This window comes from Flavobacterium jumunjinense (assembly GCF_021650975.2).
GTDB classification, from domain to species: domain Bacteria; phylum Bacteroidota; class Bacteroidia; order Flavobacteriales; family Flavobacteriaceae; genus Flavobacterium; species Flavobacterium jumunjinense.
Genome location: NZ_CP091285.1, coordinates 2,189,503 through 2,650,875 on the forward strand (window position 1 = coordinate 2,189,503; position 461,373 = coordinate 2,650,875).

Below are 461,373 nucleotides of genomic sequence, written 5' to 3' on the forward strand. Positions count from 1 at the left end.
TGTCGATTTAACACCTTTTGAAGGCGTAAAAGCTAATTTCTTAAATAGATTAAGAGAACAAAAAGATTTCATAATTATTTCAATGAATAAAGAAAATTCAAAAGTTTTCGAACCCTATAAAGTAAATGTAAACACAGGAGCTTTAGAAAAGTTATTTACAAATACAGATGTTAAAAACCCTGTTGAAGGTTATGAATTCGATAAAGATGGAGTTTTGCGTGGATATACAAAAATTGTAAACGGATTAGAAAATCATATTTTTCATAAGCCAGAAGGAGCAAAAGATTTCGAACTATTGTTTCAGTTAGATTGGAAAAGTACTTTCAGAATTTTAAGTTTCAATTATGCGTCTAAAAATAAAGATGAAGCTTATGTGTTGACCAACTTAGACTCAGATAAGTCTAGAATTGTATTATATGACTTAAAAAAGAAAAAAGTAATTAAAGAAATATATTCAAACAAAACCTACGATGTTTCTTCAATTGCTTTGTCAAGAAAAAGAAATTATGAAATTGATTACCTAGGTTATTATGGAGAAAAACAAGTTATAGAGCCTGTTAGTAAAACCTATAAAGATTTAAATACTATTTGGACAAAAGAGTTTAAAGGAAATCAGTTTAGTATTGCCGATGTTACAGAGAATGAAGATAAGTATTTGTTAGTTGTATCTAGTGATAAAATTTATAGCAGGTATTATGAATATAATGCAAAAACAAAAAAGACAAGTCTGTTATTCGATTTAATGCCACAATTGAATGAAAAAGATATGGCAGAAGTGAGACCTATTACTTTTAAAAGTAGAGACGGATTAACATTACACGGTTATATTACTTTACCCAAAGAAGCTCTGAATGGAAAAAAAGTACCATTAATAGTAAATCCTCATGGCGGACCACAAGGCGTAAGAGATTATTGGGGATTCAATCCAGAAACGCAATTGTTTGCAAGTAGAGGATATGCAACATTACAAGTTAATTTTAGAATCTCAGGAGGATATGGAAAAGAATTTCTTGAAGCAGGTTTTAAACAAATTGGAAGAAAAGCAATGGATGATGTTGAAGACGGTGTTCGATATGTTATAGAACAAGGACTAGTCGATGAAAATAATGTTGCAATATATGGTGCAAGTCACGGTGGTTACGCAACTCTAATGGGATTAATAAAAACACCAGAGTTGTATAAGTGTGGAGTAGACTATGTAGGAGTGTCCAATCTAGAAACATTTTTTAGTACATTCCCAGCATATTGGGAAAAATATAGAGCAATGATGTATGAGATTTGGTACAATATGGAAGACGCAAAAGAATTAGAAATAGCAAAAGAAGTTTCACCAATTAATAACTTAGATAAAATAAATAAACCGTTATTTGTAGTGCAAGGTGCAAATGATCCTAGAGTAAATATAAACGAAGCCGATCAAATTGTTACCGCAATGAGAGCAAAAGGATTTGAAGTTCCATATATGGTAAAATATAATGAAGGGCACGGATTTTATCATGAAGAAAACTCAATTGCATTATATAAAACAATGTTAGGTTTCTTTGCACAAAATTTAAAATAATATTTTAAGAATAATATTCCTTTGATGATTAATTTTGTCAAAGGGATATTTTCAAAAGAAAAGAGTCAATAACATGAAACATAATGAAGAATTCAAAGCTGTTAAAAAAATTATAGTCATTCTAGTAGTTGTTGCTTTTTTAATGCTGTTAATCGCTTTCTTGACAGGATTTGTTTCGGGTTATAGAGAAGCATTAGGAGGATAAAAAGAATGAAAATGAGTAATAATAAAAAGTTTGTTTTGTATCAAATAATAATTTGGAGTATCATAATTGGTATACAAATTATACCGCAAATTGTTAGTCCAAAAGCAAATGACTTAGGCTATGAAAAGTGGCAATTAGTTTTAGACTATACCGTTAATATATTTTTCCTAGTAAGTATTTCATTTGGATTAAAATATGTTTTTAATAAAAAGATAAATCTAAATGATTTTAGATTATGGGAAATACTTAAAATATTTTTTCTATTTATAGTTGCAGCTTTAACATACTATTTTACGTTAGGATTGTATAATTATTTAATGTTAAATTATGTTTATTTAAGACCAGAAGTATTAGATCATCCATCACAAAAAACACCCAATCAAATTGCTTTTGTAATTGTAGTTTGTTTTCTTTTCTTTCTTTGGACAGTTTTTTATACCATAATAAAATCTACAAAACAATTGAGAGAAAATTTAGTAGAAAAAGCAAGATTAGAAGCCTCATTAAAAGAATCGCAACTAAACGCTTTAAAAGGACAAATTAATCCTCACTTTATGTTTAATAGCTTAAATAATATAAGAGGACTAATTCTAGAGAATCCTGAAAAGTCAAGAGAAATGATAACACGATTATCTGAAATGTTACGGTATTCTTTAACAAAAAATAATATCAACGCTATTTCATTAGAAGAAGAATTAGAAGTAGTAGACAATTTTATAGCAATTTCTAAAATTCAATTTGAAGAGCGATTACAATTTGAAAAACAAATCGAGGCAGCAACCTTAAAATTGCAAATTCCACCAATGGTTATTCAATTGTTAGTAGAAAATGCAGTAAAACATGGTATTGCTAATTTAAAACAAGGCGGAATTGTAAAATTAAAAACCAATATAGTCCATAATAATTTAATGATTGAAGTAAGTAATTCTGGAAAGTTGACTATAGATGAAAATTCAACCCAATTAGGATTGCAAAATATTAAAGAACGAATTAGTCTTTTGTATGGAAATTTAGCCTCATTCTCTTTAGAAGAAAATGAAAATGAAGTACGAGCAATAATTAAACTCCCGATGAATTAGACCAATGAAAAAAATAAAAGCAGTAATAGTTGAAGATTCTCGTTTGGCAAGAAATGAGCTAAAAGAATTAATAAAATCACACACAGAAATTGAAATTATTGGTGAAGCAGAAAACGTAGACGAAGGTTTCGAATTGATAAACAAAATACAACCCGATTTACTTTTTCTAGACATTAATATGCCAGAAAAGGACGGTTTCGAATTATTGGAAATGTTAGACAATGTGCCCATAACAATTTTCACCACAGCCTTTGATGAATATGCTATAAAGTCATTTGAATATAATGCTTTAGATTATCTATTAAAGCCAATTAATGCCAAAAGGTTTTCACAAGCCATTGAAAAAGTAAAAAATAACCTCCAAGAAAAAGAGATAAAGAATCAACAAAAATTGGCATTGAGCAATCAGATTTTTATTAAAGACGGAGAAAAATGTTGGTTAGTAAAAATAGAAGATATTTATCTTTTTGAAGTAGACGGGAATTACACAAAAGTTTTTTTTAAAGAAGAAAAAGCGATTATTTCAAAATCATTAAATCAAATAGAAGCCAAACTTCCAGAAGAATTTTTCTTTAGAGCCAATAGAAATCAAATTATAAATATTCAATATGCCAATCAAATAGATCCTTGGTTTAGTGGCAATTTATTAGTGCATTTGCCTAAAGAAATAAAAGTAGAAATTTCAAGAAGACAATCTAGCGCTTTTAAAGAAAAGTTGAGTTTATAGCTATATTAGAGCTCTGAAAATAAGCTCTAGTATGCCTAAAATCCAGAAGTAAGCTATTGATATAAATGTAAGTAGAGGGAAAGAACCATCAATTAAATTTTCAAACTTTCCAGTATATTTTTTATATATAATTTCTGTTTTTTCTTTTTTAAAATAGGTGAAATAATCATAAATACCTAAGTAAATCAATATAGATATAATAGGTAAAAAATTAATGTCTCCAGAATCGGAGAAGAAAATGTTTAAAGAATTAAGTATGTTGAATTCTTTAAGTTTATAAAATAGGTATATAAATGGAATTACATATACTTGAAATTGAAATGAGATAAAAACAAAATATAATCTTGGAAAATTCCTTCTTAAAGATCTCCAATTTGTACAATAGTTTATATAATAAATAATTTCAAACATTATTCCAAATATCTTAAAATAATATCAGTTGCTCCTTTATTCATTTGAACGAATGTGCTACAAATGTGACCTTTTTCATAGCGTTCATCTTCGTTTTGGAGTAATAAATCGAAAGTATTTTTCAATTCAGTATAGTTTGAAATCGAAACACATCCGTCCATGTTTACTAAAGCAGTTGCTTCTGCAAAATGAGAATAATTAGGGCCAATAACAATTGGTAAACCAAAAGTAGCAGGTTCTAGAATATTATGCACACCTGGATTCCCAAAACCACCACCAACATACGCAATATCAGCATACGAATAGATTTTAGTTAAAATACCAATAGTGTCAATAATAAAGACTTGATAGTCCAATATTTTCTTATGATCAACTTGTTTCAGAATAGCATCTTTCTCCGAGAAAAGAATTGTTTTCTTTACAATTGATTTTTTTAATTCTTGAATTTGCTCGTCTTTAATATTATGTGGAGCAATAATAAATTTCACATTATCAGAAGATTGATTAATAAAGTCAATTAATAAATTTTCGTCTTTTGGCCAAGAACTACCTATAACGATTGTTTTAGCTTTTTCATTTCGAGCGGAGTCGAGAAACAAAAAATCTTCAATAAAGCCCAATGAATTATCTCTTTTTAAAATGGCAACAACTCTATCAAAACGAGTATCACCAGAAATCTTCACATTAGAAAAACCAATAGATTGAATTAATTTTTTCGATTTCTCATTCTGTACAAAGAAGTAGTCGAAAGTTTTTAAAGCATTTCTATAAAAACCACCATACCATTTAAAGAAAGCTTGTTTTTCTCTAAAAATCCCAGAAATCAAATAGGTTTTAATGCCTTGTTTTTTTAACGCATTCAAATAATTAGGCCAAAATTCATATTTAATAAAAAACACCATTTCCGGACGTGCAAGTTTAATAAATTTTCTAACATTCGCGAAGGTGTCTAAAGGTAAATAGACAGTTACATCTGCAACAGTATTGTTTTTTCGAACCTCATAACCAGAAGGAGAAAAAAAGGTAACAATTATTTTATGTGTAGGGTAGTGTAATTTTATTTTTTCCATAACAGGCAACCCCTGTTCATACTCACCTAAGGAAGCGGCATGAAACCAAATAGTTTTATCAGTTGGTTTTATTCTTTCTTTTAAAGTTGGAAATACATTTTTTCGTCCTTCTACAAAAAGTTTTATTTTAGGGCTAAATAGGACTATTAGCTTTAAGAGTTGGGAAGCAATAAGTATTGTTATGTTGTATAAAAAAAGCATTTATCTTGTTGTTATTGTGTAGATTTGATAACTTTTAAAAAGTTGTCAAATCTGTTTGTTAAATCTGTTTTGTTCAAAATATTTTTAATCTTCAATAAAAAAATCTCGTTCTTTTTCTTCAATTTTTTTAGCAAAAAGAAGGTGCGTATATTCGAAATTTTCTATGTCATTAAAATAGTCTATTACTTCGTTTTTTAATAATTTAGTTTCTTTATCAGATAGTATTTTGTGATAGGATGTCCATTTCCATTCTCTAAAGTCTTTTACAATTTGATGCTTTTGAGCATTTGTATGTATGTAACAAATTAATTCTCGTAAATATTCCTCATCACTCACTTCTACACGTTTAAAAGGTGTTTGAAAAAGTGTACCAATTCGACTGTGTTGTTTGTTGAAAGCCATAGCGTAGCTTTGAAAAAACTTTTTAAACTGATGGCTTACAATGTCGTGTGTAGTTTTTGGTTTTTCTAGATTTGACAACTTTTCAAAAGTTGTCAAATCTGTTTTGACTATTTTATTTGTCAAATCACTTAAATCTTTGATTTGAATCATGAAATGAAAATGATTTCCTATTAAATTATAGGCATAAATGTTGATATAATCTGATAGATATTTATCAAATTGACGAATGAAGAAAGCATAATTTTCAGCAGATTTAAACATTGGTTTTTTATCTATCGTTCTATTATAAACATGATAGATACGTTCCTCTTCAAACCGAGTAAAATAATGTTCTTTTTTTGCCATTTATTTTTTATATTTCTAGAGTTGATAACTTTTAAAAAGTTGTCAACTCTTCACTTCATAAACCTTAAACTTAATCAAGATTCAAAATTAAGGAATTTATTTAACAAAAACAGTTACTATTTAGCCCAGATTAACTCATAAGTTATATGTTTTAATTGTATTCGTTGAATTATTATTTGTAGTGAAAACAGCCTTAGCTAAAGTTTAAAACTTTACCAAAAGTATTGCAACGAAAAGCAGGAATAAGGAAACCAAAAAAGCATAAACCATTCGCTACGAATCATAAAATAATTGTTACTTTTGTTTTACCAAATTTATTCAGATGAAAAAATTACAAATGGTTGACCTTAAAAGTCAATACGAAAAAATAAAAGAAGAAGTAAATGCTTCAATCCAAGAAGTATTAGATACAAATACGTATATAAACGGACCGTTGGTTCATCAATTTCAAGCAGATTTAGAAAAATATTTAGGTGTAAAACATGTAATTCCGTGTGCAAATGGTACCGATGCGTTGCAAATTGCAATGATGGGATTAGATTTAAAACCGGGTGATGAAGTAATTACTGCCGATTTTACATTTGCAGCTACTGTTGAAGTGATTGCCTTATTGCAGTTAACTCCAGTTTTAGTAGATGTAGATATGAACAATATGAATATCTCTTTAGAGGCAATAAAGAAAGCTATAACACCAAAAACAAAAGCAATCGTTCCTGTACATTTATTTGGTCGTGCTGCAAATATGGATGCAATTATGGAAATTGCTAACGAGCATAACCTATATGTAATTGAAGATAACGCACAAGCAATTGGGGCTACTTATTCATCAAAAAAAGGGGCTAAAACCAAAGTAGGAGCAATAGGACATGTAGGTTCAACTTCATTTTTTCCATCTAAAAACTTAGGTTGTTATGGAGATGGTGGTGCAATTTTTACCAATGATGATGCTTTAGCACATACATTAAGAGGAATAGTAAATCACGGAATGTACGAAAGATATCATCATGATGTCGTTGGTGTAAATTCTCGTTTAGATAGTATACAAGCTGGAGTTTTGAAAGCAAAACTACCTCATTTAGATGCTTACAATAAAGCACGTCAAGATGCTGCAAGAAAATATTCAATGGCATTGGGTGTAAATCCAAACATAGTGGTGCCAACAATTTGTGAAAGCTGTGATTGTCATGTTTTTCACCAATATGTTATTCGAATTACAAATGGAAAAAGAGATGCATTGTTAGCACATTTACAAAGCAAAGATATTCCTTGTGCAATATATTATCCAATTCCGTTACATAGCCAAAAAGCGTATGCAGATGCAAGATATAAGGAAGAAGACTTTCCTGTAACCAATCAATTATGTAAAGAAGTAATTGCATTACCAATGCATACCGAATTAGATGACGAACAAATTAAGTTTATAACAGATTCTGTTTTAGAATTTGTTTAATTAAGAGAAAAGAACAAAGAAAATAGAACAAAGAATATAGACGATGTACTAAAGATCTATTTTCTTTGTTCTGTTTTCTTTATTTCATTTTCCATTTTCTTAGAAAAAATGAAAATACTAGTAACAGGAGGTCTAGGTTTTATAGGTTCACATACCGTTGTAGAATTACAAAACGAAGGTTTAGAAGTTATTGTTATAGATAATTTATCCAATTCATCTGAAGATGTTTTAAAAGGTATTTTTAATATAACAGGAAAGAAACCGCTATTCGAGAAGTTAGATTTACGGAATAAAACATCTGTTCAAAATTTTTTTAAAAAACACAATGATATTCAAGGTGTAATTCATTTTGCAGCATCAAAAGCAGTAGGAGAAAGCGTAGAAGACCCATTGTTGTATTATGAAAATAATATTAATACATTAGTATATCTTTTACAAGAATTGAAAGAACTGTCTGATGCGAATTTTATTTTTAGTTCTTCATGTACTGTTTATGGTCAAGCCGAAAAAATGCCAATAACTGAAAACGCGGCTGTTCAAGAAGCAATGTCTCCTTATGGAAATACCAAACAAATAGGTGAGGAAATAATTACTGATGTTGCTAAAGTTACGAGCTTAAATGCTATTTTATTACGTTATTTTAATCCAATTGGAGCACATCCTTCAGCAGAAATAGGAGAATTACCCCTTGGTGTTCCCCAAAATCTTGTGCCATATATAACACAAACAGCTTTAGGCTTACGTAAAGAATTGTCAGTATTCGGAAACGATTACCCTACTCCAGATGGAACTGCTATTCGTGATTATATTCATGTTATAGATTTAGCAAAAGCTCATGTAATTGCCTTAAAACGTTTGTTAAACAAGCAGAATTTAGAAAAAGTAGAAACCTTTAATTTAGGAACTGGAACTGGAAGTTCTGTTTTAGAAGTGATTACTACTTTTGAAAAAGTATCAGGTCATAAGTTAAATTACAAAATTGTAGATAGAAGAGAAGGTGATATTACAGAAGCGTATGCTAACATAGATAAAGCAAATAATATTCTTGGTTGGAAAGCTAATCTTTCTCTTGAAGATGCTTTAGCAAGTGCATGGAAATGGGAACAGAAGAGTAGGAGTTAATTTCATAACTTATATTTAACGCTTGATTAATGAGAAAATAGAAAAAAATAGAGTGTTTTGTGCTACAAACAAATATACTTTAAAATGATTCTAAGAAATTCAATTTTTTCAATGATTGCTTTGTTAGCAATAGCTTGTAATGGAGATGATGCTATCGACGACCAAGGAGTTCCTGTGTCAAAATACCCTACACTTTCAGGAAAATCTCCATTAATTGTAGCGCATAGAGGTGCTTCTGGTTATTTACCAGAACACACTATAGCTTCCTATACGAAGGCAATAGAACTAGGCGCAGATTTTATTGAACCCGATTTGGTAATGACTTCAGATGGCGTTTTGGTGGTAAGACACGAACCAATGCTTTCTGGAACTACAAATGTTGCAGATGTCCTTGCTTTTGCTTCAAAAAAAACAACTAAAGATATTGATGGAGCAATGGTTGAAGATTGGTTTGTTTCAGATTTCACTTTGGCAGAAATTAAGCAATTAAAGGCAAAACAGGCATTCTCAGAACGATCGCAACAATTCAATAACCTATATGAAATACCAACATTTGCAGAAGTAATTGCTTTAGCGAAAGAAAAATCGGCACAATTAGGAAGAACAATTGGTATTTATCCAGAAACGAAACACCCTGCTTATCATGAAGCGTTGAACTTAAAAATTTCAGATAAATTATTAGAAGAATTAACAGCAGCAGGTTGGAATAATGAATCATCACCAGTTTATGTGCAGTCTTTTGAAGTGTCTAATTTGCAATATATTCGATCAAAATCTACAGTTAAAATTATCCAATTATTAAGTTGTTATGATGTGGCATTAAATGGAGACTTGATTTTTGATGTGCCAACAGGTGAAACAGTCTCTTACGGTAAGCCATACGATTGGCATTTACAAGGTGATACAAGAGACTATAGTTTCTTTACTACCGATGCAGGTTTAGATTTTGTAAAAACCTATGCAAATGGAGTTGGACCATGGAAACCTTTTATCATTTCTTATAAAGGAACAGATGCAAATAATGACGGAATTGCAGACGACTTAAATGCAGACGGAAAAATAAACGATGCAGATAAGGAAGCAATTGCACCAAGTAACCTAATAACCAAAGCACATACTAGAGGACTACAAGTCCATGCCTATACTTTTAGAAATGAAGGCAGAAGACTATTGAGTAATTATCATAATAATCCAATTTTAGAATATCAAGCTTTTTATAATTTAGGTCTAGATGGTTTGTTTACAGATTTTACAGATACTGCTGTAATGGCAAAATAAGTTATTGAAATAGATTAGCAGAACAGGAATTGAATATTTTTTATTCAATTCCTGTTCTGCTTTAAATCAAAAATCATTTTTTAGGAGAATAAAATCATTTGGAAAAAAGCACCTTAGGTCTATTAAATTTGTCATTGTTTCGCGCTTCACATTCATAGAATATTGTTTCTGTCAGGGCTATAAAGGTCGTTTTAATCTCTAAACATTATTGTGGTTATTGGAAAACGAAAAATTAGAGATAACATTAAAAAACGCTACGATTTTATTGTTTATTATTTTTAATATGTTTTATTTCGTTACTTTGTTTTTTTTAAAATAAGTTAGTTACATGTTTTTAATATTTGGAATTTTTGTTGCTGTTTTTCTTTCGCTACTTCTATTAATAAAAAAGAAAAAATCACCTGCTGATAAAATTCTTGTTGTTTGGCTCATTTTTATTTCTGTACTTCAAATATTACGCTATTTTTTAGAGACGGGTTATTTTTTTGAGCATCCACATTGGCTTGGCATTGGTTTATCCTTACCAGTATTACATGGAGTTCTGCTGTATTTCTATGTTATTGAAATTACTGGAAATACAATTAAAAGAAAAAGCACAATATTTCTACACTTCATACCATCTATAGCCTTAACTTTATTAGCAATTCCTTTTTACAAATTAACTGGTGCACAAAAAATAGCTGTTTATCAAAACAACGGAGAAGGTTTCGAATGGTATGTATTGCTAGAGGGTTTGTTAGTAATAATATCAGGTTTAACCTATTCTATTTGGTCTTTAATAATTATAAACAAACATCAAAAAAATATAAAAGATAGATTTTCAAATACAGATAAAAAGGAACTACATTGGTTAAAGTGCTTATCAATTGGTAATGGTATTATATACATTTTATCTCTTTTCTTTGAAAATAATGTCACCTATACTGCAATAGTTATCTTAGTCCTCTTTATTGGTTTTTTTGGAATTAATCAGTTGAAAATTTTTTATTCTAATACTGATACAGTCGATACATCAGAAAAAGACTTTACTACAGAAAATCAAAGAGTAAATACCACTGAAATTCCTAAAAAAAATAGTTCTAAGGAAAAATATGCAAAATCTGGATTAAATGAAGATATGGCTTCGGAGATCTATACTGCTCTAAAAGATTTCATGGAGGAAAGTTCATGTTATAAAAATCAAGAACTCACATTAATAGAGTTATCAAAAAGTTTGAAAGTACACCCTAACCATTTATCTCAAGTTATTAACGAAATGGAAGGAAAGAATTTTTATAATTATATTAATTCCCTTCGAATAAATGAGTTTATCAAAATAGCTTCTAAAGCAGAAAATAAAAAATTCACTATGATTTCTCTAGCCTATGATTGTGGGTTTAATACAAAATCTACATTCAATAAGCATTTTAAATTACAAACAGGAAAAACACCAACCGAATTTTTTAAATCATAAATTTCACTAGTTGTTGCATATTATAGCAAATTCAAACAAGCCATAGTGTTGCTTTTCTTCCATAAAATTCATTTTGCCTGTAAATGTGTACCTTTTTTACTAACAATTATAATGCTCTCTAAACCATTGTATTTACTCGTTTTTTTAGTAAAAATAGATAAGCAAATACCACTATTTTTGCCTTACTTGTAGGCGCATCCCATTAATATTAAAATCTAACACATCTTTGTTGAAAAAATAAGCGACATGAAATAGTTCATTCGCTAAAATTAAAATTTTATACAAATGAAAACAAAGAATTTTTATTTTACTGTTGCAATCTTAATTTTAATATTGAGTTCATGTCATAGACCTGACGACAATTTTATTGAAAGAAATGATGATGATGGGGATGGCGTAATAAACGTTATTGACGAATGTGAAAGAACACCATTGGGAGTTCCTGTTGATAGCGTAGGGTGTCCTTTAGAAGATTAATGTTTTTTTAAATAATTATTGTTTATTAATGGTATAGCTAACAACAAATTAAAGATAAAGATGATTTTCTAAAAAAGAAAATGAGTGCTATTTAATTAGTTGTGATTCCTTTTTTTAAAATACTTGTTGTTTTTTGGGTAATGGTTTCTAGTTTTTTACACTTACTAGTAGATCGATCATATTGGAAGAACCCGAAAATCCAACGTAATAGAGTAGGGAATTGAAAAAATAGTATATCATGAAAACAAAGAAAGTAACATTTGGGAAAAGTTTAGAAAACTTAACAAAGTATCAATTCGAATTTTTACAAAATATTAAAGGAGGAGTGCCTAATGTACCAATTGTAATACATATTCCAACAAGAGCTAATCCTTCTTGTGTAGAAGGTTATGAATGGAATGAAGTTTTAAAGAGATGCGTTAGAACTGGAGTAGCAGAAAGTTTAGATCAAATTAGAACAAATTAATACTCAAGTACAAGAGGTTGCACGTTTTGCAACCTCTTGTTTTTAACCTTCAAAAATTGAATCATGTATATATTTAATTCATTGGTTTTAAAGATAGCAAGTCGTTGTAATTTAAACTGTTCATACTGCTTTATGTACAACCTTGGCGACGATTCCTATAAAAATCAGCCAAAGTTCATGAGTGAAGACACAATTGATGCTGTCATTGAAAAAGCAAAGCTATATATTATAAAAAACAAACTCACAACGTTTAATTTTCTATTTCATGGAGGAGAACCTTTATTAATGGAGAAAAAACGATTTAAAGAGATGCTTCAAAAGCTAAAGGCAATCGAAGGAATAGTTAAGGGACTTAAAGTTTCTTTCAGTATTCAAACAAATGGAATATTATTAGATGAAGAATGGTGCATGCTTCTTTTAGAAAATGAAGTAGAAATAGGCATAAGTATAGACAGTACAGAAGAATCTCATGATAAATATAGAGTAGATCATAAAGGAAATGGAAGTTATACAGCTGTAAAAAAAGCAATTGATTTAGTAAAGGAAATTACAAAAAGAGCCGATGTTATTACCGTTATGGATGTAGATGAAAATCCTGATAAAGTATATAAAAGTCTAAAAAGCTTAAACGTAGATTCTGTTAATTTCTTAATTAAAGACTTCACGCATGCTAATTTTCCATACAAAGATGCTTTAGATTATAATCAACCCTATGCCGATTTTTTAATTCGATTATTTGATCTTTGGTTTGATGATAAAGAGAAAATTGATATACCTCTTTTCGTAGGTTATATTAACGTGATTTTAGGTTTCGCAAATTTTGATGATATTAACTCTAATGAACTTAAATCTTTGGTAATTGAAACCAATGGTGAAATAGAACCAATAGACTCTTTAAAAGCATGTGGACAAGAGTTTACTAAGACAAATATTACTATAAAAAACAACGTACTAGAAGAAGTCTTTAATTCATCTGTAGCAAACTTATACTTTAATGAAAGCATGAAAGTGTGTGATCAATGCAATCAATGTCCAATTTTTGAAATTTGCTTAGGTGGAAGATTAGTTCATAGATATAATAAGAATAATGGGTTCGATAATCCCTCAGTATATTGTGAAGATCTAGTTAAGTTTATTAGTCATATTCAGAATAAAATGTTAGATGTATTTCCAGATATTGAAGAAAACGAAATTGAACGATTAAATTATAAAGAGATTCTAGCCTTTAACAAAGCAAATACATTTAGTAAATTAGAGAATGAAAATCTAAAATTGTATAAAAAAGCGATATAAAACTACAACGAATGTAGTCCTATTTGCTTTTTGAAAACAAAAACTTTTAAGGCACAATATTTTTTTATAAATCCAATAAGAACCAATTCGTATATTTTTTTACGAATAAGTAAATAACAATCATTCTGTTTAATAAAAATTTATTAAATCTTCAATAACAAATTAGCATCTGGACAATTTACTTTAAAGAACTCCAAATCATTCAAGCTACAAACACCAGGGTAATCTCCTTTTTTGCCTTGCATATCCTGTATAATTTGAAAATGTAAATGAGGAGCATAATCACCATTAATTGGTGGTGCACCCAATTGTGCAATAACTTCTCCTTTTGTAACTATTTGACCTTCTTTCTTGTCTTTTAAACTATCAATACTCAAATGACCGTATAAAGTATAGAAAGTGATGTCTTCTATCGTGTGCTCTAAAATAATCACAGGACCATAATCGCCTAAAGCAGTGTTGTTTTGAAAGCTATGTATTCTCCCGTCTAAAGCAGCCAATACATTTGTTCCTGCTTTTATCCAAAGATCCAATCCAATATGAATATTTCTTTCGTCGGTAACTTCATTTTTAAAAACACTACTTCTTCTGTATAGATTTCGAGTTTCTAAATAACCTCCAAAAGCTACTTTAGCATCATTTTTTGAAAGATGATCTTCTATGAAATCTTCAAAAATTACTGCATCTGTAACATCTAACGCTATTAGATCAGTGTTTTTTGCAGATAAATCCAAAGCAACATAATCTTTATAAGCAATGGAAGCATCAATTACTTTTACATTTTTTTGCGCTAGAAGTATTTTTTCGATAGTTGTATTCATCTTTTAATTTTTATTCGACTAATTCGGTATATAATTTCTCAAAGGTTGTATCTAAATCGTCACTAAATCCAGAGTGTGGTCTAGAAGTCTGTATACTTGAACTTTTAACAGCTGTAATCCATCTAAAACGTTCGTCTTTTTCAAATTGAGCAATTGGTCCACCTTCTTTTTTGCCTTCACAAATAGTTACAAGAGCTTCTACATTAATTGTAAGTTGCTCAATGTCAAATTTAGGACAGAATAAACTAATTTTCTCTTTCGGAATTTGATAGTGTATGCGTAAATATTTCTGACGTTTACAATAAAGCATTAAACCAATATTTATAAACTCTTCGCGCTCAACTCTAGGAACAACACGAATTACAGCATAATCATATAAGTGTTTTTCGTGCATCTTGCGCTTGTTTTAAAAATAATTCGGCATTTTTTAATCGTAACGATAAAAATTGAAAATAAACTTCTTTAATTTCTTCAGCAGTTATTGGCAGTTCTTCCCATTGCAACCAATCTTCAGGAATTTGATCAACAATTTCTTTCAGAATTAGATCATTTAATTTGGTTGTAAATTCTTTATGAGCTTCCTCTAACTTTGAAGCTTTTGGCAACAAAACATGGTCTTTAATGAATGCAAATGGCGTTTTTGCAGTAGTTTCCCAATTGGTCCATGAATGATGAAAATAAAAAGAAGCACCATGATCAATTAGCCAAAGCTCCTTGTTCCAAATTAGTAAGTTGGTATTCTTGAAAGTTCGATCTACATTAGTAATAAATGCATCTAACCAAACAATTTTAGAAGCTAACAAAGCTTCGCAGTCATTAGCTGCTGCATCATAGGTTATCGATCCAGATAAATAATGAAGGCCTAAATTTAATCCTTGACTAGATTTTAATAAATCTTGAATCTCTTCATCTGCTTCTGTTCTTCCAAAGGCTTCATCTAAAGTGGCAAAAACTAATTCAGGAATAGGTAGTCCTAAATATTTTGCAATTTGTCCACCCAGAAATTCTGCAATTAATGCTTTCACACCATGACCCGCTCCACGAAATTTTAAAACATATTTAAATGCGTCATCTGCTTCCGCTAAAGCAGGCAATGAACCTCCTTCTCGTAGCGGAGTAATATAGCGTGTTACATTTACGGTTCGTAAATTCAAATTCATATAGATTGTACGTCGATTTTAACCCAAATTACGCATTAGACTTTGTTATGAGAGTAATAGAATTCAAATGCTTAATTTGGGTTTAACAAATATAACTAAAAAAAACTCCTAAATAATTATAGGAGTTTTCATATTTTGGTTTAATGTGTATTACTTTAAAGGGACTAAAGTAGCATTTTCTGGTTTTTCAAAAAGCGCTTCATTCTTTTTAGAGAACACAATATTAGTAACTTTTGCTTTACCTATTTCGTCTCCAAAACCAGTTTCAAGAGTCCACATATGATACGTCCATTCTGTAGCAAAAGGAATTCCATTTGTTTCTAAGAAAGTAGTATATTTTACAGCATGTGGTTCTTTTTCAGCAGCTTCTTTTCCTTTTCCAAAACTAACAATATAAGCAGCACCTACTAAATGATTCTGAGCATCTTTGTAGATGTAGTACCAATCATCTGGAGCATCACCAATATTAGCTTCAAAAGTTAGCTTTCCAGTAGCGACATTTTCTCCGTAAAAAGGTAAGTCTTGAAAGTCAGACCAAATAGTACCGTTGTCATTTAATTTATAAGGCAATGTAATAAAATAAGGCCAAGTAAATATATCAAAACGATCCCCTTTAAGGTTCGCATCTGCTTTGTTAGTATATACTTCTTTACCATCATAAAGCACAACTTCCCCATCGGCTCTTTCCATTCTAATTAAAGTTCCATCTACTGTTTGTGTAAACTTTCCAGCAAGATATTCTTTACCTCCAAAATTCACCATTAAGTCATAACTAATAACGTCATTCGCTAAAAATTCTGCTTTTTTGTGAGTTGCTTCAATTCCTTTTGTAAATTCAGGAACCTCTTTAACTTCTGTTTCAGTAATTTGAATTTCTTCGGTTGTTGATTCTTCTTTTTTAACGTCTTCTTTACAAGAAACGAACAAGCTTAAAAGGGAAATAAGGGCAATTTTTTTCATAGTTTTTTTTAATTATGCAGAAAACGTTGCTACTTCTTTGTTTATTTTTCCAACCAAACCAACTAAAACTTTTCCAGGACCAACTTCAGTAAAAGAAGAAGCGCCATCAGCAATCATTTGGTTTACAGATTGTGTCCATTTTACAGGAGCTGTTAATTGAATAATTAGATTTTTCTTTATTTCTTCAGCATCAGAAACGGCACTTGCAGTAACATTTTGATACACAGGGCAAATAGGAGCAGAGAATGTTGTTGCTTCAATAGCAGCTGCCAGTTCTTCTCTAGCTGGTTCCATCATTGGAGAGTGAAAAGCACCACCAACAGGTAATATTAACGCTCTTCTTGCTCCAGCTTCTTTCATTTTTTCACAAGCTAATTCTACCGCTTTATATTCTCCAGAAATGACTAATTGACCCGGACAGTTGTAGTTTGCAGCTACAACAACACCATCAATAGATGCACAAATGTCTTCTACAATTGCATCGTCAAGGTTTAAAACCGCAGCCATTGTTGAAGGAGCAATTTCACACGCTTTTTGCATGGCTAATGCACGTTGAGAAACTAATTTTAATCCATCTTCAAAAGACAGAGTTCCGTTTGTTACTAAAGCAGAAAATTCCCCTAAAGAATGACCCGCAACCATTTCTGGTTTGAAATCGTCACCTAAAGTTTTGGCTAAAATTACCGAATGTAAAAAAACAGCAGGTTGGGTTACTTTTGTTTCTTTTAATTGTTCAGCAGTACCTTCAAACATAATGTCAGTAATTCTAAAACCTAGAATTTCATTCGCTTTTTCAAATAAATTTTTAGCTAATGCTGAGTTTTCATATAAATCTTTTCCCATTCCTGAGAATTGTGCTCCTTGACCTGGAAATACGTATGCTTTCATTTTTTATTCTTTTATCCAGTATTATTTCTATATACTGAGGGATTTAGTTGGGCAAAAATAATGATTTTTTTAGGAGTGCAATAATTTAGATGATTTAGACTCGTCTTTTTTAGTAATAAACGACATATTTGTTAAGCTTTTTTACAATGCTATAGTGTTGATTATTTCTTGGAATTGATTGTTTAGTGCTTCATTAATAATTCCTTTTTCAGCATTGAAATTATCATTAAAACTAGGTAATGAAAAACTACCTTCAACAGAAGCTCCTTGATAAGGCAATCTTCCTTTTGCTATTTCTAGAACAGAACTTCCACCTCTAGCACCTGGAGAAGTTGCTAAAAGAAGTGTTGGTTTTTCTTGAAATGTTTTAGCATTAATTCGAGATGTCCAATCGAAAATATTTTTAAAAGCAGTTGTATACGCCCCGTTATGTTCTGCAAAAGAAACAATTATTAAATCAGCTGTTCCTAATTTGTTATAAAAATCATGTGCCAATTGCGGAATTCCATTTTCACTTTCTTTATCAACAGAATAAATAGGCATTTCATAGTCGTTTAAGTCTAGAATTTCAATTGCTGCATCTTTAAATGTATGGGCTGTATAGGTAGCGAATTGTTTGTTAATCGAGTTTTTACTGTTTGACGCTCCAAAAGCGATAATTTTTTTAGTCATTTCTTTATTGGTTTAAATAATAAGTTAAGGCACCAGACGGACATTTTTTGACTGTTGCTATGATTTTTTCTGTAGTTGAATTTTCAAGTGTAATCCACGGTTTCTCTTTAGGTTTAAAAACATCAGGATTGTTTCTTACGCAGTTACCAGAATGTATGCACTTTCCAAATTGCCACACAATAGTTACTTCACCATTGGTATATTCTTTTGTAATGTCTTTTGAGTTCATATTTATAGTGTTGTATTGATTACGATATTATTTTTCAAAATTTTAGAAACAGGACATTTCTCAGCGATAATTAACAATCTTTTCTTTATATCGGCATCTATTGTTTCTGGAAAATGAATAGCTCTAGTAATAGTTGTTGTTAACTCAATATCGTTTTCTTGATGCAAATTTAATGAAATGTTTATTACTGGAATGTCCCAGCCTTTTCTATCAATATACATGCGCAAAGTAGATAAAGTGCAACCTGCTAAAGAAGCTAAAAGCATCGTGTAAGGATCAGGACCAAGGTCTTTACCTTCAATAGCTTCTGGTTCGTCCATAAGGAATGTGCCATTTCTCCATGAAATAGTGCATAAATATTTTTGAGAACCAATTTGTCCTCTAACATCATTTTCTAATAAATTTCCCATAGTTTCTTTATATTAAATTGCTCTTAATAGAATTGATTATAAAACGTCTTTATATTCAGGTGTTTTATCAAAAACATGCTTAGCAAATGGACAAAGTGGAATAATTTTTAGGTTTTTCTCTCTAGCAAAATCTACGGCTTTTTCGACCATTATTTTGCCAAACCCTTTTCCGTTATGTTCCTCATTAACTTCTGTATGATCTATTATGATTTTTTCATCTCCTGCAAATACAAAAGTCATTTTAGCGGCTGTTTTTCCGTCAATGTCAATATAAAAAAAACCATTTTTATCGTTTACTTCTAGTTTTACTGTTGTACTCATAATTATATTATTTTTCACTAATCACTAATCACTAATCACTAATCACTAATCACTAATCACTAATCACTAATCACTAATCACTAATCACTAATTTATTGTTCCATTGGAATTTCCATTACTAAAAATTGAGCATCAGTATTCGCTTTTATTTCAATTTCTGTAGTTTCCCAAATACCAATAGCGTCTCTCTTTTCTAAAGTTTCACCGTTTACAACGATTTCACCTTCAATATTCATAATATAAAAACCATTCCCTTCTTTCTTTAACGATAGCTTTTTAGAGAAATTTGCATCAAAGTTACTCATATAAAACCAAGCATCTTGATGAATCCAAACACCTTCATCGTCTTCATTCGGAGATAATACTTGAGAAAAATTATTTTTTTGTAACGATTTGTCTAAAGTAATCTGCTGATAACGAGGTGTTACATTTTCCTTGTTTGGAAACAACCAAATTTGAAACAATTTAGTTTGCAAGTCTGCATTAGGATTGAATTCGCTGTGCTTAATACCACTTCCCGCACTCATTACCTGCACATCACCTGTTTTAATAGTAGCAGCATTTCCCATACTGTCTTTGTGAGCCAAATCACCCTCTAGAGGAATAGTGATAATTTCCATATTATCATGAGGATGTGTTCCAAAACCCATTCCAGCAGCAATAGTGTCGTCATTTAAAACACGTAAAACACCAAATTGAATTCTTTCTGGATTATACCAGTTGGCAAAGCTAAAACTATGATAAGCGTTCAGCCAACCGTGATTTGCATTTCCTCTCGTATTGGCTTTATGTATAACTGTATTTGTCATAATGTGTATTGTTTTAATTACTATGATACAAATGTACAACCAAGCACAGAAAGGAGGTCTTAACCTAGATTAAGAAATTATTTTTTAAGTAAATACGCTTTCTCTATAAACAAACGAGTTTTTCTGTAATAGATGATATTATAACTCACTCACCGTCGTTTGAGTGTTCTCATTTTAAGATTAAAACCTAAATCGTTCTATTTATAGTCTTTTTGATATTAATTATAACCTTAGAGATACTATTTAATGCCTTTTTACTTAAAATTATAACCACAGAGCTAGTAATTATAACCATTGATATATTAATTATACTCTTTTTACTTAAAATTATAGTCAAAAAGGTATTAAATAGAAGTGTTGAGGTGTTAATAAATAGCTTTAAGGTTCTTTATGAGTTTTAAAGATGAAATAACTTTGTAATATCTACTTCTTTATAACAAACATAAATTTGTTGCTTTAATAAAACAGTTATAAAAAAATGGAATTTATAAAATTATATTAAAAAATTAAATGTAAAAATGTAAATTTGATTCTTTATCTAAAATATGACTGAAAAACCAATTATTCCACCAGAACTAGAAAAAGCAATTATAAACAATAATCTAGTGATTTTTATTGGAGCAGGATGCTCAATGTCTTTGGGTTTTCCTTCATGGAAACAATTAATTGAAGATATAGTCGAAAATTTGAATTCAAAATATGGTGAATCATCAGATGTAAATTTTAAAAATATTTTAAATGCTTTAAGAAATAACACTAAATCATTATTTGAAGTAATTGATAAAATTGAAAATGATTTAGATCATGGGATGATTTATAAAAAGAAATCTTTGGAATTCATAATTAATAAATTGGATGGTATCAGTAGTAAATTGCCTTTAACTTCAGAAATACATTCAAAAATTTGGAATGTTTCAGATAAAATAATTACTACTAATTATGACAAGGTTTTAGAAAAATATTTACCGGAAAATATTAATCCAACGATATTTGATAATACAAATGTATTTCAAACTCTTAAAAGCCAAAAAAATAATGCTAGCTTTTTATATAAAATTCATGGGGACTATCAAAACCCAGATTCAATAATATTTTTTAAAAGTGATTATAATAAAATATATGATAATCAAAATAGTAATAATGATGCTTTAATTAATCATTTTAAAGAGAAAACTTTACTTTTTATTGGGTTTAGTCTTTCAGATCCTTTTATAAATGATCTTTTTAACGACATTAAGAAAATTTATAATGGTTACACTATTAATGAGCATTATGTGTTTTCAACAAGAAATGAGAGTTTTATTAAATATGATATTAATACTATTAAAATAGATAATTGGAACAAAAGTTTGCTTTCTTACTTGACTGCATTCGAAAAAATAAAGGCAGATTCTTCTAAAATTAAGTCAGATTTGATTATTGAAAAAATAGATAAAACACTAACAAAAGATGATGTAGGAAATCTTGCTGATTTGATTGATCAAAAAACAAAGGAGCTTATAAATAGTCCTAACGATAAATTGTTAAATAAAGAAATTCGAGATTTAAGAGTAAAAATAAATCATTTATTATTTGGACGAATTGATTATCTGCAAAAAGTAGATAAACCTTATAGGCAAAATGATTTGCAAACAATATTTGATACTATTTATTCATCCGAGAAATTAGATACGCAAACTATTGAAGACATTCAAAAAATAAGAAGTAATACAGATATTTATAAATGGTATGACAGAAGTGTTATAATAAGTGCTATTTCTTGCAGTCTAATACATTTTAATAAGCCGGATGAAAAAAAAATAACTTTGCTTATAGATTTTATTAATGATAACGAAGAAAAAGTATGGCAAAAAGCAATTGTGTCTTTGTTTTTGGTTTTAAATCATCTAGGTTATAAGTGGTTAAGATTTGATTCAATAAAAAATAAAATAAAATCTTTAAACCAGAATTTAAGAATACAGGATGCTTGTTCAAAAATCATAAAGCTTTTTAGTATTGGTTTAAACAATGTTTCAGTTATAAATGAAGAGATATTTGTTAATGAGTATTTTAATGATAATCCATATAATTATTTTTTACCGTTTCATCAAGATGAAAATCCTGCCTTTGATGCTGTTTATGATAATTATGAAGGTAGTGATATTGAAGATTATATTTCTTTTTTAGAAGAAGTACCATTGCCTGATCAAATAAAATATTTCTTTTGTGGAATTGATAAAAAAAAGAAAAAAAAGAAAAATTCAGAGAAGGAAGAAAATGCTAAAATGATTTTAAATCATTTTTTAAAATATAACTCTGCTTTTTATCCCTATTCAGTTTATGTTCAAGAGTTAATTGGTTTTTATAAATTTTTTCCTAAACATATACATGAAGCAAAATTAAAATCCCAATTAATATTAACAGAAACACCTCTTAAAGATTATTTGCTAAATGAAAAAGAAAAATTCAGTGCTTTAGGTAATCATTTTATGCGAAATGAAAATTGGGCCCAAGCGATTGTTAATTACAAGAAATCTGTTGAATATGGAGAAAGTGATTTACAAGATTTATTAAATCTTGCAAACTGTTATAATAATAATAAAGAATATAACAAAGAATATGAAATAAGAAATAAAATAATTAATAAAGAGCCAAAAAACGAAAATAATCTTATTGGTTTTTTTGATTTTTATCTTAAGCAAAAGAAGAATTTTAAAAAGGCTTTAGAGATTTCAGAGACATTATTAAGTATAGATAAAAATAATGCAAAATATTATAATCTAAAAGGCATTTCATGCGGTAGCTTAAAAAATAATGAAAAAGCAATATTAAGTTTTAATAAGGCTATAGATTTAGATTCAAATGTTTCAGGTTATTATAAAAATAGGGCAAAATGTTTTATGAATTTAAAAGAAAATGAAAAATCAATTATTGATTGGAATAAAGCTATTGAATTAGATCCTGAAGAAATTGATAATTATTATAGTAGATCACATTGTTATTATTGGCAAGAGGAATATTTAAATGCTATAGATGATTTAAATTATGTAATCTCAAAAGAGAAAAATGATAGCTTAAATTATTTGGAAAGAGCTTTAAGTTTTTTAGCCTTATCTAGGTTTGAAGAAGCGCTGAAAGATATTGAGAAAGCTAAAATGTTAAATAATGAAAAAGATACTATTTACCATGCATATAGTAATTATTTCAGATTAATGAAACAATATGATGAGGCATTTAAATATATTGAAATGGCTCTAAATATTAAAAAAGAGAGTGCATACATTGGTACAAAAGCAACTATTTATGCAACTAAAGGAGACGATGAGAATTTTTATCTTTATCTTGAGGAAGCTCTTATAGCAGGAGCAGACTCAGATACAATATATATTGACATAAAAAACAAATATAAGGAAGAGAGTAGATTTGTTAAATTGTTGGAACAATATAATAAAATATAATTATTTTTTTATTTCCTCAACATTTTAGCTTTCATTTTGCTAAAAAATTCTGGAGTTACTCCAATATAGGAAGCAATTTGTTTTTGAGGAACTTTTTATATTAACGTATGGTATGGTATTTAGAGCAGAACTACTCAAAAACGCTCTTCTGCGGATAGACTTAAATTATCCATTAAACGTTCTTGATGTGCTACTAATTTCGATAAGAATTTTAAAAAACGTTCGAATTTGGGTATTTCAGAGTGTAATTCGTCTTAGGTTTTTTTAGAAAGCAAAACAATTTCTGCGTCTTCTAAAACTTCGATGAATAAATTACTTGGTTTTTGAGAAAGTAAACTATAAAGAATACCTATGTTTCTACTGTTATTACTTCGTCTTTACTCCGTGTTAACCTTATAGCAAACCCGTATATAAGCCGTAGTTGTAGTACCCCTTAAGAAGCAATTAAAAAAGAATTAGGAGTAAAAGAATCAGGCTACTATTACGAAGTCTATCAGGTATTTGTAGTTCAAATTTAAGAAAAAACAACTGTTTTAACTAGATAGAAATACCTGTTTTTACTGTAGATTTAGGGTATCAATCGTGTAGTAATTTTGAATATTAAATAGGATCAAAGAAGAGAGTGGTCGTGCTGTTTTCTTTTAGAAAACGAAAGGCAAGAGCCGTTTACTTTTTAAGCAAACGCGCTTTCATTTTACTAAAAAATTCAGGAGTAACACCAATATAGGAAGCAATTTGTTTTTGAGGAACTTTCTGTATTAGCGTAGGGTATTTAGAGCAGAACTTCTCAAAACGCTCTTCTGCCGATAGACTTAAATTATCCATTAAACGTTCTTGATGGGCTACTAATGAGTTTTCGGTAAGAATTCTGAAAAAACGTTCCAATTTGGGTATTTCAGAATATAATTCATCTTGGTTCTCTTTAGAAAGCAAAACAATTTCTGCATCTTCTAAAACTTCGATGAATAAATTACCCGGTTTTTGAGAAAGTAAACTATATAAGTCTCCAATCCACCAACCTTCGCAAGCAAAATGCAAAACATGTTCCACAATATTATCATTGATATTGAAACTTCTAACAATTCCAGAATTAACAAAATAAGAAAATTCACAAATTGCTCCAGCATTATGAAGTAGTGTTTTTGCTTTATGATGTTGGACTTCTGTTTTAGATAAAAATAAAGCCTTTTCCTCATTAGTTAGTGCAACAATCTTAGCGATATTGTCTAAAATTAGAGCCATTATTTTTTCTTTTTGGGTCTCACTTTAAAATAAGTAGCAACAAACTTACCATTTTTCACCTCGCCAATAACATCGGCTTGTCGAATAGCTTGGCAAAAACCATCATGAGCATGTGCATCACCATGATCGTCTATAGAACTACCTTCAACAAAGTACGCTTTGCCATCTATTCTAACAGCTAAATCGCAACCACTTTTTTCTTTCATTCCAAACTGACATTGACCACAAGACGCTTCAACGGTTTGTTTTTTTTGTTTTGCAGGTTCTTTTTCCTGAGCTGTAATAAAATTTAAAGTAAGTAGTAATAGAAGTGTAAGTGTAGTTTTCATTTTGCCCAATTTAAGAAGAGCTAAGATACTATTTTTTAACCCAAATTACGCATTAGACTTTGTTATGAGAGAAATAGATGCAAAATAGTTGCGAAGTACGGAAGTTTTGACCCACAAATGTAGCATTAGCTACATTGAGGACGTAAAACGGAGTACTGAAGCAAGTATAAAGCAGCCATTTTTCGTAATAGAATGCAAATGCTTAATTTTGGTTTATAATGATACTAATAAAAGTTATACCTTTGATTTATAAATAAATATCGAACAATGAAAAAAACAATACTCATTTTATTTTTATTATTTCAAATTACAGCTTTTTCACAAGCATTCGATTTGTTTAACTGTGACGGAATCACCGTATTTGATTTAACAGCTAATGAAACACAATTAATTGGGACTCAAAACCCAAACGACATTGTAATTAGTTATCATGAATCATTAGCAGAAGCTCAAAATAATACAAACACAATAAGCACACCTACTAGCTATACGGCAATTTCAAGTACGGAAACAAAATACGCAAGAGTTGAAAATGTTGTAACGAGTAATGTTTCTGTCGAGAGTTTTCAAATATATGTTATTGAGACAATTGTAATAGCATCATCAATTATTTCAAATGATTGTATAGATGGAGCAAATGTTGTGATAATACTTTCTGGAGGAAATCCTGATTTACCGTTTAGTTATACGATAAATAGTGGTCCAAATATGAATATTGTTGGTAATCCAGCAGAAATAACTTTAACCGGAGTTAATCAGCCAAATATACAAATAGGAGTTTTTCTAGGAACATGTAGTAAAACGGAAACGATAATCATACCACCATTAATTCCTATAAATACAAGTTTATCCATTGATCAACCATTTTGCAATGGTGATGTTGCTGCAATTACAGTAACGGCAACAGGAGGAAGTGCTCCTTATCAATATTCAATGGATGGAGGGGCATCTTTTCAAACGAGTAATGTTTTTACTAGTATACCGCCTGGAATGTACACTATTTTTGTTATGGATTCAAATGGGTGTACAGATTCGCAATCAATAGTTATAGAATCGCCATTACCTATTACAGCTAATCTTGTTGCAAGTGGTAATACAATAGCAGTTAATAATGTAACAGGTGGAACACCTCCGTATCAATATTCAATTAGTTCTAATCCTACAGTGACTTCATCAAACAATGTCTTCACAAATTTATCTTCTGGGAATTATTGTGTTCAAGTGTTTGATAGTTATGGTTGTTTTTTTGAAACTTGTATAACTATAGAGGTTGTTCTCGATTTACAAATTAATGGTGCTTATGTAGACTACAATAACGATGGCTTTGTTAATATTGGAGATATTATCAATTACGATTTTACAGTTATCAATAATGAGACGCTTGATGCTACAAATATTACGCTTGATTCTTTTGGGTTGTCTAGTAATGGTGGAACAATTACTACATTAAATGGAGGCGCTTCAGACACATCTACTTTTTTAGCAAGCTATGTATTAACTCAAAATGATATTAATAATGGTTCGGTTGCTAATAATTTTCAAGTAAACGGAACCTACGATGGAAACCCAACGGCTACTTTAGTAACAAATACAACAAACCTTTCCATAAGTGATGGTATTAAATTAAATGCTTTTCTTGATACTAATGGAAATAATATTCAAGATAATGGCGAACAAAATATAAATATTGGTTCGTTTGAATACCAAATTAACAATGGAAATACAGTTTCTATTGTTTCTTCAACAGGAATGCATTATCTGTATGAAAGCAATCCAGTAAATACTTATAATTTAAGTTATGTAATTAATTCGGCTAATGCTACGCAATATACCTTGTCTCAAAATAATTATGCAAATGTAACGGTTGTTGCAAATTCTGGAATTACAACCTATAATTTCCCACTAACGATTATTCCTTATGTAGATCTACAAGTCTATCTTAATCAAAATGGAGCACTACCAAGACCAGGTTTCCCTTACACAAATAGAATTACTTATAGAAATTTAGGGAATCAAACTATTTCTGGTACTGTAACATTTACAAACGATAATGTGATTACTGTTACTGCCATTTCTGAAGCTAGTGCTGTAACTACAGCCAATGGATTTACCTATGACTTTACCAATTTGTTACCGAATGAAACACATTATATTTATGTAACAATGCAAACGCCTACGATTCCTACAGTTGCTTTAGGTGATGTGTTAACCAATGCTGTTGCTATAACAATTCCATCTGGAGATGTGAACGTCAATAACAATGAAGCAGCTTTGTCTCAAATTATTGTAGGTTCCTATGATCCAAATGATAAAACAGAAGTACATGGTGGAAAAATTGTACATGCTGATTTTTCAACAGATGACTATTTAACCTATACCATTCAATTTGAAAATACAGGAACTGCCAATGCGGTTACCGTTAAAGTAGATGATGTTTTAGACGCAATGCTCGATGCTTCTACTTTAAAAATGGTAGATGCAAGTCATAATTATGTTTTAGAGCGTGATGGGAATAATCTAAGCTGGAAATTCAATGGAATCGATTTGCCTCCTTCTGTAGCAAATACAAATACAGGTAAAGGTTATATTGTTTTTCAAATTAAACCAACTGCTGGTTATGCCATTGGAGATATTATTCCAAATACAGCGAATATTTATTTCGATTTTAATCCTGCAATTATAACAAATACCTATACAACTGAGTTTATAGCTCCTTTAAGTAATCAAAGTTTTGAAGCAAACAGTTTTGTAGTATATCCAAATCCTGCTAAAGAGGAAGTTTTTATTTCGATTAGAAAGAATACTTCAAATATAGAATCATTAAGCGTGACAGATATTTTAGGAAAGAGTATTTTAGATAGTAAGGTAAACTCAACATCAACAAGATTAGATGTTTCCCATTTTCAAAAAGGAATCTATTTCTTGAAAATAAAAGCAAACGGAAGCGAGAGTATTGTTAAAATAATGAAACAATAAGAGCGTTTTTGATTTATAAAAAAAGCCAAAATCTAATTTTAGATTTTGGCTTTTTTAGTTGTTAGCATTCTTATACCATTTGTGATTTGAATTTACTGTAAAAGGAAATGATGATTTTTTCTTGATATGAAATCGCCATAAGAAAAGCGTTTGCTTGCAAACACCAATGAAAATATGCGATTCCATATGACCAATTAAAAACAAATAATTATCTACATATAAAATAGAAAATCAAAGCATAGCATCGCTACGTTTTTATTTTATATTGAAATAGCGAGGAAAAAAGGGCGTTTTATTCCAGTAAATTCAAGTGATAAATGGTATTAAATTAAGAATGTATTGTTACTAATTTAGCAGCTTCTTTAGCTCTTTCTGTAATTTCTTCAATTGGAGTTTCTAAAGAATCATTGGTTAAAATAACCCCCATTCTTCTATAAGGTCTTGAAGTAGGTTTTCCAAACAATCTAAAATCTGTTTTTGGTAAACCAGCTATGTTTTCAATACCACTAAAAGTAGGGTTAGCTGAATTTTCAGTGGCTAACAAAACAGCACTTGCTCCATTCTTTTCTTGCGTAATTTCTGCAATGGGTAAGCTTAAAATGGCACGTAAATGCAATTCAAATTCATTGAAGTTTTGAGTGTTTGCCAAGGTAACCATACCTGTATCATGTGGTCTTGGTGATAATTCTGAAAAATAAACACCTTCGTCAGTTAGAAAGAATTCAACACCAAAAAGTCCAGCTCCACCTAAGGCTTCTGTTACTTTTTCAGCCATATCTTGTGCTTCAAATAGAGCGGCATCAGAAATCCGAGCAGGTTGCCAACTTTCTTGATAATCTCCACGTTCTTGTCGGTGACCAATAGGAGCACAGAATAAGGTTGGTAAATCATTGTTTTGTGTTACCGTTAATAAGGTAATTTCCGAATGAAAATTAACAAATGCTTCTACAATAACTTCCACCACATCGCCACGAGAACCTTCTACAGCATAATTCCAAGCCTTGCTAATATCTTCATCTGTTTTTATAGTAGATTGTCCTTTTCCAGAAGAACTCATTAAAGGCTTAACAACACAAGGCATTCCAACTTCTGCAACGGCTTTTTGTAACTCATCCGCTGAGGTTGCATAGCGATAATTGGCAGTTCTTAATCCTAATTCCTTAGCCGCTAAGTCACGAATGGCTTTTCGATTCATCGTAAAATTAGCAGCTTTAGCAGAAGGAACAACAGTAATACCTTGCTTTTCATAGTCATAAAAACGTTCGGTACGAATGGCTTCAATTTCAGGTACTATAAAATCAGGTTGATGTTTCGCTACTATGCTATCTAATGCTGCTCCATCAAGCATATTGATTACTTCAAAACCATGTGCAACTTGCATTGCGGGTGCATTTTCATAACTGTCAACTGCAATCACAGTTTGACCTATTCTTTGTGCAGCAATGACAAACTCTTTTCCTAGTTCTCCTGAGCCAAGTAATATTATTTTTTTATTCATATGTTTAAAAATTATTTTTCAGTGGTGTGGCTATTTACTTTAATTGAATGATGGTTGTTTCTCTTCCATGAATGAAATTAGAGCAAGCTAATTGTATGGCTTCAATACTATGTTGAAATATTTCTTTTTGTTGTAATAGTTGTATTCTCTTTTTTTCTTTGTTTGAAATATGTCCGTCTAAAATGAGTCCTAGAAGAAAAATATCAGAGCAAATTTTAGCTATTTCTTTTTTGCTAGATTCTAGCGATTCATAAAAGGAATCGTTAAAATAATGTTTCTCTTTTATAGGTATTTTAAAGAAAGCAATAACCTGTTCAGTTAATAGAGAATGATTGGAATGAAAATCTCTTTTGCTCATCGCAATGAGTTGCAATGTATGATAGATTAACTCTTTTTCTTCTTGGTTTAGTTCTAGATTGGGTAAATTAGAAATGTACTTTTTTATGAGTTGATGCCCGAAAATTTCTGCTTTAGCATTTTTATAAATAATATGTGTAGCATACATGTTCAGTAGCATATAAACTGGAGCTCCAATAAAATCCATTACATACTTTACGGCATATCTTCCAGCAAATCGTTTAATGAGGTATCTCAATATTTTATTAGCAAGAAAACCTTTAAGTTTAATAAGTAAGTTAATCGTAAATAAAACCCACTTATTTGTTCCTTGAAAAGGATCTAAACCATATTGAGTAATTTTTTTATCAACTTTACCAGTAGCAATTTGTGTGAGCTTATTTATATGTGTTTCTTTATTTATTGAAGAAATAAATCCAGAATAGACTGCTATATTGTGAGTCATTCTTAAATGAATTATCGTCAATAGATAGATTTCTACAACAGTTAAAACCAAACACAATAAAATATCATAAATGGGTAAGGAGATAAGCTGGTCAAAAAGAGATAATGTAATTGTTTGTGTAAATAGCGGGAAATAGTAGATTGGGAAATAATAAAGACAAACGCCTAACAGACCTAGAAGTCCTGCTTGAATTAGCGATTTTATATATTCTCTCTTTATTAATTTTAATTCGGAACTATTTAAAGTATGTATCGATTCATCAATAATTGTATTATTGATTTTCAAGTGTAAGTTTTTGAGAAAATTCTTGTACAAAAAATCCATTAATAAAGAATTTTTTAAGAGACAGTTTGTTTTAAAAAATAGTGCCTCAAGGAAACTTGAGGCATTATTTATATAGTAATTAAGCTAATGCTTCTTTTATTCTTCTTAATGCCTCTTTTAATAATTCCTCGCTTGTTGCGTAAGAAAAACGAATACAATCTGGATTACCAAATGCTTCACCTGTTACAGTAGCTACATTAGCTTCTGCTAAAAGATACATAGAGAAATCGGTTGCGTTTTCAATTTTTGTTCCGTTTAAAGTTTTACCAAAATAGGCAGAAACATCAGGGAATACATAAAAAGCACCTTCAGGAACATTGATTTTTAATCCTGGAATTTCTTGAATTAAACCAACAACTAAATCTCTTCTTTTGTGAAAAGCTTCTACCATGTGGTTTAATACTTTTGGATCAGCTTCAACAGCAGCAATAGTAGCTCGTTGTGCTATAGAATTAGCACCACTTGTAACTTGTCCTTGAATTTTTGTACATGCTTTTGCAATAAATTCTGGAGCGCCAATATATCCAATTCTCCATCCTGTCATAGCAAACGCTTTCGCGACTCCATTAACAGTAATTGTTCTATCTAGCATGCCTGGAATAGATCCGATACTACAAAATGTTCCTGAGAAATTTATATGTTCATATATTTCATCTGAAACTACATAGATGTTTGGGTACTTTTCTAAAACTTTGCAAAGCGCTGTAAGTTCTTCTCTGTTGTAAACAGAACCGCTAGGATTACAAGGAGAACTAAACCACATCATTTTAGTTTTTGGTGTGATTGCTTTTTCAAGTTGTTCAGGTGTGATTTTAAAATCGGTTTCCACAGAAGTTGGAACTTCAACAGGAACACCACCAGATAATTTTATAATTTCAAAATATGAAACCCAATATGGTGCAGGAAGTATTACTTCATCACCATCATTAAGCATCACTTGTGCTATATTATATAATGATTGTTTTGCTCCTGTAGAAACAACAATTTGGCTAGGCTTGTAATCTAGTTCATTGTCTCTTTTGAATTTTTTGCAAATAGCTTCTTTAAGTTCTGCATATCCATCTACAGGTGTGTAAGTACTGTAGTTTTCATCGATGGCTTTTTTTGCAGCTTCTTTTATAAAGTCAGGAGTATTGAAATCAGGTTCACCTAAGCTCAAACTGATGATATCTTTTCCTTGTGCTTTTAATTCTCTCGCTAACGCAGCCATAGCAAGTGTTTGCGAAGTAGATAAATTGTTAATTCTATCAGATAACGAATTCATTGTGTTGTTGGTTATTTATTGTTTATAGAAAAGACGCAATTTCTTGCGTCTCATAAATTATGCTATTTGTGGTTCTTGACCTAGTTCCTTGAGATGTTTAAAGTGCGCGATAACTGCAGCTCTCATTGTTTTGTACTCATGATATGGTAAATTACACTCTTTTGCAGTTTGTTTTACAATCTCAGCAATTTTACCATAATGTACGTGGCTAATATTTGGAAATAAATGATGTTCAACTTGATGATTTAATCCACCAGTGTACCAATTTACAATCCAATTTTTTGGTGCAAAATTAATAGTTGTAAATAATTGATGAATAGCCCAAGTATTTTCTACTTCTCCAGTTTCCTCATTTGGGATAGGATTTGTAGTGTCATCTATAATGTGTGCTAATTGAAACACAATACTTAAAATTAATCCCGCAGTATAATGCATAACAAAAAAGCCAACTAATACTTTCCACCAAACAACTCCAACTACTAATGGTATAACAATCCAAACTGAAAAATAAATGATTTTAGTAATTACTAATGTTGTCCATAGTATTTTTGGACTTTTTACTTCACCATAAGAAAGTTTTCTCTTTAAATAACCACTCATTTGTTTGAAATCAGTAGTTAAAGACCAGTTGAAAGTTAGTAATCCATAAAGAAATACTGAATAATAATGTTGGAATTTATGGAACTTATACCATTTTGCTTCTTTAGTAAAGCGGATTACTCGACCAGCATCTAAATCTTCATCATGACCTGGTATGTTTGTATAGGTATGGTGAAGTACATTATGTTGTACTTGCCAGTTGTATACATTTCCAGCTAATATATAAATACTTCCGCCCATAAATTTGTTTACCCAACTCTTAGTGGAATAAGAACCATGATTACCATCGTGCATAACGTTCATTCCAACGCCAGCCATTCCTATACCAATTACAATACTTAGGATAAAGTATACCCAAAAAGGCATTGCTAATGATATCAAGAAAAAATAGGGCGCAAGGAAAAGACTAAACATTATTATTGTTTTAAAGTGTAATTTCCAGTTCCCTGTTTTTTTAATATTATTTGTTTTAAAATATTCGTTAACACGTTTATTTAGTGTTCTGAAAAACTTTGCGTCATCGTTTTTCGAGAAGATAGGTGTTTTTGTATCCATTTTTTTAATCTAATCTTGTTTGGACCAAAGATAATAATTATCTTAATGAGTGTGTGTATTTTAATCTAATTGTTTGTTAAAAAATGTATTTTTGCAACAAAAAAAGGATATGGAGTTAATTTTAAAATATTTTCCTGATTTAACTGATGAACAAATTAGACAGTTTGAAATGTTAAAGGATTTATATGAAGATTGGAATTCGAAGATAAATGTTATTTCTAGGAAAGATATTGAAGAGTTATATGTTCGTCATGTTTTACACTCTTTAGGAATTTTTAAAGTAGAAGAGTTTAAGCCTGGGACAAAAATAATGGATGTTGGAACGGGTGGTGGTTTTCCGGGAATTCCTTTAGCAATAATGCATCCAGAAGTGGATTTTTATTTGATTGATGTAATTGCGAAAAAAATTAAGGTCGTTAATGAAGTAGCTAGTGCTTTAGGTTTGAAAAACGTGAGGGCTGAACAGAAAAGAGCTGAATTGGTGAAAGAAAACTTTGATTTCATTGTGAGTAGAGCTGTGACGAATATGCCAGATTTCGTTAATTGGATAAAAGATAAGGTGAAAAAAGAATCTAAGCATGATTTGAAAAATGGAATTCTTTATTTAAAAGGAGGTGATTTGAGTGAAGAGTTAATAAGTTTTCCAAATGCTATTCAATACGATTTGTCGGATTATTTCGACGAGGAGTTTTTTGAAACCAAGAAAGTGGTTCATTTAGCTTTAAAGTATAAGAAATAAAAAAAAACCCGCAATTGCGGGTTTTTTAATAATATATAATAATGAGATTATCCTAAAAATGGATATCTATAATCTTCTGGTGTAACAAAAGTCTCTTTTATTGTTCTTGGAGAAACCCAACGTAGAAGGTTTAAAATAGAACCTGCTTTGTCGTTTGTTCCTGAAGCTCTAGCGCCACCAAATGGTTGGCATCCTACAACTGCTCCAGTTGGCTTGTCGTTAACATAGAAGTTACCTGCACAGTTTTGTAAAGCAACAGTAGCTTCTTCAACTGCATATCTATCTCTACTGAAAACAGCTCCTGTTAAGGCGTATTCTGAAGTTTCATCGACTAATGTTAACGTTTCAGACCATTTTGCATCTTCGTAAACGTAAATAGTAACAACAGGTCCGAATAATTCAGTTTCCATTGTTGAATATTTAGGATTTGTAGTTACAATCACTGTTGGTTCGATAAAGTATCCTTTAGATTTGTCATAGTTTCCACCAACAAGGATTTCCGCGTCACTATCTTTTTTAGCTTGGTCAATAAATGATGCTAATTTGTCAAATGAACCTTCGTGTATAACCGCAGTAATGAAATTCGACATATCTTCAGGAGACCCCATTTTCATAGATTCCACATCAGTTTTCAATTGTTCTTTAATAGCTGGCCATAAACTTTGCGGTACATATACTCTCGAAGCTGCACTACACTTTTGTCCTTGAAATTCAAAAGCTCCTCTTACGATTCCTGTAGTAACTTGTTTCGTATTTGCAGATGGGTGTGCGATGATAAAGTCTTTTCCTCCAGTTTCCCCTACAATTCTTGGATATGTTTTGTATTTGTGAATATTTGTACCAATTTTAGACCAAATGTCTTTAAATACGTGAGTTGAACCAGTGAAATGAATACCTGCAAAGTCTGGACTAGCCAAAACGGTATCAGTAATCATAACAGGATCTCCATATACTACATTAATTACTCCATCAGGAACACCTGCTTCTTTGAAGATGTCAATAATGATTTTTGCAGAAAATATTTGACTATCACTTGGTTTCCAAACTACCACGTTACCCATCATAGCAGCACTTGCTGGTAAATTTGCAGCAATTGCTGTAAAGTTAAATGGTGTAACTGCATAAACAAATCCTTCAAGAGGCCTATGTTCTAATCTGTTCCATGTAGATGAATCAGAACCAGGTTGTTCCCCGTAAATTTGAGTCATAAACTCTACGTTAAAACGTAAAAAGTCAATTAATTCACAAGAAGCATCAATTTCAGCTTGATGAATGTTTTTAGACTGTGCAATCATTGTTGCAGCGTTTATTTTTGCTCTGTATGGTCCAGCAATAAGCTCGGCAGCTTTTAAGAAAATGGCAGCTCTGTTTTCCCAAGATGTAGCAGCCCAGTTTTTCTTAGCTTCTAATGCATTGCTAATTGCTTTTTCAATATGTATTTTTTCTGCCAAATGGTATGTTCCAACAATGTGTTGGTGATCATGAGGTGCAGAAAGTGTTCTTGTGTTTCCAGTTCTAATTTCTTCGCTTCCAATATATAATGGGACATCAATTTTTGAGTTCCACATTTCTTTATATGTTGCTGAAACCAATTCTCTTTCAGGAGAACCAGGTGCGTAAGATTTTACAGGTTCGTTTACAGCTTTTGGAACGTTAAAAAATCCTTTTAACATAGTGTTGTCTTTTAGTGAATTATTAAATAATGAATGGCAAATTTAATAAAAAAAATATGTAAACAATGTATTAAAGCTTCAGAATGTGAATCTCTTAATAGGTTTAATTTAACGCAAAAGGTGCGCTAAATTTAAAAGTAGGAATTATAACAGTAAAACTTTTCGTTGAAGTAAAGTTAATCATGCCATAGGAACCTTTCATAGCGCCAATAGGTGAAGAAAGTAAACATCCAGAAGTGTAGGTATGAATTTCTCCAGGTTTTAAAACTGGTTTTTTTCCAACAACTCCTTCTCCATCTACGATTTCTTTATTGTTCAAAGCATCATAGATTTCCCAATGTCTTGTAGTTAATTGAACAGAATCTTTACTAAAGTTTTCGATTGTAATCTCATAACTAAAGGCAAAATGTATCTTATAGTTCTTGAAGTATGTGCCTTCAAAACTAGTAAGTACGCTAATTTTAATTCCTTTAGTTATTTGTGTTACCATAAAATATTAGAATAGTAGAATTCCGAAAAACAGCATTGTTAGTGCCGATAAAGTTAGGGAAAATCCAAACATAGGTATCAAAAGTAGAAATTTTAAAACAGTTTTCCAACGATTTTGTCTATAAAAGTTTTTTAAAGACTTGTAAAAGTAAATCGGAAATAGTAAAAAGAATGATGTAGTAATTAAAAATACGGCAATTATTGGAAAGAAAATATCTATTATGTTGAATAGTGTTATACAAATGAAAAGGAAAGTAAAAAATGTGTAAGTGAAAACAAGATGTTCAGTATAATTGATTTTTAAGCGAAAATAGAGCAGCCAAAAGATGATGGTTATGATTGGTAATGATAAGAAAATTAAAAACGACAGTTTCTCATAAAAATAGCTGCTTAGTTCGCTTTTTATGTTATTGCTTTTGAATAGTTTTGCTTTTGAATAGAAGAAGCGGTTATAATTGTCGTCTTTAAAACCTAATTCTTTTAAAGATTCGCTGTCTGTTTTGTTTGGATATTTAATGCTAAAGTTTCTGAATGAATTTATCTTGTAAAAAATTCCCAATTGACTTTTGTCTAATTCTGTTTTTGTATAAATAGAATCTTTATCTAGACTTAGAAATGAATTAATTTGCTCTTTAACGGCTAGTTTATCTACGTCTATTAAGCTGTTGTTAACTTGTTTTAGCTCTTCGTTAATTTTTTCTTTATTAATTAATCCGGTTTCTTTTGGAGTTGTTGGATCGGAATTGTATTTTTTGTTAAGGTTATCAGTAATGAATAGTAACAATGAAACGCTTAAGAATAAACGAAATGGATTTGCGTATTTTTGTTTTTTTGCCTTCATTGAATTCTTTCGCTAAATGTCCTGGTTTAGTGAAGATTGAAATAATTGAGTTTCTTAATCGAGAGTCATAGGCATAGAAATTGGATAAAAACTCTTCGAAAAAATCAGTAATAGTTAATTGTTTAGTAGAGTTAAGTTGTCCACAGTGATGGCAATATTTTTCACTAATATCAAGTGGAGTTTCACAATTTAAACATTCGTAACCTCTGTATTGTTTAAGTTTTCTTTTGATCATTAGTTTCTAATTCCTTCGCTATTTGTGTTTGAAATTCCAATTACACTATCATATCTATCATTGTTTCCTTTGTAATACACTAGAATTGTATAGTTGTTTTCAGTTTGATAAAAGTTTCCGTCAATTGCATCTTTAGCGTTGATAGTATTGTTTTTACTTTTGATAGTATATTGATAATTAGTGTATCCTTGTTTGATTAAGATAGCTTTTTCATAAAGACCGCTTTCTTTGTTGTATACCATCTTGTTTTCTTCATTCATTGCATAGTTGTTGAACATTCCTGTTACAAAAATCTCTTCTTTGTCGAAGAAATCTGGAGCGCTTAGAGTGAAATATACCCAAGAATAATCAGCTTCAATTTGAGAGTTTTCAGAACCGTAATTTAATACCACAAAATTACCATTGAAGTCAGGGAAATAGGTGTAAATGTTATTTTTTCTTGCGTTGTTGGTGTAAAGATGAGAATTGTAAATATCTCCTGATGTTACTCTTCCAACGCTGTTATTTGTAACTCTAATTTGTGAGTTGTCTAAAGTATAGAATTCGTTGCCTGCCCAAAATTGAGTTTCTTTGTTGTATCTGTAAATTAGCTCGGTTCCGATAGTGTATTGTGGTTTGATGTTGGTGATTACATTGTTCCAATTTCCATTTTGGAAAATGCTTATTTTTACATTTTGAACAGGATTTTGTAATGATAAATCACCATATTTTATTGTGAGTTCGATGTTTTGTTTTTGGTTTAGGCTTTCGAAGTCCCTAGCTCTTCTTACTTCTGAAAGAACTGAAACAGACTCGTTGTAAAGTATGAATCTTTTTGAAAAAACAATCTCTTGTTCGTCATTAAAGACTTTTACTACATAATTTCCAGTTTTTGTAATTCTGTTGAATTTATTAGGAAACTGTTGTCTGTAATGTGAATATAATTGAAGAGTGTTGAATGAGTTCTCGTACGTTATTATTCTTTGGTTATCCATTCCGTTTAAGTATTCAACCTTGGCTAAATTGGAAGGTGTCCAATCATAATTACATTGTGTGATCGTGTAGTAATAATCAGCTTCATTACCAAATAAATCATCAAATTGAAGTTCAAATGTATCTCCTAATTTGAAAAAGGGCAATACGTTATTGTTGTTCTGAACAAAAGATATCGTTTTGATGTTGAATGGTGCTGGAATTTCATTTTCAATTTGTGTGTAACTATTTGAAAATGAAAATAAAAAAACTAAAATATAAAATCTTGTGTTCATTTTTTTGCTCTGTTTTTTTGTAAAAATACTAAATCTTAAAATAGTTACGCAAATTTTATGCAGCAATCATAAATATTGATTAATTTAGAATAGATATAAATAACCAAAATCGATAGTTATATTTTTGGTGTAGTGTTTCTTAATTAATTAAATTTGCACGTTTTATAAATAGTACTAACCATATCTTCAATAAACATGTCAAAAGACATTCGAATTAAAAAAGGTTTAGACCTTAAGTTGAAGGGTGAAGCAGAAAAATCAATTTCTGAAGTAGCTCGCTCGAAAGTCTATGCTATTAAACCTTCTGATTTTCATGGTGTAACGCCTAAGATGACCCTTAAGGAAGGAGCAGCTGTAAAAGCTGGAGAAGTAATTTTCTACTCAAAAAATGATGAAGCTGTAAAGTTTGTGTCGCCAGTGAGTGGAACAATTCAAGAAATTGTTCGTGGAGAAAAGAGAGTAATTCTAGAAATTAGAATAGCTGCCGATTCACAGAACGTTCATGTAGAGCATAGCAAGAAAAGCCCAAAAGATTTATCAAGTGCAGAAGTTAAACAGCATTTACTAGCATCAGGTTGTTGGTCATTCGTTAATCAACGTCCTTATGATGTGATTGCTAATTCAGCTGACACACCAAAATCTATTTTTGTGTCTGGAATTAACTCAGCTCCTTTACAAGGGGACTTAGATTTTACCTTAAAAGGAAAACAAGAAGCATTAAAAGTAGGTTTTGAAGCATTAGCTAAATTAACTACAGGAAAAGTTCATGTAACTGTTGCACCTAAATCTGATTTTATACCTTCTGTTGAAGGTGTTGTTGTTCATAAGGGTAAGGGAATTCATCCAATAGGATTGGTTTCTACTCAAATTGGAGCAATCGACCCAATCAATAAAGGGGAGAAAGTTTGGACAGTTCAAATTGAAGATGTAGCCATTATTGGTGAATTATTCTTAACAGGTAAGTTTAATGCTGAAAGAATAATCGCATTAACTGGTTCTGGTTTTGAAAAACCTTCTTATGTGAAAGCTACAATTGGTGCTCAAATGAGCGATGTTGTTGCAGGAAACATGAAAGACGGGAATTATAGAATTATAAGTGGAAACGTATTAACGGGAGATAAAAAATCTGAAAATAATCCTTTAGGTTTTTATCATAACCAAGTTACGGTAATTCCAGAAGGTGATGATTATGATTTCTTCGGATGGAATATTCCTAGACCTAATAAATTTAGTGTGTATAGAGCAAATATGTTTTCTTTCTTAACACCTAAGAAAAAATATGATCTAAACACGAATACTAACGGTGAGCATAGAGGATTTGTATTAACTGGTGAATATGAAAAAGTTTGCCCTTTAGATATTTATCCTATGCAATTATTAAAAGCAATTTTAGTAAAAGATATTGATCAAATGGAAGCTTTAGGTATTTATGAAGTAGCTCCAGAAGATTTTGCATTAACAGAATATGTTTGTGTATCAAAACAAGATCATCAGCATATCGTTAGAGAAGGATTAGATGTAATGATTAAAGAGGTAGGATAATCTTTCTAAGAAATTTTAAAATCACAAAAAATGGGATTAAAACAAAATTTACATAATTTAAAAGAAAAGTACAAAGGAACTAAGATGGAACAAGGTTTCAATGCTTTGCATACTTTTCTTTATTTACCTAACATAACGACACATAGAGGATCGCATGTTAGAGATGCTACCGATTTGAAACGTGTAATGAATACAGTAATCATGGCAATGGTTCCTGTGTTGGTTTTTGGTATGTTTAATGCGGGGTATCAACATAATTTAGCAATCAACGGTGTTGCTGAATTTTTAACAATGGATAACTTTGTTGTAGGTTTATCTAAAATACTTCCTTTATTAATAGTTTCTTATGGAGTGGGTCTTGGAATCGAGTTCATTTTTGCGACAGTAAAGAAACACGAAGTAGAAGAGGGATACCTTGTAACAGGTATGCTTGTGCCATTAATTGTACCTATTGACCTTCCTTTGTGGATGCTTGCAGTAGCAGTAGCTTTTGGTGTAGTAATCGCTAAAGAGTTATTTGGGGGTACAGGAATGAATGTATTGAATCCAGCTTTAACAATTCGTGCTTTCTTATTCTTTAACTGGGCAGCTTGGATGTCTGGAGGTGAAGTGTGGGTTCAAGGAGCAGTTGAAAGAGCTCAACAAATTGCAAAATTAAAATTGCAAGGTGTTGAACAATTGCCAGATGCTATTTCAGGAGAAACAATCTTAGGGACTTTAGCAGCAAATAAAGAGGTGGCATATTCAACTTCAGATATGTTCTTTGGGTATATTCCTGGTTCTGTTGGGGAAACATCAACTTTTTTAATTGTATTAGCTGCCGCTTTCTTGATCTTTACAGGTATTGGAAGTGCTAGAATTATGATTTCTTCAATTATTGGAGCAGTTGTAATGGGATTAATTTTTAACGGAATTGTTGACGCAAAGATTATTACAGAATCAAGCAAATTCTTCGGTTTAATGTCATTCCCGTTCTGGAAACATCTAATGGTAGGTGGTCTAGCTTTTGGTATTGTATATATGGCAACTGATCCAGTTTCTGCATCACAAACTAATAAAGGTAAAATCATTTATGGATTTTTAATTGGATTCATTAGTATTTTAATACGTGTATTTAATCCAGCTTATCCAGAAGGAGTAATGATGGCTATATTGTTAATGAACGTCTTTGCACCAACAATTGATCATTATGTAGTTCAAGGAAATGTTAAAAGAAGAATGAAACGTTTAAAAACTAAAACTGCTTAATTATGTCTAAACGTACAGACTCAAATTTATATACTATAATATTCTCAGTAATATTAGTAGTAGTAGTAGGTTCTTTGTTGGCATTTTTTGCAAATGCGACAAAAGAAATGCGTGATAACAATGATAAAGTTAAAACGCAAATGGATATTTTAAGTGCAATGGGAATCGATTCAGATAGAACTAATGCAACAGAAACATTCAATAAATATATTAAAGAGCAAGTTGTTATTGAAGGTGAAAAAGTTACTGAAGATAAAGAAGCGTATTTAATCAATATAAAGAAAGAATTAGACAACGCAAAGCAAGGTAAAGTTCAAAAACTACCATTGTTTATTGGAGAAAAAGAAGGTAAAAAAATCTATATTGTTCCAGTAAGAGGAAATGGTCTTTGGGATGCAATTTGGGGCTATGTAGCTTTAAATGAAGACTTGAAAAGTATCAATGGAGTGTATTTTGATCATAAGGGAGAAACTCCTGGATTAGGTGCTAACATCACAGAACCTTTCTTTAAAGATGACTTTAAAGGAGAAATGTTGTTTGATGCTGAGGGGAATTATAAATCAGTTGAGATTTCTAAATCAAATGGAGATCCAAATAATGTAGATAAATTAGATAATCAGGTTGACGCTATCTCTGGTGCTACCATTACTGGTACAGGTGTTGGAGCGATGTTGAAATCTGGAATTAGATTGTACTTGCCTTATTTCGAAACTTTAAAAAAATAACTATGGCAGAAAATAAAAACACAGAAAAAGAGCCATTGTTCTCAAAAAAGAATATGGGTTTAGTTAAAGATCCTTTAACAGATAGTAACCCAATTACTGTTCAAGTATTGGGTATTTGTTCGGCTTTAGCAATTACAGCTGAATTAAAAGCATCCATCATTATGGCATTGTCTGTAATGTTCGTTTTAGCAGCAGGTAACGTTGTTATATCATTAATGCGTAATATTATTCCTTCTGCAATTAGAATTATTGTTCAACTTGTAGTGGTTGCAGCTTTGGTAATTTTAGTAGATTTAACATTAAAAGCATATGTGCCAGATTTGGCTAAGAAACTTTCTGTTTTCATCGGATTAATTATTACTAACTGTATTATCATGGGACGTTTTGAAGCATTTGCTTTAGCAAACAAACCTTGGAAGTCTTTCTTAGACGGTATTGGTAATGCTGCAGGATACGGATTGATTTTAGTAATTGTAGGTTTTTTTAGAGAATTATTAGGTTCAGGAAAACTGTTAGGTTATCCAGTATTTGGTGATCCAGTTGAGAAAACAGGTTTATATGCTATAGGATATGAAAATAATGGTTTTATGTTATTAGCACCAATGGCGTTAATAACTTTAGGATTAATTATCGGATTCCAACGTTCAAGAAATAAAAATCTAATTGAAACAAACTAAGAAATGGAATTATTACAATTATTTTTAAAATCAATCTTTATTGATAATATGGTATTTGCAACATTCCTTGGGATGTGTTCATACTTAGCGGTTTCTAAAAAGGTTTCTACAGCAGTAGGATTAGGAGCAGCAGTTATTTTCGTAATGTTAGTAACTGTACCTCTAAACTTTTTATTAGACCAATACTTACTTCGTCCTGGTGCATTAGTGTGGTTAGGTGAAGAATATGCAGATTATGATTTAAGCTTTTTAACGTTCATTCTTTTTATTGCGACTATTGCTACAATGGTACAATTAGTAGAAATGATTGTTGAAAAATTTGCTCCAGCATTATACACTTCTTTAGGTATCTTTTTACCTTTAATTGCTGTAAACTGTGCAATTCTTGGAGGTTCATTATTCATGCAACAAAAAGAGTTTAATAACATTACTGAAGCTACTGTATATGGTGTTGGTTCTGGAATTGGATGGTTTTTAGCAATTTTAGCTATTGCAGCTATTAGAGAAAAAATCAGATATTCAAATGTGCCACCTGCATTCAGAGGTTTAGGTATGACATTTATATTAACAGGATTAATGGCAATCGGTTTTATGTCTTTTGGAGGAATGCTTTCAGGAGGTGACGAAGCTGAACCAAAAAAAGATATAAGTGAAGTTACAGCTCCAGCAACGACAGAAGTTATTGAGGAAGTTGTTATTGATACACTTGTTGTAGAAGAAGTAGTAAACGATTCATTAACCCAAACAGTACAAGAATAATTATGATAGCTTTAGAAGTAACTACTGGTGGTTTAATCAGTACAACAGTAATAGCGTTTTTAATTTTATTATTGGCTCTTGTAGCAATTATTTTGTTTGCAAAAGCTAAACTAGTACCGTCTGGTCCTGTTAAAATTAAAATAAACGGAGAAAATGAGATTGAAGTGGGTTCTGGTAACACATTACTTTCTACATTAGGTGCAAGTAAAATTTTCTTACCATCTGCGTGTGGTGGTGGAGGAACTTGTGTTCAATGTAAATGTATTGTTAAAGAAGGTGGAGGAGATGCTTTACCTACAGAAACACCCCATTTCAGTAGAAAAGAATTAGCAGAAGGTTGGCGTTTAGGATGTCAAGTGAAGGTTAAAGCAGATATGGTAATCGAAGTTCCTGAAGAAGTATTCGGAATTAAGAAGTTTGAAGCGAAAGTATATTCAAATTATAACGTAGCTTCTTTTATTAAAGAATTTATCGTTGAATTACCAGATGATATGCATTATGAGCCAGGGGGATATATTCAAATTGAAATTCCTAAATGTGAGATCAATTTTACGGATATTGACATCACAGCACATCCAGTTGAGCATCCAGGTGAACCTGAAAAATTTAAAGCTGAATGGGATAAATTTAATTTATGGCCATTAGTAATGAAGAATACTGATTTAGTTGAAAGAGCTTACTCAATGGCTTCTTACCCAGCTGAAGGAAGAAAAATAATGTTGAACGTGCGTGTTGCTACTCCGCCATGGGATAGAAATATTAATGGATGGGCGAAAGTGAATCCAGGTATTGCTTCATCATATATTTTCTCAAGAAAAGCAGGTGATCCAGTTGTAGTTTCTGGTCCTTATGGAGAGTTCTTCATCAATGAAACAGAGGCAGAAATGTTGTATGTAGGTGGAGGAGCTGGTATGGCACCAATGCGTTCTCATTTATATCACCTATTCCGTACATTAAAAACGGGAAGAAAAGTAACATATTGGTATGGTGGTCGTTCTAAGCGTGAATTATTCTATACAGATCATTTTAGAGCTTTAGAAAAAGATTTTCCTAACTTTAAATTCTACCTAGCATTATCAGAACCACAACCAGAAGATAATTGGAAAATTAAAGACGGAGTTAATGGTGAAGGAGATGGATTCGTTGGATTTATTCATAATGTTGTAATCGATAATTATTTATCGAAACACGAAGAACCAGAAGATATTGAGTTATATTTCTGTGGTCCACCAATGATGAACAAAGCTGTTCAAAAAATGGGAGAAGACTTCGGATTAGATCCAGATAACATCAGATTTGATGACTTTGGAGGATAAAATTTCAAAAACCGATTCAGAAATGAATCGGTTTTTTTATTTCTATTAATTCAATTCGTACTTTTGTACCATGGAAGAACTAACAGAACAAGAATTGCACCAAATTGCTATGAATCATGTTGGGAAAGACCTTGAAAAAAAAGGTTTTGAATTCATTGCAATTAACAGCCAATTAAAAAAACACCCGCAATTTGTATGTGTGGATACACAAAATAAATTGCATTTTGTAATGGTGCAAACTGTACCATATCCAATTAATCCAGAGGAGCCAAATGTTTTATTTGTAGAAACATTTATCAATCATGCTAAAACCAAAAATGCAAAAGTTCTTTTTGCAGGTGTTGGAATCGCAAATGCAGATGATTTTGAAAAACCTATTTATATTAATTCAGATTATATTATCAATTACAATGGCTACAAAGAACTTTTATAGTTTAATATTCCTTCTTGTATTATCAATTTCTTGTAATAAGCAAGAAAATCAATTTTTTGTTATTCAAGGAGAAGCACAGGGAAGTACATATAGTGTAAAGTATATCGCAAATGAAGAATTAGTGAATAAATCTGAAATTGATTCACTTCTCTTAGATTTTGATATGTCTTTGTCTACTTATAGGAAAGATTCTAAGATTTCTAAAATTAACGCTGGAGATTCTACTGTTGTCATTGATGATTTATTTATAGATACGTTTAAGGCTTCAAATCAAATTTTCGAAGAGACAAATGGACTTTTTGATCCTACTATTGGAGTTTTAGTTAATGCTTATGGTTTTGGACCAAACAAAAAAAGAGATCATCTTTCTCAACACGAAATTGATAGTTTATTGCAGTTTGTAGGTTTTGATAAAGTGATAATTAATGAAAATAATACGATTTCAAAAAAGCATACAGAAACCTATTTCGATTTTAATGCAATTGCTCAAGGTTATTCTGTAGATGTTTTGACGGATTTTCTAAAATCAAAAGGTATAAAAAACGGAATTGTAGAAATTGGAGGAGAATTAGTTGGCTTTGGAAAAAATACAATTGAGAACAAGAATTGGATAGTTGGAGTAGATGATCCGTTACAAAAACCAGATGAAAGAAAGCTGATTGCAACAATTCACTTAGAAAATTTAGGAATGGCAACATCTGGGAATTATAGAAAAGTAGTTACTGATTCTATTACAGGTGAAAAATTTGTTCATATCATTAATCCAAAAACGGGTAAAAGAGAGAAAAATACAATACTAAGCGCTACAGTTTTGGCACCAACTTGTATTTTGGCCGATGGTTATGCTACTGCATTTATGATTATGCCGCTTGAAGAAGTTAAGAGGTTTGTTGAAAAACGTCCAGACTTACATGTAATGCTTCTTTACACGGATGCAAATAATGCAATGCAACAGTTTAAGACAGGTGATTTTAAAAGTTTTGTTTTTAATTAATTTATGTTAATATATAATCAATATTATTAAAAACTTCTTTAGGTACAGAAGTTTCAATTATAGTATCAGAAATTTCTTTTTTAGCTTTTTGCAACTGATTTATTTTTTCTTCAATGGTGTCTTTAGCTATAAATCGAACCACATTAACCTGATTTTCTTGTCCAATTCGGTGAGCGCGACCAATGGCTTGTAATTCTGCAAAAGGATTCCACCAAGGGTCTAAAAGAATAACATAGGATGCTTTAGTAAGGTTTAAACCCGTTCCACCAGCTTTAAGAGAGATGAAAAATAATAATTTATTTTCGTCTTTTTGAAAGTTTGCTACTTCAGTTTCTCTATCTTTTATTTTAGTACTTCCTGTTAACAGACTATACTTAGTATTATTTTTATCGCACCAATCGGTGTAAATTTTTAAATGAGAAGTATAGGAGCTAAAAACTAATATATTTTGCTTTGCTTGTAATAAGGTTTCTATATAAGCAGAAACATCGGTAAATTTACCAGAATCCATTGTTTCGCCTATTAGAATAGGATGATTGGCTAATTGTCTAAGTTTTGAAAGTGCATTCAGGATAGAAATATTTGAACTCGGTTTTTCATCAAGTGTATTTAATTTTTTATCAATTAAATAATTTCGAATAATCGACTTTTCATGTTCATATAACTTACTTTGTTCTTCCGACATTTCAGAATAGAAAACCTGTTCAGAAACTTCTGGTAGGTCTTTTGCTACTTCAGTCTTAGTTCTTCTTAAAAGATAGGGATTGATTAATGAACGAAGCTCTTTTGTTTTCTGTTCATCAAATGATTTTTCTATTGGTTTTTTAAAATGAGATTCAAAAAAAGGATAGGTGTCTAGCAAATTCGGATTAATGAATTGCATTTGACTCCATAAATCGCTCAAAGAGTTTTCTATTGGTGTTCCACTTAATGAAACTTTATGTGTTGCGTTAATGGTGTTTATTGCGTTGTAAATCTTAGAGTTTCTGTTTTTTATTTGTTGACTTTCATCAATAATTAAAAAGTTAAAAGGAATTGTTTTTAAGAGGTTAATGTCTTTTAAAAGCAAACCATAAGATGTGAAAACAATATCGACTTTTTCTAATTTTTTTCGTTTAATTTTCCGATCTAAACCCGTATAATTTAATCGTGTAAATTTTGGAGAAAACTTCTTAGTTTCATTAAACCAGTTATAGGTTAACGAACTTGGAGCAACAACTAATGCTTTTAATTTTTTTGTTGTAACAGGTTGGTTAGTGCTAAATAAATCTATAGCATCGGAAGCTTCTTCAGTAATTATAAAGTCATTTTCAAACTGTGTATATACGAAGTCTAAATAGGCTAAAGATTGTATTGTTTTACCCAAACCCATATCGTCTGCTAAACAGGAGCCTAGACCTAATTGATAATTTTTAACTAACCAATTCACGCCTTCTTCTTGATAGTTTCGAAGTTTCGCATTGATGTTTCCAGTTGTTTGATAAGGGATAATCTCTCTTTGAAACAGATTGTTTTCAATTGCAATTCCAGATTCTTCTAGAACAGTAAATTGGTTCTTTTGAATTTGAATACTATTATTAGCGGTTTTCCCGAAATCGACTAATGATTTGTATTTGCTAAACCATTCTACAGGAATAATAAATAAGTTTTCATTAGGTAATTCATACAAACGATTGCCCGATTTTAAATGAGGAATAATGTTTGAAAAAGGAATTTTAAATGTTTCAATTTCAATTGTCATTTCAACATCGAACCAATCTTTTTTTTCTTCAAATTTTGTAGAAATGGTAGATGTGTGTTTGCTTATTGTCTTACTATTTAATTGTAAATCAATAGAAACTGATGTTTCGGCTATTTTGTCTTGTAGTTTTAAAAGTTCTGTAATATTGAAATAATCATCAATCTCTGTAAGGTTTTTGTTAAAAGTAGCTAATCCATCTGCAAGGAAAATGAAGCCTAAATCTTTAAGAATTTGAATAATTTTGCTTTCCTCTTTTTTGTTTCTAATGGTTTGGTAAACAGTGAAATTATCATTGTCATCATGACTAAGATTAATGTGTTTTTCTTTTTCTTCTGTTATAGAAAATTCACAACCATCATATTTAAAAACAAGTTCTAAAAGATATATTTTATTATGAATATATAAACTAGGCTTAATGTAGCAACCTGTACAAACAGAATTGGTTTCAACCGAAAATCCTTCAGCTTCAATAGGTACTTTTCGAATAACATTTTTAATGAATTTATTGAAATATTCTACACTATTTTTATTAGGTATAATAACGTTTTTCTTGCTTAAAAAAGGTTTTAGCTTGTTTCCATTAATATGATTAATAGTATGTAGTGTCTTGTTGATTAGAACCCAAGACGGATTGTTTAAAAGTATTTTAAAATCGTTTTCAAACGGATATATTTCTTTTTCATTGTCTAATAAACTCAAACAATAAACAATATTTTCAGGTGTTTTTGAAAAATGAAGTTTGGGTTCTAAAACAATTTCAGAAAATTGAACTTGTTGTTTGTGAAAAACATCTTTTCTGTTCAAATCAATACTTAAAGAAATTGAAGTTTTAGATGCGATTTTAAAAAAAGATTCAAGTGTGAAATTTATATAATGCGTTATGATCTTTGCCGTTTTTTCATCACTTAAAAGGATTTCTAAGCTTTTCGCAATTTTGTTCTTTATTTTATATTTAGAGAGTAAGTTTTTAGACGTTAACTTTTCGCACAAAGCTAGTAGTTGTCGCTCATTGGTGTCTAATTCGACTTCATTTATAGTTTTTGAATTAGCACTCTTTTTAATATAGTATAAAATACCTTCAGATTGTTCAACAATGAAAGCATTTGGAATATAAGAAGCTAAAATAGCATCGTACGTTAAGTCGAAGACTAACGCACAATTAGAATCATTTGAAAGCGGCATGTAATTTTAATTATTTAAAACAAACGGGAATAATTTCTCCTTTGGCTAAACAGTATTTTTCTACTAAATCATTAGAAATTGTGTTGGTGTAATCTACTTCTTCCACTTTGAAACCGATGCTTCTCAGTTTGTCAAAATAATCACGACCATAAACACGAACATGATCATATTGACCAAAAATTTTCGCACGTTCTTTTTGATTGGTAATAGAATCATCTGAAAAAGTAGTGGCTCTTGATAAGTCTTGTGGAATTTGGAATATACCCATTCCGCCAGGTTTTAAAACACGATATAGTTCTTGCATGGCTTTAGTGTCATCTGGAATATGTTCTAAAACATGATTGCAAAAAACCATATCATAAGCATTGTCCTCAAAAGGAAGGTTGCAAATGTCTGCTTTAACATCTGCTAAAGGAGAAAGCAAATCGGTTGTAGTGTAATTAATATTTTGTTGTTTTTTGAAACGTTTGTAAAACTCTTGTTCAGGTGCAAAATGTAATACTTCTAATTTTTTTTCAGAAGTAAAAAAGCTAGTTTCATTTTGTAAATATAACCACAGCAAGCGATGTCTTTCTAAAGAAAGTGTACTTGGCGATAAAACATTATTACGTTGATTCCCATATCCATAAGGTAAAAACATCTTGAAGCTTCTCCCGTCAATAGGATCAGTGAATTTATTTCCTTTTAATAAGAAAGCAATAATTGGTCGCACCACAATACTTAATCGAATAAGAATAGGTCTTGGAATAGTATTGAGGATAAATTTGAATATTTTTTTCATAGTCTATATCGCAGAGTTTCACAAAGAAATCTCAAAGTTTCACAAAGCATTATTTATAAATTGTTTAATGTTGTTTTTTAGAATTTTAGAATTAAAATTAATGAGTAAGCCTAATGGGTAATTACCTAATTCTAGATAAGTTAAAACTTGAGCAAAATGAACATCGGTAAAGCTTTCAACTGTTTTTAATTCTAAAACAATTTTGTCTTCAATTAATAAATCAATTCTGTACCCATGGTCAAGTTTGATGTCTTTATATGTTATCGGTAAAGCTAATTCTTTTACTACTTTTAATCCAGCATTTTTAATTTCATAAAATAAACATTCTTGGTAAGCTGATTCAAGTAAGCCAGAGCCTATTCTTCATGAACATCTATTGCGAACCCAATAATTTTATAGGATAAATCATTTATTTCCATTTTGTTTGTCTCTGCGATTGCTCTGTGAATCTTTGTGAAATAACCTACAAAACCAAAGCTTTCTGTCTCAAACCATCTTCTTCATTACTAACAATTCCTAATGCTTCATAAATGTATGCAAAAGTTGAAAGTAACTCTGGTTTACCATCTACAATGGCAACATCATGTTCAAAATGCGCACTTGGTTTATTGTCAGCAGTTGTAATTGTCCAACCATCTTTATGCTGAATAATGTTTTTAGTTCCTAAGTTAATCATAGGTTCAATTGCGATGACCATTCCGTTCACTAATTTTTTTCCACGACCACGTTTTCCATAGTTTGGCACTTCTGGATCTTCATGCATTTTTCGGCCTAAACCATGACCACATAATTCACGAACCACACCATAACCTTCTTTTTCGCAATATTGTTGAATGGCATAACCAATGTCTTCTACGCGATTTCCTACTCTAGTAGCGCGAATACCTTCATAAAGTGATTCTTTTGTTATTTGAAGTAACTTTTTAGTCTCTTCAGCAACTTCACCTACTTCAAATGTATAGGCGTGATCGCCATAGAAACCATTTTTTAAAGCACCACAATCTACCGAAATAATATCGCCATCCATTAAAGGTTTGTCATTTGGAATTCCATGAACAACTTGCGTGTTTGGACTCATGCATAATGAGTTTGGAAAGCCATACATACCTAAGAACCCAGGTTCTGCACCATGATCTCTAATATATTCTTCCGCAATTTTATCTAATTGTAACGTGGTAACACCAGGTTTAATTTCTTTAGCAATTATTCCTAATGTTTTCGAAACGATTAACGCACTTTCACGCATTAATTCAATTTCTTCTCTTGTTTTTATAATAATCATAATATTCGGATTCAAAAAAGCAAAAATACAATTTTTAATCGTTTTCAAAGAAGCTATTCCGCTCAAATTAATCTATAATTTTATTTGTAAATTTATTGAGAGAAAGTCACCAATTACCTTAACAAAGTATTTGCTTTTTTTCTTATAATAATGCGTAATTTTGTATAAAATTTAGTGTATGGTTACAGAACTACAATATCCAAGTCCGTTTAAAACGCTTATTTCTTTCCATCTTTTAATTGAAAAATTAGAAGAAATGGCAAAGTCTGATGTTGATTATAGATCTAACTATGCAAAAAGTTTATTAAAACAAGTTGAAAACAAACCAGAACTGATTGAAGGAATTCAAGATGTCTCTTTTATTAAGGAGAATGAATCGTTAATTAGGGATTTATTATCTGACTTATTTCCAACTGGATTAACGAATAATGAAATTAAGGCGGTAACATTGCCTTTTGTCAATTTCACCTTTAATTATACACAACGATTTAGAAAAATTCTCGATGCTGCCGGAATGACTTTCGATATTGAAATTCGTGATTTTGATGAACATCAATTTTATCTAATGAATTGCTATATTATTCTGAATGCTTATTATAACCAAAAAATTGATAGTAGAAAACCCTTGTTTTATGATATTCCAGACGAAAACGGAATCATGAATCATTATCGAATTTTGTATAATGCCGACTTTATAGAAGTTACTCCAACGGAAAAAATGGTGCCTTTAACACAAGATGAAATTAATCTGTTGATTGATAACTATGATGATTTAGAGTTATGGAAAGAAAAGTTTCCTCCACATTCATGGTTGTTAAAAGGATTTGGAATTGTTACTTTAGTAGATGTAACAGTTGAAAGTGCAGTTTCTAATTTAAAGACTAATTTATTAAAAACGGATACAGAAAAACAAGATTTTGAAGAAAGTTCTGAAGCTATTTTTAAATCAATTTTTAGAATAAAAGATGTTAGAATCGGTTTTACAAAATATGATGAAGTTGATAAAAAATTCGTAAAACCACCTTTTAGTGAAAACAAAATAATCAGTTATTTGTTGTGTAATTTAGAAGAAGAAAAATGTGATGGGGTTTTATGTAATTTTACTTTAGATACATTAATTCAAAAAAAACAACCGTTAATAGTTTCTAATGTAGAAGATTTTCAGTCGAATGTATTAGCAGAACGATTATTAAGTCAGAATGTTAAGAGTTGTATTTTAGCTCCAATTGTAAAAGAAGGTTCGTTGTTGGGAATTATTGAAATTGCTTCTTCAGAACCAAGAGCATTAAATTCGATCAATGCCAATAAAATTGATTTAATAATGCCCTATATCGTTGACACTGTTGAGCGTTCAATGATTGAATTTGAAAACTTAGAAGAAGCAATCATCCAAAAAGAATATACAACAATACATTCTAGTGTGTATTGGAAGTTTAAAAACGAAGCACAGAATTATATTAAATCTAGCGCGTCAACAAAGGATTATATTTTTAAAGAAATTGCATTTAAAGAAATTTATCCGTTATATGGACAAATAGATATTAAAGGTTCATCAGACAAACGAAATCAAACGGTAAAAACGGATTTAAAAAGTCAGATTCAAACACTAATTAATATAGTTAATGAAATAAAAAAGTTAAGTAATTTAATGATTTTAGATCAAAAAATATTTGAACTTACTGAATTTCTTACAGAGTTAGGTTTACCTTTAAAAGCAGATATGGAACAGCAAATTCAAAGTTTTATTGAATCTGAAATTCATCCTTTAATTCAATCTGCAAAAGTTAATAGTACTTTAGAACAAAACATCAAGTCATACTTTGAAAGTTTAGATCCAAAAACAGGAATGTTTTATCATTCAAGAAAAGATTTCGATCATACGTTGTCGGTTATCAATAAAAAAATGGCTTCTATATTAGATGAAAAACAAATAGAAGCACAAAAAATATATCCTCATTATTACGAACGTTTTAAAACTGATGGAGTAGAGCATAATTTATATATTGGAGCTTCAATTGCACCAACTATTCCTTTCGATAAAATGTATCTTAATAATTTAAGGTTATGGCAATTGCAAGCGCTATGTGAAATGGAGTTAGAACATCATAAAATAAAAGAAACTTTACCTTTTGTTTTAGAAGTTACTTCTTTAATATTGGTTTTTAGTTCTCCTTTATCGATTCGTTTTAGAATGGACGAAAAACGCTTTGATGTTGACGGCTCTTATAATGCACGATATGAGGTGGTTAAAAAAAGAATCGATAAGGCATATGTTTTAGGAACTCAAGAGCGTATTACAGAAAAAGAAAAAATAACTATTGTTTACTCACACGATCATGAGGAAAAAGAATATTTAAAATACATTAAATTTCTTCAGCATAAAAATGTATTAGAAACGGCAATCGAGCAATTTGAAATTGAAGATTTACAAGGTGTTTCTGGTCTGAGAGGTATTCGTGTGAAAGTTGTTAATGATATGGTTGTAGAGAAAAAATATTCCTATCAAGATCTTTTAGACGAACTTAATTAAACGACAGCTTTCATTTTAAAAGCAACTACAAAAGCAATAACCGAAAAGATAATTCCAATCATAAAAATGTTATAGGTAATACGTAATAAACGATATTTACGTTCTAAAACAATACCTAAAAAATATAAATCTTTAATCATAGAGTTGTAAAGATACTCTCTGTCTTTCATCATTTCATTAACTGCTTCTTCATAGTCCTGATAAGGCATTTTGTAAAAATTACCAAAGAACAAAAGATTTACTTTTTTGTCTTTCACATCTTGACTTGTAAACGTGCCCGATGTAACTTTTGGACGTGTAGAAAGTATGGCAAAAATAATGGATACAACACTCCAAAGCAGCATAATAAAAGTCGGAATAATTAAGTGTTCATTGCTAGGACTGTCTAATTTTGGAATAATACTAGAAAGCGCAATAGATATGATAATTGCGTTAACCGATAAAAGGATATTGGCTTTGCTATCTGCAATGCCACTAAGTCGAGTGTGATTGTTTAGCGTAACTCTAAACAGAGTGTCAATACCTCTTTCTGACTTCACTTCCTTTGTTTTTTTCTTCTTTTTTTCTGCACCAGCATCATTCGTAATCATATTGTCATTAGCTAAAAATTGTTGAATCTTTGTTATATTCTTTTCTTTCTTTGGTTTCCAGTTAGCTAAAGCATAAGAAGTATAATAAGTATGTTTTTGAGTTAGCATTGCAAGGTTTTCTCTTGCCCATTCTTCATTAGTGAATTTTTTATCGCAGGTTGCTTCCCATTCTTTTCGGAGCTCTTCACAAACAGATAAATAGTTTTTCTTAGAAAAATGATGAAAATCGGCATCTCTAATAATTTGTTCAAATTTAGTTTTAGGAACATAATTAAACACAGTTGCGTTTATTAAAGCAACTACTTCATTAATATATTCGTTATTAATGTTGTTCTCTTTAAGAAAAGCAGTTGCAATTTCGCAACTAAAGGCTTCATGGTTTTGAGCATTAATAGTATAACCTGTATCATGAAACCAAGCCGAAATTATTAATTTTTCTTTATCTTCGTGAGATATTTGATAATAATTAGCCATTTCAATAACTGCTTGAATCACCTCGTTAGTGTGGTCGAAGTTATGATACGTAAAAACGGGCGGAAGTTTTTCTTTAAATAATTCTTCTACAAATTTTTCTGCTTTTAAAATCAAATTCATTGTTTACTATTTATCCGACTAATTTATGAAAATGTTTTTGGTTAAAACGCAAATTTCTCTTTTTCGTTACTTTTCAATTGTGCTACTAACACTTTTTCTGTTTAATTCGTGCGCAACAATGCAATTGCAAATTAAAGAAGAAAAAGAAAATAAAGTTATTCAATTGAATGAAAATCAAGAAATTGCGCATACCTTTTATTTAATGGGAGATGCCGGTAATGCTAAAAAAGATAGTACAACTGTTGCATTGTCTCTTTTTTCTAAGAAATTAGATATTGCTAATGAAAATGCTACTGTTCTATTTCTAGGAGATAATATTTATCCAAAAGGATTGCCTGAAAAAGACAGTGAAGAAAGGGCTTTGGCCGAGCATCATTTAAATGTACAAGTAGAAGCCGTAAAGCAATTTAAAGGAAAAACCATTTTCTTGCCAGGAAATCATGATTGGTATAATAACGGAGTAGAAGGTTTAAAAAGACAACAAAAATATATAGAAGATAAACTTGGGAAAAAGTCTTTTCTTCCTAAAAATGGTTGCCCATTAGAGAAAATTAAAATAGGAGAGGATATTGTCTTATTACTGATAGATTCCGAATGGTATATTACCAATTGGGACAAACATCCAACAATTAATGATGATTGTGATATTAAAACTAGAGCCCAATTTCTAGATGAATTTAGAAGTGAGATAAAAAAAGCAAGAGGAAAAACAACGATTGTAGCCATTCATCATCCTATGTTTTCAAATGGACCACATGGTGGTCAATATTCGTTTAAGAATACAATGCAACCTTTTTTTCCTTTAGGCAATATTAAAAACCTGTTAAGAGAAACAACGGGTGTTGTAAATGCCGATTTGCAGAATGTACATTATAACGAACTAAAGAAAAATATTGTAGCAGCTTCTCAATTTAATGATAAAGTAATTATAGTTTCAGGTCACGAACATAGTTTACAATATTTAGTACAAGACAATATTCCGCAAATTATTAGTGGTTCGGGTTCTAAAACCACTGCAACAAGAAATGTAGGTGGTGGAAAATATGCTCATGCAGCAAACGGTTTCGCAATATTAGAAATATACGAAAATGGAGCTTCCTTGGTTAAATTTATTAATGCAGAAAATGACACTGTTGAATATGAAACACAAGTTCTTGGGGCAACCACTAAAAAATATATTGAAGAATTTCAACCGATAGTTCAAGATTCTATAAAAGTAGCTATTTATACTGAAGAAGAAACAACGAAAAACAAGTTGCATAAATTACTTTGGGGAGAGCGTTTTAGAAAATATTATAGCGTTCCAGTGCAAGCGAAAATAGTAAATTTGGATACTTTATTTGGAGGTTTAACACCTGTTAGAAAAGGTGGAGGGACACAATCTAGAGCTTTACGATTAGAAGCGAAAGACGGAAAGCAATATGTAATGCGTGCCATGAAGAAAAATGCATCACAATATATTCAAGCAGCGATGTTTAAAGATCAATATGTAGAAGGTCAATTTAGAAATACAGCTTCCGAAAGTTTAGTAAAAGATGTGTTCACAGGTTCATATCCTTATGCTCCTTTTGTTGTAGGAACATTGTCTGATGTAATTGGCTTGCATCATTTAAATTCTAATTTGTATTACATTCCAAAGCAAAAAGCATTAGGCGATTTTAATAGTGAGTTTGGTGACGAATTATATTTGTTTGAAGAACATGCTTCAGACGGACATTTAGAATTAGCGGGAAATAATTTTTCAGGAGAAATAATTAGTACACATGATGTTTTTAAAGAAATTCATGATGATGAATCTAAGAAAATAGACGAAAAAGCATTCGTAAAAGCGCGATTGTTCGATATGTTAGTAGGTGATTGGGACAGACATCAAGACCAATGGAGATGGTTGCAGTTTAAAGAAAATGGACAAACAATTTATAGGCCTTTACCTCGAGATAGAGACCAACCGTTTTCTAGAATGTCAGACGGTTTTTTATTAGGAGCAGCAGTTCGATTAATTCCAGCAGCTAAAATTCTTAGAAAGTATAACGATGATTTAAAAGATGTGAAAGGCTTTAATTTTGAACCTTTTCCTCTAGACATGGCTTTTACCAATCAACTAGAGAAGAAAGATTGGGAGGAACAAGTAAAGTATATTCAAGAAAATATTACAGATGAAGTAATTGATGAAGCTTTTCGTATTGTGCCAAAAGAAGTGAATGATGCAACCATTATTGAAATAAAAGAGACATTAAAAGCAAGAAGAAGCAACTTGCAAGCCATTTCAGACCGATATTTTGCGGTAGTAAATAAATTTGCAGTCTTAACAGCTACCAATAAAGACGATTACATTAAAATCAATTGTTTAGCAAACGGAAATGTTGAAGTTACTTTTCTTAGAAAAAAAGATAAGACTATAAAAGATCAATTTTTTCATAGGATATATAATCCAAAAGAAACAAAAGAAATTTGGGTATATGGTTTAGATGACGATGATACTTTTGAAGTGACAGGAAAAAGTAAAAAGATAAAAATCAGATTAATTGGTGGTCAAAACAATGATGATTATAAAGTAGAGCAAGGAAAGAATATTGTAATTTATGATTATAAATCGAAGAAAAATAATGTGAAAGAAGCGCATAAAGCAACATTAAATCTACAAGATGATTATAATGTAAATGTTTATGACTATAAAAAAATAAAAAACAACACCAATCAAATTATACCAATAATAGGTGCAAATCCAGATGATGGTTTGAAAATTGGTTTTACGGATTTATATACCAAATATGGTTTTGAACGTAATCCGTTTTCAAGTCAACATGAAGTGAAAGCTGCCTACTATTTTGCAACAAATGGTTATGAATTAAGTTATAAGGCAGAAATAGCCAATGTAATTGGTAATTTTAATTTAGAATTACATACAGCATTACAAAGTCCAAATTTTTCTCAAAACTTTTTTGGATATGGTAATGAAACATTGAATGAATATGACGATGATAATTTAGATTATAACAGAATCAAAGTGAGGAAATTCACCTTGTCTCCTTCATTAAAGTGGAGAAGTAGATCAGGAAGTATTGCAGCCCTAAAAATGACCTATGAATCGATAGAAGTAAATAATACACCTTATAGATTTGTAGAAAACAATATACAATTGCCTAATTATATTTTCGATGAAGTGCAATTTGTAGGAGCAGAAATTAATTACCAATTTGAAAATTACGATAACAAAGCCAATCCTACAAACGGAATGAAAACTGCTTTTTCATTCGGATATAAAGCAAACATTGATACAAAAAACAGAAATTTTGCCTACTTGATTCCAGAAGTTAGTTTCAATCAAAAGTTAATACCTTCAGGACGATTAGTCTTAGCTACAAAATTGAAAAGCCATATTATATTCGGAAATAACTTTGAATTCTATCAAGGTGCATCAATCGGAGGAGCAGACGGATTGCGTGGTTATAGAAACGAACGGTTTTTAGGAAACCAATCATTCTATCAAAACACAGATATTCGTTATAGCTTTAACAGTCTAAAAACAAGAATTATTCCAGTACGATTTGGGCTTTATGGCGGTTTCGATTATGGAAGAGTTTGGTTAGAAAATGAAAAATCTAATAAATGGAACAATTCATATGGAGGTGGCTTCTTTATTGATGGAGTCGAATTATTGACAGCTAATTTTGGAGTCTTTGGCTCTTCAGACGGAGTTAGAGTTGCTTTTGGTTTAGGGTTCGGTTTTTAAAACGGGAATAGGAAATTCATATACGTTGCCCGAATTTTCACCCGCTTCATCTGCAATAATAAGCAAGTCGTTGTTTTTAAAACAAATGGCTTCTTTTTGCGACTCATGTTGTAAATCATAGATGCTAATCTCGCCATTCGTGAAATTATCCGATTCGAAATTTTCAAATAACCAAACGATGGAATGAGAAAGCAATACCATTTTAGTACCATCATTGGTAATTGATGCACTAGTAATAGTACAGTTTTCTTTGTTATTACAGGTTTTGAAAATATCAATTAATTCAGCTTTATGGTGTCCTGTTTTATTAGGAACTTTATAAATTAAAACTGTACCGTCAAAATCTTTACTTCTGTTCTTAGTAAAAAGATAAAAACTCCCTTTCCATTCAAAGAATGATTCACAATCGTAGAACATCTCTTTTTTGTCAGAAGGAAACTCTTTTTGTTCAGGATAATAGAAAGTAGTTTTTGCATCTGTAGCAATTTTATTTTTGTCTAATTGATTGGCATCAATTTTATAAATGCATAAATTTTTACGAATATTTTTATTGTTCCCAAAATCTCCAATATAGAGGTTTCCAGAAACATCAGAAGCTAAATCTTCCCAATCTTCGTTTTTGATGTTTTCAATATTTATTTCGGTATCAATCTTTCCGTTCTTATTCAATAAATAGATGCTATTCTTGTTTTTACTATCTTCAATAACAAAGGTTTTGTTGTTGATGTAGGCAATACCAGAAACTTCATCTAGTTTTTTCGGAAGTTTATAAGAAACGGTTAATCCGGTTTTTTTTTCAGAGCATGATAGAACTAAAAATAAGAGCAATAAAGAGCTAGGAAAAATTAATTTCATAAAGTTTGATAGTTGAGATAAGACGCTTCTTCAAATGTATAAAAAATAATTCAAACCTGAGAAATATCATGTTTTAAGATTTCATTCAATAGTAAATTTGTAGTAAATAAAAATCATTAGGAATGAGTAAGTATGTAACGGCTGCTGAAGCTGTAAAAATAGTAAAATCTGGAGATAGAGTATATGTCCAAGCAGCTGCTGCAACACCAACAATATTAACAAAAGCATTGTCAGAAAGAGCATCAGAATTAAGAGATGTCGAAATTTGTCATTTGCACACAGAAGGAGAAGCTCCATATGCTAATCCAGAATTAATAAACAGTTTTCATGTAAATTCTTTTTTTATAGGAAAAAATGTTCGTCACACCTTGCAAGCAGGTAACGGTTCCTATACACCTGTTTTTTTAAGTGAATTACCACGCTTGTTTCGAAAAAATGTATTACCATTAGATGTAGTATTTATTCATGTTTCACCACCAGATAAGCATGGATATTGTTCGCTAGGTGTTTCTGTAGAAGCAACAATTGCCGCTATTGAAAATTCAAAGAAAATAATTGCTCAAGTTAACCCGCAAATGCCTAGAACATTTGGAGATGGAATTCTTCATGTTTCGGAAATAGATTATTTAGTAGATGTTAATTTACCTATATTTTGCCATGAAGTAGCTCCTTTTACAGATGTTGAAGAGAAAATAGGAGAATATGTTGCATCTTTAATAGACGATAAAAGCACCTTGCAAATGGGAATTGGAAATATTCCAAATGCAGCATTAAGTAAATTAACGAATCATAAAAATCTAGGATTACATACTGAAATGTTTTCAGATGGAGTAATTGATTTAATTGAAAAAGACGTTATTAATTGTAATTATAAAGGTACGGTTAGAGGCAGAGCCTTAGCAACGTTTTTAATTGGTTCACAAAGACTATACGATTTTGTAAACGATAACCCCTTTGTAGAATTAAGAGAATCATCTATGGTAAACGACACAGCAATGATTCGTAAAAACCCAAAAATGATTGCGATAAATTCTGCAATAGAAGTAGATGTTACAGGACAAGTTTGTGCCGACTCTATAGGAGGGAAGATGTATTCTGGAGTTGGAGGACAAATGGACTTCATGCGAGGTGCTTCTTTAAGCGAAGGCGGTAAGGCAATAATTGCATTACCCTCTGTTACAAAAAGAGGAGAAAGTAGAATTGTACCTTATTTAAAACAAGGAGCAGGAGTTGTAACGACACGTTCTCATGTTCAATATATAATTACAGAAAATGGAATTGCCGATTTATATGGTAAAACACTGAAGAAAAGGATTGATGAAATGGTTAAGATTGCACACCCAGATCATCAAGAAAGGATTGAAAGACAATATTTTGAGTTAACAAGTGCAAAATAATTATTGAAGTAAAAAGTTTTTTTCTATTTAACTGAAAATAAATGAAATAAAAGATTTTTGTATCTATTAAAAGATTATCTTTGTAGCAAATAAAATTTTATTTATGAACATTTTTGTAGGAAGTCTTCCGTTCAGTATTGAGGAAGCAGATTTAAGAGGGTTTTTTGAAGAGTATGGAGCTGTTGATTCAGTTAAAATTATCTCTGACAAATTTACTGGAAGAAGTAAAGGATTTGGATTTGTTGAGATGCCAAATGATGCAGAAGCACAAAAAGCTATCGACGAATTAAACGGTGGTACCGTAGAAGGTAGAACTATCGTTGTAAACAAATCAGAGCCAAAACCAGAAGGTGAAAGAAGATCTTCTTTCAACCGTGGTGCTGGAAATGGTGGTGGTGGAAGAGGAAACTTTTCTAACAACAGAGATAACAATAGAGGTGGTCGTTACTAATTTTCTATAGTTATAAAACAAAATCCCGATTGCTATCGGGATTTTTTTATGCCTATACTTTTCTATAATTAAAGCTAGGGATTATCAGATTGAATATGGCCATATCTGATTCGATTATAAATTTACCAACCGAAAAACAAATCAATCAGAACGGATTTATAGATCGTTTGAATCTGAAATTGGTAAATATAAATGAGCATGTGCAAATAGTGTATAGAAATATATTTTTTCTATTCCGGTTTACCAATTGTTTTAAACAAAGCGATAGTAGCGTTTAAAAGAGTGTTTTCTAAAAGAATATTAGATAGTTGAGCGCTAACCAATTTGTTTTCTCTGCTGTTAATTAAGAACAAAGAGCTTTCTCCCATAGTAAACAAACGCTCTTCTGCGGTTAGCATTTGAGAATAACTATCAACCAATTCGGTATTAATTAGTCGTTGTTTTTTATAAGAATTAATTTCTTGCTTTTGTGCGTCTATTTTGTTGGCTAAATTTTCCTTTTCAAAGGCTAAACTCAATTCGGTGTCTTGCACTTTAAGTTTCGCTAGTTTCAGGTTGGCTCTTTCTTTTCGCAGAAACAAAGGAAAAGAAAAATTTAACCCCACTTTGTAATCTTCAAATCGATAATTATCAATCGCACTCGGCTCGGAAAGGTAATTGTAACTTAAATTTAGTTTTGGTAGAAGACTATTCGCGTTTAGTTTTCTATCAATATTTAAAATATCAATTTTAGACTGTAGCGCATTAATTTTCGGATGATTGTCTAATGTGATTTCGTTGAATTCAGTTAAATTTAAAGTTTCCAAAATAGTTTGCTTAATCGTTAAATCGGGAAACAAAGAATCGTCGAGTTCTAAAGGAATGCTGTTTTCTGTCCAAATATAATTAGAAAGTTCTAGTTTGGCTTTGGTTAATTTTAACTGAGAATTTTCTAGATTCAAACGTCTTGTTTTTACAGTAATTCCTGCTTCAGTGCTATCTATTCCAGCTTTATCACCTTGTTCGATGAGTTTTAAGATACCATTATAACGCACTTTTGCGTTTTTTAGATAGTCAGCATAGAGTTGTACTTCATCATAATTTCTTTTCCAATTAATATAACTCACAACAGCATCATAGATAATCGATGTAACTTGAAGATTTCTTTCTGCTTCATTTAGTTTCTGATACGATTTTGCCTTTCTTAAATCGGCCATTCGTTCGTTTATCCATAATCCTTGTCCAATAGGTACAGTGATTCCAAGCGAAGTAAGTCCGCTATTTGGAACAGTATTTTCTGGGTTCAAGTAAATACCTTCATTATTATCGAAAGCTGCTTTAATTTCTATTCCGTACCAAGTAGGAATTTTAAAGCTACCATTAAAAATAGAATAGTAGTTTTTGTCTCCATATTCTTTTTCTACATAGTTAGCTTCAATTTTAGGGTCGAATGCACCACGAGCTTTCATAAGTTTAGCCTGTGCTTCGCTAATTTTTAAATCGGCTTGCTTTACTAAGGGATGGTATTTTTTTACATAGCCCAAATATTCCTCTAAAGTAAATTCTTTTAAGTTTTTTTCTTGTGCGTTTAGAAAACCACCGATTACAATGAAAAAAGCAATTAATTTTAATTTCATTTTTGTGTCTTGTTTTGAAAAATGATATGGAAACAATACTAACCCTGATGGAAACGACATCCTTTCCAAGCTTTTTAAGCTTGGAAAGATAGAGTGAACAGCAGGAATAAGGAAAGCATAGAAGCCTTGAGTATCGTTTCTGTTATTTCTTTTTATCTTTATTTTTATCGTCTGATTGATAGAAGTTTGGAGGGAAACCATTTAATGTTCTCCAAATTTCAAACCAAATAGGCACATCGTCTAATAATGCCATAGACTGAGTTCCTGCACCAATGCTTAATTGTTTTGGCCAATGCTTCTCCTGTTTATCAGGAGCAATTAGGACTCTGTATTTTCCGTTTTCGCTAATGAAACTTTCCTTTGCAACAACGATTCCTCCAAAAGTTCCATAGGAAGCACCAGGCCAACCACTAAAAACGATTGTAGGCCAACCATCGAACCAAACTCTCACTTTTTGTCCTTTGTTTATTAAAGGGAAATCGACTGGGTCTATATAGGTTTCTACTGCAATATCGAAAAGTGAAGGCATAATGCTGACAATTGATGTGCCTTCTTTAATTGTTTCGCCAATTCCAGATTGTATAGCTCTATTTACATAGCCATCTTGTGGAGCTGTAATATAATATAATCCGTTTCTGATTTGATAATTGGTATATTGATTTCTTAATTTCCCTACTTGTGCTTCTGTGTCAAATTGAGAACTTAATGCGGTTTGTTTATCGCTGTTTGCTTTGGCACTTTTTTCTGCATATTCTGCAGAAATTCGATTTAGCTCCATCGTTGCGTTTAGAATTTCATTCTGACTTGCCAAATATTTATTCTCTTGCGTAATAATTTTTGCTTCCATTTCTTGAAGCTTCACTCTTTTTTCCTCAACATCTGTTAAAGGTTTTAGGCCTTCTTTGTTTAAGTTTATTGCTCGACCGAATTGTGTTTCTGCAATTTTTAATTGTGTTTTTACAGCTTGTAAATCGATACTATCACTTTTAACTTTCAGATAGGCTTGTTTTAGTTTATTTTGTGCTTGTTTGTATTTCAAGCCTTTTTCGCTTTCAATAGCATACATTTGACTCTCTAGTGCTTTTACTTTTGAAGCATAGGAATTGGCAGCATTTTCTTTTGCTTTAACCTGATTTCCTGTGTTTTCTACTAAATTAGGGTCTAAATAATCTTCTTTTATTTCTGAAATAAATAGTATTGTGTCTCCTTTTTTAACAAAGTCACCTTCGCTAACGTACCATTTTTCTATTCTTCCAGCAATGGCAGTTTGAATATTTTGTGGTCTTTGGTTAGGTTCTAAGGTAGTAACAAATCCTGTTCCCGAGATATTTTGTGTCCAAGGAAGGAAGAGAAACAGAAATAATAAAATAGCAACTCCAATAATTATTTTTCTAATTACTAGGTAGCTTTTATTATCTGCAAAGACCGTATTTGATTTGAATTTTGAAAAGTCAAAATTACTATCCACTCTGTTTTTTGTGATGTTTAGCATTTTTCTAGTTTTAAATAATTAAGTAATTTGACCGTTTTTTAACGTAATGGTTTTTGTAGCGTATTTTTCCCAATCTTTATTTGCATTGGTTATAACTATAGTCCAAGGGTGTTTTTCGTCCATTAAATACTTAATAATTTCGTCTGATTGTTCGTTGTCTACTTTTGTTAAAGGATCTTCTAATAATATAATCTCTGGCTTGGAAAGAATACTTCTTGCAATAATTATTTTTTGTACAACAGATGAGTTTATTTGTTTTCCATCTGGAAATAAAGGAGTATCCAATCCTAAAGGTAATGATTTTATGAATTCGGTTAGTTTTACTTTTTCTAAAATAGAATTAATTTCGTTAATAGAAATACTCTGGTTTTTACAAATAATATTATCTAAAATAGTTCCTTCAAAGGTGCTATCGCTAGAAGTAACCAAGGCAGTTCTGGAACGATAATTTTCAATGTCTATTTTGTTGATATTAACATCGTTTATATAAAGTACTCCAGAAGTAGGATCTAATATTTTTCCTAATAATCGAACTAAAGTAGTTTTTCCAGAACCATTTTCTCCTTTAATGAGTAACCGTTCTTTGGGTTTAATAGTTAAGTTGATATTGTTTAAAATACAAACATCAGAATTAGGATATTTATAATGTAAATTTTTAGCTTCTATTGTAATTGGCTCATTATTATCGATCATGAAGTTTTGTTGATTGTTGTTTTTTTCAATTTCTAAATCGGCAACAGCTCCTAATTTTTCTAAAGAAGTTAAAACGTCATAAAATAACTCTAAACCACCAAATAATTTTTCTACTGCATTAATAATCGTTAAAATTATAATTTCGGCAGCAACAAACTGACCAATATTCATTTGTTGATTTAATACTAAAAGACCACCAACAATTAATAAACCTGCTGTAATTAAAGTTTTGAACCCAACTAGCTGAATGAATTGTCTTTTTAATATTTTAAAGTGTTTCTCTCTGTATTCTAAATAATCACTAACCAGCTCATCGTTTTTGTTTAATGAAAAATTAAATAAATTCTGATTTTTGAAGCTTAGATGGTTTCTAGCAATTTCTTGAATCCAATGTGCTACTTTATACTTGTATTTTGATTCTTTTAGACTAGTTTCTAATCCTTTTGAAAAATTGGCTTTAAAAATAAGATATAACAACCCAGAAAGAATAAAACCAAAAATAATAAAGAAAGAATGATATAAAGAAAGCAAAATCATTCCAAATAATATTTGAAGAATTGCTGTCGAAATGTCTAATAATAGTTTAGAGAAACCTTTTTGAACGGTTAAAGTATCAAAAAAGCGATTGGCTAATTCTGGAGGATATTGATTATAGAATTGATCGTGTTTGATTTTAGGAAAACGATATGCAAAATCAAAAGATGAGCGAACAAATATTTTTTGTTGCAGATTTTCTGTAATTCGATATTGCATGATTTTAAATATACCAACAAGAATTACACCGACCACTACCACAACGATAAGTATTACCCAAGAAGTTGAGGCTTTACCAGCTTGTAGAAAATTTATAATAGATTGAATTCCAAGAGGAAGCGTTAAACTAATTAATCCTCCAAAAAGCGCATAAAGAATAATTTGATAAATATCTCTTTTGTCTATCAATATTAAGTTTTTGAATCTTTCAAGTGGTTTCATACAAGTGTTTTTTTAATTAAATCAATATAGAAGTCTGATAGACAGTTTGAATTGGATAAATTTGTAATAGTTTTAAAATGATCTTTTAAATAATGCTGATGTAATGATCCTTCAACGATTGAAGATGCCAAAGTTTTACCAAATGGATATTCTGGGTTGATTTCTTCTATCATTGCAATTAATCGATTAATTACACTTTTATAGACTAAGAAAAAGCCTTTTTTATTTTCTTCATCGACTTCTTTTGTTAAAAATGTTTTTGTGAATTCGCAAATGATAATTTTGTTTAAGATTGATTCGTCAATGTGTCTTGTTGAAATGTCGTCTTTAACTTCTTCTGTAAGAATAATTATTGCTTTGTTTAGTTTCTCTACTGGATTTGAAATGTTAGCAGTTGCAAAAACTAATCGGTATTCTATCCAAGACCAATACCATGAAGATAAATAAAGTAATATTTTATGTTTGCTTTCAAAGTAGCGATAAATAGAACTTTCGTTAGAACTTATTTTTTCTCCTAATTTTTTAAAAGTAAATGCTTCAAAACCAATATCATGAATTAAATAGATACTGTTTTGTATTATCTTTTTTCCTAAATCCGATGTTTCTGGATCTTTTACAAAAAATTTTTCGTTTATTTTTATTTTAAAATTATCTAATAAAGTATACATTTTTTAACGATGGATTTATTTCTTAGCTGAAATGAATTATTATTTACAATTTTATTTGAAACCCAAAATTTAAATTTAAAACATCTATATCTTCAGGCGTAATTAAATTATTTTCTAGGTCTAAAAATTTTAAATTTTGAAGGCCTTGAATATTTAATGGAAATTTTTTAAACTTATTATTGTTAAGATACAATGAATTTAAATTTTGTAATAAATTTATTTCTGTAGGGAGCTTGTTTAAGTTATCGTTCTCAAGATGTAATGTTTTTAAATTAGGTAACTTAGAAAGTGTTTTGATGTTCTTCTCAAAATTAAAATTTTTCTCGTTGTTTAAATATAATTCTTCAAGTGAGTTTAAATTTTCAAATTCTTGAGGTAGATTTTTGAAATTGTTTCCACTTAAATTTAATATTTTAAGATTCTTAAGTGCACTGATTCCTTTTGGAATTTCTTTTAAATTGTCATTTTCTAAATTTAAATACTCTAAATTTTCAAACTTTGAAAAATCGATATCACTAAAGTTTAGGTTTTGATTCCCTAAATCTAATCGTTTTACTTCCTTAGGATTTAAAACTGCATTTTCAATATTATACTCTGTAATACTATCTTTTACAGTTATTGTTTGTGCAGTTGTACTTATTGATGCGAAAACTATTATAAGTACTATCTTGTTTAATAAATAATTTTTCATGTGCTTCATAATATTTGTTTTAGTTAGTATTGTTCTGCAAATATAATAGTATTACTATTAAGTTTTGAAAGTTTAACTTTTAATTATTAGTTGTACATGAAAAAATCCCGAAAGAATCGGGATTTAAAAATGGATTATTCTGCATAAATATGTTTGTATGGTTTCCCAGAAACAATGGTTAGGAAATCTTGTTCTAAGTTTTCAACTGGTGATTCTACAATTCTATTTATTTCTTTTTTGTTGTTGTAGAAAATAAAAGTAGGAACATTAGTAATGTTTAATCCTTCTTCAAATGCTCCAGGTGTTGTTTTGTTTCTATTCATCATAATTAGCGTAACTTTTTTTAAAGGATAATCAAGCTGCTTGAGGATTTTATAGAATTTCGGTACCTGATTTTGACTGTCTTCGCACCAAGTGCCCATGAAAATGGTAATTGTAGATTTTTTTATATGTTTTTTTATTTGATTAATAACGTCATCATCAGCTTGATAATTTTCATAACCTGATGTAAACCATTCATTAAAGGGTTCTTGTTGTAAATCACTCATTTTTGCTGGACCAATTAAAATGCCATTAGTGATTTCTTTAGGTGTGTTTTTTCTGTCTTCACTCACTTTTACATCTTCACCTTTTGTGTGAACGGAACAACTAACGAACAAGGACAATGTTGCAATAACTAATGTTTTTTTTATCATGTTATTATTTATTCGTTATTCCTATTAGTACACCAAAATTCCCGTCGGTTTGTATCCATTTTTCTTCAGGATAATAAGTTCTAGAAACAAAACCATCCAAATATAATGCATTTTTACAGCCTAGTTTTTTAAAATAGGTAGCAAAATCATAGAAGTTAATTTCTTTTTTAGACATGGCAAAAACAATGTTTCCGTTTTCTAAAACTCCTACACCATTTCTAATATTTAAATTTTTAGAGTTTTCATTGAAAGCGGAGTGAATTATATTGTTTATAACCAGCATTGGACCAGATTGGGTTGCAAATTTTATATTCTTTTTTAGATTGAAATTTTCGGTAACATCAATTTTTGCTTGATTATTGTCGGCAATATAAAAAACACCATTTGGTTTTAAATAAAAGTTTCCGTTTCCACTCAAGGTGTCGATGTTGCTTTTTGTTTCAAAATTTTCAATAAATAAACCTTGAGGAGTATTGTCTTTTTTATACATTCCTCCATTTGTTGCAAAAAGAAGAGTTTGATCTTTAGTTTCTAGCCAATTTTTTAAGTTTTGTATGCTTTTAAAATTATTGTCTTTTTCGTCTTTCCAATATAGTTTAACCTCTTTATCATTCAGATCTACTTCATAAGTTATAAAACGATCATCTTTAGCTTGTCCTTTAAAAAAGATAAAGCTACTCGAAATGAGTATTATAAAGAGTATAAGAATAACTGATTTTTTCATTTTATAATAATGATTTGCAAGTCATTGCTGCTGGTTTTTCAATTCCCATTAAATCTAGAATAGTAGGTGCTATATCTCCTAAGACACCATTATTTATACTTTTGATGTTTTCATCTATAATAATTAAAGGAACTGGATTTGTTGTGTGTGCAGTATTAGGACTTCCGTCTGGATTAATCATGGTTTCGCAATTTCCATGATCGGCAATTAATAAAGTAGTATATCCGTTTTCTAAAGCAGTTTCAATCACTTCTTTTACACAAATATCTACAGCCTCACATGCTTTTATTGCTGCATTCATATCTCCTGTATGACCAACCATATCTCCATTTGCGAAATTTAGGCAAACAAAATCTACTTCTCCTTTTTGTAATTCAGGTACTAATGCGTCTTTCAATTCATAGGCGCTCATTTCTGGTTTTAAGTCATAAGTAGCTACTTTTGGAGAGTTTTTTAAAATTCTAGATTCTCCTTTGAAAGGTTCTTCTCTTCCTCCAGAAAAGAAGAAGGTAACATGCGGATACTTTTCTGTTTCGGCAATTCGTATCTGTTTTTTACCAGCTTTTTCTAAAACCTCACCTAGTGTTTCAGTAATGTTATCTTTGTCATAAATAACATGAACATTTTGATAAGTATCATCATAATTTGTCATTGTAACATAGTACAAGTTTAATTTATGCATATTTTGTTCATGAAAATCTTTTTGAGATAATGCTTCGGTTAATTCTCTACCTCTGTCGGTTCTGAAGTTAAAGAAAACAACAACATCATCGTCTTTTATGGTTGCAATTGAATTTTCTTCTGAATCTACGATTGTAATAGGTTGAATAAATTCATCAGTAACATCATTAGCGTAACTTTCAAGGACACTCAATGAGCCTTTTCTTGATTTTGTACCTTTCCCGTTTACTAATAAATCATAGGCTAGTTTTACACGTTCCCAACGTTTGTCTCTATCCATTGCGAAATAGCGACCAATTATTGAAGCTAATTTTGCATTTGTGTTATCGAGATAGTTTTCTAAATCTTCAATATATTTCGCTCCCGATTTAGGGTCAACATCTCTTCCGTCTGTAAAAGCATGAACAAACATTTTTTGCACACCCGATTCTTGTGCAACATCTATTAAGCCTCTCAAATGTGAAGTATGGGAATGAACACCACCATCGGAAACTAAACCTAGAAAGTGAATTGCTTTGTTGTTCTTTTTTGCATATTCAAGAGCGTCCATGTATGGTTTTTCTTGATCGATTGATTTGTTTGCAACAGCAAGGTTAATTTTAGCTAAATCCTGATAAACAATACGTCCAGCACCAAGATTCATGTGTCCTACTTCGCTATTTCCCATTTGTCCTTCAGGCAAACCAACATTTAAACCGTCGGTTCTTAGTTGTGCATTAGGATATTTTGTGTATAGGCTATCTATAAAAGGAGTGTTTGCATTATCAATTGCAGAAACTTTTGGGTCTGGAGATTTTCCCCAGCCGTCAAGTATCATTAAAATTACTTTCTTGTTCATCTGTTTAGTTTTTACAAATATATGCAATTGTACTCTCTTTGAGTAGAATACAAAAGAGTAAAATGTAAATAAATTACGAAAACGATTAAGTAAAACGGATTAAATAATTATGCTTTTTTGAACCAACTTTTCGCTTGATTATAATCGATAAAATAACGAATACTTACAGAAAAAGTATGGCTTAAATTGTCATTTAGCAAAGTATCAAAATTATTGCTAAAATCATTGTCAATATCACTTGTAAAATTGGCAGCATTATTTCTGTAAAGTACTGTAGCTTGACTTCCAGGTGCAAACCACCATGAGTAAGAAAAATCTAAGTTCCAAGTACTGAAATTAGAGTTTTTGTTTGCTGTATAGTCTGTTTTTTCAAGAAGTCTTCCATTCTCTTGTAAAGTGAAAAATTTGTTGTTTTCAGCAATAGACCAGTAGTGTCTAATTGATAAATTAAAATTCATCCTACTGTTTATGGAAAATTTACTTGTTAAATTATTGTCTAAAGTATTTCTATCCCTCTGGGCAATTATAGTTTCGTTTGTAGTACTTAAATAATCAATATATCCAATGTTGTTTTTTTGGCTTGAAGGGTTGAATTCGTAGATAAGTGAAAAGCGATCATTAAATCGATACCTAGGGCGAATACTAATGTCTAAATCATATCTGTCTTCTTGATTGTAAAACAAGTTTGAGAAATTTAAATCTAATGCGAATTTATAATTGTAGTTAGAAGAAAGTCCTAGCCAATAACTTTGGAGTGTTGGGATAATAAGAAATTTGCCTTCTTTTCTAGGTTCATAATAATCATATCTTTCAAAAGGTTTTATTCTGTATCCAAAACCAACATAATGGTTATCTTTAGAAGTAGTGTTAATATCTATGCTAAAGTTATTTTGTTGAATTTCACTTGTAACATTATTATGCTCCATGTATGAATAAATACCGATATTGAATGAATTGAATATTTTAGTAGGAGATAATATTCTATAACTTGCATTGCTGAAATAGCTGTAATAATTTGTTTGAAAAATAATTCCTAAATCGTTTTTATCAAAATCTTTAGAAACATATTCTCCACCAAGACCAAAACGAAATTTACCAGAAGTTTCACCAATTGAAAGTGATGATTCTAGACCATTTTTGTTTTTTGTGTCGAAAGTATTACTAAGGTTCGCTTTTCCAGAAAGGTTGAAAGTATTTTTTTTAGTATTTAAGTCGAAAATTATACCAGAAACATTAGCATCTCTATATTTTCCATCCCTTGTTACATTGGTGTTGATAAAAGTAACAGAAGAGTTTTTATTGAATCTTTGGTCAAGAACTGTAACGTTATAATTTGTTAAAGGAGATACTGTTTCTTGTTTGGTATTGCCATTAATAGTGTTTCTAACGGTAACATCTGTTTTTTCGGTAATTGCATTTAAAAAACCAATACCTAAACCGTCGTTGTTTCTTCCAGATACTTTTAAAGCATTAAGTAGATTGGTTGTACTAGGGAAATTATCGATTGTTTCATCATCAGTTAATTCAGGACGAAATTTTGGAGAAGCACCAATTCTACGTGTATATAATAAATCACCTTTGCTAAATAAATCGGTGCCTTCTGTAAAGAAAGGACGATTTTCGTTAAACTGTTGTTCGAAAGGTCCTAAGTTTAATTCTACATTGTCAAATTTAGTTTGTCCAAAATCTGGAATTAAAATTGCATCAAGAGTGAAAGCGTCATTAATTCCATACTTAATATCTAGACCACCTTTAAAGGTTAATTCGCTGCCTTCTTTTTTGTTAGAGTTATAATAACTGGAGGCATAAGGAATTAAAAAAAGACGAGTAGGAGGAGAAATATTTTTGATTCCTTTTAAAATACCTGCTTGTTGCGAAAAAGAATTAATATTGTTGTCAATATGCGACCAAGTATATTTTTGTCGATTACGTCTAATTTCTCTAAAAAAGTTGATACCCCATGTTTGAACATCTGCTTTTGGGAAACGTAGTGCAGCATATGGTATTCTGATTTCAACAACCCAACCTTTATCTGTTATTTTGGTTTTACTTTCCCAAATGGCATCCCAAGAATAATCTTCTCCATCTTGTGAGGTGAAATTGCAATCGGCTTGTCCATTTGAAGCAGTAACATAAAATTGAAAGTCTTGTTGCCCATCATTATAGCCATTAATGAAAACTCCAAAACTATCTGCAATTCCAGTTTTGTCTCTTTCAGTAAATTCTTTTAATATTTTTGAAGGTTCGTTGTCATACAATATAGCTCCAATATATAATGCATTATTGTCATAAAGTACTTTTACTTCAGTTCTTAAGTCATTTTGAGCAATGTTTCCATTATCGGGTTCAAAGGTGTAAAATTCATCAGCAATAGTTGCTTTTGACCAATTTAATTCATCTAAATTTCCGTCGATTACAATGTTTTCATCTCTTCTTTCTGCAATTAGATTCTTTTTTTCTTCAAGTGTTTTTCTTTCCTGAGAGAATAAACTTTGTGAAATAAAGAACAATAATATACAGAAAATGAAGTTATTATACATGAAACTTTTTTAGCAAATTTAGAATTATTCAATTTTGTACGAAAGAAATTATAGATTTTTTAACGTTTTTTTTATAAAGCCGACTAAAAGCACTTTTTTTCGATTAAATGCGTAAAAAAATTTGTTTCATTGAAAAAAATGGATATATTTGGAACCTTAAATCAACACAATAACTATAACTGACACAATGAATTACCGATTATTAACCCTTTTTGCGCTAAGTTTTTTATTTTTGAATTTTACTGCCGTTAGTCACTCTACTGGAGTTGAAGGTGATAAAAAAGGAACTGATCCAAAATTATTGGCAGCTAAATTAAAGCTATCTCTAGAAGTAAAGTGTAAATCTTTTTATGAAGATATAGAATCAAATAAATATTCATTGCCAAATTTTGAAAGTTTTTTAAAAGCTTTTGAAGGTTATAATAGTTTGAAAGAGCAAGGGGTAATTGAAAAGGAATATTTAACGATTGTTGATTTTAGTTTGTCAGCAAATGAAGAAAGAATGTGGGTTATAGATATGACAACTAAAGAAGTTGTATTACGTTCGTTAGTTGCTCATGGAAGAAATTCTGGAGATGTATTTGCAAATGATTTTTCGAATAGATCCGAATCCTATCAAAGTAGTTTAGGTTTTTATGCAACTGGAGAAACGTATATTGGTAAGCATGGACTTTCTTTGCGTTTAGATGGTTTAGAATATGGTATAAACGATAAAGCTAGAGATCGTGCTGTGGTTATTCATGGTGCAGAATATGTTTCTGAGGACTTCATAAAATCTAATGGACGTTTAGGTAGAAGCCTCGGTTGTCCAGCAGTTCCAAATGAAATTTCAGCAGAATTAATTGAACTTATTAAAGATAAATCTTGTCTTTTTATTTATCATCCTTCTAGAAGTTATATTAGAAAATCTAAATTAGCTTCGTAAAGAACGATACAGTTTTTTGTCGAGATTATAAATATCCTCACGAAATTGTAACCCGTCTTTGTCTAGCCAGTTAGTCCAATATAAAAAATAAACATTAATTTCGTTTTGAATAGGAACGGTTTTGATGTTTTTTCTTTTTATGATTGTATCAATGTCAGTTTTTGTTAATTTTTTCTTTTCGTTTTTCAATATTTTTTCAGATAAATCCAAAGGATTTTCAATTCTAACACAGCCAGAGCTCAGGGCTCTATATTCTCTTGAAAAATAATCTCTATGATTGGTGTCATGAAGGTATACTAAATGCCTATTAGGGAAATTAAATTTCACTAGACCTAAGGAATTATTATATCCAGAATTTTGGACATATCGATACGATCGCGCTCTTTCAGAATCCCATTCTTCAGGAGTAACTTTGCTTCCAGTTGAATCATAGATAGTCATTCTAGTTCTTTCAAAATATGTTATATTCTTCTTTGCAGAAGGAGTAAGGTCTTCTTTAATGATTGTTGGAGGTACTGTCCAAGTAGGGTTAAAGACTAAATTAGATAATTTAGAAGTTAATACAGGAGTTTTTCTTTTTGGTGTTCCAACAACAATATTGTGCTTTGCTATTGTATCATTTTTAAAAACATAAGCAATTTGATAATCAGGTAGATTTGTGATTAAATAATTTTCTCCAAAATCTTTAGGAAACCATTTCCAACGTTCTAAATTAGCTATAATTTGTTCTTTTCTTTCTTCTTTTGAGAAATTTAAGGCTTTGATTGTTCCGTTTCCAATCACACCATCAGATTTTAAGCCGTTTCTAGCTTGAAACTTCTTGACAGCAATAAAAGTTATCGTGTCGTAAATTGGTGTCGTAATACTGTCTTTTCTTGTGTAGTCTTTCCAGTAAGCAAGTTTATGTTTAATTGTTATAATTTCGTCAATGGTGTCATGAAATTCAATTTTAGTATCAATTTTATTCTTTTTGAAGTCATAGTCAGGATACTTGTCTAAAACTAAAAGGCTTTTTTTAATTTGATTATAGATGAAATGCTGTGGTTTAATTTCATTAAATGTTTTATCTAATGTTTTAGAAGTTATTCCTTTTTCTAAATATGAAGAAAGGGCTATAGTTTTAGTTTTTAAATCCCAGTCGTCATACAATTTCTTTGGATTCAATTTTCCTTTGTAAAGATGAAGTGCTAGTTTTTCAAAAGTAGTTGTAAGTAAAATGTCATATTCAAATACATCATTGTCTTTTAGGGAATCTCTTTTCTTTTCTAGTGGCTCAATTTTCTTTAAGTTATAATCATCTGGGTTCAGACCTTCTTTATAGGAGTTTTTAATCTCACTTATTAAATCTTGACGATTTTTTTTGTTAAACCATATTTCATGATTGTTTAATTTACTATAGTATAATTTTAAACTATCATTCAGTGTTTCAAAATGTTCAATCGGAATTGGACGACTAATTTCTTTTATTTCTTCTTTATTTTCAGAAATAGTATCAGTGCTAGGTGTGTTTTTACAACTAATCAAGGAAAGGAAAAAGAAAGTGAAAAGTATATTTTTAATCATAAATATTTTTTTTAGCTATTTCTAGATATTCTAATTTTTTAAAGAGTAAACTCTCGTATTGTTATTTGTTTGATGCAAAATTAGGTTTGCTTTTTGTTTTAATGCTCACTATAAATAGTGATTTTTTATTTTACCTGTCTTTTTTGTCAATTTTCTGTACATAAGATAAGGATTTTCGATTGATTCTATTTCAAAAATGGAGCCAAATTTTAAGCGATTAAGAGTAGTGTGGTTTTTTTTGAGGTAATGGGATAAAACCATACCTTGAAATGATCGCAATAATGTTTAAAGAGTACTTGATGTTTTTTAAAGTCTGTGCTTTGTTTTTTTTATAAAATATATTTGACTTTTCAGAAATTCGAGTAGGTTTTATGTCTTCATTTTTGGAAAAAAAGGAAAAATTGGTTTTTTTATGTATTAAAACATGAAGCTTAATACAAGATTTCTCTTTGAATGATTTTTTTTTAAACTTCAGCATTTTTTTAAACTTCTCATTTGTAATAAATTAGAGTTTGTTGCTGGTAGTATTTTGGGGTGATGTAAAGATAATTGTATTTTTTTTAAAAAAAAACTTGCAATTGAAAATAGAATTGAAGTATATTTGCACTCACAAAAGCGGAAGTAGCTCAGTTGGTAGAGCTCCAGCCTTCCAAGCTGGTTGTCGCGAGTTCGAGCCTCGTCTTCCGCTCCAAAACTTTGATGTAAGTTTTAAAAGAATCATCACCTGCGGAAGTAGCTCAGTTGGTAGAGCTCCAGCCTTCCAAGCTGGTTGTCGCGAGTTCGAGCCTCGTCTTCCGCTCCAAAACTTTGATGTAAGTTTTAAAAGAATCATCACCTGCGGAAGTAGCTCAGTTGGTAGAGCTCCAGCCTTCCAAGCTGGTTGTCGCGAGTTCGAGCCTCGTCTTCCGCTCCAAAAAAAACCTCAAAATTTTTGTTTGAGGTTTTTTTGTTTTTATTTTAGAGTGTTTAGTTCTGTTTCAGGTTCAATTTCAATCGGTTCTTGGTTTTGTTTGAATAATCGAGCAGTTAGTTCTCCTTTTAATTTTATAGAATCACCATTAACTTCCAGCCAACTTCCTTCTCTTAATCCTAAAACGGGTTGCGGATTATAAGCGTGAAATTCTTTAATGCGTGTTTCTCTAGTTTCTCCCATGTGTTTAGAGTTGGTGTCAGGGTCTAAATAATGAGGATTAATATTAAAGGAAACGAAACCTAATGTTCTAAAACTTGGTGGATATACAATAGGCATGTCGTTTGTTGTATTCATTGTTAAGCCACAGATATTACTTCCTGCGCTTGTTCCAAGATAAGGAGTTCCATTTTTAACTGCTTTTTCAATAGTGTCCAGAACATTATTTCGGTATAGTTCACTCACTAACACAAAAGTGTTTCCACCACCAGTAAAAATAGCTTCAGCATTTTCAATTGCCTTTTGAGGATTTTCGAATTCATGTATTCCTTTAACCTCTTTATTAATGCTTAAAAATGATTCTCTTACGATTGAAGTGTATTCATCATGTGATATTCCACCTGGTCTGGCATAAGGAATAAATAAAATTGTAGATGCGTTTTTGAAATGTTTTTCAAGTAATGGAAGTAAATAATCTAAATACGTTCCATTATGAAGTGTTGAAGTACTTGCTATAATTATATTTCTCATTTTTTATTTTTTTTCAAAATTACATTTTTTCAATTAACAAAAGTTTATAATCTTATTAGTATTTAATTGGCACAAAACTCTATTAATTTTACAAAACTCTATTAAATTAATAATTAATGTCAAGAAAAATACTTCTTCTATTCCTTTTTCCTCTTTTCCTTTGGTCTCAAAGCGATTCAATTTTTAATGGTAAAATTGTTTCGGAATCTGATTTTTTAGATGAAATACATATTATTAATGTTTCTGAAGGTACTGGAGTGGTTTCTGAACGAGGCGGCTACTTTAAGATTAAAGCTAAGGTAAATGATACTTTGATGTTTAGTGCGGTGTATTTAAAAGGATATCAAAGAGTTGTAGTTGCTAGCGATTTTACCAAAGATCTTGTGTTTATTCCAATGGAAGCTCATATTAATCAATTATCTGAGGTAACCTTAACAAAATATAGGAATATTAATGCTGAAGCTTTAGGGATTGTTCCAAAAGGGCAAAGACGCTATACTCCAGCGGAAAGAAAGTTAGTGACGGCTGGAGATTTTAAATGGTATAGTCCGTTGTTAATTCCTGTAGGAGGAATGGATGTTGATGGTCTTATCAATGCAATAAGCGGAAGGACAAAAATGCTTAAAAAAGAGCTAGAAGTTGAAAGGAAAGAAAGGCTACAAGAAAAAACGAGTGATATTTTTCAAAAAGAATATATTATAAATACGTTAAAAATTCCAGAAGATTATGTAGAAGGATTTCTTTTTTATGTTGTAGAAGATCCAAGATATGTTAATGTTATGAAAGGTGATAATAAAACAATGGCAACATTTATTTTAAGTCAATTAGCCTCTGAATATATTGAACTTAAAGAATTGAATAAAAAAGAAAAGAAAGATGAAAAGAAATAAATTGTTTTTTGTTTTTCTGATGTTTGTTCAATTTGCTTTTTCGCAAGGTGTAGAAAGACAAGTTCTTCATGGTAGAATTATTGCAGATTCTTTAGAGGTTGAAAATATTACTATTTTTAATATTTCTTCGAATATTGGAGCAATATCTGATATTGATGGGAAATTTTCTATTAGGGCTAGAGTAAAGGATACTTTGTTTTTCCAAGGTTTGTCTTTTGTTTCTCAAAAATATGTGCTTGCGGAGAAAGATATCAGAGCTGAAGAATTCGAAGTGAGATTGGACGTAAGAGTGAATGAGTTAAATGAAGTAGTTGTTACTCCTTCTACATTAACCGGTGTTTTGGAAATAGATACAAAAAAGATAAAGACCTATGGATTCACAGGTATAGATATGAACAAGACGAAATATTATGGAGATGAACGATTTAATAGTCCAATGAAAAATTCAACTTTTCCTAATCATTTCGCACCAAATGGATCAAATTTTGATTTTATAGCTATTGGTAAAGGAATAGGTAATTTGTTAGGAATAGGTAGAAATAAAAAGAAAGACGAGAATAATTCTTTTGAGATGAGAAGGTTGAAAGATATTCAAACTAAATCTTTTGCAGAACATATGAAGCAACGTTTTTCGCATCACTTTTTTGTTTCTACATTGAAAATAGAAAATGAAGATTTGGTTTCTTTTTTAGCTTTTTCGGAAATGCCAAGTTATGAATTGGCAACATTTTTGCGAGCAGAGAATGAATTGATGCTGATAGAGTATCTAATTACTAAAGCAAGCGAATATAAAATACAAAAAGAAGAATCATTACATTTGCCAAATGAGAAAAAAAATTAACATTATATCCTTACTGTTTTTGTATTGTATTGTAACATCTTTCACAATGCATAAGTTTTATGTTTCTGTGACTCAAATTGATTATGTAGCGAAAAAAAATAGAGTTGAAATTACATCAAGAATTTTTATTGATGATTTGAATAAGGTTCTTGAAAAGAAATACAATAAAAAAATACACTTAGCTTCAAATAGAGAAATTCCTGAAGCTAAAGATTTGGTAAAAAGTTATTTAAAAGAGAAAATGAGTGTCTCAATAAATAATAAACCAGTGGAAATGCAATTTTTAGGTACCGAAATTGATAATGATGTGTTAATTTGTTATTTAAAAGTTAGTTTTTCTGAAAAAATTACTACTTTCGGATTCGAAAATTCAATTTTAACAGAAATGTTTTCAGATCAGCAAAATTTATTGCATACTGATATCAATAACGAAAAAAGTAGTTATTTATTAACAAATTCTGAAAGAACTGCCTTTTTGAAATTTTAAAACTAATTAACCCAAGATGAAAAAGAGAATTCTATTTTCTTCAGTTTTAATACTAGCGACTTCATTTTTTGCTGTGGCTCAAAATGAAAAAACTGAAGATAAGAAAAAAGAATCAGGACATTATAACGAAAATAAATTTCGTCAGATGTATGATTTAATGGCAACGCCTAACATGTTTAGAACCGCATCTGGAGCACCAGGGCCAGCTTACTATCAGCAAAAAGCAGATTATAAGATGAATTTGGAACTAGATGACAAGAATCAAAAATTATACGGTTCTGAAACAATTACTTACTATAATAATTCTCCAGAACCTTTAGAATATCTTTGGGTGCAGTTAGATCAAAATATGCGTGCTGCTGACTCAAAAACACCTTTGGTAGATAACCAAAGAATGGATTTGGCATTGCCACCAGATAAATTTGCTAAGAAATTTTTGGAAGCTTCCTTTGCAGGTGGATTCAATATCGAACAAGTAAAAGATAAGTCAGGTAAAGACATGAGTTATACCATCAATCAAACAATGATGCGTATTAATCTAGATAAACCATTACAACCAAAAGGGAAAATCACTTTTTCTATAAAATGGTGGTATAATATTAATAACTATCAAGTTGACGGTGGTCGTTCTGGGTATGAATTATTCGATGACGGAAATCGTTTGTATGTAATAGCTCAGTTTTTTCCAAGAATGGCTGTTTATAGCGATGTGGAAGGATGGCAAAATATGCAATTTTGGGGTAGAGGAGAGTTTGCTTTAGTTTTTGGTGATTATGATGTTAGTATTACTGTGCCTTCAGATCATATTATGGAAGCAACAGGAGTACACCAAAACAGAAAAGACGTTTTTACTGCAGAACAAATGAAAAGATGGGCTTTAGCAGAAAACACATTCGATAAACCAGTTGTAATTGTAACTCAAGCAGAAGCAGAAGCAGCTGAAAAAGGTTTTTCAGAAAAGAAAAGTACTTGGCGATTTAAAGCAGAAAACGTTCGTGATTTCGGTTTTTCAACATCAAGAAAGTTTATGTTAGATGCAATGGCGGTTCAGTTAGAAACCAATAAGCCAATGGCTATTTCAATGTATCCTAAAGAAGCAAATCCTTTATGGGGCGATTTTTCTACGAAAGCTGTAGCACAGACATTAAAAACATATTCAAAACATACTTTTGATTATCCTTATCCTAAAGCGGTATCTGTTTCAGCAGAAGATCAAGGAATGGAATATCCTATGATTTGTTGGAATTTTGGTCGTCCAGATAAAGATGGAAAATATTCTGATAGAATAAAATATGGAATGCTAGGTGTTGTTATTCATGAAGTTGGTCATAACTTCTTTCCTATGATTGTAAATTCCGACGAGAGACAATGGACTTGGATGGATGAAGGTTTGAATACTTTTTTAGAGTATTTAACGGAACTAGAGTTTGATCCAAATTTCCCAACAGATAGAGGGCCAGCGGATAAAATTGTACCTTATATGAAAGGGAATCAAATGTATCTTGAACCAATCATGTCAAACTCAGAAAATATTTATAATTTCGGAGCTAATGCTTATGGAAAACCTGCTACAGGATTGAATATCCTACGTGAAACAATTATGGGAAGAGAATTGTTTGATCATGCATTTAAAACGTATGCACAAAGATGGAAATTTAAACATCCAACGCCAGAAGATTTCTTTAGAACAATGGAAGATGCTTCAGCTGTAGATTTAGATTGGTTTTGGAGAGGTTGGTTTTATTCAACAGATTATGTTGATTTAGGAATTAAAGAAGTGAAACAATACTATGTTTCTTTAGTACCAACTCAAGAAGTGAAAGATTTTGTTGCTAAAAGAGGAAGATTCATAAAGGATATGGGACCATTTATTTATTTAGTAGATGAACATCATAAAGAATTTGATTCAGCGACTAAAAAAGCACTTGAAACTAAAGATGTTCAAATTTTAGACGAATATGTTTCTAAAAACTACTCAACAGAAGAAAGAAAAGCATTAAAAGATCCTAAATATTTTTACGAAGTAGAGTTCGAAAAACCAGGAGGATTAATGATGCCTATTATTGTGGAGCTTCAATTTGAAGATGGAACAACTGAAACGCATACTTTTCCTGTTCAAATTTGGAGAAAAAATAATGAAACAGCTAAAAGAGTTTTTGCAACGGATAAGAAAATTGTAAAAATTCAATTAGATCCAAAATTAGAAACAGCAGATATTGATACGTCAAACAATGTTTGGCCTGCAGAAGCTGTAATCTCTAAATTTGATGAATTAGAGAAAAAATAATTCAAAATATATAAAAAAGAGTTAAACCTAATATCAAATTTTATAAGTTTGGTATTAGGTTCTTTTTTTCTTTGTAACTTTGCTTTAAAATAATTTAGTAACAGATGTTTGGTATCGGTTTTTCAGAGATTTTTTTTATACTCGTAGCCATTTTAATGTTGTTTGGGTCGAAAGAGATTCCGCAAATGGCAAAGTTCATGGGTAAAACCATGGCTCAATTAAAGAATGCTACAAATGAGATTAAAAGCGAGATTAGTAAAAGTGCACAAGACACTGGACTAGACGTGAATTCACTTACCAATGGTATTTCTGAAGAAATTAGTAAAGCAAAAGAAGGAATTACAAATGCAGTAAACCCTTTAAAAGATGTAGCTACAGATATTCAAAATCCAATTAAGGAAGTAAAAGAGGATATTGAAAATTTAACAGGGCCAATTAAAAGACAAATGTAATTTTGGAAAAACTTATTACGCTAGACAAAGAATTATTAATATTTCTTAACGGATTAGGTTCCGAACAATACGATGCCTTTTGGTTATTGATTACAAAACAACTCAATTGGATTCCATATTTTGTTATTTTATTATTCATTCTTCAAAAAAGAATAGGATGGAAAAATTTAGGAATAGCATTGTTATCTATAGCTTTGTTGATCACTTTTACAGATCAAATTACGAATCTTTTTAAATATAATTTTGCAAGATTAAGACCTTGTAATGATTTGGATACAAAAGATATAATAAGAATAGTTAAACATAGTGATACTTTTAGCTTCTTTTCAGGGCACGCATCTAATTCTATGGCTACAATGACTTTTGTTTTTCTTATCTTGAGAAAATATTATAAGTATGCTTTTGTAGTTTTTCTTTTTCCTTTAGTATTTGCTTATAGTAGAATATATTTAGGATTACATTTTCCACTGGATATTTTAACTGGATACTTATTTGGGATTTTTTCAGGAACTATTTTTTATAAATTTTATATAATAGTTCTGAGAAAGTATTTTTCTCAGAACCTATAATAATTTTTTAAAGTACTCGGCTCACTGTTAATCCATCTCGAATAGGAAGTAAAACAGTTTCAACTCTAGTATCGTTGTTTAGAAGTTGGTTGTACTCAAGTAGTATTTTCGTACTTGTATCTTTTGGATCAAGTTCTTCTACTACTTTTCCGCTCCATAATACATTATCAGAAAGTATAATTCCTCCTTTATTCATTATTGGAACAATTAAATGGAAATAGTTAATATAGTTTTCTTTATCAGCATCAATAAAAACTAAATCATATTTTTTATTTAAGGTAGGGATAATATCTATTCCGCTACCAAGATGTTGCACAATCTGGTTTCTCCATTCAGATAAATCAAAATATTTTTTCTGAAAATCGAAAAGTTCTTCGTTAAGGTCTATGGTGTCAATTGAGCCATTTTTAGCCATTCCTTCAGCTAAACATAAGGTAGCGTAGCCCGTATAGGTGCCAATTTCTAAGATGTTCTCAGGATTGATGATTTTAGATAACATACTCAAAACTCTACCTTGAAAATGCCCACTAAGCATTCTTGGTTGTAAAATTTTCTGATAGGTTTCTTTGTTTAATTTTGCTAATAATTCTGGTTCATTTTGACTATGATTAGCTACATAATCTTCCAAATCTTCAGAGATAAAATGCATAATGATTAGTTGTTTTTTGCAAAATTACAAATTAACAATTTAACGAGTAAACAATTTAACCTAACTTTGCACCATGCAAACGACAAAAAAAGACATAAGAGCTTTAACGAAAGAGCAATTAAGAGAATTCTTTGTTTCTAATGGAGACAAAGCGTTTAGAGGAAATCAAGTATACGAATGGTTGTGGAGTAAAAGAGCACATACATTCGAAGATATGACAAATGTTTCTAAAGAAACAAGAATAATGTTGCAAAGTAATTTTGTAATTAATCATATCAAGGTAGATACAATGCAACGTAGTGAAGATGGTACAGTAAAAAATGCTGTTCGTTTGCATGATGATTTAATTGTAGAATCGGTATTGATTCCAACAAAAACTAGAACAACAGCGTGTGTTTCTAGTCAGGTTGGTTGTAGTTTAGATTGTAATTTTTGTGCAACAGCTCGTTTGAAAAGAATGAGAAATTTGGAACCAGGTGAAATATACGATCAAGTTGCGGCTATAGATAATGAAAGTCGTTTGTATTATGACAGACCATTGTCGAATATAGTTTTCATGGGAATGGGCGAGCCTTTAATGAATTATCCTAACGTGATGAAAGCGATAGATATGATAACTTCTCCAGAAGGTTTAGGTATGTCTCCAAAAAGAATAACCGTTTCAACTTCTGGTGTTTCTAAGATGATAAAGAAAATGGCAGATGATGAGGTGAAAGTTAAATTAGCGGTATCATTACATTCAGCAATTGAAGAGATACGTAATCATATTATGCCATTTACGAAAAGCTTTCCTTTACCCGATTTAAGAGAAGCTTTAGAATATTGGTATCAAAAAACAAAAAGTAAAGTTACTTATGAATATGTTGTTTGGAAAGGGATTAATGATAATAAAGCTTCAATTGACGCTTTAGTTAAGTTTTGTAAATATGTTCCTTGTAAAGTAAACCTTATTGAATATAATCCAATTGATGATGGAGAGTTTCAGCAAGCATCTGAAAAAGCAACTGAAGATTATATTTATGCTTTAGAACGAAATAATATTGTAGTTAAAGTGCGTAGAAGTAGAGGAAAAGACATCGATGCTGCTTGTGGACAATTAGCAAATAAGACTTAAAATTTTTAATGCTACTAATAGATTATTTATGTTTGTTTTGCTACAAGTTTTGTTTTAGTTACTTTTGCTACCACAATGAAAATAGTTGAGCAAATAAAACAACCCATTTTAAATGAAATGGAACTTTTTGAAAAGAAGTTCCGTGAGTCAATGACTTCTAAAGTGGCGCTACTTAATAGGATTACTCACTACATTGTAAATCGTAAAGGAAAACAAATGCGACCTATGTTTGTTTTCTTAACAGCTAAGATGGTTGCCAATAACAATGAGGTGAATGAGCGTACTTATCGTGGTGCTTCAGTTATAGAGTTAATCCATACAGCAACATTAGTACATGATGATGTAGTTGATGATAGTAATAAACGAAGAGGGTTCTTCTCAATCAATGCGCTTTGGAAAAATAAAATAGCAGTTTTAGTTGGTGATTATTTATTATCTAAAGGATTATTGCTTTCTATAGATAATAATGATTTCGATTTGTTGAAAATAATATCTGTAGCCGTTCGAGAAATGAGCGAAGGAGAGTTATTGCAAATTGAAAAAGCACGTAGATTAGATATTACAGAAGATATTTACTACGAAATCATTCGCCAGAAAACAGCAACACTAATTGCTGCCTGTTGTTCCTTAGGCGCTTGTTCAGTTGTTCCAGAAGATTCTACTGTTGTAGAAAAAATGAGAAAATTTGGAGAATTAATTGGAATGGCTTTTCAAATTAAAGACGATTTATTCGATTATACAGACGATGCAATTGGAAAACCTACAGGAATTGACATCAAAGAACAGAAAATGACACTTCCATTAATTTATGCTTTGAATAATTGTTCTTCTAAAGAAAAAAAATGGGTAATCAATTCTGTTAAAAACTACAACAAAGACAAAAAAAGAGTTCGTGAAGTAATTCAGTTTGTGAAGGACAAAAAGGGATTGACTTATGCAGAAGAAAAAATGATCCAATTTCAACAAGAAGCATTAACGCTAATTCAAGATTTCCCGCCTTCTACTTATAAGGATTCACTTGTGTTGATGGTGAATTATGTTATCGAAAGAAAAAAATAATTTCTATATTCATTCCAAGTTGTTTATTGTTGTGCTGATTTTTTTTCAGTACCTAATGCAATATTTTTTAAAATTCATGCAACCTTTTTTTTAATCATCTCGTCTATGTTAATAGAAGAAGTGATTAAAGCGTTCTGTTTTTTTAAATCAAATGCAACCATCTTAAAAATCATCTCGTCTATATAAATAGAAAGTTATACCAGTTGTTATTTTATAGTAAATTCAATTGAAAGCAAACAGAGTGAATTAAAATTTAAAATGAAAGTAATAAACTTACATAGAGAAGAAAAAAAAATAATTGAACAAGCGGTCTTAAACAATAGGCAGGCCCAACATCAATTATACGAGAAGTTTTCTCCTAAAATGTTAAGTGTCTGTCGACAATATATTAAAGACACACATCATGCAGAAGATGTAATGATAACAGCATTCATGAAAGTATTTACGAATTTAAAAAAATTTGAACATAAAGGAAGTTTTGAAGGTTGGATTAGAAGAATAATGGTAAATGAATGTATTGATTTTGTTCGAGTAAAGAAAAACGTTTTTCAGCATCAAGAAATTGAAAATGTAATTTTATCAGAAACAGAAGATAGTTTAGAAATTGAAAGTTTTACGGTAGATGATATTCAATTACTAATTGATAATTTACCAGATGGTTATAGAATGATATTTAATTTATTTGCGATAGAAGGTTATAAACACGGTGAAATTGCGAAAATGTTGAATATAAGCGAAGGAACATCAAAATCGCAATTGTCCCATGCAAGAAAAATGCTTCAAGAACAAGTTAACCTATTAAAGACAAGAAAAAATGGAACCAAATAATTTTGAAAACAAGATAAAAGAGAAGTTGGGTTCAAGGGAATTAAAACCAACAGAAATGGCTTGGGATAGGTTAGACGCTATGCTAACTGTTCAGGAAAATCAGAAAAAGAAGAAAAACTTCTCGTGGATTTATATTGCTGCATCATTCTTTATTCTTGCATCTGTCGGTTTTTGGATGCTTAATAATGAACGTGGAAATAATATGATTATTGATAAAAACAATGTGGTTTTTGAAAAATCAACTTCCGATTCGATACGATATAATAAAGTTATAGATAAGAACGGTCATCTCTTAGAAGAAGACAAAGTGACTAAAAAATCGGAAGGAGCAAACTGGGTGAATAACAGTTTAGAAATCAAGAAGAAACAAGAATATAAGGTCGTAGAGAAAACTATTGTTTACAAGGATGTTAATTCTGGTTTGGTTATGAATAAAGATCCAGAGAAGAAAGAGGAAAAAGAGACGTCGATTAAAAATATAAAACCAGATAATCTGCTAGCTACTTTAGAAAACATACAAGTAACTAAAGAGAATAATAAATTCAAATTAAAAGTAAGTTCATCTTCTTTGTTAGAATCAGCAGAGAAAAACCAAGATAAAGATTATAAAGAAACCAATGTAGATAAGTTAACAAGAAACTTCAATCAAGTGAAATCGTTGTTAGCTAATAGAAATTATGAAACAGACGAAAAAAAAGAATAAAAATCATTCAATCAAATCATAAATCATCAATCTGAAGAATATTCAGGTTAAATTAAAAAACGAACAGTTATGCAAAAAATTATTATTTACACCTTTGTAATGTTATTGACATTAATTGGTAAGTTATCTGCACAAGAAACAAGTAATTCTGAGGATCTTATAAAAACGACTTTTGAAAAAAGAGCAAAAGAGATTTCAAAACGGATAGATTTTATAATAAAAAATGAAAAATCAGCTTTAAAGAAACAGGTATTCTTAATTGATAAAGACGAACAAGATGGAGTTATAACTAAAGTTGAAGCTTTAGATATGAAACAGCGAGCAGCTGATGAAACAGCATTGCGAATTGAAAAAAAGGTAGAAGAAGAGCAGTCAAAACTAAATAAGTTGATACAAGACAAGGTTGATGGATTAGTAGAATATGATTCTTTAAGTGAAAATGAAAGAGGAGGGCATTCAATAATATTAGGAAGTAGTTCTAGAGATTCTATTGGAGGTATTACAGAATATAATATAGGTTCTTTTAAAATATATAGTGGTGAAAAAGATAAAATGGAGCGTAGGTCTAAGCGAACAACTTCTCAATTTGTATTTGCTGGTGGATTAAATAATTTAATAACCAAAGGAGAAAATTTAGAAAATTCTGATTATAGAGTTTGGGGTTCGCATTTTTATGAATGGGGAATGACATATAATTCTAGAATATTAAAAAATAATAATCTATTACATGCAAAATATGGTTTGTCGGTTATGTATAATAATTTGAGACCAACAGATAATAGATACTTTGCTAAAAATGGTAATCAAACAGAGCTACAAACAGGAACTGTAAATTACAATGAGTCACGCTTCAGAAATGTCTATTTAGTTGCACCAGTACATTTAGAATTCGATTTCACACCAAAAAAAACAAATAAAGAAGGAGAAACTTATTTTAGAACACACGATTCTTTTCGTTTAGGAATTGGAGGTTATGGAGGATTTAGAGTAAAATCGAAACAGATATTGAAATATGAAATAGATGGAAATAATCATAAAGATAAGCAAAAAGGAGATTTTAATGTTTCCGATTTTATCTACGGAGTGAGTGCCTATGTAGGATATGGACAGACGAGTTTGTATGTGAAATATGATATTAATCCAATGTTTAAAAACAATGCAATCGATCAAAATAATGTTTCATTAGGAATACGTTTTGATTTTAATTAAAAAATTTGGGTTAGGGTTTTATACTAAAAGATGTCTTGTGAAAATAAGGCATCTTTTTAATTTAATAATTATTTCACATGGAGTGATTATCATAACAAAAGCGTAAAACTAACAAAAGATTCACATAAAGGAAGAGTAGTAGATTTGAAATGTAAAAAACAAACAATCTATTCCTCATGAAAAAACGAATTTTATTACTGAGTATAATTTTAAATAGTCTCGTTGGACAATCTCAAACAGATTTAGGAATTCAAAGCACTGAAAATTGGTTAGAAAGTTGGACAAATTTCGATCCAAAGAAACAAGAGTATAAAGAAACTAACAAAACACTTACAGGTATAATAACAGAAAACACCACTTTGTCGAATAGATATACTTATTTACTTCATGGAGTGGTTTATGTAGCAAATAATGCTGTTTTAACGATAGAACCAGGAACAGTAATTAGAGGAGATTATAAAACATGTGGAACATTAGTAGTTACCAAAGGAGCAAAAATAATGGCAAATGGTTCACCTGGTTTTCCTATTATTTTTACAACAAATAGAGATACCTATACTAGAAGTCCTGGAGATTGGGGTGGTTTGGTTCTAATGGGAAATGCACCTGTTAATAATTATGGAGGTGTTGGAGTACTCAAATTTGATTTTGACCCAAAGTATAATGTGTTTGGAGGTGATAATTTAGAAAGCGATTCTGGAATGTTAAATTATGTAAGAATTGAATATTCAGGAAGAAAATTAAGTGAGAAAAAAGAATTAAATGGACTTTCTTGTGCAGGAGTAGGGAATAAAACAATATTAAGGAATATACAAGTGAGTTATTGTAACGATGATTCTTTTGAGTTTTATGGAGGTAATGTGGTTTTAGAAAAATTGGTTTCCTATAGAGCGACAGATGATGATTTCGATTTCACGTTAGGAGTTCAATCTGTATTTAAGAATAGCATTGCAATTAGAAATCCTTTTTCTTCAGATTATCAAGGTTCTAGAGCAATGGAAATCGGTTCTTATGATGATATTGAAAAATTCGATTTTGCAAGAAATAAAACGAATGTTAAAACATCAAATATAACATTAGTTAATGTAGAAGATAGTTCTCAAGGATTAGTTAAAGAAGCAATCTTTTTAGATGAAAACAGCTATCTTTCAATGAATAATAGTGTAGTTTATGGGTTTAGCGATTTTTTAATTGTAAAAAATCAATTAGTAACCGAAGAGTTTGAAGAAATAGTAAAACTTAAAAATGTTGTAATTAATCATTGTAAAAACAATTTTGGAACTCAAAAAGAAGGAATAATGGCAGATGTAGAGAATAGATACAACTTAATGAAATATAATGTGCAAGTTGGCGATTCAAAAATTGAAGATGTTTTTCTTAATCCACAGTTAGATAGTAATCCAGATTTTAGATTTATGAAAATTGAGAAAAGCAAAGAAAATGTTGTTTCTAAATAGTAAATAAAATCATTAAATAGTAGAAGACATCTTGAAAATAAGGTGTCTTTTTTTGAACAACTTTGTATCTTTGGAGCAATTCCAAAATAAAAAATAATTGATATCACAAGCTACTATAGAAAACGTATTTGAAACCGCTCGAGTAGAAGAGGTTATTGGAGACTTTGTACAGTTAAAGCGTTCAGGTAGTAATCTGAAAGGATTAAGTCCATTCGTAGATGAAAAATCACCTTCTTTCATGGTTTCTCCTGTAAAGCAAATATGGAAAGACTTTTCATCTGGGAAAGGTGGTAATGTTGTTACATTTTTAATGGAACACGAGCATTTTACCTATCCAGAGGCTATAAAACACTTAGCAAAGAAGTATAATATAGAAGTTGAAGAAACGGTACAAACCAATGAAGATTTAGCAGTTGCTAATGAAAAAGAAAGTATGTATTTAGTTTCGGAGTTTGCAAATAAATTCATGCACCACAATTTACTAAATGAAGAAGAGGGAAAAGCAATCGGACTTACATATTTTAAGGAAAGAGGGTTTACATCGGAAACAATAAAGAAATTTAGTTTAGGTTATTCTCCAAATTCTTGGGATGCACTTACAAAAGAAGCTTTAGGAAAAGGCTATAAATTAGAATATTTAGAAAAAACAGGACTAACAATTGTAAAAGAAGACAAGCAGTTCGATAGGTTTAAAGGACGTGTAATGTTTCCGATACAAAGTATGAGTGGTCGCGTACTTGGTTTTGGCGGAAGAATTTTAACCAATGATAAAAAAGCGGCTAAATATGTAAACTCTCCTGAGAGTGATATCTACCATAAAAGTAAAGTTTTGTATGGAATTTATCATGCAAAACAATCAATAGCAAAGTTAGATAATTGTTTTTTAGTTGAAGGATATACAGATGTAATTCAGTTCAATCAAGCTGGAATTGAAAATGTAGTTGCGTCTTCTGGAACTGCATTAACCCCAGATCAAATTCGACTAGTTAATAGGTTAACAAAAAATATAACAGTACTTTTCGATGGTGATGCTGCGGGATTAAGAGCTTCAATTCGAGGAATCGATCTTATTCTAGAAGCAGGAATGAATGTAAAGGTTTGTGCGTTTCCAAATGGGGAAGATCCAGATAGTTTTGCAAAAAAAACGCCTCATGATCAGTTGGTTTTGTTTTTAGAAGAAAATGCAAAAGATTTTATTCAGTTTAAAGCTTCATTGTTAATGAATGATGCTAAAAATGACCCTATAAAAAAAGCTGATTTAATTAGGGATATGGTTATTAGTATTTCTAAAATTCCAGATAGAATAAAGCAAGAAGTCTATTTACAAGAATGTTCAAGAATAATGGATATTTCGGAAGATGTTTTGTTTAACACTTTAGCACAGTTAGGTAAAAAAGAACTGAATGAAGCGGGTAAAAAACTAAAAGAAGAGCAAAAAGCATTTCAAGTTCATAAAAACGATGAGGCAGAAACGAATAGTAAATTAAATATTCAAGACGAACTAGAGCAGAAGGTAATAGAGATTTTATTGTTGTATGGAAATGCGATAGAGGAATTCGAAGATATAATGATTAAGGCAAACGAAGAGGGGGATCTTGTTGAGGTAAAAGAAGTGAATCCTTATAAAGTCTATCAACGTATTTATTTAAGTCTTCAAGAAGATGAAATTGAACTTGCAAATCCTGTTTTTAAATCAATTTACACCAATTTAATAAATTATTACCATCAAAATGAGACTTTTGAGGTAGAAAAGTATATTATGCAACTGGATGTAACTATTGCGCAAAAAGTCAGCTCAATTCTGATGAATGAGGATAGAGAAAATTTACATAATTGGGAATCCCAACAAATACTTGTAAAACCAAAGAATGCTACAATAGCTCAATATACAACCGAAACCATACTTTCGTTAAGATGGTATTGGGTTAATAAAATTATAGAAGAATTAAAAGTTGAAATGCTAGCGCAAAACAAGCCTGATAATTCAGAGGCATTATCTATGGTAATGGATTATTTAGGATTAACAAATGTGTTTTCTAAAAAACTTGGACGAGTAATGAGTCGATATTCTTAAATGATGTCGAGACTTTTCGCTTTTGTTAACAAGTCAACTAAGTTAGTAACGTTAAGTTTCGCTAATAAACGAAGCTTATAGGTACTAATTGTTTTCTCGTCTAAAGTCAAAATTTCAGCAATCTCTTTGTTCTTTTTACCATCATTCAAGTAGCGAAGTACTTCTATTTCTCTGCTTGAAAGTTTTTTGTACAAACGATCTGTTTTCTTGCCTTTATTAAGAAGGTCAATATTTCTTTTTACAGCTTCACTAAAAATTACAATTCCTTGATTCACTTTTAGAATAGCCATTTCTAACTCTTTCAAAGGATTTGTTTTTAGTAAATAAGCAGAAACACCAGCTTTAATGGCTGTTGGAGCATACATCTTTTCAGAAACTGCAGTAAAAAGTATAATTTTAGTGTCAGGATTTTCTTTTATTATAGATTTAATATCTCTAATGCTAGAAATTCCATTAAGTTCAATATCTAAGACTAAAATGTTAACAGCTTTCGATTGTAATGAGTTCGAAAGCTCTTCGAAGTTAGTTGCAGACGCTACTACTTCAACAGTTGAATTTGTTGAAAAAAAAGATTTAATACCTTGTATCACAACTGGATGGTTATCGGCAATGCAAATTTTTATCATAATTGTAACGGGTTAAATTAGACAATAAATTAAATTTATAATCAAAGTTAAGGAAAAAAATGTAATTACTTGTTAATTAACTAAACTATATAAAATAATTATTTAAATTTTTTAGGAATAACGCAAACTGGTATAGGGTTCATTTTGTGTTGGTTTATGGTGTTTAGTCGTGTGTATATATTGAAAACATCGGCTTTTCTTCCAGAAAAATCTTCAATCTTTTTTTCGTTTTCCGTTTGAATCATTGCCCATTCTAGTTCGTCGTAGTTGGCACCAATTTGATCTTCATCACTTCTGTTATCACCAAAAAGACCATCAGTTGGTTTTGCTTTTAAAATACTTTCAGGAACTTGTAAATAACTAGATAACAAACGTACTTCACTTTTCATTAAATCTGCAATCGGACTTAAATCGACACCACCATCTCCATATTTAGTAAAAAAACCAACACCAAAATCTTCTACTTTGTTTCCAGTTCCAACAACTAAATAGCCATTAATACCAGCGAAATAATAAAGCGTAGTCATTCTGAGTCTTGCGCGTGTATTTGCTAAGGAAAGGTTGAATAATGCTTTGTTTTCAGAGGAAGGTGTTTGCTTTGTAAATGCTTCAAAAACAGGAGTTAAATCTGCTCTTTCATTGCTAACATTAGAAAAGCGTTTTTTTAATTGGTCAATATGTTCGTTCGCTCTGTTTACATGACTTTCAGCTTGATGAATTGGCATTTCAACACAAAGTGTTGGTAAACCAGTTTGTGCACATAATGTAGAGGTTAGTGCGCTATCGATTCCTCCTGAAATCCCTACTACAAAACCTTTTACTTTAGCATTAGTAGCGTAGTCGAGTAACCATTTTACTATATGTTTATTAATTTTTTCGGAATTGAATGTAGTTGAATTTGTCATTTTTTTAAGAAAATTTAGTAACGTATACTGTATATTTGCGTTTTATTTTTTAGGAGGCTATAACTCCTTTAAATTTTGTATAAAATTAAAAAAAATACCTAAACATGAAGAAGCTTTTTGTTTTTTTCCTATTTGTTTTATTTTTTTCTTGTAAGAATGAAGATAAAGTTGAAGCTGAAATCAAGCAAATACCTGTAACGTTTAACTTGGAACGTTTTGATCAACTATTTTTTGAGACTAAACCTGAAGACTTGGGTAAACTAAAAGGAGAATATCCTTTTTTATTTCCTAAAGAAGAAACAGATTCTGTATGGATTGAGTTCATGACAGATTCGCTGTTTAAAGAGGTGAGTCATGAAATTTCAATAAAATATAGAGACACAAAGAAGTTAGAAGGAGGTTTAACAGATTTGTTTAAGCATGTGCAATTTTATTTTCCAGAATATAAAACACCTAAGGTAATTACTTTAGTAAATAAAGTAGACATAACTTCTAGTGCAATATATGCTCCAGAAGTTGTACTAATAGCGTTAGATTGTTATTTAGGAAAAGACCACCGTTATTATACTCCATTTGATGCTTTTCAAAGAATTAGATTAGAAGAAAATCAAATTTTACCAGATTTAGTATCTAGTTTTTCCGATGGTAAAATAGCTACTCCTAAAAACCGTAACTTATTGTCTTTAATGATCTATGAGGGGAAGGAATTGTATTTAAAAGATAAATTACTAAGTACAACTTCAGATGCGGCAAAGATTGCCTACACGGAAGAACAATTAGCATGGTGTAAGGAAAATGAATACCAAATATGGAGTTATTTCATTAGTAATAATTTGTTGTACGAATCAAATGTGAAGAATGAGTATCGATTTATGAACGAAGCACCATTTTCTAAATTTTATCAGGATATAGATGCGGAGTCACCTGGAAGAGTTGGACAATGGATTGGATGGCAAATTGTTCGTAGTTATATGGAGAATAATAATGTCACTTTAAACGAATTGTTAGCAGAAGATGCTAAAGTAATTTTTGAAAAATCAAAATATAAACCAAATAGTAATGGCAACTAAAACATCAGAAATAAAATTCTTAGTAGAATTAGACGAAAATAGAATACCGGAAAAATTAACATGGACAGCGCAAGACGGTGGTGTTGATGAAGAAGAAGCAAAAGCAATGATGGTTTCTTTGTGGGATGCTAAAGCACAAGAAACATTGCGAATCGATTTATGGACAAAAGATATGCCTGTAGATGAAATGAAATTGTTTTTTCATCAAACATTAGTAGCAATGTCTGATACTTTTAAACGTGCAACAGACGATGAGAAGATGGCTGCTACAATGAAAGATTTTTGCGATTATTTTGCAGAGAAATTAGAATTAAAAAAACAATAAAGATTTTATGTTGTGAATATTGATTCATAATTAGTACTAAAAAAAGAGAAGTGTAAAAACTTCTCTTTTTTGTTTTAACTAATAAATTCTTAGATGTTCTTGAGAAACAGGAACAAAAAAAGACCTCAAAAGTATGAGGTCTTAAATGTTTTATTCGGGTTTCACAATAATGACAAATTCACTTCGTCTATTGATTTGATGTTCATCGTCTGAACATTTGTGATCTGTACAGTCTACTTTTGGTTTTGTTTCTCCAAAACCTTTAGCTGTAATTCTAGTTGATTCAATTCCTTTATCAACTAGATAGTTCATTGTAGAAGTAGCTCTTTCTTGAGAAAGCTTGTTGTTATATTCTATGGTTCCTCTTTCATCAGTATGAGAACCAATTTCTATATTAATAAGGGGATAACGATTTAATTTATCAATTAATTTGTCTAAATGTACTTGTGCATCTATTCGAATATTTGATTTGTCAAAATCAAATAAAATCTCTGGTAAATCAAACATTAAAACACCATTATCGGTTATTACTCTAGGATCTCCTTGTTCTGCGATTAATTCTTCTAAGAATGTTTTTGGAATTTTTTTAATCTTAATAATTTGCTCTGTTTCGGCGATTCCGTTATCTAGAATTGTAAATGTTTTTTCTGCAGGAATATATTCAGGGTAATAAGCGCTTAATTTATAGGTTCCTGGTTTTAAAACGAAAAGGAATTCTCCATTTGTAGTAATGGTTGTTTCGTTTATTTTGTTTCCTTTTTCATCAAATAAGAAAACCGAAGCACCTGTAACAATATAATCGGTTGCGTCATCTAAAACTGTTCCATGAACATAATATTTAAAATCGTCTAATGGTACAGTTTGTGAAAAACTATAAATGTCATCATCTCCTTTTCCGTCTGCTCTATTTGAAGCGAAAAAGCCACTTTTGGTTGTCTCATCATAAATTAATGAGAAATCATCAGAATTAGTATTTATAGGAAGACCTAAATTTAATGGCTTGGAATATGTTTCATTGGTGATTTTTGTCATAAAAACATCTAATAGTCCAAAACCAGGATGTCCATCAGAAGAAAAGAATAATTTGTCCTCGTCGCTAATAAATGGAAATTGTTCTCTGTTTTTTGTGTTTATTTCTTCACCAAGATTTATTGGTTTTCCGAAATTACCGTTAGAGTCAATGGAAACATAAAAAATATCGAAAGAACCTAATGATCCAGGTCTGTCGGAAGAAAAGTATAAACGATTATTTTCTTTATTTAATGAAGGATGCATTGTTGAAAAGTCATTTCCGTTAAAAGGTAATGAAGTAATGTTTTTCCAAACACCATCAATTAAATCGGCAGAGTAAATGCTTAATTGTGTAATTTTATTTTCGTCTTTTTCCCGTTTCCCGTTATTACTGTTGTTTCTTGTAAAATATATTTTTTTTCCATCACTTGTAAAAGTAACATTTGCTTCATGAAGCTTGGAATTTAACTCTTTTGAAAAAGGATTAGATAAACTGTCAAGACTATTTTTATTTATAGTGGCAACAAATAAGTCAAGGTAGGCTTGATCGTTCCATTTGTATTTTTTTGAAAATAAACCTCTGTTCTTTTTTGGAGAAGAATATACTAATTGATTTTTATAGAAACTCGGTCCAAAATCTGACTTTGAAGTATTAATTGCTTCGTTTTTTATTTCAAATTTATTACCTTGTTTTTTTATGCTTTCTAATTTATCAAGATTTGCTTTGTAAATAACTTCGGGAATGTCTTTTTCGTATATTTTCATCCATTTGTTAGACTCTTCAATCTTTCCAATTGCTTTTAGAGATTGTGCATAGCGAAAAATATAGTGATCTTCTATAGAATCCTTTTCTTTGGAAATGATTTTCTTATATAAATCGGATGCGTTTTTAAAATCGGAAATAAAATAATAAGAATCGGCTCCTTTTTTTAAAATTTTAGAATCAGAATTCCCACCTGATATTAATGTAGTATAAAGTTGTGCAGATTTTTCAAATGATGCTTTTGAGAAGTACTTGTCTGCTTTTTTGATTTGGCTTTCTTGAGCAAAAACGCTTATTGTTGCTAAGAGGTATATATAAAATATTTTTTTCATAGGAATTTCTTTTAGAAGAATCTAGGTGATTTATCGTATCCTTTATTGTTTAAAGTGTCAATGTTAAATAATAAAATTATTTCGTGCGAACCAGAATTAAATCTACCTAAATTATTAATCGTATGATCATATGCGTACCCAATTCTCAATTGAGGTGTAATCTTGTAATTAACTAAGCCACTAAATGAATCATCAATACGGTGAGCAACACCAATTTCGAATTGGTCATAAAACATGAAATTAGCTGTTATATCTGCAGATAAAGGAGCGTTTTGTACTAATTTTGTAATAAATGCAGGTTTGAACTTAATATTATCAGTAAGGTTGAATATATAACCACCTGTAAAAAAATAATGTAATTCATCGGTACCAATTGCGCTAATACCATTTGCTTCTTTAAGTTGCTTGTTTGGTAAAAAGTTTGGCACAGATAAGCCTAGGTAGTATTTGTCTGTAAAATAAAAAAGACCAGCACCTAAATTTAGAAAGGTTTCATTTAGATTTTGAAAAGCATTATCAGTTCCAATTGAGTCGTCGTTCAACTGAAAACCATTGAAGTTAGTATTAAAGAAATTAACACCAGCTTTTAATCCTATAGATAATTTTGCTTTTTTACTCAATGTAACTTTATAGCCTAAATCTGCGGAAAGTGTAGTTTCGTTTAAAACACCTTCGCCTAATTCGTCTTTAATAACGTTTAACCCAGATTCTATTTTTTCGGATAAAGGGAAATGTGCAAATAGTGATGCTGTTGAAGGTGCTCCAACGGCTCCAACCCATTGCGATCTGTAAATTCCTCCGAGATTGATAACTCCTAAGTCATCTGTCGCGTATCCAGGGTTCACAATACTCATGTTGTACATGTATTGAGTGAATTGTGGGTCTTGTTGTGCAAAAGTAAAATGATTTGCTAACAACAAAAATGCGTATATGTATATTATTTTTTTCATCTTCAATTATCTGCTTAAATACAATCTTCCTTGTGTTGGTTTTTTTCCTTGAGAGTCGTTATAATGTAATATGTAGAAATAAACACCAGTTGGTAATATCTCGTTTCCTATCATGGTAGATTTATTAGATTTACCATTAAAGTTAGGTGTATTTATGTTTCCAGTATAAACTACATTTCCATAGCGATTATAAATTTCTAATGAAAAATTAGGGAATAAAACATCAATATTTTTGATATAGAATGTGTCGTTTAATCCATCGTCATTAGGAGAGAACCCATCTGGAATGAATAAATTAGGACAATTTGTTAAGTCTGCTGTAACTTCCAATCTGTTTATTCCTTCACAACCACTTGAAGAGGTTAATGATGCATAATAAGTAGTTCCGTTTGTAATAGGGTCTGTTGAATCGTAAGCATTTCCTCCAGTAGGAGCATCATACCAAGTAATAGTTCCTGATGAAGTTATGTTTGCTGTTAAGCTAGCAATTGTAGGGTTTTCTATATCTTGAATGCAAAAAATATTTCCATTAGGAGAAAGTACAGGTGTGCCAGGATCGGTAATATTAAAACTGATTGGGTTGGCAGATAGATTGTTGTTTCCGCATAATGTAGTGTTGTTTATTATGTTTTGAATTATAATAGTAGTCGTTCCTCCATTTATCAATAACGTTGAAGGGATTGTAAAACTACCATTTCCTGAAGTAAATATTACCACTTCTGTGTTTGCGGTACTACTGTTGGCTCCAGATAGATCGTAAATAATTGTATAATTTCCATTTTGAAGGTTTGTTGCGTTTTGAATTGTAATTACTTCGGCATCTGAAATACAAATATCATCAGCAGAAATAATTGCGCCTGTCGTATCGGGTAATGGGTTTATTTCAAAAACATCTCCTATGTTTAAAGTGTTATTACTTGAACACTCACTAATGGAATTTGTTAGAATTGTAATTATTAAAGACGATGTCCCAGGTACTAAAATTCCAGAGGGTAGTGTGAATGTTGCATTTCCACCAGTGAAATTAACGTTGTTTTCGACTTGATTTGGTGCATTTATTGCTCCCCAAATAGTATATGTCAAATTGTATAAGCCGTCAACAAGACTATTTGCTCCAGTAATAGATACAATCACATCGCTTCCGAAGCAAACATCGTCAATTGTAACTACCATATTTGCTCCGTTTGGTAACGGTAATACTTCAAAAGTGTCTGTTAGATTGGCAATTGTGGAGCAGCCTGAATCTTCATTTTCAATATTTGTAATTGTAATTGTATAGTTTCCAATAATAGATGTTAATGTATCTAATATCGAAAAAATTCCATTACCATTAGTAATAATAAGACTTATTGTTTCTGTTGTTGTTATTCCGTTCGGATCAGTAATTGTGTAAGTGATTATGTATCTATCGTCAGATAATAAGATGTTAGAATTATTAATGTTACTTATTATTGCTTGTCCAGTTTGTCCTAAACAAAAGTCTTCAACAGTAAGATTGGTATTGCTAATGTCTGGATTTTTGAGAATGTCAAAAGTAGTATTTAGATTAGTTATTGGTCGAGTACAGTTTGTAACTGAACTCGTATTGGTTATGCTATTTATATTTAAAGTGGTTGTTCCAACAGTATTTACAAAAGTAGAGTTAATAACGAAATTTCCTGAACCTGAACTAAAAGTTACATTGATTGTTTCTGTTCCAGTATTTGCACCTGTAAGATTGTAAGTTATGTTATAAGTGCCATCTGGAATTGGATTTGCTCCTTGAGTAATTGTAGCAGTTAGTGTAGTGGTGCTTAAATTATCAAAACAGATTGGACTTGGTAGAATGGTAATGGTTGATCCATTTATATCTAGAACAGGTTCAATTATGATTGCAATATTTGAAGAAGCAGGAGTACATATAGGATGGGTTGGATTTACATTATAAGTAAATGTGTATGTTCCAGGTCCAAAGTTTGTGAATATGTTTTGTATATTTATAAATGAATCTCCAGTACCAGATATTTCGCCTGTAGGAAAATTATCAGTCCAAAATCCGCCTCCATCTTCTCCAGTTAATTGATTGAATAAATCTACGTTTGTTAAACCTGAGAAATCATCGGTTTCACAATATGTTAAATTCGTTGGCGTCCCAGATTCAGGTAATGGATGTACAGTTAGTGAAACATTTGCTACTCTCGAAGGACAAGTTCCTACTGCTGGAACAGTATAAAAAAGATTATATGTTCCAATTCCTGCAAGTTGTGCGTTAAAGAAATTTCCAGTTATAGCGCCTGCTGGTCCTCCAGACCATACTCCATTAAAATGAGGATTAGGGCTGCTTCCAAGAAAACTAAATAATGGAACGGAAGTATTGTTGTCGCAAGCTACTGCACTTGGATTGTTAACGCCAGGAAAACCACCAAGTGTCACTGTAATAATAGAGGTGTTGTCAGTGCAACCAGGAACTCCATTAATAGTGTATTGAAAGTTGTAGACTCCACCTTGTGTAGTTTGAAAAGTAGTTAATATACCTGTTACTGGATTGAAACCATTAGCGCTATTTATATTTTGCCAAGTTCCGCCAGATGTTGCTGTTCCTAATAGGTTGAATAAATCAACCACTCCATTAGAATTGCCGATACCTTGATTGTATGTTTCTTTATTACAAATGGTAATGGAATTGTCGCTTCCAGCGCATTGTGATTGAGCATTGGATTTAAAGAGTAGTATACCTAATATAAGTATAAGAAATCTTGTTTTTTGATTTGTCGTATAATTCATAACAAATTAATATATGTAATTTCATGCAAAGTAACGCAATATTTATAAATTACTAACAATTTCAAGTTTAAAATGTTGATAACTTAGTACTGGGTGTGGTTTTTTAATATTTAATTTCATAACCCTATTTTTTTAGGGGTGTTTTTTGAATTAATAATAAAATTAGATATATTTGCAATGTAAACATGAGGGTATAACTTTTAAAAACACAATTTTATGTCAACTTTTCGCTTTAGTGCACTGAAAGAAACGGCTGGTAGAAAGCCAGTTTTTGTTGAAAAATTAGAAAAAAAATCAATTATTTTTGGTAGCAATGTTTTTAATGATAAAGCAATGCGTCAGTTTTTAACGCCAGATGCGTATAAAGCAGTTCAGAATGCAATACAACTTGGAACAAAAATAGACCGTAATGTTGCGGAATATGTTGCAATGGGAATGAAAGAATGGGCGTTAAATAAAGGTGTCACTCATTATACACACTGGTTTCAACCATTAACTGGAACAACTGCGGAAAAGCACGATGCTTTTTTTGAAACATCTATGGATGGTAGTGACCCAGTTGAAAAATTTGGAGGAACTCAATTGGTACAACAAGAACCAGATGCTTCTTCATTTCCAAATGGAGGAATTAGAAATACTTTTGAAGCAAGAGGTTATACGGCTTGGGATCCAACATCTCCTGCGTTTATTTATGGAACTACTTTATGTATTCCAACTATTTTTGTGTCGTATACAGGAGAGGCTTTAGATAACAAAACACCTTTGTTAAGAGCGCTTCAAGCAATAGATCATGCAGCAACAGAAGTTGCTAAGTATTTTGATAAAAATGTTAAAAAAATTACACCAACTCTTGGTTGGGAACAAGAATATTTCTTAGTTGATAGAGCTTTGGCTAATGCTAGACCTGACTTGTTAGCTACGGGAAGAACCTTATTAGGGCATACTGCAGCAAAAGGACAGCAATTGGATGATCATTATTTTGGGTCAATTCCTTCTCGTGCGTTAAATTATATGCGTGATTTAGAAAACGAATGTATGCTTTTAGGTATTCCAGTTAAAACACGTCATAATGAAGTTGCTCCAAGTCAATTTGAATTAGCTCCAATTTTTGAAGAAACTAATCTAGCTGTAGATCATAATTCCTTGTTGATGGATGTGATGCAAAAAGTTGCAGAACGCCATGATTATAAGGTTTTGTTTCATGAAAAACCTTTTAAAGGAGTAAATGGTTCTGGGAAACATAACAACTGGTCGTTAGCTACAGATACTGGGATTAATTTGCTGTCTCCAGGGAAAACTCCAATGAGTAATTTGCAGTTTTTAACTTTCTTTATCAATACTATTAAAGCAGTTCATGATTATGAAGAATTAGTGCGTGCATCTATTGCGTCGGCTAGTAATGATCATCGTTTAGGGGCAAACGAAGCGCCACCTGCAATTATATCGGTATTTATCGGGCAACAATTAACTAAAGTATTAGCTGAATTAGAAGGTGTTACTAAAGGTAAATTGTCTCCTGAGGAGAAAACAGATTTAAAATTAAATGTTGTTGGTAAATTGCCAGATGTTTTATTGGATAATACAGATAGAAACAGAACGTCTCCTTTTGCCTTTACAGGGAATAAATTCGAGTTTAGAGCAGTAGGTTCAACAGCGAATTGTGCAACATCAATGACGACTTTGAATGCAATTGTAGCAAAACAATTGAAAGACTTTAAGAAAGAAGTTGATGCATTAATTGAAACAAAGGAATTAAAGAAAGACGAAGCAATATTTAATGTTTTAAGAGAATATATTAAGCAGACTAAAAGCATTCTTTTTGAAGGAGATGGTTATAGTGAGGCATGGGAAGTGGAAGCTAAAAAACGTGGTTTGAGTAATCATAAAACAACTCCTGAAGCACTTAAAGCTAAGGTTTCTAAAAAAGCAATGGATTTGTTTGAAGAGTTAGACATCATGAATCATGTTGAAGTGGAAGCTCGTTATGAAATTGAACTAGAAGAGTATACTAAGAAAATTCAAATTGAAGGTAGAGTTTTGGGAGATATTGCTCGCAATCACGTAGTGCCAACAGCAATTCGTTATCAAAATACTTTAATAGAAAATGTTAAGGGATTAAAAGAAATTTTCGGAAATGAATTCGAGAAAATCGGAAAAGAACAAATCTCATTAATTAGAGAAATTTCTGAGCATATAGAAGGAATTAACACAAAGGTTGAAGCAATGACAGAAGAGCGTAAGAAAGCAAACACTATTGAAAGTGCTGTAGATATGGCGACTGCTTATTGTAATAATGTGAAACCATATTTTGAAGAGATTCGTTATCATGCTGATAAGTTAGAATTGCTTATTGATGACGAAATGTGGACATTAGTAAAATATAGAGAATTGTTATTCGTTAGATAATCTGTAAGATGATTAAAATTGTAAAAACGAATTCTAAGAATGTTGATTTTATAGAATTGGTACGTCAATTGGATATCTATCTCGCTGAAAAAGATGGTGAAGAGCATAGTTTTTACGATCAGTTTAATAAGATTGATTCAATAAATAATGTAATAGTATTGTATGATAATGATAGTGCTGTTGCTTGTGGAGCTATTAAAAAATATGATGATGATACCATGGAAGTGAAGCGAATGTTTACTAAACTAGAAGCAAGAGGTAAAGGTTTTGCTGGAATAATAATTGATGAATTAGAAAAATGGGCTTTCGAACTGTCTTACAATAAATGTATATTAGAAACAGGTGTAAGGCAAAAAGAAGCGATCCAGTTTTATAATAAAAGTAATTATAAAGTGATTCCTAATTACGGACAATATATAGGTGTTGAAAATAGTATTTGTTTTCAAAAAGAACTAATATAATAGGAAACCTACTCATTTTGAGTAGGTTTTTTTTTACAGCATTTTTTTATATAGTAAAAATATTGTTACTTCGTATAAAAATTTAACTATGAGAGTTGGTTTGTTGCTATTAATGTTATTTTTAATTAATGCAGTTTTTGCACAAGAGCAAATGTCTGTTTTTTTTGAAAGTAATAAGTATGAACTAAACGCAAAGGAAGAAGCGAAGTTAAAAGACTGGATTAGTAAAAATAAAGCATCTAAAATTGTAGCTATTAATGGGTATACAGATGAAGTGGGTACATCTAGTTATAATGATAGTTTGGCTCAAAAAAGAGTTGATTTTGTTTTTGACTACATTAAAGATAAAATAAATATTAGAGGAGATTTTAAATCTAGAAGTTTTGGAGAAAAATTTGCTCAAACAGGAAATGATGCAGAAAACAGAAGAACTACAGTTTTCTATATACTTGAAGAGGATCTTGAGAGAGAGAATGAAATTTTAGGTATAAAAGAAGTTTCAGATACAACAGTTGTTGATGAAAATGCTCCATTGCATGAAAAAATAAAGCATGCAAAAAAAGGCGATAAAATAATTTTAAAAAATATAAATTTTCATCAAAATACATTTGCAATTACACAAGATTCCAATGGAGCATTATATGATTTGTTGTTTGTAATGCAAAATAATCCAACATTAAGAGTTCAAATACAAGGACATATTTGCTGTGTAGATAAGGATAGAAGAAATTTGTCTTTAGAAAGAGCAAAACAAGTTAGACGGTTTTTGGTGTTTAAAGGAGTATCGCAACAAAGGGTTTTTGTTACCGGATTTGGGGTAACAAAGCCATTGCATTCAATACCTGAAGAAACAGAAGAAAAAGCTGCTGAAAATAGAAGAGTAGAGTTAGAAATTATTAGTAAATAAATATGAAGAAAATATTTTTTATTTTGTTAGTTAGTGTATTGTTTATAAACTGTACAGATAAATGTGTAGAAGATAGTAAACCAATACCAGCAACATTTTTTGTTGAAATAATTGACGAAACAACAGGAGAGAATGTTTTCGAAAATGAAACTTTTGCTGAAAACGATGTTAAAATAACAGACGTTATTGGTAATGATGTGTTGTATAATTTTATTGCAGATATCAATACAATTCAATTGTTTCCTAAGACAACAATTGTAGCAAATAATATAGAAATAAAAATCACTTTGAATAATCAAACCACAATGATTACAGAAGAGATTGTATTAAAATACAATGTAACTTCTCAAAAAGAAGAATGTTACACTTCTTATAGTTTTACGAATATTTTATTTCCAAATAATGACTCAGAATTAGTTAAAGGAGTGCTTAAAGTGAAAATTTAGGCAGTTTTCTAATGTCAAATTTCTAAGTTTTAATTTAAAAAACTATCTTTGCGCAACAACTATAAACTGAAACTTTTCAGTTTAAAACAACACTACTTTCAATGAGTTCTGAAACGAGCCAACGCTACAATCTTAGAGGAGTTTCTGCTTCTAAGGAAGATGTGCATAATGCCATCAAAAACATTGACAAAGGATTGTTCCCAAAAGCATTCTGTAAAATTATTCCTGACTATTTAACAAATGATGAAGAATATTGTATCATTATGCATGCAGATGGTGCGGGTACAAAATCATCATTAGCTTATATGTATTGGAAAGAAACTGGAGATATTTCAGTTTGGAAAGGTATTGCGCAAGATGCATTAATAATGAATATTGATGATTTATTATGTGTTGGAGCAACAGATAATATTTTGCTTTCTTCAACAATAGGTAGAAATAAAAGTGTTATTACCGCAGAAGTCTTGTCAGCGATTATTAATGGAACAGAAGAGTTAATTTCCGATTTAAAACAACATGGGGTTACAATTCATTCAACTGGTGGAGAAACTGCCGATGTTGGAGATTTAGTACGAACAATAATAGTAGATTCAACTGTTACAGCAAGAATAAAGCGTTCCGATGTAATTGATAATGCAAATATTCAAGCTGGTGATGTAATCGTAGGATTAGCTTCATTCGGTCAGGCAACTTATGAAAAGGAATATAATGGAGGAATGGGAAGTAACGGATTGACTTCTGCACGACATGATGTTTTTTCGAAATATTTAGCAGAAAAATATCCTGAAAGCTACGATAATTCAGTTCCAAATGAATTAGTATATTCAGGTCAGGCAAAATTAACCGATACAGTTGAAAATAGTCCTATAGATGCAGGTAAGTTAGTTTTATCACCAACGAGAACCTATGCACCAGTTATCAAGAAAATTTTATCGAAATACAAATCAGATAAAATACATGGAATGGTACATTGTAGTGGAGGAGCACAAACAAAAGTATTGCATTTTGTAGATAATGTACATGTCGTAAAAGATAATTTGTTTCCAGCACCACCATTATTTAAGTTGATACAAGAACAATCAAAAACAGATTGGAAAGAAATGTATCAAGTTTTTAATTGCGGACATCGTATGGAAATTTATCTACCTGCGGAAATTGCAAATGACATTATCGATATTTCTAAATCATTCAATATTGATGCTCAAATTGTAGGTAGAGTAGAAGCTTCGGAAGTAAAGAAATTAACTATTAAAAGTGAATACGGAACTTTTGAATATTAATATTCATTTCAAAGTGTTTCTTCTGAGATGCTTTTTTTGTTCAAATGATAAAATATGAAGTTAGCAATTCTGTAAATTAACATAGTACAACACAACAACAATAATAAAATGCAACATAACGTATTAATTTTAGATTTTGGTTCTCAATACACACAGTTAATTGCTCGTAGAGTGAGAGAATTAAATATTTTTTGTGAAATATTTCCATTCGATAAAATTCCTGAAGATTTGTCGTCTTATAAGGCTGTAATTTTAGGAGGAAGCCCATGTTCAGTTCGTTCTGAAGAAGCACTTCATCCAGATCTTTCTCAAATTAGAGGTAAGAAACCTTTGTTAGCAGTTTGTTATGGAGCGCAATATTTGGCACATTTTTCTGGTGGTGAAGTTGCTGCTTCAAATACTAGAGAATATGGTAGAGCAAACCTTTCTTATATTGATGATAAAGAAGTGTTTCTGGAGGATGTTAATTTAAATAGTCAAGTTTGGATGTCTCATTCAGATTCGATTAAAAAATTACCTACTAATGGAGTTAGAATTGCAAGTACTAAAGATGTTGAAAATGCTGCCTATAAAATAGAAGGTGAAACAACTTATGCAATACAATTTCATCCAGAAGTATATCATTCTACAGATGGGAAGCAAATGTTAGAAAATTTCTTAGTGAAAATTGCAGAAGTGCCACAAACATTTACACCTAATGCTGTTGTAGAAGAGATTATTGCCGATATGAAAGAGAAAATCGGTAATGATAAAGTGGTTTTAGGATTGTCAGGAGGTGTAGATTCTACTGTTGCAGCGGTTTTGTTAAACAAAGCAATTGGAGATAATTTATATTGTATTTTCGTTAATAACGGACTTTTACGTAAAAATGAATTCCAAAGTGTATTAGATCAATACAAAGGAATGGGGCTAAATGTGAAAGGTGTTGATGCTTCTAAAAAGTTTTACGATGCGCTTGCAGGTCTAGATGATCCAGAAGCAAAACGTAAGGCAATTGGTAACGCTTTTATCGAAGTTTTCGATGATGAAGCAAATCAATTAAAAGACGTGAAATTTTTAGGTCAAGGAACAATATATCCAGATGTTATTGAGTCTGTTTCAGCAACTGGCGGACCAAGTGCAACTATAAAATCACATCATAATGTTGGTGGATTGCCAGACTTTATGAAGTTAAAAGTTGTTGAGCCGTTAAGAATGTTGTTTAAAGATGAGGTTCGTAGAGTGGGAGCTAGTTTAGGAATTGATCCAGAATTATTAGGGCGTCACCCTTTTCCTGGGCCAGGATTGGCAATTCGTATTTTAGGTGATATTACACCTGAAAAAGTAGCAATTCTTCAAGAAGTGGATGCTATTTTTATTAATGGTTTGAAAGAGCATGGTCTGTACGATAAAGTATGGCAAGCAGGAGCAATTTTGTTACCTGTAAACAGTGTTGGAGTAATGGGAGATGAACGCACCTATGAAAAAGTAGTTGCATTAAGAGCTGTAGAATCTACAGATGGTATGACAGCTGATTGGGTACATTTACCGTATGAGTTTTTAATGAAAACATCAAACGAGATAATTAATAAAGTGAAAGGTGTAAATAGAGTAGTTTATGATATTAGCTCAAAACCACCAGCAACTATTGAATGGGAATAAAAAATAATATTTAGTTGAAAAAACTTTGAAAAGTCATTGCAATAAATATCTTTGTAATGACTTTTTTTTTAACACTTAAACAAATATACACTTTACATGAAATACATTTTGATTTTTTTCGCATGCTCCAATTTGCTATTTGCCCAAGAAATTAAAACTAATTCTTATACTATCAAACCAAAAGAAACATTCTATTCTATTTCAAAAAAATTCAATGTTTCAATAGAAGAAATTAAAGACGCAAATCCTAACTTAACGAGTACTTCACTAAGTATTGGTCAAGTTATTCTTATTCCTACAAAAGAAAAAAACAGCTCAGTAATCACTTCGAGTGGTAATAATCATCTTGTTCAAGCACAAGAAACATTATTTGGAATTGCTAGGAAATATAATGTTTCAGTTCAAGATTTAGAAGAATTAAATAAAGACGACTTGAGAGAAGGACTACGAACTGGACAACAAATTAAAATCCCAAATAAGAAGAAAACGTTAGATGGTAAGCCAAGAATAATAACGAATGAAACTATTTTTCATAAAGTCCTTCTAGGTGAAACGAAGTATTCAATCTCAAAAGCCTATAAAATTTCAATTGAACAGTTAGAAGTTCAAAACCCTGAGATTATTAACGGACTCGTTGAAGGCACAATATTAGCTGTAAATGCTTCGGGTGTAAATCCTAAAAATGAGCGTGAAGAACTAATGATTGCATTAGCAGAAAAACAAGCAGCAATTGAAAAAAATAAAGCTCAGAATTCTAAAATTGAAGATTTAGAAGATAAATTAATTGTGCAACAACAAATGAATCAGAAAATTCTAAAACTGAATTCGTTAAATGTTGATTTGAAAGAGATTGATGATTCTAAAGGGACATCTGTTGAGAAATTGAAATTAATTTTAGAATCAAATAAAAATATCCAAGACATATTAACGTCTAAGTTAGATTCTCTAGTGGTTAATATGTATGATGATTTGGAAAGTTTAAAAAACTCTAGAATTGACGATGTTGATACTTATAAAAAGATGTATAGGGAATCACATGCGAATAGGGTTGAAACAAGTAAGATGATTGTTCAGTTAAAAAGAGATTTAAATGAATCTCGAAAAAGTTATGTTTCCTTAATGAGTAAAGTGCAAAGAATTAATGCACAACAAGAACAAGAGTTGAAAAAACGAAAGAAAAGTGTTAAGGAAGAAGAGGCTTTTAGAGAAGCAGAACAGGAACAAATTAGAAAAATTCGCGCACTTCACGTAAATAGCGATAAAACAAATGAATCGTTATTCTTTAAAGTAGAAAGACTGGAGAAAGAGAAAGAGTATGAGATTACAAAAAGAATGGTGAAAGCTACTTTTTATAGTGCAGAAGCAAGAGAGTATGATGATAGATTAGCGAGACAAAAGCTAGTTCGTTATCAAAATAAAATTAGACAAGAACGAAAAATTATAGAACTGGTTGAAGAGCCACTTTCTTCAGATGAGTTGAGACTAAAAATTATGAATAGTAATTTTAAGAACGATAAGGCTCCCGCAATGGAAGTTATTACAAACTTAAAAGATGTTGAAGATGGTTTTTATTTAGTGTTGAAAATAACGCAAAATGTAGTCGAACGTGATGAGTTTACTAGAGCATTGTCTGATAATGAGAATTTAAAAACAAGCTTTTTCTATGATATAAATTCATTCTCATATTATGTTTATACGCAAAAATTTAAAACATTTGAAGAAACTTTATATACAGTTAAAATGAAAGAAAGCTTACCTTTGTACGATGAAATTAGAATTGTAGAATTAAAATTGGAATAGATTTTGACTAATAATTCATAATAAAAAACACTTTAGTAAGTTAATAAATAAAATAATAATTAAAATTATGAGAATCTTTAAGCTTTTGATTGTTTTTTTCTTTTTTTCGTCATGCGTGGCAAAAGCAAAACAAGACTCGTTTATAAAGCATAATGTTGAAAAAGGAGAAACTATTTATAGTGTTGCTAGAAAGTATCAAATAACTCCGTTCGATATATATAGATTAAATCCAGATGCTAAAAATGGAATTGTAGAAAACACAATTTTATTAATTCCTAGAAAATCTACTCCAATATTGAAACAAGAAGTTAAAACTATTGTTCATGAGGTTAAGGCAAAAGAAACCTTATATAGTATTGCTAAAGAGTACGAAGTAACAGTTGCGCAATTAGAGGAATGGAATGCAGAGCTTTTAAAAGACGGATTGAAAAAAGGTCAGGAAATTATTGTAAGTAAAGAAGATTTACCTTTAAATGAAAGTTATGTTGAGGTTAAAAATGTAAAGAATGTAACGGAAACTTTTTCGCATAAGGTACTTCCTCAGGAGACGATATATGGTATTGCTACTAAGTATAATATTTCGATGGATGATCTTGTTTCTCAAAATCCAGATGTAAAAGAAGGATTAAAAGAAGGTATGATTTTAACATTGAAAAAAGAAACAGTAAAAAGTAGTACAGCTATAAATGGTACAAATGTTTATGCTGTTAAATCTGGAGAAACATTATATAGTTTGTCTAAAAAGATTAATGTTTCCCAGGAAGAACTTATAAAGTCAAATCCAGACCTAGCAGACGGTTTAAAAGAAGGAATGATTTTGAAATTGCCTTCAACAGGGAAATCGCAATCAACAATAAGTTTGCCAGTGAATCCAATAAAGAAAGATTCTCTTATTGTTTTTGCACCTAAAAATTTAGTTAGTCTTGCTGATTCTATTAATGTAGAGCAACAAAGAAATTTAGTGTTATTGTTGCCATTTAATATGGAACGTATTTCGGCAGATTCAGATAAATCAACAAAACAACTTATTAAAGGTGATAATTTTTTAAATTTAACTTTAGATTTTTATTCTGGAGCATTAATGGCTATAGATTCAGCAAAAGTTCTGGGTTTACCTGTTAATATTAAAGTTTTGAATATTGAAAGCGATAGAACATCTTCAAATATTGCTAAAATTATTGAAGAAAATGACTTCTCAAAAGTAGACGCTGTTATTGGTCCATTTCAGAATTCTCATGTAGAAACTACAGCTCAGTTATTATCGAAATACAATACGCCTGTAATTTCTCCTTTGTCTAAGGAAGTTGGTATGAAGTTGCCAAACCTTTATAATGCAGTTCCTACTGAAAAGTATATGATGGATAAGCTGTTTAATTATTTTAAAGAGAAAGAAGGTAATGTTATTGCTGTTGTAAGTACAAAAAAGAAGTCAGCAAAAGAATATCTAACAGGGAATTATCCAGAAGTAAAGTATCCAGAATTTGCAGATAACGGAAGTGTAGATTTAAATAGTTTGAAAACCTTATTAGTCAAAGGAAAGAAAAATTTTGTAATTATTGAATCGCAAACTACAAATCAAATATTGAACACGACAAACTTCTTGAAAAAATTAAAAGAAGATTTTGATATTCAGTTAGTTGTGTTGAAGTTGTATGATACTTTAGAGGTTATTGATATTCCAATTTCAAACCTTACAGAGTTAAATATGATGTTTCCATCAAATAAGAAAGAAGGAGAGTCAGATGCTGATAAAATATTTGAAATGAAGTATCGTAGGCTTAACGGTATTTCACCAACAGGTGCTGCTTCAAAAGGATTTGATGTTACGTTTGATACTTTATTGCGTATCTGCCAAAAAGAAGGATATGCAAAATCTATAGAAAAGGTAAAGACAGAGTATTATGAAAACACATTCGATTATGTTAATGATAATGGAAATATAATTAATAATGGAGTGTATTTAATGTATTACGATACTGATTTGACGATTAAACAAGTAAAATAAAATGGCAACATCAAAAATAACATATTTAGGAGAATTAAGAACTTCTTCTATACATATAAACTCAAACTCTGAAATTATCTCTGATGCTCCGTTAGATAATAATGGAAAAGGAGAAGCGTTTTCGCCAACTGATACAGTGGCTAATGCGTTAGGTAGTTGTATGCTTACAATGATGGGAATTAAGGCACGTGACTTAGGTGTTGATTTTACGGGTTCAACAACGGAAATAACGAAAGTAATGGGTGTTGATCCAAGGAGAATAACAGAAATTCATGTTGTTTTTAATATGAATATAAAACCTGAAGAAAAAGTGAAGACTATTTTAGAAAATACGGCTAAGACATGTCCTGTTTTGTATAGTTTGCATCCAGATATTAAAAAAGATATTACATTTAATTGGTAATAATTTTATTAAGAAACATTAAATAGGTAATACGAAATGTTATTTTGTATTACCTATTTTTATTAAATATAATTCTTTCAGAAATGACAAATCAAGAACAGCTTGTAAAACTGGCTCATGCTAAAATGCCTTTTGGGAAATATAAAGATAAGTATTTAATAGACTTACCAGAATTTTATGTTGTTTGGTATAGTAATAAAGGATTTCCTAAAGGACAGTTAGGCGAACAATTACAATTAGTTTATGAGCTAAAATTAAATGGATTGGAAGATTTAGTTAGAAATATTAGGCGAAATTTCCCAAAAAAATAGATACTACTTTTATTAAATAAGGGCAAGAATATATTTGATATTTCTGCTTAAATAAAGTTATTATTCTCTTTAAAAACTACCTGATTAATTTCGTCAATATAAGTAAGTATTTCTTCTTTTCCTGTTTTATCTGTGGATGAAGTAATGAAATACTGAGGCATTTCTGCCCAATTATTAGCTAGTAATTTTTTAGTATAAGCTGCAACATTTTGTTGTGCTTTAACCTTTCCTATTTTATCTGCTTTAGTGAAAACAATGCAAAAAGGAACTTCAGTTTCTCCTAAATAAGTAATGAATTCTAAGTCTATTTTTTGAGCTTCTAGGCGAATGTCAATTAGTACAAATGCACAAACTAATTGTTGCCTAGTTTCAAAATAATCTGTTATAAATTTCTGAAAAACCTCTTTGGTCTTTTTAGAAACTCGTGCATATCCATAACCAGGTAAATCAACAAGATACCAGTTTAGATTAATCTTGAAATGATTTATTAATTGTGTTTTACCAGGTCTTCCAGATGTTTTAGCTAAGTTCTTGTGATTTGTTAGCATGTTAATAAGAGAAGATTTACCAACGTTAGATCTTCCTATAAAAGCATATTCTGGTAAGGGTTCATTCGGACATTTGCTAACATCGGAATTACTAATGATAAACTCAGCGTTTGTTATTTTCATCTTTTTTAAACTGAAATCCCCCTAAATGGGGAATTATTATATGTTATTTTTTGTTAACCAATGGTCTAGTATGCGGTTGAACTCTTCTGGTTGCTCCATCATTGCAGCATGGCCACATTTGTCAATCCAAAATAATTCGGAATTCGGAAGTAGCTTGTCAAATTCTTCTGCAACTTCTGGAGGAGTAACTTTGTCATTTTTTCCCCAAATAATACAAGTTGGAGTGTTCATGTTTGGTAAATCATTAGCCATATTGTGGCGTATTGCACTTTTTGCAATGGTTAATGTTTTTAAAAGCTTAATTCTATCATTAACTGTAGCGAAAACTTCATCAACAATCTCTTTAGTAGCTACTTTAGGATCATAAAAAACATCTTCACTTTTCTTTTTAATGTATTCGTAGTCACCTCGTTTTGGGTAACTTTCTCCCATTCCGCTTTCATATAAACCAGAACTTCCAGTAATAATCAATCCTTTCATTAATTCAGGATACATTTTCGCATGATATAGCGCAATATGTCCTCCAAGTGAATTCCCAAGTAAAATTACTTTTTCAAATCCTTTATATAAAATAAATTCCTTGACAAATTTTGAAAAGGCTTTAACGTTTGTTTTTAATATATTTTGAGTATATAATGGTAGCTCAGGAATAACAACTTTATAACCTTTTGTTGGAAAAAAATTAGCTACAGCATCGAAATTGCTTAAGCCCCCCATTAAGCCATGTAGTACGATTATTGGGGTTCCTTCTCCAGATTCAAAATAGGTATATTTCTTTTCTTTCTTTAGCATAAAATGAGCTTCAAATTTATTTCTGAAATTTTCACAAATATAACATTTTATACACGAATAAAAAGGAATTAAAAAACTATTTGTAAAACATGTTTTTGAAGGAAAAAACATTTTAAAATGTTGGTTTTCAGTGTTTTTGTATTAAAATGGGATTGGTTTCTTGTATTTTTTTTAAAGTTCGGATACTTGTTAGCCTTTATTTTTAGTGATAAAAACTAAAAAAGGGTTTCTTGATTGTCGATTAGAGTGGAAAAACTTATCAACAAAGTGGTATAAAGTGGTATAAAGTGGTAAAAAATTTCTAAATTTGTATAGAATTTTAATCCTAAAAGAGGAATTTGAGTACAATAATTGGAACATATGAATGTAAAGTAGACACGAAAGGGAGATTAATGCTTCCTGCTTCGCTAAAGAAACAATTGGGTTCTTTAGAGGAGGGTTTTGTGTTAAAACGTTCAGTTTTTCAACCATGTTTAGAGTTGTATCCAATGGATGAATGGAATAAAATGATGCAGAAAATCAATAAGTTAAATCGATTTGTTAAAAAGAATAATGATTTCATTCGTCGATTTACTGCAGGTGTAAAAATGATTGAAATTGATGCGACTGGGAGATTGTTGATTCCAAAAGATTTAACGGTTTTTGCCAAGATTGATAAAGAAATAGTATTGTCTTCTGCTGTAAATATAGTAGAAATTTGGGACAAAGAATTGTATGAAAATACAATTGAAAACGCAGCTGATGATTTTGCAGATTTAGCTGAAGAAGTAATGGGTAATTTAATAGATGAAGATGGAATATCATAATCCGGTTTTATTAAAAGAAACAGTAGATGGTTTAAATATAAAACCGAATGGTGTTTATGTTGATGTGACTTTTGGTGGTGGAGGTCATTCGAGAGAAATAATGTCTCGATTGGGAGAAGGTGGAAGGTTGATTGCTTTCGATCAAGATGAAGATGCGTTAAAAAATGCAATTGATGATGAAAGATTTCTATTAATCAATGAAAATTTTAGAAATATTAAAAGATTCTTGCGCTTTCATGGGATAAAAAAAGTAGATGGTATTCTTGCAGATTTGGGTGTGTCTTCTCATCAATTTGATGTTGCTGAAAGAGGTTTTTCAACTCGTTTTGAGGCAGAATTAGATATGAGAATGAACCAAAAAGGAGACATTAGTGCATTTCATGTTGTAAATGAATATAGTGAGCAAGACTTAAAGCGTGTTTTTCTAGATTATGGAGAGCTTAAAAATGGTGGAGCAATGGCAAATGTTATTGTTGCAGCTAGAAACGAGAAACAAATAAAAGATTCAGAACATTTAAAACAAATTTTAGCTCGCTTTTTACCAGATCATAAGAGTAATAAAATTTTAGCACAAATTTATCAAGCAATAAGGATAGAAGTAAACCAAGAAATGGAAGTTTTAAAAGAATTTTTAGAGCAGTCATTAGAAATCCTAGAAGAAGGAGGAAGATTAAGTGTCATTTCTTATCATTCTTTAGAAGATAGATTGGTGAAAAGATATATGAAAAACGGAATGTTTGAAGGAGAACCAGAAAAAGATTTCTTTGGAAACTTTGAAGTACCATTTAAACATATAGGAAAATTGATTATTCCATCGGCTGAAGAGATAGCTATAAATAATAGAGCAAGAAGTGCAAAATTAAGAATTGCTGAAAAGAAATAGAAGATATCATCTTTAGTAAAAAGTAAAGTTTACACGTATGAGAAAAAGTATTTATAGTTTGCTGAAAGCAAAATTTCTAGTAAGCGATGATGCTTTGAAGAATTGGAAATTCATAGTGTTTCTGATTTTTTTAGCAATGGTAATGATTGCGAATAATCATAGATATGATGAGAAGAACTATAGAATAACAGAATTAACAAATGAAGTGAAAGAGCTTAGATCAGAATTTGTAGACAAACGATCTGAACTAATGAAGTTAAAAATGGAATCTACGGTAGCAAAAAAAATGGAAGAACGAGAAATTTTCCCATCCAATGTGCCACCAACAAAGATTATTGTAAAAATAAAAAAAGAAGAAGAAAAAAGTTTTTTGGAGAAACTTAAAATATGGCAGTAACCGATAAAAATATCAATCTAAGAATGTATATAGTAGCCTTCACAATTTTTGTGATGGCTGTTCTAGTTATGGTAAAACTGAACAATATTCTTTGGATTGAAGGTGATTTTTATAGAAAACTTGCAAAAGAAAGAACTGTAAGGAATTTTACAATTCCTGCGAATAAAGGAAATGTGTATTCTTCTGACGGAAGTTTATTAGCAACATCTATTCCTGAATATACAATTCGTTTTGATGCTCTTTCTCCAAAGAAGTCAGATTTTAATGAAAATATAAAAGCATTAAGCGATTCTTTGGCGGTTATGCTTGGTAATTCGACAGGGTATTATCAAAAAGTGCTGCAAAAAGCGAGATCAAATAATAATAGGTATTTTTTAATTGCAAAGAAGCTAAGTTATACCGATTATATGAGGATTAAAAGCTTTCCTCTTTTTAGAAAAGGTCCTTATAAAGGAGGTATAATTGTTGAACAGAAGATTGTTAGAGAACACCCAATAGGTTTAATTGCTCAAAGAACTATAGGTTATGAAAGATCAGACAACGATGGAAAAGGTTTAGAGTTTGCGTTCAAAGAATATATTAATGGTCGAAGCGGACATAGAATGATGCAGAAAATTGCAAAAAGTCAATGGAAGCCAATTAATGATAATAATGAGTTAGAGCCACAAGATGGTTATGATATCATTTCAACAATAGATGTTTATGTTCAAGATATAGCACATCATGCTTTGTTGAAACAATTAGAGTATTATGAAGCAGATCATGGTTGTGTTGTGGTAATGGAAACTAAGACTGGAGAGATAAAGGCAATTTCTAATCTAGGTCGTGCGGATGATGGTTCATACTATGAAACACAAAATTATGCTGTAGCCGAATCTCATGAGCCAGGATCAACATTTAAATTGTTTGATTTGATTGCTCTTTTAGATGATAAAAAAGTAGATACGAGTCAGATTTATGATACTAAAGGTGGTGTAATTGAATACCATAAGAAAAAAGTAAGAGATTCTCGTAGAGGAGGTTATGGTAAGATATCATTAGCAAGAGGATTTGAATTGTCTTCTAATACTGTTATTGTACAAGCAGTTTATGATAATTATAATGACAATCCTAAAGAATTTGTAGATAGAATAAATAGTTACGGACTAAATAAGCCTTTAGGTTTGCAATTGATAGGAGAAGGTAAACCATATGTTCCTCAACCTGGAGATAAAAAATGGTATGGAACAACATTACCGTGGATGGCTTTTGGTTATAATATTTCATTGACACCATTACAGATATTATCATTGTATAATGGTGTTGCAAATGATGGAGTAATGGTAAAACCTTTCTTTGTTAAAGAGATTAAAGAATGGAATAAAACAATAAAAAAATACGATACAGAAATAATTAATCCAGAGATAGCTTCTAAAGAAACTTTAGCAAAAGTGAGAGCTGTGCTTGAAAATGTGGTTAAGAGAGGAACAGGCTCTAAGTTGTATTCAAAAGATTTTTCTATGGCGGGAAAAACGGGAACAGCCCAAGTAAATTATAAAGACAAATCAAAACTATTTTATGCGTCTTCTTTTGTTGGATATTTTCCAGCGAATGAACCTAAATATTCATGTATTGTTGTGGTGCATAAGCCAAATGTTGAAGCAGGATATTATGGTGCGGATGTTGCTGGACCAGTTTTTAAAAGAATTGCTCAAAAAATTTATACCGATTCTCCACCAACTAATCATATCAAAGACATAGATCAAAAATTAAATGTTGTTGAAAAAAGTTATGACGCTTATTATAAAAAAGTGCAAGCTAATTATACTAATGTGCCAAATCTAAAAGGAATGGTTGGTATGGATGCTGTGGCTTTGTTAGAGAATCTAGGTATAAAAGTAAATGTAAAAGGGGTTGGGAAAGTGAAAGCACAATCGATTAAAGCAGGAGAAAAAATTATTAAGAACCAAATAATAACATTAGAGTTGTCATGAAAATCTTAAAAGACATATTATATAAAGTTGCAATTGAAGCAGTAAAAGGAGTAACAGACGTTGCAATTAATAAGATTGAATTCGATTCTAGAAAAATTGAATTAAATGATGTTTTTGTGGCGATAAGAGGAACGCTGTCAGATGGGCATACATTTATAGATAAAGCTTTAAGTCAAGGGGCAACGGTTATAATTTGTGAAGAATTTCCAGAGGTTATAGTAAATGGTGTAACCTATATTAAAGTAGTAAATTCAAATGAAGCACTAGCCTTTATTTCGTCTAATTATTATGATAATCCATCTTCAAATTTGAGGTTGGTTGGTGTAACAGGAACAAATGGTAAAACTACAATAGCATCTTTGTTATATCAATTGTTTAAAGCGGCAGGATATAAAGTAGGCTTATTGTCTACGGTTGAAATATTAGTTGATGAAGTTAATTATAAAGCAACGCATACAACTCCAGATTCATTGATGATTAATTATTATCTCAATGAAATGGCAGAAACGGGTTGCGAGTTTTGTTTTATGGAAGTGAGTTCACATGGAATTCATCAAAAACGAACAGAAGGACTTCACTTTCAAGGTGGGATTTTTACAAATTTGTCTCATGATCATTTAGATTATCATAAGACATTTGCTGAATATAGAGATGTTAAAAAAGCTTTTTTTGATGGTTTACCAAAAACTGCTTTTGCAATTTCGAATGTAGACGATAAAAACGGAGCTATTATGTTCCAAAATACTCGAGCAAAAAAGGTGACGTATGCGTTGAAATCGTATGCAGATTATAGAGCACAAATCTTAGAAAATCAATTCACAGGTTTATTATTAAAAATTAATAATAATGAAGTTTGGACAAAATTGATCGGTTCATTTAATGCTTATAATTTATTAGCAATTTATGCAACTGCAATAGAATTAGGTTTAGAAGAACAAGAAGCATTGCGTTTACTGTCGTCTTTAGAAAGTGTGTCAGGACGTTTTCAATACATTATTTCTGAGCAAAAAATTACTGCAATTGTAGATTATGCACACACACCAGATGCATTAGAGAATGTTTTAAATACGATTGGTGATATTAGAACTCAAAATGAGCAACTAATAACTGTTGTAGGTTGTGGTGGTGATAGAGATAAAACAAAACGACCGATAATGGCTCAAATTGCTTCAGAATTAAGTACGAAAGTGATTTTTACATCCGATAATCCAAGAACTGAGGATCAAGAACTGATTCTTCAAGATATGGAAAAAGGTGTAGAGCCGCAAAATTATAAAAAAACGGTTTCAATTCTAGATAGAAAACAAGCAATAAAAACAGCTTGTCAAATGGCGAATCCTAATGATATTATTTTGATTGCAGGGAAAGGACATGAAACCTATCAGGAAATAAATGGTGTACGACATCATTTTGATGACCTAGAAACTGTTATTGAACTATTAGAAAAATTAAACAAATAAGAAACAATCAGAATTCAGTTTAGTAAAATGATTTTGATTTATAAATAAATAAGTATGCTATACTATCTTTTTCAATACTTAGACAAAACAATTGACTTTCCCGGTGCAGGGGTTTTTCAGTATATAACGTTTCGTTCAGCACTTGCATTTATATTGTCTTTGTTGATAGCAACTATATACGGAAAAAAAATAATAAATTTTTTAAGAAAACAACAAGTCGGAGAAACGGTTAGAGAACTAGGTCTAGAAGGGCAAAGTGAAAAAGCGGGAACACCTACAATGGGTGGTATAATAATTATTTTAGCAACATTAATACCTGTTTTTCTTCTTGCGAAACTAGATAATATCTATGTAGCATTGTTGATTATGACAACAATCTGGATGGGTACGATTGGTTTTATAGATGATTATATAAAAATATTCAAAAAAGATAAGCAAGGTTTAAAAGGTATATTTAAAGTAATTGGACAAGTTGGATTAGGACTAATAGTAGGTTCAGTTTTATATCTACATCCAAATGTGACCATAAGAAAGGATACAATAGGAGAGCGTATTAAGACGGAAAATATGGATCCGACATTGTTGCATGAGAAATCAACATCTACAACTATTCCTTTCCTTAAAAACAATGAGTTCGATTATGCAGAAGTATTGTCGTTCATGGGTGATGGATACGAAAATTGGGCTTGGTTAATCTTTATTCCTGTAGTTATTTTTATTATTACTGCGGTTTCAAATGGAGCTAATTTAACAGATGGTATAGATGGTTTGGCGGCTGGAACATCAGCCATTTCTGTATTGACCTTAGGGCTTTTTGCTTTTGTTTCTGGAAATGTTATTTTTTCAGATTATCTCAATATAATGTATATACCAAATTCTGGGGAAATGACCATTTTTATTGCTGCTTTTGTAGGAGCACTGGTTGGTTTTCTGTGGTATAATACTTTTCCAGCATCAGTATTTATGGGTGATACGGGAAGTTTGACTATCGGAGGAATCATTGCGGTTATTGCAATTGCTATTCGAAAAGAGTTGATGATTCCAATCCTTTGTGGTGTGTTTTTAGCAGAGAATCTTTCGGTAATGCTTCAGGTGTCCTATTTTAAATACACTAAGAAGAAATTTGGTGAAGGAAAACGAATTTTTCTAATGTCGCCTTTGCATCATCATTATCAAAAGAAAGGTTATCACGAAAGTAAGATTGTAACTCGTTTCTGGATTGTCGCTATTTTATTAGCAATATTTTCATTGGTTTCATTAAAATTAAGATAGTATGAGACTTGTAGTATTAGGAGGTGGAGAAAGCGGTGTTGGAACTGCAATTCTAGGAAAGAAAAAAGGATATGATGTTTTTGTATCCGATTTCGGAAAAATAAAAGAAAATTATAAAGAAGTTCTTAGTATTAATGATATTCCTTGGGAAGACGAAAAGCACACAGAATCATTGATTTTGAATGCGGATGTAGTAATGAAAAGTCCTGGTATTCCTGAGAAAACTCCAATAGTAAAACGATTATTAGAGTTAAATATTCCTGTAATTTCTGAGATAGAGTTCGCAGCTCCATTTACAACAGCAAAAACAATTGGAATAACTGGAAGTAACGGAAAAACAACTACAACTTTGTTAATCTATCATTTGTTGCAACAAGGTGGTTTGAATGTTGGTTTAGCAGGAAATATTGGTAAAAGTTTTGCTTGGCAAGTTGCAGAAAATAATCATGATGTCTATGTTTTAGAATTAAGTAGTTTTCAATTAGATGGAGTACTTAATTATAAACCAGATATAGCAATTATTACCAATTTGAGTCCAGATCATTTAGATAGATATAATTACGATTACAATTTATATATAGCCTCAAAATTTAGAATAACAAAAAATCAAAGTGAAGACAATTATTTAATTCTAGACAATGAAGATGTTGAAATTAAAAAATGGCTTCAAAACAATAAAATAAAAGCACAAATAATTCCTTTTTCTTTATTAGATGAAACGGAAAAAGGTGTGTTTTTAAAAGAAAATAACATTAACAGTAAAATTAACAACGAAGAATTTACTATGCCAATCAATGAATTAGCTTTAGAAGGAAAACATAACCTAAAAAATGCAATGGCTGCAACAGCTGTAGCACAGTTAATGAAAATTAGAAAACAAACTATTAGAGAAAGTTTGAGTAATTTTCAAGGTGCGGAACACCGTTTGGAAAAAACATTAAAAATACAGAACGTACAATATATAAATGATTCTAAGGCAACCAATGTAAACGCAACTTTCTTTGCATTAGATAGTATGCAAACACCTACAGTTTGGATTGTAGGAGGTGTAGATAAAGGAAATGATTACGATGAATTAATGTCGTTAGTAAGACAAAAAGTTAAAGGCATTGTTTGTTTAGGAGTAGACAATCAAAAATTGTTTCAAACGTTTAGTGGTGTAGTAGATACAATGATAGAAACGACTTCAATGTCAGAAGCAGTTAAAATAGCACAAAAAATGGCAGAAAAAGGAGATACCGTTTTGTTGTCACCTTGTTGCGCAAGTTTTGACTTGTTCGAAAACTATGAAGATAGAGGAAAACAATTTAAGCAAGCAGTACATAATTTATAATTAAAATGAACAGATTAGTAGCACAATTAAGAGGGGATAAAGTAATTTGGGCAATAGTTTTTCTATTGGCTCTAGTTTCTTTCTTGCCTGTATATAGCGCAAGTACTAATCTTGTTTATGTAATAGGAAAAGGGTCTACTCTAGGTTATTTGGTAAAACACCTAGGGCATCTTTTTTTAGGTTTTGCAATAATCTATTTTGTACATAAAGTACCCTATCATTACTTTAGAGCCTTGTCTATTTTTGGAATTCCGTTTGTAATTATTCTATTGTTGTATACTATATTTCAAGGAACAACAATTGGAGGAGCAAATGCAAGTAGATGGGTGCAAATTCCATTTGTTGGAGTAAGTTTTCAAACATCAACTTTGGCTTTTACTGTTTTAATGGTTTATGTAGCTAGATACTTAGCGAAAGTGAGTGATAAGGAGTATAGTTTTAAGGATTCATTATTAGAGCTTTGGCTTCCTATTTTTGCAATTTTGGTTTTGATTTTACCAACCAACTTTTCTACAACAGCACTAATTTTTTCAATGGTTTGTATGCTTATTTTTATAGGGCATTATCCGTTAAAATATTTGTTTTCGGTTATGGGAATAGGTATAGCGGCTTTTTTGTTGTTCTTATTGTTTGCAAAAGCATTTCCAGATAACAGAATTTTTAGTAGAGTTAGTACTTGGAGTGCTAGAATAGAAAGATTTATTGATAATAAACCGACTGATGATGATTATCAAATAGAGAAAGCAAAAATTGCAATAGCTTCAGGAGAATTGTATGGTTTAGGACCAGGGAAAAGTGTTCAAAAGAACTTTCTTCCTCAGTCATCATCTGATTTTATTTTTGCAATTATAGTTGAAGAATACGGAATAATAGGAGCAATAGGAATTATTTTTCTGTATCTTTTATTGTTTTTTAGATTTATTATTACAGCCCAAAATGCGCCATCACTCTTTGGAAAATTATTAATAATTGGTCTCGGTTTTCCAATTATTTTTCAAGCTATGGTGAATATGGGTGTAGCGGTAGAGTTACTTCCAGTAACAGGGCAAACTTTGCCATTAATTAGTAGCGGAGGTACTTCCATTTGGATGACATGTGTTGCAATTGGTATTATTCTAAGCGTAACAAAAAAGGAAGAAGAAGTAGCATTAGATGAAGAAAATAAAAAGAAAAGAGACGATGCTTTAAAACAAATTATTGATAGACAAATAGAAGAAAACGATACAAAAGAAATAGAAGACGAAAGTAATAATCCTTTAGAACCAGTTTTAAATCAGTAATATGGAGAAGAAGTTGAAGTTTATTATTAGTGGTGGTGGAACGGGAGGGCACATTTATCCAGCTATAGCAATTGCAAACGAATTAAAATCGCGTCATGCAGATGCAGAATTTCTTTTTGTAGGAGCAAAGGATAAAATGGAAATGCAAAAAGTTCCTCAAGCGGGCTATAAAATAAAAGGATTGTGGATTGCTGGAATTCAAAGGAAAATAACAGTTCAAAATTTAATGTTTCCATTCAAACTATTTTCAAGCTTATGGACGTCTTTTTTTATATTAAAACAATTTAAGCCAGATGTAGTAATTGGAACAGGTGGTTTTGCAAGTGGTGCAGTTCTGAAAGTCGCTTCATTATTAGGAATACCAACAGTAATTCAAGAGCAAAATTCTTTTCCAGGAATAACAAATAAATTATTAGCAAAAAAAGCAAGTGTAATTTGTGTTGCTTATGAAGGTTTGGAAAAATATTTTCCAAAAAAGAAAATGATAGTAACAGGAAATCCTGTACGTCAAGATCTTTTGGATATAGATGATAAAAGAATAAAAGGATTGACTTATTTTGAATTAGATAGTACAAAGCGAACATTATTAGTTCTTGGAGGAAGTCTTGGTGCAAGAAGAATTAATCAGTTAATTGCTAAAGAAATAGATTTTTTATTAGAGTTAGGTGTTCAGATTGTTTGGCAATGTGGAAAGTTGTATTATGATGAATACAACCATTTTAACACTAAAGCGAATGTTCATGTTTTTGCTTTCATAGATAAAATGGATTATGCTTACGGTGCTGCAGATGTAATCGTTTCGCGCTCAGGAGCATCATCAGTTTCAGAATTATGTATTGTTGGTAAACCAACGCTTTTTATACCTTCTCCAAATGTGTCGGAAGATCATCAGACTAAAAATGCACAAGCTATTTTAGATAAAAAAGGAGCGTTAATGTTAAAGGAAAGTCAATTGGAAGATGAGTTTAGAAATGTTTTTGCAGATTTAATTTCTAATGATGAAAAGCAAGAAAAACTGAGTAAAAGAATACATAAATTGGCACTTCCATATGCAACAAAAGAGATAGTAAATCAAATAGAAAATATAATATACAGATAAGATTCTGGTAATTAATAATTAACAAATAATAATGAACTTAGGTCAAATTCATAATGTCTATTTTATAGGAATCGGAGGAATCGGAATGAGTGCTTTGGCACGCTATTTTATGAATATTGGCAAAAATGTTGCAGGGTACGATAAAACAAGAACGCAACTAACATCAGAACTTGAAGCTTTAGGAATGGAGATTCATTTTGAAGATGATGTTGCATTGATTAAAAAAGAATATTTAAATAAAGAAAATACATTAGTTGTAATCACACCAGCAGTACCTAAAGATCATAAAGAATGGAATTATTTTCTAGAGAATGATTTTACAGTAAAGAAAAGAGCAGAAGTTCTTGGGTTAATCACAAAGGGAACATTCTGTTTTGCGGTAGCAGGAACGCATGGAAAGACAACGACATCGAGTATTTTAGGACATATTCTGTATCAAAATGGAGTAGATGTAACCGCTTTTTTAGGTGGAATTGTAGAAAACTATAATTCTAATTTAATTGGAAGTGGTAAAACAGTAACCGTTGTTGAAGCAGACGAATTTGATAGATCCTTTCTTCATTTGCATCCTAATTTGGCTTGTATAACTTCAATGGATGCAGATCATTTGGATATTTATGGAGATGCATCTGCTATAGAAGAATCCTTTAGAGAATTCGCAAGCAAGGTAATATCAACGAATTTATTTGTTGCTAGCGGATTGCCATTAGAAGGAAATACAATAGGTGTAAATAAAGAAGCGAATTATACAGCTCAAAATATCAGAATAGAAAACGGGTTTTATGTTTTTGATATTAATGCGAATCATGAAATTGTAAAAGATGTTAAATTTGCTTTACCAGGACATCATAATTTATCAAATGCCCTAATTGCTTTTGCAATGGCAAAAAGTTATGGATTAGAAAATGAAGCCATAAAAGGCGCTTTGGTAACGTTTAAAGGAGTAAGAAGACGTTTTTCTTTCCAAATTAGAGAAGAAAAATTAGTATATATAGATGATTATGCACATCATCCAACAGAAATTAATGCAGTGCATCAAGCAGTAAGAGAATTGTATCCAAATAAGAAGATATTTGCGGTTTTTCAACCTCATTTGTTTTCAAGAACAAAAGATTTTATTGATGGGTTTGCAGAAAGTTTATCGAAGTTTGATGAGGTCGCTTTGTTAGATATTTATCCTGCTAGAGAATTACCAATTGAAGGAGTAACATCGAGTTGGTTGTTGAGTAAAATAAATAACCCAAATAAACGTTTAGTAGAAAAGGAAAATGTAATAGAAACCTTTAAAAATTCAAATGCTGATGTTTATGTAACAATTGGAGCTGGAGATATTGGGGAAATGGTAAAAAGTATAAAAGAAACATTGTATGAAAAGATTTAAATGGCAAAATATTCGGATAGTACTTATAGTGCTCTTGATGGTATTTTTGTATTCATTTTCATCAAAACGCAATAACAATAGGATATTAAAAGGAGTAAATATTTCATTTGTAGACGATCAGGAGGATATGTTAATAACTAATGAAATGGTTAATAACTTTTTGACACAAAAATTGGGAGGTACTTTATCAATTGAAAAAGATAAAGTAGATTTGCAGACATTAGAGATTGCTTTAACCGGCCATGATATGATTGAAAAAGCAGAAGTTTTTTCAACAATAGATGGTTTTCTCAATGCGCAAATAAAACAAAAGACCCCAATTGTACGATATACTTCAGGAAACACGATGTGTTATCTTGATAATAAAGGGAATAAAATGCCTTTATCCGAAAGCTTTTCTGCAAGAGTTCCGCTAGTAACTGGAACTTTTGATGATAAAGATAAGGATGGGTATGTTTTGTTGTTTAATGAAATTTATAATGACGATTTTTTGAAAAAAAACATAACAGGAGCAAAAATATCACCTGCTGGAAATGTTATTTTATCAAGTAGAAATTATAATTATAAAATAATTTTTGGAAAACCAGTTTATGTAGAAAAAAAGCTAGAAAATTATAAAGCCTTTTTTTATCATGCTGTCAAAGACACATTAATAACGCATTATAAAGAGGTAAACGTAATGTTTACAGAACAAGTAGTTTGTAAGAAATAGAAAGGAATTATGAACAAAGATAATATTGCAGTAGGGTTAGACATCGGAACTACAAAGATTGTAGTAATGATAGGTAAAAAGAATGAATACGGAAAACTAGAAATCCTAGGAACAGGAAAATCTAAGAGTCTCGGTGTTCATAGAGGTGTCGTGAACAATATTACGCAAACAATTCAATCTATTCAACAAGCTATTTTAGAAGCAGAAAGTGATTCTGGATATAAAATAAATGATGTAGTAGTAGGTATTGCAGGACAACATATTCGTAGTATACAACATAGTGACTATATCAGTCGTTCTAATGCAGATGAAGTAATAGATGAAGAAGATATTGATGCATTAATAGGACAAGTGCATAAATTAGCAATGTTGCCAGGAGAAGAAATTATTCATGTTTTGCCACAAGAGTTTAAAGTAGATGGTCAAGCAGAAATAAAAGAACCAATTGGAATGTATGGAGGACGATTAGAATCAAGTTTCCACGTTGTAGTTGGGCAAGCAGCATCAATTAGAAATTTAGGTCGTTGTGTTAAAAGTGCAGGATTAGAATTGTCCGGACTAACCTTAGAACCATTAGCTTCTGCCGATGCGGTTTTAAGTCAAGAAGAAAAAGAAGCAGGGGTTGCATTAATAGATATAGGTGGTGGAACTACCGATTTAGCCATCTTTAAAGATGGTATTATTCGTCATACTGCAGTAATACCATTCGGAGGAAATGTAATAACCGAAGACATAAAAGAAGGTTGTTCTATTATTGAAAAACAAGCCGAATTATTAAAAGTACGTTTTGGTTCAGCTTGGCCAGGAGAAAATAAAGATAATGAAATTGTTTCTATTCCAGGATTAAGAGGAAGAGAACCAAAAGAAATATCATTGAAAAACTTGTCTAAAATTATTCATGCAAGAGTAGTAGAAATTATAGAACAAGTATATTCAGAAATTAAATTATACGGTCACGAAGACCCAAAAAGAAAATTAATTGCAGGAATAGTTCTAACAGGAGGAGGAGCACAATTGCAACATATTAAGCAATTAGTAGAATACATAACAGGAATGGATACCAGAATAGGATATCCAAACGAACATTTAGCAGGGAATTCAAGCGAAGAACTATCAAGTCCATTATACGCAACAGCAGTTGGACTAGTAATGAATAGTATTCGTAACAATACTAAGAGTGCAATACCTTTGGTAGAAATGAAAAAAGAAGAGCAAGTAATAGCTCGTGAAACTGTTAATGAAGAAAAAATTGAAGAAGAGAAGGTAGTCGAAAAACGACAACCAGAATCGACAGAGAGCAGAATCAAAAAGTCATTTTTTGATAAGTATATAGATAAGATTAAAGAATTTTTAGATAACGCAGAATAAAAAGTACCAGCTATGGAAGAATTTACAAGCATTTCATTTGATTTACCAAAAAACCAATCAAACGTTATCAAAGTTATTGGAGTAGGGGGAGGTGGAAGTAATGCCATTAACCACATGTTTAAACAAGGAATAAAAGGAGTCGACTTTATAGTATGTAACACCGATTCTCAAGCGCTACAAAATAGTGCTGTTCCAAATAAAATTCAGTTAGGTTTAACGCTTACTGAGGGTCTTGGTGCTGGAGCAAATCCAGAAGTAGGACAACAATCAGCATTAGAAAGTATTGTTGATTTAGAAAAAATGTTAGATACAAACACAAAAATGCTTTTCATAACTGCGGGTATGGGTGGTGGTACAGGTACTGGTGCTGCTCCTGTTATTGCTCAGTTAGCTAAGGAAAGAGATATTTTAACAGTAGGTATCGTAACAATTCCTTTTCAGTTTGAAGGAAAAGTACGTGCAGAACAAGCAATGCTTGGAGTAGAAAGACTTCGTAAACAAGTCGACTCTCTAATCGTAATTAATAACAATAAGCTTAGAGAAGTATACGGAAACTTAGGTTTTAAAGCAGGTTTCTCTAAAGCCGACGAAGTATTAGCAACAGCTGCAAGAGGTATAGCAGAAGTTATAACCCATCACTATACTCAAAATATCGATTTAAAAGATGCTAAAACGGTACTTTCAAATAGCGGAACGGCTATAATGGGTTCGTCAGTAGCAGAAGGAGTTGATAGAGCAAAACAAGCAATTGTTAATGCATTAGACTCTCCATTGTTAAACGATAATAAAATTACAGGAGCTAAAAATGTACTATTATTAATTGTATCTGGAACATCAGAAATTACAATTGACGAAATAGGAGAAATTAACGATTATATTCAAACAGAAGCAGGCTTCAATGCAAATATAATCATGGGAGTTGGTGAAGACGAATCATTAGAAGATTCTGTTGCAGTAACAATTATCGCTACTGGTTTTGACATAGAGCAACAAGCGGGAATTGTCAATTCAGAACCAAAGAAAATCATTCATTCATTAGAAGATGAGCAAAAAGTAGTTCATGATTTAACGAATAAAACGATTGCTAATTTAGTAGTTGAAGATCCAATTTTCGAAACTAAATCAGAAAATGTAGCAGAAAAGCAAGAAAAAATAGTTTATAATCTAGAAGAGAAAGAAGAAGTTCAATTCGAGATTCAAAACGTTGCACCAGCAATGGATTTAGTGCCAACATCAGAAGCAATAAAAAATATAGATGTTGCTTTCGAGATTATTGCACCAAAACAAGAAACAAGTATAAAAACGGTTCAATCTAGAATAAAAGACATAGAAGTTGTAGAGCCAGAATTTGTTGCAGCAAAAAAACATGTAGCTTTTTCATTAGATTTGTTTGAAACTCCAGAAGTAGAGGAAAGAACAATCTTCGATTTAACAGAAGAAACCAAACAAATCGAAGTAAAAGATCCAATAAAAGTAGCTCCTGCTGCAGAAACAAGCCCATCAGGCGTAATAAAATACACACTAGAAGATTATCTAGAAAAAGAAGATGAATTATTGTCATCTAAACCAGTTGCAGAAGTTAAAGAACCAGTAGATGAGGAGTTAAATTTTGCGGTTAAGAAAACAGAAAAACCAGCTGAAGAATCTTTTGTAAGCAATGCATCTCCATTTGAAATGACAATTGAAGAAACATTAAAAGCAAGAGCAGAAGAACGCAAGCGCAAGATGAAAGAATTTAATTATAAATTCAATACAACAGCTTCTCATATCGATGAAATTGAGAAAGAACCAGCATACAAGCGAATGGGAATCGATGTAACGACAGCACCAAACGCAACAAATCAGTCTAGAATGTCTGTAGGGTCAGATAGTAATGATGAATTACAATTAAGATCTAATAATTCATACCTACATGATAATGTGGATTAAATCTTCATAAACTAGCTTAACCTAAAGTCCCGTGAAGTAAAATTTTCGGGATTTTTTTTACTATTTTTGTACAAGTTTTTTTTAGAACCTTATTCCAGCTGTCCGTTCTATCTGTCATTGCGAGAGATATAAAGCTATCTAAAGTAGCAAATTAAGTTAACTCGCAATAACAGGATGCCACTTCCATCTGGGGTAAAACAAATACAAAGAGATACTAATTTATTAATAAAAAGAAAATATGAGTTTAGAAGCAAAAATCATGGACCAAATGAAAACGGCTATGAAAGCAAAAGATACAGTTGCATTAGAAGCGTTAAGAGCAATAAAAGCAGCGATAATAATAGCTAAAACAGAAACAGGATCAGGAGATGTATTAGCAGAAGCAGACGAAGTGAAAATGTTACAACGTTTGGTGAAAATGAGAAAAGACAGTGCAGAAATTTATACAACACAAGGACGTGCAGATTTAGCAGAACCAGAATTAGCACAAATTGCTGTAATAGAACAATTTTTACCAGCACAATTATCTGAAGCAGAAATTGAAGCCGTTATTGCAAAAATAATTGCAGAAACTGGAGCATCAGGAATTGCATCTATGGGAAAAGTAATGGGCTTAGCATCTTCAGAAATTGGAGGACAAGCAGAAGGGAAAGTCATTTCTGGAATAGTAAAGAAACTATTAGTATAAGAAGATAGAGAAAAGAGCATAGAGAAAAGAAAATAGAAGATAGAGAATAGATATGTTTTATTGTATATAAAAAATCAGTCTTTGTTCTTTCATCTTTTCTCTCTGTTCTTCTCTTAAAAAGGCCTCGTAGTTCAACTGGATAGAATGACGGATTTCGGCTCCGTTGGTTGCAGGTTCGAACCCTGCCGAGGTCACGAATAAAGACCTTTAAGAGTAAAAAACATCAAGCCTAACTTGAATAGTTCTTTACTCTTAAAGGTATTTTCAAAGCGGAGCTTTAAGGAGAGGCATAGCCAACCCTGCCGAGGTCACGAATTAAATAGTTAAGGGTAAAAAGTCAGCAGAATTGCTTTCTTTTTACCCTTTTTTGTTTTCTTTATAAAGAACAATTAGTCTTTATTTCCTTTTGGAGCTGGTCCTGATGCTGTAGACTTTGAAGGGGAACAACCTCTACAATTGGTGCTAGCGTCACAATTAGCAACAGCGTTAGCCGTTGAAGATTCTACTATTGTATGGAGTGTACCATCTGGGTTTTCATATTTGCAATTCCATGATTGACCTCCTTGAACAGCTTTTTTCTGTTTTTTAGAAAGTACATTTACTCCTTTAAGGTTTTCAAGTTTTTTCATTATTTGTTAATTTAAAAATTATAAAAACAAAAATAGAAATAAGTATAAAAATTAAAATCACCCATAAAAGGTGATTTTTTACGAAGTCTAATTAAAATCTTTTTTTTAATCACTCACAAGGTTCTCCCTTAATATAAGTATTAAAAATATGCAGACTTACCTCTTTTAAAGACTTCTTAGTTTCAGGGTGTAGTGCTAACCTATTAAAAAACTCCATATTTCCATTGTTCGATTTTCCATACCATAAACAAGCATTTCCATCTTTATCCTTAAAAGAAAGCGTATCACATGGATTAATCTTCCTAAAATCTGCAATAAATGAATCTTCCTCCTTAGCGTTTATATAGCGATCGCCACTTTCATTTGGAACATCACAATCTACTACTTCAAAATGATCGTTTACCCATTCCATACATTCTTCACCTTTCATAAAATAATTCACACCCAAAAAAAGTATTGCAATAATAACACAACCAGACGCAATTTTGAGCCTATTTGTTTTTAGTAAAGTGGGTTTTTTATCTTCAATAGGCGGTACTTCATGAGCAATTTCTTCAGATGTTCTTTTCTCATGTACTGGTTTTGTGTCAATAAAACCAATAATTGGTTTGTTTTTCTTTTCTTCAATTTCCTTGTGTTCACTTTTTAAATATTTAGATAAAGGTCTTTGTTCTAAATTAATTAAAAGTGCCATTAAATCAACCAATTCATGTTTTGGGGTTTCTGTTTTTCCTTTAAAGAAATGACAAATAGGTCTTAATCGATCAATATCGAATTTATCAATTAATGCTTTGTCAGTATCATCTCCTTTTAAATCAAAAAAATGCTTTAGTATCTCTTTATCTACATTAGAATTAGAAGATTTAAAAATTTCGACACATAAATTTCTAATTGAAGCAGGAGTTGGACTGCTTAAAAAAGTAGAATAAGTACCCTTTTTTGCAATTTCATATTGCTTTTTTATAGCTATTAAGTAAGTCTCAAAAGTATTTTTATTCATACGCTACATCGGAATTTATAAGCATTCATTAACATTCATCGGAATTATTGGAATCATCGGAATTCCGTATAAACACTGCCGAAAAATTGACAAATATTTGCATCAGAATTAGTTCTCGTTCTATTTCGCGATTAGAACAAATGTACAAAACTACTTCTAAACAAAGTGATGCTAAACAGATTAGAATTTTTATCTGGGAAGTATAAATAAGACTTTTCTGTTCTAGCTCACTTCACTTCCCAAAAGCAAATTATTAACGGCAATAGCTAAATCAAAAAACTCGAGAAAGTCTCGAACAGCTATTCCTATGTCCAATTTTTAAAAAATAATATCATGAATAAGTTATATATATTAGTAACAGTTGTTTTATTTTCAGTAAGCTTTACATCGTGTACAGCAGATTCAGATAATTTTGAAGGTTTAATTAAAGAAAAAGATTTAGAACCTAAAAAAGAAATCTACTTAACACAAAAAGAGGGTGATTCATTAAATGAAGGTGATACTGGAGGTCAAACGGGAAATAATCCAATAAAGCCTTAAAAAGTTTTTTGGTATTAATTTTATAGTTAAATTTCGGGATATATTCTTTTTAATATGAAAATCCCGAAATTTTTTATTTTTATTTCTTTTTTATTTCTTTTCTGTAAAAAAAACAATGAAATATTACCCTTAGATGACGATTTAAAGCAAGCACAATTTTTAGATTCAATTAAACAATATGAAAAAGCATTTAGCTTTTATAATAAGTCTTATGAATACAATAAATTAATAAATGATAAGAAAAGAATGTTATTTTGTTTATTAAAAGAAGCGGAAATTCAGACTATATTCTGTGACTACAATGCGGCACAAGAAAGTGCTACAAATGCAATCTCTCTTTTTGATAAAAATACGAGTATAGATTATAGGACTAATGGATTAATTTCGTTAGGAACGAGTTATTTGAATTTAAATGATTATGATAAAGCTATAAATGTGTATTCAGAAGTTTTAGATATTACACCAAACCTTTTAACAAAAATAATCACAGAAAATAATATTGCAGTAACATATTTAGAAAAAAAAAATTATCAAAAAGCAATAGAAATACTTAAACCATTACTTAAATCAGATATTTTAAAAAAACATAAAGCTGAATATGCAAGAGTGTTGGACAATTTGGGTTATGCTTATTTTAATTTAGGTATTAAAAAAGAAGCACATCAATATATTTCAGAATCATTAAGAATTAAAGATAGTATTGGTAAAGATTATGAAAAAATTGCTCCATTAATGCATTTAGCTCGTTTTTATGAAGATTCAATTCCTAAAGAATCTAGTAGGTTTGCTATAAACGCTTATGATATAGCAACTAGAGTGAATAGTCCAGATGACAGACTGGAAGCTTTAGATATTCTAATTAGAAATACGTCGAGTAGGGATGATTTTAAAAGTTATTATAAAAAATTTCATTCATTAAAAGACAGTATTGATTTAGTTAGACGAATAGCTAAGAATGAGTTTGCGAATATTAAATTTAATTCTGATAAAGCAATTAAAGAAAAAGAAAAAGAAGCAAATGAGAAGAAGATAATAGCCATCATCTTTATTATTTTTATAATTATAGCTATATTATTGTTTCTTTTAATTCGTTCTAAAAACAAAAGGAAACTACTAAAAACAGCCTACGATACAGAAACACGTATTTCCAAAAGACTTCATGACGAACTAGCTAACGATGTTTTTAATACGATGATGTATCTTGAAACACAAGATTTAGTAGAACAAACAAAAAAAGATAAAGTCTTAGGTAATTTAGAAAACATCTACGAGAAAGCTAGAAATATTTCCAAACAAACTAGTGGTGTAAAAACGGGTAAGGATTTTGGAACATTGGTAGATGAAATGCTAACGAGTTATAAGTCAGAGCAAGTGAATGTTATTAAAAAAGGGAATAACACCATTAACTGGGAAGTGATAGCAGCCGAAAAGCAAATTGAAATACATCGTGTTTTACAAGAAGTATTGGTAAATATGAAAAAACATAGTGATGCAACGCTTGTTGTTATTGTTTTTGAAAGCCTTGAAAAAAGCATACGTATAAAGTATTCCGACAATGGCATTGGATTCGATATGGAAAAAATTTCTAAAAATGGTGTGCGTAATATGGAAAACCGCATGCATAGCATTAATGGAAGCATTACTTTTGATTCAGAAATTAATAAAGGAGTAAAAATTAATATTGAATTCCCCAAATAATAAAAAGTATGATGTTTTCAAAAGTAATAATTGCCGAGGATATTGATGGATTGAATTTAGCGGTGGTGCAAGCGCTAAAAGATTTAAATATTCTTGAAGAACAAATAGAATATGCAAAATATTGTGATGATGCTTTCTTAAAAATGAGAAAAGCGGTCCAAGATGAAGTACCCTACGATTTGTTAATTACCGATCTTTCCTTTGTGGAAGATTACCGACAAAAAGAATTAAAACTTCAATCGGGAGAAGATTTAATAGCAGCCGTTAGAACATTACAACCCAATATAAAAATCGTTGTTTTTTCGATAGAAGACAAACCGTATCGTATTAAATCACTTTTTGTAGAACATGGTATTAATGCTTTTGTCATGAAAGGTAGAAACAGCATTCCAGAATTAAAAAATGCTATTGAAAAAGTTTTCACAACAGAAGAAAAATACATTTCGCCCAATATTGAACACGTTTTTCAAGACAGAACAGTTAGTGAGATAGACGATTACGATTTAGAAATCATCAAATACCTTTCATTAGGGCTAACCCAAGATGAAATTGAAACGAAGTTTAAAAAAATAAACATTTCACCCAGTAGCAAAAGTGCTATAGAGAAACGAATTGGCAAACTAAAAATTAGTTTTAAAGCGAATAACAATGTGCATTTAATAGCTATTGCAAAAGATTTAGGACTAATATAAGCCAATATAAAACGTATTTTCATTAAAGACCCGACAGCTTTCCAAAGCTTGTCGGGTCTTTTTTTTGCATAAAACTGAAAATAATTTGCCATAGTACGGATTCCCGCAAGGAATTGATTTTCAATGGTTATAAATTTGGGGTATTAAAAGATAATTAATAATATAAAAACTGAATATGAATGATATTTTAACTAACGGCATAGGAATTAAACAACGTATAATTTCCGAAATACAAACTGCAAGTAAAGATATTTATCTGGCAATGGCTTGGTTTACTGATAGAGATATAGCCAACTCAATTATTGATGCAAAAAATAGAAATCTAACAGTTGATATAATATTGTCATCAAATGTTCAAAATGAAACTGTTAAAAAAATGTTTGAAAATGCAGGAGTAAATGTTCATGCATTTGAAACTGGGGATGATAGAGGAACGATGCATCATAAATTTTGTCTTATAGATAGCAAAATAACAATCAATGGCTCATATAACTACTCTTATAATGCAAGTAACAATAATGTTGAAAATATTCAAGTTTCTGACGATTTTAATACTTATCGTCAATTCTTTGCAGAATTTGAACGTTTGAAATATAATATTGAACATCAAATAGATTTAAATATCAATACAGCAAATCAAACGGAACAAGTTGTTACAAAAACAAAAACAATAAACGTTGCTGATTCTTTTTCTCAACAATTATCTAATCTTGTTTATGCAACAGCAAATATCAATACAGAAACATATAGAAAGAAAGGTCATGAAAATTCTAAAGAGAGTTCAGGAAGTATAGAAATTTTTAAAGCGAACTATTTAGAAATCAAAGAACAAATAAAAATGTATGCTACAGATGATAGTTTGAGTAATAAAAAAAATATAATATCTCAAAATATTACTTCTGCTTTCGAAAGCAAAAAAGCTGAAATAGATGCGGATAGATTGATTCAATTTAATAAAGTAAAAATGAATTATGAAATTGAGACAAAACAATTAAACGCAAAAATTTCAGAAGTAAACCAAGAAAAGTCAATTTTTGAAAGAGGTAATCAAGACACAGGAGAAAAAGGACTCTTACAGTTGAACAATGAAATTGAAAAAAACAAACTAGAGAGAAATAATTTAGAATCGACACTAGTAACAAAAAAATTTTGGACAATAGGAATAGTTTTTTCTATAATAGGTCTATTTATTTTCATGTTCTACCTATCTATGTTCTTTGCTTCTGCAATGTATAAAGTGTTTTTTGAAGGAAATATTATTCGTAATTCTTTAGAGTCTGGAATAAACCCTGGTTTGCCGCAATTAGTCGATGCTAATGCAATTGTTAAAATATTTAAGACGCAAGGAGGACTTTTTGGCATCATGTCAGGTTTGTTTTTTTTAATCCCAATACTATTATCAAATTTAAAATTAATAGGTAGTAAAAATAAGGGGGTTAACATATTGTGTTTTGTGGTTGGACTTTTAGTATTTGATGTTTTAGTATCAACAATGGTTGCATTAAATACAGATGAAATAAAAAGCTTGTTAGTTGGTAAGGAATCTCAACTTAAAATTTGGGAAGTAATAACCCATACAGAGTTTTGGCTCATCTTTGTTTTTGGTATGTTGCCATTAGTTATTACTCATTTTATAATAGAATTTATTGTAACTGCATATCAAAAATCTCAACGCGAAATTGTAGATGCTGAAAAAAGTAAACAAATTAAAATGTTAGATAAATTATTACTTGACCTAAATATGCAAAAAGAACTTTTTAATAATAAAATAAAGGAAAAAGAAAACGTATTAAATCAGAAAAATGAAGAATTAGAATATTTAGAAAGAGATTTGAATTCTTCACAAAACGAAAATGAAGCCATATTTACAGAATTACTTAAAAGTATAAAGTCAATTTATGATGATTTTATGACTACAATTACCAGTGGAAAAATATTCACAGATGAAATTTTAAATAGTGTTTCAACAGCATATAAATCAGGATATATTGAGTTCTTACCAGAACTTTATGCTGAAAAAGAAGTTGCAAATAGAGTTAGAGCAATAGAACAAGTAATAACTAATAATTATTAATAAAATGAAATTAATTTTAATTCTAATAGTAACTTTATTATTAAACTCTTGTATTCCAGAATCTAATAATAAATATTTAACGTATCAAAATCTAATAATACTATCTGATATGTCAGATCGTATTTCAAATAAAGATTTCCCAGAAAAAGACATTCTAGAAATAAAAAAAATAATCCAATATTTTGAAAAAGAATGTGTTAAACCAGGTGAGAAAATTGGAGATAAATCGAGTATTCATTTTTCACCTTTTTCTCAAAAAAATATTTTTTCGGTAGACCTAGATAAAATAGTAAACCTTGGTGATAAACAAAGTTTTATCAATTCAACAGGTAAATATGAACTTAATGGGTTAAAAGAAAAACTTTTAGAATTTGAAAAAATAATTACTCAAAAATACGGATCTATAAATGACAAGGGAATTGACTTGTTAAGCATCTTACTTGAAAAAATACAAAATGAAAATATGATTAAAAAAGACAAAATTATTACAGATGGTATTGATACAACTTTTGTTAGTTATGAAAATCATATATACATTTTAACTGACGGGTATTTAGAATATACACTAAAAACAGACAATCATCAATTCCGTTTTGGTCCATCGAAAATAATTCAATTAAGAACATATTGTAAAAAGAACAATATTAACGTTGAAAATGCACTTACGTTGAATACTAATTTAGGTTTAATCCCAATAAAAAACGAGTTGAACAAGTATATTAATATACATGTATTAGAAACACATGAAAGAGATTTTAATAAAAAAACTCAAAATTATGATAATCAGATTGGATATCGTGATAATGAAATTCTTGAACAGGTTTGGAAAAAATGGATAAACGAAAGTGGTTTTAAAAATTTTGAATGGGAAAGATATTGAAAAATAAGTCACTATAGACAAGTAAAATGGGAATATTCTAAACACGTAAAATAATTAATTTAAATAGCTTTATTATGGCAAATCAAAAACCACCAAATGCACCAAGTACAACAGGAAAACCATCAGGAGGAAAAAGAGGAAATAATCCTTCAAAACCTTCAAGTCCAAAACCAGCACCTACTAAAAAATAGTTGTGTTAGGTTTTAAAAAAGAGAATCAATTTTACCTTAGACCCGACAGCTTCCCAAAGCTTGTCGGGTCTTTTTTTGCATAAAACTGAAAATAATTTACCATAGTACGGATTTCCGCAAGGAATTGATTTTCAAAGGTTATAAATTTGAAAATAAATAATTCAAATAATATGGAACTAAACACACAACTCAAAGCTTTGGCAGACAAAATCGTAATGCTAAAGGATAAAATAGAAACAGAAGAATCTACCAAACATGCTTTTGTATTGCCTTTCATTAATCTTTTAGGCTATGACACTTTTAATCCTACCGAAGTAGTACCCGAATTTACTGCCGATATTGGATTAAAAAAAGGAGAGAAAGTAGACTATGCTATTTTCGAAAACAATGAACCAATTCTAATTATAGAATGTAAGAACTGGAAAGAAAACTTAAGCATTCACAACTCACAATTGTTGCGTTATTTTCATGTAACAAAAACACGTTTTGCTTTGCTCACTAACGGAATTCAATATCAGTTTTTTACCGATTTAGATGAGAAAAACAAAATGGATCAAAAGCCTTTTTTAGAATTCGATATTACAAACATTAAAGAAAATACAATAAACGAAATTGCAAAATTTCATAAGTCCAACTTCGACGTTAATAATATTGTCAATAATGCGAGTTCCTTAAAATACACCAAAGAGATAAAGAAACTCATTCAAGAGGAAATTAATACACCTTCTAATGAATTTGTACGCATGTTTGCTAACAAAGTATATTCTGGCAGATTAACCGAAAAAGTAATAGAAGAATTTAAAGAATTAGTACAAAAAGGATGTAATCAGTTCATCAGCGAAAAAGTAAACGATCGATTGAATGCAGCACTAAATAAAGAAGCAGAAAAACAGTTAGAAGACCAAATTGAAGAAGTTGTAGAAAGTACAAAAATAGAAACTACAGAAGAAGAGCTAGAAGCCTATAAAATTGTAGTAGCTATTCTAAGACGAAAAATTCCAACAAGTAGAATTGTTCATAGAGATACTCAATCGTATTTCGGAATCCTACTAGACGATAATAATCGAAAACCTTTATGCAGATTGCATTTGAATGCCACAAAAAAATATTTAGGTGTTTTTGACGATAAGAAAAACGAGACCAGATTACCTATTGAAACCATAGATGATATTTATCAATTTGAAACCGAACTACTAGAAACAGTTGGTTTTTATGAAGGAGTAAATCAGGTATAAATACCTATATACAAATGCACTACTAATTGTATGTTTAATTTTTACATTCAAACCATTAAAAAAAAACAACTATTTAACCAAAGCATATGACAAAAAAACTACTCCTTATACTATTATACATTTTCATTTCCTGTAAAGAAACCAATCAGGCACCACCCGTACAGAATGAAGAAATTAAATTAGGAATCTTCAATAATGAAGTGCCAGCAATTACACCCGATGATAGAAAAGAAATAGACAATGAAGAAAGACGAACCTATCATGTTGACGAAGAATACAAGTATGAATACCGTACAGGTCGTCCCGATCATTACGAATACAACTATGACATTATCGGTCTCGACAGCCTAAATAACGAAGTAACAGGTAATGTGAATACCTGTGGGAAATTTGGAGCAGGAATAATTAGAGACAAAAAAGGTAACGAAAAAGACATTGAAGTAGAATGGTATGAGAATGGAAAAATGAAAGGAAAAGACACAGACGGCATGCAATATGAACTAAAAGCAGAATAAAATGAAATCGCTTTTTACAACAAGTTTGTTGCAAACAAATAAAATTCACTGAACACAAATTGAAATGTATTTAGTGAAGTAAACACTAAATGAATAAAAGCGATAACATATGTGACCTATGATAAATAAAATTTTACACCTATGAAAACAATAATAACACTTTTAATAGTAACATTTTTAACCTCTTTCTCAACACTAGATGAAGAGGAAGTATATTTATGCGGAACAGAAGGAGCAAAGAAATACCATTTGAGTAAATCGTGCCGAGGCTTGTCGGGCTGTAAACACGAAATAACCAAAAAGAAACTTTCGGAAGCTAAAGAATTAGGATTAAAACTTTGCGCTTGGGAAGATTAAAGTATATTTGAAACATGTTTTATAAGCAAAAAATAACCACATTCCTTTTCCTACTACTTTGTTCCTTTTCCTTTTCGCAAGTGAAAATTTGTTCTTGGAATATAGAAAACCTAGGCGTATCTAAAACAGAAGAAGACATTGCCTATATGGCGCATGTTTTAAAAGAATTTGATGTGGTTGCTATACAAGAAGTTGTAGTAAGCGGAGCAGGAGCAAAAGCTGTTGCTTCGTTAGTAGACCAACTCAATAGAAAAGGAGCAAAATGGGACTATGTAATTAGCGATCCAACATCAGGGAGTGCCTATAAAGCGGAACGTTATGCTTTTTTATGGCAACCCAAACACATTAAAAAAATAGGAGAGGCATGGTTAGACCCGAACTATATAGAAGAAATAGAAAGAGAACCTTATTTGGCTACATTTAAATATAAAGAAAAAGAATTTACGTTGGTGAATTTTCATGCTAAAACAAAGAAAATGCAACCCGAAACGGAAATTAAATACTTTAAGTTTTTCCCAACCCTATATCCAGATAAAGACCTTATTTTTATAGGCGATTTTAATTGTCCACAATCGCATACCGTATTTTTTCCTTTAAAGAAAATGGGATATCAATCGGTATTTCAAAACCAAAAAACATCTTTAAAGCGAGCATGTAAAAATGGAAAATGTTTAGCTTCTGAGTTTGATAATATCTTCTATAATGCAAAGAAAATTAAAATTTCAAACCCCAGAGTGATTCATTTTTATAAAGATTTTGAAACCTTGCACGAAGCACGAAATATATCAGACCATGTGCCTATTGCAGTAGAATTGAGTTGGGAATTGTAATGTATTTAGAGTACGATAAAGTTTAGTATTTGTGCAATTAATATAGGTAGTCTATTTTAAAATTTAAAAGGGCATACTTATACTTCAGGAGGTTCATTTTAAAATTAAAATGAGCATACTTATAATCTCAGAGGTTCATTTTATAATTAAAAAGAATATAATTATAATCTCGGAGGTTTATTTTATAATTAAAAAGAATATAATTATAATCTCGGAGGTTTATTTTATAATTAAAAAGAATATAATTATAATCTCAGAGGTTCATTTTATAATTAAAAAGAATATAATTATAATCTCGGAGGTTCACTTTATAATTAGAATGGGTATACTTATAATACAAGAGGTTCACTTTATAATTAAAAAGAATATAATTATAATCTCGGAAACGTTAATTGAAAAGAAATAGAGTAAAAGGAGTTAATAAGTAGTATTTTTATGCAAACATGTTTTTAAAATAAAAGTACATTTGTATCATGTGTTAGTTGCTATTAGATTCATTAGTATTCAATTTTTTAAAGCACCTCAACCAATAATAATCTTCAAATAAAAAGAGAAGACTTAATTATGTTAGACCAATTATACATACAAAAATTCCACGAAGATAAGATAAAACAATACGGTTCGGAAAGTCCACAAAGTCTAGCTTGGTTTTCAGAAGAAGACCAATTGAAGCGCTTTGAAGTTTTAGCACAAATAGGCAATTTGAATACGAAATCTATCCTAGACATTGGTTGTGGTAATGGCGATTTGTGTTATTATTTAACGCAATATTTAACCAATTTTTCCTATCATGGTATCGATAGGATAGCCACTTTTTTAGACAATGCTATTGAAAAAAACAAAGACTTTCCAACTGCCACGTTTTATCTAGGCGATTTCATGCAAGGTACTTTACCAGTAGTCGATTATGTTTTAGTTTCGGGTTCACTCAACTATAAAAACAGCGACCCTGATTTTATTTTTAAAGCGATAACTCATTTGTATGCCCATTGCAACATAGCATTAGGTTTTAATCTATTAAGCAAAACAGTAAACCCTGATGGTATTTTAATAGCTTATGCTCCCAAAACCATCACCGATTTTTGTAAAACGTTTTCTGATAATGTTCGTCTAAAAGAAAATTATCTTGAAGATGACTTTACGGTGATGGTGTATAAAGAATAATGTTTGCTTTTATATAAAAGTTATTACTTCTTTTTTTTAGTTTCATCCTTAGCTTGTCTTTTCGCTTCTTTTCTATCCATTCCTTCATTTATAAGTTGCATTTGCCTTTCATTTTGTTCTTGATATTCCGGGCGATTATGATGCTGTAAACCATTTGGATTATTTTTTTTTGCTTTTTCAAGATCTCTTTTTTTCTTGCCTAGTTGTGCTACACTATCATTACTTCCTAAAGTTTTTGATTTTGTTTGGGTAACTGCTTTTGATCTATTATCCTCAAAAGTTAAAGCTTGATTGTTATTGCTTTTTTTCTGTGCAACAGTATTTGCTACAGATTGGTTTTTATTTTCTTGTGTTTTATTAGTGTGTGTGCTCATGATATTCATTTTTATAATTAATTTATTTTCGAGTAGGGCTTACTCCACGTTTAGCTCTATTTGGTTCCCATTGGGCATTAATTTTTTGCTTTTTCTTTGGGTCATATTTTGAATGTTTGCTTTTAAGTTTTTCTCTATCGTTATGTCCTAAAAGTGCTTCTGCATATGTTCTCTTTATATTACTATTTTTAGCAAAGGGTGGTTGTGCACCTGAATTTAAAGTAAATTCTATTGCTCTATCCTGCATTTCTTTTATAGTTTTTCCTTCTTTAACATGTTTTGCTCTAGCCCTATCCCATCCAGTATGCCCAATCCATCTTGGGTTTCCTTTTTTTGTTTTCTTGGTTGTGTATACTACTTTGTCTGGACTTGTAGGGTGTGCAAATTCATATTGTTTTTTCCCAGTACCTGATACATTATGTCCCATTTCATGTGTTGGATGTCTAGTTTCGTGAGATGCTCTTAAAAATTCTCTCATTTTTGTTTCATTTGCTAATCGAGATCTAGCCTGAGAAAAAGTGACATCACAACTTATCATTTCGTCCATGCCTGAGGCCGCAGCTCGAAATATTTGTTTGAATTTTTGTTTGTCATTATTTTTTACCGCATCAACCAAATTATCTTCAGTTTTCTTCTTAAGCGGTTGTCGTTGAATGACTGAGTTTGATATTGCACTTTTGATATTACTTTGCCTTTTTAGCTTTTTTAATTGGAAAGGAGATCTAATAATGGTTAATGTAGGCTTATAATGTTGTTGCAACATCTGTATTGGTTTTTGTCTAACCTTACCTATATCATTTTTTAAAACTGTTTTATCATTATCTTTTGAAAATTCTTTTGTTTTCATTTGCAACGCCTTCGCACCCATAACATCTGCCTCTTTCTCTAATCCTTCATCATCATTCACATTTACTTTGCCTTTCATCTGCATAGTAGGTTTTACCCTGCCTTGCTTTTGTTGTACTACATGCCAAGCTTCATGAGGTAAATGTTTTTCTTGCCCAGAAGCTACATGAATATCTGTGCCTTGTGCGTAGGCATGAGCATTAAGCTGTGCTGGCTTGTCGGAATTGTAATGTACTTTAACATCGTCCATAGCATGACCTGAAAGGTTTTCTATTCCCGATTTTAAATTATTGGGTAATCCTGTATTATTTGCTTTTTTTTGCAAAATTGAGGAAGGACGATTATCTTCTAAAGTTTTTGATTTAGACTGAATTATTTTACCTTCAATGCTGTTTGCTACAGATTCTGATTGAATGTTTCTTGTTTTATCTTGTAGATGTTCCATAGTTAAGCTTCTTAATTATATTTTACAGTTTCATTTAATAAAACTTGTCAATAGAACTTATAATTTTTATAAAAAATGAAAACTAATTATAAGCTAATTTACTTTCGCTTCTGTATACTAAATAAACTTTAGCAGTTTTTACTTCCAGTTGATTAATTTTATGTTTTAATGCTACATTTTTTATTAGTTTTCATGTTCCTCATCATGACCGTTTTGTTTATTTTGAAATTGTCTTAGGGAATTAACTTTTTCGATTATTAATACTATAAAATGTTCTAATAATAAAGCTAATGGTATTGCAGCAAATTGTATATGTTGCAATGGTATTGTAGTGCTTAATCCAGTAGCGTATGCGATTATTTGTGACCCAGTAATAGCCATTGTAGTAGCCATAATACCACCATTTGCTATTAATAAGCCTATTTTTACCATTGTAGGTAGTAATTCTGATTTGGACCATCTGTATAGTAAACCTGCACCATATAGGAAGCTAAGACCTTCTACCGCACCAACTAACCATTGTGGTAGTGTTAGATAAGAAAGTAAAATTCCCCCAGTAATTACTGTACCTAACCCCAAAACTGTTCCTATGATTTTGAGGACAGTACTGGTCTTCATTAGATAATTATTTAAGGCACTATCCAAACTTAGAAATTTGTTTTGTATTTGGTGGATATTTTCAACTGTAATACCTTGTTGAGCAACAGCATCGACAACATTACGGATCAAGGGAGTTTGCTCGTCAATAACTTGTCTAACACTGCTTATTCCTTGTTCAACATCTCTAATTTGAGGCAAATTTCTGATATTTGTTACGGATATGTAAGCATCTTTTTCTTGGTGTTGTCCTACAGGAATCCAGCCTAGCGCTGAAGGTAAGCCAATAAACCTAGGGATGTAATTTTCGCCATCGTATTCATACCATCTTGTCCATCCTATTAATTGTTTTGTTTTGCCTATATTATTTGTTTGTTTTAGTGTGGTTTTATTATTAGAATGTTTCTGCAAAGCTTTTCCTCCCATTACATCTGCTTCCTTCTCTAATCCAGCATCATCATTCACATTCACTTTACCTTTCATCTGCATAGTAGGTTTTACTCTGCCTTGCTTTTGTTGTACCACATGCCAAGCTTCATGAGATAAGTGTTTTTCTTGCCCAGAAGCCACATGAATGTCATTTCCTTGAGCATAAGCATGGGCATTTAACTGAGCAGGTTTGTCGGAATTGTAATGTACTTTAACATCATCCATAGCATGACCTGAAAGGTTTTCTATTCCCGATTTTAAATTATCAGGTAATCCTGTGTTGTTTGCTTTTTTTTGTATAAGTCGATTATCACTCAGTACTTTTCCTTCTTTTCCAACAGTATTTGCTGCGGCTTGCACAGTGTTTGTTTTATTTTCTAGAGTTTGTTGCTGTTCGTTCATAATGTGGTATTTTTAAAAGGAAACAAGTATTCTTTATTTTTTAACAATGGTGCTTCGTATAAATTTTCTCAATTCCAGTCGGTTGCCATTGAAAATATCGAAATCGAAATTAGCATCTTGAAAAGAATAGCTTTCAGACTGTTGCCATATTGTCCATTCGTTGTTCCATGCTGTTGGTATAGAACTAGGTGTGAGTTCGGTTGTATAAGCAGCAACCCATAAAGGATAGGCAGTAAATTCTTTGTTGTTGAGGTATTTGTTTCCTGTAGATTTGTTGGTATAGATCATAGGAATACGTTCTGTTAATCTTTTTACTTCTTCTAGAAAAGTAAGCACGTTTTTTTGAGCCGTTTCTAAATCACCACAATTGCCGTCCATACCGCTGTTTTCGATGTCTAAAACTGGAGGAAGTTGTCCAACATCAAGGAAATGATTATCCATAATTACAGACGCAAAGTGTTGGGCTTGTTGTTTGGGATCGAGATCGCAATGATAAAAATGATAGGCTCCACGCACTACTTTTTTGTCTTTCAGGATGGTCCAATTACTAACAAAATTAGGGTCTATAAAACTGATGCCTTCTGTAGCTTTACAAATAACAAAATAGAGCGAATCTTCTTTTTTATTTAATGCATTAATTAAATCTCCTTGATAGTGTGAAATATCTAATCCGTAGGTTACCGTATCTTTTAGTATAAAGCGAAAGTCTTTTTTTTTGATTTTTTTAGTTTTGCTAGTATCTGTACTATCTTTTGATTTAGAGGGTGCAGTTGGTGTTATTTCTGAAATGAGAAAGGGTTTTATTTTTTCGGTATAGGCCCAATCGATTAAAAACCAAAGAGCCAAAGCTAATGTTAGATTTTTTAACATGGTTTAATTTTTTAGGAGTATGGTTTTGTTTTCTTTGCTAAATTCTCGTTTTATCCCTTTTAATATTTCTTGTTTTGATACAACAGAATCATTCCTGCCAATGGCTGATAATGCACAATATCGCAATACATTAATAATGGAACCACCTGCTAATTCATAGTCTTCTGCTATTTGGTAAACATCAATTTCTTCTGCTAATGTGCAAGTGCCAGAAAAAGCATTTTGCCACAATTGATAACGTTCATCAGGAGAAGGCATATTGAAATGGATAATCGCTTGAAATCTACGTGTAAAAGCTTCGTCCATATTGGCTCTTAAATTGGAAGCCAGAATAACCACACCAGGGAAATCTTCAATAAGTTGCAATAAATGTGCGGTTTGCTGGTTGGCATGTCGGTCATTAGAAGAATTGGCAGCAGTTCGTTTGCCAAATAAGGCATCGGCTTCATCAAAAAACAAAATCCATTCTTTGTCTCGAGCAATATCAAATACTTTAGATAAATTTTTCTCGGTTTCTCCTATGTATTTAGACACAATCATAGATAAATCAATTCGATATACTTCCTTGTTTGTTGCTTTTCCAAGTAGGGTAGCCGTTAATGATTTTCCAGTACCAGGAGGACCATAAAACAAAGCACGATAACCTGGTTTGATTTTACGATCTAAACCCCATTCGTTTAACAAAGTATTTCCATGTTCTAACCAAATTAGTATTTCATTGACTTGCTCCATAACAATAGTATCTAGCACAACATCTTCCCAGTTTAGGTTACTCGTTATTTTTTGAGCAGGGAAGGAAGCGCTTTGTGCAATACTGATTTTTTCATTGGTAACGAAATAATGATACCAATTGTGATGCAAACTAAGGATTCCGTTTAATTTTGGGATAAAATTGTCGGTATCGGCTAATTGTAGTACATCTTCTTTAATGAGTTTGTTTTCTTTACTAAAAATGTTAAGCACTTCATTTCTTAGTTCTTGATGAGTGGCTGTAATAAGGAAAGCTAATGTTTGTCCTGTGGGAATGAACCCGCTATGACCTTTATCAATAACACCTCCAAACTCGGTAAATCCTCTGTCATATATTGCATTTTTGCCAAAGAAAATGTCTAAGATTTCGGGTCTGAGATGTGGTGCCAAAGAAAGTGCAAGCGCTAAACGTTCATAGCGATTGAGTTGCCATTCGTTTACCAATGTAGCATAGGGTGCATTTTCTGCTGTTACATCGGGTAACGGAATAGTATGCCAATCGTTTTCATGTCCTTCTTGCAATAAATAGCTACAAATTACTTGTTGAATTACTTTTTCAAGCCAATTCAATTCTTCGTGAAGAACAGTTATGTTTGTTTTAGCTTCCATAGTTAACAAAAAGTTTTTCAATATCGTCTAACGTTGCATCTGCCCATTTGAAATAGAGTAATGCTGTGTTCGGATTGAGTTGATTGCCAGGTAAAAGATCTAAAATGCTTAGTTGCGCATTATTTAATTGTGCAACTTCATGATCTTGATTGTAGTTGAGGTTATATTTATAAAAGTTTTTCCCCCAGATGTTTAGTTGAGCACGTTGATAAATTAGCTTATCTATAAAAACGGGCAATGTTTCATTTTGTTCGACTAATTTTTTTGCTTTAAAAAAACTAGGCTTTCGCTCCGATTCTCGGTTATAATATTCAATATCTTTAGATTGTATTGTTTTTGAATTGGCGTGTCCAAAAACATCAACAAGTCCAAAATTGTCTGATTCAATTGCAACTTCTAATTCCCCATGACTAGAGCTAGAAATAGCGAGTGTCCAATCGGAAGTACTTGCTGTTTCGGTTATTAAATAGAGTTCTCTAAAAGAAAAATGAGTTTGAGTTAGCTTAATAATAAGTTCATCTTGTATTTCGCTCCAATTTTTTATTTTAACGGCTTCTGGATTATTACTTGTAAAAAAGAAGCTACCATTTGTTTCAAAAGCTAGTATTTGTTTACTATATTCGAAAACGCCATCTATAGCATTATTTCCTGTTCCTCTTCCAGAATAAGGCTTTGTAACGCCATTATTAAATTGCCATGAATTTGGGTGTAATTTAATATGATGTTCAAAAGCTACATTTTTTGGATCTATAATGTTACCACTAAAAATATTGCCAAGCACGATCATTTCTCCATTGATAATATGGAAAAAATCGCCAGGGAATAAGGTTTTATTTAATGGTTTGGAAGGAATATAACCATTGGTTCTACTATAGAAGTTACTATAAAACTTTTTGTAAAGACTATTCATTGTTTTTCTTTTTTAAGGAAGGTTAGTATTTTTAGTCACAGTTATTCTATTATTAGAAACTGTGACTAAAAATTAATTTCTACCTTTTATTATGAAGCTAATGCAGCCGCATTTGCAGCCGCTAAACCAGATTGTAATGAGCTTAAATTGATTTGCGCTTTGTTTAAATCGGCTGTTTTTAAATTCAATTGTTTTAAGGTTTCATTATACGCTTTTTGTGTTTTATTGAATTCAACGACAGCTGTTTCATAAGCATTTTCTAATAGTGTTTTTAAGGATGAATTTGGGCTATTTGTTTTTCTATCATCCGTTAATTTACAAAGAAGTTTTTGTGATTGTAAAAACTCTAAAGTAGCTGTAGATTGTGTTTCCTTATTAGTAGATTGCGCTGTGTAGGTAGTGTTTAGTGCTACTAGCGTTAGTGCTACCGCATTGTTTGCATTGGTTCCTGCATTGGTAACCATTGTTATTAACTGATCTGAAATGAGTGGGTTTTGTGCTTTTTTTCGAGTAATTAAACCTGCCAATTTATTAATCATATCTGCGGTATAAATAAGCTTATTGATAACCGTAGTTGTTTTTTGTGCTACTTTTTTAGTTTTACTATTAGCACGAATTACCTCTTCTAAAGCTATTTCTGAATTACTTTTTAAATTAGTTGCATTATTAACAACCGTATTCATTAAGGTGACATTATTCTCCGCTTGCGTTTTGTTTGCGTCGGCTTGTGTTAAAAAACCTTTATAAGTGGCTAATTTGTCAGTTAAAGAATTTACAATAGCTTCCAGTTGAGATACTTCGTCTGTTGCGTTTAATACTTGTAATGTTAATGAATCTAATTTTCTTTTTTTATTTTCAGTAACCCCATATTTGGGTACGTTTATCGTTATTGTGTTCATATTTTCTATTTTTTATTGATTAGTTGTTGCTGTTGTACTTTTTGAACTATATTTAAATGTTGCTGTACTTCGGAAATCTGAAAGTGAATTTGAATATTGTTTGACAATGCTAATAGAACCTGTTGCTACAGATAAAATAACAGGGACATAACTGTTTCCTTCAATTAGTGGGTTTCCAAAATTATCGGTTGTGTTTTCTAGTAATGGAAGTGTTACAGTTGTTGTTGTGCTATCTGATGTTATTTGATTACTATTAGGTGAGGTGTAATTTCCATCGGTAACATTTTCGGCAATTAGTTGATTGAAATAGAAACCAGGGTTTGGTGTTTTATTTTGACTACTTAGTGTTGCATCTTCATTATTTGAAGAAGAATTTTTATTAGCTGTTAGTTCTTGAATTTGAGCTTGTAGTGCATTTATTTTTTTAGTAATCTTATCTAATTGCTTATTTTGATCTGCATTCGCTTTTGTTGGAACAGGTGTCCCATCTGCATCAGTTTCTGGAGTTTTAATTTCGTCATTCATCTTTTGTTGACTTTCAATTAAACTGTTTAATTCGGCAGATAAGCTTTCTAAATCTTCATCAAAATTCTGATTGTTTGTTTCGTGATTTTCTATTTCAATCTTTATCTCTTTTATAATTTGTTCTTCTAGAGGTAATTGATTGCTTGTTGAAAATTGAGCATTTATTAATTCAGAATTATCGGGTAAAAACATACATCTGTACGCTACTGGGTAACTGTTGTTTCCTGTAACATTAAACGTTAATGTTGGAACATCACTTGTTGACATTGTAATAGCTCCACTTGTTGGACTATTTAATTTATTGGTTAAAATAAAAGAAGAAGACCCAGCAGTTAAAAAATCTTCAAAATTATTTAACGATTTTTTATAGTTTAATGTAAACTGAACCATAACAAAAACTACATAATTTTCTCCTAATATTATTTTAGATCCATTAATATCTAAATAATTAACTCTATCAATTTCCAATTGCGGTTTAGATTGATTACTAATAGGAATTGCTATTTTTTCATTGTCTATTAATCCTTCAGCAATGGATAAAGAAAAAGTAGATTCTTCACTTTCTTTCACTACAAAAACATAATAGCTTTCTACAGGGCTAATATTGTATGGAGAATTAGCTTCTGTACTATTATTATTAAACGGATTTAAATAGGGACTAAATTGTACCGTAAAACCACTGTTACTTTTGTTTGTAACCTGTAAGTTTAAATTTAATTCTTTATTACTTGCAATATAAGATGCATTTGCAGCATTATAATCTACTTTACTATCGATTAGTTCTCCTTCTGCTTTTTTCTGAGCTGTAGCAGCACTAGCTAAAGCAGCATTTTCAGTTATTTGTAATGAGGTAGTAGCGTCTAATTGACTTTTCAAAACAGTCAATAAATCGGTAATTGATGTGGCTGTTTTTGTAGCAATCTCTGCGACTGTGCCTGCGGTAATTTCGGCAGTATGGGAAGATGCATCCATTGCCCATTGCGAAGTTACTTCTGCATTATAGGCAGTGTCATTCATTAATTGGTTAACAGCAATGGCCTGATCATAAATTTGACTTCCATAATCGGCTGCATTTAAAATACTAACAATACTACCCATATCGCTAGCTAATTTTGTAATCGAATTAGTTGCAATTTGAACATTTGCAGCTGCAACAGCAGTATTAGAAACAGATTGTAAATTAATTTCTTTTTCTTGATTGGCTGTTGCTAATAGATTTGTTGCTATATTATTGTTTGCAACTGCTTCTTCATTAACTATTTCTTGCTCTGAATAGCTTTTTTCTGTTTGCTCTAATTTTTCTTGTGCGGTTATTTTTGCATCTTCAGCATAATAAAGTGTGAACATATTTGCATTGAGCAATGTTTGTGTGTTGTTTAATTTTAATTCTTGGGCTTGCAAGGATGCGACAACACTCGCATTTAGATTTTCATTGTAGGAACTCATAATTATTTAATTTTAATGTTTATATTATTTGTTAGTATTCTTAATTCTATTAATAAGGCCAGCTTACATGTATTGGTTTTTCCATCCAAGGATATTTGATAATAGAGAATGAAAATGGAGATTTATGAAGTAATAAATCATAGACTCTTTTTTCAACGGTTAGTTCCCAACGGTCTTCTTTTTCAATAAGTAAACCATCTCTAACGAGCCAGTTGCCTCTAAAACCCAATAAAGAGGTATCTCCAACAGAGGGCCAATGTGAAATGGCAGCATTTATAAGTCCGTTAATTAATTTAACTTCCTCTTCTGTTATGGAGATACTATCCATAATGGGAGTTGTAATTGATAGACCACAGAGTACTTTGTTTAATGGTAATAAGGCTTCATCTGTTTTTGTTAATCCCGTAATAACATATTGTAAATAGTGTACTGCATTTAGCTGAGAACTCTTGTTTTTGAATTGGTTGTCTTCTAGTAGTCCTAATCTATCCATTAACATTTCGACGTAATTGTTTAATAGTACAATGCCTGCATTTTTAATGGGTATTGCACTTGCGCTTTTTTGAGATGAAAGTGTATTTAATAGTACGTTTTTTTGTGTTTTTAATTTTGTATTTTTAGTCTCTGTTGAAGCTTTAGTCTCCGATTTTATTAATTGATTTAAACTAACATGTAAAGCAGGAGGAAGGCTATATTTTATTTTGCTAAAGGCATTAATTATTTCTTTTGTAGGAATGTTTTTTTTCTGGCATAATTCCCATAGTAATTCTTGCCAAATAGTATCAATAGTTAGTAAAGACCAGTTATTTTCTGTCCAAGCCAAGATTGTTTTTCTAAATAAAAGAGTTTGTATTTCTTTTGCTGTAATTCCTTTTATAATAAGTTGTGCAAAAGCGTTATACAATCGTTCTATACTATGTAGTTGTTGTGTGTTTTTAGTATTGTTTTTAATAATGGTTATTGTTTTTCTAAAATCGATCCAATTATGCAATTGTTGTTTTTGCAGTTGTGGAATTTTATTTTGTTTATAGACCACAATAAAAGAAGTTGGGTTTTGTTCTAATGCTTCATGAAACAAATCGACTGCCGATATTTTTTCGGTAGTATGGAACCATTTGGGAACTTTTCTTTCTGTAATTAAAGAAATAAATAGTGCTTCTATTTGTCCTTGTTTCTGACAGTGTTTAATATCTTCATTACTATTTTTTAAAGGTGTTCTTAAAGAACTCAATAACGGAGTATTATATGCAATTAAAATTTTTTCTAGAGTGGGATTAATTTTTAGTGCGTTTGTGTTTATAGTGGCTATTATTTCACTGGAGTTTAATGCTTTTTCCTTTATAATTACATCCATCCAATGTGTTATAAATGATTTGACTATAGATGTGCTATTTTCATTTTGTTGAATAACTTTCCAAGTTGTTTTCCAAAACTCGAATTCAATGGTTGAGGTGTCTTTTATCGTTATGAAATGGCTTATGAATTCATAAAAAGACCTAAGTGTTTCCATAGCTTCATACAAATTTGTATTTCTATTATTCGAAATCCATAAACTGAAAAAATGCCAATCGAAATCCTCTTTTATTATTTTTATTCGACTGTCGGTTAGGCTACAATTCGAAAGTATTCTTTGTATTTCTTGAGGATTAATTTCAAGAGCTGCTTGCAATAAATCGTTTAATTTAAATTTGTGGTTGTTCTCTGTAGTACTTAAAGTTTCGCTTTGAATGATTTTCTCGATCCATTCATATAGTTTTAGGACAGATATTGTTTGTCCGTTTAACAGAATAGTTACAGGCTCAGTTATTATAGGAGCAGTAATGTTCTTGTCTTTACGAATAGTTTTTGGTTGAGTATGTAGTAGTCTGGTTTTTATTTTTTCAAGATAGGTTGTAGAGGAAGGAATGTTTAGTATTTTTTCGTGTTGGAAAATCGCTGATACAAATTCATTAAATTGTGTTTTTTGGTTAGTAGTTGCTAATGCAAACAGGTTTTCTAAAAGTGCTTCTATAAATTGAATAGCGGTATATTCAGGATGCAATAGCATAATTTTAATGCCTAGATTATAAATACTGTGATATATGGTAAGATTTAATTTTCTAAAATTAGGGCTCTTGTTTAAATCTTTAATAGCACTTTTAAAGGTTTTTAGTAGTGCTATTTTTGTATTCTTTGTTTTTTTAATAAACAAGGCATCCATTTTTTTATTTAAAATGTAAGGGAATAACAACTTTAGAGACGACTTATTTTTATAGTTTAATAGCGCATAAAAAGTTCTTTCTGTATGATGATGAATGTGATTTAGAATTGAATTTTGAACGCGTATCGATGTTGTTGAGTTGGTTTGATTCGTTTCTATTTGATATCGTAATTCATCTATTAATTCAATAAAATTGAGATTGTTAAATGGACTGTTTTTTTCGTGAACTTCATCTTTTAAAATAGCGGTTAAGTTGGTATATATTTCTAAAGTAGCTATTGTTTTTGAAGAAGCAGGAACATTACTATTGCTTAGTTTTTCTAATATGTTTTGTTTAAGTTCATTGTCTTTTTTACTTAATGCAGTAATTGTGAAGGTTAAGAATGTTTTGTTATCGAAAGGAGAATTTTTATAATGAATTAGAAATTGAATTCCTATTTCCCATAATGAAGAACTGTTTAACTTTACATTCATTTCTTTGTAAAGCTTTTCAATAAAATAAATACTCTCTATGAGCATTTTTGATTGTACGGGTAAAACCGCATGAAAAATATGTTCAAGGGCTTCATTTTGTAAATCTTGAACAACAGGATTCCAAAAATGATTGGCACTACCTAAAGAGGAAAACAAATCGCGAAATCTATTTTTGTTTTCTTTTGAAAGTGCAATTACTAATTCGTTAAACTCTCTTTTTTTTATGTTGTCTTTTCGAAGTGAAACAGAATGAATTAACGCTGTTAGATTTTTCCAATGGTCGTTTTCCTGAAGTATTGTTTCGCTCGTTTTTTTCGCTTTAAAGAGTTCGTTTTCTTTGGTTAAAAGATTTAATATTAGAATGAAATCGGCTTTTGTACTGGCCGTCACATGAATCTGCTGTATCGCTAATTCAATCATGTTTAGTAATTCAGAATAAGCTACATTATAATGATTTGCCATTTGCTGAATACTACTTTTCATAAATGTAACCTTATTGAATATAGTTCCTCTATCGGTAAACAAATAGTTTACTATCCAAAACCAAAGGTTTCGTTTAAAGTCGTTTTCATTGGCTGGTACAAGTATTTGATGTTGTTGTATTTTTGTTAATTCTTTAGAAAATTTAATAATTTGATTGTGATTACTGGTTTCTAAGCCTTCAATAATTTTTATTATTATAGATTCTTGTAGTTGCCATGCCATTCTTTGTCTCACCTTTTCATCGGTTTTACCTACTTCTTGAAGCATTGTAATTATTGCTTCTTTGTTGTTTTTGAATTGCCATGTCATCATTTCATGTATAGAATAATCGGCGTCTTTATAATTCCAAGGCATTGTTCCTGTCATTAAGTAATGACTAAGTCTATTTATTTGGGAAGTATCCGTATTTAAAATTTCAATACCATCACTTCCTTTTTCTGCGTTTAGGATAAGTTCAATTAATGTATCGCTTAATTGATGAAAGAGTTTTTGAGATAAATCTTCTTCTAAAGTATCATAATCAATAGTGCCTAAGTCTAATGTTAATGATTGAATACACCAAGTTTGGCTAGCAGGACATATCTCATCAAAAATGGAATTGATTTCTTTTTGCATTTTTGTATTGCTCCAGCGGCTAATACGTTGTTGCAATTCGGTAGCGTTTTCTTTTTGATTAAAAGAATTCTCCCATTTAAATTTAGATATGATATGATTTACAGTACTTGCCATACTTTTTCTTTAGCTATTGGTTAAAATGTTGATTAATGCATTTGCTGTTTCAGTTGTTTTTTTATAGGCTAAATTATTGAATGTAATGTCGTTATGCCAATTGATGTAGGCAGGAATTAAATCGCATAATGTTTTCTGACTTGCGAATTGATAGTTATAAGTAACATCTATAGGTAGGGTATTTTCAAGTAATAATTCGAGTCTGTTTTTAAAATAGTCGTTGGTAAAATAGGAAATGTAATCTGGAAAAATTAATGTGATAGTTTTTGTAGTGTCATTATTTTCTGAGATCTTTTTTTGATACATTGTAATAAAATAATCTACCTCATTACAAGTTATTTTTGTCCAATTTGCACTTTCATCATTAAATGCTGTTGCTGATAAATTATAGGAAATAGTATCATTAATAACGATTGATGTTTGAGTACTGCTTAAATCTATTTCCGTTTTGGCATTAATAGTAGTCTCTGTTGGATTTTCTAATAGCATATATAATGATATAGTTTCAGGATAATTTAATGAATCCTCTATTGTATAATAAGGACCTTCTAAAGTAGATTGTGTTATGATTATGCTATTAGCTGTTGGGTAAAGCAAACAATTTTCTATGCAAATAAATCCTTTTCGTTCTTTTAAAAACCAAAGACATTGGTGTATTTGTTCTAATTGATTAATGCATGTTTTGCATTTTGCATTTTCTTGAGAAGTATTTTTGCATTGTGTACATTCGTTTTCATCTATCGTTGAAAGAACGCATTCTAAATGATTAATATAAGGTGTTTTTAAACTCAGTAAAATAGTAGTTTTTAGTTCTAAAGCTGCATAGTTTATAAAGTCTTGTTTTCTGGTTTTTTCTATTTGATCCACTTTATTGGTGTTAAAAATGAAATCATTTTCAAATTTTTCATTTTTAGGAATATTAAAATTGTCTTCAGGTTCTAAATAAAAGCGCACAGAAGAAACATCAATTAATAGTTGCTCCAGATTTAATGGAATGTCTTTTTTTAAGTTTTCAATCTTTTTTGCCCCCAAATAATTATATCCTTGGTATCTATAATAGGAAAGCAAACCTAGGTTCTGTAAGTATAAACTTTTAATAATGATTTTATCTTTAGAACTGTTTCCTGTATAAATAGAACCTTCAATAATTGAATTTATGAGTAATGGTGATTCTCCATGTCTTGCTAATAAATGATCGAGCATTTCATTTCTTCGCTTCAAATTGATGCTTTCATCTTCAATTAAATCTTGTAGACCTTTTATATAAGCATTATAAGGGTCTTCTTTAAATTTTTTCCAGCTCATTTCTTCTGCTACATTTTTAGTTCTGGTTTCTAAACTAAAATTGAAAGCATTATTATTTTTAAGCAGTGGCTTTATATTAGGAATGGAATATAATGGCTGATAAAAATAGGTTGGTGCAAAGCACAAAAAGGGAACAGGATATTCAAGATGTATTTTCTCATTGGGTGTTTTAGTTGCATAAAATTTTTGTAATTCTGAAGGTGTACCCGTTATTCCATTTTTAAAGGAAAAGAGTTGCGGAACATTCGCTAACTGCGAAAATTGATTGGCTAGTATTTGATCAAATAAAGTAAGATAACCTTTTAGTTGACGAGATTGTGCTATCTGAAAATCCGACGCATTCGAGTTGATTGCATTTGCACCCACAGCATAGATGTCTGGAAAAGTATTTTGGATAGAATAATAAGAATTAATGTCTCTAAATGTCCCTGTAGGCAAGCTAGTTTGGCTATCAATACTATCATCAAACGATAAATCTAATGACTGTATTTTGTTTTCTTCGTTATCGTTTTTTGTATTGGTATATGTAATCTCTAATTGACTCAAATCAAAAGAGATTATTTGAGTTAGTGTTGCTGTAGCGGTGTCGTTATTTTCAGTATTGTTTATTTTTAAATTTTGAACATTGAAAACGTTTTCAACAGTTAATAGTAGTGTGATAAGATTATTTGTGGTAATTGTATTTTTCTTTTTACCGAGATTTTCGTTACTAATCCAGCCATGTCTCATTTCAGGGCCATTATATAACGTATCTGAATTTTCTCCTTCTAAAAGTAATTGATTGTCTTCCTCCTGAATAGCTTTTGGAAAAATATAGTTTCGAATTTTATTCTGTATGCTTGCTAATGTTGTGTTTTTTTCGGCTTCATTATTTAATTGAAGTATTCCGCTTACTGTATAAATAACTTTTTCAAGTTGTAAAGGCATCAAAAATAACTCACCAATGTTTCTTCGTTTGTTTAAACGATAAAAGACGGTTTGGCAGATAGTTGCAATTGCAATCGAGTTAGTAATTATAGGCTTTGTAGATAGATAAACACTATAAGTACCTTTGCTATAAGATAGAGAACTCTGTTTTGGAACTATAATAACATTTTCAACCTCATCTACTTCGTCTACAATATATTTAATATAATCGTTGATTGTAACTGGTGCGGTTGTTAGAATTTCTTTAGGTAAATAAAACTGATCTTTAATGATAAGTTTGTCATCAGCATTCGTTAAAATATCATTTATAGAGAAATCATTACAATAGCCTAATTCCGTTAAGGCATAGCATAGTTGATCTAATATGGTAACTCCTGGATCGCTTGAATTTAAATTGGTCCATTCATTACCACTTACTTCTTGTATATGTGCGAGTCCTTCTTGTTTCAAAGATTTAAAATCCTGAGTAATTGGAAGTGGTTCATCTATTATGTAATTAATCTCTTTCATTTTATATCATGATTTAAGCTTGAAACGATTAATAATTCTGGATTTTCATTTAAATTTATAGTATTCATGTTTGTACATGTAATTTCAAATCCATTTTGAAATAGTCTAGTCGCATTTAGAATTACATTTTCAACATTACTAACACCTTCTATTGTCTTTATGAAATCAATAACTTGAGTAGTAGTAAGCTCTTCATCTATTGCAATTTGTGCACTATTTGTAGTAATCCATGGCGATAAAAATAGATTTAAATCATTTTCAATTATTTTTTTTATTCCTTCAAGTTCGTAGCCTTCTAAAAGTGATATTGTAGCGTTTACAGTAACATATAAGAAAGCAAAGTTGGAAACAAGAATAGGAGTGAAGGCAGCGCTTCGTTCACTCAAGTATTGTTGCATTTTTTTTTCCAAACATGTGGAAACCATAGGTGCAAAAGCACTATAATCGTTACTACTACTGTGTTTTTTTACTACGTAAATTTGAATTTTATTAGTAGCATAAACCGATTTAGAATAGTAGATATCATTAAATTCTTGTTGAATGGTGCTATAAAAATCAGAAGAGCTAACATTTCTATCTTTAGTTTTTAATCGATTACTAATTCGTTTGTTTTTAATATCATTCGTTTCCATTGCTTTTCCTCCAAAAGAAGGAAAGGGTTGTTGAATACTTGCAATTTCAGGAATGGCTGTATGAGGTTTGCTAATAGTTGTAGCTTCAATTTGTGGTTTGGTAGTGTCAGATAAATATTCGCTTCCAGAACGAGTTACTAAAACACCATTTGTAGTTAGAAAAGTAATGTCTGGATAATTAGAAACTTCATTTTTAGTAGCTACACAAATCCAATAGTTTTCACTATCCATTATACCCGTCTGATTACTGATGTCTTCTGGGAAATTAAAAGTAAGAATGCCAGAGCAACTTAAATTATTTGTAGTATCTGAAAGCAAAGGAAGAAGTTGCCAACCCGAAGTACTTAGATAATAATAATCGGGTTTTGTATTTGTTGGTAGGTTGCCTTCTTTTCTACCTAATTCTACATAGAAATTAATTTTATTTGGAGCAATAACGTTTGCTAATTCAATATATAAAAAGCCTTTGTAGTCATGTAATGAAGAAAGTAGTGGAACTCCAATGTTTTTTTTTGCACCTGTGTTATTTTGATCTCCAACATTATAATTTTCCACAGCAACAGCACATGAGGAATCATAGGTTAAATAGTTTACAAAAGGAGTATAGGCGAAACACTGCAATGGGAAATCGTTTGCTTTAGTAACATCATATAATTGAGAGGCACTATAATTGGCTGTTATTTTTTTTAACTTAGGAGCAAAAGGAAGTTTTGCAGTCGCAAGTAATTTTTTCGGATCTATTTTTGGGTTTTTTGAAATTAGAAGCGCATTTTGTAACGCAATACTAGCTACAATTTCAGGATATAATTGAGACCCAAAACCATAAGGAGCTGGGCCAGATAAAGCCATTTTTAAAAAGCCAGAGGTACTTTCTTCTGAATAAATTAAAGGCGTATTTTGAATGTTTGGATTTACATTGCTTTTTGGTATTGCTGCATTTGTATCTATTGCTACAAATTCAATATCTGTTGTTTGTGACGTGTCTTGGTTGGAGACAGCTACCGATTTTGAAGGTGTTGTGGCAGCAGAATAATTAAAAAAACTTTTATTAGTTAATTCACATTGCTTTGTTTCACTGGTAGTACTGAATAACAAATTAGAAGTGTTTTCAGCTTCTGGAACACAATATTCATTTACAGTATAGGGCACAAGAGTTGTTGTACCTTCTTCCGTAGTTTTAACTTCTTGTTTTGTCATATCAAATGCTGTCCATGAAGCATTATTCAATAACTCAAAGTCAATTGTAAAACAAACATTATTAAAAGGAATTGTAGCATTAGGAGTAGTTATTCCTAAAATATCTTTTAATAATTGTACTATTTCTTTTAATAATTCTATAATCGTGTCTAGTCCTTTTTTTATAATATTTTTTATTAATTGTACACCGCCTTTAATGATTTTTTCAATCTTATGTAGAAGCCCTTTCGATTTAGAGTCATTAACAGTCAATTGATTTTGAGTAGGGTTTTCTGTTAGCTTAGATAAGTAAGTATTATATTCTTGATAATAGTTTTGAAAACTTTTTGGCAAAGTATCCCAAGTCAAATCTATTTGAAAGGAATTGAAAGGTTTGCTAAAAATTTCATTGCTACCTAAAATGAAACTATTATTTATTGAAGGAGTTGGTCCAAACAATTCAAATGGTTTTTTAGCATCTAAAGCGCCAAAATCATTATACAATTGAAGCGACGAAATGTTTTGTACAGATACATCAAATTGAACAGTACGTAAAATTGGAATAGTAGTGCTATTGTTTAGAGTGTTTAACTCAATTTTAAGCAAAGGCCATAAAGCATCATAACCATCAGGATTTTTTAAAAAAGCTTCTATTGCTGGTTGAGAAGTATCTAATGTTATATTTAATAGTATTGATAGATTATTCTCTTCTAATTCATTTATTGTAACAGGAACAACGAGCCATTCATTTTGTGTACTAAGGGAATAAGTAGCATTGTGTAAAAAATCGATTGCACCTTTCTCATTAAAGGTCATAATTATTTGAATTGTTCTTTCTCCTTCTTTTAAGTACAATAATGGAGTTGCTAAAGCAAAACCTAATGGAAGTGTTGAAGCAATAGGGGAAAGCTCGTTTCCGAAAATAGGCCAACCTTGTGTTTTTCCAGATTCACTTTTCTTAAGAACAGATGGAGAAGCATTTTTTTGCAATAGTAATCTAGTATCTGTTGTTTTTACAACTGTGATTGTTTTTGTGCTGACAACTGTTGTAGGGTTTAAAGACACATTTTCATTGCAAGAAAAGATGATGGGCTTTTTTTGACTATCTACACCTGCATCAAACAGTGTTCCTTTTTGTAAAAGAAAAGCAGCATTTTTTTTACTTAATATAATAGCGATAAAAACACTATCTGGAAGTGCATTTCTTATATTCTGTAGAAGAATATCATTATAGTAAAAGTCCAAATGCTTTTGCGAAACTTCATTCAATTGATTGCGATGATGCATTAATAGCTTAATGAAAGTTCGAACTAAAACAGTATCTGGAAAATGACTTGTTTTTGTTTTTAATGCTTCAAAGGCTATAGTAGCATGTTGAATGATAGTGATGAAAAAGTTAAAAAACTGATCGCCAAATTTTTTTATTGCAGTAATAAAATCGGGAATTTTATTGTGTAAAGAAGAAGGGTTTAAGTTAAGAATTTCCCAATAGGGTTTCTTGTCTTTGTTTGTTTTCCAAATCTTTGTATCTGCACTTTGAAAAATAGTAGATTCAAAGCTTTCTACTTTTTCTACAATATTATTTAAAATCAATTGTCTACGTAGTGATAATAAAGCCCATAGTTGTGAACTATAGATATGTTCTACTTGATAAAGGATGTATTTCTTTAAACTAAACTCTTGGTCTGATTGTAATAAATAATGTATCCAACGTTCCAGTTTTATAAATAATTGAAATAGTTGATCGAAAAGGGCACTAATTAGAGTTCCTATGTTTTTATTCTCAGGTTCTTCTTGAAATAAAGCATCGATATGCAAACAGGAATGAACAAATGTGGATTGTTTTTTAGTAATATTTGTCTTTGAAATAGAAGCTAAAATAATTACAGGATCTTTTAATAAAAAAGGCAACCAGCTTCCATTAATTTGATTTGAAGTGTCGTAGAAGTTAATAAGCGAAGCAAAATCGGCAATAAAACTCAACCAGTCACGATCAGTTCTTCCATCTATCAAATTTGACGATGGAATCAGTGCGTTTTCTGTCGCGTTTAAAATAGTATTTTGATTCAATTTACTCATTTATCTACTTCCTAAATTTGTACCTTCTTTTATGTAAAAAGGAAAAACATAATTATGTCTAGTATTGGTTTGATTAAAGAGATATACAATTCGAATTTCTATTAGCCCAGACGAGATATCCGCGTAAACAACTATTATTTCTAAAACAGTAATTCGAGGTTCATTATGCATTAAAGAAAACTTAACCACATCTGTAATTTCTCCTTTTAATGTCTCGTCCATTCTTCTAAAGAAAAACTGCTGAAGTCCAGAACCAAATCTTGGGTTTAAACTTCTCTCACCTGTGTTTGTAAGAAGAATAATATTGATGGCTTCATTTACATTTTGTTCATATCCAGTTAAACCTAATTGATGGTTGCCAGCAGAAAAAGTAACAGGAAATGCCCAGCCAGATCCTAAAAAATGATTCTCTTCTTTACTATGATTATTATCCACCTATCATTACGTTTAAAGCACCTAATACAATACTACCCCCGTGGGCAGTTGAATCTCCCATTCTTGCAGCAGGCATTCCACCAATCATTACCGTTGATGAGCCTTTAACAATCGAGTCTGGAGGGCCAACACATACAAGCATATCTCCAACTCTTGCTGCGGGTAGTTTGCATATTAAAACGGTTGGTTCTCCAGGGCCTATTATTGGTCCACCTACATGAGGGATGGGTACAGGAACGGCTGGAGTTTGCATCGGACATTGGTGAAAATCTGTTAATCTTGCTGCTGGTGGCATATTTCTTTATTTTTAAATTATTATTTTAAGTAGTATTGTTAGTTTTTTTCTATTCTTAATTAATCATTACCATAGCTCCTTTTAGGACTAATTGCGCCCCGCCTTGTACTTCTGCATTTAAGTTTCCTTTAGCAGTAAATTGACTTTGGGCAGTTTCCTTTATGTTTATTCCACTGGTAGCAACATCACCACCAGAGGCAGCAATAGTAACACCTTGGTTTCCTTTAATGTTTACTTTCTGATCGGCTTCAATATTTATATTTTTTGAACTCTTAATGGTAATACCGCTACTAGACATTACAATGCTATTATCGTTTTGATCTTTAATAGTTATTTGCTTGTCTTTATCACTAACAATTATGGTGTTTTTATTAGGAGTGGCAAGTGTCCAAACTACATTTTCATCGTCAAATTCCAAATACATTTTAGATTTAGAAACAATTGCTTTTTTTGAGTTTTTTTCGTTTGGAGTTAATCCTTCATAAGGTTTCAATTTCGAACTACTATATAAACTACCTAATATAATAGGGTAGCGGGGATCTTCATTTAAAAAACCAAGAACTACTTCATCACCTACTTCGGGCAAAAAGAAAGCACCAGCTCCATTTGTAGAATAAAAATTAGAGAGACGAGCCCAAACACCTTCTCCATTAGTGTCAAACAAAGGGATGGTAACTAATATGCGATATTGAGAATCAGGATCACTATCTATTTTTTTTACAGTACCATTGAATAATCCTCCTGCACCAGGTAATAACCCAGAGGCAGGTGGAGCCATAACATCTGGTTCTTCTGTAAACCAAATTGGAGAAAGACCTATGCTTATTTCTGTAATCCAATTACCATCGGATAAATCATGGGTAACACTAGAAATAAAATGATCGCCATTAAATCGATCTCCAAGACCTCCTAATGTGATATAACTTGCAGGTTGAACTAAATTTGTACCTTGAAACTTGGCTTCTCCTTGTATTTTTGAGTATTCACTTTTTATGAGTTGTGCTTTTGCCCAGTTCGTTAAATCTGCATTTTCTAAAGGAGCTGTTGTTTGAAGTTCATAGTCTGATAGCCCAACAACTTCAGATAGTTTTTTAGAAGAAATATTACCTGGTCCGGGTACATTATTTGCAGATTGCATTGATGTTATAGCTTGATTTTTATAATCCCAACTGGAAGCTTTTGCATTACCATATTGTGTAATAGCATTCATTGTAGCATTAAAATAGATCAATCCATTACCATAAGTAACATCCAATACAGCTGTGGTATTTGCATTAGGAGGAGCTACAGTTACGATTCCATTAAGTGTGGTCACAATCATTCCATTACTCTCTGCACGAGCCATAATATAATCCCAATCGGTTGTGTAATACTGAACTTGTTCAGGCCATGTTATGCTAGTGTCAGTTACTTTAGCGGTTAGGCCAGAATAGGTTCCAATGATTGAAGTAATGTTTTCACTATCCTTTTTTTTATTAAAAGTTAAACTCTTTCTACCTACAATCATTTTTATGGCTTCATCTCTACATTCTACTTCTAAAGCAGCACCAACAATTTCATCTATTCGTATGGCTTGCCCCGTTATAATACCTTGGAAGACAACTTGGTTTTGAGAATCATAACCACACTCGATGCTTATTTTTGCTCCTGGAACAAATGTTGAAGAAGAACTAGCGTCGAATTTTCCAGTATTAGCCTCACCATCTAAGATTGTTATCTTTGCAGAAGCGATACGGTTTACTTCTTTTTTTATAATAACAGAGAGTACATTCAATTCACTAGATATTGCTGTACCTGCTACTTTAATTGTGAAGGTTGCTATATTACCTGATGCTATTTCATTTTGAGTTGCCATTTATATAGGTTGTATTATAGGGGGAAATATTAATTTTTCTCCTCCTTTTAAGTTTCTAAATTTATTAAGGTCATTATATTTTGCCACTTGTATGTAATAGGAATCGTCATTCCATGTTTTTTGACAAAGTTGAGGTAGTGTATTGCCTTCTACTACACTAATTAAGTGAGTAATATCGGGCGATTTTTTAGCATCTATTTCCTCTACACTTTCTGGAGAAATATATTCGGTAAAACCTAGAGATAACTTGGCCCTTAATGGACTTCCATCTGGTTTGAAAAGGGTATAGGATGTATCCATTGATTTTAAAACACCTTTAAAGACAATACTTTGTCCCCATTGTATTTTTACAAAATTAGGACGGTGAATTGTTCCATTATAGGTATATATTATTTTTTCTAAAGCATTGATTTCATCAGACATCTTTGTGCGTTTAGAATCTACAATACCAGTACAGTCTATAGTTAAATCAAAGTTTAATTTTTCAACAGGAGTGCTCTTGTATTTTTGTGATGGAGCACTTGTGTTAGGGGCTTGCTGTTCATTGTATTCAATTCCTCTTTGCCATTTTATGTTTTCAGGATTTAACATAACAGTATAAGGTTGGCCTGCGAAAGCTTGTTGGAAATTTTCGTCAGTATATCCTGTTATTTTCATCAATTCTAAACTTGCTCCCATATAATTTTGATATTATCTTTTGTAACTATTTTTTTTAGTTCTTTCTGCAATCATTCTTTTACATTCTTCGAGCAATTGTTTTTTTAAATGATAGAATTCAGTTTCTTTTATAGAAACATCATCTACCTTATTTCTTGAAGAAATTTCTGTTTTTATAATTAATTCTCTAATTTCTATTGGCATATGCTAGTTAAATAAATCGGAAATTGAAGTGTCTTGTGTTATTACAAAATAAGTATAGGCTAGTTCGATAGATTCGATTACAATTTCGTTCTCTTGTGATTTTAAATCAGATACAGAATACTTCACAGGATAGGCATTATGAAATGTCCACATTACCGAAACTGAACCGTCTGAGTTAAATAAACTAACAGATACATCATGCGTTGTTATAGCATTGGCAAGTCCTTCATCTAAAGTGCTTGCACACCAATCGATGAGTTGTGATCCTTCTGGAATTAGTGCTCTTTTGAGTACTAGGTTTTGACTCGTGGTAATAGTAGGGAGTCGGTATTTAAAACGATTCTCCCCACCACATACTACTTCTTCCATACTTAACTCTTTTGAAATACCAGATACTTCTTTGAAAGCTGCATCTTCTCCCTTAAAAGAGAGCTGAAAGTAAAACCCTACCGGATAACTACTTGCCATTAGTTATTATCAGTTGTTCATGTGCTATTTCAATGGTATCCACTGCTACTTCATTTCCATCAGATTTTAAATCGGTACTGGTAATTTTAGTAGGCCAAGCATTGTTTAATTGCCATTGCATGGTGGTGTCTCCTTTTTCATCTAAAAGACGAATGATTACTGTTCTTCTTTTAATGGTATTCATGGTTATTTGTGCGTGCCAATCCCAAAAACTATTGTCATTAACAAAAACACCTCGTTTCATGGTAACATTTCCATATTTGGTAATACCTGGCATTTTTTCTGTTGAAAAAAGCGGACTATTACTTTTTCGGTATTCAATGATTTGGTTTTCGACATCCATACCTGATACTTCTTGAAATGCTACTTTTGTTAATTCGGTTCCTAGATCTACTTCAAATCGGAACTTTGGCATGGGCCATGTTGCGCCTTCTACGCTTCCGTCATCTGCTGCCATAATATTTTATTTTTTAGATTTATTAAAATTTGTTTATTATTCTGTTTGTTTTTAGCTAGAAGTAGCCATTTGTTGTTGAAAAGTAAGTACGATAAATTCAGCAGGTCTTACTATTGCTACTTTAATAGATACTTTCATGAATCCGTTTAAAATATCTTCAGAAGTCATGGTTGTTCCCAATCCACAAGCAACAGAAAAAGCATCTGATGCAGAAGCACCTTGAAGTCCGCCTTCTTTCCAAATAGAAGTTAAGAAACTGCTTATCATTGCTTTTACAGCTTCCCAAGTGTTTTTGTCATTCGGTTCAAAAACATAAGCATTGGCTGCTAATTTACAAGACTGTTCTAGAAAAGTCATCGTCCTTCTAACTGGAAGGTACCTCCAGTCTTGACTATTTCCATCTAAGGTTCTTGCTCCCCAAACCAAAATTCCTAAACCATTAAAAAAGCGAATAGCGTTGATTGATTTTCCTGAAACTGCATCAACATTTAAACTTCCTTGTTGTGTTTCAGAAAGACGAATTGGTAAAGATGAAACACCAACGATTGAAGTGTTTGCGGGAGCTTGCCAAACACCTTCTTGGTTGTCTGTTGTTGTAATTACACCAGCCATTCCACCACTTGGAGGTAAAATATTAGCATCAAATAATATATGCTTAATCATTAGACTATATGTTTTGCTGGCGTTTATTAAAGCATTATTGTTTTGAGTTACCGTTAATCCAGAAGATGGATTATTTATGTTTGTCATGATACTCGCAACACTTGGATTTGGATTATCAGCAGGATTCAAAAGTGCGTCAAGTTGTTTGGTATCTCCACCAAATATATTGGTATAATCAATATCTTGATTTTGCATTATTGTAGTTCCTATAAAAGGATAATAAGCTGTTCCGTAGTCTAAACCTTGGGAGCCAGTATTATTTCTAAAAGCTTCAATGTCGTTAGGATACATAATTGGGTCTGGGTTTCGACCTCCAATTATATCAAAAATAGCAACAGCCGTTTGCATTTGTGTACATTGTAATAACATTTGTTGCATTAATGTACCATTGTTGTCTACACTTAGAAGGGTTGCTTCTGGACAAATATACATTGTAGGTTCTTGCTCATTTAGAAGTAATTCTAATCCTTTTGTTAAATCGCTTAATTGTACGTTTGGATTAACAATTTGCTCTCCAGGTGTCATTGGGTTTTTAGATGGAGCACCGTATGATCCAACTGAAACGATATATGCATCACCACCACCGTTTTCATAAAATAGTTTAATACTATTGTATAGATAATATATTGTGTTTGGGTCTGGAACAATAGAATAATAAGCATTATCAATTAGCATATAGTCTCCTTTTTCGGGCTGACTTTTTTCTTTTACTAGATAATATTCAGGTGTGTATTGTTTTGCAGGACTAGCTGGTGGAGCCGGATCTGGGAAACAATAAATAGCCTGAAATTCTGCAAATGAAGTGATTTTTTGTGCTACATTTTTATACGACTTGCCTTCATATGAAGCTTGAGGCGTATAGCCAATAAATGCAGGAACTGCTGTTGCAACAGGAACTACCGAATTTGGAAAAGCATTCAATTCGTTTATATAGACTCCTGGTGATTTAATGTTAGATTCAATCATAATTTATCATATTTGTTTTTGTTAATTGTGTTATATATATACATACATTGGTGATGTAATTATTTTTGTTCCGTTTTCTTCATCTATTTCTAAGCTTCTCGGACTTGAACTTGGTAATCCTTTGAAAACTATTTTTTTAGATTGATTTTTTAGCCCTGAAATATCAATTAAATCAAATTTGTATTTTGGAATTTCAGACATTTTAATAAAATTCCTGCCAGATGAAAAAAGTATTGCTTGTTTACCATTTTGTATCGTAACTATTGTTGCTTGTTCAAATTGAATAGGTGACTTTCCACTAATTATAGCGTTGGTAAGATTGATTCCACTTTTGTTTATAAAATAGTATCTCCATTGTGTTGTTCTCGATTCAAAATGTATTGTATAATTACAACTTTGTTTATTCTTTAGTAATGCAATTAAATCTTGAAAATAGATTTTTAGATTGGCTAAGCTAGCTGTACTATTTTGAGAAGAATAGGTTGCTGTTAATTGTATATTCTTTTCTGTAGTAATAAATTTTGAACTTGAAAACTGAATTTGCCCTATCCAATCTGTCGAAATTTCTGTGAAAAATATAAAATTTGAATTCGTAGTTTCAATTTCAAACTCAAAACTAGAATGTTCGCTAGCTAGTTCTATATAGCTTAAATAATCAATAAGGTTGCTATTCTTACTGTTATAAAAATCAAATCCGTTGCTGTTTTTTTTTATGATAAATCCATATCGATTTATAAGTTCGCAAGTTTTTTTCGTGGGTTTATAAATGAAACAATTACAAATGTTTTTTTCAAAGTATTCATGGAAAACTTTTATTGAAAAAATCATATTGAATTGACTGTTCATAATTCTTGAAGATTGTTATTCGTTTCATTAATTGAAGTAGTAAAACTCTCATTGTCGAATGACTGAATAGTAATTAAACGAGTTTTGTAAACAATTGAAGGTTGGTATTTTGCTCCCATTGCAGTCCATAAATTATGCATTTGATTATAATTCAATTTTTCAATTTCGAATTCAAGTTTATTTAGACCTTGCGGTATGTTTGAGAAATTAGTAGCATCTAGTACTACATATGTTTGAAAAAATTGAATTACAGTATTTAGAAACTTTAAGGATTCATTATAATCATCAAAATTTGAGGTTATTAATAAGTTTAAATTGAATCTTTGTGTAGGATTCAAATCACCATAATTGTCATTAGCTAATTTCTGATTTCGTACATAAAAAGGTTGTAACGTTTCTTGTTCAATATTGATTAAGGAGATTACCACTTTATTCTCATTCTTTGTAGGTATCGAACCGTTATTGTCTATAACATTATTCAATACTACTTTACTCTCATCCAATTGATACATATTCTTGATGTATTGATCAAGAACTTTAGTAGTGAATTGAAGTGATTGCATTAACATGAATATTTCTGTTATAGGTTAGACAATATGAAATGGATTTATATTTTATTTCTAATGTTGTAAAGTTAGAATTGTTATATCTTATATCTTTAAATTAAGAATGTACGTTTCGTGTACACCAAATAAAAAACCATAGACAAACCATAGACATTATTATTTTAATGAAAGTTTGTCTTATAATCATTTCAATAAGATAATATTGTGAAAATTGAATTTTGTTTTAGGAAATAGGGATACGAATCAGATAGTTGACGCAATATATTGTAGTAAAAAAGGAAATGTTATTTCTATGAAATAGATAGAGGAAAAGGAAAGTTTGAAAAAGTAATGATTGAAGAATATGCGATTATTTATTAAAGTAGAATCATATTGCTTTTAAATAAGTATGTAAATCTAAATCTTTTGAAATTTGTAGTTTTTTCTTCAGACGATATTTGTGAGTACGAACACTTTCTTGATTAATGCCTAATAGACTTCTAATATCATTATTTGACATATTCATCTTTAAATAACAACAATATTTCAGATCCTTGTTTGTAAGCTTTGGATGTTTTTCGGCTAATGAAAGTAAAAATTCAGGATTAGTTTTCTCAAAATAGAACTTAAAATCATTCCAAAGATGGGTATCGTTTGCAGATGATTTTATTGCATTTACAATAGATAATAATTCAGATCGAGTAGAATTGTCAACATTCGGACATAAAGTTTTTATACGTTCTTTAACAGTGTGTAATGTTTCAATTTTTTGATCTAATTCTAATACATATCTACTCATATTTCGGTCTGTATTAATTAAATCTTTTTCAATGGATTGACTAACTAGCGAATCCGTTGTTTTAGTGCTGTTCTGTTGTTTTTTTAATAAAAATATAGAACGAATTAAGGAAGTGAAATGTGTTTTTTTAATGATATTTTCAATGGGAAATGTGAAAATTATATTTTCATTATTCCAAGAACAAAAATTAGTATCAAACTTTTGTATAATGCATAGCATAGGAATTTCGGGTTTGTTTACAAACTGATTGAAATCGTTGATTGTATTTTGATTGTTTCTAAAATTGAGAATTAATAAAGATGGATGAATTGATTTAGAGATACTTAGTAAATCTGAAATACGAGAAACAGAAATGATATTCACTAAAAAATCTGGGATGTTTCCTAATAATTCAACAAGAGTTGATAAAATGTCTATTTGGTCGCAACCAATTACTATTGTTTTTTCTTCTTTCATTGTTTAAGTCGTAAATATTTAGATGAATATTTATTTCATTATTGAAATTACATTCATTATAATATTCATGAATTTTGTTCTAAAATTTTTCAAGAAGAAAAAGGTAATAGCACTTTTTAAACAAAAAACACAGAATTATTTAATCAGTATCAAATGTATCTCAAACATTCGAGATAAAATTGCGTAGAAATACCTGTTTTGGAAAAAATAATGATTATTTAATAAAAGAAAAGAAGTTACTTTGAATGAAATATAAAAAGCTTTATAAGTTTTCCAATTGTTCCAAAACAACTTTCCTATAGCTTCTGCTAATTGGTAACGACTTGTGATTAATCTCTACATATTCATTAGTGAAAGAATCAATTTTTGCAATGGCAATTAAAAAAGAACGATGAATTCGAATAAATTTCTTTTTAGGTAGTTTTGCTTCAATATTAGAAATGGTTTCTCGTGTAACTATCATTTTGTCTGCGGTAATTATTTTAATATAATCACTTAAACTTTCAACATGAAGAATTGCATCAAAATCTATTTTAATCATCTTTCTGTCCGATCTAACAAATATAAATTCACTTTCTTCCGCAACACTTTCTGGAATTATTGGTGTTTCAATAGGAATATTTTCCCCGATAAATTTATTGACAGCTTGTAAAAATCGATCAAACGAGATTGGTTTTAATAAATAATCAACAGCTTGAAGATTAAAACCATCTACAGCATATTCGCGATAAGCAGTAGTAAAAATAACTTTACTGTTTTTATTGATAGATTTAGCGAATGATAATCCTGATATTTCAGGCATATTAATATCGAGAAAGATTAAATCTATTTTAGTGGTGTTAATAATTGTAAAGGCTTCAATAGCATTTTTGCAACTGCCAGAAACGAGTAGCGTTGGAATTTTAGACAAATGCGACTCGAGAATTTCACGAGCTGTAATTTCATCATCTACAATTAAGCAATGGTACACTTTATTCATGTTTTTCAAGTTGTATTTCTAAAGTTACAATAAAAAAAGCATCAATTATTTCAATCATTAATTCATGTTTTTCAGGATATAATAATTGCAGTCTTTTTTTTATGTTTTCTAATCCAATACCCGAAGATTCATCTGCAGAAGTATCGATAAAGCTATTCTTGCATTCAAATTGAAGATTACTATCTGTAATCGTTAACTGAATTTCAATTGTTAAAAAATGATTTACAATACTACCATGTTTGAAAGCATTTTCAATGAAAGGCATAAACAACATGGGTGGAATTTCTAAAAAAGTATCGTCTATTTTATTGATGAAAGAAACCAGAAGTCGGTCTTTGAAGCGTATTTCTTCCAATTCGATATACTCTTTAATATGAGCCACTTCTTCATTGATTTGGACTTTCGGTTTTTGAACCTGATAGAGAATGTAATCTAATAAATTAGAAAGTTTTAAAATAATATCTGGTGTATGTTCCGATTTTTTTAAGGCAAAACCATAAATAGTATTCAATGTATTGAACAAAAAATGGGGATGGATTTGTTTTTTTAAGTAGTTCAGTTCTTGTTGTTTAATTTGTAAATTGGTCTCTAATATTTTGTTTTCTAATGTTTTAAATTTAGATTGTACATTAAAATTGTGTTTTAATAAGGAAATAAAACTGGTTAACCCAACAACAAGATAAACAAGAATTAATATAAAAATGAAGTTTCGTCCCATTGGAGGTACTTTGGAAATCTCTAATTGTGTAATAAAAATAAAACTACCGTAAATCGCAAGTACAATTAAATAGGTAGAGAGTACTAAGGTATAAAAACCATAAAGACCAAGTTTGAAATATTGTTTAGTCAACAGGTATTTTGGAATTAATACATAGGTAGTAATATAAGTTGTGATAATAGTAATCGGTAAAAGTAAACTAGAAAACCAAGTAATATAAACCGTATCTGTAGAATTGTAGCTAAAAAAATACACAAAAAAGAACCATACACCAATCCAGAAAAAGAAATGGAGAAAAAAAGATTTAGTGGTATTAAGTACATTTGTAAACATGCAGGCAAGATAAATAAAATAGTAAAGAAGTAAGATTGTTTTGCGGTGGATGACTCTTTTATGTCTCGATTTAGTAAATTAGTAATATAAAATATCTAATTTAAAACAAAATAGGTTAAAAAGAGTAGTAAACTGTCTATCCATCGCAAATAAAACAGACAAAAGAGATAGAACAATACTTTTGAGGTATTACTAATCTTAAAAATATAAAATTATGATTTTAGACAGAATTTACGAAGGAGGTCCTTTTTTTATGGTGCCTATTGTTTTTTTATTAATAGCAATATTGTTATTGACTATTTTTGGAATTTTGAAGGCCAATAAAAACAAAAAGGCAGTTAGCCTAATTAGTTCGCTGAGTCTTTTTGTTTTGGTTTGGGGTTTTTTAGGCCAGTCAATTGGCTTGATTGGAGCTTTCGATGCGATACAAGATATGGGAAACATTAGCGCAGAAATTTTATCGAGTGGATTAAAAATTTCTTTTTTACCTGTAGTTTTTGGAATGTTTACTTTTTTAATAGGTAGAATTGGCATTATAGTATTGACTATTTTGGATAAAGAATAGTAAAATAATAAGAAACCTGTTTTTTTAAACCCAGATTTTTAATGTGTAATTTGGGTTAAAATAAAAAGACAGGTTTCTTTATATATTTATAACACAATAAATTTCTATATTTAGGGTGTTCTTAAAATGAAATTGTTTGCAATATATTCTTATTTTACTTGGCTTAGCCTTTTTAGTTTTTTTTACCTATAATGTTGCTATAGAGCCTATTTATGCTTTTTTCTTTAGAAAACCAATCTATGTGCATTTTTATCTTTTTCCAAAGAAATTGAAAATAAATCATATTCAGGTTTTACACAATCATTTTGATTTTTATAAAAAACTAACGACTAAAAAGAAAATCTATTTTGAACATAGAGTTGCTACTTTTATAGAAAAGTATCCGTTTCATGGTAAAGAAGGTTTACAAGTAACAGATGAAATGAAAATACTAATTGCAGCAACAGCCGTTATGTTAACATTTGGAATGAGAAAATACCTGTTTACAGTAATAGATAAAGTTATTATATATCCAGACGTATATTATTCGACAATGAATAATGAAATGCACAAAGGGGAATTTAATCCTAGAATGAGTGCAATTGTACTTTCATGGAGGCATTTTTTGGAAGGTTATAGCATTAATAATGATAATCTTAATCTAGGATTGCATGAATTTGGACATGTGATGCACTATCAAGGGTTGAAAAATTCAGATACTTCTGCAACAATATTTACAGTTACGTATGAGGAAATAATGGAAGAAGTGAAGTTTCCAGCCAATTATAAACGACTAACAGAATCCAACTATTTTAGGATTTATGCTTATACAAACGAATTTGAATTTATTGCAGTAATACTAGAACACTTTTTTGAAACACCACATCAATTCAAACAAGAATTTCCGCAATTATTCGAAAAAGTTAAGGTGATGATAAATTATACAGAAAGGATTTAAATTCATTAAAAAAAGAGAAATAGAATACTATATATCTAAAAAAAACATTCTAGAATATGATTTTTGTTATGTTTTTGATGCAAAGTCTATTGTAAATTTGTGATATAGAAATAAGGCTTTAAAGTAAAATGAATTGAAGTAGTCTTTATTTTTTATGGATAAAACACAAAAACTGTTCCTATATATAGTAGCAAATAAATTTTAAACATATGAAACAGAATGTTCCCGTTTCAACTATTATGACAAAAAATGTTATAAAGTTGAATAGTACAGATGATCTTACAAAAGCAGAAAAACTATTTAAAAGTAACAACATAAGACATATTCCAGTAGTAAAAGGGAATAAAATTATTGGAATGTTAAGTTATACAGATCTTTTGCGAATTTCTTTTGCAGATGCAATAGATGATGAAGAGGAAATTGTAGACGTTACCGTTTATAATATGTTTACGATTGAGCAAGTAATGGCAAAAAAATTAGTTTCAGTTTCACCAGAAACAACAATAAAAGCAGCAGCAGAAATTTTAGCAACAAAAGAATTTCATGCATTACCTGTCACAGAAGGAGATTTGTTAGTTGGTATTCTAACAACGACCGATTTAATTAGATATTTAATTGATCAGTATTAAACAAAAAAATCCGTCAAATTTTAATTAATTTGACGGATTTTTTTGTTTATAAATTTATTGTGTAATTTTCTTCAAATCGGCAATAGTTGCAATTGGATCTTGAGCTCCAAAAACATAACTACCAGCAACCAAAACATCAGCACCAGCATCAACTAATTGTTTTGCGTTTTTATTTGTTACACCACCATCAATTTCAATTAATGTAGAAGCACCATTTCTAGTGATTATTTCTTTCAATTGCGCAACCTTTTTATAAGTATTTTCAATAAACGATTGTCCTCCAAAACCAGGGTTAACACTCATAATACATACTAAATCGATATCTTTAATTGTATCTTCTAATAAAGAAATATTAGTATGAGGGTTAATCGCAACACCAGCTTTCATTCCTTCAGCCTTTATTGCTTGTAATGAACGATGTAGATGAGTACAAGCTTCATAGTGTACCGTTAAAATATCTGCACCAAGCTTTTTAAAAGTACTAATATATCTATCAGGATCAATAATCATTAAATGAACATCAATCGTTTTTTTTGCATGTTTAGAAATAGCATTTAAAACAGGCATTCCAAAAGATATGTTTGGAACAAAAACACCATCCATAATATCAATATGAAACCAATCGGCCTCACTATTGTTTATCATTTCAATGTCGCGTTGTAAATTAGCAAAGTCAGCTGCTAATACAGAAGGAGCAATAAGTGTGTTTTTCATTTGTATAAAATATATGTTAGTGTTGTGAGATTTTTTTAAAAAACTAGAAAAAAATCAGGATTATTAGTTGAAGTGCAAATTTAGTTATTTAATTGCAATTCTAATAATGTAAGTGCAAAATGTGTAATTTAGTATGTATTATAATTTTACTATATAAAATGTTAATTTTTAACGCTTTGTAAACTTTTTTTTTATAATTTTGCGCATTCTAAAAATCTTACTATGAGGCTTTTGTATTTTAAAATTATCTTCTTATTTTCAGTATCACTTACAGCACAAGTTGGTATTGGAACTACTACTCCAAACGCATCTTCTGTTCTAGATGTAAGTTCTTCAAATAAAGGTGTGTTGTTGCCAAGAGTGGGACTTGTTTCATCTACAGATGTTGTTACAGTATCATCTCCAATTAAAGGATTGATTGTCTATAACAAAGGAACAGCAGGTTTAACACCAGCAGGTTTGTACCGTTGGAGTGGAACAAAATGGAATGCTTTTGTAGACGAATCTTCTTCAACACTTCAGGGAGGAACAGTAGGGAACTCATTTTCAAATACGGTTGTAAGCATTCGAAATCGACCTGTAACAATGTCTTCTCCTATGGGGACACAATTATTGAGATATAATGGAACATCTTGGGTAAATTCAAATGATGTGTCTAGTCAAAATTGGTTGTTAACAGGAAATACTTTTACAAATAACACACATTTTCTTGGTACAACAGATGATACAAAGATGACGTTAAGATCGTTTAATCAATCTTTTTTCGAATTTGGCAGAAGACAAACGCTTGGCTTAACTCAAGGATATACAGATTATACAGATAATAATCAATTAGTTACTTATGTAAGAAGTGCTATTCAGTTTGAAGCTCCCGGAGCTTCATACTATAAGCCTTTATTTTTTGTAACTAATAATGGTAATTTTAGATTAAAAGGAAGTGCAGCAGGAACAGATTACTTCGAGTTAGGAGCAGGTGGAACAACTTCAAATGATGGTTCGGTAGAATTTATTATTGGAGATGATGGAGAGGAACCAATTGTATTCGAAAAATTTAATACGACAGCATCTAAAGTTGAAATGTTCCGTATGCAAGGAACAGGTTTGAATAACGAAGTTAGAGTTGGTTTAAATAATAACGGAGCAGTAGCAAATTCAGTATTTCAAACGAATGGTTCTGTAGCGAAGAGTATTGTAACAACAAGTTCAAATATCACATTAAACGAGAATCAATATACAGTAGTATTTACTGGTGGTACATCTTCAGTTGGAGTAACGCTTCCATCAGCAGCAAGTGCTATAGGAAGAACCTATGTGATTAGAAACACATCAGGAGCTTCAAAAAATATTTCAACATATATTAATGAATCAGGAAGTACTTTGAGTACAATTCCAAATAATTCTGTTATTTGGATTCAGTCAGACGGTTCAAATTGGCTTTCAATATAATTTTATGCTGACTATTAATTCAAATTATTGTTCACTAACTATTACACAAAACAATTTCACTAAAATGAAACTAAACTTTACTTTATTTGCTAACCTTGTGTTGTTCTCTTTTATTTCAAATGCACAAGTAGGAATTGGAACTACAGCACCAGATCCTTCAACAATTTTACATTTAGAGTCATCATCTAAAGGTTTTTTGTTACCAAGAGTAGCTTTAAATTCAGCAGCCGACGCATCAACAATTACTTCACCAGCAAACGGTTTAATTGTCTATAATACAGGATTAGGAGGATTAACTACTGAAGGAATTTATCAATGGAAAGGAAGTAATTGGAATTTAATCTTAGACGCAGGAACTGTACTTAATGGAGATGTTAAAGGAAGTATAGGAAGTAATGTTGTTACCGCTTTACAGAATGTTCCAGTTTCTACTGTTACACCAACAACAAATCAAATACTTAGGTTTAATGGAACAGAATGGGTGCCATCGAATGATGTTTCGTCTCAAAACTGGTTATTAGGGGGAAACAGTGCAACCAATCCAAGTACAAATTTTTTAGGAACTATTGATGATGTAAAAATGCAATTACGTTCTAATAATCAAAATGTATTAGAATTTGGTAATAGAGGAACTTTAGGATTAGTTCAAGGAATTACAGATTATACAGATCCGAATCAGAAAGTAACACATGTAAAGAGTGCATTACAATTTGAAGCACCTGGAGCATCTTTTTACAAGCCATTGTTTTTTGTAGATAGTGATGGGAACTTTAAGTTAAAAGGAAGTGCAGCAGGAACCGACTTTTTTAGTTTGGGTTCAGCTGGTACATCTAATAATGGGTCATTAGAATTTCAAATTGGAGATGATGGAAATGAACCAATTGTTTTTAAGAAATACAACTATAACACAGCAACATACGTAGAAATGATGCGTATGCAAGGTACAGGATTAAACACGAATGTTAGAGTTGGAATTAATACTTCTGGAGCGGTTGCAAATTCAACACTTCAGGTTGTAGGTTCTCAATCGAATAGTATTACTAGTTTTTCTTCAGCAAATCCTACAATTAATGATACGCATTATACAGTAGTTCTGCATGCTGGTGTTTCTGGAACAGTAACATTGCCATCTGCTTCAACTTGTGTAGGGAGAATTTATTGTATAAGAAATACTTCTGGATCAGCATTGAATATTAGTGCTTATAGAAACTTATCAAATGCAAGTGTTACAGTTTTATCAAATGCTACATTGATTCAAATTCAATCGGACGGAGCAAACTGGTTACAAATTAGATAACAAAAAATAATTTTAAAAAAGGCATAACTAATTGAAGTTATGCCTTTTTTTTGTTCAATATATTTCTAATAATAGTATTTTATACCATTTATCACTTGAATTTACTGGAATAAAACGCCCTTTTTCCCTCGCTATTTCAATATAAAATAAAAACGTAGCGATGCTATGCTTTGATTTTCTATTTCATATCAAGAAAAAAATCATCATTTTCTTTTACAGTAAATTCAAATCACAACTGGTATTAATTTATTTGTAAAATAATAAAAATATCTTTTTTGGTTGATGATTGAAATAAAAAACCACGGTAATCAGCCGTGGTTTCAATCATCAATCAAAAAACGAACAGTTATTGAAACTGTTGTTATTTTTATTTAGGTTATCCTAAATATGTTTTTAATATTTTACTTCTAGAAGTGTGTTTTAATCTACGAATTGCTTTCTCTTTAATTTGACGAACACGCTCACGAGTTAAATCGAAAGTTTCACCAATTTCTTCCAGAGTCATTGGGTGTTGGTCTCCTAAACCAAAATATAAACGTACCACATCAGCCTCTCTAGGAGTTAATGTTTCTAAAGCTCTTTCAATTTCAGTTTGTAAAGATTCATGGATTAATTCTCTGTCAGGGTTTGGAGATTCACCAGAACGCAAAACGTCATAAAGGTTAGAATCTTCACCTTCAACAAGAGGTGCATCCATTGATAAATGACGACCAGAGTTTTTCATCGACTCTTTTACATCATTAACAGTCATATCTAGTTCTTTTGCAATTTCTTCAGCAGAAGGTGCACGCTCACTAGATTGCTCTAATAAGGCATACATTTTGTTGATTTTATTGATAGAACCAATTTTGTTTAATGGTAAACGTACAATACGTGATTGTTCAGCTAGAGCTTGAAGAATCGATTGACGAATCCACCAAACAGCATAAGAAATGAACTTAAATCCACGAGTTTCATCAAAACGTTGAGCGGCTTTGATAAGACCAAGATTACCTTCGTTAATTAAATCAGGAAGTGTAAGTCCTTGATTTTGATACTGTTTAGCAACCGATACTACGAAACGTAAGTTAGCTTTTGTTAATTTTTCTAGTGCACGTTGGTCACCAGCTTTTATACGTTGTGCTAATTCTACTTCTTCATCTGCAGTAATAAGGTCAACTTTTCCAATTTCTTGTAGGTATTTGTCTAAGGAAGCAGTTTCACGATTCGTTACCTGCTTGGTAATTTTGAGTTGTCTCATCTATTTTTCCCTCTTAATTTTAAGTGTTCTAATAGTTATACGTAAGAAGTTACAAAAAAGTTACAAAAACTTTAAAAAAAGTTATTCAACTATATAGTTTTCTATTTTGTTCTTGAAGAATTCTATCTTTTGATACATTCTATTGAAAAATATTTTTCGGTCTTTCTTGCCAGATTGATTCAATGATTTTGAATTGTATAATTGATTTGAAATGTATTTTTGCTGCTCTTCGCAAGTTTTTCTATCAGAAGTAACATAATAACCTAGTGCATTATAAGGTAAGAAAAACGAAGATTTTTCTTCTGAAGCAAATAGAGCAGAATTGTTCAAGATTAAGAGTTCGTTATAATAAAGCTGAAATTTATCAGAATCTAACTCACATTGTGCTTCAATATTTTTTATAATTACACTTAAATCTTCAATAATATTAATTGCGTTTTTATAGTTGAGTAATCCAGCTTCAAAAAAATAATTTACTTGTTGTAATGAGCTATTTATTGTAGTATCGTTCCAGATTTCAACTCTTTTAGCATCTTCAAAGAATTTTTTTAAAGGAATATTTTCACTCACTACAGATTCTTCAAAAATGAATTCCTCATAACTAGATGTTTGTTCTTTATTTAATAGATTGAACCAAATGAAAAATTTAAATTTAGAAAAAACAGTTCCAGAAACAGCATAATTCATAGGTATATCTTTCGCAGCATAATAAACGGTAGCTTCTTTTGGGTTTATAGCTGATAAAATTTGATTTGTTTTTTCAAAATAATCTTTGAAATCATAAAGGGTTTCAATTTTTTTTGTTTTTTCTATTATTAAGTGGTTTTTATTGCAATATAATTCGTCCATAGAAATGGAATAATGTTGACACAATAGTATTGTTTCGTCAATTGAGAATTTACTTTTTAAAGATATTCTTCTGTGTGATGCATCATAACTTATACCTAAAACTTTTGAAATTTCATCGAGTAATGATTTATCTATGACTTTCTTCTGTATTGTTTTTAGTAATAACTCTTGGTTTTTCATTTTGTGATTTTCGCAAATACAAATATAATTATTATTATTTAATGCAAATTAGTTTGTGATTAATGAGATAGTTTTGGAGTGTGATTTTTAAGTCATTATATATGAAATCGCCATTAACAACATGTTTGTTGCAAACAAATGAAATTCACTGAACACAAATGGATAAAAAACGATACCATATGTTACTGGTGAAAAATAATTTTTAAAGGTATGAAAGCAAAATATTTTAATAAATCGGAAGACGAGAAGCTGTTTTTTTTAAGCTTAAAAGAGAGAGTATACGCAAAATTGAATAATGAGACTATTCATTACGGTACAAGACAATTTTGGGTGAAAGGTATATTTTGGTCTTTAGTGTGTTACCTTTCTTATTCTTCCCTTTTTATAAATACAATTACTAAAGTTGAATTTTGGTTTTTGTATTTGATTTTTCAGTTATCTGGACTCTTAATAGGTTTTAGTTTAGGTCATGATGCAAGTCATAATACTGCTTTTAAAAGTAAGAGGAAAAACAGTGTGTTGCATTTTTATAGTTTTCTTACAGTTGGAATAGATCCTATGCTTTGGGGTTTGCGGCACATTCGTTCGCATCATTTATATGCAAATGTAGAAGGAAGTGATATCGATATTGACAAGAATCCATTTTTAAGATTGAGTCCAACGCATGCTTGGCAACCAAAGCACCAATTTCAAGTCTTTTATGCTCCCTTGGTTTATATGTTTACGTTGTTGCATTCCGTTTTTGTAAGTGATTGGGTGTATTTGTTTTCCAAAGAGTATCATTGGATGAAGAAAGGGTTTTCAAAAACAGAATTATACGGTAGGTTTCTTCTTTATAAAATATTTTATTTTTCTTTAGTTTTAATACTACCAATCTATTGCTCTACATTTAGTTGGAGCTTTGTTTTGATAAGTTATTTAACGGCAAGCGCTTTTACATCGTTAATTTTTATAATAATGTTAGTTGGTACACATTTTTTTGAAGAAGCGAATTACCCTGAACCTGTTGGAGAAAATTTAGAACATTCTTGGGCAGTACATCAATTGTATACTAGTTGCGATTGGAATGCTGATAAAAGTTGGGCAAGATTTTTTAGTGGTGGCTCCAATTGTCATGCAGCTCATCATTTGTTTCCAAATATTTGTCATGTGAATTATAAAGAGATTAATCAGATAATTAAAGAAACAACAAATGAATATAATTTGCCTTATCATCATAAAACGTTAACTGGAATGATGTTCTCACATTTCAAGCATTTGTATAGAATGGGACAATTAAAATAGAAAAAAATATATGAAAAGAATAATTAAAAAAATAGGAGAGAGGCTCTATGAAGATTTTGAAAACACTTGTGCTTCTGATTTGATTTTATATTCATCCAGAATAAATAGATTACAAGCAAAATGTCTGTTATTTTTAGAGAATTATAAGGATAAAATTGGTGTCAAAAAGAAGTTTAATATCAAAGAAAAATAAGATGAGAAATTATATACTATTTATAGTAATGATGATTAGCGGTTTGTCATTCTCTCAAGATACATTAGTGAAGCCCATGACAAGAATTTTTGCCTTTACACCAAAGCAAAACGGAATTGAAAAAGTGAACGGTATGGCTTTGGGATTAGGTCTAGATGCGTTTAATGAAGGCACAATTTTAAAAGTAAATGGATTAAATCTTGAGATTAATCCTATCTCGTTTTTGTACTTCCTCTTTGCAGGACCAAGTGATTTTTCAGTTGAAGAAGCTTTTGTAGTTAACGGACTCCATTTAAGTACAGGAAATAGACAGGAAGGGAAAATAAATGGTTTGTGTATTTCATTTTTAAACATGAATCATGCAGTGAATGGATTGTCTCTCAATTTAGCGTATAATTATGTTACAGAATTAAATGGAATACATCTGAGTAGTTTTGCTAATTCGAGTGAAAGTGCAAAAGGACTTTTTTTTGCAATGTCAAATCACTCAAAGGTTACTAATGGTTTTCAATTGGGAGTTTTTAATAATTCTAAGGTGTTAAAGGGCGTTCAGTTAGGTGTCATGAATAAGAGTAAAGATATTAAAGGAGTTCAAATTGGCTTAGTTAATTTAACAAATAAGGGAAAAGGATTACAATTGGGATTTTGGAATGTAAATGATAAAAGATCAATGCCTATTATAAATTGGTAAACGTGAAATTCATTATTCTTTTAAAAATAATAATTATGAAACGATATATTGTAACGATTTTTCTGTTAATAATTTTCACACAAATACAAGCACAGATTTACGAAATTGATAGTGTTAAAATAGATAGGTTTAGAGTTGAAACTGGTTTGTTTGTTCCAGTTGGGAATTTATCTAATAAAATGGATGTTTCTAAAGAAATTGGAGTGTATTATAGAATAAAAGCAGCTCATAAGGATATTGTTGATGTTGGCTTTAAAGGTTATTTTCCTGAGGGTTCAAAAGAATTTACTTATTATGGAAGAGATTCGATTTATGCTACTCGTTCAAAATCATTTGGATTAATAGCGCTAACCAAGATAAATAAACATTATAACTTTTCGTTGTTTAAGAAAGAAATTATAGCAGAATGGACATCTGGAATTGGATTTAATTTTTTGTTTTTTGAAGACAAGGAAAGTCCAGAGAATACTTCCGGCACTCGAATAAATGAAGATGGAAACTCAGAAACTATAATCGATACAAACTCGAAGGCTTTAATGTCTCCTTTTCTTAGTCAAGGTGTTGGATTTACTAGAAAACGAATAGGTTTAAGTTTTCAATACGATTTTATGCCCTATAATTGGTTCACAAAGCGAATTGAAAGCAGTTTCGGTAACAGCGCTTTTTCCTTGTTTGTAAGTTATAAAATTTGAATTTTTAATAATGGAAAAGAGCTATTCTATTTAACAATAAAATAGCTCTTTTTGTTAATGTATTGACCGTCATTTGTATATCCAATCGTAGAAATTTCATAAGTACCTTCAATATCAGAAGTAGAAAACTCTATTGGTTCTTGTAATGAAGAGATATTTGTTTTCCAATATAACTGAACTCTATAGTCTGGTATTTTTTCTAGTGATGTGTCGTTTGTATAATCTGGAAAATAGTATATTTCCTTTAAAAATGGAATGTTATATTTTAAATTGATTTTCTTATTTAGATTACTAATATCATTAAAACTATTATCTGCTGTGTTTACAATAAATAAACCACTATATAGTTTGTTTCCAAGGTAATGAGGTTTGTTGTTGATTGAAATTTTTGAAACTTTACTAAACTCTATTTTTAATAAATCATTTGAATCATGAATTAAATTACCATCAACAATTGTTAGAGGATCTTCGTTTATTTCAAAATTTATATCACTATTTCTAAAACGAAGCTTAAAATCGCCTTCTTTTTCAGTAAAATAAACCTGATTGATAACTTCAATGATAAACTCTTTTAAAGATGAAAAACGAGTTATATTATCTAAATCAAAAACTTGTAAATCAGAGTTGTTAATACTGCTTTCGGCTTGTCTTAAAATGATACTGTCTTTTTTAATTTCATAGTAGGCATTTTCAATTTGTGCTGCAATTGCTCTGTTCTTAATTTCTACTGTATAGTTTTCTTTTAATTGAATTTTTTGATTGTTATTAACAGTGTAAATAGGTTTTGTTTCGGGATCTAAAACAATTGAATAATTTGGATTCTCTGTAATAACCTCTATAGTAATGTTTTCGCTTTGTAAAGGTTTAGGTAGAATAAAATAGAATTCTCCATTGTTATTTGTAATCGTAGTATTTAGGTATTTATTATTTCCTTTATCTGTTAAAGCAATACCAATTTTATTTAGTGGTAATTGATTTTCTGAGCTAGAAATTTTACCAGAAATAATTTCTCCTTTAGTTTCAGGAAGAATTAATTTATCGTTTTTTTCTGATTTTTCAGGAGTCTTAGTGTTTTCTTTTTGCTCAAAATTAATTTCATTAGTTTTTCTAACAGAAGTTGTGAATTGACCTTCTAACTTGGATTTGAATTCATTAAATGTAATGATCTTTCTTTTTTTATAACTTTTCTTTACAATTAGATTATTTAAAATAGAATCATTGATAGTTTGGTTATTAAAAACAGAATGATCTACATCTGTTTTCAAATAAGGATTAATGATTAATAAATCTTGTTCAAAATAATTGGATTTACTTTTGTTTAACATCCATTTTGTATACGCAATTATTTTATAATTACCTGTTTTTAATTCGGATGGAATAAAAAAGGAACCGCTCTCAGTACTTTTATTAAGATAATGTTTGTGAGAGAAAACTTCTTTTCCGAATTCATTAAGACATGCAACATAAGCTACCTTGCTTAACTCGCTTGGTTTATTATTCACATCATTACAAAATAAAGAATACAATAATTTTTCACCAGTAACAATTGTTTTAGTATTGGTAATTAGAGTAATTGTTTCCGTGTAGTTTAGTAATTCACTTTTCTGACTAAAAGCAAAATGCTGTAGTATTAATAATACTATTGTTATATGTTTTCTCATTGCCAAAAATCGGGTTCTATGTTAGACGAAAAAGTAGTGCAATCTCCACATTCAGGATAAACCATTGTGTAATCTCCACTGAAAGAGTCATGAGTATAATATATAATTTGATTAGAAAGAACACCATTTATTAAATCTAATCGTGCTCCGAAATGTGTAACATCGAAAGGACTTAAATAATCTGTTGCTGTTGTATATAGTATAGCGTTACATTCATGAAAATAATCTGAAGAAAGCTCTAAAGGAAAAATATCATTAAAATTAAAGAATATTCTTTTCTTAGAAACTGTAGTGACATCAAAATAGCCTACTATTTTTTCATCAGAATTATTAGTGTTTTTTATGTTACCTTCAATAAAACCAGGTTGTACTTGTGAAAGTAAACTTCCCGTAGAAGATAAATTTTTCAATGTTTTGTAGAAATTATAAGCTCCAACGTTTTGAATATATTGTTTGACTAAAATACTATATCTATTAGTGATTTTAGGATCGTCTTTTGGTAGGAAATGTACTTTATAGTTGTACAATCTATCTTCTGTTTGGTTTTCTGTAGTAGTAACATTTATTGTTTTTGAATAATCAGAGCTATAACAAATTTGGGTTTCTGTTGTTCTTGGTGAAACAATTAATTCTTCATTTGGTCCAATTTCTAATTTGTTCGGGCTCCAATATGGAGGTATTATTTTATATGTTTCTTCAAACTCATATCTGTAAAACTTCGCAGTATTTGTAGGGTCATTTGAGTTAATATTGATTTCTACTCCTGAAATACTATTTTCTGCTTTCTGTATTGCATTAACAGATTCAATTTCAACAGTTGTAGGCATTTTTTCATTAGTAGAAATATAACTATTGCCATTTACGGTTTGAATGTGTAGTGTGTAGTTGATACCAGCTTCAATTCTGAATTCTTGATTAGATATATAAATGTCATTTTCTTCTTGAAATAGGAACTCTAATCCTGTGTCTGTAGTTATTTTTACACTTGCACCATGCTCTATATTTGGACTACTTTGTTCAATTGGAATTGTTCTAGATAGTTTTATATTTTGTTTTTTATACTCATCTGTTATTGTTGCTTCTACAACTAATAGATCTTCAAAGTTTTCAGTCTCTAAAGCATAAGGTTCTGTACAACTTATAATGATTAGGGGAATTAATGCGATTAAGTATTTTAATTTCATTACGTTAAAATTTAAAGTTATAAGTAATTGTTGGAATAGGATAGGAGAAAATACTCGTTTTATATGCTTTTATTTGTCCGTTTTCCGTAACAAAAAAAATAGAATGAGGATTATTTCTTCCTAAAAGATTATACACTGAGATATTCCAAAAACTATGATATGGTTTTTTTATTTTATGGTTTCCCTCAATATTAATTCCTATATCAACACGATAATAATCAGGAATTCTAAATTTATTTCTATCACTATATAAAGTATATTGAGCATTGCCATATGTATAGGTTCCTACAGGATATGTTACAGGTCTTCCTGTTTGATAGGTGAAATTAAAAGAAGCACTATATCGCTTTGTGAATTTATAGTTTAGAATAGTATTGAAATCGTGGGGCTTGTCAAAATTAGAAGCAAAATAGTTTCCATTATTAACTACTTTGTCTGGGGTATTATCATTTAATTGTATTAAAGACCTAGAATAGGTATAACCAATCCAACCATTTAATCGTCCTTCCGATTTTTTAATTAGAAACTCAACTCCATATGCTTTTCCTTTTCCTTGAATAGCATCCCTCTCTATAGATTCACTTAATAATAAATCCGAACCAACTTTAAAATCTAAGAAGTTTTCTGTTTTTTTATAATAACCTTCTAAACTAATTTGGTATAAATCGTCTTTTAAGCTTTTGAAAAAACCAAGTGATATTTGTTGTCCAAAAGCAGGTTTGATGTTTAAATCTGCTAATTTCCAAGTATCTGTAGGTGACTGTGTAGTGTTCGATGATAATTTGTGCAAATATTGATAATTTGTAGTATAAGCAAGCTTTACAGAGAAAGTTTCATTAAACATATAGCGAGACCCAAAACGATATTCCAGACCATTATAGTTCTTAATCGCTTCATTGTTTTTATAAGTTCTAATTTCTTCAATATTTCCCGATGTAGTTGGTGCACCGTTCCTATAAATCGTTTGTGTCGATGGTCCCATTGCTAAAAAAGAAGAATATCGTAATCCTAGGTTAAAAGATAATTTCTTGTTTAAAGAATATTCGTCATTAATGAATAGCGCGCTTTCTAGGCCTTTTTCGTCGTTTATTTTTCTATAAATAAGTAAAGAATTTTCGTCAATAGGCTTTAGTTCACCAGGATTCAATTGATATAGTGTAGTATTTAAACCATAGCTAAATTTATGTTTTTCGTTATAAAAATATACATTTTTAAAAATGAATTTAGTTTCATTGATATTGAAATCGTAGTTAAATGATTTTAAATTATCAGCGACATAGTCAATTCCAAAGGCATAATTACTATTAATTAATTGGAAGTTAGAAATGTTCTTTTTATTAAAATTATGTTTCCAATTTAAAGAAAAAGCACTATTAGAATAGCTGTATAAAGAATCAGAAGAAATATTAAAATTGTCTTTGCTGTAATAAGCACTAGTTTCTATAGCGTTGTTTTCATTTATTTTATGTTTATATTTTAAATAAATGTCATAAAAATTAGCATCACTTTTTTGAAGATTTTCATTGTCAATTTGTTTTAATATCCATTTCGAATAAGTAGCTCTTGCACCTGCAATTAATGTTGATTTTCCTTTTACAATTGGAGTAGTGAAAGTAATGTTTGAGGTTACAGGTCCAATACCTCCTTCACCTTTAAATTTTTCATAATTACCTTCTTTAGAATTAATTTCGAAAACAGAAGCAATTCGTCCTCCAAATTCAGCAGGAATATGACCTTTGTAAATATTTACTTCATTTACTAAATAAGGATTTACAGAGCTGAAGAACCCGAAAAAATGAGAAGGGTTGTAAATCGTTGCATTGTCCAGAAGGAATAAATTTTGATCGTCTTTTCCTCCTCTAACATTTATTCCAGATGAACCTTCGCTAGCCGCTTTAATACCTGGGAGTGAAAGGGCCAATTTAATAATATCTCTTTCACCAAGAACTAAAGGTACATTTTTTGCTTTTTCAACATTAAATGTAGTAACCCCACTTGCAACGGTTTTAACTTCTTTGTTTTTTTCTTTTTGTACAACTACTTCATTTAATAAAGTGATGTTTTCTGTCAATTGATAATTCAAAGTTGCATCTTTTTTTAAGATGATTTTTTGATTTATTTTTTTGTATGACATGCTAATGATTTCTATAACATTCAGTCCATCAGGAAGTTCTATTTTGAAGTAACCATCAATATTAGTTTCAGTTTTTTTATTTCTATTGGTCACATTTATTACTACCCCAGAAATTGGATTGTTCGTTTTTGTGTCTATAATTATACCGTCTAGAACATGAGTTTTTTTATGGTTAACTCCGTCTTGTTTCCCAATTATTGTTATGCTTTCTGATTCCGTATCTTGGTTGTCTATAATTTTTTCGAAGAAAAGTGGCGACGTTTTATTTTCGTTAATGACACTATCTTTTACTATTAAATTAGTATTTATGTCCGTATAAATGAAGTTACTTTGTGTAATAATGAATTTGTTATCGTCTTTAAAGAAATTTAGATTTGTATCTTTTATAATATCATTTAAAATAGTCTCAAGATTAACTTCGTTGAACGACAAATTTATCTTTTTGTTTAAATCTGTCCATTTCTCATTAAAGTAGAATCGATTTTGGGTTTTATTTTCAATTTCTATAAAGCACTCTTTAATAGTTTTATTTTCAAAAGAAAAAGAATATTTAGTTTCCTCATTATTTTGACCTTGAAGAGTGCTTGCAAACAGAATAAAAAGGAAATTAATTAAAAACTTTTTTTTCATTACTGTTTGTTTAAGGTGTTAATGTAGAATGTTAACTTTTTCATGAATGCTGTTTTGTCTAACTTTTCAAGGGTTTTGTTACTGGAATAGAATTTTTTTATTTCTTTTTTGAAATCGGGATAAATTTTAATCCAATTTTCTTTAGTATCGGCTAATTTATAGTCAAAATCAGTATATAAAACATATTCATATTTATTTTCAAATTCATAATGAATAGTTTTCTTGTCTAGTTTTTTTATTTTATTTTTTCTATGCTTAATGAATAGTTTTATTTTTGGCAAATCTATTGCAGATTCATAAAAACCATTATCGATACTTCCGCTCTTTAAGTTGATGAAGGTTGTATCAAATAGTTTAAAGCTATTAAGTTGTGTAGTATCTATTATAATTCCTAGATGAGAAGTTTCTGGATCAGGTTTTATAATTAGTTCTTGGTTGAAAACATCATATTTTAATTCCAAATCGTTAAATAGTATTCCTTGAGTTACAATAACTCCTTTGGAATAGTTTAATGATTCATTTAAGAATTGATTTTTTGTAGATAGAACCCTATAGTTATTAGAGTAGGTTTTCCCGTTAAATAAATGGGAATTTTGAATTCCAATTTGAGATTGAACATAATTGTTTAATTCTTCTGAAGTCTGAGAATATATAGAAATAGAAGAAATAAACAACAAGAAAAGAATGAGTCTTTTTTTGTTTTTCATTTTAGAATGTTTGTTTGTTGGATAAATGTATGTTTTTTTATTTAAAAAAAGAGGTTTTATCTATGTATAATGTTAAATTTTAATATGTCTTATTAAAAAGTCAAAAATATATAATATATAAATTAGTTTGCTCACCTTTTTTTGGTGATTTTATTTTTTCAGTAGGAATCTATCAAAAAGAAAAAAAAATCAATTTTGAAAGTGAGATGGATAGTCTAGAAAAAAATAAAACTCCACTTTCAAATGAATGAAAGTGGAGTTTGTATAATGAATTAAATAATTGAATTAACCTTGAGGAGTATCTTTCTTTTCAATTTTTTTCTCTTCTCTTGGAGGACGAGCTAATAATTGTTTGCGAGATACTTTCTCTTTGCGTGTTTTTGGATCTATACCTAAATATTTTACTTCAAATACATCTCCCATTTTAACAACATCAGCAACATTTTCAGTTCTTTCCCAAGCCAATTCAGATACATGTAATAAAACTTCGTTTCCTGGTGCTTGTGTATATTCTACAACTGCTCCAAAATCTAGCATTTTAATTACTTTCACTTCGTAAGACTCACCTAATGTTGGTTTAAAGATGATAGAGTCGATTTTAGCCATTACAGTTGCAATTCCATCTGGATCAGTCCCTAAAACTTCTACAATTCCTTCTTCAGTAACTGGGTCTTCATTGATAACAATAGTAGTTCCAGTTGCTTTTTGTAATTCTTGAATTACTTTTCCACCAGGTCCTATTAATGCTCCAATGAATGCATTAGGAATTCTTCTTGTAATGATTTTTGGAGAATGATCTTTAACATCAACTCTTGGTTGTGCTAAAGTTTCAGTTAGTTTTCCTAAGATATGTAAACGTCCATCACGAGCTTGAGCTAATGCTTGCTCCATGATTTCATATTTTAATCCGTCAATTTTAATGTCCATCTGACAAGCAGTAATTCCTTCTGAGGTTCCAGTTACTTTGAAATCCATATCTCCTAAATGATCTTCATCACCTAAAATATCAGATAAAACAGCAAAACGATCTCCATCAGTAATTAATCCCATTGCAATACCAGAAACAGGGCGTATCATTTGAACTCCAGCATCCATTAAAGATAATGTTCCAGCACAAACAGTAGCCATCGAAGACGAACCGTTAGATTCTAATATCTCAGAAACAATACGAATTGTATAAGGACAATCTGCAGGAATCATATTTTTTAAAGCTCTTTGAGCTAAATTTCCATGTCCAACTTCTCTTCTTGATGTTCCTCTTAAAGGACGAGCTTCTCCAGTTGAGAAAGGAGGGAAGTTGTAATGTAAATAGAATTTTTCTTCTCCTTGTTGTGAAGGCGAATCAATTTGGTTTGCTTCTCTAGAAGTTCCTAAAGTTGCAGTAGCCAATGCTTGTGTTTCTCCACGTGTAAATAATGCAGAACCATGAACAGATGGTAAATAATCTACTTCACACCAAATAGGTCTAATTTCCGTAGTTTTTCTTCCGTCTAAACGTGTTCCTAAGTCCAGAGTAACGTTACGAACAGCTTCTTTGTTAACTTTGTAGAAATATTTAGAAACTAAATCTCCATTTTCTACTAATTCTTCTTCTGTAAATAAAGCTTTTACTTCTTCTTTTACTTCATCAAATGCAGCCGAACGTTCTTGTTTTGCAGAACCTTTACTTGCAATTGCATAAATCTTATCATAAGAAGCTTCTCTTACTTTTGCATGAATAGCTTCGTCTGTTTTTTCTTGTTCGTATTCACGAACTTCTTTTTTACCAAATGCCGCTTGCAATCTTTCTTGAGCTGCAATTTGAACTTTAATATGTTCATGAGCAAATTTAATTGCCTCTAACATTTCTGCTTCTGAAATTTCTTTCATTTCTCCTTCTACCATTGCGATAGAATCGGTTGAAGCACCAATCATCATATCAATATCTGATAATTCTAATTGTGCTTGTGATGGATTGATGATGAATTTACCATCAATTCTTCCTACACGAGCTTCAGAAATTAAAGTTTCAAATGGAATGTCAGATAAAGCAAGTGCTGCCGAAGCTGCTAATCCTGCTAATGCATCTGGCATAACATCATCATCATGAGACATTAGTTGAATCATAACTTGAACTTCTGCATGGTAGTCACTAGGGAAAAGTGGACGTAAAACACGGTCAACTAATCTCATTGTTAATACTTCGCTATCACTTGGGCGAGCTTCTCTTTTAAAGAAACCTCCAGGGAAACGACCTGCTGCTGCAAATTTTTCACGATAGTCTACTGTTAATGGTAGAAAATCAATGCCTGGACTTGCTTTTCTAGAAGAAACAACTGTACCTAAAATAACAGTTTTTCCAATTCTAATTATAACAGAACCATCAGCTTGTTTAGCCAAACGACCTGTCTCGATAGTGATAGTTCTTCCGTCACCTAAATCGATGCTTTCTACAAATAATTGTGGAATCATAATTTTTAATTCTTAATTAAACAATGGGTTTGTGTAGTTGTGTGTTGTAGTAGTTGTTGTGTGTACCCAATGAAAAACCAAACTTTTTATAACATAATATATTCAAAAACAAAAAGGGGCGCGAAGCCCCTTTAGTTGATTATTTTCTAATTCCTAATTCTTTAATAATCTCACGGTATCTATTGATATCCTTTTTCTTTAAGTAGTCAAGAAGACTTCTTCTTTTTCCTACTAACTTCACTAATGAACGTTCAGTGTTGTAATCATGACGATTCGCTTTTAAGTGTCCAGTTAAGTGGTTAATTCTAAATGTAAACAAAGCGATTTGCCCTTCAGCAGATCCAGTGTTTTCAGCTTTCCCTCCGTGTTTAGCGAAAATTTCAGCTTTTACTTCATTAGTTAAGTACATGCTAATATTATTTTAAATGATTATTATGTATGAATTGTATGGTAGCAATTCAGCTGCAAATATAAGTTTATTTTTAGTATAAACAATTAATAATATTAAAATAAAGTTGCTACTTGCTCATTTACAAATTCTAAGAATCGCTCATCAACTTCTGTAAATGGGTCAATAACATGAGAATCAATATCTATTTGACCAATATTTTGACCGTTAACAAATAAAGGAACAACAATTTCTGATTTAACTGTAAAACTACAAGCGATATAATTGTCTTGCGAAGCAACGTCTGGAACAACAAAGTTAGCGTTTGACTCTGCTACCTGTCCACAAATACCTTTTCCAAACGGAATAACAGTGTGATCTGTTTCTGCACCAACATATGGTCCTAAATGTAATGTTTTTGTTTCGTGATTTGCAAAATAGAAACCAACCCAATTATAATAGGAGATTGTGTCTTGTAGTAACTGACAGATGTTTTTTAATTTCTCATCTCTAGAAAAATTTGTATTTTCTATTATAGATGAAACTTTAGGTTTTAAATTCTCAAAAGGCATGTTTAATTTTTTTTACAAAAGTATTTATTCTTTCTCATCAAAAAATACATATTTTTGTTAAAAATTACTACTTTGAAGTCACTTTTTGTGCAATATCGTTTATTCTTTATTTTTTTAATCAAGTTTTTACTTTTTTATGTCCTTTTTTCATTCCTTTATAAAGGTTATCTGAATCAATATAAAAATGATTTAAATGGAAGAAAAACCGATGTAATAACAAAGAGTGTAGCACTACATACAAATTATCTTTTGCGCTTTTTGGATCAGGATTCAAAAATAGAGGTCAATAACAAAGAAGGCTCAGTTAAAATGATATTTAAAGAAAGATATGTTGCTAGGGTAATTGAGGGGTGTAATGCAATTAGTATAATGATTTTGTTTGCTGCTTTTATTTTTGCTTTTTCTGCACAACTTAAACAAACAATATTATATATTATCTTAGGAATTTTAACTTTGTACGTCTTAAATATTGGCAGGGTTGCATTTCTTACTTATGCGTTGTACTATTACCCAGAATATCAAGAAGTGTTGCATGGAACAGTTTTCCCATTGTTGATTTATGGATTTGTATTCATTTTGTGGGGACTTTGGATAATGAAATTTGCAGGTTATGATAAAAAAACTGTTTAATAACAAGAAGAGTATTTTTTTTATTATTCTTTTTTTGTTCGGATTAGTATCAATTAGAATTTTCGAAAGAAAGCTGTTTTATGATCCTTTTTTACATTTTTTTAGAACAGAATATGAAAATCAAGAATTGCCTGTTTTTGATGGCTTTAAACTTTTTCTTAATATAGTATTTCGTTATAGCTTGAATACGCTATTATCTTTAGGTATTATTTTTTCTGTATTTAAAGAGAAAGTTTTACTAGTCTTTTCATCGTGGTTGTATTTAGTTTTTTTTATAGTGTTAACTATGATTTTTTTTGGGTTACTATTCTTTAGTGAAAAACCAGATTATTGGATGCTATTCTATGTTAGACGTTTTTTAATTCAACCTCTTTTTCTTTTACTTTTTTTACCTGCATTTTTTTATCAGAAACTTAAAAATAAAGAATGTTAATTTGTTTTGTAGTTAGGTAATTGAAAATTATAGAAATGTTAACGTAATTAATTAGAATCTTTATTAAATTTGCAACATGCAATTTAGAAAATCTATAAGTGTATTATTATCTACCTTTATCCTGATTTCAAATTTAGGATTGGTTTTTAATGTACATTATTGTAAAGATAAAATTGCTGGGATTTCTTTAGATATTAATGGTAAAGAAGCTTGCTCAGAAACGGTTAAATCATGTTGTGCAGCAAAGAAAGAGTCTAAGGAGTGTTGTTCTAATAAATTGGTTAAGCTTGAAAAAGAAACAGATAATGTTTTAACTAAGAGCTTTCAATTAGATTTGATACAGTTTTGTTTTAATACATTAACTGAAGTTCTTGAAAATACTTCGAAAAATATTTTTACTTCAAAAGAATCACCGTCTTTTTATTGTAATTCTAATGCACCTCCATTTTATAAACTTTATTGTCAATTAGTATTTTATGCATAATTTTTAATGTTTTTTAGTCTTTAAAAATAGAAACATTAAAATTGAATTTATGTATAAAAAAATAACAATACTATTGTTGTTTGTAATATCTTTTACTCAAGCACAAGATATAATAAAAGGAACAATAATAGACGAAAATAACGAAGAGTTGTTAGGAGCCAATGTGTTTTGGTTCAATACTTCCGTTGGTACAACAACCGATATTGACGGTAAATTTTCAATAAAAAAAGTTACGGAAACCAATAGTTTAGTTGTTAGTTATTTGGGTTATAAAACTCAAAAAGTTGAAATAACTTCAAACAACGAAATTACAATTAAACTTGAAGCGATTACTACTTTAAAAGAAGTAACAGTTTCTAAAACAAAAAAAAGTACAGAACATTCTAAGTTTCAAGTTACCAATGTGCAAACTATGGGGCAAAAAGAACTATTGAAAGCAGCGTGTTGTAATTTATCGGAAAGCTTTAGTACAAACCCTTCAATAGATGTTAATTTTTCTGATGCTGTAACTGGAAACAAACAAATCAAAATGTTAGGATTAACAAGTCCGTATATTTTAATAGCCGAAGAAAATATCCCTTCAGTTCGTGGTGCTTCTCAAGCCTATGGATTGTCTTTTGTGCCTGGAACTTGGGTAGAAAGTATTCAAATAACAAAAGGAGCAGGAAGTGTTATTAACGGATATGAAAGTATCTCAGGACAAATTAATTATGAAATTTTAAAACCTATTGATGATATTCCATTTTTTTTAAATGTTTATGGTTCAATGGATGGTCGATTTGAATTGAATACTCATTTTAATCAAAAATATTCAGATAAATTAAGTTCGACATTATTTGTTCATGGAAATACAAGACAAACTAAAAATGACATGAATAATGATGGTTTTCTAGATAATCCAATTGGAAAACAAATCAATCTTTTAAACCGTTGGCAATATAACGATGTTGAAAAAGGAATAGTGAGTTTCCTTAACGTGCGTTATATGAATGATGAAAAACAGTCGGGTCAAACATTTTTTAATCCCGAAACAGATAAGCTAACAACTAATGCTTGGGGTAGCGCAATAAACACAGAGAAAATAGAAGTGTCTAATAAAACTGGATATGTTTTTCCAAATATGCCTTATCAAAGTATCGGATTTCAAAATTCATTTCAATCGCACAAACAAGATTCTTATTTCGGTTTGAATCAATATAATATACATCAAAAGAGTTTGTATTCTAATTTAATATTTAATTCAATAATTACAAATACTAGAAATAAATTTGCAACAGGGATAAATTTCAGTTATGATGATTATGATGAAAAAGTAGCAGTTAATTTTGCGAAAGATTTTTCAAGAACAGATAATTCTGTAGGAGCATTCTTTGAGTATACATTCGATAATTTAGACGATTTTAGTTTGGTCGCTGGTTTACGTGTTGATAACCATAACCGATTAGGGACTTTTGTAACACCAAGACTTCATATTCGATATAACCCTTGGAAAGAAGCTGTTGTTAGAGCTTCAATGGGAAGAGGTAAACGTGCTGCGAATATATTTGCCGAGAACCAACAACTATTAGCGTCATCTCGTAGTTTTTCAATTTTGAATAATGACGGAAAATTATATGGATTAAATCCAGAGGTTGCTTGGAATTATGGTTTAAGTTTCATTCAATCTTTTAAGGTTTTTGGAGCTAATTCAGATATTGTTTTAGATTATTATAGAACCGATTTCGAAAATCAAGCTGTTGTTGACTTAGATTTTAGTCCGCAACAAGTATTGTTTTCTAATTTGAATGGGAAAAGTTTTGCAAATTCTTTTCAAGCAGAGTTTAGTATTGAACCTTTTAAGCATTTCAATATAAAATCAGCCTATAAATACTATGATGTGCAAACACAATATGCAACAGGGCAATTGCAAAGAGCATTGCAAGCAAAGCATCGTTTCTTTACAAATGTTTCCTTTGAAACTCATATAAAAGACAAAGGACAACAATGGAAATATGATGTTACTTATAATTGGTTAGGTGAGCAACGTTTGCCAAACACTCAAAGTAATACGCTACAATATCGTTTGCCAGAAAACGCACCGTCTTTTGGAGTTGTTAATGCACAAATTACAAGAACTTTTTCGAGTGTGTTTGAAGTATATTTTGGAGGAGAAAATTTAGGAAACTTTAAGCAGAAGAATGCAATTGTAAGTGCAGAGAATCCATTTGGCTCGTCTTTTGATAGTAGTATGATATACGGACCAGTTTTTGGGCAAATGTATTATGCAGGTTTGCGATTTAAAATAAAATAAGTAATTTTAAAATAAAAAAGAACATGAAAAAAATAATAATGGTTTTACTAATGGGGATGTTTTCATTAGTAATTTTTTCTCAAGAAAAGAAAAGTAAAAACAAACAAGTTTCATTTAAAGTGACAGGAAATTGTGAAATGTGTGAGAAAAAAATTGAAAAAGCTGCATTCTCTATTAAAGGTGTTAAAAGTGCCGATTGGAAGAATGATGAGCAAAATATATTTTTAATTATTGATGAAACTAAATGTAGTACATTAGATGTTGCCAATGCAATTGCAAAAGCAGGATATGATTCTGAATTAGTAAAAGCAGACGATGAAGATTATGATAATTTACATGGTTGTTGTCAATATAAAAGAGATTAATTCATTTAAATCCCGATAGTTTTATCGGGATTTTTTTTTTGATTAATATTTGATTTTTGTATAATGAACTGGATACTTTTTTATTATTAATTTTTTTTCTTAAAAAAACCTTTTGAATTAAAAAAAAAGGTACATTTGTTCCATATTTAAGGATTAATTATGAGCTTCAATAAGCCTGCTTTTTTTAAACTTACTATGAGTGCACTTTTCCTAATATTTTTAGGATTAGTTACTTTTGGTAATAATCAAAGTAAAGAAGAAGTTTATAAAACTGTTGCAGTTTTTGAAAACACAACAGTTTCACTTGATAATAATCATTATTTAATTTTAGAATCAAATGACGATTCTATTTCTTTTAGAGAATCTGAAATTGAGTTAGAACTTGAAATTGAAACTTTTCTTTTTCAAAAATCTATTTATAGTTTTGAAACACTTTCTACAGTTTTAAAGAATGAATGCTATTATTGTACTCATTTTTATACTGAACAAAGTATTCCACTTTACGATTTGTTTTGTAATTGGAAATTGCACCTTTCTTAATACATAATTTAAAACCTTTTTTAACTGTATTTTTTTACGATTCTATAACATCGTAATAATACGCTATGTATTAACTTTATTTCATTTTTAAATGAATACACATACCGTAGGTTTCGATGAACAACATGTTCTCGAACACCTAAAACACTATTTACCAGCACAAAATCCGCTGAAGGACTTTGTGCATCATAATACGCTACATGCTTTTCAGAAGGATCATTTCTTCTCAGCATTACAAGAAGCTTCAGAAATTTTCGGATACAAGACTTATTTATCTTTACCAGAATTCAGAACTCGATTTGCTAAAAAAGAAATTTCAGAACCTGTTTTAGATTATGTCATCCGAAAAAACAAAGTAGATAAAGATTTTTCTAAATGGAAAAATAATCTATTAGAGAAAAAATATTATGAATACCTAACTGCAAGAGTAGGAACATTGCGTTCTTTTTGGAAAAAAGAGTATGCAATTAATTTAGATAAATCCACTCATGGTGTACTTTTTAGAGTACTATGTGGTTATTTAGATCAAGGTATTGCAATTTGGTCATTCCCAGCTCACGAAGAAGGTTTTTTAGGCTCAATCAAGAAATTAAATGCAACTAGCTTTACAAGTATTTTTAAAACCAATAGAGCAAAAGAGTTATTAGAAAAAGGCACTTCAATTAGCGAATTATTAGCTTTAATTGTAGGTAACCCTTCTTACTTTGAAACTTATTTATTTGATCAACAATTTTCGCACCCAGGTTGGAGTGGAATGGTAGCTACATTAGAAAGTAATCCAAATTCTTTATTAGATAAGAAGAGTATCACATTTAATGAGTTAATCATTTTTGAGTTATTATTAGAATTAGATGCTTTAGATGCTAAGTTTGGAGAGAATTGGGCACCTTTAACACATCGTTTTAAAGATGATGGAGAAAACCTGTTTGAAGCAGTAAAATATGATGAATATTTCGATGTTCTATCGCTATGGCAACAGGCTTTTGAATGGAGTTTGTATGATCAAGTATTAGCAGGGATTAAAAATGCTAAACCTAATATAACGCTAACAGATACTAGTTTTCAAGCTATGTTTTGCATGGATGATAGAGAATGTTCTTTTCGTAGATATATAGAGAGTTTAGACACTAGTGTAAATACATTTGGAACGGCTGCTTTTTTCAATTTCGAGTTTTTCTATAAACCTGTAAATGGAAAGTTTTATACAAAGCTTTGTCCTGCACCAATGACGCCTAAGTATTTAGTAAAGGAAGTAGATAGAAAGAAAAAGCAACCTAAAGACTTGCATTATACTAAGAAATCACATTCCTTATTATTCGGTTGGATAATCAGTCAAACCCTTGGTTTTTCTGCTGCATTCAAGCTGTTTGTTAATATTTTTAAACCAACAATGACACCAGCTACAAGTGCTTCTTTCAAGCATTTAAACAAAAAATCAAAATTGATTATTGAGAATAAAAATTCCAATGAGAGAGAAAATGATTTGCAAATTGGTTTCACAGTTGAAGAAATGGCAAATAGAGCAGAAGGATTACTGAAAAGTATTGGATTGGTGAAAGATTTTGCTCCGATAGTATATGTAATCGGTCATGGTGCAACGAGTGTAAATAACACACATTATGCTGGTTATGATTGTGGAGCATGTTGTGGAAGACCAAGTTCTGTTAATGCAAAAGTAGCTTGTTTTGCAATTAATAATCCAAAAGTGAGAGCTATACTTAAAGAAAGAGGGATTGCTATTCCAGAATCGACTCAGTTTTTACCTGGATTACATGATACAACAAGAGATGAAATTGCTTTTTATGATGAAGATACTTTATCAATTAGTAACAAATCGCTACATCATGAAAATGCAATTACTTTTACAAAAGCATTAGATTTAAATGCCAAAGAACGTTCTCGACGTTTTGATACTGTAGATACTAATCAAACATTAGAAAAAGTACATGATAGGATAAGACGACGTTCGGTTTCTTTATTTGAACCACGTCCAGAATTAAACCATGCAACCAATGCAATGTGTATTGTTGGAAGAAGAAGTTTATCGAAACAATTGTTTTTAGATAGACGTTCATTCATGAATTCTTACGATTATAATGTAGATCCTACTGGAGATTATTTAGCAGGGATATTAGGTGCTGTTGCTCCAGTTGGAGGAGGAATTAATTTAGAGTATTATTTCTCTAGAGTTGATAACCACAAACTAGGAGCAGGAAGTAAATTGCCGCATAATGTAATGGGGCTTATTGGTGTTGCTAATGGAATTGATGGTGATTTGAGACCAGGTTTACCTAGTCAAATGATTGAAGTTCATGATCCAATTCGAATGTTGACGATTGTTGAGCATTTTCCAGAGATTGTAAAATATGCCATTACTAAGAACCCTGCAACCTATGAATGGTTTATTAATGAATGGGTAAAACTAGTTGTTGTTCATCCAGAAACGAACGAGTTGTTTCATTTTGAAAAAGAAGGTTTTGAGAAATACATTCCGATTCAAAAAGAAGCTAATACGGTTAAAGATGTTCAAAAATTAGCGGAACAATCGCAAGATAATTTACTAGTAGGAATTTTAAATTAAGGAAAGATGAATGAAATTTTGCAATTTTTTATAGTACTTCCTTTTTTAGGGTTTGTATTTAGTTTATTTATTCCAGAAGAGAAAGAAAGATTAATTTCAAGAGTAGCTTTTGGAACTGTTTTTACGCAGTTAGTTATTGTTAGTATTTTTGCTGTTTTTTGGATAGTAGATGGTGCTTTCGATTTAAATTTGAAAGAATTTACATTGATGAAAACATCACATTATGAATTTTTTATTGATTTTTATTTTGATAAAGTAACAGCAGTATATTTGTTTGTAGGAGCACTTTTAACTTCTATGATTACAACGTATAGCCGTTATTATTTACATAGAGAGAAAGGGTATAAGCGTTTTTTTAATACGGTTTTATTTTTCTTTTTTGGTTACAACTTAGCTATTCTGTCAGGTAATTTTGAAACCTTATTTATTGGTTGGGAAATTATAGGTATTTCGTCCTTCTTACTAATTGCTTTTTATAGAGAGCGTTATTTGCCTGTTAAAAATGCTTTTAAAGTATTTTCAATTTATAGAATTGGCGATGTGGGAGTTATTTTGGCGATGTGGGCAAGTCATCATTTATTTCATGAAAACATTACTTTCATGGAACTGAATAATTATAGTTTGGTAAACGAACATTTACAAAATCATACTGTAATTGGTGCTTTTATTGCACTATGTTTGGCTTGTGCAGCTGCTGCAAAATCAGCCCAAATTCCATTTTCTTCTTGGTTACCAAGAGCAATGGAAGGACCAACTCCGTCGAGTGCCATTTTTTATGGTTCGTTATCTGTTCATTTAGGTGTTTTTCTAATGTTACGAACATTTCCTTTTTGGGAGCATCAAACTTCTGTGCGCATTGCTATTGGAATAATGGGGCTAACAACAAGTATAATGGCTTCATTAATGGCAAGAGTTCAATCTTCTGTAAAAAGTCAAATTGCGTATAGTTCTATTTCTCAAATTGGATTAATTTTTATAGAAATCGCTTTAGGATTTGATAATTTGGCTTTGTTTCACTTTGTAGGAAATGCTTTTTTAAGAACCTATCAATTATTAGTTTCTCCATCAGTTGTGACTTACTTAATAAGAGAACAGTTCTATAATTTTCAGCCTAAGAAAAAGACGATTGAGGATTCATTACCAAAACGATTAGAATATTCGTTATACATTTTAAGTTTGAAAGAATTTAACTTAGAAGGTTTTATGAATACAGTACTTTGGAAACCTCTAAAGTTGATAGGGAAATCGATGGATTTTTTCAATTTAAAAACACTTTTCATTTTCTTTATTCCTTTATACGTTTTAGGTATTGTTTTTTACGAATTTAGAGAAGCACTTCCTTACAGTGTTATTAATAGTTTGCCAGAAATATTTACATTTATTGGTTTGGTTTGTGTTTTTAAGTCTTTCTCAGAAAGGAAGAATCCTTTAATGGCTTGGGTGTTAATTATAATGAATCATTTTTGGATAGCAATTGCCATTCTTTTTAATGATAAAGTAGATTATTTTGAAATAACAATCTATTTATCAGGAGTAATCGTAACAGGTATTATTGGTGTAATGGCATTGTTAAAGCTTAAAAGTATTGAAGAAAATACATCAATGAATCAATATTTAGGTCATGTTTATGAGCATCCTAAATTTGCTTTTTTCTTTTTAATAGCAGTTTTAGGTGTAACAGGCTTTCCAATAACGACCACTTTTATAGGTGAAGATTTGTTATTTAGCCACATTGAAAGCAATCAAATTATATTGGCTTTTTTCGTATCGTCAAGTTTTGTAGTTTCTGGTATAGCTGGAATACGAATCTATGCTAGATTATTTCTAGGACCACATATTAAAACGTATCACGAATTACCATACAAGTCTTCTTAATTCCTTTTATAAAAAATTTCAAAAATAAATTAATTACTATTTTGAATAAGGGAATCAAATTGAACTTATTTAAGATTAAATATAAAATATATGGATTCAAAAGTTAAAAAAAATATTCCAGCTGATGGATTAGCGGGTTTAAAAGAGCATTTTAAAACAGATGCAATTTCAGGATTTATTGTTTTCTTATTAGCTTTGCCTTTAAGTTTAGGAATTGCAAAAGCATCAGAATTTCCACCAGTAATGGGGTTGTTAACTGCGATTATTGGAGGAGTCCTTGTAAGTTTTATTATGGGGTCTCGATTAACCATTAAAGGACCAGCTGCGGGTTTAATTGTTATAGTTGCTAGCTCTGTTGCAGAATTTGGTAAAGGAGATAATGTTTTAGGATGGAAACTGGCTTTAGGAGCAATGGTTATTGCAGGTATTATTCAGATTTTATTTGGTGTATTTAAGTTAGGTAAACTAGCCGATTTTTTTCCACTTTCTGCTATTCATGGAATGTTAGCCGCTATTGGAATAATAATTATAGCAAAGCAAATTCCAGTTTTATTAAATGATGATCCAGCATTAGGAAAAGGAAAAGGGCCATTAGAATTATTAGCTAATATTCCGAATTTTATAATGAATTTAGATCCAAAGGCTTCATTCATAGGAGTTGTAAGTTTGATTATCATGTTAGGATGGCCAAGAATAAAGAATACTACAATAAAAATGATTCCTGCACCATTAGTAGTATTGTTATTTGCTATTCCTTGTGAGTTATTTATGCATTTTAAAGAAACGGAACCAGCTTATGCATTGGTTAAAATTGGAAATTTTGTAGATAGTCTTGGTTTTAATGCGTGTTTTGATGGTTTTTCAGAAACAGGAATGTTTATTAAATATGTGATTATGTTTGCTTTGGTAGGGTCGTTAGAATCATTATTAACTGTAAAAGCGATTGATTTAATGGATCCATTTAAGAGAAAGTCTGACATGAATAAAGATTTAATTGCTGTGGGTATCGGAAATACATTTGCAGCATTTTTAGGAGGTTTACCAATGATTTCTGAAGTAGCTCGTTCTTCATCAAACGTAAATAATGGTGCTAAAACACGTTGGGCAAACTTTTTTCATGGTGTTTTTATTCTTGCTTTTGTATTGTTAGCAGCTCCAATCTTAGAGATGATTCCAAATGCAGCTTTAGCCGCGATGTTAATTACAGTTGGGATTAAATTAGCTCATCCAAAAGAGTTTGTTCATACTTTTAAGATAGGGAAGGAGCAATTAGCAATTTTCTTAGTTACAATTTTCTTTACTTTGTTTGAAGATTTATTAGTAGGTATAGCTGCTGGTATTATTTTGAAAATGATTATACACTTAATTAATGGCACACCTATTTCATCCTTTTTTAAAGCACCAGCTTTAGTTTCTTTTGAAGGTAATAATTATTTGGTTGAAATTGATAAAGCAGCTATTTTTACAAATTATTTAGGTGTGAAACGTAAATTAGATTCAATTCCTCCTGGGTTTAATATTACAATTGATTTAAAGAAAACAAAATTGGTAGATCATTCTGTTATGGAAAATTTAGAACATTTTAAAAATGATTATGAATCAAACGATAAAAGTACAGTTACTATCGTAGGATTGGAAAACCATAAACCTTTATCAGAACACCCACTTTCAGGAAGAAAAAAAATATAATATAAAATGAAATTAATATTTAAACTAGCCTACTTTACAATTTTTTTAGTGGCTACGAGTTCTTTTGCTCAAAATGAAACAGTCTTAAAAGATGAAACTAATACATGGTTTACTGTTTTGAATCGTTTAACAATAAACCCTAAGTGGAGTGTCTCTAATGAAATTCATGAGCGAACAGGAGCTTTTTTAACAGAACAAGGCACTTTCTTATGGAGACCATCTGTTGATTATCATTTAGGCGAAAACGTTGAGCTTAGTGTTGGGTATTCATATATTAATAATAAACCGAATCATCCCAATCCCAATCCTAAGATTGGAGTAATAGAAAATAACATTTGGGAACAAGTATTATTGAAAAATAAAATAGGAAATGTAAATTTTCAGCATAGATTGCGTCAAGAGCATAGATGGTTTGATACTGTTGGTCAAAATGGAGATGGGAGTTATTCTAAAACTGGAACAGATTATGCTAATCGTTTTAGATATAGATTAACATTGAATACTCCATTAAAAACATTCGAGAACGGTAAAGTGATTTTTTTTCAAGCTTTTGATGAAATTTGGATTCCTCAAAATAGTGGTTTAGCACCAAAAAGTTTATCAAGAAATTGGATGTATCTTGGAGTTGGGTATAAATTTAATACAAAAACTAATTTACAAATTGGATATATGAATCAGAGAGATGTTTTAGCTAATAATACTTTTATTACCACGTCTATATTACAAACAACTTTTGTGAAAAATTTTGATTTATAAAAAAAATATTTGGGAGTTTTATTAGAAAAAGCCGATTATAAAATTTTGAACATGCCCCAAAAAGTTAGACACTATTTGGGGCATTTTTTATGGAAAGAAAAGTCAAGTATTCTTATGCATTTAAGTTAGAATGTGTAGAATTAGTATTAAAGAAACATTATTCAAATGTATATGTTTCAAAGTTAAAAGGTCCAGACGAATCTAATATTCGTAAGTGGATTAGATTTTATAAAAGCTATGGGAAAGAAGGTTTATTGCCTAGGAGAAATCAAAGTTATTCAGCTGATTTTAAGCTAAAAGTATTAAAAACTATAGAAAAGGAATCACTTTCATTAATAGATACTTGTTTAAAGTTTAATATTCCTGATTTAGCTATTATTGTAAAATGGAAAAAAGATTTTGTTAACTTTGGTTTTGAAGGACTACAACCAAAAATTAAAGGAAGACCAAGATCTATGAATTTTAAAAGCAAAAAAAGCAAATCAGCTAAGCCACTAACCAGAGAAGAAGAACTTCTTAAGGAAAATGAAGCATTACGTTGTGAGAATGATTATTTAAAAAAGTTACAAGCCTTAATTCAGGCGGAAGAAAGAGCCAACAAGCGCTAGTCATAATGGAATTAAGGCATAAATATGATTTAAAAGTACTTTTAAATTATACAAATATGGCAAGAAGTAGTTTTTATTATCATCAAAAACAAAGTAAATTAAGTGATAAATATAGAGTAGTTAAAGAACTAATTAAATCGATTTATCACAAACATAAAGGTCGTTATGGTTATCGAAGAGTAACTGATGAACTTCAAAATAAAGGAATAATTATTAATCATAAAACAGTTTTCAGGTTAATGAAATTATTAGGATTAAAAAGCGTCATTAGAGTTAAAAAGTATAGATCATATAAAGGAGAGCATGGTAAAATAGCTCCTAATATTTTAGAAAGAAATTTTAAAGCAACAGCACCAAATCAAAAATGGGCAACTGATGTTACCGAGTTTAATGTCTCTGTAAAGAAGCTATATTTATCACCGATAATTGACTTATTTAATCAAGAAATTATTAGTTATGAGTTAACAGAACGACCTGTATTTAATCAGGTAGTTATGATGCTTAAAAAAGCATTTAAGAAAATACCAAATAAGACTAATTTAATTTTACACTCTGACCAAGGTTGGCAATATCAAATGAAGCACTATCAATATTTATTGAAACAAAAAGGGATTACACAAAGTATGTCTAGAAAAGCAAATTGTTTAGACAATGCCATTATTGAAAACTTCTTTGGAATATTAAAATCAGAGCTGTTTTATCTAAAAAAATACAAGTCTATTGAAGAATTAAAAAAGGAGATAATAGAATATATAAGTTATTATAATAATGAAAGAATTAAATCAAATTTAAACAAAATGAGCCCGATAAAATATCGAGCTCATTATTATCAAAATTAATTATAAATTTGTCTAACCTTTTGGGTGCAGTCTAAAAATTTATAATCGGCTTTTTTGTTAAATTATTCTATAGTAATAATTTGTTCTTCATTATAAACATTTCCTTCATTATCAATACCTTGAATATTCAATTTAATTTGATTTTGATTTAAAGTAGGGATTTTTATTTCAAAGTCACCATTTTTGTCTGTGTAAATTTTTGGGGACCAATGAATTGCACCTATTTTTTTGAAAGTGGGATGATTGTAATTGGTATATGTGAGATTTTTAAACGTATGTTGTTTTTTAAATCCATTTTCAACTATTATCTCTTTTGTTTTTTGAGTAGCCTGTTTTTTGTTTATATACCCTTTTCTAGAATAGACCTTTATAATACCACCTAAGCCTCTCGTTCCATATCCGTTCGGTGTATTTAAGTCTATGTAAATCTCATCGACTTGATCTAACATCATTCCGTCAAATATTGATCCGTCTGGAATTATTACATCGTCAATAAATAGTAAAGCTTCTTTTTTTCCAGAAGCTGAAAGAGTGTCAATATTCTTAAGACTTGTGGAAACAAAACCATTTATTCGAGATCTAATTTTAAATTCCCCAAAACCTCTTTCAATTTTGCAACCATGCATTTCTAAGAATGTAAGTACATCTCTGTAAGTGTTTGCATGAGTTTCAGTTATTTTATAAGGGTCTTTACTATAACTATAAGGATTAGCTCTAAACTCTTCTTTCTCTTTTTGTGTACTTGACAAAATAATCTCATTTAATAAAACTAAGTCGTTAGTTTCAAACAATTGATCGTTTGTGTTTAGGATTTCTATTGAAGAAGAATTGTCATAGACTATCGGATCAATTTTTAATACTTTATTAAAACTAGGATTGTTGTTTATTAATCTAGAATGAATTGCTGTCTTAACGACTCTTTCTTTTTTGTCTAATAATGTTAAAAATATACTAGTAGAATCTGTTAAAACTAAATTCTTAAATTCAAAATCACCATTAGAAGATACAGGAATTGTGTAATTAATACCATCTTTAGATATAAAACGTAATTTACCATCTTCAACATCATAATTGTATATTTTACCTTTAAGGTTAACACCTAAATCAAATTCATAATGAAGTTTTGGTAGTCCTTTTTTTATGTTTATCCAATTGTATTTTGGTTTGCTATGTATTAATGCTATGTCGAACTCAATTTTTTTTGTACGATCGTCACTCGATAAATAATGGTTTAAGTCTTTAATTTCTTCATTTAAGTAACTGTTAATTTTAATTTTATCAAGTATTGAAGACGTTGTGTTGAAATTAGAATTTTCAGGAACAGGGTTTGTACTAATACTAAAAACTCCAATTTTATTTTTTATTTTTCCTTGGATTATTATAGAGTCTTTTAACTGTTGTTTTTTTGAAATAGTAATTTTCGGACAATTTGTCTCATTATAAACAATTCTTTCAGAATGTAAATTCAAGTCATTGTCTATTAAACGAAGGGTGTTTATCCCTTCATATAGTTGATTTTTTGCAATTATTAATTGAGTTGTTTTGTCTTTAATTATAATGTCAATGAATTTAATTTTTTCATTTTGATTAATTAATAATGTGAAGCTTTCGTTTTTATACTTTGCTAATGAAATATCGTTTGTTTCGATTTTCAGGATTAGATTCTCTTTGTTAACATTGTTATTTACGCTAATGTTGAATCCAATTGTTTTAACACTATTTAAGTTTTTTGTAATTGTATTTTTGTCTTGTTTTAGTGAAAGACTATATTTTTCATTGTTTGGATTTGTTAGAAAGCTAAACCCATATCCTTGTTCATTGGTTTTGATAGTTGAAATGACTATTCCTTTTTCATCCTTTAATTCAATATTGTCCGTTTTAAAGCCATCTCCGTTAACATCTATTGCTCTTACAGCGATTTTGTTCTCAGACTGATATAATAAGTTACCACCTTCAATATTATAGCTTAAATCAAAAGGAGCATTAGATTTCTTTTTAATTTTTTGATCTTTTAAATCAAAAATATCAATTTTGTATAAACTAGATTCATCTTCAATAAAATTGTTCATGTAGTTGGTGTAAGCATGAATAAAATAAGTTCCGGTAGGTAGTTTTTCTTTTAATTTTATTTGTCCATTAGTAATACCATTACTCACATAGTTTAGACTGTTATATAACAATTCATTTTGATCGTTATACATTTTTACTACTAAATTGGTAGTGTTAGGATTTAATTTTCCATCTTTTTTATTAATAACATAGGCATTAAACCAAATACTTTCATTAGATAAAAATTTGTTTTTATTAAGATGTAAAAAAACATTTTCACTATTATTTTCAAAATATTTTGAAAATGAAGTTGCAATTTGATTCTTAATAATTTCCTTAGATTGCTGTGCATTTGCTAGCTGAATTGCAATACAAATTAAAAATATAATTTTTTTCATGGTTTTGGTTATAGAGTTATAGGAATAAAAATAATGAAAAAAAACCAATAAACATGATTTATTGGTTTTTTACCTTAGGTATTATCGGGTTTTGATTATTTGTTCTTCATTATAAATGTTTCCTTCATTATCTATACCCTGAATGTTTAGTTTAATTTGATCTTGATTTAAAATCGGAATTTTAACTTCAAAATCTCCATGTGAATCTGTGTAGATTGAAGGTGACCAAAATATTGTTCCAAAGTTTTTAAAAGCCTGATCATTGTAGTTAATATAATTTTGATTTTTAAAGTATAATTGTTTTTTAAATCCATTTTCTACTATGATTTCTTTAGTTTTAGGATTTGTATTTAAATAATTAACATAACCCTTTTTTAAATAAATTTTTATTACACTTCCAAGCCCTCTTGTTCCATATTCATAAGCTAAATTATCAATTAATATTTCCTCTATATTGTTTAATGGCATACCATCTAAAAAGTCAAAATTTATTATTGGAGCATCATCAATGAAAACTAAAGGTGCTTTTCTTGATCCATTTAAACTTGTTTGCGGTCTTCTACTAAAAATATTAACTTGACCTAAATTGTTATTTATATTATATCCATGTGTTTGTAAAAACATAAGAACATCTCTATATGTATTTGCTTCAATGTCGTTTATTTTATAAGAACGATCTATAGCACTTCTAATTTTAGATTGACTTTTTTGCTCTTGTTTTTCAGATAAATTAATTTCATTTAATAAAACAATATCATTGTATCTTGGAAAATATACATCGTTATTTATTTCTTTTAGAATAGTATTGTCATATACAATAGGAGCAATATTGATAACTTTATTGAAGTTAGGAGTGTTATTTATTAGACGAGAATGTATAGCTGTTTTTACAACTCTTTCCTTTTCATCTAATAATGTTAAAAAAACGGTAGTAGAATCTGTAAGAATTAAATTTTTGAATTCAAATTCACCATTTTCAGAAACGGGTACGTTATATTGAATTCCATCTTTTGATATAAAACGTAATTTCCCATTTTCTACATCATAGTTGTATATCCTTCCTTTTAAATTTACTCCTAAATCGAAATCATAACGAATTGTAGGTACTCCTTTCTTTATGTTTTCCCAATTGTATTTTGGTTTGTTATGTATTAAGAACATATCGAATTGTATTTTTTTTATGCGATCTGTTTTTAATAGATAATAATCAAGGTTTTTCACTTCTTCATTTAGGTGACTATTTATTTTAAATTGTTCGTTAATAGATTGTAATGTGCTTGTTTCTGCATTTTCTACTACTGGGTTTGCACTTAAACTAAAATTACCTACATTATTTTTTAATGAACCAAAAATAGTAATCGAATCTTTAGAAATTAAAGTTTTCGAAATAGTAAGTGTCGGTTTGTTAACCTCGTTATAAATAATTCTTTCAGAATGTAGATTAAGGTTGTTGTCTAATAAACGTAGTGTATTTATACCTTCAAATAATTCATTTTTTGGTACTAAAAGAGAAGTAGTTTCTTCTTTTATGTTTAAATCAATAAATTTTATGTTACCATTTTGACTGATAGCAAGTGTAAAATAATTGTCTTTGTTTTTTTCTAATGATATTTTATTTGTTTCAATTTTTAAATATAAATCTTCGTTGTTTGTAGTATTGTTAGCGTTTATATTGAACCCTATAATTTTTACATTATTAAGGTTTTTAATGATTGTGCTATTTTTACTTGATAATGATAAGGTGTATTTTTCATTTGAAGGATTTATTATTGTTGTAAACCCATATCCCTGTTCGTTTGTTTCAATGACATTAATAACATCGCCCTTTTCATTTTTTAGTAAAATGTTAGATGCTTTAACACCATTACCATTAATGTCTATAGCTTTTACCACAATTCTATTATCTGATTGATAAAGTAAATTCCCACCTTCTATATTGTAGCTAAGTGAATATACTTCTTTTGATTTTGATTTTAGATTTGTGTCTTTTGTATTGATAATATCAACTTTAAATAAACTAGATTCATTTTCATTGAAATTATTCATATAATTGGTGAAAGTATGAATGTAATATGTTCCAGTTGGCAAGTTGTCTTTTAACGGGATATGTCCATTAGTAACACCGTTGGCAACATAGTTTAGTCCACTATAGATTAATTCATTTTTGTCATTATACATCCTAATTATAAGGTTTGTAGTATTTGGATTTAGCTTTTCATCTTTTTTGTTTATAACATAAGCTTTAAACCAAATATTTTCATTGGAGGTAAATTGGTTCTTATTAAGATGTAAGTGAATGTTTTCTCGATTATTTTCAAAATAATTAGAGAAAGAAGTTGCTATTTGCTCTTTAAGAACTTCTTTAGATTGTTGTGCATTTGTGAGTTGAAAAGCAACACAAGCGAGAAATAAGATTTTTTTCATAGTTACTTGGATTTATAATTAATACTGGTTAAGTAAGAAATATATCACAAACTATGCCAAATAGATTTTCTTTTATATTGGTAGTTTGTTAAAATTGAGTAGGTTGTAGCTTTTTTAAATATTTTTACCAATGTTCTATAGGGTTTTTCTTGTTTGATTATAAGAAAATTTTTTTCAAAAAAAAATCCCTATGAATTTTTAATTCATAGGGATTTAATAAAAATAAAACTTTATTACATCATTCCGGGCATTCCTCCACCCATGTGGCTATGTCCTGCTGATTCATTTTCTTTAATATCAATTAAAGCACATTCTGTAGTTAAGATCATACCAGCAACAGAAGCAGCATTTTCAAGAGCTACACGTGTTACTTTCTTAGGGTCGATAATACCAGCTTTAAGCATTTCAACATATTCACCAGTTTTTGCATTAAAACCAAAATCACCTTTTCCATCTAATACTTTAGCAATTACAACAGAACCTTCTCCACCTGCATTTTCAACAATTGTTCTTAAAGGAGCTTCAACTGCTTTATTTACTATTTGAATTCCTGTAGCTTCATCAGCATTTTCAGCTTTAATATTTGCTAAGACAGCTTTAGCTCTAACAAGAGCAACTCCACCACCTGCAACGATTCCTTCTTCTACTGCAGCTCTCGTTGCGTGTAATGCATCATCAACTCTGTCTTTTTTCTCTTTCATTTCTACTTCAGAAGCAGCACCAACATAAAGAACAGCAACACCACCAGCTAATTTAGCTAAACGCTCTTGTAATTTTTCTTTATCATAGTCTGATGTAGAAGTTTCAACTTGAGCTTTAATTTGGTTTACTCTTGCTTTGATGTTTTCTGCATCACCAGCACCATTAACAATTGTAGTATTATCTTTGTCGATAGTTACAGTTTCAGCTGTTCCTAACATTTCAATAGTTGCATTGTCAAGAGCAAATCCACTTTCTTCAGCAATTACTGTTCCTCCAGTTAAAATAGCAATATCTTCAAGCATTGCTTTTCTTCTGTCTCCAAATCCTGGAGCCTTCACAGCAGCAATTTTTAAACCACCTCTTAATTTGTTAACCACTAAAGTAGCTAATGCTTGTCCGTCAACATCTTCAGCAATAATAACCAAAGGTCTTCCAGATTGAGCAACAGGCTCTAAAATAGGTAGTAATTCTTGTAGATTAGAAATTTTCTTGTCATATAATAAAATATAAGGATTTTCTAATTCAGCAATCATTTTGTCTGCATTGGTAACAAAGTAAGGAGATAAATAACCTCTATCAAACTGCATACCTTCAACTACATCTACGTATGTATCTGTACCTTTTGCTTCTTCAACAGTAATTACACCTTCTTTTCCTACTTTACCGAAAGCTTTAGCGATTAAATCACCAATAGTTTCGTCGTTGTTTGCAGAAATAGAAGCCACTTGTTTTATTTTTTCAGAAGAATCACCTACAGAAACAGTTTGTTTCCCTAAGTCTTCAACTATAGCCTCAACAGCTTTGTCAATTCCTCTTTTTAAATCCATTGGATTTGCACCAGAAGCAACATTTTTCAATCCTTCTTTTACAATTGCTTGTGCAAGTACAGTAGCAGTTGTTGTTCCGTCTCCAGCTAAGTCATTAGTTTTTGAAGCTACTTCTTTAACCATTTGTGCTCCCATGTTTTCTAATGGGTCTTGTAATTCGATTTCTTTTGCAACAGAAACACCATCTTTAGTTACAGTTGGTCCTCCAAAAGATTTAGAAATGATTACATTTCTTCCTTTAGGTCCCAAAGTTACTTTTACTGCGTTTGCTAATGCATCTACACCACGTTTTAATCCGTCACGTGCTTCTATATCAAATTTTATATCTTTTGCCATAATGTTTTTGTTTAAATTGTTTTAAAGTTTAAATGTTTTAAGTTGTTTTGCGATCAACATTTATCTTTATAGAATTGCGAAGATTTCTTCTTCTCTCATGATAAGGTAATCTTTACCTTCATATTTAAATTCTGTGCCAGAATACTTACCATAAAGTACAACATCTCCTGTTTTAACAGTCATAGTATGGTCTTTCTTACCATTACCTACTGCTACAATAATTCCCTTTTGTGGTTTTTCTTTTGCAGTATCTGGAATAATAATACCTGAAGCAGTTGTTGTTTCTGCTGCCATTGGTTCAATCACTACACGATCTGAGATAGGTTTAATGTTTAATGACATATTTTGTGTTTTTAATTATTAATTAATATGCAAATTGATTTTCAGAAATTGTGCCAAAGCCTTTTTTTGCCATTTTTTCCTAAAAAAAAATGCCAGCACTGACAGGCTGGCATTTTGTTAGAATTGTATTCTAATATTATTTTGCTGCTTCTTCTGTTTTAACAGGAGCAGTAGTTGTAGCTTCAGTCGCAGGAGCTTGTGGAGTTGCAGGAGCAGTAGTCGTTACAGGAGGGATAGTTACATCGTCACCTAAAACTTTTGAATCGTTAGATCCACTTCCATTGAATGCTAAAGTTGATAATAAGATAAGTGCAATTAAAATCCCACCTAATGTCCAAGTACTTTTATCTAAAAAGTCCGTTGTTTTTTGTACACCACCTAATTGTTGTGAACCACCAAATGAAGAAGATAAACCTCCACCTTTAGGGTTTTGAACCATAATGGCTAAAATTAATAAAAAGCAAACAATTGTTATTGCAATTAAAAAACCTGTAAATCCCATAATCTAATTATTATTTTGTTGTAAATCTTTTATATCATTTATTCGGTTTGCAAAGAAACTACTTTTTTCTGGATATTTCAAAATTAAAATTTCATAAGCTTGTATTGCTTTCTGATATTTTTTTTGTTCCAAGTAGACCTTTGCTAATGTTTCAGTCATCAAATGTGTTGGTTCTTCTGTGGTTTTCCTAATATTTGATGGTATTGGAGTAGAAGCTTTAACAGGAGAAATTTTAGGATTTAATTCTATAAAACGATCAATTATATCTATTTTTTTTAATTTTTCAGGATCCAAAACCTCAGTTTCTTCTTCATCTTCTCTTTCAATAGGTGAAAACTTTGTCAATTGAAGCCATTCTTGGAAAGAATGTTTTTCACTCTGATTAAAGTCTAAAGGTTTTCCAATCTCTAATTTTTCTTCAATTTCGTTTTGCTCAACCTGAGCTTCAATAACAGTTGTAGTTTCGATTTTGGTTTCTTCCGAAATTGTAATGTCTACTTTTTCAAAGCGGGTAACAAGTTCTATTGTAGGTTCGTTCTCAATCTCAGTTTGAATTTCTTTTTCTTCAAGTTTTATTTCAGAAATTGTAGTAGGCATTTTAAGAAAAACACTATCTACAACAGTAATGTTATTAATATAGTCGTCTATGTTTTCAATATTATTTTTTTGAAGTGTTGTAAAATTCTCTGAAGTTATAAAATCAAAAAGAATACTTCTATCTGTTGTGTGAGCAGCTGTTTTTTTTAATTCATAATTGTATCGAAAACTATCTTGATTGTATAATCCTTTTAGATGCAAAGCTTTTAAACTCTGAAAAAAGGGGTATTGTTGCAATACAATTTCTAAGTCCATTGTTTGCTTTTCGTTAATAGAAAAGGGATTGTTTAGTAGATATGTTATGTCTTTCGTGTTCAATTTTTTTAGTTATAAATTACCATTTAGCTACAGACTCTGTAAAAATGTCCTGAGTTATTCTTGCGTAGATTTCATCTAATCCAGCAGTTAATCTGGCTCCAATCATCTGCTCGTTTGCTGGATAATCATGGAAGTGTGAAAAACGTTTTTCAAAATCGTCTTCCTCTTTGTTTTTATTTGAAAAACGAACCAATACTGTGATTGATAACCTATTCTGTGCTGCCCTTTGGTCTGCTGTAGCTGTCATAGGTGTAATTCTATAGTCAACAATTTCACCTTCATATAGTAAATCGCCTCCTTGTGGAACAAGATTTAGACTAGTTTGATTTTGTATTATATCTTGTAGCTCTAATGTGAAAATTCTTTCTATTCCAGGTTCAATAAGATCTGCGTTATTTTGAAAATAATTTACTTGAAATGTATCCGCATCAATTGGTTTTGCACCCGTGAAGTTATAATATTTACAACTATTTATTGATGTAAATATAACGGTGATTATTATTATTTTAAAGAGTGATTTCATTTATAAATCGTATTGTTTAATTTTTCTATATAGTGTTCTTTCAGATATGCCTAATTCATCGGCAGCAGCTTTTCGTTTTCCTTTGTTTCTCTCTAAAGATTTTTTTATTAATTCAATTTCTTTAGCTTCAAGGCTTAGTGTTTCCTCTTCTTCTTCAACTGTTTCTGCAAAAAGATAACTTTCATCATCTTCAGAATCATCGTTATACACTTCTGATTCAATAGGTTTTTGAAGAGGAATTAACTCTCTATTTGTTTCTTTTTCAAAAGAGTTGTTTTCTTCATTCTGACCGTAAATACGTTGAATTAAGTTTTTACTTGTTTCCTGTACTTTACTGTTTCCATTTTGCATTAATTCTAATGTCAGCTTTTTTAAATCGTTTAAATCAGCCTTCATGTCAAACAACACTTTGTAAAGTATTTCTCTTTCATTACTAAAATCACTTTCACTTTTCTTAGTGTTAATGACAGACGGAAGATTACTTCCTTCAGACGGTAAATAATGTTGTAAAGTTTGAAGGTTTATATCTCTATTGGTTTCTAAAACTGAAATTTGTTCGGCAGCATTTCTTAATTGTCGAATATTTCCATTCCATCGATATCTTACTAAATGTTGAATTGCTTCATTTGAAAGTTTAATAGAAGGCATTTTGTATTTATGTGCGAAATCGGATGAAAATTTCCTAAATAGTATATGAATGTCGTCTTTACGCTCTCTTAAAGGAGGTAATAATATTTCAACAGTACTTAGTCTGTAGTATAAATCTTCTCTAAATTTCCCTTTTTGGATGGCTTCAAACATGTTAACGTTTGTTGCTGCAACAATTCGAACGTTTGTCTTTTGTACTTGCGAAGATCCTACTTTTATGAATTCTCCATTTTCTAAAACACGTAAAAGCCGTACTTGTGTAGTTAAAGGTAATTCACCAACTTCATCAAGAAATATGGTTCCACCATCAGCAACTTCAAAATAACCTTCACGAGTAGAGGTGGCACCTGTAAAAGCACCTTTTTCATGTCCGAATAGTTCACTATCTATAGTTCCTTCTGGAATAGCACCACAGTTGACAGCTATATATTTTCCGTGTTTTCTGTGTGAAAGTGAATGTATTATTTTCGGAATACTTTCTTTTCCAACACCACTTTCTCCTGTTACTAATACAGAAATATCAGTTGGGGCAACTTGGATTGCTTTTTCTATAGAACGATTGAGTTTTGGATCGTTTCCAATAATTTCAAAACGTTGTTTTATGGCTTGTACTGTTTCCATGACTTAATTTGTTTGATAGTTTAATTCTGTTATTATTAAACAATTTTAAACTACTTTTAACCTTGCATTATTTCAGAATATCCAACTGCTTCACCTATTAAGGTAGCAGCGGTACAATCTGTAATTTTTACATTAACAAAATCACCAGGTTTGTAGTTCTCTTTTGGAAAAACTACTACTGTGCTTTGTGAATTTCTTCCAGACCAATGTTCGCTAGAACGTTTCGAATCTTTTTCTATTAGAACTTCTACTGTTTGCCCTACAAAACGTTTTGTTTTCTCTAATGCATGAACTTGTTGTAGGTCTACAATTTCTGTTAGTCTACGTTTTTTAATATCTTCTGGAACATCATCTTCCATTTTCCTTGCAGCCATTGTACCAGGTCTTTCGGAGTAAGAAAACATAAAGCCGAAATCGTATTTTACATATTTCATTAAAGAAAGAGTGTCTTGATGATCTTCTTCAGTCTCTGTGGGGAATCCTGTGATTATATCTTGCGATAAAGTGATATCAGGAATTATTCTTTTTATAGTGTCGATTAATGTCATATATTCTTCACGAGTATGCTGACGATTCATTTCTTTTAAAATTCGAGTGCTTCCTGATTGAACAGGAAGGTGAATGTAATTACAAATGTTATGATGTTTTGCCATTACTTCAATAACTTCAACATGCATATCTTGAGGATTTGATGTTGAAAAACGAAATCGCATTTTCGGAAATTGTGTTGCACACATGTCTAAAAGTTGTGCGAAATCTACAGCAGTTGCTTTTTGCATATCTGTAGCTTTTATAAAATCTTTCTTCAATCCGCCACCATACCATAAATAACTATCTACATTTTGTCCTAATAATGTTATTTCTTTAAAACCACGCGTCCAAAGGTCTTGGATTTCTTCAGTAATACTTTGAGTGTCACGACTACGTTCACGACCACGTGTAAATGGAACAACACAAAAAGTACACATATTATCACAGCCTCTTGTTATGGATACAAAAGCAGTAACTCCATTGGAATTTAAACGAACAGGAGAGATATCTCCATATGTTTCTTCTTTAGATAGAATCACGTTAATAGCATCTCTACCATCTTCAACTTCTTTTAAAAGATTAGGAATGTCTTTGTAGGCATCTGGTCCAACAACCATATCTACAATTTTTTCTTCTTCTAAAAATTTATCTTTTAAGCGTTCAGCCATACATCCAAGTACTCCAACCTTCATGTTAGGATTGATTTTCTTTACTGCGTTGTATTTTTCTAAACGTTTTCTTATTGTTTGTTCTGCTTTGTCACGAATAGAACAAGTGTTAACTAATACTAAATCAGCCTCTTCAAGATTTTGAGTAGTATTGTAGCCTTGGTTTACTAAAATTGATGCAACAATTTCACTATCAGAGAAATTCATCTGACAGCCATAGCTTTCTATAAAAAGCTTTTTTGCATTTCCTTCTTTTTGTTCTAAAACAAGACTTGTTCCTTGTTTGATTTCTTCAATTGTCTTTTCCATAATACGAATTCATGTATTTTCAGATTGCAAAGATAATACTAAATTATAAATTCTGACAAGATGTCAGATAATGTTTAACATAAGTTTTTTTAATAGTTAAAATGCTTAATGATTACAAAAGTCAATCTGTGAATTCAATAATCTGTTTTGCTAATAATCTTCTTGTTTTTAAGCTTTTTACTACCCTTAATATATAGGAGTGAAATGTGTTAAAGTTAACAAGGAAATACTCTTTTTTAAAACGGTAATTTTTAATTATTGTTATTTCAAGAATGTTTAATTTAAAAAAAAGCCTACTTTTGTCTCAAATAAAAAATGGATAATGGCAAAGAATTTAGTTATCGTAGAGTCACCTGCAAAGGCAAAAACTATAGAAAAATTTTTAGGAAAGGATTATCAAGTTGAGTCAAGCTTTGGTCATATAGCTGACTTACCTTCGAAGGAAATTGGTGTTGATGTAGAGAATGGGTTTAAGCCTAAATATGAAGTATCTAGCGATAAGAAAGCATTGGTTAAGAAACTAAAAGATTTGTCAAAATCAGCTGAAATGGTTTGGTTAGCTTCCGATGAGGATCGTGAAGGAGAAGCTATCGCTTGGCATTTAGCAGAAGAACTGAAACTAGATAAAAATAAAACAAAAAGAATTGTTTTCCATGAGATTACGAAAACTGCAATTCAAAAAGCAATAGAAAACCCAAGGTCAATCGATTATAATTTAGTAAACGCGCAACAGGCTAGAAGAGTTTTAGATAGATTGGTAGGGTATGAGTTGTCTCCAGTTTTGTGGAAAAAAATAAAAGGAGGTTTATCAGCAGGAAGAGTTCAGTCAGTATCAGTGAGATTGATTGTAGAGAAAGAAAGAGATATTCAAAATTTTAACTCTGAAGCTTCATATAGTATAGCTGCCGAATTTACTAATGAAGCTGGAAAAGCATTTAAAGCTAAATTACCTAAAAATTTTGCAACTAAAGCTGAAGCAGAAAAGTTTTTAAAAGATAATATAGGTTCAAATTATAGAGTAGCAGATTTAGAAACTAAACCTACAAAAAAATCTCCAGCAGCACCATTTACTACATCTACCTTACAACAAGAAGCTGCAAGGAAATTGTATTTACCAGTAGGTATAACAATGCAAATTGCACAACGTTTATATGAGGCTGGATTGATTACTTATATGAGAACGGATAGTGTGAATCTTTCTAATGACGCAATGGGAGCGGCACAAGCAGAGATTGAGAGTTATTATGGTAAGGAATATGCTAAACCAAGAAATTATAATACGAAATCTAAAGGTGCACAAGAAGCGCATGAGGCAATTCGTCCGACAGATATGTCTAGGCATACGGTAAATATAGATAGAGATCAAGCGCGTTTATATGATTTGATTTGGAAAAGAACTTTGGCATCTCAAATGAGTGATGCTCAATTGGAACGTACGAATGTTAAGATAGAAGCAGATAATCATAGCGAAGTTTTTACATCAACTGGAGAGGTTATTAAGTTTGAAGGCTTTTTGAAGGTATACCTGGAAGGGCATGATGATGATGAAGAGGAGCAAGAAGGAATGTTGCCAGCAATGAGAGTGAATGAAAAACTTTTGAATAATTACATTACAGGTACGCAAAGATTCACAAGGCCACCTAGTAGATATACGGAAGCTTCTTTAGTAAAGAAATTAGAAGAGTTAGGTATTGGTCGTCCTTCTACTTATGCACCAACAATTTCTACAATTATTAATCGTAACTATGTAGAGAAGGGAACTTTTGAAGGCCAGGAAAGAAATTATAATCAATTAGTTTTCGAAAAAGGAAAAATTATATCAAAAGATTTGACCGAGAATACAGGTTCAGATAAAGGAAAGTTAGTTCCTACGGATATAGGAATGATTGTTAATGATTTTCTAGTAGCGAATTTTAAAACTATTTTAGATTATAATTTTACAGCAAAAGTAGAGCAAGATTTTGATGAAATTGCTTCTGGAAATGAAGATTGGGTAAAAATGATGAGTGACTTTTATAATCATTTTCATCCCAATGTTGTTGATGTAGAGAAAAATGCAGAAAGAGAAACGGGAGAGAGGATTTTAGGAAAGCATCCAGATACAGGAAGACAAATTTCTGTACGTTTAGGTAAATTTGGACCAATGGTTCAAATTGGTGAACAAGAAGATGAAGAAAAGCAATTTGCAAGTTTACTGCCTGAACAAAATATAGGTACGCTTACATTAGAAGAAGCATTGACTTTGTTTTTACTTCCTAAATCATTAGGACAATATGATGGAGAAGAAGTAGAAGTAAATAATGGACGATTTGGACCTTATGTTCGTTTTGGTAAAACATTTATATCTTTACCTAAAGGAGAAGATCCTTTAGATGTGTCAATTGAAAGAGCTGTTGAGCTTATTGAAGAGAAAAAACAAGCTGATGCTCCAATTGCAATGTATAAAGAGTTGCCTGTGCAAAAAGGAGTAGGACGTTTTGGGCCATTTATTAAATGGGACGGAATGTTTATTAATGTAAATAAGAAATATAATTTTGATAGTTTATCTGAAAGTGATATTAAAGAATTAATTGAAGATAAAATTCAAAAAGAAATAGATAAAGTTATCCATAATTGGGAAGATGAAGGAATTAGAGTTGAAAAGGCAAGGTGGGGTAGATCTGTAATTTTGAAAGGAAAAATAAAGATTGAGTTAAGTAAAGATATAAATGCAAGTGAGTTAACTCTAGATAAGGTTAAAGAAATGATAGAAGCAAAAGCGCCTGCGAAAAAGACAAAAGCAAAAGCACCTGCGAAAAAAACGACAACAAAAAAGAAATAATTAATTAATGGTTTTTGATTTTTTACAACCTGTTAGTCGTGATTTCTTAGAGTTTAAAGAGAGATTGTCAAGTCAAGCCTTAGGTAAGAATGCAGAATTTCATACGGAATCTGATTTTCCAAATATAGATAATGCAAGTATTGCAATTATTTGTGTAAATGAATATAGAGGAAGTAATATTGATAATGTTAATGAAAACTTTGATTCGTTTAGAAAAACATTTTATTCGTTGTTTCCAGGTAATTGGAATATGTCTATTGTAGACTTAGGTAATATCGTTGCTGGTGATACAATTGAGGATACTTATTTTTTGGTTAAAACAATAAATGAAGATCTTCAAAGAAAAAAAGTTTTACCAATTTTTATAGGAGGTTCTCAGGACTTAACTTACGCAATTTATAGGGCTTATGATAATCTTGATCAAATGGTAAATTTGGTTACAATTGATGGTTATTTTGATTTTGCAAAAGAAAATGCTTATATTTATGATTCATTTTTAACAAGGATAATAGTTGAAGAACCAAATAATTTATTTAATTTTAGTAATATTGGTTATCAAACGTATTATAATTCTCAAGATGAAATAGATTTAATAGAAAAATTATATTTTGAAGCATATCGATTAGGAGAGGTTTCTAATAAAATAGCGATTGCTGAACCTGTTTTTCGAGACGCTGACTTAGTAAGTGTAGATATGAGAAGTGTTCAGTCTTCTTATTCCGGAAATTATAATAATTTTAGTCCGAATGGATTTGATGGAAAAGAAATATGTGCATTATCAAGATATTCTGGTATAAGTGATAAGGTTTCTAGTTTTGGTTTGTTTAATTTTGAACCAAATGAAAGAGAATCTGCATTAGTTTCTCAATGTGTATGGTATTTTATTGAAGGATTCTCTTTTAGGTCTAAAGAGTATCCATTTGGAAGCAAAGAAGAGTATTTGAAGTATATTGTTTTGATTGGTGAAGACGAATTAGTTTTTTATAAGAGTAATAAAACTGAAAGATGGTGGATAGAAATACCTTTTTTAGATAATGTGAATAATAAATTAAAAAGAAATACGTTATTACCTTGCACTCATGATGATTATTTGTTAGCATGTGAGCAAGAAGTCCCAAACCGATGGTGGAAGGCATATCGACGTAATTTATTGTAGATCAAAGATGTTTTGAGCTTTTGAAACGGTTTTTTTATGTTAATTTTAATATTTTTTTAAGAAATAGCACAAAATAATTGTTTAATTCAAAATTATTGAATAGGTTTACGCCCTTAAAAGTAAAATTATATTAACCCAAATTTGTATGAAGAAGTTAGTTGTATTTACAGCAATCTTATCATTGTTTATCAGTTGTGGTAAAGGAGATAGAGGAGAACTAGTAGCGGCCAAAGGAAAGAAATGGCATCCAGAAAAACCATTTGGTATGACATTGGTGCCTGGAGGTGCTTATATTATGGGTAAATCAGATGATGATTTAGCCGGAATTCAGGATGCTCCTACGAAGACAGTAACTGTGCGTTCATTTTACATGGATGAAACAGAGATTACCAATGGTGAGTACCGTAAGTTTGTAGAATGGGTAAAAGATTCTATAATAAGAACAAAATTGGCTATGTTGGCTGATGAAGTTGGACAAACTGCTACAGACGGTGCTGGTGGTATTGGAGATTATGCTTTTGCAGATGCAAACGTAGAAGAAATGTCGCCATACGACAAGTACATGTATGAAAACTACTATAGTATTGGTACAGATGATGATCCGTATGCAGGTAGAAAGTTGAATAGAAAAGTAAAACTTATAAATGATCCACAGAAATACCCAGATGAGTATTATGTTGAGGTTATGGATTCTATGTACCTTCCTGAAAGCGAGTCGTATAATGGTTTGAAAACAGTAGATGTTTCTAAATTAGAATTTAAATATAGAGAAGTAGACTGGAATCATGCAGTAACTAAGAAAGGTCGTAAAGATTTATATGGAGAAGATAAGCCTATTCCAATTTATCCTGATACAACTGCTTGGATTAAAGATTTTGCTTACTCATACAATGAGCCAATGCATAATGATTATTTCTGGCACCAAGCTTATGGAGAATATCCAGTAGTTGGAGTTACTTGGAAACAAGCAAAAGCATTTTGTGCTTGGAGAACATTGTACAAGAACTCATACATTAAAAAGAAAAAAGGAAGAGATCAAGTTAACTCTTTCCGTTTGCCAACTGAAGCAGAGTGGGAATACGCTGCCAGAGGAGGTCTTGAGTCGGGAGCTTTTCCATGGGGAGGTCCGTATGCTAAAAATGACAGAGGTTGTTTTATGGCTAACTTTAAACCTAATAGAGGGGATTATGCAGCTGACGGTGCTTTGTATACTGTAGAGGCAAAATCGTATGAACCTAACAACTATAATTTGTATAACATGGCAGGAAACGTGTCTGAATGGACTGAATCTGCTTATGATGTAACTGCTAATGAATTTGTTTCTACAATGAATCCAAACGTTGCAGATCGTAATAATCAAAGAAAAGTTGTACGTGGAGGTTCTTGGAAAGATGTTGCTTACTTCTTGCAAGTTTCAACTCGTGACTTCGAATATGCTGATTCGGCTAGAAGTTATATCGGATTTAGAACCGTACAGGATTACATGGGAACTGCAGCAACAGCTACTAGTCCTAAATAAATATTTAACCAATTTTTAATTATATTAACTTAACTAACTAAAATTATTATTATGGCAATTTTAAGTAAAAAACTAATGAATTTCCTTTACGGAATGGGTGCGGCAGTTGTAATCGTTGGAGCTTTATTCAAATTAATGCACTGGCCTGGAGCAGGACCTATGTTGATTGTTGGATTATTAACTGAAGCAGCGATTTTCGCATTATCAGCTTTTGAAGCACCAGAAAAAGAATTAGATTGGTCTCTTGTTTATCCAGAGTTAGCTGGTGGAGATAATACTGTAGGTAAGAAAAAAGTTGAAAACCCAGCTGAAGCTCAAGGTCTTTTATCTCAAAAATTAGATAGTCTATTGAAAGATGCTAAAATTGATGGTGCATTAATGGAAAGTTTAGGTTCTAGTATTAGAAACTTTGAAGGTGCTGCAAAAAGCATCTCTCCAACTGTAGATTCAATTGCATCACAAAAGAAATATTCAGAAGAAATGTCTCAAGCTGCTGCTCAAATGGAAGCATTAAACAGCTTATATAAAGTACAGTTAGAAAGCGCTTCTAGAAATGCTGATGCTAATAAAGAAATTGCTGATAATGCAGCTAAATTAAAAGAGCAAATGCAGTCTATGACTTCAAACATTGCATCTTTAAACGCTGTTTACGGAGGTATGTTAACTGCTATGAATACAAGAGGATAATTAGTTTTATCGATTAAATTAACAAAATTTATTAATTAAAAAAAACTAATTACACAAAATGGCAGGAGGAAAATTAACCCCTAGACAGAAGATGATTAACCTAATGTACTTGGTTTTCATCGCAATGTTGGCATTAAATATGTCAAAAGAAGTATTAACCGCTTTCGGTTTGATGAATGAAAAGTTTACATCATCAAATTCAGCAGCAGGTGAGTCAAACGACAAGTTATTGCAAGTTTTAGAACAAAAAGCTGGTGAGGATGCGTCAAAGTTTGCTGAACCAAATAAGAAAGCGCAACAAATAGCAAAAATTTCAACGGATTTTTATGCATATTTAGAAGCTGTTAAGAAGGATATAACTAAAGATTTTCCTTTAGAAGATGGTAAATTACCATTTGAAGCTATGGATAAGAGTACAATTGATGAAGCTTGGTTTAAAGGAGATGGTTATTCTCCAAAAGGAACAGAAATTGTTAATAAATTTAACGAGTATGTTGCTGGAATTAAGAAGTCTTTAGGAAATGATACTGCGTATCAATTAATCATTAAGGATGTTGAGAAAAAATTCGGTACAGAAGATGTGAAAGATAAAGAAGGGGTCAAAAAGAAATATTTAGATTATCACTTTAAAGGATTTCCTGCAATTGCAACTGTATCAAAATTAACTGCATTACAAAATGATATTAAAGCAACAGAAACTGGAGCTTATAATGTGTTTTTAGGAAATACATATAAAGCGGCAGCTTCGATGAAAAATTATCAAGGAATTGTTATATTAGATAAAAGTGCATTCTTTGCTGGTGAAGCTGTTAAAGGAAAAATTGTTCTTGGTAAATATGATAATAAAACAGTACCTTCTTCAGTTGTTATAAATGGAAATGAATTAGATTTAGCTACTGCGATGGAAAACGGTGCTGCTAATTTTAGTATTCCTTCTGGAAATATTGGAGAACACAAAATTGAAGGTAAATTTACTTTCATGGAAGATGGTAAGCCTGTTCCTGTTGATATTACGGGTAACTATGTTGTTGTACCAAAACCAAATTCTGCTACTATTTCTGCAGATAAAATGAATGTTGTTTATCGTGGGGTAATTAATCCTATGACAATCTCTTTTGCAGGAATTTCAGATGATAAGGTTTCTGCATCTGCAGCTGGTTTATCTAAAGGTTCTGGTGTTGGAAAATATAATATGAACCCTGGTCAAGGTAGAGAGGTTTCAATTAATGTTAGAGGTACATTGCCAGATGGTACTGCTGTTTCTGATAGTAAAACTTTCCGTATCAAAGGTATTCCTGGTCCTAATGGGACAATTAGAGGAGAATATGCTGCTACAGGTCCTAAAACAAATTTAGAGGTTTGTTCAGTAGGTGCTAAATTAGAAGATTTCGATTTCGAAGTAGGTCTTAATGTTACTGGATTTACAATTAAAGTACCAGGACAACCTACTGTTTTAGTTTCTGGAAATAGAATGGATTCAAGAGCAAAAGCAGCTATTGCTAAGGCTCAAAGAGGTGATATGGTTGTAATTAGCAATATCCAAACTAAATTAGTTGGAGCGGGTAATTATATGTTACCTAAAACTTCACCTTGTACTTACGAAATTAAATAAGTATTACAATACAAGTTTATATATAAACTAAATAGAATAAAAAATGAATTGGAGAAAAATTATATTAGTAGGAGCATTAAGTTTAAGTTCAGCTTTAACTTTTGCACAGTCTAATCTTTTAAATGCTAAGACACCAGACCAAATTGGTCAAAAAACAGAGGCAGAATTAATTGCTGATAATGATAAACCTCTTCCTTATGGTTACGTAATGGATAGAGATGTCCTTATGGGTAAACGTGTTTGGGAATATATTGATCTTGATGAAAGAGCAAATTTTCCTTTGTACTTTCCAGTAGAAGGTGATGTTATGTCAACTAAGGAGAGACAACCTCTTTATAATGTCTTGATTAATGGTATTAGAGATGGTAAAATAACTGAGGTTTATGGAGATAGTTATTTCCAAGACAAAAAAACATTAGAAGATATTGAATCATCATTGGTGTTAATTGATACTTCAGATGTTGGTAGAGAATATTACAACGCTGGAGAAGCAATTCCTGAAGAGTATATTACTAAAACTTTAATTGAAGCATTTCACGTAGATGCTTATAAAACAGTTGGATACTGGTATTTCGATAAGCGTCAAGGTGAGTTAAAATACCGTATGCTTGGAATTTGTCCTGTTGTTCCAGATGTTTATACAATGAACAATGAGGAAAAAGATTTTATTGAATTATTTTGGGTTTATTTCCCAGCTTCAAGAGATGTACTACATGAGGCAAAATCTTTCAATAATAAAAATTCTGCAATGCCATTTTCATTTGATCATTTGTTAAATTCAAGAAGATTTACTAGTTTTATTTACCTTGAAGAAAATGTATACGGAGATCGTAAGATTAAAGATTACATGAAAGAAAATGCACAAATGCAATTATTAGAGTCAGAACGTGTTAAAGATAAAATACGTGACTTTGAACAAGATATGTGGAATTATTAATATAGATTTTCTCCAATTTTATATAAACTCTTATCATTTATTTGATAAGAGTTTATTTATTTTAATGATATGATAGATTATTTAATTGTTGGTTCAGGCATAGCGGGAATTTGTTTCTCAGAATTTGCTCTTAATAAAGGAAAAAAAATTGTTGTTTTTGAAAATTATTCACAACCTTCATCTAAAATAGCTGGAGGACTTTACAATCCTGTTGTTTTAAAGCGTTTTAGTGAAGTTTGGAAAGCTAAAGAACAATTAGAGCTTGCGTTGCCTTTTTATGCTAAAATTGAAAATAAATTAGGGATTAAGTTTGATTATAAAATTCCAATTTATAGAAAATTAGCATCAGTTGAAGAACAGAATAACTGGTTTCAAGCAGCTGATAAAGTTAATTTGTCCGATTTTTTATCTACGAATATTATTCCTAATAGATATTCTAGTGTTAATTCTTCATTTGGATTTGGGGAAGTTTTTCACACTGGCTATTTAGACGTTAAATGTCTTGTTGATGCTTATGAGGTTTTCTTAAAGGAAAACAATCTTATAAAGAATGAGCTTTTTGATTATGATAAGATCGAATTTTTTGATGATTATATTTTATATAATAATTATAAGGTTAAAAGCATAATTTTTGCCGAAGGTTTTGGTTTGCATGCAAATCCTTTCTTTAATGAATTGCCTTTAGATGGAACAAAAGGAGAATTGTTGGTAATTAAATCAAAAGATTTAAAAGTAGATGTCACAATAAAATCGAGTGTTTTTATTTTACCAATAGGTGATGATAAATATAAAGTTGGTGCAACTTATGATTGGTCAGATAAAACAAATCAACCTACTGAAGCAGGTCGAAATGAATTAATAGAAAAACTGGAAGAAGTGATCAATTGTGAATATGAAATCATTGAGCATTTTGGTGGAGTTAGGCCAACGGTAAAAGATCGTCGACCATTAGTGGGTACGCATCATCAATATGCAAATTTACATGTCTTAAACGGATTAGGTACAAGAGGTGTTATGTTAGCTCCTTTTTTAGCCAATCAACTATTTGATTTCATTGAAAACGGTACGCCTTTAGACAAAGAAATTGATATTAAAAGAATTTATAAAAAGAAGAATATTATTTAGATTTCCAATTTTTATCGTAATGAACAAATATGTTAATCCATATATTTCTTGATAATCTCATTGTTAATGGCATGAATGCAATAAGCGTCACGATTATGACTACAAAAGCTGTTTTTAAGCTACTATTTAGGAATACATATGAAATTATAAAAGCAGCAACAGAAAATGCAATTCCGAGCCCGTAACTGACATACATTGCTCCATAAAAAAATGAAGGTTCAATTTTATATTTTATATTACAGTGACTGCATTTTTCATGCATTTTGTAAATATTTGATAAATTGTAAGGATTTTTGTCTTCATACATGCTTTCTTCATGACATTTTGGACAACTTCCTGTTAAAATACTATTTAGTTTGGATCCTTTTTTTAACATTTGCAAAAAATTTATACAAAGATACTGTTTACACAAAGTAAATGAGTAACAATTGTAACAAAACTATCATGCTAAATATACATAATTTATCAGTTTCTTTTGGAGGAACGTATCTTTTTGAAGAAGTAACATTTCGTTTAGGTTCAGGAGATAGAGTTGGACTTGTAGGGAAAAATGGAGCAGGAAAATCGACTATGCTTAAAATATTGGCTGGTGATTTTAAACCTGACTCTGGTGTTATTGCTACCGAAAAAGAAGTGAAAATGGGATTTCTTCGTCAAGATATAGATTTTGAAGAGGGAAGAACTGTTCTCGAAGAGGCATATCAAGCGTTTGAGGAAATTAAAAAAGCAGAATTTCGAATTGAAGAAATTAATCATCAGTTAGCTACAAGAACAGATTATGAAAGTCAGATTTATTCTGAATTAATTGAAGAACTTGGAGAAGTAACTCATCATTATGAAATTTTAGGTGGTTATAATTATATAGGTGATACTGAAAAAATATTATTAGGTCTAGGTTTTAAACGTGAAGATTTTAATAATTTAACAAATACTTTCTCTGGAGGTTGGAGAATGCGTATCGAATTAGCAAAGCTATTATTGCAATCGAATGACATTTTACTTCTTGATGAGCCAACCAATCACTTAGATATTGAAAGTATTATTTGGTTGGAAGGGTTTTTGAGAAATTTCTCTGGAGTTGTTGTGATTGTTTCTCACGATAAAATGTTTTTAGATAATGTTACTAATAGAACAATTGAAATTTCGCTTGGAAAAGCTTATGATTTCAATAAACCTTATTCTCAATATTTATTACTGCGAGAGGAAATCCGTGAAAAGCAATTAGCAACACAAAAAAATCAAGCAAAAAAGATTGAAGAAACTGAAAAATTAATTGAAAAGTTTCGAGCAAAAGCGTCAAAAGCTTCAATGGCACAATCTTTAATTAAAAAGTTAGATAAAGTTGAACGAATTGAAGTTGATGAAGATGATAATTCGGTAATGAATATTTCTTTTCCTGTTTCGCAAGTGCCTGGAAGGGTAGTTGTAGAGGCAGAACATGTTACTAAAGCCTACGGAGAAAAAGTGATTTTGAAAGATATTTCGCTTTTAGTTGAAAGAGGAAGTAAAATTGCATTTGTAGGTCAAAATGGTCAAGGAAAATCTACATTCATTAAAGCAATTGTTGATGAATTTGAATATGATGGTACAATTAAATTAGGACATAATGTTCAGTTAGGCTATTTTGCTCAAAATCAGGCGGAATATTTAGATGGAGAAAAAACCTTATTAGATACAATGTTGGAAGCTGCTTTAGATTCAAATCGTTCTAAAGTTAGAGACATGTTAGGTTCATTTTTGTTTAGAGGCGATGATGTTGAAAAGAAAGTAAAGGTGCTTTCTGGGGGTGAAAGGAATCGTTTAGCCTTGTGTAAGTTGCTTTTACAGCCAATAAATGTTCTTCTAATGGATGAGCCAACAAATCACTTAGACATTAAGTCTAAGAATGTTTTAAAGGCTGCTTTGTGTAATTATGAAGGAACTTTGTTACTTGTTTCACATGATAGAGATTTTCTTCAAGGTTTAGCAAATGTTACCTACGAATTTAAAGATCAAAAAATTAAACAATATTTAGGAGATATCAATTTCTTTTTGGAACAACGTAATGCAAACGACATGCGTGCTTTTGAAACTAAAGATGTGCCTAAAGCTTCAAAAAATGTATCTGCAAACCAAGTTGAAAAGAAAGCCCTTTCTTATGAAGAGCAAAAAAAGCAAAAATCATTGCAGAATAGATTAAGTAAAGTAGAGAGCCAAATTAAACAATTGGAAAATGATATTCAGAAAGATGATAAAGAATTGGCTTCTAATTATGATAAATTAATAGAAAATGCTTCTTTCTTTATAGCTTATGAAAAGAAAAAGAAAGAATTGGATCAGTTATTAGAGAGCTGGGAGAATGTACAATTAGAGTTAGAAGGTTTGAATTAGATTTTTTCTAATTGCCCAATAATAAAATCACGTTGTACCAAAGTACCTAGTTTACTATTGATTGTTTCCGATTTAGTTTGAATGGTTGTGAGCTTAAAATCTGATTTTTCAATAAAAGATATAAATTTGGATTCATTATATTTAGTGAATCCAAATTCTGTAAAAGGAAGATTCTTCATAGACTCTTCTGTAACAAAAGTAATGTAGCATTTCCCTTTTTTCTTAAGTATTCTGAATATTTCATTTAATAAATAATCAGGTTCATCCCAAAAATAAAGAGTGTTTACAGTGAATATTTTATCTACTTAATTAGAAGCTAATGGAATGGTTTTTCCATCATATAAATAAAAAGAAGTCTGATTGATAAGTTCATTTTTTTGACAAAATTTTTCAGACTCTTGTTTCATTCATTAAAGGTGAAATATCTAAGCCGATATAAGATAGATTTGTTGCTTGAGTCAATAGATCTTTAATGTGATGTCCGTTTCCGTGACCTAATTCTAAAACGATGTCATTATCAACCAAAGATAGATTTGAGATTGTTTCTTTTGTCATGGTCATGTTTGTTTCATTCATTACATGTCCCATTTCAGTTCCGTTTTCTCCACTTGGATTTCTTAGCTGTGAAGCTAATTCTTTATAATCTTCTTTAGATAATTCTTTCATCTTAACAATTAATTATTTAAAAGGATGTCTTGGTTGCCAAATAACTTCAGGCTCTAACTTGTTGAATATTTTGGGTAATATTTTATTTATTAAACTATTAGTATGATAGATAAAACCTGTCATAATTACTGGTTTTGCACCTATTGAACTTTTTATTTCTAAAGCAGTTCTACCAAATGTAATCTTCTTAAAATTGTTTTCAATTCCAAATTCAGTCATGTTATAGATCATATTTAAATACAACATGTGTTCTTTCTGGAATTTTTCATCATAACCTAGAAAATAGGTTTCAAGCATTTCTTCATTTAAAAGAAGGGTGTGGAATCCAATAAGTATATCATTTTTATAATATCCGAATAATTTAAACCTTTTACCACATTGCTTTTTGAAAAAAGAAAAATGATTTTTAGAAAGGAAAAAAGTATTGAAAGGAGCGTTTAGCGCTACATAATGATACAATTCATAGATTCGTTCTTCTTCTTTCAGAATTTCTTCAAGAGATAATTCTTTTGTAGTTATTCCTTCAATTTTTTTATGAGCTCTTTTATATTGATCACGATATTTCTTTGTGAAATCACCAACATAATCGGCACTAGTTTTCCATTCATCAGATAAATGAAAAATCATATTAGGTTGCGTGTTGAATTCATATATCCGATTAAACTCATAACGTTTTAAGTCTTCAGTAAAATCTTTGTAGAAATCTTTATATGTAACAATATGAATTTTAACTTTCTTCTTTTTGAAATAATCAATTAAATGATCGGTACAATCGATAAGAATTCTACTAATTATTTTTGTGCTAACTTCTTTTTTAAAGGTAAAGCTATTTTCTCCAGTAATCATGTTGTTACCAAGAAATAGAACGTGGGAACAAAAGGACTTGAAAATAAAATTCCTTATATATGTTTTTAAACAATGATCTCTTTCTCCAAAAGATTCTAATTGATTTATATTTAAGTATTGAGCAATTGAAACACCAATTAGTTCAGACTTTTCAAAAATGCCTATAAAAAAACACTGCATATTTATTGGTGCGGAGTTTTGTAGAACACATAAATAGGGTCTTTGTAAAAAGTGATTCGATGAGGCAACACTATCCCAATTATCGGGTAATGTAGCAACATCTTTGTATATTCTAAAAGTAATGTTTTCCAATGTTAAAAAAATCGTCTCGCAAAAATAGGACGATTGATATATAATTAAATGTTAATTGATGAACAATTTTATTTTTTTATTGCCAAGCAGAAAGTATTCCACCCATGATAATCAAACTTGCAGTCCAGTATCCTGCATTAATAAAGATGTATTTCCAACTGCGTTGTTCGAAAAGGGAATTAGTTCCTAATACAGGTAAAACAAAAAACACACCCAATACTGCACCATGTAGCGCACCGTGTTTGAATGAAGAGAACTTACCACCATGTGCTTTTAAAAACGCTAAAACGTGTGGATCCATTCTGTCACCACCAGCTGCTTGTATAACACCAGTTTCGTGAATGACTAATGTTGGCATAATAAAAGCAAGGAGAATAGCAAATAGGAAAGCAAAACCGAAAATTTTTGCCATGTTACCTTTTTTTGCTTTTTCTTCAGTCATGCCAGATTCTTGCATCCAAGCAGTACCAAATACTTTTGGATTGTACCAAATTGCTCCAAGAGCAAACGTACTTAGTGCTGCAACTAAAATTGCTAAAAAATTCATAATTATAGTTTTTACTGGGTTAATTATATCAAATATAAGAAAAATTATTCATGAAAAAATGAGTGTTTTTTTTATGGTTTTCTTACAAGAAAAAAAGGAAAAAGAGCCAATTTCGTATTTATACGTACAAAATACCCTCAAAAATACGTATTTATACGTATTGATTTGTATTGATATTGTAACTAGATTTGAAAAGTTGATAATTTAAAATAAAGTAGAAAATAAATAAAAATGAATTTCATTTCAATAATTAGAGAGTTGCAAATTGGTAAGAGAACAATATTTTTTTCCGTATTAGGTCAAACTTATTATTTTCTTATTGCATTTTTCCTTTTTAAATCAGAATTAATAAATAGACTAGATGAGAATTTTATTTTTGATATCAAATTTTATTACATGATAGGAATAAGTTTCTTAATGTCTAGTATTTGGTTTTTCATAAACGTGGGGATTTCTTCATTTGTATTAATGTTTCATCCTTCAAGTATAAAATATATTGATAATCCATCAGGTGTGTTTATCAACTCTATGATTTCATCAATTGGATACTTAAGTTGTGCCATGTTATTGAATTTTATTCTAGATTATGATTTTAAACATTTTTTAGCCTATGCTTTTAGCTTTATAGCAATTAAAATTTTGTGGGTAATAGGAAAAAATCTATTTACGAGACGAAATTATAGGTTAGACAATACTATTTAATAATGTTTAATGCTTATAAATTGTAAGTAAAATTACAATAAATGAGTTACAATATTTTAAATGTTAAAGAAAAATGAATAACTTAGAGGCATTAACCCAAAACTTTTAATAATATGTCGATAAACAAAAATTCAGGTTCTGAAATTTCTTTGAGTGATGCTGTAGAACTAACGAAACAATTCCAAAATAAATTCCCTAAGGAAATTAAAGCTTCATTTGTGGGTGTAAATAGTTTAAATCTAATTCTAAAGCAAGAAGGCTGTGTAGGTATTCGTGTTTATAATGGTTATGATGTTGATTTAGAAAGGTTTGCTCCTGTTTTGGTAGGTGTGAATGCTGAGGGTAATGATATGACCGACGGTGTTATTTTAGATAAAATGAATCCATGTCCACAATATTGTGATCCTGAAAGTCCATTAGGAGGTGATAAATAAGAATAAAAAAGAGAGCAAAGTGTTCTCTTTTTTATTGATTGTTTAATGAAATTTATAAAATTGATTTATGATTAATGACAACCTAATGAATTTTATTTATGTGCTAGGTATAATTCCATTATTTTTATATATAATAAATAGAAAAGTTGGAGTTGCTACTTATTATTTCTTGCCTTTTTTGTCTTTGTTAGCATTAGCGAGTTTATATGAGTATGTTGGAACTTATTTATTAAGGTTAAATACGGGGTATTGGTTTAGAATATACTCTTTACTTGAGTTTTACGTTGTTTGGTATTTTTATTATAAAATTTTAGAATTTAAAAAATGCTATATAATCTATGGAAGTCTTTATTTATTGCTTTACGGTTACTTATTGATTGATTGGTCACCAAAAAATAAGATAATAGAAGACTTACCATTAACGATTGCTATAACACTTATGGTGGTAGTAAGTAGTTTTTTATGGTTTGTAGATGTTTTTAAGAAAATGGAAGACAAAGCATTATACCGTAGAACCGAGTTTTATTATATCTCAAGTCTTTTAATATACTTCACAGGAACTTTTTTAGTCTTTCTAATGGCTGACTATATTATAAATAATGATTCAATAAAATTACTTGATTATTGGGTTTTAATCATTATTTTTAACCTCATTCTTAGGGTTACATTAATATTTACAGTTTGGAAAGCACGAATCAAGTCGGAACATTAATTCTTATTGGAACAGGACTAATTACTTTATTAGTATTGTTTGTATTGTTTTTAGCCGTTTTTTATCAAACTAATATGATGAAAGTTAAGCGGAAAGAAGCAGAATTGTTACTTAAAACATCTTTAGAATCTGAAAAGATGGAACGTAAGCGAATTGCTGCAGATATTCACGATGGAGTATCAGGAGACTTAAATGCAATTCGTAATTTTTTATCTGTTTTGTATAAAACAGAACAAGATGAAGAAAAAAAATCCTTGTTTGAAGAAATAAAATCAGGAGTAGAAGCTGCTCTTGAAAATACAAGACTTGTTTCTTATAAATTAATGCCGCCTTTATTAGAATCTTCAGGTTTTATAGTCGCTCTTCAAGACTATTTTGACAGAATAAACAGTAAAACAATTGCAAATTTCTCTTTAGAAACGGATCTTGTTTTTTTTGATGTATCTAATGAAATATCCTACGAATTGTTTCGAATCATACAAGAATTCACTACAAATATGATTAAATACGGTAATATAACTAAATGTAGTATTGGTATAACTTTTGAAGAAAAAGTATATAATATTATAATTACCGATGATGGAACACCTTATAATTTTAAAGAATTATACCAAGTATCGAAAGGAACTGGGCTTAAAAATATTAATTCAAGGTTAAAAGTAATTGAGTCAGTTTTGAAACAAAAAAACGTAAGTGACGGAAATCAATTTTTGATATCTATTAAAAAAGTATAGAAATGAAAGTAGCAATTGTAGATGATCATCAGCTTTTTAGAAAAAGTTTAGCACATTTGTTGAACTCTTTTGACGATATAGAAGTAGTTTTTCAAGCCAATAATGGTAGAGATTTTTTAGATAAGCTAAATGAATTTAAAATTGATTTAGTATTATTAGATATTCAAATGCCTGAAATGGACGGATATCAAACCTGTAGAGTACTTAGAGATAAATACCCAGACATTTTTGTGTTAATCATTTCTCAGTTAACTACTAAAGAAAGTATTCATAAAGTAATGGAGCTTGGTGCACATGGTTTCTTTACCAAAAATTCAGATCCAGAACAATTACAGGGTGCAATTCTGAGTGTTAAAGAAAACGGATATTATTTTGGTCAAGAGTTAGGAAATATTATTAGAGAGGTGATGCTTTGGGAGAATAAAAAGCCCGAAGAAAACGGATCAATAGTTATAGATGAAGATTTATTAACGACTCGTGAAATAGAAATTATAAAATTCGTGTCGAATGGAAGTAGTAGTAAAGAAATTTCCGATATGTTAAAGATTAATGTTCGAACAGTTGAATCGCACAGAAGACACATTTTAGAAAAAACAAAAGCAAAGAATTTTATCGGAGTTGTAATTTTCGCATTGAAACATCAACTCATTGCAATCGATGAAATTTAGAAAAAAGACATCTTATTTCCAAAACTACGTATTTATACGTACAAAAAAAGGCTAAAAATACGTATAAATACGTATTGCACGGGTGAATTATTGTTCTTATATTTGGAGTGATAGTTAAGTGTTTTTAGCAGTGGTTTAAGATGTTTTATAAAATAAGCTGCTACAAGAGTCCAACTCGTAAAGAGTTGGGCTTTTTTGTTTTTTATAAAGTATTGTAAATTTGAAAGTTAAATGAAATACCAAAGAGAATAGGTATTATCACTTCTTAACTTTATTAATAGAAAGAATATACTTACGGAACTTGATTTGTATGGAGTGACCTTGATTTAATGACATTTTTTTATTCTGATTTTTTAAGAATCTGCGTTTTTTCTTATAAAGATCAAATAGTATTTAATAAATTATCAAAATAGAATATAAAAAAAACCTCATGCAATATGAGGTTTTTAATATCTAAACGTAGCGTTTTGGTAATGTGATTATTTTTGCTTCTTCGTAATATCGTCTAATAATTTAATTTGTAATAAAGATTCTGTCGAATTACCTCCATTACCACCTATAATCATATTAGTAGGAACTTGCATTTTCGATAACTCATGAGCCACTCCAATTCGCGTTTCTTTTTCAATTTGTGCTCTTTCTTGAGGTGTTAAACCAGCGTTTACTTTTAAACGGTTAGCATCAGCTTCTGCTTTTTCTTTAATTAATAAAGCTCTCGCTTCTAATTCGGCAGTTTTAACAGCAATTTCTGCTAATTGCCTGTTCGATTCTTCTTCTTTAACTCTAGTTTCTATCGCAATTAAAGTGTTTACCTGCATTTTCTCTTGTTTAACTCGTTCAGCTGCTTTGTCTCTTTCACCTTCAGCAACAATACGTTGTTGTGCTGCTCTAGCAGTTTCTACTTTTTGAATTTCAATAATTTTTTCAGCAGAAATATCACGTTGTTGTTTTAGTTTGTCTTCAAAGGCTTTGTTTAAGTCTACATCATCAATAATTACTTGTGCAGTAATAATCTTATTTACATTAATTTCATGTGGAATTCTTTTAGGAATGCCGTTTACAAAGATTTTTTCGTTACGAATGAACTTATTAATCTCCTTAATTCCTCTTTTCTTTTTAAGAACAGAATCTACTCCAACTTCATTATAGATAGTATCTCTAACTTCTACTTTTTTAACGACAAAACCGCCATTTTTTAAAGCGTCTTCAATTGTCATTCTATAATCGGTTGCTGAACCTGAAACGTAATCTTCAGCTGAATACATAAACGTTACATTCTTAAGTTGCTCAGAAACCGTTGGAAGCAAAGTGTTGTTAATTAAGTTAGAAGGTTGTCTGTAGGTTTCAACTAATTTAATAAATGCGATATCATCACTTGGCATTTCGAATCGTACGGATGCATAAACATTGGCATCTACTTTATCTATAAATCGAACGTTAATACCGTTTGGAATAATTCCTTCAATGCCTGTAACATCTTGTTTGTAGTTCCCTTTTTTGTCTAAAGCAACACATTTAATATCAATAAACTTTTCCCATTCTTGAATTTTACTAAAAGGGACAATGAACTTAATTCCAGGAGACATTATTGTTGAACGAGCACCCGTAGGACTTAAGATGTAATATTGATGTCCTTCTTTTGCAAAAATTACAGATTCTGCTAATAGTAACATAAATAATCCAAATCCAAAAAGAGCAGATCTTAATTTAAGATCCCACATGGCAATAAACCCAATATAAGGAGGAATTTTACTTCCGTTTTTAATTAGATCGTCATGTTTTTTACGAATAAATGGTTGAACAAATGTTATTGTAATTGCAAGAATTACAAATAAAAAGCCTAAAAATGTTAGCATGGTTAATAAATTAAATTAATACTATTGAGTTTGTTTTTGTAATTAGAACATTTTATTGGTGCTTGATTAGTTCTTTGCTAATTCAAGCTGGGTTTAAAACGAATTATTGTTTTAAATCTATTAGTTTTTTATGGACCGGTATTAAAAACTAGTTTAGATTTGTTCTATAGTAATTGTACGTTAAGTTATGTTAAAAAGTTACAAAAAAAGTTAAATATTTTTTAGAAGAATAATTTAAATTGCTAGTTATTAATGTTTTGAATCTTTTTTTCGAATTGATATTTTATGATGTATTTTGATAAAAAGAGTTGGAAATAAGTATAGAATGAATATATTTTTCGCAAAAAATATTTAAAAAAAATAAAGATTGAAGTATAGGGAGAGGTTAAATAAGCAGTAAAAAAAACACTCATTGCATGTTTAGCAAGCTTTCCAAGTGTTGTTCACGCAACAGTAAGCAATGTCAGTAATACAGTTTACAGGAATCATTGCTGCATCATTTGGACAATAATTACCTGGTGTTGGGCAAATAGAGCGGATACCTCCAAAAACCACTTTTTGTTCAGACTTGTTTAAAACATGACCGAATTTCGAAACTTTTTTCAACATAATTTTATAATTTAAGATTAATACCAACAATATACAAAAAGTTGCGATAACGATTTGTAAAATTCTAATGAATAATAGATGAAATTATAAAAACAAACTAGTTTTTCTTTGTTTTAAATAAAGTAGTAGGTTAAACAAAATACGTATTTATACGTATAAAAAACAGCTTGAATTACGTATAAATACGTACGAATTACATAAAATCAGTTTCTTTTAAAGATTTGATGAATAAAAACTTATTTATTTTAAAAATAGAATTAATCTTGCTTTTTTATTGGTTACATAAGTTTTCTAAGGTATTCGTTTCTGCGTTTTAATGATTATAAAATGAAAGTTTACTATCTTATTTTCCTAAAAATATATAAATCTGCTGTTGTTGTGTATCCAATTCCTTTTTGAGAATTAATTAACGATGTTATTGTAATGTTTTGTTTCTTTTTTGGAATGAAATAAGAGGAGAGATTTTCTTCAGAAATTTTATTTTTTCTATCACAATTTATTGTTGCAATAAGTGTAAAATTGTCATCTAAATACGCTACTCCTGCATCTGCATGGCTGTTATTTACTAATAAAAGGCCTCCTATTTTTAAATATTTTTTGCACGGTTGGGAAATGATTCCTCCATAATGGGATATTAATAAATCAAAAGACTCTTTTGCTAAAGGTAATGGACTGTTGTAGTTTTGGCCAAAAAACTGAATAGTAGTATCTTCTTGATACTTTTTTCTATTTATTGCCATCTCATTAACAAATTCCATCTCTTCAAAAAAAGATAATGCTCCCTTGTCACTATCTATATATGTAGTTTTTGGAAAAATAAAAGAAGGTGTAATATGTGCAAAACTACCAGGATATAAAACACTTTCAATAGCATACTTTGCCTTTAATGCTGTAAAAATCTCTTCTCTTTCAAAGTTACGGTCAATATAATATTTTTTATAGAGCGCTTCCATTTTGTCTTTTTTAATCATAATAATACTTTTTAGTTTGAAAAATAACATATATTTGTCGCAAAAATACGACATTAGTCTTTAAATTGAGAAATGAAAACAAAAAATATTTTAATCGAATCGGCTATCGAAGCGCTAAATGAAGATCAATCATGTAATATGGATGTAATTGCTGATAAAGCGAGGGTGTCGAGGAGAACACTTCATCGTTATTTTAGTTCCAGAGAACAAATGATTAAAGAATGTGTAGCAACTATTATGTCGAATATGCTTGTTGATGTAAAAAGAGTTCTTGAAACTGAGAAAACGGCAATTAATCAACTACAACAAATGTTTGAAGACGATATTAAGAAAGGGCAACATTTTGAGTTTTGTAAAAAATTTGCAGATGAATTCATGGAAGAAAAAACAAAAGCAGAATTTAAAGAAATGGGAATCTTGTTTTATAAACTTTTAGATAAATTGAAATCACTAGGAATTATTGATGTGCAACTTTCTAATGAATGGTTGTCTTATGTCTGGATGGGAATAGTAAGAAGTACTAATCAAGCATTAAAAGATGGAATTATTGCTCCAAAAAAAGCGAATGAGTTAGCATGGAAAGCTTTTTCTAGTGGAGTTGTAATTTAGTAGAACATTAGTGAATAGTAATTGGTTTAAGTTCGATTTTTTGTTTGTATAAAATGTGAAAAATAATGATAACATGATAAATAATATAGAATTAGATGTAGTTATTGTTGGTGGTGGACCAGCAGGAATGAGCGCAGCCTTAGTATTGGGAAGAGGGTTGATGAAAACGGTTATAATAAATGAAGAGAAACCAAGAAATTTAATCACGCAAGCATCTCACGGAATTCTTACTCGCGACGGATTTCATCCAAGTGAGTTTCTTGAAATTGCAAAAAGGCAATTGGAGCAATACAAAACTGTGACATATAAAAAAGATAGTGTTGTTCAAGTTAAAAAAAATGAATTGGGTTATAAAGTAAAGACAAATGAGGGTGATGTTTTTGTTGCTAAACGAATTTTATTCGCAACTGGGTATAAAGATAATTTAGCAGCTATTAATCTTAATGGAATAGAAGCGGTATATGGAAAAACAGTATTTCCATGTCCTTTTTGTGATGGATGGGAAAGAAAAAATGAATCATTAGCCTTGTTTGGAAGTGAAGAAGGAGTAGGGCATTTTGCAAAAATAATTAGTAATTGGACAAACGATTTAATTGTATTTACTAACGATAAAAAACCAATTGGTAGTGCAGAGAAAGAGACTTTAAAGAGAAATAATATTAAGGTTGTAGAAGAGAAAATAGAAACATTAATTTCAGAAAATGGATGTCTTAAAGAAGTAAGGCTTATTAATGGAGAAAGTATAAAAAGAACAGGTGGATTTCTGTTTAGTACAGGTGAAAAGCAAGCAACAGATATTCCTGAAAAATTAGGGGTAGAAGTATCTGAAATAAGAACGTATCAAGCAAACGATTGGGGAAAAACAACAATTGAGGGGATTTATGTAATTGGAGATGCAAAAAATAATTTTACAGGAATCATTGGTGCTGCATCAGAAGGTTCTCTAGTTGCGGAAATGATTATATATGAAATTATTGAAGAACGCTGGTTGAGTTAACAGTAGGAGATAGTGTTTTTTAGTATTTCATAAGCTTTAATAATTAGAATTATGTGAGTAGCTTTTTTTAGTTAATCTAGAGTTTCTAAATTCTCTTCCTCCATACTTTCTTTTTTTTACTTTGTAGAAAGTAATCAAATCATCTCTTGTTTTATCTCTTTTGCAACAAACATTGAATAAGAATAAAACTGAAAAATATGAATAAAGCCATTCCAATGATTAGCTTATATCGCTTTGCGATGCTAATTTTTATAAACCATTTAAATTTATAAACCATGTTTGCAGAAACCGTATATACTATATATAAAAGCTTGCCCGAAGCAGAGAAGACACGCTTTATTGCGATGTTGAAAAAAGAATTGAAAGTAAAAGAAAAACCAAGGAAAAAGAAAGCGAGTGATGTTAAGAGTAAAGAGGAGTATTTAGATATTGTCTATAGAATTTTGTCAAACAGAAAAAAACGCACTAACTAATAATGCACACCCTAACGATTCGTAAGTTTTTTTGTGTTTATTTCCTTGACGTTGAGGATACATAATTTGAGCTAATTAGTTTTTACTTCCGAAAATCAATCATCAATCAAAAAACGTAATCAATTATGAGTATAAAACGAGTAAGTAAAAAAGAAGCATTAACCTCATGCGGAACAAAACTAAAGAAAGGCTACAAATATGTAAAAGGTGGAGGTGTGGTTAAAGTAACCGCTAAAAAGAAAGCCAAATCTAAGAAAAGTAAATTTTCTTAATGCTAAAAAAACTGTTGCAATTTTTGTTGCAACGGTTTTTTTGTTAAGTTGGATTTAGAATTAGTTACTTTTTAGTGGTTGTTGTGTATTATACCTTGTACTAATAAGATTTAAGTTGTAAAATTTTGTAGGTAGCCTTTTAAATAGTTTGCAAAATCCGAAGGATAAAACTTTTAAAAATAGTGATTATTAGAAACGTTAATATTTTTGGTGTTAAAAGCGCCTATTTTGTTAAATATCAGAAGTTTAATGGTGGTATTGATTTAGTTTTATTATTTTTATAACTATACATTCCCTGTACAGGAGCAGTCTAAATCTCAACAGACTTTACTATTTTGAGAATAATAATAAAAAAATAAAATATCATGTTAAATAAAATTTCTGAGTTATCGGGAGTAAAAGTCCTTGATAAAAGTAAACAAAAAAACATATTAGGTGGAGACCCCATTTTTATACCAGCAAAGCGTTGTGCTTATGATAATTATAGTGCACTTATTGAAGGTTGTGCAGTACAACCGCCTGATAATTCTACTCAGCTGCCCACTTGTATTTATATTTGTGAGAACGGACGATGGGTAAAACATCCCTATTGATATAGATTAATTAATTAAGACTTGTGAGTACGATTTTGTATTCATAAGCCTTTTTGTAGTTAAAAAGTATTCTAATTTGCTAGTTAATTTAGTTAGTTATATGTGACCCTAGCAACACTATGTTTTATAAAATTCATAGCTTGAATATAATTTTTCAATATTTTCAGAACTGTATTTTTCGATTTCTATATTTTGTTTTAAAAAATATTCAAAATCAAGTTCTGAAATAACTCTTTTGTAGCTTTATCTTCAAAGTTTAGTTTTCATTTAGAGAGGGTTTACGTCTATAAATAATACTTTTACGGTTTTTAGTAATGAGGCTGAAAAGTTTTGAATTTGTCGTTATGAAGTTATGTTTAAAGATAATGGGTGTTTCATTCAACCTAACTCATCTTTTTGCAAACCACCGAGTACGTGAACCGTACGCTTGGTGGTGTGATGCGTACTCTGTCAGTTACTAACAGAGCCGTCTACTCATATCTTTGTGAGTAATATAAATCTATAAGCGGAAGCAATAAATCTAAATAGGGTAGGAAACTGTCTAAATGATTATAACAAAAAGACTTATTGCGTGAGCAATAAGTCTTTTTGTTTTTAACTTTTTTTGAACATTTTATAAATTATACTTACGCTTCTTTAAACTTTATGCCACTAAATTGATTGTATTACGGACTATTAGAATATTCCGCAGGAATGTTCGTAAGTCGGCAGTGACCTAGCAATTAATTATACACGGCTTGTGTGTAGGCTTTACTTTATTATTTTAATTGTTTGTATTAAATCGTCTTTTTCAATCTTTAAAAAATATACTCCTTTTGATAATTCTTCTAAATTTATTGTATTCAAATTGTTTTTTAAATTTCCTGTCTTACTAGTTTTTCCACTAATTTGGAATATTGAAAACTTACTATTCTTTAGTTTATCTTTAATTTTTATATTTAAATAATTGTTAACTGGATTTGGATAAAATTGAATATTTATATCAACGAAATTGTTTTCATCTGTACTTAATGATTGATTATAGAGTTTAGCTAAACCATTAAAAGCTCCAATCCACTTTATTCCATTATTATCAATATTTAGAGATAAAATGCTATTGTCTGGTAAATCAGAATTTGATGTTAGATATGAATTGCATTCGCTGAAATTCAGTAAGCCACCATTACTACATTCTTGATTAGCACCAATCCAAATATTACTATTTACATCTATTGCTAAAGAAGTTGTTTGACAGTCAAGTAAGCAAGAATTATTAGAGCCTAAATAGTTGAAGTATTCCCAATTACTGCCATCAAAACTTTTTATACCATATCCAGCACTCATCCATTTTTTATTGTTGCTATCAATTCTTAATGAATTTGAACCACCAAACCAATTTCCAACTGAATTGTCATTATAGATGTTCCAAGTATTACCAGTAAATTCTACTAATTCATTTGCTGTTGCTAACCAAACATTGTTATTGTGGTCGATTGCGATTGAAACAATTGAATTAGTTGGTAAATTTGAGTTAGTTGTATTATAATTAGTCCAATTAGTTCCGTCAAATTTTGTTAGACCTGACGATGTTCCAATCCAAACATTTCCATTATTATCATTAGTAACACAATTAATTTGGTTGTTTGGTAAATCAGAATTTGATGTTGTAAAATTTACCCAATCTGTATCATCAAATTTTATTATACCATTTTGCCAAATTCCAAGCCATTTATTATTGAGATTATCAATGGAAATATCAATAATATGGTCTGTGAAAATATTTGTATAAAAAGTATAATCATAATTAAAATCCATTTGTCCTGAAAATGTTTCTTGATGAACTATATCACTTGTATTTGAATTATAAAAAATCATATCGACAGAAGATGAATCTTCAATATAATATTCTATTTGAAAGTCAGTCGCATTACTTGGTATTTCTATAGTAAGTAAGTTAGTTGAATAGTCGTGATCTGAATTTATAGTTCTTTTGAGCCATCTGAAAAATGAATTAAAGTTGTTGCATAAACAGAAACCCAACTTTGTAAAACTCCTGTTGTGAATTCTATTTTATGAATATCAGTTGTGCCTTGTGAATTAGTAGTGTTAAATATTGTCCAATTTGTATCATCAAATTTTGCAATTCCAGCACTACCATTGTTAAACCAAGAAGCAATCCATTTATTTCCTTCGCTATCAAATTCAATATCACTGATAACATTGAATGATAAATCAGAATTTAAGGTATTGTAAATAGTCCAATTTTCTTGTGATAACACAGAATTTGAAATAATGAATATTAAAATAATTAAGTAATTTTTGTTCATAGTACGTTTTTTTTTTTAGCTTACACACAACTTGTTTATATGTATGACAAGCGTCATTCTTTATTTTAAACTATCCTTTTAAAACTTGCAATGCGTATAAATACGTAATTTTGCCTGTTTTTCGTACGTATTTATTCGTAGAGAAGGTTTATTTATTTAAAAAGTACTGTTTTGCTTTTATTGTTTTTGTAAAAATAAAGAGAAAGTAAATAGTAATTTTACGGTTTTTAGTAATGGGGTTAAAAAAATAACTTTTTTTACATTTTATCAAGAAGTTCACTGTAGTCATCAGGTAAAGCGGCATCGATATCTCTAAGGTACTTATCAAGAGCTGTCATCGTAGTGTGCCCAGTAATAAGCATCAATTTGCTTTTTGCTTCAAATGGAGTTGAATCTTTTACTAACTCGTTGTATAGTTTAGTAATATAAGTATGTCTGAAGGAGTAGAGTCCGTAATCTTTTCCAAGTCCTAGGGGTTTCTATACAACATCATTAAAACGTTTAGAAAAATAATCTCTTTTGTTTGTTTCTTTAGTGTCCCAAGTATCTCCAATTTTATTAGGAGTAAATAAAAAAATAATTTTGATCCAGGTCTTTTAAGTCAGGTAGTCTTTTAATAAGGATTTCAGGAATTATTTTTACTTTATCAATTTTGTTTTTAGCTTTCACGAAAAGCTTTTGTTCTTCAATATTGATGTCTTTTAGTCTTAAGCGTACTACTTCTACAGGTCTAAGGAAGTTAAAAGAAATAAATTGAACAAAAAGTTTTAAAATAGGATCTTCATTGAGTTTCTCAAATATTGCAGCTTCTTGTTTTTTAGAGTAAGTTTTGTTTCTTTCTGGAGTTGCTTTAAGAACGTTTATTTTACTTATGAAATTTATTGTTACAATTTCATTATCTTCTAATGTTTTGTAAAGCATTGATAAGCAAATTCTCGTGTTGTTTCTGTTTCTAGGGGAACTTTCTTCAAGAACATGATTTAAGTAAACAATGACTATCTTTTTTGTAATAAAATTGATAGTACTGTTTTCGTTGAGTCCTGTGTTTTCAAACAGCCATTTTTTAAATCGAGTAACCCTGCTTTTAAAGTCGGAGAAACTTTTTTCGGCCAATACTGATTTTTTTATCTCAAGTACTAAATCGAAAGATTCTTTTATGGTGTGTTTGTTTTTATTTTCGAGAATGTCAGAGTAGGGGTTAAATCCGTTTTTAAGGATCTTCTCTATTGCTATACAAAGATTTTAGCGGCTTCTTTTCGTTCTCTTAAGGTATTGTATTTGTTTATACCAACATAAACAGGAGTTTGTCTTTCGAGTTTATTTGTAATAGGGTTTCTGAAGGAGTAATAGATATACCAGCGTTTATTTAAATCGCCTTTAGCATTGTAAATTTTTGGTTCTGTGTAGTCTTTCAAAATTTTAAAATCGTATGCATTTTTGTATGCATTTTGTAAAATCTCTTTAGTAATAGACATAAAAAAGCGGTTTTAAATTGCTTTAAAACCGCATAAAATTTATTTTTTTTTGCCTTTGCTTAGTAGCGGGAACAGGACTCGAACCTGTGACCTTTGGGTTATGAGCCCAACGAGCTGCCTACTGCTCTATCCCGCGATATACTTGCGTTTCAATAAATAACTTAGTAGCGGGAACAGGACTCGAACCTGTGACCTTTGGGTTATGAGCCCAACGAGCTGCCTACTGCTCTATCCCGCGATGTACGTTTTGTATTCTCAATAAATAACTTAGTAGCGGGAACAGGACTCGAACCTGTGACCTTCGGGTTATGAGAGATACTATAGTTTGTTAAGTATTGAAAACACTAGAGTTTTTAATCGCAATATGTCAATAAAAATAAAAAAAGTATGCGTTTTAGTATGCAATAATTTTTTCAAATATAGGATAATTTTTTCGGATTAACTTCTTTGAATAAAACAGTAAAAAAAGCAGTCTGTTTTTTGGTAGTTAATTCTGTAAATCTTCGTACTACTTTTTTTTATTCTCAAAAAAATATAATACGAAGATATATATCCAACCTAAAATAATTACTATAATATATGGAATATGTGTATCACCTAGAATACCGCTAATTGCTACTAAAGTGATAAGTAAAATTATAATTAGGGTATATTTTTTAATAATTTTTTCGTTTTTCATTTTTCGAATATTTCTTGATTTGCATTTTTCTAAATTACTAGTTTTAAAAAAAAAAGGCTTTCTAGTTAAAGAGAGCCTTCTTTTAGTATATCTTAATTTTTTTAAAACTGATAACCTAATCTTAAACCTAATCTTGGTTGCCAAACATCTACATTAACATTGTCTATGTCTCCTTTTCCTTTAATTTGCCATTGCCACATAATGCCAGCAAATGGATCTATTGCAAAATTCTTTACTTTGAATTTATATCCAATTTCTGGACTGAATAATGAGAAATAAGAAAATGTACCTTTAAAACTGCTGAATAAAAAAAGTTTTTCATATTTAATATTACCATAGCTAATATAGTTACCTAAATAAAGACCTTTGTTTTCTTGTTTGTTGTTTAAATAGCTTTTTATTCCTGTTTCAATTACAAAACCAGTTCCGTTATCTTTAAAGCTACCTATTTCGTAATCCATATTTGCAAAACCTACATTTAGTATATAGCTAGTAAAATGCTTTTTGTCTTCTTTTGATCTTCCTCTTTCAAGGCTTAATCCTAGAGTATTAATGTTTCCTCCAGAGAAATAGGTTGAAATTGTTATTGGTTCTCTTTTTTGAGCAAAAAATAAAGTTGAGAATAATAGCGTTGTAATAAGTAAAATTTTTTTCATTGTTTTTGAATATTTATTGATTTGTATTTTTCAAAATTACTAGTTTTTATTACTATGAGTCAATACGTATTTATACGTAATTTTCATTGTTTTTTGTACGTATAAATACGTAGTTTCCTAAAAAAGAAGTCTGCAAACTTAATTTTTCATTTTAAAATAGCTGTACGTTTTCTCGCAATGAATAGTAGTTTTAACAAAATATACAGTTTATCTGTAAAATTAATTTTTATACGAATAACCTTAATTTTAACATATTTTGCAGAAAAAATGTAACGTGTTTAACATTTGAATTTAGTTACTTTGGGTTTCTGAACCGATTAAATTTTTAAATGAGTAATTTTATACTATTATTAATAAATAAATTTTAAGTAAAATGAAACATTTTAAAAGTTTTAAATCAGAAAAAAATCTATTAACAGTTAAGCAGCTAAGAGCTATTAACGGAGGTGATGATGCTCCAACAACTACTGAACAAGAAGAATTAGAAAAAGATAGAGGCGGAGGGCGTCCAAAAACAAATGGTTAAAACATGATTAAAAGATTAATTCCTTCATTCCTGGTAATTTTATCAGGAATGATTTTATTAGGTGATATTTTTATAGATCATTATCAAATTGAATTTGATAATCTATACGGTTATAATTCAACCTCTAATTTTGTTTATTGGTTGTCTATGATGGTAAGTCAGGTTATATTAATTATAGCATCTCAATTTAGACCTTATAGAATTAGTTATTTATCTCCTTTGTATATTCTTTTTCTCAATATGTATTGGATTTTTATTTCAGATGATTACAACGATAAATCATATTTTAACATTGGTGTTTTGGGGATTTCTTTTGCAATATTAGTTGCTGTTTCTTTAATCACTATGATAATAAATAAAGAAAAACAAGAAGCTATTGCTACTAGTTCCCGTATGGAATTATTGGAAAGGGTTTTTGATTTAACGGTTTTAAAAATCAAAAAAAAGCAATAGGAATTAATGAGATCTGAAAAATCAAAAAAAGCTGTAGCTACTTATTCAAAATTAAATTTCATTGTTGCTGAAGCAATAGACAGGGTTCATAATGGTCTGTTAACTGAAGAGGAATACAATGAAATAATTTTAAATGTAGAAATGGAAATGAAAAAAACGGAAAGAACCAAACAGGGCATTCCGTTTAAAGATTTTTTATACAGAATTATAAACTAATCCAGAAGTATTATTTTTTGCTTTTGTGGTGTGTTTCTATATTTTTTGCTTTTTCTAAATTCTCTTTCAATTTCATTAATTCAAAATATTCTTCAATTTCACTAAAAAGAGTTTTGTTTGTTTCTAATGAAGTATCAAGCTTGTTTTCTATCCTAGTAATTATCTCTAAAGTGTTTTTCTCTTTCTCGTAACTTTCTACTTTCTCTTTGTAGAAAGCAATCAATTCGTCTCTTATTTCAATCTCTTTTGCAACAACATCAATATTTGTTGCAACATTTGTTGCAATGTCATTTTTAACAAACTTTCCACTTTTAGTTTCTTCTAAAGATGTGTTTATAAATGCATCAATTGTAATGTCAAAATATTCACAGATTCTTTGTATCGTGTCTATTTTAGGTTGTGCTTTTTTAGAAATATAAGTATTTATTGTACCTCTTTTTAAATCAAAGATTGCACCTAATTCATCTTGTGAACTTCTCATTCTAGTAACTAAATAAGAAATATTTTCAGAAATATAATTTTCCATGTAAAAAATACGAGTTTTTAAAATACTGATTATCAAATAAATATAAATTATAACGCATTTTATATGATATTTTAATCGTAAAATATGCGAGATATCAAAAAATATATGTAATATTGTCGTATCAAAATACGAAAAAATGATAAGTGTAGCAGAATTTAAAAAGGAAAGAGATGCGAAAGTAAAATCGCGTTATGAGGAGAAAAAGGAAATTTCTGGAAGAGTGGCTGCTCTTTCAGAAACTGCTACCGAGTTCGGTTTATCCAAACATACAGTAGATAGTATTATCTATCCTAGAAATAAAAAGAAAACCAATATCGTGCCAAAACTGGAACAGCTTGCAACAAATGTTGCAACAAATATTGAACAACAATAAATCTAATACTAAAAAATATGAGTACACCAATTCCAATAGTTGAGCTTGCATCGCTTTGTAAAGTCAACTTTGATAAGCCACTTAAAATAAATGTTACTGTTGAAATAACGCTACCCAATGGGGAAATATATTTGGGAAGAGGTGAAAGCGAAGAAGAAGCTGCACAATATGCAGCAATTGAAGCTTTAAAAGAAATCTAGTTACAAACAAACAAATATAAACATGGAAGAAATAATGAAATCACAAGAAAAATACATTAAAAGAAGCTCGTTCTTTTTTGGGTGTTTTATAGGGTTAACGGTTGGTTTACTTGTTTTTTGGCTGCTTACTTATTTAATAGTTACAGGAAGTTTAAGCTTTAAATTTTAGAACATGACGAACCAAATTATTGAAAACACAAAAGCATTCCAGGAACTAGCTCCATTAACAAAGGCAATCTATCGTCAAAAGACAATGATGAACAGGGTTAAAAGCGAGCTTGAAATAGCAAGAGAAATTGGGATTGAAGAATATAACAATTTATACAATCCAAGACCATATACATTAAAAGTTATCACAGAATTATTATCTATCTAAGTTAAAAAACAATGTTTGCAGAAACCGTACATACTATCTATAAAAGCTTGCCCGATGCAGAGAGGGAACGCTTTATGGTTATGATGCAAAAGGAGATGCAAGCAAGAGAAAAACCTAAGAAGAAAGTTAGAGTAAGTAATGTTCCAACGGTAGAAGAATACATAGACATTGCTTATGCAGTAATGAACAGAAGAAAAACCAGCATTAAACAATAATGCACACCCTACCAATTCGCAAGTTTTCTTGCATTTATTCCCTTGAAGTTGAGGACGCACAATTTGGGTTAATTAGTGTCCTCTTCCGATAGGTTAACTACAAACTTTATAGCATGAAAGGAAGTCCAAAATACAGAACCATTCAATCCGATTTAGATAAAATTGGATTAATGACCGCCATAGTAAGAGAAGGAGCAAAGACCTATACTTTCATTATTAACGGACAAGTTATAAAGTGTTTTAAAAGAAGAGATTCTATAAACAGAAGGCTCTTAAAACTTCATAAAAAGCATATAAAAACGCAAAGTAATTAAAAATCAAAGCTATGAAAAACGTACTATCAAAAATCAAATGGAAATTACTTTTAATTTCTTCAACGATCACATTTATACTGTTAACGCCACTATTATATCAATTGGCATTGTCCTATAAATCACAATCCATGATTAACGATGTTTTGGTGTTTTCTAAGTCTTTTATAGTTGCACTTGTGCTGTTGTTTTTTATCACTTTTTTAAATAAAAACAAATAGCATGCAAGATTCAAACCCACTTGGTGCATTATTTAAAAGTTCTATTTTTGGTAAGATTACACCAGTAAACAACGGAAATAATGTTCCCACTATCTCGTTGCAACATTCATTGCAACAACAATCGAAAAGCGTTAAAACGAATAAATCAAAACCTACAATATACGTTCCTTCTAGTAGAAACGAACGCCCTTTGTATGCTGTTTATCCCAACATAAACAACGAAGCATTTACTGCAACAATGAATTGTTTTAGAGTCTTTGTTGCAAAACTAAACGACTACAGAAGAGACGAAAACATATTGATTGACAACTACAACGAAGAAGTGAAAAAGATTGAATTAAACAGCAATCAAATCACGTTGAAAAAGCTATTCATTAAAAAACATAAAACCCTATGTGCAACGCAATACAACAAAGAAGTTGCTGCTTTTTTCGATACGCATAAATTTAAACTTCCAAAGAAGAAATTACACATTGTAAAATACCAAACAGAGCTTGTTTTTCAGCAGTTTTTGCATGAATATGCTACGCAGTTAAAGGAAAACACAAAAGTATTCAAACAGTTAGGCATTGAAGAGAAAAGACCATTAAAACAGCTTGAAATCAATTCGTTTAAAATTGTTTCGTTGCAACGTAATGGCGTGAAAAGTATTGATGTTTCTAAAGAGACAATAAAGAACCATAGAAGGCATTTAGTAGAAGCAGGAGTATTGTTTGATTATACCTTTTGCGGACACAAAAGAGGTGTTAAATGCCACATAAATAGCGAAATTTTGACGGTTTTAGACCTCAAAACCCAGCAATTAACCACTATTGAAAATCAGTTAGTTAAGGAGAGAACCGCTAAAAATTTTGGTAATAACAAAGAGGTTACCGTAACAGAATTAAAGAATAATAACATAAAAGAGAATGTTGAAAACATTTCTCTTGGAAAAGGAACGGCTTCGCCTGATAATTCATTTGTTTTTTACGGTAACACCAATTCGCAAGATGAAAAAAAGCAAACTGGGGCGGCCGCGAAAAATGTTAAACTTTCTGAAAGTTTACTAAAACTAATCGAAAACGAGTACGATTTGTGTAATAATCTAGCAGCAGGGAAGTACAACAACTATAAACCTATCGATATTCGTGCTTTATACCAAGAATCTTTAAACGGAACCACAACTCGAGAACAGTTTAAAGAATTGGTTATTCAAGATTTTTTCAAAAATGCAGCTCGACTGTACAGAAACTCAACTCCCTATTTTGGTTCTTGGTTAAAAGCTTACTTATCGTGGATGCAACGAAAATTCTTAGTCAATGGGAATTTATACCGCAAGGATTTAATGGTAGAGAAGCTGCAAGAGTTCCGCTGGAGATTGAACCATGCAACAAAATGGTTTCAAGCAAAAGGAGTGCGCCCATTATTCCCAAACCAATATTTTGACTTTACAAGAACGACTTCAAAGGAAATTGGTTTTGAGTTTACTAAAAACGCATACACAAGAAGTCAAAACTCATTAACCAACAAAGCAAAGCAAGAAAACAAGATGTTAGCCGATGCTAAAAAGCGAAAAGAACGCATCAACCATGCAAAGAAATTCGATTTAGCTTTTAAACGTTTTACCAACAATAGAGCAACGCTTAATGATACGTTAGACTACATCAAAAACAACTTACCTGAAAACTTCAGGGATAAGTTTAGCGAACGATTAATTGAATATTCAACTAAAAAATAACGATATGGCATTTTGGAGTAAAGACAAAAGTAAAATTAAACTAGCAGTTATGTTTCCGCATGGACAGAAAAACCAAAACTGGTATTCGCCTATAAAGTATAATAACTGGACCAATGAAAGAATCATTCAAAAGACATTGAACAACGTACAAGAAAAGATAAAAGGCTTTTCTAAAATTCAAGTCTATGACGTTGCAACGGACACGCTAATTTATATAATTGAACCATGAAAAAGATTGTTATTAAAAACGTATCAGCAGACGAACTATTAACGTTGCAACAAGAAATGTACGATTATCATAATGCGCTAGAGAAAACGTTTAAAAAGGCATCAAATCTATTAGATGCGATTATTACATTAGACATTGCTTTTCGATTATGGTTCTTGTTTAGAACAAAGATTGAAAGGCAAACACCAAAGAACGGTTTTCAGATTTCTTTAAATGCATCGGAAGCTGCCGTATTATTAAAAGTATGCCTTTGGAGTCATAAAATTGGAGACTATGAGAGAAACGTAAAATTGAAATACTCTAATTACCTGGACCAACAAATAAAGAGTTTGTAAAATGATATTAACGAGATTAGGCAACAAAAGAAAAATGAAAGAGCATTTATATAGTTATTTCCCTGAACACAAAATGAGAATCGAATTGTTTTTTGGTGCAGGTGGTTCTTACTTCTATTTGCCAGAACCAAAATACTCAATTCTTAATGACCTTGATGATGATGTTACAAATCTATACCATGTAATTAAGACTGATAGAAAAGAGTTTGAAAAGGAAATTTTAATGATGCCAATTACTCAAAATTTAATTAAGTATTGGAAGAATAATCAAGAAAGTGATCCTATTAAAAAAGCCTTACGTTTTATTTTACTATCTAATTTTACTTATTTAGGTAAAGGAGATACGTTGCGTTTAGGATTGGATAACACAAAGAGAGTGTTAATTAAGAATATTGAGCCTACTTTTTTAAAACTTCAAAATACCAAAATTACAAATGATGATTTTAGAAATGTGATACCTAAAATTTCCTTCAGTAAAAAGTTGCTTACAAAAAAGCAGTCTTTTGTTTACCTAGATCCAGTTTATTTGGATACTGAACATTATTATAAAGTTCCAAAATGGACTGAAACAGATACTTTAGATTGTTTTAAAATAATGCAAAATTCAGGTATTAATTGCGCAATGAGTGAATTTGACAATGAAATGATTTTAGACTTTGCAAGCGATTTTAAAATGAAAGTTAATTATCTAAAAAATAGAACTAATATTAGAAACAGAAGAAATGAAATTTTAATAACTAATTATAATAATACACCTCAATTAAAAATTGAATTATAACCTACCTTAACTATCCCGTTGCAATGAGTCAAACAAAGCCAATCCCTTTTTTAGTAGACAAAAAAAAACTTAGAACAATGTATAACGATCTTCCCAGTGGAGAAGTTATTGGAGCTTTAAAATTTATTGTAGAAAAGACAATTTTGAAAACTCCTTTTTCTAAACGAACAATTAAATGTCAAAGCTTGAATCATTTAGAATTTGCCGAATTCGTTGCAATGTACGGTACACCAAAAGGTTATTTTATCACCAAAGAGTTTGAACAAACCTTGCAACAATTAAAAGCAGACAACACAAAAGAAACCGCTTCTAGGATTGAAAAATGCATCGCAGAAATTAGAAAGAAGTTCACAGAATTAAACACACCTGAAGAGAAACTAAAAGCGTTGCAACAAAGTTGTTTTGCTTACAACTTGGATGCAACGTTTATTAAGAAAATTATAGGATTTAAAAATGATTAGTTATGAGAACAAAAATTATTTATAAAAAGGGTTGGTATCATTTAATTAGAATAAGATTTTTTATAAATGAAGAAATAGACTATTCTAAAAATTTAGAATGGATAAAAAATAAACAACAGAAATATCACTTTTTTTTTGAAGAACAGTTAAGAATAAAAAAGAAATTTAAACCAATTTTTTTAGAGAGTAAAAAAAATAATAACGCAACACAATTATGGCAAAAGCTTTAAAATCGGATAAACCATTATATGCCCTAATCAATAAAAATTTCATTATTAGAGTATTAGAAAATCCAAAGGAAAACCCGCTAAAAAACACCAAATTAACCTCTGCAAACAAGCTTTCAAACTATTTGCAAGACGAACCGCTTAAAATGAAGCTTTTTAACAAAGCTTTAGATGGTGGAAAAGATAAATACACGTTTTTAATACGAAGTAGGCTTAAAATTGAATTTCATGCAAAATAACTTTTTTTTAAAGTTATTTTATCTTTCTTTTAAATAGGTTTTTAAAAATGGAAAATAGTTTTCTTTTTTCAAAGTATATTCCACACCCCTCGCAAAGTATTGGGTAATCTTCTTTTTCAAAGCCATATCTTTTTCTACAGTTATCACAGAATTCAGCCATAATTATACTTCATTTATTAATTTAAAAACTGTATCAATTATATTAATTTTTTTTGTTACTATTTTTTCTAACCCATTTAAGTTAATATCTACTTCAAAGCCTCGTTCTAAATAGATGTTTATTTGCTTGTGATTCCAGTAAAATCTAATTTCAGGTAATAATTTTTTAAGATTTTCTTCTTGTCTTTTCTTAATTTGTTCAAAATTTTCTTTGCTGTTAAATTTGAAATCAATTCGACCGTTTATAATTAAATCAATTCCTTTATATGGGAAATCAATAACTGTTACATGATCTTTAAAACTGATATCATATGATGGGTATCTTGTTTGTAATATTTTTTCAATAGATGGAAGGTAAAAGTTCCATTGTTCATTATATTTAGAAGTAAGTTTTAAATGCTTTTCAATTAAGTTATTTTCATTTATTAGACTAAAATCTTTTTCAATCATTGATGAATTCTTGATTGATTCAACTTCTTTTAATGTATCATTAAATATTTGTAAATCATTTTCTTTATCAATTAAAATCCCCATTTCCCTATTATTTCTTTCTGAAAATTCATATAGATTCATTGAAGTAATTATCATTGAACTTTCATTGAAATAACATTTTGCATGTAGGTTTTCGCAATAGAGAATTTCTATGTTTTTCAATGAGTAAAGTTTTTCTTTCTCGCTATTAGCTAATTGATTTTTGCCATAAATTAAAGTTATTCTAATGTTTTCTTTGTCAGCATCATAAATTCTTTCTAATAGATTTCTACTTAATTTTAAATATGGAGTAACAAGAGTAAGAGAGTTTATAGAATTTAGAATAATTTGTTCAATATAAAATGAGTTACCTACAGTAGTTAAAAATTTTGCCATTACGTTTAAAATAATTCTTTTGAAATTCACTTCTGCGAATATAAAGGGTTTCGTATTCAACTTAAATACATTTTTTATGTACATTTTGTTAAAATTTTCACTTCCAAATCTAAACTATTTTTTTTCATGTTTGCAATGCGTATAAATACGCAGAAAATAAAAAACAGCCTCTTTTTTTAGGTTTCACTTGCTATCACTTATAACGTGTTGCCCTCTCTTGTTGTCTCTTGTTCCCACTTGTGTTTTTGTTGCAACGCCTTGTTGCAATTTTGTGTCAATCAATCAGCAAATCAATCTAACAACAAGTGAGCAATTCATTATTTAGAAATTTGAAAAACGGTGCTAAGTATAACGCCCTTATCAAAACAAATAACTGTAACAAAGTTTATGAAGGTAAGGGCAATACTTTCTTCACTATCGAGCTAATGATTAAAAATATTCAAGAAAATTACAAACAAGCGGTTTTGTTAGCTCCTGAATTTAAAAAACAATCATTAAAAGAAACGTGTCAATCAATACATTCTTTTTTGTATTGGCATTTTCAATACAAGCAAGATGAGAAGCCTCAAATGGTTCGTTCACTCAATTGCTCATGGCTTGAAAGATTTACGGGAATTGATTGTAAAAGCTATTCAGTTAATGGAGGGATAATTTTAAAGCAATTAGGAATAAAATTCTATATCAGAAAAATAATTCAGGAGGTTAAAAAGCATGATATAGGATTAGGTAATTATTCTCATGTTTATTTAATAGTTCCATTAAATCAAACAACAGGTTCTTTAAATCAAGGCTATTATACGATTGATGGAACATTACCACACACAACCGAACCATTTTACATTAAAGAAAAATCATTTTTTATGGATAATAATTTACCACATTATAGTTTAAATGGTCCATCAGGTTTGCATGGAGAAGAAGCAGAAGAAAACACATGGTTAGATAATAACTGGGAAAGTATAAAATCAAAACTAAGCTGTTGGGGTGGTTCTGCGTATGATTTAAACAGAGCCAAAAGTGACATGGAAGGCATTTTGGGGATTCTTCATACTCATTTAGAAAACATCAACACTTCGTTAGCATCTGACAATATGCAAGCATTAGCAACATCGGTCAACCGATTTATAGGTATTGCTGCTTGGAACGCTTCGCTTGTTGGCACAAAAAGAAGTCATTCTTGGCCAAGTGATTGCACGAAAAACAATTTAAAAATCACACATGAAGCGTATAACTTTTATAGATATGAAGTCACCAACGCATTGATGATTTACTTGGATACTTACTTTACAGGCATTCAAAATGGTAGTGTTGTATATGGTAGAGTTTCCCGCTCAGGAGAAGGCGTTCAAGAAGCGTATACTGGAGAATGGGCGACATGGGAAGACCAAGACATTGTTTTTGACATTCCTTTTGTAAAGTACACACCCAAACCCAATATAAATATTCCCGCTTTTGAAATCACGCCTTATGTAGGACAAACAAATACTTCCAATTTTGATGTAGGCACTTTTTTACAAGGCTTGTCCAATATCATTAAAACCATTGGAGGTTCTTCAGGAGGAGGTTCAACAGGTTCGGGAACAGGCACGGGGAGTGGCTTTGAATATGACAATAACAATCCTGATAATCCCACTTACAAACCATCAACCAGTAAAGCAGTTTTAGGATGGAGCGCAGCGCTTGTATTAGGTGGAATAGCCTTTACTAAAATGAAAGACAAACCAAAAGTAAAACCAAAAACAGAAAAATAATGTATCAAGATAATTACAGCATAGAAGAAGAAAATCAAGGCTTAAACGGTTGGTTTGGTAGATTTTTAAAAGGAGTAATTGTTCGAGCTGCGGCAATGGTAGATTCTTATTTGTCAGTTCAAACAGCAGGTCTTTCGGCAGAAATAGGAAGTTTTGCTTCATGGGCTGATACTATTGGAACAGGTTCAGGAAATAATGGATGGTGGCAAAAAGGAGCATTACCGATTTACAATATTGAAGATGACCCAAGGGCACAATATGAACCCAACAGTATTGAAGAAACCGTTTTAACAGCATTTGCTGATAATTTGGCTAAGATTGTAGGATTAGTTAGTGAAGATGCGATTAATAAAGTACAACAGCTTCCTTTTTCAAATCAGAAAATTGCGAACGCCAACGCTTTGTTGCAACGCATTGCAACAGTGAAAGGCTATTATCAATTTCACGAAATGGAAAGGCTGTCTTATGCAGCGGTACAATTGAGAAACTTACTTATTGAAAGTTTATTTATCCCCGTTGAAAAGTTATTGCAACAGCAAATGGAAAAGGATGCTTCTTCATTTTTTCAAACCAATGTTGTAGTGAGTATTCCATCAAAAACAATGATAACCGATATAGCACCTTTTCAAAAAGTGTCTGTTATTCCGATTAAAGCGAGTTTTAAAATTTACGAATTGCACCCAAAATTAGATTTACCACCTGATGATGTGATTGTGGTAGATAACCCACCAAAAGGAGATGAAGGCATTGAAATTTCACCACCACCCAATGATGATGATGTCGTGATTACAGTTCCCGATCCAACGGATCCAATTCAAACGACAGTTCCCGATTTAAGCGTAACTCCAGAAGGTTCAGGATTGCCTTGGTTATTGTTAATCGGAGGCAGTGTCTTAGTGGTTTGGGCAACAAAGAAAAAGAAGAAAGAAAAGAAATAATATTAATCAAAAATCGAATACAATGGAATTAAAACCAATAAAAACGGAGCAGTTAAGCTCGGGAGTTGTTAATGTTGTTGGAGCAGGAGCAGGCTTTATGCTTCCGGGCGCTTTAGCCAATATGGTTGCTAAAGTAAAAGCGGAAACAGTAGTAACTGAAGCCCAAAAGAAAAAGAAATTAATGGTTAATGCAGCCTGTATTTTAGCGGGTATCGCAGGAAGTTTAGCAGTAAGCGGAAAAGATACTGTAGCAGAAGGTGTAAGAGCTTTATGTACAGGTATTGCAGGAGGTGGAATTAAAGGCGTTGCTTCTCATTTACTTGAAAAAGAAGTAGCCAAAACAGATGCAGCAAGCAACAAAGGAATGCTTTTACGTGGTGCACTTGGTTGTCCACAGCCAACAATGAACCAAAGTAGAATTACACATTATCCAACCTTAAATCGACCAGGGCGATTAAGACAACCAATTTTTCAAAGCAACCCTAGTTTAGAAATAGGAACAAACGACCCATTATCGTAAGTCGTAATTAAGAGTACAAGAATTTTAAAATAGAATCAAACCAAAATAAAAAAGAACAAGATGCAAAGTATCACATTAGAACAAGCTGTAAGAACAGCACAACAATTAAAAACAGGAGAAGCTTTACCTTCTGTAATGATTTTAAATACAGAATATTTTCCTAGAAAAGCGGTGAAATTCACATCGGGATTGTCTAATAAAATAGAGAATACCGAGCTTATTTTACCAAAGCACGTTAAAGAAGTAGGGGTAAGGAACATCGATAAGGATCAGTTGGATTATCCTTTTTTACCAACAGGAATAAGATTGGTGTTTGACACAACAACAGCAGATGTTACTCCTAATGTTGCGGACTATAAAGACAATGCACCTGTGTATTGGGCAAATGGAGAAATCACTATTTTTCAAGATGGTGTGTTAGCAGAGCTTCCTGTTTCTGTCTTAGCAAACAACTTTAATCCGTTGACTACTACGGATGATTTTTTCCCATTAGCTCCTTTTTTAATTCGTCCAAATAAATCCTTTAAAATCAGTACATCACTTGCAGGTGTTGCACAAGCAGGTCATGCTTATAGAATTGAAATTCTAGGAATTGAGTTTGTAAAGAATTCAAGAAACTAATTAATCAAACCCAAAAGACTGCAAGTTTTTTGCAGTCTTTTTTAACTCTTTTCAAATGGAAATAACATACATAGAAGAAGTAAAAGACATTACTGTTTTAAATGGAAAAACAGGAGCTGTTGTTGATGAAGCAACCGATGTTGATGGTTCATTAATTGTTGGAGTTGTCATTTATCACGATGCTTTATCAGTGAATCCAAGCATGATAAAAGCGTCATTATATGGCAATCAAAAAGAACTGTCAAAGATGCAACATATTGACAATTATAGAAGTAGAGAAGCATCTTACAGCGAAGGATTTAAGCCTGTAGAACCGATGGAATCAGGAAAGAGAATTCGTTTTGAAATTCGTGCTGATAGTGCATTCACAGCAGATTTTAAAGCGCAATTAATTTTAATAAAAGAGAAAAGAAAAAACTGTTAATTATGGCAAAGGTTGTACTAACATCAAAGGAAATATTTAGAAAAGACAAGGTTCGAGAGCATAACGTAACAAGTCTTGTTATTTCAAATCTTGATACTAAAGAAGCGCGTTTTTTATACAATGGTGTACCAAGAATAATCCCTCCATTTGATGCGATGTACAATGTGCCAGTTGGCAGTTTTGAATTCTCCAATTACGGACATCACTTTGATATTGACATTCAATTTGATAGTGATACTTATAATCTGGTGGTTGATTATTCAATACTACTAGAAGCTACTAACCCTAACAATTGTAGATAATGAGGCAAGAATTTATACAATTAGTTCAAAAGTTACAGACAGATGCTTTGGCAGCGGTTTCTGTTTCCAATAAGAACAACTATCAGGAAATTTTAAAAAGTACCTACGGGCATGAACTAATTCAAAAATATGGTTCGGTTCAAAATTACTTTGAAAAGTTGAACCAAGAAGGACATACTGATTTAATTATTCAAGAATGGCGAAAAAACGGAAATACTAAGGTGCGAAAAAACAATCCTTTTGAAGTTTCTTTTTTAGAAAAGCCACAACCGACACAAGTGAAACCACAAGAACCCACAGGAAATATGTTTCAAGGATTAAAAGGAACAGGATTAGGCTTTACCGATGTTCTGACAATGAACACTAATTCAGAGTTGAAAATTCGATATGAAATTGAAAATGAATTCTTAAAAAAGGAAAACAAGAAACTTCAAGATGAAGTTTTACAGTTAAAAGAGAATTCATTAAAAGACAAATACGCAGGAGATAAGAAAAACCAAACTGGAGAAGCCGTTAATAATGCCATTAACCAACTTGGTCCAATTGTACAATCTTTTTTCCAACCTAGAGAAGCACCCACCGCATTAAATGCACCTGTGCAAAATTTATCAGAAATAAAAAGCCAGTTGCAACAATTATTGCAACACACGCAATTTTCAGATGCAATGGCAGAATTACTGCTATTAGTGAATAATAAAATCAATGATGATGACGGATTTTATGACAAGCTAGTGCAATTATTAGAACAACAACCTTAAAAAAAACACAAGATGCAAAAACAAATCTCATTAACAGTACAGCCTTCCAATGCAGTTGATTTAAAGGCAAAGCAAAAAGCGTTAGAAGCTATTGCTTTATTAGAAACAGACACATTAACCTTTTTAGGCGAGTTAGCCAATTCACCCAAAGCGGTTAAGAAATTAAAAGACAATAAAAAGCTCATTAAAACAATGGTCATGTAGTTTGTGTTGTGTCAACCACACTTTGCACTTGCCTTGCGGGTGTGGTTTTTTTTGAATCATTAAAACAATAAAATAGTATGTCCAAAATAGTTGATAAAGCCAAAAAAGGTCTTGAAAAAACAGGAGAAGCCGTAAAGAAAAATAAGACCCTACTGCTCATTGTAGGCAGTGTAGCGGTGTATTCCATTTATAAAATAGTATCCAATACCACCTCGGCAGTTGATGATATTTTTAATCCTGATATTGACAATGAAGTAGAAGGTACTGGAGGAAGTACACAAGGCGCATCGATTAGCAACCAACAAGCAACCAATTATGCGCAACAACTTTTAGATGCTATGAATTATAATCCGTGTTGGATTTGCTACGGAACCGATGAAGAAAAGATTTTAGCTGTTTTTCAGAGGCTAAAAAACACAGGCGATTTTATCAAAGTCTATAATGCTTTTGGTAAAAAAGATTACAACGGTTATAACTCACCTCCCGATGGAATTTTAGCCAATTTAGATAGTTATGAGCCGCGTAATTTGGTCTATTGGTTAAAATCAGAATTAGAGCCGAAGGATGGCGATGTGTATGACATCGTTAAAGAAAGAGTAGAGTTAGCAGGTTTCACATTTTAATTCAAAAGCAATGTTAGTAAAAGGAAAAATAACAGATTATGAAGGCTTCCCCATTTTTGATGCAACGGTAGTTATTAAAGGAAGCGATCCTATAATTGGAGCAACAGCCAATTTTGATGGGAATTACGCCATTAATGTAAATAGAGGCGATATACTGAAATTCTCTCATGTGGGTACAAACCAAATCATTGAAAGAAATGTAACCGCTTCAATGACAACATTAGATATTGCCATGCCGAACGAATTGCAATTGGATGAAACGGTTGTAATAGGAAAGAAACGCACCAATTGGTTTTGGTTACCTCTTGTTATTGTTGGTGGTGCTATTGCTGTGAATCAGTCCAGAAAAGAGAAAGCAACACCCAAAAAAATCAAAATCTAATGACTTCTTATCTAAATAGTACGCTCCCCAATTTACCTAGAGGTTTACGCAACAATAACCCGGGCAATTTGATACAAACAAATATTCCCTGGAATGGTAAAGTGCCACTATCTCAAAACACCGATACGCGTTTTGAACAATTCTACGAATTACGCTATGGTATAAGAGCTTTGATGTTGGACTTGTATAATGATTTTTACAAAGGAAAAAACACAGTCACGCAATTAATATCAGAGTTTGCGCCCCATTTTGAAAACAATACCGATGCTTATATCCGTTCGGTTATTAGTGGCATCGGTTCTAATGTGATTGGAACACTTACTGAAGAAAAACTAATCGGATTATCCAAAGCCATTGTTTTAATGGAAAACGGAGTGAAGTATAAAAACTACATCACCGATAACGATTACAAACAAGCGGTAGCCATTTTAGGAAAACCCCTTAAAAAAAAAGCATAGGAATTTTGCCAGTTTTGGCACTCTCAACGGCTATAATTTTAATGATTAAGAAACTAAAACATGATCGGAAATAAACCTTTTTCACGCCCAGCACTTGACGAATTAAAAGACAAATTACTGGATAGTTATAACGGAGTAAGAGCCGAACCAGTTGATACAACTTTAAACGGTTTTCATATTGAGAAAACAGAAAATAAAAGCATTGGATTTTCGGTAGTCAATAATGATAATTCGGGCAATGCAGCGCAAGCTAACATTATGGTTAAAGGAAGTGGAAAACTCTATTCCAATTATGTTGGATTAAGTTATTACAACAACAATTATTATGTAGCTGCTTTTAGAAATAGCGGTTTATTGTTTTCTGATAAAACCTTGAATTTAGCAACATGGTATAACAATCCTATTGTTTTTAGAACAGGTGCTACCTTTTCAGGAACAACACCAAAATTTACCATTCATGGCAACGGACAACTTCAATTGGGCGTTCAACCGACATTAAATAATGCAGTTACTAAACTTTTAGCCATTGATGAACTTGGAAACATTGTAACTGTCGATAAACCTTAAAAAAAATAGATATGCAGCTTTCAGAATTACTCAATTACATACTTGGTGGAACAAACCTTGCAACAATTATTTTAGGATGGAGAACCCGCAAAACAGATGCAGTGGATAAGATGGCTGATGTCTATAAAAAAATGTCGGAACAAACAGAAAAACGATTGAACGAAATGCAAAAAACATTAGACGAATACCGTACAGAATTAAACCAGTATATCAATCAATGTTCTAAATGTTCCAATAACAAACTAAGAAAATGAAACTACTAAAAACACTCTTAGCAATGCTATTGCTCTTGTTTGTTTCTTGCGCTGTCAAGCACAAAGAAAAGCAATATGAAAAAGAAACAGTACAACTAAAAAGCACTACCCATTCTAAAAGCACAGCTTTAAAAGAAACACTTGCAACAAAAGCAATTGCTACTAAAAAAGAAGTGGAGTTTGAAGTGTCAAATATAAGCTATCAAGGCAATAAAGGCGATTCGTTAGTTATTACAGAAACCAATTTGAATACTGGAGTAACAACCAAGAAAACGTATCAAGGTTCGGGAACATTCACCCAAACCAAAACAAAAGGAAGTACTTCAGAAAACATAAAATCGACAACAAGAAATCAAACTTCACAAAACAAAGCAGCAGAAAATCAAAACCATTTGGATGCTAAAATACAACGATCCAAATCTAAAAAGTTAGTGGATAAACAAACCTTTTTTAACTGGTGGTTACTATTGCTTTTAGTAGTAATTGCAATTGCTTGGTATTTGAACAAAGAATTCAATTGGGTTTTCAAATTGTACAGTCAAATTAAGAAAGTTGCAAGTCTAATTTTTAAATAATTGAACCCATGAAAAAAAGTACCTGGTACATCATCGGAACAACAACATTATTATTTCTAATTATGGGAACAAAAAAAGCATTCGCAAAAATAACAGCCAATCAAAACCTAAGAACCTGCGATTCGCATGGGTGCGGTTCTTTTGGAGCAAGTAGAGGCAACAGAAAACATAATGGTATTGATATTATAACAGTACCAGGAGAAAAAATCATGAGTCCAATTTCGGGAACAGTAACGCGCTATCCTTATCCGTATGGGAACGATTTAAGTTATACAGGCATTGAAATTGTAAATTCAGAATACAAAATAAAAATGTTCTATTTAAAACCAATTGCACCAATAGGAAGCAGTGTATTTGCAGGTAAAATAATTGGTGTTTCTCAAAATATAGCTGCTAAATACAGTGCAGCAATGACCAATCATGTGCATTTAGAAGTGTATAAAAAGCAAGGAACTAACTGGATTTTAATCGATCCTACAAACTTATTTTAATATGAAACCAATCCTAAAAAAAGCAATATTAATTTCAGGTGTTTCTTTTGCAATAGTAGGTGTTTTAGCCTACAACAAAGTGCAGAAACTAAAACGTGTTTTTGAGAAACTAGAAATTAAACCCGTAAGCGTTCGAAATCTAAAAGTATCATTTACAGCCATCACTTTTACAACCGATATTCTATTTGTTAATCCAACCTCAGAAGAATTTTCTGTGAGTGGTTATGTGGCTTCTTTAAAGCGATTGAACTTCTTTTATTCAGGGAAATATATAGCAACCATTCGCCCAGTAATAAATGAAATCGAAATTCCAGCCAATAACAAATTACTGTTTAAAAACTTACCTGTAGAATTGCCTTCAGGAGAAATTTTAGGTTCAATAATGGAACTTACCTCATTCGATATTAACAAGCTAAGTATTGAAGCTTTTATTGATGTTGCAGGTTCAGAATATAGTATAAAAGGATAATATGAGTAAATCGATAGCACAATTTAACGCACTTAACGGAGTTGTTGCAACACGAGAAGACTTGTTGCAAATTATTAAACTCGCAAAAAACGAAGAACAAAAACACCTTGTTCGAAAACTAGAAAATATCTTAATCACGCATTCCGACAATGAATTTGAAATAGAATTAAAAGAAAACGCTTTTGAAGTTGTACCCAAAAGTTGGTTGTCAGGCATTGAGTTTGACGATGCTGTAGACGAAGATTTTACAGGGTTGAATAAGGCAGTTTCTCCTTCAGATATTTATCAAATGATTTCAGATAGAATGGTCAAGATGATAAAAGAAGCGAGCGGGAGTGGTTATCAAAAGAAATGGAAAAGAACGGAAGACCAGTATTTAATACCGTTTAATTTTGATACTAAAAAACGATATAGAGGTGTAAACTCTTTGTTGCTTACTGAGTTTGGAAGTTTACCTAACCCTTACTTTATGACATTTAAGCAGATTGAAAAACATAACGGATTTTTAAAGAAAGGTTCTAAAGGTTATCCAGTAATTTATTTCACTAAGTTGTATAAAGTTGATGACAAAAAGAATGACTATACTTTTGGTTCTTATGATAAAAAGAAAGTGATTGATTATGCAAAAAAGAAAGGTATTGATATTGCTAACATTTATTATCTACCAATACTTAAATATTACAATGTTTTCAACGGTCAGGATATAACTGGGATTGATTTTGATTTGAAGAATTTTAAGATTGGTTATTTAGCTCCTGAAATGAAAATTGATAAAACGAAGGAAGTAGAGCGATTAATAATTGCAGATGAAATTATCAATAATTATCCTTCTCCAGCTCCAAAGTATATTGAAAAAGGGAATGATGCTTTTTTTGATCCTAATAGAGATTCGGTAACAATGCCACCAATTCAATCTTTTGAAACCTTACAGGATTATTATAGAACAAAGTTTCATGAATACGCACATAGTACAGGACACTTTAAAAGATTGAATAGAGATTTTTCAGGTAAGTTTGGTTCTAAACCCTATGCTTTTGAAGAATTGGTAGCAGAATGGGGCGCTACTTTTTTAAGTGCTGAAGCAGGTATTATTTGGCATAATAATACAAACCATGCTGAATATTTAAAGAACTGGAATAACGCTTTAACGTATATTAAAGAGGATACAAAATTTGTTATGCGAGCTTGTACAAAAGCGCAAGAGCTAACCGATTTTATATTGCAATTTGATGAGTCGAGTACGCCTAAGTATTTAAAGAACGTTGTTCAGAAAAGCGAAAAACCAACTGAAGAAAAAGAGCCTTTAACTAAGAAAAAGCCAAAAAAGAAAACCGTTAAAAAGCCAGTTGGAGCCAAAGAAGAACCAACCAAAGAAGAAATAAAAGAAGCATCAGTAAAGCCTGTAAAAGTCGATAAAAATGGACAATACGGATTGTTTGGTGCAAAAAAGAAACCCAAAGCAAAACTTTCAGGAGTTCCCATTATTGAAGAACAAGAAGCAGAAAATCCCGTTGCAACAAACAAATTAATGCAAATGCAATTTGATTCCTTACCTATCAATGAAGAGTGGCAGGAACTCATGCAGCACCCAGCAGCTAATTTGAAAATTGCGATTTGGGGAAAACCAAAAAATGGTAAAACTTCGGCATCCTTACAAATGGCAAATTATTTCACCAACTTCGGGAATGTGCTTTATAATTTCGCAGACCAGGGCTTTAATAAATCAACACAAGATTTATGGATTAACTCAGGGTTAGCAGACAATTCAAATGCCTTTCCTGATGATTCCGATACCATAGAAGCACTTGAAAAAGAAATTGCAACTGGGAAATATAAGTTCGTTTTTATAGACATGATTTCCGATTACATACGATTAGAAAAAATTAAGCCGGAAGACTTCAAAAAACGATTCATTAAAAAATACCCTAGTGTATCCTTCATTTTAATTTTTGAAGTTACCAAAAGTGGCAACTTCAAAGGGGATCAAGGTTGGACACATTTAGTCGATGCAATAATGACCGTTGAAGATTTCTTAATTGAAAACAGAGGTCGCTATGGAATGGGGGAGCGTGTCGTTTGGGAAGAGGGCTTTAAAAAGGTCAACCCTAAGAAATATCAAGAATACTTAGAAAGCAAAACAACCGATACAACGGAAGTAATAGAAGAAGAACAAACTGAAAATATACCTGGTCCCGTAACTAACGTTCCAGAATTTTCATTTCAAATACAATAAATCAATCATCAATCAAAAAACGTAATCAATTATGAGTACAAAACGAGTAAGTAAGAAAGAAGCATTAACCTCATGCGGAACAAAACTAAAGAAAGGCTACAAATATGTAAAAGGTGGAGCTGTGGTTAAAGTAACCGCCAAGAAGAAAGCCAAATCGAAGAAAAAGTAAATTTTCTTAATGCTAAAAAAACCGTTGCAATTTTTGTTGCAACGGTTTTTTTGTGGTTTTATGTTTAAAGATAACGGATGTTTATATCGAGCTTAACCCATCTTTTTGCGAACCGCCGAGTACGTGAACTGTACGCTTGGTGGTGTGATGCGCACTCTGTCAGTTATTTGCGGAGCTGTCTACTAGATTGTGGGTAGTTGTTTTACTTTTCCCAGCTTATTCTATAATAAAATCCAATTTCAGGATTTAATAGATGATATTCGTAACTTTTAGTATTGCGATCAAAAGGTATTTCACGTATCTTATCAAAAGTAGCAGATACATCAGAGTCAATTTTTCTTTTTTCTAAATTAGCATTCTGACAAAATTCGGGCGATTTGTTTTTTAAAATAATTCTGTAATGGATAATGTCAATTTCACTTACTACTCTTGTTTCAACATGAGACAAAGAAACCTTATCAACATCGTCTAATTCAGCTTTAAAATGAAGTACAAGGTTTTGATTAAAGTATACTGGTTTTTTAAACTTTAATAAGGCACGGTCATATTTTAATGGATTTTGTTCGTCAACAATGTTTATTACGTTTTGTAGATTTGAGGTTACAACAGGCATGTGAGTACCAGTCCATTTAAAATGGTATTCCATTTCAGTTAATACTGGTTTTTTTACTTGTATTAGCTTATAAGTTTCATAAAATATTTTATTCCCGTCTATATTTTCATATTTAATGAAAGTAGACCTATTCGCATGGTCAGTTTGTTTGGTGTTTAGTACCTTATAAAGATTATATACTAAATATGAAGTAAAAATAAATAACATTAAGCAAAAGAAAGATAATGCTATTATAATTGAAAAATTATCATTTGCAATCAATACTAAAAGGCCTAGTATTGACGCTAATGAACCAAAAAAAGCAAATTTACCTGAAAATAAAGAGCTTAAATTATTGAATAAGTTTTTTTTACTCATTTAAAATATAATTTATATAAAACTACATTTTTTGCTATGTTATGCATCTCCTCCCATAATATTATTATTATAAATTACTAATTATACAAATGTACAATAATTTTTATTTTCTAGTATAATATTAAGTTAAATTTTTAATATGAGTTTCGGATTTACAATTAGCAACAACGTTTTGCGATGTTGCATTAGTGGCTTGTAATTCAAGGCTGACTATAACAAATATAGAAAAAATTTCGATTCGTAGAGGTTTTTCTGAAGGGAAAAATAAGCCGAACTATTGATTAAAACAGTTATGCAATAAGCACCATTGTTGGAAGCAGTATTTTATTCACCTTCAGCCGTATAAATCATAACATTTTTAACAAATGTGTCTTTAATAATTTTGTTTAATTCTCTCATATTTTCAAATTGCTCAACTTTAATCTGATTACAAATAATATTATGAATCTCTTTCGGTAATTCTGTAGAATAACCTCTATTAAATTTTTTAATAATGTCTGTAACTCGGAATTCAACAAACTTCTTTTTATCTTTTACACTCAATAAAGTGAAGAATCCTTTGTAATCGAACCTAGACCTTAATTCAGGTGATATTCTCTTAGGAAAATCTTCTTTACTTATGTTTGAAGTAAAAATTATAATAAATCCATTTAAGTCAATATCTTCTGATAGAGAGCTTCTCATTTTTCCGTTTTCCAATACGTCTAGAAAATAATTAAATAAAGTTGCATTAGATTTTTCAAACTCATCAATTAATATCAATCCAGTATCTGAATCATTTACCCTAATGAATAATTCTCCTGTATCACTCCCAATATAACCTCTTGGACTTCCAATTAATGAGTTCAATGAATTGTCACTACTATAGTTACCAAAATTTACTTTAGCTAGTTTTTCTTTTCCTTTTAATGATTTATGTATTGCTCTTGCAACCTCTGTTTTTCCAACACCTGAATCTCCCATTAGGAATATGGAAAGAACTTTATGTTCTCCTAACTTATTGAAAACACGAAAATTTCTAATTAATTCTTCAAAATCTGCTTTAAACTTATCATGTCCATAAATCTTTTCCGCAAATGACTTTGTGAAATCTGAAATTTCATCGTTGCTTAAATCTATTATTTTTTTGTGTTCTAATTTCTTAAGTTTTCCAGAAATTTCCTGATCATCGATTACTTCAAATTCATCAACAATATCAAGTTCTTTAAATTCTTCAAAGCAAAACCTAAGTTCATATTCAAATAGCTTTTTGAAATTATTATCTGCTATAAATTTCGTTTTTTGTGGAAAGAGAGGAAATACAGATTCAGAATTATATTGAATACCATTTATGTGTGCTAAAGAACTTATGTCTATTATTTGATAGTACTCATTTATTTCTGAAGCATTATCAAAATTACGTAAGCTATCTGTAATTGAAATTATTTTTATTCCTTCTTTAGCTTTTAGTCGTTTATAAAAATCAAAGTAATTTTTATTATAAAATAATAGTTTATCAATCATTTTACTCTGGAAGTGTTACGTTTTGAACTATTGCTAATAAATCTATATAATGAAAAACTTTATTTTCTTGATTTGAACTAAAGAATAAATTACTTGGATTTTCTGTTTTTGTTGTGTATTGGCTATCTTGAATTTCTTGATTGTCATTTTTTTGAATACTATTTAGATTTTGCAAATTTCCAACTTCTTGGAAGAATTCAAAAGAATTTTTTAAAGAATCAACTTTAATTTTTCCTTTATATAGACCAACAACCGAAACTTTGCCAATAAATAAATCGTCAACGCTATAAGAACTTTCAAATTCACTTTCAAAAGTATGTGGGATTTTAACTAATAACTCTTCTTCTGAATCATCAATTGTTCCTCTTATTTTGTAAGCATAATCTTTAAACATCGAATTAAAAAGGTTGTTTATGTCAAAACCATCAGCTCCAGGAATATTCATTCCTTTAAAAGTGCCACTCGCAAATAGCTTTACTGTTCTTAATTCTGCTTCATTCTCTAGAGAAAGATTAACGTTATCTATTTTAATCAATTTTCCTTCTTTCAATTGAGAAAAGTCAGTAACAGTTTGGCTTTTTTCAATAATCTCATTTAGAATGATTGATTTAGTAGTTTTTATTTCGAATGTTTCAAGTACTTTCTGAGAGTCCGATTTGATGTTTTTACTTCCTGCTTCAATTCCAGTATTGAAAAAGGTTAAAAAATTAGCACCTAATTTTACTCGATAATCAATATCTTTCACTTTAGTCTGGTCTGTTTGTTCCTCTCTACTTAATGCAATAACGTTACCGAGCATCATTTTAATCTCATAAACTTTCGGGAAGTTGATGTAGTATATGTTGAATATCATTTAATTCTGTTTTTCTATTACTGATTTTTTTTGCATTACACACAACTTGTTTATATGTATGACTGAATCATACAAAGTCATCCAAAATTGGTTAGATATGTATGACAATCGTCATACTTTTTTCAAATTTAAACTTTCCTTTTCAAACTTGCAATACGTATAAATACGTATTTTTAACTGTTTTTTGTACGTATTTATACGTAGAGAAGGATTATTTCTGTAAAAAAGTGTTTTTTACTTTCATTGTGTTGGTAAAATTAAGGAGAAAGTAAATAGCTTTTTTACGGTTTTTAGTAATGGAGTGAAAAAAAATAACTTTTTTTATATTTTATCAAGAAGTTCACTGTAGTCATCAGGCAAAACAGCATCAATATCTCTAAGGTATTTATCAAGTGCTGTCATTGTAGAATGTCCGGTAATAAGCATCAATTTGCTTTTTGCTTCAAATGGAGTTGAATCTTTTGCTAACTCGTTATATAGCTTAGTAATATAAGTATGCCTGAAGGAATAGAGACCGTAATCTTTTCCGAGCCCTAGGGGTTTCTTTACAACATCATTAAAACGTTTAGAAAAATAATCTCTTTTGTTTGTTTCTTTAGTGTCCCAAGTATCTCCAATTTTATTAGGAGTAAATAAAAAATAATTTTGATCCAGGTCTTTTAAGTCAGGTAGTCTTTTAATAAGGATTTCAGGAATTATTTTTACTTTATCAATTTTGTTTTTAGCTTTCACGAAAAGCTTTTGTTCTTCAATATTGATGTCTTTTAGTCTTAAGCGTACTACTTCTACAGGTCTAAGGAAGTTAAAAGAAATAAATTGAACAAAAAGTTTTAAAATAGGATCTTCATTGAGTTTCTCAAATATTTCAGCTTCTTGTTTTTTAGAGTAGGTTTTGTTTCTTTCTGGAGTTGCTTTAAGAACGTTTATTTTACTTATGAAATTTATTGTTACAATTTCATTATCTTCTAATGTTTTGTAAAGCATTGATAAGCAAATTCTCGTGTTGTTTCTATTTCTAGGAGAACTTTCTTCAAGGACATGATTTAGATATACAATGATTATCTTTTTTGTAATAAAATCGATAGTACTGTTTTCGTTGAGTCCTGTGTTTTCAAACAGCCATTTTTTAAATCGAGTAACCCTGCTTTTAAAGTCGGAGAAACTTTTTTCGGCCAATACTGATTTTTTTATCTCAAGTACTAAATCGAAAGATTCTTTTATGGTGTGTTTGTTTTTATTTTCGAGAATGTCAGAGTAGGGGTTAAATCCGTTTTTAAGGATCTTCTCTATTGCTATACAAAGATTTTTTGCGGCTTCTTTTCGTTCTCTTAAGGTATTGTATTTATTTATACCAACATAAACAGGAGTTTGTCTTTCGAGTTTATTTGTAATAGGGTTTCTGAAGGAGTAATAGATATACCAGCGTTTATTTAAATCGCCTTTAGCATTGTAAATTTTTGGTTCTGTGTAGTCTTTCAAAATTTTAAAATCGTATGCATTTTTGTATGCATTTTGTAAAATCTCTTTAGTGATAGACATAAAAAAGCGGTTTTAAATTGCTTTAAAACCGCATAAAATTTATTTTTTTTGCCTTTGCTTAGTAGCGGGAACAGGACTCGAACCTGTGACCTTTGGGTTATGAGCCCAACGAGCTGCCTACTGCTCTATCCCGCGATATACTTGCGTTTCAATAAATAACTTAGTAGCGGGAACAGGACTCGAACCTGTGACCTTTGGGTTATGAGCCCAACGAGCTGCCTACTGCTCTATCCCGCGATGTGCGTTTTGTATTCTCAATAAATAACTTAGTAGCGGGAACAGGACTCGAACCTGTGACCTTCGGGTTATGAGCCCGACGAGCTGCCTACTGCTCTATCCCGCGATGTGTGTTTTGTATTTTCAATAAATAACTTAGTAGCGGGAACAGGACTCGAACCTGTGACCTTTGGGTTATGAGCCCAACGAGCTGCCTACTGCTCTATCCCGCGATTTGTGAGTGCAAAGATATAACGATTATATTGAAAAGCAAGACTTTTTTAAGGTAAAATTTAAATTTCTTCTATTCGTCTGATATGACTACCTTTGTACAATAAAATTTAACATATGGAACATAAAGCGGGATTTGTAAATATCATAGGAAATCCTAATGTGGGTAAGTCAACCTTGATGAATGCATTAGTAGGAGAGCGATTGTCTATTATTACGAGTAAAGCGCAAACGACTCGTCATAGAATCTTAGGAATTGTAAATGGAGATGATTTCCAAATGGTGTTATCAGATACTCCAGGAATTATAAAACCAGCATATGAGTTGCAAAGCTCGATGATGGGGTTTGTAAAAAATGCTTTTGAAGATGCAGACGTTTTAATTTATATGGTAGAAATAGGAGAGAAGGAGTTAAAAGATGAAGCTTTCTTTAATAAAATTATCCATTCTAAAATTCCTGTTCTATTATTATTGAATAAAATAGATAAATCAAACCAAGAAGAATTAGAAGAACAAGTAGCTTTGTGGACGGAAAAAGTGCCAAATGCAGAGATTTTTCCAATTTCAGCATTAGAAAATTTTAATGTGCAAATGGTTTTTGATAGAATTATAGAATTATTACCTGTCTCACCACCTTTCTATCCAAAAGATGCTTTAACAGATAAGCCTGAAAGATTTTTCGTAAATGAAACTATTCGCGAGAAAATCCTTTTAAACTATGAAAAAGAAATCCCTTATGCGGTAGAGATTGAAACAGAAGAATTTTTCGAAGATGAAAAAATAATACGAATTAGAGCAGTTATCATGGTAGAACGTGAAACGCAAAAAGGTATTATTATTGGACATAAAGGAGGTGCTTTAAAACGTGTAGGTATTCAGGCACGTGAAGATTTAGAAAAATTCTTTGGTAAGCAAATTTTTCTAGAAACCTATGTAAAGGTGAATAAAGACTGGAGAAGTAGTGCGTTTCAATTACGCAGATTTGGGTATAACCAAAAATAAAAATTACGTAGTAATTACTTTCTTCATTAATTCATCTAGTTTTTCCATTTGTGGAATTCCTCTTTTTCTGTTGTAACGTGCGAAAAAATAAAGTGCAAACCAAAAAATAACCATAGCCGTCATTATTGTTACGTCTAAAAATATTTTTTGGTTTAATTTCCATTTTGAATAAGCAATTATTGAGAAAATGATAAAAATTCCAGCAATAATAAAATGTAAAAACATAAAGAAAGTCCATAAGACGGGATCAGGGCCATACAAACCATTAATAGCTGTGTTCCCGTCTTCCATTTCTTCCATTTCAATATGTAAATGAGGAGAATATTTCTCTCTTTTTAAAACATCTATGGTAAACCAAATGTGATTATCATGCATTTTTATTTTGTAATCGGGCTCAACCGTAGCTTTTAAATCTTCAAATTCTTTTTTAATTGTTGCAGTAGATTTGTTACAAACGCTATAAAAACGTAATCTAAGTTTAAGATTTTCACTCATGGAATTTGGGATTTTTGGTACACTAAATTACAAAATATTTTTTAAATTAACATTCTTTGTAGGTTTTTTATAGGTTTGATTAATAAACTTATAAATCTAACGTCAAATTTATAATTTCTAATCCTTATCTTTGTAGCTTCAAAAATATATGTATGAATAATATTGTAGCCATAGTTGGAAGGCCAAATGTAGGTAAATCAACATTTTTCAATCGTTTAATAAAACGTAGAGATGCCATTGTTGATGCTGTAAGTGGAGTTACCCGCGACAGAAATTATGGAAAAAGCGAATGGAATGGAAAAGAATTTTCTGTAATTGATACAGGTGGTTATATAAAAGGATCTGATGACGTTTTTGAAGGAGAAATTCGACGTCAAGTAGAATTAGCAATTGATGAAGCAGATGCGATAATTTTTGTAGTAGATGTAGAAGATGGTGTTACAGCTATGGATGCTGAAGTAGCTAAATTACTTAGAAAAGTAACAAAACCAATTTTATTAGCGGTTAATAAAGTAGATAATGGAGCACGTGAAAAAGATGCTGTAGAATTTTACGCTTTAGGATTGGGAGAATATTTCACAATTGCTGGAATGAACGGAAGTGGAACAGGAGAATTATTAGACGAATTAGTTCGTGTTTTACCTGAACTTCCTGAAGTTGTAGAAGAAGAAAATCCATTACCAAGATTTACTGTTGTAGGTCGTCCAAATGCAGGGAAATCATCATTTATTAACGCATTAATTGGTGAAGAACGCTTTGTGGTTACCGATATTGCAGGAACAACGCGTGATGCTATCGATACTACCTATAATCGTTTTGGTTTTGAGTTCAAATTGGTAGATACTGCTGGAATTCGTAGAAAAGCAAAAGTAAAGGAAGATTTAGAATTCTATTCTGTAATGCGTTCTGTTAGAGCTATTGAACATAGTGATGTTTGTATCTTGATGATAGATGCAACACGTGGTTTTGAAGGTCAAGATCAAAGTATTTTTTGGTTGGCTGAAAAAAACAGAAAAGGTATTGTGATTTTGGTAAATAAATGGGATTTAATTGAAAAAGATACCATGTCTACACGTGATTATGAAAGAAAAATACGTGAAGAATTACAACCTTTTACAGATGTGCCAATTTTGTTTGTTTCTACTTTGAGCAAACAACGTTTATTAAAAGCATTAGAAACAGCTGTTGAAGTATATGAAAATAGAAAACAACGTATTGCTACTTCTAAGTTTAATGATATGATGTTGCCAATTATAGAAGCAATGCCACCACCAGCATTAAAAGGTAAATATGTGAAAATTAAGTATTGTATGCAATTGCCTACACCAACTCCACAGTTTGTATTTTTTGCTAATTTGCCACAATATGTTAAAGATCCATATAAACGATTTGTAGAAAATAAGTTAAGAGAGATTTATAACTTTTCAGGAGTTCCAATCGATATTTATTTTAGACAGAAATAAAAAAAATAGCTTCCAGTTTTTGGAAGCTATTTTTTTTGCTTGAATAATTGCTTATTCAATTATGATTTTTTGAGTAATTGTTGAATTGTCATTTTTTACAATGTTAAGTACATAAATTCCTTTAGAAATAGTATTATTAATGTTGAAGCTTATTGTTTCAGAATCTAATTTATCAAAATTGATTCTTTGTTTTTCTCCTGTTAAACTAAATAATGCAACTTCATTAACGTTTTTTGGGTTGGCAGAAATGTTTAAAAGTTGTCCTCTATATATTGGATTAGGGAAAATGTTTTCTGTGATATTCTCTTCTTGATTGTCTTCAATTTCAATTGTAGTATTGAACGAACTGTTTTCTGAGGTATTAATTTCGATATCATCAATTTCCATTTGAGCTTTTATGTTTTTATTAAATTTTGAATTGGCTTTCATTGAAGGAAAAAACCAAAGTTGAGCATTGTTTTTTGTTGGTGTATATGTAATATGAATTGTTTCCCAATTTGAAATTTTATTAGAAACACTACTAGTCCAAACTAATTCACTTGTTTTTAGAGCTTCTTTTGTGTTTGCTATTGAAGAAGCAGTTAACTCATTTGTAGTTCTAATATTTGCTTTAGCTTTAGCCTTTCTTCTCTCTGAATAATTTGCATTAATATATGTTTTCATTTTAAATGAAATATGATAGGTTTTTCCTGCTATGAAATTATAATTTGTATAAATTCCTTCGCTTGTTTCACTATTTGCACTTAATAATGCCCAAGTATTATTGTTTGTATTCTTTAAAACGGTTGGAGTTCCGTGGCTAGCTGACCATCCTTTTATACAACTTGGAGCAACAAAACCATTACCAGAACAGTTTCCGTTTAAACTACCGTTTGTTACTTGTTGTGCGTTTATTGAAATGAATAATAAGAATACTAGCGGAGTGAAGAATATTTTTTTCATTTTGAAAGATTTTTATAGTTTGATTTTTTAACACTACAAAGATTCATGTTTTTGCAGAAAGAATATCAATGTAAAAGCTCCTTTTTGTAGGGGGAAAAACACCCTTTTTTCATCGAGAACATGTATTTAATACAATAAAAGCTGCCTAAAAAGTTAGGCAGCTTTGTTTTATTACTGTGAATCTGATTATTCTACAATTAATTTTTTAGTAGAAATGCTATTGTCTTTTTTAATAACTTTTATAATATATATACCTTTAGTTATTGAATTTTCTAATGGAAAAGAAATTGAGTTAGCATCTTTAATAGAGAAATTCAACGTACTTGACTTTCCTAATAGATCCATGATTATAACTTCGCTTACATTTTTAGAGTCAGTAGTGAAAGTACAACTATTTCCTTTTGCTACAGGGTTTGGTGATAATTGTTCAAGAAGAGTAGTATCGTCTAATTTGTTAAAAGTTTCTCCAAGAAATACTTCTTTTACATCTTTAGTTTCAATTGCATATACTGCACCATTTGCTGATTTTCCTTGAATTACAATTCTAAATGCTTTTCTTGTTTCTCCCCAAGGAGCACAATCATTCCATGTTCCATGTTTAATGTAGTACCAAGTGTTTATTACTAAGTTAGTATTGAATGTTGCAGTTCCTCCATTGTTACTAACAGTTGGATTACTTCCTACAACTGGGCTATTTCCTGAAGTGTTTCCATTTGGAGCATAAGAAATTGACCAATGATGACTTACGAATACAGAATTAGGTGCAGCAATTGCTGTTACATTTACGTTGTTTCCAACATTAGATGCATTGATTGAAAAGTTTGTTGTATAACCTGTCCAAGCAGCAGTTTGAGGAAGTGCAGTTCTTGTCTCTCTCCAAGAAACACAGCTATTATATACACCATGCTTGATGTAGTAGTTTTTGTCTTTAGATAAACCTGTAAAAGTCGTTGTTGTACCACTTTGTATTGTTCCTACTAGTCCTGAACTATTAGCATCTGTTATTGAACCTGCAACTGAAGATTCAATTAATCCCCACCAGTGGTTTACTCCTGAAGAAGTATCATTAGCAGTAACCGTTACACTGATTGTTCCGTCTGGAGCACAAAATGAGTTAAAGGTAAAAAGTGATGATGCATTAGAATTTAAAACTCTAAACTCATGTGTTGTAGGCACCCATCCAACACAAGGAGGAGATGCAGTAGCTACTTTAATTTGATATTCATACCCAGAAGCAAAAGCATAACCTTGACCATTAAATATAGAAGTCAAATTTAAAACACCTAATTGCCCTTGTGTCCATCCGTTACCAGCAATTTGTGTTTGCCATTGAAAAGCACCTGTTGTTCCAATTGGTCTTCTCCAAACATCAAGATAATATTGACTTTCTCCAAAAGATGCTGCTCCGTCTAATAAAATGCTTTCTCCTTCACAAAAATCTGTTTTCATATTATTATTTGCATCTTCAAAGTGAAACACTGAAGTTACAGGAGGTATAATTTGTATGTTATCTATCTCCATTTGAACTTGAGCAGACCCATTTGTGGATGAGTTTGCAGCCATATAGGGGAAAAATGATAATTGTGTGTAATTTTGATTTGCGATAAAATTAACGGTAACAGTTATCCAATTGCTACTACGATATGTAGCAATTGTACTTTGTAAGACAATTTGTCCATTATTAAGTAGCGTATTTATTCCAGCATTTTGGGATAAATTGTTAAGAGCTTTAACGTAAACCAATGAATTTAGTACAGTTTTATTAGGATTACTAATATTTGTTGAGGTTTTAATGTCAAAAGAAATTTGATAACTTTGTCCTTGTACGAAATTATAATTAGTAAATATTCCTTCTCCTCCTCCAGAGTGAGACCACATCCAAACCCACGTGTTAGAATTTACTACTCCAGCAGTACTTGGAGTTCCATGAGATCCTTGCCAACCTTGTACGCTTGTAATGCCATTGTTACCTAGGCTAGTAGCATTCAAAGTTCCGTTTGTAACGCATTGCGCGCTTGTAATTCCCCAAATTAGGAATAGTAATTTTGTAAATAAATTTTTCATCTTAAATAAATTATTTGATTTTCTTAAATTGTTTTGTTGTGATCACATTGCAAAGATTAGAACTTTGTAGAACAAAACGTTTTATGGATAAACCTTAGTTAATAGGGGAAAAACACCCTTTTTTAAAAATAACTTATTTAAGATGTTGTAAATCTGTGTTTAACGAATGCTATTTAATGCTTTTTTTTGAATAATTTCTAATATAGGTTTGTTATCTATTTTGCTTTCTAGCCAAGAAAGTATGTCTAAATAAAGAAAAGCACGTTTTTCATAGGGATGATTTTCATATACTTTTAAACGAGCGTGTAATTTTTTAAACTCTCCTTTTAATTGATGCGGGTAAATTGAACCTAGTCCTTTTAGAAACTTAATCATTTCTCGTTGTACTTCATGAAGATCATTCATTTTTATTAAGAACTTATAGGTGCTTTTTAATTGAATTTCTAACTTATAATCTAAGCATGCTTCATAATGTGCTACTAAACTTAAAACTCTTGCAAAGCACATTAAGTCTTCTCGCATGGATAGGTTTTTGTTATCTATAATTTTTTGAAGAAATTCAATGCATTTTACAGTATTGCCTAAACCAAAATACAAACAAGCAATTTTGTAATAAATAACCATGATATGGTGTTCATCAATTTTATCACGATTAATCTTTAATTTTTTTAATACTTCGTCTACTAAATATAATCCATCATTAAAATTACCTTCTAAAAAGTGCAAATTGAATTTACTGTTATATATACATAAAAAAGTTAGAATATTAATATTGTCATTCTTAGGGAAGGCTTCATGATTGATTGTTTCTTCTAACTTTTCAAGGCTTTCCTTGAAAAAAGTTTTATGTTTAATTAAATATAAGCATTCCAATAAGTAATTTACACCTTTAATATACCAAACAGGATTCAAGTAGATCATCTTTGAATTGTCGTAGAACAAATCGACCCATTTTTTAGAATATTTATAGCAAGCTAAAAAATCCTGAATTAGGAAACTGTGCCAAAGATGTGCTTTGTATAACCAAAGTTTTTCTCTAAAGTCTAAATCGGAAATTGAATAATTAGGAAGCTCATTATTGAAAAATTCGGTAATCGATTTCATCTCATCATCACTTTTTGCATAACCACTTTTTAGCATTATACTATACAGCTGTAATGATAAATTTGATAGTTTACTAGCAATAACATTCTGTTTGCTCAATTCTTTTGCTTGTAATGTCAATTCATCTGCTCTTCCAACAATACTTCTAGTGATGTATTGAGATTCAATTACTTTTTCAAGCTCAACAATTTCATAGGCTATGTTTTTTTCTTGGTTCTCAAGCGCAATAACTTTTGCTTTTTCTAAAATTTTCAAACTTTGTTTGTATAAGCCTTTATGATATAGAATAGTAGCAAAATCCAATTGTTCTCTAATTAAAATGCGAATGTTCTGATTTACAGGATTCATTCGTAAACTAATTAAAATTTGTTTGTATAAATGTGCCTTCAAATTGGATAATTGTAGTTTAGTTACAATTCTACTTTTTAAAATCATGTCTTCGTTATAATCATCCGTTTTATCCAATAAATTGAATAATAATAAAAATTTAGCATTTTCATTTACATCAAGGCGATTAGCATAAAGCTTAAACTGTCTTTTTTCAGACCTAGAAAGCGACTTGATTAATATGAATAAATTGTCTTTATGTGCGTTAGCCATTGTAAAATTTTATTTTTTAATCTATTGATTTTAAATCTTTTAGTTGTTTTTTAATTGGTTTTAATACCGTAAAACAAGATTTTAAAAACCCTTTTTACAGTAAGCAAAGTATAAATTTGTCTTCATTAATTAAAATTAAGTTTAATAAATCTTTTATGGAGAATCAGAAAGTACAAATCTTCGACACTACACTTCGTGATGGTGAACAAGTACCTGGTTGCAAACTAAACAAAGAGCAGAAGTTAAAAATTGCAAGACGTTTAGATGAATTAGGTGTAGATGTGATAGAAGCAGGGTTCCCAGTTTCTAGTCCAGGTGATTTTGAAGCAGTAGAAGCTATTGCTAAGAATGTAAATAATGCAACAGTTTGTGGACTTACAAGAGCTGTTAAAAATGATATTGAAGTAGCGGCTAAAGCACTCAGAAAAGCAAAAAAACCAAGGATTCATACCGGAATAGGAACATCTGACTCTCATATAAAATATAAATTTAACGCATCTAAAGATGAAATTATAGAACGAGCTGTTAACGCTGTTGCTTATGCAAAAACATTTGTAGATGATGTAGAGTTTTATGCAGAAGACGCAGGAAGAACAGATAATGAATTTTTAGCACAAGTTTGTACAGAAGTTATTAAAGCAGGAGCAACAGTGCTTAATATTCCTGATACTACGGGTTATTGTTTGCCAGAAGAATATGGAGCAAAAATAAAATACCTAACAGAAAATGTTATTGGAATCGAAAAGGCAATACTTTCTTGTCATTGTCATAACGATTTAGGGTTAGCTACTGCAAACTCTATTGCAGGTGTTATTAACGGAGCACGTCAAATAGAATGTACGATTAATGGTATTGGAGAAAGAGCAGGAAATACTTCGCTAGAGGAAGTTGTTATGATATTAAGACAGCATCCAACATTAGGTTTAGATACGAATGTAAATGCAAAATTATTGAATGAAATGAGTAGAATGGTTTCAGAGAGCATGGGAATGTTAGTGCAACCTAATAAAGCTATTGTTGGCGCAAATGCTTTTGCGCATAGTTCTGGAATTCATCAAGATGGAGTTATAAAAAACAGAGAAACGTATGAGATTATTGATCCTGCCGATGTGGGTGTAAATGAATCATCAATTATATTAACGGCAAGAAGTGGAAGAGCAGCTTTGGCTTATAGAGCAAAAAAAATCGGATATGAACTAACAAAACTTCAGTTGGATGTAGTGTATCAAGAGTTTTTGAGATTAGCCGACAGAAAAAAAGAAGTAATTGACGACGATGTACACCGTATTATTGAAGTTAGTAAAATTGGAATTTTAGTATAAGTAAAATGGAAAAGAAAACCTTATTTGATAAAGTTTGGGACAGTCATGTAGTCAGTGAAGTGCCAAATGGACCACAAGTTTTATATATAGACAAGCATTTAATTCATGAAGTAACAAGTCCGCAAGCATTTGCAGAGTTAGAAGAAAGAAATATTCCTGTTTTTCGTCCGAATCAAATTGTTGCTACTGCCGATCATAATGTACCAACAATAAATCAGCATTTACCAATAGAAGACGAATTATCGAAAAATCAATTGGAACAGTTAACAAAAAACTGTGCTAAAAATAATATAGAGCTTTACGATTTAGGACATGAATACCAAGGAATTGTTCATGTTATAGCTCCTGAGTTAGGAATTACTTTACCAGGGATGACAATGGTTTGTGGAGACAGTCATACGTCAACACATGGTGCATTTGGAACGATTGCATTTGGAATAGGAACAAGCCAAGTAGCTCAAGTTTTTGCAAGTCAATGCTTATTGTTAAATAAGCCTAAGAGTCTACGCGTAAATGTTGAAGGGAAATTAGGAAAAGGAGTAACGCCAAAAGATGTTATTTTATATATTATTTCTAAAATAGGAACCAATTCTGGAACGGGATATTTCTGTGAATATGCAGGAAATGTGTTTCAAGAAATGTCTATGGAAGGAAGAATGACGGTTTGTAATATGAGCATCGAAATGGGTGCTCGTGGAGGAATGATAGCACCAGATGAGGTTACTTTTGACTATGTTAAAGGAAAGAAATTTGCACCAAAAGGAGCTGTTTTAGAAGAAAAAATAGCCTACTGGAAAACATTACCTACAGATGAAGGAGCTGTTTTTGATAAAGAATATCATTTTAAAGCAGAAGATATTGCACCAATGATTACGTATGGAACTAATCCCGGAATGGGGATAAAAATCAGTGAAAATATTCCCAACTTAGAAGATGTTTCTTTTCAGAAAGCATTGGATTATATGGGATTTAAAAAAGGACAATCATTGATAGACAAACCTATTAATTATGTGTTTATAGGGAGCTGTACCAATTCTAGAATTGAAGATTTTAGAGTAGTGGCAGATTATATTCAAGGTAAACAAAAAGCCAAAAATGTAATTGCATTAATAGTTCCAGGATCACAACAAGTAGCGAAACAAATTAAAGAAGAAGGATTAACTACAATTTTTGAAACTGCAGGTTTTGAAATTCGTCAACCAGGATGTTCTGCTTGTTTAGCAATGAATGATGATAAAATTCCAGCGGGTGAATATTGCGTTTCTACATCAAATAGAAATTTTGAAGGACGTCAAGGTCAAGGTTCAAAAACATTGCTTTCTAGTCCGTTAGTAGCTGCAGCAATTGCAGTAGAAGGAAAAATTATAGATATAACCAAACATTTAAATTAAATGGAAAAGTTTATAAAATTAAAATCAACTGCGGTTCCTTTACCAGTTGAAAATATAGATACCGATCAAATTATACCCGCTCGTTTTTTAAAAGTAACAAATAAAATAGGTTTTGGAAATAATCTATTTAGAGATTGGAGATATGATGATAAAGACCAACCGATTACCTCTTTTGTATTAAACAACACTTCTTTTTCAGGTACAATATTAGTTGCAGGAGATAATTTTGGGTGTGGAAGTAGTAGAGAGCATGCAGCTTGGGCATTAACCGATTACGGGTTTAAAGTTATTGTTTCTAGCTATTTTGCTGATATTTTTAAAGGAAATGCTCTAAATAATGGATTGTTACCTATTCAGGTTTCGCCAGAGTTTTTAAAAAATATTTTAAATCGTATTAAAGAGAATCCATTAATACAATTAATAATCGATTTAGAAGCACAAACGATTTCTGTTGAAAAAATAGAATTAATTGAATCGTTTGAAATTGATGCTTATAAAAAGCTATGTATGATTAATGGTTATGATGATATTGATTTCTTGATTAGTAATAAAGAGAAAATTGAAACATTCGAAGCTAATAGGAATAAAGAAGAAGCAATAGTTAGTTAAAAAAAAGACACATTATGAACTTAAAAATAGCAGTTTTATCTGGAGATGGAATAGGACCAGAAGTAACAAAAGAGTCTGTAAAAGTTTTAAAAGCTGTTGCAGAAGTCTATGGGCATACATTTGAATTTCAAGAGGCTTTAGTTGGAGCTATTGCAATATATGAAAAAGAAAACCCATTGCCAGAGGAAACATTAGCACTATGTAAATCGAGTGATGCAGTTTTGTTTGGAGCAATTGGTGATCCAAAATATGATAATAATCCAGATGCAAAAGTGCGTCCAGAACAAGGTTTATTGAAGCTAAGAAAAGAATTAGGTTTGTTTGCAAATATTCGACCAATAACGGCTTATGATTCTCTTTTAGAAAAATCCCCATTGAAAAAAGAAATCATTCAAGGAACAGATATGGTTATCTACAGAGAGCTTACTGGTGGAATTTATTTTGGTGAGAAAAAGCTAAATGAAGACAAAACAATAGCTTCAGATTTATGTGAGTATTCACAAATTGAGATTGAACGAATTGCTCATTTGGCATTCAAAGCTGCACAAGTAAGAAGGAAAAAAGTAACTCTTGTAGATAAAGCCAATGTTTTGGAAACTTCAAGATTGTGGAGAAGAGTAGTAACAGCACTTTCAAAACAGTATCCAGATGTTACATTAGATTTCCTATTTGTAGATAATGCAGCAATGCAAATGATACTAAACCCAAGTCAGTTTGATGTTATTCTTACAGAAAATATGTTTGGTGATATTATTTCGGATGAAGGGAGTGTTATTGGTGGTTCAATAGGATTGTTGGCTTCGGCATCTGTGGGAGATGGAACGGCATTGTTCGAACCTATTCATGGTTCCTATCCTCAAGCAACAGGGAAAAACATAGCAAATCCTATTGCGTCAATTCTAAGTGCAGCAATGCTTTTAGGACATTTTGGATTAAATGAAGAGGCAAAAAGAATTCAAGAAGCAGTAGATAGAACGTTAAAAAATAATATAGTTTCTGTAGATATTAATAAAGAAAACCCTTCTTCGACAAGCTTAATTGGAGATGTAATTGCTGAAATGATTTTGGTTGATGACCAGTCGATTAGTAGTTCTTTTTTTGAAAATATTAAATTAGGGAAGTCTGTTTATATTTAATTGTTAAAATAGTGTAAGATTTTTTCTATTTACAATTTAAAAGCTTTATTTCGCACTTTATTTGTAAATCGTTAAAAATTATTTCATTATGTTCAAAAAGTACTATTTTTTTATAGTAATAATAAGCTCTTTGTTTAGTTTTGGTCAAAACAGCTATACTATTTCGGGTAAATTGCTAGACGAAAGTCTAAAATTGCCATTAGAATCTGCTACGGTCTATTTTTCAAAAGCCAAAGACTCTTCAGTTGTTGATTATACCATTTCTGATAAGAATGGAAATTTCAAATTTAAATTAAAAGCGGTCGATTATCCTTTGTATTTAAAAGTTTCTTATTATGGTTTTTCAGATTATAAAAAGGAATTTAAAAACATAAGCAAAGATTTAGATTTAGGAACGATTTATTTAGTAGAAAATGTGTCAACATTAAATGAGGTTATCGTGAAATCTGAGATACCACCAATTATAGTTAAAACAGATACATTAGAGTTTAATGCTTCTTCTTTTAAAGTAAGTCCAGATGCAAATGTAGAAGCATTGTTGAAACAATTACCTGGAGTAGAGATTGATGATGAAGGGAAAATAACGGTAAATGGAAAAGAAGTAAATAATATATTGGTAAACGGAAAACCATTTTTTGGGAAAGACGGAAAAATAGCTACTCAGAATCTACCTGCCGATATGATCGATAAGGTTCAGGTTACAGATACTAAAACAAAGCAAGAAGAGCTTTCTGGAGCGGCAGCTAGTGAAAATTCAAGTACTATAAATTTAACAATACAAGAAGACAAGAATAAAGGACTCTTTGGAAAGGCAACAGTAGGATACGGTTCAGATGAAAGATATGAATCGAGTTTACTGTTTAATTATTTTAAAGATACTCAGAAAATTAGTGTCTTAGGTTCTTCAAACAATATTAACTCTACAGGGTTTTCAATGGACGAAATCTTTGATAATATGGGCGGTGGTCGAAGTCGTTCTATGTATATTAATGAGAATGGAAGTTTTGGGATTAATGGTATGCGTTTTGGTGGAAATACAGGAATTACAAAATCGAGTATGATTGGTTTTAATTTTTCTGATGAATGGTTTAATAAAAAACTAGACCCTAATGGGAGTTATTATTTTTCTAACGCAATCACAGAAAATAAAAACAGAACTAGTAGAACGAATCTTTTACCAACAGGAAATACAAGTACGAATTCTGAATCTAATTCAAAATCAGATGTTTTGGGGCATAATATTAGTTTAGATTTTGAAGTTAAAGTAGATTCAACTACAACATTTTATATTTCGCCAAGTGTATCGAAGAATAGAGTAGATAGTAAATTTTCTAGTAATGCAAGCTCTTTTGACGCTTCTAACAACTTACTGAATGAAAACACAAGTATAAACAGCAACTCAGATGAGAGTACTAAGTTCAGTAATACGATATATTTTTATAAGAAATTAAAAAAGAAAGGAAGAGGTTTCAGCGTGTCCTTTAAAAATGATAATAGTAAAAATGAAAGTTTTTTAAATACTATAAATAATACTGTTTTTTATCAATCAGGAAACCCAAATGATTCGAGAGATCAAAATCAGTTTGATGAGGTAAAAAAAGAAGAGTATCAAGTAAAACTAGATTATACTGAACCTATTTCAGATTCTTTAACATTGTCTTTTGAAACTTCATTTAAAACAGAAAAAAGTAACAACGCAACAAATACTTTCGATTTCGATACTTTTACAAATTCATATTCCAATTTTAACGGTCAGTTATCCAATACAATTGATGGCTTGAATAATACATTTAATTATGGAATTGGACTTCGCGTAAGAAAAAGTAAATTTAGAGGAAGCATAAAAATGGGAGCAGATTTCTTAAATTACGATAATCAATCCGAATATTTAGGTGTAAATACAGTGGTTAAAAATAAGTATATTTATCCAAATTTAAATGGTTATTTTAGTTATGAAATAGGAAAGTCTAAATCTATATATAGTCAATATTCGTACAACGCAAGCCTACCTTCTGCTCAGCAATTATTACCCTTCGAAAATTTAGCAAACCCATTAAATACTGTAATAGGTAATGCTTTTTTAAAACCGTCTGAAAATTACAGTTTATATTTAAGTTTCAATAATTATGATTACGCAACTCGTTCTGGATTTTATACCTACGGAGGTGGAGATTTTGATAGAAATAAAATTGTAAGTTCAACCGTTTATGATAGCGATTTTAAAGCAAATACAACCTATCAAAACATTGATAATACCTATAATTTTTATGTCGGATTTAGTGTAAACAAATCGCATAAAAAAGAAAAAAGAACAATTAAGTATGGTTTTGGAATGAACTTAAACTATAATTTTGATCAAGGATTAACCAATGCTGTTTTGTATGAAGCTAAAGGAATTCAAATTAATCCTAAAGTTAATTTCTCGTGGGATATAGAAGATATGGTTACAATAGCTCCTTCTTATAGATATACGTATAATACAAGGTCATTTAAAAATTATGTAATTGATAATACTAATAATTATAGGCATACATTTAAGGTTGAAGCAACAACCTATTGGCCAAAGAATATAGTGTTAGGGAATGATTTTGGATACACTTATAATTCAAATATAGCAAATGGCTTTCAAAAAGATTTTTATTTGTGGAATGTTAGTTTAGGCTATAACTTCTTTAATGAGCAATTACTAGCAAAAGTTAAAGTCTATGATTTATTAAATCAAAATGTAAACGCAACAAGAACGATTACACCAACTGCAATTACAGATACAGAGAATACAGTGTTACAACAATATGTAATGTTTTCTTTAACCTATAAATTGGAAAAGTTTGGAGGCAAGAAGAAAAAACGCAATATGTTTTTTGTTAATTAGAATTAAAAAAGCGTGGTTTTCAAATGAAGGAAACCACGCTTTTTTGATATTAGATTGTTGTAATTAGTTGAACGAAGTGGTAATAGACATACCTAAACCTGTGCTTGGAGGAACAAATCTACATACACCACCGGCACAAACTAAACCACCTCTTTGTCTACCATAATTAATAGCAAATCGAGTACTTCCTTTTTTGTAAGCACCACCAAAGTTATAGAAATGAATATCGAAAGGATCAGTTTCATGGTCAATTAGGTTCGCATCTTTATCATAGCCATAATTATACATATCCGAAGCAAAAACAGAAAATCGTGTGTTGATGTTATATTCAAATAACATAGCAATCCAATTCTTTCTGTCATTATCAGCCCACATATGTTCAATAGCTAATTTAGCAGCTCTACCTTTTGATAAATTATAATCAAATTCAGCGGCTAAGATATTTGCTTTTATAACAGTATTGGCAGCCCCAGTGATTAGTCTGTTGTTGTAATATTGATTAATGAAAGCAAAAGTTGAACTGAATTTCTTGCTGAATTTTTTATTTATTTCAAGGTTGAAATCTGAAAAATATTTTTCTCCAGCCCCTAAGAAATCTGTTTTATATTCTGGAGGAAAGAGGTTGTAATCTCCTTTAAGATTGTTCCAATTACTGAAATTTGCAGAAATTTTTGTTCCATATTTTCCACCTAGTGCAGTTTCCTTTGGAAAATCATAATAAATGTCAATTTGCCCACCAATCTCTCCTGCTTTCGCAATACCATTGTCAAAATCTAAAGAAACGCGAGCTTGTGCTTGATAAACGTAAATGTTTGCTAAATTAAAATGATGTTGTTTTGTTAAGCTAGGAACAAAATTCATTAACCTGTCATTATAATAGATACTCGTTTTTTCAGGAGAAAAAACTTCAGGCTCTCTTTCAGAATAAAAACTCATGTTTTCAAGTCTTCTAAGGGTTACATCTAGTCCAAAACCTTTTTTAGAATAACCTCCGTTTAGGAGTAATGCAGATCCAGGTTTTACAAAGTCATTATAAACCGTTTTGGAGTCATACAAAATACCATCTTCTGTTTTGAAATTATATTCAGCGGAAAAATAGAAGCTGTTTTTTGAGAAATTTAATCTCCCAGCAAATCCATTCGTTAATTCATTAAAATTAGGATTTATTATTGTGGTTGTTTCTTTTCTTCCAACATAACTGAAACCTAATGACAAATCGGAGCTTTCAATTTTTAACATTCTGAAAAGATTAATCTCAGAATTAAATCCAAAAACGTCTCCATTTGCTATATCAAACCCTGTTCTTTGTCTTCCGTATAAGGCAGTAAAAGATAGATTGTCTGTTGGTGTATATTTAATTTTACCACCACGAAGTGCATTGTTTATTCCTAATGATCGATCTTCCCAACTTCTTAAAAGTAAGCCACTTCCGAATTGTTCGTAAAAATAACCAGCTGTTGCATTAATCTTACTAGATCTATAATTTAAATAGTAAGTTGCAACGTTTGCTTTTTCGTATTTAGGATTGTAATTTAATAAAGCATTAGGCAAATAACCTTCACCTTGAACGCCTGCAGTCCATTTTCCGTAATTATAATTAGCATTTAAATAATTGTTAGAACGAAAAGGGTCTTCTGGGTGATTAATTCCTCTATCTTTATCGTTAGTATACCATTGAGAATTTGACTCAAAGCCACCAAAAAAATTTCCTTTTATCTTTTCTTTATCTTCTTGTGAAAAACTTATTATGCTAAAAAAGACAAAAGAGAGTATTGTAATTTTTTTCATTATTATAATCCTTTGAGTGTTTCTAATAATTCATCTTCAGCTCCAGGTGTGTGACCGTTTTGGATATAAACAATTTTACCATTTTTAACCACAACTAAATAGGGGATATTTGCTATAGATAATTTTCTTTTTAAATCTTGATTTGTATCTAAAAGAAAAGTATACTCCCAACCTTTACCGTTTATCATTGGTTTAACTCTTTTTTCTGTTCTCGAATCGTCTGTAGCAACAGCAATAATTTCTAAGTCCAGTTCTGATTTCCAATCGTCATACACATCACTGATTGATTCTAACTCTTGGATGCAAGGAGCGCACCAAGTTGCCCAAAAAGAATATACATATAATCTATCATTTTTGTTAAAATCAGAGGTGTTAATGTTTTGATTGTTAAGGTTTTTTAAAGTGATTTTAGGGAAATCCTGTTGCGCAAGGCTTATGTTTGCTGTGAAAAGGATAAAAAGCAAAAATTTATTCATTTTTTTGAGAATTAATTAGTTATTTTGCAAATAAAATAAAATTAATCCAATTTTTAATCTTTAAAACTATTTTTTATTAAATTAAACTAAAACAAGCAACATTATGAAAAAAATTCTTTTAGTATTAACTGTAGTCAGTTCTTTTTTTTACACCTCATGTAGTAGTGATGAAAAAAATGATGGAGATGGAGACTCATCAACAACTCCATTAACAAGCATTACTGCATCATCTAACTTGTCAATTGTTGATAAGGGAGATACTGTTATTTTTTCTGCAACAGGAAATAACGGTGTTAATTTGACACCTAACGCTACTTTTTATGTAGATGGAGTTCAGATATCTGGAAATACTTATGTTACGTCTACAGTTGGAACAATAGATGTATACGCAACTCATACTCCTTCTGGAGGAACGATGATGACAGCTGCAACTATGCAAGTAACTATAAATAACGTTATTCGATTCAATAAAAAAGTATTGATTGAAGACTTTACAGGAACATGGTGTGGTTATTGCCCAAGAGTTGCCCAAGCTATCGACTTGGTAAAAGCACAAACTTCTGATGCAGTTGTAGTTGCAATTCATAGAGGTAATGATCCTTATAATTTTACAGGAGCAGGAGCATTAGAAAATCAAATTGGGTTAACAGGATATCCAACAGCAATGCTAAATAGAAACATTGATTGGGAATATCCAGAAACATCTACTTCGTCTGTAAATCAAGCAGTTGTAATGACTGTGGGAGCTAATCCAAAATTAGGAATTGCAATGGAGACAACTACAGCAGGAACTACTTCTACAGTAGATGTGAAAGTGAAATTCGGTAGACCATTTACTAATTTAAAATTAGTTGTTTATGCATTAGAAAACGGATTAATTTACGATCAAACGAATTATACTTCATATTTTGGAGGTAGTAGTACAATTGCTAATTTCGAGCATAATCATGTTTTAAGAAGTGTTTTAACAAGTAGTATTCTTGGAGAAGATATTACAGGAAATACTAATTTTGATGATAATTTTACTAAATCTTTTACTTACACTATACCTTCAAGTGTTAATGCTTCAAATGTTCAATTTGTAGCTGTAGTTCTTGATTCATCTGGTAGAGCAGTAAACTCTAGATCAGTTGGAGCAAATGAAAATCAAACATTTGAGATAGAATAATTTGGTTATTTTTTATATTTGATAAAGAGAGCTTGATTACTCAAGCTCTCTTTTCTTTTAAAATAGTATTTTGTTAATTATATCTATTTATTCAAGATGTATATTCTATCTAAATATAAAGCCATTTTTCATAGGATCTTTTGGGTCAATTAAAAAAGTATGCATTCCTGTTATATGAGCACTTCCAGATACTTCTGGAATTACTGCATTGTATTGACCATAAATAGTTTCTTCAATCATGGCACATTTAAAAACAGAATCAGTAATGCTTTCAATAGATAGTGTTTTGTTCTTTGATAATGAGTTTCGAGCATGTTCAATTGCTACTCTTCCTGAAACTCCTGAACCTGTGGGTGAACGATCAACTTCTCCATCTGCAAAAACACAAACATTTCTTAAATCATTGTTTTTGTTATTTGGAACATCTGAAAAAATAGTACCATATAAAAAACTTAAGTCCGATTCAAAGGGGTGCAGTATGTCTTTGTTACTTTCCATTACAGCGTGTTTAATCGTCATTCCTAGATCTATTATTTTTCGATAGTTTTGAGCGCTTAAAGAGAGGTTTAAATTGTTTTTGGTCAGATCAACATAAGCATAAAACGCACCACCATAAGCTAAATCATAAGTTAGCTTACCAAGTTCGGGTATAATAATAGAACAATCAAGTGCAACTACAAAGCTAGGAACACAATGAAAACAGACGCTTTCAATACTACCATTTTTTACATTAACAAAAGATAGTATCCTTCCGCAAGGTGCATCAATCTTAAGTGTGTTTTTTCCTTCTTGTACTTCAATCCATTTCATTTCTACAGCCAATGTACTGATTGCAATAATGGCATGTCCACACATTGTGCTATAGCCTTCATTGTGCATGAAAAGTATTCCAAAATCGGCATCATCTTCATCGTTTGAAGGTAATAAAATACAACCATACATATCTGCATGACCTCTAGGTTCATACATTAAGCTAGTTCGTAAATAATCATAATTATCTTTAATATATCTTCTGTATTCTAGAATTGAGTTTCCTTTTAATTCGGGGAAACCAGAAAGGATAACTCTAAGTGGTTCTCCTCCTGTATGCATATCGATAGTTTTGATAGCCAACCAATCTTTAGGCGTTTTAAATTCTTGTTGTAACATAATTTTTTGATAGACAGACATAGACTTGAAGTATTGGTGAGTTTTTTATGAAATTAGAATATAAAAATAAAAGAAACATATCATATAAAAGAAACTTCACTAGAAAGTGGTTAACTTTTAACAACTATTAGATAATATAGTATTGGTTTTGTCTGCATTTTGACTTTATTAAACTAAAAAAAGATGAACTGTTTAGCTCATCTTTTTTTAGTTTTTATAATTAAAAGTAAGGTGTTACCAACTACCTCCTGCACCACCTCCAGAGAAGCCACCTCCTCCAAAACCGCCACCGAAGCCTCCGCCTCCAAAACCACCTCCAGAAGAACCACCACCAAAACTTCCTCCACCGCTTCCACGACCTAGGCTACTTAGTATGATTATATCCATTAAGTCTGGTCCACCATGTCTTCCTCCAGAACCACCACCACGATTGTTTTTGTTTCGGGAAATCAGGATGATCAAGATGATGAAAAAGAGTATAAAAATAAAAATTGGAAAATTACTTCCTTTACTGTTTCGTTTCCTCTCTCCTTTGTAGGTTCCTTTAATGACTTCAAAAATAGCTGTTGTACCTTTATCTAGACCATTATAATAACTTCCAGCTTTGAACTCTGGGATTATTACATTTCGAATAAGTTCCCCGTTTATACCAGCAGTTAGCTTGTGCTCTAAGCCATAACCAGGAGAAATCCATATTTTTCTATCTTTTTTTGATAATAAAACTAGAATTCCATTGTCGGTATCTGCTTGACCTATTCCCCATTTTTGTGCCCAATTAGGAGTAAGTAAGCCAATGTCTTCTCCTTTTAAATCGTTAATAGTAACGATAACGATTTGAGTTGTAGTAGAGTCAGAGAATTTAACTAATTTGTTTTCTAATTGCGCTTTTTCCGACTCACTTAAAACACCTGCATAGTCATAAACAGATGTTTGTGATGATGGTTTCTCAGGAATATCATATTGAGAAAACCCTACAAAATGCATTAGTAATAGTGTTATTCCTAATAGAAATTTTATTATTTTAAAAATTAAATTTGTCATTATCCTCTTGATATTTCATTTGGAAGCTCATTAGTATCGTCAGATTGATAAGGAAAAAACGTTTTCAATCGTTTCCCAGCCTCAATGATTCCATTAACTAATCCGTCCTTATTATTTTTGTTTTTGAAATGTTTCAAAACAATATCTTTTGTTGAATTCCAAAAATCATCACCTACAACTTTATTAATACCCTCGTCACCAAGAATAGCAAATTGTTTATCAGTCACGCCAACATAGAAAAGTACTCCGTTTCTCTCTTTAGTATTTTGCATTTCTAAGGAAAAAAAAACCTCCTGTGCTCTTTCGAGCGGAGGTTTTTCTGAATGTTCTTCAATATGTACTCGGATCTCTCCCGAAGTGTCTTTTTCTGCGGCTACAATAGCTTGAACAATTTCTTGTTCTTCGCTTGCTGTTAAGAAATCTTCTGTTTTAGACATTTTATTTAAAATCAAATTCTACTTCAGTTGGTTTTTCTGCACCTGCAACTGCTTTGAAATAAGCTTTTTCTTTAAAACCAAACCAGCCTGCAAAAATGCTATTAGGGAATATTGTTACGTGATTATTATAAGGCTTAACGGCTTCATTAAAACGTGTTCTTGCTGTTAATATTTGATTCTCAGTACTCGATAATTCATCTTGTAACTTTAAGAAGTTTTGATTGGCTTTTAGATCTGGATATCTTTCTACAGATACTAATAATTTACCTAAAGCACCTGTTAATCCTCCTTGCGCTTCATTAAATTGAGTTAATTGTTCAGGAGTAATGTTTGTAGGGTCTATTGTTACAGAAGTAGCTTTTGCTCTAGCATTTATTACTGCTTCAAGTGTTGATTTTTCAAAATCAGCAGCACCTTTAACAGTTTTAACTAAATTTCCGATTAAGTCATTTCTACGTTGGTATGAGGTTTCTACATTTCCCCATGCTTCTTCAATGTTTTGGTTTAGTTTTACGGCTGTATTATTTATGCCTTTGAAATAACTATATCCAATTATAACTAATAAGCCAATAACTATCCACGGTAAGAATTTTTTCATAATTTTTGTTTTAAAGATGATTTTTAATATTTAATAATTGTGTTTTTATGTTTTCTAATTTTCTAATAATCTCAAACTTATCTAAAGTTTTTTTCTGATTTTCTTTTAAATGTGTTTTTGCACCTTCTAGTGTAAATCCGCGTTCTTTTACTAAATGGAAAATAAATTGTAAGTTCTTTACATCGTCTGGTGTAAATTTTCTATTGCCTTTAGCATTTTTCTTAGGTTTTAAAATATCAAATTCCTTTTCCCAAAAGCGAATTAAAGAAGCATTCACATCAAAGGCTTTAGCTAATTCACCTATGCTATAATATAATTTATCTTTTGGTAAATCGATGTGCATAATTATTTAAATTCTATTTTTTTATAATTTTAAAACTCAAACCAAGTACTGATGACGGAGACTAAACACTAATCCAACGACTGATTCTCTTGTGTTGCTAAATTTGAAATCGCAATATATTCTTCGGCAGAAATACTTCCGTAATAGAAATTAATTGGATTTACTTTTTCTCCATTTTTAATTACTTCATAATGTAAATGCGGAGCTTCACTTCGGCCAGTACTTCCAACATAGCCGATAATATCTCCTCTTCTTACTTTTTGTCCAGGCCTACAATTGTATTTGCTTAAATGCGCATATAAGGTAACATAACCATAGCCATGACTTACTTCAATATGGTTTCCGTAACCAGAAAGCGAATTATCTGCTTTTAGAACGACACCATCACCAGTTGCATAAATTGGTGTTCCAGAAGGGGCAGTGAAGTCCATTCCGTAATGGAATTTTCTAATTTTTGTAAAAGGATCACTTCGGTATCCATAACCAGAAGCCATTCTTTTTAAATCTTCATTTTTTACAGGTTGAATAGCAGGAATAGCAGCTAATAGTTTTTCTTTTTGTTTTGCTAGAACAACAATTTCATCTAACGATTTGGATTGAATGACTAGTTCTTTTGTTAATTGATCTACTTTTTTTGTAGTATTTATAACTAAATCAGAATTATTATAGCCTTCTAAAGATTTATAACGATTGACGCCTCCAAAGCCAGATTTTCGTTCTTCATTACTAATAGGAGTAGTGTTAAAATAAATACGATAAATATTATTGTCTCTTTCTTCTATAGCTTTTAAAACTTCATCCATTAACTCTAATTGTTTGGTTAAAAGCTTGTAGTTTAGCTTCATAGCCTCTAGTTCTCCTGTTAGTAATTTATCCTTAGGTGTTTCGAAATAAGGAGTGTTTATCAATAATATTAAACATAAAAAACCAAACAAAGCAGAAGAGAGTAGGAACAAAAAAGCATAACCAAATTTTTTACGACGTTGAGGTTTAATGCGTTTATAAGCTAAATTTTCAGAATCGTAATAATATTTTACTTTAGACATGTTTTAAAATTACTATTTTTGCACCAAATTGAATGGTGTATAATGGTTATACGAACAAAATTAAAAAATGTTTCATTTTAATCTATTTTTTATAACGAAACTTTTAGTTTTTTTGTATACAACGTTCCAGACTATTTGATTTAAAAGAAATTAGGTTTGTAAAACCTTGAAAAATATAAATAAAAATAAATTTTAATGAAATCACAAGACATTCGCAAAGCGTACTTACAATTCTTTGAAGGCAAAGGACATTTAATTGTTCCTTCTGCACCTATTGTGCTAAAAAATGATCCAACTTTGATGTTTAATAACTCAGGAATGGCCCAATTCAAAGAATATTTTTTAGGAAACGCAATCCCTAAAAGTAATCGTATAGTCGACACGCAAAAATGTCTTCGTGTTTCGGGTAAACATAACGATTTAGAAGATGTAGGTTTTGATACCTATCATCATACTATGTTTGAAATGCTAGGAAACTGGTCTTTTGGTGATTATTTCAAAAAAGAAGCAATTGCTTGGGCTTGGGAGTTTTTAACAGATGTATTGAAACTAGATAAAGATCGTTTATATGTCTCTGTTTTTGAAGGGAATGAAGAGGAAAATGTTCCGTTTGACCAAGAAGCATTTGATATTTGGAAACAATTTGTAACAGAAGACAGAATCATCTTAGGAAATAAAAAAGATAATTTCTGGGAAATGGGAGATCAAGGACCTTGTGGACCTTGTTCGGAAATCCATGTCGATTTGCGTACCGATGAGGAAAGAGCGGCTAAATCGGGTAGAGAATTAGTAAATGAAGATCATCCGCAAGTAGTAGAGATTTGGAATAATGTATTTATGGAATTTAACCGTAAAGCAGACAAATCATTAGAAAAATTACCTGCACAACATGTAGATACAGGAATGGGATTTGAGCGTTTGTGTATGGCAATGCAAAATGTAACTTCTAATTATGATACCGATGTTTTTACACCACTTATTGAAAAAGTAGAAAAGATAACAGGGTTAAAATATACTTCAAACGAAGTTAAAAATATAAGTGAAGAACAAAATAAAACGAATATTGCCATTCGTGTAATTGTCGATCACGTTCGTGCTGTTGCTTTTGCTATTGCAGACGGACAATTGCCTTCTAACACAGCAGCGGGTTATGTAATTCGTAGAATTCTACGTCGTGCTATTCGTTACGGCTTTACTTTTTTAGATACTAAAGAACCTTTTATCTATCAATTAGTAGAAGTGTTGGCGAATCAGATGGGCGAGTTTTTCCCTGAAATTAAAAAACAACAAACTTTAGTAACCAATGTGATTCGTGAAGAAGAAGCTTCTTTCTTGAGAACTTTGGAGCAAGGATTACAATTATTAGATACTGTTATTCTAGAAACAAAAGTGAAAGAAGTATCGGGTATAAAAGTATTTGAGTTATATGATACCTTTGGTTTCCCTAAAGATTTAACGGGATTAATCTTGAAAGAAAGAGGTTTGTCATATAATGAGGAAGAGTTCGAAATAGAACTTAAAAAACAAAAAGACCGTTCTCGTGCAGCTTCTGAAGTTTCAACAGATGATTGGAAAGTTTTAGTTGATGGAAATGTAGAAACTTTTGTAGGATATGATGAAATTGAAAACGAAGTAAGAATTACACGTATTCGTAAAGTTGATTCTAAAAAAGATGGTGTTTTATACCAAATCGTTTTAAATAATACGCCATTTTATCCAGAAGGTGGTGGGCAAGTAGGAGATAAAGGAACTTTAGTTTCAGCAAATGAAACGATAGAAATCATAGATACTAAAAAAGAAAATAATTTAATATTACATATTACAAAACAGTTGCCAGAGAATATTGAAGCTAGTTTTGTGGCTAAAGTAAATACTGGTTTAAGGACAGCGTCCTCTAAGAATCACTCAGCTACGCATTTAATGCATTTGGCTTTAAGAACGATTTTAGGAACACATGTGGAACAAAAAGGTTCTTTGGTAAACCCAAATAATCTGCGTTTCGATTTTTCTCATTTTTCAAAAGTAACGGATGAAGAAATCAAACAAGTAGAAAATTTTGTTAATCAAAGAATAGAAGAACAGATTCCTTTAATAGAAAGAAGAAGTATTCCAATTCAACAAGCATTAGACGAAGGAGCGATGGCTTTGTTTGGAGAAAAATACGGAGACAATGTTCGTGCGATTAAGTTTGGAGATTCTATGGAATTATGTGGAGGAATTCACGTTGCAAACACAGCAGATATTTGGCATTTTAAAATTATTTCTGAAGGAGCTGTTGCAGCAGGAATTCGACGTATCGAAGCAATTACAGGTGATGCTGTGAAAGATTTCTTTGCGAATCAAGAAAACACATTGACAGAAATTAAGGAAACCTTGAAAAATCCGCAAGATGTTTTAAAAGCTGTAGGTTCATTGCAAGATGAAAACGCTAAGTTGAAAAAACAAGTAGAGCAGTTATTAAAAGATAAAGCAAAAGGATTAAAAGGAGATTTAGCCGCTCAAATTCAAGAGATAAACGGTATTAAGTTTTTAGCAACGCTAGTAGATTTAGATGCAAATGGAGCAAAAGACTTAGCGTATGAGTTAGGGAATAATGAAACCAATTTGTTCTTAGTTTTAGCTACTGCTACAGAAGACAAACCAATGTTGACGTGTTATATCTCTAAAGAATTAGTTGCGAACAAAGGTTTAAATGCAGGACAAGTAGTTCGCGAATTAGGAAAATACATCCAAGGTGGTGGTGGTGGACAACCGTTCTTTGCAACTGCTGGTGGAAAAAATGTAGACGGAATTAAGGAAGCTTTGGAAAAAGCAATTGATTTTGTGAAATAGTAAAAGAATAATTACATTTATAAAATCCCTTTTAGTTTCATATGCTAAAAGGGATTTTTTTATTTTTTGGCTTACTCAATTTTTCTAATAAATGATACTTTTTTAATCAAGCTGTTATCAAGAGATAATTAATTTCGGTTGCTTTTCAGTATTCAGAAATGTCCTCTTTATATTGAAGCATGAACTATAAATAAAATAGATTGTTTTAATATTTTTTAATTATACCGTTTAATAAAGGCTGAAAAACAACATGTTTTTTAACAAAAATTCCTCTTTGAAAGATGATTTCGAAGAGGAATTAGGAGTGTTTTTATGTAGAAAACAGTACGGAAAATAATGTAAATTAGAGTTTAGCTATAATTTCTGCGTATATTTTCTGTGTGTGTTGCGTATTTATGTTGTGTGTTTCTCCATAGTTAATAATGGCACCGGCAAACAAATTAAGTTCGTTATTTTCTTTGTTGCTGTTCACATCTAATTGTAGTGAAGTAGGAGTAGATGGTGGAAACGTTTTAGCTTTTTCAAAAGTAGCAGCTATTACATCTTTAGCTAAAGGAATGTTTTTCATTTTTGCAATTGCCTCAATTTCTTGCATTATTGCTGTCGCCCTTTGTATTAATAACTCATCTTGGCAAACATCACCAATTGGTCTATTATAGCGAGCAGTTACCAATCCGAAACTAGCAATAAACATAAATTTTGTCCAAATTGCAGGAAAAGCATCTTCTTGAAAATCGACAGTTGCTCCACTATTTTTTAGTAGAGAAACAACCCATTGAATGTCTTCTTGTGGATGATTTGGGTCTTTGCCTAAAACAATTTTACCAGTAATTCCTTTGTGTTCGACAATTCCTTTTTCTTTAATATGAGAAGCTACATAAACACAAGCTGGTAAAATTGTGTTTTTTGGTATAATCTTTCGAATACGTTCATAAATGTCGGCACCATTCATCAGGGGAAGAAAAATTGTTTTTTCGTTGATAACGGAGAGCAGTTGCGTACAAATATTTTCTAAATCATATTCTTTTACACATATTAGAATTAAATCGGGATTACTTATTTCGCTACATTTTTCAATAATAGCATCAGGGAAAGTAATATTTTTTTCATGTTCGGGAGACAGTAAGGTTAACCCTTTTTCCTTTATAATTTTATAGGTAGTTTGTCGTGCTAAAAAAGTAATATGATAATGCGAGTTAGTGTTTGCTTCATTAATTTTGAAACCAAAATAGCCACCAACACCTCCTGTGCCAATAATGATTGTATTTTTTATATTCATTAGAGAAGTTTTAATAATTTGTTACAGCAAATATCCAAACAAAAAATGTGTAGCAACTTGTCAAATGGAAAGAAATTAAAGCAGTGCTGTTTTTTTTCGAATTCTGCTCAATGAAGTATCTGTAATGCCTAAAAAAGAAGCAATTATTTTTAGCGAAACATTCTGAAAAATAGTAGGCTGATTTTTCAATAAATTGAGATACCTTTCTTCTGCAGTGTTTTTTGCCATTTCTAAAACCCTATCATGTAGTTTGTAATAATTAACAACAAAAAGCATCCGACTAAATTCTCTAAATTCGGGAATAGAATGGAAGTTTTCTTGTACTGTTTCTAGATCGGTTTGCCAAAAAGTGCAATCGGTTAAGGTTTCGTAATTTTCTTTGGTGGGTTGTTCTTTAAAAAAGGAAAGAAAATCGTTAACAAAACAAGGAGCCGTAAAAAGATTGGTTGTTATTTCATTTCCCTTAGAGTCGAAAGTATAGGAACGAACATAACCCGTTTCTAAGAAATAGGTTTTATTGTTAATTCTGTTTTCAGCTAGTAATAGCTCGCTTTTTTTTAGTGAAAACGATTCGAATTTTTTAGTAATCTGACAAACAATAGCATCTTCAATTGGAAATAGAGAATGAAAATAGTGATTTAATGCCTCTTTGGTCATGTGTTGATTTATATTTTGTTTACAATTTTATTTCAACTACTGCAACAGCTTCAATTTCGATTAACCATTCTTCTTTTCCTAACGCTTGAATACCAACTAAGGTACTGGCTGGATAATTTTCGGTATTTAGAAATTGCTTGCGTACTTTACGAAAGATAGGTAAATCTTCAGTAGGATTAAAATTAACAATGTAAGTATTCATTTTTACAACATCTTTAAACGTAGCATCGCATTGTTCTAATTCGCGTTCTAGGTTTTTAAAAGTTGCTATTGTTTGCGCTTCTAAATCAACTCCATCACCAATTTGTCCAGATATATATAGTGTTTTAAAATTACCAGTAGTAACCGCAACGGTTTGCGAAAAACCTTCATTGGGATTGTAGTATTTTTTAGAGAAAGTAGTCATTTCGTATTAATGTTAAAGTTTAGAATGTTTTAAAAAATTGTGCATACAAGTTATTGTTTTTTTTATTTCTTTGTAAAAAATAAATACAACAATGAAAAAATTTTTAACACTAGTAAGCGCAATCGCTTTGGTTTTTACATCATGTTCAAAAGATGATGATTCTGGAACAAATGAAGCAGAAAACACTCTTTTAAAAAAAACAATCTATACTGAGGGAACAGATACAGATCTTTATGATGCAACTTATGATGGAAATAAGATTGTAAGTTTTATAGGTAGTACTGATAATTCAAAAACCTTATACACCTATACTGGGGATTTAATAACTAAGATTGAAGATTTTGATAATACGACTTTAGAGTTTACAACTAATTATTTTTATAATAATGGGAAATTAGTTTCTATGGAAGAAATTGAATCAGGAGCAACTCAGAAAAACAGAACAGATTATACCTATAACTCAGACGGTACAGTTTCTTTTACTAATTATTCTATAGTGATAGCGACTAACGTAACGAATACTATTCATAATGGGAAATTATTTTTCGCAAATAATAATATTATTAAGAAAGAAGTAATTAGGACTAATTCAACATCAACAACAACGTATTTGTTTGATGATAAAAAGAATCCAGCAATAAATATTATTGGTTTTGATAAATTGTTAGACGAAGATAAATCTCAAAAAAATAATATAACTAAAGAAACTGAAGTTGCTGAATATACTTCTGGAGGAACTACAACTACCGATACTTATATTACTACAAATGTATTTAGCTATAATAGTAGCGGATTTCCTATTCAGAAAAAAGAATATGATGAAAATTTAGTATTAGATCATACAATTGATTATTTCTACTAATATTCTAAAGAAAACAAATAGTAAGAAACCCAAGACCAAGTGTTTTGGGTTTCTTTTTTATTGCTATTTTTGATAAAAATTACCAAGATGCAATTTCGAACCTCAATTCCTATTCGTAAAACTTCAATTCCTATCGATTATCAATCGAAGATAATTTCTTTAGGTTCTTGTTTTGCCGAAAATATAGGTAAGAAATTCAATTATTTTAAGTTTCAAAATAGCGTGAATCCTTTTGGCATTATTTTTAACTCGGTGTCTTTAGAAAAAGTAATTACACGAAGTGTTACTAAGCATTATTTTACCGAAAAAGATGTTTTTTTTCATAATGATTTATGGCATTGCTATGAAGTACATTCTGAATTATCGAACCCAAATAGAGATTCATTTTTAAAGCAGTTGAATGAATTAATTGACGCTACCCATACACAGTTAAGAGAGGTGACTCATTGTAGTATTACACTTGGAACTTCATGGGTATATCTATTTAATGCAACGAATGAAGTTGTAGCCAATTGCCATAAAGTACCGCAAAAACAGTTTTCAAAGCAATTGCTATCGATACATGAAGTAGAAACAAGTTTGCAAAATATTGTGTCTTTAGTTACTGCTGTAAATCCGAATTGTAGTTTCATTTTTACCGTTTCTCCAGTGCGACATATCAAAGATGGTTTTGTAGAAAACAATGTCAGTAAAGCGCATTTAATTAGTGCAATACATAATTCACTGAATACTGAACACTTAAAAGAGAACGCTAACTACTTTCCTTCCTATGAGATTATGATGGATGAGTTGCGCGATTATCGTTTTTATACTGAAGACATGCTACACCCAAACACAATTGCTGTGGATTATATTTGGGAGCAGTTTAAGAAAGGATATATTTCCGAAGCAAGTTTTTCAACGATGGAAGAAGTGTCTACTATTCAAAAAGCATTAGCACATCGTCCTTTTAATCCCAACAGTGAAAGTCATTTGAAGTTTATAGAAAATACACAAAGAAAAATTAGTAATTTGCAGTCGGAATTTTTATTTATTCAATTTTAAAAAATAGCGCATGGGTTTATTTAATGGTCTCACCGAAATAAGAAAATGGATAGTTGTTGTATTACTAGGATTAGTATTGTTTCTTGGATATAAATTCTTTACAGCGACAAGCCAAACTTCAACTATAGAATCAGATACAAGTCTCATTCAGCAGCAAATTAAAAATGTGGGTAAGCTAGTGGTTACCGAAGGTCATTTTGCAGAAGTATTGACCTATAAAGACCGAAAAGAGACCTATATTCCAGGTTTGAACTTCGATAAAAAAGCATTAGTTGTGATTAATGCCGATGTTACTGTTAGTTTTGATTTGAGTTTGGTTACTTATGATATTGATGCAGAAAACAAAATAGTAACGATTACCAATATTCCAAAGGAAGAAATAAAAATTAGTCCAGAAATTAAATATTACAATACCGAGTCGAGTACGTTTAATGAATTTACAGGGGCAGATCATAATAAAATAAATAAATTAGCAAAAGAAAGTTTAGCCAAGCGAATTGAAAAATCGACATTGAAATCGAACGCTAAAAATAGATTGCTATCCGAATTGTTTAAAATGCAGATTCTAACCAATTCGATGGGATGGACATTACAATATAACGGAAATGTAATTCAGAAAGAAACCGATTTAAAATTATAAATAGGAGTATTCACTGGTTTTTATATAAAGCATAAAAAAAGGTATCGAGAAAATAAAATCTCGATACCTTTTTTGTTTTACAGCATTTCTCAATTTTTATTAAAAAACGGTTTATTTAAAATAGTAGTGTCTACAATTTACTTTGTAAACTTGTCCAACCACCACCATTAATACAGTCAATACCATTTTGTTTTAAGATAGAAGTTGCTTGTCCACTTCTCATTCCCGATTTACAACATGCAATAACAGGTTTGTTCCATTTTTTGATTTCTGCAATTTTCCCATCCAAAACTTGTAAAGCAATATTTTTAGAACCTTCAATGTGTCCGTCTGCAAATTCTTGTGATGTTCTAACGTCTAAAATAATTGCACCTTTAGCAACAAAGTTTTCAATCTCATTGTTTTTACTGCCTAATCCTAATATGTTTAAAAGTCCCATAATTTTCAATTTTATACAGCAAATATAAAGGGTATATTGAAACCTATTTGTAACAATAGTTACTTTATGCGGTTGCTGTTTCTAAGATTAACTCTAATCCGTTGTCTATTAATAATGACGCTTCTGGTCGTGCTAACTTTACAGCAGCTAAGTGATTAACAACTTTGTTTAATAAATCGGTATCGTTTGTTTTCTTTGCCAATTCAGCAATTTCAACACTCAATAACCAATCTTTTTTATGATTTGCAGAAACAGCTCCGAAAGCCTCCTTTAATGTTGTTGTTGCCTTTTTTCCTTCCCGAAGGTTACGAACACTTTTGTATAGGATTTCTAATTCTTGTTTTTCAACAGAAACTTTTGGTTTTATAGTAGTCGACGAAGGTACGTGCGTAATCATATCGAAACTATTCACATCGGCAGGGCCAGAAAAAGCAGCAATAACTTCTTTTCCAATTGCCATATCATACACGCCCCATTCCGGTTGGAAAAGCATGTTTCCTTTATGTGTAACCGTACAATCTTTTAGTTTAATTAATAAAATTTCCCCTTTCAAGTTACGAGTTCCTGTAACAATAATACCCGAAACAATAATATCACCTTCAAATTCAAGAATTACTTTTTCACCTTCAAAAATATCATAGGCTCTCAAATCTCTTGGACTCATGTCTTCAATCGTCAGGTTAATCCCTTTAAGCATACCTATTGGAGATCCAAAACCTTCCGCGTGGTATTCGGTACCATGACCAACTAATTCTTTTTCTCTATATGAAAGTGCTGTTTTTCCAGTAGTTTGCACATAAACAGGTTCTCCGTCATGTTCAATCACGTTGGTAAAAACACCCGAAATTTGAAGACCAGTACTCAATTCGATAGTTCCTAACGATTGTGAATCGATTAGTTTTTTAACGCTAGACAAACCACCAGTTCGTAAAGCCATAGTATTCGCAAATTCTTCCAAAACAGAACTCAAATGTGCAAAATCTGGCGTTACATATAATTGTGGTTGTGGTTTTGTAATATCAAAACTTTTATCGGCAGCCGAAATATTGTAAGACAGTTTCTCTACATTATCAGTCATGCACCATGCACTTTCTCCAATAGAAGAAAGCAAACCAGCACCATATATTTTTGGGTTGTCAACCGTACCAATCAAACCATATTCTACAGTCCACCAATGTAGGTTTCGAATACGAGCCATTTCCGATAATTCACCCATATTATTTTGAAGATATTCTACTTGGTCTTCTGCGGCTTTAATTTCGTTTTCTGGCGTACCTTCTGCTTCTTTCAAAATAGAAAGCAAACGAATGGCTTCATACATTTCATAGTCATGAGAAGAAGAAATGGCTTTACAGCCAATTTCTCCAAAACGGCGTAAATATTCTGCATATTCTGGATTTGCAATAATAGGAGCATGTCCAGCACCTTCATGAATAATGTCGGGAGCGGGTGTATATTCTATGTGTTCTAATTGACGAATATCGGAAGCAATAACTAATACGTTATAGGCTTGAAATTCCATAAAAGCATTAGGCGGAATAAAACCATCTACTGCAACCGCAGCCCAACCAATTTCTTTCAAAATACGGTTCATGCCATACATGTTTGGAATGTTTTCAATCTCCAAACCTGTTTTTTGAAGCCCTTCCAAATAGGATTCATGTGCTACTTTAGACAAATAATCGACATTTTTACGCATTACATAGCGCCATACTGCCTGATTGATAGGTGTATAGTCTTCATAGTCTTGCGGCTTAATGAATTGTTTTAAATGTTTTGGTAGTCTGTCAATCAAAGGGTTGCTTTCAAAATGCGTTTCCATAGTTTCACATAAAATTATTGTTGCGTAAAAATACGAAATTTTTGCGTGCCTTTTTCTAGTGCTTTGCTACAATATTTGTTAAATGTGTAACAAATTGTAATGTTTGGATTTGGGAAATGATTTAATGGACTTTATAGAAAAGCCTTTAACAAAGTTTTACTTAATGTGGGTTTTGTTAAAGGTGATACATGGGTGATTTGAGTAACGGTATTGGTTTTAAATAAGGCAATTCTGTCAATAAAAGATAAGAAGTCTTTGGTGAAATTATATTATGTGTTAAACAATTTTGTTAAAGGTTAAATAGAAAAAATGAAAATTTATTCAATTAAACTTATGAAGCTAGATTTCTTTTGAGCTCTATTCCCGTATTGAGTCATTCTATTATTTGGATAAGTTAAAAATAAAAATCTTTCTGCTCTTGTTACAGCTACATAAAAAGCATTTTTCTCAGATTCAAACTCATTTCCTTTTTTTTGAACGGCTCTAAAGTCTGGAAATGCACCTTCTGTTAATCCAATTACAAAAACTATTGGATACTCTAATCCTTTAACAGAATGAACCGTTCCTAATGTAATACCATTTTGATTATTTCCTACATTTGTAATTCCTAATGCTATTTGTGTTTTAAAATGTTGTAGATTTTTCATCTCATTTCTAGTCTCTTTAGAATAGTTTTTCCAGAGGTGTTTGAAAGATTGTATGTCAAAAATAATCTTTTCTAATTCATTAATGTCGTTTTCCAAATTTTCGTATTTAAGCTTTATTTTTTCTTCAAGATTATTTAATGTTATTGAAAAGTTATTAATTCCATTATCAACTAGCTCCCATGATTCAATTAGTATTTGGTAATTTTCTTTACTATCTTGATCTGTAATTTTGCTTTGTATTTTTTTTAAGTTTTCAATACTATTCATTTTAGAAAGCAATTCTATATTTTTTAATCCCAAAATTGTTTGAATTTTCGAATAATGTAATTGATCTTGATTATTAGACAAGATACTTAATCCTAAATCAAATAATATTATTAATTCACTACCAAAGTCTGTAACATCAGAGCCTCTTTTATAGAAATAATTCAGTTTTTTTCCATTTATGTTCCTTTCTTTTAATTCTTGCTCAACACTCTGAAAAAGAAACTTATTTCTAGCTAAGATGGCTATTTTATCTAGAGTTATATTTCCTTCTATATCATCATGTTTTTTTTGCTCTACAAGTTTTTCAATTTCATCAATTATCCATTTAGCTTCTTCTTTATCGTCATGAAAAGAGTTGATTTGAAAAAGGCCTTTTGGTGCTTTTGAATCAATTGATGAAGAGTTAGCTTTAATTTTATTAGCGATTTTCAAAACAGCCTTGGATGATCTATAATTAGTAGTTAATTTTATTTCTTCCGCATCAAAATCTATTTTAAATAGAGAACTCATATATTTAATATCTGAACCATTAAAGTGAAAAAGGGATTGATTGACATCCCCAACCATTAATACATTTTTATGTTCTCCATTACACATGAGTTTGATAAACTCATATTGAGCAAAATTTAAATCTTGAGCCTCATCTATTGAAATATATTTGTATAATCTTCTGTAAATTTTGGCAATTGAGGGTCTTTTTGCAAATATTTTATATGCTAAAAAGATTACATCATCAAAATCAATTGCATTTTGTTGTTTTAAAAGTTCATTGTAGTTCCAATATATATATTCAAAAGCATCATTACTATTCTCAATAGGATCAATTAATTTTTTCTTTTGATTGCTAATATATTCTAATACTTTGTAAACAAAACTTCCTTTTTCTTTATTCTCAAGTTTTAAATAATAGTCTTTTAATTCAGGATTATTTTCGAAAACTTGAATTAATAAAGTTTTTCTATCTTCTTCTTTATCAAAAAAATGAGGCATTTCATCAATTCCAACTGAATAACCTTGTTTGCTAATAATTTCTAAACAAAAACTATGGATTGTCCCTATAAATGCACGGTCGTGTATATCTTCAACATCTTCTAGCCTTAATCTCATTTCTTCTGCAGCTTTATTTGTAAAAGTTAAAGCTAAAACATGATAATTACCTTCTGCTAAAAGATTTTTAATTCTTTCAGTTAAAACCCTAGTTTTTCCACTACCAGCTCCAGCTAATACTAATAAAGCATTGTCTTTGTGAAGTGTTATTTTTTCTTGTATCTCAGATAGGATCATTTTTTTTCTTTTTTTAAAATATTAAAATCCTTATTAATGGCATCAAACAATGCTTTTATTTTAGTTGGTATAGTAAAATCCCCATATTCATCAATTTTTGTGGTTATACTTTCTGCAATTTGAGAAGCATATTTAGTTTTTCCTTCACTTAAACAATCTTTCAAAGCTCTTTGTATACCTTCATCTCCATTATAATCTCTTTTTTTTTCTCCTTTACCTTTTTTTAAAGGTGTGCCATTTAAAGAAGGTATGTAATTGTTCATTAAATAATTATCCTCATTTTCAATGCTATCAATTGCACTATTTAACTCATTTATAAAACCTTCATTTACAAGATAAGTTTCAAAATTATTGTTATCTCCTAAATCAATAAGTTTGTTATCTATATTTATATTGCCAAAAACACTTTTTACTTGTTTTTTTACTTCTTTCACAGTATTTTGATCAGCATCACTAAAAATGAACCATGGAATATTTAAAAATTTTGCAATTGATAAAAAAGAAGTATAATTTTTATTACCACTTACACCTATAAAATTTAATCCTAATTCAAATGGATAAACACCATAATATTTTTCAGCAAAGATAGGTAAAGCTTGTTCTTCTGTTTCTCCTTCAAATAAAATAATTGCTTTAGCAAAAAGTAATTCTCCTCTTGTATTCATTATCTGCCTTCTTATTTTTTTTAATTCTTTGGAATTTATTTTACCATCTAAATCTTTTTTAAGTAAATTAATTTCAGCCCAATTTTTCTTTTTTAATTCCTCATTATTTTCATTGTTATCAATTTCTATTTTAAGTGAATTTATTTCATTATCTATTGAATCACTCAATTCTAATGAACCAATTTTTAATCCATTTTCATCTTTATAAAAATGTCTTAAGTCGGTTAGTTCAGATTGCGCGGCAATAAAAGGTGAATGAGTACTAATTATTTTCTGTCCTTTTATATCCGTTAATTGTTTGAATAAATGTCTTTGCGCATTAGGATGTAAATGCGATTCTGGTTCTTCTAAAGCAATTATTGGTAAAAATGGATCTTTTTTATTAGTGTTTTTTTCGTTTTCATTCCAAGAAATAAAAGCATTTAAAGTAAGTACTGATGCCCAACTCCTTGTTCCCATACCATGATAGTCTAAAGGGAAGTTACCTTGCTTTGTATCTTGAAAATTTATATTTAAATTTCTTCCAATATCTCTTATTTTTTTATTTATCGGTGATATTTCAACACCATTACCTTGAGAATTGACAGTTTTATTAAGTTTTTCTAAAGTTGTTTTTAAATGATCTAAAATAGGACTTTCAGTTATAATGTTTTTATTTATAGTATCTAATTCCTTTTCAATACTCTTTATTTGCTCTTTATTAAATTCCAAACGTTCAGTAAGTTTTCCTAAATAGGAAGATCTATCTTTTAAATCTGACATGATATCTCTTTGTGCATCAATAAAAAATAAAGGCATTGATTCAATTTTAGGAAACCTAGGTTTTGTTTTCGTGTTTTTCCAGTTACTAACAATATCACCATTTTTATCAATCATTGAATAATCTTCCCAATTGTTTAATTCTAATGTTTCAAATAAAAAACCTTTAATTGAGTCTTCATATGCACGTAATCTAAAACAAACAAATTCATAATCATTGTTATCGGTCTTGATAAGACCGCTTAAATCATTTGTAGCCCAGTTGTCTTCAAAATTTTGTAACCTTAGATTGTTCTCGTAATCATAAGATACTATTCTTATATCAATTAGTATTTCTTTGCTTTCTTCTTCTGAAAAGTAAAAATCTTCTTTTGAAATACTTCTCCTTTCCGCACCAATAGCTAAATGTAATGCTTTTAAAAATGAAGTTTTTCCTGCATTATTTGCACCAACAAGGATTGTTGTTGAAGATAAATTCACTTCAATATCCTTGATTCCTCTAAAGTTCGATATTCTAACTGTGTCTATTAATATTGACATATTCTATTTTGTATGAATGCTAATTTACGTTTTTAAATAAAACTCACCAATTTTACTTATTGACACCTTCCTGTTCAAAAAAGTCTTGTAATATAATTTAAAAACAAATTTTGTTTCTAGGTAAAACTACCTGTTTTATAAGTCAGTAAAAATAAAAGAATAGCGTGAGTATTCCTTGTGGAAAACCGTAATAGCAAAAAAATAATTTACCTAATTATTTCTACAAACATTAAACAGTTTTCAAAGAAGATTGTTTTGAAAAAAACGAACAGAAGTAGTTCGTGATAAAAAAAATAAAAAAATAAATTGTATCACAAAAACGTGATAAAATAAAAACTAAAATAAAAATAATCACAAAGCTGTGATAAACTTTATTTTTTAAAAAATAAAATCACAACTATAATTTAGTTTTTTTTTCAGTCTAGTTGAATCGGCTGGATTATGTATTGGCTTACACGTTTTAATAAAAATAGTTTGTTACTTTAAATAAAAAGCGCTATGTTTAAGATTAAATATGTAGAGTATAAAATTTTGCAATTATTCTTTTTTGAACAGTTAGTATTTCGAGAGGATTTGATTATGCAAAAGCTAAAATCGTTAGTAAAATGAAAAATTTAAGAACACATGTATTGGCATTTTTTATCTGTATTGTTGCAACGGTAAATGCTCAGACAACTAAAAAAATAGATGTCGCAAAAAGTAAAGTGGAATGGTTGGGGAAGAAAATTTCTGGAGAACATAATGGAACGATTCAAATAAAGAGTGGTGCCTTAGTGTTTAAACTTGATAAATTAGTAGGAGGCACTTTTACTATGGATATGACTTCGATAAAAGTGAATGATCTAGAAGGCGATTTAAAAAAAATATTAGAGGGACATTTAAAATCGGAAGATTTTTTCGATGTATCCAATTATCCCACAGCATTGTTGGTTTTTAAAAAGGTTACTCAAAAGGCAAATAATATAACAACTGTTACAGCCGATTTAACAATAAAAGGAAAAACGAATCCAATAATCTTTGATGTGAAAACGAACAAAGATACTGCTACAACGATTTTAGTTGTAAATCGAGAAAAATATGGTATTAATTATAGTGGTAATTTTATGAATTCACTTGGAGATAAGGTAATCCATGAAGATTTTGATTTGGAGGTTGTTTTGAAATTTTAATCATTATAGAAAAGTGGCTTACTTTTTGATATTACAATAAACATGTTTCCATAACATATAGAAGTTTAAAGTTTGTAAGTTGCGGTATTTTGTTCCATAGTGAACAGAATACCGTTTTTTTTTTGTTACTTATTTTGTAAAATAAGGCTGTTCTTGTTTTATTGAGATATCTTTTTTATTGATTTTGTATAATGAAAAAGGACTCTAACGACTAGAAATGGTTATCTAACTACAAAAACTATTCTTCGAACGATTTTTTTAAATTTTTTTTACGTAAAAAGAATAATTTTAAAAAGGAAAACTACTACTTTCTAGTAGAGAATAGCTTTTTATTTCTAAAATAAGGAATTGATTTTTGAGAAGTTTTATTTTAGAATCCTATTTTTTTATAAAATAGGTAATGTGTTGATTTTTATTGTTTTAATTTTAAGAATAATTACATTTTATCTGTATCGATTTAAGAAAAAATTATAATTTTTTTGTAGTTTTGTACCGACTTTTTACTTCAAATCAATACTTTATAATGAATACAGAAAGTAGAGCACTACTTTAAAAAAAAGTATTTACTATAAAGTGTTAATCAATTATAGTAAAAAGCAATTAATAAATTAAATTTCAAATATATGAAACAAAATTACTGCTATTTATTATTACTGTTTAGTATAGCACATTTTACTTTTGGACAAGTGGGTGTGGGGACTACTACTCCAAATGGAGCTTTTGAGATAAATTCGAGTACTCAAGGTCTAGTGATGCCAAGAGTGAGTTTAACGTCGTCTAATGTTGCTGCCCCAGTGGTGAACCCTAATGGAGGTGCTATTTTAAGTGGAACGATGATTTATAATACGGCTACAGCAGGAAGTAGTCCGAATAATGTAGTACCAGGATACTATTTTTGGGATGGTACAAAATGGTTGCGCGTTACTACGCAATCAACAGCTTCTAATCCAGATTGGTCAATTGCGGGGAATACAGGAACTACTGCTGGAACTCACTTTATAGGAACTACAGATGCTGTCGATTTTGTTGCTAAAACGAATAATACAGAAAGATTAAGAATTAAATCGACTGGAAATATTGGAGTTGGAACAACAAACCCATTGAATTATTTGCATTTAAATGAAGCAGGGCAAACCACAGGCATTTCTACTAGTTATGTGAAAGGTCAAATTATTACTGCAACAGGAGCAGGATTTGCAGGTGGGCTTTCAGGTCCTGGTCTTTATTTAGAAAATTTAACCAATACCGCAGGGAATAAATTGATGAAGATGAATTATACAAGTAATTTAGCTAATAAAGGAATATTAAACTTTCAAGCAGTTTCAGATAATGCTTCTACTTCTGTAGCGGCAGTTATGGCACTTACACATGATGGTTTAGTTGGAATAGGCACAATAGATCCAGCAAATAAATTAGAAATAACACATGGGAGTGCTGGTAATTCGGGATTACGTTTTACTAATTTAACAGCTGCTTCAACAGCTACAACTCCAGCTCCAAGCAATAAAGTATTAACAGTGAATGCGAATGGCGATGTAGTGTTAGTTTCTTATACAGAATTAAATAAAGCGGCAGTAACAGCAAATAGGCAAACAGGATCTTCTGGTTCTACTATTAGTGTTGGAACAATGGCATATGAAAACTATGACGGAAACTACAGTAATAACTTAGTGCTTCCTGCTTCGGCACCATATATAGGTTTTGAATTGACTATTTATTGTGGTTCTACTTTTAGTACTACTATTTTAAATACGAATACCGATATGGGAGCAAGTACAACAATTACTACAGGAAACTCCAAACACTTTAAATGGGGTGGAGGCAAATGGCAGTTGTTAAATTAATTAAAAAGGGTACTATTTCTAAATAGTACCCTTTTTAATTTTACCCAATCATTTGGGCATATAAATCTTCTTTTTCATTAAGGTATTCAAACTCGAATCCTTTCTCTTTCATCTTGGTTTGAATAGGAGTAATGTCGGTTTTGTTTTTCAATTCTAAACCAACAATTACAGGACCCGATTCTTTACTGTTTTTTTGTTTGTATTGAAAATAAGTAATATCATCATCGTCTCCTAAAATATCATTTACAAACTCTTTTAACGCTCCAGGTCGTTGCGGAAACTGAATCATGAAATAGTGTTTCAATCCTTCATATAATAAAGAACGTTCTTTTATTTCGGCAGTACGTTCAATATCATTGTTGCTTCCGCTAACAATGCACACTACATTTTTACCTTTAATTTGGTTCTGATAGAAGTCTAAAGCAGCAATGGTTAACGCTCCAGCGGGTTCAACTACCATGGCTTCTTCGTTATATAATTGTAAAATTGTAGAACATACTTTCCCTTCTGGAACTAAAATAATATCGTCTAAGTTTCTACTGCAAATGTCGAAATTGCGATTGCCTACTTGTTTCACAGCTGCTCCATCTACAAATTTATCAATACTATCTAAACGGGTGTTTTCTCCTTTTGCAATAGATGTTTTCATTGAGGGTGCACCAGCGGGCTCTACACCAATAATTTTAGTATTCGGGCTCAATTTTTTAAAAACGGTAGATAGGCCTGAAGCCAATCCACCACCACCAATAGGTACAAACACATAATCGATTGTGTCCTTGTAGTCTTCTATAATTTCTAAACCAACAGTTCCTTGACCCGCAATTACTTTAGTATCATCGAATGGATGAATGAATGTTTTTTTATTAATAGTTGCATCGTCAATTGCTTTTAGCGAAGCGTCGTCGAAAGTGTCACCAATAAGAACTATTTCGGTATATTCTTTTCCAAAAAGTTGTACTTGTTTAATCTTTTGTTTTGGGGTTGTTTTCGGCATGTATATTTTGCCTTTAATTTGCAAAAGATTACAGGAATAAGCAACTCCTTGTGCATGGTTTCCAGCACTAGCACAAACAATTCCTTTTTCTCGTTCGGTTGTTGTTAGTGAACTCATTTTATTATAAGCGCCTCTAATTTTATAGGACCGAACTACTTGTAGATCTTCTCTTTTGAGTAATATATTCGATTGAAATTGACTAGATAGATTTCTATTCACCATTAACGGAGTAGGGAATACCACACCGTCAAATTGTTTTTTAGCTTCTAATACCTCTTCAAAAACGGTCATTGTTGTTGTTAGCATGATTTTTAAGATCAGGAAATTTTTATCTATTCTCTTTTATCTATTTTCTTTCTTCTTTTTTACGCTACAATTTTTTTCATTGCAGTCATTGCAGCACGCAATTCGGCACCACATTTTTCGATAGAATGATTTCGAATACTTGCATTAATTTTAACAAGTTCGAAGTTATCGACATTTCTATTAGCAGTATCATTAAAATTTTTACCAATTAAATTAGTGTCTACTTTCTTCATGAAATCAGCTAAAAGAGGTTTGCAGGCATGGTCAAATAAATAGCAACCATATTCAGCAGTGTCCGAAATAACACGGTTCATTTCATATAGTTTCTTACGAGCAATTGTGTTCGCAATTAATGGTGCTTCATGTAAAGATTCGTAGTAAGCCGATTCTGCTTTAATACCAGAAAGTGTCATCGTTTCAAAGGCTAATTCTACACCCGATTTTACAAAAGCTACCATTAATGTAGCATTGTCAAAATAGTCTTGCTCATCAATTTTTACATCACTTGCAGGCGTTTTTTCGAATGCAGTTTCTCCAGTAGCTGCTCTCCAAGTAAGAAGATTTTTATCATTTTGTGCCCAATCTTCCATCATGGTTGCTGAAAAATGTCCCGATAAAATGTCATCCATATGTTTTTCAAATAGCGGAGTCATTATCGTTTTCAGTTCTTCAGCCAGTTTGAATGCTTCCACCTTTGCAGGATTCGATAAGCGATCCATCATATTGGTAATACCACCAATTTTTAAAGCCTCGGTAATCACTTCCCAACCATATTGAACTAATCTAGAAGCATAACCAGCATCGATTCCTTTTTCAACCATTTTATTAAAACTAAGAATAGAACCCGTTTGCAATAGCCCACAAAGAATGGTTTGTTCTCCCATTAAATCCGATTTTACCTCAGCTACAAAAGAAGAATGTAATACACCCGCTTTGTGACCGCCAGTTCCAACACAATAGGCTTTTGCAATTTCTAAACCATCTCCGTTTGGATCATTTTCTGTGTGTACTGCAATTAATGTTGGTACACCAAAATCACGTAAATATTCAGCACGTACTTCAGAAGCTGGCGATTTCGGAGCAATCATAACAACTGTTATGTCTTCTCTAATTTTTGTACCTTCTTCTACAATGTTAAAACCATGAGAATAAGAAAGGCAAGCTCCTTTTTTCATTAAAGGAACCACTTTGTTCACAACATCCGTATGTTGTTTGTCAGGAGCAAGGTTAGAAACCAAATCGGCAGTAGGAATCATAGTTTCAAAAGTGCCCACTTCAAATCCGTTTTCGGTAGCATTAATAAAAGAAGCTCTTTTGTTGTCAATAGCTTCTTGTCTCAAAGCATACGCAACATGCAAGCCACTATCGCGCATGTTCTGCCCTTGGGCTAATCCTTGTGCACCACAACCTATAATTACTATTTTTTTTCCTTTAAGTTTTGTTACACCATTGTTGAACTCTTCACTGTTCATGAAATCGCATTTCCCTAGTTCTTGTACTTTTAAACGATGCGGTAATGAGTTGAAATAATTTGACATTTTATATTTATTTTTATATTGTTTTTAGAAGCTAATCCAGCTATTCATTACAATCTTTTTCTTAAAAATTCATTTTTGTAATTTATAAAAAGAGCTTCCTTTGGTCGCTTTTCTATAAAACAAAAGCAATAATTTTCTAAAAAAAGGATTTTCACTCCTATCTGGGCTAATTCTTTAATCTATTCTCTTTGTTCTCTTTTCTTTGTTCAAACTACATCTGAAATATCTTGCTTTTATGATTCAGAAATTCATTATTAACAGGATCTTTAGCAGGGTTTTTTAAATCCATATTGACTAATTTTTTATGCAATCCTTCACTCGATTTAATAATAGCAATTCTAGAACTTTTGACAAATTCAATTAATCCATACTTGTCTAGCTCTTTAAGAAGCTTATCTATTTCATGGTCTTGTCCTGTAGCTTCAAAAACCGTATAATCGTTTCTAATCACAACCACATTAGCTCCAAACTCTCTAAGTAAGCGTTCTACTTTTGCATTTTCGACAATAGCAGTTGTTGGTACTTTATAGAGTGCAATTTGTTGCCAAATAATCTCGTCATTAGTATTGTTGTATACTTTTAGTACATCAATTATCTTTTCAATTTGCTTGACTAAATTTTGTACTACAGTTGCCGTTTCGTTTATAACAATTGTGAAACGATAAATGTTATCAATCTCGCTTGGAGAAGAATTGAAACTGTCTAGGTTTATTTTTCTTCTAGAGAAAATAATGGCAATTTTATTTAATAGCCCAACTTGATTTTCTGTATAAACGGTTAATGTGTGTTCCTCTTTCATATATGTAATGATTGTTTTTTAGTGGTCATATATGTTATCCACTTTTTATTTATTGCTATTTGCCTATGCAAACTTTTTGTTAATGATAATTTCATGTTATATTTCTTCCTTACTAAGTACTATTTCTGCAACTCCTTTTCCTTGTGGAACCATTGGGAAAACATTATCTTCATGGAGTACTGCAACTTCTAAAAGATAGGAAGATGGATGATCTAACATTTCTTTAAGGCTTGCTTTCAATTCTTCTCTTTCGGAAATTTGTTTTCCATCTATTCCATAGGCATTGGCTACTTTTACAAAATTTGGACTTTGAATATCGGTAAATGAGTAGCGTTTTTTATGAAAAAGTTCTTGCCATTGTCGCACCATTCCTAAAAAACTATTGTTTAGAATTAGTATTTTAACATTAGGTTGAAATTGCATAATAGTCCCTAATTCTTGCAGATTCATTTGTGCTCCTCCATCGCCCATTATAGCAACAACTTGTCTTTCTGGTGCTCCATATTTGGCACCAATTGCAGCAGGAAGTGCAAATCCCATTGTACCTAAACCACCACTAGTAATATTACTACGCGATTGGGTTTGTTTGGCATAGCGACAAGCTATCATTTGGTGTTGTCCAACATCGGTAACAATTACAGCTTCACCATTAGTTAGTTCGTTTAGCACATTTAATACTTCACCCATTGTTAGTTCCCCTTCTGTTGGGCTGAGTTCTTTATTGATAAGTTGAGTGGTTTCCTTTTCTTTTCTTTTATCGAATTCTCTAAACCAATCTTGGTGATTGTTGTCTTGAACTAGTTGTGTTAAAAGAGGAAGCGTTTCTTTGCAATTTCCCCAAACAGGAACAGTTGTTTGTACGTTTTTGTCAATTTCAGCAGGATCAATATCAAGATGAACAATTTTTGCTTGTTTTGCATACATATCTAATCGACCAGTTACACGATCATCAAATCGCATTCCAATCGCTATTAAAACATCACATTCATTGGTTAAAACATTTGGACCATAATTGCCATGCATTCCCACCATTCCCACACCTAACGGATGGTTAGTTGGTATAGCACTCATTCCCATAATGGTCCAAGCGGTTGGTAAACCTGCTTTTTCAATAAAAGTAATAAACTCTTTTTCAGCATTTCCTAAGATTACTCCTTGTCCAAAAACAACAAGTGGTTTTTTGGCTTTATTAATTAAAAGCGCTGCTTTTTCTATGTACTCATTTCTTACAATTGGTTCAGGACGGTAACTTCTAATGTGTAAACAAGGTCTGTATCCTTTATAATCGAAAAGTTGCAATTGTGCATTCTTCGTAATATCAATTAATACAGGGCCTGGTCTTCCCGATTTTGCAATATAAAAAGCTTTGGCTAATACTTCGGGTATTTCATTTGCATCGGTTACTTGATAGTTCCATTTGGTAATAGGTGTTGTTATGTTGATGATATCCGTTTCTTGAAAAGCATCGGTACCTAATAAATGAGCAAAAACTTGTCCTGTTATACAAACTAAAGGAGTAGAATCAATTTGTGCATCAGCTAACCCTGTAACAAGATTCGTTGCTCCAGGACCACTCGTAGCAAAAACAACCCCCGTTTTTCCACTCACTCTTGCATAACCTTGTGCTGCATGAATGGCTCCTTGTTCGTGACGCACAAGAATGTGTTTTAAACTGTCGTTAAAATCATATAAAGCATCATAAATTGGCATTATTGCTCCTCCAGGATATCCAAATACAGTTGAGACGTCTTCAGATAATAATGCATCAATTACAGCTAAACTACCACTAACATTATGTGTTTTGGTACTTGTGTTTTCTTTTAATTCTTGGTCTAATGTTTGCATAATCATTACTTTTAAAATTCGTCAGTAACACATCCTTCTGAGGCATCGGTTACCAATTTTTGATATTTGTATAATACTCCTTTTGTTACTTTTGGTTTTGGTTGAACAAAGAGTGCTTTTCTTTTTTGCAGTTCTTCATCACTAATTGCTAAATGAATTCTATTATCGACGGCATCAAGTTCAATTAGATCTCCATCTTTCACTAAGGCAATAGTTCCACCATCATAGGCTTCTGGAGAAATATGTCCCACTACAAAGCCATGTGTTCCACCGCTAAATCGTCCATCAGTAATAAGAGCAACACTTTTTCCTAGTCCAGCTCCAATAATTGCAGAAGTAGGTTTTAACATTTCTGGCATTCCTGGACCTCCTTTTGGTCCTACATAGCGGATAACAATAACATCTCCTGCTTGTATTTTTTTATCTTCAATACCTTTGATTAATTCTTTTTCTCCATCAAATACTTTGGCTGGTCCTGTAAATTTTTCCCCTTCTTTACCAGTAATTTTGGCAACCGATCCTTTAGTCGCAAGGTTTCCATATAAAATTTGAAGATGTCCTGTTTCTTTGATAGGTTTTTCGATTGGTCGAATGATATTCTGACTTTCGAAATCGATATCTACTATATCTTTTAAATTTTCAGCTACTGTTTTTCCTGTAACCGTAATACAATCACCATGAAGCATTCCTTTGCTTAGTAAATATTTTAAAACCATTGGAACACCTCCTTTTTCATGAAGATTTTGCATTAGATAATTTCCTCCAGGTTTAAAGTCGGCAATAAGTGGTGTTTTGTTACTGATTCTTTGAAAATCATCTTGTGTAATTTTAACCCCGACGCTTTTCGCCATAGCGATAATATGTAATACCGCATTTGTACTTCCTCCAAGTGCGATTAGGGTTGTAATTGCGTTTTCATAAGCTTTGAATGTCATGATGTCTTTTGGACAAATGTTCTTTTCTAATAATAACTTCATGTAGGAAGCTGCTTGTTTGCATTCTTCTATTTTATCCTGAGAAACGGCTGGGTTAGAACTAGAGTAGGGAAGACTCATTCCTAATGCTTCTATGGCAATCGCCATTGTGTTTGCGGTATACATTCCTCCACAAGCACCTGCACCTGGGCATGAATTTTTTATGATGCCTTTGAATTCTTCTTCGGATATTTTTCCTGCAATTTTTTCTCCTAAGGCTTCAAAAGCAGAAACAATGTTTAGATCTTTTCCTTGGTATTTTCCTGGAGCAATTGTGCCACCATAAACCATTATCGAAGGACGATTTAGTCTTCCCATAGCAATAATAGACCCTGGCATATTTTTATCGCAACCAGGAATAGCAATAACACCATCATAATAATGACCATCAACTACACTTTCTATACTGTCTGCAATGACTTCTCTGCTTACTAATGAATAGCGCATTCCATCAGTTCCGTTTGTAATTCCATCGCTAATTCCTATAGTATTGAAGATAAGTCCCACCATATTTGAAGCATTGACTTCAACTTTTATATAGGAAGCTAAATGATTCAAATGCATGTTGCACGTGTTTCCATCATAGCCCATTGAAGCAATTCCTATGAAGGCTTGTGCTAGTTGTTCGTCTGTTAATCCTACTCCATAAAGCATAGCTTGTGCTGCTGGTTGTGTAGGATCTTGTGTTACTGTTTTGCTGTATTTATTAAGTTCCATTTTTTAGTTTAATTGTGAGCTTAACTCTTTTTCTAATACTAGGTTTTTATAAGCTATTTGTAATTTTTTACCTAAGCTATTGTCCCATTCTAATGGGAATTCTTTTTTGTCTAATGATTTTATTCCTATTACTTCGGCAGCAGTTCCACAATAAAAAGCAGCATCTGCATCATTTAATTGTTCTAACGAATATTTGCCTTGATGTAGTTTTATATCTAATTCTTTACATAACTCTATTATTGTAGCTCTAGTAATTCCAGGAAGAATGTTTCCTAGTTGAGGTGTGAAAAGTTCTCCGTTTTTTTCGAAAAATAGATTAGCTCCAGGTCCTTCGGCAACAAAGGCTTCAGTATCTAATAATAAGGCTTCGTCAAATCCTTTTGCTTTTGCTTCGTTCGTTGCAAGTATAGAATTGATATAATGTCCGCAAACTTTTGCTTCTATTTTTATCGATTTAGGATGTGGTCTGCAATAGGTAGAAACACAAAGATTTAATAGGTTGTCTCCAAGATAGGTTCCCCATTTCCAAGCGCATATCATAATATTTACACCTGTTGGCTTTGATAAGCTCATGTTTGGGGCACAGTAAACTATAGGTCTTAAGTATGCATCTGTAAGGTTATTTAATGCTAATAGTTCATATGATTTCTCAATTAATTCATCAATGTCATATTCGAATGGAATGTTGATTAATTCACACGATTTTTTCAATCTATCGTAATGTTCTTTTGCTTTAAAAATTTTTGTTCCAGATTCTGTTTTGTAAGCACGTATTCCTTCAAAAGCACCATAGCCATAATGTAAAGTCTGTCCGTATAAGTCAGTTGTAGTAGTTAATGATTTTTTAAATTCTCCATTGCTGAACAATAGAGTATCTTGATTATAATATGGATTTGCGTTTGTATTCATTTCTTTTTTATTTTTAAAATAAAGTGTAAAATTATTAATGTGAGTTTTTAAAAAGTGTCTGTTTAATTATGTTATACAGTATTTAATTGTTGTTTTTGTTGTTTAATGTGTTGTTTTTCATGTGATTGTGTTTTTGTTTTTATGATGTTTAACAGCTTGTTTTTATCTAATTTATTAAAAGTTGAAATGTTTATTATTAATTTTTTTAACATTATAGATGTGTTTTTTGTAAACTAGAATCTGTTTTTGTTGCGTTTGTTGTAAAAAAAAAGCCTTTCTGTTTTACGAGAAAGGCTGTTACATATATGCAATATTATCCTGACTCGTTTGGGTTTACGAATGACGATGATTACGATAATAATAATTGTTGCGATGTGGTTCATGTTTTTTAAATAAAAAAGCCTCCTAAAAAATTAGGAGGCTTCATGTATGTGTTTATTGCATACTATCTCCTATCCCAATTTTGGAATAATAATAGAGACAATAATAACAATAGTATTTTTCATATGTGTTCAGTAAATTTCATTTGTTTGGAACAGACATATTGTTAATGTCAATTTCATAAATGTGTTAACTGTGGGACAAATCTAGTAAATTAATTTTATTTGCAAACTTTTTTCTAAAAAAAATCGTTAAAAATGTTTTTTTTACATTTTTAACGATTTTAAAGTATTGATTTGTAGTTGATTATTTTATTACAGGAGGATATTGTTCCAGAATTTTAGAAACAAATTGATGTGTACGTTCATCTTTTTTGTGTGTATTCTTTGTTAAATATCCTGTTCCTTCACCTTGCCAAACCATTTCTTTTGTCTTTGCATCTACGATGTCGATAAATAATGTTCCTTCAGGTGTTCTCGAAACTGAAGAGCTATTCATTCCCCAATATGGATTCCAACCCCATCCAAAACCAACATTATTATACACGTCGATACGTTCTCTTTCTTTAGTAAAAATACTTAATAACATGTCTGGATTTTCACTTTTAGAAAAACCTTTAGCACTCATTTCTTCATCTATAGAACGAAGAATTCTTTTTTTGTCTAAATCTGAAATTTCAGCTTTATCAATGCTACTTTTTAAATAAGCATAAGTTTTATATTTGCCAAACTCAGCTTTTTTGTCATAATCAGCATTCACTCTTACAGAGCTACAAGATGCCAATACAAATAGTAGTAATACAGGAATTAAATTAATTTTTTTCATAGTGTTTTGTTTATGGTTAAAGCGTTTAATAGGTTAAAAGCTTTAACCTGTTAAACTATAATAATGATTCATCAACTATATTAGGGATGGTAACTTTCAATAAAGGTTGCGTTTCCATAGCTCTTTTAATCGCAAAAATTGCACCTTCATTTCTAGCCCAACTTCTTCTTGATATTCCGTTGTTTACATCCCAAAAAAGCATCGATTCTAAACGTCTCGAAGCGTCTTTAGTACCATCAAGAACCATGCCGAAACCACCATTGATTACTTCACCCCATCCAACACCTCCTCCATTGTGTATAGAAACCCAAGTAGCTCCTCTAAAGCTATCTCCAATTACATTTTGGATTGCCATATCTGCTGTAAAACGTGATCCGTCATATATATTAGAAGTTTCTCTGTATGGAGAGTCTGTTCCAGAAACATCATGATGATCTCTTCCTAAAACAACAAAGCCAATTTCTCCTTTTGCAATGGCCTCATTGAACGCTTTTGCAATTTTAATTCTTCCTTCTGCGTCTGCATATAAAATACGAGCCTGTGAACCTACGACTAGTTTGTTTTCTTGTGCTCCTTTTATCCATTGAATATTATCAGCCATTTGCTGTTGAATTTCAACAGGAGAGCTTGTCATCATTTCCTCTAATACGTCACAAGCAATTTTATCTGTTTTTGCTAAATCTTCGGGATTTCCTGAAGCACAAACCCAACGGAAAGGACCAAAGCCATAATCAAAACACATTGGACCCATAATATCTTGCACGTAACTAGGATATTTGAAGTCAATACCATTTGAAGCCATAATATCAGCACCTGCACGAGAAGCTTCTAGTAGAAAAGCATTTCCATAGTCGAAGAAATAGGTTCCCTTTGCTGTATGCTTGTTTATAGCAGCTGCGTGAAGGCGTAATGTTTTTTGTACTTCTATTTTAAATTGATCTGGATTGTTTGCCATCATTTCATTCGATTCTTCGAAAGAAAATCCAGTAGGATAATAGCCACCAGCCCATGGATTATGTAATGAAGTTTGATCGGAACCTAAATCGATATGTAATTCTTCTTGGTCGAATCTTTCCCAAACATCTACAATGTTTCCTAAATAGGCAATTGATACAATTTCTTTGTTTTCTAATGCTTTACGAACACGGGCTACTAAAAGAGTGATGTCTTCAACGACTTCATTTATCCAGCCTTGTTCGTGTCTTATTTTTGTTATTTTCGGATTTACTTCGGCACATACTGTTACACAACCTGCAATATTACCTGCCTTGGGTTGTGCACCCGACATTCCGCCTAAGCCTGATGTTACAAATAATCCTCCAGTTGGCGATTTTTTGATTTTTCGAAATCCATTAAGAACGGTTATTGTTGTTCCATGAACGATACCTTGTGGGCCAATATACATATAACTTCCTGCTGTCATTTGCCCATATTGTGAAACACCTAAAGCGTTCATTTTTTCCCAATCATCAGGTTGAGAGTAATTTGGTATAACCATTCCATTTGTAACAACAACTCTTGGAGCTTCTTTATGAGAGGGATATAATCCCATTGGATGACCTGAATACATGGTTAAGGTCTGTTCTTCTGTCATTTCTGCTAAATACTGCATTGTTAACAGGTATTGTGCCCAGTTTTGGAAAACAGCTCCATTTCCACCATAGGTAATTAGTTCATGTGGATGTTGGGCAACGGCATAGTCTAAGTTATTTTGAATCATGAGCATTATCGCTTTTGCTTGCTCACATTTTCCAGGGTATTCATTAATTGGTCTAGCCTTCATTTCATAATCTGGACGAAAACGGTACATATAAATGCGACCAAACGTATCAAGCTCTTCTTTAAATTCAGGTAATAAAGTAGTATGATGCTTAGCGTCAAAATAGCGTAGTGCATTTTTTAAGGCTAATTTTTTCTCTTCATCTGAAAGTATTTCTTTTCGTTTAGGAGCATGATTAATAGCTGCTTCAAACGGTTTTATATTTGGTAAATTGGAAGGAATTCCTTCTAGAATTTGTTCTTTAAAGGTCATTGTAATGATGTTTTTAGATATTCTTAATTTTGTAAAATAAACGTACATGTGATAATGCATCACAAATTATTGTTTAAACGAAGCTAGGTTTCCCTTCAAGTGCTAGGGATAGCGAATATCTGACCTATGATAGGACTTATATATCTTTATTTTGTAGTGAAATAATAGAATGTCCATTTCTTATTTTTTTACTGTTCCTGTTTTTTTATCATAACCATACGGGCAATGACGGCAACCACTTTTACAACAATAGCCTTTTTTTAAATGATAAGTAGCGGTAAAACATTTATATCCCTCTGGTGTATAATAAAAATCTTCTCCTTCTATTAATTTATTTGGGTCTAATTTATTGTTCATGTAGTAACTAATATCTAATTTTATTTTCTTAGATTCCTCAAAAATAAATATTTTTATCTAAGTTTACTTGCTTTATTTCGATAAAAAGAAGGAATGAGCTTATTTAATTTATAAAACATGATACTTTTTGTTTCTAAATATTTAATTCCAAAGCAGTTTAGAGGAGTAACAATTTATCCTTTTATTATTTTATCTAAAGAAGAGGATAAGAGAAATAAAACATTAATTTACCATGAAAAAATACATATAAAACAACAAGCAGAAATGTTAGTTGTTTTGTTTTTTATTTGGTATGTAATTGAGTTTTTATTTCGTTTTCTTTATTGTAAGAATTGGATGCTTGCTTACAGGAATATATCTTTTGAAAGAGAGGCTTATGAAAACGAAAAAGACCTTAACTATCTAAAGAAAAGGTCTTTTTGGTCTTTTTTAAAGTATATTTAATAAATTACTTTTTTATACAATATTGCTCCACTTATTGATTTTATTTGGAGTAGTAATGTAGTTTCGTTTTTTAGTAAATTTGAAATTACTATTTCGTTTGAATTGATGTTTTTAACGTGTGCTAGTTTTCTGCCCAAGACGTCAAAAACCTGAACAGACTCTAAAGGCTCACTTAATGATTTTATAATTATATTTTCATTAGGAATTACAAGGATCTCATTCTCGTTAAAACTATTATCATGTGTGTCTAAAGTAGTATTTGTGTATCTCAATATGAAACGATTGTCAATGCTTCCGGCTACTGAGTTGAAATCATATGGGGTTACTCTTAAATCATGTATTATACCTGTCTGTAGATCTTCTAAATAAATGCTTTTTGAAGTATCATTAAAAAGGCCGTCTAAAGCACCAATTGCGATTTTATAGTTTCCATTTTGAGGAAGATACATTCCAATAGGAACTAGGTCGTCACTATTGTAAGGTAGTTGTCTTCCTTGAATGTTTAGTTTTTCGTTTTCAGTAATTGAATAAATATCGAAAATGTTTTTATCATATGCAGTAGCATCATATAATCGGTCTAAATTATTAGTCGCATTAGTAATATAACCAACTAATGTTCTTGTAGAGTTGTTGTTGGTATCAATTAGATCCAACCAAATTCTATTTTTATCAATTTGTGTAGTTGTTGCTGTTTTGTAGAATTGACTATTATCATAAGAACTACTTCTCATGCTATTATTGAATGAAAGATTTTCAGTAGTTGAAGCTGAAGTATGATTCATTAAAACAAAAAATCCTTGTCCAGCAGCTATGTATCCATTGTAGACCCCTGGACCAGAAGAACTTCCTGAAGCATTGTATGTGATATAATCATTAAGTGAATAATTGTAGCTGTAATTTTGATAGAATGGAGCCGGAATAGAAGAACTAGGAAATGTTCCATGTGTCCAGATTTTTACAAAACCAGCTATGTTTGTGTTTAGTGTTAAAAAATCTAATGCATCAATAGCTGATGGATATGGATTTCCAACAAGGTTCCAGTTGTCGTCGTCTCTTGTAACTGGAGTTGTAGTTGGTCCTAGATAACTTCCACCATTGTAAGTGCTTCTGCTAATAGGTATAGTTACATTTCCGTTATTAGGTGTTCCTGTAAATGTTTGAGTATAATTTTGATTAGACGTAGAGTAGGAATCAGGAGCTCTAACAATATACCCTTTCCCGGTTACCATGGATTCCGATGTGCTTATCCAATTACCAAAGTTACTTGTGTAAGCAGTTGTTGTAGTTGGTGCCCATTTGTATCTACGGCTACTAGTTATATTAGTTAACGAATAATTAGAAACAGGAGAAGACCAATATACATAGTCGTATTGACGAATATTTGCATCTCTTTTTAATTCCATAATTCCACTATTAGAGATGTTATTAATTTGGATTAAACTCGCATTATTTTCAATTTCTAGATTACCTCCAGTATTAATGTTTACCCAATCTGTTATCGTTAAGCTATTACTAGGAGTAACTGTTAATTTAGCACTATTGTGGACGGATAAATTAAGTCCTTCACCATTGTAGTTTGTGCCGTTTACAATAGGGTTATTTGCTGTTGTAGGTACTATTACACAATCGGAAGCTGTAGGTGTTCCAACAGGTGTCCAATTGTTAGCATTTGTCCAATTAGTGTCAATTGATCCATTCCATACTTTACTGTCTTGTATTGTTACGGTTGTTTCACTAAGCTCTTTTAATACTGCACCCCCACATAGTTGGTAAGTAACTTCTGCGGTGTAAGTAGTCGTACTACTTGGGCAGACATTGACTTGATCTGTTGTGCCTATAATAGGTCCAGATGTTCCTGAGCCTTCGTGCCAAGCAATAGAAGTAATAGAGTTTCCGTCTGGAACAAATCTCCAAGCTTCATTTGTTATTGCCCAATTTGTGTCTAGACTATTTCTATTTGGTGCAACCGTAGCAATCGTTCCTGCTTGATTTTGGATACCTACAACGGCATTTCCGTCGTTCCAAGTTCCAGCACCAAGATTGTCTATATTTTTTTCTTGAATGTAAACTTCAATGACATTCGTGTTTTCATATAATACCATCATTCCTGTGTAAAGTTGTGAATTTTCTTCATACATAGGGACATTGCTCCAAGAGGCAACTAGTGCACGGCAACCTGTGTTTAATGTAATTAATTCCCAGCCAACTTCACCTCCCACTGAAGGGTCAATATCATGAAAAACTCCAAAAATAGCATTCCCTATTAAGGAACCATCTCCAGCAATAGGTAGATCTGTACTAAACTCCCAACCGCAGTAGCCTCCAGGGTTATTATTAGTAGTGTCAAAAGTAATCACACCGTTAGATCCAATTAAGCATTGACTATACGTGTTTCCATAAAAACAAAAATCGAACGGTAGGTTTACTACAGATGACCAAATATCGTCTGTGTTAACACTTAATGGGTTTTGTAAACACTCAAACTGATATGGCGGATTGTATGGTATAGATTCAACACTATAAGAGGTTGTTTCTCCTAAGTTTAAATACACTGCTTCAAGGTCTACACATGTCGAAGGAGCGCTACAGTTAAAAGATGCAGGATCTGCACCGTTTAGTCCTAAACCACCAGAATCAACAGAAGGGCAACCTAATGATGTTGTGCCAGTTCCGTTACCTTGTGTGCATCCAGTAGGAGTAACGGAAGTAGCGCAGATTCCAAAAGTTCCGTAAGTATTTCCGTATCCCCAAACTCTAATATATATTGTGCTTCCAGGAGTTAAGCCTGTTCTAGAAATATAAGACATTGCTCCGTTTGTACTATCGTCGTCGTCACATTCCAGTAAAGTGAGTCCACTACAAGTTCCTGTGTACCATGCCATTCCTGAATTAGTCATTGTTCCAGTTTGCATATCAATAGTAACAATTCCATTTGCAGGTGTAACTACTGAAAACCACACGTCTCCACTAGAGTAATTTCCGCATCCAGGAGTAGGAGGGGTTGAAGGCGTAGTAGATGCTGTTGCTGCGCTATTTGAGTAAGAAGTATAAGTGCAAGTTGTGTTTAGTGTTAACGCGATTGCAGCGGTACAATTGTCATTTACAGGGGCTGGAGTTGTAGCACAGATTCCAAAAGTTCCGTATGTATTTCCGTATCCCCAAACTCTAACATATATAGTATTTCCTGGAGTTAGTCCAGTTCTAGTAATATATGACATTAGCCCGTTTGTGCTGTCGTCGTCGTCACATTCTAATAGTGTTAAGCCGCTACACGTTCCTGTGTACCATGCCATTCCTGAATCTGTCATTGTTCCAGCTTGCATGTCTACTGTTACTTGTCCATTACTAGGAATAAGTATGGAGAACCATACATCTCCGCTTGAATAGCTTCCGCAACCTGGAGCTGGAGGTGTTGAAGGTGTTGTTGATGCTGTTGCAGAAACATTCGTGTATGTTGTGTAAGCACAAGTAGAATTTAATGGTAGTGCTATTGCTCCTGAGCAATTATCATTACTAGGTGTTTGCCCATTGATTTTTTGAATTGTGACTATACTAAATAGAAACACAATCGCTGTGATTAGCAAGTAATTTTTTCTCATATTGATAGTTAATAGGAAACTAACTTACTAAAAAAAAAAAAAAGGTTAAAGTTTTATTGCTATTATTTTGATTTTCAGGGGTAATAATCGATAAAGAGCAATAAAAAATCTATAAAGTGTAGATTTTTATTACTCTTTTTATGATAAAATTCACAATATTAGATACTTGAGTAGTGATTTTTTATTTAATATCTTGTTTTTTTGAAGTTGCAATACTTTGTTTTAGCTCTGTTGGACCGTAAGGAAGTCTTAAGTCTTCATAATAAGAAGTGATGTTTCCATCTTTATCTTTTGAATTAGCTCTATTTCCTACAATATGCCAAGAAAAATCAATATTGCTTTTTCCGTTATTTAATTCTTTTACAAGGAAACCATTCTTGCTTTTTTCGGTTACGTAAACCCCATTGCATTCTCCTTCTAGCTGTATGAAAACTTTAAGAGGATGAGTAGGGTCAATTTTTAATGAGTTGGCTACTATTTTATCGAGTTCGATGTAGCTTTGACCATTTGTTAATTTACCTGTTCCATAGTCTTCAAATAAAACCTCGGGAGCCTCCGGACAGAACATTATTCTTGGTGCATTGTTTTCGTCTGGTATTAGTGAAGAAACTGTTCCGTTTCCTACTATTTTATAATTTGTTCCACCTGTTGCAGTAGCGTCATTATTGTGATTGTATTTTAATCCTACATAACTGTATGATATCCCAGCAGCAGTTGTTCCTCCTGTGAAATAGCCTCCGTATAGAACTCTTCTAGAAAGTCCGCTTAATGGAGATATAATTAAGTCGTCTTTTCCTGCTAATGAAACGTAAGCACTACCATTATCGGTTATAGGATCATTATCGGTGTCTAGGAAGAAAACACCAGCGCTGTTACCATTGTGTGCCGCATTGTTTGGAGCTCCGTTACCAGTATTTCCATATATTCCATGACTGTTTACTCCAGCTCCAGCTATCCCTGAGCCTTTTAAAGAGAACACCCCATTAGTACCGTTTACGGCTCCGAGCACAGCTGTTCCGATTGAGTGTGAGTTTCTTGCCCAAACTGCATTAGCTATATTATCAGTGTTGCTAGGAACAACACAGTCATTAGTTCCTGCTGCTGTAATTTGAAGTTGAGCAGAAGTGGAACCAGTGTTGTTTATTGCAACAGTACCACCACTAAGAATTCGCATTCTTTCGGTATTATTAGTGTTAAAGTGTAAGGCTTGAGTATCTGTTGTTCCTAAGAAATTTGTACCTGCTGTTGTTCCGCTATTTCCAGATAAGGACCAGTCTAGTCCTCCAGGAGAACCAGCTAAGGCAATCCATTTTGTTCCATTCCAAAAGTAAAGTCCAGGGGCAACATTATTTGGAGATGTTCCTGCAGTAGCTGTGTTCCAAACTACTGTTCCCGAAACTAATGCTCCAGTTTGTGGGTTTAATACTGGTGCTGCAACTGTAGTTGAGGTTAGTGCTACTTTTGGAGGGATTAATCCATAGACAGAAGAACTTATATCTAAGGCTCCGTTTGGAGTAGTGGTTCCAATTCCGACTTGTCCCTGAGATAGGTATAAACTAAAAAATAATAGTCCAGTAAATAGGTGTCTTTTTTTCATAATATGTGTTTTTTGTAGTTTTTTAGGATTAATCAATGTAAAAATAGGTATTAAAACCTCTTTAAAGGTATAGTAAAATCACCTTTTTTGTTAAAATTTAAACAATAATTAATTATTTGTATTTTTTTATTGTTGTGTTTGTTTAATATTTTGTACCTTTTCATAAGTTCAATTTCTTTTTTAAAATGTTTATTAATAAACGATTAGAAGAAATGGGTTTTAAAAAAATAAAAATAATTTGATGTTTGGATAATTATTTTTTGTTATTTTTGTAGCGTAATAAATGAAGTTAAATTATTGAATATGAAAAAAATACTACTAATCTTTGGAATTGTTTGTTTAGGCTTTGTAGATCTAAATGCACAAATGTATGTTAGTCCAAGCAGTTACGTGTTTGTTAATGATCAATATGTATATGTAAAGCAAGATGTGAATTTGGCGAATAATGGTAATTTCTATTTAAGAAATTCATCACAATTGCTTCAAGGATCAACTGGAAGTGGAACAAATACAGGATTGGGAAGTTTGTCAGTCTTTCAAGAAGGTACTTCTAATAATTTTGGATATAACTACTGGTGTTCTCCAGTTGGAGTTCCTTCAGCTTCTGTTGGGAATTCAAATTTTGGAATAACAAGGTTGTTTAGACCAACAGCAATAACGACAAGTGCTACTCCAACAATTTTAGCTTCAAATGTAAGTAATGGTACAACTACTAATAGTTCACTTTCTATTGCTTCAAAATGGATTTATAAATTTGTTCAAGCGAATCAATATGGTTCATGGACTTATGTTGGTAATGCTACAACTATTGCTCCTGGAGAAGGCTTTACAATGAAAGGTGTTTCTGGTAGTGATACAACAGTTGCCGATGCGGTAGAAACAAAACAAAATAATCCGGGTAATAACCAAAGATATGATTTTAGAGGTTTACCTAATGAAGGAACAATTAATATTCCAGTAGCTAATGTAGCTGGGCCTAATCCTAATAGAACATTAACTGGTAATCCTTATCCTTCTGCTATTAATTTAAATTTATTTTTATTAGAAAATAGTGGTTATACAGTGAATTATTCTACTGGTGCAACAACCTTTGTAGGTTCTCCAATTATAGATGGAAATGCTTATTTTTGGGAACATTCAAAATCTGCTAGTTCTCATTATTTAAATACTTATGTTGGAGGTTATGGGACTTATTCTCCTAATAACACAAATGCCTTTTCTGTAGGAACTTATGTTGCTCCAACATGGAATACATATAATAATGATGGTACTTTAAATACTACTGGTACTTCTTCAGGAAGTACATATAAAAGAATGTTTGCACCAGTTGGACAAGGTTTTAAGATTCAAGGAGTGGTTGCATCTGGAAATGCGCAAATGAAAAATGCATATCGTGTTTTTGTGAAAGAGGGTGTTGCTAGTAATTCACAATTCGAAAAAAATGCGAATACGACTAATTCTGGAAATAATACTTGGGATGAAATTCCTAACGTTGCAAATGTAGATTATACTCAGTTTTCAAAAAATCAGGTGCCTCAGTTTAAAATACAAACAATATTAAATGATCAGTTTACTAGAGAAACAGCAGTTGCATTTAATGAAAATGCTACTGATGGCTATGATGTTGCTTTAGATGCAGTAACTTCGGAATCAAGTTTGCCTAGAGATACTTATTTTCCAATAGAAGGTGATAAACAATTCGTAATTACAACACTTGCTTTTGATGAGGATAAAAGAATACCTTTAGCTTTTAAAGGAGATATTCAAACTACATTTAAAGTAACAGTTTCTGAATTATTGAATTTTGATTTAGCTAATAATATTTATGTTCATGATAAGGAAATGGATACGTATTATGATATAAAAAACGATAGTTTTTCAATAACATTACCACCTGGAGTTAATACTACTCGTTTTGAAATTACTTTTAAAAACGCAGATAGTACATTAGGTAATCCTACTGAAATTGCAGATTCTTTTCAAGTGTATCAAAATAATGATAGTGGAGTATTAACAGTGTTCAACTCATTAAATAAAGATGTAGCTTCTTTAAGTCTATATGATGTGACAGGTAAAAGAGTTTTAAATAAATTAAACTTAGGTACAGCAGAACAATATGAAATATCTACTTCATCTTTAAGTGAAGGGATTTATATTGTTAAAGTTCAAACTAAAGATAATTTAAGTGTAAGTAAAAAAGTATCTATCTTTAAAAAATAAATACTACATAATAAATAAGCTTTGAACCTCGATTTTTATCGGGGTTTTTTGTTATTTTGCAAAGTGAATGAGAAAATAGAAATATCTTTACCTAATAATATTCAGCTCTATATTAAACGAGAAGATTTATTGCATCCATTAATTTCGGGAAATAAATTCAGAAAGTTAAAATATAATATTCAAGAAGCTAAAGATACAAAATCGAAATTGTTGATTACTTTTGGAGGGGCTTATTCTAATCATATTTTAGCTACAGCAGCAGCTGGGAAAGAATATGATTTTTCTACATTAGGATTTATTCGAGGAGATGAATTAAAAGATAAAGTTTTAGAAAATCCAACATTATCAAATGCACAAGATTTAGGAATGAGTTTCGAGTTTATTTCTAGAGAATTGTTTTCTAAGAAGGAAGATGTCTCTTTTGTTTCTGGGATTCAAGAAAAATATCCGAATAGTTATATTCTTCCAGAAGGAGGTACAAATGAATTAGCGATAAAAGGATGTGAAGAGATTTTAAATGAAGAAGATAAAACGTTCGATTTTGTATGTTGTGCAGTTGGAACGGGAGGAACAATTTCTGGAATCATTAATTCTTCATTTGAAAATCAGAAGATAATTGGCTTTTCTGCATTAAAAGGAGATTTTTTGTCTGATGTAATTTGTAAGTTTGTAACAAAAAAGAATTGGATTATTAATTCCGATTATCATTTTGGAGGTTATGGTAAAATTACAGATGAGTTAGTTGACCATTTAAATGAATTTCATTCAAAGACGAATATTCCGTTAGATCCAATTTATACAGGAAAAATGGTTTATGGTATTTTAGACTTAATAAAAAAACAATATTTTCCTAAAAATTCAAAAATATTAATCATTCATACGGGTGGTTTGCAAGGAGGAAAAGGGGTTAATTTAGTTAGAAAGCAAAAAAACAAAACGCTATTACATTATTTATGATTAAGAAAATAATATATTTTATTATTGTGATTTTTATTACAAGCTGTGGTGCTTCAAGAGGTAAGGGAAGTAGTCATGCTAAAAATAGAGTAACAAAAAAAACTCCCAAGAGAACAGTCACTGTTACTACAAGAAAAATTGTAACTAAGAAGCCAGTAGTTTTGGATAATACGGCAACAAGTACATCAGAAGAATTAGAAGCAACTTCTAAGGTTTCAGTTACGTATAGAAATGTTAGCGATTATATAGATGGTTTTAAGGATATTGCTAAACAAAACATGGAAGAATACGGTATTCCTGCAAGTATAACTTTGGCTCAAGGAATCCTAGAATCGGGTGCGGGTAATGGTCGATTGAGTAGAGAAGCAAATAATCATTTCGGAATAAAATGTCACAAGGGATGGAATGGACCATCAATTACTCATGATGATGATGCGGCACAAGAATGTTTTAGAAAATATAATGACCCTTCAGAATCATATAAGGATCACTCCTTGTTTTTAACATCAAGAAGTAGGTATAACGGATTGTTTAAGTTAGATAAAGGTGATTATGAAGGTTGGGCAAAAGGATTGAAATCTGCGGGTTATGCTACAGATCCAAAATATCCTACAAAATTAATTAGTATTATTGAAAGATATGAATTGTTTCAATATGATAATGAAATTTTGAGCAGAGAGAATACGAAAAAACAAGATAGAGTAGTAGTTGAAGAAGGAATTGTTAATGGAACTACCTATGAAATTCAGAAAGGCGATACACTATATTCAATATCAAGAAAATTTAATATGTCTGTTGATGAAATAAAAAAGGTAAACGGATTGAATGATAATTCGTTATCAATTGGACAAAAAATAAAAGTAAAATAATGTTATATAAAAGAAGTAGCGAATTATTTGTTGAAGCAAACAAAGTAATTCCTGGAGGTGTAAATTCTCCAGTAAGAGCATTTAAAGCAGTTGGAGGTACTCCTATTTTTATTAAAGAAGCAAAAGGACCCTATTTATTTGATGAAGATGGTAATAAATATATAGATTATATAAACTCTTGGGGGCCTATGATTTTAGGTCATGCCTATGAACCAGTTGTTAATGCAGTAATTGATAGAGCAAAAAAGGGAACTTCTTTTGGAACACCAACTGCTTTAGAAACTCAAATTGCTGAATTAGCAGTGGCAATGGTACCTAATATTGATAAAATCCGATTTGTAAGTTCTGGTACAGAAGCATGTATGAGTGCTATTCGTTTGGCAAGAGGTTTTACTAAGAAAGAAAAAATAATAAAATTTTCAGGATGCTATCATGGGCATTCAGATTCATTTTTGATTGCTGCAGGAAGTGGAGCTATTACTTTTGGAATTCCAAACAGTCCTGGTGTGACTTCAGGAACTGCAAAGGATACTTTATTAGCCAAATTTAATGACATTGAAAATGTAAAAGCATTATTTGAATCGAACAAAAATGAAATTGCAGCCCTAATTATTGAACCTGTTGCAGGGAACATGGGGTGTGTTCCTCCACAGAATGAATTTTTAAGTCAATTGAGGCAAGTTTGTACAGAAAACAACTGTTTGTTAGTCTTTGATGAAGTAATGACTGGATTTCGCTTAGCAAAAGGTGGAGCACAAGAGCTTTATAATGTAAAAGCAGATATTGTTTGTTATGGAAAAGTAATTGGTGGTGGTTTACCTGTTGGTGCTTTTGCTGCAAGAGAAGAAATTATGAATTATCTTTCTCCTTTAGGACCAGTATATCAAGCAGGAACATTATCAGGAAATCCTTTAGCAATGGCAGCTGGATATGAAATGTTAAAAGCATTGAATACAGATGCTGCAATTTTTGATAGACTTGACGAGAAAACTGCCTATTTAGAAAAAGGTATTCGTAGCGTATTATCGGCTAAGAATATAATTTATACCATAAATAGAGTAGGCTCTATGATTTCTGTGCATTTTGACGAAGGTGCAGTGTGTGATTTTGAAACGGCTAAAAATGGAGATAACGATACTTTTAAGAAATTCTTTCATGGATTGCTTAAAAGAGGAGTATATATTGCTCCTTCTGCTTATGAGACTTGGTTTATTACTGATGCTCTAACTTATGAAGATTTAGATTATACTATAAAAGCAATTGATGAAGTTGCAGACGAATTATAATTTTATTTAATGATATTTTAAAAGCCTCAATTTTTTGAGGCTTTTTTTTATAATAATTCAAGTGATAAATGATATTAGTTGCACATTTTGCAAAATTCGGCTTTAACTGTAGTATTTCGTAATAGATTTTTGTTTTCTTTTTGCCAATTGCACCAAGCATTTTTGTTTAATTGATAGGCTTTTTTTAGAATGTATTCTAAATCGTCGCTATTTTCATTAGTTTCTCTAGCGGCATAAGTTTGTGCTAACAATAAGGCTTCTTCCTTGCTAAAAGTGGGTTTCTTCATTTCGGCTTTTAATAAAGGAATTGTCTTGTAGTAAGCATTCCAATGATTTAAAAACAAACCAAGATTTACTCTATCTTTTGATGATTTAATATTATCTTTAAAACTACTATAAACTTCTTTAAAGTAATGATTTGTGCCTTCTGAATCATTAATATGGTTGGCATAATATAAAGCTACATAATTATAATTCGCTGTCAAATTTAGATCGTTATCGAACAATTCGAAACTATCTTCTAAACTTTTTGGTTTTGTAACATTGGCCAACTTAGTAGTAGAAACATCCCAAGTATTAAGTAAATCTTCATTGGTAACACAGTATAGATTCAATAAATTGTGTTGTGTGTCTTTATTGAAAGTGTCATATTCGTTTAACCAATGTTTTAAGAATTGTACTGTTTTAAAATGGTTATAATGATGGTGCTTTATAAGTGCTGCACACGCATTTTGTACTAATTTTTTATTGGTCATTAATTCACTAAAAACTATTTCATCGAAAATAGCAGAACAAAAAGTAACATCATATAGTTTAGCAAGTGCTAAGTTAGCTCTGTTGTAATCTTTTTCATAAATCCCTGTGCGCAAGTTAACCTCATAAAGAAATTGCAGATACATTTCATTATTTGGGTTTTTAGTTTCTATTTCTCCATAATAATTAGCAATAAGCTTAGAAACACGTTGTTGGTCTAAATACCTGTTCCAAGTTGTTTTATTGGCATTGACATAGTTTCTAATTTCTTCTTTTGATTTTGTAGCCAATTCACCTAAATTTTCCATTTCAAGTTGAATATAGCAAGTTTCCCAATTTTCTTTAGCAATTATTTTTGAAGGTTTAATGGCTATATCTAAATGTTCTTTTCCGTAGTTTTCAATAGCAATTGCTCTTTCTTGATATAGTTTTTGATTGAGATCTTCATTTCCTTCTATAGAACTATAACTATATATTTGGGTAGAATGAATGGTTTCATTAATGATAGTAAAAGGGATTTCAATTTCTTCGATTACTTCTTCATATTTTCCTTCTGAGAAAGAAGTTGTATTTTCATTTGTGGCTATTTCATCAAAATTTTCAGAAGATAAAGCATCATACTCAATGATAATTCCGCTTTCAGAAATAGCATCAACATTTAAAAATGAATCATTAGTAATATATTCATTGGTGTCTTCAAATTTTTCAACAATTTTATTACGTTCAAAAGCAAAAGAATGTTCGTCTGTTTTAATAATTCCTTTGTTGCTAAGAATGGTGTTTTTCGGAATTTCTACTATGGGTTTAATAGGAAATAATGCTATAGATCTCGACTCAATATCGATAGGAACTGCATATTCACAAGCACAATTGTTGAAAATAAAAACCATATTTAGAGTAAAGTTTTTGCCTTTTAAATGTTTTGGTACTTTTCCAACTTTGGTTATTATTTTAAAGTCATTTTTTGCCTTATTATTACTTAATAATTCGTCTCTATAAATAGGTTTAGAGAGTACACCATCATAAATGGGAGAAACATCAAAATTGTTTTTGGATGCACATTGAAATTGATTCTCTTCAATAAAATCAATCGCAATTGCGTCACTTGGATCTTTGAAAATTCGTTTAAATTTTTCAATGTCATAATAGTAAAGGATAACATCATCACCTTCAACTCGAAGTCCGTTACCAATATGAATTTGATCTCCTAAATCGACATTTTTGCAATAAATACTCTTTTCAGATAACCCAAATGCATTGTTAGATAATTGATTAGGAATAACAACACCCTTTGCTCCAAAAACATTGGTTGCGTATAAACGTCTTGTTTTCTTGTCAAATGAAAAAGCAATTCCAGCTAATTCATAATCTTTACTAATCATGTTTCTATAATGCGGAGGTGATCTTTTCCATTGTATAAAGACTTTCTTTGCTAAAGCAAGAATATCTGTTTTAGAATAGTGTTTTACATCTATAGTGGTATAGAGTACATTTTCTCCAAATACATTAAAGTCGTTTCCTTGATAATATTTTATACGGTCTTTAGGGAATTTTTTGTCAATAACCATTTGTTCGTGTGATAAATTATTTTCCTCATTCATATAGATACTATGATCTTGAGCGGCTTTGAATAATATTGGATCTTCCTTTAATTCGCCTAGTTTTAATGTTTTTCTGTGCGAATTAATTTGTTTCAATACTTCATCACTTAATTGATTATAATCTATGATTAAATCCTGTGCAGAAACGGAACAGAGATTTAAAAATAATATGGCAAATAGTATTTTACGCATGGATGATATTTTTAGGGATGACTATTGTGAAACTAACATTGTTTTCAATTGATCTAAAGTGGTTTCTTTAAGTTTGATGTCAAAGTTAATTTTAGAATTTTTATCAAGATAAAATGAATCGTAATAAATCTTTTGATCATTATTAGTATATATTACAACTTTCATTTTTCCTAAAATTTTTATATTTAAAGAGTTTGAATTATAATTAATATATTGTTTTATACAGGAATTTGATTCCAAGTAAATTATGTTAACAGAGAATTGACTACATTTTATATTTATATTAAAATTAATTTTTTTTTCAAACTCAAACTCCTTAATTCTATCAATATTTATCCAGTTTAAACTACCTGATGTTAAGCTGTATATTTCATTTTCATTATTATAAAGATTTTCTATTATTGTGTCTTCTCCATTTTGAATTAACCTACCATTTTTAATCTGGTATCCTAAATTCAGATAAAAACTTTTATTATTATTGAATAATTTAGTATCTTGTTGTTTTAATATTTCATAAAAAGTTATTGAGTCTTTTTCTTTGATAATATTTAGACTATCAATACTTACTTCTTTGAGGAAACTTTTGAAGCTGTCAACGTTGTTTTTTTTCAGATATTCGAGTTCTTTAATAAAATCAGGAATTGATATTTTAATTTTCTCATCTTCAAGTTTCCATTTAAAAATAGAGTCATTGTCATTAGTGTAAATATTGCTTTTCTCTAAAATAGTATTAGGGAATTTTGCAGTGTATTTCCTCCCTTTTTTTATGTTTAACTGCTTTCCTTCTTCAGTAAAATTAATATATATCATTCCAGAAGATTCTAATAGTTCGTCTTTATCTGTAATTGTAGATAAACCGTTTAAAATCATGTCTTCTTTGGTGAAATACTCTTTTAGTTCGAATTTTATCTTACCATTAGTATAATTATCAAACAAATCAAAAGGAATAGCGATTTCTGTGCCTAGTTTTCCTTTTAAAAGCGTATCGTTTTTTAGAATAAATTCACTTGTATAAAGGTTGTCTGTCTTTAATTGAGACTCAATTTTTGCTAAATCAGATGTTTTTTCTTTTTCACAAGAAATGAGGAATAAGCCAAAAAGAAGGTAAAGGTAGTTTTTCATAAAAAGTCTTTTTTTTATGATTCTCAAACTTCGTGCCAGTTGTTAACGACTTGTTAAGATAGATTTTTGATTTAATTAAAAAATGCTTTTATTTTCTTTTTATCTCCAACAACCCAAACGATATCATTTTTGCTAAATAATAGATTCGATTCGGGGTTTAATATTCGTCGCCCATTATGTTCAACACCTACAATCATCCCGTTTGTTTTTTCACGTAAATTCGATTCACGAATGGTTTTTCCAATAAACCATTGATCATTCAATTCATATTGTTGTAATACAATTTCCGATTCAATAAGCGACTCTGTATTGAATTTATGAAACTCTAAATATTCTGCAAATTGTTTTACTTGTTCATCCGTTCCAATGATACTAATTTCATCATTTGGATATAATTTTTCTTCTTTTGAAGGAACATAAATATGTAAACCACCCCGTTTTATAAAAGCTATATTTACTCCAATGGTTTCTCTAATTTTTACTTCTTCTAGTGTTTTACCCGCTAAGTCAGATTCGGCACAAATAGTGAAATTTGCCATGTGTCCATCCCAAGGTGATAAATTGTTTCGATTTATATTTTTGGTTGTTGTTTCTCTCTGATTAAAATTGATTATAAAGCGTTTTTCAATCTTATGGTACAGCCGATTGATGTTTTTTGGAAAAATCATCATAAATACAATTGAAAAGGCAAACGCTAATAATGCTATTTCTGGTGAAAAGAAATTATTGAGCATTAACCCGACAAAGAATACTGCAATTACTATTCGAATAAAAATTAAAACAATAACAGGGCCATAATATTTTTTATTTTTTAATAACTCTTGCACTTCCGCTTTTGCAACTCGTTTTAAAGATAACGCCCATAAAAACGGAGCTAATACCAATAGTGTTATTAATGCTGCGATTATATTTCCATAAAGCACATCTTCTAATAGCGGTAATAGAAAATTTTTCGACATTAGAATAATAGCAAAAAGTATAACAGAATATAGTATTACTTGTACTAAATATTCTTTTATAACTGTTTTCCATGTGCTTACAGTTTTTATGGCTTGTGAATTAGCACTGTATAATTCGATTTTTTTAACCCATTTTTTAGGTAGCTTTTTTTCAATAAAATTAGCCGTTGGAGAAGCATATTTAATCATGAAAGGAGTTGTGAAAGCAGTTACAGCAGAAACAGCAACAACAATAGGGTATAAGAAATCACTTGTCACTTTTAAGGTAGTTCCAAGTGTTGCTATAATGAATGAGAATTCACCAATTTGAGACAAACTCATTCCGGTTTGTATAGATTCTTTTAGGGACTGTCCAGAAATAAGAGTTCCAATTGTGGAGCTTATTGATTGTCCGAAAACGGTAATAACAGTTAATATCATTACAGGAAAGGCATATTCAACTAAAGTATCAGGATTGATCAACATTCCAACAGATACAAAGAAAATAGCGCCAAATAGATCTTTTACAGGTTTTACTAAATGTTCAATGTGTTCGGCTTCATTAGTTTCTGCAATAATAGACCCCATAATGAATGCACCTAATGCAGGAGAAAAACCAACCTCAGAGGCGAAAATTACCATTAGTAAACAAAGCGCTAATGATATAATTAATAGCATTTCGTCTGAAAGTAAATGTTTTAATTTTTTTAGTAATGTTGGAATAAAGAAGATTCCAGAGATGAACCAAATAGATAAAAAGAAGAATAGTTTTAATAAGGATTGAATCAGTTCGCTTCCTGAAAATTGTTGACTTACTGCAATTGTGGAAAGTAAAACCATCATTAAAATGGCAACAATATCTTGTACTATTAATGCTCCAATAACATTTCCAGCAAACTTTTGTGATTTCACGCCCAATTCATCAAATGCTTTTAGAATTATTGTTGTGGATGAAATTGAAAGTATTACACCTAAAAAGATACAATTCATATTGTCCCAACCCATAAATCGTCCTGCATAATAACCTAAAACTATCATAACAATAATTTGAGTTAATGCAGTAATTGAAGCTGTTCCTCCTACTTTTAGTAGTTTTTTAAAGCTAAATTCTAATCCTAGGCTAAATAATAAAAAAATAATTCCTATTTCTGCCCAAACTTCAATGCTATTTGTATCTTTTACAGTTGGGAAAAAATTAAAATTTGTACTTGCTAGAAAACCAGCAACTAAGTAACCTAAAACCAATGGTTGCTTAAGTTTACGGAAGATTAATACAGAAATTGCTGCTGTAACAAGAATTAAGCCTAAATCGTTTATTAGAACAGGTAAATGAACAGCTGTGCTTGCAATAAATGAAAATAACATTGTTTTTTACTTTTCTTTAAAAGTACTGAATTGGTAGAATTATTGCACTTTTTTTTGTGAAAATTAACAATTTTTTGCACTAAAAAATCCATTAGTAAATGCTAATGGATTTTAAAAAATATAATGATTTGTTTTTAATAAGTTTAAACGGTCTCAGTATTTTCTTCTACAGCTGTTTTTTTAGATTTTATTAAATTCAATATGCTTTTAAGAGCTGTTTTTATAGCATCGGAACTAGATTTTTTCTCTAAAAGCACAATCTTGTTTTCTAATGATTCATAATTTGCTTCTGGATAATTATTAATCATATTACTGAAATACTTATCAATTCCATTTGCTAATACTTGTTTTCCATTTTCAGAATAAGATTTTTCATTATTAATTTCATCTAATAATAAAGCATAATTACTTATTTGAGTTTGAATATTAGACTTGAGTATTCTTTTGATTTCTTCAGAATTTGGATCGTCTACGCTTTCAGTTATACTTAAATTACCTAACATGAAATAGTAAGATTGTAATTCTAAACCAAATTTAAAAGTTTCAAGATATTCAACTTCATAAACATATTTGTCTTTTTTATCTTGTGCGTTATAGATTTTCATCATGTCTTGCCAAGCAGTAAAAAAAGAAGTTGCGACTTCGTTTTTATGTTTGGTACCTAGTTCTTTATCATCTAGAATTACTTTGAAATTATTTATATCAATCAATTTTTCAACGATTGCTTTGGTTTTAGGGTCATCAAGGGTTGGTAATTTTTCATCAGCTGTATAACCAAAACGCAATTGAGTAATTGCTTCACTATAATCTTCTACTGTCCAAAAACGTTTGTCTAGAGGAAACTTGTCTTCTTTTTTTTCGCAACTAATAATAGTGATTATTGTAAAGAGTAATAATATTAAATTATTTTTTTTCATGGATTAGAATTTTAGGATTTTTAAATTTATCTAAACGGGTTAATGTACTATCAATTAAATTTTGATATTTTATTTGTTCATTATAAATATAACTATGATGTGTGTCATAATCGTATTTTCTTTGAAATATTTCTTCTTCAAGCTTAAACTTTTGAATGATATTTTGAATGTTGTCTTTTGAATAATTTTTTGTAAAAATGACCTCTTTTCGAGATTTTCTTGCAAATATTTCCGTTATTTTAAAATGATATAATTCGTGAGACAATAAATCAGAATAAACTGTTTTATTGTTGTATACAAAAGATCTGGAAGGATGAAAAAAAGCTTCAATTGTAATTGTTTTGTTATCTGTTTCTAAATCAATAGAAGTAACAACATATGCAAAATGCTCACTTCCCATAAATCTTTTCTTAATAAACTCTAAACCTCTAAAATTCTTAAAATCGATGCTTTTAAAATTACTATAAGGAATTGGTTTTTCATAATCTAGATAGTTTGTATGGCTAAGTAATAGAAATGATAATAATGTAATACCAATAAGAATAAAATTATATAAAATTATCTTTTTAAGATTGAGCTTAGGTCTCTTAAAAAGTTTTAAATAAACAAATAGTTCTATCAGAATCAATGGGATATAGATTACAGATAGAACTATTATTATAATTTTTTCGTCTTTTAACATGAATTATATCCCCAAATAATTGCTTGGAGTAATTTGTTTTAATTCAGTTTTAATGGCATCAGAAACATTTAAAGTTTCAATGAAAGCTTTGATAGACTCTTTAGTGATAGCTGCGTTAGTACGTGTTAACTCTTTTAACGCTTCATAAGGATTAGGATATCCTTCACGTCTTAAAATAGTTTGAATGGCTTCAGCAACAACAGCCCAATTTTTCTCTAAATCTTCAGCAAATTTATCTTCGTTCAATAATAATTTATTCAACCCTTTTAATGTCGCTTCAAAAGCAATAATAGTATGTCCGAATGGAACACCAATATTACGAAGAACTGTACTATCTGTTAAGTCACGTTGTAAACGAGAAATAGGTAGTTTTGCAGAAAGATGCTCGAAAATTGCATTAGCAATCCCTAAATTACCTTCACTGTTTTCAAAATCAATTGGATTTACTTTATGGGGCATTGCGGAAGATCCAATTTCACCTGCTTTTATTTTTTGTTTGAAATATTCCATAGAAACATACGTCCATATATCTCTATCTAAGTCAATTAAAATAGTGTTGATTCTTTTTAAGGCATCAAAAAATGCAGCAAAATGATCGTAGTGTTCAATTTGAGTAGTAGGAAAGGAGTGGTGTAAGCCTAAGATATCTTCTACGAATTTAGAACCAAAAGCTTTCCAGTCATTATTAGGGTAAGCTACTTTATGTGCATTGTAGTTTCCTGTTGCACCACCAAATTTAGCTGCGAAAGGAACATTGAATAACAAACGCATTTGTTCTTCTAAACGCTCTACAAAGACTAATATTTCTTTTCCTAAACGAGTAGGTGAAGCTGGTTGACCATGAGTTCTAGCTAATAATGGAATATCTTTCCATTCGACACTAAGGTCTTTTAGTTTTTGAATTACAGATATTAATGAAGGTAAATATACATTTTCAAAAGCTTCCTTTGTAGAAAGAGGAATTGCAGTGTTGTTGATATCTTGTGAAGTTAATCCGAAATGAATAAACTCTTTATACTTTTCTAAACCTAAAGCGTCAAATTTACTTTTAATAAAGTACTCAACTGCTTTAACATCATGATTAGTAGTCTTTTCAGTTTCTTTTATCCATAATGCATCCTCAGTAGAAAAATTAGTGTACATTTCTCTTAAAGCAGGGAATTTAGTTGCTTCAATTCCTGAAAGTTGCGGTAACGGTAATTCGCATAACGCTATAAGATACTCTACTTCAACCTGTACGCGATATTTTATTAATGCTTCTTCAGAAAAATAAGGAGCTAAATTTTTTGTTTTGTTTCTATATCTTCCATCAATAGGAGAAATAGCATTAAGTTCTGTCAATTGTAACATTTCGTTGTGTTGTTGTTCGTTATAAAGTGATTTTTAGAATCTAATTAAAAATTCGCTTCAATTTTAAAGATGCAAATATAAGTAGAAGTTTATAAAGTATAAAAGTTTACAGAACTATATAATAATAAAAGAAACAAGCTCAATGATATGTTGAGCTTGTTTCTTGATAAAGGTATAAGTATAACTTGTTTTTTTAAACTTTTCCTAGAGTATATAGTTGCTCAAGAGTAGGACTAAGACTACCTCCAGCAGGTTCTAAAGTAATACCAAAAGCTTCTGCTTCTTCTGCTTTTTCAACTTTAAAGACTTTAGAATTGCTAGCGGTGAAATTATTTAATAAACCAATACTTTTTGGTGTTAATGGATCTAATTTTAAACCCCAAACTTGATACACTTTTCCTTCTGGAGGAATAGGTAGACCAGAAGCATCAATATATACTTCTTTGGTTTCTTTGTTATAGTAGGCTTTGGCAAAAGCATTTGGAGCTACTTCTTGACCCGCTAAAGCAACTTGTGTGTTCTTATTATCTCTAACAATAGATAAAATTTGTTCAGCATTTTGTTTTTGAAGTTCTAATGTTACGATAGACTCTTGCATTTCGCTTTTGTCTACAGATAAGTTTTTAATAACTGCATTAGACTGATTCAGTTTGTAGAATTGAATTCCAAAACCTAAAACAAATACTGCTGCCGCAACCCAGCCCATATATTCGGCATAATTTTTTCTTGGTTGTAGTTGTACTACTTTGTTTTTATCTAAAAGCTGTTTTCTAATTTTCTCATAATTAGTTGCCGAAAGATGAGGAGCTACACTATGAGATAAGTTAATAACTGCATTTTCTATGGCTTTTATTTCTTCTTGAATTTCAATATGATTTTTAGCCATTTCTAGAACTTCATTGTTTTCTTGTTCGGTAAGTTTACCAAAAACATATAATTCTAAAATTCCGGATTCGATGTATTCTCTACTACTCATTGATAATCGTTCTTAATTCATTCATACAATTTCTATTATTTGTTTTTACAGTACCTAAAGGCATCTCAAGTTCATCAGATGCTTCTTGTTGTGTATACCCTTGAAAAAACAATAATTCGATGATTTGTATACACTTAGGTTTTAGCTTCTTTATGAATTCCTTTATTCCAATAGCATCGATTCTGTTTAATGCTTTTGAATTGTCTTCTAAAATATATACGAAATTTTCTGCTGAAAGGTTTTTTTGACTATTGTTATAGCCTTTAGAACGCAACTTATCAATGCTGGTATTTCTAGCAATGTTTAGCATCCAAGTGTAGAGTCGACCTTTTTTTTCGTTATAAGAATCTATATTATTCCAGATTTTTACAAATACTTCCTGAAGTACATCTTCTGCCTCTTCTTTGTTTTTTATAAGGTTATAAATAACTCCATATAAACTCTTAGAATAATTGTCATATAATAATGTAAATGACTGATTATCTTTTTTAAGTAGTTCTTTAACTAATAGTTCTTGTTCCATAAATAATGTAGTTGGAGCTAAAGTACTAAAAAAAAGTAGTATTTCTTCATGTTAATTACTCATAACTTTTAAATAAAGAAAAATCAATTATAGCTTTTAAGTTTACTTTGGGTTTTATAAATTTGAACACGATGAAAAAAGATTTAGAATTATTAGAATATTTAGAAGGTTTTATTTCAGAAAATAGAAAACAACGTTTTTTAGATATTCTTGAAAATAGAACCAAGCATTTTACTGTTGCAGTAGAAGATGTGTATCAGATGCATAATACGAGTGCTGTAATGAGAAGTTGTGAAGTCTTTGGTATTCAGGAGTTAAATGTAATTGAACAAAAAAATAGCAAAACAATAGATAAACAAATTGCATTAGGTGCAGAAAAATGGGTGGATATAAATGAATACTCAAATAATAAGACATGTATTGATGTGTTGCGAAAAAAAGGTTATCAAATTATAGCAACAACACCACACAATGAATCTTGTTTTTTGCATGAATATGATATTACTAAGCCTACAGCTTTATTTTTTGGAACTGAAAAAGAAGGGTTGTCTGAGGATGTAATGAATAATGCAGATGGCTATTTAAAAATCCCTATGGTTGGTTTTACGGAGAGTTTAAATATTTCAGTTTCTGCAGCAATCATTATTCAAGATTTAACAAATAGACTTCGTAATTCGAATATAGATTGGAAACTTACTGATGATGAGATTATTGAAAAAAGATTGGACTGGACAAGAAAAACAATAAAGAATATTGATTTTGTTGAAAGCCGATTTAATAATGAACCGAAATAGTTTAAAATTATTTATTCTTCTTTAATATTTTATATTCTTCATAACAAGCGCTAATTGCTTCTAGAATTTGTAAATCATTAGCCGATTTAATGAAATACTCAGAATAATTGCAGTTTTGAAGGATTTGAGGAATGTCGTCTTTGTCAATTTCTAAAAGAGCAGCAAGTGTTTCTCTGTCAAATTTCGAAGCAAGAAGATTTCTTACAGTGTCATCTTTTTTCATCTCTTTTAATTTCCTCATCTGTCTTGGTCTTTTACCAAAGGCATTGTAAAGAAAATCTGCGGGATTAAAAATAGCACCAAGTACCTTAGTTACTGCTCCTGGAGTTTTTTCACCAGCTTCATAACCAGCATCTAGGCCAGAAATGCTATATCTATAGCTATCTCCTTCTACATGAATTAGTTTTGTGTCAACTTCCATGTATCCCGTTAAATTGTATTTTGAAATAATAACCTCTTCTAAGGCATAAGCTTTCTCTGTAAGTACAATTTTTGAAGTTTTATTTTTTACCCAGTCATTTGTGATTTTAACTTTGATTGTTTCAAAACCTAAATACGAAAATAATAGTGTGTCATTTAACTTTGCGTTTACCTCAAAAAAACCATTTCCATCAGTAATTGTACCACGAACTTTAGTAGTGTTTATTACGTGAACATTGCTTATCGGTAATTTGGTCTCATTATGAACGACAGTTCCTTGAAGAATAGAGGTTAGTGTATCATTTTGACCGACAATCAAATTTGATAATATTAAAAATAAAGAAAGGAATATATATCTCATGGGGTAATTGTTGATTCAAAAATACAAATCAAAAAGATATATTGTCTGTTTTTTTTGTTTTTTTATAAGAAAATTAACGAATCGAACTTTTGTTTTAAATCCTATTATAGGAAAACCATTACTCTTTTTGTATATTGCTATTTACGGGTAAAAATAGAAACTAGATATAAACAAAAAATCCTGCAATTGCAGGATTTTTTTTAATGAGTTAGCTTTTCGAGAAGCGCTTTATTACTGTTCAATTTTTTTAATTGATCGGGTGTGATAGAAGCTTCAATTTTCTTTAAGATTACATTTGAAACAACTGCTTTACGTTCTTCATTTGTAGCTTTAGAAAGTTCTTCATATTTATGGTAAAATAAGCGATAAAAATCAGCCTCGTCTTTATCTCCTAATTGTAAGTATTCTTTAATGTCTTTAGCTTCTTTCTTAGCTAAAACTGCAATTTCTTCATTCACATTTTCTTGAGCATAAGAACCCATAGTAAAAGCAAAGAACAAAACTACAAAAGCGAATATTTTTTTCATTTTTTTAAATAGTTTATAGTTATAATCTACCAAATCTAAAATATTTATAGTTATAATCCAAAAAATGTTTAAAAAAAACGTTAATCTTCTTTTCTGTCCTTTTTGTTTTTAGCGTGTTTTTTTCGTTTGTGATGCCCTTGTTTTTTTGATTTTTCCCACTTTTCAAACTGTTCAGATGTTAATGTTTTTTTGAATTTATTTTTCATTTCAATTTGATGGTCAAGCATCTCGTTTTTCATTTCAAATCGTTCGTCTGCAGTTGGTTTTTCTTTTTTTTCTTTTCGACTTTTCATTTCTTCTCTTTTTAACGCTTTCTTTTTCGCTTGTTCAATAAGAAAAGGCTTGATTTCTTTTTGCTGTTTTTCTGTTAAGTCTAATTCGAGGATCATTTTCTTAACATGAAGTTCAGCCATTTTTTCAGGATCTATTCGTTCTCTTTTGTTTTCGTTCTTTTGAGAAAAACTAATTGAACTAATACATAATAGGATCATCAATAGCGTGCTTTTTAATTTTTTTTGGTTCATCGATTTCATAATTAGAATTGTTTTAATGTTTAGTAATTAGATACTTGATTTTCGAAATAGTTTAATTTGAAGATAAAAAAAATAAAAAATAAGATTAATTGTGATAAATTATTCTGCCATTAGTATATTTGCATTGTGAAAAAAGCAATGTTCATTTTAGCCGTTTTTATGTTGGTTAAGCCAATTATTCCTGTATTGGATTATATTGTTAATTATGAATATATTGCAACAGAACTTTGTGAGAACAAGGCAAAACCAGAATTAAAGTGTAATGGTAAGTGTCATTTGACAAAGGAGCTGGCAAAAGTTTCGGATGCTGAAAAACCAATTTCTTCAGAAAAGAAACAAACCTTGCATCAAGAGATAGAAGTTTTGTTTTGTAAACAAATTGATGAGTTAAATCTAATGTTTAACTTTTGTTTTTTAGAAAAAGTAAAAGAAACTTTTTATCAAGATTTGTACAAATCTGTTGCATCCTATTCAATCTTTCATCCACCCATTTTTATTTAATAATTTATTTTATGCAATGTTTTAATCTCAAAATTTCAAAAAACGACTTTGAGGTTCATGACATTCATTAGCTATTAATTCAGTATAGATGAATTAGTAAGGTATTTATGTACCTAAAAAATGTTTGATTTTTATCAAACAGTAATCACGTATTAATTATTAAATAAGAAAAAATGAAATTTCAATTAAAAAATATAGTAGCTATAATAGCTGTCACTCTAGTGTTGGTATCGTGTTCAAAAGATGATGAATCAGTAAATGATGTAACAGGTATTGGAAGTGTTAAATTAGAGTTTGATCAAGTATATAAAGACGCAAATTTTGCAGCGAATACAGCTTATATAAATTCAAATGGAGAAGTTGTAAAGGTAACTAAAGCAAAATACATTGTAAGTAATATTGAATTAGTACGATTTGATGGTTCAGTTTATACTGTTCCAAAAAGTGAAAGTTATTTTATTATTGATGATTTGGCACCAGAGACTACTTTGTTGCAACTTCCAAATATTCCAGCAGGAAATTATACAAAAGTAAAATTTGGAATAGGTGTAGATGAGGCTCAGTTCAGTTTAGGAGCAACAGGACAAGGGGATTTTCTAACAACTGCTCAAGATGCAGGAATGATGTGGTCTTGGAGTGCAGGCTATAAATTCGTTGCATTTGAAGGTACGTTTACTTCTGCGACAGTGACAACAGATGCTCAATTTAAAGTACATACAGGGAAAACGGGTACAGATTATAACTATACAACTGTGACTTTGGATTTTCCAGATAATGCATTAGTAAGAGCTAATATTATACCTCAAATACATATTATGGCCGATTTGTCTCAGTTAATTGATGGGACAAATAAAATAAATCTTTCTGAACAAGCTACAATAATGGGGGGAACTAAATTGCCTTTAATTACAGCTAATATTTCAAATATGTTTGAAGTACATCACGTACATAATGACTAAATAATTATAAAAGCTGCTAATTTTTATTAGCAGCTTTTATTTTAAAAAAAAATAAAAAAATGAAAGCAGAATATATACTATTGCTCGTTTTTTCTATTCTTTTTAGTTGTTCGAGCGAGAAAGAAGATGATTCTTATGAAAATATTTCTATCGATTTTCAGGTACCGAGCAATTTTCCGCCAATTTCTCATGATTTAGCGAATAATCCATTAACTGAAAAGGGATTTGAACTTGGGAAAAAGTTGTTCTACGAAGGACGCTTGGCTTCTGATGGAATAGTTTCTTGTGGTTTTTGTCATATTCAAGAAGATGCATTTACACATCACGGACATACTTTTAGTCATGGTGTAGGAGATAACATAGGAACTAGGAATACACCACCAATACAGAATTTAGCCTATCAAAGCGCTTATATGTGGGACGGAGCATCTACTCACTTAGATTTGCAACCAATCATTCCATTTACGAGTGAAATTGAAATGAATGGTAATTTTTCTGATGCGATTGCGATGATGCGTGCTGATCCTGAATATCCAAAATTATTTAAGCAAGCGTTTCCAGACGGAGAGGTCAATGCAGAAAACATGCTAAAAGCATTAGGACAGTTTATGGTTATGGTAACTTCTTCCAATTCTAAATTTGATAAGTATAGAAGAAATGAAGTAGGAGGAACAATGAATACAGATGAATTAGAAGGTTATGCTATTTTTAATCAAAAATGCTCATCTTGTCATGCAACCGATTTGTTTACGGATAATTCATTTAGAAATAACGGTTTGTCTGTAAATCCTGCAATAAATGATGTTGGACGATATAGGGTGACTGAATTAGAACAAGATAAGCATAAGTTTAAAGTGCCGAGTTTAAGAAATATTGAAAAAACAGCACCATATATGCATGATGGACGTTTCTTTACTTTAGAAGCTGTGCTGAATCATTATAGTTCTGGAGTGGTTAATTCTTTAACTTTAGATGCTTCTTTAAGCGAAAATGGAACGTTAGGAATTCCATTAACAACGTCAGAAAAAGTAAAAGTAATTGCTTTCTTAAAAACACTAACAGATTATCAATACCTAACAGATAGTCGCTTTTCAGAATATTAAAAAATGAAGAAAATAATAATTTTTATGCTTATTTTTCAATTCGGTTTTGGGAATGAAAAAGATAGCATTTCAGTGATAAATCCTTTTTTGAAACATCATATAAGTTTTGAGAAATATGATTTTTGTGATTCTTGTGGTTGTTCTGCAAGTGGTGGAAGTATGGGTTTTGCTTCGATGTTGAATTCTAATTTTGTAGGGATTCGCTATTTTAATCAATCCTATGAAAGTAACGATGGTTTGTATAGTAATTCTCCTTGGTATCAAGAAAAATTTAACACAGTTCAGGTTTGGGGAAGAATTCCAGTGATGAAAAACGTACAAATATCAGTTTTAATCCCGTATCATTTTCATTCTAGAGAAAGAGCAATTGGGAAACAAAAAATAGAAGGTTTGGGAGATATTACAGCTTTAGGAATGTATCAGGTATACGAGACTAAAAAAGATAGTACTTTTAGTCATTCTTGGCAAGTAGGAGCTGGTTTAAAAATGCCAACTGGTAAGTTTAATGAAGCAAATTCAGGTGCAGTAAATCCGAGCTTTCAAGTAGGAACAGGAAGTTGGGATTATCTTTTCGCAACCGAATATGTTATAAAAAGAAAACAGTTTGGCTTAAACAGTATGTTGAATTATATTATTAAAACAGAAAACGACAAAAAGTATCGTTTTGGAAATCAAATCAATTATGCAAGTACTTTGTTTTATTGGTATGAAGCTTCAAAATTCGTTATTTCACCACAAATTGGAATTGCAGGAGAAGTATATAAAGATAATTATCAGCATGGTCAAAAATTAAGAGATACAGCAGGTGATATTGTATTTAGTAAATTTGGTTTTGAAATTGGGAAAGATAAATTCTCCTTAGGAGCTAATGTGATGTTACCTATTAATCAAAACCTTACAGGAGGTAATGTGAATGCGAATTACCGTTGGAGTGTAAATTTTAATTATAGCTTGTAAAAAAGAAAAACCATTAAGTTATTTAGAAATTAAGTTAAGTCTTAATGCTACTAAATACTTTAATGGTTTTATATAAAATGATTTCTCAGTTTAACTATTTTCCTAAAAACTCAGCAATTTTAGCATCACCATCTACTTTAATTTTCATTAAACCATGTTTTGTAATTCCTTTGCTTGCTGCGTCCCACTTTTTACCGCTTAATTCCGATTTTGTTTTTAAATCACCAATAGCAATTCCTTCGTTGGCTTTAAGAATTTCAATAATATGTTTCTCGTCTTCCGTTAATTCTGGACCTTTTTTCTCAGGACGCATTTGTGGGAAGAATAAAACTTCTTGAATCGATTGATTATTAGTCAAAAACATTAAAAGTCTATCCATTCCAATTCCTAAACCAGATGTAGGAGGCATTCCATATTCTAAAGCTCTTAAAAAGTCTTCATCAATAATTCCATTTGCTTCATCATCCCCTTTTGCTGCCAAAGCCATTTGGTTTTCAAAACGCTCTCTTTGGTCAATAGGGTCGTTTAATTCAGAATAAGCATTCGCTATTTCTTTACCACAAACCATTAACTCGAAACGCTCTGTTAATTCTGGATTATCTCTATGTTCTTTACATAACGGAGACATTTCTTTCGGATAATCTGTAATGAAAGTTGGTTGAATAAAGTTTCCTTCACATTTCTCGCCAAAAATTTCATCAATTAATTTTCCTTTACCCATAGTATCGTTCACTTCGATTCCCATAGATTTAGCTGCTTCAAACAATTCTGTTTCGGTTTTTCCAGTAATATCAAAACCTGTAAATTGCTTAATTGCGTCAGTCATTGTTACGCGAGCATATGGTGCTTTGAAGCTCACTTCTTTATCACCAAAAACCACATCAGAAGTGCTATTTACTTGTAAAGCACAATGCTCTAAAAGATTTTCAGTAAATTCCATCATCCAGTTGTAATCCTTGTAGGCTACATAAATTTCCATTGCTGTAAATTCTGGATTATGTGTTCTGTCCATTCCTTCGTTACGGAAGTTTTTTGAAAATTCATAAACACCATCAAAACCACCAACGATTAATCTTTTTAAGTATAATTCGTTAGCAATTCTCATGTATAATGGAATGTCTAAACTATTATGGTGTGTAATAAACGGTCTTGCAGCCGCTCCACCTGGAATAGATTGTAAAACAGGAGTTTCAACTTCCATATAACCAGCTTCGTTAAAAAACGAACGCATGGCATTAAATAATTTTGTTCTTTTTATAAAAACTTCTTTCACTTGTGGGTTTACAACCAAATCAACGTAACGCATTCTGTATCGTAATTCAGCATCAACAAAAGCATCAAATACATTTCCATCTACATCAGTTCTAGGTAATGGCAAAGGACGTAGCGTTTTACTTAAAAAAGTAAATTTATCCACACGAATACATTTTGCACCTACTTTTGTAGTAAATAATTCACCTTCAACACCTATAAAGTCACCTAAGTCAGTTAATTTTTTAAAAACCTGATTGTAAAGTGTTTTATCTTCATCTGGACAAATGACATCTCTATTTAAATACAGCTGAATTCTTCCTTCGCCATCTTGTAACTCTGCAAAAGCAGCCTTACCTTGATCACGAACACTCATTAATCTTCCAGCAACAATAACGCGTTTACTTTCTTCGAACTTTTCCTTTATCTGTTTCGATGTATGATTTACAGGGAATAAATCTGCAGGATAAGGGTTAATACCAAGGTCACGCAAAGCTTTAAGCTTTTCTCTTCTAATGATTTCTTGTTCTGAAAGTTGCATAATTATTAATAAATTGTATTTAAGTTCGCAAAGATAAGTCATTGCAATGTATCAAGCAATCTTTTGTAATTATTTTGAAGCGAAAGCTTAAGGCATCTCGACTAAACCATTTTCCTGCCATGCACTTTATCTTTTTTGTTCCGAATAGTTTTATTGAAAGACAAAAAAGGATGTCGTTTCTGTCAGGGCTATAAGTGAACTATTTGTATATTTGTATTATTAATATTCAATACATTATTTGTGACTCAAAATAAAAAAGTTCAACTACAAGACTTAGGTAATAGAGATTATAAAGAAATTTGGGATTATCAAGAAGCACTTTTTAAAGGTGTGGTTGATGTAAAAATTGCAAACCGAAGAGAGGACGCAAATCAAGAAACGCCTAATTATTTCCTTTTTGTAGAGCATCCACATGTTTATACATTAGGGAAAAGTGGAGATTTATCTAATCTATTGCTTTCGGAAAAACAATTAGAAGCAAAAGCAGCTACATTTTATAAAATAAATAGAGGCGGAGATATAACTTATCATGGTCCTGGGCAAATTGTGGGTTATCCTATTTTTGATTTAGAAAACTTTTTTACAGATATTCATAAGTACTTGCGTTTTCTAGAAGAGGCAATTATCCTTATGTTAGCAGAATATGGAGTAATTGGTACGCGTAGTGAAGGAGAAACTGGAGTATGGTTAGGAGTTGGTACTCCATTTGCAAGGAAAATTTGTGCAATGGGTGTTCGTGCTAGTCGCTGGGTAACAATGCATGGTTTTGCTTTAAATGTGAATGCAGATTTAGGTTATTTTGATAATATCATACCTTGCGGAATAAAAGGAAAGGCCGTTACCTCAATGCATGCAGAATTAAATAAGCAAATTGATGAGACAGAGGTGAAAAATAAAATAATAAAACATTTGTCATTTTTATTTGAAGCAGAGTTTGTAGATCTACAAGTCAAGGCTTAGTTGATCGGGAAGTAATTTAAAACTCATTCTGTGGTATTTTGTTGGGCCATATTTTTTTATGGCCTCACGATGTTCCTTTGTTGGGTAGCCTTTGTTTTTTTTCCAATTATACATAGGGAATTCTTCATGAATTTTATCCATATACTCGTCTCTGTATGTTTTAGCTAAAACAGAAGCAGCGGCTATACTTAAAAATTTGGCATCACCTTTAATGATGCTTTCATTGGGTATTTTTTTTAATAACTCAATTTCTTTAGTAGAAAACACCTTTCCTTCTTTATTTTTTATTCCTAATTTAGAGAAAATAGCTCTATTTCCATCTACAATTATAAAATTCGGAGTTGGATTTAATTTTAAAACACATTCTTGCATTGCTTTCATCGAAGCATTTAAGATGTTTAATTCGTCAATCTCCTTGTTAAATATATGTGTGTGTGAAAAAGAGATAGCGTTTTCTTCAATCTCGGGTCTTAATTTAAATCTTTTAACTTCCGATAACTGTTTAGAGTCGTTAAGTATAATTGATTTGTAGTTAAAAGGTAATATTACAGCAGCAGCAGTTACTGGCCCTGCAAGACAACCTCTTCCAGCTTCGTCAGTGCCACATTCAAAATCGAAACTTGTGAAACGATTGATTAACATTTTTTATTGCAAAAATATAATTTTGACGCAACTTAATTCCTTTTTTAGCATCTTTAATGTATAATATTTGTATTTATTATGTATTAATTGGTTATTTTTGTTGAAAATTATTATTTATGAGTAAAAAATTATTATTGTTATTACTATTTAGTTTGTCAGTCATAGGTCAAACAATAGAGGAGAGAGAACTTATTGTTAAAGATTATGACAAGGATAAATTAAAAGAGTTAAGTCTTTCGTACAATCAATTGTATGTTAAAGGTAAAGAGGATGCTATTCAAAAAGCGAAAGAAATGAATCTTCCATTGACTTATGTGGATGAAAAAGGTTTTTTTGCTGAGTTAATGTATTTTGAAGGAGATCGCCCTGTGTATTATAGAACTACAAATGCTGGTGCGGCAATAACGACTAAAGCGAATAGATTAAACAGCGGAGGCTCGTTAGGATTGAATCTTAATGGTCAAAATATGATAGTTGGTATTTGGGACGGTGGAGCTATAAGAGCTACACATCAAGATTTAGTTGGTAGAGTAGTTCAAAAAGACGGTGCTGTTTTTACGACTTCCTCAAACGAAACTGCTCATGCAACCCATGTTTCTGGTACAATGATGGCTTCAGGTTTTGGAGGCTTAAGTAGAAGAGGGATTGCGTATGAGTCAACTTTGTGGGCAAATACTTGGGGAAGTGATTTGTCAGAAGCTACTACACAAGCAGCAGAAGGGCTGTTGCTATCTAATCATTCATATGGGGCTATTGCCGAGGATCTTAGTTTATGGCAATTTGGAGCTTATGATGCAACATCAGTAGCTTGGGATAATATTATGTATAATGCACCTTATTATCAAGTGGTTTTTGCTGCTGGAAATGACAGGGATAGTTATCAAACTTTAAATCCAACTAAAAATGGTGGGGATTTATTAACGAGAGCTGGTGTTTCTAAAAATGTTTTGGTAGTAGGAGCAGTTAATCAGGTTGATAATTATACTGGTCCAAGTTCAGTAGTAATGAGTGATTTTAGTAACTGGGGACCTACAGATGATAAGAGAATAAAGCCAGATATTTGTGCAAAAGGGGTAGGTGTTACATCTACAACGTCAAGTGCGGATGATGCATATTCTACTTTGAACGGTACTTCTATGGCAGCGCCAGGTGTAACTTCTTCTTTGTTATTGTTGCAGCAATATTATAACCAATTAAATGCAAATTATATGAGATCAGCTACGTTAAGAGCGTTATTGATTCATTCTGCGGATGAGGCGGGAACTAATCCGGGGCCTGATTTTAAATTTGGATGGGGGCTAATGAATTCAGAAAGAGCTGCGCAGCTAATTTCAAAGAATTCTGCTGGTCAAACTGTAAATGGAGCAATAATTAGAGAGTTTGATTTAGCAAATGGTGCTACGTATACAATGGATGTTACTGCAAATGGATCTGCTCCTTTAGTTGTGACTATGGCATGGACAGACCCTGCTGGAACACCAAATTCAAATGGGACTAATGATGATGCAACAATAAAATTGGTTAATGATTTAGATATTAAAGTGGTGAAAAATGGGGTTTCTTCCTATCCTTGGGTATTGTTTAACGGGAATGTTGTTTTGCAATCTCTTAATAATAAAGACAATGTTGAGAAGATTGAGGTAAACAACCCGTCAGGGACTTATCAAATTCAAATTTCTCATAAAGGGACTTTACAAGGAGGTAATCAGCAATATTCATTAGTAGTTTCGGGTATTAACTCTACTTTAAGTACTCAAAGTTTTGAGCTTGGTTCTGTAGTTGCGTTTCCTAATCCGACTACTGGTTATTTAAATATTGACTCTAAAGGTTTGGAAATAAAAATCTTAGAGTTGTATGATATGACGGGTAGAAAAGTTAAAGATATAAAAGGAAACTATAATAATACGATTTCTGTAGACATGACAGATTTTGAAAAAGGAGTTTATATGTTAAAAATATCAGATGGAGAGAGTTCGAAAATAAAAAATATTATTAAAAATTAATATTTTTTAACATGGATTTTTTTAAATCTGCTTTTTTTTTGATATGTTTGCTATAATAAAATTAACCAAATACAAATATTATGAAATTAAATTTTAAATTGATTTGTTTTCTATTTGTGCTCTTAATGAACGGTGTTTCATTTGCGCAAGTAAAAACTATTTCTGGTATTGTTTCTGATAGTCAGGGTCCTCTTCCTGGTGCGTCGGTAACAGTTTCTGGAACACAAAAAGGTGTTATTACTAATTTTGATGGAGGTTTTGAAATCAGTGCTACTGTTGGTGATGAATTAACTTTCAGTTACTTAGGTTACAAAAGCAGAGTAGTGGCAGTAGGGGCAAGTAAAACAATTAATGTGACTTTACAAGAGGATGTTGTAATAGCAAATGAAGTTGTTGTTAGTGGTTACCAAGTTAAGAAAAAAGAGGATATTACTGGGTCATATTCAGTTATCACAAGAGAAGACTTAGGAGATCAGAAAGTAACTACTATTGGAGAGGCTTTAGTAGGAGTTGCGGGTGTTCAGGTTGTTAATAACTCAGGGCAACCAGGTTCAAATCCTACAATTCGTTTAAGAGGTCCTGCTTCTTTAAATGGAAATTTGAATCCACTTATTATATTAGATGGAGCTGAGTATAGAGGGAATTTAAATACAATTAACTTTGATGATTTACAAAGTCAAACTGTACTTAAAGATGCTGATGCTGTTGCTATTTATGGAAATAGAGGAGCAAGAGGAGTTATTGTATTGACAACTAAAAAAGGTAAAAACAAAAATGGCTCAGGTCAATTTAGTTTTGCTACTTCTTACGGTATTTCAGATAAAGCAATGAAAGAATATGATTATGTAGATGCAACTCAAATGATGCAATTAATATGGAAAGCATCTAGAAATTCATTTATTAATGGAGGTTTGGATCAGGCAACTGCTTCAAACTTAGCATCAACTACTTTGACAGGTCAAACAGGAGGGTACAATCCTTTCAATGTTGCTCAGCCAATTGATAACAACGGAAATGTTGTTGCAGGAGCAGAATTGTTATATGATACTGATTGGTATGATTTAGTTACTCAAAAAGCATTCAGACAAGATGTTAATTTATCTTACAGTGGTAATACTGATAAAACTAATTATTTTCTTTCTGGAAACTTCTTAGATCAAGATGGTATAATGTTAAACTCTAAATTTAAAAGGGTAAGTGGGAGATTCAATCTAGAAACAGAAGCTAAAAAATGGTTAAAAGTTGGTTTTGTAGGAGGTTTCTCTGATTCATTTTCAAATGTACCAACACAAGGTGATAATGCATTTTCGAATAATCTAGCGTTTACTCGTTCTGTATCTAATATATATCCTGTTTATACTCGTTCAGTTGTTGATGGTTCTTTAGTTTTAGATGGTAATGGAGAACCTATTTATGATTGGGGTGATGGTGCTAATGGTGGTGGAACTAGAGGTTTTTACTCACCTTATAGTCCTCTTTTTATAGCAAATAACAATTTAAATAAATACGATAGAACAAGTTTTGATATAGCACCATATATTGAAATAAGTTTTGCAAAAGATTTAAAATTAAAATCTCAGTATTCATATAACTTCTATTTAATTGAAGGTAATACTTATCAAGATCCTCGTTTTGGTTCTGGTACTGCTGTTAACGGTAGAAGTACTAAGGATAGAGATGTTACACAGTCTTTTACTTGGTTTAATACATTATCATATAATAAGACTTTAGCTGAAAAGCATAAAATCTCTTTATTAGCAGGTCAAGAAATGTATGATACTACATTTAAATCTATGAATGCTTCTGGTACTGGTTTTCCTTTAGCAGGATTAGATGAATTAGATTTAGCAACTACACCTGCAAGTGTAGGTTCTTTAACACTTCAAAATAGATTATTTAGTTTCTTTGGTAGAGGAGATTATAGTTTTGATAGAAGATATGCAATTAGTGGAACTTTTAGACGTGATGCTTCATCAAGGTTTATTGGTGATAATAGATGGGTGAACAGTTGGTCTGTTGGAGGTTCTTGGACACTAACAAATGAGAGTTTCTTAGAAGGAATAAATAACTTGGATTTAATTAAAATTAGAGCGAGTTATGGTTTAGTGCCAAATGAAGATATTGGTAGCTCATCACAGTTCTTATTTCCTTATTTTGGAGCTAATGGAAATGGGGATGGAGGGGATATTATGACTTCAAGTGGTTTAGTTCCTACTAGAAATTCTAACCCAAATTTAACTTGGGAAGTGCATAAGAAAACAAATATTGGTTTAGATTTTGGATTCTTTAAAAATAGAATTAATGGATCTTTTGAATATTATAATAATAAAATCACTGACTTAATCTATAGAGAGTTTTTACCGCCTTCTGAGAATGGTGGGTTACCAACTTGGGTTAATTCCGCTTCTATGACAAATAAAGGTTGGGAGTTAGAAATTAACTCAGTAAATGTGAGTAATGATAATTTTTCTTGGAATTCTAGTTTTTCAATTTCAAGTGTGAAAAACAATATCGATTATATTAAGGCACCTAATTTAACAGGTACTTTTAACTGGGATACTGGTCATGATAGATATGAATTTTACATGCAAGAATGGGCAGGCGTAGATTCTGCAACTGGAGCGCCTTTATGGTACCAAGATGTTTTAGATGTTAATGGTAATGTTACTGGTCAAACTACGACTTCAACTTATGCTAATGCAACAAGATACTACACTGGTAAATCTGCTTTACCTGATTTTGATGGTCGTTTTGCAAATATGTTCAAATACAAAAATTTTGATTTGAATATTGTAATGGCATACCGTTTTGGTAATTATATATATAATGGTGATTATGCTGGTTTAATGCATGGTTTTCACGGTTCTAACCCAGGATCTCAATTACACCCAAATATTTATGATGCTTGGGAACAGCCTGGAGATGTAACAGATGTACCATTGTTATCTTTAGATAATGATCAATCAAACTCTAGATCTACTAGATGGTTACAAAAAGGAGATTTTGTTCGTTTAAGAACTGTTTCTTTAGGATATTCTTTGGATAGAAAAATATTAGATAAAGCAAACATAGCTTCAATGCGTTTATATGTTTCTGCGGATAATTATTTTACTTGGAAAAAAGAGGATAACATTGATGATCCAGAACAATCTTATGATGGTCAAACGAGTGATAATACTACAATGTTAAAAACATTAACTTTTGGTATTAACGTTAAACTTTAAAAAAAAAATATTATGAAAAGAATTTTTTATAGCTTTATATTTTTGGTAATTGCTTCACTTGCCTTTGTGTCTTGTGATGTAGAGAGTTACCTAAGTGAGCCACAACCTACTGATGAGGTTGCTGGTAGTGTAGTTACACCTGAATTAGCGCTGGTAGGTATGTATGGGGCATACAGAGATTTCTATGGAGGAGCGCATGATGTTGCAACTTCTAAGTCTTTTGATTTAGGATCAGAGGTTATGGGTAGAGATTTACAAGTTCCAGATTTTAACTGGTATATTTTTGAACACAGATGGGATGTAGTTGCTAGCGCAAACGCTAGAAGAAATGTTTACATTTGGGAGATGTTTTACAAATTAGTTTTTCATGCTAATAATGTAATGTATGTTTTAGATATTAATTCTGATGGAATGAGTCAGGATAGAATTGATGCATATAGAGGTCAGGCTTTGAGTATGAGAGCTTTAGCTTTTTATAATTTAGTTCGTACTTTTCAATTTACGTATGCCAAAAACCCTAATTTACCTGGAATTCCTTTAGATTTGTCTGTTGCTGATGCAGTGGGTAAGCCAAGGGGTACTGTACAACAAGTTTATGATCAAATCTATTCTGACTTAAATGAAGCAATTTCTTTATTGGGGACAAATAGGTTTGGGGATAAGTATAGAGTGAATGTTAATGTTGCTAAAGGTATCTTTGCAAGAGTTGCATTAGAAAAACAAGATTATACAAGAGCACAACAAATGGCTGCTGATGCTCAAGTTGGTTTTCCTTTAATGGATAATACAACATATGTTGCTGGATTTAATGATTATAACAATGCAGAATGGTTATGGGGATTCCCTTTTATAGCTAGTGAAAATTGGGGATTTGCATCTTTCTATTCATTTATTGATCATGATAGAGCTGCAGGTTATAAAGATATTTTTATAAACTCTGATTTTTATAATTTATTTGGAGCAAATGATATTCGTAGATCTTTAATCGTAACAACAGGACAAACTTTAGCTTCTGGTAAAATGTACAGAACTAGAAAATTTAGAGATGTTTCTGATTTGACTGGAAATCTTGTTTGTATGAGAGCTTCAGAAATGAAGTTAATCGAAATCGAAGCGAAAGCACATTCAAATTTAGTTGGAGCTAAACAAGATTTATTGACTTTCCAATTACTAAGAGATCCAGATGCTGTTTTATCAACGGCAGCAGACTTAAATACTTTTATTGATGAAGTATTAGTTGAAAGAAGAAAAGAATTGTACGGCGAGATTGGTGTTGACTTTTATGATATGAAGAGACATCAAAAATCGATGCAAAGAGTTGGTAATGCAACTCGTGCTGTAGTTGGTTATGGAATTTTTGATGTAGTTCCTGCAACTTCAAATAATTGGAATATGTTAATTCCTCAGAGAGAAATTGATTTAAATCCAAATATTAGTCAATCAGATCAAAATCCTGTTGATTAATTTTATCAAATATTTAAGACCTACAGAAATGTAGGTCTTTTTTTATTCCCTAAATTCTCATTACATTTGCTCATATTTACTATGTAATGAAAAAACTGCTCATTTTATTCTTTGTTTTCTTTTTGAATCTTATTTTTTCTCAAAGAGATAATTCGCTACAAAATAATGGTTCTTCTGAGGAAAAAGAGAAGTCACCTTTTTCTCTCAAGAAAAAAGAAGAAAAACCACCTATTAGTCTCTACAAGATTTATACATTAGAAAAAGACACTACCTTTGTCGATACTACTTTATCAATCGCTAAAGAGTATAAATATAATTTACTTCGTAAAGATATTTTCGGATTAATTGCATTTGCTAATGAAGGACATACTTATAATACTTTAGACTTTGGTTTAATCAGAAAAAAGGTAAATCCAGTAATGGGATTTTCTGGTAAACATTTTAATTATCTTGAGGTAGAGGACATAAAATATTATAATGTTCCTACACCGTTGTCTGATCTTTATTTTAAGACTGTAATGGAGCAAGGGCAATCTGTTGATGCTTTTTTGACAGTGAATACCAAACCAAATTTAAATTTTTCAATTGCTTATAAAGGAATACGTTCAATAGGTAAGTATATAAATAATATTTCAAGTTCTGGAAATTTCAGATTTACTACAAGTTATTTTACTACAGACAAAAGATATCATTTAAATGCACATTTTACAGGGCAAGATATTTCTAATCAAGAAAATGGAGGGATAAAAGATATCAATCTTTTTGAATTAAGTGAACAACCCTATAATCAAAGAGAAAGATTAGATGTCTATTTTAATGATGCTACTTCTTTATTGAAAGGAAATAGATTTTTAATAGATCATTCTTATAAACTGAGTAAGGATAATTCTAATAGTTTCGTTATTCTTCACCAATTTAATTATGAATATAAATTTTTTAATTTTGAACAAATAACTTCAAATGAAAGATTTGGTAACTCTTTATCTGGTACAATAAATAATAAAACAAGATATAATCATTTGTATAATAAATTAGGATTAGGATTCACTACAGATAAATACGGTGATATTTCAGTTTTTATTGATGATAATAATTATAATTATTTTTATAAAAGTGTTGTTTATGATAATGTTGGAAATATTTCTGTGCCAAATGCTATAAATGATAGAATAACATCAGTTGGTGGAAATTTAGATTATAAAATTAATAAATTCAATTTAAAATTATTAGCTTCCAATTCAATTACTAAACAATCGGTCTCTAATATTCAAGCTTCATTAGATTATAAATTGAATAATGATTTTAAAATTCAATTTGAGTATCAAAAAATAAATAGTCTTCCTAATTTAAATTACACACTTTATCAAAGTAGTTATATAGATTATAATTGGTTTAATAATTTCAAAAATGAAAAAACAAATCAATTTCAAGTTTCTGCTTTATCCAAATGGGTAAAACTAGAAGCTAAATATGCTATTTTAGATGATTATTTGTATTTTGACAATGTATTAAACGATATAACAAAATTAAATGTTAAACCGTTTCAGTCAGATAAAACTATAACTTACGCTTCTGTAAAAGCCTCTAATGAAATTAAGTTTTGGAAATTAGCACTAGATAATACTTTTTTGTGTCAAAACGTAGAAAATTCTGATAAAAAATTAAACGTACCTCAGTTTGTAACTAGAAATTCTTTATATTTTTCAGAACATGTTTTTAAAAAGGCAATGTTTATTCAAACCGGTATAATTTTTAATTATTTTACAGAATATTATGCTAATGATTATAATCCATTATTAGGAGAGTTTTATACTCAAAGTGAAAGAAAAATTGGTGGTTTCCCAATGATCGATTTCTTTATAAATGCAAAAGTAAAACAAGCTAGACTTTTTCTAAAGGCAGAACATTTTAACTCCTCAATGACAGGATATAATTTCTATTCAGCACCAAATTATCCTTACAGAGATTTTATCGTTAGATTTGGAATAGTGTGGAATTTCTTTAAATAATCTGAAACGAAAGTTGTTGCATTCTTGTTTTCCATATTCCTGCTGTTCGTTTTAGTTTCTGAAACTAGTTCAGAAAGCTATCACTTCCATCAGGGTTATAGAGTTGGCTATTTTCTTTTTTGTATTCTTAATATTCACGCTATCTTTGCAAAAAAAAAATAAATTTTAAATAAATTAATAAAATCTAAAAGCATTAGTTTTAAACGATGTGAACAATATCTTAAAAAATGAAATACGCAAAAAATATATTAGAAACTATTGGTAATACACCATTAGTAAAAATAAATAATTTAACTAAAGAAATTGATGCTTTAGTTCTAGCAAAAGTAGAAACATTCAATCCAGGTAATTCTGTTAAAGATAGAATGGCTGTGAAAATGATTGACGATGCGGAAGCTGATGGAAGACTAAAACCAGGTGGAACTATTATAGAAGGAACTTCTGGAAATACAGGAATGGGATTGGCTTTAGTTGCTATTGTTAGAGGTTATAAATTAATTTGTGTTATTTCGGATAAGCAGTCTAAAGAAAAAATGGACATACTTAGAGCTGTTGGAGCAAGAGTTGTAGTTTGTCCTACAGATGTTGAACCATCAGACCCTAGATCATATTACTCGGTTTCAAAACGTTTAGCTGAAGAGACTGAAAATTCTTGGTATGTTAATCAGTATGATAATCCAAGTAATGCACTTGCGCATTATGAACAAACGGCCCCAGAGCTTTGGGAACAAACCGACGGTAAAATTACACATTTTGTTGTAGGTGTTGGAACAGGAGGTACAATTTCTGGTGTTGCAAAATATTTAAAAGCAAAAAATCCAAATGTTAAAGTTTGGGGAATTGATACTTATGGTTCTGTATTTAAGAAGTATCATGAAACAGGAATTTTCGATGAAAACGAAATTTATTCTTATATAACGGAAGGAATTGGTGAAGATATTTTACCTAAGAATGTTGATTTTTCTTTAATAGATGGCTTTACTAAAGTAACAGACAAAGATGCAGCTGTATATACAAGAAGATTAGCTTTGGAAGAAGGAATTTTTGTAGGAAATTCAGCTGGTGCTGCAATTAAAGGGTTATTGCAATTAAAGGACAATTTTAAACCAGATGATGTTGTAGTTGTTCTATTTCATGATTCAGGAAGCAGATATGTAGGTAAAATGTTCAATGATGATTGGATGCGTGAAAGAGGTTTCTTAGAAGAAGAAGTAACAAAAGCTGTAGATTTGATTAAAGATCATCAAGATAAACCTTTAGTGATTGTTAGAACTGAAGAATTAGTATCTCATGCAATTGAAAGATTAAAAAGGTATAAAATATCACAGATTCCTGTTATAGATACAACTGGTTTTGTAGGTAGTATTGATGAGACAGATTTGTTCAGAAGTTATGTTGAAGATAAAAATATTGCTGATAAACCGATAAAAGATATAATGGGTAAGCCATATCCAATTGTTAAAGCAACAGCTTCAATGGAAGAAATCTCTAAATTAATTAATAAAGATAATCAAGCGGTTTTAGTTGAATTAGAAAACGGGAAGCATCATATTATTACAAAACACGATGTAATAAGTTCAATAAAATAAATAAATAATTTTTTTATTAAAAAACCTGTAAGTCTTTAGACTGCACCCAAAAGGTTAGACAAATTTATAATTAATTTTGATAATAATGAGCTCGATATTTTATCGGGCTCATTTTGTTTAAATTTGATTTAATTCTTTCATTATTATAATAACTTATATATTCTATTATCTCCTTTTTTAATTCTTCAATAGACTTGTATTTTTTTAGATAAAACAGCTCTGATTTTAATATTCCAAAGAAGTTTTCAATAATGGCATTGTCTAAACAATTTGCTTTTCTAGACATACTTTGTGTAATCCCTTTTTGTTTCAATAAATATTGATAGTGCTTCATTTGATATTGCCAACCTTGGTCAGAGTGTAAAATTAAATTAGTCTTATTTGGTATTTTCTTAAATGCTTTTTTAAGCATCATAACTACCTGATTAAATACAGGTCGTTCTGTTAACTCATAACTAATAATTTCTTGATTAAATAAGTCAATTATCGGTGATAAATATAGCTTCTTTCCAGAGACATTAAACTCGGTAACATCAGTTGCCCATTTTTGATTTGGTGCTGTTGCTTTAAAATTTCTTTCTAAAATATTAGGAGCTATTTTACCATGCTCTCCTTTATATGATCTATACTTTTTAACTCTAATGACGCTTTTTAATCCTAATAATTTCATTAACCTGAAAACTGTTTTATGATTAATAATTATTCCTTTATTTTGAAGTTCATCAGTTACTCTTCGATAACCATAACGACCTTTATGTTTGTGATAAATCGATTTAATTAGTTCTTTAACTACTCTATATTTATCACTTAATTTACTTTGTTTTTGATGATAATAAAAACTACTTCTTGCCATATTTGTATAATTTAAAAGTACTTTTAAATCATATTTATGCCTTAATTCCATTATGACTAGCGCTTGTTGGCTCTTTCTTCCGCCTGAATTAAGGCTTGTAACTTTTTTAAATAATCATTCTCACAACGTAATGCTTCATTTTCCTTAAGAAGTTCTTCTTCTCTGGTTAGTGGCTTAGCTGATTTGCTTTTTTTGCTTTTAAAATTCATAGATCTTGGTCTTCCTTTAATTTTTGGTTGTAGTCCTTCAAAACCAAAGTTAACAAAATCTTTTTTCCATTTTACAATAATAGCTAAATCAGGAATATTAAACTTTAAACAAGTATCTATTAATGAAAGTGATTCCTTTTCTATAGTTTTTAATACTTTTAGCTTAAAATCAGCTGAATAACTTTGATTTCTCCTGGGCAATAAACCCTCTTTCCCATAGCTTTTATAAAATCTAATCCACTTACGAATATTAGATTCGTCTGGACCTTTTAACTTTGAAACATATAAATTTGAATAATGTTTCTTTAATACTAATTCTACACATTCTAACTTAAATGCATAAGAATACTTGACTTTTCTTTCCATAAAAAATGCCCCAAATAGTGTCTAACTTTTTGGGGCATGTTCACTTTGATTTGCAGGTTTTGTTTTTTCTGTATATTTGTACTTTAGTATAAGCCAATTAATTAGTATAAGCCACAGAATGAAAGAAGATTTTTTACACCATGTTTGGTTGCATAAAAGAATTGATGTAACCCAATTGTTTACTACGAAAAAGGAGAAAATTGAAATTCTCAAATTTGGACAATACCTTCAAACTTCAGGTCCAGATTTTTTTAATGCACAGCTCATAATAGCCAATCAAAAATGGGCTGGAAATATTGAAATTCATGTTAAATCATCAGATTGGTATTTGCATAATCATGAAAAAGACAAGAATTACGATAATGTCATTTTGCATGTTGTCTGGGAACATGATATAGAAATTTATAGAAGTAATAATACAGAAATTCCTGTTTTAGAATTAAAACAATATATAAAACTATCAGATGTCAATAGGTATAAAGATTTGTTTAGACCTAAAAAATGGATTAACTGTGAGAATCAAATTAATAAAATCGATAATTTTAAGTGGTCGAATTGGAAAGAAAGACTATTTTTTGAACGACTAGAACGAAAATCAGAGTTCATTTCAAGTTTGCTTGTTGAAACTAAAAACGATTGGGATGCAGTGCTTTTTTGTTTGTTAGCAAAAAATTTTGGTTTAAATATAAATGGAGATTCTTTTCTCGAAATTGCAAAATCAATTCCATTTTCTGTAATTAGAAAAGAAAAATCCGAAGTTGAAAATTAGACTGCACCCAAAAGGTTAGACAAATTTATAATTAATTTTGATAATAATGAGCTCGATATTTTATCGGGCTCATTTTGTTTAAATTTGATTTAATTCTTTCATTATTATAATAACTTATATATTCTATTATCTCCTTTTTTAATTCTTCAATAGACTTGTATTTTTTTAGATAAAACAGCTCTGATTTTAATATTCCAAAGAAGTTTTCAATAATGGCATTGTCTAAACAATTTGCTTTTCTAGACATACTTTGTGTAATCCCTTTTTGTTTCAATAAATATTGATAGTGCTTCATTTGATATTGCCAACCTTGGTCAGAGTGTAAAATTAAATTAGTCTTATTTGGTATTTTCTTAAATGCTTTTTTAAGCATCATAACTACCTGATTAAATACAGGTCGTTCTGTTAACTCATAACTAATAATTTCTTGATTAAATAAGTCAATTATCGGTGATAAATATAGCTTCTTTCCAGAGACATTAAACTCGGTAACATCAGTTGCCCATTTTTGATTTGGTGCTGTTGCTTTAAAATTTCTTTCTAAAATATTAGGAGCTATTTTACCATGCTCTCCTTTATATGATCTATACTTTTTAACTCTAATGACGCTTTTTAATCCTAATAATTTCATTAACCTGAAAACTGTTTTATGATTAATAATTATTCCTTTATTTTGAAGTTCATCAGTTACTCTTCGATAACCATAACGACCTTTATGTTTGTGATAAATCGATTTAATTAGTTCTTTAACTACTCTATATTTATCACTTAATTTACTTTGTTTTTGATGATAATAAAAACTACTTCTTGCCATATTTGTATAATTTAAAAGTACTTTTAAATCATATTTATGCCTTAATTCCATTATGACTAGCGCTTGTTGGCTCTTTCTTCCGCCTGAATTAAGGCTTGTAACTTTTTTAAATAATCATTCTCACAACGTAATGCTTCATTTTCCTTAAGAAGTTCTTCTTCTCTGGTTAGTGGCTTAGCTGATTTGCTTTTTTTGCTTTTAAAATTCATAGATCTTGGTCTTCCTTTAATTTTTGGTTGTAGTCCTTCAAAACCAAAGTTAACAAAATCTTTTTTCCATTTTACAATAATAGCTAAATCAGGAATATTAAACTTTAAACAAGTATCTATTAATGAAAGTGATTCCTTTTCTATAGTTTTTAATACTTTTAGCTTAAAATCAGCTGAATAACTTTGATTTCTCCTGGGCAATAAACCCTCTTTCCCATAGCTTTTATAAAATCTAATCCACTTACGAATATTAGATTCGTCTGGACCTTTTAACTTTGAAACATATAAATTTGAATAATGTTTCTTTAATACTAATTCTACACATTCTAACTTAAATGCATAAGAATACTTGACTTTTCTTTCCATAAAAAATGCCCCAAATAGTGTCTAACTTTTTGGGGCATGTTCAAATTTAGAAGCTTTGTTTTTTGGAATGGCAAATCTTTTAGAGTCAGATTTTCAAGATGAATATTGTAATCGCTTAAAAACAAATTGGCAGTATTTAAAAATAAAATATGCATTAAAGGATAATATTTCAGAAGAAATTCAATTTTTTAAACTCAGACCAGACAATTTTCCAACAATACGTTTGTCTCAATTTGCAGAATTGTATAATATAGTTGGAGATGCTTTTTCAAAATGTATAGAGGTTAATAAAGTAGAAGATATATACGCTTTGTTTTCTGTTAAAGCATCTAACTACTGGACTACTCATTATAATTTTGAAAAAGAAAGTGTCTTTAAGGTGAAGAAAACAACGAAATCCTTTATAGACTTAATAATTATAAATACGATAATTCCAATTAAATTTCTCTACTCAAATTATTTAGGAACAGAGAATTTTGAAGAGTTGATAAATTTATTAAAACAAATTCACCCAGAAAACAATGCTGTTGTTAAAAAGTTTGCATCGTTAGAATTAGATATAAAAAACGCATTCGATTCCCAAAGTCTAATACAATTAAAAAATGAATATTGTAATCATAATAGATGTCTTAAATGTAATGTTGGTATAGAATTAATTAAAAATTAATTACATTTGGTAAAAATAGAAAGTTAATTTATGTATAAAATACTTTATTTTTTCGAAAAGAACGGCTTTTTTGTTGCCTCTAGATTAGCAGATAAATTAGGAATGAGAGCAACAAACGTTCGCTTGTTTTTTATCTACATTTCTTTTATGACTGCTGGATTAGGTTTTGGCGTTTATTTAACTTTAGCTTTTCTTTTGAAGTTAAAAGATATGATTTACACAAAACGTTCATCTGTTTTTGATTTGTAATGTTGAATTTCAATATATTAACTTTTCTTTGTTTTTTCGATAGTTTTCTTATCTTTGAGAAATTAACAACCAATAAATTAATATGTCAACAAAAACAGAATCTTGGGGTTCAAGGGTAGGACTCATCTTGGCAATGGCTGGAAACGCTGTTGGATTAGGTAATTTCCTTCGCTTTCCCGTTCAAGCAGTTCAAAATGGAGGTGGAGCTTTTATTATTCCATATTTAGTATGTTTCTTAGTAATGGGAATACCATTATTATTTATAGAATGGTCTTCTGGTCGTTTTGGAGGTCGTTCAGGTAATCATAGTACACCTTATATTTTAGATTCTATGGCAAAAGGTAGATTATGGAAATACATTGGTGTTTTTGGAATCTTTACCAATATTGCCGTTGCAGCATATTATTGTTATATAGAGTCATGGACAATGTCTTATGTCTATCATTCAATAGTTGGAACGTTTAGTGACATGAGTCAAGCTCAAGTTGCAGGTTTTTTTGAATCATATACAGATATTGCAGAATCAACTACGGGTATTCCTTATGAAGCCGTAATTTTTTATATAATCTGTTTACTTTTAAATACTTTTATATTATCTAAAGGATTAGGCGGTATTGAAAAAGTTGCTAAAATTGGTATGCCATTATTAATTTCATTTGGTGTAATTCTAGCAATTAGGGGGTTAACTCTTGGTACTTCTGGAGCATCTGATATTTTTCCAGATGCAAATGCTTGGGACGGATTGAACTTCTTGTGGACTCCACAGTTCGATTCTTTAACAAGTCCAAAAGTTTGGTTAGCAGCTGCAGGACAAATATTCTTTACGCTTTCTGTAGGTATGGGAACTATTCACTGTTATGCAGCTTACTTAAAATCTAAAGATGATATCGCGTTAAATGCAGTTTCTGCAGGTTTTATGAATGAATTTGTAGAGGTAGTTTTAGGAAGTTTAATTGTAATTCCAATTGCAGCTGGTTATTTAGGTTTAGACTGGGTAATTCAAAATGCAGGTTTTGGTATGGCTTTCCAAACGATGCCTTATTTATTCCAGCAATGGGGTAGTTCACTAGCGATTATTGCAGGTGTTTGTTGGTTTGGATTATTGTTTTTTGCGGGTATTACATCTTCATTAGCAATGGGAACACCTTGGATGGGCTTCATGAAAGACGAATTCAATTGGTCTAAAAATAAAGGGGCTTGGTCTTTTGGTGGTTTAGTACTAATTATGGGACTTCCAACAGTGATATTTTATAAAGAAGGACTTTTTGATCAGTATGATTATTGGGCAGGTACTGTAAGTTTAGTTGTCTTTGCATTCCTAGAAACAGTTTTGTTTTCATATATCTTTGGAATTAAAAAGGGATGGGCAGAAATTAATAGTGGTGCAGATATTAAAATACCTAGAATCTATAAATACATCATATTAATAGTTACACCATCATTATTGGCATGGGTGTTGATTTCAAGTATTCCAGATTGGATCGATAAGGTAAAAGATAACGATACAAATAATAAGGAATGGTTTGCAAAAGAATTTCATGCAGAAAATTTTGATGGGGAAGGAAAAAATTCAGGAACTGTTGTTGAAGTAAGTGCTAATGCTGTTAAATTCTCTTTTGAAGACACGAAGAAAGTATTTGATAAAGTAACAGAAAAAGTTAAAGTAATTGATTTTACTAACTTTAAAGAATATAAATTCAAAGAAAAGAAAAATCAGGTAGTTGTTGTTCAGAAAGGCGATATTGTAAAGCCTAATGATATAATTGCAACAGGAGATTTTACAAATAATACGTTATATAAATTCGTCGGAAGAATGTTATTACTTTCATTGTTTGCCTTAATATGTTTAATAGTTTATTTTGCATATAAAAAAAGAGTAAAAGAAGGTAGAGCAACATTATAACTTTAAAATAAAACTAAAAATGAACACATCAGCCTTAATAACAATGTTAGCAGCTCAAGGAATAGTAGTTTCTTTTGCAAGTTATTTTTTCTATAAAGTATTAACAATTCCACCAAAACAAGAACCAGATTCTTACAGTGAGAATGACGATGAATTAGTTAGACAAAATGACTAATTTATAATATATACATCTGATATAGTACAACTATTTTGAAAAAACAGATGAAACATTTAAAATCCTACTTTCTATTTTCGCGAGAACATAGAAGTGGGATTTTTTTATTGATTTTACTAATTATTGGTGTACAAGTGTTTATCTTTTGTATTAAAGATAATAGTTTTGTAAGTGAGTCAATACATGAAAAAGATAAGTATTGGATTTCAATGCAAAGTCAAATTGACAGTATTAAAGATCAGTCTAAAGAATATAAATATACTATTCAACCATTCAACCCAAATTTCATATCCGATTATAAAGGATATCAGTTGGGAATGTCTTCCGATGAAATTGATAGATTACATGAATTTCGCAAATTGAACAAATTTGTCAATTCGGCTGAAGAGTTTCAAAAAGTGACTAATGTTTCAGTTGAATTGCTGGCAAAAATCAAACCTTACTTTAAATTCCCAGATTGGATTAATAATAAAAAGACAAAAAGTAATTTTGTTAATTTTGAGAAAAAAGTAATGGAGAAAATAATTCCAGTAGATATAAATATGGCTTCAAAAGAAGATTTAATGAAAGTCTATGGAATTGGAGATAAAATTTCAGACATTATTATAAGTGAGAAAATGAAGTTTGGTTCATTTGCCAGTATAGATCAATTGCAATTTGTATGGGGTGTTTCTCCAGAAGTTTTTGAAAGCTGTAAAAAGAGATTTTTTGTAAATGAAAATGAAGATGTAAAGAAGGTAAAAATCAATGTTGCATCTATGAAAGAACTAGCCAGATTTCCGTACTTTAATTATAGTTTTGCAAAAGAAATAGTTACTTATAGGAGTATGAATGGTAATTTTAAAAATGTTGAAGATTTGGCAAAAATTAACAATTGTCCTTTAGAAAAATTAAAAATAATAGCCTTATATTTGAGCTTTGATTAGAAAAATTCAATAAAAACAATAAAAACAATTCGAAATATATGAATTCATTATACTTCACGGAAGAGCATCAATTATTCAGAGAGAGCCTACGAGATTTTTTAAACAAAGAAGTTGTACCACATATTGAAAAATGGGAAAAAACTGGAACAATTGAGCGTTTTATATGGAAAAAGTTTGGAGAAATGGGTTTTTTTGGCATTCGATATCCTGAAGCATATGGAGGATTAAATTTAGATTTGTTTTACACAGTTATTTTTTTAGAAGAGCTTCAGAAAATAAAATCGGCAGGTTTTGCTGCGGCAATGTGGGCGCATTCATATTTAGCAATGACACATTTAAATGCAGAAGGTGATGAACGAATTAAGCAAGAATATTTAGCGCCTAGTATTTTAGGTGATAAAATTGGAGCTTTGTGTATTACAGAGCCTTTTGGTGGAAGTGATGTTGCGGGAATGAGAACTACTGCTGTTAAAAAAGGAAATAAGTATATCATTAACGGTTCAAAAACATTCATTACAAATGGTGTTTTTTGCGACTATTATGTTATTGCTGCAAAAACAAGTCCAGAGCTTGGTAATAAAGGAATAAGCATGTTTCTTATGGATAGTAATCTAAAAGGAGTTACAGCTACAAAGCTCGATAAATTAGGATGGAGAGCATCAGATACTGCAGAAATTGCATTTGATAATGTTGAAATTCCAGAAGAAAATTTAATGGGAGAAGAAGGGAAAGGATTTCCGTATATTATGCAACATTTTGCTCTAGAACGTTTAATTATGGCTATAAATGCTCATGCAAGAGCTGAATATGCTATCGATTATACAATTGAGTATATGTCACAACGTGAAGCGTTTGGGAAAACTATAAATAAGTTTCAAGCATTAAGGCATACAATTGTAGAACATGCAACAGATGTAGAACATTGTAAATTATTTAATTACGCTGCTGTGGCTAGATTAGATAAAGGAGAATATGTGGTTAAAGAAGCTACCATGGCTAAGTTAAAATCAACAAAAGTAGCAGACGAAACAATTTATAGTTGTTTGCAAATGTTAGGCGGTTATGGTTATATGGAGGAATATCCATTAGCGCGTTTGTTAAGAGATAGTCGTCTTGGTCCAATTGGAGGGGGAACATCTGAAATTTTAAAAGAAATTTTATCAAAAATGATAATTGATAATAAAGATTATAAACCAGCAGTTAAACATTAACTGAGTTTAAATAAAAAATGCCCCAAATAGTGTCTAACTTTTTGGGGCATGTTCATTTTGAGCAGTTTTTTTTATTTAGAAGCTATTTCCAGCTTTCGCCTTTATCTTTCATTTATTTTTCAAATAAATAAAAGGATATCGTCTCTATCTGGGCTATTGAATAATGAGTTTGGTGATAAATAGCTATAAAAGAATGTTTTTTTTAATTAGGATATAAATAAAAAATCACTACTTTTGCAGTCTAAATGAAAGGGGGTGCCTAAACTATGTTAATTATACCTATTAAAGACGGAGAAAATATCGATAAAGCGTTAAAGCGTTATAAAAGAAAATTCGATAAAACTGGAACTGTTCGTCAATTGAGATCACGTCAAGCTTTTCACAAGCCATCAATTGTTAAAAGAGCTCAGATTCAGAAAGCTGCTTATATTCAAAGATTAAAAGAGTCACTAGAGTCTTAATAATTTTTTAGAATTATATAATAAAACCGTTAGGAAATAAAGTGTAACTTTGTTTCTTAACGGTTTTTTGTTTAATAATTATGGATGAAAATTTAATAGCATATCAAGATTATTTAATTAAAGAAAAGAATTATTCAAAGCTTACTCTGAAGGCTTATGTTTCAGATGTTGAGAGTTTTGGTGTTTTTTTATTTGATTTTCATGAAGGAGTTCAGTTTGTAGATGTTGGTTATTCTTTAATTAGGTCTTGGATAGTTAGTTTGGTTGAATCTGGGGTTTCTAATAAAACTGTAAATAGAAAGGTGTCGTCTTTGAAGTCTTTCTATTTGTTTTTGCTTAAAATAAAAGTGATAACAGTAAACCCGTTATTGAAACATAAATCTTTAAAAGTGTCGAAAAAAGTGCAAGTATCTTTTTCTGAAAAAGAAATTAAAGATGTTTTTGAGTTGAATGATTTTTCAGATGATTTTGATGGTGTTCGAGATCAATTGGTGATAGAATTATTTTATGCGACAGGTATTCGGAGGGCAGAATTGATAAATTTAAAGTTGCGAAATGTTGATTTTTCGAATAAAATAATTAAGGTTTTAGGTAAAAGGAATAAAGAGCGAATTTTACCTCTTTTAAAGTGTACGGAAGTCTTGTTGTTGAAATACATTGAGTTAAGGAGGATGAAGGTGTCGGAGGGTTTTGAGGACTTGTTAATTTTGTCTAAAAAAGGAAATAAAATAGGGGAATCATTTGTCTATCGTTTAATTAATGATTACTTTAGTGCTGTGTCTCTTAAAGTAAAAAAGAGTCCTCATGTTCTTAGGCATTCGTTTGCAACGCATTTGTTAAATAATGGAGCCGATTTAAATTCTGTAAAAGAATTATTAGGGCATGCTAGTTTGTCGTCTACTCAGATTTACACACACAGCAGTTTGAGTGAGTTAAAGAAAGTGTATAAAGATGCGCATCCTAGAAGTTGATAATAATTCATTTGTCTAACCATAAATAAACTATTTAGAGTATGAAAGTAAATGTTCAGGCTGTTAATTTTAATATTGACAAAAAATTAGTCAATTTTATTCAAGAGAAATTAGATAAACTTGAAAAGTATTATGATAGAGTAATTTCGTCAGATGTTTTTCTGAAACTAGAAAATACAAGCGATAAAGAGAATAAAACTATAGAGGTAAAAATAAATGTTCCGGGAGATGAGTTTATTGTAAAAAAGACGTGTAAGACCTTTGAAGAAGCAGTTGATGTCTCAGTAGAATCTTTAGAGAGAGTGCTTATCAAGTATAAGGAAAAAATAAGAATGCATGTTTAATGAAAAAAAAAGCAAAAATAATTTTGATTGAAAAATAATTTTTATACATTTGCAGTCCGTTAGAAATAGCGGACTTTTTATTATCAAGTTGCCGATGTAGCTCAGCTGGCTAGAGCAGCTGATTTGTAATCAGCAGGTCGTGGGTTCGAGTCCCTCCATTGGCTCTAAGTTTAGAGATGGCTTAAAAAGTAAATTATTGAAAATGGCAAGGGGAGATACTCAAGCGGCCAACGAGGGCAGACTGTAAATCTGCTGTGAAAACTTCGCAGGTTCGAATCCTGCTCTCCCCACAAAGAAAACAATCCTGCTATTGTAGGTCTTCGGCCGGTGTAGCTCAGGGGTAGAGTACTTCCTTGGTAAGGAAGAGGTCACGGGTTCAAATCCCGTCATTGGCTCTCAGGTTGTTTTTTTAAATATTTGAACACTAATTAAATAACTAAGATTAAATTATTAAATCATGGCAAAAGGAAATTTTGATCGTTCCAAACCACACTTAAACATTGGTACTATTGGGCACGTAGATCACGGTAAAACAACTTTGACAGCAGCAATTACTAAAGTATTGTCTGATGCAGGTTTTTCTGAAGCGAAATCGTTTGATCAAATTGATAACGCACCAGAAGAAAAAGAAAGAGGTATTACAATTAATACTTCACATGTAGAATATGCAACAGCTAACCGTCACTACGCTCACGTTGACTGTCCAGGTCACGCGGATTACGTTAAGAACATGGTTACTGGAGCTGCACAAATGGACGGAGCTATCTTAGTAGTTGCTGCTACAGATGGTCCAATGCCACAAACTCGTGAGCATATCCTTTTAGGTCGCCAAGTAGGTATTCCAAGAATGGTAGTATTCATGAATAAAGTGGATATGGTTGATGATGCTGAGTTATTGGAGCTTGTTGAGATGGAAATTAGAGATTTATTGTCTTTCTATCAATATGATGGAGATAATGGACCAGTTATTCAAGGTTCTGCATTAGGAGGATTAAATGGAGATGCTAAATGGGTAGCTACTATCTTAGAATTAATGGAAGCTGTTGATAATTGGATTGAAATTCCACCTCGTGAAGTAGATAAGCCTTTCTTGATGCCAGTTGAAGATGTATTTACAATTACAGGTCGTGGAACTGTTGCTACAGGTCGTATCGAAACTGGTATTGCTAATACAGGAGATGCTGTTGAAATTATTGGTATGGGTGCTGAAAAGTTAACTTCTACTATTACAGGTATTGAAATGTTCCGTCAAATCCTTGATAGAGGTGAGGCAGGAGATAATGCTGGTATCTTGTTAAGAGGTATTGCAAAAGAAGATATTAAAAGAGGAATGGTTATTGTTAAGCCAGGATCTGTTAAGCCACATGCTCACTTTAAAGCAGAAGCTTATATCTTGAAAAAAGAAGAAGGTGGACGTCATACTCCATTCCATAATAACTACCGTCCACAGTTTTATGTTCGTACAACGGATGTAACAGGTACTATTACTTTACCTGCAGGTGTAGAGATGGTTATGCCAGGGGATAACTTAACTATTGAAGTTCAATTATTAAGTCCAATCGCATTATCAGTTGGTTTACGTTTCGCAGTTCGTGAAGGTGGTAGAACAGTTGGTGCTGGTCAGGTAACTGAAATATTAGACTAATTATTTAGTTTATTGTAAATAAAAAAAACCAGTTCGGTTTTTAAAAGCTGAACTGGTTTAATAAACGGGCGTAGTACAAGGGCTAGTATAGTGGTCTCCAAAACCATTGATGGGGGTTCGAATCCCTCCGCCCGTGCAAATTATATATAGTAATGACAAAATTCGCTAATTATATTTCAGAAGCATTTCAAGAATTGAAAGCTAATGTAACTTGGCCAGAATGGGCAGAAGTTCAGAGATTAACAATAGTAGTAGCTCTTTTTTCAGTTATTTTCGCGCTTTTGACTTATGGTGTTGATCAATTATTTGTGAAAGCATTAGAGGGTTTCTTTAATATACTTAAATAATTCTTTATGGCAGATAGTAGTGTAAAGAAGTGGTATGTAGTAAGAGCTGTAAGTGGTCAGGAAAACAAAGTAAAAGCTTATATAGAAACTGAAACTGTAAGATTAGGAATGGAGGATTATGTGTCTCAAGTTCTTGTTCCTACAGAAAAAGTTGTGCAAATTAAGGATGGAAAAAAAATAGCTAAGGAAAAAGTGTATTTCCCTGGCTATATTATGGTTGAAGCTAACCTAACAGGTGAGGTTCCTCATATAATTAAATCTGTTCCTGGAGTTATTGGATTTCTTGGTGAAACCAAAGGCGGAGAGCCTGTGCCTTTAAGGATGTCTGAAGTTAATAGAATGCTTGGTAAAGTAGATGAGTTATCTGTGAAAATAGATAACGTTGCTATTCCGTTTTCTGTTGGTGAAACAATCAAAGTTATTGATGGCCCTTTCAATGGTTTTAATGGTACAATTGAGAAAGTTAATGATGAAAAGCGTAAACTTGAAGTTATGGTTAAGATTTTCGGAAGAAAAACACCATTAGAGTTAAGTTTTATGCAAGTAGAAAAAGTATAATATTAAGTTACATATAAAAACACATCAATCGCTTCCAATTGATAGATGTGCTAAATTTTTTTAAAAAAATGGCAAAAGAAGTTAGTAAAGTAGTTAAACTACAAGTTAAGGGAGGTGCAGCGAATCCATCGCCACCGGTTGGACCTGCTTTGGGGGCTGCTGGTGTTAACATCATGGAGTTCTGTAAGCAATTCAATGCTAGAACACAAGATAAACCCGGCAAAGTTTTACCAGTACAGATTACTGTGTACAAAGACAAATCATTTGAATTTGTTGTTAAAACTCCACCAGCTGCAATTCAAATTTTAGAGGCAGCAAAAGCTAAGTCTGGTTCAGGTGAACCAAATCGTAAGAAAGTAGCAAATGTTACTTGGGATCAAATCAGAACTATTGCTGAAGACAAGATGCCAGATTTAAATGCTTTTACAATTGAAAAAGCAATGAGTATGGTAGCAGGAACAGCTAGATCTATGGGTATAACAGTATCAGGAGACGCTCCTTTTTAATCGTTGAAAAGAATTAGACATGGCAAAATTGACAAAAAAGCAAAAAGAGGCTGTTTCAAAAATTGAAAAGAATAAACAATATTCTTTAAAAGATGCTTCTGCATTAATTAAAGAAGTTTCTTCTGCAAAATTTGATGAGTCTGTAGATATCGCAGTTCGTCTTGGAGTTGATCCTAGAAAAGCGAATCAAATGGTAAGAGGAGTAGTAACGTTACCTCACGGAACAGGAAAAGATGTTCGTGTTTTAGCACTTGTTACTCCAGATAAAGAAGCTGAAGCTAAAGAAGCTGGTGCTGACTACGTTGGATTAGATGATTATTTACAAAAAATTAAAGATGGTTGGACAGATGTTGATGTAATTATCACTATGCCAGCTGTTATGGGTAAATTAGGTCCATTAGGACGTATTTTAGGACCAAGAGGTTTAATGCCTAATCCTAAAACAGGTACTGTAACTATGGATGTAGCTAAAGCTGTGCAAGAAGTGAAAGCAGGTAAAATTGACTTTAAAGTTGATAAAACTGGAATCGTTCATGCAGGAATAGGTAAAGTATCTTTCGATACAAATAAAATCTATGACAATGCTTACGAAATTATTCAAACATTAATAAAATTAAAACCAACTGCAGCTAAAGGTACTTATATTAAGTCTATACACTTATCTAGTACAATGAGTCCTGCTATTGCTTTAGATCCTAAGGCAATATAATTTGGTAGTTAAAAATTTTTAGTATGACTAGAGAAGAAAAATCAATCGCTATTGAAGATTTAACTGCAAAGTTAGCGGGTGTGAATGTTATTTATTTAGCAGACACTTCAGGACTAGATGCAGCTACTACTTCAAACTTAAGAAGAGCTTGTTTTAAAGCAGGTATCAAATTAGAAGTTGTTAAAAATACTTTGCTTGAAAAAGCTATGGAAGCATCTGATTTTGACTATGGTGATTTACCATCAGTTTTAAAAGGAAATACATCTATAATGATTGCAGATACAGCAAATGGACCTGCAAAGATCATTAAAGAATTCCGTAAAAAAGGTACAAAGCCTCTTTTAAAAGGAGCATACATTAATTCTGAAATTTATATTGGTGATGATCAATTAGAAACATTATCAACTATTAAATCTAAAGAAGAACTTATTGGAGAAATCATTGGATTACTTCAATCTCCAGTTCAAAGAGTTATTGCGGCTCTTCAAAACCAAGAGGGTAAAGAAGAAGCAGCTGAATAATAGAACGCACTATAACAAATATATTTTTTTACAAAACATTTTAAAAGATAGAAAAAATGGCAGATTTGAAACAATTCGCAGAACAATTGGTTAACTTAACAGTTAAAGAAGTTAACGAATTAGCAACAATATTAAAAGATGAGTATGGTATAGAACCAGCAGCTGCTGCAGTTGTTGTTTCAGGTGGTGGTGATGGTGCTGCTGCTGCAGAACAATCAGAATTCACAGTTGTATTAAAAGAAGCTGGTGCTTCTAAATTAGCTGTTGTAAAAGCTGTTAAAGAATTAACTGGTTTAGGTCTTAAAGAGGCTAAAGATATGGTAGATTCTGCTCCAACTAATGTTAAAGAAGGAGTTTCTAAAGATGAGGCTGAAGGTCTTAAAAAATCTTTAGAGGAAGCTGGAGCTGTAGTTGAGCTTAAATAAGCTAAACTAAGGTTATAAAGCAGGTTTAGGTCTTGAGATTGCTCTCAAAGACCTAAACCATTTTGCGTATATTATCGTTTATACGTTTTTAATTTTTTTCTAAATAAAAATTTGTCCATTGATGATTGCTAATCAGACTGAAAGATTAAATTTTGCTTCTACTAAAAACATACCTAATTATCCAGATTTCTTGGATATTCAGGTTAAGTCTTTTAAAGATTTTTTCCAATTGGAAACTAAATCTGATGAAAGAGGCAACGAAGGTCTCTATAATACCTTCATGGAAAATTTCCCAATTACGGATACGAGAAATCAATTCGTTTTAGAATTCCTTGATTATTTTATAGACCCACCAAGATATACCATTGAAGAATGTATTGATAGAGGGTTAACATATAGTGTACCTTTAAAAGCTAGGTTAAAACTATATTGTACAGATCCAGAACATGAAGATTTTGAAACTATTGTTCAGGATGTGTATTTAGGGACTATACCTTATATGACACCAAGTGGAACGTTTGTTATTAATGGTGCAGAGCGTGTTGTTGTTTCTCAATTACACAGATCTCCAGGTGTTTTCTTTGGTCAATCTTTCCATGCTAATGGAACTAAGCTATATTCTGCGAGGGTTATTCCTTTTAAAGGATCTTGGATAGAATTTGCTACAGATATCAATAGCGTAATGTATGCTTATATTGATAGAAAGAAAAAATTACCAGTTACTACTTTATTTAGAGCTATCGGTTTTGAAAGAGATAAAGATATCTTAGAAATTTTCGATTTAGCTGAAGAAATAAAAGTATCTAAAACAGGTATTAAAAAATATATCGGAAGAAGACTTGCTGCACGTGTTTTGAACACTTGGCATGAAGATTTCGTAGATGAAGATACAGGAGAAGTTGTATCTATTGAGCGTAATGAAATTATATTAGATCGTGATACAATATTAGATAAAGATAATGTAGAAGAGATTATTGATGCTGATGTAAAATTAATTCTTTTACATAAAGAAGATAATAATGCAGCAGATTACACGATTATTCATAATACGCTTCAAAAAGACCCTACAAACTCGGAAAAAGAAGCTGTAGAGCATATTTATCGCCAACTGCGTAATGCAGAACCACCTGATGAAGAAACTGCTCGAGGTATTATAGATAAATTATTCTTTTCAGATCAACGTTATAACTTAGGTGAAGTTGGTCGTTATAGAATGAACAAAAAGTTACAGTTGGATATTCCAATGGAAAAGCAAGTCTTAACCAAAGAGGATATTATAACTATTGTTAAGTATTTGATCGAATTAATAAACTCTAAAGCAGAGATTGATGATATTGATCACTTATCAAACAGACGTGTAAGAACAGTTGGTGAACAATTGTCTTCACAATTTGGTGTTGGTCTTGCACGTATGGCAAGAACTATTAGAGAAAGAATGAACGTTAGAGATAACGAGGTGTTTACACCTATTGATTTGATTAATGCTAAAACATTATCTTCAGTTATTAACTCTTTCTTTGGAACAAATCAGTTGTCACAGTTTATGGATCAAACCAATCCTTTAGCTGAGATTACACACAAACGTCGTTTATCTGCACTTGGACCTGGAGGTTTATCTAGAGAAAGAGCTGGTTTCGAGGTTCGTGATGTTCATTATACTCATTATGGGCGTTTATGTCCAATTGAGACACCTGAGGGACCAAATATTGGTCTGATTTCATCTTTAGCAGTTTATGCTAAAGTTAACGGAATGGGATTCATCGAAACACCTTACCGTAAAGTAAACGATGGTGTTATTGATATTGAAAGTGAACCAATTTATTTAAGTGCTGAAGAAGAAGAAGGAAAATTAATTTCTCAAGCAAATATTGATATTGATGAAAGAGGTAAAATACTTCCAGAAAATGTAATTGCAAGGGAAGAAGGAGATTTCCCAGTTGTTGAACCAACAAAAATTGATTATGCCGATGTCGCACCAAATCAAATTGCTTCAATTTCTGCATCTTTAATTCCTTTCCTAGAGCATGATGATGCGAATAGAGCCTTGATGGGATCTAATATGATGCGCCAAGCTGTTCCTTTATTAAGACCAGAATCTCCAATTGTTGGTACTGGTTTAGAAAGACAAGTTGCATCAGATTCAAGAGTTTTGATTAATGCAGAAGGTGATGGAGTTGTTGCATATGTTGACTCTAATAAAATTACAATTAAATACGATAGAACTGAAGAAGAAAGACTAGTTAGTTTTGACGAAGATGATAAAACGTATCAGTTAATTAAATTTAGAAAGACAAATCAAAGTACTTGTATAAACCTTAAACCTATTATCAGAAAAGGTGATAGAGTAACTAAAGGTCAAGTTCTTTGTGAAGGTTATGCAACTCAAAATGGAGAATTAGCAATCGGAAGAAACTTGAAAGTGGCATTTATGCCTTGGAAAGGTTATAACTTCGAGGATGCAATTGTTATTTCTGAGAAAGTAGTTCGTGATGATATATTTACATCAATTCATATTGATGATTATTCATTAGAAGTTAGAGATACTAAATTAGGTAATGAAGAATTAACAAATGACATTCCTAACGTATCTGAAGAAGCTACTAAAGATTTAGATGAAAATGGAATGATTAGAATTGGAGCAGAGGTTAAGCCTGGCGATATTCTAATTGGAAAAATTACTCCAAAAGGAGAATCAGATCCAACTCCAGAAGAAAAATTATTACGTGCTATCTTTGGTGATAAAGCAGGAGATGTAAAAGATGCATCTTTAAAAGCATCACCATCATTACATGGTGTAGTTTTAGATAAGAAATTATTTGCTAAAGCTGTTAAAGATAAGCGTAAGAGATCTAAAGATAAAGAAGATATCGACAAACTTGATATAGAGTTTGAAGTTAGATTCAATGATTTAAAAGATAGATTAATCGAAAAATTATTCTTAATCATCGATGGTAAAACATCTCAAGGTGTTATGAATGATTTAGGTGAAGAAGTTTTACCAAAAGGCAAGAAGTTTACTAAAAAAATGTTACAATCTGTTGATGATTTTGCGCATTTAACAAAAGGGCAATGGACAACTGATGACGCTACTAATAAATTAGTAAATGAATTAATTCATAACTATAAAATCAAATTAAACGACCTTCAAGGTTGGTTAAGAAGAGAGAAGTTTACAATTACAGTTGGAGATGAACTTCCAGCAGGTATATTAAAATTAGCTAAAGTTTATATTGCTAAAAAACGTAAACTTAAAGTTGGTGATAAGATGGCAGGACGTCACGGTAACAAAGGTATTGTTGCAAGAATCGTTCGTCATGAAGATATGCCTTTCTTAGAAGATGGAACACCTGTAGATATTGTATTGAATCCACTAGGGGTACCTTCGCGTATGAACATTGGTCAGATTTATGAGACTGTTTTAGGATGGGCTGGAATGAACTTGGGTAGAAAATTTGCTACTCCAATTTTTGACGGTGCTACTTTAGATCAAATTAATGGATTTACTGATGAAGCTGGAATTCCTAGATTTGGTCATACATATTTATATGATGGTGGAACAGGAGAAAGATTCCATCAAGCAGCAACTGTAGGTGTTATCTATATGTTGAAACTTGGACATATGGTTGATGATAAAATGCATGCTCGTTCTATCGGACCATACTCTTTAATTACACAACAACCATTAGGAGGTAAAGCTCAATTTGGAGGTCAACGTTTTGGAGAGATGGAGGTTTGGGCACTTGAAGCTTACGGTGCATCTAGTACTTTAAGAGAAATCTTAACAGTTAAATCGGATGACGTAATCGGAAGAGCAAAAACTTACGAAGCAATCGTAAAAGGAGAATCAATGCCAGAACCGGGACTACCAGAATCATTCAATGTATTAATGCATGAATTGAAAGGTCTTGGATTAGACATTCGTTTAGAAGAATAATTAGTATCTAAACAATCAGTCTCATAAACAGAGACTGATTGTTAATTTATATAAGTTTTTAAGATTTATACCCGTAAACCGTTCCGATTTTTTATATTTTTTATAATTAGCACTTCATAACTCTAGTTAGAAGTTTAGAGAAGTAATTCGAGGTAGTAGTTTTATGAATTTAAACATAAAACAAAATCAATTTTTTAATTGCAAATAGATCAATAGTAAAAACTATGATGAATAATAGAAATAATAAAGATAAAAATACTGTTAAAAGATTTAACAGAATAACGATAGGGTTGGCTTCACCAGAATCTATCTTGGCAGAGTCAAGAGGAGAGGTTTTAAAGCCAGAGACTATCAATTATCGTACTCATAAGCCTGAAAGAGATGGTCTTTTCTGTGAGCGTATTTTTGGCCCAGTAAAAGATTATGAATGTGCTTGTGGAAAATATAAAAGAATACGCTACAAAGGAATCGTTTGTGACCGATGTGGTGTTGAAGTAACGGAGAAAAAAGTTCGTAGAGATAGAGTAGGACACATTAACCTTGTTGTACCTATTGCACATATATGGTATTTCCGTTCGTTACCAAATAAAATTGGTTACGTTTTAGGATTGCCTTCTAAGAAATTAGATATGATAATCTACTACGAAAGATACGTAGTAATTCAACCAGGTATTGCACAAGGTTTAGAAGGAGAAACTTTAAAAAGATTAGATTTCTTAACAGAAGAAGAGTATTTAAATATCTTAGATACGCTTCCAATGGAAAATCTATATTTAGATGATAATGATCCTAATAAGTTCATCGCTAAGATGGGTGCAGAGTGTATCATGGATTTATTAGCACGTATCGATTTAGATACATTATCTTTCCAATTACGTCATGCTGCAAACACTGAAACATCTAAACAACGTAAAACAGAGGCTTTAAAGCGTCTAAATGTTGTTGAATCTTTCCGTGAAGCAAATAAAAACAGAGAAAATCTTCCACAATGGATGATTTTAAAAGTGATTCCTGTTATTCCACCTGAATTACGTCCACTTGTACCACTTGATGGTGGTCGTTTTGCGACATCAGATTTGAATGATTTATACAGAAGAGTAATCATCCGTAATAATCGTTTAAAAAGATTAATGGAAATTAAAGCTCCTGAAGTAATCTTACGTAATGAAAAGCGTATGCTTCAAGAAGCAGTTGACTCTTTATTTGATAATACAAGAAAAGCGTCAGCAGTAAAAACTGAATCTAACAGACCTTTAAAATCATTATCTGATTCATTAAAAGGTAAGCAAGGTCGTTTCCGTCAAAATTTATTAGGTAAGCGTGTTGATTATTCTGCACGTTCTGTAATTGTTGTTGGACCGGAAATGAGATTGTTCGAATGTGGATTGCCAAAAGATATGGCAGCTGAATTATACAAACCTTTCGTTATCCGTAAATTGATAGAAAGGGGTATTGTTAAAACAGTAAAATCTGCTAAGAAAATTATAGATAAAAAAGAGCCTGTAGTATGGGATATTCTTGAAAATGTAATTAAAGGACATCCAGTATTATTGAATCGTGCTCCTACTCTTCACAGATTAGGTATACAAGCGTTTCAACCTAAATTAATTGAAGGAAAAGCAATCCAACTACACCCATTAGTATGTACGGCCTTCAATGCCGATTTCGATGGTGACCAGATGGCTGTTCATTTACCTTTAGGACCAGAAGCTATTCTTGAAGCGCAATTGTTAATGTTAGCGTCACATAATATTCTTAACCCTGCAAATGGTGCTCCAATTACTGTACCTTCTCAGGATATGGTTTTGGGTCTATATTATATGACCAAAGAACGTTTAACTGACGAAACAAGAGTTATTAAAGGTCAAGGATTAACTTTCTATTCTGCAGAAGAAGTAAATATTGCTTTGAATGAAGGAAAAGTAGAGTTGAATGCACGTGTTAAGGTACGAACAAAAGACTTTAATGAAGAAGGTGAATTAGTTTATAAAATTATTCAAACTACAGCGGGTAGAGTACTTTTTAATCAAGTAGTGCCTGAAGCTGCAGGATATATAAATGAGGTTTTAACAAAAAAATCATTACGTGATATTATTGGTAAAATCTTAGGTGTTACTAGTGTTCCTGTTACTGCAGATTTTCTAGATAACATTAAAAATATGGGATATAAATTTGCCTTTGAAGGTGGTTTATCATTCTCATTAGGAGATATTAGAATTCCAGATCAAAAGCAAAATTTAATTGCTGATGCTCGTGTTCAGGTAGAAGGTATTTCATTAAACTATAACATGGGTCTTATTACAAATAATGAGCGTTATAACCAAGTTATTGATATATGGACATCTGCAAATGCTGAATTAACAGAATTAGCAATGAAAAATATTAGAGAAGATCAACAAGGATTTAACTCTGTATTTATGATGCTTGATTCTGGAGCAAGGGGATCGAAAGAGCAAATTCGTCAGTTAACTGGTATGCGTGGTTTGATGGCTAAGCCTAAAAAATCGACTGCTGGTGGTGGTGAAATTATTGAAAACCCGATTCTTTCTAACTTTAAGGAAGGTCTTTCAATTCTTGAATACTTTATTTCTACTCACGGTGCTCGTAAAGGTCTTGCCGATACTGCACTTAAAACTGCCGATGCAGGATATTTAACAAGAAGGTTACATGATGTATCTCAGGATGTAATTGTAAACTCTGTAGACTGTGGTACTTTAAGAGGAATTGAAGTTTCTGCATTGAAGAAAAATGAAGAAATTGTTGAAACCTTAGGAGAAAGAATTCTAGGGCGTGTAGCGCTTCAAGATATTATTGATCCTTTAACTTCAGAAGTTATTATCCAAGCTGGAGAACAAATTACTGAAGCATATGTTAAGAAAATTAATGTATCTCCAATTGAAAGAGTTGAAGTACGTTCGCCATTAACTTGTGAGGCAACAAAAGGTATTTGTGCTAAATGTTATGGTAGAAACTTAGCTACTGGAAAAATGACTCAAAAAGGTGAGGCTGTAGGTGTAATTGCTGCACAGTCTATTGGAGAGCCAGGTACACAGTTAACATTACGTACATTCCACGTTGGAGGGGTTGCTGGAGGTTTGTCTGAAGAGTCTAGTATTGTAACTAAATTCAAAGGACGTTTAGAAATTGAAGATTTAAAAACTGTTAAAGGTGAAGATGCAGATGGAAAAGCAATTGATATTGTAATTTCACGTTCTACAGAATTAAAATTAGTTGATGAAAAAACAGGTATTCTTTTGAATACTCATAATATTCCTTACGGTTCTACTATTAATGTAAAAGATAGTGACGTTGTAGATAAAGGTACTTTAATCTGTAAATGGGATCCATATAATGGAGTTATTATCTCTGAATTTACAGGTAAAGTAGAATATGAAGATATTAAACAAGGTGAAACTTTTGCTGTAGAAATCGATGAGCAAACAGGATTCCAAGAAAAGGTAGTTTCTGATGCGCGTAACAAAAAATTAATTCCTACTTTACATATTTATGGAAAAGAAGGTGAATTAATTCGTTCATATAACTTACCAGTTGGGTCTCACCTTATGGTAGATGACGGAGAGAAAATTAAAGCAGGAAAAATTCTTGTTAAGATTCCTCGTCGTTCTTCTAAAGCAGGTGATATTACAGGAGGTTTACCAAGAATTACTGAGCTATTAGAAGCTCGTAATCCTTCTAATCCAGCTGTTGTATCTGAGATTGATGGTGTTGTAACTTTTGGAAAAATTAAAAGAGGTAACCGTGAGTTGGCTATTGAATCTAAATTTGGTGAAGTAAAGAAATATTTAGTTAAACTTTCAAATCAAATATTAGTTCAAGAAAATGACTACGTAAAAGCAGGTACACCTCTTTCTGATGGAGCAATTACACCAGAAGATATTTTAAGAATTAAAGGCCCATCTGCTGTTCAACAGTACTTGGTAAATGAAATTCAAGAAGTATATCGTTTACAAGGGGTAAAAATTAATGATAAGCACTTTGAGGTAGTAATTCGTCAAATGATGCGTAAAGTTAGAATTGTTGATCCAGGAGATACTCTAATGTTAGAAGATCAATTGGCTCATACAAGAGACTTTATTGTTGAGAATGATAAGTTATATGGAATGAAAGTAGTTGAGTCTGCTGGCGATTCTGTAAATCTTAAAGAAGGACAAATTATTACTCCACGTCAATTACGTGATGAAAATTCATTGTTAAAACGTGAAGATAAAAATTTAGTTGAAGCGAGAGATGTTGTTACGGCAACTGCTACGCCAATCCTTCAAGGTATTACTAGAGCATCGTTACAAACGAAATCATTTATTTCAGCTGCATCGTTCCAGGAAACAACTAAAGTATTAAATGAAGCTGCAGTTGCAGGTAAAATTGATACATTAGAAGGATTAAAAGAAAATGTTATTGTTGGACATAGAATCCCAGCCGGAACTGGTATGAGAGAATATGATAATACGATAGTAGGTTCTAAAGAAGAATACAATGAGTTGATGGCTGCTAAAGAAGAATTTAATTACTAGTAGTTGACACTTTTTAAACATAACCTAAAACCTAACAGATTCATTCTGTTAGGTTTTTTTTAAATTTAAAGATTATGGAGAATAACAACAACAATAATAATAACAATCAACAAGGGCAGATTAATATTGAGTTAGATGAAAAAACGGCTGAAGGAACCTATTCAAATTTGGCAATAATTAACCATTCAAATAGTGAATTTGTCTTGGATTTTATAGCTATTATGCCAGGTGTTCCGAAAGCTAAAGTGAAGTCTAGAATCGTTTTAACTCCACAACATGCAAAACGATTATTAAAGGCGTTAGGTGAAAATATTCAAAGATTTGAAGCAGCACATGGTAAAATTGAAGAAGGAGAGCAACCTCAAATTCCTTTAAATTTTGGTCCAACTGGTCAAGCTTAAAAAAGAAAATCTCATTGAAAAATGAGATTTTTTCATTTAATCGAATAATTTAGTTTTTAATCGAATAATGGAGTAAGAATTAAATTAGTTCTATGTTTTTAGTTAAATTGCACCGCTATTAAAAAATTTTCACTTAAAAATGTGTAGATAAGTAATGCTATTGACCATTTTTGTGTTTCTTCTTAATAGGAAACTATTAAGATTTATTTTTTTGATATGCTTATTCTCTTCAGAAAGAATTTGAATAAGTTTTTTTTGAGTTATTAGTATCTAATATTAAATGCATATTGTAAATTTACAGTATGCATTTTTTTATTATGATTAGACAAATTACTACCTTAGAATTACCTAAAATACAAGATTTAGCTTTTGCAATTTGGCCTTCTGCCTACAAGGAGATTTTATCAAAAGAACAACTTGATTATATGTTGAATCGTTTCTATTCCTTAGAAGCTTTAAAAGAGCAATTGGAAACAAAAAAGCATGTATTCTACATTGCTGAAGATGAAAACAAAAAACCATTAGGTTTTGTTTCTTACGAATTAGATTGTGAACCACAGAAGACTAAAATTCATAAAATTTATGTATTGCCTGAAACGCAAGGAACAGGAGTAGGAAAAAAACTATTTCAATTAGTAAAAGATAAAGCAATATTAGGTAATCAAAGCGCTGTTTTTCTTAACGTAAATAAGTACAATAGTGCAAAGGAATTTTATCAAAAACTTAATTTTTCAATTGTTAGAGAAGAAGTGATTGATATAGGAAATGATTATATTATGGACGATTATGTTATGGAAGTTTCTATTAAATAATTCATTCTATTTTAAGTCATTATTTTACAAAGTAGATTGCATATCTGGAACACAAGAATGGTGTATGATCTCTATCTTTTGTTTGTCTAAGAATTCCTATTTATAGAGATGATTTTTAATACAGACAATTAGCTATTCGAATTTCATAATAGTTTTATTTACTATTATGAAATTCTGCTTATATTTATTCCTTGCCATTCTAAATTACCAATAGCATAAATTATAAGTATAGTGATAAATAGAGAAAAAATAATAAGTAGGATTTGATAAATAATTCTTTCTTTTCTTTCTTTTTGAATTTTTTTTCTTATTTGAGCTAATAACTCTGGTGTAGCATGAATGTGGTCTTCGGTAGGAACATCTTTTGCTCCAATATAATCTCTCCAATCAGTTGGTTTACGTTCAGTTCTGCGCTGTGCTTTATTATTCTTCATTACCGAAGATGGCGAACCATAATATCCTCCCATAATTTAATTTTTAGTATTCAATTAGTATAGTATGTTTTTTGAAAAATAACGATTCAAAACTGTAAAGACAATAATAATAATAATAATAGCTATAAAGATCACAGTTTTAATAATTTTTTTTCTAAGTTGTAACTTATTTTCTGTTTGTAGTTTTTCTCTAATTTCGGCTAACATTTCTGGAGTTGCCCGAATGTGATCTTCTGTTTGAATTTCTTTAACTCCAACAAAATCTTTCCAATCTTTTAGAGTACGCTTTTTTACACGCTGCGCTTTGTTGTTCTTCATCACTGAAGCTGGCGAACCATAATATCCTCCCATACTGTAAGTTTTAGTTGTTTAATAGAAATTTTGAAAAATAACGATTAACGATTGCAACTACGACGATAATTGCGACTAAAAAAAGCACAGTTTTTATGATTTTATTTCTAAGTTGTAACTTATTTTCTGTTTGTAGTTTTTCTCTAATTTCGGCTAACATTTCTGGAGTTGCTGTCTTGTGATCTATCAATTCAGATTGGCCATTAGAAGTAGTGTTTACAAACTTTTTTAGTCTCGATTTTTTACTCCTTTTATTGTTTTTTAAACTTGTATTTGCGCTCAACATAAAACCTTCACCTGCCATAATTATAAATTTTAGTTTATAGTTTTACGTAACAAATCTTGAAAAAGTTACAAAAAAGGTGCGTTTTATTCATTTATAATCATTTTATTATCAGAAATAATCTGCGTAAATTTGCAATCTCAATTTTTTGACAACGATTTCATTGATTGAGTTAGAATATGGAAAACAAGAAGAAAGTAGCCTTTTATACTTTAGGCTGTAAATTGAATTTCTCTGAAACTTCTACAATAGCTAGAAATTTTCAAGACGAAGGGTTTGAACGTGTCGATTTTGAAGAAATTGCCGATATGTATGTTATTAATACATGTTCTGTTACTGAAAATGCAGACAAACAATTCAAACAAATTGTAAAAAAAGCAATGAAGCTAAACGATAAGGCTTTTGTTGCAGCAGTAGGTTGTTATGCACAATTGAAACCTGAAGATTTAGCAGCAGTTGATGGTGTCGATTTGGTTTTAGGCGCTACCGAAAAATTTAAAATTACCGACTATATTAATGATTTGGCAAAAAATGACATGGGTGAAGTACACTCTTGTGAAATTGAAGATGCCGATTTTTATGTAGGTAGTTATTCTATCGGAGATAGAACGCGTGCTTTTTTGAAAGTGCAAGATGGATGCGATTATAAATGTACCTATTGCACTATTCCTTTAGCTAGAGGTATTTCTAGAAGTGATACTATGGAAGGTGTTTTGAAAAATGCTAAAGAAATTTCTTCAAGAGGTATTAAAGAGATTGTACTTACGGGTGTAAATATTGGAGATTATGGAAAAGGCGAATTTGGAAATAAAAAACACGAGCATACGTTTCTAGATTTAGTTACAGAATTAGACAAAGTAGAAGGAATTGAGCGTTTACGTATATCTTCTATAGAGCCTAATTTATTGAAAAATGAGACTATTGATTTGGTTTCGAAGTCTAGAGCATTTGTGCCTCATTTTCATATTCCATTGCAAAGTGGAAGCAACTACATTTTGAAAAAAATGAAACGACGCTATATGAAAGAACTTTATGTTGATAGAGTTTCTAAAATTAGAGAAGTAATGCCACATGCTTGTATTGGTGTTGATGTGATTGTTGGTTTTCCTGGAGAAACAGAAGAACATTTCTTAGAAACCTATAATTTTCTAAACGAATTAGATATTTCCTATTTACACGTTTTTACCTATTCGGAGAGGGATAATACTGAAGCAGCAGAAATGGATGGAGTAGTGGCTTCTAATGTGCGTTCTAAGCGAAGTAAAATGCTAAGAGGACTATCTGTTAAGAAAAGAAGGGCTTTCTATGAAAATCAGATAGGGACAAAGAGAACCGTTTTGTTTGAAAGTGAAAATAAAGAAGGATATATTCATGGATTTACCGAAAACTATGTAAAAGTGAAAACGCCTTGGAATCCAGAATTTGTAAACACATTACATGATGTGCAATTAACAAAAATTGATGAAGACGGAATGGTGCGTTTTGATTTTTTAGAAGTAACGGTTTAAAAAAAAAATAGATTACCTTAAAATAAATATCCCTCTGAAATTGTATTTATTCAGAGGGATATTTTGTATTATTGATATCTTAGTTTACTGTTTCAGCTAATCTAATGAATTCTGATTTATAGCCATCTTCATCGTTTGCTAAACCAGATTTGGCTAGTTTTATAATAGCACTAGAGGAAGAGTTACTAATCAATTTAGACTCTCTCAGTTTTAATCCAAACCAAGCAACAGAAGTACAAAATTTAAAATCGGCAGAACTATTGTCTAATGAAATCGATTTGTTTTCAATTGTTTTTACCATCTCAATACTCTTGTCGCCATCAGGTTTTTTGTATCTAAACTTTATCGTTGCCAATTCATTAGCATAATTTGTTACTTCGCTATTTGCTTTTGTGTATTTTAAATCTGAAGCGATATAGTTGCTTTCAACACCTGTTGGAATAATTTCATACAAAGCAGTTACGGAATGATTACTTCCCAATTCTCCTGCATCTATAGCATCGTTTTTAAAATCTTCCGCCTTTAATTTTCTGTTTTCATATCCAATTAATCGATAGGCTTGAACATGTTTTGGATTGAATTCTACTTGGATTTTAACATCTTTTGCAATGGCAAACATTGACCCTTTAAATTCCTTACCTAAAAAACGATTGGCTTCTTGAATGTTGTCAATATAGGCATAATTTCCATTTCCTTTATCGGCTAAAATCTCCATTTTACTGTCCTTGTAATTTCCCATACCAAAACCTAAAACAGTTAAATATACACCTGATTTTCTTTTCTCTTCAATCAAATCTTCCATTTCAGAATCAGATGAAATACCAACATTAAAATCGCCATCAGTTGCAATAATTATACGATTGTTTCCTTCTTTTATAAAGTTTTGTTCCGCTAATTTGTACGCTAATTCGATGCCTTCTCCACCAGAAGTACTTCCACCAGCATTTAAATCATCAAAAGCATCCATGATTTTTTCTTTTTCATCTCCAGAAGTTGGTTTTAAAACAACTCCTGCGGAACCAGCATAAACTACTATCGAAACTTTGTCTTTTTCACGAAGTTCTTTAACCAATATCTTCATCGATTCTTTTAAAAGAGGAAGTTTGTTAGCATCACTCATTGAGCCAGAAACATCGATTAGGAATACGAAATTAGAAAGAGGTAAATTTGTCATAGGAATGTCTTTCCCTTGCAGACCAATTTTTAATAATTTATGATTTTCATTCCACGGGCTTTGACTGTACTCTGTATTAATTGAAAATGGATGAGCGTCTTTAGGTTGCGGATAGGAATACTTGAAAAAGTTCATCATTTCTTCAACTCTAACAGCATCTTTAGGAACTTTTTGTCCATCATTAAGAAAGCGTCTTATGTTGGTATAGGAAGCATTATCTACATCAATTGAAAAAGTAGAAAGTGGACTTTTATTTGGAGATTCAAAAGGATTTTCTTCCACCTCTGCATAGCTTTCAGTATTTGTTTCTAAACCAGTTTGCGGTTCGTCAATAATCAAAGGTTCAAAAGCTTCTACAGCCTCCATGGTTTCTTCTATATTGTAATGTCTTGATGCTGAGTTGTTCTTGCAATTTGTAAAAAGGAGTAATAGAAAGAAACTTGAAAATAAATGATGCTTTTTCATTTAATAAATTTAAAATGTTATAGATTTTTTTAGCGATTTAACAACTTGTATTGGGATTTTTAACCTAGATAAATTGTCAAATAGTTACTCTCAAATTTAATGCCAGTTATTTGTGTAAAATGCTAATAGCATAGAATTTAGATAAGTTTAATTAAGTAAGTAGAATTGTATAGGTATAAAAAAAGTCTACTAAATGATTTAGCAGACTGTTTTATGTATTAGGAAAGAAATTCCTTAATCGTTTATTTTTTGTTTTATAACTTCTTGAAAGCTTTCAACAGTACTAAGTCGCGCTTCCAACTGTTCAATCAAATCAATGAATGGTTTTAATTGTTTCTCTTGTATTTCGATTTTATCTTTCAGGCTTTGAATAATTTCATCTTTTAAAACGACACTTTCCTTCAATGAAGCATAGTTTTTAGTCAATTGAATACTGGCTTCAGATCTATATTCTTCACTAGGATCTTGAAGGTTTGCATTTTTGCGAGATAGTAAAAAATCACCTTCACCAGTTAGTAACCAATGTGTGTCTATATTATTAAAACGTTTTGCAATGTCTAATAAAATATCTACAGATGGTTTATTAGTATCATCCTTTAAACGGTTCAATTTACTAGAACTTTCATATTTTAAACCATTTAATGCAAAATCATTAATGTTTTTAAATCCTTGAAATTCAACTATATGTAATAATCTTTTGAAAAAAGTTTGCATTTTTGTAAAAATTTGATTGTATAATCAAAACTTGTTTGTATATTAGCTACATCAAAACGAATTAAAAACTACTTGAAAGCGAATTGATATGAAAAGCGAATATAGTAAAAAAATGCTATAGGCAATAATACTATGGAGTGAAATTAGTGTCACTGAATATGTTTTTTCGTAATTCAATACTAGCTAAGGGTTTGCGTTAAAGAAAGGAGGACTATAAAACTCTGGTTCGTTATCAAATAAACAAACAAATAAAACAAAATCAATGACAGCAACAATTCAAAAAATTCCAATTTAAGTGTAGGTTAATCGAAGATTTAAAATGTAGGCATTCATGTAAACTTGTTTGTATAAATTCCAAGGTCGATTTTGTTTTTTAGTGTATAGCGCTAGCAATGAAAAATAAATTCAACAAAAAACAAAACAGTTATTATATGTATATTTTAAATTAGAAATATAACTTTAAGCTACTTTTAATTATCAGCTCATAGGTATAAAAACGCATTTGGTCGACTGTAATATGTTAGTCATTGTGTTTGGTGAATAATATGAAGAAAAATAAATTAAGTTAGTAGTTTTTTTAATGATAATCACATTCATTTAGAGTAGTTAAAGTGTCTTAAAATATACATTTGTTAATGTAACTTTCATTACTTTTATAAATAACACTTAAATATTAATATCACATGTACACAAATCACGAAATTGGTAAGATATTAGACAGAGCATCGAATATTGATGATTTTTTATACATTCAAATTGAATTATTAGAAAATGTTGAAGGCTATTTAAAACAGCTTACTTCTGATTATTTTAATTTTATAGGAGAATTTTGTATGAAATCGGTTCCTATATTAATAGAAAAAGTTGCAGATCAAATGGATAAATTAGCTTCGTTTCATTTTATGACGATGCTGTTCTATGACTTCGAAAAGTTTTATAAAAATGGAGGAGCAATATATTTTAAAAACAGTGTTGCATCAATTGAAGAAAAACTTAGAAAGGCTGTAAATACAGATTAGTTTTAAAGTTTTGTTTAGGAAAAGAGTATATTAAAATTTCATTTTTTTTAGTGTAAATAAACTGATTACTCTAGATAATGCTGTTTTAATAGAATGATAATGAATCTCAGAAAAATAGTTTTACTTTTTAGAAAAAAATAAATGATAAAAAGTGAGTTATGATTAAGTCATCAGAAAAAGAAATAATAGTTAGATATTTAGGAAAACAACCAAGCAAAACTATTATTCCAATTTTAAACAAAAAAAGAATTTTAAATGCAAGAGGAAAGCAGTTTTCGCCTAAATCTATTCAAGATATAATTAACGGGAAAACCGAAAATATTAGAGTAGAAACACAAATAGTGAAAATTGTTGAAGCAGCAAAAAGAAAAGAAAACAATATTGAAGCATTAAAAACGCAAGTTTTTAATTGATTTAATGTTTAGTACCGATTAACATTTACCACTAATTCACTTATATTTTATCTTTATTTTTATTTTTATTTGGTTTTGTTAGAAACCGGGCAATACTTCGTTTTATATTGAAACGAGGTTTTGTTTTTTAAGCTAAGATAGAAGATTATGTCATTTTTTTTCAATAATATGCTCATACGTCCACGCTTTCATTGATTTTAGAAGTGGTGCTAAAGATTTTCCTTTTTCAGTTAAGCTATATTCAACTTTGGGCGGAATTACAGGATAAGACTTTCTAGTAATAGCGCCTAATTGTTCCAAATCTTTCAATTGTTGCGATAACATTTTCTGGCTAATTCCTTTTATTGTTTTGTCTAATTCGTTAAAACGCATCACTTCACGATCTAATAATAGCCAAACAATTACAGGCTTCCATTTGCCACCAATTTGCTCCATAAAAATAGTAATTGGGCATTCTTCAGCAATGATGTATTTTTCTTCAATTATTTTTGTATCTATTTCCATAATGGTAATAATATTCCGAGTTAAAAGTCAGTTACTTACCATTTAGTAAGTACTTGTTTCAAAGTTAGTAATAATCTAGTTTTGTTCAAAAATAAATACAAAATGAATAAAGTAATTGTCATAACAGGAGGAACAAGCGGAATCGGATTAGCTTGTGCAAAATATTTAATTTCTAAAAACTATCAAGTAATAATTACAGGTAGAAACCAAGAGAGTTTACAAAAAGCATTAAACGAACTGGGAGAAAAAGCAGCTGGATATGTTTCGGATACAAGTATTTTAAGCGATATTGATACTTTGGTGAATCAGATTAAAGAAAATCACGGCACGATTGACGGTTTGTTTGTAAATGCAGGAATATTTAAATCGATTTCATTTGAAGATACTAATGAGGTATTGTTTGATGAAACCATGAATATTAACTTTAAAGGCGCTTTTTTTACAGTACAAAAGTTTATTCCGTTGCTTAAAAATCCTTCGAGTGTTGTTTTGAATACATCAATAGCTGTTTTTAAAGCTTTTCCAAACGCAAGTATCTATTCGGCAAGCAAAGCAGCATTAGAAGCAATTGCAAAGGTGTTAAATCTTGAATTGGCTCAGAAAGGAATTCGAGTAAATGTCGTTAGTCCTGGAGTAACGCATACGCCTATTCAGAAGAAATCGGGAATGACAGACGAAGCTATTGATGGATTATTACAACATTTTTCAGAAACATCTCCAATAGGTAGAGTAGTGCTACCTGAAGATATTGCACCAGTAGTGGAATTTTTAGTTTCTGATAATTCTTTAGTGCTACGAAATGAAAAAATTGTAGTAGATGGAGGATCTACCTTGTAAGGTTTAGAATGGTTTAACTGATCAGGTTGTAAAGTAATGGATTGCTAATAATTAATCATTAGTAATCCATTCGTTTTTTTTAGGATTGTAATGATAATCATAACCATAATATGATTTAAAATAAAGAGAGAAATTTCCATCTTCAGAAATTACATATTTATATTTTGTACCAATATAATTTCTTCTAGGTATGTCAATTTTTGTTTTGCTTTCCAATTCTTGTTAGGAGCTCGGGTAGTTTTTATACTGAGTTTTATAATTTTCAATGAGTTCGCTTATATAGACCGTTTCATTCTTTGATTTTTCTATTTGCCATGTTCTAATAGGATTAGCAGCTAAACTGATTATAAGTAGCTGAAATAAAGGAATAATGCAATAGATTTTGAGTTTAGTTTTGTGTTTTTTATCAATAAGAAAAGTAATGATGAACCCTATGAATAATGTGAAAAGGAGAAAAATGATATAATCGTTAACTCCAAAAATGAACGCCCATGAAAAAGAAAAGTTCCAGACATAAGAAACAAGAAATAGGAATGAAAAAACACTAAATAGTAAGATTGTTTTTATTTTAGGGTAAGTTATTTGGTTGAGTAGCCTCATTATAGACAAATACGATTAAAACCGTTAACTCTTTTTTGAGTGTTTACAGTTTGGTAGTAAATTTGACTTTTTTTATAACCACAATTTTTAATCTCTAATTCAATTTGTTCGAGTAAGTCTTTTGGTGTGTTTTTATCGGTATGTAATAATACTTTTAATTTTTTGTCATAATGACTTCCAAAGTCTAGAAAGCTTCTTATATCTTTCAAATTGCTGATGCGTTCGTTCAATTGTATATAATAATCTCTAATATTGTTTTCTTTATGAGAGTTTAGAGTGTCTTTTTTTAATTTTCCAATATAAATATGAATGTTATAGCCATGGTTGTAATCTTTATAATCATAATCAAATTCGGAAGTGGTAGTTTCAAAAGGATGAATGTTTACTAAAAGTCCCGCTGAAAAATCGGAAATAAATGTTTGTTCGTTATCTTCTTGTTTAATCCAATAGACGGAATCATTTACGATAAGTTTGTTATTATTTATTGAAAAATCAGTAATGAGTATATAATCTCTAATTGCAATTTCGTCTTTTTGTATCTCGACACCTCTTTTTATTGGATAACCTGCTCCATAAGTTTCTAAGTCAATTGAATAGGTACTATCAGTAATTTTATGACAACTTATATAGTCTGGATTACCAACTTCATATTCATGCCAATGACCAATAAGTTGTTCTTCTTTGCTTTGGCAGGAAAACAAACTAATTGTAAGTAAAAATAAAAAGCTTCTTGTTGTTATAGTTTTTCCCATCCTGTAGTTGTTTTTTTATAGAAATATGTTTGATGTAAACCCGTTCCGCAATATAAGGGTATTTTGTAAAAATAGACATCTAAGATGGCTACTTTTGAATTAGCATTATAGATGGGGTAAGAAACATTGTATAAATAGTTGTCCTTAAAACGAGTTTGCCATTTCTTTTTTTTCTTATCAATTTCGTTCTGCTTACTATTTTCATTTGCAAAAAAGTAATCGTATTCCTTGCTATCAAAAGCGACTATATTTTTTAATTTCTCGGTTTTCCAATAGGCTTTTGTAAAAATAGGAAAAGGAAGTTCTTTATAATAAGGAATTACTGGGATTTCATCAAAACTCACAATTGTATATTCGATTGAAGAACCAACTAATTGTTTTTCATTCCAAAGGACAGGTTTGTCTTTTTGGTCTGGAATAAAAGTATTTACCACTGAGTAAGCATCGTCTTCAGTAAAGAGATTTGACTCTTCTTTGTTTTGACAACTTAATAAAATATTTAGGAATAGTAAAATGGCTGTTTTCTTCAAGACTTATTTTTCATTTAAAGCTTAAAAATAAGAAGATAAATAGTGTTTTGTATGAAGATTGGGTATAAATAAAAAAAACGTTAAGTGAACTTAACGTTTTTTGTGACCTCGACTGTATCATATATTTTGTATTTGGTATTGATAATCAATTAATTAAAATAAAATTGGGAAACAATTGGTAAACATCGAGGCAAAAGCGCAGCGGTTGCCAATTAGGAAAAAAAAGAATTTGCTTTGAAAAAGCAAGTGTTTTTTTAATTCCTATTTTCATTATTCCGTCCCAACGGAATAACTAAACTGTGAGAGCTTTGCTCGAGCACCATATAAATACAAAACTAGTGAAATTCTAATCTCTTTACTTCTCCCTTTACAACCCTCTTTATTTTATAGATTTTTTAGGAAACTTTGGAAACCGAACGAAAAACCCGCAGTTTTGTTGGTGTTCTGTTGTTTCCTATTGGTTTCTTATTCTTCTTTAGTTTCCTAAATTTTGGAAACTTTAATAAATAAAAAAAGAAAAAAGGGTGTTTTTGGAATTTTGAGCATAAAAAAAAGCGGTATGAAACCGCTTAGATTATTTTTATAAAATATAGGGTTTATAGTCTTGGGAGAAAAAAACCTTTAATACATTTCATGTTTCTTATACATATTTGAATATGGCTTTTTTTCTGTATACCTGCTCCTGGAAAAGCGGGTCCTCCTTCTGTAAAGACACCTCTTACTGTATCATATTCTGAAATAATAGAATCTTTATCAGCTTCTTTTATTTCTCTTATTTTTTGATGTAAATACTCAATTACAGCACAGTCTAGTTCTCTTATTAAAAGATCTTTATTGGTGTCGCTCTTAACGTTTTTGTTTTTTGGAAGTTCTTTACCTAAGCTTGAAAAGTCTTTTTCAAGTAATTCATAATACTCAGTTATAATATTTATAAACTGATTATCTAATAAGTCTAGGCAATTATTTAAAGTAAATACAACTCCAATTACGGCAGCTTTTTTTATCTTTCCATTTTTTTGTTTTTCTTTCGCCCACTCAAGTGCTCTGTCGTAATTGTTTTCCCAAATATAAAAACCGTTTCCAAGCCAATCAAATGGTTTTTCACTAATCTTTACTTTTTTTGGGTTATTTAGAAGTTCGAATGCTATTTTTTCATCGCAACCATGAAATCCAATTAAGAGGTTTGATCTTGTACTGTACATTCATTACTGTGCTACAGATAAAATTCTTTTTAAGTTAGGGTATGTTTTTGAAATTTTTCCTTGGGGGTTTAAAATCCCCGCAGAGCTCAATGTTTTTTTTGCTAATTCACTATCTGTAGCTTCTTTTTTAAGCTTCTTAGCAAATTCAATGAGTAACGATGTCTGTTTTTTGTCCATAATTACGATTTTCTTGGTCTATTTTAGAATAGGAGGATAATTGGAGTATTTCATTATAAATGTTTTTTCTGTGGACTAAACAATTTATATTGTAAATAATAGAAATACTTTAATACAAAGATAGTAAAATATCAATATCTATGTAGTTTATTATATCTTTTTATGTTCTTTTTAACTCCTTTTTATGTAGCGTTATTATTCTATGTTCGGTTTTGTGTATGCATCAGGGTAAATGTGTAGTTTTTATTCTGGTTGATAATTAGGTCTTTATCTTTATGTTTTTCCGTAATGAATAGTGGTTTTAACAAAATATACAGTCTATCTATAGATTTTATTTTTATACGAATAACCTTAATTTTAACATATTTTGCAGAAAAAATGTAATGCGTTTAACATTTGAATTTAGTTACTTTGGAATTCTGAACCGATTAAATTTAGAAATGAGTAATTTTATACTATTATTAATAAATAAATTTTAAGTAAAATGAAACATTTTAAAAGTTTTCAATCAGAAAAAAATGAGTTAACTGGTAAACAGTTAAGAGCAATTAACGGAGGTGATGAGGCTACAACAACTACGGATCAAGAAGAAGATATTGATAGAGGTGGTGGACGACCTAAAACAAATAAAGGTTAAAACATGATTAAAAGATTAATCTCATCATTCCTGATAGTTTTATCGGGAATGATTTTATTAAGTGATATTTTTATAGTTCATTATGGAATTGAATTCGATAATTTATACGGATTTAATTCTACATCCAATTTTGTTTTTTGGTTATCTATGATGGTAAGCCAATTACTAATTATAATTGTGAGTCAATTTAGACCTTTCAGAATTAGTTACTTAGTTCCTGTCTATATAATATCCTTATCCTTGTTTTGGATATTCTTTTCTGATGAATACGATAATAAATCATACTTCAATATTTACGTTTTAGGTTTTTCAATAGCCTTAATGTTAGTAATCTCTATGATATCAATATTAGTAAATAAAGAAAAACTAGAAGCACAAGCGACTAGTTCTCGTATGGAATTATTGGAAAGAGTTTTTGATTTAACGGTTTTAAAAATCAAAAAAAAGCAATAGGAATTAATGAGATTTGAAAAATCAAAAAAAGCTATAGCTACTTATTCAAAATTAAATTTCATTGTTTCTGAAGCAATAGATAGGCATCGTAATGGTCTGTTAACTGAAGAGGAATACAATGAGATAATTTTAAATATAGAAATGGAAATGAAAAAAACGGAAAAAACCAAAGAGGGCATTCCGTTTAAAGATTTTTTATTGAGAATTATAAGCTAATCCAGTAGTATTATTTTTTGCTTTCGCGGTGTGTTTCTATATTTTTTGCTTTTTCTAAATTCTCTTTCAATTTCATTAATTCAAAATATTCTTCAATTTCACTAAAAAGAGTTTTGTTTGTTTCTAATGAAGTATCAAGCTTGTTTTCAATTCTTGTAAGTCTCTCTATTGTGTTAGAAGTGCTTCTTAAAGCTTCTATGTTTTTTTCTAAATCACTAATCTTTTCTTTTAATAAAGCAATTACTTCTTCACTTAGATAAATTTCTCTTTTTGTTGCAGTCTCAACGTTTGTTGCAATATTTGTTGCAGTTTCAACATTTGTTGCAATGTTTGTTGAAGGCTTGTTGGAAGAGTCTTTGGATTCCAATAACATGTCTCCTTTACCAGTGATTAACCAGTGTAAATTTAATTGCGGATAAATTGTTATTATATTTTCAATTGTTGAAGAGTTTAAAGGTGTTTTTAATGCGTTTCCTCTAAAATTAGCACTAGAAACCTCAATTTCTTTAAAAAACTCTCCTTTTTTAAAGCCTTGATTTTCAATAAAATATATAATTCTTTCTTTTATTTTTGTCATTTTATTTACTTTTTCTTGTCTAATTGAAAATATATTTACATATTTGCTACATCAAAACGAATTAAAAGCGACTAAAACACGATTGATATAATTAGCGAATATACAAAAAAATGCAATACTTGTTTTTTTGTTTGTTGCAACAAATGTTGAACAATTCAATGATTGTACCAAAGTGTTTTAAAAAGCTATTAATTTTTAAAGCAAATAAACATGAGTACACCAACACCACTTGCAGAATTGGAGCAGCTTAGCCAAAAGCACTACGAAAAACCTATAGAAATTTTTGTTATAGGAGAAGAATCAGAACCAATAACTACTGTAAAAATTGTATTACCAACGGGTAAAGAATTTACAGCTCAGGGAAAAAATAAAGAGGAAGCAACACAAAACGCTGCTGTTGAAGCTTTGAAAACATTCTAAACTAGAATTATTACTGTTAACCACTCTCAAAAGCAAAGGCAAAACACGTTCTTATTGGGTTATAAAAAGTCCTTTGCTTTTGTTTTTAATCATTTAAAAATAGATACAATGAAAAAAGTAATTATTAAACAGGTAGTAAAATTATTTTCAGACGAAGAAACAACAGGAACACAGGAAATCGCTATCGACACAAACGACCCAGACGGAATTTGGGTTTCTGTATCACATTGCGGAGATGGTTTTTCAATGAAAGTGGAAAACTGGGAAAAACTTATTGATCTGTGGAATTCAGCAAAACAAATGTTGCAAGATGGGAAGGCTTAGATTAATGCAGTTATGCCTTTCTGATATTCCTGAAGAAAGAATTTTGAAGCTAGATAACGGTAAATCGTATGTATTAGTAAAAACCTACGATTACAAAGAAACAGACGAAAGAGACAATGATTTTTCAGTGTCTTTAGCGCTTAACAAGGAAGAACAAGAACTCCAAAAACAAGGACAAAAAGTAAACCATATTTTTATTGGAAACGGTAAAATTTGGGATTAAAAAGGGTAAAAGGATGGATAAAATAAAAGCAAAAATAAAGGCTTTATTGTCTAAAACAATTGAAAACGGAGCTACTAAGCAAGAAATGGAGGCTTCTTTAAAAAAGGCTAATGAGTTAATGATTCAGTTCTTTATTTCTGAACATGACTTGAAAGAAATTGATGTTATAGAGAAATGTACAATGGTAGAAGTTCCTTTGATTAAATCGGGATATGATATGACTATATTTTACAATAGTTTGTCTAAGTTATTTGATTGTGAGTATTTCTATAATAGTAAAAGAATTGCATTTTTTGGTCATAAGCAAGATACTCAAATGTGTGAGTATTTCTACAATTTAATTTGTAGAACATGTTTAAAAGAAAGCGAAAAATACAGGAATTCGATAGAGTATCAAGAAATGAAAAGTTTTTATCATGGAAGAACTTTAATTTCCAGTTTTATAAAAGGTTTCTTAATCGAAATCGCTTTAAAGATTGAAGCTATGTATAGTGAAAGGGAAAGAAATATTCCACAATCTTATGGGCTAATGATTGTTGAGAAAAAGTCTAAAGTAAAGAAAGAGTTTGAAAAATTAGATTTTAAAATCAGCATAAATAGATCTAAAGAAATGGCTTATGAAAAGGTTGCTTTTAATTCAGGAAGAGAAAAAGGAAAAGCTATTGAAATTGCTCAAGGAATAGATAATTCCAGTAAACAAAATAACCCAAAATTAATGAAATGATACTATCAGCAGAAAAGGAAACTATTTTAAAATACTTAGGTAAGCATCCAAGTAGAAAAATAATTCCACATTTAAAACACAAAAAAGTGTTTAATGCCAAAGGGAATTCGTTTTCCCCAAAATCTATTCAAGATATAATAAACGGAGTTACCGAAAACATAAATGTTGAAACAGAGATTATACATCTTGTTGCAACAGAAAAAGAAAAAATTCAAAATCTTGAAAATCTCAAAAAACAAGTTTTATAATTCACTAAAAACACTCAACTATCATGTTTTTAAATTCAATAGACAGACTAAAAAAATACAAGAAACAAATTGAACTAACACTTTGCCTATTAGACATAAGTCCAGTTTTATTGCCTTGTGAAATTGAAGTACTAAAAGAAATAAGTCACAAGAATATTGAAGTTATAAATAATGCCATTGCAAGAGAAATTGAAGTTATTGATGTTCAAGTTTTAAAACCAATGTAATATGAGTGATTTTCCTTTCGATTTAGAGTTGCTTTGGGAAGCTACAGACAATGGTTTAATCTTTTTTCAAGATGAATTTTCAAGCTTTATGTCTCGTAAAAAAGGACTAAAAGGCTTTTCGTTGCGAGACGATGACGCAACAGGCTCTTGTTATGTGAGTAAGTCTAAAAAAACAAAGCTTTGGTTGTTTACCGATTTTGGAGCGAACAACATAACACCCGACCAAAAAGGGATTAATGCAATTGATTATGTAATGAAACGTGACAATTGCGATTTTTCAATGGCTTGTAAAACACTTTTTTCTCAATATGGTTTAGCCGTTTCAGAATTTCAAAAAGTAGAGCCTAAAACTGAATTTAGCGCAAAAGTCACCAAAGAAAAAGACTATTGGAACGTGTCTTATTATCCCGAAATTCAGAGTGAAAAACACTTGAAATCTATTTTTCCTTTCTATACTAATGCATTGCTTCGAGATTATAATTTCAGGCAAATAAAAACCTATGAAAATGTAGGTGTTAAAAAAGATGGAGCAACTTTATACCAAAGAAAAATTACAGCTACAAACGACTTTCCTATTTATGGTTATGAAGAAGAATCTTTTGTTAAGTTATACCAACCCAAAGCACCGAAAGGCGATAAGTATATTTTAAAACACTCTTTCGTAGGCGAAAAACCCGAACGTTATATTTTTGGTTGGGATAGAATTTTTGATAAGGTAGATTATAATGTTATTGAAAGTCTGCATAAAGAATTAAAAGAGGAAAAAGACAAGAAGCAACGCGAGTATTTAAAGGAAAAATTGCAAGAATTGCAATTGGATTGCATTGTTATTGCAACAGGAGGAACAGACGGTATAAACATAGCTAGTTTAGGTTATGATGTGATTTGGTTCAATTCAGAAACCGAAGTCATTGCAACGGAAGAATATTTGAAATTATCTAAAATAGCAAAAGTGATTTACTATGTAGCCGATTTGGACGAAACAGGAGTAAAGCAAGCTGTTAAAATGGGTTTAGAGTTCATTACTATAAAAATATTATGGTTGCCTGATTGGTTGCTTCAAGACCGAAAAAAAGACTTTAAAGACTGGATTTGCAAATTTAGAAATGAGAAAATCGAAAAGGTTACTGCTATTTTTAAAAAGATGTTATCTCAAGCATTAAATTTTCAGTTTTGGGATTATCCTAGTGTGGGAAGAGTGTCGTTAAACCCTAAGAAATTGCTTCACTTTTTAAAACACAAAAACATACGCTTATACAAAATGCCCTATAAAACTTCCGATACTGGAAAAGAAGATGAAGGTTATTTTATAAAGCTGGAGAAAAATTTAATATCTAAAGTTTATTCGTCCGATATAAAACGAACGTGTTTGGAATGGTTAGATGATAATTACCATAGTATCAATATTTATAATATGGTTTTAAAATCGCCATTTTTCAATCAAAACTCATTGAAAGCATTGCCCTTTTTTGAGTACAAAAGAAACAACTGCGGACAAGATTTTCAATACTATTTTTTCAATAATAAAGCAGTTAAAGTGACAGCTGATGAAATTGCAACAAAAGATTTTTCAACTCGTTTGCCTGTAACACTTTGGGAAGATGATAGAGTGGATCATTATTTTGAAAAAAGAAACCCCTATTTTGAAATTACTACCGACAAATTGCAACGCAAAAGAATAAAGGTTTTAGACAAGTCGAGTAATTATTTCAAAGTACTAATTAATACGTCCAGAATCTTTTGGCAAAAAGACTGCGACGAAACAGGACTAGACAAAAATAACTTCACCATTAATAGCAAAGCGTTAACAGACGATGAAAACTATTTACAAGAAGTGCATTTGCTCAATAAAATGTATTGCGTTGGTTATTTGTTGCACCAATACAAAATGGCTTCAAAATCTTGGATGGTTCTTGGAGTCGATTTTGCAAGCGGAACATCGGTAAAAGGTTCTTATGGAGGAACAGGAAAATCATTCTTGCAAAAGTCATTATTTAGGTCGCTCAATTCTTTGAGTATTGGAGGAAAAACACTAGAAAAAGACAACTTTCCGATGGATGGAGTAACACCAAAAACACGTTTTGTTTTGTTTGATGATTTAGCAGCCTATCAACCAATGGAATTTTTCTACAACCTGATAACAGATAATTTTGTAGCCAATCAAAAAGGAGGTGTGAAATACAATATTCCTTTTGATGATTCGGCAAAAATTGGCGCTACAACCAACTTTGCACCCGATATGACACCAAGTACCAAAAGACGATTGTTAGTGTATTATAATTCCGATTATTATCACGAAGCAACCGACGATAATGGCTATCCTTTTTCTCGTAAAATTTCAGACGATTTTAACGGAAAAGATATTCTAACCAAAGAATATTCAACGGAAGAATGGAACTCAGAATTTAATTTTCAGTTGCAATGTTTGCAATTCTATTTGTCGCAAACTGAAAAAGTAGAAGCACCAATTGATACGCTTGTCAGTAAAAGTAAAATGATGAAAATAGGGGATTCGTATATCAAATTCTTTAATGAATTATTTAGCGAACCAACAAGCTTAAACGATTGGGTTGAAAGAACACCCGTTGTTGCAATGGCAAAAGAAGATTTAGGAAATAAATTCATATCGGCTCAACGTTTTACAGATAATTTAAAACTGTATTGCGAAGCCAATAAAGATAACGGTTGGTCTTTAGAAATGAAGAAAAAGAAAAACACAGCGGGCAATTCAGTAATACACTTTTTTGTTTCCACAGATGGGAAAAAAGTAGAACACACAACCGAAGAAGAAAACACAAACACAGAAGATACACCAAAACAAGAGAATGAAAAACTAGAACCTGAAACCGATTTATTATTTTAAAAAATGAAGATATGGAACGACACGTATTATTACAATTGAGAATAGCAAAGAATACCGATTTTTCAGATGATAAAGGAGTACGAAAACAAAATATACCCTATTTCTGTAAAAACAGTATTGGAGTAATTGAACCTAAAATGTATATGTTCAATAGTGATACAGATATTTTAAGTTTTAAAGAACTCTATGCTTGCAATCAAATTTATGTGTTTACAAATTCATTTGAAGTCGTTGCAACAGTAAATTGTATTGATTGGGAATTAGTCGAAAAAGAGCTAAAGTTTGAATTACAAGAATTAGAGAAATTTAAAAAAGTGTCAGCATGAAAACAGTTGAAGAATTAAAACTAATAATTGTAAGGGAACAAAAGTTTATTGAAGAACAGAGAGAATTAAAAGTAACTAAAGGCATAAAACCCGCTTCAAGAAAAATAGCATTGTGTAACTGTGTTCTTGCTTACTTAGATTCTAATCCAAAAGAAGAATGGTTAAAAGAACAAAAATTTTTGTTGCAATGTAGAATTAAAAATGCTTTGAGTAACTATGAATATTGGGTTCAGTATTGTACAAAAGAGTCAATCCCTAAAAAACAAAAAATACTTTTTAATAAAGAAAATGGAATTACTCGAATGCGACAACAAATCAGATTTATCAATTTCATTTTAAATAGCAATTAACATCAATCTTAACTATCCGTTGCAATGAACAATCAGCCAAAGCCAATCCCTTTTTTAGTAGACAAAAAAAAACTTAGAACAATGTATAACGATCTTCCCAGTGGAGAAGTTATTGGAGCTTTAAAATTTATTGTAGAAAAGACAATTTTGAAAACTCCATTTTCTAAAAGAACAATCAAATGTCAAAGCTTGAATCATTTAGAATTTGCCGAATTCGTTGCAATGTACGGTACACCAAAAGGTTATTTTATTACAGATGAATTCAATCAAACCTTGCAACAACTAAAAGCAGACAACACCAAAGAAACTGCTTCCAGAATTGAAAAATGCATTACTGAAATTAGAAAGAAATTAACAGAATTAAACACACCTGAAGATAAACTAAAAGCGTTGCAACAAAGTTGTTTTGCTTACAACTTGGATGCAACGTTTATTAAAAAAATTATAGGATTTAAAAATGATTAGTTATGAGAACAAAAATTATTTATAAAAAGGGTTGGTATCATTTAATTAGAATAAGATTTTTTATAAATCAAGAAATAGACTATGCTAAAAATTTAGAATGGATAAAAAATAAGCAAATAGAATATCATTTTAATTTTGAAGAAGAATTAAGGAAAAAAAAAGTATTTAAACCGATTTTAGTTGAGAGTATTGTTAAATGAAAATAGAGTAAATTGTTTTATTCATTTTACTCATTGGTTTCTTTGCTTTTGTTTAAACCGATTGCCTTGTCTAGACCTTTTTCTATAGCATCAGTTGCTTGTTCTAATTTTTTATCAGATTTTTTTTCAAGTAAGTTTGCAACTTTATTTAAACCAGGTATATTTTCAAGTTTTGAAATGGTTCTATTTAATTTATTTGAGTTTTCTAATAGTTCCATTATTGGATGGTCAGAATTATTGTAATCAGATATCAACTTCCCAGGGTTTTCAGAATACATTTGCAAGAAATCTTGTAAAAGTTTGATTCTTAGTTCTTTTGAGATGCTTTCTTCTTCAATATTCTGAACTTGTTTAGATAAGCCTTCGTATGTCTTACTTAAAACTTCTTTATGTGTATATTCTTCAATTAGTCTTTTTGATAGATTCATTTTTTTACTTGAAGAAATAGATAACCATAGAACTGGTATATATAAAGGTAATATTGCGATTACTAATTTAGGAGTTCGATTAATTATAATATCTAATGTATCGTGCCCAAAAATAGTTACAAGACTTATTATAAATGGAATTAATGAAACAGCAATCATCCCAATTATCCCAATTCTAAATTGTCTTTTATGTTTATCATATGATTTATCTTCAACTTCTTTTTTCTCTGAAAACGCATGTGAAAGTCCTGCTGTTAATGCTTTTGGTAATAATTCTTCTATTTCGGTATTTAGTTTTTTATACTTTACCTCCCAATCTTGTATTTGTGAATTTACCTTCTCACTATTTATTTTTAATAAATTATTTACATTCTCAATTGTTTCTTTTTCAAGTATATCGAAGCTTTTCTTGAATGATGATGTTTTTTTTTCTAATCCATCTAAAGAATGTTCTAATTCATATTTTATTCCAACAATCTGAATGATATCGTCAGTTTCATCATCTTTTTCTTCGTATCCTAAAATTTCATTATATAAAGTTTCTAATTCGATTTTTCGATTAGTAATTGACTTAACTAGTTGTGTAGATTTGCTTTCGTTTTCTTTTATTAAAGAGATTGAAGTCTCTAGATCTATAATTTCATTTTCGAGATCAGGATGATTTTGAATTGTTTCTTCAAATAAATCAATATTTTTTTGAACACCATCAATTCTAGACTTTATAGATGATGACAATTTTTCTATTTCGTCATTCTCGGTGTTAAAATTTTCAAGAGAAGTTTTTACTTTAATATAAACAGAATCAATTTCAGATTTTACAATATTAATATCTTTTTGAAATGTATTACAGTTATCTAAAATAATTTCAACTTTTTCTAGAGTTTCATTTGCACGATTTCTAAATTCTGAAGTTTTTTTAGATGCTTGTCGAGCTTCTTTTTCATAATCAGGACTTCTTTTAGTTGAATCTTCTAAATCTTTTTTTAATTGAGATATTGTAGAATTCACTTGTGAAAGAGAACTTGATAATTTTTGCTGGAATTTATCTAAGTTTTTAATTTTTGAATCTAGTTCTTTATTATTATTATCAAATAATCCCATTTTCTTTATGTTAGGTTTTGTAATTTTTAGTTTTTTACTTGTATCTCTAGCTATTTTACATTGGAAGCTGATTTTTTTCTACCAGCATCGATTAAAACAATATTTGGAGATTTTTCAATTTTCAATTCTTTAAGAGTTCTCATAACTTTATTGTACTCTAAAATGTCAAAATATAATATAACTTTTATTGAGTTTTTTGTATTATTTGCTTTTTCATAAATTTCAACTTGCTTTTCTAAGTTTTGTTTTAATTTCGAATTTGATGCTAATTTAAACTCAATTAGTGTTTTGTCTACTGAGCCTTTGGAAACTGAATAATCCACAGGTCCACGACCATTATTTGGCTCTCTATTGACATCATATTCTGTTGCGAACCAAGTTAATCTATATATTATTTGTAAATCTTCTTCTCTTTTTATCGGTTGCTGTTTTACGTAAAAAAGCTTATATCCATCATTGTTTTCAATAACGTCTTTTAAATATTCTAAACGTTTTAGTGCTTCTGTGTAAGAACTGTTTTTACCAATTTTGTAAAATTCTGTTTTTGTTGAAAGGATATCAACAAATTTTAATATTTGCTCAACAAATTTAGATTCAACTTCCTCAACTTTTTGTTTGGAAATATTTTTTGCACCTTCTTTATTTTCTTCTTTTAGTTTAACGTAATATTTAATTATTTCGGGATAATTATTAATCGTTTCCATTATCGCAGTAGAAATTTCCTTTTGAGTATTTTTTTTATAACGTGGTGGTTTTGGTAAAGCTTTTCTAAAATAATTATTTATTTCGTGTTTTAATTGGTCATTTGGAATACTATTACAAATGCTGATAAAATCTCCACGTAAATCATTGCTATTGATCCAGTTATCGTCTTTCGTTAAAATATCTTTTGGTGTTAGAATAACAAAATCATTAAAAATAAAAGGTAAAGTATATTCTTTCGGCATCCATCTTTCAAGTTTGTAATCAAAATAAACTTTGGATACATTAATTTTACGAAGTAAACTTGGGTCAATAAATTCTAACGCAAATTTTTGAGTATATTCTAATAAAAATTCCTTTGTTAGATTTGTTGTAAAATCACTTATGTTATCTTTTCCGACTCCAATTTGAAAAAGTCCTGCTTTTTCAAGATGGGATGATTGAGTTATTTGTTCTTTTCCTAAATCATCAAAAACTATGTGCATTGAACTTGAGAAAGATTTAGCAAATTTTTTCCCTAAACCGCTTCCACCATTTCCAACTTTACTATAACCAAACCAATTTTGTTTTACTTCAGGAAATAAATACCAAGATTTTATTTCTGCAATGCTTTTAGAGCCAGTTTCCGATTTTGACTTTAAAAACGTTAGATACTTTAAAATATTTTCGTGTAACTCTTTGTATTCAGATTTTTTACTACCAAATAGTAAAAACGGGTCAATAAATAGAGGTAAATCATTTATTAAAGAAATATTAAAAGCTCCAAATTCTGCAAGTTTGGAGGTTTCAATGTTGAAAAAATCTGTAAAGTATATCTTCATATTTGGTCTTTTTTTGTAATATAACGGGTTATGGTTTGCTGCTTAGCGAAGGGACAAACTTTAAAGTACTAAATTTTTCGATTTAACAAAATATCTAGATAGTACATAATTTACCCTATTATTAAACAGCAGTTAGCAGTTCGGGTTTATATTCTATTTTTTTTATTTTCAAACTTTAACTTTTCAAAATTAATTCTTGTTTTTTTGTTTTTTTGTTCTCTTTCTTATCAATGATTTCTTTAATTAAGACTAATATTTTTGAGACATACTTATCTCCTTTTTCAGTTATTAAATAAAGGTCTTTCTTTAATTGCCTACTTGCTTGAATGTCTGATTTCACAAAACCTCTTGCCATTAATTTTTGCAAAGTAGAGTTAACAGTAGTTGTACTTTTATCTAATGCATTCGAAATAATGTCACTGCTAACTGTTTTGTTAATCGTTTTTAAATAGTCAAGAACTTGAAATTCATAAAAAGAGAATTTTTTTAATTGGGCTTGTTCAATTAACTTAAGTTGTTCTTTTATTTCTGTATTTGAAACTGTTAATTCACAAACTGAAATATGTCCTTCCTCAAGACATTCAGGGCATTTCATTTTAAATAATTTCATGTTTTCAAGCAGCTCATATGGGAATTCATGATCTTTGCTGCATTTTATCACTTGTGTTTTATTAAAATAGTCAGCTATTAAAACATTCATATTGAAACGAGAATGAGAGAAATATTTAAGTAGCTTATCGTTATAGGCTCTTGAAAAATTTAATCCATGTCTTTTAGATAAACCATAATCAAGAGAGTAAATTACAGATAGTTCACTTGTACTGTCAATAACGTTATTGTAAGTTGTAATAAATCCATTTAATTCAAGATTATCTAATAATGACGATATAGATTTATTAACTGTAAAATGATTAGTAGGTTTTCCTTTAATAGTAGATCTATTAATTGGTGACGAGTTAGTTTTTTGACGGTTTATTATTCTATTTAAAAGTTCAAATTGATGCTCATTACTTATTTTATCTGAAAAAGGTCTAGAAACAAACTGATTTGCAATAAAATATTTTAAAGTAACGTCAGTATAGTAGCGTTGAGCTGCATTTTCAATAGCAATCTTAGAAATTTTATGATTATGAATTAAACAGGATTCATAACAATATGATAGAATATATCCAATTTTTCTAGGAATATTAAAAGAAACACTAAATAATAAGTCAAGTAGCTCCGTTTCACTTATCTCGAAAAATTTTTCCCAATGATTATTTGGAAAAAACAGGTCTAATCTCCTTTTTATTAATCTTTTAGTATAATCTAAAGCTAGAGATTCCATTTTTGAAATATTAGCTTTATTTTCAAATGAATAAAAAGCATCAAAAAAGTCTAATGAAATTTCATCAATTTTAGAGTTATCCAGTTTTCCATAATAAAATCTATGGGGATATGCAGCTATTTTAAATTTCACAAAATCTTCGGATTGATTATCTAAAGGGGTAATGAACCAGTCCATAAAAATTTTCTGAGCATCTTCATCTATTTCAGAATAATCATCAAGGAATATGTATAAATGGTCAATATTAAGTATACTTTTTATTTTGATTAAACTGTTAATTAAACTTTTCTTAATGTCTAGGTATTTTACTAGAGTTTGCTCAAATTCTGATTTTACCATTTGACCAGAAGTAGCATTAGCAGAAGCACCTAGACTTGGTTTTTTTTGGATATTTAGGTCTAAGTTTCCAGACTTCTCTTGTTTACTTTCGTCTATTCTTTTAAAAGTATTCACTAAAGAAATATCAACAGTTTTAATAACATCTTTTATAGATATTTCAATGAGATTTAATTCTTCATTAATTGCAGAAATTTGATTATGATCGAAACCTAAAATTTTCTTTATTATTGAACCCTTTACAAAATCGACTAATTTGTTTCTGGTTTCAAGAATTATTTCTTTTACAAGATTACTGTACAATAAATATTTATGAAAATCTATGCTTAACTCTTGTGCTTCTTTAGGTATTTCAGGCGTTGAATTATCAAATAATGACTTAACATCAATATATATAGAAATACATTTTTTATTTGCAATTAAATCTTTTTGAGACTTTTGAAATATAGTTGATTTACCAGTTCCTTTTCTCCCAACCAACAATGTCGTTCTTGGTAAATTTAATTTATTAATAATTCCATTATTTGGAAGTAAGTCGGTATATATGTCATCAATATTTTTATCATCTATAAAATCTTCAATTCTAGTTTTTCTAACAAGTTTTAGAGATTCGGCAAAGTCTAAGAATTTTTGTTTGTTTTCCATCTATTTTCTATTTATTGTAATTGTTGCCAACTTTTTTATATACTCAGTTTTTCTCATTTAGTTGCGTATATATATTTATATTATGTTGTATACGCTCAACTCTTATATATCTTTTTTCCAAGCATGTAATACGTATAAATACGTGTTTTTTGTTTTTAGATTTTTTTCTGCAAAAAGGATTATTTTATATTTTCTGTAAAACTAAGCCAAAAGAAAACCGCTTTATTGCGGGATTCCGTAAGCGGCTAAAGTTTTTTTAATAAATCTTTAAAATTCACTCTTGCGAATATAAAAGGTTTCGCATTTAACTTAAATACACGTTTTCTATACATTTTGTTAAAACTTATCCTTCCAAATCTAAACTAAGTTTTTCAATTTTGTACTACGTATTTATACGTACTTTTTGCACTTTTTCGTACGTATAAATACGTAGAAACCAAAAAACAGCCTCTTTTTTAGGTTGCACTTGCTTTCACTTATAACGTGTTGCCCTCTCTTGTTGTCTCTTGTTCCCACTTGTGTTTTTGTTGCAACGCCTTGTTGCAATTTTGTGTCAATCAATCAGCAAATCAATCTAACAACAAGTGAGCAATTCATTATTTAGAAATTTGAAAAACGGTGCTAAGTATAACGCCCTTATCCCACATTCTTCTTGTGAAAGAGTAAGTCTAGGAAAGGGCAATACTTTTTTTTCTATGGAAATGATCGTGCAACAAGCCTTGCAACATCATGAGCAAGTAGCAAAATTGGCTCCTGTTTTACAATCGGACACTTTAGAAAAAACGTGTCATTCAATACACGATTTTTTATATTGGCATTTGCAGTACAAAGCCGATGGAGAAGCGCAATTGTTGCGTAGTCCTGCTTGTTCATGGCAACAACGCTATGATGGTATTGATTGTAAAAGTTACAGTGTTTTTGCGAGTGCGATTTTGTTGCAACAAGGTATAAAACATTACATACGAAAGATAAAACAACCCCTACATAATCCACAAAACTACACACATGTTTATGTAGTTGTTCCCATCGACCAAGCTTCAGGCAATTTAAAAGCAGGTCATTATACCATTGATGGTACGTTGCAACAAACTACAGAACCTTTTTACACAGAAAAAAAAGACAATTTTATGGATAAGTTACCGCATTTTGGATTAAACGCACCAGGAGGATTAAGTGGAGAAGGAGAAGAAAACTCATGGTTAGATAATAACTGGGAAAGTATAAAATCAAAACTAAGCTGTTGGGGCGGTTCTGCTTACGATTGGAATAGAGCAGAAGCAGACATGAAAGGTATTTTGAATATTCTTCATGGTCATTTAGAAAACATCAACACTTCGTTAGCATCTGACAATATGCAAGCATTAGCAACATCGGTAAACCGATTTATAGGTATTGCTGCTTGGAACGCTTCGCTTGTTGGTACAAAAAGAAGTCATTCTTGGTCAAGCGATTGCACGAAAAACAATTTAAAAATCACACATGAAGCGTATAACTTTTATAGGTATGAAGTCACCAACGCATTGATGATTTACTTGGATACTTATTTTACAGGCATTCAAAACGGTAGTGTTGTATATGGTAGAGTTTCCCGATCTGGAGAAGGCGTTCAAGAAGCATATACTGGAGAGTGGGCGACATGGGAAGACCAAGACATTGTTTTTGACATTCCTTTTGTAAAGTACACACCCAAACCCAATATAAATATTCCCGCTTTTGAAATCACGCCTTATGTAGGACAAACAAATACTTCCAATTTTGATGTAGGCACTTTTTTACAAGGCTTGTCCAATATCATTAAAACCATTGGAGGTTCTTCAGGTGGAGGCTCAACAGGTTCGGGAACAGGCACGGGGAGTGGCTTTGAATATGACAATAACAACCCTGATAATCCCACTTACAAACCATCAACCAATAAAGCAGTCTTAGGATGGGGCGCTGCGCTTGTATTAGGCGGAATAGCCTTTACTAAAATGAAAGACAAACCAAAAGTAAAACCAAAAACAGAAAAATAATGTATCAAGATAATTATAATATAGAAGTAGAAAATCAAGGTTTAAACGGTTGGTTTGGTAGATTTTTAAAAGGAGTAATTGTTCGAGCTGCTGCAATGGTGGATTCCTACTTGTCAATTCAAACAGCAGGTCTTTCGGCAGAAATAGGAAGTTTTGCTTCATGGGCTGATACTATTGGAACAGGTTCAGGAAATAATGGATGGTGGCAAAAAGGAGCATTACCGATTTACAATATTGAAGACGACCCAAGAGCACAATATGAACCCAATAGCATAGAGGAAACCGTTTTAACTGCATTTGCTGATAATTTGGCTAAGATTGTGGCATTAGTTAGCGAAGATGCGATTAATAAAGTACAACAACTTCCTTTTTCAAATCAGAAAATTGCCAATGCCAACGCTTTGTTGCAACGCATTGCAACAGTGAAAGGCTATTATCAGTTTCACGAAATGGAAAGGCTGTCTTATGCAGCAGTACAATTGAGAAACTTACTTATTGAAAGCTTATTTATCCCCGTTGAAAAGTTGTTGCAACAGCAAATGGAAAAGGATGCTTCTTCATTTTTTCAAACCAATGTTGTTGTGAGTATTCCATCAAAAACAATGATAACCGATATAGCACCTTTTCAAAAAGTGTCTGTTATTCCGATTAAAGCGAGTTTTAAAATTTACGAATTGCACCCAAAATTAGATTTACCACCTGATGATGTGATTGTGGTAGATAACCCACCAAAAGGAGATGAAGGCATTGAAATTTCACCACCACCCAATGATGATGATGTCGTGATTACAGTTCCCGACCCAACGGATCCAATTCAAACGACAGTACCCGATTTAAGTGTCACTCCAGAAGGTTCGGGATTGCCTTGGTTATTGTTAATCGGAGGCAGTGTCTTAGCGGTTTGGGCAACAAAGAAAAAGAAGAAAGAAAAGAAATAATATTAATCAAAAATCGAATACAATGGAATTAAAACCAATAAAAACGGAGCAGTTAAGCTCGGGAGTTGTTAATGTTGTTGGAGCAGGAGCAGGCTTTATGCTTCCGGGCGCTTTAGCCAATATGGTGGCTAAAGTAAAAGTGGAAACAGTAGTTACTGAAGCCCAAAAGAAAAAGAAATTAATGGTTAACGCAGCCTGTATTTTAGCAGGTATCGCAGGAAGTTTAGCAGTAAGCGGAAAAGATACTGTAGCAGAAGGTGTAAGAGCTTTATGTACAGGTATTGCAGGAGGTGGAATTAAAGGCGTTGCTTCTCATTTACTTGAAAAAGAAGTAGCCAAAACAGATGCAGCAAGCAACAAAGGAATGCTTTTACGTGGTGCGCTTGGTTGTCCACAATCGACAATGAACCAAAGTAGAATTACACATTATCCAACCTTAAACCGTCCAGGGCGATTAAGACAACCAATTTTTCAAAGCAACCCTAGTTTAGAAATAGGAACAAACGATCCATTATCGTAAGTCGTAATTAAGAATACAAGAATTTTAAAATAGAATCAAACCAAAATAAAAAAGAACAAGATGCAAAGTATCACATTAGAACAAGCTGTAAGAACAGCACAACAATTAAAAACAGGAGAAGCTTTACCTTCTGTAATGATTTTAAATACAGAATATTTTCCTAGAAAAGCGGTGAAATTCACATCGGGATTGTCTAATAAAATAGAGAATACCGAGCTTATTTTACCAAAGCACGTTAAAGAAGTCGGAGTAAGAAACATAGATAAGGATCAGTTGGATTATCCTTTTTTGCCAACAGGGATTAGATTGGTGTTTGATACAACAACAGCAGATGTTACTCCTAATGTTGCGGATTATAAAGACAATGCACCAGTGTATTGGGCAAATGGAGAAATCACTATTTTTCAAGATGGTGTGTTAGCAGAGCTTCCTGTTTCTGTCTTAGCAAACAACTTTAATCCGTTAACTACTACGGATGATTTTTTCCCATTAGCTCCTTTTTTAATTCGTCCAAATAAATCCTTTAAAATCAGTACATCACTTGCAGGTATTGCACAAGCAGGTCATGCCTATAGAATTGAAATTCTAGGAATTGAGTTTGTAAAGAATTCAAGAAACTAATTAATCAAACCCAAAAGACTGCAAGTTTTTTGCAGTCTTTTTTAACTCTTTTCAAATGGAAATAACATACATAGAAGAAGTAAAAGACATTACTGTTTTAAATGGAAAAACAGGAGCTGTTGTTGATGAAGCAACCGATGTTGATGGTTCATTAATTGTTGGAGTTGTCATTTATCACGATGCTTTATCAGTGAATCCAAGCATGATAAAAGCGTCATTATATGGCAATCAAAAAGAACTGTCAAAGATGCAACATATTGACAATTATAGAAGTAGAGAAGCATCTTACAGCGAAGGATTTAAGCCTGTAGAACCGATGGAATCAGGAAAGAGAATTCGTTTTGAAATTCGTGCTGATAGTGCATTTACAGCAGATTTTAAAGCGCAATTAATTTTAATAAAAGAGAAAAGAAAAAACTGTTAATTATGGCAAAGGTTGTACTAACATCAAAAGAAATATTTAGAAAAGACAAGGTTCGAGAGCATAACGTAACAAGTCTTGTTATTTCAAATCTTGATACTAAAGAAGCGCGTTTTTTATACAATGGTGTACCAAGAATAATTCCTCCATTTGATGCGATGTACAATGTGCCAGTAGGCAGTTTTGAATTCTCTAATTACGGACATCACTTTGATATTGACATTCAATTTGATAGTGATACTTATAATCTGGTAGTTGATTATTCAATACTACTAGAAGCTACTAACCCTAACAATTGTAGATAATGAGGCAAGAATTTATACAATTAGTTCAAAAGTTACAGACAGATGCTTTGGCAGCGGTTTCTGTTTCCAATAAGAACAACTATCAGGAAATTTTAAAAAGTACCTACGGGCATGAACTAATTCAAAAATACGGTTCGGTTCAAAACTACTTTGAAAAGTTGAACCAAGAAGGACATACTGATTTAATTATTCAAGAATGGCGAAAAAACGGAAATACAAAGGTGCGAAAAAACAATCCTTTTGAAGTTTCTTTTTTAGAAAAGCCACAACCGACACAAGTGAAACCACAAGAACCTACAGGAAATATGTTTCAAGGATTAAAAGGAACAGGATTAGGCTTTGCTGATGTTCTGACAATGAACACTAATTCAGAGTTGAAAATTCGATATGAAATTGAAAATGAATTATTGAAAAAGGAAAACAAGAAACTTGAAGCAGAAATATTTCAGTTAAAAGAGAGTTCATTAAAAGACAAATATGCAGGAGACAAGAAAAGTCAAAACGGAGAAGTGGTTAATAATGCGATTAATCAACTTGGTCCAATTCTGCAATCTTTTTTCCAACCTAGAGAAGCACCAACCGCATTAAATGCACCTGTTCAAAATTTATCAGAGATAAAAAATCAGTTGCAACAATTATTGCAACACACGCAATTTTCAGATGCAATGGCAGAATTACTGCTATTAGTGAATAATAAAATCAATGATGATGACGGATTTTATGACAAGCTAGTGCAATTATTAGAACAACAACCTTAAAAAAAAACACAAGATGCAAAAACAAATCACATTAACAATACAGCCTTCCAATGCAGTTGATTTAAAGGCAAAGCAAAAAGCGTTAGAAGCTATTGCTTTATTAGAAACAGACACATTAACATTTTTAGGCGAGTTAGCCAATTCACCCAAAGCGGTTAAGAAATTAAAAGACAATAAAAAGCTCATTAAAACAATGGTCATGTAGTTTGTGTTGTGTCAACCACACTTTGCACTTGCCTTGCGGGTGTGGTTTTTTTGAATCATTAAAACAATAAAATAGTATGTCCAAGATAGTTGATAAAGCCAAAATAGGTCTTGAAAAAACAGGAGAAGCCGTAAAGAAAAATAAGACCCTACTTTTCATTGTAGGCAGTGTAGCGGTGTATTCCATTTATAAAATAGTATCCAATACCACCTCGGCAGTTGATGATATTTTTAATCCTGATATTGACAATGAAGTAGAAGGCACTGGAGGAAGCACACAAGGCGCATCGATTAGCAACCAACAAGCCACCAATTATGCGCAACAACTTTTAGATGCTATGAATTATAATCCGTGTTGGCTTTGTTATGGAACCGATGAAGAAAAGATTTTAGCTGTTTTTCAGAGGCTAAAAAACACAGGCGATTTTATCAAAGTCTATAATGCTTTTGGTAAAAAAGATTACAACGGTTATAACTCACCGCCCGATGGTTTTTTATCCAATTTTGATAGTTATGAGCCTCGTAATTTGGTCTATTGGTTAAAATCAGAAATAGAGCCGAAGGATGGCGATGTGTATGACATCGTTAAAGAAAGAGTAGAGTTAGCAGGTTTCACATTTTAATTCAAAAGCAATGTTAGTAAAAGGAAAAATAACAGATTATGAAGGTTTCCCCATTTTTGATGCAACGGTAGTTATAAAAGGAAGCGATCCTATAATTGGAGCAACAGCCAATTTTGATGGGAATTACGCCATTAATGTAAATAGAGGTGATATACTGAAATTCTCTCATGTGGGTACAAACCAAATCATTGAAAGAAATGTAACCGCTTCAATGACAACATTAGATATTGCCATGCCTAACGAATTACAATTGCCTGAAACGGTTGTAATAGGAAAGAAACGCACCAATTGGTTTTGGTTGCCTCTTGTTATTGTTGGTGGTGCTATTGCAGTGAATCAGTCTAGAAAAGAGAAAGCAACACCCAAAAAAATCAAAATCTAATGACTTCTTATCTAAATAGTACACTCCCCAATTTGCCCAGAGGATTACGCAACAATAACCCGGGCAATTTGATACAAACAAATATTCCCTGGAAAGGCAAAGTGCCACTATCTCAAAACACCGATACGCGTTTTGAACAATTCTACGAATTACGCTATGGCATAAGAGCTTTGATGTTGGACTTGTATAATGATTTTTACAAAGGAAAAAACACAGTCACGCAATTAATATCAGAGTTTGCGCCCCATTTTGAAAACAATACCGATGCTTATATCCGTTCGGTTATTAATGGCATCGGTTCTAATGTGATTGGAACACTTACTGAAGAAAAACTAATCGGATTATCCAAAGCCATTGTTTTAATGGAAAACGGAGTGAAGTATAAAAACTACATCACCGATAACGATTACAAACAAGCGGTAGCCATTTTAGGAAAACCCCTTAAAAAAAAAGCATAGGAATTTTGCCAGTTTTGGCGCTATCAACGGCTATAATTTTAATGATAAAGAAACTAAAACATGATCGGAAATAAACCTTTTTCACGCCCAGCACTTGACGAATTAAAAGACAAATTACTGGATAGCTATAACGGAGTAAGAGCCGAACCAGTTGATACAACTTTAAACGGTTTTCATATTGAGAAAACAGAAAATAAAAGTGTCGGATTTTCGGTAGTCAATAATGATACTGCAGGAAACTCAGCGCAAGCCAATATCATGGTTAAAGGAAGTGGAAAGCTCTATTCCAATTATGTTGGATTAAGTTATTACAACAACAATTATTATGTAGCTGCTTTTAGAAATAGTGGCTTATTGTTTTCGGATAAAACCTTGAATTTAGCAACTTGGTTTAATAATCCTATTGTTTTTAGAACAGGTTCCACCTTTTCAGGAACAACACCAAAATTTACCATTCATGGCAACGGACAACTTCAATTGGGCGTTCAACCGACATTAAATAATGCAGTTACTAAACTATTAGCCATTGATGAACTTGGAAACATTGTAACTGTCGATAAACCTTAAAAAAAAATAGATATGCAGCTTTCAGAATTACTCAATTATATCCTTGGTGGAACAACAATTACTTCAATTATTTTAGGATGGAGAACCCGCAAAACAGATGCAGTGGATAAGATGGCTGATGTCTATAAAAAAATGTCGGAGCAAACAGAAAAACGATTGGACGATATGCAAAAAACATTAGACGAATACCGTACAGAATTAAACCAGTATATCAATCAATGTTCTAAATGTTCCAATAACAAACTAAGAAAATGAAACTACTAAAAACACTCTTAGCAATGCTATTGCTCTTGTTTGTTTCTTGCGCTGTCAAGCACAAAGAAAAGCAACATGAAAAAGTAGCAGTGCAACTAAAAAGTACTACCCATACTAAAAGCACAGCTTTAAAAGAAACACTTGCAACAAAAGCACTTGCTACTAAAAAAGAAGTAGAATTTGAAGTATCAAATGTAAGTTATCAAGGTAATAAAGGGGATTCGTTAGTCATAACAGAAACCAATTTGAATACTGGAGTAACAACCAAAAAAACGTATCAAGGTTCGGGAACATTCACCCAAACCAAAACAAAAGGAAGTACTTCAGAAAACATAAAATCGACAACAAGAAATCAAGCTTCACAAAACAAAGCAGCAGAAAATCAAAACCATTTGGATGCTAAAATACAACGATCCAAATCTAAAAAGTTAGTGGATAAACAAAGCTTTTTTAACTGGTGGTTACTATTGCTTTTAGTAGTAATTGCAATTGCTTGGTATTTGAACAAAGAATTCAATTGGGTTTTCAAATTGTACAGTCAAATTATGAAAGTTGCAAGTCTAATTTTTAAATAATTGAACCCATGAAAAAAAGTACCTGGTACATCATCGGAACAACAACATTATTATTTCTAATTATGGGAACAAAAAAAGCATTCGCAAAAATAACAGCCAATCAAAACCTAAGAACCTGCGACTTGCATGGGTGCGGTTCTTTTGGTGCAAGTAGAGGCAACAGAAAACATAATGGTATTGATATTATAACAGTACCAGGAGAAAAAATCATGAGTCCAATTTCGGGAACAGTAACGCGCTATCCTTATCCGTATGGCAACGATTTAAGCTATACAGGCATTGAAATTGTAAATTCAGAATACAAAATAAAAATGTTCTATTTAAAACCAATAGCACCAATAGGAAGTACTGTATTTGCAGGTAAAATAATTGGTGTTTCTCAAAATATAGCTGCTAAATACAGTACAGCAATGACCAATCATGTGCATTTAGAAGTGTATAAAAAACAAGGAACTAACTGGATTTTAATCGATCCTACAAACTTATTTTAATATGAAACCAATCCTAAAAAAAGCAATATTAGTTTCAGGTGTTTCTTTTGCATTAGTAGGCATTTTAGCTTACAACAAAGTACAGAAACTAAAACGTGTTTTTGAGAAACTAGAAATTGAACCCGTAAGCGTTCGAAATCTAAAAGTGTCCTTTACTGCCATCACTTTTACAACCGATATTTTATTTGTTAATCCAACCTCGGAAGAGTTTTCTGTGAGTGGTTATGTGGCTTCTTTAAAGCGATTGAACTTCTTTTATTCAGGCAAATATATAGCAACCATTCGTCCAGTAATAAATGAAATCGAAATTCCAGCCAATAACAAATTACTGTTTAAAAACTTACCTGTAGAATTGCCTTCAGGAGAAATTTTAGGTTCAATAATGGAACTTACCTCATTCGATATTAACAAGCTAAGTATTGAAGCTTTTATTGATGTTGCAGGTTCAGAATATAGTATAAAAGGATAATATGAGTAAATCAGTAGAAAAATTCCACGCTTTAAATGGAGCAACTGTAAGTAGAGAAGACTTACATAAAATAATCAATCTTGCTAAAAATGAAAACAATACAACAATCATTTACCGTTGTACTCGTGCTTTAGAGATATTTCCAAAAAACGAAAAAGAATGCATTGTTGAAATTCAACAATATAAGTCAGCACTTAATGCACCACATCATTCAGGCTCATATAAAGAAGCCTTAGATGATTGTGGACGATTAAAAAAAGGTTGGAAATTTCAAAACGGGAATGTAATTCAAGTTAAAAAAGATACAAAAAAATCAGTTACAACAAAAGATAAGTCACTAAAAATAAAGGAAAAACCCGTTATTAAAAAAAGTACCGATGATTCTAAAAATGTCCAAAAGACCCAAAATGTAGCTAAAAGAAAATCTAAATATGGGGTAAAAAAAGAAAAAAATAGAGTGCAAAAAGTTCAAAAAACAAGAACTTTTGAAAGAAAATCTTTTGCTCCTGAAGAATGGAAAAATGCTGATACTAGAAAAACAACATATTTAATTAAAAAGTATCTTAAAGAGAAATTTGGTATTGATTGCCGTGTTAAATCTGAATATTATTCAGGAGGTAGTAGTTTGAATATTTGGTATAATTTTGGACCAGCTGAAAAGGTTGTAGAGGATGAAATAAAACGCTTGCAATATGGCTCTTTTGATGGAATGACGGATATGTATAATTATTCGGATAGATCCGAAAAAGGAATGATTTTAGACGGATATAAATTAAATGAGTATAAGTTTGTATTTGTTAGCCGTGAAATTCCCAAAAGTTTTGATACTAGGCTTGCTATTCTTGTTTCTTCAGTTGATAAATTTAACAACGTTCCACCTTTTGATGGCAATGAAAATAAATTACACGATAATTTCCCACAAAGATTTGGTGAATTTTGGTCTTGGGGTCAATTAGTAAGATCTAAATTTTGGAACGCAAATTATGTAACTCAAAATGAAAGTGAAATAAAAGATTTAGAAATTCACGGAAATTTTAATGATTATCATTTAACTTATACGGTTAAGGGTAAGAAATACAACAGTAGAAAACCATCTATATACCCTACAAAAATGGTAAAAGAAAAAAACATTATTAAAAACCTTATTAGATTTATTGATTATGGTAAAGATAATGTAGCAGTTATCGGATATACAGGGGAAATTAGTGATTATCTAGAAGAAGAGGGAGGAGAATACAGTAATGAAATTAAGTTTCAAGGAGAAAATCATTCAGGATTTATATTTCACAAATCAAAAGCAGATGCAGTTGCTAATATTTTGATAAATTATGCCAATGAAGACAAAAGTGCAGGATTATCTGCTCCCTCTCTTACAGGAGTTGCGAGAACTGCATTAGACTTTTATTCAAAGTCTAAAAAAAAAATCAAAATAAAAAGTAAAGAAGTTCTTAACGGTGTTTCAGTTATTGAAGAACAAGAAGCAGAAAAGCCTGTTGCAACAAACAAATTAATGCAAATGCAGTTTGACTCGTTACCCATTAATGAAGAATGGCAGGAGCTCATGCAAAACCCAGCAGCTAATTTAAAAATTGCCATTTGGGGAAAACCAAAAAATGGTAAAACTTCGGCATCCTTACAAATGGCAAATTATTTTACCAACTTCGGGAATGTGCTTTATAATTTCGCAGACCAGGGCTTTAATAAATCAACACAAGATTTATGGATTAACTCAGGGTTAGCAGACAATTCAAATGCCTATCCTGATGATTCCGATACCATAGAAGCACTTGAAAAAGAAATTGCAACAGGAAAGTATAAGTTCGTTTTTATAGACATGATTTCCGATTACATACGGTTAGAAAAAATTAAGCCGGAAGACTTCAAAAAACGATTCATTAAAAAATATCCTAGTGTATCCTTCATTTTAATTTTTGAAGTTACCAAAAGTGGCGACTTTAAAGGGGATCAAGGTTGGACACATTTAGTCGATGCGATAATGACAGTAGAAGATTTCTTAATTGAAAACAGAGGTCGTTACGGAATGGGGGAGCGTGTCGTTTGGGAAGAAGGTTTTAAAAAGTTCAATCCTAAGAGATATCAAGAATATTTAGAAAACAAAACAACTAGCACAACGGAAGTAATAGAAGAAGAACAAACTGAAAATATACCTGGTCCCGTTACTAACGTTCCAGAATTTTCATTTCAAATACAATAAATCAATCATCAATCAAAAAACGTAATCAATTATGAGTACAAAACGAGTAAGTAAGAAAGAAGCATTAACCTCATGCGGAACAAAATTAAAGAAAGGCTACAAATATGTAAAAGGTGGAGCAGTGGTTAAAGTAACCGCTAAAAAGAAAGTCAAATCTAAGAAAAAGTAAATTTTTTCAATGCTAAAAAAACCGTTGCAATTTTTGTTGCAACGGTTTTTTTGTGGTTTTATGTTTAAAGATAACGGATGTTTATATCCAACTAACCCATCTTTTTGCGAACCGCCGAGTACGAGAACCGTACGCTCGGTGGTGTGAGAGGCGCACTCTGTCAGTTACTGACAGAGCCGTCTACTCATATCTTTGTGAATAATATAAATCTAAGGTTGATTAATATCTTTGTAAGTAAATGAAAACTAAGGTTGGCTCTAGACAGGTCTACTAAACACGTATTTACGATGTTGTAATCGAGGAATATCCAACTTTAGTTTCTTCTTTCAAAGTTTGAACAGTACTTATAGATATTAGTTAGTTCTAATAATCTTGAATAAATGATGAGTAAAAACAAAGAGGGAGAATTCATTTTAATCTATGTTTCATTTAAAAAAGACAGTTATGGTAAAGTTAATGAAGTATGCAGTTGGCATTGATGTTTCCAAGGATAAATTTGATGTTTGTTTTTGTGAAATTGATACCGTTCAGCAGATTAATATTAAATCAAGTCAAAGGTTTTCCAATACCGATAAGAAGTTTAAAGAATTTGATTTATGGCTTGGGAAGAATCAAAAAGAAAAAATCCCCTTGATTTTAACAATGGAGGCCACTGGTGTTTATTATGAAAAAATAGCTCTGTATCTCTATAAAAAAGGTTACTCGGTATCAGTTGTGCTTCCAACAAAAGCAAAGAAGTATATGCAAGCATTGGGTTTAAAATCAAAAAATGACAAGATTGACGCAAAGGGTCTTGCGCGAATGGCTGCTGAACAGAGACATGATCTTTGGCAACCTATGGGTGATTATTTTTACAAGTTACGTCAATTAACTAGGCATCATGAACAACTTCAACAATCAAAAACACATTTTGCAAATCAAATGCACGCTCTTGATCATGGTTCTTTTCAGGTAAAAGAAGTTGTTAGCCATCAACGGAAAATGATTTCGTTGATTGAAAAACAAATAGTGGAGACCTTAAAGTTTATTAAAGAGCATATCAATAGTAGTGAAGAAGTAAAGCAAAAAGTAGATAATATTTGTCTAGTCAAAGGGATTGGTTTATTGACAGTAGCAACAATAATAGGGGAAACAAATGGGTTTGAGATGTTTAAAAATATTAGGCAACTGGTAAGCTATTCGGGATATGATGTAGTGGAAAATCAATCGGGAAAACATTTTGGAAAAACTAAAATTTCTAAAAAAGGGAACGCCCATATCAGACGAATATTACACATGCCTTCCTTCACAGTAGTGAGATATGATCAAAAACCTTTTGCTGATTTATTTGAAAGGGTTTATGAGAGAACAAATATTAAAATGAAGGGATATGTTGCTGTTCAGAGAAAGATGTTAATCTACATCTATACGCTTTGGAAAAATAATCAACCGTATCAGCCTCAAGAGAATAATATTTCCGGTAATGATGAGTCTAAGTCTCTCTTTCTGCTTGTTTCCGAAGGAAACATTATAGATTAGAAAAAGAAGAAATAGTCCTGGAAAAAACCAGGACTATACTAGAAGAACTTCCGTGCAAAGAGTCACCTGAAGTCCTCTTTCTGCTAGAGTAAAATTACGAAAATTTATTTGTTTTTTAAGACAGTACCTCGATTACCCACAGTATTTATTTCAAAATCTTGTTCATATATAAGTTGGATATAATTAGAATACCCATAAGGATTACAAGTAAAAGCATAATAAAGATAGAATCTTTATGTTTGATATGTGCGATTATAGCTGTTATTAAAAATAATCCAACACCTGCATAAGTCCATTCTTTTAGTTGCAAAGAAGCAAATGGTATTAGTAATACAATTGCAGCTATCAATTTTAAAGCAGCTAGTTCTACCCTGAAAAAGTCAGGAAAACCTAAAGCTTTAATTCCTTGAATTGTACTTTTACTGAATAAATAACTATAAGAGCTTAAGAGGAGGAAAACTGATATAATTACTGTTGAAGACCAATATATTACTTTCATATTATAAAAAACTATCGGTAATTTGTTTCACCAATTTAGTGCCATCTGGGTCCGCTTTTGTTTTTAGCTCACAAAAATCTTCTGCCCATTTTGAAGTTCGGATTCTTAAAGGTGGATTTTCGTTTTGAGCAATGCCGAAAACAACTTCAGCTACTTCAAGGCCTGTTTGATATACTTGATCTTTACTTTCTGTAGCTCTTTTTTGATTGCCAGCCATATATCTTTCGAATATTGGTAAGTATTCACCTGTTGCAAATTGTCCTTCAGTCGCAGATTTTTCAATAGCAGAAGTCATAAATTCGGTGGCTATTCCACCTGGTTCAACGCAAGTAATTTTGATGTTAAAGGCATCACTAACATAGGTTGCAAGTCCTTCCATAAATCCTTCTACAGCAAATTTAGCACCGCAATATAATTCGTTAAAAGGTTGTCCAACCAAACCGCCAACAGAGGTAATACTAATTATTTGGCCAGATTTTTGTTTTCTCATATAAGGCAGTACGGCTTGTGTGCAAAATACTACTCCGTGATAATTTACGTCAGTAACCCATCTGATTTCTTCCTCTGAAGCTTGCTCTGTTGTTTTCGCAAAACCAGCACCTGCGTTATTCACTAATACATCTATCTTTCCATCTTTTTCTATAATAGTCCTTACGGTTGATTCTATTGAATCTATTTTAGTTACATCTAAAGGAAGTATTTCTATATTCAGATTTTCTTCCTGAATTTTCTGTTTAAGTTTTTCCGATTTTTTAAGATTTCGCATTGTAGCGTAAACTTTGTAGTTGTTTTTGGCGAATAGAATAGCACTTTCAAATCCTACGCCTGTTGATGTTCCTGTGATTAATACATTTTTAGTCATAATTGTAATTTTATGGAACGAACGTTCATTCCAAGTTATTGATAAATTTTTTTTATTCTTTGATGGCGTCCCAAACCATTGTTACTTGATTTTTAAGGGAAGCTTGTTTTCTCTCGGTTTGTGTTTGATTAAAATACCATCTTAAATAGGATAAAATAGCACCACCTATAAACATTAAAATTTCTTCAATGTCTATGTTTTTGATAATGCGTTGTTGTTTTCCCAATATTAAAAGTTCAAAAACAGGAGTAATAGATTTTCGACCTTCTTCTTTGCTATTTTCCGTTATAATAGGAGATGCTTGTAGTTGCTCCATAAATCGGAAATAGTTAGGATTGTTAATGAAGAAAGTAACAGCAATAGTAAAATAGTTTTCAAATTGAGTTTTGATTGGCTTATCCGATTCAAAATTCTCAAAGAGTAATTTTTCCTGTTTTTTTATATCAGTGTAAATTTCATTAATTAAGGCTTCTTTGTTTGGAAAGTAGTTGTAGATCGTTCCCATTCCAGTTTTTGCCGCTTTGCCAATAGCAGACATAGGAGTATTATGAACGCCTTTTTCTACAAGTAGCTCGAGTGCAGAAGCTAATATGATTTGTTTTTTATTCACTTTGCAAATATACAACAATTGGAATGATTGTTCCAAATTTTTATGATTTTTTTGTGGAACTGGTAGTAATTTTATATTGTGGGTAACGGTCTTGTATATGAAAAGTAGCAGATTTATGTGTACTAATTTTCAGTTTAAAACAAAGATAGCAGAAAAAGAACTAAACTTTAAGTTTTGCTCTTAACTGCTATTTTTTATATACGTTGTTGGCAACTGGCTTTATTTTATTTCAATTATGTTATTAGTTCTAATATAAATCAATGCTTCTTTGGTTGTTGAGATTTCGTGAACACTATTTCCTGTTGATTCAAAATAACTACCAGCATCTAAATTTGTTACAGCATCTAAATTAGGCATTTTGTAATCAACATTTCCTTCAATAATAACTCCATATAAAATAGTTCCTTTACTGTAAATGTTTCCTTTAAAATGTGAAGGGAGTTTCACTAAAACGCCACGAACATCTTCTGCATTTTTCCATAAAAAACTAATTTTGGATTGGTTATTGGCTGAAATCCAATTGGTTTGGGTGTTGTCAAGCCAAACAATATTAGAGGCATCAATATTAATTGGGCGTTCCCCTTGATCAAAAGATTCATTTGTTGGTTTTACTAAATATGGTCCATTATCGATTTCGATATAAGCCATTGTTCCTTCTCCTTTGGCAGAAGTAATATGCGGTTCACCAGCAGGTTGCGTCCAAAATGAGCCAACAGGCATCCACATATTTTCTGCTTTTGGGTCGTCATTGTGTATTAATCCTTTCATCACAATGGCACGATAAGTTACATTATGAATGTGAGGTGGCGATGAAAATCCATCTACAAATTTCCCTATATATCCAGTTGGTACATCGTCTTTTCTATTACCCCAAATTGTTCCAGCTAAAGGACTTTTATCTCCTCGTGCTGGATTCATTTGTTCCCAAATAATATCAGTACTTAAACCAATTTTATTTGTTGGGTTTTCTACAATTTGAGAAATAGTGGTTTCTGTCGCTTTTTCTTCTGATTTTGGATTGTTGCATGAAACAAGGAACCCTAAAATTAAGATTAAATAATTGTTTGATTTCATTGTTTTTGTTATTTAGATTACTGTCATTATTTCACTTTCTGGCAATCTTGATTTTGGTGTTTTGTCAGTAGCATTAAAATCAGAAGTTGCTCTGTAACCTAAAGAAACAGCTACTAAAGAAGTGTAGCCTTTTTCTCTTAACCCAAACTCTTCGTCTAACGCTTTTACATCAATACCTTCCATTGGTGTAGCATCTATTCCAAGACTTGCTACTCCTAATAAAAAGCTTCCTATGTTTAAATAAACTTGTTTTTCCATCCAATGATTAAGGTCTTTCAAGTCATATTTATGAATGTCTGCAAATGCTTTTACTGCACCTAAAAATCCGTTTTTAATATCTTCATTAGGAAATCTTCCGTTTTTATCCTCTGTATCTGCAATATGTTGATAATACTTTTCATCAGCATCAATTTTTGAACAAAATAGGACAACTACCGATGCGTTTAATACTTTAGGTTCATTAAAATGAAAAAAGCCTTGCGTCCCTTTTGCTACTCTTTCTTTACCTTCTTTAGATTCAGCAATGATAAAATGCCAAGGTTGTAAGTTTACGCTTGATGGACTCATTCTCAATAAATTTTTCACTTCCTTCATATCTGATTCAGATATTTTTTTATTCGGGTCAAATTCTTTGGTAGTGTATCTCCAGTTTAATATTTCTTTTAAGTTCATTTTTTTTTTGTTTTTTAAGTGCTATCATTTTTATAGTTGCAAAAGTAAGTATTGTAATTTATCTTTGCAATAACGGTCAAAAATGATAGCATAAATTTTATGAAAACAGAAAAGCCAAAAATGCTTAAATTTAAAGGGAATGAATATCCTTGTTGTGCAAGTTTAACTATGGGGATTATAGGCGGGAAATGGAAAACAGTTATTCTATTTCATTTGATGAATGAAAAATTAAGGTATAACGAATTACGAAAATCTATGCCTACTGTAACTGAACGAACTTTGAGTTTACAACTAAAAGCATTAGAAGAAGATGGATTGATTAAAAGAAAGGTTTATACGTCAAAACCTCCTTTAAAGGTCGAATATTCACTAACAGATTTTGGTAAAACTTTAGTTCCCTTAATTCAGTCTATTGCAGATTGGGGTGATTTAGTCGTTGAGAAATATTCATAGCTTATTGTGCTTTCAGCTTGTTGCCAACTCGTTTATATGCTCAGTTTTTTGCAAATTAATTGAGCATAGCTACCCATTTTTGCATAGATTGGCTCAATTATCGTTGCTTTTTATTTTTTATTGTGGGCAACTCGTTTATATTTATGATAAACGCCATTCTTTATTTTTCAAATTTAAACTTTCCTTCTCAATCGTGCAATGCGTATAAATACGTAGTTTTGCCTGTTTTTTGTACGTATTTATACGTAGAGAAGGTTTATTTCTGTAAAAAAGTATTGTTTGCTTTTATTATGTTTGTAAAAATAAAGAGAAACTAAATAGTAATTTTACGGTTTTTAGTAATGAGGTAAAAAAGTTTTAATTTTTCGTTATTTAGATAGTTTTTTAATCTATAACAAAGCCGTTGAATTTTTGTTGCAACGGCTTTGTTATGGCTTGGTTTCCAAGTTTCCAATTACTTTGGAAACCTTTTTTATGTTCTTGTTTCCAAATAGTTTTAGTTTAATGTATTGATTTTAATATGTTTATGGTTGTGTTTTCCAAAGTTTCCAAAGTTTCCAAAAAATCAACACTTATGGAGCTATGTGAAACTTATATCATAATTTCATCCATGTTGAAAATTTGTATGTCAGTAATTTGTTCAACAATATGAACATAAAGCATCGTTTCTTCAATTTTACTATGACCTAAAAGTTTTTGTAAATGCTCTACACGACCACCACAAATTAAAAAGTTGGTTGCAAAAGTATGTCTTGAAACGTGAAAGGTTAAGTTTTTAGTTATTTTGCAAGCTTTCGCAATATGTTTTAATTCCCTATTAGTATATTCATTTGTGCTACTTATTTTAAAGAAATCATCATATAAAAAATATTTAGCAGTTTCATTCATTCTAATACGTTGAAACTTTCCAGTTTTTTCAGCTGTAAAAACGATAGTGTTTTCGATAAAGTTTTCTGTACTAATGTTTGCTACATCTGTAAACCGTAAACCAGTAAAGCAAGAGAACAGAAAACGAGCTAGAATGTTTTTATGTATGCTCGTTATAAATTTACTGTCCCAGTATTCTTTTAAAACTTTTAATTCATCAGGAGTTAAGAATGTTCGATTCCCTTTAAATGATTTGTTTTTTATCTCAGAAAAGTTAATAGGAGTCGTTATTCCTTTTTTGTTAGCTAAATGAAGGTACTTTTTAAAGCTTTTTATTAAACTTGCTACTGTATTGTCGTTATTCTTTAGTTTTCTTTTACAATGTGCCTTTAAGTCCGTTAAATAGTTTTCATCAATGTCGTAAAAGTAAAGAGGGTTCTTAAAAGCTTTTACTTTATTTAAAACCGTCATTTGTTGTCTATAAGTACCTGATTTCAAAATCTCTTTTTGACGAATCATTTCTTTTTCCCAAAACAGTATAAAATCAACTCTAGCAGTTGGGTTGTTTAATTCTTCAATTAGTAAGTCTAGTGTTAGAATTTTACCCGCAATTCTATAGTTCACTTCAATAGTATTGATGTCGGCTAGTTTCTTTTCTATATAGAGATTGTAATCTTTATAGTTTTTGTTGTTTCTCTTTATTCGTTCGTTCTCAAACTCGTTTTCACGAACTGAAAAGTCGAGTGAAATCTTTTTCACAACTCTTTTAAGAGTGATTTGAATATAAACCTGATATGTGTTGTCTTTTTTCTTGTAGTCCGTTTTCAAACGAATTCTACAATTAAGTTTCCCAGAGCTCATCGTTGGGAAACTTTCAGGGAAACAACCCCCATTATACGCGTGAAGAAATAAATTTGGCATATCTGTAAATAGCTAAAGGCGAACAGCTTACGTGTTAACGTAAGCTGTTCGCCTGTTTGGTAATTGTAAATTTGTGACCTCGACTGGATTCAAACCAGTAACCTCTTGAGCCGTAATCAAGTGCGCTATTCAGTTGCGCCACGAGGCCAATTTCTTTAACAAAGTATAAATAGTGTCCTTTGTTATTGAGGGTGCAAATATAGATATATTTGTGTAAACTGCAAACATAAATTAGGAAAAAAATATAAAAAAAGGACGCTTAAATAGTATCTCTTTGATTTATAGTGTTTTTTAAACTAAAATAGTTTTAAAAAAAATGAATATGCCAATTAAGAATTTATTATACAATATAAATTTGTACGTAATCATTGGATTTTTAAAGCAAAAATGTCAAAGTTCTATTATTATAGTTTTAGACTTTTTGTGAGTTATTCTGAAGGTATATTAATTAGCTTAATAATCAGAAAAAATAAAACGAAAGAAATTCTTTTGCTTTAGTGTATTAATCTAATGACTTAATGGTAATATAATAACGATATGCCAACAGTGCTTTTTGCCATTTTTTAGCTTTAGTAATGTCTAATCGTTGTTTTGTAAAGCTTGGTAATACCAGTTTGTTTAGTTTCGCAATAAATTTATACATCACTTATTTTTTTGACAAATATAGATAAAAAAACATCCCGAAATCTCGAGATGTTTTTTTATGTTATTCTTTTTTCTGCCTTTCAATTTCTTTTTGTTCTTCAGCTTTTTGTCTATACATCTCAGCTTTTTCTTCTAATTGATTTCTCTGTTCTTCCCTTTTCGTTTCTAATGCTAGTTTTCTTTCTTCAATTGCTTCTCTTCTTTCATTTTTTGCTACCTCTCGAGCTCTTTGATCTCTTTCAGAACGTTCTTTAGCTTCATTAATTAATTGTTTTTGTGCTTCTATCCTTGCTAGTCTATCCTTTTCAGCACGCTCTTTAGCTACGTTAATTATTTGCCTTTCATTTTCTTCATCTGTCTTTTTATTAACCATCTTATAGGTAATAACCTTAACTACTTTCATGTCATCATCTATTGTAATATCTTTTATGAAATTAAGATTTTTTTGCTCGAAGAATTGAGCTTTATTAGCAATCTTGTTACCGTCTAATTCAATATCTAAAGCTTTTAATTCTAAAGCTGGAAAACTAGGAATTTTAATTAAACCATTTGTAATGTAGATTTTTTTATCATTATCTAGGGTAATTATTTTCGATTCTGACTTTTTAACTTCATGGCTCACTTCAATAATTTCTTGTGAATTCCATTCGGCAGCATTTTCAACTACATCACCAGTAATATAGGTAATTCTGTTTTTCTCTTCTATTTTGTTGTTTCCATCATTATAAAGCCACCAATCTTTGCTTTTTAAAGTAGTATAGTCGTATTTCTTATTGTTTATAATATATGTTTTGTCTTCTTCAAATTCTAGTTTAATGTTTTTTGGTTCTACGTTTGTTACTGCTGTAGATATGACATGAATTACATCTTTTTTACCTTCGGAAATTGTTGCTTTCCCTTTAAAAAGTAATACACCATTTTTCCCTTTATCTCCATATTTTTGTTGTGCTTCTTTATTAGAATAGTGAATGATTGTTCCGTCAAGCGTAACTTTTTTACCTTTTAGTTCTTCACTAAGATATTCTTTATCGTTAATGATATAGAGTTGATTGATCGGTTCATGCTTTTTAACTTTAAATTCATAAGCTCCATTTCTTCCAACGTCTCCATATTTCTTAATAGCGTCTTTTTTGTTTAGTTTTTTAGAATTAGTTACTTCTACAGTATAATCAAACTTAATATTTGTGCCTGTGCTTTGTTTCACATCGTTAACTACAAAAAGTACAGGAGTTTTATCTAGTTTATTTTGTTCAATTTTCCAACCGTTATAATTAATTGTATTGATTTCATTGTTGATTGTATTGGTACTTGTTGGTGCTTTTTGTGCATTAATTGCATTGGGTCTTATGTAGTTGACGGTTTTCTCGTTATCATTATTTTTATTTGCAATAATTGTAAAGGGATCAATACCTTCATTCTCATCTATTTCAATGACAGAATTATAAGTTTTGTCAGTATTAGCCGTTGCTTTTATACGTATTATTTCATTCTGTTTGTTTCTTTTTATCTTATTGAATTCTAATTGAATATCGTATGACTCTCTTAAAGCGTTGCTTATTTCTTCTAACTCTTTATCGGTTGTTTTTTTGTTTATTGTAAATTCTATTTTAGAAGTGCTTTGTGTTGTAGAATGACTACTAATGGTTTCTTCTGTTTCCTTTACTTGAGCAATGGTTTCATGCTGAAAAAAGAAAATAAAAGCGACTAAGAAAGGAACTACAATGGAATATTTCCATAGTTTTTTTCTGCTGGATTGATTTGTGTTTAACATAACGATTCGTTTTTTGATTAATGATTGATAAAACTGATTGGTGATTGATAATTGATTCTTATTGATGATTGTTTTTAATAACGTTTTTTGATATTGGTATATATTTGTAGTGATTTTTGCAGTTTTTGCATCAGCTATGAATTCTAAATTTTCTAAAATTGCTTTTCTGTACATCCATACGATTGGGTTAATCCAAAAGAAAAGACATAGCATTTTTGTGATTAAAACATCAAAACTATGTTGCTGTTCAATATGAATTTTTTCATGAATAAAAATGTATTCTAATTCTTCTTCGGTGAAATTAGATTTATTAAAAACGAGATAATTGAAAAATGAAAACGGACTTTGATTTTCTTCTGTTTCTATGAATTGTATCTTGTTTTGTATGCTTTTTTTACCCTGATTAACAATTCTAAAGAACGATAATAATTCTAGAATTAGTTTTAATAGAAAGTAGGAGCTAATTAGAAGGTAGGGTATGCTAAAGTACAAGCTCCAATTGAATTTTTCTTCACTAATTTGTTGACTCACTATTGAAGCATTTGTAGGCAATATCACGGAGCTATATTCTAGTATAGGTTGAGGTGCTATCCAAACTATACTTGTAAATAATAGCGTTGGAATAATAAAAGAGCCAGCAATTCCAAGAAGTAAAAACCAACGATTGCTTTGAAAAAAAGTTTCTTTGCGAAGCAGAAAATGATAGGCTAAAAAGAACAGCGTCAATAAAGCGTTAACTTTTAATAAATAGAGAAGAAAATTTTCCATAATTATTTCTTTTTCTCGATAATATCTAAAATTTCTCGAAGTTCGTCAGCCGAAATTTTTTCTTCTTCAGCAAAAAAGGAAACTAAATTTTTGTAGGAACTATTGAAATAATTATCAATAGCATTGTTCATGAATTTTTTTCTATACTCTTCAATAGTAACAATAGGGAAATATTGGTGTGTTTTACCATAGGCAGTATAGCCAACATATTCTTTCTCTTCTAAATTTCTAACAATTGTAGATAAGGTGTTGTAATGTGGTTTTTCTTCGGTAATTTCTTCAAGAATGTCTTTTACGAAAGCTTTTTTTAGCTTCCATAAAATTTGCATAATTTCTTCTTCTTTATTCGTGAGCTTTTGCATAACATTTTTTTTGTTATGACAAACGTATAACTATTTTTATAGTTATACAACTAAATAAATAGTTATTTAACTAGTTTTTAAGTTTTAAACTGTTTTTTTGCTCTTTTTTAACGATTATATAGACCCAAAAACTTAATAAAGCACCAATCAGTCCGAGTGTTCCCATGAATGCCCAATTGAATTGATAACCCGATAATTCGTAGCCAAATATTTGTAAACCTGTTGTTTGGATGTTTTCCATTCCTGTTTTAGCAGAAAAAATATGAGCTAAACTATAACTCATGCTAAAAATAGCCATATATCTGCCTTCGTGACCTTTTGGAGCACGACTCATTGCGAAAGAATTTGCAAATGGAAAAACAAGCATTTCTCCAAATGTCATTATAAACATCATTAACCATAGAATACCTTCCCATTTGTCGAAAAGCAATAAAAACATACAACTTCCCATTATGAATGTACCAATGGATACAATTTTTGCTTTGTTGAATTGTTTTTTTTCTATGTAACTTACTATCGGCATTTCCATGAAGAAAATTAAAACACCATTAAATGTAAGTAATAGCCCAGTTCTAAATTCGGTTAGATTAAATTGCTCTTTGTGATAGAGTGGAAGCGTTGTGAAAAGTTGAAAAAAGAGTATTCCTGTAATTAAACAAGTGGTTAGAAATATCCAAAAAGGAAGATCCTTGAAAACTGAAGAAGTTAAAACTTCTCCTGGATTCACTTTATCTTGATAACTAGATTTTTCTTTCTCTTTTACTAATTTCCAAAAAATAAGAATAGCTAGAACACAAGTAACACCGTCTACCCAGAACAAACCTTTGTAGCCTATATTCATAATAATTAAACCACCAATTGCTGGTCCAGCTGCAAAGCCCAAATTAATGGCTAAACGAACCAATGTGAGTGCTCTTGTTCTATTTTCTGGTTTAGCATAAGCTGCTAATGAAACGAACATTGCTGGACGAAACATATCAGCAACCGACATTATCAAGAAAATAGCAACTACTAAACCTTCAAAAGTAGTAATATGTTGCAAACCAAAGAACATTAATCCACTAGTCAGAAGACTGAAAATCATTATTTTATAGAAGCCAATCTTATCCGATAATTTACCACCTAGCCAAGAACCAGTCATAGAACCACATCCGAAACTAACCATTATCCAACCCACTTGATCATATGTGAAGCCTAAATCTTCTTTTAAGTACTTTGAAAGAAATGGAAGAACCATTGTTCCAGTTCTGTTGATGAAGGTAATTAGGGTTAAAATCCAGATTTCTCTAGAAAACCCTTTGAAGTTATTGATGTAGTTTTGAAAGGCTCTTTTTAACATGATTTCGCTTAAAATTCAAAGGTACGAAATCGAGTTATGGAAACAGGTTTGTAGGGATATAAATATATCTTAAAAAGAGGGAGATTCTTTTATATTGAAGAATTATTTGAAGAAATGTAAATCAAGAAACAGATCGCTAGAAAGAAGTTTTTAGGTAAAACACATACTTACGTTCTTTTAGAATAAAAAATCTTTAAAGCGATTTTACTAAATGATAATTAGATATTAGTTATTCTTATTTCGTTTCTATTTCGATTATTTTTTTTCCGTTTTCTCCTAAATAATGCAACAATAACTTCTCATAAACTTTATAACCATCATCTACATTAGTAAATATAAGAATTCCTTTTTTTGATTTTGGAAAAATGAAAACAATGGTCTGTACTCCTTTGTCTGATCCGCCATGAGAAAGTGCGATTTCTCCATTTCCTAAATCGTAAATTTCAAAACCTAAGCCAAAGTATTTTCCTGTCTTTGTTGCTACTTGATTTGTAGTCATTTCATCAAATACTGATTTAGATAATCCGTCATTGTTCATGACGCTAACTAAAAAAGTACCATAATCTTCAATTGTGGTCAATAGGTCATCAGCAGCACTTACTGTTTTGTTTTTAAAAGTTTCATAGGCAACTCCATCAGGATTGTATCCAATAGCAAATCTACTTTCGTCAGTTTTTTTACTCCAATAAAATTCAGTATCATTCATCTGCAAAGGTTCAAACACTAGTTCTTTTGCGAGCTCATCTAGTGTTTTTTTAAATTTAATTTCTAATGCCTTTTTTAAATATTCAAAACCTTCACCCGAATATTGATATTTTGTACCTGGTGTAAATTTGAAATCTAGTTTTCCTGAATCATTCATATATCTCCAATTCGGAAAACCAGTTTGATGACTTAAAATATATCTAGTAGTGAGTTTTTTTAAATTTGGACTTTTTGAAATATCAGGATCAATCCAGTATTTGTAGAGCGGTTCATCTAAATTCCATTTTCCAAGGCTTATTAGTTTTAATGTAACAATTGCTGTGATAGGTTTTGTTAATGAAGCTACATTGAATAGTGTGTTGTATGGTGCTGAAGTTCCTTTTTTGAGTTCTCCAAAGACTTTAATTTGTTTTAACTTTCCTTTGTCTATTATTCCTAAACCTAATGTTGGTACGTTGCTTTCTAGAAGCCATTTTTCAATAGCTTTATCATCATCAAATAATGAATATTGAGGAATGTTTGCCAATTTTTCTTGATGGTCATAACTTAAAGACCGTGATAACTTCCAAACTTCATTTTCTAATTGCCAAACGTGAGTGAATTTTGCAGAACTAGCGAAAACTTCTTTTCTTGGTGGCATTGTCTCATAGAATTGATGCACTCCAATTTGAATAGCTCCATATAGTTTGTTGTTTTTGTAGAGTGGAAAAACTTTACTGCTTTCGGGTAATAATTCTCTTCTAGATTGATATTCAGTTGGATTTTTACATAAACCATTGCGTAAGTTAAACAAGAATTCTTTTTTATTACTGACGCCATCTTTGTCATGAAAGAACTCAAAAGTATCACTCAAAAGGTTTTCAAATTGATGCATATCGCAAGTGTTAAAACCAACGTTGAAAAGCAAGCTGTCTTGTGAAAGAATAGTTTTGTATAAATTTGAATCAGTACTTACTTGAGTAAAAAGGAGTGAAGATGTAAATAGTAAAAAGAGATGAAATAGTGTTTTCATAATACGGTTTCTTTAATTGTTTTTGTTACTGCAATAGTATGTTTTTTAGCAAACAAAAAGCATAAAATGAACCCGACAATGGCACGACAATGTGCTGACATTTTTTAGAATAGATTGAAATTCAGTCCGATGTATAGTTTTTTGTTTTTGTTGATTTCGATAGCGTTCCGAAGAATAATATAAACATTAATTATAAATAATAGTACCATTGTTAGAGGAAGTACTTGCTTGTTTAATGAAAGCCATTTTCCAATAAAAGCAATTGCCAATGTAATAATAGGGAAAGCAATTGTCCATACAATTTGAACAGATACAATTTGTTTAGTAATGCTGTTAACTTCTTTTTTCCAATGCATAAGTATTAGGGGAGCAATAATGCTTCCTAATGGAATAAAGAGCAGTAGTAATGAAGAAAGATTAATGTATTTTAGGAGTTGATAGTTGTTTTTGGTTTCCTGAATGTTTTTTTGAAGTAATTCTTCTTTACTAATATCTAAGGCTTTACATAGAGCATCTAATGTATGTCCTTTTGGAATAGTGCCTGCTTCAATTCTTTGAATGGTTCTAACTGAAACATTGGCTTTTGTCGCTAATTGTTCTTGTGTTAAATTTAATTTTTCTCTGTAAATAAGAAGTTGAGACATCGCTATTTTTTTAAATATTCTAATGAGCGACTAATTTAAAAACTATTTTTTAATAAGTTCTAAATTAAAATGGTCTCAAACAAATATAAAATTTGAAGGAGACCATTTATTATGTGTTTTACCAAAAATGAGAAAAAAATTATCTTTTCTTTTTTCCTAGTTTTTTTTCTTTTACAACAACTTCACTTTTATTTTGCAAAACATAATTAGCTAACAATTTCTCAATCAATTCATCTTTCGTTAAATGATGAAAAACAGTTTTTATTTGATCTTTTAAAGCAGGAGAAATTTCACTATTAGGTTTCGTTTTGAAAATTTGTTTTGCCCATAGAAAAGCATTGTTGTCTTCAATACTTTGATGATCTGGTTTTTTAAACTCTGTGAAACGAATACCTAATTCATTTTGAAAATCAGCTAATTCGGCTGTTTCTTCTTCTTGTAAAACCGTTAACGATAAACCATTTGCTCCAGCTCTAGCTGTTCTTCCACTTCTATGTACATATGCTTCATAAACATCAGGTAAATGATAGTTTACTACATATGAAATTTCTTTAACGTCGATTCCTCTCGCAGCTAAATCGGTAGCAACTAATATATTGATATGTCCTTCACGAAACTGATCCATAATACGATCACGAATCGGCTGTGTTAAACTTCCGTGTAATGCTCCAGAAGAAAACCGATTAATAGCTAAGTTTTTAGCTAATTTGTTAACGGCAGCTTTTGTTTTACAGAATATAATACCGCGTTCACCTTCTCTTGAATTTAAGAAGTGCATTAAAACGTCTAACTTTTCAATAGGATCAACTACTACATATTGATGATCGATACTGTTGTTTCCAACGGTTTCCATATTAGCACTCACTTGCGTAACGTGCTTAGACATGTAGTTTTGAATTAGTTGCTTAATTGTTCCAGGCATTGTTGCAGAAAACAATAGTGTTCTTCTGCTTTTTGGAAGTTCCGTTATAATTTCGTCTAGTCCTTCTTTTAAAACCGTTACCATTTCATCAGCTTCATCAAGTATTAAATACTTTGCTTGCTTAATGTTGATGGCATTTCGCTTAATTAAATCGATTAAACGACCTGGAGTAGCAATTACAATATGTGTTGGTTTAGATAAACGCTCAATTTGTGGTTTAATAGGAATTCCTCCACAAGTTGCCGTGATAGAAATTTCTGGTAAATATTTAGCAAAAGTTTCCATATTGCTAAAAATTTGATGACCTAGCTCTCTTGTTGGGACTAAAATTACCGCTTGGATATTTTGATTATCCGATTCGATTAATTGAAGTAACGGCAATCCAAAAGCTGCTGTTTTTCCAGTTCCGGTTTTAGCTAAACCTACAAAATCGTCTGTTTGTTTTAATAAAACAGGAATTGTTTTCTCTTGAATTTCTGTTGGAGTATCGATTTTTAAATCGGTTAAACTTTTTAGTATTGGTAGCGCAATTCCTAACTTGGAAAATTGATTTGACATTTTTTTTGGTTTGTTTTTTAAAAGAGCAGGAAATAATGTTGTTCCTATATCTTTGTTTCGGGTTTGAAAGGAGTATATTTTTCTAAATATTCTGGTTTTATAATTAATCCCGAATATTTATGTTCTAATGTAGAATATACTCTAATTTCTGGAGTATGTTCAATTTTGGAATAGGTGGCTTTAAACCTATAAATTAATGTTTTTTTATAAATTCGAGTTTGATCAATTTTTAAAGAGAGCAGTTTCCCATAGTCTTTATTTATTTTTGTACAGGAGAGCTTCATTTCTTCTAGTACTAAATTTCTAACTAAACCTGGTGTCGCAACTTTTGTTGTAATTGGAATATAATTTCCTGTAGCGCAACTATTAAACTGTGAAAAAGCAAATTGCTTAGCATTTTCTATATGAATTGGATCTAATCTTTCAGGTATTACGGTAGTAGTTGAAGAACAACTTAATATAAACAAGACAAGAATAAAAAAACTAAACTTTTTCATATATAACTATCTGTTTCTTTCATCGTAATTTCTGCTTCCAGTAAATTTACTTTTATTGCTTGGTAAACTTGCTTCTTCTGTCTTACTTGATTGTGATATTAATTCGTTTAATCCTTCCATTTCTTTAGCTGTTAATAAACGATATTCTCCAACAGGAACATCAAGCGAGATATTCATGATTCGAGTACGTTTTAAGGCTACTACTTCATAATCAAGGTATTCACACATTCTACGAATTTGACGATTCAATCCTTGTGTTAAAACAATTCGAAAAGTGTTTTTACTTACTTGTTCTACTTTGCATTTTCGAGTAATTGTATCAAGAATCGGAATTCCGTTAGCCATACTTTCAATGAAACGATCAGTAATGGTTTTGTTTACTGTAACGATATATTCTTTTTCGTGGTTGTTTCTTGCTCTCAGAATTTTGTTTACTATATCACCATCATTGGTTAATAATAATAAACCTTCACTGGCTTTATCTAAACGACCAATAGGGAAAACACGTTCTGGGTAATCGAGATAAGAAACTACATTCTCTCTAACATCTAAATTTGTAGTACATTCAATACCTGTAGGTTTGTTGAGTACTAAATAAATTCGATTGTCATTTTTCTCTTGAATAAGTTGTCCGTTGGCTCTTACTTCATCATTCGGTCCTATTTTTGTACCCATTTCTGGAACAACTCCGTTAATTGTAATGCGACCTTGTTCAATTAAACGATCGGCTTCTCTGCGAGAGCAATATCCCGATTCAGATAAAAACTTATTAATACGAACTAATTTTTCTTCTTCCATGGTGCAAAGATAGCTTTTTTTCGTTTTCTGTTAGTTTATTTAATTGGGTTCTAATATTTCTTTATTGTAAACAAACGAAAATCTATGTTTTTATATTTAAATTCATCTTGATTTTTGAATCGTTTATTTTGAATTGAAATGTCTTAAAAATAAAACTAAAAAAAATCCTGAAGATTACTTTCAGGATTTAAAATTTATTTTGTTGGTTAAACTATTATATTTTTGCAAATAATTTATCCATTTCTTCTTTAACTTCTTCAGCAAGAACATTGTCTACTAATATTCTTCCACTGTGCTCATCGGTTAAGATTTTCTTACGACCAGCAATTTCCATTTGTGTTTGTGGTGGAATAGTAAAGAATGATCCAGCAGATGCTCCACGCTCAATAGAAACAACCGCTAAGCCATTTCTAACACTTGTTCTAATTCTAGTGTAAGCCGCTAATAAACGATCTTCAATTTGTCCTTGATATTCTTCTGATTTTCCTAATAAGAAGTTCTCTTCTTTTTCAGTTTCAGACATAATGTCGCTTAATTCTGCTTTTTTGTGCTTTAAGTGTGATTGTTTAGCATCTAATCTTTCTTTAGTTTGCCCTAACACTTCTTTTTTATGCTCAATAGAAGCTTTCATTTCTTTAATGTGCTTTTCAGCCAATTGAATTTCTAATTCTTGAAATTCAACTTCTTTCGTTAAAGAATTAAATTCTCTATTGTTACGAACATTTTTTTGTTGATCTAAATATTTTTTTATGCTTGTTTTGTGCTCATCGATTGCATTTTTCTTTTCCTTGATTTGAACATCGACAGCTTCTAGATCTGATTTTAATTTATCTAAACGAGTGCTTAGACCGGCAACTTCGTCCTCTAAATCTTCAACTTCAAGAGGAAGTTCTCCTCTAACATTACGTATTTCGTCAATTTTTGAGTCAACTAGCTGTAAAGCATATAGTGCTCTTAATTTATCTTCTACGCTAAGTTCTTTTTTGTTTGCCATATTAAAAGTATTGAACAGGATTTGTATTTTCTTCTGATAAAACGACTGCAAAATTAGTGATTTTTTCTTTAAGATAATCAACAATATAATTTTTTGTATATCTTTCGCTTTCAAAATGACCAATATCTGCTAAAAGCAGTTTGTTTTCTGCTTCATAAAACTGATGGTATTTAAGGTCTGCCGTTAAAAAAGCATCGGCACCAGCTTGTAGTGCGTTTTTTATTGCATAACTTCCTGAACCTCCTAAAACCGCTACTTTTTTTATGTTTTTGTTAATGAAAGCACTGTGTCTAATGCCTCCACATTGCATTTTGTTTTTAACAAATGTTAGGAATTCCGTCTCGTTCATTGGTGTTTCAAATTCACCGATCATTCCTAGACCAATATTTTGATGTTTGTTGGTTAAAGCGTAAATTTCATAGGCAACTTCTTCATAAATATGGTTTTTAAAGAGCGATTTTAAAATTTTCGATTCTAAATGCTTCTCAAAAGTAACCTCGATTTTTATTTCGTTGGTTTCTGTAAATTTATGTTTTTCTCCAATTTCTGGATTGCTATATTCATTACCTTTATAGGTGCCAATTCCATTACTGTTAAAACTGCAATCGTCATAGTTTCCAATTCTTCCTGCACCTGCTTCAAATAATGCGTTACGTAAAATTGTTGCGTTTTCTGGAACAGTATAAGTAACGAGTTTTTTAATAAAGTTTTCTTTTGGAATTAAAACTTTTGCGTTTATTAACCCAAGTGCATTGCAAAATATTTTATTAACGCCTTCTTGATGGTTGTCTAGAGCGGTGTGAATTGCATAAATAGCAATATCATTTTTTATTGCTTTTACAATAGCTCTTTCTACATAGTTTTTACCTGTTATTTTCTTTAATCCGCTAAAAAGAATAGGGTGGAAGCAAACAACAAGATTGCATTTTTTAGCTATAGCTTCATCGATAACGCTTTCTAGCGCATCATGGCAAACTAAAACTCCATTAATATCTTCGTTCTGATTTCCAACTAGTAAACCTACATTGTCAAAATCTTCTGCATAGGCTAAAGGAGCTAGTTCTTCAAGTATAGGTAGTATTTCAAAAAGTTTCATTTGTATTCGGTTATTTTTTATTAGCTAAGAGAATTATTCTAAATATTAGTAACAGCTTGTTGTCTGTTATAAAATTCATTAATTTAATTCTTAGCATAACAAAGAAACGAATAAACACTATAGGATAAAAATAAGAACTAAAAAAATACTATTTTCGTGCTATGATTTTTTTAAGAAAAATACTTTTTCCAGTAGCATTTATATATTGGATAGTAACATATTTGCGTAATTTTTTATACGATGTTGGCATTTTTAAAAGTCAATCTTTTGATGTTCCTATCATTGCAGTAGGAAATTTGAGCGTTGGTGGTACAGGAAAAACTCCTCAAATTGAATATTTAATTCGTTTGCTGGGCGATTTTTCTATAGCAACATTAAGCAGAGGTTATAAAAGGGAATCGAAAGGTTTTGTTTTGGCGGATGCTTCTGCAACTGCAAAAACGCTAGGTGATGAGCCTTTTCAGTTTTACTCTAAATTTCCTCACGTTCATGTTGCGGTTGATGCAGATAGAAGAAATGGAATTTCTCAATTGATGCAACATAAACCCGATGTTATTCTGTTAGATGATGCATTTCAACATAGAAAAGTGAAAGCAGGTTTCTATGTACTTTTAACTACTCATGATGAATTGTTTTGTGATGATTATATTCTGCCTTTTGGAAATCTAAGAGAGCCTTCTTTTGGAAAAAAAAGAGCGAATATGATAATTGTCACAAAATGTCCTGCAAATATTACTGAACTTGCACAGGAAAGAATTAGGCAAAAACTAAAGGTAAATGTACCCGTTTATTTTAGTACAATTGAATATGATGATTTTGTTTACACTGATAATAGTAAGGTAAAAGTAAACGATTTAAATGAAGCTAAGTTACTTTTAGCAGGTATTGCAAAGCCAGATTTGTTTTTTAATTATCTTGAAAATGAAGTTGACGAGAAATTGACTTTTCCAGATCATCATGATTTTTCTAGTGATGATATCAATAGAATTAAAGAGGTTGCAAAGCAAAAAAGAATTATTACTACAGAGAAAGATTATGTGCGATTGAAGGGAAGCATTGAAAGTAATCAATTGTATTATTTGCCAATAAAAAGTAAGCTAATTCAAAATAAGGAAGATTTTAATAAAAAGATAATAGATTATGTGGGAAAAGGTAGCAGAAACAGTTAATTATATTAAGAATAAAACGAATTTTGTTCCAGAATATGGTGTGGTCTTAGGATCTGGTTTAGGTGGTTTTGTAGAAGATATTCAAGTTGCGTTTTCGATACCTTACACAGAAATTCCTAATTTCCCTGTTTCTACTGTTCAAGGACATAAAGGAGCTTTATTGTTTGGAACAATTGGAGATAAAAAAGTGATGGCAATGCAAGGCAGATTTCATTATTATGAAGGCTACGACATGAAACAAGTTACTTTTCCAATTCGTGTAATGAAGCAATTGGGGATAGAAAAATTAATAGTTTCTAATGCATCTGGAGGTGTGAATCCTGTATTTCAAGTGGGGGATATTATGATTATTAAGGATCATGTGAATATGATGCCCGAGCATCCTTTAAGAGGTTTTAATGACGAACGATTTGGACCACGATTTGTAAACATGAGTGAACCTTATTCTAAGGATATGATTGCTAAAGCAAAAATGATTGCAAAGACTTTAAATATAGCTGTTCAAGAAGGTGTGTATTTAGGTTTACAAGGACCAACGTTTGAAACACTAGCGGAATATAAAATGGTTAAAAATATTGGAGCAGATTGTGTAGGAATGTCTACAGTTCCAGAAGTAATTGTTGCCAAACACATGAACATGGATTGTTTTGGTATTTCTGTAATTACCGATATGGGTAATGAAGAAAGTATTGAAGAAGTAAATCACGAAGAAGTATTGGAAGCAGCTAAAAAAGCCGAGCCACATGTTCGAAATTTAATCAAAAACTTTATTCTTCATTATTAGAAAGAAAGCTAAATAAGATTTCATAAAACTCTTCAGGAACAAATGGTTTTGTTATTACTTCGTTCATTCCAAAAGACAATAACATTTCTCTGTTTTCATTTAAAGAAATTGCTGTTAAAGCAATAATAGGAGTTTTGGTATCAAATTTCCTAATTTCAGAAGTTGCTTCTGTTCCGTTAATACCAGGAAGATGAACATCCATAAGAACCAAATCATATTTGTTGGTTTTTAAATGTTCAATGGCTTCTTCACCATTATCAATAATAACCGAAGGAATGCCTTTTTGTTCCAGCATTTTTTGGGTAATCATTTGGTTTATCTTATTGTCTTCAACTAATAATATCCTTCTTTTTTTATTAGAAGCATTTTTCTTGTTTAGCGTAATAGGTTCTTTCTTTTCTAAGGGTTCACCAATACCAAAAGTTAGGTCGAATTGTAAGCTTGTGCCTTTGTTTGCATCGCTTTCTAAATGGATGTTACTTCCTAAAATTTCTAATATTTTTTTAACAATAGAAAGTCCTAGACCTGTTCCTCCATAAGTTCGGTTTATTTCAACAGAACCTTGACTAAAACTGTCGAAAATTGTTTCTTGTTTATCTTTTGGAATTCCAATTCCGTTGTCTTTTACTTCAAAAGAAAGAGTTGTATTATTTTCTCTTTCTTCTAGTTTTTTAATTATTAACCAAACATCTCCATTTTTACTAAACTTAATAGCATTGTTAACCAAATTGATTAATACTTGTGACAGTTTTGTAGGATCTCCAATAGTATAAGGGTAGATAGAACTATCTATTAAAAGATGGAAATTAATATTGTTTTCAATAATGAATTCGTTGAAAGAAATTTTGATATTCTCTACTAAGTCTACCAAATCGAAATTGATGTGTTCAACAAGTACTTTGTCCGATTCTAATCGGTTAATTTCTAAAATATCATTAATAAAAGTGAGAAGGTATTTTCCGGAAAATTCTAACGATTTTAAATAGTTTAACTGTGTTGCTTTTGGCTTTTCATTTAAAAGAATATATGCAATTCCGTTAATAGCATTTAAAGGTGTTCGTAACTCATGGCTAACGGTTGCAAGGAACTCTGAACGTGCTTTGTTGGCTCTTTCTGCTCTATCTTTTTCAATGGTTAATTCTTTGTTTTTTTCTTTTAATAGTTTGTTCGTACTAATTCTAATTTTATTGTTTTTGTATAATGACAAACTAAGTAGCGATAAAATTGAAATTAGTGCAATACTAAGTATACTTATTAATTTTGTGAAACGTATCGTTTTCTGTTGACTTTTTTTCTCTTTGTCTAGTTCTTCAATGGTTTTCAATTGTTTATCAAATTGAATTCTGTCGAAAGTGTTTTCAGATAGCGAATTGTTGTAAAAGTTGTCTAAAGAATCGGCAATGTCAACATAACGTTCAAGATAAATTTGAGACTTATCGTATTGATTATCTTTTTTATAGGTATCGCTTAATTGTTTTAATATCTTTTTCTGTAATTGAATGTTTTTAGAATGTTTACTATTTAAAATTAAGGCTTTTTCAAAATAACTAATAGCGCTACTTGGTTCGTGTTTTAAATTTTCAATTTCGCCAATTTGATAATAAGCTTCAATTTTTGTATCTACAAAAGTATTGTTGTTAATAGATTGAATAACAGATTTGAAAATGGCTATAGCATTGTCATATTTTCCTCTGTTTTTCTGAATAATTCCCTTTTGGATATTGATTAATTCAATAGCATCAAGGAAATTTAAAGCAGTATAAATTTCTCCCGATTTTTTAAAATAGATTTCGGCAAGATCAATTTTATTTTTTTCAAGATAACATTTTCCTAAGCTATAATAAGCTAATGCTAAATTGGCACTTGGAACATCTTTTTTATAAAGATTAATACTTCTAATAAAATTTTCAATAGCAGTATCTGGTCTGCCTAAATCATAATAAACACCACCAAGAACTAAATAACAATCGGGCAATTTAGAATGAAGTTTGTTTTTTTTAGCATAATCGATAGCTTTTTCAGTATAAATTATAGCCTTGTTAAAGTAGCGTTTATCTTCTTTGTTGAACGATGCTATTTCAAGATAGAAATCGATACTATCATTAATTTCTGTTGTTAGTTTTAAAAGTGACTGCGAGTGACTTATTGAGCAAAAAAAGAATAAAGCAAATAATAAGCTCCTCATTATTAATAGAAATTAGTTGTTAATTAGTAGTAAACGTTTCTCAAAAATATACATTTTTTTCTAATGTAAAAATTTATTTATAATATCGTTTTAGTCGGTTTCGTTTTTTGTAACAAATAGAATTAAATCGATTATACGAGATGAATATCCAATTTCATTATCATACCAACCAACAACTTTAATCATTTTATCGATTACAGAAGTAAGTTGCGCATCAAACAAGCAAGAATGTCTATTGCCAATAATATCAACAGAAACAATTGGGTCTTCGGTATAGTCTAGAATACCTTTAAGGTTCGTATTAGCAGCTTTTTTGAAAGCTTCGTTAATTTCTTCAATACTCACTTGTCTTTTAACATTGAAAGTAATATCGGTTAATGAACCATCTGGAACAGGAACACGAATTCCACAACCTCCAATTTTACCTTCAAGTTCGGGGAAAATTTTTGATAATGCTTTTGCTGCACCAGTTGTTGTTGGAACAATTGATTGTGATGCACCTCTTGCTCTCCTTAAATCCTTATGTGGTTGATCGTGTAAACTTTGATCTGTGGTATAAGAATGTACAGTAGTAATATAAGCTTGCTCAATTTCGCACAATTCCTGAATGACCTTAAGCATTGGAGCAGCATTGTTTGTTGTGCAACTTGCATTGGATATTATTGTTTCCGAACCATCTAAAATAGATTCGTTAACACCTAAAACAACTGTTTTTATAGCGTCATCTTCTGGAGGAACAGATAGGATTACTTTTTTAGCACCAGCATCAATATGTTGTTGTAAAGTAGTAACTGTTTTAAACTTTCCAGTAGCTTCAATAACAATGTCTATGTTTAATGATTTCCAGTCAAGATTTTTAATCTCTCTTTCATGAAAAAACAAATATTCTTTCTCGTCAATTATAATAGCTTGTTCGTTATAGTTTGTTTTTGCTTGTAGCACACCATGAATACTGTCATATTTAATAAGATGACTCATGGTTTTATTGTCTGCAATGTCGTTTATAGCCACAACTTCTATAGAAGGGTGGTTTAATAATAATCGGAATAAATTTCGGCCAATTCTTCCAAAGCCGTTAATAGCAATCCTTGTCATTTCTATTGAAAAAAATTAGAGTATAAAAGTAAGGAATATATTATATTTGTTAAGTAGTAAAAGCGATTATTTAAAAAATAGATATAAAAATTAAGACATATTAGGTATGAATGTACAAAAAAGGGTGGTATTTGGAATTGTTTTTTCGATTTTGGTAGTTTTTAGTTCCTTTTCACAGCAAAAAACAAAAAATGTAATTTCGAAAATAAACAACGTAATTGTTTTTACAGAAGGAGCACAAATAACTAGAAATGGAAAAACAACATTAGAGTCTGGAAAAACAGAATTAGTATTTAGTGGTGTTTCACCTAGAATAGATAAGCAAAGTCTTCAAGTTAAAGGATCGGGTAATTTTACAATTTTGTCTGTTGTACACCAAAATAATTTTTTAAAAGAACAAGAAAACAGAAGCGAAATTGAAAAATTAGAGGCAAGTAAAAAGAGTTTGGAACAAAATAAAACAACCGAAACAAATATATTAGCGATTCTTCAAAATGAGGAAAATATTTTAGCTAAGAACCAAGTAATTGGAGGAGTTAATTCGGGCTTGAAAGCAATTGAACTGAAAGAAGCGGTAGATTTTCATAGACAGCGTTTGGTCGATTTGATTAAGCAGAAAACAGAAATAAATGAAAGAGTAGCGACAATAGATAGTGATTTAATAAAACTCAACAAACAATTAAAAGCCTTAAATCAATCCGATGAAAAGGCTACAAGCGATATTGTTGTTACGGTTTCTGCATCTTCGAGCGTTACTAATGCTAAGTTTGAGATCGATTATTATGTATTCAATGCGGGTTGGTTTTCAAATTATGATTTAAGAGTAGAAGATGTCAATAGTCCAATAGATTTGTTATTAAAAGCAAATATTTTTCAAAGTTCTGGAGAAGATTGGAAAGATGTAAATTTATCGATATCCAGTGGTAACCCTACAGAAAGTGGTGTGTCACCAACAATAAACCCGTGGTTTTTGAATTTAAATAGCCGTAGAAGTACAGGAGGTTCTGTTCAAGCTTATGGTCAGTTAATAGGAAACACTGTTTCGGGAAAAATTTCAGATAGTTATGGTCCTTTGCCTGGCGCATCTGTAATGGTTAAGGGAACTTCTATAGGAGCTCAAGCCGATTTTGACGGAAATTATTCAATAAAAGTACCTCATGTAAATTGCGAGTTAGTATTTTCTTATATAAGTATGAAATCTCAAATTGTGCAAGTAAGAAACAATACTATAAACGTGGTTCTAGAGCATGATGTGGCCCAGCTTGAAGCTGTTGTTGTTACAGCTTATAGTAGGAAAAAATCAAGAAAAAAAGAAGAAGACGAATTTAAATCGCAACCTTTAGAAACGAGTGTTAATTATCAACCAACTACAATAACCTATGATATTGATGTTCCTTATACAGTTTTGAACGATGGTAAAGTGTATACTGCGGAAATCAAAAAGTTTAATTTACCAGCAGATTATCAATATATGGCAGTGCCAAAACTAGATAAAAACGCCTATTTAACAGCAAAAATTACAGATTGGCAAGATTTGAATTTGTTCGATGGTGAATTGAATTTGTTTTTTGAAGGAGCCTTTCTAGGTAAATCTTTGTTGGACTTGCAAAATGCTTCAGATACTTTAGAAATTTCTTTAGGGAAAGATAAGGGCATTGCAATTGAAAGAAAACAGTTAAAAGAATACAAATCGAAACAATTCTTAAGCAGTAATAAAACAGAAAGTAGAGCTTTTGAAATTGCTGTAAAGAACAATAAACCTTATGCTGTTACTATTACAATCCTGGATCAATTTCCAATAAGTACTACAAAAGAAATAACAGTTTTTGATGAAGAGTATAATGAAGGTGTGATGAATGAAGAAACTAAATTAGTGACTTGGAAGTTAAAATTGCCTTCAAAATCGGAAAAGAAATTAAATTTAAAATACAAAGTAAAGAGTCCTAAAAATGCTTCCCTCATATTAGATTAAAAATTTAATTTTTTTAAGGAGCAGAAAAATTGTCATTCAGTAGAAAATAGTCCCGCTATCCACTATATCTGTCATTGCTACGTTCCTTACAATGACAGGATGCCGTTGCTATCCTACCGTGTGGACACATCTTGAAATAATTGCCATCCTTGCATAATTGAAGCGAATTTTTGAATTCCAATAGAAAAAGTAGTTATTCCAGGTTTTCGAGCACTAGTATATCCTTTCCATCCTCCAAGTCTAGCAATTGCCCATACATATCTTTTCAAATCCTTTTCTTTATAAGGATTTTTTAATTTTTCTGTTTTACCTTCTAATTTTATTATCTGATATTCTAAACATTCAAGTTCTTGATTGGTAAAACAACTTCTTGATTCTATTTCATGTTCTGGCATATCGTAGGCTATTTGCATTAAAAATAGCTTAACAATTGTTTCCATCATCATTAAAGTTAATTTTCGGATGGATTTAGCTGAACCTAATTCACTGGCTTCTATATTAAATCCTTCTTTTTTTAGTATCCTAAAAATTTCTTCTATTACCCATCTACAGGTATACCAATCAATACATTGTAAAGCAGTTTCTAAATCTAAAACTTTAATAGTTGTTAATAGTTTCCAACATATTGGATTTTCAATATTCTCACCAATTTCTTTCGCTTCTATAATATATAAATCAACACTATCTGGTGCATTTTTCGAAACTAAATCGTTTTTTTGAATAGTAACAGCTGAAAACCTTACCTCTAAAGTAGCTTCTCGCTTACTTATGTTTCTTCGTTTATCTCCTTCTAGTGCAATGGTATATTTTCCTTGAAGAGGCTCATTAGCTATAAAGTCAAATAATTTTATCTTATTTAATAATGTTCTGTTGGCTCTAGCCCTTACTAGCAACTCTGTCTTTTCATCAGGTACTATCGCAAATTGCTCATAAATATCACCTTCTCTATCTTGGATTATGATGATTTTTTTTGCCTTCTCTAGAGCTTCTTTTGATTTTTCAGAAGATTCTATCCACTTGTATGATTCTTTTTCTTCAATAGGTAATTTATTGTAATTTCTTTCCTGTTTTGTAAGTTTCTCTAGAGGTCTATTCCATATTTTAACATCAGAAAAACCATAAGGAATGAAATTATAAGCATCAACAACAAAGCTAGGGTGCAATAAAAAGCCAATCCCACCTTTTGCAGCATTAGTAGTGCCAATGAATCCGTCCTTTTTAATCCTATTTTTATGATTATAAAGATTTACTTCACTTGTGTCTTGTATGCATAAAACTGTTTTATCTAAACAGGAAGTGATACAATTAGAAGACATATTTTTGATTAATTTTGATTCTGAGATCCTATTATTCTGTAAAAAACGATAAAAAGCTTTACACTCCGATTCATTTTGGGTGATTTGTCGAATAGAATGAACACTATTACAAAATAAACTGTCCAAAATCAAATTACTTCGTCTAAGTAATCGAGAATCTTCAATATCAGTAAAATGTCTACGCATAATTTATATTTGGTCTAAAATAGTGAAAATATAGATGTGTCCACACGGTAGGTTGCTATCGGGGCTCATATCTTTACTTTAAATAAAAAGATGAAGTACGTATCTTTGAAATAGTAATCATTAATAAACAAAACCAAGTTGCAAAATTCTATCGGGGCGAAATACATTTATGATGATATTGCATACATTAGGCTAATCAATTTGGTTTTAATTACATTCAAGTCTCAATAGTACTTAATCACTTTGTTTTATATAAAGATGCTGTATAAAAAATGAGCGAAGACCATTGTAGTTTTTTGTTTATTATTCAAATCAAGATGTTATGAATTTAAAGTATTCGATTGGACTTGATGTTTCTAGTAAAAAAATTAATGCGTGTATTAGCATTATTGATGAAAGGCAAAAAGTAATTGTTAAATCTAGTTGTATTATTCCTAATACTAAAAAAGGTTTTTATGCTTTAGTAGTTTGGATTAACAAGCATAAGAAAGAATTTATTCCTGTTGTAATTTGTATGGAAGCGACAGGTATTTATCATGAGAATTGTGCCTATTATTTGTTTGATCAAGGTTTTTCTGTTTCAATTATTTTACCTAATAAAGCTAAAAAATATATAGAAGCTATTGGATTAAAGACAAAAAATGATAGTATTGATGCGAAAGGATTATCACAAATGGGAGCCGAGCAATGTTTAGAAATATGGCAACCTATGGGTGAATTTTTTTATCAGCTACGACTTTTAACTAGGCAACATCAAAATGTAACTGAATTGAAAACAGTTTTAAAAAATCAATTAGATGCTTTGAGTTTTGCAATGCATCAATCGGAATCTGTAATTAGTCAGTTAAAACAAACCATAGCGTTATTTGAAGCACAAATTAAAGAATTAAATAAAGCTATTTTAAAACACATAAAATCAAATCAAGAAATAGAACAAAGGATAAATAATATAGAATCTATAAAAGGATTAGGTGTGTTGACAATTGCAACAGTATTGGCAGAAACAAATGGTTTTGAATTGTTTTCCAATTACAAGCAAGTGGTTTCCTATGCTGGTTATGATGTTGTAGAAGCACAATCAGGGACTCGAGTTGGAAAAACTAAAATATCAAAAAGAGGCAATTCACGAATACGTCGAGCCATGCATATGCCATCGTTAGTAGTTATTAAATGTAAAGTAAAAAAGTTTAAAGACTTATATGACAGAACCTATGAGAAGCATGGTGTAAAAATGAAAAGTTATGTTGCAGTTCAAAAGAAATTATTGGTAATGATCTATCAATTATGGAAAAAGAATGAAAAATATAATCCTGAGTTTGAAATTAATATTCAAGAAAAGGAGCAGGAGTTTTCCTCTCTGCTCGGCTTTGCAAAAGCCGTCTAATAAAAAAAGTAGAAAAAAGCCCCAAACAAGTTGAGGCTAAACAGGATATACATTCAGTGAAATGTCACAGTATGAATTCCCTCTGCTAATGTAAAAATAATAAAAATTAACAAAATAAGTTAGGTAATTAAGATAGTACCTAAAAAACACGTTTCTAATTTTAGACATAATCTAATAATGAGGTTGTTGTAATTTTTGTCTATAGAAAAACAAGTCATATTCGACATTCAGGAATTTTGTGTTGTTTTTTTAAAAAACTTGTGACATTTTTTGTTTTGAAAAGTAAAGCGTCACAGTTTTTGTGACAATTTTGATTTGAAATTGGAAATGTCACACTTTTTGTGACAAATCGAAATGAATTAATGCTTTTGTCACAACAATTTTGGAGTAGCACACTATAACCAAAGCAAAAAAAATGCCAAGGTTCGCAACTGCTAAATTATGTGCCGAAATAGTATAATCACATGAAAAAGCCTTCAAATTAAAAACTTGAAGGCTTTTTTATTTCAGTAAATGCCATTAATAAATGGTATTCTATAGCATTTAGATAGTGTAAAGGTCTAATGAATATGTTTTTCGGCATGATATGAAGAACGAACAAGCGCACCACTTTCAACATGTCTAAAGCCTAGTTCTTTGCCAATTTTTTCATATTTCTCAAATTGTTCTGGAGAAATATATTCTTTAACGGGTAAATGTTTTTTACTCGGTTGCAGGTATTGACCTATAGTTACAATGTCAACGTTAGCATCTCTCAAGTCATGAAGTACTTGTATGACTTCTTCTTCTTTTTCTCCTAAACCAAGCATTATTCCCGATTTGGTTCTCTTGATACCTTGTTCTTTCAAGTAACGCAAAACCTCTAAACTCTTTTCATATTTCGCCTGAATACGAACTTCTCTCGTTAATCGTTTTACAGTTTCCATATTGTGAGAAACAACTTCTGGTGCAACTTCGATAATGCGATCTAGGTTTCTAGTATTTCCTTGAAAATCTGGAATTAAGGTTTCTAAGGTTGTGTTTGGATTCATTCTTCGAATGGCTTTCACTGTTTCTGCCCAAATGATAGAACCCATATCTTTCAAATCATCACGATCAACACTTGTGATAACCGCATGTTTAATTTTCATTAATTTGATAGAGCGAGCCACTTTTTCGGGTTCATCCCAGTCCACTGTTTCAGGTCTTCCAGTTTTAACACCACAAAAACCACACGAACGTGTACAAATGTTTCCAAGTATCATGAATGTAGCGGTTCCTTCACCCCAACATTCTCCCATATTGGGGCAACTACCTGAAGCACAAATTGTATTTAAGCTATATTTATCGACTAATCCTCTTAATTCGGTATATTTTTTTCCTGTAGGAAGCTTCACTCTAAGCCATTTTGGTTTAGGTTCTCTTGGTGGAAAAACATTCTCGGTAACAGTATTCATAGAAAAAATTTTGAAGTACAAAGATAGTGAGATTTGATAAAACAAAAGTATAAATATAGTTTTTTAAGATTTGTTTACTATTCTGTGAAATCTAAATCGATATTGTGTGTTTCTGGAATGGTTAAAGTAGTATATATTGCTATTGTAAAAACAATGGTTCCAACAATAGCAATACTCGTAATTATATCATTGTTTATTTTTAAAGTGTCATACCAAAATAATATAATAGGAAGTAAACCACGAACCATATTGAAAATAGTAGTTGTTGCAGTATTTCAGATGTTTGTTTTAAATTGTTCTGTATCGACTGTAATAAATACAATGAAAGGTGAAGGAAACAAGAGTTTTGATTTCTGTTGAGAAGTAAGGTTTTCTATTTGTATTTTGATTTTATCAAATATATAAATTCTTATTTTTATTTTTTCTTCTCTTTTTTTGAAATAGTTTCGGCTAATAATTTTTTAGCGCGCAACAGTTTTATTTTAATATTATTCAAAGGTTCGTCAAGCTGTTCTGCCATATCTTGATAGGTCATCTCTTGAAAATACCGCAATTGTATTACCTCTTGATAGGCTGGTTTTAAGGTTTTGATATAATTTAAAAGTTGCGACAAATTTTGTTCAGTAATAATATCATCTTCTATTGTTGGAGTTTCATCAACTACATTAAATGCATTGTTGTTGTCTTCGTCTGTGATGTCAATAAATAATGAAGTTTTCTTTTTGCGAAGCATGTCGATATGAACATTTTTTGCAATTGTAATTAACCAAGTGTTAAAACCGAACTCAGGATTATAAGTGTTTATTTTATCAAATGCTTTCGCAAAAGTTTCAATAGTAATGTCGTCTGTATCGGTTTCGTTTTCTGTTCTTTTCAACATAAAACCGTAGACTTCATTCCAAAAGAAATCAAGTAGAAAAGTAAAAGCAACTTGGTCACCCGTTTTTGCTTTTTCAATATTGTTTAAAATAATCTCCGAATTTATTTCCAATGTACAGGTTTTGAGAAAATATTAGTAAAGAAAACGTTTAATTGTGTGAAAATAACGAAAATTTCAATAATTGGATACCAATGCATTACATCTTTTTCATTTAATTTTTTCGCAGCATATCCTAAACTTATCCAAGTAAATAAATAGCGAAATATAATTATACCAAGTACAATCATCCATTGGTATTGAAACGCTAATAGCGTAATTGCTAAAAGGAAAAAGAATAATTGTGAAACAAAAAACAAGCCTAATTGAAAGCGATCAAAAGCAGTATATAATTTTGCAGTTGAAACATGTCTTCTTTTTTGATTGAACCAATCTTTATATGTTTTGTTAGGTTCCGAATAGGTAAAACTCTCAGGAGTATAACAAGTTGTAGTGTTGTTTTTTGTGCTTGCTTGATTAACAAATAAATCATCGTCTCCAGAACGCACTTTCATGTGTTCTACAAAACCACCAACGCTAAAAAAAGTTTCTTTAGTATAGGCAAGATTTCGACCAACTCCCATGTAGGGTTTGCCAATTTTTGCCCAGCCAAAATATTGTGAAGCTGTTAATAAAGTTTCAAAACGAATAATTTTATTTAGAAACGATTTTTTAATTTTATCATAAGCTCCGTATCCTAAAACGATAGTTTTCTTTTCTGAAAACTTGCTGCTCATATGGGTTATCCAATCGTTTGAATTCGGATAACAGTCTGCATCAATGAATAATAGATTGTTGTTTTTTGCGACTTTAATACCTAGTGTTAAAGCATATTTTTTATTCCCCCAAAAGGTTTCATTATTTTCAACTTTTACTAGTTTTACATTTGAATATTGTTTTTCATAGGCTTCAAATAATTCTAATGTATCATCTGTTGAAGCATCGTCAATTAGGACAATCTCATAATCAGGATAATTTTGAGAAATTAAATGCGGAAAAAACTTTTTTACGTTTTCGGCTTCATTTTTTGCGCAAACAATAACCGAAATTGGTTCAGAACTTGGAAGAATTTGTTTGGGTTTAGAAAATGAAAAGCGACCAAATATAAATATATAATATATGAACTGTATACTAACAAAAGATGCTAGCAACAGCAGTAAGATTTGTAAAAACATAGTTAGATTTTTTAATTGGAAAAATTAAGAGTGAGATTGATCTTCACAATTTTTCATCTCTTCTGGTGTTTTTCCACAAAAACCACAGTTTTCACCTTCAGGATTTAAGAAAGGACTTTGACTAGCACAAGTTCCAGCAAATTTACCATCTTTTTTAGCCCAAATTTTTATAGTTATACCAATAACTGCAACTGCTAAAAGACCTATGGTTAGTAGAATTAATTTCATATGTTTAGAATTTATTTTTATAAGTAATATATGATAACACAGTTTTATAATTTCAAATTGTTTCTAACAAATTTGTTGTTAATGGCGATTTCATATATCAATATTTTTAATTAGTTGTCTCTAATGTGTTTGCTTTGGTTGCTAGTAGTATTTTTTAATTATACTCAAAAAGTAAGACTGCAAAAATACAAAAGAATTAATATAAATAGTGTGTTTTTAGGTTAAATAATGTTTACTTCTGCTTCGATTTGTATTCCAAATTTCTCTAAAATAGTGGTTTGTATGTCTTTAGAAACCGATAAAATCTCACTTCCAGTTGCGTTACCGTAGTTAACTAATACGAGTGCTTGATTTTTGTGAATTCCTGCATCATTAAAGCGTTTTCCTTTAAAACCAGCTTGTTCAATAAGCCAGCCAGCGGGTACTTTTACAGTGTTTTCGGAAACAATATAATGTGGCATTTCTGGGTGAGATTGTACGATTTTTTCGTAATCGGATTTTTTTATAATCGGATTTTTGAAAAAACTACCACTATTTCCTAATTCTTTTGGATCGGGTAATTTACTTTTCCTAATAGCAATGACAGCGTTACTGACATCTCTAAGAGTTGGTTGAGTAATGTTTTGAAGGTTAAGCTCTGTTTCAATTGCACCATACGAAGTGTTTAAAACATGGTTTCTTTTAGATAATTTAAAAGTAACGGCTGTAATAATGTATTTGTTTCTTAGCTCGTTTTTAAAAACACTTTCTCTGTATCCGAACAGGCAATCAGTTTTGTAGAATGTTTTTACTTCTTGTGTTTCAATCTCCATAGCTTCACAGCTAAAAAAAGTATCTTTAATTTCTACACCATAAGCACCAATGTTTTGGATGGGAGTAGTGCCAACGTTTCCAGGAATTAATGATAAGTTTTCAATTCCACCATAATTATTTTCAATACAATGCATTACAAATTCGTGCCAGTTTTCACCAGCATTAGCTTTTATTAATACATAATCCTCATCAGATTGAGTTACTTCAATTCCCTTTAAGTCAATATGAACAACGAGTTTGTCTATGTCTTTAGTGAGTAACATATTACTACCTCCTCCTAAAATAAAGATGTCTTTTTCATTTTGAAGTAGTGTTGCTAATTCTTCTTTTGTATGTATTGCGATGAACTGTTTTGCTTTAGCATCGATACCAAAAGTATTGTGTTTTTTTAAAGAAAAATTAGATTGAATATTCATTGTAAAATAAATTTAATGATGCAAAAATAAGGATAAATTCGATAATTAAAGCGTATAGATTGTATAGGATTGATGTGTATTTTTTATAATACTTTCAGTTCTTTCAGCATGAGTATCTGAAATGAATATTTGTCCAAAAACCTTATCATTTACCATGGTTACGATTTTAGCAACTCTTGACTCGTCTAGT

Annotated in this window: 438 protein-coding genes, 15 tRNA genes and 2 pseudogenes (2 of these 455 cut by a window edge); 249 read left to right on the forward strand and 206 right to left on the reverse strand. The window is 30.7% G+C overall.

All coding sequences use genetic code 11. The features are described from left to right. The 4 genes from L2Z92_RS09475 to L2Z92_RS09490 form a co-directional block, all read left to right on the forward strand. Positions 1-1,561, forward strand: partial view of a S9 family peptidase gene (locus tag L2Z92_RS09475; RefSeq protein WP_236458601.1) — the 3' portion only. It extends 707 nt beyond the left edge of the window; 1,561 of the gene's 2,268 nt are visible here — the last part of the coding sequence; the start codon falls outside the window, past its left edge; the stop codon is at positions 1,559-1,561. A gap of 73 nt (positions 1,562-1,634) precedes the next feature. Continuing rightward, a complete protein-coding gene (locus L2Z92_RS09480) occupies positions 1,635-1,766 on the forward strand; it encodes a hypothetical protein (protein WP_262913009.1) in 132 nt (43 codons plus the stop codon). Between the two features lie 11 nt (positions 1,767-1,777). Beyond that, positions 1,778-2,845, forward strand: coding sequence for a sensor histidine kinase (locus L2Z92_RS09485; protein ID WP_236458602.1), 1,068 nt, complete (start codon positions 1,778-1,780; stop codon positions 2,843-2,845). Between the two features lie 4 nt (positions 2,846-2,849). Continuing rightward, positions 2,850-3,572: a LytR/AlgR family response regulator transcription factor gene (locus L2Z92_RS09490; RefSeq protein WP_236458603.1), complete on the forward strand. Its 723-nt coding sequence runs from the start codon at positions 2,850-2,852 to the stop codon at positions 3,570-3,572. Here the strand turns inward: L2Z92_RS09490 and L2Z92_RS09495 are convergent, their stop codons facing one another. The 3 genes from L2Z92_RS09495 to L2Z92_RS09505 form a co-directional block, all read right to left on the reverse strand. Then, positions 3,573-3,983, reverse strand: a complete 411-nt coding sequence (locus L2Z92_RS09495; protein ID WP_236458605.1) for a hypothetical protein — start codon at positions 3,981-3,983, stop codon at positions 3,573-3,575. After that, positions 3,983-5,254, reverse strand: a complete 1,272-nt coding sequence (locus L2Z92_RS09500; RefSeq protein WP_236458607.1) for a 3-deoxy-D-manno-octulosonic acid transferase — start codon at positions 5,252-5,254, stop codon at positions 3,983-3,985. Before L2Z92_RS09500 ends, L2Z92_RS09495 begins: the two co-directional genes overlap by 1 nt. Positions 5,255-5,338: 84 nt before the next feature. Further along, complete coding sequence (locus tag L2Z92_RS09505) at positions 5,339-6,001, reverse strand: hypothetical protein (RefSeq protein ID WP_236458608.1); 663 nt, start codon at positions 5,999-6,001, stop codon at positions 5,339-5,341. Between the two features lie 322 nt (positions 6,002-6,323). Here L2Z92_RS09505 and L2Z92_RS09510 point away from each other — a divergent pair, with 322 nt between their 5' ends. From L2Z92_RS09510 to L2Z92_RS09540, 7 genes are all read left to right on the forward strand, one after another. Next, complete coding sequence (locus tag L2Z92_RS09510) at positions 6,324-7,451, forward strand: DegT/DnrJ/EryC1/StrS family aminotransferase (protein ID WP_236458610.1); 1,128 nt, start codon at positions 6,324-6,326, stop codon at positions 7,449-7,451. 108 nt (positions 7,452-7,559) lie between these two features. Further along, the gene (galE, locus tag L2Z92_RS09515; RefSeq protein ID WP_236458611.1) at positions 7,560-8,573 is read left to right on the forward strand and encodes a UDP-glucose 4-epimerase GalE; all 1,014 of its coding nucleotides are present in this window, start codon (positions 7,560-7,562) and stop codon (positions 8,571-8,573) included. Positions 8,574-8,657: 84 nt separating this feature from the next. After that, a complete protein-coding gene (locus tag L2Z92_RS09520; protein ID WP_236458613.1) occupies positions 8,658-9,851 on the forward strand; it encodes a glycerophosphodiester phosphodiesterase in 1,194 nt (397 codons plus the stop codon). Positions 9,852-10,179: 328 nt separating this feature from the next. Further along, a complete protein-coding gene (locus tag L2Z92_RS09525) occupies positions 10,180-11,304 on the forward strand; it encodes a helix-turn-helix domain-containing protein (RefSeq protein WP_236458615.1) in 1,125 nt (374 codons plus the stop codon). Between the two features lie 285 nt (positions 11,305-11,589). Beyond that, complete coding sequence (locus L2Z92_RS09530; RefSeq protein WP_236458616.1) at positions 11,590-11,781, forward strand: hypothetical protein; 192 nt, start codon at positions 11,590-11,592, stop codon at positions 11,779-11,781. 238 nt (positions 11,782-12,019) lie between these two features. After that, positions 12,020-12,247 (forward strand): hypothetical protein, encoded by a 228-nt coding sequence (locus L2Z92_RS09535; protein WP_236458618.1) that lies wholly within the window; start codon positions 12,020-12,022, stop codon positions 12,245-12,247. 63 nt (positions 12,248-12,310) lie between these two features. Then, a complete protein-coding gene (locus L2Z92_RS09540; RefSeq protein ID WP_262913010.1) occupies positions 12,311-13,540 on the forward strand; it encodes a radical SAM protein in 1,230 nt (409 codons plus the stop codon). 143 nt (positions 13,541-13,683) lie between these two features. On the opposite strand, the gene L2Z92_RS09545 is transcribed toward L2Z92_RS09540, so the two are convergent. The 10 genes from L2Z92_RS09545 to L2Z92_RS09590 form a co-directional block, all read right to left on the reverse strand. Then, positions 13,684-14,361, reverse strand: coding sequence for a peptidoglycan DD-metalloendopeptidase family protein (locus tag L2Z92_RS09545; protein ID WP_236458621.1), 678 nt, complete (start codon positions 14,359-14,361; stop codon positions 13,684-13,686). A 10-nt stretch (positions 14,362-14,371) separates the two neighbouring features. Further along, positions 14,372-14,755 (reverse strand): DUF3037 domain-containing protein, encoded by a 384-nt coding sequence (locus L2Z92_RS09550; RefSeq protein ID WP_236458622.1) that lies wholly within the window; start codon positions 14,753-14,755, stop codon positions 14,372-14,374. Further along, entirely contained in the window at positions 14,733-15,527 is a 795-nt protein-coding gene (locus tag L2Z92_RS09555) for a HipA family kinase (RefSeq protein WP_379678497.1), read from the reverse strand. The genes L2Z92_RS09550 and L2Z92_RS09555 overlap by 23 nt, the downstream gene beginning before the upstream one ends. A gap of 144 nt (positions 15,528-15,671) precedes the next feature. After that, on the reverse strand, positions 15,672-16,481 hold the full coding sequence (locus L2Z92_RS09560; protein WP_236458625.1) for a heat-shock protein Hsp90: 810 nt from the start codon (positions 16,479-16,481) through the stop codon (positions 15,672-15,674). A gap of 12 nt (positions 16,482-16,493) precedes the next feature. Then, positions 16,494-17,369, reverse strand: coding sequence for an ACP S-malonyltransferase (fabD, locus tag L2Z92_RS09565; protein WP_236458626.1), 876 nt, complete (start codon positions 17,367-17,369; stop codon positions 16,494-16,496). 141 nt (positions 17,370-17,510) lie between these two features. After that, entirely contained in the window at positions 17,511-18,041 is a 531-nt protein-coding gene (locus tag L2Z92_RS09570; protein WP_236458629.1) for an NADPH-dependent FMN reductase, read from the reverse strand. Positions 18,042-18,045: 4 nt separating this feature from the next. Then, positions 18,046-18,270: a (4Fe-4S)-binding protein gene (locus L2Z92_RS09575; RefSeq protein WP_236458630.1), complete on the reverse strand. Its 225-nt coding sequence runs from the start codon at positions 18,268-18,270 to the stop codon at positions 18,046-18,048. A 2-nt stretch (positions 18,271-18,272) separates the two neighbouring features. Then, positions 18,273-18,680, reverse strand: a complete 408-nt coding sequence (locus tag L2Z92_RS09580; protein WP_236458632.1) for an OsmC family protein — start codon at positions 18,678-18,680, stop codon at positions 18,273-18,275. A 36-nt stretch (positions 18,681-18,716) separates the two neighbouring features. Further along, positions 18,717-19,001: a GNAT family N-acetyltransferase gene (locus L2Z92_RS09585; protein ID WP_236458634.1), complete on the reverse strand. Its 285-nt coding sequence runs from the start codon at positions 18,999-19,001 to the stop codon at positions 18,717-18,719. A gap of 92 nt (positions 19,002-19,093) precedes the next feature. Beyond that, positions 19,094-19,810, reverse strand: coding sequence for a pirin family protein (locus L2Z92_RS09590; protein ID WP_236458635.1), 717 nt, complete (start codon positions 19,808-19,810; stop codon positions 19,094-19,096). Between the two features lie 545 nt (positions 19,811-20,355). On the opposite strand from L2Z92_RS09590, the gene L2Z92_RS09595 reads away from it, so the two are divergent. Beyond that, the gene (locus L2Z92_RS09595) at positions 20,356-23,247 is read left to right on the forward strand and encodes an SIR2 family protein (protein WP_236458636.1); all 2,892 of its coding nucleotides are present in this window, start codon (positions 20,356-20,358) and stop codon (positions 23,245-23,247) included. A 666-nt stretch (positions 23,248-23,913) separates the two neighbouring features. Here the strand turns inward: L2Z92_RS09595 and L2Z92_RS09600 are convergent. Both L2Z92_RS09600 and L2Z92_RS09605 read right to left on the reverse strand, forming a co-directional pair. Then, on the reverse strand, positions 23,914-24,489 hold the full coding sequence (locus L2Z92_RS09600) for a Crp/Fnr family transcriptional regulator (protein WP_236458637.1): 576 nt from the start codon (positions 24,487-24,489) through the stop codon (positions 23,914-23,916). Then, the gene (locus L2Z92_RS09605) at positions 24,489-24,818 is read right to left on the reverse strand and encodes a DUF6370 family protein (protein WP_236458639.1); all 330 of its coding nucleotides are present in this window, start codon (positions 24,816-24,818) and stop codon (positions 24,489-24,491) included. Before L2Z92_RS09605 ends, L2Z92_RS09600 begins: the two co-directional genes overlap by 1 nt. Before the next feature lie 267 nt (positions 24,819-25,085). Between L2Z92_RS09605 and L2Z92_RS09610 the strand changes: the two genes are divergently transcribed. Then, positions 25,086-27,794 (forward strand): DUF7619 domain-containing protein, encoded by a 2,709-nt coding sequence (locus L2Z92_RS09610; RefSeq protein WP_236458641.1) that lies wholly within the window; start codon positions 25,086-25,088, stop codon positions 27,792-27,794. A 328-nt stretch (positions 27,795-28,122) separates the two neighbouring features. On the opposite strand, the gene purT is transcribed toward L2Z92_RS09610, so the two are convergent. The 4 genes from purT to L2Z92_RS09630 all read right to left on the reverse strand — a co-directional run bounded on the left by purT (position 28,123) and on the right by L2Z92_RS09630 (position 32,837). Continuing rightward, a complete protein-coding gene (gene purT, locus L2Z92_RS09615) occupies positions 28,123-29,292 on the reverse strand; it encodes a formate-dependent phosphoribosylglycinamide formyltransferase (protein ID WP_236458642.1) in 1,170 nt (389 codons plus the stop codon). Between the two features lie 34 nt (positions 29,293-29,326). Then, positions 29,327-30,379 (reverse strand): LBF_2804 family protein, encoded by a 1,053-nt coding sequence (locus tag L2Z92_RS09620; RefSeq protein WP_236458643.1) that lies wholly within the window; start codon positions 30,377-30,379, stop codon positions 29,327-29,329. 118 nt (positions 30,380-30,497) lie between these two features. After that, positions 30,498-31,682, reverse strand: coding sequence for a pyridoxal phosphate-dependent aminotransferase (locus tag L2Z92_RS09625; RefSeq protein ID WP_236458645.1), 1,185 nt, complete (start codon positions 31,680-31,682; stop codon positions 30,498-30,500). A 57-nt stretch (positions 31,683-31,739) separates the two neighbouring features. Beyond that, positions 31,740-32,837, reverse strand: coding sequence for a fatty acid desaturase family protein (locus L2Z92_RS09630; protein ID WP_236458646.1), 1,098 nt, complete (start codon positions 32,835-32,837; stop codon positions 31,740-31,742). A gap of 109 nt (positions 32,838-32,946) precedes the next feature. Here L2Z92_RS09630 and rsmG point away from each other — a divergent pair, with 109 nt between their 5' ends. After that, positions 32,947-33,576: a 16S rRNA (guanine(527)-N(7))-methyltransferase RsmG gene (gene rsmG, locus L2Z92_RS09635; RefSeq protein WP_236458648.1), complete on the forward strand. Its 630-nt coding sequence runs from the start codon at positions 32,947-32,949 to the stop codon at positions 33,574-33,576. A gap of 47 nt (positions 33,577-33,623) precedes the next feature. Here the strand turns inward: rsmG and pruA are convergent, their stop codons facing one another. The 4 genes from pruA to L2Z92_RS09655 form a co-directional block, all read right to left on the reverse strand. Further along, on the reverse strand, positions 33,624-35,249 hold the full coding sequence (gene pruA, locus L2Z92_RS09640; RefSeq protein ID WP_236458650.1) for an L-glutamate gamma-semialdehyde dehydrogenase: 1,626 nt from the start codon (positions 35,247-35,249) through the stop codon (positions 33,624-33,626). 103 nt (positions 35,250-35,352) lie between these two features. After that, entirely contained in the window at positions 35,353-35,739 is a 387-nt protein-coding gene (gene apaG, locus L2Z92_RS09645) for a Co2+/Mg2+ efflux protein ApaG (RefSeq protein ID WP_236458651.1), read from the reverse strand. 6 nt (positions 35,740-35,745) lie between these two features. Continuing rightward, positions 35,746-36,579 (reverse strand): hypothetical protein, encoded by an 834-nt coding sequence (locus L2Z92_RS09650; protein ID WP_236458653.1) that lies wholly within the window; start codon positions 36,577-36,579, stop codon positions 35,746-35,748. Between the two features lie 234 nt (positions 36,580-36,813). Beyond that, the gene (locus L2Z92_RS09655) at positions 36,814-38,061 is read right to left on the reverse strand and encodes a type IX secretion system plug protein (RefSeq protein WP_236458654.1); all 1,248 of its coding nucleotides are present in this window, start codon (positions 38,059-38,061) and stop codon (positions 36,814-36,816) included. A gap of 195 nt (positions 38,062-38,256) precedes the next feature. On the opposite strand from L2Z92_RS09655, the gene L2Z92_RS09660 reads away from it, so the two are divergent. The 8 genes from L2Z92_RS09660 (at position 38,257) to L2Z92_RS09695 (ending at position 45,755) form a co-directional block, all read left to right on the forward strand. Next, the gene (locus L2Z92_RS09660) at positions 38,257-39,603 is read left to right on the forward strand and encodes a Na(+)-translocating NADH-quinone reductase subunit A (protein WP_236458655.1); all 1,347 of its coding nucleotides are present in this window, start codon (positions 38,257-38,259) and stop codon (positions 39,601-39,603) included. Between the two features lie 30 nt (positions 39,604-39,633). Continuing rightward, positions 39,634-40,851, forward strand: a complete 1,218-nt coding sequence (locus tag L2Z92_RS09665) for an NADH:ubiquinone reductase (Na(+)-transporting) subunit B (protein ID WP_236458657.1) — start codon at positions 39,634-39,636, stop codon at positions 40,849-40,851. A gap of 2 nt (positions 40,852-40,853) precedes the next feature. Then, entirely contained in the window at positions 40,854-41,576 is a 723-nt protein-coding gene (gene nqrC / locus L2Z92_RS09670; RefSeq protein ID WP_236458659.1) for an NADH:ubiquinone reductase (Na(+)-transporting) subunit C, read from the forward strand. 2 nt (positions 41,577-41,578) lie between these two features. Beyond that, entirely contained in the window at positions 41,579-42,253 is a 675-nt protein-coding gene (locus L2Z92_RS09675) for an NADH:ubiquinone reductase (Na(+)-transporting) subunit D (RefSeq protein ID WP_236458660.1), read from the forward strand. Between the two features lie 3 nt (positions 42,254-42,256). Further along, positions 42,257-43,012: an NADH:ubiquinone reductase (Na(+)-transporting) subunit E gene (gene nqrE / locus L2Z92_RS09680; protein WP_236458662.1), complete on the forward strand. Its 756-nt coding sequence runs from the start codon at positions 42,257-42,259 to the stop codon at positions 43,010-43,012. Positions 43,013-43,014: 2 nt separating this feature from the next. Continuing rightward, positions 43,015-44,328, forward strand: coding sequence for an NADH:ubiquinone reductase (Na(+)-transporting) subunit F (nqrF, locus tag L2Z92_RS09685; RefSeq protein WP_236458664.1), 1,314 nt, complete (start codon positions 43,015-43,017; stop codon positions 44,326-44,328). 70 nt (positions 44,329-44,398) lie between these two features. After that, positions 44,399-44,761 carry a Na(+)-translocating NADH-quinone reductase subunit F gene (locus L2Z92_RS09690; RefSeq protein WP_236458665.1) on the forward strand — a complete coding sequence of 121 codons (363 nt, stop codon included), beginning with the start codon at positions 44,399-44,401 and terminating at the stop codon, positions 44,759-44,761. Further along, the gene (locus L2Z92_RS09695; protein ID WP_236458667.1) at positions 44,739-45,755 is read left to right on the forward strand and encodes an FAD:protein FMN transferase; all 1,017 of its coding nucleotides are present in this window, start codon (positions 44,739-44,741) and stop codon (positions 45,753-45,755) included. Before L2Z92_RS09690 ends, L2Z92_RS09695 begins: the two co-directional genes overlap by 23 nt. Position 45,756: 1 nt before the next feature. Here L2Z92_RS09695 and L2Z92_RS09700 read toward each other — a convergent pair whose 3' ends face one another. The 4 genes from L2Z92_RS09700 to map all read right to left on the reverse strand — a co-directional run bounded on the left by L2Z92_RS09700 (position 45,757) and on the right by map (position 50,741). Further along, positions 45,757-48,678 (reverse strand): DEAD/DEAH box helicase, encoded by a 2,922-nt coding sequence (locus tag L2Z92_RS09700; RefSeq protein WP_236458669.1) that lies wholly within the window; start codon positions 48,676-48,678, stop codon positions 45,757-45,759. 10 nt (positions 48,679-48,688) lie between these two features. Continuing rightward, complete coding sequence (locus L2Z92_RS09705) at positions 48,689-49,459, reverse strand: class I SAM-dependent methyltransferase (RefSeq protein WP_236458671.1); 771 nt, start codon at positions 49,457-49,459, stop codon at positions 48,689-48,691. A 39-nt stretch (positions 49,460-49,498) separates the two neighbouring features. Further along, a complete protein-coding gene (locus L2Z92_RS09710) occupies positions 49,499-49,819 on the reverse strand; it encodes a GxxExxY protein (protein WP_319800406.1) in 321 nt (106 codons plus the stop codon). 103 nt (positions 49,820-49,922) lie between these two features. Continuing rightward, the gene (map, locus tag L2Z92_RS09715; RefSeq protein WP_236458672.1) at positions 49,923-50,741 is read right to left on the reverse strand and encodes a type I methionyl aminopeptidase; all 819 of its coding nucleotides are present in this window, start codon (positions 50,739-50,741) and stop codon (positions 49,923-49,925) included. A 178-nt stretch (positions 50,742-50,919) separates the two neighbouring features. Between map and L2Z92_RS09720 the strand changes: the two genes are divergently transcribed. After that, positions 50,920-53,271 (forward strand): GAF domain-containing protein, encoded by a 2,352-nt coding sequence (locus tag L2Z92_RS09720; RefSeq protein WP_236458673.1) that lies wholly within the window; start codon positions 50,920-50,922, stop codon positions 53,269-53,271. On the opposite strand, the gene L2Z92_RS09725 is transcribed toward L2Z92_RS09720, so the two are convergent. Further along, positions 53,268-54,455: a Pycsar system effector family protein gene (locus L2Z92_RS09725; protein WP_236458674.1), complete on the reverse strand. Its 1,188-nt coding sequence runs from the start codon at positions 54,453-54,455 to the stop codon at positions 53,268-53,270. The genes L2Z92_RS09720 and L2Z92_RS09725 overlap by 4 nt on opposite strands. Before the next feature lie 118 nt (positions 54,456-54,573). Between L2Z92_RS09725 and L2Z92_RS09730 the strand changes: the two genes are divergently transcribed. After that, positions 54,574-58,188 (forward strand): metallophosphoesterase, encoded by a 3,615-nt coding sequence (locus L2Z92_RS09730; RefSeq protein WP_236458676.1) that lies wholly within the window; start codon positions 54,574-54,576, stop codon positions 58,186-58,188. Here L2Z92_RS09730 and L2Z92_RS09735 read toward each other — a convergent pair. Beyond that, the gene (locus L2Z92_RS09735; RefSeq protein ID WP_236458678.1) at positions 58,171-59,043 is read right to left on the reverse strand and encodes a hypothetical protein; all 873 of its coding nucleotides are present in this window, start codon (positions 59,041-59,043) and stop codon (positions 58,171-58,173) included. The two genes, L2Z92_RS09730 and L2Z92_RS09735, sit on opposite strands and share 18 nt — an antisense overlap. A gap of 122 nt (positions 59,044-59,165) precedes the next feature. Here L2Z92_RS09735 and L2Z92_RS09740 point away from each other — a divergent pair, with 122 nt between their 5' ends. Together L2Z92_RS09740 and L2Z92_RS09745 are read left to right on the forward strand one after the other, a co-directional pair. Continuing rightward, positions 59,166-60,440, forward strand: a complete 1,275-nt coding sequence (locus L2Z92_RS09740) for an acetyl-CoA hydrolase/transferase family protein (protein WP_236458679.1) — start codon at positions 59,166-59,168, stop codon at positions 60,438-60,440. Positions 60,441-60,543: 103 nt separating this feature from the next. Beyond that, positions 60,544-60,891 (forward strand): RNA recognition motif domain-containing protein, encoded by a 348-nt coding sequence (locus L2Z92_RS09745; protein ID WP_236458681.1) that lies wholly within the window; start codon positions 60,544-60,546, stop codon positions 60,889-60,891. Positions 60,892-61,121: 230 nt separating this feature from the next. Here the strand turns inward: L2Z92_RS09745 and L2Z92_RS09750 are convergent, their stop codons facing one another. From L2Z92_RS09750 to L2Z92_RS09790, 9 genes are all read right to left on the reverse strand, one after another. Further along, on the reverse strand, positions 61,122-62,708 hold the full coding sequence (locus L2Z92_RS09750; RefSeq protein WP_236458683.1) for a TolC family protein: 1,587 nt from the start codon (positions 62,706-62,708) through the stop codon (positions 61,122-61,124). Next, on the reverse strand, positions 62,650-63,999 hold the full coding sequence (locus L2Z92_RS09755) for an HlyD family secretion protein (protein WP_236458684.1): 1,350 nt from the start codon (positions 63,997-63,999) through the stop codon (positions 62,650-62,652). Before L2Z92_RS09755 ends, L2Z92_RS09750 begins: the two co-directional genes overlap by 59 nt. A gap of 18 nt (positions 64,000-64,017) precedes the next feature. Next, on the reverse strand, positions 64,018-65,667 hold the full coding sequence (locus tag L2Z92_RS09760; protein ID WP_236458686.1) for a peptidase domain-containing ABC transporter: 1,650 nt from the start codon (positions 65,665-65,667) through the stop codon (positions 64,018-64,020). Next, the gene (locus tag L2Z92_RS09765) at positions 65,664-66,335 is read right to left on the reverse strand and encodes a TetR/AcrR family transcriptional regulator (RefSeq protein ID WP_236458687.1); all 672 of its coding nucleotides are present in this window, start codon (positions 66,333-66,335) and stop codon (positions 65,664-65,666) included. The genes L2Z92_RS09760 and L2Z92_RS09765 overlap by 4 nt, the downstream gene beginning before the upstream one ends. A 43-nt stretch (positions 66,336-66,378) precedes the next feature. Beyond that, positions 66,379-67,035, reverse strand: coding sequence for a leucine-rich repeat domain-containing protein (locus L2Z92_RS09770; RefSeq protein ID WP_236458688.1), 657 nt, complete (start codon positions 67,033-67,035; stop codon positions 66,379-66,381). A 125-nt stretch (positions 67,036-67,160) separates the two neighbouring features. After that, the gene (locus tag L2Z92_RS09775) at positions 67,161-67,721 is read right to left on the reverse strand and encodes a thioredoxin family protein (protein ID WP_236458690.1); all 561 of its coding nucleotides are present in this window, start codon (positions 67,719-67,721) and stop codon (positions 67,161-67,163) included. A gap of 4 nt (positions 67,722-67,725) precedes the next feature. After that, a complete protein-coding gene (locus tag L2Z92_RS09780; protein ID WP_236458692.1) occupies positions 67,726-68,445 on the reverse strand; it encodes a phosphodiester glycosidase family protein in 720 nt (239 codons plus the stop codon). 1 nt (position 68,446) lies between these two features. Further along, entirely contained in the window at positions 68,447-69,964 is a 1,518-nt protein-coding gene (gene gpmI, locus L2Z92_RS09785; RefSeq protein ID WP_236458693.1) for a 2,3-bisphosphoglycerate-independent phosphoglycerate mutase, read from the reverse strand. Between the two features lie 107 nt (positions 69,965-70,071). Continuing rightward, entirely contained in the window at positions 70,072-72,504 is a 2,433-nt protein-coding gene (locus L2Z92_RS09790) for a DUF5916 domain-containing protein (protein WP_236458695.1), read from the reverse strand. Positions 72,505-72,691: 187 nt separating this feature from the next. Between L2Z92_RS09790 and L2Z92_RS09795 the strand changes: the two genes are divergently transcribed. Next, positions 72,692-73,429 carry a murein L,D-transpeptidase catalytic domain family protein gene (locus tag L2Z92_RS09795; RefSeq protein WP_236458696.1) on the forward strand — a complete coding sequence of 246 codons (738 nt, stop codon included), beginning with the start codon at positions 72,692-72,694 and terminating at the stop codon, positions 73,427-73,429. Here the strand turns inward: L2Z92_RS09795 and L2Z92_RS09800 are convergent. Then, a complete protein-coding gene (locus tag L2Z92_RS09800) occupies positions 73,418-74,992 on the reverse strand; it encodes a L,D-transpeptidase family protein (RefSeq protein ID WP_236458698.1) in 1,575 nt (524 codons plus the stop codon). The two genes, L2Z92_RS09795 and L2Z92_RS09800, sit on opposite strands and share 12 nt — an antisense overlap. A gap of 615 nt (positions 74,993-75,607) precedes the next feature. Between L2Z92_RS09800 and L2Z92_RS09805 the strand changes: the two genes are divergently transcribed. From L2Z92_RS09805 to L2Z92_RS09815, 3 genes are all read left to right on the forward strand, one after another. Beyond that, positions 75,608-75,683, forward strand: a tRNA-Gly gene (locus L2Z92_RS09805). A gap of 35 nt (positions 75,684-75,718) precedes the next feature. Then, a tRNA-Gly gene (locus L2Z92_RS09810) sits at positions 75,719-75,794 on the forward strand. 35 nt (positions 75,795-75,829) lie between these two features. Beyond that, positions 75,830-75,905 (forward strand) — tRNA-Gly (locus L2Z92_RS09815). A 39-nt stretch (positions 75,906-75,944) separates the two neighbouring features. Here L2Z92_RS09815 and pepE read toward each other — a convergent pair. Beyond that, positions 75,945-76,652: a dipeptidase PepE gene (gene pepE / locus L2Z92_RS09820; protein WP_236458700.1), complete on the reverse strand. Its 708-nt coding sequence runs from the start codon at positions 76,650-76,652 to the stop codon at positions 75,945-75,947. A gap of 116 nt (positions 76,653-76,768) precedes the next feature. On the opposite strand from pepE, the gene L2Z92_RS09825 reads away from it, so the two are divergent. From L2Z92_RS09825 to L2Z92_RS09850, 6 genes are all read left to right on the forward strand, one after another. After that, positions 76,769-77,542 (forward strand): hypothetical protein, encoded by a 774-nt coding sequence (locus L2Z92_RS09825; protein ID WP_236458701.1) that lies wholly within the window; start codon positions 76,769-76,771, stop codon positions 77,540-77,542. After that, positions 77,529-78,383, forward strand: a complete 855-nt coding sequence (locus tag L2Z92_RS09830; RefSeq protein WP_236458703.1) for a carboxypeptidase-like regulatory domain-containing protein — start codon at positions 77,529-77,531, stop codon at positions 78,381-78,383. The genes L2Z92_RS09825 and L2Z92_RS09830 overlap by 14 nt, the downstream gene beginning before the upstream one ends. Before the next feature lie 46 nt (positions 78,384-78,429). Then, complete coding sequence (locus L2Z92_RS09835) at positions 78,430-78,870, forward strand: DUF6702 family protein (RefSeq protein WP_236458704.1); 441 nt, start codon at positions 78,430-78,432, stop codon at positions 78,868-78,870. A 16-nt stretch (positions 78,871-78,886) separates the two neighbouring features. Then, positions 78,887-81,157: a M1 family metallopeptidase gene (locus tag L2Z92_RS09840; RefSeq protein ID WP_236458712.1), complete on the forward strand. Its 2,271-nt coding sequence runs from the start codon at positions 78,887-78,889 to the stop codon at positions 81,155-81,157. A 104-nt stretch (positions 81,158-81,261) separates the two neighbouring features. Further along, complete coding sequence (locus L2Z92_RS09845) at positions 81,262-81,609, forward strand: Sec-independent protein translocase subunit TatA/TatB (RefSeq protein WP_236458714.1); 348 nt, start codon at positions 81,262-81,264, stop codon at positions 81,607-81,609. Then, positions 81,609-82,178 (forward strand): phosphatase PAP2 family protein, encoded by a 570-nt coding sequence (locus tag L2Z92_RS09850; RefSeq protein ID WP_236458842.1) that lies wholly within the window; start codon positions 81,609-81,611, stop codon positions 82,176-82,178. Before L2Z92_RS09845 ends, L2Z92_RS09850 begins: the two co-directional genes overlap by 1 nt. Positions 82,179-82,185: 7 nt before the next feature. Here the strand turns inward: L2Z92_RS09850 and L2Z92_RS09855 are convergent, their stop codons facing one another. Then, positions 82,186-82,827 (reverse strand): O-methyltransferase, encoded by a 642-nt coding sequence (locus L2Z92_RS09855; RefSeq protein WP_236458716.1) that lies wholly within the window; start codon positions 82,825-82,827, stop codon positions 82,186-82,188. 73 nt (positions 82,828-82,900) lie between these two features. On the opposite strand from L2Z92_RS09855, the gene rlmN reads away from it, so the two are divergent. The 7 genes from rlmN (at position 82,901) to dnaG (ending at position 91,271) form a co-directional block, all read left to right on the forward strand. Continuing rightward, complete coding sequence (gene rlmN / locus L2Z92_RS09860; protein ID WP_236458718.1) at positions 82,901-83,941, forward strand: 23S rRNA (adenine(2503)-C(2))-methyltransferase RlmN; 1,041 nt, start codon at positions 82,901-82,903, stop codon at positions 83,939-83,941. Between the two features lie 75 nt (positions 83,942-84,016). Then, positions 84,017-85,000, forward strand: coding sequence for a polyprenyl synthetase family protein (locus L2Z92_RS09865; RefSeq protein WP_236458720.1), 984 nt, complete (start codon positions 84,017-84,019; stop codon positions 84,998-85,000). Between the two features lie 258 nt (positions 85,001-85,258). Then, the gene (locus L2Z92_RS09870; RefSeq protein WP_236458721.1) at positions 85,259-85,828 is read left to right on the forward strand and encodes an RNA polymerase sigma factor; all 570 of its coding nucleotides are present in this window, start codon (positions 85,259-85,261) and stop codon (positions 85,826-85,828) included. Then, on the forward strand, positions 85,815-86,531 hold the full coding sequence (locus L2Z92_RS09875; protein ID WP_236458723.1) for a hypothetical protein: 717 nt from the start codon (positions 85,815-85,817) through the stop codon (positions 86,529-86,531). Before L2Z92_RS09870 ends, L2Z92_RS09875 begins: the two co-directional genes overlap by 14 nt. Before the next feature lie 69 nt (positions 86,532-86,600). Next, the gene (locus L2Z92_RS09880; protein ID WP_236458725.1) at positions 86,601-87,740 is read left to right on the forward strand and encodes a hypothetical protein; all 1,140 of its coding nucleotides are present in this window, start codon (positions 86,601-86,603) and stop codon (positions 87,738-87,740) included. Positions 87,741-87,916: 176 nt separating this feature from the next. Further along, entirely contained in the window at positions 87,917-89,197 is a 1,281-nt protein-coding gene (locus tag L2Z92_RS09885; protein ID WP_236458726.1) for a hypothetical protein, read from the forward strand. Between the two features lie 97 nt (positions 89,198-89,294). Next, positions 89,295-91,271, forward strand: coding sequence for a DNA primase (dnaG, locus tag L2Z92_RS09890; RefSeq protein WP_236458728.1), 1,977 nt, complete (start codon positions 89,295-89,297; stop codon positions 91,269-91,271). On the opposite strand, the gene L2Z92_RS09895 is transcribed toward dnaG, so the two are convergent. After that, a complete protein-coding gene (locus tag L2Z92_RS09895; RefSeq protein WP_236458730.1) occupies positions 91,268-91,897 on the reverse strand; it encodes a response regulator transcription factor in 630 nt (209 codons plus the stop codon). The two genes, dnaG and L2Z92_RS09895, sit on opposite strands and share 4 nt — an antisense overlap. Positions 91,898-91,995: 98 nt before the next feature. Then, positions 91,996-92,802 (reverse strand): NAD(+) synthase, encoded by an 807-nt coding sequence (gene nadE / locus L2Z92_RS09900; protein WP_236458731.1) that lies wholly within the window; start codon positions 92,800-92,802, stop codon positions 91,996-91,998. Positions 92,803-92,906: 104 nt separating this feature from the next. On the opposite strand from nadE, the gene gldB reads away from it, so the two are divergent. Continuing rightward, positions 92,907-93,872, forward strand: coding sequence for a gliding motility lipoprotein GldB (gldB, locus tag L2Z92_RS09905; RefSeq protein ID WP_236458733.1), 966 nt, complete (start codon positions 92,907-92,909; stop codon positions 93,870-93,872). Then, the gene (gldC, locus tag L2Z92_RS09910; protein WP_236458735.1) at positions 93,862-94,197 is read left to right on the forward strand and encodes a gliding motility protein GldC; all 336 of its coding nucleotides are present in this window, start codon (positions 93,862-93,864) and stop codon (positions 94,195-94,197) included. The genes gldB and gldC overlap by 11 nt, the downstream gene beginning before the upstream one ends. A 150-nt stretch (positions 94,198-94,347) precedes the next feature. Here the strand turns inward: gldC and L2Z92_RS09915 are convergent, their stop codons facing one another. From L2Z92_RS09915 to L2Z92_RS09925, 3 genes are read right to left on the reverse strand one after another with little or no spacing between them, the layout of a single operon-like run. Next, positions 94,348-96,303: an OmpA family protein gene (locus L2Z92_RS09915; protein WP_236458737.1), complete on the reverse strand. Its 1,956-nt coding sequence runs from the start codon at positions 96,301-96,303 to the stop codon at positions 94,348-94,350. Positions 96,304-96,314: 11 nt separating this feature from the next. Next, positions 96,315-97,253, reverse strand: a complete 939-nt coding sequence (locus L2Z92_RS09920) for a PorP/SprF family type IX secretion system membrane protein (RefSeq protein ID WP_236458739.1) — start codon at positions 97,251-97,253, stop codon at positions 96,315-96,317. 6 nt (positions 97,254-97,259) lie between these two features. Continuing rightward, the gene (locus tag L2Z92_RS09925; protein ID WP_236458741.1) at positions 97,260-100,016 is read right to left on the reverse strand and encodes a gliding motility-associated C-terminal domain-containing protein; all 2,757 of its coding nucleotides are present in this window, start codon (positions 100,014-100,016) and stop codon (positions 97,260-97,262) included. A 216-nt stretch (positions 100,017-100,232) separates the two neighbouring features. Between L2Z92_RS09925 and L2Z92_RS09930 the strand changes: the two genes are divergently transcribed. From L2Z92_RS09930 to L2Z92_RS09975, 10 genes are all read left to right on the forward strand, one after another. Continuing rightward, positions 100,233-102,422, forward strand: a complete 2,190-nt coding sequence (locus L2Z92_RS09930) for a glutamine synthetase III family protein (RefSeq protein ID WP_236458742.1) — start codon at positions 100,233-100,235, stop codon at positions 102,420-102,422. 8 nt (positions 102,423-102,430) lie between these two features. Next, positions 102,431-102,883 carry a GNAT family N-acetyltransferase gene (locus tag L2Z92_RS09935; RefSeq protein WP_236458745.1) on the forward strand — a complete coding sequence of 151 codons (453 nt, stop codon included), beginning with the start codon at positions 102,431-102,433 and terminating at the stop codon, positions 102,881-102,883. Positions 102,884-102,971: 88 nt separating this feature from the next. Further along, complete coding sequence (locus L2Z92_RS09940) at positions 102,972-103,790, forward strand: OmpA family protein (protein ID WP_236458747.1); 819 nt, start codon at positions 102,972-102,974, stop codon at positions 103,788-103,790. Positions 103,791-103,792: 2 nt separating this feature from the next. Next, positions 103,793-104,236 (forward strand): hypothetical protein, encoded by a 444-nt coding sequence (locus tag L2Z92_RS09945; RefSeq protein WP_236458749.1) that lies wholly within the window; start codon positions 103,793-103,795, stop codon positions 104,234-104,236. 101 nt (positions 104,237-104,337) lie between these two features. Continuing rightward, positions 104,338-105,516, forward strand: a complete 1,179-nt coding sequence (locus L2Z92_RS09950; protein ID WP_236458751.1) for an AIR synthase related protein — start codon at positions 104,338-104,340, stop codon at positions 105,514-105,516. A 108-nt stretch (positions 105,517-105,624) separates the two neighbouring features. Then, positions 105,625-107,157: a glutamine-hydrolyzing GMP synthase gene (gene guaA, locus L2Z92_RS09955; protein WP_236458753.1), complete on the forward strand. Its 1,533-nt coding sequence runs from the start codon at positions 105,625-105,627 to the stop codon at positions 107,155-107,157. 96 nt (positions 107,158-107,253) lie between these two features. Then, a complete protein-coding gene (locus L2Z92_RS09960) occupies positions 107,254-108,957 on the forward strand; it encodes a LysM peptidoglycan-binding domain-containing protein (protein WP_236458755.1) in 1,704 nt (567 codons plus the stop codon). A gap of 67 nt (positions 108,958-109,024) precedes the next feature. Then, on the forward strand, positions 109,025-110,962 hold the full coding sequence (locus L2Z92_RS09965) for a LysM peptidoglycan-binding domain-containing protein (protein ID WP_236458757.1): 1,938 nt from the start codon (positions 109,025-109,027) through the stop codon (positions 110,960-110,962). Position 110,963: 1 nt separating this feature from the next. Then, entirely contained in the window at positions 110,964-111,365 is a 402-nt protein-coding gene (locus tag L2Z92_RS09970) for an OsmC family protein (protein WP_236458759.1), read from the forward strand. An 83-nt stretch (positions 111,366-111,448) separates the two neighbouring features. Next, a complete protein-coding gene (locus L2Z92_RS09975; RefSeq protein ID WP_236458761.1) occupies positions 111,449-111,676 on the forward strand; it encodes a DUF3820 family protein in 228 nt (75 codons plus the stop codon). Positions 111,677-111,723: 47 nt separating this feature from the next. Here L2Z92_RS09975 and yihA read toward each other — a convergent pair whose 3' ends face one another. Continuing rightward, complete coding sequence (yihA, locus tag L2Z92_RS09980; RefSeq protein WP_236458763.1) at positions 111,724-112,347, reverse strand: ribosome biogenesis GTP-binding protein YihA/YsxC; 624 nt, start codon at positions 112,345-112,347, stop codon at positions 111,724-111,726. 36 nt (positions 112,348-112,383) lie between these two features. After that, positions 112,384-113,139: an alpha/beta fold hydrolase gene (locus L2Z92_RS09985; RefSeq protein ID WP_236458765.1), complete on the reverse strand. Its 756-nt coding sequence runs from the start codon at positions 113,137-113,139 to the stop codon at positions 112,384-112,386. 338 nt (positions 113,140-113,477) lie between these two features. On the opposite strand from L2Z92_RS09985, the gene mraZ reads away from it, so the two are divergent. The 15 genes from mraZ to L2Z92_RS10060 all read left to right on the forward strand — a co-directional run bounded on the left by mraZ (position 113,478) and on the right by L2Z92_RS10060 (position 129,914). Beyond that, positions 113,478-113,945, forward strand: a complete 468-nt coding sequence (mraZ, locus tag L2Z92_RS09990; protein ID WP_236458766.1) for a division/cell wall cluster transcriptional repressor MraZ — start codon at positions 113,478-113,480, stop codon at positions 113,943-113,945. Further along, complete coding sequence (gene rsmH, locus L2Z92_RS09995; RefSeq protein ID WP_236458768.1) at positions 113,932-114,828, forward strand: 16S rRNA (cytosine(1402)-N(4))-methyltransferase RsmH; 897 nt, start codon at positions 113,932-113,934, stop codon at positions 114,826-114,828. Before mraZ ends, rsmH begins: the two co-directional genes overlap by 14 nt. Before the next feature lie 37 nt (positions 114,829-114,865). Continuing rightward, on the forward strand, positions 114,866-115,225 hold the full coding sequence (locus L2Z92_RS10000) for an FtsL-like putative cell division protein (protein ID WP_236458770.1): 360 nt from the start codon (positions 114,866-114,868) through the stop codon (positions 115,223-115,225). Then, positions 115,216-117,198 (forward strand): penicillin-binding protein, encoded by a 1,983-nt coding sequence (locus L2Z92_RS10005; protein WP_236458772.1) that lies wholly within the window; start codon positions 115,216-115,218, stop codon positions 117,196-117,198. The genes L2Z92_RS10000 and L2Z92_RS10005 overlap by 10 nt, the downstream gene beginning before the upstream one ends. Further along, positions 117,195-118,658, forward strand: a complete 1,464-nt coding sequence (locus L2Z92_RS10010) for a UDP-N-acetylmuramoyl-L-alanyl-D-glutamate--2,6-diaminopimelate ligase (protein WP_236458774.1) — start codon at positions 117,195-117,197, stop codon at positions 118,656-118,658. Before L2Z92_RS10005 ends, L2Z92_RS10010 begins: the two co-directional genes overlap by 4 nt. A 54-nt stretch (positions 118,659-118,712) precedes the next feature. Beyond that, positions 118,713-119,930, forward strand: a complete 1,218-nt coding sequence (gene mraY / locus L2Z92_RS10015; RefSeq protein ID WP_236458775.1) for a phospho-N-acetylmuramoyl-pentapeptide-transferase — start codon at positions 118,713-118,715, stop codon at positions 119,928-119,930. Position 119,931: 1 nt separating this feature from the next. Next, positions 119,932-121,263 carry a UDP-N-acetylmuramoyl-L-alanine--D-glutamate ligase gene (murD, locus tag L2Z92_RS10020; protein WP_236458777.1) on the forward strand — a complete coding sequence of 444 codons (1,332 nt, stop codon included), beginning with the start codon at positions 119,932-119,934 and terminating at the stop codon, positions 121,261-121,263. Positions 121,264-121,268: 5 nt separating this feature from the next. Beyond that, positions 121,269-122,543: an FtsW/RodA/SpoVE family cell cycle protein gene (locus tag L2Z92_RS10025; protein WP_236458779.1), complete on the forward strand. Its 1,275-nt coding sequence runs from the start codon at positions 121,269-121,271 to the stop codon at positions 122,541-122,543. Position 122,544: 1 nt separating this feature from the next. Next, positions 122,545-123,642, forward strand: a complete 1,098-nt coding sequence (gene murG, locus L2Z92_RS10030) for an undecaprenyldiphospho-muramoylpentapeptide beta-N-acetylglucosaminyltransferase (protein ID WP_236458782.1) — start codon at positions 122,545-122,547, stop codon at positions 123,640-123,642. Positions 123,643-123,673: 31 nt separating this feature from the next. Then, on the forward strand, positions 123,674-125,023 hold the full coding sequence (gene murC, locus L2Z92_RS10035) for a UDP-N-acetylmuramate--L-alanine ligase (protein ID WP_236458784.1): 1,350 nt from the start codon (positions 123,674-123,676) through the stop codon (positions 125,021-125,023). Continuing rightward, entirely contained in the window at positions 125,010-125,735 is a 726-nt protein-coding gene (locus L2Z92_RS10040; protein WP_236458785.1) for a cell division protein FtsQ/DivIB, read from the forward strand. The genes murC and L2Z92_RS10040 overlap by 14 nt, the downstream gene beginning before the upstream one ends. Positions 125,736-125,744: 9 nt before the next feature. Beyond that, a complete protein-coding gene (ftsA, locus tag L2Z92_RS10045; protein WP_236458787.1) occupies positions 125,745-127,103 on the forward strand; it encodes a cell division protein FtsA in 1,359 nt (452 codons plus the stop codon). A gap of 12 nt (positions 127,104-127,115) precedes the next feature. Then, positions 127,116-129,032 carry a cell division protein FtsZ gene (gene ftsZ / locus L2Z92_RS10050; protein ID WP_236458789.1) on the forward strand — a complete coding sequence of 639 codons (1,917 nt, stop codon included), beginning with the start codon at positions 127,116-127,118 and terminating at the stop codon, positions 129,030-129,032. A 238-nt stretch (positions 129,033-129,270) separates the two neighbouring features. Next, the gene (locus tag L2Z92_RS10055) at positions 129,271-129,720 is read left to right on the forward strand and encodes a GatB/YqeY domain-containing protein (RefSeq protein ID WP_236458791.1); all 450 of its coding nucleotides are present in this window, start codon (positions 129,271-129,273) and stop codon (positions 129,718-129,720) included. 120 nt (positions 129,721-129,840) lie between these two features. After that, positions 129,841-129,914, forward strand: a tRNA-Arg gene (locus L2Z92_RS10060). Between the two features lie 195 nt (positions 129,915-130,109). Here L2Z92_RS10060 and L2Z92_RS10065 read toward each other — a convergent pair. Both L2Z92_RS10065 and L2Z92_RS10070 read right to left on the reverse strand, forming a co-directional pair. Beyond that, a complete protein-coding gene (locus tag L2Z92_RS10065; protein ID WP_236458793.1) occupies positions 130,110-130,349 on the reverse strand; it encodes a hypothetical protein in 240 nt (79 codons plus the stop codon). A 109-nt stretch (positions 130,350-130,458) separates the two neighbouring features. After that, on the reverse strand, positions 130,459-131,349 hold the full coding sequence (locus tag L2Z92_RS10070; protein ID WP_236458794.1) for a hypothetical protein: 891 nt from the start codon (positions 131,347-131,349) through the stop codon (positions 130,459-130,461). A gap of 333 nt (positions 131,350-131,682) precedes the next feature. On the opposite strand from L2Z92_RS10070, the gene L2Z92_RS10075 reads away from it, so the two are divergent. The 10 genes from L2Z92_RS10075 to L2Z92_RS10120 all read left to right on the forward strand — a co-directional run bounded on the left by L2Z92_RS10075 (position 131,683) and on the right by L2Z92_RS10120 (position 141,525). Continuing rightward, positions 131,683-131,889: a hypothetical protein gene (locus L2Z92_RS10075; RefSeq protein WP_236458796.1), complete on the forward strand. Its 207-nt coding sequence runs from the start codon at positions 131,683-131,685 to the stop codon at positions 131,887-131,889. A gap of 54 nt (positions 131,890-131,943) precedes the next feature. Continuing rightward, positions 131,944-133,587 (forward strand): tetratricopeptide repeat-containing sensor histidine kinase, encoded by a 1,644-nt coding sequence (locus tag L2Z92_RS10080; RefSeq protein ID WP_236458798.1) that lies wholly within the window; start codon positions 131,944-131,946, stop codon positions 133,585-133,587. A gap of 8 nt (positions 133,588-133,595) precedes the next feature. Continuing rightward, positions 133,596-134,279 (forward strand): response regulator, encoded by a 684-nt coding sequence (locus L2Z92_RS10085; RefSeq protein ID WP_319800403.1) that lies wholly within the window; start codon positions 133,596-133,598, stop codon positions 134,277-134,279. Between the two features lie 175 nt (positions 134,280-134,454). After that, complete coding sequence (locus L2Z92_RS10090) at positions 134,455-136,353, forward strand: phospholipase D-like domain-containing protein (protein WP_236458799.1); 1,899 nt, start codon at positions 134,455-134,457, stop codon at positions 136,351-136,353. Positions 136,354-136,357: 4 nt separating this feature from the next. After that, positions 136,358-137,233, forward strand: a complete 876-nt coding sequence (locus tag L2Z92_RS10095; RefSeq protein WP_236458801.1) for a hypothetical protein — start codon at positions 136,358-136,360, stop codon at positions 137,231-137,233. Between the two features lie 361 nt (positions 137,234-137,594). Further along, complete coding sequence (locus L2Z92_RS10100; RefSeq protein ID WP_236458803.1) at positions 137,595-138,659, forward strand: type I restriction endonuclease; 1,065 nt, start codon at positions 137,595-137,597, stop codon at positions 138,657-138,659. 86 nt (positions 138,660-138,745) lie between these two features. Continuing rightward, complete coding sequence (locus L2Z92_RS10105) at positions 138,746-139,174, forward strand: hypothetical protein (protein WP_236458805.1); 429 nt, start codon at positions 138,746-138,748, stop codon at positions 139,172-139,174. Between the two features lie 141 nt (positions 139,175-139,315). After that, positions 139,316-139,531: a hypothetical protein gene (locus L2Z92_RS10110; RefSeq protein WP_236458807.1), complete on the forward strand. Its 216-nt coding sequence runs from the start codon at positions 139,316-139,318 to the stop codon at positions 139,529-139,531. A 14-nt stretch (positions 139,532-139,545) separates the two neighbouring features. Next, positions 139,546-140,361: an endonuclease/exonuclease/phosphatase family protein gene (locus tag L2Z92_RS10115; RefSeq protein WP_236458809.1), complete on the forward strand. Its 816-nt coding sequence runs from the start codon at positions 139,546-139,548 to the stop codon at positions 140,359-140,361. A 564-nt stretch (positions 140,362-140,925) separates the two neighbouring features. Beyond that, positions 140,926-141,525: a class I SAM-dependent methyltransferase gene (locus tag L2Z92_RS10120; protein WP_236458810.1), complete on the forward strand. Its 600-nt coding sequence runs from the start codon at positions 140,926-140,928 to the stop codon at positions 141,523-141,525. Between the two features lie 23 nt (positions 141,526-141,548). Here L2Z92_RS10120 and L2Z92_RS10125 read toward each other — a convergent pair whose 3' ends face one another. The 24 genes from L2Z92_RS10125 to L2Z92_RS10240 all read right to left on the reverse strand — a co-directional run bounded on the left by L2Z92_RS10125 (position 141,549) and on the right by L2Z92_RS10240 (position 171,818). Then, entirely contained in the window at positions 141,549-141,899 is a 351-nt protein-coding gene (locus tag L2Z92_RS10125; protein WP_236458811.1) for a hypothetical protein, read from the reverse strand. A gap of 22 nt (positions 141,900-141,921) precedes the next feature. Beyond that, positions 141,922-143,190 (reverse strand): eCIS core domain-containing protein, encoded by a 1,269-nt coding sequence (locus L2Z92_RS10130; RefSeq protein ID WP_236458812.1) that lies wholly within the window; start codon positions 143,188-143,190, stop codon positions 141,922-141,924. A gap of 183 nt (positions 143,191-143,373) precedes the next feature. After that, positions 143,374-144,618: an eCIS core domain-containing protein gene (locus L2Z92_RS10135; RefSeq protein WP_236458813.1), complete on the reverse strand. Its 1,245-nt coding sequence runs from the start codon at positions 144,616-144,618 to the stop codon at positions 143,374-143,376. 33 nt (positions 144,619-144,651) lie between these two features. After that, positions 144,652-145,488 (reverse strand): glycoside hydrolase family 25 protein, encoded by an 837-nt coding sequence (locus tag L2Z92_RS10140; RefSeq protein ID WP_236458814.1) that lies wholly within the window; start codon positions 145,486-145,488, stop codon positions 144,652-144,654. Positions 145,489-145,491: 3 nt separating this feature from the next. Continuing rightward, positions 145,492-146,847, reverse strand: a complete 1,356-nt coding sequence (locus L2Z92_RS10145) for an ATP-binding protein (protein WP_236458815.1) — start codon at positions 146,845-146,847, stop codon at positions 145,492-145,494. Beyond that, a complete protein-coding gene (locus tag L2Z92_RS10150; RefSeq protein ID WP_236452714.1) occupies positions 146,837-147,757 on the reverse strand; it encodes a hypothetical protein in 921 nt (306 codons plus the stop codon). Before L2Z92_RS10150 ends, L2Z92_RS10145 begins: the two co-directional genes overlap by 11 nt. Positions 147,758-147,846: 89 nt before the next feature. Then, positions 147,847-148,656 (reverse strand): hypothetical protein, encoded by an 810-nt coding sequence (locus L2Z92_RS10155; RefSeq protein ID WP_236452717.1) that lies wholly within the window; start codon positions 148,654-148,656, stop codon positions 147,847-147,849. Between the two features lie 12 nt (positions 148,657-148,668). Further along, complete coding sequence (locus L2Z92_RS10160; protein ID WP_236452719.1) at positions 148,669-150,627, reverse strand: hypothetical protein; 1,959 nt, start codon at positions 150,625-150,627, stop codon at positions 148,669-148,671. Positions 150,628-150,676: 49 nt separating this feature from the next. Beyond that, positions 150,677-154,513 (reverse strand): contractile injection system tape measure protein, encoded by a 3,837-nt coding sequence (locus L2Z92_RS10165; protein WP_236452721.1) that lies wholly within the window; start codon positions 154,511-154,513, stop codon positions 150,677-150,679. Between the two features lie 9 nt (positions 154,514-154,522). Then, positions 154,523-157,255 (reverse strand): hypothetical protein, encoded by a 2,733-nt coding sequence (locus tag L2Z92_RS10170; protein ID WP_236452722.1) that lies wholly within the window; start codon positions 157,253-157,255, stop codon positions 154,523-154,525. Continuing rightward, a complete protein-coding gene (locus tag L2Z92_RS10175; RefSeq protein WP_236452724.1) occupies positions 157,252-161,142 on the reverse strand; it encodes a hypothetical protein in 3,891 nt (1,296 codons plus the stop codon). The genes L2Z92_RS10170 and L2Z92_RS10175 overlap by 4 nt, the downstream gene beginning before the upstream one ends. After that, positions 161,143-161,577, reverse strand: coding sequence for a GPW/gp25 family protein (locus tag L2Z92_RS10180; protein WP_236452726.1), 435 nt, complete (start codon positions 161,575-161,577; stop codon positions 161,143-161,145). After that, positions 161,570-161,872: a PAAR domain-containing protein gene (locus L2Z92_RS10185; RefSeq protein ID WP_236452728.1), complete on the reverse strand. Its 303-nt coding sequence runs from the start codon at positions 161,870-161,872 to the stop codon at positions 161,570-161,572. The genes L2Z92_RS10180 and L2Z92_RS10185 overlap by 8 nt, the downstream gene beginning before the upstream one ends. Positions 161,873-161,927: 55 nt before the next feature. Then, the gene (gene vgrG, locus L2Z92_RS10190) at positions 161,928-163,727 is read right to left on the reverse strand and encodes a type VI secretion system tip protein VgrG (RefSeq protein ID WP_236452729.1); all 1,800 of its coding nucleotides are present in this window, start codon (positions 163,725-163,727) and stop codon (positions 161,928-161,930) included. Continuing rightward, entirely contained in the window at positions 163,728-164,405 is a 678-nt protein-coding gene (locus L2Z92_RS10195) for a CIS tube protein (RefSeq protein WP_236452730.1), read from the reverse strand. Positions 164,406-164,417: 12 nt separating this feature from the next. Next, positions 164,418-164,588 (reverse strand): DUF5908 family protein, encoded by a 171-nt coding sequence (locus L2Z92_RS10200; protein WP_236452731.1) that lies wholly within the window; start codon positions 164,586-164,588, stop codon positions 164,418-164,420. 3 nt (positions 164,589-164,591) lie between these two features. Next, positions 164,592-165,056, reverse strand: coding sequence for a phage tail protein (locus L2Z92_RS10205; protein WP_236452732.1), 465 nt, complete (start codon positions 165,054-165,056; stop codon positions 164,592-164,594). Further along, complete coding sequence (locus L2Z92_RS10210) at positions 165,046-165,513, reverse strand: phage tail protein (protein WP_236452733.1); 468 nt, start codon at positions 165,511-165,513, stop codon at positions 165,046-165,048. The genes L2Z92_RS10205 and L2Z92_RS10210 overlap by 11 nt, the downstream gene beginning before the upstream one ends. A 51-nt stretch (positions 165,514-165,564) precedes the next feature. Beyond that, the gene (locus L2Z92_RS10215; protein ID WP_236452734.1) at positions 165,565-167,142 is read right to left on the reverse strand and encodes a phage tail sheath family protein; all 1,578 of its coding nucleotides are present in this window, start codon (positions 167,140-167,142) and stop codon (positions 165,565-165,567) included. A gap of 30 nt (positions 167,143-167,172) precedes the next feature. After that, the gene (locus tag L2Z92_RS10220; protein WP_265210512.1) at positions 167,173-167,970 is read right to left on the reverse strand and encodes a hypothetical protein; all 798 of its coding nucleotides are present in this window, start codon (positions 167,968-167,970) and stop codon (positions 167,173-167,175) included. Positions 167,971-167,984: 14 nt separating this feature from the next. Continuing rightward, on the reverse strand, positions 167,985-168,551 hold the full coding sequence (locus L2Z92_RS10225; protein ID WP_236452736.1) for a DUF4255 domain-containing protein: 567 nt from the start codon (positions 168,549-168,551) through the stop codon (positions 167,985-167,987). 370 nt (positions 168,552-168,921) lie between these two features. Continuing rightward, the gene (locus L2Z92_RS10230; protein WP_236452737.1) at positions 168,922-169,788 is read right to left on the reverse strand and encodes a helix-turn-helix transcriptional regulator; all 867 of its coding nucleotides are present in this window, start codon (positions 169,786-169,788) and stop codon (positions 168,922-168,924) included. A gap of 262 nt (positions 169,789-170,050) precedes the next feature. Further along, positions 170,051-170,767 (reverse strand): LytR/AlgR family response regulator transcription factor, encoded by a 717-nt coding sequence (locus L2Z92_RS10235; RefSeq protein WP_236452738.1) that lies wholly within the window; start codon positions 170,765-170,767, stop codon positions 170,051-170,053. Further along, positions 170,760-171,818 (reverse strand): sensor histidine kinase, encoded by a 1,059-nt coding sequence (locus L2Z92_RS10240; protein ID WP_236452741.1) that lies wholly within the window; start codon positions 171,816-171,818, stop codon positions 170,760-170,762. The genes L2Z92_RS10235 and L2Z92_RS10240 overlap by 8 nt, the downstream gene beginning before the upstream one ends. Before the next feature lie 214 nt (positions 171,819-172,032). Here L2Z92_RS10240 and L2Z92_RS10245 point away from each other — a divergent pair, with 214 nt between their 5' ends. From L2Z92_RS10245 to L2Z92_RS10255, 3 genes are all read left to right on the forward strand, one after another. Next, positions 172,033-172,383: a MotA/TolQ/ExbB proton channel family protein gene (locus L2Z92_RS10245; protein WP_236452744.1), complete on the forward strand. Its 351-nt coding sequence runs from the start codon at positions 172,033-172,035 to the stop codon at positions 172,381-172,383. 136 nt (positions 172,384-172,519) lie between these two features. Further along, the gene (locus L2Z92_RS10250; RefSeq protein ID WP_236452746.1) at positions 172,520-173,320 is read left to right on the forward strand and encodes a zinc-dependent peptidase; all 801 of its coding nucleotides are present in this window, start codon (positions 172,520-172,522) and stop codon (positions 173,318-173,320) included. A 209-nt stretch (positions 173,321-173,529) separates the two neighbouring features. Continuing rightward, complete coding sequence (locus L2Z92_RS10255) at positions 173,530-173,949, forward strand: CBS domain-containing protein (RefSeq protein WP_236452749.1); 420 nt, start codon at positions 173,530-173,532, stop codon at positions 173,947-173,949. Positions 173,950-174,003: 54 nt separating this feature from the next. On the opposite strand, the gene rpe is transcribed toward L2Z92_RS10255, so the two are convergent. Continuing rightward, entirely contained in the window at positions 174,004-174,663 is a 660-nt protein-coding gene (gene rpe, locus L2Z92_RS10260; RefSeq protein WP_236452751.1) for a ribulose-phosphate 3-epimerase, read from the reverse strand. Between the two features lie 222 nt (positions 174,664-174,885). Between rpe and L2Z92_RS10265 the strand changes: the two genes are divergently transcribed. Together L2Z92_RS10265 and L2Z92_RS10270 are read left to right on the forward strand one after the other, a co-directional pair. After that, entirely contained in the window at positions 174,886-176,109 is a 1,224-nt protein-coding gene (locus L2Z92_RS10265; RefSeq protein WP_236452753.1) for a hypothetical protein, read from the forward strand. A 64-nt stretch (positions 176,110-176,173) separates the two neighbouring features. Then, complete coding sequence (locus L2Z92_RS10270) at positions 176,174-177,406, forward strand: hypothetical protein (RefSeq protein WP_236452755.1); 1,233 nt, start codon at positions 176,174-176,176, stop codon at positions 177,404-177,406. 376 nt (positions 177,407-177,782) lie between these two features. On the opposite strand, the gene L2Z92_RS10275 is transcribed toward L2Z92_RS10270, so the two are convergent. Both L2Z92_RS10275 and L2Z92_RS10280 read right to left on the reverse strand, forming a co-directional pair. After that, positions 177,783-178,646: a sigma-70 family RNA polymerase sigma factor gene (locus tag L2Z92_RS10275; RefSeq protein WP_045967558.1), complete on the reverse strand. Its 864-nt coding sequence runs from the start codon at positions 178,644-178,646 to the stop codon at positions 177,783-177,785. A gap of 81 nt (positions 178,647-178,727) precedes the next feature. Next, entirely contained in the window at positions 178,728-179,675 is a 948-nt protein-coding gene (locus tag L2Z92_RS10280; RefSeq protein WP_236452758.1) for a hypothetical protein, read from the reverse strand. 210 nt (positions 179,676-179,885) lie between these two features. Between L2Z92_RS10280 and L2Z92_RS10285 the strand changes: the two genes are divergently transcribed. Genes L2Z92_RS10285 through L2Z92_RS10300 form a run of 4 tightly spaced genes read left to right on the forward strand, consistent with a single transcriptional unit; the run spans position 179,886 to position 182,535 of the window. Further along, a complete protein-coding gene (locus tag L2Z92_RS10285) occupies positions 179,886-180,959 on the forward strand; it encodes a fatty acid desaturase family protein (RefSeq protein ID WP_236452760.1) in 1,074 nt (357 codons plus the stop codon). Between the two features lie 10 nt (positions 180,960-180,969). Further along, positions 180,970-181,152 carry a hypothetical protein gene (locus L2Z92_RS10290; protein ID WP_236452763.1) on the forward strand — a complete coding sequence of 61 codons (183 nt, stop codon included), beginning with the start codon at positions 180,970-180,972 and terminating at the stop codon, positions 181,150-181,152. Between the two features lies 1 nt (position 181,153). Further along, the gene (locus tag L2Z92_RS10295; protein WP_236452765.1) at positions 181,154-181,843 is read left to right on the forward strand and encodes an LA_2272 family surface repeat-containing protein; all 690 of its coding nucleotides are present in this window, start codon (positions 181,154-181,156) and stop codon (positions 181,841-181,843) included. 35 nt (positions 181,844-181,878) lie between these two features. Next, positions 181,879-182,535, forward strand: coding sequence for a hypothetical protein (locus L2Z92_RS10300; protein WP_236452766.1), 657 nt, complete (start codon positions 181,879-181,881; stop codon positions 182,533-182,535). Positions 182,536-182,561: 26 nt separating this feature from the next. Here L2Z92_RS10300 and L2Z92_RS10305 read toward each other — a convergent pair whose 3' ends face one another. From L2Z92_RS10305 to L2Z92_RS10335, 7 genes are all read right to left on the reverse strand, one after another. Next, a complete protein-coding gene (locus L2Z92_RS10305) occupies positions 182,562-184,196 on the reverse strand; it encodes a hypothetical protein (RefSeq protein WP_236452767.1) in 1,635 nt (544 codons plus the stop codon). Then, positions 184,193-185,380, reverse strand: coding sequence for a DUF4249 domain-containing protein (locus tag L2Z92_RS10310; protein ID WP_236452768.1), 1,188 nt, complete (start codon positions 185,378-185,380; stop codon positions 184,193-184,195). The genes L2Z92_RS10305 and L2Z92_RS10310 overlap by 4 nt, the downstream gene beginning before the upstream one ends. Positions 185,381-185,384: 4 nt before the next feature. After that, positions 185,385-188,144: a TonB-dependent receptor gene (locus tag L2Z92_RS10315; protein ID WP_236452769.1), complete on the reverse strand. Its 2,760-nt coding sequence runs from the start codon at positions 188,142-188,144 to the stop codon at positions 185,385-185,387. Beyond that, positions 188,144-188,851 (reverse strand): hypothetical protein, encoded by a 708-nt coding sequence (locus L2Z92_RS10320; protein ID WP_236452770.1) that lies wholly within the window; start codon positions 188,849-188,851, stop codon positions 188,144-188,146. Before L2Z92_RS10320 ends, L2Z92_RS10315 begins: the two co-directional genes overlap by 1 nt. Positions 188,852-189,136: 285 nt before the next feature. Beyond that, positions 189,137-191,302, reverse strand: a complete 2,166-nt coding sequence (locus tag L2Z92_RS10325; protein ID WP_236452771.1) for a polyribonucleotide nucleotidyltransferase — start codon at positions 191,300-191,302, stop codon at positions 189,137-189,139. A gap of 139 nt (positions 191,303-191,441) precedes the next feature. Further along, complete coding sequence (rpsO, locus tag L2Z92_RS10330) at positions 191,442-191,711, reverse strand: 30S ribosomal protein S15 (RefSeq protein WP_236452772.1); 270 nt, start codon at positions 191,709-191,711, stop codon at positions 191,442-191,444. A 95-nt stretch (positions 191,712-191,806) separates the two neighbouring features. Then, positions 191,807-192,262, reverse strand: a complete 456-nt coding sequence (locus L2Z92_RS10335; RefSeq protein ID WP_236452773.1) for a GAF domain-containing protein — start codon at positions 192,260-192,262, stop codon at positions 191,807-191,809. A 72-nt stretch (positions 192,263-192,334) separates the two neighbouring features. Between L2Z92_RS10335 and xrtF the strand changes: the two genes are divergently transcribed. The 11 genes from xrtF to L2Z92_RS21490 all read left to right on the forward strand — a co-directional run bounded on the left by xrtF (position 192,335) and on the right by L2Z92_RS21490 (position 205,352). Continuing rightward, a complete protein-coding gene (xrtF, locus tag L2Z92_RS10340) occupies positions 192,335-192,892 on the forward strand; it encodes an exosortase family protein XrtF (protein WP_236452774.1) in 558 nt (185 codons plus the stop codon). Beyond that, positions 192,873-193,325, forward strand: coding sequence for an exosortase F system-associated membrane protein (locus tag L2Z92_RS10345; protein WP_236452776.1), 453 nt, complete (start codon positions 192,873-192,875; stop codon positions 193,323-193,325). The genes xrtF and L2Z92_RS10345 overlap by 20 nt, the downstream gene beginning before the upstream one ends. 76 nt (positions 193,326-193,401) lie before the next feature. Beyond that, entirely contained in the window at positions 193,402-193,809 is a 408-nt protein-coding gene (locus L2Z92_RS10350) for an HYC_CC_PP family protein (protein WP_236452778.1), read from the forward strand. 49 nt (positions 193,810-193,858) lie between these two features. Then, positions 193,859-196,099, forward strand: coding sequence for a TonB-dependent receptor (locus L2Z92_RS10355; protein ID WP_236452779.1), 2,241 nt, complete (start codon positions 193,859-193,861; stop codon positions 196,097-196,099). 23 nt (positions 196,100-196,122) lie between these two features. Further along, a complete protein-coding gene (locus tag L2Z92_RS10360; RefSeq protein WP_236452782.1) occupies positions 196,123-196,464 on the forward strand; it encodes a heavy-metal-associated domain-containing protein in 342 nt (113 codons plus the stop codon). A gap of 159 nt (positions 196,465-196,623) precedes the next feature. Beyond that, positions 196,624-197,004: a hypothetical protein gene (locus L2Z92_RS10365; RefSeq protein ID WP_265210513.1), complete on the forward strand. Its 381-nt coding sequence runs from the start codon at positions 196,624-196,626 to the stop codon at positions 197,002-197,004. A 91-nt stretch (positions 197,005-197,095) separates the two neighbouring features. Further along, positions 197,096-199,585, forward strand: coding sequence for a YbcC family protein (locus L2Z92_RS10370; RefSeq protein ID WP_236452784.1), 2,490 nt, complete (start codon positions 197,096-197,098; stop codon positions 199,583-199,585). 6 nt (positions 199,586-199,591) lie between these two features. Further along, positions 199,592-201,460, forward strand: coding sequence for a proton-conducting transporter transmembrane domain-containing protein (locus tag L2Z92_RS10375; protein ID WP_236452785.1), 1,869 nt, complete (start codon positions 199,592-199,594; stop codon positions 201,458-201,460). Between the two features lie 90 nt (positions 201,461-201,550). Beyond that, positions 201,551-203,149 carry a SulP family inorganic anion transporter gene (locus L2Z92_RS10380; protein WP_236452787.1) on the forward strand — a complete coding sequence of 533 codons (1,599 nt, stop codon included), beginning with the start codon at positions 201,551-201,553 and terminating at the stop codon, positions 203,147-203,149. Between the two features lie 6 nt (positions 203,150-203,155). Next, positions 203,156-203,905, forward strand: a complete 750-nt coding sequence (locus tag L2Z92_RS10385; protein ID WP_236452790.1) for a DUF2490 domain-containing protein — start codon at positions 203,156-203,158, stop codon at positions 203,903-203,905. A gap of 89 nt (positions 203,906-203,994) precedes the next feature. Then, positions 203,995-205,352, forward strand: a protein-coding gene (locus L2Z92_RS21490) for an IS3 family transposase (RefSeq protein ID WP_407647537.1) whose coding sequence is annotated in 2 segments (ribosomal slippage) — positions 203,995-204,475 and positions 204,475-205,352 — 1,359 coding nt in all. Because the reading frame shifts where the segments join, the coding sequence is not laid out codon by codon here. Between the two features lie 62 nt (positions 205,353-205,414). Here L2Z92_RS21490 and L2Z92_RS10400 read toward each other — a convergent pair. The 9 genes from L2Z92_RS10400 to miaB all read right to left on the reverse strand — a co-directional run bounded on the left by L2Z92_RS10400 (position 205,415) and on the right by miaB (position 217,147). Further along, complete coding sequence (locus L2Z92_RS10400; protein WP_236452797.1) at positions 205,415-207,799, reverse strand: hypothetical protein; 2,385 nt, start codon at positions 207,797-207,799, stop codon at positions 205,415-205,417. 81 nt (positions 207,800-207,880) lie between these two features. Further along, positions 207,881-210,223: a TonB-dependent receptor gene (locus tag L2Z92_RS10405; RefSeq protein ID WP_236452798.1), complete on the reverse strand. Its 2,343-nt coding sequence runs from the start codon at positions 210,221-210,223 to the stop codon at positions 207,881-207,883. Positions 210,224-210,456: 233 nt separating this feature from the next. Continuing rightward, entirely contained in the window at positions 210,457-212,088 is a 1,632-nt protein-coding gene (gene groL / locus L2Z92_RS10410) for a chaperonin GroEL (protein WP_236452799.1), read from the reverse strand. 66 nt (positions 212,089-212,154) lie between these two features. Continuing rightward, positions 212,155-212,430 (reverse strand): co-chaperone GroES, encoded by a 276-nt coding sequence (locus L2Z92_RS10415; protein ID WP_236452800.1) that lies wholly within the window; start codon positions 212,428-212,430, stop codon positions 212,155-212,157. 136 nt (positions 212,431-212,566) lie between these two features. Next, complete coding sequence (gene secG, locus L2Z92_RS10420) at positions 212,567-212,932, reverse strand: preprotein translocase subunit SecG (RefSeq protein WP_379677855.1); 366 nt, start codon at positions 212,930-212,932, stop codon at positions 212,567-212,569. Between the two features lie 3 nt (positions 212,933-212,935). Then, a complete protein-coding gene (locus L2Z92_RS10425; protein ID WP_264554421.1) occupies positions 212,936-213,847 on the reverse strand; it encodes a tetratricopeptide repeat protein in 912 nt (303 codons plus the stop codon). A 16-nt stretch (positions 213,848-213,863) separates the two neighbouring features. Then, the gene (locus L2Z92_RS10430) at positions 213,864-214,370 is read right to left on the reverse strand and encodes an LptE family protein (RefSeq protein WP_236452802.1); all 507 of its coding nucleotides are present in this window, start codon (positions 214,368-214,370) and stop codon (positions 213,864-213,866) included. Then, positions 214,371-215,639, reverse strand: a complete 1,269-nt coding sequence (locus L2Z92_RS10435; protein ID WP_236452803.1) for a sigma-54 interaction domain-containing protein — start codon at positions 215,637-215,639, stop codon at positions 214,371-214,373. 56 nt (positions 215,640-215,695) lie between these two features. Continuing rightward, entirely contained in the window at positions 215,696-217,147 is a 1,452-nt protein-coding gene (gene miaB / locus L2Z92_RS10440; RefSeq protein WP_236452804.1) for a tRNA (N6-isopentenyl adenosine(37)-C2)-methylthiotransferase MiaB, read from the reverse strand. A gap of 322 nt (positions 217,148-217,469) precedes the next feature. Here miaB and topA point away from each other — a divergent pair, with 322 nt between their 5' ends. The 7 genes from topA to L2Z92_RS10475 all read left to right on the forward strand — a co-directional run bounded on the left by topA (position 217,470) and on the right by L2Z92_RS10475 (position 227,004). Then, on the forward strand, positions 217,470-219,968 hold the full coding sequence (gene topA, locus L2Z92_RS10445; protein WP_236452805.1) for a type I DNA topoisomerase: 2,499 nt from the start codon (positions 217,470-217,472) through the stop codon (positions 219,966-219,968). Between the two features lie 7 nt (positions 219,969-219,975). After that, complete coding sequence (locus tag L2Z92_RS10450) at positions 219,976-221,124, forward strand: formimidoylglutamase (RefSeq protein ID WP_236452807.1); 1,149 nt, start codon at positions 219,976-219,978, stop codon at positions 221,122-221,124. A gap of 145 nt (positions 221,125-221,269) precedes the next feature. Further along, positions 221,270-222,643: a T9SS ring complex lipoprotein PorK/GldK gene (gene porK, locus L2Z92_RS10455; RefSeq protein WP_236452808.1), complete on the forward strand. Its 1,374-nt coding sequence runs from the start codon at positions 221,270-221,272 to the stop codon at positions 222,641-222,643. A gap of 51 nt (positions 222,644-222,694) precedes the next feature. Beyond that, positions 222,695-223,330 carry a type IX secretion system motor protein PorL/GldL gene (porL, locus tag L2Z92_RS10460; RefSeq protein WP_236452809.1) on the forward strand — a complete coding sequence of 212 codons (636 nt, stop codon included), beginning with the start codon at positions 222,695-222,697 and terminating at the stop codon, positions 223,328-223,330. Positions 223,331-223,388: 58 nt separating this feature from the next. Beyond that, a complete protein-coding gene (gene porM / locus L2Z92_RS10465) occupies positions 223,389-224,942 on the forward strand; it encodes a type IX secretion system motor protein PorM/GldM (protein WP_236452810.1) in 1,554 nt (517 codons plus the stop codon). Positions 224,943-224,985: 43 nt separating this feature from the next. Then, a complete protein-coding gene (gene porN, locus L2Z92_RS10470; RefSeq protein WP_236452811.1) occupies positions 224,986-225,879 on the forward strand; it encodes a type IX secretion system ring subunit PorN/GldN in 894 nt (297 codons plus the stop codon). Positions 225,880-225,948: 69 nt separating this feature from the next. After that, positions 225,949-227,004, forward strand: a complete 1,056-nt coding sequence (locus tag L2Z92_RS10475) for an NAD(P)/FAD-dependent oxidoreductase (protein ID WP_236452812.1) — start codon at positions 225,949-225,951, stop codon at positions 227,002-227,004. Here L2Z92_RS10475 and L2Z92_RS10480 read toward each other — a convergent pair. Continuing rightward, positions 226,997-227,380 (reverse strand): DUF983 domain-containing protein, encoded by a 384-nt coding sequence (locus tag L2Z92_RS10480; RefSeq protein WP_236452813.1) that lies wholly within the window; start codon positions 227,378-227,380, stop codon positions 226,997-226,999. The two genes, L2Z92_RS10475 and L2Z92_RS10480, sit on opposite strands and share 8 nt — an antisense overlap. Positions 227,381-227,448: 68 nt before the next feature. Between L2Z92_RS10480 and abc-f the strand changes: the two genes are divergently transcribed. Beyond that, entirely contained in the window at positions 227,449-229,374 is a 1,926-nt protein-coding gene (gene abc-f, locus L2Z92_RS10485; protein WP_236458845.1) for a ribosomal protection-like ABC-F family protein, read from the forward strand. Here abc-f and L2Z92_RS10490 read toward each other — a convergent pair. The 5 genes and pseudogenes from L2Z92_RS10490 to L2Z92_RS10505 form a co-directional block, all read right to left on the reverse strand. Then, positions 229,371-229,553, reverse strand: coding sequence for a hypothetical protein (locus tag L2Z92_RS10490; protein ID WP_236452814.1), 183 nt, complete (start codon positions 229,551-229,553; stop codon positions 229,371-229,373). The genes abc-f and L2Z92_RS10490 overlap by 4 nt on opposite strands. 33 nt (positions 229,554-229,586) lie before the next feature. After that, positions 229,587-229,670 (reverse strand): annotated as a pseudogene (locus L2Z92_RS21495) (class I SAM-dependent methyltransferase); the annotation flags it as partial. 94 nt (positions 229,671-229,764) lie between these two features. Next, positions 229,765-230,040: a class I SAM-dependent methyltransferase gene (locus L2Z92_RS10495; RefSeq protein WP_236452816.1), complete on the reverse strand. Its 276-nt coding sequence runs from the start codon at positions 230,038-230,040 to the stop codon at positions 229,765-229,767. 12 nt (positions 230,041-230,052) lie between these two features. Continuing rightward, a complete protein-coding gene (locus L2Z92_RS10500) occupies positions 230,053-231,198 on the reverse strand; it encodes a GNAT family N-acetyltransferase (RefSeq protein ID WP_236452819.1) in 1,146 nt (381 codons plus the stop codon). 76 nt (positions 231,199-231,274) lie between these two features. After that, a complete protein-coding gene (locus L2Z92_RS10505; RefSeq protein WP_236452822.1) occupies positions 231,275-231,745 on the reverse strand; it encodes a DUF1761 domain-containing protein in 471 nt (156 codons plus the stop codon). 231 nt (positions 231,746-231,976) lie between these two features. Here L2Z92_RS10505 and L2Z92_RS10510 point away from each other — a divergent pair, with 231 nt between their 5' ends. The 5 genes from L2Z92_RS10510 (at position 231,977) to L2Z92_RS10530 (ending at position 234,995) form a co-directional block, all read left to right on the forward strand. After that, a complete protein-coding gene (locus L2Z92_RS10510) occupies positions 231,977-232,447 on the forward strand; it encodes a hypothetical protein (protein WP_236452823.1) in 471 nt (156 codons plus the stop codon). Between the two features lie 113 nt (positions 232,448-232,560). After that, positions 232,561-232,881, forward strand: coding sequence for a hypothetical protein (locus L2Z92_RS10515; RefSeq protein ID WP_236452824.1), 321 nt, complete (start codon positions 232,561-232,563; stop codon positions 232,879-232,881). Between the two features lie 85 nt (positions 232,882-232,966). Further along, positions 232,967-233,593 carry a hypothetical protein gene (locus L2Z92_RS10520; RefSeq protein ID WP_236452825.1) on the forward strand — a complete coding sequence of 209 codons (627 nt, stop codon included), beginning with the start codon at positions 232,967-232,969 and terminating at the stop codon, positions 233,591-233,593. Then, positions 233,563-234,327 carry a sensor histidine kinase gene (locus tag L2Z92_RS10525; RefSeq protein WP_236452826.1) on the forward strand — a complete coding sequence of 255 codons (765 nt, stop codon included), beginning with the start codon at positions 233,563-233,565 and terminating at the stop codon, positions 234,325-234,327. Before L2Z92_RS10520 ends, L2Z92_RS10525 begins: the two co-directional genes overlap by 31 nt. Positions 234,328-234,329: 2 nt before the next feature. Continuing rightward, entirely contained in the window at positions 234,330-234,995 is a 666-nt protein-coding gene (locus L2Z92_RS10530; RefSeq protein WP_236452828.1) for a response regulator transcription factor, read from the forward strand. Positions 234,996-235,474: 479 nt separating this feature from the next. On the opposite strand, the gene L2Z92_RS10535 is transcribed toward L2Z92_RS10530, so the two are convergent. The 3 genes from L2Z92_RS10535 to L2Z92_RS10545 form a co-directional block, all read right to left on the reverse strand. Then, positions 235,475-236,851 (reverse strand): flotillin family protein, encoded by a 1,377-nt coding sequence (locus tag L2Z92_RS10535; RefSeq protein WP_236452831.1) that lies wholly within the window; start codon positions 236,849-236,851, stop codon positions 235,475-235,477. 420 nt (positions 236,852-237,271) lie between these two features. After that, positions 237,272-237,460, reverse strand: coding sequence for a hypothetical protein (locus tag L2Z92_RS10540; RefSeq protein ID WP_236452833.1), 189 nt, complete (start codon positions 237,458-237,460; stop codon positions 237,272-237,274). A gap of 338 nt (positions 237,461-237,798) precedes the next feature. Next, positions 237,799-238,431, reverse strand: coding sequence for a hypothetical protein (locus L2Z92_RS10545; RefSeq protein WP_236452835.1), 633 nt, complete (start codon positions 238,429-238,431; stop codon positions 237,799-237,801). Between the two features lie 72 nt (positions 238,432-238,503). Here L2Z92_RS10545 and L2Z92_RS10550 point away from each other — a divergent pair, with 72 nt between their 5' ends. From L2Z92_RS10550 to L2Z92_RS10570, 5 genes are all read left to right on the forward strand, one after another. Continuing rightward, positions 238,504-239,040: a TetR/AcrR family transcriptional regulator gene (locus L2Z92_RS10550; RefSeq protein WP_236452836.1), complete on the forward strand. Its 537-nt coding sequence runs from the start codon at positions 238,504-238,506 to the stop codon at positions 239,038-239,040. Between the two features lie 73 nt (positions 239,041-239,113). Further along, positions 239,114-240,037, forward strand: coding sequence for an NAD(P)/FAD-dependent oxidoreductase (locus L2Z92_RS10555; RefSeq protein WP_236452838.1), 924 nt, complete (start codon positions 239,114-239,116; stop codon positions 240,035-240,037). Between the two features lie 275 nt (positions 240,038-240,312). Further along, positions 240,313-240,510 carry a hypothetical protein gene (locus tag L2Z92_RS10560; protein ID WP_236452841.1) on the forward strand — a complete coding sequence of 66 codons (198 nt, stop codon included), beginning with the start codon at positions 240,313-240,315 and terminating at the stop codon, positions 240,508-240,510. Between the two features lie 125 nt (positions 240,511-240,635). Then, positions 240,636-240,782 carry a hypothetical protein gene (locus L2Z92_RS10565; protein WP_236452842.1) on the forward strand — a complete coding sequence of 49 codons (147 nt, stop codon included), beginning with the start codon at positions 240,636-240,638 and terminating at the stop codon, positions 240,780-240,782. Positions 240,783-241,147: 365 nt separating this feature from the next. Then, complete coding sequence (locus L2Z92_RS10570) at positions 241,148-241,375, forward strand: hypothetical protein (protein ID WP_236452843.1); 228 nt, start codon at positions 241,148-241,150, stop codon at positions 241,373-241,375. 750 nt (positions 241,376-242,125) lie between these two features. Here the strand turns inward: L2Z92_RS10570 and L2Z92_RS10575 are convergent. The 7 genes from L2Z92_RS10575 to L2Z92_RS10605 form a co-directional block, all read right to left on the reverse strand. Then, on the reverse strand, positions 242,126-243,394 hold the full coding sequence (locus tag L2Z92_RS10575) for a T9SS type A sorting domain-containing protein (RefSeq protein WP_236452844.1): 1,269 nt from the start codon (positions 243,392-243,394) through the stop codon (positions 242,126-242,128). After that, complete coding sequence (locus L2Z92_RS10580) at positions 243,334-243,681, reverse strand: hypothetical protein (protein WP_236452845.1); 348 nt, start codon at positions 243,679-243,681, stop codon at positions 243,334-243,336. Before L2Z92_RS10580 ends, L2Z92_RS10575 begins: the two co-directional genes overlap by 61 nt. Before the next feature lie 558 nt (positions 243,682-244,239). After that, a complete protein-coding gene (locus L2Z92_RS10585; protein ID WP_236452846.1) occupies positions 244,240-244,794 on the reverse strand; it encodes a hypothetical protein in 555 nt (184 codons plus the stop codon). A gap of 116 nt (positions 244,795-244,910) precedes the next feature. Beyond that, a complete protein-coding gene (locus tag L2Z92_RS10590) occupies positions 244,911-245,156 on the reverse strand; it encodes a hypothetical protein (protein ID WP_236452847.1) in 246 nt (81 codons plus the stop codon). Between the two features lie 63 nt (positions 245,157-245,219). Beyond that, a tRNA-Met gene (locus tag L2Z92_RS10595) sits at positions 245,220-245,292 on the reverse strand. Between the two features lie 29 nt (positions 245,293-245,321). Beyond that, positions 245,322-245,394: transfer RNA gene (locus tag L2Z92_RS10600), tRNA-Met, on the reverse strand. Between the two features lie 542 nt (positions 245,395-245,936). Continuing rightward, positions 245,937-246,491, reverse strand: a complete 555-nt coding sequence (locus L2Z92_RS10605; protein WP_236452848.1) for an autotransporter domain-containing protein — start codon at positions 246,489-246,491, stop codon at positions 245,937-245,939. Between the two features lie 373 nt (positions 246,492-246,864). Between L2Z92_RS10605 and L2Z92_RS10610 the strand changes: the two genes are divergently transcribed. From L2Z92_RS10610 to L2Z92_RS10620, 3 genes are read left to right on the forward strand one after another with little or no spacing between them, the layout of a single operon-like run. Next, positions 246,865-247,017 (forward strand): hypothetical protein, encoded by a 153-nt coding sequence (locus L2Z92_RS10610; protein ID WP_236452849.1) that lies wholly within the window; start codon positions 246,865-246,867, stop codon positions 247,015-247,017. Between the two features lie 3 nt (positions 247,018-247,020). After that, positions 247,021-247,470 (forward strand): hypothetical protein, encoded by a 450-nt coding sequence (locus L2Z92_RS10615; protein WP_236452852.1) that lies wholly within the window; start codon positions 247,021-247,023, stop codon positions 247,468-247,470. A 6-nt stretch (positions 247,471-247,476) separates the two neighbouring features. Further along, the gene (locus L2Z92_RS10620; RefSeq protein WP_236452854.1) at positions 247,477-247,686 is read left to right on the forward strand and encodes a hypothetical protein; all 210 of its coding nucleotides are present in this window, start codon (positions 247,477-247,479) and stop codon (positions 247,684-247,686) included. A 10-nt stretch (positions 247,687-247,696) separates the two neighbouring features. On the opposite strand, the gene L2Z92_RS10625 is transcribed toward L2Z92_RS10620, so the two are convergent. Then, a complete protein-coding gene (locus L2Z92_RS10625) occupies positions 247,697-248,212 on the reverse strand; it encodes a helix-turn-helix domain-containing protein (protein WP_236452856.1) in 516 nt (171 codons plus the stop codon). Positions 248,213-248,348: 136 nt separating this feature from the next. Between L2Z92_RS10625 and L2Z92_RS10630 the strand changes: the two genes are divergently transcribed. The 13 genes from L2Z92_RS10630 to L2Z92_RS10690 all read left to right on the forward strand — a co-directional run bounded on the left by L2Z92_RS10630 (position 248,349) and on the right by L2Z92_RS10690 (position 253,894). After that, positions 248,349-248,585 carry a hypothetical protein gene (locus L2Z92_RS10630; RefSeq protein ID WP_236452857.1) on the forward strand — a complete coding sequence of 79 codons (237 nt, stop codon included), beginning with the start codon at positions 248,349-248,351 and terminating at the stop codon, positions 248,583-248,585. A 17-nt stretch (positions 248,586-248,602) separates the two neighbouring features. Continuing rightward, entirely contained in the window at positions 248,603-248,785 is a 183-nt protein-coding gene (locus L2Z92_RS10635) for a dsRNA-binding motif domain-containing protein (RefSeq protein ID WP_236452858.1), read from the forward strand. Positions 248,786-248,957: 172 nt separating this feature from the next. Then, positions 248,958-249,161: a hypothetical protein gene (locus L2Z92_RS10640; RefSeq protein WP_236452859.1), complete on the forward strand. Its 204-nt coding sequence runs from the start codon at positions 248,958-248,960 to the stop codon at positions 249,159-249,161. 11 nt (positions 249,162-249,172) lie between these two features. After that, entirely contained in the window at positions 249,173-249,376 is a 204-nt protein-coding gene (locus tag L2Z92_RS10645; protein WP_236452860.1) for a hypothetical protein, read from the forward strand. Between the two features lie 113 nt (positions 249,377-249,489). After that, the gene (locus L2Z92_RS10650) at positions 249,490-249,690 is read left to right on the forward strand and encodes a hypothetical protein (RefSeq protein ID WP_236452861.1); all 201 of its coding nucleotides are present in this window, start codon (positions 249,490-249,492) and stop codon (positions 249,688-249,690) included. An 11-nt stretch (positions 249,691-249,701) separates the two neighbouring features. Next, positions 249,702-249,908, forward strand: coding sequence for a hypothetical protein (locus L2Z92_RS10655; RefSeq protein WP_236452862.1), 207 nt, complete (start codon positions 249,702-249,704; stop codon positions 249,906-249,908). 1 nt (position 249,909) lies between these two features. After that, entirely contained in the window at positions 249,910-251,625 is a 1,716-nt protein-coding gene (locus L2Z92_RS10660; RefSeq protein ID WP_236452863.1) for a hypothetical protein, read from the forward strand. Between the two features lie 4 nt (positions 251,626-251,629). Next, positions 251,630-251,854: a hypothetical protein gene (locus tag L2Z92_RS10665; RefSeq protein WP_236452864.1), complete on the forward strand. Its 225-nt coding sequence runs from the start codon at positions 251,630-251,632 to the stop codon at positions 251,852-251,854. Continuing rightward, a complete protein-coding gene (locus L2Z92_RS10670) occupies positions 251,851-252,189 on the forward strand; it encodes a hypothetical protein (RefSeq protein WP_236452866.1) in 339 nt (112 codons plus the stop codon). The genes L2Z92_RS10665 and L2Z92_RS10670 overlap by 4 nt, the downstream gene beginning before the upstream one ends. 1 nt (position 252,190) lies before the next feature. Further along, positions 252,191-252,967 (forward strand): hypothetical protein, encoded by a 777-nt coding sequence (locus L2Z92_RS10675; RefSeq protein ID WP_236452867.1) that lies wholly within the window; start codon positions 252,191-252,193, stop codon positions 252,965-252,967. Between the two features lie 77 nt (positions 252,968-253,044). Then, complete coding sequence (locus L2Z92_RS10680; protein WP_236452870.1) at positions 253,045-253,428, forward strand: hypothetical protein; 384 nt, start codon at positions 253,045-253,047, stop codon at positions 253,426-253,428. A gap of 2 nt (positions 253,429-253,430) precedes the next feature. After that, positions 253,431-253,658, forward strand: coding sequence for a hypothetical protein (locus tag L2Z92_RS10685; protein WP_236452871.1), 228 nt, complete (start codon positions 253,431-253,433; stop codon positions 253,656-253,658). Further along, positions 253,643-253,894, forward strand: coding sequence for a hypothetical protein (locus L2Z92_RS10690; protein ID WP_236452872.1), 252 nt, complete (start codon positions 253,643-253,645; stop codon positions 253,892-253,894). Before L2Z92_RS10685 ends, L2Z92_RS10690 begins: the two co-directional genes overlap by 16 nt. 162 nt (positions 253,895-254,056) lie before the next feature. Here the strand turns inward: L2Z92_RS10690 and L2Z92_RS10695 are convergent, their stop codons facing one another. Beyond that, positions 254,057-254,920: a phospholipase D family protein gene (locus L2Z92_RS10695; RefSeq protein ID WP_236452873.1), complete on the reverse strand. Its 864-nt coding sequence runs from the start codon at positions 254,918-254,920 to the stop codon at positions 254,057-254,059. Between the two features lie 425 nt (positions 254,921-255,345). Between L2Z92_RS10695 and L2Z92_RS10700 the strand changes: the two genes are divergently transcribed. The 18 genes from L2Z92_RS10700 to L2Z92_RS10785 all read left to right on the forward strand — a co-directional run bounded on the left by L2Z92_RS10700 (position 255,346) and on the right by L2Z92_RS10785 (position 266,659). Further along, entirely contained in the window at positions 255,346-256,671 is a 1,326-nt protein-coding gene (locus tag L2Z92_RS10700) for a hypothetical protein (RefSeq protein WP_236452874.1), read from the forward strand. Continuing rightward, entirely contained in the window at positions 256,671-257,609 is a 939-nt protein-coding gene (locus L2Z92_RS10705; protein WP_236452877.1) for a hypothetical protein, read from the forward strand. Before L2Z92_RS10700 ends, L2Z92_RS10705 begins: the two co-directional genes overlap by 1 nt. Before the next feature lie 22 nt (positions 257,610-257,631). Further along, the gene (locus tag L2Z92_RS10710; protein ID WP_236452879.1) at positions 257,632-258,129 is read left to right on the forward strand and encodes a hypothetical protein; all 498 of its coding nucleotides are present in this window, start codon (positions 257,632-257,634) and stop codon (positions 258,127-258,129) included. A gap of 60 nt (positions 258,130-258,189) precedes the next feature. Then, on the forward strand, positions 258,190-258,750 hold the full coding sequence (locus L2Z92_RS10715; protein WP_236452880.1) for a hypothetical protein: 561 nt from the start codon (positions 258,190-258,192) through the stop codon (positions 258,748-258,750). Between the two features lie 55 nt (positions 258,751-258,805). Further along, complete coding sequence (locus L2Z92_RS10720; protein WP_236452882.1) at positions 258,806-259,174, forward strand: hypothetical protein; 369 nt, start codon at positions 258,806-258,808, stop codon at positions 259,172-259,174. 2 nt (positions 259,175-259,176) lie between these two features. Beyond that, positions 259,177-259,476 (forward strand): hypothetical protein, encoded by a 300-nt coding sequence (locus L2Z92_RS10725; RefSeq protein ID WP_236452884.1) that lies wholly within the window; start codon positions 259,177-259,179, stop codon positions 259,474-259,476. Further along, positions 259,476-260,234 carry a hypothetical protein gene (locus L2Z92_RS10730; protein ID WP_236452885.1) on the forward strand — a complete coding sequence of 253 codons (759 nt, stop codon included), beginning with the start codon at positions 259,476-259,478 and terminating at the stop codon, positions 260,232-260,234. The genes L2Z92_RS10725 and L2Z92_RS10730 overlap by 1 nt, the downstream gene beginning before the upstream one ends. A 12-nt stretch (positions 260,235-260,246) precedes the next feature. Further along, positions 260,247-260,438: a hypothetical protein gene (locus L2Z92_RS10735; RefSeq protein WP_236452886.1), complete on the forward strand. Its 192-nt coding sequence runs from the start codon at positions 260,247-260,249 to the stop codon at positions 260,436-260,438. Between the two features lie 77 nt (positions 260,439-260,515). Continuing rightward, on the forward strand, positions 260,516-261,061 hold the full coding sequence (locus L2Z92_RS10740; RefSeq protein ID WP_236452887.1) for a hypothetical protein: 546 nt from the start codon (positions 260,516-260,518) through the stop codon (positions 261,059-261,061). 10 nt (positions 261,062-261,071) lie between these two features. Further along, on the forward strand, positions 261,072-261,443 hold the full coding sequence (locus L2Z92_RS10745; protein WP_236452888.1) for a carboxypeptidase-like regulatory domain-containing protein: 372 nt from the start codon (positions 261,072-261,074) through the stop codon (positions 261,441-261,443). Beyond that, positions 261,443-261,901: a hypothetical protein gene (locus L2Z92_RS10750; RefSeq protein WP_236452889.1), complete on the forward strand. Its 459-nt coding sequence runs from the start codon at positions 261,443-261,445 to the stop codon at positions 261,899-261,901. The genes L2Z92_RS10745 and L2Z92_RS10750 overlap by 1 nt, the downstream gene beginning before the upstream one ends. Positions 261,902-261,961: 60 nt before the next feature. Then, positions 261,962-262,468: a hypothetical protein gene (locus L2Z92_RS10755; RefSeq protein ID WP_236452890.1), complete on the forward strand. Its 507-nt coding sequence runs from the start codon at positions 261,962-261,964 to the stop codon at positions 262,466-262,468. A gap of 11 nt (positions 262,469-262,479) precedes the next feature. Next, on the forward strand, positions 262,480-262,722 hold the full coding sequence (locus tag L2Z92_RS10760) for a hypothetical protein (protein WP_236452893.1): 243 nt from the start codon (positions 262,480-262,482) through the stop codon (positions 262,720-262,722). Further along, the gene (locus L2Z92_RS10765; protein WP_236452894.1) at positions 262,719-263,297 is read left to right on the forward strand and encodes a hypothetical protein; all 579 of its coding nucleotides are present in this window, start codon (positions 262,719-262,721) and stop codon (positions 263,295-263,297) included. The genes L2Z92_RS10760 and L2Z92_RS10765 overlap by 4 nt, the downstream gene beginning before the upstream one ends. Positions 263,298-263,305: 8 nt before the next feature. Then, positions 263,306-263,788, forward strand: a complete 483-nt coding sequence (locus tag L2Z92_RS10770) for a peptidoglycan DD-metalloendopeptidase family protein (protein ID WP_236452895.1) — start codon at positions 263,306-263,308, stop codon at positions 263,786-263,788. A 1-nt stretch (position 263,789) separates the two neighbouring features. Then, on the forward strand, positions 263,790-264,257 hold the full coding sequence (locus L2Z92_RS10775; RefSeq protein WP_236452896.1) for a hypothetical protein: 468 nt from the start codon (positions 263,790-263,792) through the stop codon (positions 264,255-264,257). A 1-nt stretch (position 264,258) separates the two neighbouring features. Then, complete coding sequence (locus L2Z92_RS10780; RefSeq protein WP_236452897.1) at positions 264,259-266,490, forward strand: ArdC family protein; 2,232 nt, start codon at positions 264,259-264,261, stop codon at positions 266,488-266,490. 31 nt (positions 266,491-266,521) lie between these two features. Beyond that, on the forward strand, positions 266,522-266,659 hold the full coding sequence (locus L2Z92_RS10785; protein WP_236452898.1) for a hypothetical protein: 138 nt from the start codon (positions 266,522-266,524) through the stop codon (positions 266,657-266,659). A gap of 202 nt (positions 266,660-266,861) precedes the next feature. On the opposite strand, the gene L2Z92_RS10790 is transcribed toward L2Z92_RS10785, so the two are convergent. The 8 genes from L2Z92_RS10790 to L2Z92_RS10825 all read right to left on the reverse strand — a co-directional run bounded on the left by L2Z92_RS10790 (position 266,862) and on the right by L2Z92_RS10825 (position 271,973). After that, the gene (locus L2Z92_RS10790) at positions 266,862-267,629 is read right to left on the reverse strand and encodes a hypothetical protein (protein ID WP_236452899.1); all 768 of its coding nucleotides are present in this window, start codon (positions 267,627-267,629) and stop codon (positions 266,862-266,864) included. A 324-nt stretch (positions 267,630-267,953) separates the two neighbouring features. Beyond that, positions 267,954-269,132 carry an AAA family ATPase gene (locus tag L2Z92_RS10795; protein WP_236452900.1) on the reverse strand — a complete coding sequence of 393 codons (1,179 nt, stop codon included), beginning with the start codon at positions 269,130-269,132 and terminating at the stop codon, positions 267,954-267,956. 1 nt (position 269,133) lies between these two features. Next, on the reverse strand, positions 269,134-269,985 hold the full coding sequence (locus L2Z92_RS10800) for a hypothetical protein (protein WP_236452901.1): 852 nt from the start codon (positions 269,983-269,985) through the stop codon (positions 269,134-269,136). A 321-nt stretch (positions 269,986-270,306) separates the two neighbouring features. Next, positions 270,307-271,524: a tyrosine-type recombinase/integrase gene (locus tag L2Z92_RS10805; RefSeq protein WP_236452902.1), complete on the reverse strand. Its 1,218-nt coding sequence runs from the start codon at positions 271,522-271,524 to the stop codon at positions 270,307-270,309. A 62-nt stretch (positions 271,525-271,586) separates the two neighbouring features. Further along, positions 271,587-271,659, reverse strand: a tRNA-Met gene (locus L2Z92_RS10810). Positions 271,660-271,688: 29 nt separating this feature from the next. Next, positions 271,689-271,761 (reverse strand) — tRNA-Met (locus tag L2Z92_RS10815). 33 nt (positions 271,762-271,794) lie between these two features. Next, positions 271,795-271,867: transfer RNA gene (locus tag L2Z92_RS10820), tRNA-Met, on the reverse strand. 33 nt (positions 271,868-271,900) lie between these two features. Beyond that, positions 271,901-271,973 (reverse strand) — tRNA-Met (locus L2Z92_RS10825). Positions 271,974-272,088: 115 nt separating this feature from the next. Here L2Z92_RS10825 and era point away from each other — a divergent pair. Further along, a complete protein-coding gene (gene era / locus L2Z92_RS10830) occupies positions 272,089-272,973 on the forward strand; it encodes a GTPase Era (RefSeq protein ID WP_236452903.1) in 885 nt (294 codons plus the stop codon). 3 nt (positions 272,974-272,976) lie between these two features. On the opposite strand, the gene L2Z92_RS10835 is transcribed toward era, so the two are convergent. Continuing rightward, positions 272,977-273,468, reverse strand: coding sequence for a hypothetical protein (locus L2Z92_RS10835; protein ID WP_236452904.1), 492 nt, complete (start codon positions 273,466-273,468; stop codon positions 272,977-272,979). A gap of 152 nt (positions 273,469-273,620) precedes the next feature. Here L2Z92_RS10835 and der point away from each other — a divergent pair, with 152 nt between their 5' ends. Then, positions 273,621-274,931 (forward strand): ribosome biogenesis GTPase Der, encoded by a 1,311-nt coding sequence (gene der, locus L2Z92_RS10840; protein WP_236452905.1) that lies wholly within the window; start codon positions 273,621-273,623, stop codon positions 274,929-274,931. 51 nt (positions 274,932-274,982) lie between these two features. Here the strand turns inward: der and L2Z92_RS10845 are convergent, their stop codons facing one another. From L2Z92_RS10845 to L2Z92_RS10855, 3 genes are all read right to left on the reverse strand, one after another. Continuing rightward, on the reverse strand, positions 274,983-275,873 hold the full coding sequence (locus tag L2Z92_RS10845) for a T9SS type A sorting domain-containing protein (protein ID WP_236452906.1): 891 nt from the start codon (positions 275,871-275,873) through the stop codon (positions 274,983-274,985). 186 nt (positions 275,874-276,059) lie between these two features. Further along, positions 276,060-277,937: a T9SS type A sorting domain-containing protein gene (locus L2Z92_RS10850; RefSeq protein ID WP_236452907.1), complete on the reverse strand. Its 1,878-nt coding sequence runs from the start codon at positions 277,935-277,937 to the stop codon at positions 276,060-276,062. Between the two features lie 159 nt (positions 277,938-278,096). Continuing rightward, on the reverse strand, positions 278,097-279,641 hold the full coding sequence (locus L2Z92_RS10855) for a hypothetical protein (RefSeq protein ID WP_236452908.1): 1,545 nt from the start codon (positions 279,639-279,641) through the stop codon (positions 278,097-278,099). A gap of 155 nt (positions 279,642-279,796) precedes the next feature. Here L2Z92_RS10855 and L2Z92_RS10860 point away from each other — a divergent pair, with 155 nt between their 5' ends. The 5 genes from L2Z92_RS10860 to L2Z92_RS10880 all read left to right on the forward strand — a co-directional run bounded on the left by L2Z92_RS10860 (position 279,797) and on the right by L2Z92_RS10880 (position 286,971). After that, complete coding sequence (locus L2Z92_RS10860; RefSeq protein WP_236452909.1) at positions 279,797-280,963, forward strand: 2-isopropylmalate synthase; 1,167 nt, start codon at positions 279,797-279,799, stop codon at positions 280,961-280,963. A 5-nt stretch (positions 280,964-280,968) separates the two neighbouring features. Beyond that, complete coding sequence (gene leuC, locus L2Z92_RS10865) at positions 280,969-282,354, forward strand: 3-isopropylmalate dehydratase large subunit (protein WP_236452910.1); 1,386 nt, start codon at positions 280,969-280,971, stop codon at positions 282,352-282,354. Next, the gene (gene leuD / locus L2Z92_RS10870; RefSeq protein ID WP_236452911.1) at positions 282,355-282,963 is read left to right on the forward strand and encodes a 3-isopropylmalate dehydratase small subunit; all 609 of its coding nucleotides are present in this window, start codon (positions 282,355-282,357) and stop codon (positions 282,961-282,963) included. It begins immediately after the preceding gene. Between the two features lie 14 nt (positions 282,964-282,977). Beyond that, positions 282,978-284,099, forward strand: a complete 1,122-nt coding sequence (leuB, locus tag L2Z92_RS10875; protein WP_236452913.1) for a 3-isopropylmalate dehydrogenase — start codon at positions 282,978-282,980, stop codon at positions 284,097-284,099. Positions 284,100-284,187: 88 nt separating this feature from the next. Continuing rightward, positions 284,188-286,971: an outer membrane beta-barrel protein gene (locus L2Z92_RS10880; protein WP_236452914.1), complete on the forward strand. Its 2,784-nt coding sequence runs from the start codon at positions 284,188-284,190 to the stop codon at positions 286,969-286,971. Positions 286,972-287,034: 63 nt separating this feature from the next. On the opposite strand, the gene L2Z92_RS10885 is transcribed toward L2Z92_RS10880, so the two are convergent. Further along, positions 287,035-288,759: a DUF6029 family protein gene (locus L2Z92_RS10885; RefSeq protein WP_236452915.1), complete on the reverse strand. Its 1,725-nt coding sequence runs from the start codon at positions 288,757-288,759 to the stop codon at positions 287,035-287,037. Between the two features lie 2 nt (positions 288,760-288,761). Continuing rightward, the gene (locus L2Z92_RS10890; RefSeq protein WP_236452916.1) at positions 288,762-289,235 is read right to left on the reverse strand and encodes a TlpA family protein disulfide reductase; all 474 of its coding nucleotides are present in this window, start codon (positions 289,233-289,235) and stop codon (positions 288,762-288,764) included. A gap of 103 nt (positions 289,236-289,338) precedes the next feature. On the opposite strand from L2Z92_RS10890, the gene L2Z92_RS10895 reads away from it, so the two are divergent. Beyond that, positions 289,339-290,403 (forward strand): Omp28-related outer membrane protein, encoded by a 1,065-nt coding sequence (locus L2Z92_RS10895; RefSeq protein WP_236452917.1) that lies wholly within the window; start codon positions 289,339-289,341, stop codon positions 290,401-290,403. Between the two features lie 105 nt (positions 290,404-290,508). On the opposite strand, the gene L2Z92_RS10900 is transcribed toward L2Z92_RS10895, so the two are convergent. The 6 genes from L2Z92_RS10900 to L2Z92_RS10925 form a co-directional block, all read right to left on the reverse strand. Continuing rightward, positions 290,509-291,552, reverse strand: coding sequence for a proline racemase family protein (locus L2Z92_RS10900; protein ID WP_236452918.1), 1,044 nt, complete (start codon positions 291,550-291,552; stop codon positions 290,509-290,511). Positions 291,553-291,786: 234 nt separating this feature from the next. Next, positions 291,787-292,593 (reverse strand): TPM domain-containing protein, encoded by an 807-nt coding sequence (locus tag L2Z92_RS10905; RefSeq protein ID WP_236452920.1) that lies wholly within the window; start codon positions 292,591-292,593, stop codon positions 291,787-291,789. After that, a complete protein-coding gene (locus tag L2Z92_RS10910; RefSeq protein WP_236452922.1) occupies positions 292,593-293,030 on the reverse strand; it encodes a TPM domain-containing protein in 438 nt (145 codons plus the stop codon). Before L2Z92_RS10910 ends, L2Z92_RS10905 begins: the two co-directional genes overlap by 1 nt. Before the next feature lies 1 nt (position 293,031). Continuing rightward, complete coding sequence (locus L2Z92_RS10915; RefSeq protein WP_236452925.1) at positions 293,032-293,628, reverse strand: LemA family protein; 597 nt, start codon at positions 293,626-293,628, stop codon at positions 293,032-293,034. 10 nt (positions 293,629-293,638) lie between these two features. After that, positions 293,639-293,971, reverse strand: a complete 333-nt coding sequence (locus L2Z92_RS10920; protein WP_236452927.1) for a MerR family transcriptional regulator — start codon at positions 293,969-293,971, stop codon at positions 293,639-293,641. Positions 293,972-294,039: 68 nt separating this feature from the next. Further along, a complete protein-coding gene (locus L2Z92_RS10925; RefSeq protein WP_236452929.1) occupies positions 294,040-295,017 on the reverse strand; it encodes a M23 family metallopeptidase in 978 nt (325 codons plus the stop codon). A 195-nt stretch (positions 295,018-295,212) separates the two neighbouring features. On the opposite strand from L2Z92_RS10925, the gene alaS reads away from it, so the two are divergent. Continuing rightward, positions 295,213-297,849, forward strand: a complete 2,637-nt coding sequence (gene alaS, locus L2Z92_RS10930; protein WP_236452931.1) for an alanine--tRNA ligase — start codon at positions 295,213-295,215, stop codon at positions 297,847-297,849. Between the two features lie 343 nt (positions 297,850-298,192). On the opposite strand, the gene L2Z92_RS10935 is transcribed toward alaS, so the two are convergent. From L2Z92_RS10935 to L2Z92_RS10945, 3 genes are all read right to left on the reverse strand, one after another. Further along, positions 298,193-299,128, reverse strand: coding sequence for a ketopantoate reductase family protein (locus L2Z92_RS10935; RefSeq protein ID WP_236452932.1), 936 nt, complete (start codon positions 299,126-299,128; stop codon positions 298,193-298,195). 75 nt (positions 299,129-299,203) lie between these two features. Then, on the reverse strand, positions 299,204-299,785 hold the full coding sequence (locus tag L2Z92_RS10940; protein WP_236452933.1) for a Crp/Fnr family transcriptional regulator: 582 nt from the start codon (positions 299,783-299,785) through the stop codon (positions 299,204-299,206). A 19-nt stretch (positions 299,786-299,804) separates the two neighbouring features. Next, positions 299,805-300,191: a RidA family protein gene (locus L2Z92_RS10945; protein WP_236452934.1), complete on the reverse strand. Its 387-nt coding sequence runs from the start codon at positions 300,189-300,191 to the stop codon at positions 299,805-299,807. Between the two features lie 91 nt (positions 300,192-300,282). Between L2Z92_RS10945 and L2Z92_RS10950 the strand changes: the two genes are divergently transcribed. The 3 genes from L2Z92_RS10950 to L2Z92_RS10960 all read left to right on the forward strand — a co-directional run bounded on the left by L2Z92_RS10950 (position 300,283) and on the right by L2Z92_RS10960 (position 302,737). Beyond that, positions 300,283-301,053: a hypothetical protein gene (locus L2Z92_RS10950; RefSeq protein WP_236452935.1), complete on the forward strand. Its 771-nt coding sequence runs from the start codon at positions 300,283-300,285 to the stop codon at positions 301,051-301,053. 87 nt (positions 301,054-301,140) lie between these two features. Next, complete coding sequence (locus L2Z92_RS10955) at positions 301,141-302,097, forward strand: GSCFA domain-containing protein (RefSeq protein WP_236452936.1); 957 nt, start codon at positions 301,141-301,143, stop codon at positions 302,095-302,097. Between the two features lie 10 nt (positions 302,098-302,107). Continuing rightward, on the forward strand, positions 302,108-302,737 hold the full coding sequence (locus L2Z92_RS10960) for a DUF4230 domain-containing protein (RefSeq protein ID WP_236452937.1): 630 nt from the start codon (positions 302,108-302,110) through the stop codon (positions 302,735-302,737). Positions 302,738-302,867: 130 nt separating this feature from the next. Here the strand turns inward: L2Z92_RS10960 and L2Z92_RS10965 are convergent, their stop codons facing one another. From L2Z92_RS10965 to L2Z92_RS10985, 4 genes are all read right to left on the reverse strand, one after another. Continuing rightward, positions 302,868-303,176 (reverse strand): rhodanese-like domain-containing protein, encoded by a 309-nt coding sequence (locus L2Z92_RS10965; protein WP_236452939.1) that lies wholly within the window; start codon positions 303,174-303,176, stop codon positions 302,868-302,870. Between the two features lie 64 nt (positions 303,177-303,240). After that, a complete protein-coding gene (locus tag L2Z92_RS10970) occupies positions 303,241-304,998 on the reverse strand; it encodes an aromatic amino acid hydroxylase (protein ID WP_236452940.1) in 1,758 nt (585 codons plus the stop codon). Positions 304,999-305,315: 317 nt separating this feature from the next. Then, entirely contained in the window at positions 305,316-307,196 is a 1,881-nt protein-coding gene (locus tag L2Z92_RS21405; protein WP_319800368.1) for an ATP-dependent helicase, read from the reverse strand. Then, positions 307,193-309,160 carry an AAA family ATPase gene (locus L2Z92_RS10985; protein WP_236452942.1) on the reverse strand — a complete coding sequence of 656 codons (1,968 nt, stop codon included), beginning with the start codon at positions 309,158-309,160 and terminating at the stop codon, positions 307,193-307,195. The genes L2Z92_RS21405 and L2Z92_RS10985 overlap by 4 nt, the downstream gene beginning before the upstream one ends. 605 nt (positions 309,161-309,765) lie before the next feature. Between L2Z92_RS10985 and L2Z92_RS10990 the strand changes: the two genes are divergently transcribed. Both L2Z92_RS10990 and L2Z92_RS10995 read left to right on the forward strand, forming a co-directional pair. Further along, positions 309,766-310,329, forward strand: a complete 564-nt coding sequence (locus tag L2Z92_RS10990) for a YceI family protein (protein WP_236452943.1) — start codon at positions 309,766-309,768, stop codon at positions 310,327-310,329. A 623-nt stretch (positions 310,330-310,952) separates the two neighbouring features. After that, positions 310,953-312,173, forward strand: coding sequence for a hypothetical protein (locus L2Z92_RS10995; RefSeq protein WP_236452944.1), 1,221 nt, complete (start codon positions 310,953-310,955; stop codon positions 312,171-312,173). A 40-nt stretch (positions 312,174-312,213) separates the two neighbouring features. Here L2Z92_RS10995 and ilvA read toward each other — a convergent pair whose 3' ends face one another. From ilvA to L2Z92_RS11040, 9 genes are all read right to left on the reverse strand, one after another. Next, positions 312,214-313,458, reverse strand: a complete 1,245-nt coding sequence (ilvA, locus tag L2Z92_RS11000) for a threonine ammonia-lyase IlvA (protein WP_236458847.1) — start codon at positions 313,456-313,458, stop codon at positions 312,214-312,216. A 74-nt stretch (positions 313,459-313,532) separates the two neighbouring features. Then, entirely contained in the window at positions 313,533-315,011 is a 1,479-nt protein-coding gene (ilvC, locus tag L2Z92_RS11005; protein WP_236452945.1) for a ketol-acid reductoisomerase, read from the reverse strand. A gap of 211 nt (positions 315,012-315,222) precedes the next feature. Then, the gene (gene ilvN, locus L2Z92_RS11010; protein WP_236452946.1) at positions 315,223-315,810 is read right to left on the reverse strand and encodes an acetolactate synthase small subunit; all 588 of its coding nucleotides are present in this window, start codon (positions 315,808-315,810) and stop codon (positions 315,223-315,225) included. Between the two features lie 96 nt (positions 315,811-315,906). Further along, positions 315,907-317,661 (reverse strand): biosynthetic-type acetolactate synthase large subunit, encoded by a 1,755-nt coding sequence (gene ilvB / locus L2Z92_RS11015; protein ID WP_379678317.1) that lies wholly within the window; start codon positions 317,659-317,661, stop codon positions 315,907-315,909. A 5-nt stretch (positions 317,662-317,666) separates the two neighbouring features. Then, positions 317,667-319,346, reverse strand: coding sequence for a dihydroxy-acid dehydratase (gene ilvD / locus L2Z92_RS11020; protein WP_236452948.1), 1,680 nt, complete (start codon positions 319,344-319,346; stop codon positions 317,667-317,669). Positions 319,347-319,349: 3 nt separating this feature from the next. Then, entirely contained in the window at positions 319,350-320,255 is a 906-nt protein-coding gene (gene ilvE, locus L2Z92_RS11025; RefSeq protein ID WP_236452950.1) for a branched-chain-amino-acid transaminase, read from the reverse strand. A 687-nt stretch (positions 320,256-320,942) separates the two neighbouring features. Then, positions 320,943-321,461 (reverse strand): DUF4136 domain-containing protein, encoded by a 519-nt coding sequence (locus L2Z92_RS11030; protein WP_236452952.1) that lies wholly within the window; start codon positions 321,459-321,461, stop codon positions 320,943-320,945. A gap of 55 nt (positions 321,462-321,516) precedes the next feature. Continuing rightward, a complete protein-coding gene (locus L2Z92_RS11035) occupies positions 321,517-323,493 on the reverse strand; it encodes a urocanate hydratase (RefSeq protein ID WP_236452954.1) in 1,977 nt (658 codons plus the stop codon). 180 nt (positions 323,494-323,673) lie between these two features. Continuing rightward, positions 323,674-323,850 carry a DUF5522 domain-containing protein gene (locus tag L2Z92_RS11040; RefSeq protein ID WP_236452955.1) on the reverse strand — a complete coding sequence of 59 codons (177 nt, stop codon included), beginning with the start codon at positions 323,848-323,850 and terminating at the stop codon, positions 323,674-323,676. Positions 323,851-323,967: 117 nt separating this feature from the next. On the opposite strand from L2Z92_RS11040, the gene L2Z92_RS11045 reads away from it, so the two are divergent. Further along, positions 323,968-324,294 carry a hypothetical protein gene (locus tag L2Z92_RS11045; protein WP_236452956.1) on the forward strand — a complete coding sequence of 109 codons (327 nt, stop codon included), beginning with the start codon at positions 323,968-323,970 and terminating at the stop codon, positions 324,292-324,294. Here L2Z92_RS11045 and L2Z92_RS11050 read toward each other — a convergent pair. Next, on the reverse strand, positions 324,291-327,893 hold the full coding sequence (locus tag L2Z92_RS11050) for a hypothetical protein (RefSeq protein WP_236452957.1): 3,603 nt from the start codon (positions 327,891-327,893) through the stop codon (positions 324,291-324,293). The genes L2Z92_RS11045 and L2Z92_RS11050 overlap by 4 nt on opposite strands. Positions 327,894-328,074: 181 nt before the next feature. Further along, positions 328,075-329,490, reverse strand: coding sequence for a hypothetical protein (locus L2Z92_RS11055; protein ID WP_236452958.1), 1,416 nt, complete (start codon positions 329,488-329,490; stop codon positions 328,075-328,077). 303 nt (positions 329,491-329,793) lie between these two features. Here L2Z92_RS11055 and L2Z92_RS11060 point away from each other — a divergent pair, with 303 nt between their 5' ends. The 4 genes from L2Z92_RS11060 (at position 329,794) to hemL (ending at position 334,822) form a co-directional block, all read left to right on the forward strand. Continuing rightward, positions 329,794-331,710, forward strand: coding sequence for a T9SS sorting signal type C domain-containing protein (locus L2Z92_RS11060; RefSeq protein ID WP_236452959.1), 1,917 nt, complete (start codon positions 329,794-329,796; stop codon positions 331,708-331,710). Positions 331,711-331,773: 63 nt separating this feature from the next. Next, positions 331,774-332,667: a 1-aminocyclopropane-1-carboxylate deaminase/D-cysteine desulfhydrase gene (locus tag L2Z92_RS11065; protein ID WP_236452960.1), complete on the forward strand. Its 894-nt coding sequence runs from the start codon at positions 331,774-331,776 to the stop codon at positions 332,665-332,667. Further along, positions 332,664-333,536, forward strand: a complete 873-nt coding sequence (locus L2Z92_RS11070; protein ID WP_236452961.1) for a glucosaminidase domain-containing protein — start codon at positions 332,664-332,666, stop codon at positions 333,534-333,536. Before L2Z92_RS11065 ends, L2Z92_RS11070 begins: the two co-directional genes overlap by 4 nt. Next, complete coding sequence (gene hemL, locus L2Z92_RS11075) at positions 333,536-334,822, forward strand: glutamate-1-semialdehyde 2,1-aminomutase (RefSeq protein ID WP_236452963.1); 1,287 nt, start codon at positions 333,536-333,538, stop codon at positions 334,820-334,822. Before L2Z92_RS11070 ends, hemL begins: the two co-directional genes overlap by 1 nt. A 74-nt stretch (positions 334,823-334,896) precedes the next feature. Here hemL and L2Z92_RS11080 read toward each other — a convergent pair whose 3' ends face one another. From L2Z92_RS11080 to L2Z92_RS11115, 8 genes are all read right to left on the reverse strand, one after another. Next, positions 334,897-337,368, reverse strand: a complete 2,472-nt coding sequence (locus L2Z92_RS11080; protein WP_236452965.1) for a CAP domain-containing protein — start codon at positions 337,366-337,368, stop codon at positions 334,897-334,899. Positions 337,369-337,389: 21 nt separating this feature from the next. Further along, entirely contained in the window at positions 337,390-338,490 is a 1,101-nt protein-coding gene (locus L2Z92_RS11085) for a hypothetical protein (protein WP_236452966.1), read from the reverse strand. 71 nt (positions 338,491-338,561) lie between these two features. Next, on the reverse strand, positions 338,562-340,793 hold the full coding sequence (locus L2Z92_RS11090) for a cation:proton antiporter domain-containing protein (RefSeq protein ID WP_236452967.1): 2,232 nt from the start codon (positions 340,791-340,793) through the stop codon (positions 338,562-338,564). 143 nt (positions 340,794-340,936) lie between these two features. Then, positions 340,937-341,710, reverse strand: a complete 774-nt coding sequence (locus L2Z92_RS11095; protein ID WP_236452968.1) for a hypothetical protein — start codon at positions 341,708-341,710, stop codon at positions 340,937-340,939. Next, a complete protein-coding gene (locus tag L2Z92_RS11100; protein WP_236452969.1) occupies positions 341,697-342,392 on the reverse strand; it encodes a hypothetical protein in 696 nt (231 codons plus the stop codon). The genes L2Z92_RS11095 and L2Z92_RS11100 overlap by 14 nt, the downstream gene beginning before the upstream one ends. Before the next feature lie 3 nt (positions 342,393-342,395). Beyond that, the gene (gene purB / locus L2Z92_RS11105) at positions 342,396-343,742 is read right to left on the reverse strand and encodes an adenylosuccinate lyase (protein WP_236452970.1); all 1,347 of its coding nucleotides are present in this window, start codon (positions 343,740-343,742) and stop codon (positions 342,396-342,398) included. Between the two features lie 193 nt (positions 343,743-343,935). Further along, entirely contained in the window at positions 343,936-344,718 is a 783-nt protein-coding gene (locus L2Z92_RS11110) for an anti-sigma factor (RefSeq protein ID WP_236452971.1), read from the reverse strand. After that, positions 344,711-345,241, reverse strand: coding sequence for an RNA polymerase sigma factor (locus L2Z92_RS11115; RefSeq protein WP_236452972.1), 531 nt, complete (start codon positions 345,239-345,241; stop codon positions 344,711-344,713). The genes L2Z92_RS11110 and L2Z92_RS11115 overlap by 8 nt, the downstream gene beginning before the upstream one ends. Before the next feature lie 131 nt (positions 345,242-345,372). Between L2Z92_RS11115 and L2Z92_RS11120 the strand changes: the two genes are divergently transcribed. Next, positions 345,373-346,035, forward strand: a complete 663-nt coding sequence (locus tag L2Z92_RS11120) for a TrmH family RNA methyltransferase (protein WP_236452973.1) — start codon at positions 345,373-345,375, stop codon at positions 346,033-346,035. Between the two features lie 7 nt (positions 346,036-346,042). Here L2Z92_RS11120 and L2Z92_RS11125 read toward each other — a convergent pair whose 3' ends face one another. The 3 genes from L2Z92_RS11125 to L2Z92_RS11135 form a co-directional block, all read right to left on the reverse strand. Further along, positions 346,043-346,816: a carboxypeptidase-like regulatory domain-containing protein gene (locus tag L2Z92_RS11125; RefSeq protein ID WP_236452974.1), complete on the reverse strand. Its 774-nt coding sequence runs from the start codon at positions 346,814-346,816 to the stop codon at positions 346,043-346,045. A gap of 200 nt (positions 346,817-347,016) precedes the next feature. Beyond that, positions 347,017-347,343 carry a hypothetical protein gene (locus L2Z92_RS11130; protein WP_236452976.1) on the reverse strand — a complete coding sequence of 109 codons (327 nt, stop codon included), beginning with the start codon at positions 347,341-347,343 and terminating at the stop codon, positions 347,017-347,019. A gap of 80 nt (positions 347,344-347,423) precedes the next feature. Beyond that, positions 347,424-347,837: a hypothetical protein gene (locus L2Z92_RS11135; RefSeq protein ID WP_236452978.1), complete on the reverse strand. Its 414-nt coding sequence runs from the start codon at positions 347,835-347,837 to the stop codon at positions 347,424-347,426. A 165-nt stretch (positions 347,838-348,002) separates the two neighbouring features. Between L2Z92_RS11135 and L2Z92_RS11140 the strand changes: the two genes are divergently transcribed. The 4 genes from L2Z92_RS11140 to L2Z92_RS11155 all read left to right on the forward strand — a co-directional run bounded on the left by L2Z92_RS11140 (position 348,003) and on the right by L2Z92_RS11155 (position 351,396). Continuing rightward, on the forward strand, positions 348,003-348,377 hold the full coding sequence (locus L2Z92_RS11140; protein ID WP_236452979.1) for a hypothetical protein: 375 nt from the start codon (positions 348,003-348,005) through the stop codon (positions 348,375-348,377). Positions 348,378-348,550: 173 nt separating this feature from the next. Further along, positions 348,551-349,336 (forward strand): MbnP family protein, encoded by a 786-nt coding sequence (locus tag L2Z92_RS11145; protein ID WP_236452981.1) that lies wholly within the window; start codon positions 348,551-348,553, stop codon positions 349,334-349,336. Between the two features lie 59 nt (positions 349,337-349,395). Next, on the forward strand, positions 349,396-350,439 hold the full coding sequence (locus L2Z92_RS11150; RefSeq protein ID WP_236452982.1) for a cytochrome-c peroxidase: 1,044 nt from the start codon (positions 349,396-349,398) through the stop codon (positions 350,437-350,439). A 3-nt stretch (positions 350,440-350,442) separates the two neighbouring features. Further along, on the forward strand, positions 350,443-351,396 hold the full coding sequence (locus tag L2Z92_RS11155; RefSeq protein ID WP_236452983.1) for a transporter family protein: 954 nt from the start codon (positions 350,443-350,445) through the stop codon (positions 351,394-351,396). A 94-nt stretch (positions 351,397-351,490) separates the two neighbouring features. On the opposite strand, the gene lysS is transcribed toward L2Z92_RS11155, so the two are convergent. Next, a complete protein-coding gene (gene lysS / locus L2Z92_RS11160) occupies positions 351,491-353,188 on the reverse strand; it encodes a lysine--tRNA ligase (RefSeq protein ID WP_236452984.1) in 1,698 nt (565 codons plus the stop codon). A 240-nt stretch (positions 353,189-353,428) separates the two neighbouring features. Between lysS and lipB the strand changes: the two genes are divergently transcribed. Continuing rightward, positions 353,429-354,148, forward strand: coding sequence for a lipoyl(octanoyl) transferase LipB (lipB, locus tag L2Z92_RS11165; protein WP_236452985.1), 720 nt, complete (start codon positions 353,429-353,431; stop codon positions 354,146-354,148). Here lipB and L2Z92_RS11170 read toward each other — a convergent pair. After that, the gene (locus L2Z92_RS11170; RefSeq protein ID WP_236452986.1) at positions 354,131-354,790 is read right to left on the reverse strand and encodes a ribonuclease HII; all 660 of its coding nucleotides are present in this window, start codon (positions 354,788-354,790) and stop codon (positions 354,131-354,133) included. The two genes, lipB and L2Z92_RS11170, sit on opposite strands and share 18 nt — an antisense overlap. Positions 354,791-354,906: 116 nt before the next feature. Between L2Z92_RS11170 and L2Z92_RS11175 the strand changes: the two genes are divergently transcribed. The 5 genes from L2Z92_RS11175 to L2Z92_RS11195 all read left to right on the forward strand — a co-directional run bounded on the left by L2Z92_RS11175 (position 354,907) and on the right by L2Z92_RS11195 (position 365,079). Continuing rightward, positions 354,907-356,793, forward strand: coding sequence for a S8 family serine peptidase (locus L2Z92_RS11175; protein ID WP_236452987.1), 1,887 nt, complete (start codon positions 354,907-354,909; stop codon positions 356,791-356,793). Positions 356,794-356,873: 80 nt separating this feature from the next. Continuing rightward, positions 356,874-360,017 (forward strand): SusC/RagA family TonB-linked outer membrane protein, encoded by a 3,144-nt coding sequence (locus L2Z92_RS11180; RefSeq protein ID WP_236452988.1) that lies wholly within the window; start codon positions 356,874-356,876, stop codon positions 360,015-360,017. Between the two features lie 12 nt (positions 360,018-360,029). Then, positions 360,030-361,481: a RagB/SusD family nutrient uptake outer membrane protein gene (locus L2Z92_RS11185; RefSeq protein ID WP_236452989.1), complete on the forward strand. Its 1,452-nt coding sequence runs from the start codon at positions 360,030-360,032 to the stop codon at positions 361,479-361,481. Positions 361,482-361,567: 86 nt separating this feature from the next. Beyond that, positions 361,568-363,490, forward strand: coding sequence for a putative porin (locus L2Z92_RS11190; protein WP_236452991.1), 1,923 nt, complete (start codon positions 361,568-361,570; stop codon positions 363,488-363,490). Between the two features lie 227 nt (positions 363,491-363,717). After that, a complete protein-coding gene (locus L2Z92_RS11195; RefSeq protein ID WP_236452993.1) occupies positions 363,718-365,079 on the forward strand; it encodes a pyridoxal-phosphate dependent enzyme in 1,362 nt (453 codons plus the stop codon). 70 nt (positions 365,080-365,149) lie between these two features. Here L2Z92_RS11195 and L2Z92_RS21500 read toward each other — a convergent pair. Further along, a protein-coding gene (locus L2Z92_RS21500; protein WP_407647538.1) for an IS3 family transposase occupies positions 365,150-366,507 on the reverse strand; the annotation gives its coding sequence in 2 pieces (ribosomal slippage) (positions 365,150-366,027 and positions 366,027-366,507; 1,359 coding nt in all). 118 nt (positions 366,508-366,625) lie between these two features. Here L2Z92_RS21500 and L2Z92_RS11210 point away from each other — a divergent pair. After that, positions 366,626-367,276 (forward strand): DUF2851 family protein, encoded by a 651-nt coding sequence (locus L2Z92_RS11210; RefSeq protein ID WP_319800369.1) that lies wholly within the window; start codon positions 366,626-366,628, stop codon positions 367,274-367,276. A 31-nt stretch (positions 367,277-367,307) separates the two neighbouring features. Here L2Z92_RS11210 and L2Z92_RS21505 read toward each other — a convergent pair. Continuing rightward, positions 367,308-368,665 (reverse strand): IS3 family transposase gene (locus L2Z92_RS21505; RefSeq protein ID WP_407647538.1). Its coding sequence is split into 2 segments (ribosomal slippage): positions 367,308-368,185 and positions 368,185-368,665, totalling 1,359 coding nucleotides; the frame shifts between segments, so codons are not numbered across the junction. A 52-nt stretch (positions 368,666-368,717) separates the two neighbouring features. Between L2Z92_RS21505 and L2Z92_RS11225 the strand changes: the two are divergent. The 24 genes and pseudogenes from L2Z92_RS11225 to L2Z92_RS11340 all read left to right on the forward strand — a co-directional run. Beyond that, positions 368,718-369,332 (forward strand): annotated as a pseudogene (locus tag L2Z92_RS11225) (DUF2851 family protein); the annotation flags it as partial. 30 nt (positions 369,333-369,362) lie between these two features. Next, positions 369,363-369,581: a PspC domain-containing protein gene (locus tag L2Z92_RS11230; protein ID WP_236452998.1), complete on the forward strand. Its 219-nt coding sequence runs from the start codon at positions 369,363-369,365 to the stop codon at positions 369,579-369,581. Between the two features lie 82 nt (positions 369,582-369,663). Next, positions 369,664-371,484, forward strand: coding sequence for a sodium-dependent transporter (locus L2Z92_RS11235; RefSeq protein WP_236453005.1), 1,821 nt, complete (start codon positions 369,664-369,666; stop codon positions 371,482-371,484). A 19-nt stretch (positions 371,485-371,503) separates the two neighbouring features. Beyond that, complete coding sequence (locus L2Z92_RS11240) at positions 371,504-371,659, forward strand: hypothetical protein (protein WP_236453008.1); 156 nt, start codon at positions 371,504-371,506, stop codon at positions 371,657-371,659. A gap of 47 nt (positions 371,660-371,706) precedes the next feature. Then, on the forward strand, positions 371,707-372,585 hold the full coding sequence (locus L2Z92_RS11245) for a helix-hairpin-helix domain-containing protein (RefSeq protein WP_236453011.1): 879 nt from the start codon (positions 371,707-371,709) through the stop codon (positions 372,583-372,585). 38 nt (positions 372,586-372,623) lie between these two features. After that, the gene (locus tag L2Z92_RS11250; RefSeq protein WP_236453018.1) at positions 372,624-373,796 is read left to right on the forward strand and encodes an acyl-CoA dehydrogenase family protein; all 1,173 of its coding nucleotides are present in this window, start codon (positions 372,624-372,626) and stop codon (positions 373,794-373,796) included. A 266-nt stretch (positions 373,797-374,062) separates the two neighbouring features. Further along, positions 374,063-374,257 (forward strand): 30S ribosomal protein S21, encoded by a 195-nt coding sequence (rpsU, locus tag L2Z92_RS11255; protein ID WP_236453021.1) that lies wholly within the window; start codon positions 374,063-374,065, stop codon positions 374,255-374,257. Positions 374,258-374,337: 80 nt separating this feature from the next. Next, positions 374,338-375,228 (forward strand): tyrosine-type recombinase/integrase, encoded by an 891-nt coding sequence (locus tag L2Z92_RS11260; protein WP_236453022.1) that lies wholly within the window; start codon positions 374,338-374,340, stop codon positions 375,226-375,228. Positions 375,229-375,269: 41 nt separating this feature from the next. Beyond that, positions 375,270-375,572, forward strand: coding sequence for a ribosome hibernation-promoting factor, HPF/YfiA family (gene hpf / locus L2Z92_RS11265; protein ID WP_236453025.1), 303 nt, complete (start codon positions 375,270-375,272; stop codon positions 375,570-375,572). A 90-nt stretch (positions 375,573-375,662) separates the two neighbouring features. Beyond that, positions 375,663-375,736: transfer RNA gene (locus tag L2Z92_RS11270), tRNA-Thr, on the forward strand. Positions 375,737-375,781: 45 nt separating this feature from the next. Beyond that, positions 375,782-375,862 (forward strand) — tRNA-Tyr (locus tag L2Z92_RS11275). A gap of 33 nt (positions 375,863-375,895) precedes the next feature. Next, positions 375,896-375,967: transfer RNA gene (locus L2Z92_RS11280), tRNA-Thr, on the forward strand. A 62-nt stretch (positions 375,968-376,029) separates the two neighbouring features. Then, positions 376,030-377,217 carry an elongation factor Tu gene (gene tuf / locus L2Z92_RS11285; RefSeq protein WP_236453026.1) on the forward strand — a complete coding sequence of 396 codons (1,188 nt, stop codon included), beginning with the start codon at positions 376,030-376,032 and terminating at the stop codon, positions 377,215-377,217. A 64-nt stretch (positions 377,218-377,281) separates the two neighbouring features. Continuing rightward, positions 377,282-377,353 (forward strand) — tRNA-Trp (locus L2Z92_RS11290). A 16-nt stretch (positions 377,354-377,369) separates the two neighbouring features. Continuing rightward, positions 377,370-377,564, forward strand: a complete 195-nt coding sequence (gene secE, locus L2Z92_RS11295) for a preprotein translocase subunit SecE (RefSeq protein WP_236453029.1) — start codon at positions 377,370-377,372, stop codon at positions 377,562-377,564. 6 nt (positions 377,565-377,570) lie between these two features. Then, on the forward strand, positions 377,571-378,122 hold the full coding sequence (gene nusG, locus L2Z92_RS11300; RefSeq protein WP_236453037.1) for a transcription termination/antitermination protein NusG: 552 nt from the start codon (positions 377,571-377,573) through the stop codon (positions 378,120-378,122). Between the two features lie 68 nt (positions 378,123-378,190). Continuing rightward, a complete protein-coding gene (gene rplK, locus L2Z92_RS11305) occupies positions 378,191-378,628 on the forward strand; it encodes a 50S ribosomal protein L11 (RefSeq protein ID WP_236458848.1) in 438 nt (145 codons plus the stop codon). Between the two features lie 19 nt (positions 378,629-378,647). After that, the gene (gene rplA, locus L2Z92_RS11310; protein ID WP_236453038.1) at positions 378,648-379,337 is read left to right on the forward strand and encodes a 50S ribosomal protein L1; all 690 of its coding nucleotides are present in this window, start codon (positions 378,648-378,650) and stop codon (positions 379,335-379,337) included. A gap of 23 nt (positions 379,338-379,360) precedes the next feature. Next, positions 379,361-379,858, forward strand: coding sequence for a 50S ribosomal protein L10 (rplJ, locus tag L2Z92_RS11315; protein ID WP_236453040.1), 498 nt, complete (start codon positions 379,361-379,363; stop codon positions 379,856-379,858). 56 nt (positions 379,859-379,914) lie between these two features. Next, complete coding sequence (gene rplL / locus L2Z92_RS11320) at positions 379,915-380,283, forward strand: 50S ribosomal protein L7/L12 (protein WP_236453045.1); 369 nt, start codon at positions 379,915-379,917, stop codon at positions 380,281-380,283. 121 nt (positions 380,284-380,404) lie between these two features. Then, the gene (gene rpoB / locus L2Z92_RS11325) at positions 380,405-384,217 is read left to right on the forward strand and encodes a DNA-directed RNA polymerase subunit beta (protein WP_236453046.1); all 3,813 of its coding nucleotides are present in this window, start codon (positions 380,405-380,407) and stop codon (positions 384,215-384,217) included. Positions 384,218-384,441: 224 nt separating this feature from the next. Then, positions 384,442-388,749 (forward strand): DNA-directed RNA polymerase subunit beta', encoded by a 4,308-nt coding sequence (gene rpoC / locus L2Z92_RS11330; protein WP_236453051.1) that lies wholly within the window; start codon positions 384,442-384,444, stop codon positions 388,747-388,749. 74 nt (positions 388,750-388,823) lie between these two features. Continuing rightward, positions 388,824-389,150 (forward strand): DUF3467 domain-containing protein, encoded by a 327-nt coding sequence (locus L2Z92_RS11335; protein WP_236453052.1) that lies wholly within the window; start codon positions 388,824-388,826, stop codon positions 389,148-389,150. A gap of 302 nt (positions 389,151-389,452) precedes the next feature. After that, complete coding sequence (locus L2Z92_RS11340; RefSeq protein ID WP_264554423.1) at positions 389,453-389,962, forward strand: GNAT family N-acetyltransferase; 510 nt, start codon at positions 389,453-389,455, stop codon at positions 389,960-389,962. Positions 389,963-390,126: 164 nt separating this feature from the next. Here the strand turns inward: L2Z92_RS11340 and L2Z92_RS11345 are convergent, their stop codons facing one another. The 3 genes from L2Z92_RS11345 to L2Z92_RS11355 are packed head-to-tail and all read right to left on the reverse strand — an operon-like array spanning position 390,127 to position 391,051. After that, complete coding sequence (locus L2Z92_RS11345; protein ID WP_236453057.1) at positions 390,127-390,429, reverse strand: hypothetical protein; 303 nt, start codon at positions 390,427-390,429, stop codon at positions 390,127-390,129. Between the two features lie 21 nt (positions 390,430-390,450). Next, positions 390,451-390,747 carry a hypothetical protein gene (locus L2Z92_RS11350; protein ID WP_236453059.1) on the reverse strand — a complete coding sequence of 99 codons (297 nt, stop codon included), beginning with the start codon at positions 390,745-390,747 and terminating at the stop codon, positions 390,451-390,453. A 10-nt stretch (positions 390,748-390,757) separates the two neighbouring features. Then, the gene (locus L2Z92_RS11355; protein WP_236453063.1) at positions 390,758-391,051 is read right to left on the reverse strand and encodes a hypothetical protein; all 294 of its coding nucleotides are present in this window, start codon (positions 391,049-391,051) and stop codon (positions 390,758-390,760) included. 158 nt (positions 391,052-391,209) lie between these two features. Between L2Z92_RS11355 and mtaB the strand changes: the two genes are divergently transcribed. Beyond that, positions 391,210-392,538 (forward strand): tRNA (N(6)-L-threonylcarbamoyladenosine(37)-C(2))-methylthiotransferase MtaB, encoded by a 1,329-nt coding sequence (mtaB, locus tag L2Z92_RS11360; RefSeq protein ID WP_236453066.1) that lies wholly within the window; start codon positions 391,210-391,212, stop codon positions 392,536-392,538. 79 nt (positions 392,539-392,617) lie between these two features. On the opposite strand, the gene L2Z92_RS11365 is transcribed toward mtaB, so the two are convergent. Together L2Z92_RS11365 and L2Z92_RS11370 are read right to left on the reverse strand one after the other, a co-directional pair. Beyond that, positions 392,618-394,177, reverse strand: a complete 1,560-nt coding sequence (locus tag L2Z92_RS11365) for a vWA domain-containing protein (protein WP_319800370.1) — start codon at positions 394,175-394,177, stop codon at positions 392,618-392,620. Between the two features lie 234 nt (positions 394,178-394,411). Then, on the reverse strand, positions 394,412-394,891 hold the full coding sequence (locus L2Z92_RS11370) for a hypothetical protein (RefSeq protein ID WP_236453067.1): 480 nt from the start codon (positions 394,889-394,891) through the stop codon (positions 394,412-394,414). Positions 394,892-395,574: 683 nt separating this feature from the next. Between L2Z92_RS11370 and L2Z92_RS11375 the strand changes: the two genes are divergently transcribed. Beyond that, positions 395,575-395,910, forward strand: coding sequence for a hypothetical protein (locus L2Z92_RS11375; protein ID WP_236453068.1), 336 nt, complete (start codon positions 395,575-395,577; stop codon positions 395,908-395,910). Positions 395,911-396,068: 158 nt separating this feature from the next. Beyond that, entirely contained in the window at positions 396,069-396,323 is a 255-nt protein-coding gene (locus L2Z92_RS11380; protein ID WP_236453069.1) for a hypothetical protein, read from the forward strand. A gap of 150 nt (positions 396,324-396,473) precedes the next feature. Here L2Z92_RS11380 and L2Z92_RS11385 read toward each other — a convergent pair whose 3' ends face one another. Next, positions 396,474-396,827, reverse strand: a complete 354-nt coding sequence (locus L2Z92_RS11385) for a winged helix-turn-helix transcriptional regulator (protein WP_236453071.1) — start codon at positions 396,825-396,827, stop codon at positions 396,474-396,476. Positions 396,828-396,929: 102 nt separating this feature from the next. Between L2Z92_RS11385 and L2Z92_RS11390 the strand changes: the two genes are divergently transcribed. After that, positions 396,930-397,664: an SDR family oxidoreductase gene (locus L2Z92_RS11390; RefSeq protein WP_236453074.1), complete on the forward strand. Its 735-nt coding sequence runs from the start codon at positions 396,930-396,932 to the stop codon at positions 397,662-397,664. A gap of 51 nt (positions 397,665-397,715) precedes the next feature. Here L2Z92_RS11390 and L2Z92_RS11395 read toward each other — a convergent pair whose 3' ends face one another. From L2Z92_RS11395 to L2Z92_RS11415, 5 genes are all read right to left on the reverse strand, one after another. After that, positions 397,716-397,880: a hypothetical protein gene (locus L2Z92_RS11395; protein ID WP_236453078.1), complete on the reverse strand. Its 165-nt coding sequence runs from the start codon at positions 397,878-397,880 to the stop codon at positions 397,716-397,718. 383 nt (positions 397,881-398,263) lie between these two features. After that, positions 398,264-399,016, reverse strand: coding sequence for a hypothetical protein (locus L2Z92_RS11400; protein ID WP_236453088.1), 753 nt, complete (start codon positions 399,014-399,016; stop codon positions 398,264-398,266). Further along, positions 399,001-399,546, reverse strand: coding sequence for a hypothetical protein (locus tag L2Z92_RS11405; protein WP_236453091.1), 546 nt, complete (start codon positions 399,544-399,546; stop codon positions 399,001-399,003). The genes L2Z92_RS11400 and L2Z92_RS11405 overlap by 16 nt, the downstream gene beginning before the upstream one ends. A gap of 596 nt (positions 399,547-400,142) precedes the next feature. Next, positions 400,143-400,748, reverse strand: coding sequence for a hypothetical protein (locus L2Z92_RS11410; RefSeq protein WP_236453093.1), 606 nt, complete (start codon positions 400,746-400,748; stop codon positions 400,143-400,145). A gap of 3 nt (positions 400,749-400,751) precedes the next feature. Further along, entirely contained in the window at positions 400,752-400,925 is a 174-nt protein-coding gene (locus tag L2Z92_RS11415) for a hypothetical protein (protein ID WP_236453095.1), read from the reverse strand. A 484-nt stretch (positions 400,926-401,409) separates the two neighbouring features. Here L2Z92_RS11415 and L2Z92_RS11420 point away from each other — a divergent pair, with 484 nt between their 5' ends. Genes L2Z92_RS11420 through L2Z92_RS11430 form a run of 3 tightly spaced genes read left to right on the forward strand, consistent with a single transcriptional unit; the run spans position 401,410 to position 402,231 of the window. Beyond that, a complete protein-coding gene (locus tag L2Z92_RS11420) occupies positions 401,410-401,562 on the forward strand; it encodes a hypothetical protein (protein WP_236453098.1) in 153 nt (50 codons plus the stop codon). 3 nt (positions 401,563-401,565) lie between these two features. After that, on the forward strand, positions 401,566-402,015 hold the full coding sequence (locus tag L2Z92_RS11425) for a hypothetical protein (protein WP_236453101.1): 450 nt from the start codon (positions 401,566-401,568) through the stop codon (positions 402,013-402,015). A gap of 6 nt (positions 402,016-402,021) precedes the next feature. Then, positions 402,022-402,231: a hypothetical protein gene (locus tag L2Z92_RS11430; protein ID WP_236453113.1), complete on the forward strand. Its 210-nt coding sequence runs from the start codon at positions 402,022-402,024 to the stop codon at positions 402,229-402,231. Between the two features lie 10 nt (positions 402,232-402,241). Here the strand turns inward: L2Z92_RS11430 and L2Z92_RS11435 are convergent, their stop codons facing one another. Beyond that, positions 402,242-402,808, reverse strand: coding sequence for a hypothetical protein (locus L2Z92_RS11435; RefSeq protein ID WP_236453116.1), 567 nt, complete (start codon positions 402,806-402,808; stop codon positions 402,242-402,244). Between the two features lie 210 nt (positions 402,809-403,018). On the opposite strand from L2Z92_RS11435, the gene L2Z92_RS11440 reads away from it, so the two are divergent. The 11 genes from L2Z92_RS11440 to L2Z92_RS11490 all read left to right on the forward strand — a co-directional run bounded on the left by L2Z92_RS11440 (position 403,019) and on the right by L2Z92_RS11490 (position 409,178). After that, the gene (locus L2Z92_RS11440; protein ID WP_236453124.1) at positions 403,019-403,228 is read left to right on the forward strand and encodes a putative dsRNA-binding protein; all 210 of its coding nucleotides are present in this window, start codon (positions 403,019-403,021) and stop codon (positions 403,226-403,228) included. A gap of 108 nt (positions 403,229-403,336) precedes the next feature. Beyond that, on the forward strand, positions 403,337-403,552 hold the full coding sequence (locus L2Z92_RS11445; RefSeq protein WP_236453128.1) for a hypothetical protein: 216 nt from the start codon (positions 403,337-403,339) through the stop codon (positions 403,550-403,552). Then, entirely contained in the window at positions 403,539-403,775 is a 237-nt protein-coding gene (locus L2Z92_RS11450) for a hypothetical protein (protein WP_236453131.1), read from the forward strand. The genes L2Z92_RS11445 and L2Z92_RS11450 overlap by 14 nt, the downstream gene beginning before the upstream one ends. Positions 403,776-403,788: 13 nt before the next feature. Continuing rightward, on the forward strand, positions 403,789-404,499 hold the full coding sequence (locus L2Z92_RS11455) for a DUF2786 domain-containing protein (RefSeq protein ID WP_236453134.1): 711 nt from the start codon (positions 403,789-403,791) through the stop codon (positions 404,497-404,499). Beyond that, positions 404,496-404,747 carry a hypothetical protein gene (locus L2Z92_RS11460; RefSeq protein ID WP_236453137.1) on the forward strand — a complete coding sequence of 84 codons (252 nt, stop codon included), beginning with the start codon at positions 404,496-404,498 and terminating at the stop codon, positions 404,745-404,747. The genes L2Z92_RS11455 and L2Z92_RS11460 overlap by 4 nt, the downstream gene beginning before the upstream one ends. A gap of 23 nt (positions 404,748-404,770) precedes the next feature. Continuing rightward, positions 404,771-404,974: a hypothetical protein gene (locus L2Z92_RS11465; protein ID WP_236453141.1), complete on the forward strand. Its 204-nt coding sequence runs from the start codon at positions 404,771-404,773 to the stop codon at positions 404,972-404,974. 1 nt (position 404,975) lies between these two features. Then, positions 404,976-407,837 (forward strand): primase-helicase family protein, encoded by a 2,862-nt coding sequence (locus L2Z92_RS11470; protein WP_236453143.1) that lies wholly within the window; start codon positions 404,976-404,978, stop codon positions 407,835-407,837. An 11-nt stretch (positions 407,838-407,848) separates the two neighbouring features. Further along, complete coding sequence (locus L2Z92_RS11475) at positions 407,849-408,163, forward strand: hypothetical protein (RefSeq protein WP_236453145.1); 315 nt, start codon at positions 407,849-407,851, stop codon at positions 408,161-408,163. Beyond that, entirely contained in the window at positions 408,160-408,513 is a 354-nt protein-coding gene (locus tag L2Z92_RS11480) for a hypothetical protein (RefSeq protein WP_236453147.1), read from the forward strand. Before L2Z92_RS11475 ends, L2Z92_RS11480 begins: the two co-directional genes overlap by 4 nt. A gap of 81 nt (positions 408,514-408,594) precedes the next feature. Then, the gene (locus tag L2Z92_RS11485) at positions 408,595-408,978 is read left to right on the forward strand and encodes a hypothetical protein (RefSeq protein WP_236453150.1); all 384 of its coding nucleotides are present in this window, start codon (positions 408,595-408,597) and stop codon (positions 408,976-408,978) included. Between the two features lie 2 nt (positions 408,979-408,980). Beyond that, a complete protein-coding gene (locus tag L2Z92_RS11490; protein WP_236453166.1) occupies positions 408,981-409,178 on the forward strand; it encodes a hypothetical protein in 198 nt (65 codons plus the stop codon). Between the two features lie 26 nt (positions 409,179-409,204). Here the strand turns inward: L2Z92_RS11490 and L2Z92_RS11495 are convergent, their stop codons facing one another. The 3 genes from L2Z92_RS11495 to L2Z92_RS11505 form a co-directional block, all read right to left on the reverse strand. Next, the gene (locus L2Z92_RS11495; RefSeq protein WP_236453168.1) at positions 409,205-410,707 is read right to left on the reverse strand and encodes a coiled-coil domain-containing protein; all 1,503 of its coding nucleotides are present in this window, start codon (positions 410,705-410,707) and stop codon (positions 409,205-409,207) included. A gap of 50 nt (positions 410,708-410,757) precedes the next feature. Beyond that, the gene (locus tag L2Z92_RS11500) at positions 410,758-412,230 is read right to left on the reverse strand and encodes a hypothetical protein (protein WP_236453171.1); all 1,473 of its coding nucleotides are present in this window, start codon (positions 412,228-412,230) and stop codon (positions 410,758-410,760) included. Between the two features lie 175 nt (positions 412,231-412,405). After that, positions 412,406-414,538 (reverse strand): helix-turn-helix domain-containing protein, encoded by a 2,133-nt coding sequence (locus L2Z92_RS11505; protein WP_236453174.1) that lies wholly within the window; start codon positions 414,536-414,538, stop codon positions 412,406-412,408. Positions 414,539-415,122: 584 nt separating this feature from the next. Between L2Z92_RS11505 and L2Z92_RS11510 the strand changes: the two genes are divergently transcribed. From L2Z92_RS11510 to L2Z92_RS11600, 19 genes are all read left to right on the forward strand, one after another. Beyond that, positions 415,123-416,550: a hypothetical protein gene (locus L2Z92_RS11510; protein ID WP_264554424.1), complete on the forward strand. Its 1,428-nt coding sequence runs from the start codon at positions 415,123-415,125 to the stop codon at positions 416,548-416,550. Beyond that, positions 416,550-417,488, forward strand: a complete 939-nt coding sequence (locus tag L2Z92_RS11515; RefSeq protein ID WP_236453180.1) for a hypothetical protein — start codon at positions 416,550-416,552, stop codon at positions 417,486-417,488. Before L2Z92_RS11510 ends, L2Z92_RS11515 begins: the two co-directional genes overlap by 1 nt. 22 nt (positions 417,489-417,510) lie before the next feature. Further along, the gene (locus L2Z92_RS11520; RefSeq protein WP_236453192.1) at positions 417,511-418,008 is read left to right on the forward strand and encodes a hypothetical protein; all 498 of its coding nucleotides are present in this window, start codon (positions 417,511-417,513) and stop codon (positions 418,006-418,008) included. Positions 418,009-418,068: 60 nt separating this feature from the next. Then, complete coding sequence (locus L2Z92_RS11525; protein ID WP_236453194.1) at positions 418,069-418,629, forward strand: hypothetical protein; 561 nt, start codon at positions 418,069-418,071, stop codon at positions 418,627-418,629. Between the two features lie 55 nt (positions 418,630-418,684). Beyond that, positions 418,685-419,053, forward strand: a complete 369-nt coding sequence (locus L2Z92_RS11530) for a hypothetical protein (protein WP_236452882.1) — start codon at positions 418,685-418,687, stop codon at positions 419,051-419,053. Positions 419,054-419,055: 2 nt separating this feature from the next. Next, positions 419,056-419,355: a hypothetical protein gene (locus tag L2Z92_RS11535; protein ID WP_236452884.1), complete on the forward strand. Its 300-nt coding sequence runs from the start codon at positions 419,056-419,058 to the stop codon at positions 419,353-419,355. Further along, a complete protein-coding gene (locus L2Z92_RS11540) occupies positions 419,355-420,113 on the forward strand; it encodes a hypothetical protein (protein WP_236453197.1) in 759 nt (252 codons plus the stop codon). Before L2Z92_RS11535 ends, L2Z92_RS11540 begins: the two co-directional genes overlap by 1 nt. Before the next feature lie 13 nt (positions 420,114-420,126). Then, positions 420,127-420,318: a hypothetical protein gene (locus tag L2Z92_RS11545; protein WP_236453201.1), complete on the forward strand. Its 192-nt coding sequence runs from the start codon at positions 420,127-420,129 to the stop codon at positions 420,316-420,318. Between the two features lie 76 nt (positions 420,319-420,394). Beyond that, positions 420,395-420,940 carry a hypothetical protein gene (locus L2Z92_RS11550; RefSeq protein ID WP_236453204.1) on the forward strand — a complete coding sequence of 182 codons (546 nt, stop codon included), beginning with the start codon at positions 420,395-420,397 and terminating at the stop codon, positions 420,938-420,940. 10 nt (positions 420,941-420,950) lie between these two features. After that, positions 420,951-421,322 carry a carboxypeptidase-like regulatory domain-containing protein gene (locus L2Z92_RS11555; protein ID WP_236453207.1) on the forward strand — a complete coding sequence of 124 codons (372 nt, stop codon included), beginning with the start codon at positions 420,951-420,953 and terminating at the stop codon, positions 421,320-421,322. Between the two features lie 68 nt (positions 421,323-421,390). After that, positions 421,391-421,780 (forward strand): hypothetical protein, encoded by a 390-nt coding sequence (locus L2Z92_RS11560; RefSeq protein ID WP_236453210.1) that lies wholly within the window; start codon positions 421,391-421,393, stop codon positions 421,778-421,780. A gap of 60 nt (positions 421,781-421,840) precedes the next feature. After that, positions 421,841-422,347, forward strand: coding sequence for a hypothetical protein (locus L2Z92_RS11565; protein ID WP_236453213.1), 507 nt, complete (start codon positions 421,841-421,843; stop codon positions 422,345-422,347). A 12-nt stretch (positions 422,348-422,359) separates the two neighbouring features. After that, entirely contained in the window at positions 422,360-422,602 is a 243-nt protein-coding gene (locus L2Z92_RS11570) for a hypothetical protein (RefSeq protein ID WP_236453216.1), read from the forward strand. Continuing rightward, positions 422,599-423,177: a hypothetical protein gene (locus L2Z92_RS11575; RefSeq protein ID WP_236453218.1), complete on the forward strand. Its 579-nt coding sequence runs from the start codon at positions 422,599-422,601 to the stop codon at positions 423,175-423,177. Before L2Z92_RS11570 ends, L2Z92_RS11575 begins: the two co-directional genes overlap by 4 nt. Positions 423,178-423,185: 8 nt before the next feature. Next, complete coding sequence (locus L2Z92_RS11580) at positions 423,186-423,668, forward strand: M23 family metallopeptidase (protein WP_236453220.1); 483 nt, start codon at positions 423,186-423,188, stop codon at positions 423,666-423,668. Position 423,669: 1 nt separating this feature from the next. Further along, entirely contained in the window at positions 423,670-424,137 is a 468-nt protein-coding gene (locus tag L2Z92_RS11585) for a hypothetical protein (protein WP_236453222.1), read from the forward strand. A 1-nt stretch (position 424,138) separates the two neighbouring features. Then, positions 424,139-426,352: an LPD29 domain-containing protein gene (locus L2Z92_RS11590; RefSeq protein WP_236453223.1), complete on the forward strand. Its 2,214-nt coding sequence runs from the start codon at positions 424,139-424,141 to the stop codon at positions 426,350-426,352. A gap of 31 nt (positions 426,353-426,383) precedes the next feature. Then, positions 426,384-426,521: a hypothetical protein gene (locus L2Z92_RS11595; protein WP_236453234.1), complete on the forward strand. Its 138-nt coding sequence runs from the start codon at positions 426,384-426,386 to the stop codon at positions 426,519-426,521. Between the two features lie 456 nt (positions 426,522-426,977). Beyond that, positions 426,978-428,039, forward strand: a complete 1,062-nt coding sequence (locus L2Z92_RS11600) for an IS110 family RNA-guided transposase (RefSeq protein WP_236458849.1) — start codon at positions 426,978-426,980, stop codon at positions 428,037-428,039. A gap of 145 nt (positions 428,040-428,184) precedes the next feature. On the opposite strand, the gene L2Z92_RS11605 is transcribed toward L2Z92_RS11600, so the two are convergent. The 5 genes from L2Z92_RS11605 to nfsB all read right to left on the reverse strand — a co-directional run bounded on the left by L2Z92_RS11605 (position 428,185) and on the right by nfsB (position 431,756). Beyond that, entirely contained in the window at positions 428,185-428,538 is a 354-nt protein-coding gene (locus L2Z92_RS11605) for a DoxX family protein (RefSeq protein ID WP_236453237.1), read from the reverse strand. Between the two features lies 1 nt (position 428,539). Then, positions 428,540-429,400 carry an SDR family oxidoreductase gene (locus L2Z92_RS11610; protein WP_236453239.1) on the reverse strand — a complete coding sequence of 287 codons (861 nt, stop codon included), beginning with the start codon at positions 429,398-429,400 and terminating at the stop codon, positions 428,540-428,542. 52 nt (positions 429,401-429,452) lie between these two features. After that, positions 429,453-430,046 carry a TetR/AcrR family transcriptional regulator gene (locus tag L2Z92_RS11615; protein WP_319800371.1) on the reverse strand — a complete coding sequence of 198 codons (594 nt, stop codon included), beginning with the start codon at positions 430,044-430,046 and terminating at the stop codon, positions 429,453-429,455. Between the two features lie 183 nt (positions 430,047-430,229). Beyond that, positions 430,230-431,084, reverse strand: a complete 855-nt coding sequence (locus tag L2Z92_RS11620; protein ID WP_236453242.1) for a DUF4437 domain-containing protein — start codon at positions 431,082-431,084, stop codon at positions 430,230-430,232. A gap of 12 nt (positions 431,085-431,096) precedes the next feature. Continuing rightward, positions 431,097-431,756 carry an oxygen-insensitive NAD(P)H nitroreductase gene (gene nfsB, locus L2Z92_RS11625; RefSeq protein ID WP_236453245.1) on the reverse strand — a complete coding sequence of 220 codons (660 nt, stop codon included), beginning with the start codon at positions 431,754-431,756 and terminating at the stop codon, positions 431,097-431,099. Positions 431,757-431,855: 99 nt separating this feature from the next. On the opposite strand from nfsB, the gene L2Z92_RS11630 reads away from it, so the two are divergent. After that, positions 431,856-432,209 carry a winged helix-turn-helix transcriptional regulator gene (locus L2Z92_RS11630; protein WP_236453248.1) on the forward strand — a complete coding sequence of 118 codons (354 nt, stop codon included), beginning with the start codon at positions 431,856-431,858 and terminating at the stop codon, positions 432,207-432,209. A gap of 591 nt (positions 432,210-432,800) precedes the next feature. On the opposite strand, the gene L2Z92_RS11635 is transcribed toward L2Z92_RS11630, so the two are convergent. From L2Z92_RS11635 to L2Z92_RS11695, 12 genes are all read right to left on the reverse strand, one after another. Continuing rightward, on the reverse strand, positions 432,801-433,997 hold the full coding sequence (locus tag L2Z92_RS11635; protein ID WP_236453251.1) for a site-specific integrase: 1,197 nt from the start codon (positions 433,995-433,997) through the stop codon (positions 432,801-432,803). 74 nt (positions 433,998-434,071) lie between these two features. Next, positions 434,072-434,145: transfer RNA gene (locus L2Z92_RS11640), tRNA-Arg, on the reverse strand. 558 nt (positions 434,146-434,703) lie between these two features. Next, the gene (locus L2Z92_RS11650; protein ID WP_236453254.1) at positions 434,704-437,181 is read right to left on the reverse strand and encodes a M56 family metallopeptidase; all 2,478 of its coding nucleotides are present in this window, start codon (positions 437,179-437,181) and stop codon (positions 434,704-434,706) included. A gap of 2 nt (positions 437,182-437,183) precedes the next feature. Beyond that, positions 437,184-437,543, reverse strand: coding sequence for a BlaI/MecI/CopY family transcriptional regulator (locus L2Z92_RS11655; RefSeq protein ID WP_236453257.1), 360 nt, complete (start codon positions 437,541-437,543; stop codon positions 437,184-437,186). 70 nt (positions 437,544-437,613) lie between these two features. Further along, complete coding sequence (locus tag L2Z92_RS11660; RefSeq protein WP_236453260.1) at positions 437,614-438,882, reverse strand: MDR family MFS transporter; 1,269 nt, start codon at positions 438,880-438,882, stop codon at positions 437,614-437,616. Positions 438,883-439,117: 235 nt separating this feature from the next. Then, positions 439,118-440,599: a class A beta-lactamase-related serine hydrolase gene (locus L2Z92_RS11665; RefSeq protein ID WP_236453263.1), complete on the reverse strand. Its 1,482-nt coding sequence runs from the start codon at positions 440,597-440,599 to the stop codon at positions 439,118-439,120. 104 nt (positions 440,600-440,703) lie between these two features. Next, entirely contained in the window at positions 440,704-441,243 is a 540-nt protein-coding gene (locus L2Z92_RS11670; RefSeq protein WP_236453267.1) for a helix-turn-helix domain-containing protein, read from the reverse strand. Positions 441,244-441,382: 139 nt separating this feature from the next. Then, positions 441,383-442,723 carry a DEAD/DEAH box helicase gene (locus tag L2Z92_RS11675; RefSeq protein WP_236453269.1) on the reverse strand — a complete coding sequence of 447 codons (1,341 nt, stop codon included), beginning with the start codon at positions 442,721-442,723 and terminating at the stop codon, positions 441,383-441,385. 44 nt (positions 442,724-442,767) lie between these two features. Next, the gene (locus tag L2Z92_RS11680; RefSeq protein ID WP_236453271.1) at positions 442,768-443,220 is read right to left on the reverse strand and encodes a hypothetical protein; all 453 of its coding nucleotides are present in this window, start codon (positions 443,218-443,220) and stop codon (positions 442,768-442,770) included. A gap of 6 nt (positions 443,221-443,226) precedes the next feature. Continuing rightward, positions 443,227-444,018, reverse strand: a complete 792-nt coding sequence (gene rluF, locus L2Z92_RS11685; protein ID WP_236453273.1) for a 23S rRNA pseudouridine(2604) synthase RluF — start codon at positions 444,016-444,018, stop codon at positions 443,227-443,229. Positions 444,019-444,232: 214 nt separating this feature from the next. After that, the gene (locus L2Z92_RS11690; protein WP_236453275.1) at positions 444,233-445,012 is read right to left on the reverse strand and encodes a zinc ribbon domain-containing protein; all 780 of its coding nucleotides are present in this window, start codon (positions 445,010-445,012) and stop codon (positions 444,233-444,235) included. 1 nt (position 445,013) lies between these two features. Then, entirely contained in the window at positions 445,014-446,108 is a 1,095-nt protein-coding gene (locus L2Z92_RS11695; RefSeq protein ID WP_236453277.1) for a Nif3-like dinuclear metal center hexameric protein, read from the reverse strand. Positions 446,109-446,269: 161 nt separating this feature from the next. On the opposite strand from L2Z92_RS11695, the gene lpxK reads away from it, so the two are divergent. Both lpxK and L2Z92_RS11705 read left to right on the forward strand, forming a co-directional pair. After that, positions 446,270-447,277 carry a tetraacyldisaccharide 4'-kinase gene (gene lpxK / locus L2Z92_RS11700; protein ID WP_236453278.1) on the forward strand — a complete coding sequence of 336 codons (1,008 nt, stop codon included), beginning with the start codon at positions 446,270-446,272 and terminating at the stop codon, positions 447,275-447,277. Then, a complete protein-coding gene (locus tag L2Z92_RS11705) occupies positions 447,249-448,061 on the forward strand; it encodes a purine-nucleoside phosphorylase (RefSeq protein WP_236453280.1) in 813 nt (270 codons plus the stop codon). The genes lpxK and L2Z92_RS11705 overlap by 29 nt, the downstream gene beginning before the upstream one ends. Here the strand turns inward: L2Z92_RS11705 and L2Z92_RS11710 are convergent. Next, positions 448,045-450,246 (reverse strand): tetratricopeptide repeat-containing hybrid sensor histidine kinase/response regulator, encoded by a 2,202-nt coding sequence (locus L2Z92_RS11710; protein WP_236453282.1) that lies wholly within the window; start codon positions 450,244-450,246, stop codon positions 448,045-448,047. The genes L2Z92_RS11705 and L2Z92_RS11710 overlap by 17 nt on opposite strands. Positions 450,247-450,336: 90 nt before the next feature. After that, positions 450,337-451,341 carry a type I glyceraldehyde-3-phosphate dehydrogenase gene (gene gap / locus L2Z92_RS11715; RefSeq protein ID WP_236453284.1) on the reverse strand — a complete coding sequence of 335 codons (1,005 nt, stop codon included), beginning with the start codon at positions 451,339-451,341 and terminating at the stop codon, positions 450,337-450,339. 106 nt (positions 451,342-451,447) lie between these two features. Between gap and L2Z92_RS11720 the strand changes: the two genes are divergently transcribed. Further along, positions 451,448-453,313 (forward strand): DUF4139 domain-containing protein, encoded by a 1,866-nt coding sequence (locus L2Z92_RS11720; protein ID WP_236453286.1) that lies wholly within the window; start codon positions 451,448-451,450, stop codon positions 453,311-453,313. Positions 453,314-453,426: 113 nt separating this feature from the next. On the opposite strand, the gene L2Z92_RS11725 is transcribed toward L2Z92_RS11720, so the two are convergent. Next, positions 453,427-454,815: an IS4 family transposase gene (locus L2Z92_RS11725; RefSeq protein WP_236453288.1), complete on the reverse strand. Its 1,389-nt coding sequence runs from the start codon at positions 454,813-454,815 to the stop codon at positions 453,427-453,429. Between the two features lie 322 nt (positions 454,816-455,137). On the opposite strand from L2Z92_RS11725, the gene L2Z92_RS11730 reads away from it, so the two are divergent. After that, complete coding sequence (locus L2Z92_RS11730) at positions 455,138-456,199, forward strand: IS110 family RNA-guided transposase (protein ID WP_236453290.1); 1,062 nt, start codon at positions 455,138-455,140, stop codon at positions 456,197-456,199. Between the two features lie 560 nt (positions 456,200-456,759). Here the strand turns inward: L2Z92_RS11730 and lipA are convergent. The 7 genes from lipA to recF all read right to left on the reverse strand — a co-directional run. Continuing rightward, positions 456,760-457,635, reverse strand: a complete 876-nt coding sequence (gene lipA / locus L2Z92_RS11735) for a lipoyl synthase (RefSeq protein ID WP_236453292.1) — start codon at positions 457,633-457,635, stop codon at positions 456,760-456,762. Between the two features lie 77 nt (positions 457,636-457,712). After that, complete coding sequence (locus L2Z92_RS11740) at positions 457,713-457,883, reverse strand: hypothetical protein (RefSeq protein ID WP_236453294.1); 171 nt, start codon at positions 457,881-457,883, stop codon at positions 457,713-457,715. Positions 457,884-458,050: 167 nt separating this feature from the next. Beyond that, positions 458,051-458,626, reverse strand: a complete 576-nt coding sequence (locus L2Z92_RS11745; RefSeq protein ID WP_236453296.1) for an RNA polymerase sigma factor — start codon at positions 458,624-458,626, stop codon at positions 458,051-458,053. Next, positions 458,617-459,726: a glycosyltransferase gene (locus tag L2Z92_RS11750; RefSeq protein WP_236453298.1), complete on the reverse strand. Its 1,110-nt coding sequence runs from the start codon at positions 459,724-459,726 to the stop codon at positions 458,617-458,619. Before L2Z92_RS11750 ends, L2Z92_RS11745 begins: the two co-directional genes overlap by 10 nt. 24 nt (positions 459,727-459,750) lie before the next feature. Further along, positions 459,751-459,954 (reverse strand): membrane or secreted protein, encoded by a 204-nt coding sequence (locus tag L2Z92_RS11755; protein WP_236453301.1) that lies wholly within the window; start codon positions 459,952-459,954, stop codon positions 459,751-459,753. 221 nt (positions 459,955-460,175) lie between these two features. Further along, a complete protein-coding gene (gene murB / locus L2Z92_RS11760) occupies positions 460,176-461,183 on the reverse strand; it encodes a UDP-N-acetylmuramate dehydrogenase (RefSeq protein ID WP_236453304.1) in 1,008 nt (335 codons plus the stop codon). A gap of 45 nt (positions 461,184-461,228) precedes the next feature. Then, positions 461,229-461,373: the final stretch of a DNA replication/repair protein RecF gene (gene recF, locus L2Z92_RS11765; protein WP_236453307.1), read on the reverse strand. Its footprint extends 935 nt past the window's final position; the window shows 145 of its 1,080 coding nt (coding positions 936-1,080); its start codon lies off the right edge, out of view; it ends in the stop codon at positions 461,229-461,231.

Coding starts and splice junctions, on each gene's coding strand:
- L2Z92_RS09480 (WP_262913009.1), top strand. CDS start 1,635: ATGAAACATAATGAAGAATTCAAAGCTGTTAAAAAAATTATAGTCATT.
- L2Z92_RS09485 (WP_236458602.1), top strand. CDS start 1,778: ATGAGTAATAATAAAAAGTTTGTTTTGTATCAAATAATAATTTGGAGT.
- L2Z92_RS09490 (WP_236458603.1), top strand. CDS start 2,850: ATGAAAAAAATAAAAGCAGTAATAGTTGAAGATTCTCGTTTGGCAAGA.
- L2Z92_RS09495 (WP_236458605.1), bottom strand. CDS start 3,983: ATGTTTGAAATTATTTATTATATAAACTATTGTACAAATTGGAGATCT.
- L2Z92_RS09500 (WP_236458607.1), bottom strand. CDS start 5,254: ATGCTTTTTTTATACAACATAACAATACTTATTGCTTCCCAACTCTTA.
- L2Z92_RS09505 (WP_236458608.1), bottom strand. CDS start 6,001: ATGGCAAAAAAAGAACATTATTTTACTCGGTTTGAAGAGGAACGTATC.
- L2Z92_RS09510 (WP_236458610.1), top strand. CDS start 6,324: ATGAAAAAATTACAAATGGTTGACCTTAAAAGTCAATACGAAAAAATA.
- galE (WP_236458611.1), top strand. CDS start 7,560: ATGAAAATACTAGTAACAGGAGGTCTAGGTTTTATAGGTTCACATACC.
- L2Z92_RS09520 (WP_236458613.1), top strand. CDS start 8,658: ATGATTCTAAGAAATTCAATTTTTTCAATGATTGCTTTGTTAGCAATA.
- L2Z92_RS09525 (WP_236458615.1), top strand. CDS start 10,180: ATGTTTTTAATATTTGGAATTTTTGTTGCTGTTTTTCTTTCGCTACTT.
- L2Z92_RS09530 (WP_236458616.1), top strand. CDS start 11,590: ATGAAAACAAAGAATTTTTATTTTACTGTTGCAATCTTAATTTTAATA.
- L2Z92_RS09535 (WP_236458618.1), top strand. CDS start 12,020: ATGAAAACAAAGAAAGTAACATTTGGGAAAAGTTTAGAAAACTTAACA.
- L2Z92_RS09540 (WP_262913010.1), top strand. CDS start 12,311: ATGTATATATTTAATTCATTGGTTTTAAAGATAGCAAGTCGTTGTAAT.
- L2Z92_RS09545 (WP_236458621.1), bottom strand. CDS start 14,361: ATGAATACAACTATCGAAAAAATACTTCTAGCGCAAAAAAATGTAAAA.
- L2Z92_RS09550 (WP_236458622.1), bottom strand. CDS start 14,755: ATGCACGAAAAACACTTATATGATTATGCTGTAATTCGTGTTGTTCCT.
- L2Z92_RS09560 (WP_236458625.1), bottom strand. CDS start 16,481: ATGAAAAAAATTGCCCTTATTTCCCTTTTAAGCTTGTTCGTTTCTTGT.
- fabD (WP_236458626.1), bottom strand. CDS start 17,369: ATGAAAGCATACGTATTTCCAGGTCAAGGAGCACAATTCTCAGGAATG.
- L2Z92_RS09570 (WP_236458629.1), bottom strand. CDS start 18,041: ATGACTAAAAAAATTATCGCTTTTGGAGCGTCAAACAGTAAAAACTCG.
- L2Z92_RS09575 (WP_236458630.1), bottom strand. CDS start 18,270: ATGAACTCAAAAGACATTACAAAAGAATATACCAATGGTGAAGTAACT.
- L2Z92_RS09580 (WP_236458632.1), bottom strand. CDS start 18,680: ATGGGAAATTTATTAGAAAATGATGTTAGAGGACAAATTGGTTCTCAA.
- L2Z92_RS09585 (WP_236458634.1), bottom strand. CDS start 19,001: ATGAGTACAACAGTAAAACTAGAAGTAAACGATAAAAATGGTTTTTTT.
- L2Z92_RS09590 (WP_236458635.1), bottom strand. CDS start 19,810: ATGACAAATACAGTTATACATAAAGCCAATACGAGAGGAAATGCAAAT.
- L2Z92_RS09595 (WP_236458636.1), top strand. CDS start 20,356: ATGACTGAAAAACCAATTATTCCACCAGAACTAGAAAAAGCAATTATA.
- L2Z92_RS09600 (WP_236458637.1), bottom strand. CDS start 24,489: ATGGCTCTAATTTTAGACAATATCGCTAAGATTGTTGCACTAACTAAT.
- L2Z92_RS09605 (WP_236458639.1), bottom strand. CDS start 24,818: ATGAAAACTACACTTACACTTCTATTACTACTTACTTTAAATTTTATT.
- L2Z92_RS09610 (WP_236458641.1), top strand. CDS start 25,086: ATGAAAAAAACAATACTCATTTTATTTTTATTATTTCAAATTACAGCT.
- purT (WP_236458642.1), bottom strand. CDS start 29,292: ATGAATAAAAAAATAATATTACTTGGCTCAGGAGAACTAGGAAAAGAG.
- L2Z92_RS09625 (WP_236458645.1), bottom strand. CDS start 31,682: ATGAATTCGTTATCTGATAGAATTAACAATTTATCTACTTCGCAAACA.
- L2Z92_RS09630 (WP_236458646.1), bottom strand. CDS start 32,837: ATGGATACAAAAACACCTATCTTCTCGAAAAACGATGACGCAAAGTTT.
- rsmG (WP_236458648.1), top strand. CDS start 32,947: ATGGAGTTAATTTTAAAATATTTTCCTGATTTAACTGATGAACAAATT.
- pruA (WP_236458650.1), bottom strand. CDS start 35,249: ATGTTAAAAGGATTTTTTAACGTTCCAAAAGCTGTAAACGAACCTGTA.
- apaG (WP_236458651.1), bottom strand. CDS start 35,739: ATGGTAACACAAATAACTAAAGGAATTAAAATTAGCGTACTTACTAGT.
- L2Z92_RS09650 (WP_236458653.1), bottom strand. CDS start 36,579: ATGAAGGCAAAAAAACAAAAATACGCAAATCCATTTCGTTTATTCTTA.
- L2Z92_RS09655 (WP_236458654.1), bottom strand. CDS start 38,061: ATGAACACAAGATTTTATATTTTAGTTTTTTTATTTTCATTTTCAAAT.
- L2Z92_RS09660 (WP_236458655.1), top strand. CDS start 38,257: ATGTCAAAAGACATTCGAATTAAAAAAGGTTTAGACCTTAAGTTGAAG.
- L2Z92_RS09665 (WP_236458657.1), top strand. CDS start 39,634: ATGGGATTAAAACAAAATTTACATAATTTAAAAGAAAAGTACAAAGGA.
- nqrC (WP_236458659.1), top strand. CDS start 40,854: ATGTCTAAACGTACAGACTCAAATTTATATACTATAATATTCTCAGTA.
- L2Z92_RS09675 (WP_236458660.1), top strand. CDS start 41,579: ATGGCAGAAAATAAAAACACAGAAAAAGAGCCATTGTTCTCAAAAAAG.
- nqrE (WP_236458662.1), top strand. CDS start 42,257: ATGGAATTATTACAATTATTTTTAAAATCAATCTTTATTGATAATATG.
- nqrF (WP_236458664.1), top strand. CDS start 43,015: ATGATAGCTTTAGAAGTAACTACTGGTGGTTTAATCAGTACAACAGTA.
- L2Z92_RS09690 (WP_236458665.1), top strand. CDS start 44,399: ATGGAAGAACTAACAGAACAAGAATTGCACCAAATTGCTATGAATCAT.
- L2Z92_RS09695 (WP_236458667.1), top strand. CDS start 44,739: ATGGCTACAAAGAACTTTTATAGTTTAATATTCCTTCTTGTATTATCA.
- L2Z92_RS09700 (WP_236458669.1), bottom strand. CDS start 48,678: ATGCCGCTTTCAAATGATTCTAATTGTGCGTTAGTCTTCGACTTAACG.
- L2Z92_RS09705 (WP_236458671.1), bottom strand. CDS start 49,459: ATGAAAAAAATATTCAAATTTATCCTCAATACTATTCCAAGACCTATT.
- map (WP_236458672.1), bottom strand. CDS start 50,741: ATGATTATTATAAAAACAAGAGAAGAAATTGAATTAATGCGTGAAAGT.
- L2Z92_RS09720 (WP_236458673.1), top strand. CDS start 50,920: ATGGTTACAGAACTACAATATCCAAGTCCGTTTAAAACGCTTATTTCT.
- L2Z92_RS09725 (WP_236458674.1), bottom strand. CDS start 54,455: ATGAATTTGATTTTAAAAGCAGAAAAATTTGTAGAAGAATTATTTAAA.
- L2Z92_RS09730 (WP_236458676.1), top strand. CDS start 54,574: ATGCAATTGCAAATTAAAGAAGAAAAAGAAAATAAAGTTATTCAATTG.
- L2Z92_RS09735 (WP_236458678.1), bottom strand. CDS start 59,043: ATGAAATTAATTTTTCCTAGCTCTTTATTGCTCTTATTTTTAGTTCTA.
- L2Z92_RS09740 (WP_236458679.1), top strand. CDS start 59,166: ATGAGTAAGTATGTAACGGCTGCTGAAGCTGTAAAAATAGTAAAATCT.
- L2Z92_RS09745 (WP_236458681.1), top strand. CDS start 60,544: ATGAACATTTTTGTAGGAAGTCTTCCGTTCAGTATTGAGGAAGCAGAT.
- L2Z92_RS09750 (WP_236458683.1), bottom strand. CDS start 62,708: ATGGTTTCCCTCCAAACTTCTATCAATCAGACGATAAAAATAAAGATA.
- L2Z92_RS09755 (WP_236458684.1), bottom strand. CDS start 63,999: ATGCTAAACATCACAAAAAACAGAGTGGATAGTAATTTTGACTTTTCA.
- L2Z92_RS09760 (WP_236458686.1), bottom strand. CDS start 65,667: ATGAAACCACTTGAAAGATTCAAAAACTTAATATTGATAGACAAAAGA.
- L2Z92_RS09765 (WP_236458687.1), bottom strand. CDS start 66,335: ATGTATACTTTATTAGATAATTTTAAAATAAAAATAAACGAAAAATTT.
- L2Z92_RS09770 (WP_236458688.1), bottom strand. CDS start 67,035: ATGAAGCACATGAAAAATTATTTATTAAACAAGATAGTACTTATAATA.
- L2Z92_RS09775 (WP_236458690.1), bottom strand. CDS start 67,721: ATGATAAAAAAAACATTAGTTATTGCAACATTGTCCTTGTTCGTTAGT.
- L2Z92_RS09780 (WP_236458692.1), bottom strand. CDS start 68,445: ATGAAAAAATCAGTTATTCTTATACTCTTTATAATACTCATTTCGAGT.
- gpmI (WP_236458693.1), bottom strand. CDS start 69,964: ATGAACAAGAAAGTAATTTTAATGATACTTGACGGCTGGGGAAAATCT.
- L2Z92_RS09790 (WP_236458695.1), bottom strand. CDS start 72,504: ATGTATAATAACTTCATTTTCTGTATATTATTGTTCTTTATTTCACAA.
- L2Z92_RS09795 (WP_236458696.1), top strand. CDS start 72,692: ATGAATTACCGATTATTAACCCTTTTTGCGCTAAGTTTTTTATTTTTG.
- L2Z92_RS09800 (WP_236458698.1), bottom strand. CDS start 74,992: ATGATTAAAAATATACTTTTCACTTTCTTTTTCCTTTCCTTGATTAGT.
- pepE (WP_236458700.1), bottom strand. CDS start 76,652: ATGAGAAATATAATTATAGCAAGTACTTCAACACTTCATAATGGAACG.
- L2Z92_RS09825 (WP_236458701.1), top strand. CDS start 76,769: ATGTCAAGAAAAATACTTCTTCTATTCCTTTTTCCTCTTTTCCTTTGG.
- L2Z92_RS09830 (WP_236458703.1), top strand. CDS start 77,529: ATGAAAAGAAATAAATTGTTTTTTGTTTTTCTGATGTTTGTTCAATTT.
- L2Z92_RS09835 (WP_236458704.1), top strand. CDS start 78,430: ATGCATAAGTTTTATGTTTCTGTGACTCAAATTGATTATGTAGCGAAA.
- L2Z92_RS09840 (WP_236458712.1), top strand. CDS start 78,887: ATGAAAAAGAGAATTCTATTTTCTTCAGTTTTAATACTAGCGACTTCA.
- L2Z92_RS09845 (WP_236458714.1), top strand. CDS start 81,262: ATGTTTGGTATCGGTTTTTCAGAGATTTTTTTTATACTCGTAGCCATT.
- L2Z92_RS09855 (WP_236458716.1), bottom strand. CDS start 82,827: ATGCATTTTATCTCTGAAGATTTGGAAGATTATGTAGCTAATCATAGT.
- rlmN (WP_236458718.1), top strand. CDS start 82,901: ATGCAAACGACAAAAAAAGACATAAGAGCTTTAACGAAAGAGCAATTA.
- L2Z92_RS09865 (WP_236458720.1), top strand. CDS start 84,017: ATGAAAATAGTTGAGCAAATAAAACAACCCATTTTAAATGAAATGGAA.
- L2Z92_RS09870 (WP_236458721.1), top strand. CDS start 85,259: ATGAAAGTAATAAACTTACATAGAGAAGAAAAAAAAATAATTGAACAA.
- L2Z92_RS09875 (WP_236458723.1), top strand. CDS start 85,815: ATGGAACCAAATAATTTTGAAAACAAGATAAAAGAGAAGTTGGGTTCA.
- L2Z92_RS09880 (WP_236458725.1), top strand. CDS start 86,601: ATGCAAAAAATTATTATTTACACCTTTGTAATGTTATTGACATTAATT.
- L2Z92_RS09885 (WP_236458726.1), top strand. CDS start 87,917: ATGAAAAAACGAATTTTATTACTGAGTATAATTTTAAATAGTCTCGTT.
- L2Z92_RS09895 (WP_236458730.1), bottom strand. CDS start 91,897: ATGATAAAAATTTGCATTGCCGATAACCATCCAGTTGTGATACAAGGT.
- nadE (WP_236458731.1), bottom strand. CDS start 92,802: ATGACAAATTCAACTACATTCAATTCCGAAAAAATTAATAAACATATA.
- gldB (WP_236458733.1), top strand. CDS start 92,907: ATGAAGAAGCTTTTTGTTTTTTTCCTATTTGTTTTATTTTTTTCTTGT.
- gldC (WP_236458735.1), top strand. CDS start 93,862: ATGGCAACTAAAACATCAGAAATAAAATTCTTAGTAGAATTAGACGAA.
- L2Z92_RS09915 (WP_236458737.1), bottom strand. CDS start 96,303: ATGAAAAAAATATTTTATATATACCTCTTAGCAACAATAAGCGTTTTT.
- L2Z92_RS09920 (WP_236458739.1), bottom strand. CDS start 97,253: ATGAAAAAAATAATATACATATACGCATTTTTGTTGTTAGCAAATCAT.
- L2Z92_RS09925 (WP_236458741.1), bottom strand. CDS start 100,016: ATGAATTATACGACAAATCAAAAAACAAGATTTCTTATACTTATATTA.
- L2Z92_RS09930 (WP_236458742.1), top strand. CDS start 100,233: ATGTCAACTTTTCGCTTTAGTGCACTGAAAGAAACGGCTGGTAGAAAG.
- L2Z92_RS09935 (WP_236458745.1), top strand. CDS start 102,431: ATGATTAAAATTGTAAAAACGAATTCTAAGAATGTTGATTTTATAGAA.
- L2Z92_RS09940 (WP_236458747.1), top strand. CDS start 102,972: ATGAGAGTTGGTTTGTTGCTATTAATGTTATTTTTAATTAATGCAGTT.
- L2Z92_RS09945 (WP_236458749.1), top strand. CDS start 103,793: ATGAAGAAAATATTTTTTATTTTGTTAGTTAGTGTATTGTTTATAAAC.
- L2Z92_RS09950 (WP_236458751.1), top strand. CDS start 104,338: ATGAGTTCTGAAACGAGCCAACGCTACAATCTTAGAGGAGTTTCTGCT.
- guaA (WP_236458753.1), top strand. CDS start 105,625: ATGCAACATAACGTATTAATTTTAGATTTTGGTTCTCAATACACACAG.
- L2Z92_RS09960 (WP_236458755.1), top strand. CDS start 107,254: ATGAAATACATTTTGATTTTTTTCGCATGCTCCAATTTGCTATTTGCC.
- L2Z92_RS09965 (WP_236458757.1), top strand. CDS start 109,025: ATGAGAATCTTTAAGCTTTTGATTGTTTTTTTCTTTTTTTCGTCATGC.
- L2Z92_RS09970 (WP_236458759.1), top strand. CDS start 110,964: ATGGCAACATCAAAAATAACATATTTAGGAGAATTAAGAACTTCTTCT.
- L2Z92_RS09975 (WP_236458761.1), top strand. CDS start 111,449: ATGACAAATCAAGAACAGCTTGTAAAACTGGCTCATGCTAAAATGCCT.
- yihA (WP_236458763.1), bottom strand. CDS start 112,347: ATGAAAATAACAAACGCTGAGTTTATCATTAGTAATTCCGATGTTAGC.
- L2Z92_RS09985 (WP_236458765.1), bottom strand. CDS start 113,139: ATGCTAAAGAAAGAAAAGAAATATACCTATTTTGAATCTGGAGAAGGA.
- rsmH (WP_236458768.1), top strand. CDS start 113,932: ATGGAATATCATAATCCGGTTTTATTAAAAGAAACAGTAGATGGTTTA.
- L2Z92_RS10000 (WP_236458770.1), top strand. CDS start 114,866: ATGAGAAAAAGTATTTATAGTTTGCTGAAAGCAAAATTTCTAGTAAGC.
- L2Z92_RS10005 (WP_236458772.1), top strand. CDS start 115,216: ATGGCAGTAACCGATAAAAATATCAATCTAAGAATGTATATAGTAGCC.
- L2Z92_RS10010 (WP_236458774.1), top strand. CDS start 117,195: ATGAAAATCTTAAAAGACATATTATATAAAGTTGCAATTGAAGCAGTA.
- mraY (WP_236458775.1), top strand. CDS start 118,713: ATGCTATACTATCTTTTTCAATACTTAGACAAAACAATTGACTTTCCC.
- murD (WP_236458777.1), top strand. CDS start 119,932: ATGAGACTTGTAGTATTAGGAGGTGGAGAAAGCGGTGTTGGAACTGCA.
- L2Z92_RS10025 (WP_236458779.1), top strand. CDS start 121,269: ATGAACAGATTAGTAGCACAATTAAGAGGGGATAAAGTAATTTGGGCA.
- murG (WP_236458782.1), top strand. CDS start 122,545: ATGGAGAAGAAGTTGAAGTTTATTATTAGTGGTGGTGGAACGGGAGGG.
- murC (WP_236458784.1), top strand. CDS start 123,674: ATGAACTTAGGTCAAATTCATAATGTCTATTTTATAGGAATCGGAGGA.
- L2Z92_RS10040 (WP_236458785.1), top strand. CDS start 125,010: ATGAAAAGATTTAAATGGCAAAATATTCGGATAGTACTTATAGTGCTC.
- ftsA (WP_236458787.1), top strand. CDS start 125,745: ATGAACAAAGATAATATTGCAGTAGGGTTAGACATCGGAACTACAAAG.
- ftsZ (WP_236458789.1), top strand. CDS start 127,116: ATGGAAGAATTTACAAGCATTTCATTTGATTTACCAAAAAACCAATCA.
- L2Z92_RS10055 (WP_236458791.1), top strand. CDS start 129,271: ATGAGTTTAGAAGCAAAAATCATGGACCAAATGAAAACGGCTATGAAA.
- L2Z92_RS10065 (WP_236458793.1), bottom strand. CDS start 130,349: ATGAAAAAACTTGAAAACCTTAAAGGAGTAAATGTACTTTCTAAAAAA.
- L2Z92_RS10070 (WP_236458794.1), bottom strand. CDS start 131,349: ATGAATAAAAATACTTTTGAGACTTACTTAATAGCTATAAAAAAGCAA.
- L2Z92_RS10075 (WP_236458796.1), top strand. CDS start 131,683: ATGAATAAGTTATATATATTAGTAACAGTTGTTTTATTTTCAGTAAGC.
- L2Z92_RS10080 (WP_236458798.1), top strand. CDS start 131,944: ATGAAAATCCCGAAATTTTTTATTTTTATTTCTTTTTTATTTCTTTTC.
- L2Z92_RS10085 (WP_319800403.1), top strand. CDS start 133,596: ATGATGTTTTCAAAAGTAATAATTGCCGAGGATATTGATGGATTGAAT.
- L2Z92_RS10090 (WP_236458799.1), top strand. CDS start 134,455: ATGAATGATATTTTAACTAACGGCATAGGAATTAAACAACGTATAATT.
- L2Z92_RS10095 (WP_236458801.1), top strand. CDS start 136,358: ATGAAATTAATTTTAATTCTAATAGTAACTTTATTATTAAACTCTTGT.
- L2Z92_RS10100 (WP_236458803.1), top strand. CDS start 137,595: ATGGAACTAAACACACAACTCAAAGCTTTGGCAGACAAAATCGTAATG.
- L2Z92_RS10105 (WP_236458805.1), top strand. CDS start 138,746: ATGACAAAAAAACTACTCCTTATACTATTATACATTTTCATTTCCTGT.
- L2Z92_RS10110 (WP_236458807.1), top strand. CDS start 139,316: ATGAAAACAATAATAACACTTTTAATAGTAACATTTTTAACCTCTTTC.
- L2Z92_RS10115 (WP_236458809.1), top strand. CDS start 139,546: ATGTTTTATAAGCAAAAAATAACCACATTCCTTTTCCTACTACTTTGT.
- L2Z92_RS10120 (WP_236458810.1), top strand. CDS start 140,926: ATGTTAGACCAATTATACATACAAAAATTCCACGAAGATAAGATAAAA.
- L2Z92_RS10125 (WP_236458811.1), bottom strand. CDS start 141,899: ATGAGCACACACACTAATAAAACACAAGAAAATAAAAACCAATCTGTA.
- L2Z92_RS10130 (WP_236458812.1), bottom strand. CDS start 143,190: ATGGAACATCTACAAGATAAAACAAGAAACATTCAATCAGAATCTGTA.
- L2Z92_RS10135 (WP_236458813.1), bottom strand. CDS start 144,618: ATGAACGAACAGCAACAAACTCTAGAAAATAAAACAAACACTGTGCAA.
- L2Z92_RS10140 (WP_236458814.1), bottom strand. CDS start 145,488: ATGTTAAAAAATCTAACATTAGCTTTGGCTCTTTGGTTTTTAATCGAT.
- L2Z92_RS10145 (WP_236458815.1), bottom strand. CDS start 146,847: ATGGAAGCTAAAACAAACATAACTGTTCTTCACGAAGAATTGAATTGG.
- L2Z92_RS10150 (WP_236452714.1), bottom strand. CDS start 147,757: ATGAATAGTCTTTACAAAAAGTTTTATAGTAACTTCTATAGTAGAACC.
- L2Z92_RS10155 (WP_236452717.1), bottom strand. CDS start 148,656: ATGAACACAATAACGATAAACGTACCCAAATATGGGGTTACTGAAAAT.
- L2Z92_RS10160 (WP_236452719.1), bottom strand. CDS start 150,627: ATGAGTTCCTACAATGAAAATCTAAATGCGAGTGTTGTCGCATCCTTG.
- L2Z92_RS10165 (WP_236452721.1), bottom strand. CDS start 154,513: ATGGCAAGTACTGTAAATCATATCATATCTAAATTTAAATGGGAGAAT.
- L2Z92_RS10170 (WP_236452722.1), bottom strand. CDS start 157,255: ATGAAAGAGATTAATTACATAATAGATGAACCACTTCCAATTACTCAG.
- L2Z92_RS10175 (WP_236452724.1), bottom strand. CDS start 161,142: ATGAGTAAATTGAATCAAAATACTATTTTAAACGCGACAGAAAACGCA.
- L2Z92_RS10185 (WP_236452728.1), bottom strand. CDS start 161,872: ATGCCACCAGCAGCAAGATTAACAGATTTTCACCAATGTCCGATGCAA.
- vgrG (WP_236452729.1), bottom strand. CDS start 163,727: ATGGCAACTCAAAATGAAATAGCATCAGGTAATATAGCAACCTTCACA.
- L2Z92_RS10195 (WP_236452730.1), bottom strand. CDS start 164,405: ATGGGAGCAAGTTTAGAATTGATGAAAATAACAGGATATACTGACGAA.
- L2Z92_RS10200 (WP_236452731.1), bottom strand. CDS start 164,588: ATGCCAATAGAAATTAGAGAATTAATTATAAAAACAGAAATTTCTTCA.
- L2Z92_RS10205 (WP_236452732.1), bottom strand. CDS start 165,056: ATGGCAAGTAGTTATCCGGTAGGGTTTTACTTTCAGCTCTCTTTTAAG.
- L2Z92_RS10210 (WP_236452733.1), bottom strand. CDS start 165,513: ATGGCAGCAGATGACGGAAGCGTAGAAGGCGCAACATGGCCCATGCCA.
- L2Z92_RS10215 (WP_236452734.1), bottom strand. CDS start 167,142: ATGATTGAATCTAACATTAAATCACCAGGAGTCTATATAAACGAATTG.
- L2Z92_RS10220 (WP_265210512.1), bottom strand. CDS start 167,970: ATGATTTTTTCAATAAAAGTTTTCCATGAATACTTTGAAAAAAACATT.
- L2Z92_RS10225 (WP_236452736.1), bottom strand. CDS start 168,551: ATGCAATCACTTCAATTCACTACTAAAGTTCTTGATCAATACATCAAG.
- L2Z92_RS10230 (WP_236452737.1), bottom strand. CDS start 169,788: ATGAAAGAAGAAAAAACAATAGTAATTGGTTGCGACCAAATAGACATT.
- L2Z92_RS10235 (WP_236452738.1), bottom strand. CDS start 170,767: ATGAATAAAGTGTACCATTGCTTAATTGTAGATGATGAAATTACAGCT.
- L2Z92_RS10240 (WP_236452741.1), bottom strand. CDS start 171,818: ATGTTTACAAATGTACTTAATACCACTAAATCTTTTTTTCTCCATTTC.
- L2Z92_RS10245 (WP_236452744.1), top strand. CDS start 172,033: ATGATTTTAGACAGAATTTACGAAGGAGGTCCTTTTTTTATGGTGCCT.
- L2Z92_RS10255 (WP_236452749.1), top strand. CDS start 173,530: ATGAAACAGAATGTTCCCGTTTCAACTATTATGACAAAAAATGTTATA.
- rpe (WP_236452751.1), bottom strand. CDS start 174,663: ATGAAAAACACACTTATTGCTCCTTCTGTATTAGCAGCTGACTTTGCT.
- L2Z92_RS10265 (WP_236452753.1), top strand. CDS start 174,886: ATGAGGCTTTTGTATTTTAAAATTATCTTCTTATTTTCAGTATCACTT.
- L2Z92_RS10270 (WP_236452755.1), top strand. CDS start 176,174: ATGAAACTAAACTTTACTTTATTTGCTAACCTTGTGTTGTTCTCTTTT.
- L2Z92_RS10275 (WP_045967558.1), bottom strand. CDS start 178,646: ATGAGACAACTCAAAATTACCAAGCAGGTAACGAATCGTGAAACTGCT.
- L2Z92_RS10280 (WP_236452758.1), bottom strand. CDS start 179,675: ATGAAAAACCAAGAGTTATTACTAAAAACAATACAGAAGAAAGTCATA.
- L2Z92_RS10285 (WP_236452760.1), top strand. CDS start 179,886: ATGAAAGCAAAATATTTTAATAAATCGGAAGACGAGAAGCTGTTTTTT.
- L2Z92_RS10290 (WP_236452763.1), top strand. CDS start 180,970: ATGAAAAGAATAATTAAAAAAATAGGAGAGAGGCTCTATGAAGATTTT.
- L2Z92_RS10295 (WP_236452765.1), top strand. CDS start 181,154: ATGAGAAATTATATACTATTTATAGTAATGATGATTAGCGGTTTGTCA.
- L2Z92_RS10300 (WP_236452766.1), top strand. CDS start 181,879: ATGAAACGATATATTGTAACGATTTTTCTGTTAATAATTTTCACACAA.
- L2Z92_RS10305 (WP_236452767.1), bottom strand. CDS start 184,196: ATGAGAAAACATATAACAATAGTATTATTAATACTACAGCATTTTGCT.
- L2Z92_RS10310 (WP_236452768.1), bottom strand. CDS start 185,380: ATGAAATTAAAATACTTAATCGCATTAATTCCCCTAATCATTATAAGT.
- L2Z92_RS10315 (WP_236452769.1), bottom strand. CDS start 188,144: ATGAAAAAAAAGTTTTTAATTAATTTCCTTTTTATTCTGTTTGCAAGC.
- L2Z92_RS10320 (WP_236452770.1), bottom strand. CDS start 188,851: ATGAAAAACAAAAAAAGACTCATTCTTTTCTTGTTGTTTATTTCTTCT.
- L2Z92_RS10325 (WP_236452771.1), bottom strand. CDS start 191,302: ATGATTCCACAATTATTTGTAGAAAGCATCGATTTAGGTGACGGAAGA.
- rpsO (WP_236452772.1), bottom strand. CDS start 191,711: ATGTACTTAACTAATGAAGTAAAAGCTGAAATTTTCGCTAAACACGGA.
- L2Z92_RS10335 (WP_236452773.1), bottom strand. CDS start 192,262: ATGCCTTTTGAGAATTTAAAACCTAAAGTTTCATCTATAATAGAAAAT.
- L2Z92_RS10345 (WP_236452776.1), top strand. CDS start 192,873: ATGATAAAAAAACTGTTTAATAACAAGAAGAGTATTTTTTTTATTATT.
- L2Z92_RS10350 (WP_236452778.1), top strand. CDS start 193,402: ATGCAATTTAGAAAATCTATAAGTGTATTATTATCTACCTTTATCCTG.
- L2Z92_RS10355 (WP_236452779.1), top strand. CDS start 193,859: ATGTATAAAAAAATAACAATACTATTGTTGTTTGTAATATCTTTTACT.
- L2Z92_RS10360 (WP_236452782.1), top strand. CDS start 196,123: ATGAAAAAAATAATAATGGTTTTACTAATGGGGATGTTTTCATTAGTA.
- L2Z92_RS10365 (WP_265210513.1), top strand. CDS start 196,624: ATGAGCTTCAATAAGCCTGCTTTTTTTAAACTTACTATGAGTGCACTT.
- L2Z92_RS10370 (WP_236452784.1), top strand. CDS start 197,096: ATGAATACACATACCGTAGGTTTCGATGAACAACATGTTCTCGAACAC.
- L2Z92_RS10375 (WP_236452785.1), top strand. CDS start 199,592: ATGAATGAAATTTTGCAATTTTTTATAGTACTTCCTTTTTTAGGGTTT.
- L2Z92_RS10380 (WP_236452787.1), top strand. CDS start 201,551: ATGGATTCAAAAGTTAAAAAAAATATTCCAGCTGATGGATTAGCGGGT.
- L2Z92_RS10385 (WP_236452790.1), top strand. CDS start 203,156: ATGAAATTAATATTTAAACTAGCCTACTTTACAATTTTTTTAGTGGCT.
- L2Z92_RS10400 (WP_236452797.1), bottom strand. CDS start 207,799: ATGAAAAAAATTATATTTTTAATTTGTATTGCAATTCAGCTAGCAAAT.
- L2Z92_RS10405 (WP_236452798.1), bottom strand. CDS start 210,223: ATGAAAAAAATCTTATTTCTCGCTTGTGTTGCTTTTCAACTCACAAAT.
- groL (WP_236452799.1), bottom strand. CDS start 212,088: ATGGCAAAAGATATAAAATTTGATATAGAAGCACGTGACGGATTAAAA.
- L2Z92_RS10415 (WP_236452800.1), bottom strand. CDS start 212,430: ATGTCATTAAACATTAAACCTATCTCAGATCGTGTAGTGATTGAACCA.
- secG (WP_379677855.1), bottom strand. CDS start 212,932: ATGGGATTTACAGGTTTTTTAATTGCAATAACAATTGTTTGCTTTTTA.
- L2Z92_RS10430 (WP_236452802.1), bottom strand. CDS start 214,370: ATGAAATCACTCTTTAAAATAATAATAATCACCGTTATATTTACATCA.
- L2Z92_RS10435 (WP_236452803.1), bottom strand. CDS start 215,639: ATGGAAACAGTACAAGCCATAAAACAACGTTTTGAAATTATTGGAAAC.
- miaB (WP_236452804.1), bottom strand. CDS start 217,147: ATGGAAAAGACAATTGAAGAAATCAAACAAGGAACAAGTCTTGTTTTA.
- topA (WP_236452805.1), top strand. CDS start 217,470: ATGGCAAAGAATTTAGTTATCGTAGAGTCACCTGCAAAGGCAAAAACT.
- L2Z92_RS10450 (WP_236452807.1), top strand. CDS start 219,976: ATGGTTTTTGATTTTTTACAACCTGTTAGTCGTGATTTCTTAGAGTTT.
- porK (WP_236452808.1), top strand. CDS start 221,270: ATGAAGAAGTTAGTTGTATTTACAGCAATCTTATCATTGTTTATCAGT.
- porL (WP_236452809.1), top strand. CDS start 222,695: ATGGCAATTTTAAGTAAAAAACTAATGAATTTCCTTTACGGAATGGGT.
- porM (WP_236452810.1), top strand. CDS start 223,389: ATGGCAGGAGGAAAATTAACCCCTAGACAGAAGATGATTAACCTAATG.
- porN (WP_236452811.1), top strand. CDS start 224,986: ATGAATTGGAGAAAAATTATATTAGTAGGAGCATTAAGTTTAAGTTCA.
- L2Z92_RS10475 (WP_236452812.1), top strand. CDS start 225,949: ATGATAGATTATTTAATTGTTGGTTCAGGCATAGCGGGAATTTGTTTC.
- L2Z92_RS10480 (WP_236452813.1), bottom strand. CDS start 227,380: ATGTTAAAAAAAGGATCCAAACTAAATAGTATTTTAACAGGAAGTTGT.
- abc-f (WP_236458845.1), top strand. CDS start 227,449: ATGCTAAATATACATAATTTATCAGTTTCTTTTGGAGGAACGTATCTT.
- L2Z92_RS10490 (WP_236452814.1), bottom strand. CDS start 229,553: ATGAAGAATCTTCCTTTTACAGAATTTGGATTCACTAAATATAATGAA.
- L2Z92_RS10495 (WP_236452816.1), bottom strand. CDS start 230,040: ATGAAAGAATTATCTAAAGAAGATTATAAAGAATTAGCTTCACAGCTA.
- L2Z92_RS10505 (WP_236452822.1), bottom strand. CDS start 231,745: ATGAATTTTTTAGCAATTTTAGTTGCAGCACTAAGTACGTTTGCTCTT.
- L2Z92_RS10510 (WP_236452823.1), top strand. CDS start 231,977: ATGAATTTCATTTCAATAATTAGAGAGTTGCAAATTGGTAAGAGAACA.
- L2Z92_RS10515 (WP_236452824.1), top strand. CDS start 232,561: ATGTCGATAAACAAAAATTCAGGTTCTGAAATTTCTTTGAGTGATGCT.
- L2Z92_RS10520 (WP_236452825.1), top strand. CDS start 232,967: ATGAATTTTATTTATGTGCTAGGTATAATTCCATTATTTTTATATATA.
- L2Z92_RS10530 (WP_236452828.1), top strand. CDS start 234,330: ATGAAAGTAGCAATTGTAGATGATCATCAGCTTTTTAGAAAAAGTTTA.
- L2Z92_RS10535 (WP_236452831.1), bottom strand. CDS start 236,851: ATGCTAACATTTTTAGGCTTTTTATTTGTAATTCTTGCAATTACAATA.
- L2Z92_RS10540 (WP_236452833.1), bottom strand. CDS start 237,460: ATGTTGAAAAAAGTTTCGAAATTCGGTCATGTTTTAAACAAGTCTGAA.
- L2Z92_RS10545 (WP_236452835.1), bottom strand. CDS start 238,431: ATGATTAAAAAAGACAAAATGGAAGCGCTCTATAAAAAATATTATATT.
- L2Z92_RS10550 (WP_236452836.1), top strand. CDS start 238,504: ATGAAAACAAAAAATATTTTAATCGAATCGGCTATCGAAGCGCTAAAT.
- L2Z92_RS10555 (WP_236452838.1), top strand. CDS start 239,114: ATGATAAATAATATAGAATTAGATGTAGTTATTGTTGGTGGTGGACCA.
- L2Z92_RS10560 (WP_236452841.1), top strand. CDS start 240,313: ATGTTTGCAGAAACCGTATATACTATATATAAAAGCTTGCCCGAAGCA.
- L2Z92_RS10565 (WP_236452842.1), top strand. CDS start 240,636: ATGAGTATAAAACGAGTAAGTAAAAAAGAAGCATTAACCTCATGCGGA.
- L2Z92_RS10570 (WP_236452843.1), top strand. CDS start 241,148: ATGTTAAATAAAATTTCTGAGTTATCGGGAGTAAAAGTCCTTGATAAA.
- L2Z92_RS10580 (WP_236452845.1), bottom strand. CDS start 243,681: ATGAACAAAAATTACTTAATTATTTTAATATTCATTATTTCAAATTCT.
- L2Z92_RS10590 (WP_236452847.1), bottom strand. CDS start 245,156: ATGTCTATTACTAAAGAGATTTTACAAAATGCATACAAAAATGCATAC.
- L2Z92_RS10605 (WP_236452848.1), bottom strand. CDS start 246,491: ATGAAAAAAATTTTACTTATTACAACGCTATTATTCTCAACTTTATTT.
- L2Z92_RS10610 (WP_236452849.1), top strand. CDS start 246,865: ATGAAACATTTTAAAAGTTTTAAATCAGAAAAAAATCTATTAACAGTT.
- L2Z92_RS10615 (WP_236452852.1), top strand. CDS start 247,021: ATGATTAAAAGATTAATTCCTTCATTCCTGGTAATTTTATCAGGAATG.
- L2Z92_RS10620 (WP_236452854.1), top strand. CDS start 247,477: ATGAGATCTGAAAAATCAAAAAAAGCTGTAGCTACTTATTCAAAATTA.
- L2Z92_RS10625 (WP_236452856.1), bottom strand. CDS start 248,212: ATGGAAAATTATATTTCTGAAAATATTTCTTATTTAGTTACTAGAATG.
- L2Z92_RS10630 (WP_236452857.1), top strand. CDS start 248,349: ATGATAAGTGTAGCAGAATTTAAAAAGGAAAGAGATGCGAAAGTAAAA.
- L2Z92_RS10635 (WP_236452858.1), top strand. CDS start 248,603: ATGAGTACACCAATTCCAATAGTTGAGCTTGCATCGCTTTGTAAAGTC.
- L2Z92_RS10640 (WP_236452859.1), top strand. CDS start 248,958: ATGACGAACCAAATTATTGAAAACACAAAAGCATTCCAGGAACTAGCT.
- L2Z92_RS10645 (WP_236452860.1), top strand. CDS start 249,173: ATGTTTGCAGAAACCGTACATACTATCTATAAAAGCTTGCCCGATGCA.
- L2Z92_RS10650 (WP_236452861.1), top strand. CDS start 249,490: ATGAAAGGAAGTCCAAAATACAGAACCATTCAATCCGATTTAGATAAA.
- L2Z92_RS10655 (WP_236452862.1), top strand. CDS start 249,702: ATGAAAAACGTACTATCAAAAATCAAATGGAAATTACTTTTAATTTCT.
- L2Z92_RS10660 (WP_236452863.1), top strand. CDS start 249,910: ATGCAAGATTCAAACCCACTTGGTGCATTATTTAAAAGTTCTATTTTT.
- L2Z92_RS10665 (WP_236452864.1), top strand. CDS start 251,630: ATGGCATTTTGGAGTAAAGACAAAAGTAAAATTAAACTAGCAGTTATG.
- L2Z92_RS10670 (WP_236452866.1), top strand. CDS start 251,851: ATGAAAAAGATTGTTATTAAAAACGTATCAGCAGACGAACTATTAACG.
- L2Z92_RS10675 (WP_236452867.1), top strand. CDS start 252,191: ATGATATTAACGAGATTAGGCAACAAAAGAAAAATGAAAGAGCATTTA.
- L2Z92_RS10680 (WP_236452870.1), top strand. CDS start 253,045: ATGTATAACGATCTTCCCAGTGGAGAAGTTATTGGAGCTTTAAAATTT.
- L2Z92_RS10685 (WP_236452871.1), top strand. CDS start 253,431: ATGAGAACAAAAATTATTTATAAAAAGGGTTGGTATCATTTAATTAGA.
- L2Z92_RS10690 (WP_236452872.1), top strand. CDS start 253,643: ATGGCAAAAGCTTTAAAATCGGATAAACCATTATATGCCCTAATCAAT.
- L2Z92_RS10695 (WP_236452873.1), bottom strand. CDS start 254,920: ATGGCAAAATTTTTAACTACTGTAGGTAACTCATTTTATATTGAACAA.
- L2Z92_RS10700 (WP_236452874.1), top strand. CDS start 255,346: ATGATTAAAAATATTCAAGAAAATTACAAACAAGCGGTTTTGTTAGCT.
- L2Z92_RS10705 (WP_236452877.1), top strand. CDS start 256,671: ATGTATCAAGATAATTACAGCATAGAAGAAGAAAATCAAGGCTTAAAC.
- L2Z92_RS10710 (WP_236452879.1), top strand. CDS start 257,632: ATGGAATTAAAACCAATAAAAACGGAGCAGTTAAGCTCGGGAGTTGTT.
- L2Z92_RS10715 (WP_236452880.1), top strand. CDS start 258,190: ATGCAAAGTATCACATTAGAACAAGCTGTAAGAACAGCACAACAATTA.
- L2Z92_RS10720 (WP_236452882.1), top strand. CDS start 258,806: ATGGAAATAACATACATAGAAGAAGTAAAAGACATTACTGTTTTAAAT.
- L2Z92_RS10725 (WP_236452884.1), top strand. CDS start 259,177: ATGGCAAAGGTTGTACTAACATCAAAGGAAATATTTAGAAAAGACAAG.
- L2Z92_RS10730 (WP_236452885.1), top strand. CDS start 259,476: ATGAGGCAAGAATTTATACAATTAGTTCAAAAGTTACAGACAGATGCT.
- L2Z92_RS10735 (WP_236452886.1), top strand. CDS start 260,247: ATGCAAAAACAAATCTCATTAACAGTACAGCCTTCCAATGCAGTTGAT.
- L2Z92_RS10740 (WP_236452887.1), top strand. CDS start 260,516: ATGTCCAAAATAGTTGATAAAGCCAAAAAAGGTCTTGAAAAAACAGGA.
- L2Z92_RS10745 (WP_236452888.1), top strand. CDS start 261,072: ATGTTAGTAAAAGGAAAAATAACAGATTATGAAGGCTTCCCCATTTTT.
- L2Z92_RS10750 (WP_236452889.1), top strand. CDS start 261,443: ATGACTTCTTATCTAAATAGTACGCTCCCCAATTTACCTAGAGGTTTA.
- L2Z92_RS10755 (WP_236452890.1), top strand. CDS start 261,962: ATGATCGGAAATAAACCTTTTTCACGCCCAGCACTTGACGAATTAAAA.
- L2Z92_RS10760 (WP_236452893.1), top strand. CDS start 262,480: ATGCAGCTTTCAGAATTACTCAATTACATACTTGGTGGAACAAACCTT.
- L2Z92_RS10765 (WP_236452894.1), top strand. CDS start 262,719: ATGAAACTACTAAAAACACTCTTAGCAATGCTATTGCTCTTGTTTGTT.
- L2Z92_RS10770 (WP_236452895.1), top strand. CDS start 263,306: ATGAAAAAAAGTACCTGGTACATCATCGGAACAACAACATTATTATTT.
- L2Z92_RS10775 (WP_236452896.1), top strand. CDS start 263,790: ATGAAACCAATCCTAAAAAAAGCAATATTAATTTCAGGTGTTTCTTTT.
- L2Z92_RS10780 (WP_236452897.1), top strand. CDS start 264,259: ATGAGTAAATCGATAGCACAATTTAACGCACTTAACGGAGTTGTTGCA.
- L2Z92_RS10785 (WP_236452898.1), top strand. CDS start 266,522: ATGAGTACAAAACGAGTAAGTAAGAAAGAAGCATTAACCTCATGCGGA.
- L2Z92_RS10790 (WP_236452899.1), bottom strand. CDS start 267,629: ATGAGTAAAAAAAACTTATTCAATAATTTAAGCTCTTTATTTTCAGGT.
- L2Z92_RS10795 (WP_236452900.1), bottom strand. CDS start 269,132: ATGATTGATAAACTATTATTTTATAATAAAAATTACTTTGATTTTTAT.
- L2Z92_RS10800 (WP_236452901.1), bottom strand. CDS start 269,985: ATGATATTCAACATATACTACATCAACTTCCCGAAAGTTTATGAGATT.
- L2Z92_RS10805 (WP_236452902.1), bottom strand. CDS start 271,524: ATGTCTATCACTAAAGAGATTTTACAAAATGCATACAAAAATGCATAC.
- era (WP_236452903.1), top strand. CDS start 272,089: ATGGAACATAAAGCGGGATTTGTAAATATCATAGGAAATCCTAATGTG.
- L2Z92_RS10835 (WP_236452904.1), bottom strand. CDS start 273,468: ATGAGTGAAAATCTTAAACTTAGATTACGTTTTTATAGCGTTTGTAAC.
- der (WP_236452905.1), top strand. CDS start 273,621: ATGAATAATATTGTAGCCATAGTTGGAAGGCCAAATGTAGGTAAATCA.
- L2Z92_RS10845 (WP_236452906.1), bottom strand. CDS start 275,873: ATGAAAAAAATATTCTTCACTCCGCTAGTATTCTTATTATTCATTTCA.
- L2Z92_RS10850 (WP_236452907.1), bottom strand. CDS start 277,937: ATGAAAAATTTATTTACAAAATTACTATTCCTAATTTGGGGAATTACA.
- L2Z92_RS10855 (WP_236452908.1), bottom strand. CDS start 279,641: ATGGCTAACGCACATAAAGACAATTTATTCATATTAATCAAGTCGCTT.
- L2Z92_RS10860 (WP_236452909.1), top strand. CDS start 279,797: ATGGAGAATCAGAAAGTACAAATCTTCGACACTACACTTCGTGATGGT.
- leuC (WP_236452910.1), top strand. CDS start 280,969: ATGGAAAAGAAAACCTTATTTGATAAAGTTTGGGACAGTCATGTAGTC.
- leuD (WP_236452911.1), top strand. CDS start 282,355: ATGGAAAAGTTTATAAAATTAAAATCAACTGCGGTTCCTTTACCAGTT.
- leuB (WP_236452913.1), top strand. CDS start 282,978: ATGAACTTAAAAATAGCAGTTTTATCTGGAGATGGAATAGGACCAGAA.
- L2Z92_RS10880 (WP_236452914.1), top strand. CDS start 284,188: ATGTTCAAAAAGTACTATTTTTTTATAGTAATAATAAGCTCTTTGTTT.
- L2Z92_RS10885 (WP_236452915.1), bottom strand. CDS start 288,759: ATGAAAAAAATTACAATACTCTCTTTTGTCTTTTTTAGCATAATAAGT.
- L2Z92_RS10890 (WP_236452916.1), bottom strand. CDS start 289,235: ATGAATAAATTTTTGCTTTTTATCCTTTTCACAGCAAACATAAGCCTT.
- L2Z92_RS10895 (WP_236452917.1), top strand. CDS start 289,339: ATGAAAAAAATTCTTTTAGTATTAACTGTAGTCAGTTCTTTTTTTTAC.
- L2Z92_RS10900 (WP_236452918.1), bottom strand. CDS start 291,552: ATGTTACAACAAGAATTTAAAACGCCTAAAGATTGGTTGGCTATCAAA.
- L2Z92_RS10905 (WP_236452920.1), bottom strand. CDS start 292,593: ATGACAAATTTAATTTTTAAAATAATAAAATTTCTATTAGGAATAACA.
- L2Z92_RS10910 (WP_236452922.1), bottom strand. CDS start 293,030: ATGTCTAAAACAGAAGATTTCTTAACAGCAAGCGAAGAACAAGAAATT.
- L2Z92_RS10915 (WP_236452925.1), bottom strand. CDS start 293,628: ATGAAAAAATTCTTACCGTGGATAGTTATTGGCTTATTAGTTATAATT.
- L2Z92_RS10920 (WP_236452927.1), bottom strand. CDS start 293,971: ATGCACATCGATTTACCAAAAGATAAATTATATTATAGCATAGGTGAA.
- L2Z92_RS10925 (WP_236452929.1), bottom strand. CDS start 295,017: ATGTCTAAAGTAAAATATTATTACGATTCTGAAAATTTAGCTTATAAA.
- alaS (WP_236452931.1), top strand. CDS start 295,213: ATGAAATCACAAGACATTCGCAAAGCGTACTTACAATTCTTTGAAGGC.
- L2Z92_RS10935 (WP_236452932.1), bottom strand. CDS start 299,128: ATGAATATAAAAAATACAATCATTATTGGCACAGGAGGTGTTGGTGGC.
- L2Z92_RS10940 (WP_236452933.1), bottom strand. CDS start 299,785: ATGACCAAAGAGGCATTAAATCACTATTTTCATTCTCTATTTCCAATT.
- L2Z92_RS10945 (WP_236452934.1), bottom strand. CDS start 300,191: ATGACTACTTTCTCTAAAAAATACTACAATCCCAATGAAGGTTTTTCG.
- L2Z92_RS10950 (WP_236452935.1), top strand. CDS start 300,283: ATGAAAAAATTTTTAACACTAGTAAGCGCAATCGCTTTGGTTTTTACA.
- L2Z92_RS10955 (WP_236452936.1), top strand. CDS start 301,141: ATGCAATTTCGAACCTCAATTCCTATTCGTAAAACTTCAATTCCTATC.
- L2Z92_RS10960 (WP_236452937.1), top strand. CDS start 302,108: ATGGGTTTATTTAATGGTCTCACCGAAATAAGAAAATGGATAGTTGTT.
- L2Z92_RS10965 (WP_236452939.1), bottom strand. CDS start 303,176: ATGGGACTTTTAAACATATTAGGATTAGGCAGTAAAAACAATGAGATT.
- L2Z92_RS10970 (WP_236452940.1), bottom strand. CDS start 304,998: ATGGAAACGCATTTTGAAAGCAACCCTTTGATTGACAGACTACCAAAA.
- L2Z92_RS21405 (WP_319800368.1), bottom strand. CDS start 307,196: ATGATCCTATCTGAGATACAAGAAAAAATAACACTTCACAAAGACAAT.
- L2Z92_RS10985 (WP_236452942.1), bottom strand. CDS start 309,160: ATGTCAATATTAATAGACACAGTTAGAATATCGAACTTTAGAGGAATC.
- L2Z92_RS10990 (WP_236452943.1), top strand. CDS start 309,766: ATGAAAAATTTAAGAACACATGTATTGGCATTTTTTATCTGTATTGTT.
- L2Z92_RS10995 (WP_236452944.1), top strand. CDS start 310,953: ATGAAACAAAATTACTGCTATTTATTATTACTGTTTAGTATAGCACAT.
- ilvA (WP_236458847.1), bottom strand. CDS start 313,458: ATGACCGTTTTTGAAGAGGTATTAGAAGCTAAAAAACAATTTGACGGT.
- ilvC (WP_236452945.1), bottom strand. CDS start 315,011: ATGTCAAATTATTTCAACTCATTACCGCATCGTTTAAAAGTACAAGAA.
- ilvN (WP_236452946.1), bottom strand. CDS start 315,810: ATGAAAGAGGAACACACATTAACCGTTTATACAGAAAATCAAGTTGGG.
- ilvB (WP_379678317.1), bottom strand. CDS start 317,661: ATGATTATGCAAACATTAGACCAAGAATTAAAAGAAAACACAAGTACC.
- ilvD (WP_236452948.1), bottom strand. CDS start 319,346: ATGGAACTTAATAAATACAGCAAAACAGTAACACAAGATCCTACACAA.
- ilvE (WP_236452950.1), bottom strand. CDS start 320,255: ATGAATACAAACGCAAATCCATATTATAATCAAGATACTCTATTGTTC.
- L2Z92_RS11030 (WP_236452952.1), bottom strand. CDS start 321,461: ATGAAAAAAATTAATTTAATTCCTGTATTACTACTATTTGTATTGGCA.
- L2Z92_RS11035 (WP_236452954.1), bottom strand. CDS start 323,493: ATGACCTTTAAAGAACAAATTCTAGAAGGAATTCCTTCCAATTTACCA.
- L2Z92_RS11040 (WP_236452955.1), bottom strand. CDS start 323,850: ATGAACAATAAATTAGACCCAAATAAATTAATAGAAGGAGAAGATTTT.
- L2Z92_RS11045 (WP_236452956.1), top strand. CDS start 323,968: ATGATACTTTTTGTTTCTAAATATTTAATTCCAAAGCAGTTTAGAGGA.
- L2Z92_RS11050 (WP_236452957.1), bottom strand. CDS start 327,893: ATGAGAAAAAATTACTTGCTAATCACAGCGATTGTGTTTCTATTTAGT.
- L2Z92_RS11055 (WP_236452958.1), bottom strand. CDS start 329,490: ATGAAAAAAAGACACCTATTTACTGGACTATTATTTTTTAGTTTATAC.
- L2Z92_RS11060 (WP_236452959.1), top strand. CDS start 329,794: ATGAAAAAAATACTACTAATCTTTGGAATTGTTTGTTTAGGCTTTGTA.
- L2Z92_RS11070 (WP_236452961.1), top strand. CDS start 332,664: ATGATTAAGAAAATAATATATTTTATTATTGTGATTTTTATTACAAGC.
- hemL (WP_236452963.1), top strand. CDS start 333,536: ATGTTATATAAAAGAAGTAGCGAATTATTTGTTGAAGCAAACAAAGTA.
- L2Z92_RS11080 (WP_236452965.1), bottom strand. CDS start 337,368: ATGCGTAAAATACTATTTGCCATATTATTTTTAAATCTCTGTTCCGTT.
- L2Z92_RS11085 (WP_236452966.1), bottom strand. CDS start 338,490: ATGAAAAACTACCTTTACCTTCTTTTTGGCTTATTCCTCATTTCTTGT.
- L2Z92_RS11090 (WP_236452967.1), bottom strand. CDS start 340,793: ATGTTATTTTCATTTATTGCAAGCACAGCTGTTCATTTACCTGTTCTA.
- L2Z92_RS11095 (WP_236452968.1), bottom strand. CDS start 341,710: ATGAAAAAAAATAATTTAATATTATTACTCTTTACAATAATCACTATT.
- L2Z92_RS11100 (WP_236452969.1), bottom strand. CDS start 342,392: ATGTTAAAAGACGAAAAAATTATAATAATAGTTCTATCTGTAATCTAT.
- purB (WP_236452970.1), bottom strand. CDS start 343,742: ATGTTACAATTGACAGAACTTAATGCTATTTCTCCTATTGATGGAAGA.
- L2Z92_RS11110 (WP_236452971.1), bottom strand. CDS start 344,718: ATGAGTAGTAGAGAATACATCGAATCCGGAATTTTAGAATTATATGTT.
- L2Z92_RS11115 (WP_236452972.1), bottom strand. CDS start 345,241: ATGGAACAAGAACTATTAGTTAAAGAACTACTTAAAAAAGATAATCAG.
- L2Z92_RS11120 (WP_236452973.1), top strand. CDS start 345,373: ATGAAAAAAGATTTAGAATTATTAGAATATTTAGAAGGTTTTATTTCA.
- L2Z92_RS11125 (WP_236452974.1), bottom strand. CDS start 346,816: ATGAGATATATATTCCTTTCTTTATTTTTAATATTATCAAATTTGATT.
- L2Z92_RS11130 (WP_236452976.1), bottom strand. CDS start 347,343: ATGAAAAAAATATTCGCTTTTGTAGTTTTGTTCTTTGCTTTTACTATG.
- L2Z92_RS11145 (WP_236452981.1), top strand. CDS start 348,551: ATGAAATTTCAATTAAAAAATATAGTAGCTATAATAGCTGTCACTCTA.
- L2Z92_RS11150 (WP_236452982.1), top strand. CDS start 349,396: ATGAAAGCAGAATATATACTATTGCTCGTTTTTTCTATTCTTTTTAGT.
- L2Z92_RS11155 (WP_236452983.1), top strand. CDS start 350,443: ATGAAGAAAATAATAATTTTTATGCTTATTTTTCAATTCGGTTTTGGG.
- lysS (WP_236452984.1), bottom strand. CDS start 353,188: ATGCAACTTTCAGAACAAGAAATCATTAGAAGAGAAAAGCTTAAAGCT.
- L2Z92_RS11170 (WP_236452986.1), bottom strand. CDS start 354,790: ATGTTAATCAATCGTTTCACAAGTTTCGATTTTGAATGTGGCACTGAC.
- L2Z92_RS11175 (WP_236452987.1), top strand. CDS start 354,907: ATGAGTAAAAAATTATTATTGTTATTACTATTTAGTTTGTCAGTCATA.
- L2Z92_RS11180 (WP_236452988.1), top strand. CDS start 356,874: ATGAAATTAAATTTTAAATTGATTTGTTTTCTATTTGTGCTCTTAATG.
- L2Z92_RS11185 (WP_236452989.1), top strand. CDS start 360,030: ATGAAAAGAATTTTTTATAGCTTTATATTTTTGGTAATTGCTTCACTT.
- L2Z92_RS11190 (WP_236452991.1), top strand. CDS start 361,568: ATGAAAAAACTGCTCATTTTATTCTTTGTTTTCTTTTTGAATCTTATT.
- L2Z92_RS11195 (WP_236452993.1), top strand. CDS start 363,718: ATGAAATACGCAAAAAATATATTAGAAACTATTGGTAATACACCATTA.
- L2Z92_RS11210 (WP_319800369.1), top strand. CDS start 366,626: ATGAAAGAAGATTTTTTACACCATGTTTGGTTGCATAAAAGAATTGAT.
- L2Z92_RS11230 (WP_236452998.1), top strand. CDS start 369,363: ATGTATAAAATACTTTATTTTTTCGAAAAGAACGGCTTTTTTGTTGCC.
- L2Z92_RS11235 (WP_236453005.1), top strand. CDS start 369,664: ATGTCAACAAAAACAGAATCTTGGGGTTCAAGGGTAGGACTCATCTTG.
- L2Z92_RS11240 (WP_236453008.1), top strand. CDS start 371,504: ATGAACACATCAGCCTTAATAACAATGTTAGCAGCTCAAGGAATAGTA.
- L2Z92_RS11245 (WP_236453011.1), top strand. CDS start 371,707: ATGAAACATTTAAAATCCTACTTTCTATTTTCGCGAGAACATAGAAGT.
- L2Z92_RS11250 (WP_236453018.1), top strand. CDS start 372,624: ATGAATTCATTATACTTCACGGAAGAGCATCAATTATTCAGAGAGAGC.
- rpsU (WP_236453021.1), top strand. CDS start 374,063: ATGTTAATTATACCTATTAAAGACGGAGAAAATATCGATAAAGCGTTA.
- L2Z92_RS11260 (WP_236453022.1), top strand. CDS start 374,338: ATGGATGAAAATTTAATAGCATATCAAGATTATTTAATTAAAGAAAAG.
- hpf (WP_236453025.1), top strand. CDS start 375,270: ATGAAAGTAAATGTTCAGGCTGTTAATTTTAATATTGACAAAAAATTA.
- tuf (WP_236453026.1), top strand. CDS start 376,030: ATGGCAAAAGGAAATTTTGATCGTTCCAAACCACACTTAAACATTGGT.
- secE (WP_236453029.1), top strand. CDS start 377,370: ATGACAAAATTCGCTAATTATATTTCAGAAGCATTTCAAGAATTGAAA.
- nusG (WP_236453037.1), top strand. CDS start 377,571: ATGGCAGATAGTAGTGTAAAGAAGTGGTATGTAGTAAGAGCTGTAAGT.
- rplK (WP_236458848.1), top strand. CDS start 378,191: ATGGCAAAAGAAGTTAGTAAAGTAGTTAAACTACAAGTTAAGGGAGGT.
- rplA (WP_236453038.1), top strand. CDS start 378,648: ATGGCAAAATTGACAAAAAAGCAAAAAGAGGCTGTTTCAAAAATTGAA.
- rplJ (WP_236453040.1), top strand. CDS start 379,361: ATGACTAGAGAAGAAAAATCAATCGCTATTGAAGATTTAACTGCAAAG.
- rplL (WP_236453045.1), top strand. CDS start 379,915: ATGGCAGATTTGAAACAATTCGCAGAACAATTGGTTAACTTAACAGTT.
- rpoB (WP_236453046.1), top strand. CDS start 380,405: ATGATTGCTAATCAGACTGAAAGATTAAATTTTGCTTCTACTAAAAAC.
- rpoC (WP_236453051.1), top strand. CDS start 384,442: ATGATGAATAATAGAAATAATAAAGATAAAAATACTGTTAAAAGATTT.
- L2Z92_RS11335 (WP_236453052.1), top strand. CDS start 388,824: ATGGAGAATAACAACAACAATAATAATAACAATCAACAAGGGCAGATT.
- L2Z92_RS11340 (WP_264554423.1), top strand. CDS start 389,453: ATGCATTTTTTTATTATGATTAGACAAATTACTACCTTAGAATTACCT.
- L2Z92_RS11345 (WP_236453057.1), bottom strand. CDS start 390,429: ATGGGAGGATATTATGGTTCGCCATCTTCGGTAATGAAGAATAATAAA.
- L2Z92_RS11350 (WP_236453059.1), bottom strand. CDS start 390,747: ATGGGAGGATATTATGGTTCGCCAGCTTCAGTGATGAAGAACAACAAA.
- L2Z92_RS11355 (WP_236453063.1), bottom strand. CDS start 391,051: ATGGCAGGTGAAGGTTTTATGTTGAGCGCAAATACAAGTTTAAAAAAC.
- mtaB (WP_236453066.1), top strand. CDS start 391,210: ATGGAAAACAAGAAGAAAGTAGCCTTTTATACTTTAGGCTGTAAATTG.
- L2Z92_RS11365 (WP_319800370.1), bottom strand. CDS start 394,177: ATGAAAAAGCATCATTTATTTTCAAGTTTCTTTCTATTACTCCTTTTT.
- L2Z92_RS11370 (WP_236453067.1), bottom strand. CDS start 394,891: ATGCAAACTTTTTTCAAAAGATTATTACATATAGTTGAATTTCAAGGA.
- L2Z92_RS11375 (WP_236453068.1), top strand. CDS start 395,575: ATGTACACAAATCACGAAATTGGTAAGATATTAGACAGAGCATCGAAT.
- L2Z92_RS11380 (WP_236453069.1), top strand. CDS start 396,069: ATGATTAAGTCATCAGAAAAAGAAATAATAGTTAGATATTTAGGAAAA.
- L2Z92_RS11385 (WP_236453071.1), bottom strand. CDS start 396,827: ATGGAAATAGATACAAAAATAATTGAAGAAAAATACATCATTGCTGAA.
- L2Z92_RS11390 (WP_236453074.1), top strand. CDS start 396,930: ATGAATAAAGTAATTGTCATAACAGGAGGAACAAGCGGAATCGGATTA.
- L2Z92_RS11400 (WP_236453088.1), bottom strand. CDS start 399,016: ATGGGAAAAACTATAACAACAAGAAGCTTTTTATTTTTACTTACAATT.
- L2Z92_RS11410 (WP_236453093.1), bottom strand. CDS start 400,748: ATGTACAGTACAAGATCAAACCTCTTAATTGGATTTCATGGTTGCGAT.
- L2Z92_RS11415 (WP_236453095.1), bottom strand. CDS start 400,925: ATGGACAAAAAACAGACATCGTTACTCATTGAATTTGCTAAGAAGCTT.
- L2Z92_RS11420 (WP_236453098.1), top strand. CDS start 401,410: ATGAAACATTTTAAAAGTTTTCAATCAGAAAAAAATGAGTTAACTGGT.
- L2Z92_RS11425 (WP_236453101.1), top strand. CDS start 401,566: ATGATTAAAAGATTAATCTCATCATTCCTGATAGTTTTATCGGGAATG.
- L2Z92_RS11430 (WP_236453113.1), top strand. CDS start 402,022: ATGAGATTTGAAAAATCAAAAAAAGCTATAGCTACTTATTCAAAATTA.
- L2Z92_RS11435 (WP_236453116.1), bottom strand. CDS start 402,808: ATGACAAAAATAAAAGAAAGAATTATATATTTTATTGAAAATCAAGGC.
- L2Z92_RS11440 (WP_236453124.1), top strand. CDS start 403,019: ATGAGTACACCAACACCACTTGCAGAATTGGAGCAGCTTAGCCAAAAG.
- L2Z92_RS11445 (WP_236453128.1), top strand. CDS start 403,337: ATGAAAAAAGTAATTATTAAACAGGTAGTAAAATTATTTTCAGACGAA.
- L2Z92_RS11450 (WP_236453131.1), top strand. CDS start 403,539: ATGGGAAGGCTTAGATTAATGCAGTTATGCCTTTCTGATATTCCTGAA.
- L2Z92_RS11455 (WP_236453134.1), top strand. CDS start 403,789: ATGGATAAAATAAAAGCAAAAATAAAGGCTTTATTGTCTAAAACAATT.
- L2Z92_RS11460 (WP_236453137.1), top strand. CDS start 404,496: ATGATACTATCAGCAGAAAAGGAAACTATTTTAAAATACTTAGGTAAG.
- L2Z92_RS11465 (WP_236453141.1), top strand. CDS start 404,771: ATGTTTTTAAATTCAATAGACAGACTAAAAAAATACAAGAAACAAATT.
- L2Z92_RS11470 (WP_236453143.1), top strand. CDS start 404,976: ATGAGTGATTTTCCTTTCGATTTAGAGTTGCTTTGGGAAGCTACAGAC.
- L2Z92_RS11475 (WP_236453145.1), top strand. CDS start 407,849: ATGGAACGACACGTATTATTACAATTGAGAATAGCAAAGAATACCGAT.
- L2Z92_RS11480 (WP_236453147.1), top strand. CDS start 408,160: ATGAAAACAGTTGAAGAATTAAAACTAATAATTGTAAGGGAACAAAAG.
- L2Z92_RS11485 (WP_236453150.1), top strand. CDS start 408,595: ATGTATAACGATCTTCCCAGTGGAGAAGTTATTGGAGCTTTAAAATTT.
- L2Z92_RS11490 (WP_236453166.1), top strand. CDS start 408,981: ATGAGAACAAAAATTATTTATAAAAAGGGTTGGTATCATTTAATTAGA.
- L2Z92_RS11495 (WP_236453168.1), bottom strand. CDS start 410,707: ATGGGATTATTTGATAATAATAATAAAGAACTAGATTCAAAAATTAAA.
- L2Z92_RS11500 (WP_236453171.1), bottom strand. CDS start 412,230: ATGAAGATATACTTTACAGATTTTTTCAACATTGAAACCTCCAAACTT.
- L2Z92_RS11505 (WP_236453174.1), bottom strand. CDS start 414,538: ATGGAAAACAAACAAAAATTCTTAGACTTTGCCGAATCTCTAAAACTT.
- L2Z92_RS11515 (WP_236453180.1), top strand. CDS start 416,550: ATGTATCAAGATAATTATAATATAGAAGTAGAAAATCAAGGTTTAAAC.
- L2Z92_RS11520 (WP_236453192.1), top strand. CDS start 417,511: ATGGAATTAAAACCAATAAAAACGGAGCAGTTAAGCTCGGGAGTTGTT.
- L2Z92_RS11525 (WP_236453194.1), top strand. CDS start 418,069: ATGCAAAGTATCACATTAGAACAAGCTGTAAGAACAGCACAACAATTA.
- L2Z92_RS11530 (WP_236452882.1), top strand. CDS start 418,685: ATGGAAATAACATACATAGAAGAAGTAAAAGACATTACTGTTTTAAAT.
- L2Z92_RS11535 (WP_236452884.1), top strand. CDS start 419,056: ATGGCAAAGGTTGTACTAACATCAAAAGAAATATTTAGAAAAGACAAG.
- L2Z92_RS11540 (WP_236453197.1), top strand. CDS start 419,355: ATGAGGCAAGAATTTATACAATTAGTTCAAAAGTTACAGACAGATGCT.
- L2Z92_RS11545 (WP_236453201.1), top strand. CDS start 420,127: ATGCAAAAACAAATCACATTAACAATACAGCCTTCCAATGCAGTTGAT.
- L2Z92_RS11550 (WP_236453204.1), top strand. CDS start 420,395: ATGTCCAAGATAGTTGATAAAGCCAAAATAGGTCTTGAAAAAACAGGA.
- L2Z92_RS11555 (WP_236453207.1), top strand. CDS start 420,951: ATGTTAGTAAAAGGAAAAATAACAGATTATGAAGGTTTCCCCATTTTT.
- L2Z92_RS11565 (WP_236453213.1), top strand. CDS start 421,841: ATGATCGGAAATAAACCTTTTTCACGCCCAGCACTTGACGAATTAAAA.
- L2Z92_RS11570 (WP_236453216.1), top strand. CDS start 422,360: ATGCAGCTTTCAGAATTACTCAATTATATCCTTGGTGGAACAACAATT.
- L2Z92_RS11575 (WP_236453218.1), top strand. CDS start 422,599: ATGAAACTACTAAAAACACTCTTAGCAATGCTATTGCTCTTGTTTGTT.
- L2Z92_RS11580 (WP_236453220.1), top strand. CDS start 423,186: ATGAAAAAAAGTACCTGGTACATCATCGGAACAACAACATTATTATTT.
- L2Z92_RS11585 (WP_236453222.1), top strand. CDS start 423,670: ATGAAACCAATCCTAAAAAAAGCAATATTAGTTTCAGGTGTTTCTTTT.
- L2Z92_RS11590 (WP_236453223.1), top strand. CDS start 424,139: ATGAGTAAATCAGTAGAAAAATTCCACGCTTTAAATGGAGCAACTGTA.
- L2Z92_RS11595 (WP_236453234.1), top strand. CDS start 426,384: ATGAGTACAAAACGAGTAAGTAAGAAAGAAGCATTAACCTCATGCGGA.
- L2Z92_RS11600 (WP_236458849.1), top strand. CDS start 426,978: ATGAAGTATGCAGTTGGCATTGATGTTTCCAAGGATAAATTTGATGTT.
- L2Z92_RS11605 (WP_236453237.1), bottom strand. CDS start 428,538: ATGAAAGTAATATATTGGTCTTCAACAGTAATTATATCAGTTTTCCTC.
- L2Z92_RS11610 (WP_236453239.1), bottom strand. CDS start 429,400: ATGACTAAAAATGTATTAATCACAGGAACATCAACAGGCGTAGGATTT.
- L2Z92_RS11620 (WP_236453242.1), bottom strand. CDS start 431,084: ATGAAATCAAACAATTATTTAATCTTAATTTTAGGGTTCCTTGTTTCA.
- nfsB (WP_236453245.1), bottom strand. CDS start 431,756: ATGAACTTAAAAGAAATATTAAACTGGAGATACACTACCAAAGAATTT.
- L2Z92_RS11630 (WP_236453248.1), top strand. CDS start 431,856: ATGAAAACAGAAAAGCCAAAAATGCTTAAATTTAAAGGGAATGAATAT.
- L2Z92_RS11635 (WP_236453251.1), bottom strand. CDS start 433,997: ATGCCAAATTTATTTCTTCACGCGTATAATGGGGGTTGTTTCCCTGAA.
- L2Z92_RS11650 (WP_236453254.1), bottom strand. CDS start 437,181: ATGGAAAATTTTCTTCTCTATTTATTAAAAGTTAACGCTTTATTGACG.
- L2Z92_RS11655 (WP_236453257.1), bottom strand. CDS start 437,543: ATGCAAAAGCTCACGAATAAAGAAGAAGAAATTATGCAAATTTTATGG.
- L2Z92_RS11660 (WP_236453260.1), bottom strand. CDS start 438,882: ATGTTAAAAAGAGCCTTTCAAAACTACATCAATAACTTCAAAGGGTTT.
- L2Z92_RS11665 (WP_236453263.1), bottom strand. CDS start 440,599: ATGAAAACACTATTTCATCTCTTTTTACTATTTACATCTTCACTCCTT.
- L2Z92_RS11670 (WP_236453267.1), bottom strand. CDS start 441,243: ATGTCTCAACTTCTTATTTACAGAGAAAAATTAAATTTAACACAAGAA.
- L2Z92_RS11675 (WP_236453269.1), bottom strand. CDS start 442,723: ATGTCAAATCAATTTTCCAAGTTAGGAATTGCGCTACCAATACTAAAA.
- L2Z92_RS11680 (WP_236453271.1), bottom strand. CDS start 443,220: ATGAAAAAGTTTAGTTTTTTTATTCTTGTCTTGTTTATATTAAGTTGT.
- rluF (WP_236453273.1), bottom strand. CDS start 444,018: ATGGAAGAAGAAAAATTAGTTCGTATTAATAAGTTTTTATCTGAATCG.
- L2Z92_RS11690 (WP_236453275.1), bottom strand. CDS start 445,012: ATGGCAAACAAAAAAGAACTTAGCGTAGAAGATAAATTAAGAGCACTA.
- L2Z92_RS11695 (WP_236453277.1), bottom strand. CDS start 446,108: ATGAAACTTTTTGAAATACTACCTATACTTGAAGAACTAGCTCCTTTA.
- lpxK (WP_236453278.1), top strand. CDS start 446,270: ATGATTTTTTTAAGAAAAATACTTTTTCCAGTAGCATTTATATATTGG.
- L2Z92_RS11705 (WP_236453280.1), top strand. CDS start 447,249: ATGTGGGAAAAGGTAGCAGAAACAGTTAATTATATTAAGAATAAAACG.
- L2Z92_RS11710 (WP_236453282.1), bottom strand. CDS start 450,246: ATGAGGAGCTTATTATTTGCTTTATTCTTTTTTTGCTCAATAAGTCAC.
- gap (WP_236453284.1), bottom strand. CDS start 451,341: ATGACAAGGATTGCTATTAACGGCTTTGGAAGAATTGGCCGAAATTTA.
- L2Z92_RS11720 (WP_236453286.1), top strand. CDS start 451,448: ATGAATGTACAAAAAAGGGTGGTATTTGGAATTGTTTTTTCGATTTTG.
- L2Z92_RS11725 (WP_236453288.1), bottom strand. CDS start 454,815: ATGCGTAGACATTTTACTGATATTGAAGATTCTCGATTACTTAGACGA.
- L2Z92_RS11730 (WP_236453290.1), top strand. CDS start 455,138: ATGAATTTAAAGTATTCGATTGGACTTGATGTTTCTAGTAAAAAAATT.
- lipA (WP_236453292.1), bottom strand. CDS start 457,635: ATGAATACTGTTACCGAGAATGTTTTTCCACCAAGAGAACCTAAACCA.
- L2Z92_RS11740 (WP_236453294.1), bottom strand. CDS start 457,883: ATGGTTCGTGGTTTACTTCCTATTATATTATTTTGGTATGACACTTTA.
- L2Z92_RS11750 (WP_236453298.1), bottom strand. CDS start 459,726: ATGTTTTTACAAATCTTACTGCTGTTGCTAGCATCTTTTGTTAGTATA.
- L2Z92_RS11755 (WP_236453301.1), bottom strand. CDS start 459,954: ATGAAATTAATTCTACTAACCATAGGTCTTTTAGCAGTTGCAGTTATT.
- murB (WP_236453304.1), bottom strand. CDS start 461,183: ATGAATATTCAATCTAATTTTTCTTTAAAAAAACACAATACTTTTGGT.